The 457816-nt window shown below is 66.6% G+C and carries 434 protein-coding genes, 8 tRNA genes, 1 other RNA gene and 1 pseudogene (1 of these 444 cut by a window edge); 211 read left to right on the forward strand and 233 right to left on the reverse strand.

Annotated features, from left to right (window positions below):
• The first annotated feature begins 250 nt into the window (after positions 1-250).
• The 10 genes from MJ603_RS05760 to xerD all read left to right on the forward strand — a co-directional run bounded on the left by MJ603_RS05760 (position 251) and on the right by xerD (position 9857).
• Entirely contained in the window at positions 251-1051 is an 801-nt protein-coding gene (locus MJ603_RS05760; RefSeq protein WP_243062746.1) for a hypothetical protein, read from the forward strand.
• Positions 1052-1071: 20 nt separating this feature from the next.
• Positions 1072-1860, forward strand: a complete 789-nt coding sequence (locus MJ603_RS05765; protein WP_243062747.1) for a hypothetical protein — start codon at positions 1072-1074, stop codon at positions 1858-1860.
• A 19-nt stretch (positions 1861-1879) separates the two neighbouring features.
• Positions 1880-2887 (forward strand): HAD-IIA family hydrolase, encoded by a 1008-nt coding sequence (locus MJ603_RS05770; RefSeq protein ID WP_279238943.1) that lies wholly within the window; start codon positions 1880-1882, stop codon positions 2885-2887.
• A gap of 63 nt (positions 2888-2950) precedes the next feature.
• The gene (locus tag MJ603_RS05775; RefSeq protein ID WP_243062749.1) at positions 2951-3103 is read left to right on the forward strand and encodes a hypothetical protein; all 153 of its coding nucleotides are present in this window, start codon (positions 2951-2953) and stop codon (positions 3101-3103) included.
• Positions 3096-3893 carry a TlyA family RNA methyltransferase gene (locus MJ603_RS05780; RefSeq protein WP_243062750.1) on the forward strand — a complete coding sequence of 266 codons (798 nt, stop codon included), beginning with the start codon at positions 3096-3098 and terminating at the stop codon, positions 3891-3893. Before MJ603_RS05775 ends, MJ603_RS05780 begins: the two co-directional genes overlap by 8 nt.
• Before the next feature lie 5 nt (positions 3894-3898).
• Positions 3899-4816, forward strand: a complete 918-nt coding sequence (locus MJ603_RS05785; RefSeq protein WP_243062751.1) for an NAD kinase — start codon at positions 3899-3901, stop codon at positions 4814-4816.
• Positions 4809-6524: a DNA repair protein RecN gene (recN, locus tag MJ603_RS05790; protein ID WP_243062752.1), complete on the forward strand. Its 1716-nt coding sequence runs from the start codon at positions 4809-4811 to the stop codon at positions 6522-6524. The genes MJ603_RS05785 and recN overlap by 8 nt, the downstream gene beginning before the upstream one ends.
• A 9-nt stretch (positions 6525-6533) precedes the next feature.
• A complete protein-coding gene (locus tag MJ603_RS05795; RefSeq protein ID WP_243063284.1) occupies positions 6534-8246 on the forward strand; it encodes a CTP synthase in 1713 nt (570 codons plus the stop codon).
• Positions 8239-8943, forward strand: a complete 705-nt coding sequence (locus MJ603_RS05800; RefSeq protein ID WP_243062753.1) for an NUDIX hydrolase — start codon at positions 8239-8241, stop codon at positions 8941-8943. Before MJ603_RS05795 ends, MJ603_RS05800 begins: the two co-directional genes overlap by 8 nt.
• Positions 8940-9857, forward strand: coding sequence for a site-specific tyrosine recombinase XerD (gene xerD, locus MJ603_RS05805; RefSeq protein ID WP_243062754.1), 918 nt, complete (start codon positions 8940-8942; stop codon positions 9855-9857). Before MJ603_RS05800 ends, xerD begins: the two co-directional genes overlap by 4 nt.
• A 25-nt stretch (positions 9858-9882) precedes the next feature.
• Here the strand turns inward: xerD and MJ603_RS05810 are convergent, their stop codons facing one another.
• Positions 9883-11070 carry an NAD(P)/FAD-dependent oxidoreductase gene (locus MJ603_RS05810; protein WP_243062755.1) on the reverse strand — a complete coding sequence of 396 codons (1188 nt, stop codon included), beginning with the start codon at positions 11068-11070 and terminating at the stop codon, positions 9883-9885.
• A gap of 123 nt (positions 11071-11193) precedes the next feature.
• On the opposite strand from MJ603_RS05810, the gene MJ603_RS05815 reads away from it, so the two are divergent.
• Entirely contained in the window at positions 11194-11892 is a 699-nt protein-coding gene (locus tag MJ603_RS05815) for a TetR/AcrR family transcriptional regulator (RefSeq protein ID WP_243062756.1), read from the forward strand.
• A 30-nt stretch (positions 11893-11922) separates the two neighbouring features.
• Here the strand turns inward: MJ603_RS05815 and MJ603_RS05820 are convergent, their stop codons facing one another.
• A complete protein-coding gene (locus MJ603_RS05820) occupies positions 11923-12906 on the reverse strand; it encodes a hypothetical protein (RefSeq protein WP_243062757.1) in 984 nt (327 codons plus the stop codon).
• A 111-nt stretch (positions 12907-13017) separates the two neighbouring features.
• Here MJ603_RS05820 and MJ603_RS05825 point away from each other — a divergent pair, with 111 nt between their 5' ends.
• The 9 genes from MJ603_RS05825 (at position 13018) to MJ603_RS05865 (ending at position 23840) form a co-directional block, all read left to right on the forward strand.
• Positions 13018-13905, forward strand: coding sequence for a ParA family protein (locus MJ603_RS05825; RefSeq protein WP_243063285.1), 888 nt, complete (start codon positions 13018-13020; stop codon positions 13903-13905).
• Complete coding sequence (locus MJ603_RS05830) at positions 13889-14734, forward strand: ScpA family protein (RefSeq protein ID WP_374230845.1); 846 nt, start codon at positions 13889-13891, stop codon at positions 14732-14734. Before MJ603_RS05825 ends, MJ603_RS05830 begins: the two co-directional genes overlap by 17 nt.
• A complete protein-coding gene (gene scpB / locus MJ603_RS05835) occupies positions 14727-15398 on the forward strand; it encodes an SMC-Scp complex subunit ScpB (RefSeq protein WP_279238884.1) in 672 nt (223 codons plus the stop codon). The genes MJ603_RS05830 and scpB overlap by 8 nt, the downstream gene beginning before the upstream one ends.
• A 4-nt stretch (positions 15399-15402) precedes the next feature.
• The gene (locus MJ603_RS05840; protein WP_308220572.1) at positions 15403-16176 is read left to right on the forward strand and encodes a pseudouridine synthase; all 774 of its coding nucleotides are present in this window, start codon (positions 15403-15405) and stop codon (positions 16174-16176) included.
• Positions 16173-17279, forward strand: coding sequence for a prephenate dehydrogenase (locus MJ603_RS05845; protein ID WP_243062758.1), 1107 nt, complete (start codon positions 16173-16175; stop codon positions 17277-17279). Before MJ603_RS05840 ends, MJ603_RS05845 begins: the two co-directional genes overlap by 4 nt.
• A complete protein-coding gene (cmk, locus tag MJ603_RS05850; RefSeq protein WP_243062759.1) occupies positions 17276-18013 on the forward strand; it encodes a (d)CMP kinase in 738 nt (245 codons plus the stop codon). The genes MJ603_RS05845 and cmk overlap by 4 nt, the downstream gene beginning before the upstream one ends.
• On the forward strand, positions 18006-19526 hold the full coding sequence (gene der, locus MJ603_RS05855; protein WP_243062760.1) for a ribosome biogenesis GTPase Der: 1521 nt from the start codon (positions 18006-18008) through the stop codon (positions 19524-19526). Before cmk ends, der begins: the two co-directional genes overlap by 8 nt.
• A gap of 415 nt (positions 19527-19941) precedes the next feature.
• Positions 19942-22263, forward strand: coding sequence for a glycosyltransferase family 2 protein (locus MJ603_RS05860; RefSeq protein ID WP_243062761.1), 2322 nt, complete (start codon positions 19942-19944; stop codon positions 22261-22263).
• Positions 22260-23840, forward strand: a complete 1581-nt coding sequence (locus MJ603_RS05865; RefSeq protein ID WP_243062762.1) for a chitinase — start codon at positions 22260-22262, stop codon at positions 23838-23840. Before MJ603_RS05860 ends, MJ603_RS05865 begins: the two co-directional genes overlap by 4 nt.
• Before the next feature lie 10 nt (positions 23841-23850).
• On the opposite strand, the gene MJ603_RS05870 is transcribed toward MJ603_RS05865, so the two are convergent.
• Positions 23851-25233, reverse strand: a complete 1383-nt coding sequence (locus tag MJ603_RS05870) for a DUF2252 domain-containing protein (protein ID WP_243062763.1) — start codon at positions 25231-25233, stop codon at positions 23851-23853.
• 143 nt (positions 25234-25376) lie between these two features.
• Positions 25377-25967, reverse strand: coding sequence for a GNAT family N-acetyltransferase (locus MJ603_RS05875; RefSeq protein ID WP_243062764.1), 591 nt, complete (start codon positions 25965-25967; stop codon positions 25377-25379).
• Between the two features lie 184 nt (positions 25968-26151).
• Here MJ603_RS05875 and MJ603_RS05880 point away from each other — a divergent pair.
• Positions 26152-26225, forward strand: a tRNA-Pro gene (locus MJ603_RS05880).
• A gap of 112 nt (positions 26226-26337) precedes the next feature.
• Here the strand turns inward: MJ603_RS05880 and MJ603_RS05885 are convergent.
• Positions 26338-27168 (reverse strand): helix-turn-helix transcriptional regulator, encoded by an 831-nt coding sequence (locus tag MJ603_RS05885; protein WP_243062765.1) that lies wholly within the window; start codon positions 27166-27168, stop codon positions 26338-26340.
• A 102-nt stretch (positions 27169-27270) separates the two neighbouring features.
• Between MJ603_RS05885 and MJ603_RS05890 the strand changes: the two genes are divergently transcribed.
• Complete coding sequence (locus MJ603_RS05890; RefSeq protein ID WP_243062766.1) at positions 27271-27951, forward strand: SDR family NAD(P)-dependent oxidoreductase; 681 nt, start codon at positions 27271-27273, stop codon at positions 27949-27951.
• Positions 27952-28014: 63 nt separating this feature from the next.
• Here the strand turns inward: MJ603_RS05890 and MJ603_RS05895 are convergent, their stop codons facing one another.
• Positions 28015-29097: a hypothetical protein gene (locus tag MJ603_RS05895; RefSeq protein ID WP_243062767.1), complete on the reverse strand. Its 1083-nt coding sequence runs from the start codon at positions 29095-29097 to the stop codon at positions 28015-28017.
• 206 nt (positions 29098-29303) lie between these two features.
• On the opposite strand from MJ603_RS05895, the gene MJ603_RS05900 reads away from it, so the two are divergent.
• Together MJ603_RS05900 and MJ603_RS05905 are read left to right on the forward strand one after the other, a co-directional pair.
• Positions 29304-29780: a GNAT family N-acetyltransferase gene (locus MJ603_RS05900; protein WP_243062768.1), complete on the forward strand. Its 477-nt coding sequence runs from the start codon at positions 29304-29306 to the stop codon at positions 29778-29780.
• 60 nt (positions 29781-29840) lie between these two features.
• Positions 29841-30494, forward strand: coding sequence for a VOC family protein (locus MJ603_RS05905; protein WP_243062769.1), 654 nt, complete (start codon positions 29841-29843; stop codon positions 30492-30494).
• Here the strand turns inward: MJ603_RS05905 and MJ603_RS05910 are convergent.
• Entirely contained in the window at positions 30491-30979 is a 489-nt protein-coding gene (locus tag MJ603_RS05910) for a MarR family winged helix-turn-helix transcriptional regulator (RefSeq protein WP_243062770.1), read from the reverse strand. The two genes, MJ603_RS05905 and MJ603_RS05910, sit on opposite strands and share 4 nt — an antisense overlap.
• Positions 30980-31083: 104 nt before the next feature.
• Here MJ603_RS05910 and MJ603_RS05915 point away from each other — a divergent pair, with 104 nt between their 5' ends.
• Positions 31084-31875 carry an SDR family NAD(P)-dependent oxidoreductase gene (locus tag MJ603_RS05915; RefSeq protein ID WP_243062771.1) on the forward strand — a complete coding sequence of 264 codons (792 nt, stop codon included), beginning with the start codon at positions 31084-31086 and terminating at the stop codon, positions 31873-31875.
• A gap of 51 nt (positions 31876-31926) precedes the next feature.
• Here MJ603_RS05915 and MJ603_RS05920 read toward each other — a convergent pair whose 3' ends face one another.
• The 4 genes from MJ603_RS05920 to MJ603_RS18515 form a co-directional block, all read right to left on the reverse strand.
• A complete protein-coding gene (locus tag MJ603_RS05920; RefSeq protein ID WP_243062772.1) occupies positions 31927-32391 on the reverse strand; it encodes a phage tail protein in 465 nt (154 codons plus the stop codon).
• 82 nt (positions 32392-32473) lie between these two features.
• Complete coding sequence (locus tag MJ603_RS05925; RefSeq protein ID WP_243062773.1) at positions 32474-33115, reverse strand: FAD-dependent monooxygenase; 642 nt, start codon at positions 33113-33115, stop codon at positions 32474-32476.
• Entirely contained in the window at positions 33112-33594 is a 483-nt protein-coding gene (locus MJ603_RS05930; protein WP_243062774.1) for an anthrone oxygenase family protein, read from the reverse strand. The genes MJ603_RS05925 and MJ603_RS05930 overlap by 4 nt, the downstream gene beginning before the upstream one ends.
• Positions 33591-33713, reverse strand: coding sequence for a hypothetical protein (locus tag MJ603_RS18515; RefSeq protein ID WP_279238887.1), 123 nt, complete (start codon positions 33711-33713; stop codon positions 33591-33593). Before MJ603_RS18515 ends, MJ603_RS05930 begins: the two co-directional genes overlap by 4 nt.
• Positions 33714-33775: 62 nt before the next feature.
• Here MJ603_RS18515 and MJ603_RS05935 point away from each other — a divergent pair, with 62 nt between their 5' ends.
• The gene (locus tag MJ603_RS05935) at positions 33776-34309 is read left to right on the forward strand and encodes a MarR family winged helix-turn-helix transcriptional regulator (RefSeq protein ID WP_243062775.1); all 534 of its coding nucleotides are present in this window, start codon (positions 33776-33778) and stop codon (positions 34307-34309) included.
• Here the strand turns inward: MJ603_RS05935 and MJ603_RS05940 are convergent.
• Positions 34306-34911 (reverse strand): TMEM175 family protein, encoded by a 606-nt coding sequence (locus tag MJ603_RS05940; RefSeq protein ID WP_243062776.1) that lies wholly within the window; start codon positions 34909-34911, stop codon positions 34306-34308. The two genes, MJ603_RS05935 and MJ603_RS05940, sit on opposite strands and share 4 nt — an antisense overlap.
• A 108-nt stretch (positions 34912-35019) precedes the next feature.
• Positions 35020-36462 (reverse strand): MFS transporter, encoded by a 1443-nt coding sequence (locus MJ603_RS05945; RefSeq protein WP_243062777.1) that lies wholly within the window; start codon positions 36460-36462, stop codon positions 35020-35022.
• A 98-nt stretch (positions 36463-36560) separates the two neighbouring features.
• Between MJ603_RS05945 and MJ603_RS05950 the strand changes: the two genes are divergently transcribed.
• Positions 36561-37148: a TetR/AcrR family transcriptional regulator gene (locus tag MJ603_RS05950; RefSeq protein ID WP_243062778.1), complete on the forward strand. Its 588-nt coding sequence runs from the start codon at positions 36561-36563 to the stop codon at positions 37146-37148.
• A gap of 24 nt (positions 37149-37172) precedes the next feature.
• Here MJ603_RS05950 and sufU read toward each other — a convergent pair whose 3' ends face one another.
• From sufU to MJ603_RS05965, 3 genes are all read right to left on the reverse strand, one after another.
• Positions 37173-37640 carry a Fe-S cluster assembly sulfur transfer protein SufU gene (gene sufU / locus MJ603_RS05955; RefSeq protein WP_243062779.1) on the reverse strand — a complete coding sequence of 156 codons (468 nt, stop codon included), beginning with the start codon at positions 37638-37640 and terminating at the stop codon, positions 37173-37175.
• A complete protein-coding gene (locus tag MJ603_RS05960) occupies positions 37637-38998 on the reverse strand; it encodes an aminotransferase class V-fold PLP-dependent enzyme (protein ID WP_243062780.1) in 1362 nt (453 codons plus the stop codon). The genes sufU and MJ603_RS05960 overlap by 4 nt, the downstream gene beginning before the upstream one ends.
• 63 nt (positions 38999-39061) lie before the next feature.
• The gene (locus MJ603_RS05965; protein WP_243062781.1) at positions 39062-40270 is read right to left on the reverse strand and encodes an FAD-dependent monooxygenase; all 1209 of its coding nucleotides are present in this window, start codon (positions 40268-40270) and stop codon (positions 39062-39064) included.
• 50 nt (positions 40271-40320) lie between these two features.
• On the opposite strand from MJ603_RS05965, the gene MJ603_RS05970 reads away from it, so the two are divergent.
• Both MJ603_RS05970 and MJ603_RS05975 read left to right on the forward strand, forming a co-directional pair.
• Positions 40321-40539 (forward strand): helix-turn-helix domain-containing protein, encoded by a 219-nt coding sequence (locus MJ603_RS05970; protein ID WP_243062782.1) that lies wholly within the window; start codon positions 40321-40323, stop codon positions 40537-40539.
• Positions 40532-40993 (forward strand): Clp protease N-terminal domain-containing protein, encoded by a 462-nt coding sequence (locus tag MJ603_RS05975; RefSeq protein WP_243062783.1) that lies wholly within the window; start codon positions 40532-40534, stop codon positions 40991-40993. The genes MJ603_RS05970 and MJ603_RS05975 overlap by 8 nt, the downstream gene beginning before the upstream one ends.
• Before the next feature lie 41 nt (positions 40994-41034).
• On the opposite strand, the gene MJ603_RS05980 is transcribed toward MJ603_RS05975, so the two are convergent.
• The 4 genes from MJ603_RS05980 to MJ603_RS05995 form a co-directional block, all read right to left on the reverse strand.
• Positions 41035-41583, reverse strand: a complete 549-nt coding sequence (locus tag MJ603_RS05980) for a dihydrofolate reductase family protein (RefSeq protein ID WP_243062784.1) — start codon at positions 41581-41583, stop codon at positions 41035-41037.
• Positions 41584-41657: 74 nt separating this feature from the next.
• Entirely contained in the window at positions 41658-42362 is a 705-nt protein-coding gene (locus MJ603_RS05985) for a Pr6Pr family membrane protein (RefSeq protein WP_243062785.1), read from the reverse strand.
• An 87-nt stretch (positions 42363-42449) separates the two neighbouring features.
• Complete coding sequence (locus MJ603_RS05990; protein ID WP_243062786.1) at positions 42450-43157, reverse strand: SDR family NAD(P)-dependent oxidoreductase; 708 nt, start codon at positions 43155-43157, stop codon at positions 42450-42452.
• A 4-nt stretch (positions 43158-43161) separates the two neighbouring features.
• A complete protein-coding gene (locus MJ603_RS05995) occupies positions 43162-43845 on the reverse strand; it encodes an SDR family NAD(P)-dependent oxidoreductase (protein ID WP_243062787.1) in 684 nt (227 codons plus the stop codon).
• Between MJ603_RS05995 and MJ603_RS06000 the strand changes: the two genes are divergently transcribed.
• Positions 43844-44788: a helix-turn-helix transcriptional regulator gene (locus MJ603_RS06000; protein ID WP_308220573.1), complete on the forward strand. Its 945-nt coding sequence runs from the start codon at positions 43844-43846 to the stop codon at positions 44786-44788. The genes MJ603_RS05995 and MJ603_RS06000 overlap by 2 nt on opposite strands.
• A 9-nt stretch (positions 44789-44797) precedes the next feature.
• Here the strand turns inward: MJ603_RS06000 and MJ603_RS06005 are convergent, their stop codons facing one another.
• From MJ603_RS06005 to MJ603_RS06015, 3 genes are all read right to left on the reverse strand, one after another.
• Positions 44798-45163: a DUF488 domain-containing protein gene (locus MJ603_RS06005; protein ID WP_243062788.1), complete on the reverse strand. Its 366-nt coding sequence runs from the start codon at positions 45161-45163 to the stop codon at positions 44798-44800.
• The gene (locus MJ603_RS06010) at positions 45160-45957 is read right to left on the reverse strand and encodes a uracil-DNA glycosylase (RefSeq protein ID WP_243062789.1); all 798 of its coding nucleotides are present in this window, start codon (positions 45955-45957) and stop codon (positions 45160-45162) included. Before MJ603_RS06010 ends, MJ603_RS06005 begins: the two co-directional genes overlap by 4 nt.
• Before the next feature lie 252 nt (positions 45958-46209).
• Entirely contained in the window at positions 46210-47151 is a 942-nt protein-coding gene (locus MJ603_RS06015) for a PhzF family phenazine biosynthesis protein (RefSeq protein ID WP_243062790.1), read from the reverse strand.
• 200 nt (positions 47152-47351) lie between these two features.
• Here MJ603_RS06015 and MJ603_RS06020 point away from each other — a divergent pair, with 200 nt between their 5' ends.
• The gene (locus MJ603_RS06020) at positions 47352-47921 is read left to right on the forward strand and encodes a YbhB/YbcL family Raf kinase inhibitor-like protein (RefSeq protein WP_243062791.1); all 570 of its coding nucleotides are present in this window, start codon (positions 47352-47354) and stop codon (positions 47919-47921) included.
• Positions 47922-47943: 22 nt separating this feature from the next.
• Here the strand turns inward: MJ603_RS06020 and MJ603_RS06025 are convergent, their stop codons facing one another.
• Positions 47944-48399: an anthrone oxygenase family protein gene (locus tag MJ603_RS06025; protein ID WP_243062792.1), complete on the reverse strand. Its 456-nt coding sequence runs from the start codon at positions 48397-48399 to the stop codon at positions 47944-47946.
• Between the two features lie 146 nt (positions 48400-48545).
• Here MJ603_RS06025 and MJ603_RS06030 point away from each other — a divergent pair, with 146 nt between their 5' ends.
• The 5 genes from MJ603_RS06030 to MJ603_RS06050 all read left to right on the forward strand — a co-directional run bounded on the left by MJ603_RS06030 (position 48546) and on the right by MJ603_RS06050 (position 55496).
• On the forward strand, positions 48546-49118 hold the full coding sequence (locus MJ603_RS06030; protein WP_243062793.1) for a TetR/AcrR family transcriptional regulator: 573 nt from the start codon (positions 48546-48548) through the stop codon (positions 49116-49118).
• Positions 49119-49187: 69 nt separating this feature from the next.
• Positions 49188-50642, forward strand: coding sequence for a magnesium chelatase (locus MJ603_RS06035; RefSeq protein WP_243062794.1), 1455 nt, complete (start codon positions 49188-49190; stop codon positions 50640-50642).
• Complete coding sequence (locus tag MJ603_RS06040; RefSeq protein WP_243062795.1) at positions 50635-52674, forward strand: VWA domain-containing protein; 2040 nt, start codon at positions 50635-50637, stop codon at positions 52672-52674. Before MJ603_RS06035 ends, MJ603_RS06040 begins: the two co-directional genes overlap by 8 nt.
• Before the next feature lie 82 nt (positions 52675-52756).
• Positions 52757-54475, forward strand: coding sequence for an AMP-binding protein (locus MJ603_RS06045; RefSeq protein ID WP_243062796.1), 1719 nt, complete (start codon positions 52757-52759; stop codon positions 54473-54475).
• Positions 54476-54545: 70 nt separating this feature from the next.
• Positions 54546-55496, forward strand: coding sequence for a RimK family alpha-L-glutamate ligase (locus tag MJ603_RS06050; RefSeq protein WP_243062797.1), 951 nt, complete (start codon positions 54546-54548; stop codon positions 55494-55496).
• 42 nt (positions 55497-55538) lie between these two features.
• Here MJ603_RS06050 and MJ603_RS06055 read toward each other — a convergent pair whose 3' ends face one another.
• The 8 genes from MJ603_RS06055 to MJ603_RS06090 form a co-directional block, all read right to left on the reverse strand.
• The gene (locus tag MJ603_RS06055) at positions 55539-56858 is read right to left on the reverse strand and encodes an O-acetylhomoserine aminocarboxypropyltransferase/cysteine synthase family protein (protein WP_243062798.1); all 1320 of its coding nucleotides are present in this window, start codon (positions 56856-56858) and stop codon (positions 55539-55541) included.
• Between the two features lie 10 nt (positions 56859-56868).
• Positions 56869-57741, reverse strand: a complete 873-nt coding sequence (locus tag MJ603_RS06060) for an ABC transporter ATP-binding protein (RefSeq protein WP_243062799.1) — start codon at positions 57739-57741, stop codon at positions 56869-56871.
• Positions 57738-58625 (reverse strand): ABC transporter ATP-binding protein, encoded by an 888-nt coding sequence (locus tag MJ603_RS06065; RefSeq protein ID WP_243062800.1) that lies wholly within the window; start codon positions 58623-58625, stop codon positions 57738-57740. Before MJ603_RS06065 ends, MJ603_RS06060 begins: the two co-directional genes overlap by 4 nt.
• Positions 58609-59472: an ABC transporter permease gene (locus MJ603_RS06070; RefSeq protein WP_243062801.1), complete on the reverse strand. Its 864-nt coding sequence runs from the start codon at positions 59470-59472 to the stop codon at positions 58609-58611. Before MJ603_RS06070 ends, MJ603_RS06065 begins: the two co-directional genes overlap by 17 nt.
• Positions 59469-60515 carry an ABC transporter permease gene (locus MJ603_RS06075; RefSeq protein ID WP_243062802.1) on the reverse strand — a complete coding sequence of 349 codons (1047 nt, stop codon included), beginning with the start codon at positions 60513-60515 and terminating at the stop codon, positions 59469-59471. The genes MJ603_RS06070 and MJ603_RS06075 overlap by 4 nt, the downstream gene beginning before the upstream one ends.
• 10 nt (positions 60516-60525) lie before the next feature.
• Positions 60526-62085, reverse strand: a complete 1560-nt coding sequence (locus tag MJ603_RS06080; RefSeq protein ID WP_243062803.1) for an ABC transporter substrate-binding protein — start codon at positions 62083-62085, stop codon at positions 60526-60528.
• Between the two features lie 29 nt (positions 62086-62114).
• Positions 62115-63209 carry an LLM class flavin-dependent oxidoreductase gene (locus MJ603_RS06085; protein WP_243062804.1) on the reverse strand — a complete coding sequence of 365 codons (1095 nt, stop codon included), beginning with the start codon at positions 63207-63209 and terminating at the stop codon, positions 62115-62117.
• Positions 63210-63485: 276 nt separating this feature from the next.
• Positions 63486-64856 (reverse strand): aminotransferase class I/II-fold pyridoxal phosphate-dependent enzyme, encoded by a 1371-nt coding sequence (locus MJ603_RS06090; protein ID WP_243062805.1) that lies wholly within the window; start codon positions 64854-64856, stop codon positions 63486-63488.
• A 241-nt stretch (positions 64857-65097) separates the two neighbouring features.
• Between MJ603_RS06090 and MJ603_RS06095 the strand changes: the two genes are divergently transcribed.
• From MJ603_RS06095 to MJ603_RS06150, 12 genes are all read left to right on the forward strand, one after another.
• The gene (locus tag MJ603_RS06095; protein ID WP_243062806.1) at positions 65098-65847 is read left to right on the forward strand and encodes an alpha/beta hydrolase; all 750 of its coding nucleotides are present in this window, start codon (positions 65098-65100) and stop codon (positions 65845-65847) included.
• Positions 65844-67178 (forward strand): PLP-dependent transferase, encoded by a 1335-nt coding sequence (locus tag MJ603_RS06100; protein ID WP_243062807.1) that lies wholly within the window; start codon positions 65844-65846, stop codon positions 67176-67178. Before MJ603_RS06095 ends, MJ603_RS06100 begins: the two co-directional genes overlap by 4 nt.
• Positions 67175-68221, forward strand: coding sequence for an LLM class flavin-dependent oxidoreductase (locus tag MJ603_RS06105; RefSeq protein WP_243062808.1), 1047 nt, complete (start codon positions 67175-67177; stop codon positions 68219-68221). Before MJ603_RS06100 ends, MJ603_RS06105 begins: the two co-directional genes overlap by 4 nt.
• Positions 68222-68294: 73 nt before the next feature.
• Complete coding sequence (locus MJ603_RS06110; protein ID WP_243062809.1) at positions 68295-68471, forward strand: hypothetical protein; 177 nt, start codon at positions 68295-68297, stop codon at positions 68469-68471.
• 257 nt (positions 68472-68728) lie between these two features.
• A complete protein-coding gene (locus tag MJ603_RS06115) occupies positions 68729-69472 on the forward strand; it encodes a siderophore-interacting protein (RefSeq protein WP_243062810.1) in 744 nt (247 codons plus the stop codon).
• A 288-nt stretch (positions 69473-69760) separates the two neighbouring features.
• Positions 69761-69850, forward strand: coding sequence for a K(+)-transporting ATPase subunit F (kdpF, locus tag MJ603_RS06120; protein ID WP_243062811.1), 90 nt, complete (start codon positions 69761-69763; stop codon positions 69848-69850).
• Positions 69851-71524: a potassium-transporting ATPase subunit KdpA gene (gene kdpA / locus MJ603_RS06125; protein ID WP_243062812.1), complete on the forward strand. Its 1674-nt coding sequence runs from the start codon at positions 69851-69853 to the stop codon at positions 71522-71524.
• Between the two features lie 2 nt (positions 71525-71526).
• A complete protein-coding gene (kdpB, locus tag MJ603_RS06130) occupies positions 71527-73683 on the forward strand; it encodes a potassium-transporting ATPase subunit KdpB (RefSeq protein ID WP_243062813.1) in 2157 nt (718 codons plus the stop codon).
• 41 nt (positions 73684-73724) lie between these two features.
• A complete protein-coding gene (gene kdpC / locus MJ603_RS06135) occupies positions 73725-74357 on the forward strand; it encodes a potassium-transporting ATPase subunit KdpC (RefSeq protein ID WP_243062814.1) in 633 nt (210 codons plus the stop codon).
• Between the two features lie 14 nt (positions 74358-74371).
• Positions 74372-76909, forward strand: coding sequence for an ATP-binding protein (locus MJ603_RS06140; protein WP_243062815.1), 2538 nt, complete (start codon positions 74372-74374; stop codon positions 76907-76909).
• Complete coding sequence (locus MJ603_RS06145) at positions 76906-77586, forward strand: response regulator (RefSeq protein WP_243062816.1); 681 nt, start codon at positions 76906-76908, stop codon at positions 77584-77586. Before MJ603_RS06140 ends, MJ603_RS06145 begins: the two co-directional genes overlap by 4 nt.
• Before the next feature lie 137 nt (positions 77587-77723).
• Positions 77724-77966: a hypothetical protein gene (locus MJ603_RS06150; RefSeq protein WP_243062817.1), complete on the forward strand. Its 243-nt coding sequence runs from the start codon at positions 77724-77726 to the stop codon at positions 77964-77966.
• 53 nt (positions 77967-78019) lie between these two features.
• Here the strand turns inward: MJ603_RS06150 and MJ603_RS06155 are convergent, their stop codons facing one another.
• Positions 78020-78502, reverse strand: coding sequence for a MarR family winged helix-turn-helix transcriptional regulator (locus MJ603_RS06155; RefSeq protein ID WP_243062818.1), 483 nt, complete (start codon positions 78500-78502; stop codon positions 78020-78022).
• 66 nt (positions 78503-78568) lie between these two features.
• On the opposite strand from MJ603_RS06155, the gene MJ603_RS06160 reads away from it, so the two are divergent.
• The 5 genes from MJ603_RS06160 to MJ603_RS06180 all read left to right on the forward strand — a co-directional run bounded on the left by MJ603_RS06160 (position 78569) and on the right by MJ603_RS06180 (position 81360).
• The gene (locus MJ603_RS06160) at positions 78569-79312 is read left to right on the forward strand and encodes an NAD(P)-dependent oxidoreductase (RefSeq protein ID WP_243062819.1); all 744 of its coding nucleotides are present in this window, start codon (positions 78569-78571) and stop codon (positions 79310-79312) included.
• Between the two features lie 8 nt (positions 79313-79320).
• Complete coding sequence (locus MJ603_RS06165) at positions 79321-79887, forward strand: peroxiredoxin-like family protein (RefSeq protein WP_243062820.1); 567 nt, start codon at positions 79321-79323, stop codon at positions 79885-79887.
• Between the two features lie 33 nt (positions 79888-79920).
• Positions 79921-80346, forward strand: coding sequence for a helix-turn-helix transcriptional regulator (locus MJ603_RS06170; RefSeq protein WP_243062821.1), 426 nt, complete (start codon positions 79921-79923; stop codon positions 80344-80346).
• Positions 80343-80831, forward strand: coding sequence for an SRPBCC domain-containing protein (locus MJ603_RS06175; RefSeq protein ID WP_243062822.1), 489 nt, complete (start codon positions 80343-80345; stop codon positions 80829-80831). The genes MJ603_RS06170 and MJ603_RS06175 overlap by 4 nt, the downstream gene beginning before the upstream one ends.
• A gap of 61 nt (positions 80832-80892) precedes the next feature.
• Positions 80893-81360 (forward strand): VOC family protein, encoded by a 468-nt coding sequence (locus tag MJ603_RS06180; RefSeq protein WP_243062823.1) that lies wholly within the window; start codon positions 80893-80895, stop codon positions 81358-81360.
• Between the two features lie 21 nt (positions 81361-81381).
• Here the strand turns inward: MJ603_RS06180 and MJ603_RS06185 are convergent, their stop codons facing one another.
• Positions 81382-82131, reverse strand: a complete 750-nt coding sequence (locus tag MJ603_RS06185) for a GAF and ANTAR domain-containing protein (RefSeq protein ID WP_243062824.1) — start codon at positions 82129-82131, stop codon at positions 81382-81384.
• An 8-nt stretch (positions 82132-82139) separates the two neighbouring features.
• Positions 82140-82805: a GAF and ANTAR domain-containing protein gene (locus tag MJ603_RS06190; RefSeq protein WP_243063289.1), complete on the reverse strand. Its 666-nt coding sequence runs from the start codon at positions 82803-82805 to the stop codon at positions 82140-82142.
• 159 nt (positions 82806-82964) lie between these two features.
• On the opposite strand from MJ603_RS06190, the gene MJ603_RS06195 reads away from it, so the two are divergent.
• Positions 82965-84062 (forward strand): acyl-CoA desaturase, encoded by a 1098-nt coding sequence (locus MJ603_RS06195; RefSeq protein ID WP_243062825.1) that lies wholly within the window; start codon positions 82965-82967, stop codon positions 84060-84062.
• Here the strand turns inward: MJ603_RS06195 and MJ603_RS06200 are convergent.
• The gene (locus tag MJ603_RS06200) at positions 83992-84768 is read right to left on the reverse strand and encodes a CDP-alcohol phosphatidyltransferase family protein (RefSeq protein WP_243062826.1); all 777 of its coding nucleotides are present in this window, start codon (positions 84766-84768) and stop codon (positions 83992-83994) included. The genes MJ603_RS06195 and MJ603_RS06200 overlap by 71 nt on opposite strands.
• A gap of 119 nt (positions 84769-84887) precedes the next feature.
• Between MJ603_RS06200 and MJ603_RS06205 the strand changes: the two genes are divergently transcribed.
• The 9 genes from MJ603_RS06205 to MJ603_RS06245 all read left to right on the forward strand — a co-directional run bounded on the left by MJ603_RS06205 (position 84888) and on the right by MJ603_RS06245 (position 93417).
• On the forward strand, positions 84888-85883 hold the full coding sequence (locus tag MJ603_RS06205; protein WP_243062827.1) for a zinc-binding alcohol dehydrogenase: 996 nt from the start codon (positions 84888-84890) through the stop codon (positions 85881-85883).
• Positions 85880-86281 (forward strand): 6-carboxytetrahydropterin synthase, encoded by a 402-nt coding sequence (locus MJ603_RS06210; protein WP_243062828.1) that lies wholly within the window; start codon positions 85880-85882, stop codon positions 86279-86281. The genes MJ603_RS06205 and MJ603_RS06210 overlap by 4 nt, the downstream gene beginning before the upstream one ends.
• Positions 86278-87372: a glycosyltransferase family 4 protein gene (locus MJ603_RS06215; protein ID WP_243062829.1), complete on the forward strand. Its 1095-nt coding sequence runs from the start codon at positions 86278-86280 to the stop codon at positions 87370-87372. The genes MJ603_RS06210 and MJ603_RS06215 overlap by 4 nt, the downstream gene beginning before the upstream one ends.
• Complete coding sequence (locus MJ603_RS06220) at positions 87369-88187, forward strand: SAM-dependent methyltransferase (protein WP_243062830.1); 819 nt, start codon at positions 87369-87371, stop codon at positions 88185-88187. The genes MJ603_RS06215 and MJ603_RS06220 overlap by 4 nt, the downstream gene beginning before the upstream one ends.
• A 50-nt stretch (positions 88188-88237) precedes the next feature.
• Complete coding sequence (locus MJ603_RS06225; protein WP_243062831.1) at positions 88238-89197, forward strand: lysylphosphatidylglycerol synthase transmembrane domain-containing protein; 960 nt, start codon at positions 88238-88240, stop codon at positions 89195-89197.
• Positions 89194-89973 carry a dihydrofolate reductase family protein gene (locus MJ603_RS06230; protein ID WP_243062832.1) on the forward strand — a complete coding sequence of 260 codons (780 nt, stop codon included), beginning with the start codon at positions 89194-89196 and terminating at the stop codon, positions 89971-89973. The genes MJ603_RS06225 and MJ603_RS06230 overlap by 4 nt, the downstream gene beginning before the upstream one ends.
• Entirely contained in the window at positions 89970-91613 is a 1644-nt protein-coding gene (locus MJ603_RS06235) for a CDP-alcohol phosphatidyltransferase (protein ID WP_243062833.1), read from the forward strand. The genes MJ603_RS06230 and MJ603_RS06235 overlap by 4 nt, the downstream gene beginning before the upstream one ends.
• Positions 91614-91751: 138 nt before the next feature.
• Positions 91752-92171, forward strand: coding sequence for a hypothetical protein (locus tag MJ603_RS06240; RefSeq protein ID WP_243062834.1), 420 nt, complete (start codon positions 91752-91754; stop codon positions 92169-92171).
• 73 nt (positions 92172-92244) lie between these two features.
• Positions 92245-93417 (forward strand): acyltransferase, encoded by a 1173-nt coding sequence (locus MJ603_RS06245; protein WP_243062835.1) that lies wholly within the window; start codon positions 92245-92247, stop codon positions 93415-93417.
• A 69-nt stretch (positions 93418-93486) separates the two neighbouring features.
• Here the strand turns inward: MJ603_RS06245 and MJ603_RS06250 are convergent, their stop codons facing one another.
• Positions 93487-94653, reverse strand: coding sequence for a DUF1611 domain-containing protein (locus tag MJ603_RS06250; protein WP_243062836.1), 1167 nt, complete (start codon positions 94651-94653; stop codon positions 93487-93489).
• 220 nt (positions 94654-94873) lie between these two features.
• Between MJ603_RS06250 and MJ603_RS06255 the strand changes: the two genes are divergently transcribed.
• Entirely contained in the window at positions 94874-95866 is a 993-nt protein-coding gene (locus MJ603_RS06255; RefSeq protein WP_243063290.1) for a GDP-mannose 4,6-dehydratase, read from the forward strand.
• 49 nt (positions 95867-95915) lie between these two features.
• Here the strand turns inward: MJ603_RS06255 and MJ603_RS06260 are convergent, their stop codons facing one another.
• The 3 genes from MJ603_RS06260 to MJ603_RS06270 form a co-directional block, all read right to left on the reverse strand.
• Entirely contained in the window at positions 95916-98468 is a 2553-nt protein-coding gene (locus MJ603_RS06260) for an ATP-dependent Clp protease ATP-binding subunit (protein ID WP_243062837.1), read from the reverse strand.
• Positions 98469-98623: 155 nt separating this feature from the next.
• Positions 98624-100312, reverse strand: a complete 1689-nt coding sequence (locus tag MJ603_RS06265) for a sodium:proton antiporter (protein ID WP_243062838.1) — start codon at positions 100310-100312, stop codon at positions 98624-98626.
• 80 nt (positions 100313-100392) lie between these two features.
• Complete coding sequence (locus tag MJ603_RS06270; protein WP_243062839.1) at positions 100393-103842, reverse strand: esterase-like activity of phytase family protein; 3450 nt, start codon at positions 103840-103842, stop codon at positions 100393-100395.
• 180 nt (positions 103843-104022) lie between these two features.
• Between MJ603_RS06270 and MJ603_RS06275 the strand changes: the two genes are divergently transcribed.
• The 3 genes from MJ603_RS06275 to MJ603_RS06285 all read left to right on the forward strand — a co-directional run bounded on the left by MJ603_RS06275 (position 104023) and on the right by MJ603_RS06285 (position 105262).
• Positions 104023-104427, forward strand: coding sequence for a hypothetical protein (locus MJ603_RS06275; RefSeq protein WP_243062840.1), 405 nt, complete (start codon positions 104023-104025; stop codon positions 104425-104427).
• Positions 104428-104537: 110 nt separating this feature from the next.
• Positions 104538-104945 (forward strand): MerR family DNA-binding transcriptional regulator, encoded by a 408-nt coding sequence (locus MJ603_RS06280; RefSeq protein ID WP_243062841.1) that lies wholly within the window; start codon positions 104538-104540, stop codon positions 104943-104945.
• Positions 104942-105262 (forward strand): co-chaperone YbbN, encoded by a 321-nt coding sequence (locus MJ603_RS06285; protein WP_243062842.1) that lies wholly within the window; start codon positions 104942-104944, stop codon positions 105260-105262. Before MJ603_RS06280 ends, MJ603_RS06285 begins: the two co-directional genes overlap by 4 nt.
• Before the next feature lie 25 nt (positions 105263-105287).
• Here the strand turns inward: MJ603_RS06285 and MJ603_RS06290 are convergent, their stop codons facing one another.
• The 5 genes from MJ603_RS06290 to MJ603_RS06310 all read right to left on the reverse strand — a co-directional run bounded on the left by MJ603_RS06290 (position 105288) and on the right by MJ603_RS06310 (position 110573).
• Positions 105288-106394, reverse strand: coding sequence for an ABC transporter ATP-binding protein (locus MJ603_RS06290; protein WP_243062843.1), 1107 nt, complete (start codon positions 106392-106394; stop codon positions 105288-105290).
• Positions 106391-107212, reverse strand: coding sequence for an ABC transporter permease (locus MJ603_RS06295; protein WP_243062844.1), 822 nt, complete (start codon positions 107210-107212; stop codon positions 106391-106393). Before MJ603_RS06295 ends, MJ603_RS06290 begins: the two co-directional genes overlap by 4 nt.
• A complete protein-coding gene (locus tag MJ603_RS06300; RefSeq protein ID WP_243062845.1) occupies positions 107209-108123 on the reverse strand; it encodes an ABC transporter permease subunit in 915 nt (304 codons plus the stop codon). Before MJ603_RS06300 ends, MJ603_RS06295 begins: the two co-directional genes overlap by 4 nt.
• Before the next feature lie 33 nt (positions 108124-108156).
• Entirely contained in the window at positions 108157-109353 is a 1197-nt protein-coding gene (locus MJ603_RS06305) for an ABC transporter substrate-binding protein (protein ID WP_243062846.1), read from the reverse strand.
• A 68-nt stretch (positions 109354-109421) separates the two neighbouring features.
• The gene (locus tag MJ603_RS06310) at positions 109422-110573 is read right to left on the reverse strand and encodes a TIGR03364 family FAD-dependent oxidoreductase (RefSeq protein ID WP_243062847.1); all 1152 of its coding nucleotides are present in this window, start codon (positions 110571-110573) and stop codon (positions 109422-109424) included.
• 166 nt (positions 110574-110739) lie between these two features.
• Between MJ603_RS06310 and MJ603_RS06315 the strand changes: the two genes are divergently transcribed.
• From MJ603_RS06315 to MJ603_RS06325, 3 genes are read left to right on the forward strand one after another with little or no spacing between them, the layout of a single operon-like run.
• Positions 110740-111507 (forward strand): GntR family transcriptional regulator, encoded by a 768-nt coding sequence (locus MJ603_RS06315; RefSeq protein ID WP_243062848.1) that lies wholly within the window; start codon positions 110740-110742, stop codon positions 111505-111507.
• Entirely contained in the window at positions 111504-112199 is a 696-nt protein-coding gene (locus MJ603_RS06320) for a phosphonatase-like hydrolase (protein ID WP_243062849.1), read from the forward strand. Before MJ603_RS06315 ends, MJ603_RS06320 begins: the two co-directional genes overlap by 4 nt.
• Before the next feature lie 54 nt (positions 112200-112253).
• Positions 112254-112661, forward strand: a complete 408-nt coding sequence (locus MJ603_RS06325; RefSeq protein ID WP_243062850.1) for a VOC family protein — start codon at positions 112254-112256, stop codon at positions 112659-112661.
• A 49-nt stretch (positions 112662-112710) separates the two neighbouring features.
• On the opposite strand, the gene MJ603_RS06330 is transcribed toward MJ603_RS06325, so the two are convergent.
• Entirely contained in the window at positions 112711-113250 is a 540-nt protein-coding gene (locus tag MJ603_RS06330; RefSeq protein WP_243062851.1) for a PaaI family thioesterase, read from the reverse strand.
• Between the two features lie 107 nt (positions 113251-113357).
• Here MJ603_RS06330 and ligD point away from each other — a divergent pair, with 107 nt between their 5' ends.
• A complete protein-coding gene (ligD, locus tag MJ603_RS06335; RefSeq protein WP_243062852.1) occupies positions 113358-114380 on the forward strand; it encodes a non-homologous end-joining DNA ligase in 1023 nt (340 codons plus the stop codon).
• 11 nt (positions 114381-114391) lie between these two features.
• On the opposite strand, the gene MJ603_RS06340 is transcribed toward ligD, so the two are convergent.
• The 5 genes from MJ603_RS06340 to MJ603_RS06360 all read right to left on the reverse strand — a co-directional run bounded on the left by MJ603_RS06340 (position 114392) and on the right by MJ603_RS06360 (position 118492).
• Positions 114392-115432 carry an ATP-dependent DNA ligase gene (locus tag MJ603_RS06340; RefSeq protein WP_243062853.1) on the reverse strand — a complete coding sequence of 347 codons (1041 nt, stop codon included), beginning with the start codon at positions 115430-115432 and terminating at the stop codon, positions 114392-114394.
• Positions 115433-115486: 54 nt separating this feature from the next.
• Positions 115487-116332 carry an AlkA N-terminal domain-containing protein gene (locus tag MJ603_RS06345; protein ID WP_243062854.1) on the reverse strand — a complete coding sequence of 282 codons (846 nt, stop codon included), beginning with the start codon at positions 116330-116332 and terminating at the stop codon, positions 115487-115489.
• A complete protein-coding gene (locus MJ603_RS06350; RefSeq protein ID WP_243062855.1) occupies positions 116329-116904 on the reverse strand; it encodes a methylated-DNA--[protein]-cysteine S-methyltransferase in 576 nt (191 codons plus the stop codon). Before MJ603_RS06350 ends, MJ603_RS06345 begins: the two co-directional genes overlap by 4 nt.
• Positions 116901-117392: an RNA polymerase sigma factor gene (locus tag MJ603_RS06355; protein WP_243062856.1), complete on the reverse strand. Its 492-nt coding sequence runs from the start codon at positions 117390-117392 to the stop codon at positions 116901-116903. Before MJ603_RS06355 ends, MJ603_RS06350 begins: the two co-directional genes overlap by 4 nt.
• Before the next feature lie 68 nt (positions 117393-117460).
• Positions 117461-118492, reverse strand: a complete 1032-nt coding sequence (locus MJ603_RS06360) for an LLM class flavin-dependent oxidoreductase (RefSeq protein ID WP_243062857.1) — start codon at positions 118490-118492, stop codon at positions 117461-117463.
• A gap of 100 nt (positions 118493-118592) precedes the next feature.
• On the opposite strand from MJ603_RS06360, the gene MJ603_RS06365 reads away from it, so the two are divergent.
• Positions 118593-119729: a YihY/virulence factor BrkB family protein gene (locus tag MJ603_RS06365; protein WP_243062858.1), complete on the forward strand. Its 1137-nt coding sequence runs from the start codon at positions 118593-118595 to the stop codon at positions 119727-119729.
• Positions 119730-119835: 106 nt separating this feature from the next.
• Complete coding sequence (locus MJ603_RS06370) at positions 119836-120129, forward strand: hypothetical protein (RefSeq protein ID WP_243062859.1); 294 nt, start codon at positions 119836-119838, stop codon at positions 120127-120129.
• A 16-nt stretch (positions 120130-120145) separates the two neighbouring features.
• Here MJ603_RS06370 and MJ603_RS06375 read toward each other — a convergent pair whose 3' ends face one another.
• Complete coding sequence (locus tag MJ603_RS06375) at positions 120146-122563, reverse strand: ATP-dependent DNA ligase (RefSeq protein ID WP_243062860.1); 2418 nt, start codon at positions 122561-122563, stop codon at positions 120146-120148.
• Between the two features lie 60 nt (positions 122564-122623).
• Between MJ603_RS06375 and MJ603_RS06380 the strand changes: the two genes are divergently transcribed.
• From MJ603_RS06380 to MJ603_RS06390, 3 genes are all read left to right on the forward strand, one after another.
• The gene (locus MJ603_RS06380) at positions 122624-123445 is read left to right on the forward strand and encodes a Ku protein (RefSeq protein ID WP_243062861.1); all 822 of its coding nucleotides are present in this window, start codon (positions 122624-122626) and stop codon (positions 123443-123445) included.
• Positions 123446-123510: 65 nt separating this feature from the next.
• Positions 123511-123843: a hypothetical protein gene (locus MJ603_RS06385; protein ID WP_243062862.1), complete on the forward strand. Its 333-nt coding sequence runs from the start codon at positions 123511-123513 to the stop codon at positions 123841-123843.
• 5 nt (positions 123844-123848) lie between these two features.
• Positions 123849-124733, forward strand: a complete 885-nt coding sequence (locus MJ603_RS06390; RefSeq protein ID WP_243062863.1) for an NUDIX domain-containing protein — start codon at positions 123849-123851, stop codon at positions 124731-124733.
• Between the two features lie 45 nt (positions 124734-124778).
• Here the strand turns inward: MJ603_RS06390 and MJ603_RS06395 are convergent, their stop codons facing one another.
• A complete protein-coding gene (locus tag MJ603_RS06395) occupies positions 124779-125234 on the reverse strand; it encodes a hypothetical protein (protein WP_243062864.1) in 456 nt (151 codons plus the stop codon).
• A gap of 61 nt (positions 125235-125295) precedes the next feature.
• Positions 125296-126120, reverse strand: a complete 825-nt coding sequence (locus MJ603_RS06400) for a DUF1295 domain-containing protein (RefSeq protein WP_243062865.1) — start codon at positions 126118-126120, stop codon at positions 125296-125298.
• Positions 126121-126221: 101 nt separating this feature from the next.
• Here MJ603_RS06400 and MJ603_RS06405 point away from each other — a divergent pair, with 101 nt between their 5' ends.
• From MJ603_RS06405 to MJ603_RS06420, 4 genes are all read left to right on the forward strand, one after another.
• A complete protein-coding gene (locus MJ603_RS06405) occupies positions 126222-126854 on the forward strand; it encodes a CDP-alcohol phosphatidyltransferase family protein (RefSeq protein ID WP_243062866.1) in 633 nt (210 codons plus the stop codon).
• Positions 126847-127317, forward strand: coding sequence for an FHA domain-containing protein (locus tag MJ603_RS06410; RefSeq protein ID WP_243062867.1), 471 nt, complete (start codon positions 126847-126849; stop codon positions 127315-127317). The genes MJ603_RS06405 and MJ603_RS06410 overlap by 8 nt, the downstream gene beginning before the upstream one ends.
• On the forward strand, positions 127317-128030 hold the full coding sequence (locus MJ603_RS06415) for a MerR family transcriptional regulator (RefSeq protein WP_243062868.1): 714 nt from the start codon (positions 127317-127319) through the stop codon (positions 128028-128030). Before MJ603_RS06410 ends, MJ603_RS06415 begins: the two co-directional genes overlap by 1 nt.
• A gap of 129 nt (positions 128031-128159) precedes the next feature.
• Positions 128160-128708, forward strand: a complete 549-nt coding sequence (locus MJ603_RS06420; RefSeq protein WP_279238921.1) for a MerR family transcriptional regulator — start codon at positions 128160-128162, stop codon at positions 128706-128708.
• A 131-nt stretch (positions 128709-128839) separates the two neighbouring features.
• On the opposite strand, the gene MJ603_RS06425 is transcribed toward MJ603_RS06420, so the two are convergent.
• Entirely contained in the window at positions 128840-129652 is an 813-nt protein-coding gene (locus MJ603_RS06425) for a ParA family protein (protein WP_243063292.1), read from the reverse strand.
• A gap of 70 nt (positions 129653-129722) precedes the next feature.
• Between MJ603_RS06425 and MJ603_RS06430 the strand changes: the two genes are divergently transcribed.
• The 3 genes from MJ603_RS06430 (at position 129723) to MJ603_RS06440 (ending at position 135152) form a co-directional block, all read left to right on the forward strand.
• A complete protein-coding gene (locus tag MJ603_RS06430; protein WP_243062869.1) occupies positions 129723-133127 on the forward strand; it encodes a pyruvate carboxylase in 3405 nt (1134 codons plus the stop codon).
• A gap of 105 nt (positions 133128-133232) precedes the next feature.
• On the forward strand, positions 133233-134624 hold the full coding sequence (locus tag MJ603_RS06435) for a MinD/ParA family protein (RefSeq protein ID WP_243062870.1): 1392 nt from the start codon (positions 133233-133235) through the stop codon (positions 134622-134624).
• A gap of 36 nt (positions 134625-134660) precedes the next feature.
• Complete coding sequence (locus MJ603_RS06440) at positions 134661-135152, forward strand: peptide deformylase (RefSeq protein WP_243062871.1); 492 nt, start codon at positions 134661-134663, stop codon at positions 135150-135152.
• A 153-nt stretch (positions 135153-135305) separates the two neighbouring features.
• Here the strand turns inward: MJ603_RS06440 and MJ603_RS06445 are convergent, their stop codons facing one another.
• Positions 135306-137135: a long-chain fatty acid--CoA ligase gene (locus tag MJ603_RS06445; protein WP_243062872.1), complete on the reverse strand. Its 1830-nt coding sequence runs from the start codon at positions 137133-137135 to the stop codon at positions 135306-135308.
• Between the two features lie 99 nt (positions 137136-137234).
• Here MJ603_RS06445 and MJ603_RS06450 point away from each other — a divergent pair, with 99 nt between their 5' ends.
• From MJ603_RS06450 to MJ603_RS06460, 3 genes are all read left to right on the forward strand, one after another.
• Entirely contained in the window at positions 137235-138179 is a 945-nt protein-coding gene (locus MJ603_RS06450; protein WP_243062873.1) for an ROK family glucokinase, read from the forward strand.
• A gap of 36 nt (positions 138180-138215) precedes the next feature.
• A complete protein-coding gene (locus tag MJ603_RS06455; protein WP_243062874.1) occupies positions 138216-138905 on the forward strand; it encodes a 1-acyl-sn-glycerol-3-phosphate acyltransferase in 690 nt (229 codons plus the stop codon).
• Between the two features lie 66 nt (positions 138906-138971).
• On the forward strand, positions 138972-140342 hold the full coding sequence (locus MJ603_RS06460) for a class II 3-deoxy-7-phosphoheptulonate synthase (RefSeq protein ID WP_279238973.1): 1371 nt from the start codon (positions 138972-138974) through the stop codon (positions 140340-140342).
• A 19-nt stretch (positions 140343-140361) separates the two neighbouring features.
• Here the strand turns inward: MJ603_RS06460 and pknB are convergent, their stop codons facing one another.
• Complete coding sequence (pknB, locus tag MJ603_RS06465) at positions 140362-142287, reverse strand: Stk1 family PASTA domain-containing Ser/Thr kinase (RefSeq protein WP_243062875.1); 1926 nt, start codon at positions 142285-142287, stop codon at positions 140362-140364.
• A 127-nt stretch (positions 142288-142414) separates the two neighbouring features.
• Between pknB and MJ603_RS06470 the strand changes: the two genes are divergently transcribed.
• A complete protein-coding gene (locus MJ603_RS06470; protein WP_243062876.1) occupies positions 142415-142753 on the forward strand; it encodes an Rv2175c family DNA-binding protein in 339 nt (112 codons plus the stop codon).
• A gap of 24 nt (positions 142754-142777) precedes the next feature.
• Here the strand turns inward: MJ603_RS06470 and MJ603_RS06475 are convergent, their stop codons facing one another.
• Positions 142778-143878: a polyprenyl synthetase family protein gene (locus MJ603_RS06475; RefSeq protein ID WP_243062877.1), complete on the reverse strand. Its 1101-nt coding sequence runs from the start codon at positions 143876-143878 to the stop codon at positions 142778-142780.
• A 79-nt stretch (positions 143879-143957) separates the two neighbouring features.
• Here MJ603_RS06475 and MJ603_RS06480 point away from each other — a divergent pair, with 79 nt between their 5' ends.
• From MJ603_RS06480 to MJ603_RS06600, 25 genes are all read left to right on the forward strand, one after another.
• Positions 143958-144335 carry a DUF3040 domain-containing protein gene (locus MJ603_RS06480; RefSeq protein ID WP_243062878.1) on the forward strand — a complete coding sequence of 126 codons (378 nt, stop codon included), beginning with the start codon at positions 143958-143960 and terminating at the stop codon, positions 144333-144335.
• 386 nt (positions 144336-144721) lie between these two features.
• On the forward strand, positions 144722-145153 hold the full coding sequence (gene mraZ, locus MJ603_RS06485; RefSeq protein ID WP_243062879.1) for a division/cell wall cluster transcriptional repressor MraZ: 432 nt from the start codon (positions 144722-144724) through the stop codon (positions 145151-145153).
• A gap of 109 nt (positions 145154-145262) precedes the next feature.
• On the forward strand, positions 145263-146228 hold the full coding sequence (gene rsmH, locus MJ603_RS06490) for a 16S rRNA (cytosine(1402)-N(4))-methyltransferase RsmH (protein ID WP_279238922.1): 966 nt from the start codon (positions 145263-145265) through the stop codon (positions 146226-146228).
• Complete coding sequence (locus tag MJ603_RS06495) at positions 146225-146833, forward strand: hypothetical protein (RefSeq protein WP_243062880.1); 609 nt, start codon at positions 146225-146227, stop codon at positions 146831-146833. The genes rsmH and MJ603_RS06495 overlap by 4 nt, the downstream gene beginning before the upstream one ends.
• A 24-nt stretch (positions 146834-146857) precedes the next feature.
• Positions 146858-148639, forward strand: a complete 1782-nt coding sequence (locus MJ603_RS06500) for a penicillin-binding protein 2 (RefSeq protein WP_243062881.1) — start codon at positions 146858-146860, stop codon at positions 148637-148639.
• Between the two features lie 11 nt (positions 148640-148650).
• The gene (locus tag MJ603_RS06505; RefSeq protein ID WP_374230871.1) at positions 148651-150198 is read left to right on the forward strand and encodes a UDP-N-acetylmuramoyl-L-alanyl-D-glutamate--2,6-diaminopimelate ligase; all 1548 of its coding nucleotides are present in this window, start codon (positions 148651-148653) and stop codon (positions 150196-150198) included.
• Positions 150195-151610: a UDP-N-acetylmuramoyl-tripeptide--D-alanyl-D-alanine ligase gene (gene murF, locus MJ603_RS06510; RefSeq protein ID WP_243062883.1), complete on the forward strand. Its 1416-nt coding sequence runs from the start codon at positions 150195-150197 to the stop codon at positions 151608-151610. Before MJ603_RS06505 ends, murF begins: the two co-directional genes overlap by 4 nt.
• The gene (gene mraY / locus MJ603_RS06515) at positions 151607-152716 is read left to right on the forward strand and encodes a phospho-N-acetylmuramoyl-pentapeptide-transferase (RefSeq protein WP_243062884.1); all 1110 of its coding nucleotides are present in this window, start codon (positions 151607-151609) and stop codon (positions 152714-152716) included. The genes murF and mraY overlap by 4 nt, the downstream gene beginning before the upstream one ends.
• Positions 152716-154215, forward strand: a complete 1500-nt coding sequence (gene murD, locus MJ603_RS06520; protein ID WP_243062885.1) for a UDP-N-acetylmuramoyl-L-alanine--D-glutamate ligase — start codon at positions 152716-152718, stop codon at positions 154213-154215. The genes mraY and murD overlap by 1 nt, the downstream gene beginning before the upstream one ends.
• Before the next feature lie 68 nt (positions 154216-154283).
• On the forward strand, positions 154284-155552 hold the full coding sequence (gene ftsW, locus MJ603_RS06525; protein ID WP_243062886.1) for a putative lipid II flippase FtsW: 1269 nt from the start codon (positions 154284-154286) through the stop codon (positions 155550-155552).
• The gene (locus tag MJ603_RS06530) at positions 155549-156640 is read left to right on the forward strand and encodes a glycosyltransferase (protein ID WP_243062887.1); all 1092 of its coding nucleotides are present in this window, start codon (positions 155549-155551) and stop codon (positions 156638-156640) included. Before ftsW ends, MJ603_RS06530 begins: the two co-directional genes overlap by 4 nt.
• 84 nt (positions 156641-156724) lie before the next feature.
• A complete protein-coding gene (murC, locus tag MJ603_RS06535) occupies positions 156725-158122 on the forward strand; it encodes a UDP-N-acetylmuramate--L-alanine ligase (protein WP_243062888.1) in 1398 nt (465 codons plus the stop codon).
• A 3-nt stretch (positions 158123-158125) separates the two neighbouring features.
• The gene (locus MJ603_RS18740; protein ID WP_243062889.1) at positions 158126-159232 is read left to right on the forward strand and encodes an FtsQ-type POTRA domain-containing protein; all 1107 of its coding nucleotides are present in this window, start codon (positions 158126-158128) and stop codon (positions 159230-159232) included.
• Between the two features lie 193 nt (positions 159233-159425).
• Positions 159426-160601: a cell division protein FtsZ gene (gene ftsZ / locus MJ603_RS06545; protein ID WP_243062890.1), complete on the forward strand. Its 1176-nt coding sequence runs from the start codon at positions 159426-159428 to the stop codon at positions 160599-160601.
• On the forward strand, positions 160598-161290 hold the full coding sequence (locus MJ603_RS06550) for a YggS family pyridoxal phosphate-dependent enzyme (protein ID WP_243062891.1): 693 nt from the start codon (positions 160598-160600) through the stop codon (positions 161288-161290). The genes ftsZ and MJ603_RS06550 overlap by 4 nt, the downstream gene beginning before the upstream one ends.
• A gap of 66 nt (positions 161291-161356) precedes the next feature.
• Positions 161357-161833 carry a cell division protein SepF gene (locus MJ603_RS06555; protein ID WP_243062892.1) on the forward strand — a complete coding sequence of 159 codons (477 nt, stop codon included), beginning with the start codon at positions 161357-161359 and terminating at the stop codon, positions 161831-161833.
• Positions 161834-161862: 29 nt separating this feature from the next.
• Positions 161863-162165 carry a YggT family protein gene (locus MJ603_RS06560; RefSeq protein WP_243062893.1) on the forward strand — a complete coding sequence of 101 codons (303 nt, stop codon included), beginning with the start codon at positions 161863-161865 and terminating at the stop codon, positions 162163-162165.
• 104 nt (positions 162166-162269) lie between these two features.
• Entirely contained in the window at positions 162270-162968 is a 699-nt protein-coding gene (locus tag MJ603_RS06565; protein ID WP_243062894.1) for a DivIVA domain-containing protein, read from the forward strand.
• A complete protein-coding gene (gene lspA, locus MJ603_RS06570) occupies positions 162958-163629 on the forward strand; it encodes a signal peptidase II (protein WP_279238923.1) in 672 nt (223 codons plus the stop codon). The genes MJ603_RS06565 and lspA overlap by 11 nt, the downstream gene beginning before the upstream one ends.
• Position 163630: 1 nt before the next feature.
• Positions 163631-164554: an RluA family pseudouridine synthase gene (locus tag MJ603_RS06575; protein WP_243063296.1), complete on the forward strand. Its 924-nt coding sequence runs from the start codon at positions 163631-163633 to the stop codon at positions 164552-164554.
• Between the two features lie 77 nt (positions 164555-164631).
• Positions 164632-168162, forward strand: a complete 3531-nt coding sequence (gene dnaE, locus MJ603_RS06580) for a DNA polymerase III subunit alpha (protein ID WP_308220574.1) — start codon at positions 164632-164634, stop codon at positions 168160-168162.
• Positions 168163-168175: 13 nt separating this feature from the next.
• Positions 168176-168916 (forward strand): SDR family oxidoreductase, encoded by a 741-nt coding sequence (locus MJ603_RS06585; protein WP_243062895.1) that lies wholly within the window; start codon positions 168176-168178, stop codon positions 168914-168916.
• Between the two features lie 56 nt (positions 168917-168972).
• Complete coding sequence (gene hisD / locus MJ603_RS06590) at positions 168973-170283, forward strand: histidinol dehydrogenase (RefSeq protein WP_243062896.1); 1311 nt, start codon at positions 168973-168975, stop codon at positions 170281-170283.
• Positions 170284-170299: 16 nt separating this feature from the next.
• Positions 170300-170770 carry a transcriptional regulator NrdR gene (nrdR, locus tag MJ603_RS06595; protein ID WP_243062897.1) on the forward strand — a complete coding sequence of 157 codons (471 nt, stop codon included), beginning with the start codon at positions 170300-170302 and terminating at the stop codon, positions 170768-170770.
• Positions 170771-170814: 44 nt separating this feature from the next.
• Positions 170815-171849 (forward strand): quinone-dependent dihydroorotate dehydrogenase, encoded by a 1035-nt coding sequence (locus MJ603_RS06600; RefSeq protein WP_243062898.1) that lies wholly within the window; start codon positions 170815-170817, stop codon positions 171847-171849.
• A gap of 20 nt (positions 171850-171869) precedes the next feature.
• Here MJ603_RS06600 and MJ603_RS06605 read toward each other — a convergent pair whose 3' ends face one another.
• Positions 171870-172766 (reverse strand): ribonuclease HI family protein, encoded by an 897-nt coding sequence (locus MJ603_RS06605; RefSeq protein ID WP_243062899.1) that lies wholly within the window; start codon positions 172764-172766, stop codon positions 171870-171872.
• 16 nt (positions 172767-172782) lie between these two features.
• Positions 172783-173388: a DUF3043 domain-containing protein gene (locus MJ603_RS06610; protein WP_374230851.1), complete on the reverse strand. Its 606-nt coding sequence runs from the start codon at positions 173386-173388 to the stop codon at positions 172783-172785.
• Between MJ603_RS06610 and MJ603_RS06615 the strand changes: the two genes are divergently transcribed.
• The 5 genes from MJ603_RS06615 to MJ603_RS06635 all read left to right on the forward strand — a co-directional run bounded on the left by MJ603_RS06615 (position 173387) and on the right by MJ603_RS06635 (position 178470).
• Positions 173387-174790 carry a dipeptidase gene (locus tag MJ603_RS06615; RefSeq protein ID WP_243062901.1) on the forward strand — a complete coding sequence of 468 codons (1404 nt, stop codon included), beginning with the start codon at positions 173387-173389 and terminating at the stop codon, positions 174788-174790. The two genes, MJ603_RS06610 and MJ603_RS06615, sit on opposite strands and share 2 nt — an antisense overlap.
• 46 nt (positions 174791-174836) lie before the next feature.
• A complete protein-coding gene (gene erpA / locus MJ603_RS06620; protein ID WP_243062902.1) occupies positions 174837-175211 on the forward strand; it encodes an iron-sulfur cluster insertion protein ErpA in 375 nt (124 codons plus the stop codon).
• 192 nt (positions 175212-175403) lie between these two features.
• Positions 175404-176288 (forward strand): cytochrome c oxidase subunit II, encoded by an 885-nt coding sequence (gene coxB / locus MJ603_RS06625; RefSeq protein ID WP_243062903.1) that lies wholly within the window; start codon positions 175404-175406, stop codon positions 176286-176288.
• Between the two features lie 12 nt (positions 176289-176300).
• Positions 176301-178043: a cytochrome c oxidase subunit I gene (ctaD, locus tag MJ603_RS06630; protein WP_243062904.1), complete on the forward strand. Its 1743-nt coding sequence runs from the start codon at positions 176301-176303 to the stop codon at positions 178041-178043.
• Position 178044: 1 nt separating this feature from the next.
• Positions 178045-178470, forward strand: coding sequence for a cytochrome c oxidase subunit 4 (locus tag MJ603_RS06635; RefSeq protein WP_243062905.1), 426 nt, complete (start codon positions 178045-178047; stop codon positions 178468-178470).
• A gap of 104 nt (positions 178471-178574) precedes the next feature.
• On the opposite strand, the gene MJ603_RS06640 is transcribed toward MJ603_RS06635, so the two are convergent.
• The 6 genes and pseudogenes from MJ603_RS06640 to MJ603_RS06660 all read right to left on the reverse strand — a co-directional run bounded on the left by MJ603_RS06640 (position 178575) and on the right by MJ603_RS06660 (position 183651).
• Positions 178575-179228 carry a methyltransferase domain-containing protein gene (locus MJ603_RS06640; RefSeq protein ID WP_243062906.1) on the reverse strand — a complete coding sequence of 218 codons (654 nt, stop codon included), beginning with the start codon at positions 179226-179228 and terminating at the stop codon, positions 178575-178577.
• 39 nt (positions 179229-179267) lie between these two features.
• Positions 179268-179402 (reverse strand): annotated as a pseudogene (locus tag MJ603_RS18860) (putative RNA methyltransferase); the annotation flags it as partial.
• A gap of 30 nt (positions 179403-179432) precedes the next feature.
• A complete protein-coding gene (locus MJ603_RS06645) occupies positions 179433-181040 on the reverse strand; it encodes a ubiquinol-cytochrome c reductase cytochrome b subunit (protein WP_243062907.1) in 1608 nt (535 codons plus the stop codon).
• Positions 181037-182107, reverse strand: coding sequence for a ubiquinol-cytochrome c reductase iron-sulfur subunit (locus MJ603_RS06650; RefSeq protein WP_243062908.1), 1071 nt, complete (start codon positions 182105-182107; stop codon positions 181037-181039). The genes MJ603_RS06645 and MJ603_RS06650 overlap by 4 nt, the downstream gene beginning before the upstream one ends.
• Before the next feature lie 42 nt (positions 182108-182149).
• Entirely contained in the window at positions 182150-182959 is an 810-nt protein-coding gene (locus MJ603_RS06655) for a cytochrome c (protein ID WP_243062909.1), read from the reverse strand.
• Between the two features lie 23 nt (positions 182960-182982).
• Positions 182983-183651, reverse strand: a complete 669-nt coding sequence (locus MJ603_RS06660; RefSeq protein WP_243062910.1) for a heme-copper oxidase subunit III — start codon at positions 183649-183651, stop codon at positions 182983-182985.
• Positions 183652-183764: 113 nt separating this feature from the next.
• Here MJ603_RS06660 and trpD point away from each other — a divergent pair, with 113 nt between their 5' ends.
• Genes trpD through dhaM form a run of 4 tightly spaced genes read left to right on the forward strand, consistent with a single transcriptional unit; the run spans position 183765 to position 187182 of the window.
• On the forward strand, positions 183765-184814 hold the full coding sequence (gene trpD / locus MJ603_RS06665) for an anthranilate phosphoribosyltransferase (RefSeq protein WP_243062911.1): 1050 nt from the start codon (positions 183765-183767) through the stop codon (positions 184812-184814).
• Between the two features lie 31 nt (positions 184815-184845).
• Positions 184846-185844, forward strand: coding sequence for a dihydroxyacetone kinase subunit DhaK (dhaK, locus tag MJ603_RS06670; RefSeq protein ID WP_243062912.1), 999 nt, complete (start codon positions 184846-184848; stop codon positions 185842-185844).
• Positions 185845-185851: 7 nt separating this feature from the next.
• Positions 185852-186484, forward strand: coding sequence for a dihydroxyacetone kinase subunit DhaL (dhaL, locus tag MJ603_RS06675; protein ID WP_243062913.1), 633 nt, complete (start codon positions 185852-185854; stop codon positions 186482-186484).
• Positions 186481-187182 (forward strand): dihydroxyacetone kinase phosphoryl donor subunit DhaM, encoded by a 702-nt coding sequence (dhaM, locus tag MJ603_RS06680; protein WP_243062914.1) that lies wholly within the window; start codon positions 186481-186483, stop codon positions 187180-187182. The genes dhaL and dhaM overlap by 4 nt, the downstream gene beginning before the upstream one ends.
• 48 nt (positions 187183-187230) lie before the next feature.
• Here dhaM and MJ603_RS06685 read toward each other — a convergent pair whose 3' ends face one another.
• Positions 187231-187731, reverse strand: coding sequence for an FBP domain-containing protein (locus MJ603_RS06685; RefSeq protein ID WP_243062915.1), 501 nt, complete (start codon positions 187729-187731; stop codon positions 187231-187233).
• 234 nt (positions 187732-187965) lie between these two features.
• Here MJ603_RS06685 and MJ603_RS06690 point away from each other — a divergent pair, with 234 nt between their 5' ends.
• Positions 187966-188778 carry a thioesterase family protein gene (locus tag MJ603_RS06690; protein ID WP_243062916.1) on the forward strand — a complete coding sequence of 271 codons (813 nt, stop codon included), beginning with the start codon at positions 187966-187968 and terminating at the stop codon, positions 188776-188778.
• A gap of 29 nt (positions 188779-188807) precedes the next feature.
• On the opposite strand, the gene MJ603_RS06695 is transcribed toward MJ603_RS06690, so the two are convergent.
• From MJ603_RS06695 to MJ603_RS06710, 4 genes are all read right to left on the reverse strand, one after another.
• Positions 188808-189152 (reverse strand): YciI family protein, encoded by a 345-nt coding sequence (locus MJ603_RS06695; protein WP_243062917.1) that lies wholly within the window; start codon positions 189150-189152, stop codon positions 188808-188810.
• Between the two features lie 148 nt (positions 189153-189300).
• A complete protein-coding gene (locus MJ603_RS06700) occupies positions 189301-189933 on the reverse strand; it encodes an NAD(P)-dependent oxidoreductase (RefSeq protein WP_243062918.1) in 633 nt (210 codons plus the stop codon).
• A 153-nt stretch (positions 189934-190086) separates the two neighbouring features.
• A complete protein-coding gene (locus tag MJ603_RS06705) occupies positions 190087-190530 on the reverse strand; it encodes a MarR family winged helix-turn-helix transcriptional regulator (RefSeq protein ID WP_243062919.1) in 444 nt (147 codons plus the stop codon).
• Between the two features lie 153 nt (positions 190531-190683).
• Positions 190684-191121, reverse strand: a complete 438-nt coding sequence (locus MJ603_RS06710; protein ID WP_243062920.1) for a MarR family winged helix-turn-helix transcriptional regulator — start codon at positions 191119-191121, stop codon at positions 190684-190686.
• 73 nt (positions 191122-191194) lie between these two features.
• On the opposite strand from MJ603_RS06710, the gene MJ603_RS06715 reads away from it, so the two are divergent.
• The 3 genes from MJ603_RS06715 (at position 191195) to MJ603_RS06725 (ending at position 192709) form a co-directional block, all read left to right on the forward strand.
• Positions 191195-191563 (forward strand): VOC family protein, encoded by a 369-nt coding sequence (locus MJ603_RS06715; RefSeq protein WP_243062921.1) that lies wholly within the window; start codon positions 191195-191197, stop codon positions 191561-191563.
• 180 nt (positions 191564-191743) lie between these two features.
• Complete coding sequence (locus MJ603_RS06720; RefSeq protein ID WP_243062922.1) at positions 191744-191899, forward strand: hypothetical protein; 156 nt, start codon at positions 191744-191746, stop codon at positions 191897-191899.
• A 249-nt stretch (positions 191900-192148) separates the two neighbouring features.
• On the forward strand, positions 192149-192709 hold the full coding sequence (locus tag MJ603_RS06725) for an HdeD family acid-resistance protein (RefSeq protein ID WP_243062923.1): 561 nt from the start codon (positions 192149-192151) through the stop codon (positions 192707-192709).
• 69 nt (positions 192710-192778) lie between these two features.
• Here MJ603_RS06725 and MJ603_RS06730 read toward each other — a convergent pair whose 3' ends face one another.
• Together MJ603_RS06730 and MJ603_RS06735 are read right to left on the reverse strand one after the other, a co-directional pair.
• Positions 192779-194782, reverse strand: coding sequence for a S9 family peptidase (locus MJ603_RS06730; protein WP_243062924.1), 2004 nt, complete (start codon positions 194780-194782; stop codon positions 192779-192781).
• Complete coding sequence (locus tag MJ603_RS06735) at positions 194779-195552, reverse strand: SDR family oxidoreductase (protein ID WP_243062925.1); 774 nt, start codon at positions 195550-195552, stop codon at positions 194779-194781. Before MJ603_RS06735 ends, MJ603_RS06730 begins: the two co-directional genes overlap by 4 nt.
• A 191-nt stretch (positions 195553-195743) precedes the next feature.
• On the opposite strand from MJ603_RS06735, the gene MJ603_RS06740 reads away from it, so the two are divergent.
• The 4 genes from MJ603_RS06740 to MJ603_RS06755 all read left to right on the forward strand — a co-directional run bounded on the left by MJ603_RS06740 (position 195744) and on the right by MJ603_RS06755 (position 198536).
• Positions 195744-196214: an NfeD family protein gene (locus MJ603_RS06740; protein WP_243062926.1), complete on the forward strand. Its 471-nt coding sequence runs from the start codon at positions 195744-195746 to the stop codon at positions 196212-196214.
• Entirely contained in the window at positions 196211-197299 is a 1089-nt protein-coding gene (locus MJ603_RS06745) for an SPFH domain-containing protein (protein ID WP_243062927.1), read from the forward strand. Before MJ603_RS06740 ends, MJ603_RS06745 begins: the two co-directional genes overlap by 4 nt.
• A complete protein-coding gene (locus MJ603_RS06750) occupies positions 197274-198080 on the forward strand; it encodes a glycerophosphodiester phosphodiesterase family protein (RefSeq protein ID WP_243062928.1) in 807 nt (268 codons plus the stop codon). The genes MJ603_RS06745 and MJ603_RS06750 overlap by 26 nt, the downstream gene beginning before the upstream one ends.
• Positions 198081-198170: 90 nt before the next feature.
• Entirely contained in the window at positions 198171-198536 is a 366-nt protein-coding gene (locus MJ603_RS06755; RefSeq protein ID WP_243062929.1) for an RNA polymerase-binding protein RbpA, read from the forward strand.
• Positions 198537-198654: 118 nt separating this feature from the next.
• Here MJ603_RS06755 and lnt read toward each other — a convergent pair whose 3' ends face one another.
• From lnt to MJ603_RS06805, 10 genes are all read right to left on the reverse strand, one after another.
• The gene (gene lnt / locus MJ603_RS06760; protein WP_243062930.1) at positions 198655-200229 is read right to left on the reverse strand and encodes an apolipoprotein N-acyltransferase; all 1575 of its coding nucleotides are present in this window, start codon (positions 200227-200229) and stop codon (positions 198655-198657) included.
• Between the two features lie 252 nt (positions 200230-200481).
• Entirely contained in the window at positions 200482-202911 is a 2430-nt protein-coding gene (locus tag MJ603_RS06765) for an RNA helicase (protein ID WP_243062931.1), read from the reverse strand.
• Between the two features lie 54 nt (positions 202912-202965).
• Positions 202966-203712, reverse strand: coding sequence for a twin-arginine translocase subunit TatC (gene tatC, locus MJ603_RS06770; RefSeq protein ID WP_243062932.1), 747 nt, complete (start codon positions 203710-203712; stop codon positions 202966-202968).
• Positions 203713-203769: 57 nt separating this feature from the next.
• The gene (gene tatA, locus MJ603_RS06775) at positions 203770-204000 is read right to left on the reverse strand and encodes a Sec-independent protein translocase subunit TatA (protein WP_243062933.1); all 231 of its coding nucleotides are present in this window, start codon (positions 203998-204000) and stop codon (positions 203770-203772) included.
• A gap of 1 nt (position 204001) precedes the next feature.
• Positions 204002-204358, reverse strand: a complete 357-nt coding sequence (locus MJ603_RS06780; protein WP_243062934.1) for a hypothetical protein — start codon at positions 204356-204358, stop codon at positions 204002-204004.
• A complete protein-coding gene (locus MJ603_RS06785) occupies positions 204355-205341 on the reverse strand; it encodes a YafY family protein (RefSeq protein ID WP_243062935.1) in 987 nt (328 codons plus the stop codon). The genes MJ603_RS06780 and MJ603_RS06785 overlap by 4 nt, the downstream gene beginning before the upstream one ends.
• Positions 205334-206335, reverse strand: a complete 1002-nt coding sequence (locus MJ603_RS06790) for a YafY family protein (protein WP_243062936.1) — start codon at positions 206333-206335, stop codon at positions 205334-205336. Before MJ603_RS06790 ends, MJ603_RS06785 begins: the two co-directional genes overlap by 8 nt.
• Before the next feature lie 71 nt (positions 206336-206406).
• A complete protein-coding gene (locus tag MJ603_RS06795; protein WP_243062937.1) occupies positions 206407-207324 on the reverse strand; it encodes a peptidylprolyl isomerase in 918 nt (305 codons plus the stop codon).
• 59 nt (positions 207325-207383) lie between these two features.
• A complete protein-coding gene (locus tag MJ603_RS06800) occupies positions 207384-208421 on the reverse strand; it encodes a tRNA (adenine-N1)-methyltransferase (protein ID WP_243062938.1) in 1038 nt (345 codons plus the stop codon).
• A complete protein-coding gene (locus MJ603_RS06805; protein ID WP_243062939.1) occupies positions 208418-209089 on the reverse strand; it encodes an HAD family phosphatase in 672 nt (223 codons plus the stop codon). Before MJ603_RS06805 ends, MJ603_RS06800 begins: the two co-directional genes overlap by 4 nt.
• 115 nt (positions 209090-209204) lie before the next feature.
• Here MJ603_RS06805 and MJ603_RS06810 point away from each other — a divergent pair, with 115 nt between their 5' ends.
• The gene (locus tag MJ603_RS06810) at positions 209205-210134 is read left to right on the forward strand and encodes a PAC2 family protein (RefSeq protein WP_243062940.1); all 930 of its coding nucleotides are present in this window, start codon (positions 209205-209207) and stop codon (positions 210132-210134) included.
• Positions 210135-210154: 20 nt separating this feature from the next.
• On the opposite strand, the gene mshC is transcribed toward MJ603_RS06810, so the two are convergent.
• The 3 genes from mshC to MJ603_RS06825 are packed head-to-tail and all read right to left on the reverse strand — an operon-like array spanning position 210155 to position 213618.
• Positions 210155-211399, reverse strand: a complete 1245-nt coding sequence (gene mshC, locus MJ603_RS06815; protein WP_243062941.1) for a cysteine--1-D-myo-inosityl 2-amino-2-deoxy-alpha-D-glucopyranoside ligase — start codon at positions 211397-211399, stop codon at positions 210155-210157.
• Complete coding sequence (locus MJ603_RS06820) at positions 211392-212261, reverse strand: undecaprenyl-diphosphate phosphatase (protein WP_243062942.1); 870 nt, start codon at positions 212259-212261, stop codon at positions 211392-211394. The genes mshC and MJ603_RS06820 overlap by 8 nt, the downstream gene beginning before the upstream one ends.
• A gap of 22 nt (positions 212262-212283) precedes the next feature.
• On the reverse strand, positions 212284-213618 hold the full coding sequence (locus tag MJ603_RS06825; RefSeq protein WP_243062943.1) for a M20/M25/M40 family metallo-hydrolase: 1335 nt from the start codon (positions 213616-213618) through the stop codon (positions 212284-212286).
• Between the two features lie 191 nt (positions 213619-213809).
• On the opposite strand from MJ603_RS06825, the gene MJ603_RS06830 reads away from it, so the two are divergent.
• From MJ603_RS06830 to MJ603_RS06845, 4 genes are all read left to right on the forward strand, one after another.
• A tRNA-Leu gene (locus MJ603_RS06830) sits at positions 213810-213895 on the forward strand.
• A 175-nt stretch (positions 213896-214070) separates the two neighbouring features.
• Entirely contained in the window at positions 214071-214643 is a 573-nt protein-coding gene (locus MJ603_RS06835; RefSeq protein ID WP_243062944.1) for a carboxymuconolactone decarboxylase family protein, read from the forward strand.
• A 67-nt stretch (positions 214644-214710) separates the two neighbouring features.
• Entirely contained in the window at positions 214711-215793 is a 1083-nt protein-coding gene (locus MJ603_RS06840) for an ATP-binding protein (protein ID WP_243062945.1), read from the forward strand.
• Between the two features lie 21 nt (positions 215794-215814).
• Positions 215815-216651, forward strand: a complete 837-nt coding sequence (locus MJ603_RS06845; protein ID WP_243062946.1) for a mechanosensitive ion channel family protein — start codon at positions 215815-215817, stop codon at positions 216649-216651.
• Between the two features lie 12 nt (positions 216652-216663).
• Here the strand turns inward: MJ603_RS06845 and MJ603_RS06850 are convergent, their stop codons facing one another.
• Positions 216664-217374 carry an SOS response-associated peptidase gene (locus MJ603_RS06850; protein WP_243062947.1) on the reverse strand — a complete coding sequence of 237 codons (711 nt, stop codon included), beginning with the start codon at positions 217372-217374 and terminating at the stop codon, positions 216664-216666.
• Positions 217375-217592: 218 nt separating this feature from the next.
• Here MJ603_RS06850 and MJ603_RS06855 point away from each other — a divergent pair, with 218 nt between their 5' ends.
• The 3 genes from MJ603_RS06855 to MJ603_RS06865 are packed head-to-tail and all read left to right on the forward strand — an operon-like array spanning position 217593 to position 223394.
• Entirely contained in the window at positions 217593-218282 is a 690-nt protein-coding gene (locus tag MJ603_RS06855; RefSeq protein ID WP_243062948.1) for a hypothetical protein, read from the forward strand.
• Between the two features lie 2 nt (positions 218283-218284).
• Positions 218285-219856 carry a DNA polymerase Y family protein gene (locus MJ603_RS06860; RefSeq protein WP_243062949.1) on the forward strand — a complete coding sequence of 524 codons (1572 nt, stop codon included), beginning with the start codon at positions 218285-218287 and terminating at the stop codon, positions 219854-219856.
• A 52-nt stretch (positions 219857-219908) separates the two neighbouring features.
• A complete protein-coding gene (locus MJ603_RS06865; RefSeq protein WP_243062950.1) occupies positions 219909-223394 on the forward strand; it encodes an error-prone DNA polymerase in 3486 nt (1161 codons plus the stop codon).
• A 12-nt stretch (positions 223395-223406) separates the two neighbouring features.
• On the opposite strand, the gene MJ603_RS06870 is transcribed toward MJ603_RS06865, so the two are convergent.
• Both MJ603_RS06870 and MJ603_RS06875 read right to left on the reverse strand, forming a co-directional pair.
• A complete protein-coding gene (locus tag MJ603_RS06870) occupies positions 223407-223910 on the reverse strand; it encodes a DUF6328 family protein (RefSeq protein ID WP_243062951.1) in 504 nt (167 codons plus the stop codon).
• Between the two features lie 20 nt (positions 223911-223930).
• Positions 223931-224428, reverse strand: a complete 498-nt coding sequence (locus MJ603_RS06875) for an Lrp/AsnC family transcriptional regulator (RefSeq protein ID WP_243062952.1) — start codon at positions 224426-224428, stop codon at positions 223931-223933.
• A gap of 104 nt (positions 224429-224532) precedes the next feature.
• On the opposite strand from MJ603_RS06875, the gene MJ603_RS06880 reads away from it, so the two are divergent.
• Together MJ603_RS06880 and MJ603_RS06885 are read left to right on the forward strand one after the other, a co-directional pair.
• Positions 224533-225765: a PLP-dependent aspartate aminotransferase family protein gene (locus MJ603_RS06880; RefSeq protein ID WP_243062953.1), complete on the forward strand. Its 1233-nt coding sequence runs from the start codon at positions 224533-224535 to the stop codon at positions 225763-225765.
• Between the two features lie 78 nt (positions 225766-225843).
• Positions 225844-226023 (forward strand): CsbD family protein, encoded by a 180-nt coding sequence (locus MJ603_RS06885; RefSeq protein ID WP_243062954.1) that lies wholly within the window; start codon positions 225844-225846, stop codon positions 226021-226023.
• Between the two features lie 80 nt (positions 226024-226103).
• On the opposite strand, the gene MJ603_RS06890 is transcribed toward MJ603_RS06885, so the two are convergent.
• On the reverse strand, positions 226104-227927 hold the full coding sequence (locus MJ603_RS06890; protein ID WP_243063298.1) for a DEAD/DEAH box helicase: 1824 nt from the start codon (positions 227925-227927) through the stop codon (positions 226104-226106).
• Between the two features lie 116 nt (positions 227928-228043).
• Between MJ603_RS06890 and MJ603_RS06895 the strand changes: the two genes are divergently transcribed.
• Positions 228044-228847, forward strand: a complete 804-nt coding sequence (locus MJ603_RS06895; protein ID WP_243062955.1) for an SGNH/GDSL hydrolase family protein — start codon at positions 228044-228046, stop codon at positions 228845-228847.
• Between the two features lie 19 nt (positions 228848-228866).
• On the opposite strand, the gene MJ603_RS06900 is transcribed toward MJ603_RS06895, so the two are convergent.
• Both MJ603_RS06900 and MJ603_RS06905 read right to left on the reverse strand, forming a co-directional pair.
• Positions 228867-230117 (reverse strand): D-alanyl-D-alanine carboxypeptidase family protein, encoded by a 1251-nt coding sequence (locus MJ603_RS06900; protein ID WP_243062956.1) that lies wholly within the window; start codon positions 230115-230117, stop codon positions 228867-228869.
• Positions 230118-230153: 36 nt separating this feature from the next.
• Positions 230154-230969, reverse strand: a complete 816-nt coding sequence (locus MJ603_RS06905) for an RNA methyltransferase (protein ID WP_243062957.1) — start codon at positions 230967-230969, stop codon at positions 230154-230156.
• Positions 230970-231044: 75 nt separating this feature from the next.
• Between MJ603_RS06905 and MJ603_RS06910 the strand changes: the two genes are divergently transcribed.
• Both MJ603_RS06910 and MJ603_RS06915 read left to right on the forward strand, forming a co-directional pair.
• Positions 231045-231878: a Sir2 family NAD-dependent protein deacetylase gene (locus tag MJ603_RS06910; RefSeq protein WP_243062958.1), complete on the forward strand. Its 834-nt coding sequence runs from the start codon at positions 231045-231047 to the stop codon at positions 231876-231878.
• Positions 231875-232561: a histidine phosphatase family protein gene (locus MJ603_RS06915; protein ID WP_243062959.1), complete on the forward strand. Its 687-nt coding sequence runs from the start codon at positions 231875-231877 to the stop codon at positions 232559-232561. The genes MJ603_RS06910 and MJ603_RS06915 overlap by 4 nt, the downstream gene beginning before the upstream one ends.
• Here the strand turns inward: MJ603_RS06915 and MJ603_RS06920 are convergent.
• A complete protein-coding gene (locus MJ603_RS06920; protein WP_243062960.1) occupies positions 232471-233568 on the reverse strand; it encodes a glycosyltransferase family 1 protein in 1098 nt (365 codons plus the stop codon). The genes MJ603_RS06915 and MJ603_RS06920 overlap by 91 nt on opposite strands.
• Complete coding sequence (locus tag MJ603_RS06925) at positions 233565-234488, reverse strand: alpha/beta fold hydrolase (protein ID WP_243062961.1); 924 nt, start codon at positions 234486-234488, stop codon at positions 233565-233567. The genes MJ603_RS06920 and MJ603_RS06925 overlap by 4 nt, the downstream gene beginning before the upstream one ends.
• 111 nt (positions 234489-234599) lie before the next feature.
• On the opposite strand from MJ603_RS06925, the gene treS reads away from it, so the two are divergent.
• Both treS and MJ603_RS06935 read left to right on the forward strand, forming a co-directional pair.
• Entirely contained in the window at positions 234600-236306 is a 1707-nt protein-coding gene (gene treS, locus MJ603_RS06930; RefSeq protein ID WP_243062962.1) for a maltose alpha-D-glucosyltransferase, read from the forward strand.
• Between the two features lie 60 nt (positions 236307-236366).
• Positions 236367-237053: an exonuclease domain-containing protein gene (locus MJ603_RS06935; RefSeq protein ID WP_243062963.1), complete on the forward strand. Its 687-nt coding sequence runs from the start codon at positions 236367-236369 to the stop codon at positions 237051-237053.
• A 57-nt stretch (positions 237054-237110) separates the two neighbouring features.
• On the opposite strand, the gene MJ603_RS06940 is transcribed toward MJ603_RS06935, so the two are convergent.
• The 3 genes from MJ603_RS06940 to glgA form a co-directional block, all read right to left on the reverse strand.
• Positions 237111-237362, reverse strand: coding sequence for a type B 50S ribosomal protein L31 (locus tag MJ603_RS06940; RefSeq protein ID WP_243062964.1), 252 nt, complete (start codon positions 237360-237362; stop codon positions 237111-237113).
• A 115-nt stretch (positions 237363-237477) separates the two neighbouring features.
• Positions 237478-238281, reverse strand: coding sequence for an ABC transporter ATP-binding protein (locus tag MJ603_RS06945; RefSeq protein WP_243062965.1), 804 nt, complete (start codon positions 238279-238281; stop codon positions 237478-237480).
• 76 nt (positions 238282-238357) lie between these two features.
• On the reverse strand, positions 238358-239545 hold the full coding sequence (gene glgA, locus MJ603_RS06950) for a glycogen synthase (protein WP_243062966.1): 1188 nt from the start codon (positions 239543-239545) through the stop codon (positions 238358-238360).
• Positions 239546-239645: 100 nt separating this feature from the next.
• Between glgA and MJ603_RS06955 the strand changes: the two genes are divergently transcribed.
• On the forward strand, positions 239646-240887 hold the full coding sequence (locus MJ603_RS06955; protein ID WP_243062967.1) for a glucose-1-phosphate adenylyltransferase: 1242 nt from the start codon (positions 239646-239648) through the stop codon (positions 240885-240887).
• Positions 240884-241546: a phosphoserine phosphatase SerB gene (serB, locus tag MJ603_RS06960; protein WP_243062968.1), complete on the forward strand. Its 663-nt coding sequence runs from the start codon at positions 240884-240886 to the stop codon at positions 241544-241546. The genes MJ603_RS06955 and serB overlap by 4 nt, the downstream gene beginning before the upstream one ends.
• A gap of 10 nt (positions 241547-241556) precedes the next feature.
• On the opposite strand, the gene MJ603_RS06965 is transcribed toward serB, so the two are convergent.
• Both MJ603_RS06965 and fabG read right to left on the reverse strand, forming a co-directional pair.
• Positions 241557-242768, reverse strand: coding sequence for an SURF1 family protein (locus MJ603_RS06965; RefSeq protein ID WP_243062969.1), 1212 nt, complete (start codon positions 242766-242768; stop codon positions 241557-241559).
• 63 nt (positions 242769-242831) lie between these two features.
• Entirely contained in the window at positions 242832-243542 is a 711-nt protein-coding gene (fabG, locus tag MJ603_RS06970; RefSeq protein ID WP_243062970.1) for a 3-oxoacyl-ACP reductase FabG, read from the reverse strand.
• A gap of 153 nt (positions 243543-243695) precedes the next feature.
• Between fabG and MJ603_RS06975 the strand changes: the two genes are divergently transcribed.
• Both MJ603_RS06975 and MJ603_RS06980 read left to right on the forward strand, forming a co-directional pair.
• A complete protein-coding gene (locus MJ603_RS06975; protein ID WP_243062971.1) occupies positions 243696-244004 on the forward strand; it encodes a DUF3099 domain-containing protein in 309 nt (102 codons plus the stop codon).
• A complete protein-coding gene (locus tag MJ603_RS06980; RefSeq protein WP_243062972.1) occupies positions 244001-244228 on the forward strand; it encodes a hypothetical protein in 228 nt (75 codons plus the stop codon). The genes MJ603_RS06975 and MJ603_RS06980 overlap by 4 nt, the downstream gene beginning before the upstream one ends.
• A gap of 1 nt (position 244229) precedes the next feature.
• Here the strand turns inward: MJ603_RS06980 and MJ603_RS06985 are convergent, their stop codons facing one another.
• Positions 244230-245828 (reverse strand): ABC-F family ATP-binding cassette domain-containing protein, encoded by a 1599-nt coding sequence (locus tag MJ603_RS06985; RefSeq protein ID WP_243062973.1) that lies wholly within the window; start codon positions 245826-245828, stop codon positions 244230-244232.
• 138 nt (positions 245829-245966) lie between these two features.
• On the opposite strand from MJ603_RS06985, the gene MJ603_RS06990 reads away from it, so the two are divergent.
• The 6 genes from MJ603_RS06990 to MJ603_RS07015 all read left to right on the forward strand — a co-directional run bounded on the left by MJ603_RS06990 (position 245967) and on the right by MJ603_RS07015 (position 251399).
• A complete protein-coding gene (locus tag MJ603_RS06990; protein WP_243062974.1) occupies positions 245967-247001 on the forward strand; it encodes an iron-siderophore ABC transporter substrate-binding protein in 1035 nt (344 codons plus the stop codon).
• A gap of 35 nt (positions 247002-247036) precedes the next feature.
• Complete coding sequence (locus MJ603_RS06995; protein WP_243062975.1) at positions 247037-248080, forward strand: iron ABC transporter permease; 1044 nt, start codon at positions 247037-247039, stop codon at positions 248078-248080.
• A 62-nt stretch (positions 248081-248142) separates the two neighbouring features.
• Complete coding sequence (locus MJ603_RS07000; protein WP_243063299.1) at positions 248143-249129, forward strand: iron chelate uptake ABC transporter family permease subunit; 987 nt, start codon at positions 248143-248145, stop codon at positions 249127-249129.
• Positions 249126-249965 (forward strand): ABC transporter ATP-binding protein, encoded by an 840-nt coding sequence (locus MJ603_RS07005; protein WP_243062976.1) that lies wholly within the window; start codon positions 249126-249128, stop codon positions 249963-249965. The genes MJ603_RS07000 and MJ603_RS07005 overlap by 4 nt, the downstream gene beginning before the upstream one ends.
• Entirely contained in the window at positions 249955-250851 is an 897-nt protein-coding gene (locus MJ603_RS07010; protein ID WP_243062977.1) for a siderophore-interacting protein, read from the forward strand. The genes MJ603_RS07005 and MJ603_RS07010 overlap by 11 nt, the downstream gene beginning before the upstream one ends.
• A 197-nt stretch (positions 250852-251048) precedes the next feature.
• Positions 251049-251399 carry a hypothetical protein gene (locus MJ603_RS07015; protein ID WP_243062978.1) on the forward strand — a complete coding sequence of 117 codons (351 nt, stop codon included), beginning with the start codon at positions 251049-251051 and terminating at the stop codon, positions 251397-251399.
• Here the strand turns inward: MJ603_RS07015 and MJ603_RS07020 are convergent.
• From MJ603_RS07020 to MJ603_RS07045, 6 genes are all read right to left on the reverse strand, one after another.
• Positions 251392-251721: a metal-sulfur cluster assembly factor gene (locus MJ603_RS07020; RefSeq protein ID WP_243062979.1), complete on the reverse strand. Its 330-nt coding sequence runs from the start codon at positions 251719-251721 to the stop codon at positions 251392-251394. The genes MJ603_RS07015 and MJ603_RS07020 overlap by 8 nt on opposite strands.
• Before the next feature lie 4 nt (positions 251722-251725).
• Entirely contained in the window at positions 251726-252532 is an 807-nt protein-coding gene (sufC, locus tag MJ603_RS07025; protein WP_243062980.1) for a Fe-S cluster assembly ATPase SufC, read from the reverse strand.
• 3 nt (positions 252533-252535) lie between these two features.
• The gene (locus MJ603_RS07030; protein WP_243062981.1) at positions 252536-252862 is read right to left on the reverse strand and encodes a non-heme iron oxygenase ferredoxin subunit; all 327 of its coding nucleotides are present in this window, start codon (positions 252860-252862) and stop codon (positions 252536-252538) included.
• Positions 252859-253995: a SufD family Fe-S cluster assembly protein gene (locus tag MJ603_RS07035; RefSeq protein ID WP_243062982.1), complete on the reverse strand. Its 1137-nt coding sequence runs from the start codon at positions 253993-253995 to the stop codon at positions 252859-252861. Before MJ603_RS07035 ends, MJ603_RS07030 begins: the two co-directional genes overlap by 4 nt.
• A 2-nt stretch (positions 253996-253997) precedes the next feature.
• Complete coding sequence (sufB, locus tag MJ603_RS07040) at positions 253998-255416, reverse strand: Fe-S cluster assembly protein SufB (RefSeq protein WP_243062983.1); 1419 nt, start codon at positions 255414-255416, stop codon at positions 253998-254000.
• 226 nt (positions 255417-255642) lie between these two features.
• Positions 255643-256329, reverse strand: a complete 687-nt coding sequence (locus tag MJ603_RS07045) for a DUF899 family protein (RefSeq protein ID WP_243062984.1) — start codon at positions 256327-256329, stop codon at positions 255643-255645.
• A gap of 77 nt (positions 256330-256406) precedes the next feature.
• Between MJ603_RS07045 and MJ603_RS07050 the strand changes: the two genes are divergently transcribed.
• The gene (locus tag MJ603_RS07050; RefSeq protein ID WP_243062985.1) at positions 256407-257012 is read left to right on the forward strand and encodes a TetR/AcrR family transcriptional regulator; all 606 of its coding nucleotides are present in this window, start codon (positions 256407-256409) and stop codon (positions 257010-257012) included.
• Positions 257013-257034: 22 nt separating this feature from the next.
• On the opposite strand, the gene MJ603_RS07055 is transcribed toward MJ603_RS07050, so the two are convergent.
• The 3 genes from MJ603_RS07055 to MJ603_RS07065 form a co-directional block, all read right to left on the reverse strand.
• Positions 257035-257892, reverse strand: coding sequence for a carbohydrate ABC transporter permease (locus tag MJ603_RS07055; protein ID WP_243062986.1), 858 nt, complete (start codon positions 257890-257892; stop codon positions 257035-257037).
• A 160-nt stretch (positions 257893-258052) separates the two neighbouring features.
• Entirely contained in the window at positions 258053-259060 is a 1008-nt protein-coding gene (locus tag MJ603_RS07060) for a heme A synthase (protein WP_243062987.1), read from the reverse strand.
• A 2-nt stretch (positions 259061-259062) separates the two neighbouring features.
• Positions 259063-259983 (reverse strand): heme o synthase, encoded by a 921-nt coding sequence (locus MJ603_RS07065; RefSeq protein ID WP_243062988.1) that lies wholly within the window; start codon positions 259981-259983, stop codon positions 259063-259065.
• 321 nt (positions 259984-260304) lie between these two features.
• Between MJ603_RS07065 and tkt the strand changes: the two genes are divergently transcribed.
• Genes tkt through pgl form a run of 6 tightly spaced genes read left to right on the forward strand, consistent with a single transcriptional unit; the run spans position 260305 to position 268488 of the window.
• Positions 260305-262398, forward strand: coding sequence for a transketolase (gene tkt / locus MJ603_RS07070; protein ID WP_243062989.1), 2094 nt, complete (start codon positions 260305-260307; stop codon positions 262396-262398).
• 49 nt (positions 262399-262447) lie between these two features.
• Positions 262448-263575 carry a transaldolase gene (gene tal / locus MJ603_RS07075; protein ID WP_243062990.1) on the forward strand — a complete coding sequence of 376 codons (1128 nt, stop codon included), beginning with the start codon at positions 262448-262450 and terminating at the stop codon, positions 263573-263575.
• Positions 263572-265185, forward strand: coding sequence for a glucose-6-phosphate isomerase (locus MJ603_RS07080; RefSeq protein WP_243062991.1), 1614 nt, complete (start codon positions 263572-263574; stop codon positions 265183-265185). Before tal ends, MJ603_RS07080 begins: the two co-directional genes overlap by 4 nt.
• A gap of 18 nt (positions 265186-265203) precedes the next feature.
• Positions 265204-266742 (forward strand): glucose-6-phosphate dehydrogenase, encoded by a 1539-nt coding sequence (gene zwf, locus MJ603_RS07085; RefSeq protein WP_243062992.1) that lies wholly within the window; start codon positions 265204-265206, stop codon positions 266740-266742.
• A 13-nt stretch (positions 266743-266755) separates the two neighbouring features.
• The gene (locus MJ603_RS07090; RefSeq protein WP_243062993.1) at positions 266756-267721 is read left to right on the forward strand and encodes a glucose-6-phosphate dehydrogenase assembly protein OpcA; all 966 of its coding nucleotides are present in this window, start codon (positions 266756-266758) and stop codon (positions 267719-267721) included.
• Entirely contained in the window at positions 267718-268488 is a 771-nt protein-coding gene (gene pgl, locus MJ603_RS07095; RefSeq protein WP_243062994.1) for a 6-phosphogluconolactonase, read from the forward strand. Before MJ603_RS07090 ends, pgl begins: the two co-directional genes overlap by 4 nt.
• 71 nt (positions 268489-268559) lie before the next feature.
• Here pgl and MJ603_RS07100 read toward each other — a convergent pair whose 3' ends face one another.
• The 10 genes from MJ603_RS07100 to uvrA all read right to left on the reverse strand — a co-directional run bounded on the left by MJ603_RS07100 (position 268560) and on the right by uvrA (position 280300).
• Complete coding sequence (locus MJ603_RS07100; protein ID WP_243062995.1) at positions 268560-268928, reverse strand: RNA polymerase-binding protein RbpA; 369 nt, start codon at positions 268926-268928, stop codon at positions 268560-268562.
• 37 nt (positions 268929-268965) lie between these two features.
• Positions 268966-269211, reverse strand: a complete 246-nt coding sequence (secG, locus tag MJ603_RS07105) for a preprotein translocase subunit SecG (RefSeq protein ID WP_146318029.1) — start codon at positions 269209-269211, stop codon at positions 268966-268968.
• A 121-nt stretch (positions 269212-269332) separates the two neighbouring features.
• Positions 269333-270124, reverse strand: a complete 792-nt coding sequence (gene tpiA / locus MJ603_RS07110) for a triose-phosphate isomerase (RefSeq protein ID WP_243062996.1) — start codon at positions 270122-270124, stop codon at positions 269333-269335.
• On the reverse strand, positions 270112-271329 hold the full coding sequence (pgk, locus tag MJ603_RS07115; RefSeq protein ID WP_243062997.1) for a phosphoglycerate kinase: 1218 nt from the start codon (positions 271327-271329) through the stop codon (positions 270112-270114). Before pgk ends, tpiA begins: the two co-directional genes overlap by 13 nt.
• A gap of 19 nt (positions 271330-271348) precedes the next feature.
• On the reverse strand, positions 271349-272356 hold the full coding sequence (gene gap, locus MJ603_RS07120) for a type I glyceraldehyde-3-phosphate dehydrogenase (protein ID WP_243062998.1): 1008 nt from the start codon (positions 272354-272356) through the stop codon (positions 271349-271351).
• A gap of 101 nt (positions 272357-272457) precedes the next feature.
• A complete protein-coding gene (locus MJ603_RS07125; protein ID WP_243062999.1) occupies positions 272458-273084 on the reverse strand; it encodes a superoxide dismutase in 627 nt (208 codons plus the stop codon).
• A 383-nt stretch (positions 273085-273467) separates the two neighbouring features.
• Positions 273468-274445, reverse strand: a complete 978-nt coding sequence (whiA, locus tag MJ603_RS07130) for a DNA-binding protein WhiA (protein WP_243063000.1) — start codon at positions 274443-274445, stop codon at positions 273468-273470.
• Positions 274446-274512: 67 nt separating this feature from the next.
• Positions 274513-275406 (reverse strand): RNase adapter RapZ, encoded by an 894-nt coding sequence (rapZ, locus tag MJ603_RS07135; RefSeq protein ID WP_243063001.1) that lies wholly within the window; start codon positions 275404-275406, stop codon positions 274513-274515.
• Positions 275407-275443: 37 nt separating this feature from the next.
• Complete coding sequence (gene uvrC, locus MJ603_RS07140; RefSeq protein ID WP_243063002.1) at positions 275444-277402, reverse strand: excinuclease ABC subunit UvrC; 1959 nt, start codon at positions 277400-277402, stop codon at positions 275444-275446.
• A gap of 6 nt (positions 277403-277408) precedes the next feature.
• On the reverse strand, positions 277409-280300 hold the full coding sequence (uvrA, locus tag MJ603_RS07145) for an excinuclease ABC subunit UvrA (RefSeq protein WP_243063003.1): 2892 nt from the start codon (positions 280298-280300) through the stop codon (positions 277409-277411).
• Positions 280301-280418: 118 nt separating this feature from the next.
• On the opposite strand from uvrA, the gene MJ603_RS07150 reads away from it, so the two are divergent.
• Positions 280419-281192: an aminoglycoside phosphotransferase family protein gene (locus tag MJ603_RS07150; protein ID WP_243063004.1), complete on the forward strand. Its 774-nt coding sequence runs from the start codon at positions 280419-280421 to the stop codon at positions 281190-281192.
• On the opposite strand, the gene MJ603_RS07155 is transcribed toward MJ603_RS07150, so the two are convergent.
• The 7 genes from MJ603_RS07155 to uvrB are packed head-to-tail and all read right to left on the reverse strand — an operon-like array spanning position 281173 to position 288005.
• Positions 281173-281691 carry a hypothetical protein gene (locus tag MJ603_RS07155; RefSeq protein WP_243063005.1) on the reverse strand — a complete coding sequence of 173 codons (519 nt, stop codon included), beginning with the start codon at positions 281689-281691 and terminating at the stop codon, positions 281173-281175. The genes MJ603_RS07150 and MJ603_RS07155 overlap by 20 nt on opposite strands.
• On the reverse strand, positions 281688-282956 hold the full coding sequence (locus tag MJ603_RS07160) for a DUF58 domain-containing protein (protein WP_243063006.1): 1269 nt from the start codon (positions 282954-282956) through the stop codon (positions 281688-281690). The genes MJ603_RS07155 and MJ603_RS07160 overlap by 4 nt, the downstream gene beginning before the upstream one ends.
• Positions 282956-283888 carry an AAA family ATPase gene (locus tag MJ603_RS07165; protein WP_374230872.1) on the reverse strand — a complete coding sequence of 311 codons (933 nt, stop codon included), beginning with the start codon at positions 283886-283888 and terminating at the stop codon, positions 282956-282958. Before MJ603_RS07165 ends, MJ603_RS07160 begins: the two co-directional genes overlap by 1 nt.
• A gap of 50 nt (positions 283889-283938) precedes the next feature.
• Entirely contained in the window at positions 283939-284454 is a 516-nt protein-coding gene (locus tag MJ603_RS07170) for a hypothetical protein (protein WP_243063008.1), read from the reverse strand.
• Positions 284451-285176 carry a DUF4129 domain-containing protein gene (locus MJ603_RS07175; protein WP_243063009.1) on the reverse strand — a complete coding sequence of 242 codons (726 nt, stop codon included), beginning with the start codon at positions 285174-285176 and terminating at the stop codon, positions 284451-284453. The genes MJ603_RS07170 and MJ603_RS07175 overlap by 4 nt, the downstream gene beginning before the upstream one ends.
• A 46-nt stretch (positions 285177-285222) precedes the next feature.
• Positions 285223-285939 carry an HAD family hydrolase gene (locus MJ603_RS07180; protein WP_243063010.1) on the reverse strand — a complete coding sequence of 239 codons (717 nt, stop codon included), beginning with the start codon at positions 285937-285939 and terminating at the stop codon, positions 285223-285225.
• A complete protein-coding gene (uvrB, locus tag MJ603_RS07185; protein WP_243063011.1) occupies positions 285936-288005 on the reverse strand; it encodes an excinuclease ABC subunit UvrB in 2070 nt (689 codons plus the stop codon). Before uvrB ends, MJ603_RS07180 begins: the two co-directional genes overlap by 4 nt.
• 176 nt (positions 288006-288181) lie before the next feature.
• Here uvrB and MJ603_RS07190 point away from each other — a divergent pair, with 176 nt between their 5' ends.
• Positions 288182-289507 (forward strand): MFS transporter, encoded by a 1326-nt coding sequence (locus MJ603_RS07190; RefSeq protein WP_243063012.1) that lies wholly within the window; start codon positions 288182-288184, stop codon positions 289505-289507.
• 7 nt (positions 289508-289514) lie between these two features.
• On the opposite strand, the gene MJ603_RS07195 is transcribed toward MJ603_RS07190, so the two are convergent.
• The 6 genes from MJ603_RS07195 to MJ603_RS07220 all read right to left on the reverse strand — a co-directional run bounded on the left by MJ603_RS07195 (position 289515) and on the right by MJ603_RS07220 (position 299284).
• Entirely contained in the window at positions 289515-290696 is a 1182-nt protein-coding gene (locus tag MJ603_RS07195; RefSeq protein WP_243063013.1) for an acyltransferase, read from the reverse strand.
• Positions 290693-292186 (reverse strand): class I adenylate-forming enzyme family protein, encoded by a 1494-nt coding sequence (locus MJ603_RS07200; RefSeq protein WP_243063014.1) that lies wholly within the window; start codon positions 292184-292186, stop codon positions 290693-290695. Before MJ603_RS07200 ends, MJ603_RS07195 begins: the two co-directional genes overlap by 4 nt.
• A gap of 23 nt (positions 292187-292209) precedes the next feature.
• The gene (locus MJ603_RS07205) at positions 292210-293208 is read right to left on the reverse strand and encodes a hypothetical protein (RefSeq protein ID WP_243063015.1); all 999 of its coding nucleotides are present in this window, start codon (positions 293206-293208) and stop codon (positions 292210-292212) included.
• A gap of 68 nt (positions 293209-293276) precedes the next feature.
• Complete coding sequence (gene cydC, locus MJ603_RS07210) at positions 293277-296672, reverse strand: thiol reductant ABC exporter subunit CydC (protein WP_243063016.1); 3396 nt, start codon at positions 296670-296672, stop codon at positions 293277-293279.
• The gene (gene cydB, locus MJ603_RS07215; protein WP_243063017.1) at positions 296669-297700 is read right to left on the reverse strand and encodes a cytochrome d ubiquinol oxidase subunit II; all 1032 of its coding nucleotides are present in this window, start codon (positions 297698-297700) and stop codon (positions 296669-296671) included. Before cydB ends, cydC begins: the two co-directional genes overlap by 4 nt.
• A gap of 15 nt (positions 297701-297715) precedes the next feature.
• On the reverse strand, positions 297716-299284 hold the full coding sequence (locus MJ603_RS07220) for a cytochrome ubiquinol oxidase subunit I (protein ID WP_243063300.1): 1569 nt from the start codon (positions 299282-299284) through the stop codon (positions 297716-297718).
• Positions 299285-299417: 133 nt separating this feature from the next.
• Between MJ603_RS07220 and MJ603_RS07225 the strand changes: the two genes are divergently transcribed.
• A complete protein-coding gene (locus MJ603_RS07225) occupies positions 299418-299777 on the forward strand; it encodes a BlaI/MecI/CopY family transcriptional regulator (RefSeq protein ID WP_279239020.1) in 360 nt (119 codons plus the stop codon).
• 5 nt (positions 299778-299782) lie between these two features.
• Positions 299783-300745: a M56 family metallopeptidase gene (locus tag MJ603_RS07230; protein WP_243063019.1), complete on the forward strand. Its 963-nt coding sequence runs from the start codon at positions 299783-299785 to the stop codon at positions 300743-300745.
• A gap of 35 nt (positions 300746-300780) precedes the next feature.
• On the opposite strand, the gene coaE is transcribed toward MJ603_RS07230, so the two are convergent.
• The 4 genes from coaE to polA all read right to left on the reverse strand — a co-directional run bounded on the left by coaE (position 300781) and on the right by polA (position 307670).
• Positions 300781-301404, reverse strand: coding sequence for a dephospho-CoA kinase (coaE, locus tag MJ603_RS07235; protein ID WP_243063020.1), 624 nt, complete (start codon positions 301402-301404; stop codon positions 300781-300783).
• Between the two features lie 208 nt (positions 301405-301612).
• Positions 301613-303067 (reverse strand): 30S ribosomal protein S1, encoded by a 1455-nt coding sequence (rpsA, locus tag MJ603_RS07240; RefSeq protein ID WP_243063021.1) that lies wholly within the window; start codon positions 303065-303067, stop codon positions 301613-301615.
• A 197-nt stretch (positions 303068-303264) separates the two neighbouring features.
• Positions 303265-304938: a DUF885 domain-containing protein gene (locus MJ603_RS07245; RefSeq protein WP_243063022.1), complete on the reverse strand. Its 1674-nt coding sequence runs from the start codon at positions 304936-304938 to the stop codon at positions 303265-303267.
• 68 nt (positions 304939-305006) lie between these two features.
• Positions 305007-307670: a DNA polymerase I gene (gene polA, locus MJ603_RS07250; protein WP_243063023.1), complete on the reverse strand. Its 2664-nt coding sequence runs from the start codon at positions 307668-307670 to the stop codon at positions 305007-305009.
• A gap of 64 nt (positions 307671-307734) precedes the next feature.
• Here polA and MJ603_RS07255 point away from each other — a divergent pair, with 64 nt between their 5' ends.
• Positions 307735-308166 (forward strand): hotdog fold thioesterase, encoded by a 432-nt coding sequence (locus MJ603_RS07255; protein ID WP_243063024.1) that lies wholly within the window; start codon positions 307735-307737, stop codon positions 308164-308166.
• Positions 308167-308238: 72 nt separating this feature from the next.
• Here MJ603_RS07255 and MJ603_RS07260 read toward each other — a convergent pair whose 3' ends face one another.
• Positions 308239-308841: an ANTAR domain-containing response regulator gene (locus MJ603_RS07260; RefSeq protein WP_243063025.1), complete on the reverse strand. Its 603-nt coding sequence runs from the start codon at positions 308839-308841 to the stop codon at positions 308239-308241.
• A 121-nt stretch (positions 308842-308962) separates the two neighbouring features.
• Here MJ603_RS07260 and MJ603_RS07265 point away from each other — a divergent pair.
• From MJ603_RS07265 to MJ603_RS07280, 4 genes are all read left to right on the forward strand, one after another.
• Positions 308963-309048: transfer RNA gene (locus MJ603_RS07265), tRNA-Leu, on the forward strand.
• A 572-nt stretch (positions 309049-309620) separates the two neighbouring features.
• Complete coding sequence (locus MJ603_RS07270) at positions 309621-311312, forward strand: HAD family acid phosphatase (protein ID WP_243063026.1); 1692 nt, start codon at positions 309621-309623, stop codon at positions 311310-311312.
• Between the two features lie 149 nt (positions 311313-311461).
• Positions 311462-312103, forward strand: coding sequence for a hypothetical protein (locus tag MJ603_RS07275; RefSeq protein WP_243063027.1), 642 nt, complete (start codon positions 311462-311464; stop codon positions 312101-312103).
• Between the two features lie 41 nt (positions 312104-312144).
• Positions 312145-312723: an emopamil-binding family protein gene (locus tag MJ603_RS07280; RefSeq protein ID WP_243063028.1), complete on the forward strand. Its 579-nt coding sequence runs from the start codon at positions 312145-312147 to the stop codon at positions 312721-312723.
• 75 nt (positions 312724-312798) lie between these two features.
• On the opposite strand, the gene MJ603_RS07285 is transcribed toward MJ603_RS07280, so the two are convergent.
• On the reverse strand, positions 312799-313173 hold the full coding sequence (locus MJ603_RS07285) for a hypothetical protein (protein ID WP_243063029.1): 375 nt from the start codon (positions 313171-313173) through the stop codon (positions 312799-312801).
• 139 nt (positions 313174-313312) lie between these two features.
• Here MJ603_RS07285 and MJ603_RS07290 point away from each other — a divergent pair, with 139 nt between their 5' ends.
• Positions 313313-314083, forward strand: a complete 771-nt coding sequence (locus MJ603_RS07290; RefSeq protein ID WP_243063030.1) for an SGNH/GDSL hydrolase family protein — start codon at positions 313313-313315, stop codon at positions 314081-314083.
• A gap of 15 nt (positions 314084-314098) precedes the next feature.
• Positions 314099-314734, forward strand: a complete 636-nt coding sequence (locus tag MJ603_RS07295; RefSeq protein WP_243063031.1) for a phosphoribosyltransferase — start codon at positions 314099-314101, stop codon at positions 314732-314734.
• 22 nt (positions 314735-314756) lie between these two features.
• On the opposite strand, the gene pyk is transcribed toward MJ603_RS07295, so the two are convergent.
• The 45 genes from pyk to MJ603_RS07520 all read right to left on the reverse strand — a co-directional run bounded on the left by pyk (position 314757) and on the right by MJ603_RS07520 (position 363603).
• On the reverse strand, positions 314757-316205 hold the full coding sequence (gene pyk / locus MJ603_RS07300; protein ID WP_243063032.1) for a pyruvate kinase: 1449 nt from the start codon (positions 316203-316205) through the stop codon (positions 314757-314759).
• A 76-nt stretch (positions 316206-316281) separates the two neighbouring features.
• Positions 316282-317739 (reverse strand): glutamate synthase subunit beta, encoded by a 1458-nt coding sequence (locus tag MJ603_RS07305; protein ID WP_243063033.1) that lies wholly within the window; start codon positions 317737-317739, stop codon positions 316282-316284.
• Positions 317732-322309, reverse strand: a complete 4578-nt coding sequence (gltB, locus tag MJ603_RS07310; protein WP_243063034.1) for a glutamate synthase large subunit — start codon at positions 322307-322309, stop codon at positions 317732-317734. The genes MJ603_RS07305 and gltB overlap by 8 nt, the downstream gene beginning before the upstream one ends.
• 140 nt (positions 322310-322449) lie before the next feature.
• On the reverse strand, positions 322450-323442 hold the full coding sequence (lgt, locus tag MJ603_RS07315) for a prolipoprotein diacylglyceryl transferase (protein WP_243063035.1): 993 nt from the start codon (positions 323440-323442) through the stop codon (positions 322450-322452).
• A 130-nt stretch (positions 323443-323572) separates the two neighbouring features.
• Positions 323573-324376 carry a tryptophan synthase subunit alpha gene (trpA, locus tag MJ603_RS07320; protein WP_243063036.1) on the reverse strand — a complete coding sequence of 268 codons (804 nt, stop codon included), beginning with the start codon at positions 324374-324376 and terminating at the stop codon, positions 323573-323575.
• A complete protein-coding gene (trpB, locus tag MJ603_RS07325; RefSeq protein WP_243063037.1) occupies positions 324373-325590 on the reverse strand; it encodes a tryptophan synthase subunit beta in 1218 nt (405 codons plus the stop codon). The genes trpA and trpB overlap by 4 nt, the downstream gene beginning before the upstream one ends.
• Positions 325591-325651: 61 nt before the next feature.
• The gene (gene trpC / locus MJ603_RS07330) at positions 325652-326422 is read right to left on the reverse strand and encodes an indole-3-glycerol phosphate synthase TrpC (RefSeq protein WP_243063038.1); all 771 of its coding nucleotides are present in this window, start codon (positions 326420-326422) and stop codon (positions 325652-325654) included.
• Between the two features lie 5 nt (positions 326423-326427).
• Positions 326428-326658, reverse strand: a complete 231-nt coding sequence (locus MJ603_RS07335) for a DUF6704 family protein (protein ID WP_243063039.1) — start codon at positions 326656-326658, stop codon at positions 326428-326430.
• Positions 326659-326694: 36 nt separating this feature from the next.
• On the reverse strand, positions 326695-327378 hold the full coding sequence (locus MJ603_RS07340; RefSeq protein WP_243063040.1) for a Trp biosynthesis-associated membrane protein: 684 nt from the start codon (positions 327376-327378) through the stop codon (positions 326695-326697).
• A 1-nt stretch (position 327379) separates the two neighbouring features.
• Positions 327380-328921 (reverse strand): anthranilate synthase component I, encoded by a 1542-nt coding sequence (locus MJ603_RS07345; protein ID WP_243063041.1) that lies wholly within the window; start codon positions 328919-328921, stop codon positions 327380-327382.
• Positions 328918-329334, reverse strand: coding sequence for a phosphoribosyl-AMP cyclohydrolase (gene hisI / locus MJ603_RS07350; RefSeq protein ID WP_374230856.1), 417 nt, complete (start codon positions 329332-329334; stop codon positions 328918-328920). Before hisI ends, MJ603_RS07345 begins: the two co-directional genes overlap by 4 nt.
• The gene (hisF, locus tag MJ603_RS07355; protein ID WP_243063042.1) at positions 329331-330095 is read right to left on the reverse strand and encodes an imidazole glycerol phosphate synthase subunit HisF; all 765 of its coding nucleotides are present in this window, start codon (positions 330093-330095) and stop codon (positions 329331-329333) included. The genes hisI and hisF overlap by 4 nt, the downstream gene beginning before the upstream one ends.
• Positions 330096-330098: 3 nt before the next feature.
• Positions 330099-330941, reverse strand: coding sequence for an ATP phosphoribosyltransferase (gene hisG / locus MJ603_RS07360; RefSeq protein WP_243063043.1), 843 nt, complete (start codon positions 330939-330941; stop codon positions 330099-330101).
• Positions 330942-330992: 51 nt separating this feature from the next.
• The gene (locus tag MJ603_RS07365) at positions 330993-331256 is read right to left on the reverse strand and encodes a phosphoribosyl-ATP diphosphatase (protein ID WP_243063044.1); all 264 of its coding nucleotides are present in this window, start codon (positions 331254-331256) and stop codon (positions 330993-330995) included.
• Positions 331257-331260: 4 nt separating this feature from the next.
• Complete coding sequence (gene rpe / locus MJ603_RS07370; RefSeq protein ID WP_308220575.1) at positions 331261-331932, reverse strand: ribulose-phosphate 3-epimerase; 672 nt, start codon at positions 331930-331932, stop codon at positions 331261-331263.
• Positions 331932-333305 (reverse strand): RsmB/NOP family class I SAM-dependent RNA methyltransferase, encoded by a 1374-nt coding sequence (locus tag MJ603_RS07375; protein ID WP_243063045.1) that lies wholly within the window; start codon positions 333303-333305, stop codon positions 331932-331934. Before MJ603_RS07375 ends, rpe begins: the two co-directional genes overlap by 1 nt.
• Positions 333302-334222: a methionyl-tRNA formyltransferase gene (locus MJ603_RS07380; RefSeq protein ID WP_243063046.1), complete on the reverse strand. Its 921-nt coding sequence runs from the start codon at positions 334220-334222 to the stop codon at positions 333302-333304. Before MJ603_RS07380 ends, MJ603_RS07375 begins: the two co-directional genes overlap by 4 nt.
• Positions 334223-334287: 65 nt before the next feature.
• Positions 334288-336291, reverse strand: coding sequence for a primosomal protein N' (locus MJ603_RS07385; RefSeq protein WP_243063047.1), 2004 nt, complete (start codon positions 336289-336291; stop codon positions 334288-334290).
• Positions 336291-337484, reverse strand: coding sequence for a methionine adenosyltransferase (gene metK, locus MJ603_RS07390; RefSeq protein WP_243063048.1), 1194 nt, complete (start codon positions 337482-337484; stop codon positions 336291-336293). The genes MJ603_RS07385 and metK overlap by 1 nt, the downstream gene beginning before the upstream one ends.
• A gap of 46 nt (positions 337485-337530) precedes the next feature.
• Positions 337531-338769, reverse strand: coding sequence for a bifunctional phosphopantothenoylcysteine decarboxylase/phosphopantothenate--cysteine ligase CoaBC (gene coaBC, locus MJ603_RS07395; RefSeq protein ID WP_243063303.1), 1239 nt, complete (start codon positions 338767-338769; stop codon positions 337531-337533).
• A gap of 34 nt (positions 338770-338803) precedes the next feature.
• On the reverse strand, positions 338804-339061 hold the full coding sequence (rpoZ, locus tag MJ603_RS07400) for a DNA-directed RNA polymerase subunit omega (protein ID WP_243063049.1): 258 nt from the start codon (positions 339059-339061) through the stop codon (positions 338804-338806).
• 89 nt (positions 339062-339150) lie between these two features.
• Positions 339151-340116, reverse strand: coding sequence for a guanylate kinase (gene gmk / locus MJ603_RS07405; RefSeq protein ID WP_243063050.1), 966 nt, complete (start codon positions 340114-340116; stop codon positions 339151-339153).
• Positions 340109-340957, reverse strand: coding sequence for an orotidine-5'-phosphate decarboxylase (gene pyrF, locus MJ603_RS07410; RefSeq protein WP_243063051.1), 849 nt, complete (start codon positions 340955-340957; stop codon positions 340109-340111). Before pyrF ends, gmk begins: the two co-directional genes overlap by 8 nt.
• Positions 340954-344241, reverse strand: a complete 3288-nt coding sequence (gene carB, locus MJ603_RS07415) for a carbamoyl-phosphate synthase large subunit (protein ID WP_243063052.1) — start codon at positions 344239-344241, stop codon at positions 340954-340956. Before carB ends, pyrF begins: the two co-directional genes overlap by 4 nt.
• Positions 344241-345365, reverse strand: a complete 1125-nt coding sequence (gene carA, locus MJ603_RS07420) for a glutamine-hydrolyzing carbamoyl-phosphate synthase small subunit (RefSeq protein WP_308220578.1) — start codon at positions 345363-345365, stop codon at positions 344241-344243. Before carA ends, carB begins: the two co-directional genes overlap by 1 nt.
• Positions 345366-345507: 142 nt before the next feature.
• Positions 345508-346056, reverse strand: coding sequence for a hypothetical protein (locus MJ603_RS07425; protein ID WP_243063054.1), 549 nt, complete (start codon positions 346054-346056; stop codon positions 345508-345510).
• Positions 346049-347389: a dihydroorotase gene (locus MJ603_RS07430; protein ID WP_243063055.1), complete on the reverse strand. Its 1341-nt coding sequence runs from the start codon at positions 347387-347389 to the stop codon at positions 346049-346051. The genes MJ603_RS07425 and MJ603_RS07430 overlap by 8 nt, the downstream gene beginning before the upstream one ends.
• Positions 347389-348339 carry an aspartate carbamoyltransferase catalytic subunit gene (locus MJ603_RS07435; RefSeq protein ID WP_243063056.1) on the reverse strand — a complete coding sequence of 317 codons (951 nt, stop codon included), beginning with the start codon at positions 348337-348339 and terminating at the stop codon, positions 347389-347391. The genes MJ603_RS07430 and MJ603_RS07435 overlap by 1 nt, the downstream gene beginning before the upstream one ends.
• Positions 348339-348917, reverse strand: coding sequence for a bifunctional pyr operon transcriptional regulator/uracil phosphoribosyltransferase PyrR (gene pyrR / locus MJ603_RS07440; protein WP_243063057.1), 579 nt, complete (start codon positions 348915-348917; stop codon positions 348339-348341). Before pyrR ends, MJ603_RS07435 begins: the two co-directional genes overlap by 1 nt.
• A 165-nt stretch (positions 348918-349082) precedes the next feature.
• Complete coding sequence (locus MJ603_RS07445; RefSeq protein ID WP_243063058.1) at positions 349083-349775, reverse strand: VIT1/CCC1 transporter family protein; 693 nt, start codon at positions 349773-349775, stop codon at positions 349083-349085.
• Between the two features lie 22 nt (positions 349776-349797).
• A complete protein-coding gene (locus MJ603_RS07450) occupies positions 349798-350511 on the reverse strand; it encodes a thioredoxin domain-containing protein (protein WP_243063059.1) in 714 nt (237 codons plus the stop codon).
• 16 nt (positions 350512-350527) lie between these two features.
• Positions 350528-350944: a transcription antitermination factor NusB gene (gene nusB, locus MJ603_RS07455; protein ID WP_243063060.1), complete on the reverse strand. Its 417-nt coding sequence runs from the start codon at positions 350942-350944 to the stop codon at positions 350528-350530.
• Positions 350944-351507 carry an elongation factor P gene (efp, locus tag MJ603_RS07460; protein ID WP_243063061.1) on the reverse strand — a complete coding sequence of 188 codons (564 nt, stop codon included), beginning with the start codon at positions 351505-351507 and terminating at the stop codon, positions 350944-350946. Before efp ends, nusB begins: the two co-directional genes overlap by 1 nt.
• A gap of 88 nt (positions 351508-351595) precedes the next feature.
• Positions 351596-352033 (reverse strand): type II 3-dehydroquinate dehydratase, encoded by a 438-nt coding sequence (gene aroQ, locus MJ603_RS07465; protein ID WP_243063062.1) that lies wholly within the window; start codon positions 352031-352033, stop codon positions 351596-351598.
• Positions 352034-352131: 98 nt separating this feature from the next.
• Positions 352132-353223, reverse strand: a complete 1092-nt coding sequence (aroB, locus tag MJ603_RS07470) for a 3-dehydroquinate synthase (RefSeq protein WP_243063063.1) — start codon at positions 353221-353223, stop codon at positions 352132-352134.
• Complete coding sequence (locus tag MJ603_RS07475) at positions 353220-353720, reverse strand: shikimate kinase (protein WP_243063064.1); 501 nt, start codon at positions 353718-353720, stop codon at positions 353220-353222. The genes aroB and MJ603_RS07475 overlap by 4 nt, the downstream gene beginning before the upstream one ends.
• The gene (gene aroC / locus MJ603_RS07480; protein ID WP_243063065.1) at positions 353717-354916 is read right to left on the reverse strand and encodes a chorismate synthase; all 1200 of its coding nucleotides are present in this window, start codon (positions 354914-354916) and stop codon (positions 353717-353719) included. Before aroC ends, MJ603_RS07475 begins: the two co-directional genes overlap by 4 nt.
• A 53-nt stretch (positions 354917-354969) precedes the next feature.
• A complete protein-coding gene (locus tag MJ603_RS07485; protein WP_243063066.1) occupies positions 354970-355896 on the reverse strand; it encodes a shikimate dehydrogenase in 927 nt (308 codons plus the stop codon).
• Complete coding sequence (mltG, locus tag MJ603_RS07490) at positions 355880-357328, reverse strand: endolytic transglycosylase MltG (RefSeq protein WP_243063067.1); 1449 nt, start codon at positions 357326-357328, stop codon at positions 355880-355882. Before mltG ends, MJ603_RS07485 begins: the two co-directional genes overlap by 17 nt.
• Positions 357325-357798 (reverse strand): Holliday junction resolvase RuvX, encoded by a 474-nt coding sequence (gene ruvX / locus MJ603_RS07495; RefSeq protein WP_243063068.1) that lies wholly within the window; start codon positions 357796-357798, stop codon positions 357325-357327. The genes mltG and ruvX overlap by 4 nt, the downstream gene beginning before the upstream one ends.
• 7 nt (positions 357799-357805) lie before the next feature.
• Complete coding sequence (gene alaS / locus MJ603_RS07500; RefSeq protein ID WP_243063304.1) at positions 357806-360460, reverse strand: alanine--tRNA ligase; 2655 nt, start codon at positions 360458-360460, stop codon at positions 357806-357808.
• 90 nt (positions 360461-360550) lie between these two features.
• Complete coding sequence (locus tag MJ603_RS07505; RefSeq protein WP_243063069.1) at positions 360551-360766, reverse strand: hypothetical protein; 216 nt, start codon at positions 360764-360766, stop codon at positions 360551-360553.
• 158 nt (positions 360767-360924) lie between these two features.
• Complete coding sequence (locus tag MJ603_RS07510; RefSeq protein ID WP_243063070.1) at positions 360925-361293, reverse strand: DUF948 domain-containing protein; 369 nt, start codon at positions 361291-361293, stop codon at positions 360925-360927.
• Positions 361294-361374: 81 nt separating this feature from the next.
• Positions 361375-361998, reverse strand: a complete 624-nt coding sequence (gene rpsD, locus MJ603_RS07515) for a 30S ribosomal protein S4 (protein WP_374230857.1) — start codon at positions 361996-361998, stop codon at positions 361375-361377.
• 237 nt (positions 361999-362235) lie between these two features.
• Positions 362236-363603, reverse strand: a complete 1368-nt coding sequence (locus tag MJ603_RS07520; protein ID WP_243063072.1) for a replication-associated recombination protein A — start codon at positions 363601-363603, stop codon at positions 362236-362238.
• A gap of 148 nt (positions 363604-363751) precedes the next feature.
• Here MJ603_RS07520 and MJ603_RS07525 point away from each other — a divergent pair, with 148 nt between their 5' ends.
• The 3 genes from MJ603_RS07525 to MJ603_RS07535 all read left to right on the forward strand — a co-directional run bounded on the left by MJ603_RS07525 (position 363752) and on the right by MJ603_RS07535 (position 366542).
• A complete protein-coding gene (locus MJ603_RS07525) occupies positions 363752-364564 on the forward strand; it encodes a peptidylprolyl isomerase (protein ID WP_243063073.1) in 813 nt (270 codons plus the stop codon).
• A gap of 94 nt (positions 364565-364658) precedes the next feature.
• Positions 364659-365888, forward strand: coding sequence for a DUF349 domain-containing protein (locus tag MJ603_RS07530; RefSeq protein WP_243063074.1), 1230 nt, complete (start codon positions 364659-364661; stop codon positions 365886-365888).
• 96 nt (positions 365889-365984) lie between these two features.
• Complete coding sequence (locus MJ603_RS07535) at positions 365985-366542, forward strand: hypothetical protein (protein ID WP_243063075.1); 558 nt, start codon at positions 365985-365987, stop codon at positions 366540-366542.
• On the opposite strand, the gene MJ603_RS07540 is transcribed toward MJ603_RS07535, so the two are convergent.
• The 11 genes from MJ603_RS07540 to pdxS form a co-directional block, all read right to left on the reverse strand.
• Positions 366512-368758: a bifunctional (p)ppGpp synthetase/guanosine-3',5'-bis(diphosphate) 3'-pyrophosphohydrolase gene (locus MJ603_RS07540; RefSeq protein WP_243063076.1), complete on the reverse strand. Its 2247-nt coding sequence runs from the start codon at positions 368756-368758 to the stop codon at positions 366512-366514. The two genes, MJ603_RS07535 and MJ603_RS07540, sit on opposite strands and share 31 nt — an antisense overlap.
• Positions 368759-368836: 78 nt before the next feature.
• Entirely contained in the window at positions 368837-369187 is a 351-nt protein-coding gene (locus MJ603_RS07545; protein WP_243063077.1) for a rhodanese-like domain-containing protein, read from the reverse strand.
• 12 nt (positions 369188-369199) lie between these two features.
• Complete coding sequence (secF, locus tag MJ603_RS07550) at positions 369200-370222, reverse strand: protein translocase subunit SecF (protein WP_243063078.1); 1023 nt, start codon at positions 370220-370222, stop codon at positions 369200-369202.
• The gene (secD, locus tag MJ603_RS07555) at positions 370222-371961 is read right to left on the reverse strand and encodes a protein translocase subunit SecD (protein WP_243063079.1); all 1740 of its coding nucleotides are present in this window, start codon (positions 371959-371961) and stop codon (positions 370222-370224) included. Before secD ends, secF begins: the two co-directional genes overlap by 1 nt.
• Positions 371962-372024: 63 nt before the next feature.
• Positions 372025-372423 carry a preprotein translocase subunit YajC gene (yajC, locus tag MJ603_RS07560; protein WP_243063080.1) on the reverse strand — a complete coding sequence of 133 codons (399 nt, stop codon included), beginning with the start codon at positions 372421-372423 and terminating at the stop codon, positions 372025-372027.
• A 75-nt stretch (positions 372424-372498) separates the two neighbouring features.
• Complete coding sequence (gene ruvB, locus MJ603_RS07565; protein ID WP_243063081.1) at positions 372499-373536, reverse strand: Holliday junction branch migration DNA helicase RuvB; 1038 nt, start codon at positions 373534-373536, stop codon at positions 372499-372501.
• A complete protein-coding gene (gene ruvA / locus MJ603_RS07570; protein WP_243063082.1) occupies positions 373533-374150 on the reverse strand; it encodes a Holliday junction branch migration protein RuvA in 618 nt (205 codons plus the stop codon). The genes ruvB and ruvA overlap by 4 nt, the downstream gene beginning before the upstream one ends.
• A complete protein-coding gene (gene ruvC / locus MJ603_RS07575) occupies positions 374147-374728 on the reverse strand; it encodes a crossover junction endodeoxyribonuclease RuvC (RefSeq protein WP_243063083.1) in 582 nt (193 codons plus the stop codon). Before ruvC ends, ruvA begins: the two co-directional genes overlap by 4 nt.
• A gap of 10 nt (positions 374729-374738) precedes the next feature.
• Positions 374739-375497, reverse strand: a complete 759-nt coding sequence (locus MJ603_RS07580) for a YebC/PmpR family DNA-binding transcriptional regulator (RefSeq protein ID WP_243063084.1) — start codon at positions 375495-375497, stop codon at positions 374739-374741.
• Between the two features lie 56 nt (positions 375498-375553).
• Positions 375554-376177 carry a pyridoxal 5'-phosphate synthase glutaminase subunit PdxT gene (gene pdxT, locus MJ603_RS07585; RefSeq protein WP_243063085.1) on the reverse strand — a complete coding sequence of 208 codons (624 nt, stop codon included), beginning with the start codon at positions 376175-376177 and terminating at the stop codon, positions 375554-375556.
• Positions 376171-377073, reverse strand: a complete 903-nt coding sequence (gene pdxS, locus MJ603_RS07590; RefSeq protein WP_243063086.1) for a pyridoxal 5'-phosphate synthase lyase subunit PdxS — start codon at positions 377071-377073, stop codon at positions 376171-376173. The genes pdxT and pdxS overlap by 7 nt, the downstream gene beginning before the upstream one ends.
• 95 nt (positions 377074-377168) lie before the next feature.
• Here pdxS and pdxY point away from each other — a divergent pair, with 95 nt between their 5' ends.
• Entirely contained in the window at positions 377169-378020 is an 852-nt protein-coding gene (pdxY, locus tag MJ603_RS07595; protein ID WP_243063087.1) for a pyridoxal kinase PdxY, read from the forward strand.
• Between the two features lie 6 nt (positions 378021-378026).
• On the opposite strand, the gene MJ603_RS07600 is transcribed toward pdxY, so the two are convergent.
• From MJ603_RS07600 to MJ603_RS07620, 5 genes are all read right to left on the reverse strand, one after another.
• The gene (locus MJ603_RS07600) at positions 378027-378569 is read right to left on the reverse strand and encodes an HIT domain-containing protein (protein ID WP_243063088.1); all 543 of its coding nucleotides are present in this window, start codon (positions 378567-378569) and stop codon (positions 378027-378029) included.
• A complete protein-coding gene (gene thrS, locus MJ603_RS07605; protein ID WP_374230858.1) occupies positions 378557-380536 on the reverse strand; it encodes a threonine--tRNA ligase in 1980 nt (659 codons plus the stop codon). Before thrS ends, MJ603_RS07600 begins: the two co-directional genes overlap by 13 nt.
• A 163-nt stretch (positions 380537-380699) precedes the next feature.
• A tRNA-Val gene (locus tag MJ603_RS07610) sits at positions 380700-380771 on the reverse strand.
• Between the two features lie 38 nt (positions 380772-380809).
• Positions 380810-380883: transfer RNA gene (locus tag MJ603_RS07615), tRNA-Cys, on the reverse strand.
• Positions 380884-380946: 63 nt separating this feature from the next.
• A tRNA-Gly gene (locus MJ603_RS07620) sits at positions 380947-381018 on the reverse strand.
• Positions 381019-381212: 194 nt separating this feature from the next.
• Between MJ603_RS07620 and MJ603_RS07625 the strand changes: the two genes are divergently transcribed.
• A tRNA-Val gene (locus MJ603_RS07625) sits at positions 381213-381285 on the forward strand.
• A 114-nt stretch (positions 381286-381399) separates the two neighbouring features.
• Here the strand turns inward: MJ603_RS07625 and MJ603_RS07630 are convergent.
• Together MJ603_RS07630 and zapE are read right to left on the reverse strand one after the other, a co-directional pair.
• Positions 381400-382662, reverse strand: coding sequence for an ammonium transporter (locus MJ603_RS07630; protein WP_243063089.1), 1263 nt, complete (start codon positions 382660-382662; stop codon positions 381400-381402).
• Positions 382663-382858: 196 nt separating this feature from the next.
• The gene (gene zapE, locus MJ603_RS07635; protein ID WP_243063090.1) at positions 382859-383911 is read right to left on the reverse strand and encodes a cell division protein ZapE; all 1053 of its coding nucleotides are present in this window, start codon (positions 383909-383911) and stop codon (positions 382859-382861) included.
• Positions 383912-384057: 146 nt separating this feature from the next.
• On the opposite strand from zapE, the gene MJ603_RS07640 reads away from it, so the two are divergent.
• Together MJ603_RS07640 and MJ603_RS07645 are read left to right on the forward strand one after the other, a co-directional pair.
• Entirely contained in the window at positions 384058-384960 is a 903-nt protein-coding gene (locus MJ603_RS07640; protein ID WP_243063091.1) for a sulfurtransferase, read from the forward strand.
• 52 nt (positions 384961-385012) lie between these two features.
• The gene (locus tag MJ603_RS07645; protein WP_243063092.1) at positions 385013-385453 is read left to right on the forward strand and encodes a SufE family protein; all 441 of its coding nucleotides are present in this window, start codon (positions 385013-385015) and stop codon (positions 385451-385453) included.
• 3 nt (positions 385454-385456) lie between these two features.
• Here MJ603_RS07645 and MJ603_RS07650 read toward each other — a convergent pair whose 3' ends face one another.
• Positions 385457-386635: a S9 family peptidase gene (locus MJ603_RS07650; protein ID WP_243063093.1), complete on the reverse strand. Its 1179-nt coding sequence runs from the start codon at positions 386633-386635 to the stop codon at positions 385457-385459.
• Between the two features lie 84 nt (positions 386636-386719).
• On the opposite strand from MJ603_RS07650, the gene MJ603_RS07655 reads away from it, so the two are divergent.
• The 4 genes from MJ603_RS07655 (at position 386720) to MJ603_RS07670 (ending at position 391931) form a co-directional block, all read left to right on the forward strand.
• Positions 386720-387319, forward strand: coding sequence for a DUF3000 domain-containing protein (locus tag MJ603_RS07655; RefSeq protein WP_243063094.1), 600 nt, complete (start codon positions 386720-386722; stop codon positions 387317-387319).
• The gene (locus MJ603_RS07660) at positions 387312-388508 is read left to right on the forward strand and encodes an HRDC domain-containing protein (RefSeq protein WP_243063095.1); all 1197 of its coding nucleotides are present in this window, start codon (positions 387312-387314) and stop codon (positions 388506-388508) included. The genes MJ603_RS07655 and MJ603_RS07660 overlap by 8 nt, the downstream gene beginning before the upstream one ends.
• A 73-nt stretch (positions 388509-388581) precedes the next feature.
• Positions 388582-389781, forward strand: coding sequence for a thiolase family protein (locus MJ603_RS07665; protein WP_243063096.1), 1200 nt, complete (start codon positions 388582-388584; stop codon positions 389779-389781).
• 8 nt (positions 389782-389789) lie between these two features.
• Positions 389790-391931: a 3-hydroxyacyl-CoA dehydrogenase NAD-binding domain-containing protein gene (locus MJ603_RS07670; protein WP_243063306.1), complete on the forward strand. Its 2142-nt coding sequence runs from the start codon at positions 389790-389792 to the stop codon at positions 391929-391931.
• Positions 391932-391988: 57 nt separating this feature from the next.
• Here the strand turns inward: MJ603_RS07670 and dxs are convergent, their stop codons facing one another.
• From dxs to dut, 5 genes are all read right to left on the reverse strand, one after another.
• The gene (gene dxs, locus MJ603_RS07675; RefSeq protein ID WP_243063097.1) at positions 391989-393935 is read right to left on the reverse strand and encodes a 1-deoxy-D-xylulose-5-phosphate synthase; all 1947 of its coding nucleotides are present in this window, start codon (positions 393933-393935) and stop codon (positions 391989-391991) included.
• Positions 393936-394087: 152 nt separating this feature from the next.
• Positions 394088-396889 carry an aconitate hydratase AcnA gene (gene acnA / locus MJ603_RS07680; protein WP_243063098.1) on the reverse strand — a complete coding sequence of 934 codons (2802 nt, stop codon included), beginning with the start codon at positions 396887-396889 and terminating at the stop codon, positions 394088-394090.
• Positions 396890-397032: 143 nt separating this feature from the next.
• Positions 397033-397791, reverse strand: a complete 759-nt coding sequence (locus tag MJ603_RS07685) for a DUF3159 domain-containing protein (protein WP_243063099.1) — start codon at positions 397789-397791, stop codon at positions 397033-397035.
• Between the two features lie 14 nt (positions 397792-397805).
• Positions 397806-398408 (reverse strand): DUF3710 domain-containing protein, encoded by a 603-nt coding sequence (locus tag MJ603_RS07690; protein WP_243063100.1) that lies wholly within the window; start codon positions 398406-398408, stop codon positions 397806-397808.
• On the reverse strand, positions 398405-398863 hold the full coding sequence (dut, locus tag MJ603_RS07695) for a dUTP diphosphatase (RefSeq protein WP_243063101.1): 459 nt from the start codon (positions 398861-398863) through the stop codon (positions 398405-398407). Before dut ends, MJ603_RS07690 begins: the two co-directional genes overlap by 4 nt.
• Positions 398864-398901: 38 nt before the next feature.
• Between dut and MJ603_RS07700 the strand changes: the two genes are divergently transcribed.
• Entirely contained in the window at positions 398902-399369 is a 468-nt protein-coding gene (locus MJ603_RS07700; RefSeq protein ID WP_243063102.1) for a DUF3093 domain-containing protein, read from the forward strand.
• Positions 399370-399376: 7 nt separating this feature from the next.
• Here the strand turns inward: MJ603_RS07700 and MJ603_RS07705 are convergent, their stop codons facing one another.
• Positions 399377-399670: a DUF4193 domain-containing protein gene (locus MJ603_RS07705; protein ID WP_243063103.1), complete on the reverse strand. Its 294-nt coding sequence runs from the start codon at positions 399668-399670 to the stop codon at positions 399377-399379.
• 213 nt (positions 399671-399883) lie between these two features.
• On the opposite strand from MJ603_RS07705, the gene sepH reads away from it, so the two are divergent.
• Entirely contained in the window at positions 399884-400936 is a 1053-nt protein-coding gene (sepH, locus tag MJ603_RS07710) for a septation protein SepH (protein ID WP_243063104.1), read from the forward strand.
• Between the two features lie 27 nt (positions 400937-400963).
• Here the strand turns inward: sepH and MJ603_RS07715 are convergent, their stop codons facing one another.
• On the reverse strand, positions 400964-402100 hold the full coding sequence (locus MJ603_RS07715) for an alkaline phosphatase family protein (protein ID WP_243063307.1): 1137 nt from the start codon (positions 402098-402100) through the stop codon (positions 400964-400966).
• A 97-nt stretch (positions 402101-402197) separates the two neighbouring features.
• Between MJ603_RS07715 and MJ603_RS07720 the strand changes: the two genes are divergently transcribed.
• On the forward strand, positions 402198-404690 hold the full coding sequence (locus tag MJ603_RS07720) for a DNA topoisomerase (ATP-hydrolyzing) subunit A (protein ID WP_243063105.1): 2493 nt from the start codon (positions 402198-402200) through the stop codon (positions 404688-404690).
• Between the two features lie 26 nt (positions 404691-404716).
• On the opposite strand, the gene MJ603_RS07725 is transcribed toward MJ603_RS07720, so the two are convergent.
• On the reverse strand, positions 404717-406801 hold the full coding sequence (locus tag MJ603_RS07725; protein ID WP_243063106.1) for a type IIA DNA topoisomerase subunit B: 2085 nt from the start codon (positions 406799-406801) through the stop codon (positions 404717-404719).
• A 268-nt stretch (positions 406802-407069) separates the two neighbouring features.
• On the opposite strand from MJ603_RS07725, the gene MJ603_RS07730 reads away from it, so the two are divergent.
• A complete protein-coding gene (locus MJ603_RS07730; RefSeq protein ID WP_243063107.1) occupies positions 407070-407312 on the forward strand; it encodes a hypothetical protein in 243 nt (80 codons plus the stop codon).
• Between the two features lie 57 nt (positions 407313-407369).
• Here the strand turns inward: MJ603_RS07730 and MJ603_RS07735 are convergent, their stop codons facing one another.
• The 8 genes from MJ603_RS07735 to MJ603_RS07770 form a co-directional block, all read right to left on the reverse strand.
• Positions 407370-408401, reverse strand: coding sequence for a sugar-transfer associated ATP-grasp domain-containing protein (locus MJ603_RS07735; RefSeq protein ID WP_243063108.1), 1032 nt, complete (start codon positions 408399-408401; stop codon positions 407370-407372).
• Positions 408401-409669 carry a diaminobutyrate--2-oxoglutarate transaminase gene (gene ectB, locus MJ603_RS07740; RefSeq protein WP_243063109.1) on the reverse strand — a complete coding sequence of 423 codons (1269 nt, stop codon included), beginning with the start codon at positions 409667-409669 and terminating at the stop codon, positions 408401-408403. Before ectB ends, MJ603_RS07735 begins: the two co-directional genes overlap by 1 nt.
• Before the next feature lie 95 nt (positions 409670-409764).
• Positions 409765-410832, reverse strand: a complete 1068-nt coding sequence (locus MJ603_RS07745) for an alanine racemase (protein WP_243063110.1) — start codon at positions 410830-410832, stop codon at positions 409765-409767.
• Positions 410829-411473, reverse strand: coding sequence for an alanine racemase (locus MJ603_RS07750; protein ID WP_243063111.1), 645 nt, complete (start codon positions 411471-411473; stop codon positions 410829-410831). Before MJ603_RS07750 ends, MJ603_RS07745 begins: the two co-directional genes overlap by 4 nt.
• A 4-nt stretch (positions 411474-411477) precedes the next feature.
• Positions 411478-412185 (reverse strand): coenzyme F420-0:L-glutamate ligase, encoded by a 708-nt coding sequence (locus tag MJ603_RS07755; RefSeq protein WP_243063112.1) that lies wholly within the window; start codon positions 412183-412185, stop codon positions 411478-411480.
• Entirely contained in the window at positions 412178-413536 is a 1359-nt protein-coding gene (locus MJ603_RS07760) for an RNA polymerase sigma factor (RefSeq protein WP_243063113.1), read from the reverse strand. The genes MJ603_RS07755 and MJ603_RS07760 overlap by 8 nt, the downstream gene beginning before the upstream one ends.
• A gap of 234 nt (positions 413537-413770) precedes the next feature.
• On the reverse strand, positions 413771-415084 hold the full coding sequence (locus tag MJ603_RS07765) for a nitrate/nitrite transporter (RefSeq protein ID WP_243063114.1): 1314 nt from the start codon (positions 415082-415084) through the stop codon (positions 413771-413773).
• 45 nt (positions 415085-415129) lie between these two features.
• Positions 415130-416056, reverse strand: coding sequence for a proteasome assembly chaperone family protein (locus MJ603_RS07770; RefSeq protein WP_243063115.1), 927 nt, complete (start codon positions 416054-416056; stop codon positions 415130-415132).
• 89 nt (positions 416057-416145) lie between these two features.
• On the opposite strand from MJ603_RS07770, the gene MJ603_RS07775 reads away from it, so the two are divergent.
• The 3 genes from MJ603_RS07775 (at position 416146) to sucB (ending at position 420664) form a co-directional block, all read left to right on the forward strand.
• Positions 416146-417621 (forward strand): leucyl aminopeptidase, encoded by a 1476-nt coding sequence (locus MJ603_RS07775; protein ID WP_243063116.1) that lies wholly within the window; start codon positions 416146-416148, stop codon positions 417619-417621.
• A 106-nt stretch (positions 417622-417727) separates the two neighbouring features.
• Positions 417728-419101: a dihydrolipoyl dehydrogenase gene (gene lpdA, locus MJ603_RS07780; RefSeq protein WP_243063117.1), complete on the forward strand. Its 1374-nt coding sequence runs from the start codon at positions 417728-417730 to the stop codon at positions 419099-419101.
• 69 nt (positions 419102-419170) lie between these two features.
• Complete coding sequence (sucB, locus tag MJ603_RS07785; RefSeq protein ID WP_243063118.1) at positions 419171-420664, forward strand: 2-oxoglutarate dehydrogenase, E2 component, dihydrolipoamide succinyltransferase; 1494 nt, start codon at positions 419171-419173, stop codon at positions 420662-420664.
• A 23-nt stretch (positions 420665-420687) separates the two neighbouring features.
• Here sucB and MJ603_RS07790 read toward each other — a convergent pair whose 3' ends face one another.
• Positions 420688-422172, reverse strand: coding sequence for a protein kinase (locus tag MJ603_RS07790; protein WP_243063119.1), 1485 nt, complete (start codon positions 422170-422172; stop codon positions 420688-420690).
• A 110-nt stretch (positions 422173-422282) separates the two neighbouring features.
• Between MJ603_RS07790 and lipB the strand changes: the two genes are divergently transcribed.
• From lipB to MJ603_RS07805, 3 genes are all read left to right on the forward strand, one after another.
• Entirely contained in the window at positions 422283-422918 is a 636-nt protein-coding gene (lipB, locus tag MJ603_RS07795; protein WP_243063120.1) for a lipoyl(octanoyl) transferase LipB, read from the forward strand.
• Positions 422915-423901 (forward strand): lipoyl synthase, encoded by a 987-nt coding sequence (lipA, locus tag MJ603_RS07800; protein ID WP_243063121.1) that lies wholly within the window; start codon positions 422915-422917, stop codon positions 423899-423901. The genes lipB and lipA overlap by 4 nt, the downstream gene beginning before the upstream one ends.
• Positions 423902-423967: 66 nt before the next feature.
• The gene (locus MJ603_RS07805) at positions 423968-424669 is read left to right on the forward strand and encodes a DUF4191 domain-containing protein (protein ID WP_243063122.1); all 702 of its coding nucleotides are present in this window, start codon (positions 423968-423970) and stop codon (positions 424667-424669) included.
• A gap of 16 nt (positions 424670-424685) precedes the next feature.
• Here the strand turns inward: MJ603_RS07805 and MJ603_RS07810 are convergent, their stop codons facing one another.
• Positions 424686-425114: an RDD family protein gene (locus MJ603_RS07810; protein WP_243063123.1), complete on the reverse strand. Its 429-nt coding sequence runs from the start codon at positions 425112-425114 to the stop codon at positions 424686-424688.
• Between the two features lie 141 nt (positions 425115-425255).
• On the opposite strand from MJ603_RS07810, the gene glnA (MJ603_RS07815) reads away from it, so the two are divergent.
• Positions 425256-426680, forward strand: coding sequence for a type I glutamate--ammonia ligase (gene glnA, locus MJ603_RS07815; protein WP_243063124.1), 1425 nt, complete (start codon positions 425256-425258; stop codon positions 426678-426680).
• A gap of 234 nt (positions 426681-426914) precedes the next feature.
• On the opposite strand, the gene MJ603_RS07820 is transcribed toward glnA (MJ603_RS07815), so the two are convergent.
• Both MJ603_RS07820 and glnA (MJ603_RS07825) read right to left on the reverse strand, forming a co-directional pair.
• The gene (locus MJ603_RS07820) at positions 426915-429872 is read right to left on the reverse strand and encodes a bifunctional [glutamine synthetase] adenylyltransferase/[glutamine synthetase]-adenylyl-L-tyrosine phosphorylase (RefSeq protein WP_243063125.1); all 2958 of its coding nucleotides are present in this window, start codon (positions 429870-429872) and stop codon (positions 426915-426917) included.
• 36 nt (positions 429873-429908) lie between these two features.
• Positions 429909-431246: a type I glutamate--ammonia ligase gene (glnA, locus tag MJ603_RS07825; RefSeq protein ID WP_243063126.1), complete on the reverse strand. Its 1338-nt coding sequence runs from the start codon at positions 431244-431246 to the stop codon at positions 429909-429911.
• A 91-nt stretch (positions 431247-431337) separates the two neighbouring features.
• Between glnA (MJ603_RS07825) and panB the strand changes: the two genes are divergently transcribed.
• On the forward strand, positions 431338-432207 hold the full coding sequence (gene panB / locus MJ603_RS07830) for a 3-methyl-2-oxobutanoate hydroxymethyltransferase (RefSeq protein WP_243063127.1): 870 nt from the start codon (positions 431338-431340) through the stop codon (positions 432205-432207).
• A 45-nt stretch (positions 432208-432252) separates the two neighbouring features.
• On the opposite strand, the gene MJ603_RS07835 is transcribed toward panB, so the two are convergent.
• The gene (locus tag MJ603_RS07835; protein WP_243063128.1) at positions 432253-432447 is read right to left on the reverse strand and encodes an SPOR domain-containing protein; all 195 of its coding nucleotides are present in this window, start codon (positions 432445-432447) and stop codon (positions 432253-432255) included.
• Between the two features lie 12 nt (positions 432448-432459).
• Here MJ603_RS07835 and map point away from each other — a divergent pair, with 12 nt between their 5' ends.
• Positions 432460-433326, forward strand: coding sequence for a type I methionyl aminopeptidase (map, locus tag MJ603_RS07840; RefSeq protein WP_243063129.1), 867 nt, complete (start codon positions 432460-432462; stop codon positions 433324-433326).
• Positions 433327-433378: 52 nt separating this feature from the next.
• Complete coding sequence (gene ppgK, locus MJ603_RS07845) at positions 433379-434149, forward strand: polyphosphate--glucose phosphotransferase (RefSeq protein ID WP_243063130.1); 771 nt, start codon at positions 433379-433381, stop codon at positions 434147-434149.
• 20 nt (positions 434150-434169) lie between these two features.
• On the opposite strand, the gene rnpB is transcribed toward ppgK, so the two are convergent.
• The 4 genes from rnpB to MJ603_RS07865 all read right to left on the reverse strand — a co-directional run bounded on the left by rnpB (position 434170) and on the right by MJ603_RS07865 (position 438697).
• Positions 434170-434558, reverse strand: an RNA gene (gene rnpB, locus MJ603_RS07850) — RNase P RNA component class A.
• Positions 434559-434620: 62 nt separating this feature from the next.
• On the reverse strand, positions 434621-435355 hold the full coding sequence (locus tag MJ603_RS07855) for a zinc ribbon domain-containing protein (protein ID WP_243063131.1): 735 nt from the start codon (positions 435353-435355) through the stop codon (positions 434621-434623).
• 115 nt (positions 435356-435470) lie between these two features.
• Entirely contained in the window at positions 435471-436289 is an 819-nt protein-coding gene (locus MJ603_RS07860; protein ID WP_243063132.1) for a Nif3-like dinuclear metal center hexameric protein, read from the reverse strand.
• Between the two features lie 77 nt (positions 436290-436366).
• Positions 436367-438697 carry a cytosine permease gene (locus tag MJ603_RS07865; protein ID WP_243063133.1) on the reverse strand — a complete coding sequence of 777 codons (2331 nt, stop codon included), beginning with the start codon at positions 438695-438697 and terminating at the stop codon, positions 436367-436369.
• Positions 438698-438810: 113 nt separating this feature from the next.
• On the opposite strand from MJ603_RS07865, the gene MJ603_RS07870 reads away from it, so the two are divergent.
• The 4 genes from MJ603_RS07870 (at position 438811) to MJ603_RS07885 (ending at position 441820) form a co-directional block, all read left to right on the forward strand.
• A complete protein-coding gene (locus MJ603_RS07870) occupies positions 438811-439620 on the forward strand; it encodes a thymidylate synthase (protein WP_243063134.1) in 810 nt (269 codons plus the stop codon).
• On the forward strand, positions 439617-440111 hold the full coding sequence (locus MJ603_RS07875; protein WP_243063135.1) for a dihydrofolate reductase: 495 nt from the start codon (positions 439617-439619) through the stop codon (positions 440109-440111). Before MJ603_RS07870 ends, MJ603_RS07875 begins: the two co-directional genes overlap by 4 nt.
• A 418-nt stretch (positions 440112-440529) precedes the next feature.
• On the forward strand, positions 440530-440769 hold the full coding sequence (locus tag MJ603_RS07880; RefSeq protein WP_243063136.1) for a hypothetical protein: 240 nt from the start codon (positions 440530-440532) through the stop codon (positions 440767-440769).
• A 10-nt stretch (positions 440770-440779) separates the two neighbouring features.
• On the forward strand, positions 440780-441820 hold the full coding sequence (locus MJ603_RS07885; protein ID WP_243063137.1) for a C40 family peptidase: 1041 nt from the start codon (positions 440780-440782) through the stop codon (positions 441818-441820).
• 47 nt (positions 441821-441867) lie between these two features.
• Here the strand turns inward: MJ603_RS07885 and MJ603_RS07890 are convergent, their stop codons facing one another.
• From MJ603_RS07890 to MJ603_RS07900, 3 genes are all read right to left on the reverse strand, one after another.
• Positions 441868-442449, reverse strand: a complete 582-nt coding sequence (locus tag MJ603_RS07890; RefSeq protein WP_243063138.1) for a DUF1992 domain-containing protein — start codon at positions 442447-442449, stop codon at positions 441868-441870.
• Between the two features lie 13 nt (positions 442450-442462).
• A tRNA-Val gene (locus MJ603_RS07895) sits at positions 442463-442538 on the reverse strand.
• 33 nt (positions 442539-442571) lie between these two features.
• Positions 442572-443039: a peroxiredoxin gene (locus tag MJ603_RS07900; RefSeq protein WP_243063139.1), complete on the reverse strand. Its 468-nt coding sequence runs from the start codon at positions 443037-443039 to the stop codon at positions 442572-442574.
• A gap of 208 nt (positions 443040-443247) precedes the next feature.
• Between MJ603_RS07900 and aceE the strand changes: the two genes are divergently transcribed.
• The 6 genes from aceE (at position 443248) to MJ603_RS07930 (ending at position 450871) form a co-directional block, all read left to right on the forward strand.
• Positions 443248-445974, forward strand: coding sequence for a pyruvate dehydrogenase (acetyl-transferring), homodimeric type (aceE, locus tag MJ603_RS07905; RefSeq protein WP_243063140.1), 2727 nt, complete (start codon positions 443248-443250; stop codon positions 445972-445974).
• Positions 445975-445985: 11 nt separating this feature from the next.
• Complete coding sequence (locus tag MJ603_RS07910; RefSeq protein WP_243063141.1) at positions 445986-447188, forward strand: CdaR family transcriptional regulator; 1203 nt, start codon at positions 445986-445988, stop codon at positions 447186-447188.
• 101 nt (positions 447189-447289) lie between these two features.
• Positions 447290-448225 carry an ACP S-malonyltransferase gene (locus tag MJ603_RS07915; protein WP_243063142.1) on the forward strand — a complete coding sequence of 312 codons (936 nt, stop codon included), beginning with the start codon at positions 447290-447292 and terminating at the stop codon, positions 448223-448225.
• A gap of 3 nt (positions 448226-448228) precedes the next feature.
• Positions 448229-449233, forward strand: coding sequence for a beta-ketoacyl-ACP synthase III (locus tag MJ603_RS07920; protein WP_243063143.1), 1005 nt, complete (start codon positions 448229-448231; stop codon positions 449231-449233).
• 56 nt (positions 449234-449289) lie between these two features.
• Complete coding sequence (locus MJ603_RS07925; protein WP_243063144.1) at positions 449290-449538, forward strand: acyl carrier protein; 249 nt, start codon at positions 449290-449292, stop codon at positions 449536-449538.
• A 94-nt stretch (positions 449539-449632) separates the two neighbouring features.
• On the forward strand, positions 449633-450871 hold the full coding sequence (locus MJ603_RS07930) for a beta-ketoacyl synthase (protein ID WP_243063145.1): 1239 nt from the start codon (positions 449633-449635) through the stop codon (positions 450869-450871).
• 154 nt (positions 450872-451025) lie between these two features.
• On the opposite strand, the gene MJ603_RS07935 is transcribed toward MJ603_RS07930, so the two are convergent.
• Complete coding sequence (locus MJ603_RS07935) at positions 451026-451529, reverse strand: DUF3145 domain-containing protein (RefSeq protein ID WP_243063308.1); 504 nt, start codon at positions 451527-451529, stop codon at positions 451026-451028.
• Positions 451530-451763: 234 nt separating this feature from the next.
• Between MJ603_RS07935 and MJ603_RS07940 the strand changes: the two genes are divergently transcribed.
• From MJ603_RS07940 to MJ603_RS07955, 4 genes are read left to right on the forward strand one after another with little or no spacing between them, the layout of a single operon-like run.
• A complete protein-coding gene (locus tag MJ603_RS07940; protein WP_243063146.1) occupies positions 451764-452318 on the forward strand; it encodes a helix-turn-helix domain-containing protein in 555 nt (184 codons plus the stop codon).
• Positions 452315-453613, forward strand: a complete 1299-nt coding sequence (locus MJ603_RS07945) for an MFS transporter (protein ID WP_243063147.1) — start codon at positions 452315-452317, stop codon at positions 453611-453613. Before MJ603_RS07940 ends, MJ603_RS07945 begins: the two co-directional genes overlap by 4 nt.
• A complete protein-coding gene (locus MJ603_RS07950) occupies positions 453610-454026 on the forward strand; it encodes a YciI family protein (RefSeq protein ID WP_243063148.1) in 417 nt (138 codons plus the stop codon). The genes MJ603_RS07945 and MJ603_RS07950 overlap by 4 nt, the downstream gene beginning before the upstream one ends.
• Entirely contained in the window at positions 454023-455321 is a 1299-nt protein-coding gene (locus tag MJ603_RS07955; protein ID WP_374230862.1) for an RNA polymerase sigma factor, read from the forward strand. The genes MJ603_RS07950 and MJ603_RS07955 overlap by 4 nt, the downstream gene beginning before the upstream one ends.
• Positions 455322-455327: 6 nt before the next feature.
• On the opposite strand, the gene MJ603_RS07960 is transcribed toward MJ603_RS07955, so the two are convergent.
• Positions 455328-456167, reverse strand: a complete 840-nt coding sequence (locus tag MJ603_RS07960; RefSeq protein WP_243063149.1) for a DUF1684 domain-containing protein — start codon at positions 456165-456167, stop codon at positions 455328-455330.
• Positions 456168-456257: 90 nt separating this feature from the next.
• Positions 456258-457816 carry the 3' portion of a bifunctional 3'-5' exonuclease/DNA polymerase gene (locus tag MJ603_RS07965; RefSeq protein ID WP_243063150.1) on the reverse strand. The gene runs 169 nt beyond the window's last position, so the window shows 1559 of its 1728 coding nt (coding positions 170-1728); the start codon falls outside the window, past its right edge — the gene reads right to left on this strand; it ends in the stop codon at positions 456258-456260.

The following is a 457816-nucleotide window of genomic DNA, read 5'->3' on the forward strand; positions in this document are numbered from 1 at the left end:
CTCAGCGCCGATGGTACTGCAGGGGGGACCCTGTGGGAGAGTAGGACACCGCCGGACTCCTTTACACGAAGTGGCCACCCATTGCTGGGTGGCCACTTCGTCGTTAACGTCGAGATCCGCGAATGGATATGCCGGACAGCCGGCGTAAGGGAAGGACCAGCCATGGCCGAGGACGATCGGGATTCCTCCGACCGAGGCGATTCAGCTCGGCGCGGAGGTAATAGGCGCGGTTCGGATTCGTCTCGAGGTGGTGCTGATTCTTCGCGCCGGAACGGACAACCGGCTTCGGGTCGCCCCAGCAGGGGCGGGGCACGAGATGGAGCATCCGGAAGCGGGTATCGAGATCGTGATGGGGCGTCTGGTGGCGCGTATCGCGGGCGCGACGGGTCCTCCGGCGGTGGTGATCGCAAGCGCCCTGAGGCTGCACCGGGACAGCGCGGTGCATATCAGAAGCGTGACGGCACCGGTTCCGGTGGATACCGCAACCGCGACGGGGCTGGTTCTGGCGAGCGTGGTGGCTATCAGAAGCGTGATGGCGTTGGCAATGGTGCTGGTGGGTATCGGAAGCGTGACGATGACCGCTCCGGGGGCCGTGGCGGGTACCAGAAGCGTGACGGTGCCGGGAGCAGCGGTGCCGGTGGATATCGGAAGCGTGACGACGGCCGTCCCGGTGACCGTGCTGGTTCCCAGAACCGGAATGGCTCCGCTGGCAGTACCGGTGGGTATCGGAAGCGCGATGATGGTCGTCCTGGTGAGCGTGGTGGGTACCAGAAGCGGGATGGCGCCGGGAGTGGTGCCGGCGGCTATCGGAAGCGCGAAGACGGCAGGCCGGCCGAACGCGGTGGTTACCGCAGTCGCGATGACGGCGGGTCATCACGGGGTGGTCGTGACCGGAGCACCGGTGCACCGCGCGATGGTCGAGGGCAGGGCGATCGGGAGTCACGTCGCCCAGGCGGCCGTGACCAGAAGTTGTGGACGCGCGACGGCAGTCCGGCCCGCGGCGACCGCGATGCTCGTGATCGGGAACGCCAGCTCACCGAGGAGGAGCTGAGGGCGCGTGAACTGCGATCAGTGCGTCCGCGTCACGACGATCCGGAGATTCCGGAGTCCGTCGGGGCGAAGGATCTCGACCGCGCGGCCCGCAACGAGCTGAAGACGCTCAGCAAGGAGAACGCGGAGCAGGTTGCGCGGCACCTGGCGATGGCATCCCGTCTCATCGACGACGACCCCGAGCTCGCGCACCGGCATGCAGTGTCTGCAGCCCGTCGGGCCGGCCGCATCGCGATCGTTCGGGAGACTCTGGCGATCACGGCCTACGCCACGGAGGACTACGCGCTGGCGCTCCGCGAACTACGCACCTACCGGCGCATCTCCGGCAAGAACGACCAGGTGCCGTTGATGGTGGACAGCGAGCGTGGCGTCGGCCGGGCGGATCGCGCCCTCGAATTGGGGCGCTCGGTCGATCGAGCCGAACTGCCGGCCGACGTGCAGGTTTCGCTGGCGATCGCGATGTCGGGCGCCCGCCTCGACCTCGGACAGCCGGATGCCGCGCTGGACGAGCTCCAGATTCCGCAGCTCGACCGCACGCGAGCCTTCTCCTACAGTCCCGACCTGTTCGAGGCGTATGCGACGGTCCTCGAGGATCTCGGGCGGGAGTCGGAGGCGGCCGAATGGTTCGCACTCGCCGAGCGGGCGCGTGAAGCGCTCGGCGAGGACGACGGTGACGAAGACGTGCTCGAGGTCGAAGAAGAGGAGTTCGGGATCGAGGAGGACCTCCTGGACGACGATCCCTCGGACGCCGAGGCGGACGACGCCGAGGCCGCGGACGAGGTGGCCGTGGAGAAGTCCGACGGTGAGTGAGGCGAGTCGACGTTCGGGGTTGTTCGGCAGGGGTCGTGAGCGCGCGCCGCTCGACGGGGTCGACGTCGTTCTGGCTGATCTCGACGGCGTGTTGTACGCCGGGGCCGGCGCCATTCCGCACGCGATCGAGGCGATGACGGCGGCGCAAGGGGCGGGCGTCCGTATCGGGTGCATCACGAACAACGCGGCACGCAGTGATCGGACCGTGGCGGAGCATCTGATCTCGCTCGGACTGAGCGTCGAGCCGGACGATATCGTGACGTCACCGCAAGCAGCGACGGCCGTGCTGGCCGAGCTGATCGAAGCGCCGGCGACCGTGCTGGTGGTGGGCGGCGACGGTCTCATCGTCGAGTTGGAGAAGGCCGGGTACCGCGTGACGCGGTCGGCCGAGGATCACCCGGCCGCCGTCGTTCAGGGATTCGCACCGGATGTGGGGTGGCGGCAGCTTGCCGAGGCATCCTTCGCGCTGGCCGACGATTCGGTGCACTGGGTCGCGACGAACACCGACTGGACGATTCCGCAGGCGAGGGGTGTCGCCCCCGGCAACGGCACGCTCGTCTCCGCCGTGCACACCGCGGTCGGACGGCTTCCCGTCGTTGCAGGGAAGCCGGAGCGTCGCATCTTCGATCTGGCGATCGAACGATTCGGTGCGAAGTCGCCGCTGGCGGTCGGCGACCGGCTCGACACGGACATCCTGGGGGCGAATCGCGCCGGCATCCCGTCGGCACTCGTGCTCACCGGCATCGACAAGGCGAAGCAGGTCCTCGCGGCCGCCGTAGAGGAGCGCCCGGACTTCGTGCTGTCCGATCTGCGCGAGCTCAGTGAGCCGTACCCGGAACCGAAGCTCTCGCGATCCGGCGACAGCGTCGAGGTGCGTGGCTCGCTCGTCAGGTTGGAGGGCAGCAGCGTGCGCATCGTGAAGCGTGGAGATCGCGAGATCGATCTTCTTCGTGCCGCGAGCACGCTGATTTGGAAGAGCGGACGACCCATCTACGCGCTGGACGTTCCCGAAGAACTGTACAGCTGACCGATCGGTGCGCTCGGCTGCGCGCTGCCCTGGTTCCTCGTCCGTCGGCGGTAGCGTTGTGGGATGACTGACGACACCGACGGCGACGCGCTGGTCTCCCGCCTGCGGCTGATCGAGGAGCGGCCACTGGACGAGCGGGCGGACGCCTACACACGGCTGCACCGCGAGCTCGCCGAGGTGCTCGAGGGAGAGGACGTGCCGCAGCAGGATGCCTGACCAACGCCTGGACGCCGCAATCACGTCGCGCGGACTCGCGCGATCTCGCACCCAAGCTGCGCGACTCATCGCCGACGGGCGCGTCAGCGTGGAGGGCAGGCAGGTGGTCAAGGCATCCGTGCGGGTCGCAGAGGACAGCGAGATCACCGTCGCGGCCGTCGACCACTATGTGAGCAGGGCTGCGCACAAGCTCATCGCGGGATTGGACGGCTTCGGTGTCGACCCGACGGGATTGACCGCGCTCGACGTCGGTGCGTCCACGGGCGGATTCACTCAAGTGCTGCTGGAGCGAGGGGCCGAGCACGTGATCGCGCTCGACGTCGGACACGGTCAGCTTGCGCCCCTGATGGCAGGGGATCCGCGGGTAACCGCAGCAGAAGGCGTCAATGCGCGCTACCTGGATGCCGCGGCTCTCGCCGAACACACGGCAGGGCGCGACATCGGAATCGTCGTCGGTGATCTCTCGTTCATCTCGCTCACGCTCGTGCTTCCCGCCCTCGTCGAGGCGGTCGGGCGCGACCCCGAGTACGTCATGCTGGTCAAGCCGCAGTTCGAGGTCGGAAGAACCGGAGTGCGCGAGGGGATCGTGCGCGACGCCGTCCTGCGCGAGGACGCCGTGGCCAACGTGGCGTGGGCGGCATGGGATCTCGGCCTGCCGACGGCGGGCATCCTTGCGTCCCCCATCGCCGGAAGTCACGGGAATCACGAGTACTTGATCCGGCTGAGCACACGAGCGGGTCGCCATCCGACAGAATGGTTGGACGAGATCGGCGCGATGGTGGGAGAGTGAGGCGCGTGGACGCACCCCGACGGTACTTCCTCGTGGTTTCGCACACCGGACGGGGCGCTTCGATCAGCGCGGGCATCCAGGTGTGTCGGCAGTTGATCGCCGCCGGAGTCGTTCCGGTGCTCGGAGAAGACGAACGTGCCGATCTGCTCGCGGCGGCCCCCGACCTGGCTACCGCCGCCGTGCTCGGTGACGGCGTCGCTCCCGGCATGCTCGAGCTGGTGATCGTGCTCGGCGGTGACGGCACGATCCTGCGGGCCGCGGAGACCGTGCGCGGTTGCGACGTTCCGCTGCTCGGCGTCAACCTCGGCCACGTCGGGTTCCTGGCGGAGAGCGAGCGGGACGATCTCGAACTCGCCGTGTCGAGAGCGCTCGAACGGGATTACGCAGTGGAGGAGCGCATGACGCTCTCCGTCGAGGTGACGGCGGGAACCGAGGTGGTCTACGAGAGTTGGGCGCTCAACGAGACGAGCATCGAGAAGGCCAGCCGCGAGCGCATGATCGAGGTCGTCGTCGAGGTCGACGGGCGTCCGCTGTCGAGCTTCGGATGCGACGGTGTCGTCATGTCGACCCCCACCGGTTCGACTGCTTATTCATTCTCTGCTGGGGGCCCGATCGTGTGGCCTACGCTCGACGCCCTGCTCATGGTGCCGCTCAGCGCTCATGCACTCTTCGCACGTCCGCTCGTGGTCGCCGCCGACTCCGTGCTTGCGATCGAGTTGCTACGACGGACAGAGACGCCCGCGGTGATCTGGAGCGACGGGCGACGATCGTTCGATCTTCCGCCGGGCGCGAGGGTCACGGTGCGTCGCTCCGACACTCCCGTGACGCTGGCTCGGTTGCACTCCGCCCCGTTCACCGATCGGCTCGTGCGAAAGTTCAACCTTCCTGTCACGGGCTGGCGAGGACCGAACCCCAGTGATTGAAGAGATCTCCATTCGCGATCTCGGAGTGATCGAGCGCGCCACGCTGCCTCTCGGCCCGGGATTCACAGCGCTCACCGGTGAAACCGGCGCGGGAAAGACGATGGTCGTGACGGCGCTCGGACTGCTGCTGGGGCAGCGCGCCGACAGCGCGGTCGTGCGGTCGGGAAGCGGGCAGCTCTGGGTCGAAGGGCGCTGGCGGGTTCCGGCCGACGGAGACGTCGCCGAGCGGGTGCGGGACGCCGGCGGCGACCTCGATGACGCCGACGACGCGGGGACCGGTGAGCTGGTGCTGAGCAGATCGGTTGCGGCAGAGGGACGGAGCCGCGCGATCGTCGGCGGTAGAGGAGCCCCTGTGAGTGTGCTGGCGGAGCTCGCGGAGCAGCTTGTCGTTGTGCACGGGCAGTCCGACCAGATCAGGCTGCGCTCGGCGACCGCGCAGCGCGACGCCCTCGACCGATTCGCAGGGTCGGAATTGGCAGAGGCACTCGAGACGTACCGTCAGGCGTACCGCAGATGGAGTGCGAACCGTGAGGAGCTCGAGCGGCTGATCGATGAGCAGGATCGTCGTGCGCGTGAGGCCGACGACCTGCGTGTGGCGCTCAGCGAGATCGAAGCCGTAGCACCGGAGCCCGGTGAAGACGACGCCCTCGCTGAGCAGACCGAAAGGCTCACCAACCTGGAGTCCCTGCGCGTCGGCGCGTCGATCGCGAGGGAAGCGCTGTCGGCGGAGGACTCGGAGGGGCCGGACGTGCGCGGGCTCCTCGAGACGGCGCGCCGCGAACTCGAACGCGCGGGTGCACACGACGCTGCGCTCAGTGAACTGGCCGAGTCGATCGCCGGTGTGGGATTCCAGGTCGACGACGCTGCGGCGCAGCTGTCCACGTATCTCTCCGCGCTGGATGCCGACGGCGCCCACGACCTCGAGGTGCTGCAGGAGCGCCGCAGCGAGCTGGGCATCCTGGTGCGCAAGTACGGTCCGACGCTCGATGAGGTCATCGAGCGAGCGGCGAGCGGGGGAGAGCGACTCGCGGAGCTGGAAGGCGACGAGGAGCGCATCGGCCAGTTGACAGACCTCGTCGCTGAGGATGCCGGAGAGGTCGAGTCTCTGGCGGCATCCGTGTCGGCCCTGCGATCGACCGCAGCTGGAACGCTGGCAGCCGAGGTGTCGGAAGAGCTGTCGGCCCTCGCGATGGCGGATGCCGAGATCGTCGTGGAGGTCACCCAACGCGAGGAGTTCACGCTCGCCGGGCGCGACATCGTGTCGATCCTGCTGCGCCCGCACGTCGGCGCGGAACCCCGGTCGCTGGCCAGGGGTGCCTCGGGCGGTGAGCTCTCGCGGGTGATGCTCGCGATCGAGGTCGTGCTGGCGGGGAGCGACCCGGTGCCCACGTTCGTCTTCGACGAGATCGACGCCGGGGTCGGCGGGGCTGCGGCGATCGAGATCGGCCGGCGACTCGCCCGGCTCGCACAGAGAGCCCAGGTGATCGTGGTCACGCATCTGGCTCAGGTCGCGGCGTTCGCGACCAATCATCTGGGCGTAGTGAAGGCCGGCGACGGATCGGTCACCGCCTCCAGCGTGCAGCAACTCGAGGGTGACGATCGCATCGCCGAGATGGCGAGATTGCTCTCCGGTCTGCCGGATTCCGACAGCGGACTCGCCCACGCGCGAGAACTGATCGAGTTGGCACAGGCAGGAGCGGTAGGATGAAAGCCCGTGGTGGAAAAAACTGACGCGGGCCAGAAAAACAAGGCAACACAGCCGAACGGCACTACCAAGCACATCTTCGTGACGGGTGGTGTCGTTTCTTCGTTGGGCAAGGGGCTGACGGCGGCGAGCCTCGGCAATCTGCTCACGTCTCGTGGTCTGCGGGTGGTGATGCAGAAGCTCGACCCGTATCTGAACGTGGATCCGGGCACGATGAACCCGTTCCAGCACGGCGAGGTCTTCGTCACCGACGACGGTGCTGAGACCGATCTCGACATCGGCCACTACGAACGCTTCCTCGACATCAACCTGAGCCAGGCCGCCAACGTCACCACAGGACAGATCTACTCGCAGGTGATCGCCATGGAGCGCCGCGGCGAGTACCTCGGCGACACGGTGCAGGTCATTCCGCACATCACCGACGAGATCAAGCGAAGAATGCGGCTGCAGGCATCCGACGACCCCCGTCCCGACGTGATCATCACCGAGATCGGCGGCACGGTCGGCGACATCGAGTCCCAGCCGTTCATCGAGTCCGCCCGGCAGGTGCGCCACGAACTCGGCCGCCAGAACTGCTTCTTCGTGCACGTCTCGCTCGTGCCCTACATGAACGCGTCGGGTGAGCAGAAGACCAAGCCGACGCAGCACTCCGTCGCTGCGCTGCGCTCGATCGGCATCCAGCCCGACGCCCTCGTGCTGCGCAGCGATCGTCCGGTGTCCGAGAGCAACAAGAAGAAGATCGCGCTGATGTGCGACGTGGACGAGCAGGCTGTCGTCAACGCCGTCGACGTGCCCAGCATCTACGACATCCCGAACATGCTGCACGACCAGGGCCTCGACGACTACATCATCGCCCAGCTCGGACTCGAGGCGGACGAGCCGGACAGGCGGAGCTGGGACGCGCTGCTCGCGGTGGTCCACGAGCCGAAGCACGAGGTGACCATCGGACTCGTCGGCAAGTACGTCGACCTGCCGGATGCCTACCTCTCGGTCACCGAGGCGCTGCGGGCCGGCGGGTTCCACAACCGTGCGAAGGTCAACCTGCGCTGGATCGCCAGCGATGGATGCCGGACCCCTGAGGGTGCTGCACGTGAGCTCGCCGACGTGGACGGCGTCTGCGTTCCCGGCGGGTTCGGCATCCGCGGCATCGAGGGCAAGCTCGGTGCGCTGCGATTCGCGAGGGAGAACGGCATTCCGAGCCTCGGATTGTGCCTCGGACTGCAGTGCATGGTGATCGAGTACGCCAGGCACGAGGCAGATCTCGATGGGGCGTCGTCGAGCGAGTTCGACCCCGACACGCAGTACCCGGTGATCGCCACGATGGCGGAGCAGGTCGAGATCATCGCGGGCGGTGACCTCGGCGGCACGATGCGGCTGGGCCTCTACCCGGCCAAACTCGTCGACGACTCGATCGTCGCCGGGCTGTACGAGGCCGACGAGGCATCCGAGCGGCACCGCCACCGCTACGAGGTGAACAACAAGTACCGGGAGCAGATCGCCGATGCCGGCCTCGTCTTCTCTGGCACGTCGCCCGACGGCCACCTGGTGGAGTACGTCGAGCTGCCTCGCGACGTGCACCCGTTCTACGTCGGCACGCAGGCGCACCCGGAGCTGAGGTCACGGCCGAACCGCGCGCATCCGCTGTTCCACGGACTGATCGCAGCGGCACTCGAGCGTCAGCGCTCCAGCCGCCTCTTCGAAGTGAAAGAGGAAGCGGATGCCTGACCTGCCCGTCAGCGAGCCGGCCGACTCGTACGACGATCTCGCTGACGAGCCGTACGCCGCCCCCGTTCTCGACTCGGAGGTCGTGTATCGCGGCCGCGTCTGGGACCTGCGCCGTGACACCGTGCGGCTGCCCGACGGGACGATCGTGCGGGAGTACGTCGACCACACGGGAGCCGTCGGAGTGCTCGCGCTCGATGAGTACGACCGAGCGCTCCTGATCAAGCAGTACCGGCATCCGGTGCGATCTCGTGACTGGGAGCTGCCGGCAGGGCTGCTCGACATGTCGGGCGAGCCGCCCCTGGAGGCCGCGAAGCGCGAACTCGCCGAAGAGGCGGACACCGTCGCCGACGACTGGAACGTGCTGGTCGACCTGGCGACGAGCCCCGGCGGCAGCAACGAGGTGATCCGCATCTATCTGGCGCGTGGCATCCGCGCATCCGATGAGGTGTTCGCGCGCGAAGACGAAGAAGCCGACATCGAGGTGCGCTGGGTGCCGCTCGACGAGGTGGTTCGCGCCGTGCTGGAGCGCCGCCTTCGTAACGCGGCGCTTTCGATCGCCGTGCTCGCCGCGTATGCATCGCGGGCATCCGGCTACGCGTCGCTCGGAGACGCGGACTCACCGCTGGAGCGCGGATCGTGGCTGACTCGCCCGCTGGATCATCACGGCAATCGGGACGCGACCGAAGCCGCGCGATGACCCCGCAGGCCGCGGTCGAGGCCTACCTGAGGCACGTCGGCATCGAACGCGGCCTCTCGAAGAACACCGTTGCCGCCTACCGTCGCGACCTGTCGGCGTACGCGGAGTGGCTCGATGAGCACGCTGTGGAAGACGTCGCCGTGATCACCGCTCGCGACACCGACGACTACGCCAGGCACTTGGCCACACGGGGAGAGCAGGATGCCTCGCTGCGGCTCGGTGCAGCATCCATCGCCCGCATGCTGTCGACGGTGCGCGGGTTGCACCGCTTCCTGCTCGACGAGCAGGTGGTCGAGTCGGATGCCGCACGAGACGTCCGCCCGCCGAAGCTGCCGTCGAGGCTGCCGAAGGCGCTCACGATCGCACAAGTGGAGGCGCTGCTGGCGGCGACCGATGGGGACGACCCGGCGCGCGTGCGGGACAAGGCCCTGCTCGAGTTGCTCTACGCGACCGGCGCCAGGGTGTCCGAGGCGATCGACCTGAACGTGGACGACGTCATCGATCGCGAGATCGTGCGACTCACCGGCAAGGGCAGCAAGCAGCGCATCGTGCCGCTGGGGAGCTACGCCAGGAACGCGCTCGACGACTATCTGGTGCGGGTGCGGCCGACGTACTCGCTGAGGGGCGCGGCGACGCCGGCCCTGTTCCTCGGCGTCCGCGGTGCCAGGCTCAGCAGGCAGAGCGCGTGGCTGGTGATCAGGGCGGCGGCGGAGCGGGCGCACCTGGAGGCATCCGTCTCGCCGCACACCCTGCGGCACTCGTTCGCCACCCACCTGCTGGAGGGCGGAGCCGACGTGCGGGTGGTGCAGGAACTGCTCGGGCACTCGTCGGTGGCCACGACGCAGATCTACACGCTCATCACGGCCGACACGCTGCGGGACATGTACACGACCGCGCATCCGCGGGCCAGGTGATCGCGGCCAGGCCGCCGTCGAGTCCTCATAGCGCGGTTTTCGCGGTCTTGAACATGCGCTCGAACGGCCTGATGATGCTGGACAGCAGGATCATTCTGCGGAAGAAAGCGGCGAATTTCCGCGGCGGACCGTCGACGAACATCGTGTCCAGATTCTTCTGCGAGCCGGCGGCGGACTTCGCTCCGCGGGGGAGCATCTTCTTCTCGTACCGACGGAGAGCGACCTCCAGGTCATCGTTCGCGAGGATCTCACGCGCCAGGTCGGCGCCGTCGATCATCGCGAGATTGGCTCCCTCGCCGGCGAACGGCGACATCAGGTGCGCCGCGTCGCCGGCCAGAGTGACTCCTGCCACGTGAGCCCAGGTCGTGCCCGTCGGCAGAGCGTAGATCGGCCGCGGGACGATCGTGTCGTCACTCTCGCGGATCAGATCAGTCAGCGCGGGAGACCAGTCGGCGAACTCCGCCAGCAGGGCGGCGCGAGCCGCATCAGGGGCATCCCAGTCGATGCCGCTGTCGGCAGCCCAGCCCTCAGGCACTCGCATGCCGCAGCCGAGAGCGATCTGGGTGCCGCCGTGCCCGCCGATGTACTTGCCGTCGGAGAGAGCGAAGAGGCTGCCCTTGCCCGTGACGGAGAGGGCGACCGGATGCTTCGTCTCGGCCTCGGTCAGCCGGAACTCGACGACGGTGACTCCGCTGTATTCGGGCTGGACGGGTGTGAGCAACCGGCGCACCCGCGACCAGGCGCCGTCGGCACCGACCACGAGGTCCGCCTGCACCGTGCTGCCATCGGCGAACTGGAGCTCGTGACCCGTCTCGACGGGGCGAACGGCGATCAGCTTGCGTCCCCACCGGATCGTTCCCGGTTCCAACGAGTCGATGAACATGCGGCGCAGCACCGTGCGGTCGATCTCCGGACGTCCGTTGCCGCCCTCGGTTTCCTTCTGATCGACGTACACCTTCGCGTTCTTGTCCAACACCCGAAGGGATTCGCCCTCCGGGTGGGTGTTCCTCAGGAATTCCTCGAGAAGGCCGGCCTCCTCGAGCGCGACCTGTCCCGTGTCGCTGTGGATGTCCAGCGAGCCACCCTGTTGCCGTGCGTCGGGCGATGCGTCGAGCTCATAGACGGTGACGGGGACGCCGCCGTGTTGCAGGATGCGCGCGCACACCAGGCCGCTCAGTCCGGCTCCGACGATGGCGATGTTCGGTGTTGACATGTTCGATTCGCTCCTTCGATCTGTATCGGCAGGTTCGATTCGAACTATACACGAACATGTTCGTTACGAACGCATTCGCGAGAAACACGTTCGTAATGAACGTGTTCGTGCTATGGTGCCTACATGGCAGCCGAGTCGACGAGCACACCGCAGAGTCGACGGGAGCGACCGTCGAAGCCTGCGTTGACGCGCGAGGGCATCATCGACACCGCGCTGAAAATCCTTGAGGACGAGGGCATCGGCAAGGTCACGATGCGGCGAATCGCCACTGCGCTCGACACGGGACCTGCGTCCTTGTACGTCTACGTGCACGACACGGAAGACCTTCACGCGCAGCTCCTCGACGCGCTGCTTGGGCGTATGGCGCCTGTACCAGGCAGAGGCCCGTGGAGGAAGCGGCTGCACGCGGTTCTGTCCGGCTACGCGGGAGTGCTCTTCGCCTATCCCGAGATCGCGCGGATGACAGTGACCACGCATCCGTCCGGACCACACTATGCGTCGCTCGTCGAGGCGATTCTGGGGCTCCTGAGCGAATCGGGCGCGTCGGACGAGGTGGCGGCATGGGGCGTCGACCTGCTGCTGGCATCCGTGACCGCGACCGCCGTCGAGCACGGCTCGGGGCAACCGCACGGCGAAGGCACCGAAGCGCTCGCCGCGTTGGCGGCGAACATCGCCGCGCTGTCGGAGGAGCGTTATCCGCGCACGGTGCGTCTGGTTGACCAGATGCTCTCCGGCACGGCCGAGGAGCGGTTCGAGTGGGGAATGGACGTGCTGATCAACGGCATCCTGAACACACCACGTCCGTCGTCCGTGAACGACTGAGCCCAGGATCACGCAGCGGGCGGACCGGAGTTAGAGAACCTGCTTCAACATCCACGCCCACGTCGGCCGGAACGTCATCGTGCCGTTCGTCGTGCGCGGGCCGTCGTCGTCGACGGAGCGTCCGTGGGTCTCCAGCGGGTTGCCGATGTCGAGGGAACTCAGCATCACATGGCTCTCCGTCGGCACGGCGCTCGCCGTCGTGGGATCGGGATCGCCCATGTGCAACCTGCGCCACGACCCGGTGATGCGCGTGAAGTAGATGTCGTGCACGTCGTCGAACCCGTACATGCGGCTCGGCGGGGTCTTGCCAGGGGCGTCCATCCACGCGGCCGAGATGTCGCCGTACGTTTCGACGGGGGAGGAGAACATCAGCACGCCGCGCAGCTTGTGCAGGTGCGAGATGTAGGCCGACTCGCCCCCGCCCTGCGAGTGACCGGCGAACACCACGTTCTTCCACACCGGATGCCCGTCGACCATGTACCTGCCCCAGTCGCCCTCCGGGTCGAGGGTCTGCAGGTAGTCGATCGCCGCCGTGAATCTGCGCAGAATCGAGTTGGCCTCTCCGACGCGGCTGAAGCGGGACGGATCCTCGCCGTTCAGTCGGTTCTGCTGCAATTGCGTGTAGCAACGCGGATCGCCGCGACAGGTTCGGGTGACGGACTTGCCGGTGTTCCAGTAGTCGAGACCGAGCACGCTGTAGCCGACGGAGACGGCAGCGGCCAGGAACTCGCGATAGTTCTCGGGTACCTCTCCTGTTGCCGGCAGGAAGATCAGCAGCGGAGCTCGGCCCGCCGCGTGCTGCGCAACCTCCTGCGCGTTCGGGTCGCTGACGCGGTGCTCGAGATAGGGCAGCTTGAAGCTCAGTACGGGGCCGTCCGTCGTGGGAAGCGAGCGCGGCTGTCGGGCATCCGCCCCGGGAGAAGCAGCGAGTGCCGGGCCGGCGGGGAGCGTGGCGACGCACACTGCCACCGCGACGATGGCGGCGGCGATGAACGAGACTCTGCGCGCCCGCACGTGGCCAACGGTACCAAGCCGCACGGAAGGAACCCCGGCGATCCTGCCCTTGCGTACTCTGGATGCTCGATAGACTTGCGCACTGAAGAGAGCGGAGGAGTCGTGGCGCGTATCTCGGCCGACGAGCAGGAACTGCCGGGCTTCGGCGACGTCGCGCTCGGCGAACTGGGACCCACCGGGCGACCGCTGCGCGAGTTTCCCGTGCCTTCCGAACTCAGTTCTCACGGACCGGCTCGCGTCATCGCACTGTGCAACCAGAAGGGCGGCGTGGGTAAGACCACGTCGAGCATCAATCTCGGGGCGGCGCTCGCCGAATACGGCAGGCGTGTTCTCGCGGTCGATTTCGACCCCCAGGGCGCCCTTTCTGCGGGGCTCGGCGTACAGACGCACGACGTGCTCACCATCTACGACCTCTTGCTCTCGAGCGCGCATGAGCCGAGCGAGGCCATTCAGCACACGGCGACGCCGGGGCTCGACGTCATCCCGGCGAACATCGACCTGTCCGCAGCAGAGGTGCATCTCGTCAACGAGGTGGCGCGCGAGCAGGCTCTGGCACGCGTGCTGCGCAAGGTGAGCGCCGATTACGACGTCGTGCTCATCGACTGCCAGCCGTCGCTGGGCATTCTGACGGTCAACGCCCTCACCGCCAGTCATGGCGTCCTCATCCCGCTGGAGTGCGAATACTTCGCGCTGCGCGGTGTCGCTCTGCTGATCGAGACGATCGACAAGGTGCGCGAGCGGCTGAATCCCGCGCTCGAGCTCGATGGGATCCTCGCGACCATGTACGACGCACGAACGCTCCACTCGCGTGAGGTACTCGAGCGGGTCGTCGACGCATTCAGCGACGACGTGCTCGAGACCGTCATCACGCGCACCGTGAAGTTCCCGGATGCGACAGTCGCGGCGACTCCAATCACCCAGTTCGCGCCCGAGCACCAGGCAGCCGACGCCTATCGTCAGCTGGCGCGGGAACTGGTTTTCCGTGGCGCCGTCGCCTGAGGACGACGCGCAGGATGCCGTCGGCGGCTCGCTGGTATCCGATGGCGCCGCGCCGTCGTTCCGCGTCGCCCTCGAGGTTTTCGAGGGGCCGTTCGACCTGCTCCTCTCGCTCATCGGCAGGCACGAGCTCGATATCACCGAGGTGGCGCTCAGCCGCGTCACCGATGAGTTCATCGCCTACCTGAAGGGCATCGACACCGCTGACGAGCTGGATCAGGCGACCGAGTTCCTCGTCGTCGCCGCGACACTCCTCGATCTGAAGGTCGCCGGGCTGCTGCCGCAGGGTGAGCTCGTCGACGCCGAAGACGTCGCGCTGCTCGAGGCGCGCGACCTGCTCTTCGCTCGCCTGCTGCAGTACCGGGCGTTCAAGGAGGCATCCGCGTGGTTCGGGGGTCGGCTCGACGCAGAGGGGGTACGGCATCCGCGCATCGTGCGCCTCGAGGAGAAGTACCGCTCGCGCGCTCCCGAGCTCGCCTGGACGCTCAGCGCCGACGACTTCGCGGCCATCGCCGAGCTGGCGTTCGCACCCAAGACGATTCCGATCGTCGAACTCGACCACCTGCACGCGCCGCTGGTGAGTGTGCGCGAACAGGCCGCGCTGGTGGTCTCCCAGCTGCGCAGGGGAACCCCGTTCACGTTCCGGGAGCTGATCTCGGGCGCAGACCGCAAGGGCGTGATCGTTGCGCGGTTCGTGGCTGTGCTGGAGCTGTACCGGTTCGCCGCCGTCGCCTTCGAACAGCTCGAGCCGCTCGGCGAACTGACCATCAGATGGGTCGCGGATGCCTGGTCCGACGAGAATCTCGCCAATCTGGGAGCCGATTATGGATGATCGCAACACCGACGAGCCGCAGGCTCCCGAGCAGGAGGCATCGGCCTCGGACGCGGGGGAGCCGTTCGCGCTCGAGGCACCGGCTGAGCCGGAGCGGGCCCAGGGGCATCCGGTCGACGTTCCGCGTGCCATCGAGGCTGTGCTGATGGTCGCCGACGAACCGCTGTCGCTCGTGACGCTCGCGACCGCCGTCGGCGCGCCGATGGCCGCGGTGCGGCAGACCATCGACGGACTGGTCGCCGATTACGACGGCGAGGACGGTGGTCCGCGTCGTGGCTTCGAGCTGCGCGAGGTCGGCGGCGGATGGCGCCTCTACGTGCGCGACGAGTTCGACGACCTGGTCGCAGAGTTCGTGAACCAGCAGACGCCGACGAGGCTCTCGCAGGCGGCGCTCGAGACCCTGGCCGTGATCGCATACCGGCAACCGATCACGCGCGGTGCCATCGCGTCGATCAGAGCCGTCAACGTGGATTCGGTCGTGCGAACATTGCTCTCGCGCGGGCTCATCACCGAGCAGTTCACCGATGCCGAGACCGGCGCCATCAACTACGGAACGACCGATCTGCTGTTGCAGCAGCTCGGGATCAATTCGATCGAGGAGCTGCCGTTGATCTCTCCGCTGCTGGCAGACGGTACTGAGGGGTTCGACGACGATGTGCGCTGACCGGGTGGCGACGGGGGGCTCCGAGTCGGGGGGCTCGGAGACGGGCGAACGCCTGCAGAAGGTGATGGCGGCGGCGGGCGTGGCATCCCGCAGGGTGAGCGAGGAGCTCATCGTCGCGGGCCGCGTGAAGGTCAACGGCACAGTGGTCACCACGCTCGGACGCCGCATCGACCCCGAGAACGATGTGCTCGAGGTGGACGACAGCGTCGTGCAACTGGACGCATCGAAGCAGTACGTGATGCTCAACAAGCCCACCGGCGTCGTCAGCTCGATGCACGACGACCGCGGCCGGCCAGACCTGCAGAGCTTCGCCGAACAGTACGAGGAGCGTCTGTTCAACGTGGGGCGCCTGGACTTCGACACCAGCGGGCTGCTGCTGCTCACGAACGACGGTGCGACGGCGAACGTGCTCGCGCATCCGTCGTTCGGCGTGACCAAGACGTACATCGCGACGGTACGAGGGAGTGTCATGCCCGGCACTCTGCAGCGCCTCACGCGGGGCATCGAACTCGAAGACGGACCGATCCAGGCCGACAGGGCGAAGCTGGTGCAGGCATCCGGTGGCTCGAGCATCGTCGAGGTCACACTGCACTCGGGGCGCAACCGAATCGTGCGGCGCATGCTCGACGAGGTGGGGCATCCGGTGACCGCATTGGTGCGCAGGCAGTTCGGGCCGCTGCACCTGGGAACCCTGAAGTCGGGGGCGACCCGTGAGCTGACTAAAATCGAACTCGGCCAGGTGCTCACTCTTGCCAGGCCGAAATCGGAGCGAACGTGAATCAGAACCCCGCCGCGCGCGTCGGCGGCAGCGTCCGCGTCGTGGGAGCCGGCCTGCTGGGTGCGTCGATCGGGCTGGGCCTTCGCGCACGCGGCGTTGACGTGATCCTCGCTGACGCCTCGCGCGCCGGTCTGCACCTCGCCGTCGACTACGGCGCAGGGCGCATCGCGAGCGAGGGCGACGATCCGCAGCTGATCGTGGTGGCGGTGCCGCCGGATGCAACGGCATCCGTCGTCGCGTCCGAACTGATCGCCTATCCGAACGCAACGGTGACGGATGTCGCGAGCGTGAAGGTCGCGCCTCTTGCAGAACTCGAGGGGCCCGGCTCCGAGCTGAGCGCGGCCGATCTGGCCCGCTACGTCGGCTCGCACCCGCTCGCCGGACGCGAGCGCGGAGGCGCCATCTCGGCGCGCGCCGACCTCTTCATCGGCCGTCCGTGGGTGGTGTGCCCGAGGCCGGGACTCTCGCGGGAGCGGGTCGGCCTCGTTGAGCATTTGATCCTCGACCTCGAGGCGACGCCGATCACGCTGCCGGCCGATGCGCACGACGCCGCCGTCGCACTCGTCTCGCACGCCCCGCAGGTGGTGGCGTCGCTGATGGCGAAGCGACTCGACGGTGCTCCGGCCTCTGCGCTCGGCCTCGCCGGTCAGGGCGTACGCGACGTCACGCGCATCGCGTCAGGCGACCCCGAGCTGTGGGTGCAGATCCTTTCTGCGAACGCGCCGGCGGTGGTCGAGATTCTGCGGGCGTTCCGCGACGACCTCGACGAGGTGCTGGTCGCGCTCGGGGACGTGTCGGCATCCGGGGCGCGGCGCACCATCGCGCAGGAGCTCGCCGACGGAAACGCCGGTGTGGCCGGACTGCCGGGCAAGCACGGGCAGGACCGCCGCTTCGCGAGCGTGATCGTGATGGTCGACGACACTCCGGGTGAGCTCGGTCGGCTGTTCGGCGAGCTCGGCGAGATCGGTGTGAACATCGAAGACCTGAGGCTCGAGCATTCGCCTGGCGCGCAGGTGGGCCTGGCCGAGATCGCGGTGCTGCCCGAAGTGAAGACGCGCGCGATGGACGACCTGTCGGCCCGGGGATGGAGGATCGCAGGATGACCGAGGATTCGTTGTCACGCACGACGCCCTTCGTCGTTGCCGTCGACGGCCCGGCGGGGAGCGGCAAGTCCAGCGTGAGCAAGGCGGTGGCGGCTCGACTCGGCTTCGCATTCCTCGACACCGGGGCCGCGTATCGCTCATTGACGTGGTTCGCGAGGCAGCGCGGCATCGATGTGACGGATTCCGCTGCCGTCATCGATGCGATCGCCGACTTCGACTACCGTGTCGACACCGAGCCGAACAGCCAGCGCGTGCTGGTCGGCGAGACCGACGTGACGACCGCCATCCGCGATCCGGAGGTTTCGGCGCGGGTGAGTGCTGTCGCACGTGTGCCCGAGGTGCGGCTGAGGTTGAACGAGCTGTTCCGCAGCATCCTCACCGGCACCGACCACGACGGCATCGTGGCAGAGGGCCGAGACATCACCACGGTGGTCGTTCCTGACGCGCCGGCGCGAATTCTGCTCACCGCCGACCCCGAGGTGCGCGCGGCGCGCCGCGCGGGGGAGTTGGGCGGTCATTCCGCGGCGGAGGTGGCGTCGCAGTTGCATGCGCGCGACCGCGCAGATTCCCATGTGGTGGACTTCATGACGGCGGCGCCAGGCGTCACGACCGTGGACTCCACCGAGCTCGACTTCGAGCAGACCGTCGACGCAGTGATCGACGTGATCCGGGCGGCGCGTGCGGCGAATGCCGGCGCGACCGCCGACCCGTCCCGAGGAGGAACGGATGCCTGACAACAGAAACGGCGCCGAAGGCGACTTCGACGCGACCCCCGACGATCTCGCGGAACGCCTCGCGAACGTCGATGAGGATCTCGCACACCAGCGAGCGAATGTGCTTCGTGCCGGCCTGGACGACTACGACCTGGACGATTCGGACCTCGACGTGCTCGAGGCCGTCACCGAGGACCCGGATGCGATCCAGTATCTGCCGGCCCTTCCGGTGGTCGCGATCGTCGGCCGACCGAACGTGGGCAAGTCCGCGCTCGTGAATCGCATTCTCGGTCGTCGCGAGGCGGTCGTCGAAGACGTGCCGGGCGTGACACGTGACCGGGTCACGTACCAGTCGGAGTGGAACGACAAGCGCTTCACCCTGGTCGACACCGGCGGGTGGGAGCCGGACGCGAAGGGCATCAACGCCTCGGTCGCAGCCCAGGCGGAGATCGCGATCGACCTCGCCGACGTCGTGTTGTTCGTCGTCGACGCGAACGTCGGCGCGACCGCCACCGATGAGCACGTCGTGCGCCTGTTGCGCAAGACCAAGAAGCCGGTGTTCCTGGTGGCGAACAAGGTCGACGATGCGAGGCAGGAGCCGCACGCGAGCGAGCTGTGGTCGCTCGGGCTCGGCGAGCCGCACCCGGTCAGCGCCCTGCACGGCCGCGGCGTCGCCGATCTGCTCGATGAGCTCTTGAAGGTGCTGCCGACCGAGTCCGCCTATGCCCAGCGCGAGGTCGGCGGTCCGCGTCGCGTCGCGATCGTCGGCCGACCGAACGTGGGCAAGTCGAGCCTGCTCAACAAGGCTGCCGGTGAGGAGCGCGTGGTCGTGAACGACCTCGCGGGCACCACCCGCGACCCGGTCGACGAGCAGATCGAGCTGGGCGGGCGCGTGTGGCGATTCGTCGATACCGCCGGCATCCGCCGTCGTGTGCACATGGCGCAGGGCGCCGACTTCTACGCGTCGCTGCGCACCAGCACGGCACTGGAGAAGGCCGAGGTCGCTGTCGTCGTTCTGGATGTCTCGCAGCCGATCAGCGAGCAGGATGTGCGCATCGTCGACCTTGTTCTCGAGAGCGGGCGCGCCCTCGTGCTGGCGTACAACAAGTGGGACCTGCTCGACGACGAACGTCGCCGATACCTGGAGCGCGAGATCGAGCAGGATCTTGCGCACGTGTCGTGGGCGCCCCGGGTGAACATCTCCGCACGTACCGGACGGCACCTGGAGAAGCTGGTTCCGGCGCTGGAGACGGCGCTCGAGTCGTGGGATACGCGCATTCCGACCGGCAAGTTCAACGCCTTCCTTGCGGAGTTGACGGCCGCGCATCCGCACCCGGTGCGCGGAGGCAAGCAGCCGCGCATTCTGTTCGGCACGCAGGCGTCGAGCCGTCCGCCGACATTCGTGCTGTTCACCACCGGATTCCTCGACCCCGGGTACCGGCGCTACATCCAGCGCCGGCTCCGCGAGATCTACGGCTTCGAAGGCACCCCCATCGTCCTCAACATGCGCGTGAGGGAGAAGCGGCAGCGTTAAGCTGCCGCTTCCGGCGAGGCCATTTCCGGCCTCGCCGCTTCACGCGGCGAGGCCGTCTCGGCCGAGCTCGGCCAGCAGGGCGGCTCTGCCGCGCGGCCGATGAGGGAGAAGACCCCCACTACTCGACCAGCGATGGGGTAGGCAGCGCACGCTCAAGTGGCTCAAGTTGCTCAAGACACCGCAGTTTTGCCTCCGTACGTGTCCCCACCACGGGGGGAGTTTCGGACCCGTATCTGGTAGAGCACTGACGCAGGGCTCAAGATCGTCCACGGCCGGCCGGTTTTCGTGAGGGCGTCTCGTAACCTCAAGACGCGGTCGTCTACTCGAGGCTGCCATCGTTCCCACGGATGCTCGTGCATCCGTTCTGCTCGCCCTCGAGCCCTCCATTCACGCCGGACAACCGAAACGCTGCCGCATGCCTACACACCTTCAGACTGTCGCGCCGTCGCGCGCTCGCAAACGCCAGATCGGTGCTGAGAAGCGCACCCAGCCCCTTCCGTCGCAGCATCCTAAGCCGAGCGACGGCAAGATCGCACGCGGTCGTCTCGCGATCGTGCTGACGGTCGTCTTCTGGGCGGTCTATGTCATCTACACGGTCGTGCGTGACCTCGTCGACGGCGGATTCGGCAACTTCCAGTTCACGATGCAGGCCGTCGGCTATTCCGTGGTGGTCACGTTCCTGACGTTCTCGGCACTGATGTATCTGGTGGCGCGCGAGGGCGCGCTGCAACGGTTCAAGGGTCACATGCGTGTGCCGCGCGCCGAGCTCGACCGGCATTTCGCAACGACGCAACCGACTATCACTGTGCTCGTGCCGTCGTACGCGGAGGAACCGCACGTGATCCGCGCCACGCTGATGTCGGCGCTGCTGCAGGAATACCCGTCGATGCGCATCGTGCTGCTGCTCGACGACCCGCCGCGGCCGACGGCACCTGCGACGCGCGCCAAGCTCGAGGCGACGCGGGCGCTGGCATCCGAACTCGTCGACCTGTTCGCCGAACCGCGCCTGAGGACGGCGGATGCCCTTGCCTCCTTCGAGCGCGCCCGCTCGGCCGGTTTCAGGGTCGGAACGTCCGACGTTCGCACGACAGCTGCCGAGTACGCCTGGGCGGCAGGATGGCTGTACCGGCTCGCCGACGCCGAGACGGTCGACGACCACGTCGACCTCTTCTTCACGGAACAGGTTCTGCGTGCCCTCGCAGACGACCTCGCCGTCACGTCCCGCGCTCTCGACGCCGCAGCCGATGAGGGTGCGACGCTTACTGCCGAGCGGATCGCCGAGCTGTTGCGCCGCCTCGTCTGGACGTTCGACGGCGACGTGAGCGTGTTCGAGCGCAAGCTCTACGCCTCGCTGTCGCACGAAGCGAACAAGGCGATGAACCTCAACTCCTACATCGGGCTGATGAGCGGCAGCTACCGCCCGGAGCGCACACCCGCCGGCGCCGTCCTCCTCCCCGTCGCAGACGGGACGCCGGGATCGCTGGAGATTCCTGACAGCGAGTTCGTGCTGACGCTCGATGCTGACTCGATCCTGCTGCGCGAGTACTGCCTACGCCTCACGTACTTTCTGCAGCAGCCGGGCAACGAACGTGTCGCCGTGACGCAGACGCCGTACTCGTCGTTCCGCGGAGCGGCGACCCGCATCGAGCGGCTCGCGGGCGCGACGACGGACATCCAGCACATCCTGCACCAGGGATTCACGAAGTTCGACGCGACGTTCTGGGTGGGGGCCAACGCGATCATCCGCAAGCGCGCCCTCGAGGACATCGCCGAGAGCGAGTGGATCGGCGGCTTCGAGGTGAAGAGATATGTTCAGGACCGCACTGTCATCGAGGACACCGAGTCGAGTGTCGACCTCGGTGTGCACGGCTGGACTCTCGCGAACTACCCTGAGCGCTTGAGCTACAGCGCCACCCCGCCGGACTTCGGGTCGCTGATCGTGCAGCGTCGTCGCTGGGCGAACGGTGGGCTGCTGATCTTGCCGAAGCTGCGCCGTCAGGTGCGCGAGCGCAAACGCCTGGGTCAGCGCGTCTCACCCGTCGAGGTCATGCTGCGCGTCAACTACATGTCATCGATCGCGTGGGCGAGCTTCGGGCTCATCTTCCTGCTCGCGTTCCCGTACGACGGGCGCCTGCTCAGTCCCCTCGTGCTGCTTGCCGCACTGCCGTACTTCGTGGCGATGGCGAGCGATCTGCGTTACAGCGGGTACAAGGCATCCGACGTCTTCCGCATCTACGGGTTCAATCTGATTCTGTTGCCGGTCAACCTCGCCGGCGTCCTGAAGTCGCTGCAGCAGGCGCTGACGGGCAAGAAGATCCCGTTCGCTCGCACGCCCAAGGTGAAGAACCGCACGGCGTCGCCTGTGATCTACGTGATCGTGCCCGTGCTGATCATCGCCTTCTCGCTCTTCACGTTGTGGCGGGATGTCATGGCGCAGAACTGGGGCAACGCCGCGTTCGCCGCGTTCAACGCAGTCGTCGCGACGTGGGCGTTCTTCGCGTACATCGGCGTCGGGCACGCGATCGCGGATGTCTGGGTCGGCGCGACCTCCTGGCTGTTCGTTCCTAAGAAGCCGAAGCGTGCAGTGGCCGAGACTCCGGTCGAGTCCGAGCTGGACTGGCGCGGCGTGCTCTACCACGGCCAGGCCGGCGACTCCGTTCCGCTCGGTGTGCGCGCTCTGGATGACGCGGGTGTCGCCGCACATCTGGTCGATGAGACCGAGGCGGTGGCGTCGTGACGGATGTGACGGAGCAACTCGCAGAGAATGGCGAGCCGGGCCGCAGGCTGTCGTTCTGGCGTCTCACGGTTGCCGTGGTCGTGACGGCAGCGGTCATCGTCGGTGGCGCCTTCGGAGCGCAGGCCTGGGCATCCGCCAGCTCGACGTCGACGGCGAAGCCGTGGTTCGCGTCGTACGTCGACGTGACGGCAACCCCGACGTTCGCGTTCGAGGGCCTCGGCACGACCAAGGCGCAGGACGCGATCCTGTCGTTCGTCGTCTCCTCGAAGACGAGCCCGTGCACGCCGACGTGGGGTGCTGCGGACACGATGGATCAGGCATCCGCGAACCTCGACCTCGACCGTCGCATCGCACGCCTGCAGCAGCGCGGCGGGTCGATCGCGGTGTCGTTCGGCGGGCAGCAGAATCAGGAGCTCGCGGTGGGCTGCACCGACTCCGCCAAGCTGCTGGCCGCCTACCAGAGCGTGCTCGATCGCTACAAGGTGAACACGATCGACCTCGACCTGGAAGGTTCCGGCCTGACCGACCCGAACGCGGCCGCGCGGCGTGCGACGGCGATCGCCGCTCTGCAGAAGGAGCGGCGGGCATCCGGCGGAAGCCTCGCCGTGTGGTTGACGCTGCCGGTGTCGACCACGGGACTCGACGTGAACGCGACCGACACGATCGCGACGATGCTCTCGCACGGCGTGGACATCGCGGGTGTGAATGCCATGACGATGGACTTCGGTCAGAGCAGGCAGAAGGGCCAGAGCATGGTCGCCGCGGCGAGCAGTGCGCTGACCAACGTGCAGCGTCAGCTGGGCGTGCTGTACACCAGGGCGGGCACGCCGCAATCGTCCGCGACTCTGTGGCAGAAGATCGGTGTCACGCCGATGATCGGCCAGAACGACGACGCAGACGAGGTGTTCACGCTCGCTGCGGCGAAGCAGCTCAATGCGTTCGCCCGCAACCAAGGTGTCGGACGGGTCTCGATGTGGTCGGCGAACCGCGACGAGACGTGCGGGCCGAACTACGTTGACGTGAAGGTCGTATCGGATGCCTGCAGCGGTGTCGATCAGAAGGGCGTCTCGTTCGCAAGCGTTCTGAGCTCCGGATTCAACGGGCGGCTCGCGGCGGCCGCATCCCTCGTAACAAGGGCCCAGAAGCAGAAAGCGTCGGCCCAGACACCGGACAACCCGAAGACCAGCCCGTACCAGATCTGGTCGACGACGGGCGCATATCTGCAGGGCACCAAGGTGGTCTGGCACCACAACGTGTACCAGGCGAAGTGGTGGACGCAGGGCGATGTGCCCGACGACCCCGTGCTGAACTCGTGGGAGACGCCGTGGGAACTGATCGGCCCGGTGCTGCCGGGGGAGAAGCCGATCAAGCAGGCCACCCTGCCGGCCGGGTTCTATCCGGACTGGTCGGGCACGACCACCTACACTGCGGGCGAACGCGTGCTCTTCGAGGGCGTTCCGTACGAAGCCAAGTGGTGGAATCAGGCGCAGAGCCCCGCGACTGCGGCCTCGGATGCCGACAACTCGCCCTGGATTCCGCTCACCCAGTCGCAGATCGGGGCGCTCGCGGGTTCGTGATCGGACGCGCTCAGATCTCGCCCTTCTTCACCGCGCGACGCACGGTCTGGTAGTCCTCGACCGCCTGGTCCGCGTACGCGGTCGCCCACTCGACCACCGCGGAATCGAAGGCGGTGCCACCGCCGAGGTAGCCGGCGATGAACGAAGCGTTGGGGCTCTGGGCGTGGGCGCGCGCGAGAACGGTGCCACAGGCATCCACGTAGTCCGTGAACGGGCGGAAGTCGAGTGTTTCGGTGTCGATCGAGACGTTCTGATCGCGGAACTGGCGAATGTAGAACGCGTGGCCGTCCTTGGTGACATAGCCGAGAAACGGGTCGCTCACCGCCTGCAGCACGCGCTGGTTGGAGACGACGCGGTGGCCGTGCTCGTCAGCATGCTCGTGGTCGTCGAACGCGGGCGCGCGACCGGATGCCGCCCCGCCGAATTCGACTGCGACAGAGTCCGTCGCCTCCTTCACCTGCAGAACGAGCGACTCGCCGGCCGGGCCGGAGAGCACGATGATGTAGCACCGTGTGCCTACGCTTCCGACGCCCACGACGCGACGAACGGCATCCGTCGCGACGTACTGCGACAGCAGCACGGCGATGTCGGCTGGAACGGTGCTGAGATAGCTGCGTGCGATGTCGAGCACGCTCTGCTCGGTCGCCTCGGGAACGTGGGCGAGCAGCGGCGGGTTCTCGATGATGACCGTGGTGCCGTCGTCGGCGCGCCGTGTGATCTTGCGCACCACGCGTGCGGAGGTGCGGCGGGATGCCGCGTCGATCGCGTGGTTGAGCACCTTCTGCGAGCTCGCAGCGCGCTGGCCGGTATGCACGTCGGCACGAATGTAATAGCGCTCCAGCACGCTGAGCTCGGTGATCTGGCGTAGCGCGATGCGGTAGGCCGCCGCCGCCTCGAGCGCGGCCGTCTGCACCTTGGGTTCCTTGAATCCGCGCTGACGAGCGGCGATCACGACGCTGGTGACGAAGCGCTTCACGTCCCATTCCCACGGCCCGTACGCTGACTCGTCGAAGTCGTTGAGGTCGAAGACCAGCGTGCGTTCCGGTGAGGCGTAGATGCCGAAGTTGGCGACATGGGCGTCGCCGCAGATGGTCACATCGACGCCGGTGCGCGGTTCGTTGCGGAAGTCGGCGGCTTGGATGGCCGCTGACCCGCGATAGAAGGCGAACGGGTTGGCGGTCATCCGCTCGAGCCGCAGTGGTACCAGCTCGCTGACGCGGTGCGTGTGCTGCTGCTTCAGGATGCCGACGGGGTCGCGGTCCTTCGCGGGCCGATACTCCGCGTGCGCGCTTCGCGGCAGGTCGGACCGGGCGGCCTTGCCCGCCTCGAAGAGATCGGCGGCACTGTGGATGGCTTCGTGATCGAAGCGAAGACGACCGTCGTCCGAACTCATGCGTGCTCCTCGGGTGTGCTGCCGCGAGCTCTTGCCTGCAGTGCCACCGAGGCTTCGGCGGGCGCACACGCCTCGCTCCACAGGCGCATGCAGACAGCCTAGGGCGACCCGAGTTCAGAGGATGCCGCGAGTGCGACGCGACGTCAGAATCCCAGGCGCACGACCGCTCTGCTGGGCTGCGGCCGTGACGCGACTTCGAATCCCGCTGCAACGAAAAGGGAAAGCGATCCGTGATACAGATCGGCGGAGGATGCCTTCCTCTCGGCCGTGTCGATCGGGTACCCCTCGAGAACCCGGGCTCCGTTCGCCTTGGCGTGCTCGACCGCGGCGGCAAGAAGCGCTGACGCGATGCCACGCCTGCGGAAGTCGACCCGCACGACGAAGCACGTGACCGCCCACACCGACGGATCATCGTGCGATTCGGTACTGCCTTTCGCGACGATGCGACTGGTGCGCAGCCGTGGATACGCGGGACGCGGTTCGACAGCGACCCAGCCGACCGCCTCGTCATCGAGATACGCGATCAACCCTGGGACGGGACGATGGCGCGTCTGCTCTCTGAGTGCGGTCTGGCAGACGGATGCCTCCGCCGTGCGCCACTCGCTCGCCGGCAGCTTGAACCATTGGCACCAGCACGTGGACGGGTCGCCACGGGTGCCGAACACCGTCTGAACGTCATCCCACGGCACCTCATCGACCGGGACGATACGGATGTCTGTGTCTACGCTGGCCACATGCCGACCCTATGCGACACCGCCGACGGATGGCCGGTGTGCACAGCATTCCTGGTCGTCCCGGTTGGCTGGGTTGGCCGATGCGGAGGTAGTTGCTCTCGGTGTCGCGCAGCCAGGCCCTGACACGGTACGGACAGGCCCTCCGAAGCCTGTAAACTGTGCAGGGTCGTCCGGCGGACGGCAGCGGGATGTGGCGCAGCTTGGTAGCGCACTTGACTGGGGGTCAAGGGGCCGCAGGTTCAAATCCTGTCATCCCGACGGAAAAGCCCTGATGAGAAACCATTTTCATCAGGGCTTCGTCATGGTTCGAGCCGATTATCGGCGTGCTCATCGAATGTCGATCTCGCTTGTTTTGCGGCGAGGGGCATGCTCAGCCCAGAGCCTGCAGCCCCGTCACGCGCAGCAGCTCGAGCCTCGAAGCATCCTGCGAGCCGGGCACGGCGGTGTAGACCACGATGCGCAAGTCGCTGCCCGGCACGCTGAGCACATCGCAGTCGACGGTGATCGGACCCACCGTCGTGTCCCCGGCCGTCTTGCGACTCGCCTTGTGCTGCGCGACCCGCGCGGACGCCCACCGACGTTCGAACTCCGCAGAGCCAGCGCGCAAGCGCTCGACGAGCAGGGAGAGCGATGGGTCGCTCGGATACCGCCCGAGGGCCGCGCGCAGGTCGCCGACGAGATCGTCGGCGAATTCCTCGGCGTGCTCGTCGTCGTAGTCCATCGGACCCGGTCCGAGCATGAAGTGACGCCAGACCAGGTTGCGTTCCAGGCCGCGATATTCCGACGGGTCGCCGGTGAGAGCCGCCCAGAGCGGGTTCCAGAGCAGGATGTCGTGGGCGGCCGTGTAGACCGCGAGCGGTGTGTCGCTCAGCCGGTCGACGATCCGCTGGACTCCCGGAGAGATGTGACGCGGCACCAGCCGACCGGATGGCACGGCGGCTCCAGCGACCCGGTACAGGTGGTCGCGCTCGTCGTCGGTCAGTCGCAGCACCCTGGCGAGTGCGCCGAGCAGCTGCGGCGAAGGGTTCGCGGCCCGACCCTGCTCGAGGCGCACGACGTAGTCGACGCTGATGCCGGCGAGCGCGGCGAGCTCCTCGCGACGAAGTCCGGGCGTGCGGCGGCCGACTCCGGCCGGCAGCCCCGCTTGCTCGGGAGTGACGCGACGGCGCCACGATCTCAGCGCTGTCGCGAACTCGGTCACGCATCCATCGTCGCACCCCGGGCTGTCGAGAGGGTGGTACTGCCGGTCCTCCTGTCGACCGTTGCCTGGGCGTTCCCGTGCGCTGGGGTCAAGCTGGGTTCCATGACCACAACACTCATCACCGGAGCCAACCGAAGCCTCGGGCTCGAGACCGTCCGCCGCCTCATCGGGGCCGGCCATACCGTTTACGCCGGCATGCGCGACACTGCGACGGGCGACGCTGCGCGTGGTCTCGGCGCCCACCCCATTCAGCTCGACGTCACCGATCAGGCGAGCGTCGACGCCGCCATCGCGCAGCTGCCCACGCTCGACGTGCTGGTCAACAATGCGGGCATCCTCGGGGCATCGTTCGGCGTCGACGATCTCACGGCCGCGTCGCTCCAGACCGTGCTCGACACGAACGTCGTCGGCATCGTGAGGGTCACGCAGGTCGCGTTGCCGTTGTTGCGCGCGTCTGCGAACCCGGTGATCGTGAACGTCGCCTCCGGCGTGGGCTGGCCGCGGTACCTCTCGGCCGAGGGGCACGACGAGTTCCCGGTCACCGGCATCCCCTACGCCGCGTCGAAGGCAGCGATCATCGCGCTGACCGTGCAGTATGCGAAGAACCTGCCGGGCATGCGTATCAATGCGAGCGATCCGGGCTACACCGCCACGGACTTCAACCGGCACAGCGGGCACCAGACGGTGACCGAGGGAACGGATGCGACGGTCGCACTCGCGACGATCGGCATAGACGGCCCCACCGGCGAGTTTCACGACCGCAAGGGGCGCATCGTCTACTGAGCCGTTGCATCCGTGTAGCGTGCGGGTTCGAAACCGACCGAGGTGTCGCCGCGGCCGCCGTCGCTACGGCAGCCAGTAGAGCTCGATCACCTGACGGTCGTCGTCGACGAAGATCACATGCTGCGTGTTGTCGGGCATCACGTACGCCGCAGGATTGCTCCGTGCGGCAAGCGTGCCCGTACGGGCGGTCAGATCGGTCGGATGCCAGCCGGCGTCATCCTGCCAGTACTCGTGGATGTGACCGTCGACTCCGACATAGTCGACGTGCAGGCTTCCCTCGGACGGATAGAGATAACCGGTCGGCACTGTGCCGGCGCTGGGCGCCGTTCCACCCGTTGTCGCGGTGAGGTCGGAATCGTGCCAGGCGCCGTCCCAGGTGAGCTGATGGAGGTGGCCGTCCGTCGCGGTGTACGACACCACCTGCACGAAGCCGGGATCGTTGGCGAACCCGAACGGCATCCCCGTGGTCTGAACTCGCGCCCCGGAAGCGAGCGTGAGGTCGTTGTGCCGAAACCCGCCGGACGGGCCCTTCCAGAGCTCGTGTACGTGACCGTCGCTACCGGCGTACACGATGTGGTGCGTCTGTTGGGCTGTGAACCCATACGCCGTTGGCGGAAGCATCGGATGCGAACCCGCCATATACGGCGTCAGGTCGCTGTCCAACCACCCGAAGTCCTCCTCCATGTCGAGGAAGCGCAACGTATTGCCGGAGCGGTAGACGATGTGTTGGCCTGCCTCGAAGCTGTAGCCGAACGGCTGGTCGATCAGCGGGAACTGTCCGTCTGTGAGCTGATGGTGGTGCTTGTCATCGTCCCACCAGATCTCCTGTACCTTCTTGTCTGCCCCGACGCCCGGCTGGAGACCCTGGTAGACGACATGCTGCGTGGCGCCGCCCGGCTCATCGGCGTAGACGTAGCCGCTCGGGACGCCGTCGATCAACGGGGCGTCCGCCTGGGCGGTGAGGTCGTTGTGATGCCACTGCCCGTCCCACCACAGTTCGTGTACTTGGCCGTCGCCTGCGCCGTCACCGAACCCTTGGTAGAGAACGTGCTGGGTCTTCTGCTGCGTGTACGCGTAGGCCGACGGACTGAAGATCGCGGGCGGCGCGCCCGTGCGTGCGGTCAGGTTGTTGCTCATCCATGTCATGACGACCACCTCCGTGCGCCGGGATCCGGCCCTGTGCGTGCCGGGCAACCGGCTTGCAATGACACCGTTAAGGAGGCGTCGAGAGCGTGACTGATACGTGCGCGGGATCGCGCTCGGAGAAGGCTTCGTCGTCATCGAGTGCCTCGCGGCCGACGTTGGCGGCGACCCGGATTCCGGTGGTGACGGTCTCCCGCTAGGGTCGCCCTGTGGCACTCATCATCCGACCGAGGGTCGAAGGCGATCTCGAGGTGCTGGTGGCCGTGCTGGCAGAGTCGCACCGCACCGACAGGTATCCGGTGATGGCAGAACACGTGAGCACGGCCTGGCTCGCCGAGAAGGGCGATCCCGCGTGGGTCGCGGAGCTCGACGGCGTTGCGGTGGGTCACGCGGCCGTCGCTGGGACTCCGGGGGAGCCGCTCGAGCTCACGCGGCTCGTCGTCTCGTCGAGCGCGCGAGGCGAGGGTGTCGCCACGCGTTTGCTGGATGTCGTGGAGCAGTACGCCGAGGCTGTCGGATCGCCGTTGTTCCTGGACGTACTCGAGTACAACTCGAACGCCATGCGTCTCTACGAGCGTCGCGGGTGGCATGCGACATTCTCCGAGCGGGTCGACTGGTTCGGGTCAGACGGGCCACAGCCCCAGATGCGCCGGTACGTGAAGCCAGGGACGGATCTCACGTCGTGATTCGTTGACGCCGCGCGACGTCCCGAGGAGAGTTGGCGGGTCATCGTGACGGGAGGCAGCATGGCCGAGCGCATCTCACCCAAGCAATTCCACGCGGCCGGAGGCGTCGACGACTGGCGCGTGCTCTTCGACGGCGCGCGTACCTACTTCGTCACCGGTTCCTTCGCCAACGGCGTCGAGCTGGTGGATGCGATCGGCAGGCTCGCAGACGCGGCCAACCATCATCCAGATGTCGACCTGCGCTACTCCGGTGTCACCGTGACGCTCTTCACGCACGAGGTCAGCGACATCAGCGGCAGCGACGCGATGTTGGCGCGGCAGATCTCGTTGGTGGCGGCAGAGTTGGGCATCCGTGCGGACCCCTCGAAGGTGCAGACCGTTCAGATCTCGATCGACGCGCTGGTCATCCCGGATGTGCTGCCGTTCTGGCGAGCGGTTCTCGGGTACGACGAGTTCGGTGACGAGGATGTCGTGGATCCGCTCGCCCGCGGTCCCTGGGTCACATTCCAGCAGATGGACGAGCCACGGCCGCAGCGCAATCGCATCCACATCGACGTGTCGGTGCCTCGCGATCAGGCGGAGTCGCGCATCGCGGCAGCGCTTGCCGCAGGCGGGCACCTCGTGACCGACAGGTTCGCGCCACACTGGTGGACGCTGGCAGACGCCGAGGGCAACGAGGTCGATGTCGCCCCGTGGCGGGAAGACAGCGACTAGGACGGCGGTCGCCAGCCGTCTTCAGCTCGGATGGCGCGCAGTATTCGGCGACTGATCTCACGGAGTTGCCGGGTTTGCGCCGCCGTCAGCGGTTCCAGCACCAGCTGATGGACCGTCCGCACATGTCCAGGAGTCGCCTGCTCGAGTTTCGCGCGTCCCTCCTCGGTGAGGACGGCCAGCGTGTACCGGCCGTCGGTGGAATCGGGGGAGCGGCGCATCCACCCCCGCGTCTCCAATCGCGCTGCCGCGCGAGAGAGCCTCGAGAGCGAACTGTTCGCGTAGCCGGCGAGGGTGCTCATGCGGAGTGTGGAGTCGGGAGCGGCGCCGAGCGCGAACAGGATGCCGTACTCGAAGTGCGTCAGCTCCGAGTCTCTGAGCAACTGGGCATCGAGGGCGGGAGGCAGCCACTCGAGAACGGTGGCCAGGGCTGACCAGGTCGCGAGATCGTCGCCGTGCAGAGTCACGGACTGATGGGAAGCAGACATGTCAGAAGGCTACGCGGAGAGCGGCTCCACGAGCATCCGATTCAGTTGACCGAGCAAGTCAATGTGCTACCTTTTCACTTGACTAGGAAAGTGAATGGAGCAGTGTGGATCTGAAATTGACGGGCCAGAGGGCGTTCGTGAGCGGTTCGACGCAGGGAATCGGATACGCGATCGCCGAGGCGCTTCTTCGTGAGGGCGCATCCGTTGTCATCAATGGGCGAGACCGCGATCGAGTCGAGAACGCGACACAGGCACTGAGGGCACAGGTGTCCGGCTCGGTCGTGTCGGGCGTCGCGGCGGACTTCGCGGATCCCTCTCAGGTGGCCGGGTTGCTCGAGGGTCTGGGCGATCTGGACATCCTCGTGAACAATGTCGGCCTGTTCGAGGTCGCTCCGTTCGCGGAGATCTCCGATGAGACCTGGCAGCGCTACTTCGACGTCAACGTCATGAGCGGTGTGCGGCTTTCGCGGCATGCCTTGAAGCACATGCTCGCCAAGAAGCAGGGTCGCATCATCTTCGTCGGCAGTGAGTCTGGGGTGAACATTCCCGCCGACATGGTGCACTACGGCGTGACGAAGGCAGGGATGCTCGCCCTGAGCAACGGCTTGGCGAAACTCACCAGAGGGACCGAGGTGACCGTCAACGCCGTTCTCGGCGGACCGACGTACTCCGACGGAGTCGCCGACACGGTCGGCCGGATCTCCGCCGCACAGGCGATGCCGGCCGACGATCTCAAGGCCGCGATCATCGCGGGAAACGCCACATCTCTTCTGCAGCGGTTCATCGAACCCGCCGAAATCGCCAACGCGGTGCTCTACCTCGCGAGCCCGCTTTCATCCGCCACGAACGGTGCTGCGGTGCGTGCCGACGGAGGCGTGCTGACGGCGATGATCTGACGGCGGACGACATGCACTGCGTTCTAGCGCGAGTGCGCGGATCTGAGTGGGTCAGTACTCGCCCTTGATGACGAAGAAGGACCCGCGGATGACGCCCGCCAGCTTCGACTTCTGGCGCGCGAACTTGAAGCGCGGCGCCAGCTCTTCCGGAACGTCCATGCCCTCGGAGAGCTTGAAGCCGACCGCGCGCTTGCCGGCGTCAGCGAGGGTGTACATCACGTTGATGGACAGGCCGGATTCATAGAAGACGTATGCCATGCGGACGCCGTCCACCTCGAATTCGGTCACCTCCAGCGGGCGCGACGCGATCACGATGTCGCGCTCCTCCGACAGGATGCGATGGACCCACTCGAGCGTTTTGGGCGCCTCGTCGGCGGGCACCACGGTGAAGACGTGATCGTACTTGTTCTTGAAGTAGCGGGCTTCGTTCGCGCGCAGCCCGGCGAGGGCATCCGCAACCGGAGAGGATTCGAGTCCGACGGTGGACACGTTCACGAAGTCGACGACATATGGCACGGGAGCCTCCAGGTGATGGTGCGACCAGGCAACCGTATCCGACCCGTGCCGGGCCACGGATGCCTTGCAGGACGTATGTGCTTCAGTGCAGCGGTGACAGGGTGATGCGGGCCTCGTCGTCGGCGGTCGGTGCCGGGGTGAGCTCGACATCCGCCAGCACGAAGTCGTCGTCGTACGTGCTGCCGTCGTAGCTGATGCCGGCCTGTTGTCGCACTGTGCTGTTCTTGCCGACTGCACCGATCACGTAGCGCGAGAGGACCTGCCACGACTCGCCGGAATCGACCCGGCGCCCGGCCGTTCGGCAGCCCGCCGCGCGCTGTGTCACCGAGTCGATGCGCACCCCGCGGGTCACCACGTGACCGAGGCTCTGCAGACGCGCGATGAGCAGCGCCTCCGTGGTGTTCTGCGGAATGCCGAGCGCGAACGGGTACCGGGTGTCGAGGCCGTCGAAGGGGATGCGCGCGAGTACCCGGCCGCGATCGGCGAGCGTGATCGCGTCGATGCGACGTCCGTGCTCGATGAGCTCGGCGCCCAGTCCGAGCGCGGCCAGGATCTCGACGGTGGAAGCATGCATGAGGGCGGCCCGGGATTCCTGCGCCGGCTGCTGCGAGGCATCCACGATCTCGACCGTGAGGCCAAGCTCGAGTAGCCGGATGGCCGCGACCAGTCCGCTCGGACCGGCCCCGACGATCATCACATCGACGGATGCCTCGGCGTCGCTCACCTCTGCGAGACTCCCATCACACTAGAGCGGAGGCCCGCAGCGACAAGACCGCCGAACGCGAGGAGGGCGCTGAGCGCGCGTACCGCATGCCCTGCCTGCCACCGATCGCGAGTGGTCGCCCAGTCCGCGGGCGGCGATGACACGCTCCACCTGCCCTCGGCGAGGTTGATAGGCACGTTCACGACGAGAGTCACGACGAGCGCGACCAGCAGCAGCGCGAGGGCGACCGTGGTGAGCCAGAACGAAGCATCCCGTTGGCGCACTGTGACGATGACCAGGATGGTCGCGCTGATGATCGCCGGGAACAGCAGCACTGTGGCGAGCACCGGCAGCGCGACGAGGGTGACCTGCTGAACCTGCGCGTAGACGCTGCCGTCGAACCCGCGCAGTGACAGCTCGAAGACGAGGATGCCGACCAAGAAGCCGGCGAAGAGCCCCGTGAACAGAAGGCTGATGAATCGGAGCACCGAGCGGATCATGCTGCCGCCTTCTTTCCGCTGCCCTCGCAGAGGAGGAGCTGGATGATGCAGGGCGCCAGCGCCTGGGTCACGATGAGCCGGCCGGTCGGGCCGTTCGCTCCGAATACGGCGATCTTCATGGTGTCGGGTCCCTTCTCATAGGATATGCTTCGAAATCAAGATAATACGAAAACGGTAGCAGATGAACACCGAATCAAATGAGATGAGCACGATGACGGCGGACGTTAGGAGAGTGGATGCCGCCGCCTCCGACCCCGACGCTCGCCTCCGACGCCTGGAGACTCTCCGTGATGCCCTGCGAGACGTGCGCGTGCAGCTTTCCGTTCTCAACCACCAGATCGGCGCGCGGTCTGCTGTGAAAGACGTCGACTTCGACTGCCTCGATCTGGTGTCGATTCACGGACCGGTCAGCCCCGGCGTGCTGGCGAAGCTCGCCGGGGCTCCCCCGGCGACGATGACCGGAATCCTCGACAGGCTCGAACGCGGGGGATGGATCACCCGTGAGCGAGACACGAGCGACCGACGCGCGGTGGTCATCCGCGTTCTGCCCGATCGCAATGCCGAGGTGCTCCACCTCTATGAGGGGATGAACTCACGGTTCGACGAGATCTGCTCCGACTACGACGACGCCCGGCTCGAGCTCATCGCCGGGTTTCTCGACCGCGTGCGCGACGCCGGCTTTGAGGCATCCGAAACCCTCGCGGACGCGACTTAGTCATCGTTCCCACTGCCGTCGTCGGGGTGCTCGCGCAGATAGCGCTCGATGCGCCGATCGGGAACGAGCCAGATCACGGCCGCCGCGATGTAGGGCACGAGCCCGAGCCAGGGTGCGACGAAGGAGAGCCCGATTCCCGAGAGGTACATCACGGGGGAGAGGCGTCCCTTGAGGTCACGGCCGAGTGCTTCCTTGAGCCGATCACCGCCTGGGCGACGGATGATCGCCGTTTGCAGAATGTAGTAGGCGATTGCTGCCGCGAGCAGATTGATGCCGTAGACGGCAGTGGGCACAGTCGCGACGTCGGTCTCTGTCAGCCATGCCGTCGTGAACGGGAAGAGCGACAGCCAGAAGAGCAGGTGCAAGTTCGCCCACAGCAGCCTCCCGTCGACGACGGGCCGCAGCTGGAACATGTGGTGATGGTTGTTCCAGTAGATACCGATGTAGATGAAGCTGAGCAAGTAGGTCAGCAGTCCGGTGCCTGACGTGCTCACGAGGGCGGCGAACGTCTCGCCGTGCGGCACGGCCAGTTCGAGCACCATCACCGTGATGATGATGGCCAGGACTCCGTCGCTGAACGCTTCGAGCCGGGACGACGTCATGTCTCAACCTCCTCTCGTCGCGAGGCCATCTCTCGATGCCGTACGCACACGGGAAGCCTAGGGGTCCTTGACCGGAGCAGTGAGGGGCATCCCGACCGCGGGCGTCCGTCACGCCAGGGTCGTGCGCCGCCCGGGTACGAACAGAGCGATCACCGAAGCGACGATCGCCGCTCCAGCGCAGATCGCGAACAAGATCTGGTACCCGCCGAGCGAAGGCAGAATGTACACGCCGAGTGTGATCGTGAAGGTCGCGAGGATCGTTCCGCCGAGCGCGCTGGCCAGCGAGCTCCCGAGCGCGCGAACGAGGGAGTTCACACCGTTCGCCGACGCCAACTCGTTGTGCGGCGTGTTCGCGCTGATGAGTGCCGGCATGCAGGAGTATGCGACCCCCGTTCCGATGCCGACGACGGTTGTGCCGATCACGACCTCGAGCAGCGTGGCGTGCACGGTGATGCGCAGCACCCAGCCGATCGCGACGACGACGCCGCCGATCGCGAGCGTGAAGTGGGCGCCGATGGTGTTGATCAGCCTTGCCGCGACAGGAGCGAGGATCAGCATGAACAGCCCGCTCGGCAACATGGTCAGACCGGCGACCAGGGTGGTCGTGCCGAAACCGTAGCCGGAACTTTCCGGAGCCTGTACGTAGGTGGCCGTGCCGATCAGGGAGGCGAAGAGCGCAAACCCGATGAACAGTGATGCGATGTTCGTCAGCAGGATCGGCCTGTGGGAGAGCGACGCGAGGTCAACGAGGGGAGCCTTGTGGCGCACTTCCCAGAACCCGAACGCCGCGAAACTGAGCGCAGCGACGACGAAGAGGATGATCACGGGCGCAGAACCCCATCCCCAGTCGGAGCCTACGGACAACGGCAACAGGAGTGCGACGAGTGCGACGGCGAGCAGGATCGCGCCAAGAAGGTCGAGGCGACCGCCGGCCGTGTCGTGCGGCTCGGGCACAAGGAACATGATGGCGATGAATGCGACCGCTGCCGCGACGGCCGTGACCCAGAACAGCACGTGGAAATCGCCGGTCTCCGCGACGAGGCCCGCGAACGGCAGGCCGAGCGCGCCGCCGACACCAAGCATGGCGGAGATGAGCGCCATCGAACTCGCACGGCGCTCCTTGGGGAGCAGCGTCGCGAGGAGACTGATTCCCAGCGGGATGGCCGCGGCCGACAGACCCTGGATCGCGCGTCCGATGATCAGCACTGTGATGTTGTCCGAGAGGGCCGTGATCAGCGATCCGACGACCATGGCGCCGATTGCGACCAGGAGAATGAGTCGTTTGCCGAACATGTCGCCGAGACGACCCATCAGAGGAACGGCGACGGCACTGACCAGCAATGTCGAAGTCAGGAGCCACTGCACGGCCTCGGCCGAGGTGTTCAACTGCTTCGGTAGGTCGGAAAGCACCGGGATGAGAAGGGACTGCGCGAGAGACACGACGAGAGCGCCGAGCCCGATCGCCGTCAGCCAGAGCGCGCTGCGGCCGCGGCCGACCGTTGCCGCATCCGCTTCGAGCCGACGCTCCGACTCCGCTAATTCGATCTGCATTGGCTCTGATTCCTCGCTCGCTCTTCATGTGTCAACGTTGTTGACCCGAAGTAGTCAACAACGTTGACACTCGCTTGTCAAGGCGGTTAGGTAGGGGCATGAGCACAATACGGACGACAGCGGAGTCGCCTGCAGCACATACCGCTGAAACACCCACCCAGACGGCGATCGCACAGAGCGCCCGCGAGCTGTTCCTCGTGAACGGCTATGCGGCCACGTCGATTCGGGATGTGGCCGCGGCAGCCAAGGTGGACCCGGCGCTGGTCATGAGGCACTTCCATTCCAAAGACGAACTCTTCGTGCGCGTGATCGGCTTCGACGAACATTTCGCACCACAGCTCGACGACCCCGTCGAGACCATCGGCCGACGCCTCGCCGACTATCTGATCGCACCCAAGCACGCCGAATTGCGCCGCACCCTCACCATCCTCGTGAGGGCGACGGATCACGAGGCTGTGCGTGTCGATCTGGAAGGCACCATGCGTCGCCTGCTCGTCGACAAACTCAAGAACCGCCTGACCGGCCCGGACGCCGCGGTGCGCGCCTGGCTGGTGTCGGCACAACTCCTCGGGCTGATGCAGTCCTGGGACATGGTCGGTGGCGACAACGCCTCGGCGTCCGAACGCCGTCGAGTCGCGGCGCTCTACGGCGCGGCCATACAGTCGCTGATCACGCCGGTCGGGTGATCAGGCAGGCGCGACAGCCTGCGGTCAGCGGATGCCGGAGAGCGCTGCTTCGGCCGCGACCCAGGGAAGCATCGCGCACTTGACGCGCGCGACGTAGCGGGACGCGCCCTGGAAGACGATCGCGTCGCCGAGAAGATCCTCGTCGCCCGCGAGCTGTCCGCGGGAGTGCATCATGGCGCGGAACGACTCGATGCGCTCCGAGAGCTGCTCGGGGGAGTCGTCATCGACCACGCTGGCGAGGATCGATGCGGATGCCTGTGATATGGAGCATCCGTGCCCTTCCCAGGTGATCTTGCGGATGCGTCCGTCGGCTCCGGGCTGCAGCTGGAGCGTGACCTCATCGCCGCAGGTCGGGTTCACCTGGTGGGACTGCGCGAGCGCACCATCGTGGAGACCACGGCCGTGCGGATGCTTGGAGTGGTCGAGGATCAGCTCCCTGTACAGATCTTGCAGGCCGGTCGGCTCGATGCCGCGCGGCACGGAGTCGCTCATGCGTTTGCTCCATCGTCGTCCGCACCGAAGAACTCGCGCACCGTCGCCAGCCGGTCGATCGCGAAGTCGATTTCGGCAGTCGTGTTGTAGAGGTACGTGCTGATGCGCGTGGTCGCAGTGACGCCGAACCGCCGGTGCAGCGGCTGCGCGCAATGGTGACCGACGCGCACCGCGATGCCGACGTCGTCCAGATACTGTCCAACGTCGTGGGCGTGAACGCCGTCCACCGTGAAACTGGCGAGTCCTGATCGTTCCTCGGCCGAAGCGGGGCCGAGAAGCCGGATGCCCGGCAGCTCGGCGAGCCGGGACAGCAGGTGTGCCGTCAGGTGCTGTTCGTGCTCGTGCACGCGGGCCACACCGACATCGTTCAGATAGTGCACCGCCTCTGCCAGTGCGACGGCTTGCGAGACCTGCTGAGTGCCTGCCTCGAAACGCTGCGGAGCCGGGAGGTACTCTGCGCTCTCGAGCGTGACAGTCGTGATCATCGACCCGCCCGTGAGGAACGGCGGCAGCGCGTTCAACAGTTCGGAGCGGCCGAAGAGCACGCCGATGCCGTTCGGGCCGAGCATCTTGTGACCGGAGAACGCGGCGAAATCCACGTCGAGCGCAGCGACATCGACGGGCATGTGCGGCACGGACTGGCACGCGTCGAGCACGACGAGCGCGCCGACCTCGTGGGCCAGGCGTGCCAGATGCGTGACCGGGTTCACGGTGCCGAGCACGTTCGACACGTGTGTGAAGCACACCAGCCGGGTGCGCTCGCCGATGATTTCCTCGGCCTGATCGAGGCGAAGGCGACCGTCGTCGGTCAGACCGATCACCCGCAGCGTTGCACCGGTACGAGCGGCCAACTCCTGCCAGGGAATGAGGTTCGCGTGGTGTTCCATTTCGGTGACGACGATTTCGTCGCCTGCTGTCAGACGGAATCGTTCGGTCGCAACACCACCGCGACCGAGGCTCGCGTTGGAGATCGCGTAGGCGACGAGGTTCAGAGCCTCCGTCGCTCCGGATGTCCAGACCACCTCGTCGGGCTGCGCACCGATGAACGCGGCGATCGTGGCACGGGCATCCTCGAACAGCTCCGTCGCCTCGGCGGCAAGTGTGTGGGCGCCGCGATGCACCGCGGCATTCCTGGTCAGAAGGAAGTCGGTTTCGGCGTCGAGAACCGTCACCGGGCGCTGCGCTGTGGCGCCGGAGTCGAGGTAGACCAGCGGATGCCCGTTGACCGACTGCTCGAGGAGCGGAAAGTCCTGTCGGAGCCGCTCGAAATACGAGTCGGAGATCAGCACGGGCGTTCGGCCGGCGGTCGTGCTCGTCGTCACGTGTTCACCTGTGCGCGTCACCGTGTGCCTCTCCATGTCGCAGGCGAGCCTACCCAGCGGGGCCCAGAACCGCAGAGGGAGCGGGGGCTCGTGGGTCACTCAGCCGGCCTCGATGACTCTCGCAAGGCGGCGCGCGGTGCGACGATCGTCGAGCAGTTGCGCCATGACGCTGCGAATCTCCTCATTCTCGTCGCGACTCAACTCGGCCTGGGCGCGAGTATGCGCGAGAACGCGTCGCCCGGCCGCACGACGTGTCACCTCGTAGCCGTCGAGTTCGACATCTGATGCCCCGCCCCTGAGTGTCGCGATCAGTCGGTGTGCAAGGTCCAGTGCGTCGTGGACTCCGGCGTTGAGTGCGGAGCCCCCGGCATTGAAGATGTGGGCCGCGTCGCCGGCGAGGAACACTCGACCGTGTCGATAGGCGTCGGCCAGTCTGCTGTTGCCGATGGTGCTGCGGATCGCTGTCGCGTCGGTGAACGGCAGCTCCGCTCCGAGCACCCTCGTCGCGCTCGAGCGCAGCTCGTCGATCGAGACTGCGTCGCTCGCCTCGAACACGCCGCGCGGCTCGTGCGTGCTGATCAGATACAGATCGTCGGGAGCGTCGCGGTCGAGCATGGCGACGGGTGCGATCGTGAATCGTCCGCCGGGCATCCGGTTCGGGCGCATTGCCGCGACGTGTCCGATTCCTGGAATCTCGAACCCGTCGCTGACCGGTGCGATGCGACCCGCGGGGATCATGACGCGGGCGATCCGGGCGATCTCGTCGCTGGTGATCCCGGGAAAGTCGATGCCGGCCTGCTTGCGGACGATGCTGTGCGCGCCGTCGCACCCCACCAGATACCGAGCGCGCACGGTTGTCACCTCGCCGTCGGTCGTGCGCACCGCGACGGCGATGTCGTCACTGGATTGAGAGAAGGTGAGGACCTCGTGTGATCGGAGCACCTGGACGCCGAGACCGGTCGCATGGGCCTCCAAGAGTTCTTCGAGGCGTCGCTGGGGAATGGGAAGCACGTGCAGCGGATTGCCAGGTCCGACGCCCAGATCGAGTACGAGTGGACCGAATTGGAAACGCGGGGGAGACACCACTCGCAGTCCCGTGCCGTCGAGCAAGCCACGCCTCGACAGCGACACCGCAGCGTCCCCGACGATGCCGTTCGCCTTCGGAACCGGAGAAGGCGATGGCGCTTGCTCGAACACGACGACACGGATGCCGCCTCCCGCAAGTTCGCTCGCGAGCAACAGGCCGATCGGGCCGGCGCCGACGATCGCGACGTCCCAGACACCGGAAGGCCAACGTTGATCACTCATGACGTCAGTTTGAATTGACGAAGTGAGGTTTGTCAACCTAGACTGACAGCATGGAATCCACCGAGCTGGGCGAGCTGCTGCGTACGGCCGATCCGTCGACCGGCTTGCGAGCGGTCGGCGCCCTGCGTCGACTCGCCGAACGGGTTGAGGCGACTCACGTCGCCGAGGCGCGTAACGCCGGCTGGTCGTGGGAGCAGATCGGCGACGCCCTCGGCGTCACCCGGCAGTCAGTACACGCCAAGTATGGAAAGCAGGAAAGCGGTGTTTGAGAGGTTCGCGCGCTCGGCGCGCACGGCGGTGGACGACGCTCGCTACGAGGCAGGGCGGCGAGGCGATCGGAGGATCGGAACGGAGCATCTGCTCTTGGCGGTGCTCGAAGACGACGGCATCGCACGTGCCTTCGGCGTCGACGCTGAGACGGCGCGGGAGGTGGCCGATCGGCTCGATGGCGCGGCACTCGCGGCGATCGGCATCGAGATCGGGGATTTCCGGCCGACCGGTCACGCTGTACTCGGAAGAAGGGTTCCCCTCACCGCTGGCGCCAAGGCCGTGTTGCAGCAGACGCTGGCGCAGGCCGCTGCGGAGAAGGCGAGAACCATCACGTCGCGTCACATCATGCTCGCCCTGCTCGATCGCCGCCGGCCCGATCCCGCTGCGAGCGTGCTCGCCGAATTGCCGGTCGACCTCCAGGCGGCTCGCTCGCGGATGTCCAAGGCCGCTTGACCCGCCGTTCGGCGATCGGTCGGGCATGCTCGCCTCTCGCCTTACTGCTTCACGTCGTAGCCGAGTACCGCGAATCGCCCGACCCGCTCGACGGAAGCCAGGTGAAGGCGAGCGCTGAGCAGAGTGCGGGGGAGCAGCGGGGCGCCGGTCTCAAGGAATACGGGCGCGACCGAGAGCACGATGCGGTCGAGCGCTCGTGCGTCGAGAAACTGGCCGGCCAGGTCACCGCCACCTTGCACCCAGACATCTCCGCCGCCGGCCGCGGCCAGGATGGCAGGCAGTTGCCGTTCGACCGGACCGTTCACGACACGCACGTCTGCGCCCTCGGGAACCGGGAGTTCCCGCGTCGAGAACACGAACATCGGGCGCGCGTCGAAGAAGACGGACCACTTCTCGGGTTCGGTGAGCAGGTTCTCGTGCTCGAGGATCCACTCGTACGTCGTCGAGCCCATCACGAGCACGGAGACGGTTTCGAGGAAGGGGTCGAGCGACGGCTCCTCCCCACCGACGTCGAACAGCCATTGAAGCGAGTTATCCTCGTCGGCGAGGAAGCCGTTCACGCTCGTCGCCGTGTTGAAGATGATCGACATGCGATCAGGATGTCAGTGGCCGCCGACACCGTCGACGCACACAGTACACAGCACTCAGCATCCTGCACCCAGCGTCAGGCCGACGCCGCGTCGACCCCCGCGCGATCGCGGCCGAACCGCCGCGCGATCCACACGAGGAGCGCCCCGACGCCGCAGATGATGACCGCGATGGCGACGACGTAGATCGCAACCGACCCGTAGCCAAGGGGCGACAGCGACGGATCGAGGAACGGATACGGATACCACGTCGTGACGCCGCGCAAAGGGTCCGCCGTGAGCGGCCCGCGCACGAGGGTGTAGACGACCCACACGATCGGGTAGATCGCAACGATGCCGACGTTCGTGAACGACAGCGGTCTGCGCCCGGGGGCGAACAGCCAGTCCAACACCACCAGCACGGGGACGACCACGTGCAGCAGCTCGTTGGAGAGTGCGTCGGTCGACCCCTGCGGCAGCTCGATGCCGCGTAGCAGCAGGTTGTAGACGATGCCGGTCGTGGCGATATAGGCCGTCGCGCAGAGCCGCAGCACGAGGAACCAGCGGGAGTCGGGCATCCGACCTGCCACGAGAAGTGCGCCTCCGATGAGCGCTGCAGCCGCGGCGATCAGGTTCGCCTCGACGGTGAAGAAGCTGAAGAAGTTCACGACGTACACCGTGACGTTCTCGACGCCTCCCGCACGCCAGAAGTCGAGCGACGTGGTCAGCTGCCGCACTACGGCGAAGCAGACCGCAGCAGCGACCACCAGTCGAACGATCACGAACAGCACCCGTCGTGCCACGTTCACCCCCTCGCCGCGCCACGTCAGCGCCACGCCACAGTCTGGCAGGCGCTCAGGCGGCTGCCAGACTGTGACTCGGCGGGAACCTCACCAGGGAAGCGCGCCGTGCGCTGAGACGAAGGTGCCGGTCGGTCCGTCCTGTGGTGTCTGCGCCATGCGCACGATGATCGCCGCGCCCTGCTCAACGGTCTGAATTCCGGTGCCGCCATTGAGGTCGGTGTTCGTGAAGCCGGGCTCGACGGCGTTGATGCGGATGCCGGGGTAGGCCTTCGCGAACTGGATCGTGATCGCGTTCACCGCAGCCTTCGACGTGGGGTACGCCACGCCCGGGTAGAAGTGCGTCGGACTGTCCGGTGTGCTGAGGCCTGTCAGCGACGCGAGCCCGCTGGAGAGGTTCACGATGACCGGCGCCGCTGACTGTTCGAGGAGCGGCAGGAACGCGTGGGTCACGCGCACGACACCGAACACATTCGTCTCGAACATCGCACGCACATCGTCGGCGGTCGTGTCGGCCGGCGCGAGGATGCCGTTGCCCGGCAGTCGCCCTTCGATGCCGGCGTTGTTGATCAGCACGTCGAGCCCGCCGGCCGCGTCGATGACGGCTGCGGCCGCATCCACTGAGGCATCATCGGTGACATCGAGGCGCACGAAGCGCGCGCCGAGCTCATCGGCCGCTGCGCGCCCGCGTCCTTCGTCGCGGGCGCCGAGATAGACGGTGTGGTCCGCCGCGATGAGCTGGCGGGCAGTTTCTTTGCCGAGGCCTTTGTTCGCCCCGGTGATGAGTGTCGTCGTCATGTCGTCACCAGCCGAGCTCGCCGGCATCCTCCTGATACGTTCCGGTTGGACCGTCCTTGCCGATGCTCGCCGCGCGTGCGACGACCCCGGCGCTGATCTCCACGGGCCGGCCTTCGGGGTTCGAGATGCCGCCGAGCTCCGTGGCGGTGTAGCCGGGCTCGACGGCGTTGAACTTCACCTCGGGGATCGCCCTGGCGTACTGCAGCGTGAGCATGGAGACCGCTGCCTTGCTCGCACCGTAGACGATCGCGGCGACGTGGGATGCGGGGCGCTCGGGATTGGTCACGGCCCAGAACGAGCCGAGCGCGCTGGAGATGTTCACCACGACGGGATTCTCGGATCGACGCAGAAGCGGCAGCGCCGCCTCGGTGACGCGCACGATGCCGACGGCGTTCGTGTCGAACACCCTCAGTGCATCGGGCCCGTTCAATCCGAGCAAGGCGATGCCGGCGTTGTTGATCAGCACGTCGAGCCCGCCGTCCGCCTCGATGGCGGTGAGAGCGGCGGCGACGGATGCGTCGTCCGTGACGTCGAGCTGCACGAAGCGCGCACCGAGCTCATCGGCTGCGACGCGGCCGCGTTCCTCGTCGCGGGCGCCGAGATAGACGGTGTGGCCGGCAGCGATGAGCTGACGGGCGGTTTCTTTGCCGAGACCCTTGTTCGCCCCGGTGATGAGTGTCGTTGTCATGTCTCGAGCATTCGTCGATGTGTCAGCGGGTGGCAGTCGTCCGGTTTTCGTAGGACTGCTGTTACCAGGACACGACGGTGATCGGCGCGCAGACTGGAGCAATGGAGAACTGGGAATTCGGGCGAGCCGTTCGCCGCTGGCGCGAGCGCGTCGCCCCGAGGCGGCTGGACTCACGGTCGCCGGGCGCAGGCGTGCGCCCGGCCTGCGACGCGAGGAACTCGCAGCACTCGCCGGCATCTCCGTCGACTACCTGACCCGTCTGGAACAGGGACGCGCCACGTCGCCGTCCTCACAGGTGGTGGAGGCCCTAGCGCGCGGTCTGCGGCTTTCGGATGCCGAGCGCGAGCTGCTGTTCCGCCTGGCGGGACGCACGGCCCCGGGTCGCGAGGTCATCTCGTCACGAATCGCGCCGAGCGTGCAGCGTCTGCTCGACCGGCTGCAGGGCACTCCGGTTGCGGTGTTCGACGCTATGTGGAACCTCGTCGTGTGCAACGCGCCGTATCGGGCGCTGATGGGAGAGCAGGCCACACGGGGGATCCACCGCAACGCGGTGTGGCGCAACCTCGTCGGACCTGGCAATCGCTCCCTGCAGACTCCCGACGAAACTGCAGAGTTCGAAGCGGGCATGGTCGCCGACCTGCGGCTCACCGCCTCACGGTATCCGGCCGACCACGAACTCGAGCGCCTCATCGCCGAGCTGCGAGCCCAGAGCCCCCGCTTCGTCGAATTGTGGGATTCGGCTGCGGTCGCAGCGCATCGGGAGCAGGCAAGGCACAAGGTCGTGCGTCATCCCGCGGTGGGCCCGATCACTCTCGACTGCGACACCCTCACGGTCGCGGGCGATGATCTGCGCATCATGGTCTACACCGCCGAGCCGGGTACGGACGACGCCGAACGTCTCGCGCTCGCCGTCGTGCTGGGAACGCAGGAACTCGTCGAGTAGGCGGCGCCGTTACGGGGCAGGCGAGCTCAGGATGCCCTGCAGCACCGTCGCCTCGCTGATGTCGTCGCGCTTCGACGCGGTCAACAGGGTGAGCGTGCCGTCGGACGCCAGCGCCCGCAGGCCGTCGAGAGCGGCCGAGCGCTCCGGGTCCTCGAGCTCGTGCAGGTAGCGCCCGGCGAATTCGTCGAACTTCTCCGGATCGTGTGCGTACCACTGGCGCAGTTCCGGTGACGGAGCGACGTCTTTGCACCATTCGAAGAGCGCTGCACGCTCCTTGCTGATGCCGCGCGGCCACAACCTGTCGACGAGCACCCGCTTGCCGTCTGTCGGCTCGGCGGCGTCGTAGATGCGCCGCACCTGCACGTTCGTCGTCATCTGGTGACCTCCTCATCGCGCACCGCCGCTGCGTCCTTGGCTCCCGCGGTGCCCTGGGCAGCCCGCAGCACCTCTTCCAGCATCGCTTGCGTGAGTCGGCCGGTGAAGGTGTTCTGCTGGCTGACGTGGAAGCATCCGAGCACCGTGAGCGTGCGACCGTCGGGGTGCGCGAGCTCGACGACGGCGCCGTGGGCGAATCGCGGGCGCGGGCGGGGCATCTCCCATCCGCCGGCGGAGAGCACCGAGAACAGAGCTTGCCATCCGAACCCGCCGAGCACGACGATCGAGGTGAGCGTCGGCGCGAGCAGTTCGAGCTCTCTGACCAGGAACGGGGAGCAGGTGTCCCGCTCCTGCGGTGTCGGCTTGTTGTCGGGCGGCGCGCAGTGCACCGGCGCGGTCATCCGCACGTCGATCAGTCGCATGCCGTCATCGGCATACGTCGAGGTGGGCTGACTCGCCAGTCCGACGGCATGCAGCGCGGAGAACAGGATGTCGCCGCTTCGGTCGCCGGTGAACATCCTCCCTGTGCGGTTCGCACCGTTCGCTGCAGGGGCGAGACCGACGATCAGGATGCGCGCATCCGCCGGCCCGAATCCGGGAACCGGCTTGCCCCAGTACTCCTCGTCGCGGAAGGCGGCACGCTTCACGCGAGCGCTCTCCTCCCGCCACGCGACAAGCCTCGGGCATGCCCTGCACGTGGTGATGAGCAGGTCGAGCTCGTTCACGTTCCCGGTCTGCGAAGCGAATGACGGCGCGATCTCGGCCTGTTCCAGGGCCCGATCACCGAGGGGCATCAGGTGTATCCGGCGCGTCGTTCGGAGTCTCTTCCGGGTGCAGTGCTCCGCCCTCGCCTTCCCACCGGGAGGTCTGCTTCTCCTCGAGCGGCGTGGGCTTTCGTCGCGGCCACCGCACCAGGGCTTTGAGTCGATCGGTCGTCTTTCCCATCTGCTTCCCCTCTTCATCGCGTCGAGAGTCGCCCTCTACTCAGGGTACCTTCGACGGGATGGACGACGACTGGTCCCGATCGCCGTCCGCTGTGAACCGCGTCACGCTCCGTTCACCCGCGGTGCGACGAGCAGGCCGGAGGCGGCAAGCCGCGCACCGCCGATCACCGACGGGGTCGAATCGGAGTCGAGGGTCACCCGGATGCGACTCGGCCGGCCGAGCGACTCGCCTTGAACGATGATCAGCTCGTCACCGGCGAACCTCCCGGAGCGCCGCAACCACGCGCCGAGCGGTCCTGCCGCCGTGCCGGTCGCGATGTCTTCGTCCAGTCCCATCGCCGGATTGAAGAAACGGGTGTGCGCGGTCGGGTGTGCGACATCTGCATCGATCCAGGCGAGATAGGCACCCTCGGCACCGTGTGCGACGGTGAGACGCGCCAAGGCCGCGAGGTCGGGTTCCGCCAGGTCGAGCGTTTCCCGGTCCGCGACGAGCAGCATCACGTGTGCTGCGCCGGTGTCGACGACCTGCGGTGCGGGATCCGCGAGCACGGATGCCCCGCCGAGCCCCAGCACGCCCGCGAGCGCCCGAGGGTCGACGAGAGCACCGAAGGTCGGCGCGTCGTGCACCAGCCGGAGCTCACCGTCGTCCTCGACCAGCACCGGAAGGTCGCTGTCGCCGATGCGCTGCGTGAGTGCTGCCGAAGGATCCACCCGCCCGGTCTGCAGCAACCACCACCACGCGCCGAGCGAGTTGTGGCCGGCGCCGAAGACCTCGACTCCCGCGGCAGTGAACGAGCGCAGCATACGGGTCGCGCGCCCGTCATCCGCCAGCACGAACGTGGTCTCCGCCTGATTGGTCTCGCGGGCGACGGCGCGGAACCAGGCGTCGGGCACCTTCGCCGTCCACTCGCTCAGGTCGACGACCGCGAGGGGGTTGCCCTGCAGCGGTCGTTCCGCGAAGACATCGACGAGAACGAACGGCACCCACGACTCGTGCGGTCGCTCATCGACGAGTCGGATCGCTCTGGTGGGTGCGTGAGTCATCGGAGCTCCTCAACTCGGGCGGCCTTCCGCGATGGGGCGGAAGACGGCGGCGGTAACGATGTCTTCGCTCATTGTCGTGCCGCGGGCCGTCGATCGAGACGGTGCAGACATCTGCCGACACGTGCGAACAGCCACGTCACCGCGATAGTCTCCGCCAGGCACGGGACCCGATCCGCGCAGCCCCTAGGAAGGTTCCCATGATGTCGCTTGCCGAACTGTTCGTCACCCCGCTCGGCTGGGTTCTGCGTGGAAAGCACTCTGACCCGAGTCTCAGCGTGCAGTTCGCGCCACAACTAGCGGCCGACGGCGTGCTGAGCGTGTCGTCACCGTCGTTCGGTGACGGCGGGGCCATTCCCCGAAAGCACAGCGGCATCGGCAGGGGTCAGAACGTCTCGCCCGGATTCGAGTGGACCGGGGCGCCCGACGGCACGCGGCAACTGCTGCTCATCGTCGAAGATGTCGATGCCCCGCTGACGCGCCCGATCGTCCACACGATCGCGCTGCTCGAGCCCGATGAGACGGGCATCCGCGAGGGTGCGCTCACGCCCGGCAATCTGGCCGTGCACTACGTGCCTGCATTCCGCGGCTGGATCGCCTACCAGGGTCCACGTCCGCTGCCGGGGCACGGCCTGCATCACTACGGTTTTCACCTCTACGCGCTCGACACGGAACTGGATGCCAACAGCATCGCCGACTTGGACCAATTGCTTCCGCTCGTGGCCGGCCATGTGCTGGCATCCGGTGTGCTGAACGGCACGCAGAAGAGCTGAGTGCCGATCCCCGACGCCATCGTCATGCGTGGACGAGCGCGAGTGCGACGGCCGCGAGCACGAATGCCGCGAGGATGATCGCTACCCGCAGGTAGTGCAGCACGTCCCACCTGCGCGACTGCTCGCGCCAGTCGTCTGGTGCGGTCTCGGGGGTCCACTTCGCGGAGCGAGAGGCGATCGGCACGAGCAGAGTGACCGACATGATCACGCTGATGGCGAGCAGGATGGCCGACGCGAGCGCTGGCGCAGCCGGCGCCCGACCCCAGGTGAGCCATGTCAACACGCCCACCAGGATCAGCGACGCGAAGTACCAGAACGGCATCGTCGTGCCGAGTAGGCGAGCACCGTGGCTACGCACGGCGATGCTCGCTTCGACCGGGAGATCTGCCTGGATCGGGTTCAGAAAGAAGGCGACGCAGAATTCGACGCCGACCATCGTTCCCACGACAACGACGGCGATGACGGCAAGGAAGATCACGGTGTTCCTCTCAGTTGGTTGTTCCCCAGTTAGTTAGCGTTGCTAGATATAGCACTGCTAACCTAAGGCAGTGGAGGGGATCACACAAGTGGCACCCTCGAAGATATGAACCGCAACGGCACGAACCGCAAACGAAGGGAGCAGACGTGACGAAGCAGCCGAAGCCGCGCGCTCGGGGTGAGGAGAGGCGTCAGGCGATCGTCGATGCCGCGCGCACCAGGGCGGCGAACGGCGGTTGGTCGAGCGTGACGACCAGGGCGCTGTCCGACGACATCGGGTTCACTCAGCCGGTGCTGTACTCCCACTTCGCGGGCGGCAAGGCCGACATCGTGCTCGCCGTCGCTCTGGAGGGCTTCGTGCAGATGGCGAACGAGGTGGATGCCGCGGTCGGCGTGCTGAAGGGAGCACCGGCCGTGCGCGCGGCGGCGAAGGCATACCTGGAGTTCGCCCGACTCCAGCCGGCGGTGTACGAGGCGATGTTCTCGTTGCCGATCGGCGTCGAGTTCGGAACGGAGAGGACAGGACCCGAACAGCGTGCGGCCTTCGCGGCACTCCTCGCCGTGTTCGGAGACGGCGACGACGCGGTGGCCGACGCGGAGGTCGTGACAGAGGTGTTCTGGAGCACGCTTCACGGCGTGAGCACGCTCGACGCGGCAGGACGACTGCCCTACGACGCCAGGGAGGCACGGCTCGCCGTGATCGCCGAGCGATTCTCATGACGCGAGTCGTCGTGTGAAAGCCGAGTTACAACTCTCCCGCTCGCGGGGACACCGTGCATATCGTGGAGCATGACGCCTTCGCACAGCGAGCAGAACCCTTTGCAGACGAGCCGGACCTCCTCGAGCACAGACGACGGCAGGGCCGCGCCGAAGATCGGCACGCTCGGCGAGCTGCGGGCATCCGGTCACGTGCAGAAGTCGGTGCGAGTCGAGGTGCGGGACAACCTGCTCGCCGCGTTGCGGGCGGGGGAGGACCCCTGGCCAGGCGTGCACGGATTCGAGAGCACGGTCATCCCGCAGTTGGAGCGAGCGCTGCTCGCGGGCCACGACATCGTGCTGCTGGGCGAGCGCGGCCAGGGCAAGACGAGAGTGCTGCGCACCATCGGGGGACTGCTCGACGAGTGGACGCCGGTGATCGCGGGGTCGGAGCTGGGCGAGCATCCGTACGAGCCGATCACGCACGCCTCGCAGCGCAGGGCCGCTGAACTCGGCGACGAGCTCCCTGTCGAGTGGCGTCACCGCCGCGAGCGCTACGTGGAGAAGCTCGCGACCCCCGACACATCGGTCGCCGATCTGATCGGCGACGTCGACCCCATGAAGGTGGCCGAGGGACGCTCGCTCGGCGATCCAGAGACCATTCACTTCGGGCTCATCCCGCGCAGCCACCGCGGCATCGTGGCCATCAACGAGCTGCCCGATCTCGCCGAACGCATTCAGGTGTCGATGCTCAACGTGATGGAGGAACGCGATATCCAGATTCGCGGCTACGTGCTGCGGTTGCCGCTGGACGTGATCGTCGTTGCCAGTGCGAACCCCGAGGACTACACGAACCGCGGCCGCATCATCACGCCGCTGAAGGACAGGTTCGGCGCCGAGATCCGTACGCATTACCCGCGGCAGCTCGAGGCGGAGATCGCGGTCATCCGGCAGGAGGCGGAACTCGTGGCGGATGTTCCAGACCACCTGATCGAGATCCTCGCCCGGTTCACCCGCAATCTGCGAGAGTCGAGTTCGGTCGACCAGCGCAGCGGCGTCAGCGCACGCTTCGCCATCGCGGGAGCCGAGACCATCGCCGCGGCCGCACTGCACCGCGCCACCTCGAGAGGCGAGGACGATCCGGTCGCCCGCACGGTCGACCTGGAGACGGCGGTCGAGGTGCTCGGCGGCAAGATCGAGTTCGAAACGGGGGAGCAGGGCCGCGAATCGGAGGTGCTGACGCACCTGCTGCGCACGGCCGTCGCCGACACCGTGCGCGATCACCTGCGCGGTGTCGACTTCAGCGTGCTCGTGACGGCCATCGAAGACGGCGCCATGGTGGCGACCGGCGAGAACGTCACGGCCCGCGAGTTCCTCGAAGGACTTCCCGTGCTCGGCGAATCCCCGCTCTACGACGAGGTCATCGAGCGGCTGGGCGCCACAACGGACGGTGAGCGGGCGGCCGCCATCGAGCTCTCGCTCGAGGGCCTGTACCTGGCGCGCAAGATCGGCAAGGACACCGACGGCAACGAGACGATCTATGGCTGAGCATCCACGCGGTCCGGTCAGCCGATTTCACCGTTACCAGGGCGGCGATCCGCTCGCACCCCCGATCGACCTTGCCGAGGCGCTGGACGCCATCGGCGAGGATGTGATGGCCGGCTACTCACCGGAGCGCGCACTGAACGAGTTCCTTCGCCGGGGCGGACGCGACCAGCTCGGCCTCGACGACCTGGCACGCCAGGTGCAGGGACGACGCCGCGACCTGCTTCGCAAGCACAATCTCGGCGGCACGTTGCACGACATCCAGAAGCTCCTCGACCACGCCGTGCTCGAGGAGCGCAAGCAGCTCGCCCGCGACGTCGACATGGATGACACCGACCGCTCGTTCGCCGAGATGCGGTTGGAGAACTTGCCGAAGTCCACGTCCGCGGCTGTGAACGACCTCGCCGACTACGACTGGCGATCGTCGGGGGCTCGCGCTGACTACCAGAAGATCAAGGACATGCTCGGGCAGGAACTGCTCGGCCAACGCTTCGAAGGCATGAAGCAGACGCTGCAGAACGTCTCGGACGAGGACCGTCAGGCCGTGAACGAGATGCTCTCCGACCTCAACGACCTGCTCGACAAGCATCGTCGTGGCGAGGACTCGCAGGAGGACTTCGACGAGTTCATGCAGAAGCACGGCGAGTACTTTCCGGAGCAGCCGCAGAACATCGACGAGCTGATCGACGCGCTCGCCGCGAGATCGGCAGCGGCACAGCGGATGCTCAACTCCATGACGGCCGAACAGCGCGAGGAGCTGATGAACCTGTCGGCCCAGGCGTTCGGGTCGCCTCAGCTCATGCAGTCGCTGGCCGAACTCGACGGCAACCTGCAGGCGCTGCGCCCCGGCGAGGACTGGTCGGGCTCGGAACGCTTCGAAGGCGACGGCCCGCTCGGGCTGGCCGAGGGCGCTCAGGTGATGGCCGACCTCGCAGACCTCGACGAACTCGCGGACCAGCTGTCGCAGGCCTACGACGGAGCGCGGATCGACGACATCGACATCGACAAGCTCGCGAACCAGCTCGGCGATGAGGCTGCGGTGGATGCCCGCACGCTGCGCGACCTCGAGAAGGCGTTGCGCGAGAACAACACGTTCCGCCGCGATTCGCAGGGCAACCTTCAGCTCACCCCGAAGGCGATGCGGCAACTGGGGCAGACCCTTCTGAAAGACATCGCCACGCGGATGTCGCGACGCGCGGGGGAGCGCGACGTGCGGCTCGCCGGGGCGGCGGGGGAGGCATCCGGTGCGACGAAGCCGTGGGAGTTCGGCAGCACGGAGCCGTGGGACATCCCGCGCAGCATCCTGAACGGCGTGCTGCGGCGCGCCTCGGGCGGAAACGGAAGGTCGATCGAGCTCGACGACATCGAAGTAAGCGAGACCGAGTCGCGCACGCAGGCCGCTGTCGCACTGCTGGTCGACACGTCGTTCTCGATGGCGATGGACGGGCGCTGGGTGCCGATGAAGCGCACGGCGCTCGCGCTGCACACGCTGATCCGCACGCGGTTCCGCGACGACCGGCTGCAGCTGATCGGATTCTCGAGGCACGCGCAGGTGATGGACATCGAGGAGCTCACCGGTCTCGACGCGATGTGGGACAAGGGCACCAACCTGCACCACGCGGTGCTGCTGGCGAACCGCTATTTCCGCAAGAATCCTGACGCCCAGCCCGTGCTGCTCGTGGTCACAGACGGTGAGCCGACCTCGCACCTCGAGGCCGACGGCAGCGTGCGCTTCGCCTACCCGCCGCATCCCGTGACCATCGCGCACACCGTCGACGAGTTGGATGTCTCGCAGCGGCTCGGCGCGCAGATCACGATCTTCCGACTCGGCTCTGACCCCGGCCTCGCCCGCTTCGTCGACGGCCTCGCCCGCAGGGTCGGCGGTCGCGTCGTCGCGCCGGAACTCGACGACCTCGGCGTCGCCGTCGTCGACAGCTACCTGGGATCGCGCGCACCCCGCTCCGGAGGCCAGACGAACGACGTCGACGGCTGGTTCGGTCGTGGTGGCTGGTTCGACGGCGAGCTCTACGGATAGCGCCCGCCGGTAGGCTGCGAGCGACTGGCACCGAATCACGCCACCGGCGCTCCGCGCGGTGGCCGAGCGCACTGGAGCACGCATGTCGTACCGTTCTCGTTCCGCGACCGCCGGCACCGAAGCAGTGCGAGAAGCCAGGGACTTCCTGTTCGCGCACGGCACCGACTACGAGGGTGCCGTCGGAGGTTTCGCCTGGCCCCAGCTGGACGAGTTCAACTTTGCGCTCGAATGGTTCGACGTGGTGGCAGGAGAGCATCCCGATCGAGCCGCCGTGACGATCGTGGGCGCCGACCTGACCGCGCGGTCATGGAGTTATGCGGAGCTGTCGCGGCGCAGCGACCAGGTGGCGAACTGGCTGACCGGGTCGGGCATCCGTCGCGGCTCGCACGTGATCGTGATGCTGAACAACACGATCGAGCTGTGGGAGATCATGCTCGGCATCGCGAAAGTCGGCGCGGTGTCGGTGCCGACCTCGACGCTGCTGTCCGCATCCGACCTGGAGTTCCGGGTGGAGAAGAGCGAGGCGAGCGCGATCGTGACCCTCACCGGTCTTGCCGAACGTCTCGACGGTCTCGACCCGGCACTCCTCCGCATCGGAGTCGGCGGAGACGTTCCCGATGGGTGGGCGTCGATGGATGCCTCGCAGGACGCTTCCGACGAGTTCACGCCCGACGGACTCACCGCGGCGACCGACACGAGCCTGCTCTACTTCACGTCGGGCACGACGAACCGCCCGAAGCTCGTCGAGCACACCAACGTGTCGTACCCGCTCGGACACCTCTCGACGATGTGGTGGCTGGGCGTGCGACCCGGCGACGTGCATCTGAACATCTCCTCACCGGGCTGGGCGAAGCACGCGTGGAGCAGCTTCTACTCACCGTTCCTCGCCCAGGCAACGGTGTTCGTCTACGACTACACACGGTTCGACGCCGTCACTCTGATGGACGTGATGGAGACCAACAACGTCTCGACGTTCTGCGCCCCGCCAACGGTGTGGCGCATGCTCATCCAGGCCGACCTCACCGGGCTGGCCCACCCGCCGCGTGAGCTCGTCGGCGCGGGCGAGCCGCTCAATCCCGAGGTGATCCACCGGGTGCGGGACGCCTGGGGATCCACGATCCGCGACGGCTTCGGCCAGACCGAGATGACCTGCTCCGTCGGCAATTCTCCCGGGCAGCGCGTGAAGGATGGCTCGATGGGCCGGCCGCTGCCCGGCTACCCGGTCGCGCTTCTCGACACGGTCACCGGAGAGATGTCTGACACCGAAGGCGAGGTCTGCCTCGACCTCTCGACGCCGATTCTCGGCCTCATGAAGGGCTACTACGGCGATCCGGAGGCCACCGAGCGGTCACGCCGCGGGGGATTCTGGCACACCGGTGACATCGCCTCGCGGGATCGCGACGGCTACCTCACGTACGTGGGGCGCGCGGACGACGTCTTCAAAGCATCCGACTACAAGATCTCGCCCTTCGAACTCGAATCGGTTCTGCTCGAGCACGACTACGTCATCGAGGCCGCCGTCGTGCCGAGCCCCGACCCGGTGAGACTCGCCGTGCCGAAGGCGTACGTCTGCATCACGGCCGAGGCCGCTGCCGACCCGGATGCCGCAGCCCGCGCCATCTTCGAGTTCGCGTTGGAACGGTTCTCCGCCCATCAGCGCGTTCGGATCATCGAGTTCGTGCCAGAGCTGCCGAAGACGATCTCGGGCAAGATCCGGCGCATCGACCTGCGTGCCCGCGAGCGTGAGCGGGTCGACGCGGATGATGAGGCGGGGCAATTCCGCGAGCGGGACTACCGCTGAGCGCACAGATGCGGGCGAGACGAATCGCAACATTCGCCCGAGCGCGCAACCGCGCCCATACGCTCGGATCATGGTCGAGCCGCGCGTGTACGTGATCCACGAAAACCCGGAATGGTTCCCTCCACTCAAGACGGCGTTCGACGCAGAAGGGGTGCCTGTTGAGGAGGTCCTCCTGGTCGACGGCGGCATCGATCTGGATGCGCCGCCACCGCCCGGCGTGTACTGGTCGCGGATGAGCGCATCGGCTGACACCAGGGGTCATGGGTACTCGAAGGAGTACACCCGAGCCGTTCTGTCCTGGCTCGAGTCGTGGGGTGCCACGGTCGTCGGCGGCAGTCGCGTGCTCGAGCTCGAGGTGAGCAAGGTCGCCCAGCACGCGCTGCTGCGATCCGGCGGTGTCGAGGTGCCACGCACGACGGCCGCGTTCGGTGTCGGACAGCTTCTGGCACGTGCACGTGAGTTCGAAGCCCCGTTCATCACGAAGCACAATCAGGGCGGAAAAGGTCTGGGCGTGCGACGGTTCGATTCCCACGCCGAGCTGGAGGCCCACGCCGCGTCGCCGGACTTCGAAGAATCGGCCGACGGCATCTACCTGGTTCAGGAGTACTTGCGTGCACGCGAGCCCTTCATCACCCGAGCGGAGTTCGTGGGCGGCCGATTCGTGTACGCGGTGCGGGTCGACACGAGCGCAGGCAGCTTCGAACTGTGTCCAGCAGACGCGTGCGTCGTGCCGGATGCCGTGGGAGAGGTGAGTGCGTTCAGCCTGCGCCGCAAGATCGATGCGTCGCATCCGCTGATTCGCGAGCTGGAGGCGTTGCTCGCGCGCGCGGGCATCCTGATCGCCGGCGTCGAGTTCATCGAGACCGAAGACGGCCGCACCGTCGTCTACGACATCAACACCAACACCAACTACAACCCCGATGTCGAGGCGTCGTCGCCGGTCTCGGGGCCGAGGAGCATTGCGGCATTCCTGGGCGGCCTGCTCGAAGAGACGCGCAGCGAGGCGCTGCAGTCGGCGTGACCTCGGCCTGAAGCCTGAGGTGCGAAGCGGCTCTCGGCAGCCTCAGGCGCTCAGCGTCGTCGCAGTGCCGACCCGATCGAATGCCTGGGCGAGGTCGTCGATGAGGTCCCGTGCGCTCTCGATACCGATCGAGACGCGGATCAGGCCGTCATCGATGCCGGTCGACGAACGCTCTTCTGCCGAGATCTTCGCGTGCGTCGTGGTCGCCGGATGAATGGCGAGCGATCGCACGTCGCCGATGTGCGTCATCCGCGTGAAGAGACCGAGCGAATCGATGACTTCGCGGGCAGCGTCGCGTCCGCCTTCGACGCAGAAGCCGAAGACGGAACCGAATCCGCGCGGCAGGTATCTGCGTGCTCGCTCGTGGTACCGGCTGGATGCCAGGCCGGAGTAATCGACGTAGGCGACCTCGGGCTGCTGTTCCAGCCATTCGGCGACCGCCAGGGCGTTCTCGCAGTGCCGTTCCATGCGTAGCGACAGCGTCTCGAGCCCCTGCAGCAGCAGGAACGAACTGAACGGGGAGGCGGTCGGTCCGAAGGCCGCCAACGGTTTCGCGCGGGTGTACTCGGCGAATGTCGTGTCGCCGTATCGTTCCGTCCAGCTCTCCCGACCGAATCGAAATGGCGTCTGGAACTGCGGGTATCGATCCGCGTGCTGGGACCAGTCGAAGGTGCCTCCGTCGACGACGGCACCGCCGAGCGACGTCGCGTGGCCCGTGAGGAACTTGCTCGTCGAGTGCACGACGATGTTGGCACCGTACTCCAGCGGTCTTACCAGGTAGGGCGTCGCGACGGTGTTGTCGATGACGAGCGGAAGCCCGTGAGGTTCGGCGATTCCGGCGACACCCTCGAGATCGAGCACGTCGTTCTTGGGGTTCGGAATCGTCTCAGCGAAGAGCAGCCGAGTTCTCTCGTTGATGCGCGCGTCCCATTCCGCGAGGTCATCCGGGTCGTCGACGAACTCGACGGTCACCCCCAGTCGTGTCAGCGCGTCCCCCATCATGCCCTTCGACCCTTCGTACACGCTCGGTGAACTCACGATGTGGTCGCCGGCGCCCACGAGGCTGAGGAGCACGGATGCCGTCGCGGCCTGTCCGCTGGCCGTCAGTACCGCAGCCTTGCCGCCTTCCAACGAGGCCAGCCGTGCTTCTGCGACGGAATTCGTCGGGTTTCCGCTGCGCGAGTAGAAGAAGCCTTCGTCGTCGCCGGCGAATCGTGCTTCTGCCTGGTCGAAATCGTCGAAGACATAGCCCGCGCTCAGGTAGATCGGCGTAATGCGCGGCTGGAATTCGCCGTCGTAGCGTTCCCCTGCGTGCACTTGCCGCGTCTCGAAATCCAGATCGCTCGTGTCCCGAGTGGTCACGGTGCTCCCGTCATCGTGTGCCGGCGACGGAGGCCACCGGTTCATCGAGTTCCAGTGCGCGTACCGCGTCGCGGAGTTCACCGCGACGGTTCGAGTCGAGTGGTTCGTCATCGAACAGCGACGGCACCGACTCGACAAGCAGGCGCGTGTACGGATGCTGCGGCGCGAGCAGCACCTCCTGCGTGCTGCCGCTCTCCACGACGTTTCCGCGATAGAGCACCGTCACCCGATCGGCTACTCCCGCGAGCGAACCGAGATCGTGGGTGATCATGATCACCCCGAGACCACGCTCTCGCCGCAATTCCAGCAGCAGTTCGAGGATCGTGATCCTGGTGGACGCATCGAGCGCACTCACGGGTTCATCGCAGATCAGAAGCTTCGGCTCCACGGCCATTGCACGTCCGATCGCGACCCGCTGACGCTGTCCGCCGGAGAGCTCGCCCGGATGCTTCGACAGAAGCTCTGCAGGAAGCGAGACCAGACGGGCTACGCGGTCGGCAGCATCCCTCAGCTCGTCGCGGGATCTGCCACCTTGCACGACAAGCCCCTCGACCAACGTGTCGAACACCGTGCGGTCCGGATCCAGGCTGCGCAGCGGGTCTTGGAAAACGTACTGCGCGGCACCCGAGCGACGGAAGGCGCGAAGGGCGCGTCCTCGTAGCTTCGTCGTGTTCTGTTCCTCGATGAGGACCGTGCCGCTGTTCGGCGGTGCGAGCCCGAGAACGGCCCTGGCAAGGGTCGTCTTGCCCGATCCGGTCTCGCCGATCAATCCGACGATCTGCCCCGGCTCCACCGTGAGATCGACTCCGTGCAGCACCTCGGTGCGTCCACGACCATGCCCGAGTTCGACCCGTAGGCCCGAAACCTCCAGCAACGCGGTCATCGATCGTCTCTCTGGCGCCGAATGTGATCGATGCCGAACCGCTCGTGGCTGTCTACGAGCGAACGCGTGTAGGGATGCCGCGGTGTGCGGAGCACCTGGCGAGTCGGCCCTGACTCGACGATGTGCCCGTCGCGGAAGACGTGCACCTCGTCACTCACCTGCGCGATGACCGCCAGGTCGTGCGAGACGACGACCAGCGTGAGGTCGCGGTCCCGACGCAGCTGCGACAGCAACTCGAGGACCTCGGCCTGCACCGTGACGTCGAGAGCGGTGGTCGCCTCATCGGCGATCAGCAGCTCAGGCTCGCCTGCGATCGCGATGGCGATCAAGACGCGCTGGAGCATGCCTCCCGAGAGTTCGAACGGGTACTGGGTGTAGACGTGCGCAGGGCGATGGAGCCCCATCGCATGAAGCAACTCGACGGCTTCGTCTCGGGCGGCCTTCCGCGGAAGTCGCCCCCGCACCCTGAAGACCTCGGCCAGCTGCGCGCCGACGGTGATCGAGGGGTTGAGGTATGACGCGGGGTCCTGGAATACCGCGGCAATCCGGGTTCCACGCAGCCGCACGGCGTCTCGGCGGGTGAGGGTTGTGATCGAGTCGCCCGCGAACTCGATGTCGCCGCCCGAGATCTCGGCGCCGGCCGGAAGCAGGCCGAGGATGGACCGGCAGGTCAGCGTCTTCCCGCTTCCGGATTCGCCTACCAGGCCGACGGCTGTTCCTTTCGGCACGTCGAAGCTGATGCCGTGCACGACCTCGGCACTGGTGGCGACGGTCACGCGGAGTTCCTTGACGCGCAGCAGGGGCGTCGGATGGACATCCTTCTCCTGTGGTTCAGAGGAGGAGAGTGGCACCCTCTCGGCGGTGTGATCAAGCAGTACCGACACGACGTCCTCGTCTCTTCAGCAGTCGAACCCGGCCGTGGTCGCCGCTGGTGTCTTTGATCGCATCGGCCAGCAGATTGAGCGAGCCGACAGTGGCCATGATCAGGAGGGACGGGAAGATCGGCCCGTACGGCGCCTGTGAGAGATAACTGAGATCGCTCGCCAGAATGCCGCCCCATGTCGGGTCCGGTGGCACGACGCCGATGCCGAGGAACGTGAGCGAGGAGACGATCAGCAGCCCGGCGGCCGTGGCGTTCGCCGTTGCCACGACGAGCGTCGGCAGGATCTTCGACCAGACGTGCGTACGGATGACGCGGAAAAGCGACGCGCCGAAGAGCTGCGACGCGGTCACGTATTGCGAGTTCGCGTGGCTGAGAACGGCGGCTCTGGTGATGCGGTAGAACGCCGGCGCGATGAGTATTCCGACGGCGATCATCGCCTGCTGCACGGCATTGCCGAGGAGCGCCGCGACGGCGATGGCGAAAATCAGGAACGGCAGCGCGATGAGGCCGTCCATGACGCGAAGGGTGATCCACTCGTACGTGCGCCCAAGGTAGACCGAGGTGATTCCCGGGATGACACCGATGACGAGGCCGATCCCGACGGCCTCGAACGCCGTGTACACCGAAAGCGGTGCCCCTGCCAGCACGCGGCTCAGGACATCGCGGCCCAGATAGTCGGTGCCGAACCAGTGCGTGGCGTTCGGCGCCTGGAGGATCGCTCCGCTGTTCTTCAACGGATCAAACGGTGCGATGTACGGACCGATGACCGCGAGCACGAGGACGAGGGCCAGCACGATCGCGGCGATCAGGCCGGCTCTGGTGTGCAAAGCCGAGGCGACTTGCTTCATATTTCCCTCCGTGCGGCGGGGCGGAGCCTGACGAGAAGAACGTTGACGATCGCCGACGAGATCAGCACGAGCACGATCGTCACGAGGAGTGCACCCTGCACCACCGGCACATCGCCCTCGAGCGCAGCGGTCTTGGTGAGGCTGCCGATCCCAGGCAAGGCGAACACGGTCTCGACGATCACGGCGCCGCCGATGAGCCGGGGCACGTGCATGCCCAGCACAGCGACGGCCGGACCGGCGCCATTACGCAAGGCGTGCACGAAGACGATCCTTGCGTGCGAGAGACCGCGCATCTGAGCCCCGACGATGTAGTTCTCGTGCAACGTGCCCGCCAGACCGGTACGCAGCTGTCTCGCGAGATCGGCCGCCGTGTCCAGACTCAGCGCCAGGCTCGGCAGCACGAGGAAGCTGGCCCATCTCAGCAGGCCGGCCGAAGGAGGAACCCACCCGCCGGACGGCAGAACCGGGATGACGAGCGTGAACACGATGATCAATGCGATGGCCGCGACGAATCCGGGAACCGTGGCGAGGAACGAGGTGACGACGGTGACGACGCGGTCCAGCCAGCCGCCCTGCCGAACCGCGGCGAGAATGCCGAACGTACCGCCGAGTAACACTGCGATGAGCAGGGCGAACACGGCGACCGAGAGACTGACGGGAAGCCTCTGGGCGATGCTGTCTGTTACTGGGATCTTGGTGAACCACGACGAGCCGAGGTCACCGTGCAGCGCGTTCCAGAGCCACAGAAAATATCTCAGGATCAGGGGTTTATCGAGGCCGAACACTGCTTGCATGCGCGCGACGTCGTGCGGGGTGGCGGAATCGCCGAGAACGAGGGACGCCGGGTCCTGCTTCGTCAGCCCGCCGAGCATGAAGGTGATGAACGTCGACACCAGCAATACGGGTACAGCGATGAGCAGGGCGCGGCCGAGGGCTACCGCCGTGCTGATCACAGCAGGTAGCGCGGAGAATCGTGCGATCCCCTCGCCTCTGGCGGAGTCGGCGGTGCGGCCGACTCCGCCCCTCACGTTGAGCGTCGTCATGACGTCTCGCCTACTTCTCGACCCAGACGTTCTCGAACCGCTGGATGTCGACCCAGTGCTGCAGGCCGTGCACCTTGGGGGAGTGCGCCTCGAATCGGGTCACGGTGAACAGGAAGACGTTCGGCATGTTCGTCACGGCTTCCTTCGTCGCGGCCTGGATCGCCGCCGGGTAGGCGGGGTCGGTCAGCGAGTAGCCGTTGGCCTTGGAGACGGCGGGTGCCAGCGACGGCGGCGTGGTCTTGCCGAGGTTCATCAGCCCCTGCGCGCCGAACAGCACCTGCAGTGCCTGAACCGGGGACTGCCTCGCATTGAACTGGTCGAGCACGAACGGGTACTTGCGGGTGATGTAGTTGTTCGCCCCAGGGGTCTGAACGACCAGTGTCGTGTGGATGCCCGCAGCGTTCAGCTGCTGCTGCAGCAGTTCACCGACCGGGTCTTCCGCTGCACCGAGCGCCAACTGAATGCTCACGCCGTGCGGGTAGCCGGCCTCGGTCAGCAGCTTCTTGGCCTTGGACACGCTGTGCGGATAGAGGTTGTCCAGCGAAGAGTTGTACGCAACGTACCCCTTCGGGAACGGCTGCCAGTCGGGCTGCCCGAATCCGAAGTTCGCGGTCTTGACGAGGGCGTCGCGATCGATCGCCGTGCTGATGGCTTGGATCACCTTGGGGTTGTCGAATGGCTTGACGGTCTTGTTCACGTCGAGCACGCGAACGGGGAGCACGTTGGTCGTCTCCACCGGGAATCCGGCAGCCTTGACCGCGCTCACCTGTGACGACGTGAGGTCGGCGATGTTGAACTGGTCCGACTGCAAGCCTGCGACGGCCACCGAGGGGTCGGGCGTCGGCTTCAGGATGAAGTTCTTCACGAGGATCTTGTCGGCGTCCCAGAACTTCGGATTCTTCACGAGCGTTGCCTGAGACCCCGGCACGTACGACTTCAGGACGAAAGGACCGGCACCGACCGGTTGCGTCGCCAGTTTGGAGACGTCGTCCGCGGCCGCGGTCGGACTCACGATCTGTCCTGTCTTACCAGAGAGCAGAAGCGGGATCTGATAGTCGACCTGGGTCAGGTGGAGCGTCACATCCGTTGAGCTGTCAGCAGAGATGCTCTGCACGTCGACCAGCTGGGCAGCGACGGTCGAGTCCTTCTCTGTGATGCCGCGCTCGAGACTCGCTTTGACCGCGGCGGCGTCGAGCTTCGTTCCATCGGAGAAGGTGAGCCCAGACCGCAGATGGAAGGTCACGGACTTGCCGTCCTTCGCATAAGTCCAGGACTTCGCGAGGCCGGGCACCGCGTTGCCCTTCGCGTCCTCCTCGGTCACACCCTCGTAGACGAGCGACAGGGCGCTCACGTCGTTGCCGACGGCCGACGTCACCGGGTCCCAGGTCGACGGCAACGACCAGCCCCAGGTGAGGGTGTCACCGCGCTGACTGGCAGCCGGTATGGCGCCGCTCGCGTCGGAGGACTGCTGACCTGCGCCAGCCGTGCCCGCCGCGCAGCCGGTCAGGCCGAGCGTCGCGGCCGCGAGAATGGCAGCCACCTTCACGGTCTTCTTCGCTGAAAGGCTCACTGTCTGTTCTTTCGGTCGAGGTCCGCGGCTCAGGCCGGGACCAGGTCATTTTCGCGAGCGGCGGCGCCGGCACGCAGAAGGGGGACGAGCTCGTGACCCCAGTCGCGAACATCCGCGAGCGGGTCGAAGCCCCTGATCAGGAAGTTGCGTACGCCGAGGTCGTGGTACTTGAGAAGTGCCTCGGCAACCTGCTGAGGCGTGCCGACGAGTGCTGTCGAGTTTCCGCCACCGTCGCTCAGCTGAGTGACGCCGAACCAGAGTCGCTCGTCGTGCACGAGCTTCTCGGATGCTTCCTCCTTCAGGCGCTGCGCACCCACGGCCGTGTTCTGTCCGCGGCCGACTCGCCACTTTCGCCCGACGCCCCCCTCGAGGTTGGCTTCATAGGCCTTGCGGATGGCTGCGGCTTTCTCCCATGCCTCGTCTTCGGTCGGTGCCACGATCGGGCGAACGGAGAGAGAGAAATCGATGGTGCGACCGTGGCTGGCGGCTTCGCTGCGGATGAGCTCGATGCGCTCACGCGTCTGGGCGAGCGGTTCGCCCCACAGCGCGAAGACATCCGCCCAGCGGCCTCCGACACGAATCGCGTCATCGGACTGCCCTCCGAAGAAGATCGGTACGGAACCAAGCGGCTTGACCGAGCTGAAAGCACCCTCATAGCGATAGAACTCGCCTTCGTAGTCGAAGGGCTCGTCGGAGGTGAGTTCACGACGAAGCACATCGATGAACTCGGCCGTGCGGCGGTATCGGGCCTGCTTGTCGTGGAAGTCGCCGTCTCGACGCTGATCCGTGTCGCTGCCACCGGTGATGTGATGGATGGCCACGCGCCCCGCGCCAGTCAGGTTCTCGAGAGTCGCGAGCTTGCGGGCGGTCAACGTGGGCTCGACGAAGCCGGGGCGCTGAGCAATCAGCACGCCGAGTCGGTCCGTGTTGTACAGCACGTGAGCCGCGACGGCGAGGCCGTCGGGCGAGCTGGCGCTGTGTGCCACGAGTGCACGATCGAAGCCGGCCTCCTCGTGAGCCTTGGCGAAGTCCGCCAAGTACGTCGGGTCGACGAGCGGGCCCTTCCAGCCCACGCTTTCGGATCCGTAGTTCGTGGAAACCATTCCAAGAATCTGAATGGACATGGATGCACCTCTCTAACGCGCTGTCATTCGCCGCGAAGCGCGGCCGAAACCAAATCAGGAGCCAGGTACTGCGTGAGTGACGCTACTGATCGTCGAGGGCACGAGGGCTTTTGTTTTCAATTTTGTATTTTTGTTACACCCTGTGTCGGAGCCATGTGTCGTCAGAGCGCACCTATGCCATGCCCGGGTCGTCTCGTTCGTGCCCGCCGCCCGAGCAGAACGAGCCCGCGGTGCGACGCGCCCCGGCACGTTGGTGGCGACCTTCGGGGCAGAGCGTCAGTCGAAGAACTCGCGCCTGCCGCCCTGCGCGGCCATGGTGATCGTCTCCGCGAGCCGTTCGAAGAGAGCAGTGTCGTCTTCCGGCAGCTGCATCGCCGAAAGCCTGATCATCGGATGCTCCGGTCGCACGATGAAGGATTTGGCAGCGGCCCCCGCCAGGATGCCCTTGGCAGCGAGTCCGACGAGGGCGTCGGTCTCGTCTGCGACCTCGACCCAGAGAACGATGCCGTCTGCGCCGACGTGCACGGTGAGGTCTTGTCGACGCAGAGCGTCGACAAGCAACTCCCGACGACGCTCGTAACGCTCGCGAGCGTCGGCGACGCGAGCATTCGCGTCGTCATCCTGAACGAGATAAGCCAGTGCGTTCTGCAGAATCCGGCTGTTGGATCCGACACCGTGGCTTCGAAGCCCGATCGCACGGTCGACGAGTCGTCGCGGGCCGCCGATCACCGATGTGCGTACATCGATGCCGTAGGCCTTGCAATAGCTGCGCACGCGCAGCACGCGTCCCGTGAGCTCCTGTCCGAGTGTGGGGACGGCACGCCGTGCGAGCGGACCGATCGAGTCGTCTTCGACGACGACGACGTGCGCATTCTCGGCACGGGACAGGGTGGCAGCCAGCTCGCGTGCGCGCTGCATCGTCACTGCGTGATCGACGGCGAACGGGGCACCGGGCTGGAAGATGAAAGCTGTCGCGCCTGCTTCGATCGCATCGGCGAGCGATGCAGGAAGTGGTCCGGACTCGTCGGCCGCAACGGCCATGGGTCGTAGATCCAGGTCCCGGAGGGTGTCGAGGAACCCCGGGCTGACGGGTTCGTCGACGGCCACCGCCGAACCTGGTTGCGCCGCTGCAGCGGTCGCAAGCAGGAGCGCCTCTGTTCCACCGCCGGCCGTCATCCATGCATCGGCACGGAACGGCCAGCTCGGAGCGACGGCGGAATACAGCCGTTCCGTCATGTACTCGCGACCGAAGACGTTGAGGTTGGGAGCTGTCAGGCTGTCGAGCAGTGCGCTGCCCAGTTCCGGCTGCAGGGAGATGTCCGGTTCGCCCTGCTGGAAATCGATCGACGACCAGTCGGAGACGACATGGAGGGCGGTAGCGGTTCGCACCGTCGTTCCGCCTCGCCTGTGGGTCTCGATGAGCCCCGCTTCACGCAGGTGGTTCCACACGGCGAGGATCGTTCCGACGCTCGTGGAAGCGGCCTGGGCGAGGTCGCGGATCGTCGGAAGCTGCGCTCCTGGCGCGAGGGTGCCCGATCGTATGAGCTGTTCGAGTCCGGCTCCGAGCTCGGCCGAAGTGGTGCCCTTGACGCGTTGAAGGAGCCACTGCGGACTGACCGCGGCCGAGTGCGCCTCGATCACAGACATCAGGATTCCCCGTTCGGCCGTGTGATGTGTTCGTCACGATTGTATTGACCCGAGTCCGTGCGCGATATGCGATCGCATCGGAGCCGACCCCCTGAATGAGCGGTCGGGCGACTCTGACCGTCATCATCTGTCCACGATTGGCGAGACAAAGCGCGACACATATCTCAATATGTCAGGGCACTATTTGAAATGTACTGCGGTGTCGTAGTACCTCTGGACTCACACGTTCGAAGGAGCATCCGTGCCGACCCATCAGGCAGTCAGCGTCGCGGCCAACCACAGGAGCCGCAACACCGCCCGACTCCGCGGGACCGTCGTCGTCCTCCCAGGGCGCGGCGAGTCCGCAGCACTGTATGAGCGACTCGGGGATCGCCTGGCCTACGACGGATACGACGTGCTCGTCACCGACTTGCCGCCACTGCACGGCATCGACGCGGCGTGGCTCGACCAGGCGGCGCCGCCCGCCGAGTTGACCGATGCGGCCCGCGTGACGCTCGTCGGCTCCGACTCCGGCGCCGTCATCGCTGCGCTGCTCGCGTCGCGCTGGGGTGCAGACTCGGTCGTGCTCGCCGGCATCGGCGGAATCGATGCGGCAGTCGAACGGAGAACTGACGAGGAGCGCATCGCCGAGCGCACGTCGTGCGTCGTGCACCGCGGACGGCTGTCGGCGGACGCCGATCTCTCCGCGCTGACGGCCCAGACGTTCCGGCCAGAGATCGTAGAGCGACTTCGCGCTCTGACGCTGACCGTCCCGGTTCTCGCGGTGCACGGCGCCGACGACGAGATCACCGGCATCGGCGAAGCACTCCGTCTCTACGGCTCGCTGAGCCCGGACATCGAGCTCGCCGTTGTCGAGGGCGGCGTGCACGACGCTCTGAACGACGCGACGCACAGAACGGTCAGCGCCGAGCTCGTGCAGTTCCTGGAGCGCAAGGGCCGGGAGCCGATCGTGCGACGCGACGCCTCGCTCGTCGAGGAGGTCGCGGCGTGAGCGAACAGAGTGAGCGACGGCATCGCTCGGATGCGGATGGCTGGGCGGGCGCCACCAGGCAGGTGCACGCCGGCTTCGTGCCGGGTGTCCCGCAGAACACGTCGGTGGTGCCGATCTACCAGACCGCCGCGTACGAGTTCCCTGACTACGAGACGGCGCGCGACATCTTCGCCCTCCGTAAGCCCGGCAACCTCTACAGTCGCACCGGCAATCCGACGAACACGGTGCTCGAGAAGCGGGTCGCCGCGCTCGACAACGGCGTCGCCGCGCTTGCCGTGGCGTCCGGCCAGGCTGCGACATCGATCGCGCTGCTGGCGCTGGCCCGCACCGGGCAGCACATCGTGGCATCCAATCGGCTCTACGGCGGAACGGTCGACCTGCTCGGCGACACCTTCGCCGACTTCGGCATCACGGCCACGTTCGTCGACCCGTCTGATGCCTCCGCCTGGGGTGCTGCGACCACCGATCGGACCCGTGCGTGGTTCGTGGAATCGGTCGACAATCCCACCGGACGCGTGCCGGAGCTGCGTGCCCTTGCGGATGCCGCACACGAGCGCGACATCCCACTCGTCGTCGACAACACGGTGACGCCGTCGCTGCTGCGTCCCTTCGACTTCGGCGCCGATGTCGTGGTGTACTCGGCGACGAAGTTCCTCGGCGGTCATGGCGCGGCTCTCGCCGGCGTCGTGGTGGACGGCGGCACCTTCGACTTCACGGCTCACCCGGAGCGCTGGCCGCAGTTCACGACGCCGAGTGCGCGCTTCGGCGGCGTCACGTTCGCCACTGATCTGCCGCAGGGCTCCAGTCCCTACATCACGTATGCGCGGGTCAAGCTCGCCCACGACCTCGGGCCCGCTCTCTCCGCCCACAGCGCATTCCTCATCGTGCAGGGCATCGAGACGCTCGATCTGCGCATCCGGCGGCAGACCTCGAGCGCGCTGGCGATCGCCACGGCACTCGCCGGCAATCCGCGGGTGTCCGCGGTGCACTACGCCGGCCTGCCGTCGCATCCCGACCACGAACGGGCGAAACGGCAGCTGAAGGCTGCGGCATCCGTGTTCTCCTTCGATCTCGCGGCGGGGGAGCAAGAGGTTGGTGCGTTCATCGACCGGCTGCGGCTCTTCTCGCTCGCAGCCAACATCGGCGACGCGCGCAGCCTCGTCATCCATCCGGCGACCACGACGCACAGCCGGTTCACCCGGCAGCAACTCGAAGCCGCCGGATTCTCACGATCGACGATCCGACTCTCGATCGGTCTCGAAGACCCAGACGACCTGGTCGCCGACCTGGAACAAGCCCTCGTGGCAGTGAAGGAGCCCGTACTCGCATGAAGATCGGATATTGGACACCCGTCTACGGCGGCTTTCTGCGCAACATCCGCGACGAGGGTCGCATGGAGGCCAGCTGGGAGTACATCCGCGAGGTGTCGCAGCTCGCCGACCGGCTCGGCTACGACATCACCCTCGTGCCCGAGCTGTACCTCAACGATCGCAAGGGAGTGGATGCCCCGAGCCTGGAGGCCTGGTCGCTCTCGTCCGCGATCGCCGCGGTCACGCAGCGTCTGCGCATCATGACGGCCGTTCGGCCCGGGTTCCACCTTCCGACCGTTGCCGCGAAGACCTCCGCGACGCTGCAGGACATCAGCGGTGACCGGTTCTCGCTCAACGTCGTCTCGGCGTGGTGGGCGGAGGAGGCGCGCCAGTACGGCGGCCAGTTCGCCGCGCACGACAAGCGCTACGTGCAGTCCAGCGAGTTCGTGAGCATCTTGCGCGGCATGTGGACTGAGCAGCCGTTCAGTCAGAAGGGCGAGTTCTACGACGTTCAGGATGCCGTGCTCAGCCCGAAACCACGCGTCGCCCCTCGCATCTTCGCCGGGGGAGAGAGCGAAGACGGTCGTGAAGCCATCGCTGGTTTCGCCGACGCCTACGTGATCCACGGCGGCACGCCCGATGAGGTGTCGGGCAAGATCGACGATGTGAACGCGCGCCGCAGGCGCAGGCAAGGCGAGGACTTCGCCGAGGTCGGAATGGCGGCCTACGTGATCGTGCGCGACACCGAAGCCGAGGCTCAGGCCGAACTCGAGCGCATCACGGCCGTCGATCCGAGCTCGCCCGGGTACGCCTCATTCGAGGAGTTCGTCGCTCACTCGCAGCTCGACGTCGAAGTGTCGAAGCGCGAGTACTCCGTCGGCACACGCGGCCTGCGACCGAACCTGATCGGGACACCGGAGCAGGTGGCCGAGCGCATCCGCGAATTCGAGAGGGCAGGGGTGACGTTGCTGCTCGTGCAGGCGTCGCCACTCGATGAGGAGCTCGAGCGCATCGCATCGAGCTTGTTCCCGCTCGTCACGGACTCGGTTGCGCTCGCGCGCTGACTTCCGGACCTCGCGCCGCTTGCCGACCCGTCGTTAGACTCGGCACCACACGAGGATCAGGGGGGGACTGATCATGGCAGATCTCGAGACGCAGGCGCTCGTCAGCGAAGCACGCAAGGCCGCGAGCGCGGCGAGCTTCGACATTCAGCAGTTGCCCGAGAATTCGATCGAGCGTCAGGCGCTGCACAATCTGATCACCGCGGTCGATGCGCTGATCTCGGCGCTCGACGAGCGCGACTCCGACAGCTGAGGCATCCGTTCCATCCGTCCGTCGCCCGAGACGTGGCGCCTCAGTAGAGGCATCCACTCGGGCGACGGTCTTTTGTGCGGTCGTCCGTTTCTGATAAGGGTTGCCTAACCTAACCAGTCTCGATAGTGTCGAGGCCGCGGGGCATCCGCGTGATTCCGTTCGACCCCGGGGCGGGCGTCGGCGGTCGACACGGATGCCCCGCAACAACCGAACTGCTCGCGCCCTCGAGGTGGCGCACGACCACTCGAGGAGCCGCCATGGCAGCGAACTGGCAGCGCGGTGTGCTGAAGGCGATGGGCGTGAAGAACCACGCCGTCGAGGTCGTCGGCATCACCGACTTCACGCCCTGGTACCGGCGCGTGCGCCTCTCCGCCCCCGGATTCCTCGACGAGCTCGCGCTGCATCCCACCATCTGGGTGCGGCTCTGGGTGCCGTCCCTGTCGAGCGACAAAGTGGTGCAGCGGGGCTACACGATCGTTGATCCCGACCCTGCGGCGGGGGAGTTCAGCCTCGACTTCGTGCTGCACGAGCCGGTCGGACCGGCGGCATCCTGGGCCAAGCACGCCACGATCGGCCTGAGGGCCGAGGTGGCGCACACACCCCAGAAGCTCTCCATCGATGCCGAGTCGGACACGCTCGTGCTCGCGGGAGACGTGACTGCACTGCCCGCGATCACCACGATCCTCGGCGCGGCACCAGAAGGCGCGACCAAACACGTCGTCATCCAGGACACCCACGACGACCACGACAAGCTGCCCCTTGCAGTGGATGCTCGCACGACCGTCTCGTGGGCGGAGCCGGACGACACGGGAAGCGGCATCGTCGACCTGCTGGCGGCATCCTTGATCGAGACGCTCGACGCTGAGCGCTCGTACCTGTGGTCGGCGGGCGAGCGCAAGCTCGTGAAGGCGGTGCGGGAGCATGCCCGCGGTCCGCTCGCGCTGCCACGTCATCGCCAGCACACGCAGTACTACTGGATCTTCGGGCACGACGCCGGCTGAGGTGCGCCGGCTGAACTGCGCCGGCCGTGGTGAGCCGGCCGAGCACTGTCGGCTCCGTTCGGATTCCGTAAGGAGACGGCCGCCGGGCGCATGGATTCCGTGAGGACGGGGTGCGCGTCTGCGGCGGGCGGGTTCGATGGTGTCTTGGCCGCGAGGTGCGGCCCGCGTTTGCGTTCATCGCGGCGCGTGAGACCGAACGGAGCATCCGGTGTTGGACGTCTTCTGCATTCTCGGCATCGTCGCCCTCGGCGTCGTCGTCGCCCTGGTCGGACGGGCGGTGGAGAAGCTGTGACCTTCTTCGTCGTGTTGTCCGCTGTGCTGGCCGTGGCATCGCTCGTGTACCTCGTGTACGCGCTCGTGAAACCGGAGAAGTTCTAGATGGAGTTCTGGCTCTTCCTCGCTCAGCTCGCAACGGTCGCGCTCCTGCTCGCGATCTGCCACAGGCCGCTGGGCGACTACCTGGCGATCACGTTCACGTCGCGCCGCGACCTGCGCGTCGAACGCGGCATCTATCGCATCATCGGCGTCGATTCGAAATCCGAGCAGAGCTGGCAGGTCTACCTGCGCAGCGTGCTCGCCTTCTCCATCGTCGGCGTTCTGATCGTCTATCTCCTGCAGCGGTTGCAGGCGTGGCTGCCGTACTCGCTCGGCCTGCCCGCCGTGCCCCAGGGACTGTCGTTCAACACGGCGATCTCATTCGTGACGAACACGAACTGGCAGTCCTACTCCCCGGAGGCCACCGTCGGGTACACGGTGCAGATGGCCGCGCTGACGGTGCAGAACTTCGTCTCCGCCGCCGTCGGTCTCGCCGTGGCGATCGCGCTCGTTCGCGGATTCGCTGCTCATCGATCGGGCACCATCGGCAACTTCTGGGTGGACCTGATGCGAGGAACACTCCGGGTGCTCCTTCCTCTTTCGGTGATCTTCACACTCGTGCTCATTGCGGGCGGCGTGATCGAGAACCTGAACGCGGTGCACGCCGTGCACACCATCGCCGGCGCGACCCAGAACATCCCTGGTGGGCCGGTGGCGTCTCAGGAGGCCATCAAGTTGATCGGCAACAACGGTGGCGGGTTCTTCAATGCGAACTCGGCGCATCCGTTCGAGAATCCGACGGCGTGGACCAACCTCGTCGAGGTGTTCCTCATGCTTCTCGTGCCGTTCAGCCTTCCGCGTGCCTTCGGACGCATCGTCGGCGACCGCCGACAGGGATACGCGATCCTCGCCGCGATGGCCGTCATCTTCGTCGTCTCGCTGTCGCTCATGACATGGGCGGAATCGGCGGGAGGCGGGGCCGCCACGCAGGCGGCAGGCGGCGCGATGGAAGGCAAGGAGCAGCGGTTCGGCATCCTGGGAACCACGCTCTTCGGCACCACCAGCACACTCACGTCGACGGGTGCGGTGAACGCGGCGCATGACAGCCTCACCCCGCTCGGAGGCATGATGGCGATGCTCAACATGATGACGGGCGAGGTCGCGCCGGGAGGCATCGGGGCTGGGCTCTACGGCATCCTCGTGATGGCCGTGGTCGCGGTCTTCCTCGCCGGTCTCATGGTCGGGCGCACCCCCGAGTATCTGCGCAAGCACATCGGGGCGCGCGAGGTCAAGCTTGCAAGCCTCTACTTCCTCACGACGCCCACGCTGATCCTCGCCGGAACAGCGCTCAGCTTCGGTGTTCCAGGCGTCGTGCAGAGCGTGGAGAAGACGACCATCTTCAATCCCGGCCAGCACGGATTCTCCGAGATCCTCTACGCCTTCACGTCGGCAGGCAACAACAACGGGTCCGCGTTCGGCGGCATCTCGGCGAATACACCGTGGATGAACGCGGCCCTCGGATGCGTGATGTTCCTCGCCCGATTCGTGCCGATCGTCTTCGTGATCGCCCTCGCCGGATCGCTCGCAGCCCAGGAGAAGTCGCCCGTCACCACGGGCACGCTGCCCACTCACCGGCCGATGTTCGTCGGGCTGCTGGTCGGAACGATCCTCATCATCACGGCACTCACGTACTTTCCCGTTCTCGCACTCGGACCACTCGCAGAAGGACTCCACTGACCATGACCGCTGCTTCTTCACCCGCCACGGCGTCGAAAGGCGGCAAGACGCCCAAACGGGGCGGAGCGCCGAAGGGCGCGTTCAACGCGAGGCAATTGTGGACGAGCCTCCCGGATGCTCTGCGCAAGCTGAGTCCGCGTGTGCTCTGGCACAACCCCGTGATGTTCATCGTCGAGGTGGGTGCTGCGCTCACCACCGTGCTCGCGATCGCCCAACCGTTCCTCGGGCATCAGGTCTCCGGCGGAACCTCGACGTCGGTCGCATTCACCTGGTGGATCGCGATCTGGCTCTGGTTCACTGTGCTCTTCGCCACCCTGGCAGAGGCAGTCGCCGAGGGTCGGGGCAAGGCGCAGGCCGCCAGCCTGCGCACGACGCGCACCACCACGAGTGCCGATCGCGTCGTGGACTATGCGGATGACGATCCCGGCGCGCTGCACGCGGCGACGACCCGGATCGCATCGGCCGACCTCACGCTCGGCGATGTCGTGGTCATCACGGCGGGCGACTTGATCCCCGGCGACGGCGACATCATCTGGGGCGTCGCCTCGGTCGACGAGTCCGCCATCACAGGCGAGTCTGCGCCGGTGGTGCGCGAATCCGGCGGCGATCGCAGTGCGGTGACGGGCGGAACGCGCGTGCTCTCCGACCGCATCGTCGTGCGCATCACGTCGAAACCGGGTGAGACGTTCGTCGACCGCATGATCCGTCTCGTCGAGGGCGCGGCACGACAGAAGACACCGAACGAGATCGCGCTGAACATCCTGCTCGCAGGGCTCACGATCATCTTCGTGGTGGTGATCCTCGCACTCGGCCCGGTCGCCGGCTACGCGGATGCCGCCCCCACCGTTCCCGTGCTCGTCGCGCTGCTGGTCTGCCTCATCCCGACCACCATTGGAGCCTTGCTGTCGGCGATCGGCATCGCGGGCATGGACCGGCTCGTGCAGCGCAACGTGCTTGCGATGTCGGGAAGGGCCGTCGAGGCTGCGGGCGATGTGAACACGCTGCTGCTCGACAAGACGGGGACGATCACGTACGGCAACCGTCAGGCGAGCGAGTTCCTGCCGCTTCCCGGTGTCGGTGACGACGCACTCGTGAATGCTGCTGCCCTGGCATCACTCAGCGATCCGACGCCGGAGGGCTCGTCAGTCGTGGCGCTTGCAAAGACACTCGGTCACAGCCCGTCGTCGTCTGTGGCCAGTGAGTCAGTGCCGTTCACGGCTCAGACGCGCATGAGCGGTATCGATCTGAGCGACGGCACGCAGATCCGCAAGGGCGCAGCGAGCGCGGTCTCCGCCTGGGCGGGGAGCGAGGGCGCGATCGATTCCGCTGTCGCATCCGAGCTCGATCGCATCGTCCAGCGCATCTCGCAGTCCGGAGGCACGCCGCTCGCGGTCGCGACGCGGGAGCCGAACGGCGGGGCGCGCATCCTCGGGGTCATCCATCTCAAGGACGTCGTGAAGACGGGACTCGCCGAGCGGTTCGCGGATCTGCGGCGCATGGGCATCCGCACCGTCATGGTGACGGGAGACAACCCGCTCACCGCGAAGGCGATCGCCGACGAGGCGGGCGTCGACGACGTGCTCGCCGAGGCGACGCCCGAGGACAAACTGGCGCTGATCCGCAGGGAGCAGGAGGGCGGCAAGCTCGTCGCGATGACCGGTGACGGCACGAACGACGCACCGGCGCTGGCTCAGGCCGATGTCGGCGTGGCGATGAACACGGGCACATCGGCGGCGAAGGAAGCCGGCAACATGGTCGACCTCGACTCCGACCCGACGAAACTCATCGACATCGTCGCGATCGGCAAGCAACTGCTGATCACCCGCGGAGCGCTCACCACTTTCTCGATCGCGAACGACGTCGCGAAGTACTTCGCGATCATCCCCGCGATGTTCGTGGGCGTCTTCCCCGGGCTGCAGGCGCTCAACATCATGCAGCTGCATTCTCCGTCTTCGGCGATCCTATCCGCGGTGATCTTCAACGCGATCATCATCGTGATCCTGATCCCACTGGCGCTGCGAGGCGTGCGGTATCGCCCGTCGTCGGCATCACAGCTGCTCGGACGCAACCTGCTGCTCTACGGACTGGGCGGCATCATCGCGCCGTTCATCGGCATCAAGCTCATCGACCTGCTGGTCGCCCTGATCCCCGGCTTCTGACGACACCGCTTCGACCACCAACTCGAGAAGGAAGAACCGACATGAGTCCCACGTTCCGCGGAACGGCCAGGCAGTACTGGGTGGCCGTGCGCGCCATGGTCGTGCTGACAGTCGTTCTGGGCATCGCCTACCCCCTGGCGATGACCGGCATCGGCCAGCTCACCATGCCCGTGCGGGCGAGCGGCTCGCTCATCCAGGAGCACGGGACGACCGTCGGCTCCAGCCTGATCGGCCAGTCGTTCACCGACGCGAAGGGTGTCCCCCTTGCGCAATGGTTCCAGTCCAGGCCATCGGCGGCCGGCGACGGTTACGACGCGAACGCGTCGAGCGCCAGCAACCTCGGGCCGAACAACCCGGCACTGACCAAGGCCATCGACGCACGAAAGGCACAGATCGAGAAACTCGACGGGGCGGATGCCTCGAGCATTCCGCCCGACGCCGTCACGGCATCCGGATCGGGCCTCGACCCGCACATCAGCCCCGAGTACGCGTTGCTGCAGGTGCCGGCGGTCGCCGAGGCCAGAGGCCTCGCGGCATCCAAGGTCGAAACGCTGGTGAAGTCTATGATTCAGGGGCGGGATCTCGGATACCTCGGTGAACCGACGGTGAACGTGTTGCGGCTCAACCTGGCGCTTTCCGAACTGGATCCCGGCGGCGACAGCGGACGGAAATGAAGGCGGACGGCTGAATGGCCAGGGGCAAGCTGCGAGTGCTTCTCGGGGCGGCGCCGGGCGTCGGAAAAACCTACGCGATGCTCGAAGAGGGCGCGCGCCTGGCCGAGACCGGCAAGACCGTTGTCGTGGCGCTCGTCGAGACGCACGATCGCACGGCCACCGCCGCCATGATCAGCGGGCTCGAGGTGATTCCGCGCAGGTCGGTATCTCACAGGGGCATCCTGCTCACCGAGATGGACCTCGACGCCGTTCTCGCCCGCCGACCGGACATCGCGCTGGTCGACGAGCTCGCGCACACGGATGCCCCGGGCGGACGCCACGAGAAGCGCTGGGAAGACGTGCGGGAGCTGCTGGACGCCGGCATCACGGTCATCTCCACGGTCAACATCCAGCACATCGAATCGCTGAACGACGTCGTGGAGCAGATCACGGGGATCAGCCAGCAGGAGACGATCCCGGACGCCGTTCTGCGCGCCGCCGACCAGATCGAGGTCGTCGACCTCGCACCGCAGTCCCTGAGGGACAGGCTCGCGGAGGGTCTCGTCTATCCGGCCGCGCGAATCGACGCAGCGCTGTCGAACTACTTCAGGCTCGGCAACCTCACCGCGCTGCGCGAACTGGCCTTGCTCTGGCTCGCCGATGAGGTGGACACGGCGTTGCAGCAGTACCGCCGCGAGCACGGAATCGACAGCAAGTGGGAGGCGAGAGAGCGGGTCGTCGTCGCGCTGACGGGCGGTGCGGAAGGCGAAACCCTGCTGCGCAGGGGTGCACGCATCGCCGCCCGGTCGGCCGGCGGAGAGTTGCTGGCAGTGCACGTGGTCAGCGACGATGGGCTGCGGGAGCGGCATCCTGGTGCACTGGCGGAGCAGCGCGCACTGGTCGCCAAGCTCGACGGCAGCTACCACGAGGTCGTCGGTGCGGACATCCCGGCCGCCCTGGTCGACTTCGCCAGGGCGGTGAACGCCACCCAGGTGGTCATCGGCGTTTCGCGGCGCTCGCGCCTTCTCGCCTTGCTCACCGGCCCCGGCATCGGCGCCACGGTGATCAGGGCATCGGGCGACATCGACGTGCACATCGTGTCGCACTCGGCGGCCGGTAGCCATCCGCTGGTGCTGCCTCGATCCCGCGGCGCGCTCAGCGTGCGGCGGCGGGTGTACGGATTCCTCTTGGCGATCGTCGTGGGCCCGTTGCTCAGCTGGTTCCTCTGGCTGTTCCGCAGCCCCGATGCGCTGACCAGCGATGTGCTCGCGTTTCAGCTGCTCGTGATCGTCGTCGCCCTGGTCGGCGGCATCTGGCCGGCACTGTTCGCCGCCGTGCTCTCAGGTTTCACTCTCGACTTCCTCTTCGTCGAGCCGTTGTACACGATCACCATCGCTCAGCCCGTGCACCTGCTTGCACTGCTGCTCTACGTGGTCGGCGCCGCCCTGGTGAGTTTCGTCGTCGACCAGGCCGCTCGGCGCGCGCGCGATTCGCAGAGATCGGCGGCGGAGTCCGACATCCTGGCGACCGTCGCCGGCGGCGTGATCCGCGGCGACGATGCCGTCGGGGCGCTCGTGCAACGCACCAAGGAGGCGTTCGGACTGGAGCGGGTGCGCCTGGTCGCTGCCGAGGGGAGCGTGCTCGCCGACGACGGCCAGTCGGGCGGGGCCGCGGGCACGGTCGAGCCGGTGGGGGAGCGCGCGACGCTCGAATTGTTCGGGAACGAGCTGACGGCATCCGATCGTCGTGTGCTGTCGGTGATCGTCGCTCAACTCGACGCCGCACTCGAGCACGCGGAGCTCAGCGACACCGCCAGCGAACTGCGGCCGTTGGCCGAGACCGACCGGGTGCGTTCGGCGCTGCTCGCCGCGGTGGGACACGACCTGCGACGTCCCCTCGCATCCGCGACCGCCGCGGTGACCAGCCTGCGCTCCCACGACGTGAAGCTGTCAGCACCCGATCGGGATGCCCTGCTCGCGACCGCAGCGGAGAGCCTGGCCGGCCTGGAGTCCCTCGTCACCAACCTGCTCGATGTCAGCAGAGTGCAGGCGGGCGTGCTCGGAGTGTCGCTGCGCCGGGTCGACGTCGACGACGTTCTGCAGGCTGCACTCGAGGAGCTCGACACCGCCCCGGGAAGGGTCGTGCTCGACATTCCGGACCAGTCGCCGGCGGTGCTCGCCGATCCCGTGCTGTTGCAGCGCGTCTTCGTGAACCTCTTGGCCAACGCCTTGCGCTTCTCGTCCCCGGTCTCCCCGCCGCGGCTGGGCGTGAGCGCGTTCGGCGATCATGTGGAGGTACGCGTCGCGGACGACGGTCCTGGCGTGCCGGACGAGCGCAAGCAGTCGGTCTTCCAACCGTTCCAGCGTGAGGGCGACGCCGACAACTCGACCGGCATCGGGCTCGGGCTTGCGCTGTCGAAAGGCTTCGTCGAGGGGATGGGCGGAACGCTTTCGCCGGAGGACACCCCGGGCGGCGGCCTCACCATGGTGGTCTCCTTGCGCGTCTTCTCGCACGGTCACCGCAAGGGCGATGACGGTTCGAGTCCTGCGACCGAACAGGGAGGGTCGCGATGAAGATCGTGGTCGCCGACGACGACCGGCAGATGCTCGGCGCGTTGCGCATCATCCTCACTGCTCACGGCTACGACGTGCTGGTCGCTGCCGACGGCAGGCAAGCGCTCGATGCAGCGATCGAGGGGCATCCCGATCTGGTCGTGCTCGACCTCGGAATGCCGGGCCTCGACGGCCTCGCCGTCATCGATGCGATCAGGGGATGGAGCACTGTGCCGATCCTGGTGATCTCCGGCCGCACCGATTCGGCGGAGAAGGTCGACGCCCTCGACAGGGGCGCCGATGACTACGTCACGAAGCCGTTCGCGACGGACGAGTTGCTGGCGCGCATCAGAGCCCTGGTGCGCAGGATGCCCACCGCCGACGACGAGCCGCGTGTCGCGTTCGCCGACGTGATCGTCGATCTGGCAACGCGACGCGTCACGCGCGCAGACAGCCCGGTGCGCCTCACCCCGACGGAGTGGCGGATCTTAGAGCTGCTGGTGCGCAACCCGGACAGGCTGATCACACGCGAGACGATCCTCACAGAGGTGTGGGGCCCGCATCACACCTCGGATTCCGGATATCTGCGCCTTTATCTCGCCCAGCTGCGCAAGAAGCTGGAAGCAGACCCGGCACATCCACGGCATCTCATCACGGAGGCGGGCATGGGGTATCGATTCGTTCCGCAGGGCGAGTAGCCCGGTCGGGTCGCGTCACACGGCCGTACTCTTGTAGCGGATCACGGATACGCGTGGAGGGTCGTCGGATGCCAGCGGCAGATCGATCGGGGAATGTTCGGTTGGGTGGCGCTCGGCCACGGTCGAAGGCCGCTTCCATGACGCTCGATGAGGCCCGGCTGATCGAGAGCCAGCTCGAGCAGGGCGCCCTCGATCTGACGCTTCCCGGAACTCAGGAGATCGTCGCGGAGGCGCATCGCGTGCGCCTGAAGGCGACCCTGTGGGGCGCCGACCGGGATGACGTGCGTCGCAAGCAGGTTCGGGGAACCGTCATCGTGGTCTGCGCGTTCGTCGTCGTGACCGTGTTCGGTCTCGTGGCGTGCCTGTCCGTGCGACCCTGACCTGCACGACCTCCACGACCCGCTCGTCAGCGGTCGGAGATCGTGGCCGGAGGTCAGTGGTCGGAGAAGCCGGCGACAGCCCGCCGCCCGGCGTCGGCCGTGCGCTCCAGAAAGCCGGAGATGAGCTCGAGTTCGGCGTTCGAGTAGCCGGTGCACACGGCATCCATCTCGTCGTTCATTCCCGAGTAGTGCTTGAAGACCTCGCCGATCGCGTCAGGGCGCACCGCGAGCAGCACGGCGCGTCTGTCTGACGGGTCTTTCTGTCGTTCGATCCAGCCGCCCTTCTCCAGACGGTCGACGACGCCGGTCATGGTGGCAGGATGCACGCCGGCGCGACGGGCGAGTGCCCCTGGACCCGCTGGACCGTGCTGCGCCAGGTAGTCGAGGCAGTCGAGATCGATGTCGCGCAGCTCGACCCTGGACGAGACGTGGTGCGCGAGCAGGGCGATCTGGTTGTTCACATCGCGGAAGTGCCGTTTCACCTCGGTCGTGAGCCGCCGATGCGTGCGGGATGCCGTGCTGTCCGATTCTGCCATGGTCATTCTCGCATTCATATAGTACGGTTTTCATATTATCAGAACACCGTCGACAAGGAGAATCTAGTGAACATCGTGGTCTTCGGAGCGAATGGACCCACCGGGCGTCTCGTCACCAGACTCGCGTTGGATGCCGGCGCGGGCGTCACTGCCGTCACGCGGGCGCCGGAATCGTTCCCGCTCCACCATGAGCGGTTGCGCGTCGAAGGCGGGGATGTCTTCGACCAGGCGTCGGTCGATCGTGCCGTCGAGGGGCAGGATGCCGTGTTGTCGGCACTGGGGGTGCCGTACTCGCGCGAGGCGATCACCACCTACTCGGTGGGAGCGCGCGCCATGCTCGCCGCCATGGAGCGGCACGGCGTGCGTCGCCTGGTCTGCGTGAGCTCGAGCGCCGTCGATCCGACTGCAGGGCCCCACGGCGGGTTCTTCTTCGAACGGGTGTTGCAGCCGTTCGTCGCGAACGTGCTCGGCAGGTCGCTCTACGACGACATGAAGCGCATGGAGAGCATCGTCGCCGCCAGCGGAACGGAGTGGACGGTGCTGCGCCCTTCCGGCCTCTTCGACGCGGATGCCGTCAGCGATTACCAGGTTGCCGAGCGTTACCTGCCGCCCAAGTTCACCGCGCGCATCGACCTGGCGGATGCCATGGTGCGGCAACTCGACGACGCCCGCTTCGTGGGTCGCGTCGCGGCGGTCGCCACGACGCAGGGTGCGCCGTCGGTGGCGCAGCTGATGATGCGCGAAGCGTTCAAGCGTCCGCCGAAGCAGGCGAAGGCATCCGCTGCTCGTGGCACCGTGCCGGCCGAGTAGGTGAGCGCATGGACACGTTGCGCAGAGGCGACGTCGTGTCGCCCCGCTCGTTCACGTCGATCACGGGAAGCCGCATCACGGTGCCGGGCGAGCAGGTCGTGCATCTGCAATTCCGCCGCTATGCCGGCTGCCCGGTCTGCAACCTCCATCTGCATCAGATGGCGCAGCGGATCGACGACATCAGGGACGCAGGAATTCGCGAAGTCGTGTTCTTCCACTCCGAGGCCGAGGTGATGCTTCCCCTTCAAGGGCGATTGCCCTTCGATACCGTCGCCGATCCGGAATTCGAGGTCTACCGGGAATTCGGCGTCGGCCGGATCACCTGGCGAAATGCGTGGCGTGGGCTGACCTGGCGAAGCTGGCGTTCGGCGGCTCGCGGACTGCGTGCCGCGCCGAGCCTGCGCAGCGCCCTCGGAGATGGAGAGACCAAGCTCGGATTGCCTGCCGAGTTCTTGATCGCCAGGGACGGGCGCATCGTCGCGCTGCGATACGGCAGGTACGTAGACGACCACTGGTCCGTACATGAGTTGCTCGAGATCAGCCGCAACGCTGCTCGTGCGTTGCGCAGCCCTTGACCTAGGAGAATGCGTCGAGTAACGTGCAACCAAATGGTTGTAGAAAGCACGTCGCTCGACGATCTCTCGGATGCCGAGGTGGACCGTCTCTTTCGCGCCTTGGCGGATGCCACGCGCCGTGACATCCTCGTGCGCACGATGGCCGGCGACCAATCTGTCACCACCCTGGCGCGCGGCTATGCGATGAGCTTCGCCGCGGTGCAGAAGCACGTGGCCGTGCTCGAGAGCGCGAGGCTGGTGCGCAAGGAGCGACGGGGGAGGGAGCAGCTCGTGCGAGCAGTGCCCGAGACCGTGCGGCGCGCGAACGCCCTGCTGCAGCGGTACGAGTCTCTGTGGCGCGAGCGCGCCGCAGGCATCGAGCGCATCCTCGCCGAGGACGGTTTCACGCCCGGGAACGAACCGACGGCTGAGCACACCGCACAGGGCGATACGAACACGACGCGAAGGAGGCGGCCATGACCGTCATCGGCAGCAGCACGGATCCGCAGCTCCTCACCATGACTTTCGTGGCCGAGTTTGTAGCCCCGCCCGCACGGGTCTGGCAGGTGTGGGAGGACCCGCGTCAACTCGAGCGGTGGTGGGGTCCGCCGACCTGGCCCGCGACCTTCGACCGGCACGAACTTGTGGCCGGTGGAGAATCTCGCTATCACATGACCGGGCCAGACGGCGAGAAGGCTCCAGGTTGGTGGACGACGCTCGAAACGGACGCCCCGAACAGCCTTCTCATCGAGGATGGCTTCTCGCTCGCCGACGGCGAGCCTGATCCCGCGATGCCGACGATGCGTCTCGAGGTGTCCTTTCAGGCGCTCGCGGACGGCGACAGCACGCGCATGACGATCACCGCGCGTTTCGCCGACCTGCAGCAGCTCGAGAAGGTCGCCGCGATGGGCATGCTCGAGGGTATGACGGGCGCCCTCACGCAGATCGACGCCCTCCTGGACTGAAGCCACGGCGAGATCGCCGCGGACCACACCGAGTGCAATACCGATCGAAGGAGAAAAGATCATGGCCGGACTCGCACCCATCCAACCCTGTCTCTGGTTCGACCAGCAGGCGCGTGAGGCGATGGAGTACTACGTCGGCGTCTTTCCGAACTCGCGCATCGTCTCGATCGACGAGTATCCGGACGAGTCCCTCGACGAGCATTTCGCCGGCATGTCGGGCAAGGTGCTCAACGGCAGGTTCACATTGAACGGCGTCGACTTCGTTTGTCTCGACGGCGGCCCGCTGTTCACGTTCAACGAGTCGATCTCGTTCGTGGTCTCGTGTGCTGATCAGGAGGAGATCGACCGGTACTGGTCGAAGCTGTCGCACGTGCCGGAGTCCGAGCAGTGCGGCTGGTGCAAAGACCGGTTCGGTGTCAGCTGGCAGATCATCCCGGCGAACATGGGCGATCTCACGGTCAGGCCGGAACAGATCGAGGTGATGATGCGCCAGAAGAAGGTCGTGATCGCCGAACTCGAGAACGCCTGACGCAGGCACACCGATAAGGGATCAGGCGACGAGTGCGTCGATTCCGATCGTGCGATCGACCACGCCGGACGCGACGGCGCGAAGAGTGATCGCGTGCGAGCGCGCGTACCGGCGCAGAACCCCGAACGCGTCGTCCATGCCGAGGCTCGCCGATTGAGCCAGCACGCCCTTCGCCTGTTCGATCAGGATGCGGCTGTCGAGCGCGTGCTGCAGTTGTGAGACCACGAGGCCGGACTGACTGCTGATGCGTTCGTGCAGGATGCCGATGGTCGCGACGTCGGCGAGCGCCTGCGCGACGTCGGCATCTGCACTCGGAAACGCTCCGGCGAACGTGCGGAAGAGATTCATCGTGCCGATGACGTCGCCGCGGAGCCGCAGCGGCGTCGCGTGCACCGAACGGAAGCCGTGCTGAAGCGCGATCGCCGCGAACTCCGGCCAGGCCGCCGTCGTCGCCGCGATGTCGGGGACATCGATGGCTTCGCCGATGCGGTAGCAATCAAGACACGGTCCTGCACCCGCGCTCAGCTGCATGACTTCGACGAGTTCGACTCTCTCGCTCGTCGACGCGACGAGCTGCAACGCCTCACCCGGCTGGGCGAGCATCAAGCCGCCGGCCTGAGCGTCGAGGATCTCGGTGCACTCGCTCACCAGGGTGTGCAGCAGGTCGACGACGTCGTAGTCCGCCGTCAGCGTGTCGGCGACCGCGACGAAGGCTGCGTTGAGTTTGGACTCTCGCGATTCGTTGCCCATGTCGGCTCCCATGAAGGTCATTTCCGAGTCTAGAGAGGGTCGTCCGACAGCGCGCCGAAATCGATGTTGCGTCTCACGACGTCGGCCGCGACGTCACGTACCGAGCGGTCGGTGGCGAAGGCGTGCGCCCGGAGCCGGGCGAAGGCATCTGTCGCAGAGACATCCAATTGCACGATGATCATGCCGACCGCCTGATGTACCTCGCGCCGCATCGCGGGCGGGCCGGACGGATCCTCTGCTCCGCCTGCCGACAGCATCGCGAGACGTGCAGCGGCCGTGGTCGTTCCCCTGGCCAGGGACTCCGCGGTCTCGATCGCGTCGTAGTCCAGGGCGCCCGGTGCCCTCCGGTACAGATCGATCGCCCCGACGACCACCGCGCCGAGTCGCAGCGGGAACGAGAAGACGGCGTGCACGCCGATGCTCAGCGCGGTCGACGCGAACATCGGCCACGCCTGCGCGACGGGAGAGTCCAGTTCGGCCACCAGCACCGACCTGGCCTCGTCGATCGCCTGCCAGCGTGGACCCTCCATGAGATCGAACTGGAACTCGTCCAGCCGCACCGCGTCGGCATTGCTGGCGGCGATGGTGGCCTGTCTTCCGCCCTCCGACACCACCGAGATGGACGCACCGTCGATGGCCAGCGACGACACGAACGGGCTCACCAGCGAGTTCGCAGCATCCGGTCCGTCATTCATCACGACCACTCGCCGGTTCCTGCGCATCAACACGCAGATTCACCGTACCCCGTCCGATCGCAGGGTGGGCGGAGTACCCTGATGGCAGGTTGTCCCAGACCCCGACTGCCTGATCATTTCCGATCCGCGGATGCCGCGGCGCAGACGGGGAGAGAATCAATGACGACCATCACGACGCCAGGCCTCGGGGCGGTGCGGTCTACGGTTCCGCGTACTCCGGGTGCGAACAACGACTACACGCAGTTGGCGTCCGACATCCGTGGTTCCGGCCTGCTGAGGCGCAGGTACGGGTACTACTGGACGAAGCTCGTCGCCGTGCCGATCGCCTACGCCGCGTGCTTCGCGCTGCTCCTGTGGGTCGGCAACTCCTGGTGGCAGATGGCCGTCTCTGCGCTGTTCGCGTTCGTCTTCACCCAGACCGCCTTTCTCGGACACGACGCCGCGCATCGGCAGATCTTCCGCTCAGGCCGGTGGAACGACTGGATCAGCCTCATTCTCGGCGACCTCTTCATCGGCATGAGCTACGGCTGGTGGCAGCACAAGCACACCAAGCACCACGCGAATCCGAACCGCGAAGGGTACGACCCCGACATCGAGTTGCCGGTGATCGCCTTCACACCGGAGCAAGCACGCAAGCCCAGGCCGTGGCCGCTGCCCTGGGTGTTCGCGCACCAGGGGGCGTTCTTCTTCCCGATCCTGTTCCTCGAGGGCATCTCGCTGCACGCCTCGAGCGTGCGCCGCGTGTTCGCCCGCGAGCCGGTGGCTCGTCGCCCCGTGGAGATCACCTTCCTGATGGCGAGGCTGATCGGATACCTCGGCATCGTGTTCTTCATCCTTCCGCCCGGCAAGGCGGTCGCCTTCCTGGCAGTGCAGCTCGGGCTGTTCGGCTTCTACATGGGCATGTCGTTCGCTCCCAACCACAAGGGGATGCCACTGGTGCCGAGGGAGATGAAGCTCGACTTCTTGCGCAGGCAGGTGATGATGAGCCGTAACATCCGCGGCAATCGCGTGCTCGACTTCGCAATGGGCGGGCTCAACTATCAGATCGAGCACCACCTCTTTCCGTCGATGCCGAGGCCGCATCTGAGACGCGCAGCACCGATGGTGCGCGACTATTGCGCCGATCGTGATGTGCCGTATCTGGAGACCGGACTGTTCGAGTCGTACACGATCGTGTTCCGCTACATCAACCGGGTGGGGCTGGGGGAGAAGGATCCGTTCGCCTGTCCGATGCTCGAGGTACGGCAGAGTATCTAAGCGCCCGTGGCGCCTCGGCCGGCGAGCGGTGCCGCACGAGCCACACGACATCGCGCCCGAACGATTCGACGAGCAGCAGAAGGGCCGCGAGCACAAGGACCACTGCGAGCTGCGCGAGCAGTCCGGATGCCGCGAACGTCAGGGCGATGCCCTGCGCGGCGGTCACGACCTTGCGCCAGTACCGGGGCGGGAGCTGCGCACGAAACCAGGGGAGTGCCCAGCCGACGGCCACGAAGGCGTAACGCATGAGGCCGATCGCGAGCACCCAGACGCCGAGGGTCTGCGCGACGTAGGCGCTGAGCACCATGAGCAGGAAGGCATCCACCTCCATGTCGTACCGGGCGCCGAGTTCGGAGGCCGACCCTGTGCGGCGTGCGACCCAGCCGTCCACCGCGTCGAGCGCGAGCGCGGGGATCGCCAGCCCCACGAGAAGCGGCACAGGAATCGGCCCGACGAACGACGCCGCGACGATGGCGGTGATCAGCGCGACGAGTGTGGACCGCGCCGTTGTCACGACGTTCGCCCAGCCGACACGTGTTGCGCCCCTGCGGTGCAGACCGACGCCGAGCAGAACGTTGGAGACCACGGCGTAGGTGGCTCCCGCTGCCCAGCCGGCAGGCGGAAGCCGCGTCACCAGGTGCACAAGCGCAAGGCCGGCGATGCACGCAGCCGTCGCGGTGATCGGAATCCAGTGAACCGTTCTCATGGTCTTCCTCGTGTCTTCTGTCAGAGCCCTCATTCCTTAAGACGCGACGACGCGCCGAGCGGTTCAGATGCGATCGGCGATCCGATCGTACGACGCGTGATCGAGTCGAAGGGAGACACGTGCTCGAGGCGACGGCGTTCTGGATCGAAAGGCCGGGACTCGGTGCGCTGCGTACGCAGTCGCTGCCACCGGTCGAAGCCGACGAGGTGCTCGTTCGCACGCGCTACACCGCGGTCAGCCGGGGAACCGAGAGCACGGTGTTCCTCGGCCGGGTGCCGAACGGCGAGCGCGAGCGCATGCGAGCGCCACATCAAGATGGCGACTTTCCCTGGCCGGTCAAATACGGCTATTTGAACGTCGGCCGGGTCGAACAGGGGCCGAGCGAGCTGGTGGGGCGCACGGTGTTCACGCTGTACCCGCATCAATCGGCGTTCGTGGTCCCGGCCGCCGCGGTGCTGCCGGTGCCCGACGACGTTCCGGCCAGGAGGGCGGTGCTGGCCGGCGCCGTGGAGACCGCGGTGAACGTCGTGTGGGATGCCTCACCGCTCATCGGCGATCGTGTCGTGGTGATCGGTGCCGGGATGATCGGATGCTGCGTCGCGCGACTGCTGGCCGGCATCCCTGAGGCTGACGTGACGCTGGTGGATGTCGATCCGTCTCGTCGGACGACGGTGGAGCGGCTCGGGGTCGGCTTCGCGGATCCGGCACATGCGCCACGGGACTGCGATGTGGTGATCGACGCGAGCGGGGCGGAATCCGGCTTGCAGCTCGCTCTTCAGGCAGTGGCGGACGAGGGCGAGGTGATCGAGGCCGGCTGGTTCGGCGATCGGCCCGTCACCCTGACGCTCGGCGCCGATTTCCACTCGCGAAGGCTGTCCATCCGCTCGAGCCAGGTCGGCATGGTCGCTCCAAGGCGACGCGGCACGCGAAGCACGAAGGACAGGCTCGCTCTCGCCCTGCGACTGCTGCGAGATTCGGCATTCGACGCTCTGCTCAGCGGTGAGTCGTCGTGGCGCGATCTCCCGCGGGTGATGGCCGAACTGGCCGAAGGCTCGACCGAGAAGGGGGGCGCGCCCGTGCTCTGTCACACCATCGATTGGGAGGACGCATCGTGACGTTCACCGTGACCGTCCGCGACCACATGATGGTCGCCCACAGCCTCTTAGGCGAGGTCTTCGGGCCGGCGCAGCGCTTGCACGGCGCAACGTTCGTCGTCGACGCCTCCTTCGGCGCCGACGAACTCAACACAGACGGCATCGTGGTCGACATCGGTCTCGCGTCCGCCGCGCTGCACGAGATCGTCGGAGCGTTCGCGTACCGCAACCTCGATGACGAACCGGAGTTCACGGGGATGAACACCACGACGGAGCAGCTCTGCCGAGTGATCGCGGATCGCCTCGCGGAGCGCGCTTCGGCCGGCAGCCTCGGCGACCCAGGGCGACTCCTGTCGTCCGTCGCGGTCACGTTGCACGAGTCCCACATCGCGTGGGCGAGCTATCAGAGGGCGTTGTGAGCGACACACGAGATTCGGCACCGCGCATCGTGCACGTCGTCGTGCCGGAAGGCGTGGACGACCCTCTTCGGGTCAGCGGTGGAAACGTCTACGACCTCGCGTTGTGCCGGGGGCTGACGGATCTGGGGTGGGACGTGCGAATGCTCCGGAGTGCGTCAGGCGGTTTCGCAACGACGGCGGTTCTCTCGCGTCTGCCCGACGGAGCCGTGGTCGTCATCGACGGGCTGCTCGCCGTGGAAGCGCCGGATGCTCTGGAACGGGAGTCCGGCCGCCTCCGCATGGTCGTGCTCGCGCACATGGTCGCGGCATCGGTCGCACCTGAGCACGAGCGGGCAGCGGCAGCAGATCGCGAGCGGCGCGCGCTCGATGCGGCGGCGGGGGTGGTCGTCACGAGCAGGTGGACGCGAGACGAGCTCGTGTCGGAAGGCCTTTCCCATCCTGACCGCATCGTGGTCGCCCTGCCCGGCGTGGAGCGGGTACCCGCGACCGTCGCTTCGCCGGGTGGAACGCGGCTCCTCTGCGTTGGCGCCGTCGCTCCGCACAAGGGCCAGGACGTGTTGCTGCGCGCGCTCGCAGGGCTCGATGACCGACAGAACTGGACGTGCACCCTCGCGGGATCGCTCGACGTCGACCCGGACTTCGTCGCAGCGCTGATGACGGTCGCCGAGGCGGCGGGGCTGGGGGAGCGCATCCGGTTCGCCGGGGTGCTGATGGGCAGCCGACTCGCGGATGCCTATGCAGCGGCCGATCTCCTCGTCGCGCCGTCTCGCGCGGAGAGCTTCGGCATGGCGGTGGCCGAGGCGCTGGCGCACGGCATCCCGGTGCTCGCCAGCCGGGTCGGCGGCCTTCCGGAGGCGGTGGACGGAAGCGGGGCGGGCATCCTTGTGCCGCCGGACGATCCGTGGGCCCTGCGCGTCGTGCTGCAGCAGTGGTGGTCCGATGCCGGCAGGCGGTCGGCTCTGAAGGCAGAGGCCATGCGCACGCGTTGTTCGGCACCGGGTTGGCATGAGACGGCAGAATCCATCGCCACCGTGCTGAGCGATGTGGCGAGCGGTCACGCGGTGCACGCAAGCAGCAGGAGGAGAGCATGACCGACGTCGTTCAGACCAGCAGCTCGTGGCTCGCACTGCGCGAGCCGGAGGATGCCCGCTCGCGCTCGATGCAGCTCGCCCTGGCGGCTGCGACTCGGCTTGGGGACCCACCGATCGTCGTCCACGATCTCGGCAGCGGCACCGGCTCGATGATGCGCTGGCTCGCACCGCTGCTTCCCGGTCCGCAGACCTGGGTGCTGCACGACTGGAACGCGAGCCTCGTGGCCAGCGCGCGGGACGAACGGATGCCTGTCGACCGCGACGGCCGCCCGCTGTCGGTGCGCACGAGCGTCGGGGAGCTCGAGCACGTCGACGGCGATGACCTGCGGGGAGCTTCGCTCGTCACGGCATCCGCGTTGCTCGACGTGCTGACGTCCGAGGAGGTGCACGCGATCGCAGCGGCGTCTGTCGCAGCCGGTGCCCCTGTGCTGCTGAGTCTCAGCGTGACGGGCAGGGTCGATCTGATTCCGAGGCATCCGCTGGACGAGGCATTCCAGAATGCGTTCAACGCTCATCAAAGGCGCAGCGCCGACGGCAGGCGGTTGCTGGGCCCGCACGCTGTCGCGGTCGTTCGCGGGCTGTTCCTCGAGGCGGGCTGGCACGTGCGCCCTGTCGAGACGCCGTGGCGGCTCGGGCCGCACGATGCGCGACTGCTCGCCGAGTGGTTCGACGGCTGGACGGATGCCGCACTCGAGCAGAGCCCGCACCTCCACGACGATGCCTCCGACTACCTCGACCTTCGCCGAGCCCAGCTGACGGACGGAGCGCTGTCCGCCGTCGTGCACCACAGGGATCTTCTGGCGTGGTCGCGATGAGCCAGGCAGCGAGCGCGACGACCTTGAGACCCGTTCCGTCGACTGCCGACGTGGCGAGCAGGGACGCGAAGGCGAAACGACAGCTGAAGTCCGCCGTCGGTTCTCGCCGCTTTCGCGCGTGGGTGCGCCCGGTTGCCGGTGTGATCCTGCTGGCCGTCATCGTGTGGCGGGTCGGTGCAGCTCCCTTCGTGCACGGCCTGCTCAGCGTAGACCTGCGGGCGGTGGCAGCTGCGCTCGTGCTGTGCGCCGTGTCGACGGCCGCGTCGGCGTGGCGGTGGCGGGTCGTGGCGAACCGGCTCGGCGTGCGCATCGCGCTTCCGACCGCGATCGGCATGTACTACCGCTCGCAGTTCCTCAACTCCGTGCTTCCCGGTGGGCTGCTCGGTGATGTGCACCGCGCCGTCGCCCACGGAGGCGACTCCGGCGACGTGCCGCAGGCATCCCGTGCCGTCGTGATCGAACGGATTGCTGGCCAGGTCGTTCAAGTGATCGTCACGGTCGGGGTGCTGGCATGGGCGGGGGCGGAATTCGAGGGATCGGTGCTCCTCGCCCTCGGAATCGTGCTCGCCGTCATCATCGTGACCGCCTCCATCGTCATCGCGAGCGCACGACTGCGGCGTGTCATCGCACGCGAGGTCGCCGAGCTGCGAGCCGGCGTCGGATCGCCGTCCGCGATCGTGCAGGTCGTCGTCGCGTCCGTCGTCGCGGTCGGATGCCACGTCGCCGTCTTCGCGATCGCCGTCGCCGCCGTCGGCGTGCAGGTCCCGCCACTCCGGTCGGGTGTCATCGCCCTCGTCGTGCTGCTCGGCGCCTCGATCCCCGTGAACATCGGCGGATGGGGCCCGCGCGAGGGCGTCGCCGGATGGACCTTCGCAACAGCGGGACTGGGATCGGCGGCGGGAGTCGCCGCATCGACCACTTTCGGCGTCATCGCCTTGATCGCGGTGGCTCCGGGCGCGGTCATCGCGATCGCTCTCGCTTCACACCGTCGAGGAGATCGACCATCATGACAGCACCGCGCATGACCTCACGCCGCGAGCCGCGCCCCTATGTGACGCTCAGCAGCGCCATGTCGATCGACGGCTATCTCGACACGGCCCTGCCGCCACGGCTGATGCTCTCGAATGCCGCCGACTTCGACCGCGTCGACGAGCTGCGTGCAGAGAACGACGCGATCCTGGTCGGTGCGCGCACGATCCGCAAGGACAACCCGCGGCTGCTCGTGCGCAGCGAAGACCGACGCGGCCTCAGGGCATCGGCCGGCAGGTCCCGACTGCCGTGGAAGGTGACGGTCACAGCGACGGGAGACCTCGACCCGTGTTCGGCGTTCTTCGTCGTCGGTGATACCCGAAAACTGGTCTATTGTCCTTCGTCGGTGCAAGGGACGTTGCACCGACGCCTCGGGTCGCTCGCCTCCGTGGTGGGACTCGGCGAGGACGTAACCATGATCGACCTGCTCAGCGACCTGTGCGAGCGCGGCGTGCAGAGCCTCATGGTCGAAGGCGGGGGAATGGTGCACACGCAGTTCCTGGCATCCGGCCTCGCGGACGAGTTGCAGCTGGTCGTCGCCCCGTTCTTCGTCGCCGACGAGCAAGCACCGCGTCTGGTTCGCAACGGCGCCTTCCCCTGGACGGCCGACCATCGCGCTCGGCTCGTCGAGGTGAGGCCGATCGGGGACGTCGTGCTCTTGCGATACGGACTGTCGGAGCGTTGCGTCGAAGAGTCAAAGATCGCCTCGCCCCGCGTGCGACCTGCTTCGGTGTTCTCGGCGGGGATCAGGGCATGAGCGAGCGATCGGATGCCCGCGACGACGACCGGCGGGCAGTTGTGGTGGTCGCGACAACGGCCGCCGTCCTCGTGCTGTTCGTTGCGGCGCTCGCTCCTGGCCTGATCGCCTCCGGATCGGGGCTCGCCCTTCTCCGCGTTCCCGTCGAGGCCGTGCTCGGGCTGCTCGTGCTGGCACTGCTGCCGTGGGCGTTCGCCCGCAGGATCGTCGCGGCGTTCATCGCCGTTCTCCTCGTCGCAGCGGCGGTTCTCGCAGCGCTCGACAAGGGGTTCGAGACGACGCTGAGCCGCCCGTTCAACATCGTCACGGATTGGCCGGAGCTGCGGGATGCCTACGGCGTGCTCAGTGATTCGGCCGGCGGCTTCGGTGCGGCCGGGCTCGTCGCTCTGCTTCTGCTTGCGGTGGCTGCGGCGCTTGTGGCGGTGACCTGGGCGCTCCTGCGCATCGATCGCGTCCTGCGCACTCATCGCAGGGCGGCCCTGATCGGTGGATCGAGTGTGACCGCGGTCTGGGTGGTCGCGGCGCTCGTCGGGGCGCAACTGGTTCCCGGGGAGCCGGTTGCGGCATCCTCTGTGATCGGAACCCTGGAGCAGAAGGCCGTGCAGGCCGGCGTGACCGCGCACGACCAAGCGGCGTTCGCGAAGGCTGCGGTGAGCGATCCGTATGCGAAGCTGCCGGCATCCGACCTGCTCACCGGCCTCAAGGGCAAAGACGTCATCGTCGCCTTCATCGAGAGCTACGGTCAGGTCGCCGTGCAGAACACCTCGTTCTCGTCGGGCGTCGACAAGGTGCTGAACAGCGGTAACGCCCAGCTCGCGAAGGCCGGGTACTCCGAACGCAGTGCGTTCCTGACCTCGCCCACCTTCGGAGGTATCAGCTGGCTGGCGCACTCGACACTGCAGAGCGGGCTGTGGGTCGACTCGCAGCAGAAGTACGACCGCGTCACGTCGAGCGACAGGTTCACCCTGAGCGATGCGTTCAAGAAGGCAGGATGGCGCACTCTCAGCGATGTGCCGTCGGATGCCGCTCCTTGGCCGGTCGGAAAGTCGTTCTACCACTACGACACGCTGCTGAACTCGCAGAACGTCGGGTATCAGGGACCGCGATTCAGCTACGCGCGCATCCCCGACCAGTTCACCTGGAACTACCTTCAACAGCACGAACTCGCCTCCCCGCATAAGCCGTTCATGGCGGAGGTCGACTTCGTCTCGTCGCACACGCCGTGGACTCCGCTTCCCCATCTGGTGCCGTGGTCGTCGGTCGGCGATGGATCCGTCTACGACCCGCAGCCCGCGGAAGGGCTGCCGCCGAGCGTGGTCTGGCAGAACCCCCGCCACGTGCAACAGCTGTACGGGGAGTCGGTGCAGTACACGATGAGCACGCTGTTCTCGTTCCTGACCACCTTCAACGACCCGAACCTCGTGCTCGTCGTGCTCGGCGATCACCAGCCGGCGACCGTGGTGAGCGGGTCGGGAGCGAACCACGATGTGCCCATCAGCATCATCTCGAAGGACAAGGGGGTGATCGCCGGCATCGACTCCTGGCACTGGCAGCAGGGCGTGTTCCCGTCACCGGCGGCGCCGGTGTGGCGCATGGATGCCTTCCGCAATCGTTTCTTGACCGCCTACGGCCCGCAATGAACGGGCTTCGACCTGAGGACCGCGGCCGGAATCGGCACAGTGGATCCGGCGCAGATCTGAACGTTCACGCGCGCTCACTCGTGTACTCAACGGCGGCCTCACACAACGGGGGACCACATCGAAAGACAGGTGACGGGAATGAGCGGTAGCAACCAAGGCGCCCTGTGGGTCATACGGATCCTCAGCGCGATCATCCTTCTCACGATCGGCGGATTCCATTTGTTCCTGGTGTTCGACGGCGTCGGCGGCCTGCTCGGTGTGCTGTTCGTGCTGAATGCCATCGCCGGTATCGTGCTGGCGATCGCCATGCTCGTTCTCCGCGGTCTGTTGCTCACATGGGCGACGGTGCTGAGCCTGCTGTTCGTCATCGCGTCTCTGCTGTCGCTGCTGCTCGCGTTGACCGTCGGGCTCTTCGGTATCACCGAGGTCTGGAGCTTCACCCTCGTGCCTGAGACGGTCATCGTCGAGGCCATCGGCGTCGTCGTGCTCGCCATCGCCACCGCGATCGTCGTGCGTGCACCGCGAAAGGTGTCGTCGGATGCCCCGGCGCGGGCGTGATGTCCCGCACGCTGTCGGGTACGACGTCGCCCGACACGTGTAGTGCGTCGGACGGGAGTCGGACCCAAGGCTGATGACCGGCGTCGGCGCTGTCGCCTCGACCGTGAATCCTCGCCGGATCGTCGGACTCGACGGGATCCGCGGGCTCGCAGCGCTGTACGTCGTGCTCAACCACATCTTCGAGCGGGCATGGCCGGGCGCCTCTGCCGTGCACGCGCCGCTCTGGGCGGCATGGCTCGGTGACGGACGGTTCGCGGTGATCGTCTTCATCGCGGTCTCCGGATTCTCGCTCGCCCTCGGTCCCGTGCGCTCTGGATGGCGCTTCGCATCGATCCGGGAGTTCGGGCGCCGACGCGCCTGGCGCATCCTGCCGCCGTACTGGGCGGCCTTGGGGTTCAGCCTGGTCATGGTCTGGTGTGTGCTCGCGCAGCCAGGGTGGACGGTGCCGAACGCCAAATCCGTTGTCGTCTACGGACTGCTGGTGCAGGATGCCGTGCCTGCCGGCATCCCGAACCGTGCATTCTGGTCGATCGCCATCGAGGCGCAGCTCTACCTTCTTCTGCCGTTGCTGCTGTTGATCGTGCGCCGCGTCAGCGCGCCGGCGATGGCGGCATCGGTAGCCGCGGTCGTCGTCACGATCGGGCTGCTCGGGCCGCACGTGTCACTTCTGAACGACGCGCTCGTGAAGTTCACACCCGACCTCGCCGTGCTGTTCGCCGTCGGCGTCGTTGCGGCGGGGATCGTCACCGCGAAGGAGCGCGTGCGGTCGCAGCCGTGGGGCTGGTATGCACTCGCAGCGTCGGTCCCGGTCGTCGTTCTGGTCGCGGTCGAGGGCGCGACCTGGTCGAATCTCAACGTGTTCTGGGTTGATCTGGCCTGGGCCCCCGCGATCGGATGCTTCCTCGCCTCGATCGCCACCTCGCGGCCGCGGAGCATCGTGCGCCTCCTTGACACGCGGCCGCTCCGCAGCCTCGGGTCGTTCTCGTACAGCCTCTATCTGACCCACATGCCGATCGTGATAGCCGTGTCCTACGGCCTTGTGCTGCCTCGCGTCGAGTCGGGTGCGCCGGCCTTCTTCGTGCTCGTCGCCGTGCTCGTGCCGGCAACGGTGTGTTTCGCCCGAGTGTTCGCTGCGGTCTTCGAACTGCCGTTTCAGAGGTACCGAGGGTGGAAAGCACTGCGCGAAGCGGCGGTGCCCGTCGTGCGGCGATTCGTACCACGTGGTGCCTCCATTCGGGGTCGATGAGACCCGAATGGAGGCGAGCCCGCTAACGCACGGACCAGGGCGCCGGACCAGGGCACTGGCCGCGTCGCCTCAGTTGGCGAGTCGCGTGCGCGGCTGCAGCTCGGGGAAGGCGGCCGTCACCATGTCGGCGAGTTCGTCGAGCGGCCGTGTCAGCGGATCGGTTGCCGGCAGTCCGGTCTCCGTTTCGAGCACGCCGATCGCAGGGGCGATCTCGTCGGGCGTCATGTCCTCGTGGTTCATGGTGACCCCGATGACCTTGGTGTCGGCGAACGCCTCGATGAGGGTCACCTCGCTCGTGACGCTCGGCACCGGCATCATCGGGAAGTCGCCGAGCATGCGGCGCTTGGGGGCGTGCTGCACGATGACGCCGCTCGCACGGCTGCCGCGCAGGATCTGCGCGCTGCTCATGTATGCGGGGTGGCTCAGGGCGCCCTGTCCCTCGACGACGATCACGTCGGGGTCTTCGCCCAGGAACGCGGCGACGACCTGGTTCTCCACCTCGCCGGAGCAGAACTGGGGAACGATCGCGTCGAGCGCGACGCCGTACTTGCCGCCTTGCATGATCGAGGTCTGGCCGGTGCCGACCAAGACGGCACGGATGCCTCGAGCGTTCAGAGCCTGCACGAGCAGAGTGGCCGTTGTGCGCTTGCCGACCGATCCGTCGGTGCCGAGCACCGCGATGCGGGGGCAGGTGACGTCGAAGATGCGGCCGGAGAAGAGGTGCAGGTCCTTCTTCTCCTTGGGGCGGCGTACATCGGTGATCGTGACCCCGTTCTGCAGCGCTGCTGCCGCGAACTCCGGATCGTCGTTCAAGAACTCGTGAAGGCCGTTCACGATGTGCATGCCCTGCTCGATGCCGTCGAGCAGCACAGAGCGGTGGGTGTCGGAGAGCAGGCCGTCCGCCGGCGCCATGCCGAAGATCAGGTAGTCGGGCGTGCGGCCGGCGCGGGACAGAGCCGCTGTGAGTGAGGCGACAACGGGGATGCCGTTGGGGACGCCGTCGAGCTGTGCGCCGGCATCCGCGCCGTCGTGCGTGCTGTCGATGACGCTCAGAATCTCGTAGCGCTCCGAAAAACGAACGAGGCCGTTGGCGGTCTTGCCGTCCTGCTCGCCGAACAGGCCCTCGCAATAGACGATGGCGGTGGCACCGACCGGCAGAGTCGGCTCGATTCCGGCCGGTACGGGACGCGTCGCGTCGTCGGTGGACGGCGCGGTGAAAGGGGGTACGTGCGACATAGCGCTCCTCTGAGTGGCCCAGAGGAAACGTTCGCACTGCGGCAGACTGCGCGCGGAGTTCGGAGAGATCTTCCCTGACGTCGACGAGATGTCAACGCTTCTGAACGTATCAGTGTCGGCTGAACGTCAGCGCTACGTGTCGTGTCGCCCGAATGAGGGTTTCTCAGCGCGGCGGCTATGTCGTTACCATGTGAGCAACCCCGAGCCATCGAAGGACCTCATGCCACGTGCGCTCATCACCGGGATCACCGGTCAAGACGGTCTCTACCTCTCCGAGTTGCTCCTGGCGAAGGGATACGAGGTCTACGGCCTCATCCGCGGCCAGAACAATCCCAAGCAGGCGGTGGTCGAACGCATCGTCCCCGACGTGCAGCTGATCTCGGGTGATCTCACCGACCTCCCGAGCCTGCAGCGCGCGATGGGCGAGGCGCGGCCCGACGAGGTGTACAACCTCGGGGCGATCTCGTACGTCGCCTACTCCTGGGACAACCCTGCTGTCACGACTCAGGTGACGGGGCAGGGCGTGCTGAACATGCTCGAGGCGACCAGGACCTACGCGGGCGACGACGTGTCATCCGTGCGGTTCTATCAGGCGTCGTCGTCGGAGATGTTCGGCAAGGCGCAGGAGGTTCCGCAGCGCGAGACCACGCTGCTCTGGCCTCGTTCCCCCTACGCCGTCGCCAAGGTGTTCGGCCACTACCTCACGATCAACTATCGCGAGTCGTACGGAATGCACGCGACGTGCGGGATGCTCTTCAACCACGAGTCGCCACGGCGCGGAGCCGAGTTCGTCACACGCAAGGTGTGCATGGCCGCGGCGCGCATCTCGCTCGGACTGCAGGATTCGCTTGGACTGGGCAACCTCGAAGCCAGACGGGACTGGGGATTCGCGGGGGACTACGTGGAGGCCATGTGGCGCATGCTTCAGCAGCCTCAGCCCGACAACTACGTGATCGCCACCGGCGTCACGCACTCCATCCGCGACCTGCTCGACGTCGCCTTCGACGCTGTGGGGATCGAGGACTGGACTCCCTACGTTCGGCACGACGAGAGCCAGATCAGGCCGGCGGAGGTCGACCACCTGATCGGCGACGCGTCCAAGGCCCAGGAGGTCCTGGGCTGGACCCCGACCGTCACGTTCGAGGAACTCGTGCAGATGATGGTCGCAGCCGAACTCGACGAACTCGCCGTCACCCGCTCGCTGGTCGAGTAGCGCGCCCTCCGCTGGTCGACCAGCGGAGGGCGCGGGGGCGCCGACGACGTCAGGCCGCCGCTGGCACCCTCTGGAGCGAGTCGACGAGCAATTCGTCGCCAACGGCATCCACTCGCACCGAGCCTCCGTCGTCGACTGCACCGTTGACCAGCAGGTCGGCGATGCGATCGTCGACCTCGCGCTGGATCAGCCTGCGCAACGGACGGGCGCCGTACTCCGGCTCGTAGCCGTGATCGGCGATCCACTCGATGGCGGCATCCGTCACCGTCAGTGCGATCTCGCGCTGGCTCAGCCGGGCCTCAGTGGCGTGCAGCAGCAGACGAACGATGTCGCGCAGCTGCTCGCGGTCGAGCTTGCGGAACAGCACGATCTCGTCGATGCGGTTCAGGAATTCCGGCCGCATGTTCTCACGCAGCTTGCCCATCACACGGTCGCGCAGCGCCTTCTCGTCGCCGAAGCCGTCGGCTCCTGGCGCGACGAAGCCGAGCGCACCGCTCTTGGAGGCCAGGAACTCCGAACCGATGTTCGACGTCATGATCACCACCGTGTTGCGGAAGTCGATCGTGCGGCCCTGCCCGTCGGTGAGGCGTCCGTCGTCCAGCACCTGCAGCAGCAGGTTGAAGATGTCGGGATGCGCCTTCTCGATCTCGTCGAACAGCAGAACCGAGTAGGGATTGCGCCGCACGCGCTCGGTCAGCTGACCGGCCTCGTCGTAGCCGACGTATCCGGGAGGGGCGCCGATCAGTCGCGCGGCAGTGTGGCGTTCGCCGAACTCGCTCATATCGAACCGGATCATCGAGCGCTCCGAGCCGAACAACGACCCGGCGAGGGCCTTCGCCAGCTCGGTCTTGCCGACGCCGGTCGGGCCGAGGAACAAGAAGCTGCCGACGGGACGGTGCTCGTCGCCCATGCCGGTACGGTTGCGCCGCACGGCCTTCGCCACCGCGGTCACGGCGTCGTCCTGCCCGATCACGCGTTGGTGCAGCTCGCTCTCGAGCTTCGCCAGCCGCGTGCGATCGGCCTCGCCGACACGTGCGACCGGGATACCCGTCGCGCGCGCCACAACGCCGGCGATCTGCGCCTCGTCGACGACAGCACTCTCCTCGTGGGTGGACGCTCCGGCTGCCGATGCCTTGTCCAGCTTGTCCTGCACCTTGGTGATCTCGTCGCGGATGCGCGACGCGTCCTCATAGTGCTCGCCGGAGACCGCGGCGTTCTTCTCCGCCTCGAGGTCCGCCAGCTGCTGCATCAGCGCCGTCGTGTCGACCAGCTTGCCGAGCCGCAGCCGAAGGCGTGCGCCCGCCTGGTCGATCAGGTCGATCGCCTTGTCGGGCAGGAAACGGTCGGAGACGTAACGCGCCGACAGTTCCACAGCAGCGCGCACGGCGTCATCGGTGTAGCTGACGCCGTGGTGCTCCTCGTAGGCGTGACGCAGTCCGGAAAGGATCGCGACCGCGTCCTCGATCGAGGGTTCGGCGACCGTGACGGGCTGGAAGCGACGCTCCAGCGCCGGGTCCTTCTCGATCTGGCGATACTCCTTGAGCGTGGTCGCGCCGACCAGGTGCAGGTCGCCCTTGGCGAGGCGCGGCTTCAAGATGTTTCCGGCATCCATTCCGCCGTCGCCGGCGCCTCCCGCGCCCATCACCGAGTGCACCTCGTCGATGAAGACGATCAGCTCGCCCTTCTTCTGGGCGATCTCGTCCGTCAGCTTGGTGAGGCGCTCCTCGAAGTCTCCGCGATAGCGGGTGCCGGCGAGCATGCCGGGCAGGTCGAGCGAGATCACGCGCTTGTCGCGCAGCTGCTCCGGAACGCCGCCGTCGACGATCGCCTGGGCGAGTCCCTCGACGATGGCCGTCTTGCCGACGCCGGCCTCGCCGACGAGCACCGGGTTGTTCTTCGTGCGCCGCGACAGGATCTCGACGGTCTGCTCGATCTCGTCGACACGTCCGATCACCGGATCGAGTTGTCCGTCGCGAGCCAACTGCGTCAGATCCGTGCCGAAGCGGTCGAGCATGGGGGAGTCGGATGCCGGCTCAGCGGCATCCGGATCGCTCGCCGCCCCTGCGCCAACCGTCGCGGCATCCCGCATGGCGCCTGCGAGCGCCTCGGGCGTCACCCCGGCGGACTGCAGCACCTGGCCGGCGGGGGAGTCCTGCGCGATCACGAGCGCATAGAACAGGTGCTCGGGGTCGATGTACGTCGAGCCGGACGAGCGCGCCACCTGGTACGCGTGGAACAGCGTGCGCTGTGCCGACGGCGTGAGTGCCGGGGCATCCGTCGTCGCCTCGCCGGTCTGGGGGAGTCGCTGCTCGGCGGCGCGCACGATACGCGCTGGGTCGATGCCGATGCGTCGCATGGCCTCGGCGGCGGGGTCCTCGCCTGCCATCACGCGCAGAATGTGCAGCGCGTCGAGTTCGTTGTTGCCGTGCTCGAGCGCGTAGCGGCCGGAGGCCTGCAGCACCTCTTGTGTTCGCTGGCTCAGGAAGCGGCTGATGTCGATGGAGCGCGACGATCGTGCGCGCTCGCCCGCAAGGTAACGCGCGAGGAATTCGTCGAACGAGCTTCCCTCGCCGGCCTCTTCGGGGATGAAGTTCTCAGGCACTGATTCTCCTGTTGTCGGATGCGTGCGCCCCGGAACGGTCCGGAGCATTTACCGTGTTCTCTCGAACTTGAGTCGAGACTTATCAACTTCAACAAACACGGTGGTGACGTATTCCCGCGTCACGCAACCGAACGAAATCGCGTCGGAATGCGCATTCAGGCGCGCGTTCCGCGCATCTCCATCGCGATCTGCGAGGCATCCAGATTGGCGAGCAGGCTCTCGAGCACGTCGGCGTCGAAGATGCCGTTGTCGCGGGCGTCGAGCAGCTCGGCACGTTGTGCCTCGAGCACCGCGAGCCGGTACTTCCGCTGCTCCTGGAAGCTCTCGAGCGTCGGCTCACCATCCGGACGGGATGGTTCGGGGATCGCCTGTGCGCTTTTCCGCATCAGCTCCATGATCTTGGTGCGTTCCGTCTCGCTCTCCTTGTCCAGAGCGTTCTGATCCACCTTCGGTGAGATCATGCGCACCAGGGGGCCGATGGTGCCGCCTTGCACCAGGAGCGAGAAGGCGGCGACCGCGAAGGCGACGAGAACCAGTACCGATCGCTGCGGTGTCTCGGAAGGCAGAGTCTGCACTGCGGCGACGGTGACGGCCCCTCGCATACCGGCCCACACGACGGTCAGGCCCTCCCGCCAGCCGAGTCTTTCGCGGCGGAAGTAGTCGATGTCGGCGAGCATCTTCGTGACCCGTCGGGCGAAACGATCGAGGTCGCGGATCGTGGCCGTGCGCCCTCCGATCGGGGTCGAGCGCCCGCGGGAGTTCATGCTCTCGATGGCCTGCTGCTGACCGACCGGCGTGGTCATCTGCTCCTGCAGATCTTGCAGACGCGGTTTCATCTTGGAGGTACGTCGAATCCGTCGGCTGAGGAGGGCGAGCAGAGGAGCGACGAAAGCGGCTCTGATCACGATCGTCAGCACCAGAGCAACGACGGCGATGATCACCGCCGTGCCGACCCCCGCGTGGTCCTTCTCGACCTGCTCCACGATCGCCTTCAGCTGCAGCCCCATCGTCAGGAACACCGCGCCCTCGAGCACGAGTTCGACCGTGTGCCAGTTCTGCGTGTCCGACAGCCGGTTCTGCGGAGAGAGCATGCGGGGCGCGCGGATGCCGGTGATGATTCCCGCGACCACGGCCGCCACGAGTCCCGATGCTCCGAACAGCTCGGCGGGCACGGCGGCGACGAACGGCACCGTGAACGAGATGACGGTGTTGACGGTCGGATCGGTCACGCGCTTGCGCACCACCAGATTCAGCCATCCGACGAGCCAGCCGATGACGACGGCGACCACGACGGAGTAGGCGAACGACCCGATGGTGCCCCAGAACGAGAACGTCGCGGCAGCCGCGATGATGGCGGTGCGCAGCAGCACCAGAGCCGTTGCGTCGTTCAGCAGACTCTCGCCGTCGAGGATCGCCACGACCCGTTTCGAAGTCGACGTCTTCTTGATGATCGAGGTTGCCACGGCATCCGTCGGGCTGATCACGGCGCCGAGGGCGACGCCCCAGGCGAACCCGAGCCCCGGAATGACGAGCATGAAGAACAGGCCGAGCAGCAGGGCGCTGCCGACGACGAGCACGACGGAGAGGCCGCTGATCGCGCCGAACTCGCGACGGAAGTTCATCGACGGCATCGAAACAGCTGACGAGTAGAGCAGTGGAGGCAGCACGCCCTCGAGAATCCACTCCGGTTCGATCTCGACGGCGGCGAAGACCGGCAGGAAGCTGGCGGCGACGCCGATCACCACGAGCACGAGGGGCACGGCGATCCCGAGGCGAGGGCCGATCATCGTGGCGGCCCCGATGACGAGAAGTCCGACCACGATGATGACGAGCAGTTCAGTCACGGGTCAAGACTGTCAGCACATCCGACGATTTCCGAGGTCATCCGCGGTAGCAGCACACGCGGGCTCGCGCTTTCGGACTGCTATGGCAGCCTCGCGATGAGGTTCAGCACACGCGTGGTCTGCGTTGCGCCGAAGTTGTCGTCGCTGATCAACGCGACAGTCGCAACGTGGCCGCTGCCGAACGAGGTCACCGCCATGCCTTCGAAGTTGTCGAGCAGCGGATTCGCTTGCGTCTCTTTCGCCGCTGCCCCGAGCGTCGGGCACTGAACGAGGTTCGCCACCAGGGTCTTGTTGAGCGCAAGAGATGCTTTGGCACCCGACAGGTTGCCGATCGAGCTCACGTCCGCCGCCTTGGTCAGCCCCTTCACTGCGTACAGCTCGACCGAGTTGCCCACCGTCGTGCTGAATGCCGCCTCCTCGACGAGGAGCGAACCGTTGTCGTATGCGGCGATCTCCGGAATGCGCATGCCAGGCTCCGTGCGGTACTCCACCTGCTTGGCGAGCGTCCATGTCCCGTGCCGGTTCTGGGAGTACACCAGCAGACGGTGCGCTGTCGCGTCGCCGTCGGCGGAGACGTCACCCGAGAGGGCACCCTCCATCGCTGCGACGATCGTCTTGCCGTCGGGGGTGATCGTCAGCCCCTCGAGCGTGGCGTTCGACGTCGCTTCACCTGCCGGCGTCGTGCCGGTCACCGCGAACCTGGCAGGAACATCGAGGGACGCCTTCTGCACGCCGTCGCGCCCGAAGATGCGGATCGACGGCTCGGTTTCACTGCTGACGACGAAGTCGCCGTTCGGCAGCACCGCGAGACCCTCGTTGTCGCTGTCCAGCCCGTCGTACGGTGTGCCGTCCGCACGCTTGAGCACCAGCGGATCATGGGTCACCTTCGGGTTCGTGGGGCTGGAGATGAACCAGATTCGGGCCGGGTCGTCACCGTGGTTGTCGACCGCGGAGACGTAGCCGTGCGATCTCGGGTCTTTCGCGAGCGACGACAGCCCGCCGAGCTCGGTGCCGTTGTAGACCAGCTTGTCGAGGGCATCCGAGTAGCTCAGCGCTGCGGCGTCGGGTGCGCACGACCGCGAAGCGAGGCCGGGCGGGGACCACGGCTTGGCTCCGGCGGTGATCGCGACCTCCTGCGGGTCGTGGTCGCTGACCTGGTTCGCGAACTCGGAGTTGACGTGCACCACCCGGTACGTCGGCTTGCCGACACCCGAGGTGACCAGAATGTGGTCGAGCACCTCGGAGATGCCGTCGTAGTCGTAGGTGTACTGCTGGTTCTTCGGCAGCGTCGTGATCAGGTCGGTCAGAATCGGCTTGCCGGTCGCCGCCCCGGTGAGCGTCTTCAAGGCAGAGCTGAACTGGTAGTCGTTCAGGTCGCCCGCGACGATCACCTTGGCCTTCTTGTCCACCTTCAGCAGCGATGCGACGAAGTCGTGCACCTCTGTCGCCTGCTGGGCTCGCTGCACCGTCGAGGACTGCTCCGGGTACTGATAGCGCCCGTCGGCGTTCTGGTCGCCGAGCTTCGAGTCGAAGTGATTGCCGATCACGAAGACGTCCTGACCGCGGAAGTCGAATTCACCCACCAGCGGCTTGCGGCTGGACTCCCAGGCGTCGCTGGTCGGATCGATGCGGCCGGGGGAGAGGGTGAGCTGCGGCGCACCGTGGGACTTCACGACGGCGGTCGCGGTGGTCGAGCGGTCGACACTCGAGCCGCCCCGGTCGACGAAGGAGACCCGGGTCGGGTCGAACAGGAATGCAACGCGGATGTTGCCGCCCGGCTGCCCGCCGTCGAGGTCGTTCACCGGGTCGATCTGACGCCAGTCGTACACGGGCCCGCCCGCGGCGTGGATCGCCGCAGTGAGCTTCGTGAGCGTCTGGTCGGCAGCGACAGTTCCGGAGTCGGTTGCGCCGTCGTTGTCCTGAACCTCCTCGAGCGCCACGACGTCGGGCGATGCCAGGTTGGTCACCACGCCCTGCGCAAGCCGTGAGTACTTGTCGGCGGAGTCGGTCGGCGCCAGGTTCTCGACATTGTAGGTCGCTACCGAGAGTTGGTCGTCCTTGGCTTTCTTCGCCACGACGGGCGCGAGGCCGCCCGGTTGCACCTGGCCGAGCTTCGTCGCCGCGATCAGGTATCCGCCGTACTGCGAGTAGTCGATCGGCCCGACCGTGGAACCGCTGAACACGTCGCCGACACTCACGCCGGGGTTGGACCCGTCCGCCGGTACGACCTCGAGCCGGCCTGACGGCGTCTGGTTCTCACCGGTCAGCAGGGTTCCGCCTCGATAGCTGACGTTCTGGTTCGGTTTCGTGGTGATGTACTGCTCGCCGTACGCGTCGCTCGGGCCGACGACACGGGCGTCGTCCACCTCGACGAGCATCCCCTCGACCGACTCGTAGTAGTCGAGTGCCGAGCGCTTCGGAGAGATCGGCGTGTTCTCGATGTCGGCGCCGCCGAGGTCGGGTGCATAGGCATCCGGAACCGTGGTCGGCGTGATCACGATCGGCGCGGGAAGCGCGTTGCCGTGGGACACGATGTACACGCTCGGCGAACCGATCTCGGTCACCGAAAGGTTGGAAGTCTGCGAAACGGTGTCGCCGCTGGCCAGCGGGTAGTAGTCCTTCACGCCTCCGCTGACCAGCACGGAGTCGCCCGCCTTCACGGTCGGTGCGCTGGAGGTGTAGACGAAGACGCCCTCGCTCGTCGCCGAGTTCGTGTCGGCGTCGGGATCCTGCATCCAGAACCCGCGGCTGCTGCCCGTCGCCCGAACGCCCGTGACGATTCCGGGAACGTTCGTGACGGTCTGGCCATCGAGGGGCGAGACGAAGCTCGTGCCCTGGATGTCGTGGATGCGCGTGCTGCCGGCGGTCGGCGGAGTCGGGTCTGTTCCGCCGCCCTGGTCGGCGGTCGCAGCACCAGGAGTCGGTGCTGCCGCTGCGAAGTCTTCGGCGTTGTCGTCCGTGTCGGCGGCATCCGTGCGCTGCACCGACTGCGTGTTCGACGCCCCGGTCGCAGGGGATCCCTCGGAGAGCGCAGCCGCTCCGAAGCCGACGAGGTCGACGGATGCGCTCTCGCACGTCGCCGCATCGGTGCAGGTGAGCGCCGATGCAGAGGAGGCCAGTGCAACGGTGCCGTCGGTGGCCGACATCGCGATCGAGCCGGTGGCATCCGACTGCGGCAACGGCGTCGTGCCGCCCGAGCCCTTGGCCTCGGCGACCACGTAGAACCCGCCGGGCGCGATGCTGCCTGCCAGGGGCGTGACCTGCCACGTTCCCGTTGCGGCCTTCGCGTGGTACTGCACCGACCATCCGGTGAGGTCGACGGCCGCTGAGCCCAGGTTGGTGAGCTCGACGAAGTCGTTCGTGTATGTCGATCCCGAGTTGCCGCCGCCTCCGTACACCTCGTTCACCACGATCGAACCCGACGGCGCAGCCTGCGCTGCCGTCGTGACCGCCAATGATCCCGAGATGACTCCGAGCACGGCGACCGCGACCGCGGCACCCCTCGAAACCCGTCTGATCTGTGTGCGCATGCCCGTGTTCCCCTTCGACGCGTGTCACCCAATCAGGTGACAGTGAACCCTGGGTGACGGCTCGGCGAAACCTTTGCGTCGTTGTTCGCTCATTCGCGCACGCGGCGGGGCGCGCGCCTGGTCGGGCGTCACCTCCGTCTGCCGATACTGTGGGCGGAACGTCGCCGACGAGGAGGACAGATGAGTTCAACAGCCCGCCGCCCTGCCGGTGTGACCCTGATCGCCGTGCTCGCCTGGATTCAGGGCGCACTCGACATCGTCGCCGGCGTGGTGCTGCTCGTGCTTCAGAACGACCCCGCGGTCCTGGATGCCTGGTACGGCCGCACAGCGCTCCTCACCTCCGCCATCCTGTCGATCCTGTTCGGCGTGATCGTGGTGCTGATCGCCGGCGGCCTGCTCCGTGGCTCACGCGGCGCCCGTATCGTCGTCACGATCGTTCAGTTGCTCGGCATCGTGGGCGACGCGTTCGCGGCGTTCGCCTCGCCGAGCGAGTTCGCCTGGGCCGCGATCGCCGCGCTGCTCTCGCTGATCATCATCATCCTGCTGTGGACGGGCCGCGCGAACGACTTCTTCCACTCCCGCTGACCCTCGCTCCCTCGCTCAGGAGCCGTCGAACGGCTCTGCTTGACCTTGACCCACGGGTCAACGTTTACCGTGGTGATCGGCGGCGATGATCCGCCAGAGGGAGGTTGGTCATGAGGATCGGCGAGGTGGCAGAGCGCGCGGGAGTCACGGTCAAGACCGTGCGCCACTATGAATCCCTTGGCTTGATCGAGTCGTCGAGGCTGAACAACGGATACCGCGACTACGACGACGAATCTCCTCGGCTGGTGGCTGAGGCGCACGCGCTCGGCCGCGCCGGGATCCCGCTGGAGCGCACCCGGCCGTTCCTCGACTGCCTGACGTCGGGGAGCGAGCATGCCGACGACTGTCCTGCGACCAGACCCGCGTACCGTGCGGCGATCGAGGATCTCAGCTCGCGCATCGACGAGTTGGAGCGCCGCCGAGCCGCCCTCGAGCAACTGCTGGAGTCGGCGGAGGCCCGCGGAGATGCCTGTTGCGAATTCGCCGGAGCGGTGGCCATGGCGGGAGGCGCACGATGATCGTCGCCGACGATGAGAACTTCGAGGCGATTCTCGATGCCGCGGATTCCCCGGTGCTGGTCTACTTCTGGGCGACCTGGTGCGGTCCGTGCCGGGTACTCGGTCCGACGTTGGAACAGCTCGAAGGCGACGTGGCCGGCGCTTTCACCGTGGTCAAGGTCAATGCCGACGACAGCCCGCGCATCGCGGCCGCCTTCACGGTGATGGCGGTTCCCACCATGAAGCTGGTCGTCGACGGCCACACGGTGCGCACCATCGTTGGCTCCAAGCCGCGAGCGGCCCTGGAGACGGAGCTCGCGTCGGTGCTCGTCGCCTGAATGGCCGACTCCTTCGCACGATTCGTCACCGCGGGCGCACCGCGACCGGGCGGCCCTTGAAGCGCACGCGCACCGTGTCATCAGGAACAGGCCGCTCCTGCACGTCGTGCTGCACGGCCAGGACAGTGCCGTCCTTCAAGCGAACCGTCGTGCGGCGTAGCGAGCCGAGGAAGCTCGAGGCGACGATCACGGCATCCATGCCGTCGCCCGAGTCCGTGAAGGCCAGATCCTCGGGTCGCACATAGGCCGTCACCTCGCCGGACATCGCGTCGCCGAGCACCGGGATGCTGCTGCCCTGCACGATCACCTCGCCGCCGCCGGCAACACCGTCGAGCCGGTTGCTCAGCCCCACGAAGTCGGCGACGAACGGGCTTGCCGGCTGCAGATAGAGCTGCTCCGGCGTTCCGATCTGCTCGATCACGCCGGCGTTCATCACGGCGACCCGGTCGGCGACCGCGAGCGCCTCCTCCTGGTCGTGGGTGACGAACACCGTCGTGATGCCGAGGTCGCGCTGGATTCGCCCGATCTGCTCGCGCAGCTGCACGCGCACCTTCGCGTCGAGCGCGGACAGCGGCTCGTCCAAAAGCAGCACGCGCGGCCGGGTCACCAGTGCGCGGGCGAGCGCGACGCGCTGCTGCTGACCGCCGGAGAGCTCGTGAGCGTAGCGCTCGCCGTAGCCGTCGAGGCCGACCAGCTCGAGAGCCTCCGTCGCGCGTGCGACGCGCTTGCGGGCATCCACCTTGCGCATGCGCAGCCCGAATTCGACGTTCTGCGTCGCCGTCAGGTGTGGGAACAGTGAGTACGACTGGAACACCATGCCGATGTCCCGCCGGTTCGCCGGTACCCTCGCGACGTCGTTGCCGTCGATCAGGATGCTTCCGGCGTCGATGCCGTCGAGCCCCGACAGCGCGCGCAGCATGGTCGTCTTGCCGCAGCCGGACGGACCGAGCAGGGCGACGAACTCGCCGGGGTGGATGTCGAGGCTCACGCCCTGCAGTGCGCGGTGCGCCCCGTAGTTCTTCACGAGCCCGATCAGCTCGACGGCGGTGCCCTTGATGGTGAGCGGGCCGGTCACGTCGGAGGAACCGGCGGATGCTGTCGCTTCGGATGCGGTGTGTGTGACGACGGTCATCGTGCTGTCCTCTTCGTACGGGTGAAGGAGCCGACCCTTCCGATCACGAGCAGCAGCACGAACGCGAACACCAGGGCGAACACGGCGAAGATCGCCGCGACGTAGGGGTCGGTCTGCTGCAACAGGAACAGGGCGGTTTGGAAAGTGGTCTGATTCAGGAACGACGCGATCGTGAACTCGCCGAGCACGACAGCGATGGTGAGAAAGCAGGCGGAGAGGATGCCTCGCCGCAGGCCAGGCAGGATCACCCGGCCGAGAACGGAGAACCATCCCGCGCCGAGCGACCTTGCGGCCTCGCTCAGCACGACGAGATCGAAGGCGGCGATGTTCGCCTGGATCGGCCGGTACGCATAGGGCAGAACGATGATGCCGATCGCGAAGGCGAGCGTCCAGGCGACGCTGCCGAACAGGCCGGCGACCACCTGATACACCGGCACGAAACCGACGACCAGCACGACTGTCGGCACGGTGATCGGCAGCAGGCAGACGAACTCGATCATCCTGCGCACCCGCGGGTAGCGCAGCTCGACGAGCACCATCGTCGGCAGCAGGATCAGCAGGACGATCGCGACGGTGATCGCGCAGAGCACGAGCGAGTTGCCGATCCCCTGAAAGAGCTGGTCGTACGTCAACTCCTGATTCGGGTCGAAGATCGCCGCATAGTGGGCGAACGTGAACTCACCGGGGCTCCCCGAGACGCGGAACGTGAAGAGCAGCATCGCCCCGACGGGCAGGATGAACAGCACGGCGGCGATCGCCAGGATGATCCTGCTGGTCGCCTTGCCCGGAACGGCGCCCACGCGGCCTACCGCGCTCATCGCTGCCACCTCCTGGCACGACGCTGCAGTGCAGAGTACGCGGTCATCACGATGACCATCACGACGATCATGCCGAGTGCCAGCACGCCGGCGGTGTTCGAGACCCCCACGATCGTCTCGCTGGTCAGCTGCTGCTTGATCGCCAGCGGAACGATGCCGCCCTGGTCGATCAGCGCCGCCGCCGTCGCGAACGACGAGAACGCGTTCGCGAACAACAGGATCGTCGACCCCCAGAACGCCGGGGAGAGGATCGGAAACGCCACCCGCCACCAGTATGTCATGCGTGACGCACCGAGCGTGGCTGCGGCTTCACCCCATTGTTGCTTCAGACCCTCCAGTGCCGGCATGAACGTGATCACCATGAGCGGGATCGAGAAGTACAGGTACGGGAACACCAGGCCGCTGACCTGATACAGCAGCGGCCCGTTCGATGCGTTCAGGTCGAACCCCAGCGTCTGCTTGAGAAAGACGGTGACGACGCCCTGGATGCCGATGAGCGCAATGAACGCGAACGCCAGCATGATGCCGCCGAACTGGGCGAGCACGCTGGATGCCGAGTCCACGACGGTGCGCAGCGCGCCGGCCGGATTGGCGGCGAGCAGTGCGAAACAGATCACAGCGCCGATGACGGCGCCCAGGACGGCGACGACGGCCGAGACCCAGAACGAGCTCACGAAGTCGCCGACAATGGTCGGGTTCGCAAACGCGGCGAGATTCGCGATCGTGAAGGTTCCGGCATCCGTGAAGAATCCGCTCGCCACGGCGTAGACCGTGGGAATGGCCAGGAACAGCAAGACGTAGAGCGCGAACGGCGTGAAGCCCAGCCAGCCGGCCCACCGGCGTCGGAACCTGGTGGTCCCGACGCCGGCGGCGGCAGCCGCCGTCGCGATTTCAGACGATGCGGCAGTCATCCGATTCTTTTCTGTCGTGATCTCTGACGAAGGTCAGCCGACCGTGGACGCCCACTTGGACGCCAGCACGGAGCCGGCCGCTGTCGCCTGGTCGGCCGTGAGCTGCACGAAGGTCTTCGGCGGCTCACCGACGCTCTTCAGCACGCTCTCGTCGACGGTCTTGTTCGTGATCATCGTCTGGAGCGTGGCAGGGTAGGCGCCCGATGCCAGGTAGAGGTTCTGCACCTCGGGGCTGTAGATGTACTCCTCCCAGAGTCGCGCGGCCGCCGGGTTCGGGGCGTCCTTGTTGATCGCCTGGTTGTAGTAGCTGCCGAGCGCGGTGCCCGGCAGGACGACCGTCTTCCAGTTCGGGTTGCCGGCCGAACCGCCCGCTGCGCCCCATGCGAGGTTGTTGTAGCTCCACTGGATGACCACCGGGGTCTCGCCGGAGTTCACCGTGGCCTGCGTCGGAAGCACCGAGAGGAAGTTGCCCGCCTTTTTCAGCTTGCCGAAGAAGTCGACGCCCGGCGTGATGTCGTCGGCCTTGCCGCCGGACTGCAGATCGGCCCAGTAGACGGCGCTCGCCGCCTCGTTGGCCTGAGTCGGGTCGCCCTTGATCGCGACCTTGCCCTTATACGCCGAGCCGAGCAGATCGGAGATCTTCTTCGGCGCCGTCGTAATGGACTTCGAGTCGTAGCCGATCGACATCAGGCCGGTGTAGTCGTAGTACCACCTGCCGTCGGAGTCCTTGTAGTCGGCCGGAAGGTCTGACCAGTTCTTCACCTTGTAGTCGGCGAGCAGGTCGAGGTTCTGGTCGAGAACCGCCGTGCCGAGGTCGAAGACGTCAGGGGCGGTGCTCTGCCCCTTCTGCGACTTGGCCGCCGCCACCTCGTCCGCGCTCGACCCGTTCGGGTTCTCCGAGTTGATCTTGATCTTCGGGTACTTCTTCTCGAAGCCGGCGATGATCTTTCCGTAGTTCGCCCAGGACGGCGGCAGGGTGATCACGTTCAGGTGGCCTTCGGCGTTCGCGGCGGCCACGAGGCCGTCCAGGCCGCCGAAGTCCGACGCAGCTGTCGCCTTCTGGGCCGCACTCTTGCTCAGCGTCTTGGCGTTCGCGGCATCGGCCGACGATGCTCCGCCAGAGGCGCAGGCGGTGAGAGAGACGGCGACGATCGTCGCCATCGCCGCCGTCAGTGCGAGACGCCGGGTGCGTCGCGAGCCCGTCTTACGGGCTGTCACGCGTTCATGCATGGCATGTCCTTCCAGGATTCTTTTCGGGTGATCTCTTGGTGGTCGGTGAAGTCTTCTTCGGTGATCGCTCAGCCGGCGTGGCGAGCCGGCACGAGCTCGTCGAGCACGGCGCGAGCGAGCCCGAATGCCGTGGTCATGCCGACGCCGCTGGTGACGGATGCCACGGCCACGCCCTGCTCGGGGCTCGCCATCAGAAACGGTCCGGTCGGTGCCGACGCGTAGACGCCGCGCCAGCGACGGCGCACCCGCAACTCGCCGACGCCGAACAGACGCCGGAAGTGCGCGAGCAACAGTTCGTCGAGGTCTTCCTCCTCGAACGGAGTGAGGGTCGTGGCGTAGTGATGCGTGTCCCCGATCACGAGCCGGCCGTCCGGGCGCTGGGTGAACATCAGGTTCACGGTGTTCTCCACCAGTTCGGGTGCAGCCTGCATGAGTTCGGCCCGCAGCCGTGCAGCCGCCGCCGTCGACGAGAAGGCCTCGTAACGCAGCAACGACGTGCCGGTGAAGACTCCGGGTGCGGTGCTGAATCCGCCGGGGGCATCGATCTCGAGCATGCGCAACCGGCAGCGCTGCACGCCCGCCTGCTCGGCGAGCTCCGGGTAATGCCTGTCGACATCGTGTCCGACGGCCAGCACGACGGAATCCGCTGTGTACTCTCCGCGGCTGGTGCGCACGAAACCGGCGGTCAGCTCCAGCAGGTTCTCCCCGAAACGGAAGTCCACGCCGAGTTCCAGCAGCCTGCGCACCAGGGCGGGGATCGCGCTCGGCGAGTCGACCCGCAGGTCCATCGGCAGGTGGGCCCCGGCGACGAGGCCGGGCGCCTCGAAACCGGCCAGCCGGGCTGCTTCGGCGGCGTCGAGCATCCGTACCGTGTCGCCGCGCTCCGCCGCGAACTCCTCGAGCACCTCGACCTCTGCCGCCGTGCGAGCGAGAACAACAGTGCCATCGGTGCGCACCGGGATGCCCGCCTCGGCTCCTGCCTGCAGCCACACCTCGCGAGCGGTCAGCGCGTAGTCCAGAATGATGCCCGCTTGCGCGGTCGTGCAGATGTGCCCGAAGTTGCGGATGCTCGCACCCACCGGCCGCTCGTCCCGCTCGATCACCCGCACGGACATGCCGCGGTGCACGGCATGCCAGGCGTGAGCGAGCCCGACGATGCCTGCACCGATGACGACGAGATCGGCATGCGGGGGAGCCACGGTGGAGTCGGGATGGGTCACGGCACAACTCTGCAGGCGTCGAAGGCCCCGCTCTGCCGATTCCACTCACTTGTCATGAGATGTTCACCTCGTCCGTCGAGCCCACTCGGACGGGGCCAACGCGGAGTGAACAGCGGGTGGACGGACGGTGTGATGAGCCATTCGCGCCGACCTCTATAGTCAAGCTATGAGGGTGCCTCTCCACGAACTCGTTCGCACGTCGATCCGCGAACGGATCCTCAGCGGTGAACTCGCCGCAGGGGCAGCCCTCCCGAGCGAGGCGGAACTCTGCGCGCAGTTCGGAGCCTCCCGCGGCCCGGTCAGGCAGGCGATCTCGGCGCTGAACGCCGAGGGCCTCATCGAGACCAGCCAGGGCAAGGTGCCGACCGTCAGCCGGGCGCCGCTCGCGCAGTCGATCGACGATTTCTTCTCGTTCTCGTCATGGGTGCGCACGATCGGCCGCGAGCCGGGCCAGCGCACGATCGAGATCGCGCTTCGGCGGCCCGAAAAGCTCGTCGCGGCGCGCCTCGGCATCGCGGCAGCCGAGAACGCGGTGGAGCTGCTCAGGGTGCGTTTCATCGACGGGCAGGCGGCGATGCTCGAGCGCACGGCCTTCGTCGCCTCGGTCGGACGGTTCCTGTTCGACTTCGACACCGACTCGGGCTCGCTCTTCGAGTACCTGATCGGGCGGGGCGTTCCGCTGGATCGCGGCGAGCACGTGATCGATGCGGTCGCCGCCGACGAGACGGATGCCGACTTGCTCGCCGTCGGGGTCGGCACCCCGCTGCTGCGGGTGCGGCGCCTCACCTCGTCGAACGACGGCGAGGTGCTCGAATACTCCGACGATCGCTACCGTCCCGATCGCGCCGAACTGATCGTTCACAACACGCGCTCCCACGCGACGCAGCGACCGTTCGTCGCCCGCCAGATCAGCCAACCAGGAGGAACCAGGTGACCATCCGACTCGTCTCGCTCGACATGGCGGGAACCACGATCGACGAAGGCGGAGCGGTCTACGACGTGCTCGAACGGTCTGTCGCCGAAGCGATCGGGAGCGCGGTGCCCGCCGACGTACTTGCACGCTGGATCGGCACAGGCAAGCGCGAGGCGATCCATGGCCTGCTGACCGAGCTCGGTGACGACCCGGCGAAGACCGACGACGTCTTCGCGCTGTTCTCGGCGAGGCTGAACGATGTCTACGCGGCAACGCCGGCCACACTGTTCTCCGGGGTGCGTGAGGCTGTCTCCGACCTCCGCGCGAGAGGGGTGAAGGTGGCGCTGCAGACCGGCTACACCCTCGATGTGGCGCGGTCACTGCTGGATGCCGTCGGCTGGGCCGTCGGCGACGACCTCGACGCGCTCGTCACGGCCGATGATGTCACGGCCTCGCGGCCGGCGCCGTACCTGGTGTTCCGCACCATGGAGACGACGGGCGTACGCAGCGTCGCAGACGTGCTGGTCGCGGGGGACACCCCGAACGACCTCCGTGCAGGGGTAAACGCGGGCGCGCGGTACGTCGTGGGAGTGCTCACAGGGGCGGGCGATGTGCTGGGGCTGGGCGGGCATCCGCACACGCATCTGCTGCCAAGTGTTGCCGCCCTGCCGACACTGCTGGCGGAAGCAGCGGAGTATCCCTCCGGGGGCTGACGGCCGACGTGGCGCGGGGTTACCGTTGTCGGCATCGGCGCAAAGGAGACCGTCATGTCCGTCATACTCAATCCCTACCTGAGCTTTCGCGACAACGCCCGCGAGGCCATGGAGTTCTATCAGACCGTCTTCAGCGGTGATCTCACTGTCAGCACGTTCCGCGACTTCCACATGAGCGAAGACGAGAGCGAGCTCGACAAGGTGATGCACTCGCAACTGGACGCGCCGAACGGCCTCGTGCTGATGGCGTCCGACACCCCGAATCGCATGGAGTACACACCGGGCGGTTCGATCACCGTCTCGTTGAGCGGCGACGATGAGCCGTCGCTTCGCGGCTACTGGGACGGCCTGGCGGCGGGTGCCAGCATCACGCAGCCGCTCGAGAAGGCGATATGGGGCGGCTCGTTCGGCATGCTCATCGATCGTTTCGGCGTCAGCTGGATGGTCAACATCAACGGGTAGCCGCGTGCGGCCGAGTCCGGCCGATGCCACTGGCTCAGACGAGGCCGGCTCAGACGAGGCGGGTCAACGGCATCACGAGAAGGCTGGAGCGCGCCGTCGCGACGAGCGCCCCTGAGGCATCCGTCACCTCGCCCGTCGCGAAGATGACGCGTCGACCGGGTTTCGTCACGGTACCGACGGCGCGCAGCGGTCCGGAGGCCGCCGTGATCGGGCGCAGGTAATCGACGGAGATGTCGATCGAGGTGTAGCCGAAGCCGGCATCCAGCGTGGAGTGCCCTGCGCAGCCGAGCACCGTGTCGAGCAGCGTGCAGACCAGGCCGCCGTGCACGACGCCGATCGGGTTGTAGTGCGACTCGTCGGGCTCGCATTCGAACTCGACCCTGCCGTCGCCCACCTCGAGAAGTGTCATGTTCATCGTCGCGCAGATCGGCGGCGCGGGGAGGTCACCCGTGGCCATCGCGCGGAGAAAATCGGACCCCGCCAGCTCGCGACCGGCCGCGGCGAGCGCGCGCGGGTCTTCCCACTGGATGGTGCGGGTCCGGGTGCCGGATGCCATGGCGAGCCTCTCTCCGTGCGCCGCGGCGCGCACCGTACGAGGCTACCGACCTCGCCCGGCGAGCTGGTCGTCGGTAGTCTTGCCGCGGGACAGGCGGAGCCGCTGGCGCTCCGCACGCCACATTCGATGCGGGGGATGCCATGGCCGACGACGTCACGCTCGAGGTCGAAGGACCGCACGGAACGCGCGCGGTGCGCATCAGCCATCCCGAGCGCGTCGTGTACCCGGAGCCGGCAATCACCAAGCTCGACCTTGCGCGCTATATTCTCACCGTCTCGGAGCCGTTCCTGAGAGCGAACGGTGATCGTCCGGTCTCCTTGCAGCGTTTTCGCGACACGATCGACGGCGAGCAGTTCTTCTCGAAGAACCCGCCGAGGGGTGCGCCGGACTTCATCAGGAGCGTGACGGTGGTCTACCCGAGCGCGAGGTCGCATCCGCAGCTCGTGCTCGACGAACCGGCATCCGCAGTCTGGGCCGTGCAGATGGGCACGCTGGTCTTCCACCCCTGGCCGTCGAGGGCGGAGGACTCCGACAATCCCGATCAGCTGCGCATCGACCTCGACCCGCAGCCGGGCACCGACTTCTCCGATGCGATCCTCGCGGCGATCGAGTTGAGGCGGGTACTGGACGAGGCGGGCCTCGAGGCCTACGTGAAGACCTCGGGCAATCGTGGGTTGCACGTGTTCGCGCCGATCAGGCCGGAGCGCGAGTTCCTCGACGTGCGACATGCGGTGATCGCCGCCGCCCGCGAGCTCGAGCGACGGATGCCTGAGCAGGTCACGACGGCGTGGTGGAAGGAAGAGCGCGGCGAGAAGGTCTTCGTCGACTTCAACCAGGCGAACCGCGATCGCACCATCGCCGGTGCCTACAGCCCGCGTGCCCTGGCGCACGCGTCCGTGTCGTGCCCCATCACCTGGGACGAGCTGGAGTCGGTGAAGCCGCAGGACTTCACGGTGCTCACGGTTCCCGATCGCCTGGCCGAGGTCGGAGACCCGTGGTCGGACTTCGGCGAACGCCAGGCCACGATCGACACGCTCCTCGACTGGTGGCAGCGAGACCTCGAGAACGGACTCGGGGAGTTGCCCTTTCCGCCGGACTACCCGAAGATGCCGGGCGAGCCGCCGCGCGTGCAGCCCAGCAGGGCGAAGAACGCCGACGCCTGAGACTGCTGCCCTTACCTCAGCACGTCCGACAGGTCGTATGCCACGGGGCGATCGAGCTGATCGAACGTGCACGAACGCGCTTCCCGATCGTCGCGCCACCGTTCGAACTGCACGGTGTGCCTGAAGCGCATGCCCTCGAGCTGGTCGTATCGCACCTCGAGCACTCGCTCCGGCCGAAGCTTCACGAACGACACGTCCTTGCTGCCGGAGAACCTGCTGCGATCTGTCGCTCCGGTGACGATCTCGCCTGTTTCGTCCCGCTCCACGAGCGAAGCGAGTTCGTCGACGAGCTCCTGCCGCCGCACATTGCTGAAAGCGGATGCCCCGCCGACATTGCGCAGCACGCCATCGTCGTCGTAGAGCCCGAGCAGCAGCGAGCCGACGCCCGATCCGCTGGCGTGCACGCGATAGCCGAGCAGCACGACATCCGCTGTCCGATGGTGCTTCACCTTGAGCATCGTGCGCTTGTTGGGCGTGTAAGGGGCGGCAAGCGGCTTCGCGACGACGCCGTCGAGGCCGGCGCCCTCGAACTCGACGAGCCAGCGGCGGGCGAGGTCGACGTCCGTTGTGGTCTGGCACAGCCGGAGCGGCGGATGCCACGCCCCAGCCAGCTCCTCCAGCGCTCGCCTGCGCTCGGCGAACGGCTCACCGGTGAGGTCGTCTTCGCCGAGAGCCAGCAGGTCGAAGGCCACGAACATCGCCGGGGTCGTCGCGGAGAGAAGGCGCACCCGGGTGGCCGCCGGATGGATGCGTTGCGACAGCGCCTCCCAATCGAGCCGTTCGGAGCCCGGCTCGCCGGTGCGCACCACGATCTCGCCGTCGACCATGCAGTGTGGAAGCTGCTCCGCGAACGCCGCGACGAGCTCGGGGAAGTACCTGGTCAGCGGCTTCGAACCTCGGCTCCCGATCTCGACGCCGTCGCTGTCGACGGAGACGATGCCGCGGAAGCCGTCCCATTTCGGTTCGTACGACAGGCCGCCGGTGACGCTGTCCGGCTCCGGCACTGCGGCGACGGCGCGGGCGAGCATCGGTGCGGGAATGGATGCGGTCATAGCCCGATCATGCCGCGTTTCGCTTCCCGCGCCCACCCTCCTGCGGAGGGTTGCTCACGACGCGGACGCGGCCTGCAGTGCGGCATCCGCCGTCCAGAGATGCATCGTGGCGTATGCCCGCCAGGGCCGCCAGCGCTCACCCATGGCCGTCGCCTCGGCCGGCGTCGCCCCTCCGAGCGCGCGTCGCAGCACGAGATCCCCGACGGGGAAGGCGTCGGTGTCGCGCACGACCCTCAACGACAGATAGTCCACGGTCCACGGCCCGATGCCGGGCAACGACAGCAACTCGGCTCTCGACCGGGCGGGATCGTGTTCGCGGCCGAGCTCCAGCCCGCCGGCGAAGGCCGATGCCAGCGCCAGCACGGTGCGGGCGCGTGCGTTCGTGATGCCGACGGCCGCCCGCAGCTCTTCGTGCTCGGCGGCGGCAACGGTCGGCGGGTCGGGGAAGCCGATCAGCCCGTCCGTTCCCGGTGTGCCGTAGGCGGCGGCGAGCCGTCCGGTGAACGTGCGGCAGGCCGCGAGCGACACCTGCTGTCCGAGTACTGTCTGCACGGCGGCCTCGAACGGGTCGGGGTGCCCGATGATCCGCACGGCGGGCAGCGCCTCGACAAGCGGTCCGAGTATCGGGTCGTCGGCGAACGCCGCGGCGACCGCGTCCACGTCGGTGTCGAGGTCGAACCACTCGCGCACGATCTCGAGGAGCGCCAGGTCGGCCTCGGCCGTGACCTCGACTCCGTCGTCCCGCACCAGGACGGTCACCGGCCTGGTTCCCGAGGCGGTGCGCAGGAGCCGGGTCACCGTTCCGCGCTCGACATCCACCCGCTCCACGCCTGGCACCGAATGGTTCACCAGCGACCGCAGCACGACGTCGCGTTCCAGACGTCCCTGAAGCAGGGTCACGCCGCCGACTCCAAGTGCAGCAGCGCGCTCTTCGCCTCGAGCCCTCCGGCGTATCCACCGAGCGACCCATCCGTGCGCAGCACGCGGTGACACGGCACGACGAGCGGCAGCGGATTGGTCGCGCACGCCGAACCCACTGCCCGCATCGCGCGTGGGCTGCCGGCCGCCGCTGCGACTTGGGCGTAGCTCGCCGTGCTCCCGTACGCGATCGTGGGCAGAATGCCCTGCACAGCACGCCGGAACCCGTGCGAGAGCGAGAAATCCAACGGCAGGTCGAACCCGCGTCGCTTCCCCTCGAAGTACTGCTCGAGCTCTGTCGCTGCGGCGTCCAGGCGGGCGGGCGAACGCAGCACCCGAGGGCTCACCTTCGTGGAGAGAGTCTGCAGCACGTCGTCGAAACCCTCGCGATGAAACGCGATGCGCACGATGCCCCGCTCTGTGGCCGCCAGCAGAAGCTCGCCGACGGGGGAGTCGACGGTGCGGTAGGCGATGTCGAGCAGGCCGGCATCCTGCGCTCCCTGCGCCAGCCTGGTGTGCAGCTCTTCGAGGTGCAGTGTGGTGTCATCGGTCATGGTCGTGCTCCCATCGTGCGGCGCAGCGCGCTGATGCCGTCGGCAGCCGCCCGCCTCGCCGCGTCGGTCGTTCCGCCGATGATGTCTGCGACCTCCTGGTACGGCAGCCCGCCCAGGTAGTGGTAGGTCACCGCCTGCCGCTGCTTGCCTGGCAGGGCGGACACCGCGCGGGCGACCGTCTCGGCCGCCGCGCGCTCGTCGTCGAGGGCGCCGGGGATGCCGAGTGTGCTCGGCTCCTCCGGCAGCCTTTCGACGGTGACCGGTCTGCGCCCTCTGGCACGCACCACGTCGATGGCCTTGCGGCGGGCGATCGTGACCAGCCACGCCTCGACGTTGGCGTCTGCAGGGAGCCGCGGGTAGGCATCCAGCGCAGACAGGAACGTCTCGGACCACGCGTCGTCGGCGTCGTCGGCGCCCGCGACCGACAGGCACACCCGCAGCACGGTTCTGCCGTGGGTGCGCACCACCGTTTCGAAGGGCAGGAGCATCATCACAACGTAGACGCCGCGGCCGACACGAACGTGAGGTTCGCGGTCAGGCAGGGCGGCCGCACACTTCAGCTCAGCGCCAGCAGCTCCTTCACCATCGGGATGACCTTCGTCGCGTACAGCTCGATCGAGTGCATCAGCAGGTCATGCGGCATGGGGCCGTTCGCGTACTTGAGATCGAACCGGTCCACTCCGAGCACCTTGATGGCATCGGCGATGCGGTGTGCCACGGTCTCGGGCGAACCGACGTACAGCGAGCCGTGTCGCACTTCGCTGAGGTACTGCTCCCTGCTCTGCGGACCCCAGCCACGCTCGGCGCCGATCCGATCCATGGTCGCCTTCTGGTACGGGTAGAGCTGCTCAGTGGCGAGTTCATCGGTGTCGGCGACGAACCCAGGGGAGTGCATCGCGAGCGGCATCGGCTCGCGGCCCATCTGCTCCTGAGCGCGCTTGTAGAGATCGACGTGCGGCGCGAACCTGCCGGCGTTGCCGCCGATGATCGCCAGCGCCATCGGGATGCCGTACCGCACAGATCGCACGACGCTCTCGGGGCTGCCGCCGACGCCGACCCACGCCTTCAGCCGCCCGGACTCCGTCTTCGGATACACCTGCTGGTCGGTGAGAGGCGGGCGAATGCTGCCGCTCCACGTCACGGCATCCTCTTCGCGGAGCTTGCTGAACAGGTCGAGCTTCTCTTCGAAGAGCGTCTCGTACTGGGTGAGGTCGTAGCCGAACAGCGGGAACGACTCGGTAAACGATCCGCGGCCGAGCGTGATCTCGGCTCTGCCGTTCGAGACCGCGTCGAGTGTGGCGAAACGCTCGTACACCCGAACCGGTTCCTCCGAGCTCAGCACCGTGACGGCAGTGCCGAGCGTGATGGTCTTCGTGCGGCCCGCGATGGCGGCGAGCACGACGTCCGGTGCGCTCACGGCGAAGTCGGCGCGGTGGTGCTCGCCGATGCCGAACGCGTCGATGCCGAGCTCGTCGGCCAGCACGGCCTCCTCGATGACGTTGCGGATCGTCTCGGCGGCGGGTCCCTGCTCGCCGTCGTCTTTCAGGGGAACGTCTCCGAATGTGTCCAAACCGAACTGCACGGCCACTCGAGGCCCCTTTCACTGTGTATGCAAATGCATACACCTCAACATGCGCGTCGCTCCCATCATTCCCTCATCCTGTTCAGGGCGCGCGTAGCGTTGCCCCATGGATGCCGTCAAGCTCGCGACGAAAAACGCCAAGCGTGCAACGCGCCGCAGCGACAAGCTGATGAAGAAGCGACAGAGGCCGCAGGAGGAGCCGACGACGCCTGCCGATGCTGCGGTGGCGGAGCGCGAAGCGAAGGCAGCGGCATCCGCTCGATACGGTCGGATGCCGGTCGGATACGTGTTGGGCCGCACGACGCGCGAGTACGGCAGAGACGGATGCTCCGACCTCGCCGCCGGTCTCACCTACTTCTCCGTGTTGTCGGCTCTGCCGGCTCTCCTGGCCCTCGTCTCGCTGCTGGGCCTCCTCGGCGCGGGTCGCGAGGGCTCGAAGACGCTGGTCGACGTCGTCGACGCGGTGGCTCCCGCTCAGGTGGAGCCGGCCGTGGCCGGGCTGATTGCGCAGTTGACGTCCTCATCGGCCGCTGGCATCGGCCTGGTCATCGGCATCGTCGGCGCCGTGTGGTCCGCATCCGGCTACGTCGGCGCGTTCGGACGGGCGGTGAACCGCATCTATGGTGTGCGCGAGGGACGTTCCGCGATCGTGCTGCGATCGGGGCAGGTGGTGATCACTGTCGTCGTGCTCGTGCTCGCAGTGCTGGTCGTGCTCTCACTCGCGCTCAGCGGCCCCCTCGTGCGCAGCGTGGGCGACGCGCTCGGCGTCGGCGACGCCGCGTTCACGACCTGGGAGGTCGTGAAGTGGCCCTTGGTCGGCGTCGCGGTCGTGGTGGCCGTCGCTGTGCTCTACTTCGGAACCCCGAACCTGCGACACCAGCGCATCGGCTACGTCGCGCTGGGAGCAGCCTTCGCTGTCGCTGTGATGGTCGTCGGCTCGATCGCGTTCGGCTTCTATGTGTCGAACTTCGGCAGCTACAACCGGGTCTACGGTGCGGTCGGCGGACTGCTCGTCGCGCTGCTCTGGGTCTGGCTGACCAATCTCGCACTCGTGGTCGGCGCGGAGCTCGGTTCCGAGCTGCAACGCGGTCATGAGCTGTCACTCGGACTCGCGGCCGAGCGCCACGTGCGGTTGCATCCGCGCGGTGACAAGGCGAGCAACAAGGCCACGGCGAAGCTGCGTGCCGACGAGCGGGTCGGTGCTGCGATCCGCAGAGCAACGGCCGCCGAGAGCAAGAGCTGACGAAACGCATCCTGTGCGCCCCCTGTGCAACCGGGCCTGCCGCGGTTAGTCTGACGATGTTCCTGCTGTACAGCTTCATCGGCGAGACCAGACCAGGGAGACAGCGATGATCGCTTCCATCCTCGACAACGACGACGTGCACTTCGAGCACAGGGGCGCTGGATATGTCATCCATCGACTCGGCCCACAGAATTGGGCAGTGCGCAGGGACGACGGTCGCACGGTCGGTTCGCTCGTGATCGTCTCCGAGGAGGGCGAGGAGCACGAGCCGGTGTACGGGGGCATCATCGCGGGCCAGAGCGAAACCGACTACGAAGGCTCCGACTGGGAGTCCATCGTGCGCGGCCTGGTCAACGAGGAGCTCGAGGCCGAGTCCGAAGAGGCCACGAACGGCGCCTAGGGCTTGTCCGGCATCCCTAGCTCTCGCGCACCACGTCTTTCGGGTCCTTGTCGGTTCGCCAGCCGCGCCAGGACGGCTGCCTGAGTCTGCCGCCCTTCGTCCATTCTGCGAACTCGACCTCTCCGACGAGCGTCGGCTCCACCCAGTGCACACCGCGGGCGTCGGTCGCCGGAACGTCGTCGAACGGACTCGCCGTCGCAGCGACCTTCCCGAGCTCGGCGGCGATCTCGTCGAGTTCGACGTCGCCGAACCCGGTGCCCACCTTCCCGACGTAGGCCAGCGTGCTGCCGCTCGGGATGCCCATGAGCAGCGACCCGACTCCGTGCTCGCGTCGTCCCTCGCCGGGCTTCCACCCACCGATGACGACCTCCTGCGTCTTGTGGTGCTTCACCTTGATCCAGGCCGTCGAGCGCTTGCCGCTCGCATAGGTGGACTCGCGGTCCTTCGCCACGATGCCTTCGAGTCCGTTGGCGCGACTGCGGTTCATGGCGTCCGCGATCGGCCCCGGCACGGCATCCGGAACCTGTAGCACCCTGCGGTGCCGGTCGGAAACGACGTGGGCGAGTGCTGCCCTGCGAACCTCGTATTCCTCACCGGTGATGTCTTCGCCGTCGAGCTCCACGATGTCGAAGACGAAATACCTGACAGGCACGCGTGACGCAGTCCGTGAGATCTCCGTTTCGTTCTGCAGGTTCATCCGTTGCTGCAGCAGCCCGAAGTCGGGCCGCCCGTCGTTCAGCGCGACGATCTCACCGTCGAGCACGGCTGGGGAGCGCAGCGAGTCAGGGATCGCGGTGAGTTCCGGGTACTGGGCCGTGACGTCGTGGCCGTTCCTGGTGACCAGGCGCACGCCGCCCTCGGTCACGTACGCGAGCGCGCGAATGCCGTCCCACTTGTCCTCGAACACCCACCGGTCGTCCTCGTCCGCCTCGAGCTGGCCGACGCTGCCGAGCGTGGCGAGCATGGGGGAGTAGTCCCTCTTCGGAGCATCCAGCGTCATCCTGTGGATGAGCCAGTTCTTCTCGGCCGTCGAACCTCCCGACGAGCCGCCGGTGTGCAGAAGGGCCACCTTCACAGGCCCACCGAGCCCGCCGCGCTCCGACGGATGCAGCGTGACGATGATCTCCTTGCCGTCACGCCACTTGTGCAGGTCGTAGACGCCGGAGTCCCAGATGTCCACGTGGCCTGCGCCGTATTCCCCGTGCGGTATGTCTCCCGCGAACCCGCCGTAGTCCAGCGGGTGGTCCTCGGTCTGCACCGCCAGGTGATTCTGCTTCGGATCGGTCGGCACGCCCTTGGGAAGCGCCCAGCTCACCAGCACTCCGTCGTGTTCGAGCCTGAAGTCGTAGTGCAGGTTCCGTGCTGCGTGCTTCTGGATCACGAACGAGCGTCCGTTGGTCGTCGTCGGCGCGCTCGACGGCACCGGCTCTGGTGTCTTCGCCGCGTCGCGCTTGCCACGGTAGACGGTCAGCCGATCGCGTTCCGGCTTCTCGGAGGCGCCGGCCGGGTCGTCGATCTCGTGCGAAAGACCGGAGAGCGCATCTCCCTTGTCCGCAACGCGCTTCACCACCTCGTCGTACGTGAGTTGCCGCAGCTTCGGCGAAGCAAGTTCGCGCCAGGTGCGAGGGGCGGCGACCGTCGGATGCCATCGGCCGCGCAACGAATACGGCGCAACCGTCGTCTTGTTCGCGTTGTTCTGACTCCAGTCGACGAAGACCTTGCCGGCCCGATCGGCGCGCTTCATCGTGCTGATCACGAGGTCGCGATGATCGGCTTCGAGCGCCTTCGCGAGTTCGTGCGCCACCTGCGACGCATGGTCGGAGGTCTGCGAGCCGTCCAGACGCGCATACAGGTGGATGCCCTTGCTCCCGCTCGTCACAGGGGCGGGATCCAGCCCCATGTCGGCGAGGATGTCCCTAGCCCACTTCGCCACCTGCGCGCACTCCGCCAGCCCGACACCCTCGCCGGGGTCCAGATCGAGCACGAGGCGATCGGGGTTCTGCTCGGCGCCGTCTGCGTCCACGCGCCACTGCGGAATGTGGATCTCGAGCGCGGCGATCTGCCCCAGCCAGGCGAGTACTGCCGGCTCGTTCACCATCGGGTACACGTTGGTGTGGTCGCTGTGCTCGATCCGTACCCGCGGAACCCAGTCGGGAGTGCCTTCATCGAGGTTCTTCTGAAAGAACGGCTGCCCTGGGTGTTCCGGAGTACCCACCCCGTTCACCCATCGCTTGCGTGTGGCCGGCCGCCATCGAGCATGGTGGATCAGGTGCGGCGCGATCTGCGCGTAGTAGGCGATCACGTCGCCCTTGGTCGTGCCGGTGGCGGGATACAGCACCTTGTCGAGATTGCTCAGTTTGAGCCGGTGCCCGTCGACGTTCACGATCTGCGACGAGGTGCCACCCTGCCCGGCCGCCGTCTTCTTGGCCCTCATGGCCTCGACGTTACGCCGCGAGGGTTGTCGTACCGCGCTGCGGGCTGTGCAATAGACGGTATGCGAGCCATAGGCAAGCGCGTGATCGCCTTCGGCCTGGTCAATGTGCCGGTCAAGATCTACAGCGCCACCGAGGACCACGACATCTCTCTGCACCAGGTGCACGACAAGGACGGCGGGCGCATTCGCTACCAGCGCCGCTGCGAGATCGATGGCAAGGTCGTTCCGTACGAGCACATCGACAAGGCGTACGACGCCGGCGACCGAACGGTCATCCTGACGAACGAAGACCTGGCGTCGCTCCCGGAGGAGCGCAGCAACGAGATCGAGATCGTGGAGTTCGTGCCGGCCGATCAAGTCGACCCCATGATGTTCGAGAAGAGTTACTTCCTCGAGCCGGACTCGGCGTCGGCCAAGGCCTACGTGCTGCTCCGCGAGACCCTCGAGGCCACGAAACGCACGGCGATCGTGAAGTTCGCGTTGCGCCAGAAGACTCGCCTCGGCGCGCTGCGCGTGCGTGATGGGGTGCTGGTGCTGCAGGGCCTTCTCTGGGCCGACGAGGTTCGCACCGCCGAGTTCCCCGGCCTCGACGCGACGGTGAACATCTCGGACAAAGAACTGGACATGTCGGCGAAACTCGTCGCGGAGTACGAGAGCGACTTCAGTCCTGAGAAGTTCGACGACGACTACCAGATCCAGCTGAAGAAGCTGATCGACGCCAAGCTGGAGCAGGGCGACAGCATCGACACGGAGGCGACGTTCGGCCAGCAGGACGAGGGCGAGAAGGGCGAGGTGCTCGATCTGATGGAAGCGCTGCGGCGCAGCGTCGAGAAGAATCGCTCGGGCAAGACCCGTTCCGGCTCTGGCAAGAAGGCTGGCTGAGCCAGGCATCCGCGCCGCAGCTCTGTTGAACCGTTGCAAGGGACCATAGCTGCGATGATGGGCGAATGGGGTTTCTCATCTACGGCTCGGGCGCCGAATACGAGATCGACGATCGCACGCTCACACACCTGAAGATCGCGATCGTGGCCAAGCTGCGCCTCCAGGAGAGCTTCCTGGTCAACTGGAGTGTGCCGGCCGAGGATGGATCCGGCCGTGTGAGTCTCTGGCTCTCACCTGCCATCCCGCTCCAGTTCCGGTTCAGCGGCAGCAAGTCGCCGGAGCTGAACAAGAAGTGGCTCGAAGCGCTGGCGCTCTCGTCGCACGGCACCCGTGGAATGGTGGCGATGCCCGAAGAAGAGGCCGAGACGTTCATCGCGTCGGCTCCGAGCGCCGGCTAGCCGGCGTGGAGCTTCAGCGCAGGCCGCTCGGCAGCGGGGATGCCTGGGTGCACGGTCCGGACGGCCGACGGTTCTGGGGAACGTTCGGCGCCGCCGGGCTCCTGGTCGCGCATCGCGATGCCGGCGTTCTGCTGCAGCATCGGGCGGAGTGGAGTCACTTCGGCGGCACCTGGGGCCTGCCGGGAGGTGCCAGGCACGAGGGTGAGAGCGCCCGACAGGGCGCGATCCGCGAGGCGTCGGAGGAGGCAGGAGTTCCCGCCGAGCTCATCCGGGCCAGATACCTTTCGTCGCTCGATCTCGGCTGGTGGTCCTACTCCACGGTCGTCGCCGATGCCGAGGTGGTGTTCGAGCCCGTGATCGGCGACGCGGAGAGCATCGCGGTGCGCTGGGTTCCGGTTGCGGAGGTCGAGAACCTGCCCTTGCATCCTGGATTCGCAGAGCGCTGGCCGAGCTTGCGCGCCGACCTCTTCATCGATCCCGTCGTCGTGGTCGATGCCGCCAATGTCGTCGGCTCGAGACCCGACGGCTGGTGGAAGGATCGTCCTGCTGCCGCCGGCCGCCTCGTCGATGGCCTTCTCACTCTCGGTCGAACGGGATGGCCCGCCGACGCGCTCGATCTTCCGCACGATCTTTGGTGGCCACGAGTGACAGTGGTTCTCGAGGGTGAGGCGAAGCGGATGCCCGACCCGGCAGAAACCGGGGATCTCACGATCGTGCGCGCCGACACCGACGGCGACTCGGCGATCGTGGCTCACACGGCAGCACTGCCGGATCCGTCTCAGGCGATCGTGGTCACCGCCGACCGTGAGCTTCGCGATCGGGTGGGCGAGCTCGGAGCAACCGTCGCGTCTCCCTCGACGCTCCTCGGAGCGTTGGACGGACTCGGCTGAACGATTGCGGTCGGATCGGCTGCGGTTCGAGCAGGGCGACGCAGATCAGACGGTCACTCCCTCGCCGGCGAGGGATGCCTTCCACCTGACGAGGGCACGAACCGTTGCGCTGTCGTCGTCGGCGAGCTCCGCCATCGTGTCTTCCGGCACGAAGTAGTTCACGGCGACCCAACCGCGCACCATCTCGGACCCGTCGGAGGCCAGCTCGCGCAGCACGTCGCAGGGAGTGGCCTCGTTGCGTGCCACACATCCGCGCACGCCGTCGTCGGGATCGTGCGCCAGAGTCTCGAACAGATCGGCCGGGGTGTTGTAGCTGCTGGCTACGCTCTCCCTGATCTTGGGATTCGCGCTCTGTGCCAGCACGCGGAGCCGGTGGATCTTGCTCTCCGTGACCGGAGGCATCGGGTGCAGGGCCGCTGCCTCTTCCGACGTCAGCATCGAGGGCGCTGCACGACGCATGGCCTCGCGCTGAGCAGGGGTGTTGAAGCGGATGCACGACATGGCATCCAGGCTAACGGCGACCACCGTCGCTGCGGGTGCCGAGCCGTCGGCGGGTCGGCGGTCAGGGTGTGGTGGCCTCCCGCGCCGGGCGACGCGGGAACCACGGGACGATCGGCGAGGTCGTCGCCTGGTAGTCCGCATACTCGGGGTAACGCGTGCGCGTGATGCTCTCGGTGAAGATCGTCGAGCCGATGAACAACACAGTGAGCAGCACCGCGCCGATGACGGTCCACTGCAGAACGGATGCCGCTGCGATCGTCCCGAAGAAGAACACGACCCACCACTGCGCCTGCTCGAAGAAGAAGTTCGGATGCCGGGAGAAGCGGAACAGACCGGAGTCGAGAAAACGCTGGCTCGGCTGGCGGCCCTCGGCGATCTCAGCGGCCTTCCAGCGGTGGAAGTCCCACTGCTGCTGGTCGGCGATCGTCTCACCGATCAGGAACGCGAGGAACACGATCGTCGCGACCACGTCGAGAACAGTGAACGGGCTCTGGTGCTGGAAGGCCGTCCATGCGGGGAGCGTGATCAGGAACAGAAGAATGTTCTGGTAGATCACGATGAAGAAGAGGTTGAAGAGGAACCACTGCCAGCCCTTGATCCTCGAGCGGAGCAACGCCCACCGGTAGTCTTCGCCGCCGGGAGCATAGCCGCCCTTGCGCGCGAAGTTGAACGTGAGCCTCGCACCCCACAGCGTGATGAGGGCCGCCATCACGTCGAGCCTCACGTCGGCGAGCCCTGCGGCGCCCGCGTACACCCACACGTACGCGACGGGAACGAGCGACCAGATGCGGTCGACCCAGGAGTACTCGTTCGTGATCAACGACAACACCCACGTGACGACGCAGATGGCAGCGAGAATCAGCAGGCAGACGATCACGGGGGACATGCATCGAATTCTAAGGTGCACGCCACGAGCCGCGGCGCGATCAGGGTGCGCCGTGCCGTGGTGCGCACATCGGTCGCCGATGCGTCCTAGTATTGCGAGGCGTGGCACAGGCATCCAGCTCGGTATCCACCCGGGTCTTCACCATCCCCAACTGCCTGAGCTTTTTTCGGCTGGCGCTCGTCCCGATCTTCCTCTGGTTCGTCATCGTCGGATGGGATGCCTGGGCACTCGTCGTGCTCATCGTCGCGAGCGTCACCGACTTCCTCGACGGCTACCTCGCTCGTCGCCTCGGTCAGGTGTCGCGACTCGGGCAACTCCTCGATCCGGCCGCCGACCGGCTGTACATCTTCGCGGCGCTGATCGGACTCGCGTGGCGCGACCTCCTGCCGTGGTGGCTCGTCGCCGTCATCATCGCCAGGGACGTGATGCTGCTCGTGCTCGGCATCGTCCTGGCCAACCACGGACACGGTCCGCTTCCCGTGCATCATCTGGGAAAGATCGCCACTTTCGCGCTGCTCGTCGCACTGCCTGTGCTGATGCTCGGCGAAGCTTTCCCCGTGCTGTCGTGGGCGTCGCAGCCGGTCGGCTGGGCTGTCGCACTCTGGGGAGCGTTCCTGTACTGGTGGGCCGGCGTCCTCTACGTGCGTGAGACGGCACGTGTAGTGCGACGTTCACCTGTCACCGACGTCCCGGCATCCGATACGCTGAACGGTAAGGAGGTCGACGGTGGCTGAGCAGCACGACCCGAACCGCGAAGCGCAGGCCGCGGGCGACGACACGACAGCAGGTTTCGGCGAGGACTTCGCCGCGGCGATGAACGCCGCTGCCGCTGGAGTGACGGCAGAAGAGAAAGAAGCGATCGGCGCGTTGCCGAGCGGTTCCGCTCTGCTGATCGTGCGCCGCGGACCCAACGCCGGCGCACGTTTTCTTCTCGACGCCGATGTCACGACGGCGGGCAGACATCCCGACGCCGACATCTTCCTCGATGACGTGACCGTCTCGAGAAGGCATGCGGAATTCATCCGGCATGGAACGGTCTTCGAGGTCAAAGACCTCGGATCGTTGAACGGAACCTACTTCGATGGGGTCCGCGTCGAGAGCGCGATGTTGACCGATGGCGCAGAGGTGCAGGTCGGAAAGTTCCGCCTCACGTTCTACGCGGCCCGCCTCGATCTGGACGCGTCAGCGTCGGCCTGATGCCTCGCGAGTCGTCACAGGCCCGCGACTCGGCAGTCGTCCGCTCCGGGCCGGTGCTGCTCAGCATCGGTCAGGTTCTCTCCCGGCTCACACCGGAGTTCTCCGACCTCACGCCGTCGAAGTTGCGCTTCCTCGAAGAACAGGGACTCGTCACGCCCGCGCGAACGGCATCCGGGTATCGCAAGTTCTGCGCGGAAGACGTCGATCGGCTGCGCACCGTCCTGACATTGCAGCGAGAACACTACCTTCCGCTGAAGGTCATCCGTTCCTATCTCGCCGACCAGGATGCCGGGCGCACGCCGATCCTTCCAGGCACGTCCGGCCCTGCCCGGCCGACCATGCTCTCCACGGGGCGCCGATTCAGCCGCGACGAGCTGCTTGCTGAGGCAGAGGCATCCGCTGCGCTCCTGCAGGAGGCGGTCTCCGCCTCACTGATCACTCCGGCCGAGGTCTACGGCGAAGACCAGCTCGCGGTGTTGAGAGCACTCGCAGACCTTCACAAGCGAGGCATCGAGCCCCGTCACCTGCGAGGGCTCCGCGCCTCCGCCGAACGAGACATCGGACTCATCGAAACGGCTCTCGCACCGGTGGTCCATCGAGGGGATGCCAGCGCCCGCGCGCGAACGGCCGAGCTCGGGCGCGAACTCGCCGACGACCTCGAAACCGTGCGCTCGAGCATCGTCCGCTCGGCCATCGGCAAGCTCGCGCCATGACCTCGGACACGAAGACGGTGCGACACGCCAGATTGTTCGAGGCGATGTCGTTGATCGCCCCCTCCAGCACGGTTACCGTTGAGGGTGCGCCGCGTTCTGCGCGAAGCACCTGGGGTGAGAGGGAAGCGAATGAGTGAAGTCCATCGCAACGACGACGCTCGCTACGACCTCGGGTTCCTGTTCACAGACGGTCTCCCCGAGATGGATGACGTCTCCGGCTACCGCGGTGCCATTGCCGCCCGCGCGGCGGGCATCAGCTATCGGCAGCTCGATTATTGGGCTCGCACCGGGCTCGTCGAGCCGACTGTCCGCGGCGCAGCCGGCAGCGGGTCGCAACGGTTGTACGGGTTCCGCGACATCCTCGTTCTCAAGCTCGTCAAGCGTTTGCTCGACACCGGCATCTCCCTCCAGCAGATCCGCACCGCCGTCGAGCAGCTCCGCAAAGAGGGTGTCAACGACCTGGCGCAGACCACGCTGATGAGCGACGGCGCGAGCGTCTATCTCTGCACCTCGGATGACGAGGTCATCGACCTGGTCGGCAGAGGTCAGGGCGTCTTCGGCATCGCCGTCGGCAAGGTGCTGCGCGAAGTCGAGACGAGTCTCGTCGAACTGGATGTGCAGACATCCGACCCGATGGATGAGCTCGCCGTGCGCCGCGCGACTAAGAAGATCAGCTAGGTTTTGCGCGCCCGCCCCCGTCGGGCACGCCGCTGTCGAGCGGTTGCATGGTTGCGTTCGGCGCCGGCGAAGCGAGTCGAAGGGCGACAAAGCGCGCGAGTTCACGTGGCCGCAGCAGCAGCCGGAAAGGATCAGCCCTCTGCGTATTCGCCGATGCGGGCGGTGCGCAGCACCCGTTCCAGGAGCATGTCGAAGTTGTGCGCCATCTCCTGGGCGCTTTCGCCAGGCCAGACGTGCAACGGCTTCGCCGCTCCCTGCGCCTGCTGCAGCGACGTGCGCTCCGGAAGCTGCGGCGAGAGCACGAGCGGTCCGAACATGTCGCGCAGCTCCTTGATCCGGAACTGGTGCTCCAGCGACTGCACCCTTGCGCGGTTCACGATGATGCCCAACGGCTGAAGGCGAGGAGACAGGCCTCGCCTGATCTCCTCGATCGCTCGCAGGGCGCGGTCGGCGGCTGCGACGGAGAACAGGCCGGGCTCGGTGACGACCGTCACGCGGTCACTCGCCGCCCACGCGGTACGGGTCAGTGCGTTCAGCGACGGGGCGCAATCGATCAGCACAAGGTCGTAGTCGTGCTCGACGTTGGCGAGAGCCTCTTCGAGCTTCCAGATGTCGCGAATCGACGGATGCGGTCCGTCGAAATTGATCGCAGACGGGCTGCCGATCATCACGTCGACCTTGCCCGTGCGGCCTCGCGTCCACCCACTGGGGGCGATAGCGGCACGCACCACCTTCTCCTTCGGAGAGGCGAGCACGTCGGCCACGTTGAGGTGGCCGGCGATCGTGATGTCCATGCCCGTCGAGACGTCCGACTGAGGGTCGAGATCGACCACGAGTGTCCGCAGGCCCTTCGCGAATGCCGCGGAGGCGAGGCCCAGCGTCACCGTCGTTTTTCCGACACCACCTTTGAGGGAACTGACGCTGAGCACATGCACAAAGAGCAACGTTACCGTCACTAGTCTTAGAGAACCTAACCGTTCGCTGAGCGGCGCGTGCCCCGCCGGAGAGGTCTGAATGTTCAAGAAGATCCTGGTCGCGAACCGCGGGGAGATCGCCATCCGTGCGTTCCGCGCGGCGTACGAACTCGGCGCACAGACCGTCGCGGTGTTCCCGTATGAAGACCGCAACTCCATGCACAGGCTCAAGGCCGACGAGGCCTACGAGATCGGCGAGCCGGGGCATCCGGTGCGCGCCTACCTCGATGTCGACGAGATCGTCCGGGTGGCGAAAGAAGCCGGCGCCGACGCCATCTACCCCGGTTACGGATTCCTCTCCGAGAACCCCGAACTGGCGGAGGCCGCCGAGGCCGCGGGCATCACCTTCATCGGACCGAGCGCCGACGTGCTCCGCATGGCGGGCAACAAGGTCACGGCCAAGGAGCATGCCATCGCCGCCGGAGTTCCGGTGCTGGCGTCGTCAGCACCGTCGCGCGACATCGACGAACTGCTGGCCAGTGCCGAGGCGATCGGCTTCCCCGTCTTCGCGAAGGCCGTCGCCGGCGGCGGCGGTCGAGGCATGCGGAGGGTCAACACGCTTCAAGAACTGCGGCCGGCGCTGCAGGAGGCCATGCGCGAGGCGGACAGCGCCTTCGGCGACCCGACGATGTTCCTCGAGCAGGCAGTGCTCCGGCCGAGGCACATCGAGGTGCAGGTGCTCGCGGATGCCTCCGGTCACACCGTGCACCTCTTCGAACGTGACTGCTCGGTGCAGCGTCGCCACCAGAAGGTGCTCGAGATCGCGCCGGCACCGAACCTGCAGGACGACATACGGCAGTCGCTGTACCGGGATGCGATCGCCTTCGCCGAGTCGATCGGCTACGTCAATGCCGGCACCGTGGAGTTCCTGCTCGACACGGTGGGGGAGCGAGCAGGCCAGCACGTCTTCATCGAGATGAACCCGCGCATCCAGGTCGAGCACACCGTCACAGAAGAGGTGACGGACATCGACCTCGTGCAGTCGCAGATGCGCATCGCGGCGGGGGAGACGCTCGCTGAACTGGGGCTGCGACAGGAGAACATCCAGCTGCACGGCGCCGCCATTCAGTGCCGCATCACGACGGAGGACCCGACACAGGGTTTCCGGCCGGATACCGGAACGATCACCACGTATCGCTCACCCGGAGGCGGAGGCATCCGCCTCGACGGCGGCACCGTGGCGGCGGGCGCACAGATCAGCCCGCATTTCGACTCCATGTTGTCCAAGCTCACGTGCCGTGGCCGCGACTTCGGCGCGGCGGTGCAACGTGCCAGGCGCGCACTTGCCGAGTTCCGCATCAGGGGCGTCGCAACGAACATCCCGTTCCTCCAGGCCGTGCTCGACGACTCGTCGTTCGTCGCAGGCGACCTGAGCACGTCGTTCATCGAGGAGCGCCCCCAGCTGCTGCGCGGCCGAGTCTCGAAAGACCGTGGAACCAAGCTTCTGAACTGGCTCGTCGACGTCACCGTCAACCAGCCCAACGGTCAGCGGCCGCAGGTCGCCGATCCAGCGACGAAGCTTCCTGCGATCGATCTGCAGGCGGCGGCCCCAGACGGTTCGCGGCAGCGGCTGCTCGCACTCGGTCCGGCGGGATTCGCCCGCGAGCTGCGTGCCCAGACCGCCCTCGCGGTGACCGAGACCACGTTCCGCGATGCTCATCAGTCGCTGTTGGCGACGCGCGTGCGCACCAGAGATCTGTTGGCCGTCGCGCCCTATGTGTCGAGGTTGACGCCGCAGCTGCTGTCGGTCGAGGCCTGGGGCGGTGCGACCTACGACGTCGCCCTGCGATTCCTCGGCGAGGATCCGTGGGAGCGACTCGCGTCATTGCGCGAGGTCCTGCCGAACATCAACATCCAGATGCTCCTGCGCGGCCGCAACACGGTCGGCTACACGCCGTACCCGACCGAAGTGACGGATGCCTTCGTGCGCGAGGCCGCCGCCACCGGCGTCGACATCTTCCGCATCTTCGACGCACTCAACGACGTCAGCCAGATGCGACCCGCCATCGACGCGGTCCTCGCTACGGGAACCGCGGTCGCAGAGGTCGCCGTCTGCTACACGGGCGATGTGCTCGACCCTTCGGAGAACCTCTACACCCTCGACTATTACCTGAAGCTCGCCGAGAGCATCGTCGAGTCGGGTGCGCACGTGCTCGCGATCAAGGACATGGCGGGTCTGCTCCGGCCAGGTGCAGCCGAGCTTCTCGTGCGGTCGTTCCGTGAGAGGTTCGATCTCCCGGTGCACGTGCACACGCACGACACCGCCGGCGGTCAGCTGGCCACCCTCATCGCAGCCAGTGCGGCCGGAGCCGACGCGGTCGACGTCGCAAGCGCGCCCATGGCGGGTACGACGAGCCAGCCGTCGGCATCCGCCCTGGTCGCGGCTCTTGCACATACCGAGCGTGACACGGGCATCCCCCTGAGCAACGTGACCGATCTGGAGCCGTACTGGGCGGCCGTGCGCGGGCTGTACGCACCGTTCGAGTCCGGTGTGCCCGGCCCAACGGGACGCGTGTACAAGCACGAGATCCCCGGTGGTCAGCTGTCGAACCTCAGGCAGCAGGCCAAGGCGCTCGGCTTGGCGGAGGATTTCGAACTGATCGAGGACATGTATGCCGCCGCCGACCGCATTCTCGGTCGCATCCCCAAAGTGACGCCGTCGTCGAAGGTCGTCGGCGACCTCGCGCTGCACCTCGCCGCCGTGCATGCCGACCCTGCGGACTTCGAAGCCAATCCGCAGAAGTACGACATTCCGGAGTCGGTCGTCGGCTTCATGGCGGGCGAGCTCGGCGACCTGCCGGGCGGATGGCCGGAGCCGTTCAGAAGCAAGGTGCTCGAGGGCAAGACGGTGCGCGTTGGCGTCACCGACCTCACCGCAGACGAGCGTGATGGCCTTGCCGGCGACTCCGTCACGCGCAGGTCGACGCTGAACCGGCTGCTGTTCCCCGCGCCGGCACGCCAGTTCGAGCAGGTACGCGAACTGTTCGGCGACGTCTCGGTGCTCGACACCAGCGACTATCTCTACGGGCTCACGCCCGGCACGGAGCACGTGATCCGGCTGGGTCGCGGCGTGCGCCTTTACGCGGGTCTCGAGGCGATCGGCGAGGCCGACGACAAGGGCATCCGCACCGTGATGACCACACTCAACGGTCAACTTCGCCCGGTGTTCGCGCGTGACCGCTCGGTCACCGTCGAGGCGAAGGCCGCCGAGAAAGCGGATGCCTCCATCCCCGGCCACGTCGCCGCCCCGTTCTCCGGTGTGATCACGGTGCAGGTACAGGTCGGCGATCGGGTCGCGGCGGGCACTCCGGTCGCATCGATCGAGGCCATGAAGATGGAAGCGGCGATCGCGTCGCCCGTCGCCGGAGTCGTCTCGCGACTCGCTGTGCCGAAGACCCAGCAGGTCGACGCGGGAGACCTTCTGGTGGTCGTCTCACCCGATTGAGGCGTGTCACCGCGAAATCACCCCCATTTGGGGCACGTGCATTGACTCCCCGTCGCGGAGGCACCCGGCGATAAACTGGGCACTCGACGCAAGGGGGAGGCGCTCGTGGCTGCTAGCAGCAAGAAGAGCGGAACCGTGAGGGGCACGGCGACGAAGGAGGCGGATCCGCCTGAGACGATTGACGAGTCCGCTCCACCAGTCGTCACGGACGAATCAGACATCGAATCGATCGATCCCGACGAGGAGAGCCTCGACGGGCGTGAGATCGTCGTCACTGAGTCGGGCAGCATCAACGTTGTGGTGGACCTGCCGCCAGCACCGCAAACCCCTCCGCCGGCCGAAGAGAGCGCCGTCGCGATCGACGACATCACGATCGACCCCTCGCGACCGTCGCATGCGCAGACGGCCTCAGTGACCATCGTCACGGCGCATCCTGTGCGCACCGAGCCGTTGCCGCCCATTCGTCACCCGCTGCCGAAACAGGTTGAGGTCGACCTGTCAGGGGGATGGCGCCAGCCTTCCCGCCGCGGTCGGCGCACCGGCGAAGTGGCGGAGACTCCGGAATCTTCTGCGATGCTCACAGCAGACCGTCTCCTCGTCCCCGGCCGTTTCGGAAGACCGGCGCCTGAGAGCGGCGGACGGCTCGCCCTCTACCGCGCGACGTTCGGGCTGGTCAATCTCGGCGACTCGCCGAAGGTGCGAGCGCGAAAGGAGCTCGACCGGCGCATCCAGCGACCGCTCGAGGGCGGCGCACGCTACGTTCCCGTGCTCACACGCAAGGGCGGAGTGGGAAAGACGACCGTCACGGCTCTGCTCGGCATGGCCTTGGCCGACATGCGCGACGATCGCATCGTCGCCATCGACGCGAATCCCGATCGTGGCACCCTGTCGGAGCGCGTGGCGAGGCAGACGGATGCCACGGTGCGTGACGTCGTGCACCGCGCGGCATCCATCACCGGGTACACCGACTTCTCAACCCTGGTCTCACGCGACGTGACCCGGCTCGATGTGCTGGCATCCGACACCGACCCGCAGTTGTCAGAGGCGTTCAACGAGAACGACTACAACGTCGTGGCCGATCTGGCGTCGCGGTTCTACTCGATCGTGCTCACCGACTGCGGAACCGGCATCGTGCACTCCGTCATGCGGCCCACCCTTCAGCGCGCCGACGCGGTCGTGATCGTGTCCGGCGGCAGCGTCGACGAGGCCAAACTCGCCTCGGAGACGCTCACCTGGCTCGAGGCGAACGGATACGGCGAACTCGTGCGCAACGCAGTCATCGCCTTGAACACGGCAACCCAGGGCACTCACCTCGTCAACGTCGAGGAGATCGAAGCGCATTTCCAGTCACGGGTGCGCGACGTCGTGCGCATCCCGTACGACCCACGGCTCGCGGCGGGCGCCTCGATCGACTATCACCGGCTGCAGCCCGCAACGCGTCATGCAGCGAGGGTGCTCGCGGCGCTCGTCGTTGAGGGTCTGCCCGAAAGCCGCTGAGCCTGAGCGGGTCTACGACGTCGATAGGATCGACGGATGCCAGACCGTCCGATCCGTCTCTACGGCGACCCCGTACTCAGCACCGTCTCCGATCCGATCGACCGCATCGATGACGGTGTCCGTGGCCTCGTCGCAGACCTGATCGACAGCGTCAAGGTGGAAGGCAGGGCGGGAGTCGCGGCCTGCCAGATCGGGGTCGGCCTTCGCGCGTTCAGCTACAACGTCGACGGCGTCGTCGGATACCTGATCAACCCCGAGATCATCGAACTCGACGGAGAGAAGACCGAGATCGATGAGGGATGTCTGTCGGTTCCCGGCCTCTGGTTTCCGACGCCCCGACATCCCTACGCCAAGGCGCGCGGCACCGATCTGGACGGCAACGAGGTCATCGTCGAAGGCACGGGAACGCTCGCACAGGCCCTTCAGCACGAAACCGACCACCTCGACGGAATCGTCTATCTCAAACGACTGCTGCCGGAACACCGCCGAGACGCCATGCGCGCGGTGCGCGAGAGCGAGTGGTTCTGAGTTGTTTTGTGCGCCCGTCCCTGCCGGGCGCACCGCTGTCGGGCTGGGTGAATGGCCCGGATGATTCGCCGGCGAAGCCGCCGAATCGTGGAGCGTGTTGCGGTGCGAAAGTGGGCGCCCGTCCCAGCCCGGCGCACAAGACTGTGCGGCGGCCTACCGCAGCGAGAAGCCCTCTGTGGCGGGAGCGTTCGAGTAGAGGCTCTCCACCTCGGCGGCGAAGTCCTTCAGGATCACGTTGCGCTTGATGCTCAGCTTCGGCGTGAGGTGACCGCTCGCCTCCGTGAACTCGATCGGCAATACGATGAACTTTCGGATCGACTCCGCGCGAGAGACGTGCGCGTTCGCGGTATCGACGGCCTTCTGCAGCTCGGCGAGCACTGCAGGATGCTTGGCCGCGACCTCGATCGGCATCGAGGCATCCTGGCCGTTGTTTGCAAGCCAGGTCGGGAGCATCTCGGTGTCGAGTGTGATCAAGCATCCGATGAACGGTTTCTGATCGCCGACGACGACCACCTGACCGACGAGCGGGTTCGCACGGATCGGGTCTTCCAGAACGGCCGGGGCGACATTCTTGCCGCCGGCCGTGACGATGATCTCCTTCTTGCGACCCGTGATCGTCAGGAATCCCTCGTCGTCGAGGGTGCCGAGGTCTCCGGTCTTGAACCAGTCGCCCTCGAACGACTCCGCCGTCTGCTCCGGGTTCTTCCAGTACTCCTTGAAGACGTCGACGCCCTTGACCAGGATCTCGCCGTCGTCCTCGATACGAATCTCGACCCCGGGGAGCGGAACGCCCACCGTTCCGATCTTGGAGTGCTGCGGAAGGTTCACGGTCGCGGGGGCCGTCGTCTCGGTCAGTCCGTAGCCCTCGAGCACCTTGATGCCCATGCTGTGGAAGAAGTGGCCGAGACGCGCCCCGAGCGGAGCGGACCCGGAGACGGCGTACCGCACGTTGCCGCCCATCGCAGCGCGCAGCTTGGAGTAGACGAGCCGGTTGTACAGGGCGTACTGCAGCTTGAGGCCGACGGGGATCTTGTCGCCAGACTCCTGAGCCTTCGAATAGTCGATCGCGACGCCCGCGGCCTTGCGGAAGATGTTGCCCCTGCCCGATCCTTCCGCGTTCTGTTCAGCGGAGTTGTAGACCTTCTCGAACACGCGGGGGACCGCCAGCAGGAAGCTCGGGCGGAACGTGCCGAGCGAAGGCAGCAGATTGCGGGTGTCCGGCTGGTGGCCGACGCGCACGCCACCGTGAACGGAGAGAACGGAGATGAACCGAGCGAAGACGTGCGCCAGAGGAATGAACAGCAGAGTGGATGCCCCGCGCGGGTCCTCGACGAGCTCGTGCAAGGCGACGGCCGAGTTGCGCGACAGTTCGACGAAGTTCGCGTGCGTGAGCACGCATCCCTTCGGCCTTCCCATCGAACCCGAGGTGTAGATGATCGTCGCGAGGTCGGCCGCGTTGGCGAGTCCTCTGCGCCGCACGATCTCCTCGTCGGGAACGTCGGCGCCCGCTGCGACGATCTTGTCGAGATCCCCGAGTTCGATCTGCCACACGTTGCGGATCGCGGGGAGGTCGGCGGCGACCTCGTCGAAACGGGCGAAGTGATCAGGCGTCTCGAGGAAGACGGCACTGGCGCCAGAGTCGCTCAGATTCCACTGCACCTGCATCGGCGAGCTCGTGTCGTAGACCGGCACCAGAACCGCTCCCGCGTACCAGGTGGCGAAATCGATCAGAGACCACTCGTATCGCGTGCGGCACATGATCCCGAGCTTGTCTCCGGGGCCGACGCCTGCAGCGACGAGACCCTTCGCCAGCGCTACGACCTCGGCCTCGAACTGCGCGGCCGTCACGTCGAGCCAGCCATCACCGACGGGCTTGGCGAAGATCACCTGATCCGGCGTCTCCGCTGCTCGTGCCACGAGCAGATCCGCCGCGTTCGCGTTCGGATCGGCGGGTACTGCGGCGGGCGTTTCGGCATGGTTCACGGGTAGCTCCTTCGGTACCGATACAACCAGTACACTCTATGCTGCATCGGCCGACTGCTCAGACGGTCACTCCCATCCACGACGAAAGGCGAGTCACGCGTGCACGCGATCGGAATCGATATCGGGGGCACGAAGATCGCCGGCGCTCTCGTCGATGAGCTGGGCGCCATTTCGCGTGAGGATCGTGTCGAGACGCCGAAGGAGACCATCGGCATCGAAGACGCTGTTGTCGCGATGATCGATCGGTTGAGCATCGATGCCGACCCGGTCGGTGCCGGCGTGGCTGCGGCCGGCTTCATCGATGCAGCTCAGTCCACGGTGTACTACGCGCCGAACATCGCGTGGCGCGAGGAGCCCTTGCGGCAGAAGATCGAAGCGCGGGTCGACATCCCCATCGTGATCGAGAACGATGCCAACGCGGCGGGATGGGCGGAGTTCCGATTCGGCGCCGGTCGACTGGTCAGCGACATGGTCATCCTGACGATCGGCACGGGCGTCGGCGGAGCGATCGTGAGCGAAGACCGACTGTTCCGCGGAGGATTCGGCGCCGGCGCAGAAGTCGGGCACATGCGGGTCGTTCCCGGCGGCCTGCTCTGCGGTTGCGGAGCCCGCGGCTGCATCGAACAGTACGGTTCAGGGAGGGCGCTGCAGCGTTACGCCAACGAGCTCGCAGACCAGGGCGGCATCGGCCAGGCACTCGCCGACGCGCGCTCGCGCAAGGGAAAACTCGGCGGCCACGACATCAGCGATCTCATCCAGGTCGGCGACCCTGGCGCGCTCGCCGCTCTGCGGCAGCTCGGAGACTGGCTCGGACAGGCCAGCGCGAGCCTCGGCGCCGTGCTCGACCCCCAGATGTTCGTCTTCGGTGGGGGAGTTGCACAGGCCGGCGAACTGCTGCTCGACCCGATCCGCCAGGCGTATCTCGAGAATCTGCCGGCGCGTGGGTATCACCCCGAGCCCGAGTTCCGCATCGCCGAGCTTGTCAACGACGCGGGTGTCGTCGGCGCGGCCGACCTCGCCAGACTGCACGCCGTCAGCCGCTAGGCTGCTCCTGCACGCTAACGAAGGGGCGCGTCGACGGTGTTCTACTGGCTGCTGAAGTTCGTGATCGCGGGCCCAGCCCTTCGAGCGATCTTCCGCCCGTGGGTGGTCGGTCTTGAGAATGTGCCGAAGGACGGGGCTGTGATCCTCGCGAGCAATCACGTCTCGTTCATCGACTCCATCTTTCTTCCACTGGTGGTCGGAAGGCATGTCTCGTTCCTTGCGAAGAGCGATTACTTCACCAGGCGCGGTCTGTCCGGCTGGCTCACCAAGACCTTCATGAAGGCCACGGGACAGTTGCCGATCGACAGAGGTGGCGGTCCGGCATCCGAAGCATCCCTGAACACTGGGCTCGGCGTCCTGGCTAGAGGCGAAATCCTCGGTATCTATCCAGAAGGAACGCGCAGCCCTGACGGCAGGCTCTATCGCGGACGCACGGGTGTCGCACGCATGATCCTCGAGGGCCACGTTCCCGTCGTGCCGGTCGTCATGGTGGGAACGCAGGAGATCATGCCGATCGGCACGAAGATTCCGCGTATCCGCCGCGTCGGTGTGGTCTTCGGCGACCGGCTCGACTTCTCGCGCTTCGAGGGCCTCGAGAGCGACAGGTTCATCCTCCGATCGATCACCGACGAGATCACCTACTCGCTGCACGGTCTCGGCGGCCAGGAGTACGACGACGTCTACGCGTCCACGGTCAAGGAGCGCCGCCCGAGCGTGGCCAGGTAGGCTTGACGATCGCGCCGCGTCGCGGCGGATCGCCCCTTACGAAGCCCGTAGAAGTGGAACCCCGTGCTGCTCGACCACTCCGATCCCGTCGTTCCTGCCGATGAGTCCGTGATCGCCGGTCTCGACCATTGGCGCACGCTCGAGGCGAAGCAGCAGCCGACGTGGCCGGACTCGGACGCCGCACGTGCGGCATCCGAAGAGCTCGCCACCCTGCCCCCACTGGTGTTCGCGGGCGAAGTGGATCAGTTGCGTGCGCGTCTCGCTGCTGCGGCGGAGGGCAGGGCCTTCCTGTTGCAGGGCGGCGACTGCGCGGAGACCTTCGCGGGAGCCACTGCGGATCAGATCCGCAACCGCGTCAAGACGGTGTTGCAGATGGCGGTCGTGCTCACCTACGGGGCTTCGGTGCCCGTGGTGAAGATGGGCCGCATGGCAGGCCAGTTCGCCAAGCCGCGCTCCAGCGATTCAGAGACCAGGGGCGGCGTAACGCTTCCCGCCTACCGCGGCGACATGGTCAACGGCTACGATTTCACGGAGCGGTCCCGCACCGCGGACCCCCAGCGACTGGTGCGCGGCTATCACACCGCGGCTTCCACCCTGAACCTCATCCGCGCTTTCACCCAGGGCGGTTTCGCCGACCTACGACAGGTGCACAGCTGGAACAGGGGCTTCGCCGCGAATCCGGCGAATCAGCGGTACGAGGGCCTCGCTCGCGAACTCGACAGGGCCATCAAGTTCATGGAGGCGGCGGGCGCCGACTTCGACGAGCTCAAGCGCGTGGAGTTCTACTCGAGCCACGAGGCGCTGCTCATGGACTACGAGCGTCCGATGACGCGCATCGACTCGCGCACGGGCACCCCCTACAACACGTCGGCGCACTTCGTCTGGATCGGCGAGCGCACCCGTCAGATCGACGGAGCGCACGTCGACTTCCTGAGCAGGGTGCGCAATCCGATCGGCATCAAGCTCGGCCCCTCGACCAGTGTCGACGACATGTTCCGGCTCATCGACAAGCTCGACCCTCAACGCGAACCCGGCAGGCTGACCTTCATCACACGCATGGGAGCAGGCACGATCAGGGATGCTCTGCCGCCTCTCCTCGAGGCGATCAAGGATCACGGCTCCACGCCCCTGTGGGTGACCGATCCGATGCACGGGAACGGCCTGACGACCCCCGCCGGCTACAAGACGCGACGCTTCGAGGACGTGGTCGACGAGGTCAAAGGGTTCTTCGAAGCACACCGGGCTGCGGGCACGAACCCGGGCGGAATTCACGTCGAGCTCACCGGTGACGACGTCACGGAGTGCCTCGGCGGATCGGAGCACATCGACGAGGCGACCCTGGCAACGCGGTACGAGTCGTTGTGTGATCCCCGGCTCAATCACATGCAGTCGCTGGAACTCGCGTTCCTGGTCGCCGAGGAGCTCGGCGCTCGCTGACGGGACGGTAATCGAGGAGCTAGCCGGCAGCAGTGATTCCGAGGTTGATCTTCGTACCTTTGGTCTGCTGCGTGGTCGAGTCGGGGGACTGAGACTGCACCTTCGTGAGGGCATCTGGGACCGCGTCCCAGAAGGCAGAATATTCTGGCACGAACCCCGCGTCGGTGAGCGCCTTCTTCGCCTTATCTCTCGTCATGCCGACCACATTCGGCACGGAGAAGAGCTGAGGTCCCTTCGAAACGTCGAGCAGGATCGTGTCGCCGACCGTGGTCGGACCCTCATTCTGCGGTGCCGCGCTGATCACGCTCCCGTTCTCGACCGAGTCGCTGTACTCCTCCGAGCCCGTCACACCCTTCAAGCCGACCGCACTGAGTGCTGACTGCGCGTCGGAGAGTGTCTTGCCCGTGACGTCGGGAACGGCCCCGAGCGAGACGACGAGGTTCACCTTCATGCCGTCGAAGTACGAGCCACCGTGCGAGAGATCGCCCTTGTCGCCCTCCGCCCTCGCGGCCGAAATCACGTTGTCCTTTGTCACATCGGAATTGAACTGCTCGTCCACCGTTCCAACGACGGCGTGCGCGTCGGTGATCGCCTTCTGCGCCTGGGCCTTGCTGAGGCCGGCGAGTGTCGGAATCGTGATCGGCTGCGGTCCCTGCGAGACGTGCAGTGTCACCTTGGCGCCCTTAGCGACCTTCGCCCCTTGCCCGGGCGAAGACGACACGACGGTGCCGGTCGGGACTGTCGTGGAGTAGACCTGGTCGGATGCCGCCGCGAACCCGACATCGGCGAGCGCCGTCTTCGCGTTCGCGAGACTCGATCCGTTCACGGTCGGAACGGTCGCCAGCGCGCCCGGACCTGCGCCGAAGTACCAGCCGGTGCCGCCGGCGACGGCGGCGAGCACGAGCACCAGTGTGATCAGCCACCATCCGTGTGCCGAACGCTTTCGGCTCATCTTGGCCAGAGCGGCCACCGCGTCGGTCGCCGATGCTTCGGGGCGCACCGACGCCGCTGGAGGGATGATCTGGGTGTCGGAATCGGACGCCGCCATGGCGGCGTCCGCCAACACGAGCGTCGGCTGCACGGCGGTTTCACCCGCACCCGCCCGTAGCTCGCGCTCCACCTCCAACAGTCGTTCGAGCATGACGCCGGCGTCGGCCGGGCGGTCAGCGGGATCCTTGGCCGTCGCCCACAGGACCAGCTCGTCCAGCTGACGGGGAACCTCGGGGTTGAGGCTGCTCGGGGCGGGCACCGAGTCGTTCGCGTGCTGATATGCGATCTGCATCGGCTGCTCACCCTTGAAGGGTTGCTCGCCGGTGAGCATCTCGAAGATCATGATGCCGAGCGCGTAGATGTCGCTCCTGGCGTCGGCGACGCCGCGGGTGACGAGCTCGGGGGAGAGGTAGGCGATCGTGCCGAGTAGAGCCTGACCGGTTCCCGTGCTGTTGGTCACCGCGCGGGCGAGGCCGAAGTCGCCGATCTTGATGCGGCCGTCGTCGGCGAGCAGCACGTTCTCGGGCTTGAGATCACGATGCACGATGCCGGCGCGGTGAGCCGCGGCAAGGCCGGAGAGCACGGCATCCGAGATGTCAATGGTCTGCTCCGCGGTGAGCCTGCCGTAGTCGCGCAACAGGTCGCGAAGGGTGATGCCAGGCAGATACTCCATGACCAGATACGCCATGTCGGCGTCCTGCCCCTGGTCGAACACGCTCACCACGTTCGGGTGCGCAAGGCGTGCCGCCGACCTCGCCTCTTGCACGAATCGGTTCTTGAACTGGGCGTCGTCGGCGAGGTGACCGTGCATGACCTTGATCGCCACTCTGCGCTCCAGGCGCAGGTCGGTGGCGAGGTAGACGGTCGCCATCCCACCTCTGGCGATGCGCGAGCGCACCTGATACCGGCCGTCGATGAGACGGCCGAGCATCGGATCTGGCTGGCTCGCGGTCACCCGTCGAGTCTACGGATCAGTCGCCGGGCGCCCCGGTAGAACACGGTAACGAATGGGGCACGTGCGAGTGCGGAATGCGTGCCGACCGTGGCACTCTAGGTGGGTGGCGAACCCCGATCCCCAACCTGTGACCAATCGAGAAGAGAGAACCTGGCTCACCGTCCCCGAGCTCGTGGAGGTGCTCGGCGTCGGCGTCGGTCGCGTCCATCGGCTGCTCGAAGACAGGCATCTGCTGGGAGCACGTGTGGATGGCGTGCTGAAGATACCGGCCGACTTCATCGTCGACGGTGAACCCTTGAGCGAATTGCGCGGCACCCTCATCGTGCTGGCCGACGACGGGTTCAGCGACGACGAGGCGATGGACTGGCTGCTCGAGACCGAGGACAGCCTCGGTGCCGCGCCGATCGACGCTCTACGCGCCGGCCGCAAGGCCGAGGTTCGACGGGTGGCTCAAGCGCTGGCGTGAGTCCCAGCGCCTATCGGCGCGTGCTCAAGCAACACGGTCGGTGACCGACCGGGCGAGATCACGAAGGTGGTTGACCGCGGCGTCCGCCAGGTCGACCTCGTCGAGGGCCCGAACGGCGCGATCCACGTTGAGGGCGATCATGCGTTCCACTTCCGTGGTGGCGCCCGACGCCGAGATCGTGCTCTGCAGCATGCGGACCTGTTCTTCGTCGAGGTCGGGATCGCCGAGCAGCTCGTCGAGCACTCGTCTGGCCGATGCCGGAAGAGCGTGCCGCGCAAGAGCAACGAGCACCGTGCGCTTCCCCTCGCGCAGATCGTCGCCGCTCGGCTTGCCCGTCACGGTGGAATCGCCGTACACGCCGAGCACGTCGTCGCGCAGCTGGAAGGCGATGCCGAGCGGCAGTCCGAAGTCGCGCAAGGCATCCAGCTGTCCGAGGTTGGCGCCTGCCAGAAGGGCACCGATGACCAGGGGTGCCTGCACGCTGTACTTGGCCGACTTGTAGACGATGACGCGTTCCGCACGGGGCAGCAATTGATCCTCGGCGCCGGTGCGCCACGACCTCTCTTCGAGGATGTCCAGGTATTGACCGGCGATCACCTCGGCTCTCATCTGCCCGAACTCGCGCCGCACGCCTCGCGCTCGCTCGGAAGGAACGTCGTCGGCGAGCGCTTCGGCCAGCAGGTCGTCACTGAATCCGAGGAGCAGGTCCCCGAGCAGAACCGCTGCCCCCGTCCCGAACTCGGCGGCCGAGCCGTCCCATCCGTTTTCGTGGTGCAGCGTCTCGAACCTGCGATGCGCAGACGGCGCCCCCCTCCTGGTGTCGGAGCGGTCGATGATGTCGTCGTGGATGAGAGCTGCAGCGTGGAACAGTTCGAGCGCCGCGGCGGTACCGATCACAGGATCGAGTCGGTCCGGTTCGCGTGGCGAGCGGGCGTCGTGTACTGCTTTGAAGCCCCAGTAGCAGAACAGGGCCCTGAAACGCTTGCCTCCACTGAGAAACTGCCGGGAGAAGGCAGTCAACGGCTCCGTGTCCGGGGCAACGGAGAACAGAATAGGTTCGCGCGTTTCGAGAAAGTGTCCGAGTCGGTCGTCGACAAGATCGATCAGTCGGTTACTTTCGGCCACTCGCCTAGCCTAGCTGCGGTAGCAAGACTAGAATCAGTAGTTACACACCGTCATTCTCGTAAGCCTGAGGGGGACAAGGATGCCGCTTTCGGAGCACGAGCAGCGCCTCCTCGATGAAATGGAGCGCAGTCTCTACCAGAACGACGCCGACTTCGTCGCAAAGGTCGGCGGGGTGCGCGTACGTCCAAGCTATCGGTCGGTCGTTCTGGGCATCCTGCTCGCCGTAGTGGGCGTCGGTGTTCTGCTGACCGGGGTGTTTCTTCAACTGATCGTCGTTGGCATTCTCGGCTTCGTGTTGATGCTCGCCGGCGTGCTGTTGGCGATAACGCCCAGCCGCGTGAAGCGTGCAGCGGCCGCAGCGCCGACGGAGCAGAAGCCTCAGGCGAAGTCGACACAGCCGGGCTTCATGGACAAACTCAACGAGCGATGGGAAAAGCGTCAGGACGGCGATCACTGAGTTGGTCGCGTTTCCGGCTCGCGTTGAGAGCCCGCGTTGACGATCTCGCGTTTTTCCTCCACTCACCTCCCCGATGCCACCGCACTGAGCTGACATCTCCTCTGCTCCACTTCGAGCCCGCCGATTCGGCGGGCTTTTTTCATGTCGGACGCCGTGCACTGGTCGGACGCTTCGTCGACCGTGGCCGCTCGCAACCGACACGCCGCAGCTCTGCCTGAAGGCTTGCACCCCTTCACCGCCCTCCACCACGAACATGCCAGTGTTTTCAACGGATTTCGGGCAGAGCTATGCTGTGAATTCGTCATCTTCTAGTCCTCTGTGGATGAAGGTGGAGTAAAGTGGAGGATGTCGCCAGCTCGCGACACAGATCGACGGGGGAGGAGCCGATGTTCCTTGGTACCTACGCCCCCAAGCTCGACGAGAAGGGGCGCATCATCCTCCCGGCCAAGTTCCGTGACGAGTTCGAGTCAGGACTCGTGATGACCCGTGGCCAGGAACGATGCGTCTATGTCTTCTCTCGTCGCGAGTTCGAGTCGCTGAACGAGAAGATCCGGCAGGCGCCGGTCACGAGCAAGCAGGCTCGTGACTACTTGCGTGTCTTCCTCTCGGGTGCGAGCGACGAGATCCCCGACAAGCAGCACCGTGTGACGATCCCACCGCTTCTGCGGACGTACGCCGGGCTGCAGAGGGAACTCACCGTGATCGGTGCAGGCAATCGCGCGGAGATCTGGGATTCCGCCGCGTGGAATGCCTACCTCGCCGAGAACGAAGCTTCGTTCGCGGACACGGCCGAGGAGGTGATCCCGGGGCTGTTCTAGCGCCTGGCGCCGGACTCCCAGCCACACCGATCGCACCCTGATGCACTTCCCCGGTGTCAGGTGGCGTGTGGATGGGGATCCGGCGTCAGGGGCCACGCCCCGTACAGCCATGGTCGCCTCCATCGATCCCAGCGAGATCCACGTGCCTGTGATGCTCGAACGGTGCGTGGAACTGCTCGCGCCCGCTCTCGACACCGTGGCGCCGGTGCTCGTGGATGCCACGCTCGGCCTCGGCGGTCACACCGAGGCTTTCCTCACTCGCTTTCCCCGGCTCACCGTCGTCGCGCTCGACCGCGACACCGAGGCCATCGCGCTCGCATCCAGGCGGTTGGCGGCATTCGGCGATCGTTTACGCGTCGTGCACACGGTCTATGACGGAATCAGCGATGCCGTCACATCGCTCGGCTATGCCACCGTCGACGCCGTGCTGTTCGACCTCGGGGTGTCGTCGTTGCAGCTCGATCAGGTGGATCGCGGCTTCTCGTATTCCAAGGACGCTCCGCTCGACATGCGCATGGACTCCACGTCGGAGCTGACAGCGGAGACGGTCGTCGCGCACTACAGCGAAGACGAATTGCGGCGCATCTTCCTCGACTATGGCGAGGAGAAGCTCGCCGCGAGGTACGCCAGGGCGATCGTGCGCGCCCGCTCGGCCCAGCCGATCACCAGGTCGGCCCAGTTGGTGGCGATCATTCAGGATGCGACGCCGGCGGCGCTGTCCAGAGCCGGGCATCCGGCCAAGCGCGTCTTCCAGGCGCTGCGCATCGAGGTGAACCACGAGCTCGACGTGCTCGAGCTGGCGATTCCGCGTGCCGTCGATCTTCTGAGGATCGGCGGACGAATCGCCGTCATGTCGTTCCAGTCGCTCGAAGACCGGATCGTCAAACGTGCGCTGCAGGCGAAAGCCACGTCGACCGCACCGGCCGGACTGCCGGTCGAGCTGCCGGAGCACAAGCCGGAAGTGACGTTGCTGACCAGGGGGGCCGAGCTGGCAGACGACGAGGAGCGTGCGCGCAATCCGCGCTCGATCCCCGTACGGCTGCGCGCGGCGGAACGCATCAGGGGGATCAGATGAGCCAGGCGACCGCACCGATCGCATCCGTGCTTCCCGCACGACGGTCGCCGTCGGAGAAGCGAACCTCCCATCTCGAGGCGCTCCCTCGGGTGTCTCGACGTGCCCGACCCAAGCTGTTCTATGCGTCCTTGGCGGTGCTCACCGTGATGGTGGTCGTCGTGACACAGCTGCTGCTGTCGATCGGGGTTTCGCAGGGTGCCTACCGCATCGAGTCGCTGCAGTCGACGAAGGCCAGCCTGGCGCGCCAGTACCAGCAGGCATCGGAGGACGTGCAGGTGCTGTCGTCTCCTCAGAATCTGGCAGCGAAGGCCGCAGCACTCGGCATGGTGAACAACGGGACGCCCGTCTATCTGCGTCTCTCCGACGGAGTGGTGATCGGGTCGCCCGCCGCAGCTTCGGCGGCAGGAGCCGCGAGCGGCAGTGAACTCGTCGCCAACGCGCTGAACTCCGAACTCCAGTCCGGCAAGGGATCGTCGAGTTCGACGAAGACAAGCGGCACGGGCTCCACTGCGACCGATTCGACCACACCGACGACGAATGAGGCGAAGCCGGACAGCACACCCGTACCGTGGACCGGGGCGCTGCCTGCGCCGTCGACGCACTGATCCTTCTACGTTGAGGTGGCCCGAATGACGACCGCGAAGTCCCATCGTCGACGGACGGCGCTGGCAGTCTTCGTGATCATGGCGCTCGTCGCCGTGTTCGTCGTGAGGCTCGTGGACATCCAGGTGGTGCATGCCAGCACGCTCGAGCGGCAGGCTGCCGAGCGGCGCGGCACCACGTCGGTGATCTCCGGTAGTCGCGGATCGATCGTCGCCTCCGACGGAACCGTGCTGGCCAGAAGCGTGACCAGGTACAACTTCATCGCGACGCCCAAGTACGCGAAGAAGTCGTATAAGCAGAAGCTGAACGGCAAGGACGTGACGGTCACGATGGAGTGGGCGGCGGCGCAGATCGCAGCGATCACCGGGCAGAAGCCGGCCGACATCACGGGTCCCATCGAGTCGGCGCTGGCCAAGAACAAGGACTCGCAGTACGCCCCGGTCGTCAGTGGCGTCGACGCAGCCGAATACCAGAAGATCCAGGCGCTGAACATCCCGTGGCTGAATTCGACCAGCTACCAGTCGCGCATCTACCCGGACGGCGCGGTCGCGGGCAACATCCTCGGATTCCTCAACGGCGAGGGCACAGCTCAGGCCGGTTTGGAGAAAGAGGAGAACAAGTGCCTCACCGGTCACGACGGCGAGGAAACGTATCAGACCGGTGAAGACGGGGTGACGATTCCCGGTAGCACTGTCGTGCAGAAAGCTGCCAAGGACGGTGGTGAGCTCGTGACGACGATCGACCCCGACCTGCAGTGGTTCGCCCAGCAGGAGCTCGCCCAGATCGTGCCCGAACTCGGAGCGCAGTTCGGCATGATCAGCGTGGCCAGTGTGAAGGACGGCAAGATCAAGGTGGCGGCGCAATACCCCTCCGCCGACCCCAACAATCTGGACGGCACTGCCACGAACTACTGGGGCGCCATGATGTTCCAGAACCAGTACGAGCCCGGGTCCATCTTCAAGCCGCTCACCGCCGCCGCACTCATCGACAGTGGAACGGCGACGCCCGACTCGCACGTCGTGGCGCCCGATCTGCTCGAGCCGGGCAACGGGGTCGAAGTGCGCGACGACGAGTACCACGACCCGCAGAATCTCACGATGACGGGCGTGCTCACCGAGTCGTCGAACGTCGGCATGTCGCTGCTCGGCACGAAGATGAGCGACCAGAAGCGCTACGAGTACCTGAAGAAGTTCGGTATCGGCAGTACAACAGGTACCGGGTTTCCCGGCGAGATAACCGGCGAACTCTCGTCCCCTTCCAGCTGGGACGCACAGACCAAATACGCGACGACGTTCGGGCAGGGTGTCACGACGACTTCGGCGCAGATGCTGAGCGCATACCAGACGCTCGCGAACGGCGGGGTGCGGGTGCCGCTCACGCTCGTCGAGGGCTGCAAGCAGGCGAACGGCACGATGACCGACACCCCCTCGACGAAGGGCACGCGGGTCGTCTCGTCGAAGGCATCCAAAGAGGTGCTGAACATGCTGGAGAACGTGCTCAAGGGCGGACCGATCTCGACGCTGCCGAACCTGCAGATCCCCGGCTACATCGTCGCAGCGAAGACCGGCACGGCGCAGGAACCCGACGGCAACGGAGGCTATCTGCCCAACTACTACGTGTCGGTGATGGGTGTCGCCCCGGTCGACGATCCGCAGTATGTGGTTTCGATCAACATCGGCTTCCCGACTACGATTACATCGTCCCGCGCCGCCGGGCCGTTGTTCAAAACGATGATGAGCCAGGTGCTCAAGGACTTCCGGGTGCAGCCTTCGACGGCCGCACCGGCGAACTACCCGGATACCTACTGAAAGTGAGTCACGTGACCGGAACGGGCACAGCGATGTTGCGCCCCGAACATCCCGTCCTCCGGTCGCTGTCGCGTTTGGCGGCCGACTTCGGGTTCGAGACGTCGGAGCGCGTCGATTCGGCGGAGGTGAGCGGCGTCACCGTCGACTCGAAGGCCGTCGAGCCCGGCGACCTGTACGTCGGTCTTCCCGGCAGACGCGTGCACGGTGCATCGTTCGCCGCCGACGCGGCGAAGGCGGGGGCTGCCGCAGTGCTGACGGATGCCGTCGGCGCGGAGCTCGCGGCGACCGCAGGCATCCCCGTGCTCGTCACAGACGACCCGAGGGCGGCTCTCGGCGATGTCGCCGCCTGGGTGTATCGCACGGCCGAGAATCCGGCGACCCTTTTCGCCGTGACGGGTACCAACGGCAAGACCAGCGTCGTCTACCTGATCACGGCGATCCTGACCCAGATCGGCGTGCGTGCCGGTCTCAGCTCCACCGCAGAGCGGCGCATCGGCGACGTCGCGGTGACCAGCTCGCTGACGACCCCGGAGGCGAGCGAACTGCACGGGCTGCTCGCACGCATGCGCGAGGCCGGGGTGCGCGCCGCAGCTGTCGAGGTGTCGGCCCAGGCTCTGAGCAGGCACCGCGTGGACGGCATCGTGTTCGACGTCGTCGGATTCACGAACCTCAGTCACGATCATCTCGACGACTACGCGTCGATGAACGAGTACTACCGGGCGAAGCTGGCCCTCTTCGAGCCTGAGCGCGCGGCGCGCGGTGTCGTCACGGTCGACACGGAGTGGGGCGGCAGGTTGGCCGACGAATCCCGCATTCCCGTCACAACGCTGGCGACGGTATCCGGTGTCGCAGCCGACTGGACCCTCGAGCTCGGCGAGCTCGCGATCGACAGAACCGAGTTCACGCTCTCCGGGCCCGACGGGCGGTCGCTGACGACGAGCATCCCCATGCTCGGCTCGTTCATGGCGGCGAACGCCGCGCTGGCCATCGTGATGCTGGTGGAATCCGGGTTCGACCTGGAGGCGATCGGCCATGTCCTGACGCGTGACGGCGGCATCGACGCCTTCATCCCGGGACGCGCCGAGCGCGTCTCCGGCGACTCCGGCCCCGTCGTCTTCGTGGACTACGGGCACACACCGAACGCGTTCGAGCGCATCCTCGCCTCCCTGCGTGAGGTCACGGCCGGACGGATCATCATGGTCTTCGGCGCAGACGGCGACCGCGACGCGACGAAGCGTGCCGACATGGGCGCGATCGCCGCACGCGGTGCCGATGAGGTGATCATCACCGACTTCCACCCGCGGTACGAGGATCCGGCTGTGATCCGAACGGCACTCATCCACGGTGCGCTGGACGCGGTGCCTGGCGCGCACGTCGAGGAGATCGCCGATCAAAGGGTTGCGATCCGCACCGCGATCGCGCACGCGGGCGAAGGCGATGTCGTTTTCTATGCCGGGCCAGGACACGAGAATTACCAGGAGGTCGCAGGAGTGCACGTGCCCTATTCGGCGCGCGAGGAGACGAAGCAGGCGCTGCGCGAAGCGGGGTGGCCGGCATGATCGCCATGACGATCGCGGAGATCGCCGCGGCAGTCGACGGGCGCGTGGTCGGTGCTGCGGATGCCGCGGCGCGCGTGATCGACGGTCTCTCGTACACCGACTCGCGCGAGATGGTGGAAGGCGGAGTGTTCTTCGCCAAGCCTGGCGAGTTCACCGACGGACACCTCTTCGCACCCCAGGCGGTCGAGCGCGGCGCCGCGTTGCTGGTCGTCGACCATGAACTCGAGTTGGATGTTCCGCAGATCGTCGTCGCCGACGTGGTGGAGGCGCTCGGCGCCTTGGCACGTCACGTGATCGATCGAGCGCGTTCGGCGGGCATCCTCCGCATCGTGGGCATCACCGGATCCAACGGCAAGACGACGACGAAGAACCTGCTGGCGGCCATTCTGCATCCGTTGGCGGAGACCGTCGCGGCACGGGCATCCTTCAACAACGAGGTCGGCGCTCCGTTGACCATGCTCGAGGTCACGCAGACCACCAGATTCCTGGTCTCCGAGATGGGCGCCAGCCGCGAGGGCGACATCGCCCGTCTCATCCACCTGGCGAAGCCCGACGTCGGCGTCGTGCTCAAGGTCGGTCTCGCCCACGCGGGCGAGTTCGGCGGCATCGAGGCCACGCAGCGCGCGAAGTCCGAAATGGTCACCGATCTGGATGCCGGCGACACGGCTGTGCTCAACGCCGACGACCCGCGCGTGGCGGCGATGGCCCCGCTGACCGACGCCGACGTGCTGTGGTTCGGTCACGACGGGGTCGCGGCGCCCGATCGGGTGCGTGCGACGGAGGTGCGCGCCAGCAGGGCCGGAACCACCTTCACTCTCCACCTTCCGAACGGCGACAGTCGTGAGGTCGTCTTCCGAGTGCTCGGCGAGCACCACGTCTCGAACGCGCTGGCGGCCGCCGCTTCCGCCTTCGCCCTCGGCGTCGGCATCGATGACATCGTGGCGGGACTGCAGTCGGTGACCCGTGCCGAGCGCTGGCGCATGGAAGTCATGGGCGGCGTGGGTGGGGTCACCGTGATCAACGACGCGTACAACGCCAGTCCGGACTCGATGGCGGCCGCGCTCAAGACGCTCGTGCAACTGCGCGAGCCAAGCGGGCGCGCGATCGCCGTGCTCGGCGAGATGAGCGAGCTGGGCGAGGCATCCGGACCGGAGCACGATCGCATCGGTCTGCTCGCCGTGCGTCTCGGTATCGACCAGGTCGTCGTCGTCGGCGCCGGAGCACGTCGCATGCACATCTCCACGATCAACGAAGGGTCGTGGGACGGTGAATCGGTGTTCGTCGAGAGCCAGGACGAGGCGTTCGACCTGCTGAAGTCCCTGTTGAAAGAAGGAGACACGGTTCTGGTGAAGTCGTCGAACTCCGCGGGACTGCGTCACCTGGGAGACCGGTTGGGAGAATTGTTCTCGTGAGGGCATTACTGACCGCCGGGGCTCTGTCGCTGGCCTTCTCCCTCTTCCTGACACCGGTGTTCGTGAAGCTCTTCCACCGGTTGAACTGGGGGCAGTTCATCCGCGACGACGGACCGCAGTCGCACCACGCGAAGCGCGGTACCGCCACGATGGGCGGGATCGTGATCATCCTCGCCACCCTGGTCGGCTACTTCGCGGCCGTGCTCATCAACGGCGGTGACGGACTCTCCGTCTCGCCCCTGCTCGTCCTGCTGATGATGGTCGGACTGGGCCTCGTCGGATTCGTCGACGATTTCATGAAGACGCGTAAGCAGCGCAGTCTCGGGCTCGGCGGGTGGTCGAAGGTCGCCGGTCAGCTGATCGTCGCGACGGTGTTCGGCATCCTGGCCATCAACTTCCCGAGCAACGAGGGTGTGACCCCGGCATCGACGCAGATCTCCTTCATCAGAGACCTGCCGCTGGATCTCATGGTTCTCGGCGGAGTTCCCGTCGTCGGCATCATCCTGTACCTGATCTGGATCAACCTCATCACGACTGCCACCTCGAACAGCGTGAACGTGACGGATGGGCTGGACGGCCTGGCGACCGGCGCGTCGATCCTCGCGATCGGTTCGTACATCATCATCGGATTCTGGCAGTTCAACCAGTCCTGCTTCAGCGACACCATCGACACCGACAATCTCTTCAAGTGCTACACGGTGCGCGACCCGCTCGACCTGGCCGTCGTAGCGGCCGCGATCGTCGGCTCGCTGGTCGGATTCCTGTGGTGGAACACCTCCCCGGCGCAGATCTTTCTCGGCGACACCGGATCGCTGGCACTGGGTGGTGCGCTGGCAGCCTTCGCGATCCTCAGCCACACCGAACTCCTGCTGGTGCTGATCGGCGGCCTGTTCGTGATCGAGAGCGGCTCGGTGATCCTGCAGCGGGCGTACTTCAAGATCACCAGGGGTAAACGCATCTTCAGGATGAGCCCGATCCACCACCACTTCGAGCTCAAGGGCTGGGCAGAGGTGACGGTCGTCGTCAGATTCTGGATCATCGGCGGACTGCTCGTCGCCGCCGGCGTCGGCTCGTTCTACCTCGAGTGGCTCTCGCGAACCACGTGATGGCTGAGAACGACCTCCCCGGCAGGCTCGCCGGGCTGACCAGCTGGCGCTCCGACTGGAACGATCTGCGCGTACTCGTGCTCGGTCTCGGCGTCGCGGCCTTCTCGTGTGCGGACACGCTCGCGGAACTCGGCGCCGAGGTGCTGGTCGCGGCCGAGACCCGGCATGAGGAACGTGCACGTCTTCTCGACGTGATCGGCGCGAAGCTGTATGTCGGCGACCTGCACGAGGTACCGGATGCCGTGACGAGGTTCGCCCCCGACCTCGTGGTCGTCACATCGGGCAGGCATCATCCCGATCATCCCGTGCTGCAGTGGGCGCAGCTCACCGGCATCCCGATCTGGGGGGACGTCGAACTGGCGTGGCGGGTGCGAGACAAGGTGGAGCCGGCGGCGGAGTGGATCTGCGTCACCGGAACGAACGGCAAGACGACGACGGTGCGCTTGACCGCATCGATGCTGGTGGCATCAGGGGTTCGCGCTGCACCCTGTGGCAACATCGGCGTTCCGGTGCTCGACGCGGTCAGGGACCCGCAGGGATTCGATGCGCTCGTGGTCGAGTTGTCGAGCTATCAGCTGCACTGGGTGAACAGGAATGCCGGCGGCGAGCTGTCACCGTTTTCGAGCGTGTGCCTGAATCTCGCTGACGACCACCTCGACTTCCACGGGTCGATCGAGGAGTACGCGTCGGCGAAGGCACGGGTGTACACGAACACCAAGGCGGCCTGCGTCTACAACCGCGCCGACCAGGCGACGCTGAAGATGGTCGAAGACGCCGACGTTGAAGAAGGTGCCCGCGCAATCGGCTTCGGCCTCGATTCGCCCGGCCCGAGTGACTTCGGAGTCGTCGACGGCATCCTCTGCGACCGCGCGTTCCTGGACGACAGGGCGACCGCGGCGCTCGAGCTCACGACGGTGGACGAACTGCGAGATGCAGGTCTTGCCGCTCCTCACGTGGTCGCCAATGTGCTGGCGGCGAGCGCTCTGGCCAGATCGTTCGGCGTTCCGGCCGAGGTCGTCCACGACACACTCCTCACATTCCGGCTGGACCCGCATCGCATCGAGCGCGTCGCCGAGTCCGACGGAATTCTGTGGGTCGATGACTCGAAGGCCACCAACCCGCACGCGGCCGAGGCATCCCTTCGTTCCTACGACTCGGTGGTGTGGGTGGTCGGCGGTCTGCTCAAGGGCGTCGATATCGACGATCTTGTTCGCAGAAGCGTGCCGAGGCTGGCTGGAGCCGTGGTGATCGGTGTCGATCGGGAGCCTGTGCTCGCGGCATTCCGGCGACACGCGCCGCGACTCGCCGTGCTCGCCGTCGAGCCCGGTGAGACTGAAAGGGTGATGCCGGAAGCGGTCCGTTTGGCGTCGCAGCTCGCGAGCGAAGGCGACACCGTTCTGCTCGCGCCCGCGGCGGCGTCGATGGACCAGTTCACCGACTACGAGGATCGCGGCGAGCGATTCGCGCGGGCGGTGCGTGAACATCTCTCCGGTCCGTGAGAAACGGCGCGGCAGGACCCGACATCGGCAGAACGGCCGTGCATGAGCAATCCGCGAGGAGGGATGCGATGACCGCTTCGAGCCAGACGGCCGGCGGCGGAGCATCCCGTCGGCGAACATCCGTCAAGAACCCGCGACAGCGCACGGGTGCGTCGGCGATTTCAGTGCAGCCCGAGGCTGCAGCACCCTCGCGGCGAGCCTTCGCGGCGCGCATCTCCCTGGGCAGCGTGTTCGCCTCCGAATCCTCGAACTACTTCCTCCTGCTCGGCGTGACCCTGTTCCTCGTCGTCTTCGGATTCGTGATGGTGCTCTCGGCCTCCTCGGTCGACGGCATCGGACCCGATGCCGTGACCCAGGGCATCTACGCGGCCATCGGCATCCCGATCATGCTCATCGTGTCGCGGCTGCCGCAGTCCCTGTGGCGACGGATCGCGTGGCCCGCCCTGATCATCGCCGGGTTTCTGCAGCTCTTGGTCGTGGCGACCCCGCTCGGCGGTGGGAACTCGCAGAACAGGAACTGGCTGAGCATCGGGGGACTGCAGTTCCAGCCGTCCGAGGCCATCAAGCTCGCGATGATCATCTGGCTCGGCGTGTTCGTCTCCATGAAATGGGACCGCGTCACGCAGTGGCGCTACATGCTGCTCCCGATCATGATCGTGACGGGAGCGGCTATCGCGCTGGTGCTCGCCGGTCAGGACCTCGGAACCGTCATGATCATGGCCGTGATCGTGCTCGGCGCGATGTTCATCGCGGGCATCCCGTTGCGCCAACTCTTCGCCGTCATCGTGATCATCACCGCCGTCGGTTGGCTCTTCGTGATGACGAACCAGAGTCGTCTCGAGCGCGTCACGGCGTTCCTGCACCCGCAGTCGACAGACCCGAACAGCAACGGTTACCAGACACTGCAGGGAACCTGGGCCCTGGCATCGGGCGGAATCTTCGGCGTCGGACTCGGCAACTCCAGATCGAAGTGGAACTGGCTGCCCGAGGCGGACTCCGACTTCATCTTCGGCGTCATCGGCGAGGAGCTCGGTCTCATCGGTGGCATCGTCGTGCTGGCTCTGTTCGTTGCGCTGGCGTTCATCTTCATCCGTATCATCAGATCGAGCGATGATCCCTTCGTCAGGGTGACGACGGCCGCTGTCATGGTGTGGCTGGTCGGACAGGCGCTGGTGAACATCGGAGTCGTGATCGGGCTTCTGCCTCCTCTCGGCGTTCCATTGCCTTTCATCTCCCATGGAGGAACAGCCCTGCTCAGTTCACTGTTCGCGGTCGGTCTCGTGCTCTCGTTCACCAGGTCGCCGTCGCCCTCGAAGCGCCAGGTCGCCCTGCGATGACGTCCTATCTGATGGCCGGCGGTGGAACCGCCGGCCACGTGAATCCTTTGCTCGCCGTCTCAGACGCGCTGAGGAGCGCAGACACCGACGCCGAGGTGATCGTGCTCGGCACCGCGGAGGGGCTGGAGTCGCGCCTCGTTCCAGTCAGGGGTTACGAACTCGTCACCATCCCGAAGCTGCCCTTCCCCAGGCGACCGGATGCCGCGGCGCTGCGCTTCCCCAGCCGCTTCCGTTCGAGCGTGGCAACGGTGCGCGAACTGATCGCCGAGCGCGGCATCGACGTCGTGGTCGGCTTCGGTGGATACGCGTCGGCTCCCGCCTACAGCGCGGCGCATCGAGAGGACGTGCCCCTCGTACTGCACGAGGCCAACGCGAAGCCCGGGCTCGCGAACCGTCTCGGCGCCAGGTACACGACGTTCGTCGGCGTGGCATTCGAGAACACCTCGATCAGGCACGCCCGGTTCGTCGGCATGCCGCTGCGTCGCGAGATCGAGGATCTCGACCGCGCCGCCTCGCGCGCCGAAGCACTCGCCTACTTCGATCTGGAAGACCGTCGCACCATTCTGGTGACCGGTGGATCGCTCGGAGCGCGGCGCATCAACGGGACAGTGATCGCCGCAGCCGAAGCCCTCACGGGTTCCGGGTACCAGGTACTCCACATCCAGGGCGGTGGTGCCGAGTTCACCGATCCGGGTGTCGACGGCTACCGGCTGATCGACTACTGCGATCGCATGGATCTGGCGATGGCGATCGCGGATGTCGCGGTGTCGCGCGCGGGAGCCGCGACGGTGAGCGAACTGACCGCACTCGGCATCCCGGCCGTGTACGTTCCGTATGCGGTCGGCAACGGGGAGCAGCGGTTCAACGCCGCCGGCGTCGTCTCGGCAGGGGGAGCGGTGCTCGTGGACGACGCCGACTTCACACCGGAGTGGGCGCGGACATCCTTGATTCCGCTGCTCACCGACGAGCCCGCGCTGGCGCACATGGCGGATGCCGCGGCGCACGTCGGCGTGCGCGACGGAGCCGAGCGCATGGTCGCTCTGATCCGTGACGCCCAGGCCGGTCGTGGCGGGTTGCCAGGCCGCTGACGGCATACTTGAGAGGACCCCGGAACGAACCCTGGTGGGCATGCTCGCCTGGCTCGTCAGCTCAAAGACAGGACACCAGTAGACGTGATCAAGCCCGATCTGACCATGCCGCTCCCTGAGACGATCAGTCGGGCGCATTTCGTCGGCATCGGTGGATCCGGCATGAGCGGCATCGCGCAGCTCTTCCTGAAGGCCGGTGTTCGCGTCAGCGGATCCGACCGGGTCGACAACGGCTACACAAAGGCCTTGCGCGAACTCGGTGCTGAGATTCACATCGGCCACGACGCGGCGAACGTGGGTGAAGCAGACACGCTGGTCGTGACCGGCGCTCTATGGCAGGACAATCCCGAGTACCAGTACGCGCTCGCCCATGGCATTCCGGTGCTGCACCGCTCGCAGGCGCTCGTTTGGCTGACTCGCGATCACCGCGTCGTCGCCGTCGCAGGCGCGCACGGCAAGTCGGGTACGACCGGGATGGTCGCGACCGCTCTGGTCGAGCTCGGCCTGGATCCGAACTTCGTGAACGGGGCGGTGATCGAGGGGCTCGAGACGAATGCCCGGCAGGGCGCATCCGAGCTGTTCGTGATCGAAGCCGATGAATCCGACGGTTCGTTCCTTCTCTACGACACAGCCGTGGCGTTGATCCTGAACATCGACGACGACCACCTCGACCACTACGGCTCGTATTCCGCGGTCGAAGACGCCTTCGTCACCTTCGCGAACAGGGCGAGCGAGCTCGTCGTCATCTCGGCCGACGACGAGGGAGCACGTGCCGTCACTCCGCGTCTCTCCCATCGCAAGGTCGTCACCTTCGGCGAGTCGGAAGGAGCGGATGCCCGGGTCACCGCTGTCACGACCGACGGCCCTGTCGCCTTCACCATCGTCTGGAACGGAGACGAGTTTCCGGTCACGCTGAAGGTGCCCGGCCGTCACCACGCACACAACGCTGCAGGGGCCTTCGCGGTCCTCGCCTCCCTCGGTGTGGCGCCCGCAGCGGCCGCCACGGCCCTCCAGTCCTATGGCGGAACGCACCGCCGCTTCGAGTTGCACGGAACGATCGGCGGCGTGAGCGTCTTCGACGACTACGCCCACCATCCAGCAGAGGTGCGGGCGGTGCTCCAGGCTGCGCGCACAGTCGTCGGCGATGGACGCATCATCGCCGTACACCAGCCGCACACCTACAGCCGCACCCAGCGACTCGCACAGGAGTTCGCGGCGACACTGGAGCAGTATGCCGATGAGACCGTCGTCCTCGATGTCTTCGGCGCCAGGGAGGATCCCGTTCCAGGGGTGACCGGAGCGCTGGTGGCCGACCGTTTCGACGACCCGTCGAAGGTGGCGTTCATCGCGGACTGGCAGGAGGCCGCCGACCACACAGCAACCATCGCGCGCGACGGCGACTTCGTGATCACGCTGGGCTGCGGCGACGTCAACCGCATCGTCCCTCAGCTGCTCGAGTCGCTCCGCCGGGTGAACGGCTGAGAAGTGAAGCGACCGCAGGGCTTCGAGAACTCGGCGTCGCGGCTCACTGCGCGCACGGAGAAACGCGCCCCAGCGACCGAGCCTGCGGCCGGGCGCGGCAGGGCGAGAACCTCCGGCGCTCCTGATGCCGCTGCCGAGCGAACGCGCGTGACATCGTCGTCGTCGGCAGGCGTGACGTCGACGGGAGTTCTCGATGGCTCCTCGCGAGAGCCCGAAGCGACCACCGAACCGATTCGCGTCATCGTGCCGCCGCCCCGGGAGTCCGCGCGAGACCGCATCAGGGCCGCTCTGGCCGAGAAACCCGCCTCCGTCACGCGGCCTGCCACGACTCCTGCAGCCGTCGAAGACGACTCTCCGAGCGTGCGTGCCGCAGCTCGCAGACGCAGGCGGTACGAGCGCGCCGAGGTGAAGCGCTTCACGCGTGGTGCACGCAGGCGGCGGCTGGCGTGGCTGATCGGCGCCGGTTCAGTCGTGCTCGTTCTGGCCGGAGCCGCGTTGGTCTCGATCTCGCCCGCGATGGCGTTGCGCACGATAGACGTGGTGGGATCTCAGCGCGTGAGCGCCACGGATGTCCGGCACGCCCTCGGCCCCCAGCTCGGCACTCCTCTACCACTGCTCGACAACGGTGAGATCAAGACCGAGCTCGCCAAGTTCCCGCTGATCCGCAGTTACAGCATCCAGGCGGAGCCGCCTGGCACGCTGGTGGTGCACATCGTCGAGCGCACTCCGATCGCGTTGCTCCAGGTGCCGTCCGGATACCAGTTGGTCGACCAGGCAGGGGTGATCATCGAGACCACGGCCGACAGGCCGGCCGGCTTCCCCGTGATCGCTCTTCCCGGTGACGCGTCCACGACGTCGCGCAACAAGGAGTTCGCCGCGTCGGCGGCGGTCCTGGCAGCTCTGCCGGCAGGCATGCTCTCCAAGGTCGGAACGGTCAGCGCGACGGGTGCACAGGATGTCACGCTGAAGCTGACCTCCGGCGTCACGGTGGTCTGGGGCGGTCCCGACCAGCCCGACCTCAAGTCCTGGGTGCTGTCGGATCTGCTGAAGGCAGCACCCGGAGCATCCGTCTACGACGTCTCTGCGCCGAACAGTCCCGTCACGCGCTGAGCAGGTCGCTCCGGTCGTCGTTTCGCGGCCCGGAGATGACCGATTTCGGTGACATCCGAATCCGGTCGCGCGACACGCGAGGGATCAGCGGGCAAGGCGGGACGGGCGCGCTTAACGTCAAACCTAGTAAATGCATACCGAGCATAACTTTAAGCCTCGACTTGAAGTTGAAGGTTGCCAGCGGAGGCCACTCGTGACTATGAACCAGAACTACCTCGCCGTGATCAAGGTCGTCGGCATCGGCGGCGGCGGCGTGAACGCCGTCAACCGCATGATCGAACTCGGACTGCGCGGTGTCGAGTTCATTGCCATCAACACGGACGCGCAAGCCCTGCTGATGAGCGACGCCGACGTCAAGCTCGACGTCGGCCGGGAGATCACTCGCGGCCTCGGAGCGGGGGCGGACCCTGAGGTCGGCCGTCGTGCGGCCGAGGACCACGCCGAGGAGATCGAAGAGGCGCTCACCGGCGCCGACATGGTCTTCGTCACGGCGGGGGAGGGGGGCGGCACCGGCACCGGTGGTGCGCCGGTCGTGGCCCGCATCGCGAAGTCGATCGGCGCCCTGACCATCGGTGTTGTGACCAAGCCGTTCGGCTTCGAAGGCAAGCGCCGGGCCGACCAGGCAGAGGCCGGTGTCGCCAGGCTGAAAGAAGAGGTCGACACCCTCATCGTCGTCCCCAACGACAGACTGCTCGAGATCAGCGACCGTGGCATCAGCATGCTCGAGGCGTTCGCGACTGCCGACCAGGTCCTCCTCGCAGGTGTTCAGGGCATTACCGACCTGATCACGACGCCGGGACTCATCAACCTCGACTTCGCCGACGTCAAGTCGGTGATGCACGGCGCGGGATCCGCACTTATGGGCATCGGCTCCTCGCGGGGCGCTGACCGTTCGATCAAGGCAGCAGAGCTCGCGGTAGCGTCGCCCCTCCTCGAGGCGAGCATCGAGGGTGCGCGTGGCGTGCTGCTGTCCATCCAGGGTGGTTCGAACCTCGGGATCTTCGAGATCAACGACGCTGCCAGGCTCGTGCAAGAGGCGGTGCACCCGGAGGCGAACATCATCTTCGGCGCTGTCATCGATGACACCCTCGGTGACGAGGTGCGCGTCACGGTGATCGCTGCCGGATTCGACGGCGGCGAGCCGCAGGTGAAGCCGGCCGAGACCCGCAGGTCGACGTTCGTCGCTGCTGGGTCGTCGGGGTCCGATGGCTCGGGCTCGGAGCTCGTCGACACGCAGGCGCTCGAAGAAGAGGATGTTCCTACCAAGGGCAGCTGGTCGGACGACGATTCCAAGCTCGTGGAGGCCGCAGTGATCGACCCTGCGTTCGACGACGACGACGTCTTGGACGTGCCCGACTTCCTGAAGTGAGCCGATCGTCCGATGTCGATCCACAACTCGCCGCGCGGTTGCACGGAGTGCAGGAGCGGGTCGCGGATGCCGCGCGCGCTGCGGGCAGGGACCCTGCGCAACTCACGACGATCGTGGTGACCAAGTTCCATCCGGCCTCGCTGGTGCGGGATCTCGCCGCGCTCGGCGTGCGCGACGTAGGCGAGAACAGAGCACAGGAGGCGCGGGTGAAGGCATCCGAAACGGCTGACCTCTCGTTGCGCTGGCACTTCATCGGCCAGTTGCAGACGAACAAGGCGAAGCTGGTGCGTGGTTTCGCCTCCGCAGTGCATTCGATCGATCGGCCGGCACTCGCCGACGCTCTAGGGTCCGACGACGGCGATCTCGACTGCTTCGTACAGCTCAACCTCACGGACGACCCTTCGCGCGGCGGAGCGGCTCGAGCAGACCTGCAGTCCATCGCCGAGCGCGTGCTCGGCACGCGGGGCCTCAGGCTGCGTGGGGTCATGGCAGTCGCGCCGTTGGGCGAGGAGCCGAGACGCGCCTTCTCGCGGGTGCGAGAGGCATCCGATGCCCTGCGCACCGTGGCTCCCGAGGCGGACGCGATCTCGGCCGGGATGTCCGGCGACTTCGAGGAAGCCATCGCCGAGGGAGCGACACACCTTCGGCTCGGTACGGCAATCACGGGAAAGCGGCCAGACCATGCTTAACCTGGCTGTGAAATGCGCCGTCGACCGGCACGGCCGCACGACCTCGAGTTGTTCACGGAGGATCCCATGGCTAACCCGCTCAAGAAGACGATGGCCTACCTCGGCCTCGTCGAAGACGAGCTCGAGTACGACGAAGAACCGGTCGCCACTGCGCATCCGGCACCTGTCGCGCCGGTGCAGCAGCACGCTGCTCCTGCCAAGGCGCCCGTCACGCCGCTGCGTAAGCCGACCCCGGCACGGAATGCGACGGTGCAAGAAATGAACGAGATCCTCACGGTTCACCCCCGGCAGTACAGCGACGCCAAGATGATCGCGGAATCCTTCCGCGAAGGCATCCCGGTCATCCTGAACCTGTCGCAGATGAGCGAGTCGGAGGCGCAGCGCATGATCGACTTCTCGAGCGGCCTTACTCAGGGCTTGCGCGGGAAGATCGAGAAGGTCACGAGCAAGGTGTTCCTGCTCTCTCCCGAGCACGTGATGGTCTCGGGTGGAGCCGCTGCGGTGGCAGGCGACGTCGAGGCGTCGTTCTTCGCCGGAGCGTGAGCACAGCCGGCGTCCCTCATACTTGATCTGTGGGTATCGCCGTCTCGATCATTGCGACCGTCGCGTACTACGCATTCCTGCTCTTCTTCGTGGTGCTCTGGGTGCGATTCGTGCTTGATCTGGTGCGTACCTTCGCGCGCGGCTGGCGGCCGCGCGGCTTCGGGCTCTTGCTCGCAGAGGCCGCTTTCACGGTGACCGACCCGCCCATCAAATTCTTCAGACGATTGTTACCGCCGCTGTCTCTCGGTCCGGTCGCTCTGGATTTCGGCTGGACTCTGACAATGTTCGCGTGCATCATCGGCATGTACATCGCGACGTCGTTCATCGGATGACGCAGCATGACGTCGCCCCGGATGGCACGCACACAGGCGACTTTGCTAGCGTTAGCCGAACGTTATCCACTGTTCGAAAACACAAGCTCTAAGGGTGGTAAGCCATGGCGCTAACTCCGGAAGATGTCGTCAACAAGCGGTTCCAACCGACCAAATTCCGTGAGGGTTACGACCAGGATGAGGTCGATGACTTCCTCGATGAGGTCGTCGTCGAGCTTCGCCGCCTCAATCAGGAGAACGAGGAGCTGAAGCAGCGCCTCGTCGCGTCGGACTCACGGGTCGCAGAGTTGCAGCGCCACTCGGCGTCAGAGCAGACGCAGGCGATCGCCGCACCTGCCCCGGCACCGGTTGCCGTCGTCGCCCCCATCGCGCCGCAGCCCGTCGCAGGCAGCGACGACACGGAGAGCACGAACAACCTCCTGCAGCTCGCGCGCCGACTCCACGAGGAGCACGTGCGCGAGGGTGTCGAGAAGCGCGACGCACTGATCGCCGAGGGCCACGCAACCGCGGCGCGCGTCGTCGCAGAAGCCGAGGCGAAGCAGCGCACGCAGCTCACTGCGCTCGAGACCGAGCGCACGACGATCGAACGCCAGATCGAGGAGCTCCGCAGCTTCGAGCGTGACTACCGCGCGAAGCTCAAGAGCTACATCGAGGGCCAGCTTCGCGACCTCGACAGCGCAGGCGTCGGCACGAACGGCTTCAAGCAGCCGGGCGCCTCGGCTGTGAGCGGTCAGTTCGCCGCAGTGTCGGCCGGTGACGGTGAGCGGCAGTCCCCTCCGACGTTCCAGAGCTTTGGAGGCTAGGCCCTCCAAGAAGGTCAGCGTCGGTGCGATCGTCCTTCTTGGCGTCGTCGCACTCGTCGTTCTGACACTCGACCAACTCGCGAAGTGGCAGGTCGTCAAGAATCTTCAGGTCGACGTACCGGTGCATGTCGTAGGCGATCTGCTGATCTTCCAGCTCCATCGCAACTCGGGTGCCGCGTTCTCGATCGGTACCGGCTCGACGTGGATCTTCTCGATCATCGCGACGGCCGTGCTGGTCTTCATCATCTGGTATGCGCGTCGCATCAGGTCGGTCGCGTGGGCGATCGTGTTCGGTCTTCTGCTTGGGGGGCTGCTGGGCAATCTGTCCGACCGGTTGCTCAGGGCACCCGGGTTCGGTGTCGGCGAGGTCGTCGACTTCATCCGAATCCCGTTGCTCCCGGCGATCTTCAATCTGGCCGACAGCGCGATCGTCGCCGCCATGGTTCTCTTCCTCGTGCTGACGGTGATGGGTGTCGGGCTCGACGGCAAGCGGGCCACCGCGTCGAAGCCCGTCGAAGCACCCGAAGCTGTCGACGTGCCGTCCGACGAGTCCGACACCGCAGGTGAGCCGACGCTGCCGGGCGACACGGCCGTGGCCGACAAACAGGCGGATGCCGATGCGCACAACGGCACGGAGCATCCCATCGACGGAGGCCGCTGAGGTGGAGCACCGAGCTCTGCCGGTGCCAGACGGACTCGAGGGCGCACGTGTCGACGCAGGCGTCGCGAAGGCGCTCGGGTTCTCGCGCAGCTTCGCGGCCGATGTCGCCGAGTCGGGGGGCGTGACGCTCGACGGCCGGGTGCTCGGCAAGTCGGATCGACTCACGGCGGGCGGCTGGCTCGAGATCAGCTGGACTCCCAAGGCAGCGGTGGAGATCGTTCCCGTCAGGGTTCCCGAGCTCGGGGTCGTTTACGACGATGACGACATCATCGTCGTCGACAAGCCGGCAGGAGTCGCGGCCCATCCATCGATCGGGTGGGAGGGCCCTACGGTCCTCGGGGCCCTCGCCGGGGCCGGTTACCGCATCTCCACATCGGGCGCGGCGGAGCGCGCCGGCATCGTGCACCGGCTGGATGCCGGCACGAGCGGACTGATGGTCGTCGCCAAGAGCGAACGCGCCTACACGGCGCTGAAGCGCGCGTTCCACGATCGTGAGGTGGAGAAGATCTACCACGCGGTGGTGCAGGGCCATCCGGATCCGCTGGCCGGTACGGTCGACGCTCCGATCGGACGGCATCCGAAAGCCGACTGGAAGTTCGCGGTCACCGCGGCGGGCAAGCCGTCGGTGACGCACTACGAGACCATCGAGGCGTTCCGGGCGGCGAGCTTGCTCGAGATCCACCTCGAGACGGGGCGCACGCATCAGATACGGGTGCACATGGCGGCCCAGCGGCATCCGTGCGTCGGCGATGCGATGTACGGCGCGGACCCCACGCTGTCGGCGCGGCTCGGCCTCTCCAGGCAATGGCTGCACGCGCATCGCCTCGCGTTCGAGCACCCCGGGTCGGGGGAGTGGGTGACGTTCGAATCGCCGTATCCCGACGACCTCGCGAACGCTCTGGAGATCTTGATCCAGGGCGACTGAAGCACCTTGTGCGGAGGCTTCGACGAACCGCCCGCCGGTCCCGTGACGACCTTCGGCCGGATCCGTAGACTCACTGGGTGGCATCCGACAGCTTCGTTCATCTGCACGTTCACAGCGAGTACTCCATGCTCGACGGGGCCGCCAAGATCGGTCCGTTGATGGATGCCGCCGTCGGCTACGGGATGCCGGCCATCGCGGTCACCGATCACGGCAACATGTTCGCGGCGTTCGAGTTCTGGAAGGCAGCTACGGCCGCCGGCATCAAGCCGATCATCGGCACCGAGGCCTACCTCACCCCTGGAACGCACCGTTCCGACCGCACGAGAGTGCGATGGGGGAACGGCGGCGAGGACGATGTGTCGGGAAGCGGCGCCTACACGCACATGACGATGCTCGCCGAGACGACTGAGGGCATGCACAACCTCTTCCGCATGTCGTCTCTCGCCTCGATCGAGGGGTACTACTTCAAGCCGCGGATGGATCGCGAGCTGCTGGAGCGGTACTCGAAGGGCATCATCGCCACCACGGGCTGCCCCAGCGGCGAGGTGCAGACCAGGCTGCGGCTCGGCCAGTACGACGAGGCTGTCAAAGCGGCGGCGGAGTACCGGGACATCTTCGGCAAGGACAGCTTCTTCGTCGAACTGATGGAGCACGGACTCGGCCTCGAGGCACGGGTCAGGCAGGATCTGCTCAGGCTCGCCAAGGACCTCGGGCTGCGCACCGTCGCGACGAACGACCTGCACTACACGCACGCAGAGGACGCCAAATCGCACGCGGCGCTGCTCTGCGTGCAGTCGGGGTCGACGCTCAACGACCCGAAGCGCTTTCAGCTGGAGCCGGAGGGTGCCTATTACTTGAAGTCGCCGCAGGAGATGCGGGATCTTTTCCGTGAGCTGCCCGAGGCGTGCGACACGACGCTCGAGATCGCCGAGCGCTGCGAGATCGACTTCGAGCTCTCGACAGGCAAGTACATGCCGAAGTTCCCGGTGCCGCAGGGCGAGACCGAAGAGAGCTGGTTCGTCAAGGAGGTCAACGCCGGTCTGGAGCACCGTTATCCAGAGGGCATCCCCGACAAGGTGCAGGCGCAGGCCGATTACGAGACCGGCATCATCCTGCAGATGGGGTTCCCCGGCTACTTCCTGGTGGTCGCGGACTTCATCAACTGGTCGAAGAGCAACGGCATCCGCGTGGGGCCTGGCCGTGGTTCCGGTGCAGGGTCGATGGCCGCGTACGCCATGCGCATCACCGACCTCGACCCGCTTGAGCACGGTCTCATCTTCGAGCGGTTCCTCAACCCCGACCGTGTCTCGATGCCCGACTTCGATGTGGACTTCGACGACCGTCGCCGCCTCGAGGCCGTGAAGTACGTCACCGAGAAGTACGGTGCCGAGCGAGTGTCGCAGATCGTGACCTACGGGACGATCAAAGCGAAGCAGGCGTTGAAGGATGCCGGCCGCGTGCTGGGCTTCCCCTTCTCCATGGGCGAGAAGCTGACCAAAGCGATGCCACCAGCGGTCATGGGCAAGGACATCCCGCTGTACCAGGTGTTCGACAAGGACAGCCCTCGGTACAAGGAGGCCGTCGAGCTGCGGGCCGTCGTCGAATCGGACCCCGAGGCGAAGACCGTCTTCGACACGGCACTCGGGCTCGAAGGGCTGAAGCGGCAGTGGGGTGTTCACGCCGCGGGCGTCATCATGTCGTCCGATCCGATCATCGACGTGATCCCGATCATGAAGCGGGAGCAGGACGGCCAGATCGTCACCCAGCTTGACTATCCGGCCGCCGAATCGCTCGGCCTGATCAAGATGGACTTCCTCGGGCTGCGCAACCTGACGATCATCAGCGATGCGCTCGACAACATCAAGGCCAACAAGGATTTCGATCTCGATCTCGAGGGGCTGCCGCTGGACGACCGCGGTGCGTACGACCTGCTCACGCGCGGTGACACGCTCGGCGTGTTCCAGCTCGACGGCGGGCCGATGCGATCGCTGCTGCGACAGCTGAAGCCCGACAGCTTCGAGGACATCTCGGCACTCATCGCCCTGTACCGACCAGGGCCCATGGGGGCGAACTCGCACATCAACTACGCGCTGCGCAAGAACGGTCTCCAGCCGATCACACCGATCCATCCGGAGCTCGCGGAGCCGCTGCAAGACATCCTGGACACGAGCTACGGCCTGATCATCTATCAGGAGCAGGTCATGGCGATCGCGCAGAAGGTGGCGGGGTTCTCGCTCGGCCAAGCAGACATCCTGCGCCGGGCGATGGGCAAGAAGAAGAAGTCGGAGCTCGACAAGCAGCAGGCGGGTTTCGTCGGCGGCATGAAGGAGCGAGGCTACTCGCAGGCAGCGATCGACAAGCTCTGGGACATCCTCCTCCCGTTCTCCGACTACGCCTTCAACAAGGCTCACTCGGCCGCCTACGGCGTGGTGTCGTACTGGACGGCGTATCTGAAGGCGCACTATCCCGCCGAGTACATGGCTGCCCTGCTCACGAGCGTCGGGGACTCCAAGGACAAGATGGCGCTCTACCTCAACGAGTGCCGCCGCATGGGGATCCGGGTACTGCCGCCGGACGTCAACGAGTCGATCGGGTTCTTCGCCGCAGTCGGCGAGGATGTGCGCTTCGGGCTGGGCGCCGTGCGCAACGTCGGCGCGAACGTGGTGGACGGCATCCGGCTGGCACGCGAGCAGAAGGGGCGCTTCGAGTCGTTCCACGACTTCCTGAAGAAGGTTCCGCTGCACGTCGCCAACAAGCGCACGATCGAGTCCCTGATCAAGGCGGGAGCGTTCGACTCGTTCGGCGACTCGAGACGAGCGCTGGTGGAGGTGCACGAGGGCGCCGTCGAGTCGGTCGTGAACGAGAAACGGGTCGAGGCGACGGGGCAAGCCGGGTTCGATTTCGACATGTTGCTCGCCGAGGCGCCGGATGCCGGTCCGGTGTCGCACGTTCCGCAGAGACCGGAGTGGGAGAAGCGCGAGAAGCTCGCGTTCGAACGCGAGATGCTCGGCCTCTACGTGTCAGACCATCCGCTCGCCGGGCTCGAGTTGGAGCTTGCGAAGCAGGCCAGCACATCGATCGCGGACCTGACCGCATCGGAGTCGACTCAAGACGGCGACACCGTGACGATCGCAGGCCTGGTCACGGGTGTGCAGCACCGGGTGGCCAAGCAATCCGGAAATCAGTACGGCATGATCACCGTCGAGGACTTCGGCGGCGAGATCACGGTGATGTTCATGGGCAAGGCGTACCAGGAGTTCGGGCCTGCGCTGATCGGCGACTCGATCGTGGTCGTGCGCGGGCGGGTCAGCATGCGTGACGACGGCATGAACCTGCACGCGTACAGTCTTTTCACTCCCGACCTCGGATCGGCCGTCTCCGGTCCGTCCGGACCGCTGACCATCACGCTGCCGGACCAACGGGCCACCACCGACGTGGTGCAGAACCTCGGGGACATGCTGATCCGGCACGCGGGCGACGGCGAGGTGCGTCTGCGGCTCGTCAAGGGCACGACTGCGCGCGTCTTCGAGCTGCCCTACAGAGTGAGTGCGTCTGCGGATCTGTACGGCGAACTCAAGGGCCTGCTCGGGCCAGCTTGCCTGGTGTGAGGGCGACGGCATCGTGCAACGGTTCGACGGCCATGTCGCCGTGGTCACGGGGGCGAGCAGGGGCATCGGCCTCGCGACCGCACAGCGGTTGATCGACGAGGGCGCCTCCGTGGTCATCACCGGGCGACGCCAGGAGGGCCTCGACGCTGCGCTGGCGCAACTCGGCACGGATGCCGCGACAGCGGTCGCAGGCCGGGCGGACGACCCAGAACATCGCGCGGCAGTGCTCGCCCATGCGCTCGATCGACACGGCAGACTCGACCATCTGGTGAACAACGCCGGCATCAATCCGCTCTTCGGGCCGATGATGGAGGCGGATCCGGCCGCCGTTCGCAAGATGATCGACGTGAACGTGCTCGCCGCCTTCGAGTGGACGCGGGACGCCGTGATGGCGGGACTGACTGATTCCGTCGTCAACGTGTCGTCGGTGGCAGGTCTCTCGGCGAGCCCGATGATCGCGTTCTACGGAGTGACCAAGGCCGCGCTCATCAGCGTGACTCAGCAGTCGGCGTACGAACTCGCACCGCGCATCAGGGTGAACGCGGTGGCGCCCGCCGTGGTGAAGACGGCGTTCGCCCGGGCGCTGTACGAGGGGCACGAAGCCGCTGCGGCATCCGCTTATCCGCTCGGGCGGCTCGGCGAGCCCGACGACGTCGCCGCCGCGGTGGCGTTCCTTCTGTCGTCGGATGCCTCGTGGATGACCGGCCAGACACTGCAGCTCGACGGAGGCGCGGGCATCCGCTCTGCACTCTGAGCACTGCTGCAGACCACCTCGACGGGCCTGCCGCGGTCCATCGATAGGCTTGGCGGATGTACACGATCGACCTGAGGGGACGCGCGCTCGACGACGACGAGCTGCGCCGTTCCGTCCCGCGTCCAGAGCTCGACATCACGGTCGCATCCGAGGCTGCGGCCGATCTGATCGCCGACGTGCGCGAGCGCGGCGTCGCTGCGCTTCTCGACCAGGCCGAGCGCTTCGACGGCGTTCGTCCGTCCGCGCTTCGCGTGTCGTCGTCCGACATCGCGAAGGCGGTCGACGACCTCCCCGCCGAGGTACGCACTGCTCTCGAGCACTCCATCGACCGGGTTCGGCTGGCGAGCGCGGCACAGGTTCCACCCGCAGCCAAGACCGTGCTCGGAGACGGAGCCATCGTCGAGCAGCGCTGGCAACCGGTCGCGCGCGCGGGGCTGTACGTGCCTGGCGGCAAGGCCGCCTATCCGTCCAGCGTCGTCATGAACGCGGTCCCCGCCCTCGTCGCCGGCGTCGGTTCTGTCGCGCTGGCGAGCCCTGCGCAGCGCCAATTCGACGGGTCCGTACACCCTGCCGTGCTCGGTGCGGCCGGGGTGGTCGGAATCGAGGAGATCTACGCCATCGGTGGAGCCGGTGCGATCGGAGCGCTTGCCTACGGTGTGCCCGATCTTCCACTGACCGCCGTCGACATCGTGACCGGCCCGGGTAACATCTACGTCGCAGCGGCCAAGCGGCTCGTGAGCGGCGTTGTCGGCATCGATGCCGAGGCCGGAACGACCGAGATTCTCGTGATCGCGGATGCCTCCGCCGATCCGAACCTGGTCGCGGCCGATCTGCTCAGCCAGGCCGAGCACGACGAGGCCGCGGCGTCGCTGTTGGTGACCGATTCTCTCGAGCTCGCCGAGCGAGTGCGAATGCGACTGGACGCGATCGTGACGGCGACGACCAACGCGGCGAGGGCATCCGTCGCGCTTAGCGGGCCGCAATCATCGATCGTGCTCGTCGACGATGAGGCGACGGCGGTCAGGTTCAGCGACGCTTACGCGCCCGAGCACCTGGAGGTGCACACCGTGGACCCGGATGCGACTTTGCGGCGTATCACCAACGCGGGTGCGATCTTTCTCGGCCGCTACTCTCCGGTCAGCCTCGGGGATTATCTCGCCGGCTCCAACCACGTGCTTCCCACCGGGGGATCGGCCCGGTACTCGTCGGGGCTCGGCGCGTACAGCTTTCTGCGCCCGCAGCAGATTATCCACTACGACGAGGCGGGACTGGCTGCAGTGGCCGCCGACGTCGTCGCGCTGTCGAACGCAGAGGGTCTTCCCGCTCACGGCGAAGCGGTCGTCGCGCGCGCAGGCGTGCGCGAATAACTAGCCTGGAGCTACTATGTTCTGCCCCTTCTGTCGCCACCCCGATTCCCGCGTCATCGACTCCCGCACGTCCGACGACGGACTCTCGATCCGCCGTCGCAGACAGTGCCCGGAGTGCGGGCGTCGCTTCTCCACCATCGAGACCGCCAGCCTCAACGTCATCAAGCGCAGCGGAGTCGTCGAGCCGTTCAGTCGCGAGAAGATCATGTCCGGTGTGCGCAAAGCGTGTCAGGGGCGTCCGGTCACGGACTCCGACCTCGCTATGCTCGCCCAGAAGGTCGAAGAGGCCGTGCGCGCGACGGGCGTCTCGCAGATCGACGCGAATGAGATCGGTCTTGCCGTGCTTCCTCCGCTACGCGACCTCGACGAGGTCGCATACCTGAGGTTCGCGAGCGTCTACCAGGCCTTCGACTCGCTCGACGATTTCGACGACGCGATCTCCGCCCTCCGCAAGGAGCACCACGAGCAGCCGGTGACAGCAGACTGATCTGCGCGCTCGGCGGTCCGTCGACCCATTAGGGTTGCAGGGGCATGTATCGCATCCTGTTCTCGCTCGTCTTCCGGCACATGGACCCGGAGAACGCACATCATCTGGCTTTCATCGCGATCCGTGCGATTCCCGGAGTCGGGCTTCGCCGTCTGATCGCGCGCTTCACCAGGCCTCGCACTGGCCAGTCGGTCACGACGCTCGGGCTCACCTTCCCGACGCCGTTCGGCGTCGCAGCGGGATTCGACAAGAACGCCACCGCGATCCTCGGACTCGGTGCGCTCGGATTCGGGCACGTCGAGATCGGCACGGTGACGGCAATCGCTCAGCCGGGCAACCCCAAGCCGCGGCTCTTCAGGCTCATCCCCGACAGGGCGATCATCAACCGCATGGGCTTCAACAACGAGGGAGCGGATGCCGCAGCACAGCGGGTCGCGAAGGTGCGGCCGGTGCTCGGCCGTCCGATCGTCGGCGTGAACATCGGCAAGTCGCGCGTCGTCGATGTCGCGGATGCCGTCGCCGACTACCGAGTCTCGGCACGCGCCGCAGCGGGCGTCGCCGACTACCTCGTCGTGAACGTGAGCTCGCCGAACACTCCGGGCCTGCGCGGCCTGCAGGAGTTGGACTCGTTGCGCCCGCTCTTGACGGCGGTCAAAGAGGAAGCCGGCGGCACGCCGCTCCTCGTCAAGATCGCCCCAGACCTCGCCGATGACGAGATCGCGAAGATCGCCGAACTCGTCGGAGAGATCGGTCTCGACGGCATCATCGCGACGAACACCACCATCGAACGCTCCGGCCTTCACACGGATGAGCAGGTCGTCGAGGCTGCCGGAGCTGGCGGACTTTCAGGGGCACCGCTGGCGGCTCGTTCCCTCGAGGTGTTGCGGCTCGTTCGGCAGCACGTGTCGGCCGAACTCTGCGTCATCTCCGTCGGCGGAATCGAGACCGCGCAGGATGTGCGCGACCGGCTCGATGCCGGCGCCACCCTCGTGCAGGGCTACTCGGCCTTCATCTACCGCGGTCCGCTCTGGGCGCGGTCGATCAACCGCGGCCTGGACAGGCTCGCGACCTCACGCTGACGCGTCGGATTCCGCGTCGATCATTCTTCTGGCGTGCTCTGACGAAACCGCAGCCGCCACCTGCCGCTGGCGCGCACCCACAACGAGCTGCACAGTGTTGCGCCGCGGCCATCCGTCGTACGTGCCGTGAGCAACACGGTGTCGGCGTTCACTCTGTCGGTGCCGATCACCTCGAGCTCTGTGGCCCGCGACGTCTCACCCGACAATTCTTCGATGGCGGAGTCTCGACCCCACAGTCGCCCCGCGCGGCCTATCTCCTCGAAGTCCGGGTGCAGCAGCGCTGCGAAGCTCGAGGGATCCGATCGGACGGCCGTGTCGAGGAACTCGCGCTCAAGACGCACCACGACGTCGGTGACGCTCTCGTCTGCGAACAGATCGACGTCGAACAGTCCGGGCTGTTCGACCGGGGGAGTGGGCGATGCCGGAGTCGCGATCTCCCTTCCCTTGACGTCAGCCCCGCGCCATCCCGGCCCGTTGTCGACTTCCGTGCCTCGCTGGTACGACGTCGCAGCGCCGCGGGCGCGATCGTCCGCGGCCTCGTTGAGCTCGTGGCCGGCGTGACCGCGCACCCACTCGAACCGGTACTCGCGACCGGCGAGCGCGGCATCCAGCCGCTTGAGCAGTTCGAGATTCTGAACGGGCGCTCCGTCGGCCTTGCGCCAGCCCTTGCGCTTCCACCCGGGCATCCACTTCGTGACGGCGTTGATCACGTACTGGCTGTCGCAGAGGATGCGCAGATCGTCCGGTTCGCCTGCTGTGGATTCCAGCAGATCGATGACGGCCATCAGTTCGCCTTGGTTGTTGGTGCCGTGCGGCCAGCCGCCGGCGGCCCAGGTATTTTCGTCGACGAACCAGGCCCACCCGGCCGGGCCGGGGTTGCCGAGCGCAGAGCCGTCGGCAGCGGCGATGATCGTCATGATCGGATGCCCGGTGCTAGGCGGGGTACTGGCCGCGCTTGACCTGCGGCTTCGGAACGCGGATCATCCGGAACTGCAGAGCGCGCATTATCGCGTACCAGTTGAGCCCGCGTTCGGCCGCGCCGAATTTGTCCCTGATCCTGCGCTTCATCATGCTCACCATGACGATGGAGTCGATGATCGCGATGGCGAAGAACACCCAGAGCACGATGATCGCGTAGTACTGCAGCGCGGTGATCTGCACGAACGAGAAGATCACGACGATCAGCATCACTGGCATGAGGAACTCGGCCACCGTGTAGCGGGCGTCGACGTAGTCGCGCACATACCGGCGCTGCGGGCCCTTGTCGCGCTGGGTCAGATAGCGTTCGTCTCCAGCGGCCATGCCGAGTCTGGCTCGCTCCCTCGCCTCGGCGTTCTTGCCGCGGGCGTCGCGGGCCGCCGCCTTGCGGTCGGCAGGCACAAGGGGACGTTTGCGAGCCGCCTCCCGTTCTGCACGTGAAGGGGTCGCGCGTCCCTTGCCCGATCCGGGCATTTCGGCCTCATCGGCCGGGGTCGCGGTGGTATCTGGTCGTTTCGCCACGGAAAGTCCTCGATCTCGTCCGATTAAGATTACCCGCATGACCGACGCCGATCACCCCATCGACCATCTGACCGAACTTCGCGACGCCGTGCAGCAGGGGATGCCGCTGGCCATTTCCGATCTCACGGACCTCGTTCGCATCCCATCGGTGTCGTGGTCGGCGTTCGATCCGGCGAACGTGGCCCGCAGCGCGGATGCCGTCGCATCCCTCGTGCGCGCACTGGACGTCTTCGACTCGGTCGCCGTCACGCGAGCCGCGATCGGCGATGGCGAGCAGCAGGGTCAGCCGGCGGTGATCGCACGCCGGAAAGCGAAGAACGGTGCGCCCACCGTGCTGCTCTACGCCCACCACGACGTCCAGCCGCCAGGCAAGGACGAGGACTGGCAGACGTCGCCCTTCGAGCCGACGGTCCGTGGAGATCGCCTCTACGCTCGCGGCGCGGCCGACGACAAGGCGGGCGTGATGGCTCACGTCGCCGCGATCAGGGCACTCACGGAGGTGATCGGCACCGACTTCGACCTCGGCCTCGCCGTCTTCATCGAGGGTGAGGAGGAATTCGGATCCCGCTCGTTCGCCAACTTCCTGCGTGACAACAAGCAGGCTCTGGCCGCCGATGCGATCGTCGTGGCCGACTCCGACAACTGGAGCGTCGACATCCCGGCGCTCACGGTCGGTCTCAGGGGGAACGTCACGTTCCGCCTCACGGTCTCCACACTCGAGCACGCCTCGCACTCCGGCATGTACGGAGGTGCGGCACCCGATGCGATGCTGGCACTCGCCAAGCTCCTCGCGACATTGCACGATGCTGATGGCGCAGTCGCAGTGGAGGGCATGACCTCGCACGATGCTCAGGTTCCGGAGTACTCCGAGGATCAGCTGCGCGAGGATGCCGCGCTGCTCGAGGGCGTCTCGTCGATCGGCAGGGGACCGGTGCTGTCCCGTCTCTGGAACCAGCCGACGATCACCATCACGGGCATCGACGCGCCCAGCGTCGCGAACGCGTCGAACACGCTCATTCCTTCGGTCGCAGTTCGACTCAGCGCCCGCGTCGCGCCGGGGCAAGCGGCAAAGGATGCCTACGCGGCCCTTGAACGTCACGTCCGATCGCACGCGCCGTTCGGAGCGCACATCGCGATCGACGAGGTCGACGTCGGCGACCCGTTCCTCGTCGACACCTCGGGCTGGGCCGCCGTCGAGGCGAAGAATGCAATGAAGGATGCCTGGGGTGCGGAGCCCGTCGAGACCGGCATCGGCGGGAGCATCCCCTTCATCGCCGATCTGGTTCGAGAGTTTCCCGACGCTCAGATCCTCGTCACGGGGGTCGAGGACCCCGACACCAGGGCGCACAGTCCGAACGAGTCCCTCCACCTGGGCGTTTTCAGACGCGCGATTCTGACCGAGGCACTCCTGCTGTCCCGCCTGAACAATCGGGTCGCCTGAATTACACTGGAGCACACGCGAACTTCAAGGTAGGAACGAGGCACTCATGAGCGACGCGACTCTCACTGCAACGGCGACGATCGCCGAGCCCAAAGCGCACGGTGTGGCCCTCACTGATGCCGCCGCCGACAAGGTACGCAGCCTCCTCACGCAGGAAGGCCGCGATGATCTGAGGCTGCGTCTCGCCGTTCAGCCCGGGGGATGCTCCGGCCTGATCTACCAGCTCTACTTCGACGAGCGGTACATGGACGGCGACCTGACGGTCGACTTCGACGGCGTCGAGGTCATCGTCGACAAGATGAGCTCCCCGTACCTCGACGGTGCTTCGATCGACTTCGAAGACACCATCCAGAAGCAGGGTTTCACCATCGACAACCCCAATGCGAGCGGAAGTTGCGCCTGCGGCGACAGCTTCCACTGATCTTCGCGCAACACGATTTCAACGAAAAGGACCGGCTGGTGAGCCGGTCCTTTTCGTGTCTCCAGGGGTTCGACACACGTCGCCCCGGGCAGTGTCCGGCGTACGAACGGGCCTTGGATGGCAGTAGGCTAGGCGAAGGTCAATCGCAGTAGCGTCTTGCGCTCTGCCCACGATTCACTCGAAAGGTCACCGGTGCGTCACAATCGCCGTTTCCGATGGGCTGCAGTCCCGCTCGCAGCAGTAGTTGCGCTGGTCTTGGCAGGTTGCACGCAGTCCCAATTGAACGGATTCCTCCCGGGATTCGACGGCAAGACGCCGGTCACCAACCACACGGACAGGGTCTCAGGGCTCTGGGTCACGTCGTGGATCGTGCTCCTGCTCGTCGGTCTCCTGGTGTGGGGCCTGATCATCTGGTGCATCATCGTGTACCGCCGTCGCAAGGGCCAGACCGGTCTCCCTGCGCAGCTGCGCTACAACATGCCGATCGAGATCTTCTACACGATCGTGCCGTTGGTGCTGATCATCGGGTTCTTCGCGTTCACGACGCGAGACCAGGATGCGATCGAGAAGCCCTACGCCAACCCCGACCTCACCGTGCAGGTGTACGCGAAGCAGTGGTCGTGGGACTTCAACTACCTGTCCAACGGCGTGTACGACCCGGGAGTTCAGGCACAGCCCGACGACAAGTCGGGAGCACCCGCCGGCTCCGTGGTCGAGAGTGACATCCCCACGCTGTACCTGCCGGTCGATAAGAAGATCACGATCAAGCTCAACTCGCGCGACGTCATCCACTCCTTCTGGGTACCTGCGTTCCTGTACAAGAAAGACGTGATCCCGGGGCACACGAACTACATGTACCTCGAGCCGACCCGCGAGGGCACCTACGTCGGCAAATGCGCCGAGCTCTGCGGTGAGTACCACTCGGCCATGTTGTTCAACGTGAAGGTCGTCTCCGAAGACGAGTACGAGTTGCACATGCAGGACCTGAAGGATCGCGGCTACGTCGGCAAGCTGGGATCCAACGTGGATCGCAACAACAACCTGCCGGGCACCAAGGCACCGAAGAACAACGAGTAAGGCATCCGGAGAATGAGTACGACTACAGCACCGGCTTCCTCGGCAACGACCCTGTCGCCGACCGCTCAGATCCTCGGCGCGACGAAGATCCACCGCAAGGGGAACATCCTCGTCAACTGGATCACGTCGACCGACCACAAGACCATCGGGTACATGTACCTGATCACGTCGTTCGTGTACTTCTGTATGGGCGGCGTGATGGCCCTCATCATCCGCGCTCAACTCTTCGAGCCCGGGCTCGAAGTGGTTCAGACCCGTGAACAGTACAACCAGCTGTTCACGATGCACGGCACGATCATGCTGCTCATGTTCGCGACGCCGTTGTTCGCCGGATTCACGAACGTGATCATGCCGCTTCAGATCGGTGCGCCCGACGTGGCGTTCCCGCGCCTGAATGCACTGGCGTACTGGCTGTTCAACTTCGGGTCGCTGATCGCCGTCGGAGGCTTCCTGACACCGCAGGGCGCGGCATCCTTCGGGTGGTTCGCGTACCAACCACTTGCGTCGACCACATTCTCGCCAGGCCTCGGCGGCAACATGTGGATGCTCGGTCTCGGCATCTCCGGTTTCGGAACGATCCTCGGTGCGGTCAACTTCATCACGACGATCATCACTCTGCGTGCACCCGGCATGACCATGTTCCGCATGCCGATCTTCACCTGGAACGCACTGGTGACCTCGATTCTGGTTCTGATGGCCTTTCCGGTGCTCGCGGCCGCGATCTTCGCTGCTTCCGCCGACCGGATCCTCGGTGCGCACGTCTTCGACGCTGCCAATGGCGGAGCGATTCTCTGGCAGCACTTGTTCTGGTTCTTCGGGCACCCTGAGGTCTACATCATCGCCCTGCCGTTCTTCGGCATCGTTTCAGAGGTGTTCCCTGTCTTCAGCCGAAAACCGGTCTTCGGCTATAAGACCCTGATCTACGCGACCATATCGATCGCCGCACTGTCGGTCACCGTATGGGCTCACCATATGTACGTCACCGGCATGGTGTTGTTGCCGTTCTTCTCTTTGATGACGATGCTCATCGCGGTGCCGACAGGGGTGAAGATCTTCAACTGGATCGGCACCATGTGGCGCGGATCGATAACGTTCGAGTCACCGATGCTGTGGGCGATCGGCTTCCTCGTCACGTTCACCTTCGGTGGGCTGACGGGCGTCATCCTCGCCTCCCCGCCGTTGGACTTCCACGTTTCCGACTCCTATTTCGTCGTGGCGCACTTCCACTACGTGGTCTTCGGCACTGTCGTGTTCGCGATGTTCTCCGGTTTCTACTTCTGGTGGCCGAAGTGGACCGGCAAGATGCTGAACGACAAGCTCGGCAAATGGCACTTCTGGCTTCTGTTCATCGGCTTCCACACCACGTTCCTGATCCAGCACTGGTTGGGAGTCGTCGGCATGCCGCGCAGGTACTACACCTACCTGCCCCAAGACGGCTTCACCTGGATGAACCAGGTGTCGACCATCGGTGCTGGGATTCTCGCGGTCTCGATGATCCCGTTCTTCCTGAACGTGTACATCACCGCGCGCTCCGGTGCGAAGGTCACGGTGAACGACCCGTGGGGCTACGGACGTTCGCTCGAGTGGGCGACCAGTTGCCCGCCGCCGCGGCACAACTTCACGTCCATCCCGCGCATCCGCAGCGAATCACCCGCGTTCGACCTCAATCATCCGGAGGTGGGGGTTCCGATCGGTGTTCCGACGGACGCTCCGCGCCCCGCCCTCGCCGGCGCCGACTCTGCAGAGGTGAAGTGACATGCGGACCAGCGCGACGGTTTTCTGGATCATCACGATCTTCTTCTTCCTGATGGCGATCACGTACACGGTCTGGGCGTGGTTCTACTACCCGCACCACGCGATCGAGCCGGTGGGCACGGTGGCGCTCACTCTGACGGGCGTACTCGGCGCATTCATCGCCTTCTTCCTGACGCGTACACACGCGACGCAGGGCGGCGTGGAGCTTCCCGAAGACCGTCTCGATGCGAACATCGACGATGGCGACCCGGAGCTTGGACACTTCAGCCCGTGGAGCTGGTGGCCCTTCATGCTCGGCCTGTCGATTGCGCTCGGTGCGCTCGGAATCGCCGTCGGTTGGTGGATCGTTCCGATCGGTGGGGCTCTCGCCGCCGTCAGCCTGGTGGGTTGGGTGTACGAGTACTACCGGGGCTTCTTCGCACGTTGAGATAGCCGTGACGCAGTGACGAAGGGGACCTCCTATGGGGGTCCCCTTCCTCGTTTCCACTGCTGAAACAACAGGGATCGGTTCGCTCCGGTGCCGTGCTCGGCCTAGAGGCAGGAGAAACGCAGCACGTCGACGGCCACGGTGACCGCGTGCGGCAGAGCGCTGGTGGCGGCGTCTCCGTGCGCATGATGGGCCGATGGCCCCATGGCGCGCAGAGCGATCGCCGTTTCGTGCGAGATCGCGAGTCGATAGCGAACGGTGCTGGAACGCTCGAGCCGGAAGTGCGGGGCAAGATCCTGGGCGAGCCGCTGTGACTTGTCGGGTGGCACGTCGAGCATGGGAAGTGCGCGTCGAAGCTCGATCAGATGATCCTGTTGCGGGGTGGCGACGATCAGATGGCCGTCGTCGGTGAGAAGTCGACGGAACTCACCAGGGTTCCTGGGCGCGAAGACGTTGATGATGGCGTCAGCGACCCCGTCACGCACCGGCAATGGACGCCAAGTGTCCGCCACCAGTCCGTCCGCCTTGTCTCTGCCGAGCTTGCGCACACTACGGCGCACCGCCTCTTGGGCGATATCGGCGGCAAGTACTCGGGCGGTGGGGGAAAGAAGCGGCAGGAGTGTAGCGGAGTAGTGCCCTGTGCCGCAGCCGGCATCGATAACCCGCTCAGGGCGTGCTAGAGCGGCATTCTCTGCCACAACATGGGCTACGGCGTCATACGCTCCCGAGTCGAGCAGTTCGGCGCGCGCATCGAGCATCTGCGGAGTGTCTCCCGCGATGCGAGGCTGTGAGGCGAGCAGGCTCACGTAGCCGTGCTTGTTGCTGTCGAACCGATGACCCTCGTCACAGCCCAGGACGAGCGGTGGAGCGTCGTGCAGTGGGCGGAAACAGATCGGGCATCGAAGCCACTCCGACAGTGTCGTGAGGGACATCGATGCCCGATCGAGTCGGTTCGCCGGCCGTCAGTGGTGCCCGTGCCCGGACTCGATCTCGCCCTTCGTGATCGGTTCGAGACGGTCTTCGAAGAGCCAGCGCGACATTCCGGCACGCAGACGGTTCACGAAGGTGATCTTGCCGCGCGAATTCGGCCGGAGCATCAGAGGCTGGTAGGTGTCGTAGCTCACCAGACGCCAGCGCTCGTACTCGTCGAGCTGCTCGTGCACCTCGATGAACTCGCCACCGGGAAGCTTGACGATGCGGCCGGACTCGTAGCCGTGCAGCGCGACCGAGCGATCCTTCTTCTGCAACGCGATGCAGATGCGTTTCGTGATGAAGTACGCGACGATCGGGCCGAGGATGAGCGTGAACTGCAGGGTGTGGATGACACCCTCCATCGTCAGTTTGAAATGCGTCGCGATCAGGTCGGAACTCGCCGCAGCCCACATCGTCCCGTAGAACGTGACGCCGGCCGCGCCGATCGCGGTGCGCGTTGCCTGGTTGCGCGGCCGATCCAGAATGTGGTGCTCGCGCTTGTCGCCGGTGACCCACGCTTCCACGAACGGATAGATGGCGACGACGACCAGGAACACTACGAGGATCAGCACGGGAACGATGATGTTCCACGACCACGTGCGATCGAGCCACACGAATTCCCAATGCGGTGGGATGAGTCGCAGCATGCCGTCCGCGAACCCGATATACCAGTCCGGCTGAGTTCCTGCGGAGACCGGTGATGGGTCGTAGGGCCCGTACAGCCAGATCGGGTTGATCGTGAAGAGCGACGCCATCAGTGCGACGACACCGAACACGATGAAGAAGAAGCCGCCGGCCTTCGCCGCGTAGACGGGCAGGATCGGGAACCCCGAAACGTTCTGCTGCGTGCGCCCAGGACCTGCGTACTGCGTGTGCTTGTGCACGACGACGAACACCAGGTGCAGAGCGATGAACGCGACGACGAGGGCCGGCAGCAGCAGGATGTGGAGGGTGTACAGACGCCCGACGATGGCTGTGCCAGGGAACTCTCCGCCGAACAGGAGGAACGAGATCCAGGTGCCGACCACCGGGATGCCCTTGATCAGGCCGTCGATGATGCGGAGACCGTTGCCGGAGAGCAGATCGTCGGGAAGGGAGTACCCGGTGAACCCTTCTGCCATCGCGAGAACGAAGAGTGTGAAACCGATCACCCAGTTGAGCTCGCGAGGCTTGCGGAACGCACCCGTGAAGAAGATGCGCAGCATGTGCAGGCCGATCGAGGCCACGAACAGCAACGCCGCCCAGTGGTGGATCTGACGGACCAGAAGCCCGCCGCGGATGTCGAACGAGATGTTCAGCGTCGAGTTCATCGCTGCGGACATCTGGATGCCCTTCAGCGGCACCCAGGAACCGTGGTAGATCACTTCGGCCTGCGAGGCCTGGAAGAAGAACGTCAGGAACGTTCCGGTGATCAGGATGACGATGAAGCTGTAGAGCGCGATCTCACCGAGGAGGAACGACCAGTGGTCGGGGAAGATCTTGCGGCCGAACTCCTTGACCACGCCCGAGATGCTGGTGCGTTCGTCGATGTAATTCGATGCAGCTGCAGTGAAGCTGCGCTTCTTGGCCGTGGTTTCAGCGGCAGTCGTGGCGGTCAATGACGCTCCCAGAAACTCGGCCCGACGGGCTCGTGGAAATCACTCTGTGCGACGAGGTAGCCGTCGGCATCGACTTCGATCGGCAACTGCGGCAGCGGCCTGTTGGCCGGACCGAAGATGACCCGCGCCTCGTGGGTGATGTCGAACTGCGACTGATGACACGGGCAGAGCAGATGGTGGGTCTGCTGCTCGTACAGGGCGACAGGGCATCCAACGTGCGTGCAGATCTTCGAGTACGCGACGATGCCGTCGTACGCCCAGCTCTTGCGGTCGGGTGACGGGTGCAGGTCTTTAGGCTCGAGGCGCATGAGCAGCACCGCGGCCTTGGCCTTCTGATCGAGAGCGTCTTCCTTGTCGTTGAGACCCTCTGGGATCACGTGGAACACGGAGCCGAGTGTGACGTCGGATGCTCTGATGGGAGTTCCCGAGGGGTCCCTCGTCAGGCGCATGCCCTTCTTCCACATGGTGTGGGAGAGCAGTTTCACAGGGTCTTCGTTCATCGGGCCGAGACCGCGGAACAGCACGATGGCCGGAAGCGGGAACGCGACCAGTGCGCCGATCAACGAGTTGCGGATCAGAGTGCGCCGCCCGAAGCCCGACTCTGCATCGGCCTCCTGGAAGATCTCGACGGCGCGCTCCCGCGTCTCGTCCGTGCCCTGCACGGGGTGCCGGATGTCGATGCCTTCTTTGTCGACCATGAGCGCCTTGGCCCAATGGACGGCGCCGAAACCGATCGCGAGCAGCGCGAGGGTCATCCCGAGGCCGATCGCGAGCGTGCTGATGCGCAGATCGGAGATCTTTCCCGACTCGATCGGGAACGCGATGTATGCGGCGATCGCCCAGATGCTGCCGACGATCGACAGGTAGAAGAGCGTGTAGATCGTGCGCTCGGCACGACGCTGTTTGCGCGGGTCCTTGTCGGTGATCCGCGCACGGTGCGGCGGGAAGCCGGGATTCTCCACCGCGTCTTGCACGATCACTGCCGTACCGGCATCGCCGGGGCGGTGGTCGACGGCCGACGAGGCGGCGGGCGTGATCTCCGTGCCGCCGTTATCGTCCTGTGCCATTGCTCTCCTTCTCGCGCTCGTGTGCCTTCAGCACGACGCGCATCAGTTCGACTTCGCCGTGATCCAGACCGTCAGTGCGACGATCGAACCGAGGCCGAAGATCCAGATGAACAGACCCTCTGCCACCGGCCCGAGGGAACCGAGCTCGAAGCCGCCGGGAGACGGGTTCGCCTGGATGAATTGCAGATAGGTGATGATGTCGCGCTTGCCCTCTGGCGTGATGTTCCTGTCGTTGAACACCGGCATGTTCTGCGGGCCGGTGACCATGGCCTCGTAGATGTGCTTTCCGGTGACACCGGTCAGCGGGGGAGCGTACTTGCCCTCGGTCAGAGCACCGCCGGCGCCTGCGACGTTGTGGCACATCGCGCAGTTCACGCGGAAGAGCTCGGCGCCCTTTGCCGCGTCGCCGTTGCCGTCGGTCACGTCTCGGAGGGGGATGGACGGCCCCGGACCGAGCGAGGCGACGTAGGCCGCCAGCTGATCGGTCTCCTTCTGCGAGAACTGAGCCGGCTTCTGCTCGGCCTGCGGGCCGGACATGGCCATCGGCATACGGCCGGTGCCCACCTGGAAGTCCACTGCAGCTGCGCCGACGCCGATCAGGCTGGGCGCGGCATCCGTGCCCTGTGCCTCGATGCCGTGGCAGCTCGCACAGTTGGCCTGGAAGAGTTGCTTGCCGGCGGTGACGTCACTCGCGCTGGATGTCGTGGCATCTGCGCTCGAGCCGGTCGCGTTGAACGTGGCGTAGGCGCCGCCGGTCAGCCCCAGCCCGATCACGATCAGCGCGACCGTGGCGAGAGGATGCCTGCGCCCGGCCTTGCGCTTGCGAGCGTTCTTCTGCTTTGTCTCGCGCATTTGAGGTGCTCTGCTCCTGATTTCTATTTGAGGACGTAGATGACCAGGAAAAGCCCGATCCACACGACGTCGACGAAGTGCCAGTAATAGGAGACGACGATGGAGCTCGTTGCTTCCTTGTCTCCGAACCTCTTCACGGCGAAGGCGCGACCGATGACGAAAAGCATCGCGATGAGTCCGCCAGTGACGTGGAGGGCGTGGAATCCAGTGGTCAGGTAGAACGCGGATCCATAAGCGTTGGAGTCGATCGTGATGCCCTCACCGATGAGGGTCGCGTACTCGACGACCTGGCCTGCGACGAAGATGGCGCCGAGGGCGTAGCTGAGCGTGAACCACTCGACCATGCCCCACTGGCGAGGCCTCCAGCCGGTGGAACGAGCCTGCATCCGCTCGGCGGCGAAGACGCCGAACTGGCAGGTGAAGGAACTCGCAACCAGGATCAGGGTGTTCGTGAGCGCGTAGGGAACGTTCAGGTGCGCGGTCTCGGCTGCCCACAGCGGCGCCGACGTGGAACGCAGCGTGAAGTAGATCGCGAACAGACCGGCGAAGAACATCACCTCGCTGCCGAGCCAGACAATCGTTCCGACGGCAACCGTATTGGGACGGTTGATCGTCGGCACCGTAGCCGAGGGAGAAATCGAGGTGCTCGTCACGTGTCCATTATGGCCGATTTCGTGAGGCCGTTTTCGCATTAGCGCGCCGAATGCGGCCGATATCGCCGCTTCGCCGCTCAGCGGCTCCATCGCCTCGGCCACGTGAGCAAGCTCCCGCGGCTCTCGGCTCAGTCGCCGATAGGATCGCTCTCATGGCGGAAACCCGGACCTGGCCGACGATCATCTCCACCGTGCTCGAGGGTGAACACCTGAGTGTTGCAGACGCTGCGTGGGCCATGGAACAGGTGATGACAGGGCAGGCAACGGATGCCCAACTCGCCGGTTTCCTGGTCGCCCTCCGCACCAAGGGCGAGACCGTCGACGAGATCGTCGGCTTCCGCGACGCGATCCTCGAGCACGCACTGCCGCTCCCGCTGGACCCGATGGCGCTCGACATCGTCGGAACGGGTGGTGATCGATTCGGGACCGTCAATGTTTCGACCACGGCCTCGATCGTCGCCGCAGCCTCCGGCGTGCCCGTGATCAAGCACGGGAACCGTGCGGCGAGCTCGCGATCGGGTTCGTCCGACGTGTTGTCAGCCCTCGGGCTCGACCTCTCCATGTCGGCGGAGCGCGTCGCCGAGATCTTCCGCACAGCTGGAATCACCTTCGCGTTCGCGTCGATGTTCCATCCGGGATACGGGAATGCGGCAGCCGTACGCCGCGAGTTGGGCATTCCGACCGTGTTCAACATCCTCGGTCCGCTCATCAACCCGGCTCGACCGGAGGCATCCGCCGTCGGAGTCGCCCAACTGGATCGTGTTCCGCTGATCGTCGGCGTGTTCCAGACCAGGGGCGCGACGGCTCTCGTGTTCCGAGGAGACGACGGGCTCGATGAACTGTCGACGACGGGCCACAGCCACGTCTGGGAGATCTCGCGCGGGCTCGTGACGGAACACGACATCGACCCGCGCGATCTCGGCATCGAGCGGGCGAGCATCGACGACCTCAGGGGCGGGGATGCCGCCCACAATGCCGCAGTGGTCAGGGGCGTGCTCGGCGGGGAGAAGGGTCCGGTGCGCGATATCGTGGTGCTGAACGCGGCCGCTGGCCTGGTCGCGTTCGAGCTGGCAGCCGACCCGTCCAGCGGGCAGAGGAGCATTCTCGACCGTTTCGCGGAGAAGATCGCGGTGGCGAGCGAGGCGATCGACTCGGGTGCGGCGATCGCGAAGCTCGATGAATGGATCGCCGTGGCGCGATGATGCTGATGACTTCGCGTGGGGGGAGACGAGCGTGAAGAAGCTGGTCAACGATCCGCGGCGGTTCGTCGCAGAGTCGCTCGCGGGCTTCGGGGCAGCGCACGGCGACATCGTGCGGGTGAACGAGACTCCGGCGTATGTCGTGCGCAGAGCGCTCGTCGCCGGAAAGGTCGGCATCCTCTCCGGCGGAGGCAGCGGGCACGAACCACTGCACGCGGGATTCGTGGGTCTCGGGATGCTCGATGCCGCGGTCCCAGGGGAGATCTTCACTTCGCCGACGCCCGATCCCGTGCTGGAGGCGACGCGCGTCGTCGACCAGGGCACTGGCGTTCTGTACCTGGTGAAGAACTACACCGGAGACATACTCAACTTCGAGACCGCCGCGGAATTCGCCCAGGCGGAAGGCATTCTCGTGCGCACGGTCGTCGTCGACGACGACGTCGCCGTACAGAACTCCGAGTTCACCGCCGGGCGCCGTGGCGTAGCCGGAACCGTCTTGATCGAGAAGATCGTCGGCGCGGCAGCTGAACGGGGCGACGATCTCGAAGAGCTGGCGGGCCTTGCCGCGCGACTGGTGGCATCCGTTCGCTCGATGGGGGTCGCGATCGCGCCTCCGACCGTGCCGCACTCCGGCATGCGCAGCTTCGAGTTGAACGACGACGAGGTCGAATTCGGCATCGGCATCCACGGCGAACGCGGCAGAGCCAGGACGGCGATGGCGCCCGCGGACGAACTCGCAGATGCCGTGCTGGATGCGGTTCTCGACGACCTCCCACGACCGGCGGGGGCGCGCGTGATCGCTCTCGTGAACGGCATGGGGGCGACACCGGTCGCCGAGCTTTACGTCATCTACCGTCGTGTCGCTGAGCGACTCGGTGAGATCGGCGTGGAGATCGCCCGGTCGCTGGTCGGGTCCTACGTAACGTCGCTCGACATGGCGGGGTTCTCGGTGACCCTGCTGACCGTGGACGATGAGCTGTTGCGACTGTGGGATGCGCCAGTGCGCACCGCCATGTTGCGCTGGGGAGGATGAGGGACACATGAGTCTGGATGCCACATGGGTCGTCGCATGGATGACTGCCGCCGCAGCTGCGATCGCCGATCAGGCGCCCACTTTGAACGACTTGGACCGTGCGATCGGCGACGGCGACCACGGCGAGAATATGAATCGCGGATTCACCGCGGTACGCGACGCGGTGCGTGAACTGCCCGACGGTGCACAACCCGCCGAGGTGCTTCGCGCCTCGGCGATGAAGCTGATCTCGTCGGTGGGCGGGGCGGCGGGACCGCTTTACGGAACAGCTCTGCTGCGGGCATCCGACGCGGTCGCCGGACTGTCGGAGGTCGATTCTGCGCACGTCCTGGCGCTGCTCGAGGCGGCCTTGGGTGGCATCGAGGACCGTGGACACGCTGCACCTGGCGACAAGACCATGGTCGACGCCTGGTCGGTGGCGGTGGATGCCGCTCGTTCCGCTGTCGCGGAGGGACGAACCTCCGCCGAGATTCTCGACGCCGCTGCCGACGGGGCGGAGTCGGGCGCTGAGACCACGGATGCGATGCTGCCGCACAAGGGACGCGCGAGCTATCTCGGCGAGCGAGCCGTCGGCCATCGTGACCCGGGTGCCGTTTCGACGGCGATCATCCTCCTGGCAGCTGCGGAAGCCGCGAAGTGACCGCCGCGACCGACCGTCGGCTGGTCTCGCTCGTCGTGGTCTCGCACAGCGACCTCATCGCCAAGGGGGTCGCTGAGGTCGTTTCCCAGATGAGTCCTGACGTTGTGGTCGAAACTGCCGGAGGAACACCGCTCGGGGGTGTCGGCACCGATGTCGAGCGTGTGATGACGGCGATCCGGAGCGCCGAGAGGGGCGCAGGAGTCGTCGTTCTGACCGATCTCGGCTCGGCGGTGCTCAGCGCCGAGACGGCGCTCGAGCTGCTGGGTGATGACGACGTGGTTGCGGTGAAGATCTCCGATGGCCCGCTGGTCGAGGGTGGCGTCGCCGCCGGTGTGCGTGCCCAGACCGGAGGCGATGTCGACGACGTGCTTGCGGCATCCCTGGCACACGTCGTCACACGGCCTGCAGACTCGCCGACCTCACACGAGGATGGCGGCAGCGGCTACCTACGCACGGCCACCCTCGTCAACGCCGACGGATTGCACGCCCGTCCGGCAGCGGAGTTCGTGAAGCTCGCGACGAGCCTCGGCGTGAAGATGACGGTGAACGGCAAGGACGCCAGGAGCCTGCTGGGCATCCTCTCCCTCGGCCTGGCGCAGGGGGCGACCGTCGACATCGCCACGGATGACCCGGGGGGAACCGCCGCGGTGGACCGTCTCATCGAGCTCGTCGAGTCGGGTTTCAGCGGCCAACGGTGACGACCGGGGCGAAGGTGAGCAACGCCACCGCAACGAATGAGCTGGAGGTCACCGCGTCTCGTCTCCCTCGAGCACGCGTCTCGCGAATGCCGTGATGTGCTCACGAAGGGCTGCGACGCGCTCGAGGCGGGCCGCCTCGACGTCGAATCCCAGGTAGGCGACCGGAGGGAGGCGACGCACGTTCCGCGCGCACTCGAACTTCGCGCAGGCCAGCGTGCCGATCGTGTTGCCGTTTCGTCCGGCGGCTCCTGCACGCCGCGCACTGTAGAACACGACGTCGTTCGGTAGATGCACGTCTTCGCACCAGGAACACTGAGGGCGGGCACGGTGCGGGGCGTCTCCTTGGCGCAGCAGTATGCCCGTCGGCGTGCCGTCGAGGTCGACGACGACGTAGCCGAGGCTCGGGTATTTGCGGTCTCGCCACCCGAGGAAGTCGAGTGAATCCCAGTCGAGCTCGTTGAAATCTGCGGGAAGAGAGAGGTTCTTGCGTTCGCGGAGGGACGCGTTGACGAAGGATGCGCGAATGGTCGCGTCGGTCAAGGGGAGCATGAATCGAGCCGTTCTGGTGATGTCGCAGGCACGTCGGCGTGCGAAGTTCTCACATGACAGCGCAGGAGGATACCTGCGAGTTTCAAACAAAAATCCTGATCATATGGAGAAACTGTCGCTATCTCGGCTCGGCGTCGAACGCGCCGCAAACCTCCGAACGCCCTTTGGGCATCGTGGAAGAGCCGAAATGATTCACCAGTCAAGACTAGAACACAGCGCCTTTAGGCTGGTCTGGTGCAACGGAACGGCGAGCCTTCGGCCTACTTCGAGCGAGTCGGGCCCGACCTCTACCGGCCGACCACTCATGCAGGGGGAGCGTGGAACGAGGGCGAGATCCATTTCAGCCCGCTCGGTGGTCTGATCATTCATCAGATGGACCGCCATCGTGCCGCCGAGGGCAGGGGAGGGGATCGCAAGGCTCTCGCTCGTGTCAGCTTCGACATCCTGGGATTCCTCGCAGCGGATGTCTGCGACGTGCAGGTGCGCACGATTCGGCCGGGCCGAACGATCGAGCTCGTCGAGGCATCCGTGATGATCGCGGGCCGTGCCGCGGTTCTTGCCAGGGCGTGGTTCGTTGCGGACAACGACACGGCCGCGATCGCGGGGGGCGAGGGCTCGCCCATGGCAGCCCCCGAGACCTGCACGCCATGGTTGATGGGCGAGACCTGGCCGGGAGGCTATGTGGCATCGGTCGAGATTCGCACCGACGGCCCTCCGTTACCCGGCCGTGCGCGCGCGTGGCTCCGCACCGAGAACGCCGTCGTCGCCGGCGAACCGAGCACTCGGCACGCTTCATTCATCGCCCTGGTGGACACGGCCAACGGTGTCGCGGTACGCACGCCGCCGACCGAGTGGATGTTCCCCAATCTCGACCTCACCATCCATCTTTTCCGCCAGCCGGCGGGGGAGTGGGTCGGGCTCGACACGACGGTCACGTTCGGGCCGGCGGGTCACGGCCTCACCAGTACCGTGCTTCACGATGAACGCGGAGCGATCGGCCGTGCCGAACAGATCCTCACGGTGCGGCCGATCGCGATGACCGACTGAATCGTCGAACGGCGGCAGGGAGGCGATTGTCAGAGGACCTGCCGCACCTCGACCTTGCGGTTGCAGGCCTTCGAACCTTCTGCCGCCAATTTCAGGGCCGCGTCGTGATCGGCGGCTTCGATGATCCAGAATCCCGCGACGAACTCCGTGGACTCCACGTAGGGCCCGTCGGTGAACTCACCGGCGTTGTCCCTATTGTCGATGACCGTCGCTGCGTCGGGGGCGCCCAGTCCGCCTGCGAAAACCCAGTTTCCGTCGGCGATGAGCCTTTCGTTGTAGACGTCGATCGCGGCCATCTCAGCGGCCGTCGCGGATTCCGACCTTCCGGCCGCTACGGCTTGTCCGTTGTCGATCACGCACACCAGAAACTGCATCTCAGGTCATCTCCCATGGCTCGTGGTTGTCGTGAGCGGTTGCTCACCACTACGTCGAACGACTTCGCCCCGATTCGACATCGTCGCCCCGATTGTTCCGGCAACTCGTGGCGAGAGTCTGAGATTCGCCCTCGGACGAGCGTCCGATCTACTTGGAATCGGTGACGACGACGATCCGCCTGATGAAGGTGTCTTCCACGGCGGAGCGGAGGAGGAAGTCGGCGACGCTCGAGCGCGAGGTCGAGGGGAGGATCGGCAGTTTCGTGACGTCATCCAGGGCGACCGCGGAGTAGCGGGTGCTGTCCCGGTCATTCAGTGCACCAGGGTACTCGAGGGTCCACTTCAGATCGCTGGCGCGCAAGAGCACTTCCGATGCGGCCTTGTCTGCGTATTTCTTACGCAGAGCGGTACGGAAGATCAGTCCAGCAAGGAACGAGGCCTTTGCCAGCGAGTCTCCGACACCGAATGCGGACACCATGACGAACCGGTCGACGCCGGAGGTCTTCGCGGATGCGACGACGGCGCGGACCATATCGGTGATCAGCGTGGGGGTTTCGCGGATGTTCTTGGCACCGAGCGCGCTGATGACCGCATCATGCCCGCTGGCTGCCGTCGCGATCGTGGCGGGGTCCGTGACATCTCCGCTGACGATGCGAGCGCGCGGGTCGACGTCGGCATCGGCCTTTCGAACGAGAGCGGTGACCTCGTGTCCCTGGTCGAGTGCCTTTTTCACGAGGGGGATGCCGGTACGGCCGGTCGCTCCGAGGACAAGAAACTTCACGATAGGTTGCCTTCTTTTGAAGGGCGGACGGTGTCGATGCAGCCGTCCACCGTTGGAAATCGTCAGGATCATTGACGATAATAGTCAGAGAATCTGACTATTGTCAAGACGAGTCGAAATCCCTCGAGGTCCGTCCGGCTCGGTGCGGCCGGTTCACCGTCCGTAGGTGTCGGTGATCTCGCGGAGCTGGTCCAGGATCTCTTGCAACAACGTGAAGTTGCGGGTGCCCAGGTAGTCCTTCCATTCCGAGAGGATCTGGTCGAGAGTCGCCTTCGCCACCTTGACTGCCCGCTGGCCACGGTTCTCGATCACGATCAGCCTGGCGCGGCCGTCCGTGGGGTCAGGAACTCGGCGGACATAGCCGAGGTGTTCCAGTTGGTCGACCAGCACGCCTGCGCTCTGCTTGCTCATTTGCGCCTGGTCCGCGAGGTCCGTGAGGCGAGATCCGTCCGCGGCGACACGTTGAAAGACCCTGCACTGGGCGAGGGTCCAATCATCGAACCCGGCGTCCTGGAGAGCCCGGAAGATCCGGTCCTCGGTGTATCGATACGGGATGAACAACGACACCCCTAGATCCATCCGCTGCTCGTCGCCCATGACGCTGACTGCTCCAATCGCCCGTTCTGATCCCACGAGGTGCGTCTCGTGTCGACGCAGAGCTTCTGCTGAACAAGGTTGGTAGTAAAGATACCTGATTATATGGACGGGCTGGAGAGTCGACGCCCATGGGGAGATGATCCGAACGAGATCTCAGTCTCTGAGGGAACGGATCATGCTCTGCAGAATTGCGAACGCACCCGACTGCTCGGCCTGGGTCATGCCGCTCAGCATCCGGATCTCGACGGACCGGACTGCAACTGTCGCTTTCGCGAGGCTCCGGCGACCGCGTGACGTGAGCCGTGCGGGAAGGACCTTCCCGACGGATGCCTGCGCCGGCCTGGTCACGTACCCGTCTCGTTCCAAGGTCTGAAGCAGCACGTTCATCGACTGTCTTGTCACGAACGTGCCTCGCGCCAGCTCGGAGTTGGACAGGCCAGGGCGCTGTGCGAGCAGCTCGAGGCAGGAGTAGTGCGTCACGGTCATCCCCAGCGGCCGCAGTACCGCGTCCATGGCGACGTGAAGGGCGCTCGACGCCTCCTTCAGCAGATAGCCCAGTGAGGTCTCGAGGTGGACTCCGTCTTGACTCATGTCAGTATTCTGACATAGATTGATTGTTGTCAGATAACTGACACATCGATAGACGACTCGAAGGAACTTCACAATGCCCGCCACCGGCCCCGACTTCATCTCCTTGCAGGTTCGCGATCTGGATGCCTCGCAGGCGTTCTACGAGCAGTACCTCGGCCTCGTCCGCTCTCAGGCCGGCCCTCCACATGCTGTCGTCTTCGAGACGACGCCGATCGCATTCGCTCTGCGCGACATCGTTCCTGGCACGGATCTCGCGTCCGTCGCCCAGCCCGGCATCGGTGCCGCGATCTGGCTCCATGCCACCGACGTGCAAGCCATACACGACGCTCTCGTCGCCGACGGCCGCACGATCGTTGCGGCCCCGATCGACGGCCCGTTCGGTCGCACGTTCACCTTCGCCGATCCCGACGGCTACCAGGTCACGCTCCACGACCGCGCCTAAGACGTCGTCTTGCCCACGGATGCTCTGCGGAAAACGCGAGCTGGGGGGGGGGCGAACGGCGCGGCGTCACGGCGCTCTCATTCCGGCGTCGTCCTGGTCGCGTGGCGCGTTTGCCGCGGGCAGGGGAGTGGAAGGAGGATCGCCCTGGCGACATCCGGTTGAGTTCCAAGGGTAGACACCATGGGTATTGTCGAGGTTGACGAACGGATGTCCCTGATCGGATCGTCGGGTCACCCCAGGCGAAGGAAGCCTGGAGGCGGAGGAGTCGGCGACGGGGCAGTGGCATCCGATCTCGTCACGGATGGCACGTTCGGCAATGACACGATCGGGAACTGACATAATGTGCATTATCGGACACAAGACCTGGCGCTGAGAGGGGCTGGGTCGGTAGCTCCAGAGCTTCGGGCGCATACACCCACAGTCACGCGCATTTTCACGTTCGCACTCCGGTGCTCGCTCCGGATCTGCGGTGCGTCACATTCGCACGATGTAGGCGAATACGGGCGTTTCCGTCCCCACCCGGTGGCTTTCTCCCCTATGCTCGGCCTGTAATTCTCAGGTTCCTCACAGGAAGGGTGGACCCCCATGTCCGCTGAAAGTCCGGCCGCCAAAACCGCGGTCAATGGCATCCGTACCGCCTTCGGCGTCGGCGGTCTCGTCGCGCTCATCGTCGGCATCATCATTCTGGTCTGGCCCGGTCACGCGGCCGTGGCTCTGACTGCCATCGTCGCTATCTACGCCATCGTCGGAGGCCTCGTTTACGGCGGCCTCGGAATCTTCTCGAAGACGATGGGCGGCTGGTCCCGTGTCGGGCACATCATCCTCGGCGTTGTCTTCATCGTCGCCGGCGTGATCGCGCTGTTCAATCTGGGTCACACTGCGGTCTGGCTCGCGCTGTTCATCGGAATTCTGGTCGGCATCATGTGGATCGTCGAGGGCATTGTGGCTCTGACCACGCTCGGCGCCTCGGACTCGAGGGGTTGGACGATCTTCTTCGCGATCCTGAGCATTATCGCGGGCATCATCCTGCTGTTCTCGCCGCTCTGGGGCGCGATCGTGCTCTGGTGGCTGCTAGGTATCTCGCTCGTTGTGCTCGGCATCATCCAGATCGTGCGTGCGTTCACCTGGAAGGGTGCCGCCGCCTGAACACAGGCAGGCACGACGAAGGCGCCGGGACGGATGTTCGCCCGGCGCCTTCGTCGTCTCGTCGAAGTCTCAGCGCCTGGGATTCGCCGCAGAAGGCAGGGTGCGAGCCCACCAGTCGAGGATGATGTCGAATCGCTGCTGCCTGTGACGCGGACGCCCGGAACGGCTGAGCTCGTGATCCTCACCGGGGAACACCACGAGCTCCGTCTGGACTCCCCCGCGCTTCAAGGATGCGTAGTAGCGCTCCGCCTGCCCGAGAGGGCAGCGCAGATCATTCTCGGAATGCAGCACAAGCGTCGGAGTGCGCACGTCTCCGACGTGCGCCTGCGGGCTCTGCGCCGCGATCTGATCCGCATCGACCCCGTTGTACTCCTCGCCGAAGAACGACCCGATGTCGCTCGTGCCGAAGAAGTACTCCGGGTCGAGGAAGCCACGCTCCACGATCGCGCCGGCGAACCGATGGTCCTGTGCGATGGTCCATGCCGTGAGGTATCCGCCGTACGAGCCGCCGAGAATTCCCAGACGGTCCCCGTCGAGCTGCGGATGCTCCGCGACCGCCGCGTCGAGAAAATCGAGCACGTCGTCGAGGTCGACAGTTCCCATCCGTCCCTTGATGGCGCGACCGTGTTCCTCGCCGTACCCGGCGGAGCCGCGCGGATTGCAGTAAACGACCGCGTAGCCGGCATCCGCGTAGATCTGGGACTCGTCGAAGAGGTGCACCGAATACTGCGCGAACGGGCCGCCGTGGATGTTCAGCAGCACCGGATGGGGACCGTCACCCTCGGGGAGCACGACCCAGCCATGCACCGGATACCCGTCGCGTCCGGTCGTCTCGAACTCGATGGGCGACCGAATGCCCGTCGCCCGCACATCGGCTGAGAAGTCCGTCAGCACTCGAACGTCATCTCCGTCGAGCACGGCGAGGTCGCCGAACGTCGACTCCGACTGGAACGAGAACACCACGCTCTCCCCCGCCGCCGCGACACCTGTCACCTCGCGGTCGGCGACCAGCACGGATGCCTCGCCGTTGTCAGAGACGGCCAGCAGCGTCACACGACCACGCTCGGTGTTCTGTACGAGCACACCCCTGGTCGTGAGGACGACGGTGCTGCCCGTGAGGTCGATCGTCTCCGCGTCCGTGAGCCTGCGCGGCTCGGCTCCGGGCGTCGGAACGACGTACAGACCGGAGTTGCGGGCGACGAAGTCGCGACCCGACTCCCCCACGCTCTGCGCGATGAAGTAGAGGGCGCCGTCGTCTCCGAACGCCACCGAACCCGGACCGTCCGAGATCGACAGGTCGGCATCCGCTCCGACGGCGACGATCGGGTCGCCGCCATCCACAGGCACGAGAGTCACGATGCTGCGCAGATCGTCGTCGGCACCCGGATGCCCGTCCGAGACGACGGCGACGAGCCTCCCGTCGGCCGAAAAAGCGATGCCGCCATGCTCGGCGTCGTCCTCCGTGAGTCTGCGCGGCTCGGCGACCTCGTCGAGCTTGTCGGCGGCGCCGGCAGCGGATGCCACCGGCTGCACGACAGGAGCCGACGTGACATCGGGTGCATCGACCACGAACACTTGCGTACGCCTGTCACGCAGCCAGCCGAGGCCGTTTGCGGTGTAGCGGTAGGTCGTGACGCGACGCGGCGGTTCCGCGGAGGCATCCACGCCCTCGACGGTGCCGTAGCGGCCCAGTTCGGGATCGCGGGACACGAAGGCGAGCCTGGAGCCGTCGCAGGCCCAGACGAAATCGGAGACCCCGAGCTTTCTGTCCGTCACCTTCACCGGCTCGCCGCCCGCAGTGGCGAGCACGTGGAGTTGAGGTGGTTTGCCCGGCTCGGCACGGAGGAACGCAATGGCCGATCCGTCTGGCGAGAAGCTCGGCGAGCCGTCCCGGAAGCCGCGGGTGATTCGACGGGGCTCCACGCCGCCCTTGACCGCGACCGACCAGAGCTGGCCGACGTAGGAATCCGCATCGAGATCGGGGTGGGTGGCCGCGACGACGGCTGTTCCACCGTCGGGGCTCAAGGTAGGGCGCGAGAGCGAGACCAGGTGAACGATGTGCTCGGCCTTCATGATCGGGCTCCTTCGCCGAAGTCGCTCACGTCACCGATCAATCGCGTGTTGTCCGACGGGATCGGATCGACCGCGGCCGAAGCGACCTCCGCAGCGAACTCGCTCACGTTGTAGAGCCTACCGGCCGACTCTTTGCGGGCGCTGATGGCGCCCGGGTTCGCGCGCTCGAGAAGCGTCGCGGTGATCGTTCCCTCGATCATGTCGCCGGAGACGACGACGAAGCCGATGCCGCGGGCATTCAGGTCGGGGATCAGCTCACGCAGGGCGTCTTCCCCTGCTCGCTTGCTGAGGGCGACGGGCTCGTACTCCGGCATCGTCGGCGTCGTTCGGATGAAGTGCGCCTGGTGGCTGGTGACGAACACGACTCGGGAACCCTCTCCGAGCAGCGGCAGCGCGGACTTCAGCACGTTCACCTGGGCGTCGCGGTTCAGCAGCATCGCGTAGTCGGCCGCCATGCCCGACTCCATTCCGCCAGAGGCGTTCAACACCAGGATGTCCAGCCCGCCCCACTCCTTCTCGATCGCGGCGAACAAGGCCGCGACGGACTCGGGGTCGGTGAGGTCCGCTCCGACGACGAGGGTGGAGCCGCCGGATGCCTCGATCGAGTCGGCGAGCTTTCGCGCTCGCGCCTCTTTGTTGCGATAGTTGATGGCCACTTTCGCACCGGCCTCTGCCAGGTAACCGACGGTGTCGGCCCCGATTCCGCGCGACGAGCCCGTGACGAGGGCGCGCTTTCCGGCGAGGGAAGACGTGGCGAGGGGGTTGCTCACGATGGAATGCTCCTTCGAGTGTGACGATGGCCCGGCCGCGGGCACCAAGACAGTATCTCAGGCCCGATAGCGGCTCGGCGGCCCATCCGGCCGACGACAGTCGTCCACTGCGATCGAGAATCTCGCAGTGCGGTTGCGGGGTACAGGCAGCATCCTGGTAGCGTCGGGGTCACCACGGAGGGAGCAACGACATGGATGTCGTTTCGTCGTTCGCCTGGATCGGCTGGCTCGTGCTGATCCTGGTGTTCGTGATCATCGAGATGCTCACTCTCGATTTCATCTTCCTCATGCTGGCGATCGGATCACTCGGTGGCCTCCTCAGCGGCTTGTTCGGCCTGGACTGGTGGGCTCAGCTGATTGTGGCCGCCGTTCTCTCGGTACTGCTGCTCTTCCTGTTGCGTCCGCCGTTGTTGCATGCGCTTCGCAGAGGCGGCGATCCCGCACGTAGCAACGTCGCGGCGCTGCTCGGACAAGAGGGCAAGGTCGTCCAGTCGTTCGGCGGCGAGGACAAAGGTCTCGTGAAGCTCGCCAACGGCGAAGTCTGGACATCCAGACTGGGCGGCACGGCTTCCGCCCCTGTGCAGCCAGGCGAGTTGGTACTCGTCACCAAGATCGAAGGGGCGACGGCCTTCGTCGTACCCAAGGAGAGCTCAACCACATGACAGATACGGAGTCGCTCGTCGTGCAGATCATCGTCGGCATCATCGTCCTGATCGTCGTCATCTTCGTGATCGTCACTCTGGCAAGGGCGATCAGGATCGTGCCGCAGGCCAGGGCCGGGGTCGTGGAGCGGCTGGGCCGCTATCACAAGACGCTTACCCCAGGGCTCAACATCCTCGTACCGTTCGTCGACCGGTTGCGGCCTCTGCTGGACATGCGCGAACAGGTGGTGAGCTTTCCGCCACAGCCGGTGATCACCGAAGACAACCTCGTCGTCTCGATCGACACTGTCGTCTACTTTCAGGTGACGGATGCGCGTGCCGCGAGCTACGAGATCGCCAACTACCTCGGCGCGGTCGAGCAGCTCACCACCACCACCCTCCGCAACGTGGTCGGCGGGCTCAACCTGGAGCAAGCACTCACGGGTCGCGACAGCATCAACAGCCAGCTGCGCGTGGTGCTCGACGAGGCGACCGGCAAGTGGGGAATCCGCGTCAGTCGCGTGGAGCTCAAGTCCATCGACCCGCCAGCGTCGATCATCGACTCGATGGAGAAGCAGATGCGCGCAGAGCGTGATCGTCGTGCGCTCATCCTGACGGCGGAGGGTACGAAGCAGTCGGCCATTCTCACGGCGGAAGGCAACCGGCAGGCCGCGATCCTGAACGCCGAGGGCAGCGCGCGCGCCGCGGTGCTGGTCGCCGAGGGTGAAGCGAAGGCGATCGAGACGGTGTTCACCGCCATCCACGAGGGAAATCCCGACAACCTGCTGCTGGCCTACCAATACCTGCAGACCCTTCCGAAGATCGCGGAGGGCGCGTCGAACAAGCTCTGGTTCATCCCGAGCGAACTCAGCGAGGCACTGCGCGGTATCGGCGAAGGGTTCGCATCGATGGGCAAGCGCCCGCCTGGAACACCGTCGGCGAAGAAGTCCTATGCGGATCTCGACCGCATCGCGGCAGAGACCGCCGATCTGCCGACCGAGACGCCGATCGACAAGCTCATCGACACCCCGGTCGAGAAGCTCATCGACACGCCTCCGGCAGAACCGACCACTCCCCCGGATGCGCCCGCGCCAGGAGATGCCTGACCAGCCCGCCTTCTTCGACGGGGAGCCCCCGCGGGTCATCGCCCACCGGGGGCTCGCGTCGAACGCGCCGGAGAACACTATCGAGGCGTTCCGCGCGGCTCTGAACGCCGGCGCGGACATCCTCGAGACCGACGTGCACGCCAGCTCGGACGGCGTGGCTGTGATCTGCCACGACGACGATCTCGTGCGAATGGCCGGGTCAGCCCGCTCCGTCGAACAGCTCACGCTGGCAGAGCTGCTCGCCCTCGAGCTCACCGGTGGAGGACGTCTGGCGACCCTCTCGGAGGCGCTTGAGATGTTGCCCGGCGCGCGTTTCAACATCGACGTGAAGACCGATGCGGCCGTCGAACCCGCCGTCAAGGCGATCCGGGCAGCAGGGGCCGAAGCGCGCGTGCTCGTGACGGCATTCGACCAGCGCCGGCGTCGGCGGGCTGTGAAGGCCCTCGGCGCGGTGGCCACCTCCGCCTCGACGCCGGGGGTGGTCGTCTCGATGCTCGGCACCTGGCTGCACCTCGGCGTGCTGGTACGGCTGGCGCTGCGCGATGTGGACGCCGTGCAGGTACCGCTGCGGCAGGGGCGCGTGGCGGTTGTCTCTCCCGCCTTCGTGCGGGCCGTGCACAATGCCGGCCGAGAGGTGCACGTGTGGACGATCAACGAGCCGGCGCAGATGCGCCGGCTGCTCGAACTGGGCGTCGACGGCATCATTTCGGACCGCTGCGACCTGCTCTCAGACACCGTCGAAGCCGTCCAGAAAGCAGGTGCCGTGAGGAAAATCACCTGAAAGGAGGCTGAATCCCTGCGCGCGCCGGGCAGAGAACGCCCAGCTTGACGGTTTATAAGTGTGGATGCATCGCGAGAAGGGGACCACACAATGGCAGATCGCAGCTTGCGGGGTATGAGACTGGGCGCCCAGAGCTTACAGAGCGAAGAGGGTGTCACTTTTTCTGCCCGCACCACCTACACCTACAAGTGCGCGTCGTGCGACCGGGATACTGAGGTCGTGTTCGCCGCAGACGCAGAAGCGCCCGAGACCTGGGAGTGCAAGTACTGCGGTCACGAGGCCACGCTGCTCGTGAACGACGCACCGGTCGAGATCGACCGCTCCGACGTGAAGGCACCGCGCAGCCACTGGGACATGCTGCTCGAGCGTCGCACCCGTGCAGAGCTCGAGGAGTTGCTCGAAGAGCGTCTCGCGTACCTGCGCGCCCGCCGTGGCGAGCACAAGATCGGCGCCTGAGCTCGAACGATTCGAACACGGCCTGCCAACCGGCAGGCTGTGTTTTTTCGTGCGCCCGCGGGAGTGGACGGCATACGGGACCATGGACCGCGGTTGTCCCCGCAGCCTGAGGATGCGTTCAGCGACGGCGAGAGCGCCTGCGCGGCATGGTCACGGCCGCCACCACGACAGCACCGAGTCCGAGCCCGCACACGAGCACCTCTATGGCCCTGCTGAGCAGGGTGGCGGGCGTTGTCGTCGTGCCGAGCGGTACATCCGTCAGCATGGCTCCCGGTCTATAAGCCGGGATCTGGTCGATGGTGCGGCCGTCCGGATCGATGATCTGGCTCGTGCCCACCGTGGAGATGTTGACGAGACTCCTGCCCGTCTCGATCGCCCGCAGCCTGGCGATCGCCAGCTGCTGCATGTTCTCTTTCGTGCGACCGAAGTCGGCGTTGTTCGTCTGCGCCAGAATGACCTGTGCGCCGCCGTTCATCATGTCGGTGGTGAGCTGGTCGTCGACGATGTCGAAGCAGATCGAGATGCCGGCCTTGACGCCGTTCACGTCGAAGACGTTCGGCCGAGTGCCAGGCGTGTACTGGCGCTGGATGAGGCCGAGCAGGCTGGGAGCGAACGGCAGCCAGAACGAACGATCGGGAACGTACTCGCCGAACGGCACAGGGTGCTTCTTGTCGTAGTACGCGACAGCGCCCTTGCCGGCCTTCCAGAGCAGTGATGTGTTGTAGTACTTCCCGTGCCGATGCGTGATGGTGCCCACGATCATCGGCGCGCCGAGCTGGGTGCTGAGGTTGTTCATCACGGCAGCAGAGGAATAGTCGCTCGTCGGATCGATGTCGGCGCTGCCCTCCGGCCACACCACCATGTCGACCTTCTTGCCGATGAGCGGGATCGTCGCCTTGATCTGAGCGTTCATCACGTCGCCGGGGTGCGCGTGATCGAAGTATCCCGCCGGCCCATTGCCTTGCACGGCTGCGATGCGCGTCGTACCCGAGGTCGCCGCGGGCCACAGCGGTACGGCGAGCACGAGGGCGATCGCACCGAGTGCCAGCGCGACGCGCGGCCACGGACGTGCGGCGGGGGCATCCGTGCGCTTCTCGCGAAGCCAGACGAGAGGATGTCCGCGGTAGCGCACGCATTCGATCGCCAGGGCGACGAGCCAGACCATCAGGAACGAGACGCCGGCGATGCCGAACCACGCGACGAGGTGCGCCAGCGGGCTCTGCGACTGCGAGAGGGCAGCTCTCCCCCACGCGAAGCCGCCGTACGGCCAGTTGCCGGAGGCCCACTCGCGGGCCGTCCACACCCCCGCCACGGCGACAGGCAGGAGGCCGAGGCGGCCTGCGGCGCTCGGGAACGCGCGAGGGATCCAGCGGTACGCCAGTGTGATCACCAGCGCTGCGACCGCGAAGAACAGGGACTCGAAGATCGACAGGGCGACCCACGGGACCGGTCCGAGGTAGAGCGCCGTCCACGACACCTGCGTGAGGTAGAACGCGAGACCGGAGCAGAACCCGACCAGCAGGCCACCGCCTGCCGATCTGCCGATCAGGGGAAGAAGCATGAGCGCGAGTCCGACGAACGCCAGAGGCCACCAGCCGATCGCTGGGAACGCTCCGTCGTAGACGACTCCCCCGCCTGCCCCGACGATGACCGCCAACCACAACGGAAGAAGCGGGCGGGGTGGCTGACTCACGAAGATCGAGCATAGGGGACGTGGCCATGCATGCCCCGGGAGCTGCAGGGCGCTCGGCCCGGTGGACTACGGACTGGCCCGCCCACTGTGCAACAGGCAGATCTCCCGAGAGCAGGCAGATCCTGCCTGTTGTGCGGAGGAAGGCGCTTTCCTGCCTGTTTTCGCGGGAGGCGGCGGTGCGGGTGGCGGCGGCGCGTGGACGGTGGGGCGGGGGCGGTGGGGCGGGGGCGGTGGGGCAGGGGCGGAGGATGCTCAGGCGACGCCCGAGTATGCGACGATGCCCCTGCGTACCGACAGCAGTGCGTCGCGGGCGACGGCGGCCAGGGGTCCGACGGCCACACCGGAGAGTTGGTCGAGCAGATCGATCACCTGCTTCGCCCAGCGCACGAAGTCACCGGCAGGCAGGTCCGCCTCGGAGAGAACCGTCGCGAGCGGGCGGCCGGATGCCCACTGATGCATCGCGATGCACAGCGCCGTCGCGAGCGGTTCGCTTCCCGGCAGACGGTTCTCGCGCTCGAGATCGTCGAGGCGCGACCAGAGGTTCTCCGTCTTCTGCAGCGCCTCGCGAAAGGCCCCGCCGGGGAGGAAGCGCTCGGCTGGGTTCGGCTCGTCACGTCGCGGCTCGAAGACGAGGGCGCAGGCCATCGCCGCGAGGCCGGGAGCGTCCAGTCGATCCCAGACGTTGCGGCGAAGGCACTCCGCGACGAGCAGGTCGCGTTCGCCGTAGATGCGAGCGAGCGTGTGGCCGTGCTGCGACGGTGCCAGCGTGCCGTCGTGCTCGAGGAGATAACCCAGTTCGATGAGCACGTCGGTGACGCGGTCGAAGACCGTGGCGACGGCGCCGGTGCGGTGCTGGATCTGGCGGGTGAGGGCATCCGTCTCGCGCTTCAGGCGCCACCAGCGCTCTGCCCATCTGGCGTGCTGCTCGCGCTCAGCGCAGCCGTGGCACGGATGCCGCTTCATGCGCCGGCGCAGGTCGGCAAGTTCGCGGCCGCGCCGCTCCCTCGCTGCCGCGCTCTGCGATCCCGATTTCGCGTTCGCCCGCTCGAGATCGCTGAGCTGCCTGCGCAGGGCCGCGTACTCACCGAAGTCGCCGAGATGGCACTGCATCGCACGCTCGTAGCCCGCCAGCGATTCCTCCTGCTTGCGCACGGTGCGCGCGAGGTCCACCACGGCACGATCGGCCTGATATTGAGCGAACGACGACTCGAGTATTTCCCTTGTGCGCTCTCTGCCGAACTGGGCGATGAGGTTGACCGCCATGTTGTACGTCGGGCGAAAACTCGAGTTCAGCGGATAGCTGCGCCTCGACGCGAGTGCGGCGACCGCCTGCGGATCCAGACCGTCGCGCCACTGGATGACGCAGTGTCCCTCGACATCGATGCCTCTGCGTCCTGCTCGGCCGGTCAGCTGGGTGTACTCCCCCGGCGTGATCGGCACCCTGGCCTCGCCGTTGAACTTCTCGAGCTTCTCGAGAACGACGGTGCGCGCCGGCATGTTGATGCCGAGTGCGAGAGTCTCGGTGGCGAACACCACCTTCACCAACTTGCGCCGGAAGAGCTCCTCGACGACCTCCTTGAACGCGGGAAGGATACCGGCATGGTGCGCAGCGACGCCACGCTGCAACCCCTCGAGCCACTCCCAGTAGCCGAGCACGGCGAGGTCCTCGTCCGCGATCGTGCGGCAGCGTTCCTCGGCAACGGCGCGGATCTCGTCGCGCTCGTGCGCCTCGGTGAGACGGATTCCCGACCGCAGCACCTGCGACACCGCTTGGTCGCAGCCGGCACGGCTGAACACGAACACGATCGCCGGCAGCAGGTTGCGGTCATCGAGCAGACGGATGACCTCGGAACGGTCGAGCCGTCCGGAGTCCGGCCGCGCTCCCCTGGAATGGCGGCGTCCGCGATCGCTGAACTGGCGAGAACCCGACGGCCGACCGCCGACGCGCGCCATCTGCACGAGTTCCGGATTCACCCGGTAGGCGGCGCCCCGTGAGGCCGATTCGAAGAGGTCGACCAAGCGCTGGCGCACCAGCACGTGCTGCTCGAGCGGAACGGGCCTGCTCTCCGAGACGATCACATCCGTGTCGCCTCGCACTGCCTGCAGCCAGTCCCCGAACTCCTCGGCGTTCGAGACCGTCGCGCTCAGCGAGATGAGCCGCACCTCGCTTGGCAGGTGGATGATGACCTCCTCCCAGACCGCGCCGCGGAAGCGGTCGGCGAGGTAGTGCACCTCGTCCATCACCACGTAGGCGAGATCCTGCAACAGGTCGGACTCCGCGTAGAGCATGTTGCGCAGCACCTCGGTGGTCATCACGACCACGCGGGCGCCGGCGTTCACGTTGGTGTCGCCGGTGAGCAGGCCGACGGCATCCGTGCCGTATTCGTCAGCGAACTCCTGATACTTCTGGTTGGACAGCGCCTTCATCGGTGTGGTGTAGAACACCTTCGCGTTCGGCTGCGCCATCGCAAGCGCCACGGCGAACGCTGCGACAACGGTCTTGCCGGCGCCGGTCGGCGCCGCGACCAGCACGCTGCTGCCGTCCTCCAGGCTCGCGCAGGCCTCGAGCTGGAACGGATCGAGGTCGAAGCGCTGCCACCGCTGGAACTCGTCGAGTCGCGGATGCCCGTTTCGGGTGCGCGACGCGGCGAACCGTTCGGCGGGCGAGAGCTGGTCGGTCATGCCATCAGACTACGGGCGCGTGCCCGCGGGGATGGCGGCCACCGCCCGAGCGCCTCAGGTGGCGAGTTCCGTCTCGATGTCGGCGCTCTGCTTCTCGATGCGACGGTCGTGCAGCCATGCCACGACCCACGACAGGACGTACAGCACCACCAGCGGCAGTGCCAGCAGGAACATCGAGATGACATCGGCGGACGGTGTGGCGATCGCCGTGAAGACCATGATCGTGAGGATGGCCCAGCGCCACGACTTGATGATGGCCTTCGCGGAGATGACGCGCATGAAGTTCAACAGCACGATGAACACCGGCAGCACGAACGCGATGCCGATGACGATGATCAGCTTGAGCACGAAGTTGAAATAGTCGGACGCCACCAGCAGCGTCGTCTCACCGCTCGGCACGAAGCTGGTCAACACCCCGACGATGTGGGGAACGACCCACCATCCGGCCGCGCATCCCGCGAGGAACAACGGAACAGCGGTGAAGAAGAACCCGAACGTGTACCCCTTCTCTTTGCGAGACAGGCCAGGGGTGAGGAACGCGAAGATCTGGTACAGCCACAACGGCGACGTGATGATGATGCCGATGTAGACACTCAACTGCAGCTTCAGATCGAATGCGGCTGTGACATTCGGCCAGTTGATGCTTGCATGTTGCGACTTTGCAATCTCATGCACTGGGAGGCTGATGGCATCCCATACATACGGCTCCAGGAACCAGCCGGCGATCGCGCCGACCACGATGCCCCCGGCAATCCAGAAGAAGCGGTTCTTCAGCTCCCTGAGGTGTGCCCCCAGGGACATCCTGCCGTCAGGGTTCCTGCTGCCGCGCTTGGTTCGAGCGGCGGTGGTCACGGCCGGCTAGATCTTGTCAGCGGGCTTATCAGCCGCTGCGGACTCGGACGTGGCGTCGGCCTTGGCCGCGTCTGCTGCCTCGTCGTCCTTCTGGCTCTCCCGGATCTCCTTCTTGAAGATGCGTGTGGACTGGCCGATGCTCCTCGCCAGAGCGGGAAGGCGTGTGGCACCGAACAAGAGCACGATGATGAGCAGAATGATCCAGATGTGCCAGCCGCTGAACAGATCGCCAAGCATTTTAGTGTCGCTTTCGCAGTAGGTGGGAGAACCGACGTGGATCGGCACTCACCAGGAGTTTACCGCGTCGTACTCGGGCTTCCCGTCGAGTATGCCTGATCGTTGCATTGGTTGCACGACGCTCCTCCCAGCCTTGTGCGTATTCACGGGTAGGGCCCAACACCGCCGGACGGAAGGGCGGGTCGGGCTCATCGTCGAATCGTCGTGACAGAAGCTCGGTTTTCTCGGTCAGGTCGCCCAGTGCGCGCAGGGTCGTCATCCCCTTGACGAACAGGCGGTAACCGAGGTACATGAACATTCCGAGCAGCGCCAACACCAGCACCACCCAGATGACGAGCCACGACCACCAGGGCATCATGCGCCCTGTTCGTCGTAGCGGGCGGCGCCGGCTGCTACCCATTCCGCGACCGCGGCCCGGGCATCCTCGGGGCCGGTGACCGTGATCGAACCGGCGAAGCGCGCGACCAAGCGCTTCAGACCGTGATAGTGCGCGACCCGCACCTTGGTGTGCACGATGTCGCCGTCACGAACTCTGGCCGCCTCGTCGGGGATGTAATCGGCGATCAGCGGCAGTGCGGCGGCCGCGACGTCGACCGAGACCGTGAGATCGTCGGAGGAGCCCTGGAAGAGACGCTCGGGAAGCACGACGCCCGCCGCGTGCTCGCTGATCGGCCGGCCCGTCGAGGCGAGGTGGTCGATGCGGTCGAGCCGGAACGTGCGCACCGCCTGGCGCAGGTGGCACCAGCCGCGCACGTACCAGTCGTCGTTGACGGACTCGATGCGCAGCGGATCGACGGTGCGACGCTCGCCGTCTCCTCGTGCGCTGACATAGTCGAATTCGACCTGCGTGCGTGCGTCGATGGCATCCCGGATCGTCGCCACCGTGTCACGCAGCGACACAGGGGCGACCGCCACCTGGGCGGCGCCCGCGGCCGTTCCGCGCTCCAGCTTGGCCATCAGCGAGGCCATGGCGTCCCGGTCGGCGTGCTCGGGAAGCGAGCCGAGGTACTGCAGTCCGGCGATGAGCGCTGCGGCCTCTCGTGCAGACAGGCGAGGCGTGTCGTCGATAGCCACGGTATGGGTCAGAGAGATGCGATCGTTCTGCTCGAGGTCGTCCCAGTCGATGTCGAACAGGTCGTCTGCAAGATAAGCACGCGACTCGCCTGGCACCCCGGCCACCGCGATGAGGTGAACCGCCTCGCGGATCTGCTTGGGGGTGACGCCGAAGGCCGCGGCGACATCCGTCACCGGAGCGCGATCGTGGTCCATCAGATACGGAATCAGCGAGAGCAGCAGCGCGAGTTTGTCGCGGGCGTCGCGGGGTGCGGTGGTGTCAGCCACTGACGGTCTCCTCTCGATGCGCGGCGAGCGTGGTCTGCAGGCGCTGGAGAACGGCATCCACGAGGGACTGCGGCGACAGCACCCTCGCCTCGGGCCCGTAGCCGGCGAGTTCGTCGGCCAGCAGGGCAAGATCGGAGTAGTGCACCAGGAGGTGGCCGTCGTCGGTGACCTCGGTGTCTTCGCGCTTGCTCAGGCGCAGGCGGGCATCCGTGTCGGGCACGACATCGACCTCGGCCACGTTGCGAAGCCAGATCTCTTCGAGCTGGTCGATGGCGCGTGCCGCGAAGTCGGTGCCGCGGCGGGTGAACGTGGTCTGTGTCACGCGTGGCTGACCGATCACGCGGGAGAGCAGGAAGGTGCGAGGGCCGTCAGCACCCCTGTCGTGGCCCTGCAGCAGCCAGCGGCCGTGGAACTGTACGAGCGCCAGCGGCTCGACGACGCGCTTCGTCGGTGCCGGCTCGCCCGGTTTCAGGTACTCGAACTGGACGACGGCGTTGCGTTCCAGAGCGATCTCGAACGGCCCGAACGCGGCTTCTCTGGTGCGCAGCCGCGGCGCATAGCCGACGACCGGATCGTCGGCCTCGACGCCCAACGTGCGCAGCTTCATGATCGCGCGGCGCGACTCGGCGGACAGCGAACCCTCGCGCCAGACGCGGGCGGCAAGGAGCAGCAGTGTCATCTCCTGCGGCGAGAACGTGATGTCGGACGGAAGGTCGTAGCCGGTCTTCGGGATGCGATAACGCAGCGCCTGATTGTTGCCGGGGTCTCCCGGGTCTTCGACGGTCTCCAACGGGACACCGAGTTCGCGGATGTCGTCCTTGTCGCGTTCGAACTGCCGCTCGAGGGCGCTGTTGTCTCCGCCCTCCCGGTAGCGGGAGTTGTAGCCCTGCACGCTCGAGAGGATCTCGTTCTTCGTCAGTCCCGATTCGGTGGCGACGAGGGCGAGAACAAGCGAGAACAGACGCTCTTCGACCGGCACCCTGTGTTGAGACACGATGCCAATCCTAGAGGCGGCGGGACGAACGGGTGGCGCCCCAGCGCGGCCGGTTGCCGCCGGGCGGTCAGCTACTTCTTCCAGATGCCGAGGATGTCGATGACGAGCGCTGTCGCGCTGCTCCCAGGGGTGACGACGACGATCTGGCTTCCGACCTTCTGTCCCACCAGCCGCTTCAGCACGGATGCCGGCGGCGAGTAGTTCTGTCCCGTCGTGTCGGGCCAGACCACGGGAGAACCGTTCTCCCAGCTCGATGACGCCACGGTGTCCGGGCTGCTCCATGCCACGGCGGTGTAGTTGACGAGCAGCTCGTCCTTGGCCGTCACGGTCTCGCCGGAGCCCTGCTTGAGCACGGCGGACGCCAGGCTGGTCGGTGCGTCGTGCGACGGGATCTTGATACCCGGCTGTCCGTTCGGCGCGAGCACGACGGTGGGCATGCCCGGCTGCGCGGGGCGGGGGGCTCCGGTGGCGCGGCTCGGGAACGCCTTCTTGAGATCGAAGACGAACACCATCGTCGTGCTGCCGGAAAGCCCGACCTGCGATGGGTCGGAGAAGAGTTCCTTGACCGTGCCTGTGACCGCGATGCGCGACCCGACGGTGCTGCACGCCATCGCCTTCTGCAGGCCGGGGAGCGTGCTTTTGCCCGTCGTGTCGGCGCCGGCGACGATGTCGGTCTCGCCCGGATCTCCGAGGGCTGCGCCCGTGGCGCCGTCGTAGTAGGCCACCTCTCCGACGACCAGCTGACCGCTGGAGATCGTGCTGCCGTCGCCCTTGCTGATGATGCTCTTCTGAAGGGTGCTGGAGTGCAACGGCTTCGGGAACGACACCTTCGGGGATCCGAAGTCTCCTGAGGCGTTCACGAGCTTCGAGGCGTCACCCGGCTGAAGGCACGAGCTCGAACCTGCCGCGGTGCATCCGGTCAGGGCCAGCGCGACGAGTGCGGTTGCGGCAAGGAGTGCTGGCACTCTGCGTGCGGGTACTGTGCGCACTGTTCCTCTTTCGACTTTTCTTTCGTTGGGGGCACGGGCGGGCGCTCCGGCATCCCATGCTAGTCGACCGGGTGATGGCTCTCCGCCACGCCGGGATCGTCATCCGACGCCTCGCGCTCGGCCGCGAGCCTGGCTGATTCCGAGGCTTCCCGAACCCGCTTGCGCAGGCTTTTCGGGCTCACCACGCGCTCGCCGAGTGCGCCAGGAGTCCACGCCTCGACGTCCTCTTCGCTGTACTCGCTCTTCGACGCCCTGCGCTTCAGCTCGGGAAGCACCGTGCCCGGTGCCAGGCGGCGCGCAGTGATGAGGAAGCCGGTGTGGGCGATCATGCGATGGTCCGGCCGAACGGCGAGTCCCTCGACGTGCCACCCGCGCACCATCGTCTCCGACGAACTCGGATGCGTGAACTGCTCGGTGCCCCTGATCGCCTCCGCGACGCGGGACAACTGCGTGACCGTCGCGACGTAGCACAGGAGCACGCCACCGGGCTTGAGAGCGGTTGCGCAGGCATCCACGCACTCCCACGGCGCGAGCATGTCGAGCACGATTCGGTCGACGGTGCCCTCAGGCGCCGCGAGCGGAAGCTCCTCCTGCAGATCTCCGACGGTGATCGACCAGGTGTCTGGCACCTGACCGAAGAACGTCTCCACATTGCCTCGGGCGATGTCGGCGAACTCGTCACGGCGCTCGAACGAGGCCAGGCGACCCTCCGGGCCGATCGCGCGCAGCAGCCAGAGTGACAGCGCGCCGGAGCCGACGCCCGCCTCGACCACGTTGGCACCGGGGAAGACGTCCGCCTGCGCAAGGATCTGCGCGGCATCCTTCGGATACACGATCGCGGCGCCACGCGGCATCGACATCACGAAATCGGTGAGCAGGGGCCGCAGCGCGAGATGCTCGACGCCCGCCTCGTTGGCGATCACGGAGCCGTCGGGCTGGCCGATGATCGCGTCGTGCTCGAGCGGACCCTTGTGGGTGTGGAACACCTGGCCGGGAACGAGCGTGATGGTGTGCAGATGGCCGCGGGGACCGGTGAGCTGCACTCTGTCCCCTGCGCGGAACGGGCCGGATGACGCCGGCTGCGGTGTCTTGCTCATGCCACGCGCTCCTCGAACAGGGTGACCAGATCGCCGTAGCCGCGCTCGGCCAGTGTCGGCCAGAGGGTGTGTTCGTCTTCGTTGACGGGCAGCGGGATCATGTGCGGGACACCGATCGCGATGGTGCCCGCCGCAACCGCGGAGGTCAGGCCGTTCATCGAGTCCTCGATGGCGATGCACTGCCTTGCGTCCACCCCGAGCGCGCGCGCAGCATCCAGGTAGGGGTCTGCATACGGCTTCGGTCGCTCCACCTCGTCACCGGTGATGAGCACGTCGAACGCGGGGAACGGGATGCTCGACACGATCTGCTCGGCCATCTCGCGGATCGACATGGTCACCAGCGCCGTCTTGACGCCGTGCTCCTTGATGTCGAGCAGCAGCTCCTTGGCACCGGGGCGCCACGGCACGCCGTGCAGGTCGAGCTGCTCCTGCACGCGACGGGTGAGCGTGTCGACGATCGTGTCGGCGTCGAGGTCGACTCCGTGCTGCTGGAACACCTTCGCGGACTCCCACAGACCGGAGCCGACGAGAAGCAGCGCATCATCATGCGTCCAGCTCCCACCGTGCGCGTGAACGAGCTCGGTTTCCGCCTGCATCCAGTACGGCTCGGTGTCGACGAGGGTGCCGTCCATGTCGAAGAGAACGGCGGAAGGAGCGGCGGAGGTCACGAGCATCCAGTCTAGGCGGCGGCGTGCGGTGACCCGGCCCGGGCTGGTCGTGCGGCCTATCCTTGGTAGACGCGTCCGTGCCGGACGTGCAGGGTGGAATGGAGCGGCTCACAGCGTGACCAACGACAGCGGGATCTTCGACGGGCGCATCCTGGTGGTTGCGTTCGAAGGGTGGAACGACGCGGGCGAAGCTGCCAGCGGCGCGGTGCGCACCCTGAAGGACGCCCTCGATGTGGTGCCTGTCGCCAGCGTCGACCCTGAGCTGTACTACGACTTCCAGTTCAATCGCCCGGTGCTCGCATCGGACGAGGAGGGGCGACGCAGGCTCGAGTGGCCGGGAACCGTCGTCTATGCCCCGGTCTCCCCCGGCGTCCGCGTCGATCCGCTCGAAGAAGACGCCGAGTTCCATGCCAGCGGTTCGGGAGTTGGCAACCTCTATCTTCTGCTCGGCACCGAGCCGTCCCGTAGTTGGAAGGCGTTCACCACCGAGCTCATCGACGCAGCACTGTCCGCGGGCGTCGACGGGGTGGTGCTGCTCGGGTCCATGCTCGCCGACGTGCCACACACCCGGCCGATCTCCGTGTTCGCCTCGAGCGACAACGCAGAGGTGCGCACCGACCTCGGAGTCGAGCGGCCGACGTACGAGGGGCCGGTCGGCATTCTCACGGTGGTGGCGGAGGCGGCGGAAGCCGTTGGCATTCCCACGCTGTCGTTGTGGGCATCCGTACCGCACTACGTGCACAACTCGCCCAGCCCAAAGGCGATGCTCGCTCTCATCGAGAAGCTCGAGCAGATCATCGACGTGACCGTGCCGCGCGGCGACCTGGTCGCCGATTCTGCGGCGTGGGAGAGCGGCATCGACGCGCTCGCCGCCGACGACGAAGACATGGCCTCGTACATCGAGCAGCTCGAGCAGGCCCGCGACACCGTTGACTCGCCGGAGGCCAGCGGGGAGGCGATCGCTCAGGAGTTCGAGCGGTACCTGCGCAAGCGCGGCGACAAAGGCGATGGGCGTGGCCCGGAGGAGCCCTGGCGGCGCGACTGAGGGGCCGCCTCCGGCATCGCTCAGCCCAGATCGATGCCGAGCAGGGCGTCCGCGATCGCGCTGATCAGCTCAGGGTCGTCCGTGCCGGCCGCCGCGGCATCGTCGATCGCAGCAAGTGCGCCGGGCGTGTCGAGGTCATCGGCCAGCCGGGCGCGCACCGTGGCGAGTACCTCGGACGCCGGCACGCCGTTCTCAGTTGAGCGGATGCCCCGCCACCGCTGAAGACGGTGCAGCGCTCCGTCGAGTTGATCGTCGGCCCACTCCCATTCTTCGCGGTAGTGGTGGGCGAGCAGGGCTAGCCGGATGCCCGCAGCCGGCACGCCGTCCGCGAGGAGGTCCGAGATGAGCACGAGGTTCCCCAGCGACTTGCTCATCTTCTCGCCCTGGTACGACAGCAGCCCTGCGTGGCTGTAGACCTTGGCGAGCGGATGCCCGCTGAGCGCGGCGGCGTGCCCGGCACTCAGCTCGTGGTGCGGAAAGGAGAGGTCCGCTCCCCCGCCTTGCACGGTGAAGTCGTGGCCGAGGTGGTCGAGCGCGATGACGGAGCATTCGATGTGCCAGCCTGGTCGGCCAGGTCCGACGACCGATTCCCAGGTCGGCTCTCCGTCGCGGGCGGCCCGCCAGAGCAGCGGGTCGAGCGCGTCGCGTTTGCCGGGGCGATCGGGGTCGCCTCCGCGCTCCGCCGACAGACGCAGCATCTCGTCGCGGTCGAGGTTGCTCTCATCGCCGATTCGCCACGGTGCGACCTTCTCGGCCGCCGCGACGTCGAAGTAGAGGTCGTCGCCCTCGGAGTCCGGCGTGTCGACCGGATAGGCGATGCCTCTGGTGCGAAGCGAGCTCACGGCATCCGCGATGCGATCGATCGACTCGGTGACGGCGACGTAGTCCTGAGGCGGCAGGATGCGCAGAGCGGCCATGTCGTCACGGAACAGCTGGATCTGCTGATCGGCGAGCTCACGCCAGTCCACGCCCGTTGCGTTTGCGCGCTCCAGCAGCGGGTCGTCGACGTCGGTGATGTTCTGCGCGTAGTGCACTTCGAGGCCTGCGTCGAGCCAGACTCGCTGCAGGGTGTCGAAAGCCAGGTAGGTGTTGGCGTGGCCGATGTGCGTCGCGTCGTACGGCGTGATGCCGCACACGTAAAGCCGTGCGATGACGTCGTCGGGCGACGAGCACTGCAGCGATTCGCTCGCGCTGTCGTACAGCCAAGGGGCCGTGCCCGTGCCGGGAAGCGAAGGGATCGGTGGACGGCGCCAGGAATCAGGCATGCAGCACCCCGGTGACGAGCAGGATCATGACCAGCACTCCGATCGCGATGCGGTAGACGACGAACGGCAAGAAACTGTGCCGCGAAATGTACCGCATGAAGAAGGCGATGACGAGGAGCCCGACGGCGAACGCGACGACTGTTGCGCCGAGCGTGTCGATGCCGTTGAAGACCTCAGGCGCGCACGCTTGCGTGAGCGCGGCATGGGAACCAGCGACGCACGGGTCCTTGATCGACTTGTACAGCTCGAAGAGGCCGCTGCCGAACACGGCGGGCATCGCAAGGAGAAAGGAGTACCTGGCGGCGGCACTGCGCTGGTAGCCCATGAAGAGTCCGGCGGAGATCGTTCCGCCTGACCGCGAGACACCGGGCACCAGGGCGAGCGACTGCGCGAGCCCGTAGATCGCGGCGTGACCCCAGGTGAGGTCGGCGACTCGAAGCTTCTTCGCGCCGAACCTGTCGGCAACCCAGAGGACGACGCCGAACACGACCAGCATCACGGCGACGATCCAGAGCGATCGGAACGTGGTCTCGATCGCGTTCTGGAGCAGCACGCCGAGCACGACGATGGGGATGCTGCCGACGATGATCATCCAGCCGAGGCGGGCATCCGGATCGTTCCGCGGGATGCGGCCGAACAGCGCGAGGAACCACTGCTTGATGATGTGCGTCACGTCACGCCAGAAGTAGACGAGCACCGCCAGTTCGGTGCCCAGCTGGATGATCGCGGTGAACGCCGCGCCAGGGTCGCCGCCCGTGCCGAGCAGCTCGCCGACGATACGGACGTGCGCACTCGAGGAGACGGGCAGAAACTCGGTGAGTCCCTGCACGAGGCCCAGAATCAGGGCGTTGACGAAATCCATCGCTCGCTTTCGGGGATGCGGATCAGTAGGTGGCGAGCAGGTCGCGCAGCGCTGCACGGCCGAACACGAGCGAGTCGAGCGGAACCCGCTCGTCGACGCCGTGGAACATGGCTGGGAAGTCGGTGTCCGCCGGCAGCTTGAGTGGAGCGAAGCCGTAACCCGTGATGCCGAGGCGGCTGAGCGCCTTGTTGTCCGTGCCGCCCGAGAGCAGATAGGGCAGCACCGACGCCTCTGGGTCGTGAGAGAGGAGCGCGCCCGTCATGGCATCGACGAGGGGACCGGAGAAAGAGGTCTCCAGTCCGATGTCGCGGTGCACGATCTCGATCTCGATATCGTCGTCCAGAAGCTCGCGCACCCTGGCGAGGGCGACATCCTCTTCGCCCGCGAGAGTGCGGATGTCGACGAGGGCCTCCGCGCGCTCCGGCACCACGTTGTGCTTGTAGCCCGCCTTCAACAGCGTGGGGTTGCTCGTGGTGCGCAGTGTGGCCTGGATGAATCCGGATGCCGTCCCGCTGCGCAGCACCACCTCGTCGGGTCCCAGCGCGACCGGGTCGACGCCCAGGAGGGCGGCGAGTTCGTCGACGAGCTGCGTCGTCGTGTCGGTGAGCCGGATCGGCCACTCGTGGTTTCCGATCGCGACGACGGCTTCTGCGAGCTTGGTGACGGCGTTGTCGCGCACCAGGCGCGAGCCGTGCGCCGCCCTGCCTCTGGCGATGAGCCGGATCCATACAAGGGACTTCTCCCCCGTCTGCAGCAGGTATGCGCGCTTGCCTGCGATGTCGACCGAGTATCCGCCGACCTCGCTGATCGCCTCGGTCGCACCCTCGAAGACCTCGGGATGCCGGTCGACCATGAAATGCGACCCGAGCAGTCCGCCGTCTTCCTCGTCGGCGAAGAACGCGATCACCAGGTCGCGCTCCGGTGCCTCGCCCGCGCGCAGGATGTCGCCGAGCGCGGTGAGGATCATGGCGTCCATGTTCTTCATGTCCACGGCACCGCGACCCCAGAGCAGCCCGTCGCGAATCTCACCGGCGAATGGGTCGAAGGTCCAGTCGGCCGGGTCTGCGGGAACGACATCGAGGTGTCCGTGCACGACGAGCGCAGGCTTCGAGCTGTCTCGTCCGGAGACCCTGGCCACGACGGATGTGCGGCCAGGCTCCGACTCGTAGGTTCGTGGCGACAGGCCGAGTTCGGTGAGCCGCTCGCTGACGTAGGCGGCCGCATCCGTCTCGCCCTTCGACCTGCCCGCGCCCCAGTTCGTGGTGTCTATGCGGATCAGGTCACGGGCGATCTGCGCCGTCTCCTCGAGGCCCTGTTCGGATGAGTTGCCGATGGGGATCTCGCCGGAGATGGTCATGGTGCCAACGCTACCGGCGCGCCAGGCGGGCGACCAATCGGATGGAGCACCGAGCCCGAGAACTGTGGCGCAGCACGCACGGTTCCGACTGTACGGTGCGTCCGTCGCGACGGCCGTGCACGTGATCGGCGGCCGTTTCGATTCGTGCTAATCTCTTACGTCGGCGGCTGATTCATCGGCTACTGAACTGCGCGCGGGTGGCGGAATAGGCAGACGCGCTAGCTTGAGGTGCTAGTGCCCTTTATCGGGCGTGGGGGTTCAAGTCCCCCCTCGCGCACAGATGAAAAGAGCGGGTCCCGACTGGGACCCGCTCTTTTTCACGTATGCCCGAGGTGGTCCCCTTGAACTCGTCGGGTTCGGGTCGACGTGAGCCTAAACTGGCGGCGTGTCGGACCCTCTGCTCCGCGAGGATGCGGTGCAGGCGGCGGCACACGACTGCCGAGGAGTCATCCATGTCCATCGTGAAGACCGTCCGCGAAGAAGACGCCACGGGTGAAGTGGCGAAGATCTACGGCGAAGACATCGAAGAGATCGGATACGTGCCGAGCCACACCAGGGTGATGGCTCTGAATCCGCAGGCCGTTCGTGCGTTCGAGGGACTCGTGCGCACGATTGCGTTGCCTCTCGGAAAACGCAACTACGAACTCGTCACTCTGGCTGCGGCACGCGGTCTGCGTTCGCAGCACTGCCTGCTCGCCCACGGCAGAAAGTCCCTCGCGATCTTCGCGGAGCCCGACCTCATTCGTATCGCAGAGGATTACCACGACGCAGGACTCACCGAGGCAGAAGTCACGATGATGGAGTATGCGGAGAAGGTCAGCACGGCATCGTCCGCGATGACGGATGCCGACAGTCGGCGACTGCGCGATGTCGGGTTCTCCGATGCCGACATCGTGAACATCACTCTCGCTGCCGCCGTGCGCAATTACTACAGCCGGGCCATCCAGGCGCTCGCTGTCGACGTGGACGTCCCAGCCGAACTCAGTCCTGGGCTCAAGGACGCCCTCGTTGGCAGCCTGCAGTAGGGGGCGGCGTCACCCGGCCAGGGTGAGGCGCCTTCTGCCGGCGGGCGGGCATCCGTAGCATGTGCACATGGCGTCGGATCTGCCGATCGGTACACAACTGTCGTCCGCCGAGCCCGCCGTTCTGAGGGCTCCACGCCTGAATCGACACACGTTCTGGTGCGGCCAGAGCGGGTCGGGCAAGACCTACGCACTCGGTGTGCTGCTCGAGCAGGTCCTGCTGAACACCCGGCTTCCGATCGTGGTGCTCGACCCCAACTCGGACTTCGTGCACCTCGACACCGTGCGGGACGATGCACCTGATGCCCAGGCCGGTCAACTGCGCGACCGAGAGATTCGAGTGCTGCACTCGGTACCGGGTCGTGGCGAACCGCTCAAGGTGCGTTTCATGGACATGGACATCCGCTCGCGCGCCGCTGTGCTCGAGCTGGACCCGGTGATCGACGCCGAGGAGTTCAATGCCATGCTCCGGTTCGGATCGGCGTTGATCTCCGAACTGGACGAGCCGCTGGTGCCGTGGTTGCGTGCGAGCGGCGACCTCATGTTCTCCCGCATCGCCACCCGCCTGGAGAACCTCGGCGTCGCCGACTGGGATCTGTGGGCGTGGGGCGCCAGCGACGTCAACGACGTCGTGAGCGAGCAGCCGGATGCCACGGTCGTCGACCTGGGAGGATTCGACACACCGCGGCAGGCGCAGACCGCAGCGCTCGCCGTTCTCGACGGACTGTGGGCACGGCGCGACGAACGCGTCGGGCGTCTCGTCGTCATCGACGAGGCGCACAACCTCTGCTCGCCCGACGCGGCTACACCACTCGAGCGGCTGCTCACCAAGCGGATCGTGCAGATCGCCGCCGAAGGACGCAAATACGGGATCTGGCTGCTGCTGTCGACCCAGCGGCCGTCCAAGCTGCATCCGAACGCGCTCTCGCAGTGCGACAACCTCGCGCTCATGAAGATGAGCTCGACGAGGGATCTCGAGGAGTTGGCTCAGGTGTTCGGCTACGCGCCATCGGACCTGCTGGAGAGGTCACCGCAGTTCACCCGAGGACAGGTTCTGTTCGCCGGGGGCTTCGCGCCCGAGCCGCAGATCGTGCAGATGGGGGCACGGCTCACCCGTGAGGGCGGGTCGGACGTGGCGATTCCGCTGCGCTGAGCCCCTTCGAGAGGAGATCGCATGATCGTCGCAGCCTCGGATGCCACTCAGGCAGCCGGATTCTTCGCAGGCCTGGACCCGTGGGATGTGGCGTTCGCGCTGCTCAGCGTGGCGCTCGGCATCGTCTTCGGCGTTCTTGCCAAACGCGCGACGTCAGCCGTGCTGGCGCGCGTACCGAGCCTGTCGAACACGGTCGCGAACCGCGTGGCGAGAAGCGTTCGGCTTGTGCTCATCCTGCTCGGGGTCGGCATCGCGCTGACGTTCCTCGGTGCGCCGATCCAGCCGGTGATCGCGCTGGCGATCGTGCTCGCCGTGATCGCCGTGCTCGCGCTGCGCGGTGTCGCAGAGAACTACGCGGCCGGACTCGTGATCCAGACCAGGCGCCCGTTCGAGCGAGGAGATGCGGTGCGCGTCGGCGAGTACGAGGGTGTGGTCACCGAGATCAACGGCAGATCTGTGACGCTGCGGCAGTTCGACGGCGCGGTCGCGCACATCCCGAACGCCAGCGTGCTCTCGAGCCCCTTCCTGAACGAGTCGGAGCGCACGGCTCTGCGCTCCGAGGTGCAGGTGCGCGTGCGATACCGGGATCGCGACGATCTGGATGCCGTGGTGGCGGGCATCCGCACTGCCTGCGCCGGCGTCTCCTCGATCGTCGACGGCAAGAACGCCGAGGTACTCTACCTGACTCTCGAGCCGAACCGGGCGACGCTCTCGGTGCGGTATCGGCACAGGCCGACGCATCGCGGGGCATCCCGATCGGACATGGTCGCCGCCGTGCATGCCGCGGTCGCGGATCGGGATGCCGTCGTCACCTCGATGAAGGTCGATCCGCCGCTCACGCCGCCCGCCGCGCTCTGAGCCATCGCAACGTCAGGATGCGAGGGGTTCGATGAGTGATGAATCCAAGGGGTCGACGGTGCGGGAGTTGTTGACCCTGGGATCGACTTCATAACCGACGATCGTGCCCGCGACCTTCTCGGATTCGGCGGTCAGCAGTTGCACCATGTGCTGTTTGCCGTCGTCGTCGAGCTTGTCTGGTGTGAGGAACTCCTCCCAGACGTCGCGCTCGAGGAAGACGGGCATCCTGTCGTGGATCTCCCCCGACGCGTCACGTGCTTCGCGGGTGATGATCGCCGTCGACACCTGCCACTCCTCGCCGATCTTTCTGATGGTGTAGATGCCGGCAGCGGCGAGCAGCCCCCCGTCTCCGGAGTGCAGGAAGTGGGCTCGCTTGCTGCCAGCCTCTCCCGTCCATTCGTAGTAACCGCGCATCGGCACGATGGCTCTCGATGAGGCGAACGCGCCCTTCCAGAGCCCGTTGCTGGTGACAGTTTCGATACGGGCGTTGAAGTTGGGGCGCTTGGAATCCCGCATGAAGGCCGGGTGGAAGTCCCATGTCGCCCCGTCGACGCTACGACGCACCTCTCCCGTCGCCTTGTCGAGGCGTTCACGCACGATCGGCACGACATCCGTCGGCGCGAGCGAATAGGTGGGACGCCAATCGCGGAGGTCGCCTCCTGCGGCGACGAACTCCGTGATCAACTCGTTGACGGTGTCGTCCATGGCGAATCTTCCGCACATGCGAACAGTCTGCTCCACGCCACCGACATCTGCTCCGCGCTTTGTCACGGGAATGATCGCTGCCGGATGCTGTCCGTGGCGGTTTCTAGTCTGCGAAGGAACGCCGTGGTTCCGGTGCGATACCCCCTGCCACCGACATAGCGTAGCCTCGAAGAATAAACCGGTAACGACACGCCGCGTGGTTTGACAGTCTCGAATGAGTGTTCGAGACTGAAGGAGTGACACTTCTCGCTGAACACCCCCTCGAGCAGGCCAAGGCCGACCTCGAGCGGCTGCTCAGCCTGCGCTCTCGCATGGGAGAACTGGAGCGCACCAGGGTCGACGATGCCGTGCTGCACACGGATCAGACGTTGGCTGATCTGCTGCCGGGCGGCGGTCTTCAGCCGGGCGGCGTCTACTCCGTGCAGGAGTCGACCTCGTTGGTGATGGCGCTGCTCGCCGGCCCCAGCTCGGCTGGAGCATGGTGCGCCGTGGTCGGTATGCCGGGCTTCGGCATCGAGGCCGCATCGAGGCTGGGAATCGATCTCGGTCGGCTGGTGCTCGTTCCGAGTCCCGGTGACCGGTGGTTCAGCGTGACGGCGGCGCTGACCGATGCGGTCGGGGTGGTCGTCACCGCTCCCCGCTCACGTGTCGGCGATGCTGAGGCAGCCAGGCTGGCCGCCCGGCTGCGGCAGCGCGGCACGGTGCTCGTCGTGTGCGGCGAGTGGCCTCGGGTGGATGCACGGGTGAGGCTGGCATCCAGCGGATGGGCAGGTGTCGGCGCCGGTCACGGCTACCTCGGCACGCGCGAGGTGACGGTCGCAGTGGAGAGCCGGTCGTGGGGGCGGGAACGCCGTGCCGACCTCGTGCTGCCGTCTGCGGGTGGTCTGCAGCCCGGTCCCCGACCCGTGCTCAGAGCGGTCGGATAGCCATGAGCGGTGGAACAGAGACGGGAGTGAACGCCGCACGCAGCATCGTGCTGTGGTGTCCCGACTGGCCGGTGCGCACGGCGGTGGCTGCAGGACTGGCGGAGGACGGGCATCCGATCGCGCTCATCGACAAGGGGATGGTGTTCGCGTCGTCTGCCGCGGCGCGACATGAGGGTGTACGAAGGGGGCTGCGAGTGCGCGAGGCGCAGGCGCGCTGCGCGGAGCTCACGGTGCTGCCCTACGATGCGACCGCCGATCAGCGGCACTTCGATCCGCTGATGACGGCGATCGAGCAGGCAGTCCCCGGTGTGCAGCCGGTGAGGCCTGGGCTGTGCGCGCTGCGAGCCCGCGGTCCGGCGCGGTTCTATGGAGGAGAAGACGCCGCGGCCGCGGAACTGCTGCGCGTCGCGGCCGAGCACGGCTCCCCCGATGCCTGCATCGGCATCGCGGACGGGCCGTTCGCCGCCGAGCAGGCGGCACGGGCTGCCTCCCGCACCGGTCGGGTGCTGATCGTGGAGCCTGGACGGTCCGCGGAGTTCCTCGCACCTCTCCCCGTCGATGTGCTGGGCGATCCGGCATTCGCGACGTTGCTGCACCGGCTCAGCCTCGACACGCTCGGTGCCGTCGCGAAGCTCACCACGCTCGAACTGGGAGACAGATTCGGTGAGCTCGGTGTGCGGACGCACGTACTGGCGAACGGCTCGGACCGCACAACGGTGGTGCCGAGGGAGCCGCAGGCTCTGCTGGAACGCTCCGCGGAGTTCGAACCGGGGCTGGACCGCGTCGACGAGCTCACGTTCGCGTTCCGGCGAACCGCCGACGACTTCGTGGCCGGGCTCACCGCGGTGAAACTCGTCGCGACGGCCGTCAGGGTGTCGGTGGAGGCGGAATCGGGTGCACAGAGCGAGCGCACCTGGCTGCATCCGAGATGGTTCACCGCGGTCGACGTGGTCGACCGGGTGCGATGGCAACTGCAAGGCTCGGGGATCGACAGCGGCCTCGACTCCCCCGTGGTGCGCGTGACGGTGGCTCCAGAGACGGTCGACGCCGCGTCGCACCACGAAGACGGGCTGTTCGGCGGTGGGCCGGACGAGCGCGTGCACCATGCGCTCTCCCGGGTGCAGAGCATGCTCGGTCACGATGCCGTCGGCACGCCTGCCGTGAGCGGCGGACGCCTGCTCGCCGATCGCGCGGTGCTCGTGCCGTGGGGCGATCGGGTTCCGGATGCCGTCACCAGCGACGCCGCTAAGCCCTGGCCCGGCGCCCTCCCTCCCCCGCTGCCTGCCACGGTGTACTCGCCGACTGTGTCGTGCTCCGTCGTGAGTGCGACGGGCGATCAGGTCGATGTGGACGAGGCGGGGATGCTCACCGCCGACCCCACCGGGTTCTCCGTCAGGGGCAGACCGACGGTGCGGGTGACGGCGTGGGCAGGCCCGTGGCCCGTCGAAGAGCGTTGGTGGGACGAGGATGCCGCGCGCAGCCTGAGCAGACTGCAACTGGTCGACGAGACGGGCGGCGCGTGGCTCGTGCTGCTGGAACGCGGCGCATGGGCGCTGGAGGCACGCTATGACTGAACACACACTGCCCTTCGACTCGCTTCGCTCGCTCAGGGAACGGGGGTGACTGATGGGCTGGAAGAATCCGGCGATCCCGTGGTCGGAACTGGAACGCACCCTCTCGGGCCGCAGGCCGCCTGAGGGCAGCCTCGCCGCGCTGGACTCCCCCGCGCGCAGTGTCAAACGGCGCGTCTACCGCAGCGAGCCGGTCGTGCCAGTCGATGGCGCGTATGTGCCGTACGCCGAGCTGCACGCGCACTCGGACTTCAGCTTTCTCGACGGCGCCAGCGATCCGGAGCGACTCATCGAACAGGCGGCAAGACTGCGCCTGACGGCTCTTGCACTCACCGATCACGACGGGCTGTACGGCATCGTGCGTCTCGCCGAGGCGGCAGAGACGCACACGAGCGTGAAGACGGTGTTCGGCGCGGAGTTGTCGCTCGGGCTGGGGGGTCCGCAGAACGGCGAGGCCGACCCGGAGGGCACCCACCTCCTCGTGCTCGCACGTGGCGGGGAGGGCTATCACCGACTTGCCGGCGCCATCACGGACGCCCAGCTGCACCCCGAGGCAGAGAAGGGCAGGCCGGTCTACGACCTGAACCGTCTGGCGGATCAGGCGGGAGGCCACTGGACCGTGCTCACCGGATGCCGCAAGGGCTCCGTGCGGCAGGCCATCGCCCGCGGCTCAGCCGACGGCTCCGAGCCGGACGTGGGTGCGGCATCCCGCGCTCTCGACGACCTCGTCGGACTGTTCGGGGCCGACCATGTCGTCGTCGAGCTGTTCGACACCGGAGCCCCGCTGGACTCCGTGCACAACGATGCGCTCTACGCGCTGGCACAGCGCAAGGGGCTGGCATCCGTCGCCACCGGCCTCGTGCACTATGCGACGAAGGCGGAGCGACCGCTGGCCACGGCGATGGCCGCCGTGCGCGCCAGACGGAGTCTGGACGAACTGGACGGCTGGCTCCCTTCAGCCGCGACCTCGCGACTGCGTTCCGGTGCGGAGATGGCCAGACGGTTCTCGCGCTACCCCGGCGTGATCGAACGCACCGTCGAGATCGCCGAGAGTCACGCCTTCTCGCTGCGTTCCGCCAGGCCGAAGCTGCCGAAACAGGAGGTACCGGAGGGCCGCACGCCGATGAGCCATCTGCGCGCGCTCGTGGCGCAGGGGGTCGCCGAGCGGTATCCGGCCGACTATCCGCACGCGAGTGCCGAGGAGGTCGTCGCACGCATGGAGAAGGAGCTGAAGGTGATCCAGGAGAAGGATTTCCCCGGCTACTTCCTCATCGTGCACGACATCGTGCAGTTCGCCCGAAACGAGGGCATCCTGTGCCAGGGTCGCGGCTCGGCCGCGAACTCGGCGGTCTGCTACGCGCTCGGCATCACGGCGGTGGACTCGATCCGCTACAACCTCCCGTTCGAGCGGTTCCTTTCCAGCATGCGGCCGGAGGAGCCGGATATCGACGTGGACTTCGATGCGCGCCGACGCGAGGAGGTCATCCAGCACGTGTTCAAGAAGTACGGCAGGCGCAACGCCGCCCAGGTGGCCAACGTGATCAGCTACCGGCCGAAGAACGCCGTGCGCGACATGGCGAAGGCGCTCGGCCACTCCACAGGGCAGCAGGATGCCTGGTCGAAGCAGGTAGAGCGGTACGGACCGGACGTGTTCACCGGCGATCACGACATTCCGGATGCCGTCGTCGCGCTCTCCGAGCAGCTGTTGCGCGCTCCGCGGCATCTTGGCATCCACTCCGGTGGCATGGTGCTCACCGACCGCCCGATCGGCGAGGTGTGCGCCATCGAGCACGCCCGCATGGAGAACCGCACGGTGCTGCAGTGGGACAAGGGCGACTGCGAGTGGATGGGCCTGGTCAAGTTCGACCTTCTCGGCCTCGGCATGCTCGCCGCCGTGCAGTACATGTTCGACATGATCGAGGCGCACCTCGGCGAGAGGTGGACGCTCGCCACGATCCCCGGCGAGGAGCCTGCGGTCTACGACATGCTGTGCAGGGCGGATGCCATCGGCGTGTTCCAGGTGGAAAGCCGTGCGCAACTGGGCACGCTCCCCCGGCTCCTGCCGCGCGAGTTCTACGATCTCGTCATCGAGGTGGCGCTGATCCGTCCGGGGCCGATCCAAGGCGGTGCTGTGCATCCGTACATCCGGCGACGTGCTCGCAAGGAGGATGTGACGTACGCGCATCCCGATCTGAAGCCGGTGCTCGAACGCACTCTGGGCATCCCGCTTTTCCAAGAGCAGGTGATGCAGATGGCGATGGCGATCGGAGACTGCACCGGCGAGGACGCCGACCTGCTGCGGCGGGCGATGGGCTCCAAGCGCGGCATCGAGAAGATCGGCACACTGCGCGACAAGGTGTTCGCCGGCATGGCGAAGCGCCGGCTCGACGACACGGCGGCGGCCGGCATCTGGGCCCAGATCGAGGCGTTCGCCGACTTCGGCTTCGCCGAGAGCCATGCGCTCAGCTTCGCCCTCATCGTCTACGCCAGCTCCTGGCTGAAACTGCACTACCCTGCCGCGTTCCTCGCCGCGCTCATCAAGGCGCAGCCGATGGGGTTCTACTCGCCGCAGACTCTCACGGCGGATGCCGTGCGGCACGGCGTGACGGTGCGTCACGTCGACATCCAGCGATCCGGTGTGCACCCCGATCTGGAACCTGTCGACGAGCGGCTGGGCGGCGAACAGCGACACCTCGGCGAACAGCGGCTCATCGACGACCACCCGGCCTCTCCCACCGGCATGGATTCCTGTGTCGACCAGAAGCAGCCGCCCATCCCGAAGGATTTCCACCGAGACGCACCGGATGTCTCGCACGAGCACCGCAGAGACAGCGCTCTCGCCGTGCGCCTCGGCCTCGCCGGGGTGAACACGATCGGCGAGAAGCACGCGCAGCGCATCGTGGGCGAGCGCGAGGCATCCGGTCCCTACGCCGGCATGGACGACCTCGCGCGCCGGGTAGGGCTGACGGCCCCACAGCTGGAGGCGCTGTCGGCCGCCGGCGCGTTCGAGTCGCTCGGCATGACGCGCAGGCAGTCCCTCTGGGCGGCAGGTCCGGCATCCAGAGAACGACGCGACTACCTGCCGTCGTCTGCTGTGTTCGTGCAGCCTCCTCTGCTGCCGATGCTGACCGAGTCGGAGCAGACCGTGTACGACCTGTGGGCGACCGGCATCTCGCCGGGCGATCACCCGATGCGACACGTGCGAGAGAGGATGGCGGGGCGCGGCATCCGCTCGATCGACGAGCTGCTGCGGGTGGAGACCGGCACCAGGGTGCACGTCGCCGGGGTCGTGACCCATCGCCAGAGGCCGGCGACAGCAAGCGGCATCACCTTCATGAACATCGAGGACGAGACGGGAATGCTCAACGTGATCTGCAGCGTCGGGGTGTGGGGTCGCTACCGCAGGATCGCCAGGGATGCGCCGGCCGTGGTGGTGAGAGGCATTCTGGAGCGCTCGGAGGAGGGCATCGTCAACATCGTCGCCGACCAATTCGAGACCCTGCCGTTGAAGGCACGAACGACGTCGCGCAACTTCCAGTGACAGCAGAGAAAGTCAGCTGCGAACGCGACGGGCGATCAGCGGCAGCGCGATCCAGAGAGACACGATCACGAGCGCCGTGACCCCACCGGCCACGAACCCTGCACCGCGCGACACCACGACATCGAAGATGAAGAGCACGACCCCCACAACGAGCAGGCCGACGGTTGCGAGGGTGATGCGCAGCACGACGTTGCCGATGGCCACCAATTCCCTCTTCACCTGCCGACGGAACAGCCAGCGATGCAGCGTCACCGGCGTCAGGTTGAGGGCCGTCGCCGCCGCCGCGAGGCAGACCAGGATCAGATAGATCACCGCCGAGAACTCGTCGAGCGCCGTGAATCTCGGCTGGAATGCCAACGCGAGGAGGAAGCCGGTGATGATCTGCGTGCCGGTCTGGGTGACGCGGAGCTCCTGGAGGATGTCGGCCCAATTGCGATCCGACCGCTGCACGATCGTCTCCGTGCGGCCGTCGCCAGGGATGTCGCCGGTGATGTCGCCGATCTCGCTCTGATCCACGCTGCGATGCTAAGGCATGCCTAGCGGGTTCGGCCCTCGCCGAGGAGCTGTCGCCAGCCGTCGCCCTGCGCGTTCTCGAAGATGAGGCTCGTCTCGGTGTGCGAGACGGCAGGGTTGCCGGTCAGGTGATCCAGCACGAAGTCCCGCAACTCCCCCGCGTCCCTGGCGGCGACGTGCAGCAGGTAGTCGTCGGCCCCCGCCGTGTGGAACAGGGCGATCACCCCCGGCAAGTGCGGCGCGACCGCCCTGAAGGCATCGATCTGGGAACGTGAGTGCTTCGCCAGGCGCACCGCGATCATCGCCTGCAGCGGGATGCCCGCAGCCACCAGGTCGACCTCGAGCCGGTATCCGGAGATGATGCCCCTGCGCTGCAGGTTCTTCAGCCGCAGCGAGACGGTGGACTCGGCGACTCCCACCTCGGCGGCGAGGGCGGCGCCGGTGGTGCGTGCATTCTTCGACAGGGCGAGCACGAGTGCACGGTCGATGTCATCGAGTTCGGAAACCTTCGAATCGGGCATGCCTGCGACCTTGCATTGTGAAGAGTGTGCGCCGAACGGCGCCGATATCGAAGCATATGCGGCAGATCTGTCGAACGGAAGCGATGTCTGCTGTCATGGACGGCATGACAGAGTCGTCGTTCGATCCGTTCGCGCCAGCAGGCATCCATTTCGAGACCCGTGCCGTGCATGCGGGAATGGAGGGCCTCGCGGAGTCGGGATCGCACGTGCCGCCGATCGATCTCTCCACCACCAACCCGCTGGCGAGCGTGGAGTCGGGCGGCGACTCGTACGAGAATCTCGCGACCGGCGGCATCCTTCAGGCCGGCGAGTCCCCCGTCTACCAACGGCTCTGGCAGCCGGGGGTCGCACGTTTCGAGCGCGCCCTCGCAGACCTGGAGGGAACGGAGGAGTCGGTGGCGTTCGCCACAGGGATGGCCGCTCTCACCGCGTGCCTGATGGCCGCCGTGGCCGCGGGAACGCCGCACATCGTGGCGGTGCGTCCGCTGTACGGCGGAACTGACCACGTGCTCGCGACCGGCCTTCTCGGCACGCGCGTGACGTGGGCCGAACCCGATCGCATCGCGGATGCCCTCTGTGCCGACACCGGGCTCGTCGTGCTGGAGACTCCTGCGAACCCGACACTCGAACTCGTGGACATCGCCTCCGTCGTGCGTCAGGCCGGCTCGGTTCCGGTGCTCGTCGACAATACGTTCGCCACCCCCGTGCTGCAACGGCCGGCTGAGTACGGCGCACGACTCGTGCTGCACAGCGCGACCAAGTTCCTCGGCGGGCACGGCGACGTGATGGGCGGGGTGGTCGCCACCGACGACGAGTGGGCACGTCGGCTGCGAGGGCTGCGTGCACTCACCGGTGCCCTGCTGCATCCGTTCGCCGCGTACCTGCTTCATCGAGGGCTGCGCACCCTGCCGGTGAGGGTGCGAGCGCAGCAGGAGACGGCCGGCGAGCTCGCGGTTCGCTTGCAGTCGCATCCCGCCGTGCATCGTGTTCTCTACCCTGGGCTTCCGGGACAGGATCCACTGGGACTGCTCGGGCGACAGTTCGATGGGCCGGGATCGTTGATCTCGCTCGACCTCGGCGCCTTCGACGCGGCCGTACGCTTCACGGAATCGTGCAAGCTGGTGACGCACGCGGTCTCGCTCGGCGGCGTCGACTCGCTGGTGCAGCATCCCGCCTCGCTGACTCACCGTCCGGTCGCATCGGACGCGAAGCCGCACGCGGGTGTGGTTCGGCTGTCGATCGGTCTCGAGCACGTCGACGATCTGACCGCCGACCTGATGACGGCGCTCGACAGTACGCTCCGCATCCCCGCCGCGGCGTCGCGAGTGCCGGTGTGAAGTGGCTGTCAACCCCTTGTCGCTGCGCGCCGTCGTCCGTAACGTCGCTGCCCTGACATCAACCCTTGAGGAGGACCTATGGGTGACGACGACAAGATCCAGAACAAGAAGGACGAGCTGTGGGGAAAGGGCAAGGAGGCGGTCGGAAAGGCGACCGGCGACGAAGGGCTCGAGAACCAGGGCAAGCTCGATCAGACCAAGGCGAATCTCAAGCAGGCCGGCGAAAAGGTGAAGGACGCCTTCACGCACAAAGACTGACCTGAGGGATGCGAAGGGGACCGCTTGTCGAGCGGTCCCCTTCGTCGCGTCCACGCCTTGCAGAGCTCACTTCGGGTGCTCTAGTGGTGTCCCAGTCTCTTGCGCAGCAGATCGATGCGAGCCTGGAGCTGCGTCACGCTCGCCTGGGCCACCGCCGGACCGCCGCACAACCGGCGAAGTTCGGCGTGCACCAGACCGTGCGGCTCCCCCGCGTTCTTCGCATACAGTCCGACGAGGCTGTTCAGCAGGCTGCGCTGCTCCTTGAGCGTTCGATAGACAGGCAGCGGAGCCGCCGAACTGCTCGAGTCGCTCTCGGGTGACGGAGCAGGACGGGATGCCGCTCGCTTCGACTGCCTCGCCTGTCTGGTTCGCAGAAGATCGTGCACCTGCTCGGGTTCCAGCAGGCCGGGGAGTCCGATGAAGTCCCATTCCTCGTCGCTGCCGGGCTCCGCGTACCCGCCGAACTCGGCGCCGTCGTAGAGCACTCTGTCGAACGCCGCGTGCGAGTCCAACGCTTCGAACGCGAACTCCTGCTGCAGCGCGTCGGATGCCTTATCGCTGCGCTCCGCGGCCTGGGCCATCGCATCCTCTGGATTCCAGAGGTCCCCGTCGTCGTCCTTCGACACCCGGTCGAGTGCGTGGTCGCGTTCGAGCTCCAATGCTCTGGCCAATGCCATCAGCACGGGAACATCGGGCAGGAAGACGGATGCCGTCTCACCGCGGCGTCTGGCCCGCACGAATCGCCCGATCGCCTGGGCGAAGTACAGGGGTGTCGCCGCACTCGTCGCGTAGACGCCGACGGCGAGGCGTGGAACGTCCACGCCCTCCGAGACCATACGCACGGCGACCATCCAGCGCGAGGCGGCCCGGGAGAACTCGTCGATGCGCTCGCTGGACTCCTTCTCGTCCGAAAGCACGACCGTGACGCGCTCGCCGCAGATCTCCTCGAGGATGGTGGCGTAGGCACGGGCCGCGACCTGGTCGGTCGCGATGACGAGGCCACCGGCATCCGGAACCGCCTGACGCACCTCGCTCAGCCTGCGGTCGGCGGCGCGCAGCACCTGCGGCACCCACTCGCCCTTCGGGTCCAAGGCGGTACGCCACGCCTGCGACGTGATGTCCTTGGTGTTGCCCTCGCCGAGCCTGGCCTCCATCTGATCGCCGGTCTTCGTGCGCCAGCGCATGTGTCCCGCGTAGACCATGAACAGCACGGGGCGCACGACCCCGTCGGCCAGCGCGCGACCGTACCCGTAGTTGTAGTCCGTTCGCGACGTGCGGATGCCGTCCTCGTTCTGCAGATACGACACGAAGGGAATGGGCGATGTGTCGCTGCGGAACGGCGTGCCCGTGAGCGAGAGACGCCTGGTCGCATGCTCGAACGACTCGCGGATGGCGTCGCCCCAGCTGAGAGCATCACCGCCGTGATGCACCTCGTCGAGGATGACGAGGGTGCGCCGGTCGAGTGTGATGTCGCGGTGCAGCGCCGCGTTCACCGCAACCTGCGCATACGTGACCGCCACCCCGCGGTAGTGCGAGCCGTACCGTCCGTTCGCGTTCTTGAAGTTCGGGTCGAGTGGGATGCCCACCCTGGCCGCAGCCTCTGCCCACTGCCTCTTGAGGTGCTCGGTCGGCGCCACGACGGTGACACGCTCGACCGTGCGTCGTTTCAGCAGTTCGACGGCAAGCCGCAGGGCGAACGTGGTCTTTCCGGCACCAGGCGTCGCTGCGGCGAGGAAGTCGCGCGGCTCATGGCGGAAGTACTCCTCGAGTGCCTCCTCCTGCCAGGCGCGCAGCTTGCTGGCTGTGCCCCATGGAGCACGAGCCGGGAACGACGGCGAGAGATGCTCGATCGCCCAGGTGCCGACGCTCTGCCCCTCGGCCGGGAACTCTTCTGGCGATCCGATCGGAGCGGATGCAGGGGTCGAGGTGCTCACTTGACTCCACGCTACCGAAAGCCGCCGACGCTCGTGCACACCGTCGCTCGAACGCGTGGGTCCGGGTGGAGAGCAGAATGGAAGGCATGACGGAGCCGCTGCATCCCTTCCATCGGTACGTCGCTCTCGGCGACTCGTTCACCGAAGGCATCGGCGACCCCGATCCGAACGCTCCGGCCGGGCACCGTGGCTGGGCCGACCGCGTCGCCGAAGTGCTCGCCCGCGGCATCGACGACTTCGCCTACGCGAATCTTGCTGTACGAGGCAAGCTGATCCGCCAGATCGCCGACGACCAGGTCGACGCGGCGATCGCCCTTGACCCGGATCTCATCACGATCTCGGCGGGCGGAAACGATGTGATCCGTCCGGGCACCGACCCCGACGAGATCGGTGGGCTGCTCGACGAGATCATCACCCGCCTGTCCGTCACAGGAGCAACCATCGTCGTCTTCACCGGCGTCGACGTCGGCTTCTCGCCCGTGTTCAAGGCGATTCGCGGCAAGGTCGCCATCTACAACGAGAACGTGCGCAAGGTCGCAGAGAAGCACGGATGTCTCGTCGCCGACCAGTGGGCCCTGGTCGCTCTGCAGGACCAGCGAGTCTGGTCAGCCGACCGCCTGCATCTCAACCCGCTCGGCCACCACACCGTCGCGCGCATGGTGCTCGAGACCCTCGGTGTGCCGAACGATCTGCAGCCCATGGAACCGGAGCCTCTGCCTGAGCGCTCCTGGCGGCAGGCCCGCGCCGAAGACCTGTCGTGGGCGAGAGAGTACTTCGTGCCGTGGATCGTGCGCCGCATCAAAGGCGTCTCCAGCGGCGACAACCTGCTGCCAAAGCGACCCGAACCGGCCCCGGTGACGACGCCAGGAGACGAGACGACGGCGATGTGACCCCCGCTGCGCTGGGCTGTCAAAACACGAGCAGCAACGGGTGGGTGAGCCGCCAGCCGAGACCTGGATCGGTCACCGCCTTCGAGACGGTCAAGGTTCTGGTGACGGTCTGTCCAGCGCCGGTGTAGGTGACGGTTCCGACGTCGTCGCCGGGCTTCGCCACCTGAACGGGCGATGAGCGCACCGTGACCTTGATCGGGGCGTTCGAGAAGACGAAGATGCTTCCGGTCTTCTCGCTCTTCAGCTTCGCCGATTCGCCCCACACGCTGCGGTACGTGCCGTAGTCCGTCGACGTCGTGCCGACCTTCACCTCGTGGAAGCCGGCCTCGACACTCGTCAGCAGTTTCGGCACGTCCTGCCACAGGTCGGAGTAGTCCGGTGCCCCTGTCACCACCCCGACGAGCTGGAGCTTGTGACCCTGCACCGTGACCGACGCGGCGAACAGCAGGCAATGCCCCGCCTGATCGGTCCAGCCGGTCTTGATGCCGACGACACCGTCCTTGCCGAGCAGCTCATTGCCGTTGTTCACGGTCCCCGCTCCCGGCAGAGTGGCCGACGGCGTGTCCACGATGCTCGCCAGCACGGGATTCGCGATGAGCAGCTTGCCGATGCCCACCAGATCAGCCGGAGTGCTCACACTTCCCGGGTCGAGGCCGGCCGGATCGGTCACGTGCGTTCCCTTGAATCCGTGTGCAGACAACCACGAGTTCGCGGCGGTCAGGAAGGCTGCGACAGACCCGAATCCCCAGATCGCCAGCGAGATGGCGTAGTTGTTCGCGCTCGGCAGCAGCATCGCGGTGAGAGCCTGCTTCTCGGTGAGCTGCTCCCCCGCCTGCACGGGCGCCCACGAGCCGTCCTCGTCCCAGACCTGCTGCAGAATGTCGACATCCGCTTGCGTGAACGTGATCGTCGGCCCGCTGCTTCCCGAAGCGATCGGATGCTTGTCCAGCAGCACCAGCGCCGTGATCGTCTTCGTCATGCTCGCGATCGGTGCGCTCTGCGTGCTCCCGTTCTGCACGAGCAGCCCGTCTTGCCCCACGAGCCCCACGGCGGCGCTTCCACCCCAGGAAGGGAACGTCGGCTGCACCGCGGCAGGCGTGATCGTGCTCGACCCGGATGCCGCCTCGGCCGAAGCGGGCAACGGTGCGATCGCCGCTAGCGCGACATACGCCGCCAGAGCCATCGCGAGACCGAGGGCACCGAACACCACGATGCGGCGGCGACGGAATCGGCCGCGCCGGCTGCGGGTGGTTTCAGACGCGTGCGACACGGCTGACATGGTACGGGTCACTTCTATGGGGGCCTCTCAGGACTCTCCGCGCACGCGCAGTGCATACAACGCGACGGCGGCGGCGGATGCCACGTTCAGCGAGTCCACCCCGTGCGCCATCGGAATGGTCACCACGGTGTCGGCGACTGCCAGCGCGCGCCTGCTGAGGCCATCGCCCTCCGCCCCCATCACCATCGCCAGCCGCTCGGGAGGATCTGCGGCGTAGTCGTCGAGGGACACCGCGTTGTCGGCGAGGGCGAGCGCCGCGAGTCGGAAACCGGCATCGTGCAGGCGGGGCGCGGCATCCGACCACTCTCCGATGCGCGTCCACGGCACCTGCAGAACGGTGCCCATGCTGACCCGAACGCTGCGCCGATACAGCGGGTCGGCGCAGCGCGGCGTGACGAGCACGGCATCGGCACCGAGCCCTGCGACGGCGCGGAAGGCGGCACCGACGTTCGTGTGGTCGACGATGTCCTCCAGCACGACAACCCGGCGCGCACCCTCGAGTACTTTCTCGAGCGGCGGAAGGGCGGGGCGGTGCATCGCAGCCATCGCGCCGCGGTGCAGGTGGAAGCCGGTGAGTGACTCGAGCGCCTCCTCACGACCGACGTACACCGGGACATCCGGAAAATCGACGAGCAGCGGCTCGATGCCGCTCAGCCAACGCTCCTGCACCAGCACCGAGCGAGGCACGTGCCCAGCTGCGATGGCACGAGAGATCACCTTGGTCGACTCTGCCAGGTACAGACCGCCTGCGGGCTCCAGCGCTCGCCGCAGCGCGACATCCGTGAGGCCGGCGTAATCGGCCAGTTCGGGCACGTCCACCGATTCGATGGGGATGATGCGCATCGCGTGACTTCCAGATACGGGAAACAATTCGGAAAACTGCGCTGTTTACACTTACCGGAAGATGAGGGGGTGCGCGTGAGCACAGTTGTGACCGCGGACGCGACGATCGAATCCGCCATCGACATCCTCGCAGACCGTTCGGTCGCCGTGCTCACAGGTGCAGGCATCTCCACCGATTCGGGCATTCCGGACTACCGCGGAGAGGGCGCCCCTCGCCGCACGCCGATGTCGTTCTCCCAGTTCCTCGGCGATGAGCGCTCGCGTAAGCGCTATTGGGCCGGCAGCCACCTCGGGTACGCCCGCTTCCGCGCTGCTGAGCCGAACGAAGGCCATTTCGCGCTGGCACGCATGGAACTCGCCGGGGTGATTCCGGGTGTCATCACGCAGAACGTCGACGGACTGCACACGCGTGCCGGGTCTCGACGCGTCGTGCCGCTGCACGGCACCATGGACCGCGTCGTCTGCCTGAACTGCGGTCAGATGTTCGCACGCGAAGACATCGCGGCGCAGATCGACGTGCTCAACCCGTGGCTGACGCTGCCGGATGCCGTGACCATCGCTCCGGACGGCGACGCCGACGTCAACGACGTCGACTCGTTCGTCATCCCCGTGTGCAGCATCTGCGGCGGCCCGCTCAAACCCGACGTCGTCTTCTTCGGAGAGTTCGTGCCTCCGCTGCGATTCAGGGCGGCGAAGGAGCTCATCGACGGAGCCGCTGCGCTGCTCGTCGCAGGATCGTCGCTGGCCGTGAACTCGGGCATCCGCCTGATCGAGCAGGCGCGTCGCCGCAAGATGCCCATCGTCGTGATCAACCGGGGAGAGACGAAGGGCGACACGAGGGCGACCCTGAAACTGGATGCCGGCACCACCGAGACCCTCGTCGCCCTGGCCGACGCTCTGATCGCGTGAGCGCGGGCGGCACGCGGCTCACCCTGGTGCGCCACGGCGAGACGGACTGGAACCTTCAGCGACGCATCCAGGGCTCAACGGATGTCCCCCTCAACGAGACTGGTCGCGGGCAGGCCCGATCGGCGGGAGAAGGCATCGCCGGCGTCGGGTACTCGACGATTCACTCGAGCCCGCAGGCACGCGCCCTCGAGACGGCCGGTCTCATCGCAGCCGTCGCGGGGCTCGGCGAACCGGACACCCACTACGACCTGCGGGAACGCGAGTTCGGTCCGGCGGAGGGCATGACCGATCACGAGATCGCCCTGCGTTTTCCGCACGGCATCCCAGGGCAGGAGACGCGCGACTCCGTCGTGGAGCGGGCGCTGCCCGTTCTGCTACGGCTCGCCGAACGACACGCGGGAGAGGCGATCTTGGTCGTCACTCACGGCGCCGTGATCAGCTCGATCGTCCGGCGCCTCACCGCTGGCGAACGACCGGCTCCTGGCGAAGCGGTCTTCAACCTGTCGCTGAGCCACTTCGAGGTCGCGGACGGTGTTCTGCAGTTGGAGCGCTTCAACGTGTCGGCCCAGTCGCTTGGGGGTGCCGCCCAGTGTCAGGATGCCGACGGTCTCGCCGGCGACTCGTCCCCGGCCGTCTCCCTCAGCAGTTCGAGCAAGGCGGAGGCCGACGCGCCCCAGGTGTAGCGGGACGCCGCAGTGACGCCGAGCGCCGAGCGCCTCGCCCACTCGCCCGGTCGATCCAGATCGCGCACCGCGTCCGCGAAGGACGCCGGATCGCGCGGGTCCGCGTAGACGGCTGCATCGGAGCCGATCTCGCGGAAGATCGGAATGTCGCTCACCACGACGGGGGTTCCCACCCGCATGGCTTCCACGACCGGGATTCCGAAGCCCTCGTCGAGGGACGCCGTCACGAGCGCCGTCGCGTTCAGGAGCGCGTCGAAATACTCCTCATCGCTCGCACCGTCGTGGAAGACGAGGCCGGCGCCCGGCGCAGCGGCGGTCAGGCGTTCGCGTTCGGCATCCCCCACCCTGCTCATCAGGTGCAACTCATGACCAGGCAGCAGCGCCACGGCCTTCACCAACGTCTCGACATTCTTGTACGGCATGAACGAGCCCATGTAGACCAGCGATGTCGTCGCCGGCCGGTCGCGCGGCACGATCGGCACGCCGTCCGGCACATCGGGCGCATTCGCCACCACGTGCACCGGCTTGCGGGTGAGACGGTGCTCCGCGATCAAGTCGCGGGTGGTCTGCGAGACCGCAACGACGGCATCCGACCGGTTCAGGAGCATCCGTTGCGGCCACCACGCCAGGTGGTAGAGCCGCCACAGGCCGCGCACGAACGCGGGGAGATCGCGTGGAGGCGTGCGGTTGCGGTAGTAGATGAGGTCGTGCACGGTGAGCACGAGCCGGTACCTGCGGCCCAGCGATCCCATGGTCTGCATGGGCGTGAACACGATGTCGGGTGCCAGCTTGTTCACCTGGCGCGCGACGAATGGTTCCAGCGGGCTGGTCGGCGACGACGCCATCGACCATGGCAGGGAGGGCAGCATGTCGAGCTGCGCGTGGTCGCTGATCAACATGGTGACGTCGTGCAGCTTCGCGAGCTCGGTCACAAGGGATGCCGTGTAGCGGCTGATCCCGTCGTGCCGGCCGATGCGCGTGTACCGGCAGTCGAACACGATCTTCATGCAGCGTTCCCGTCGAGGAACGCGACCACCATGGCCGCCGCGCGGTCAGGGGCCTCGTAGTGCACGAGGTGGCCGACGCCGCCGTCGACGACCCGCAGAGTCGCATCGGGGAACTGCGTCTGCAGCCGGCGCTGCGCGGTCAACGGGGTGATGTCGTCCTTGTCGGCCGCGATCAGCAGCACCGGAGTCGCGATGCGCTCCGCGTACTCCGACACGTCATGGCTCACGGATGCCCGGAACGCGTCGAGCACGACCGCCCGGCTCGTGAACGCGCTGAAGTACTCGGCGTGCTGGCCGTGGATCCACCTGCGCAGCCGCCTGTCCTTCGTCCTCGCCATCGCCTCACTCATCACCCGCACGATGACGGCGTTGCGAAGGAGCGCGAAGCCGAGTCGCTCGGGCAGCGCGGCCGCGAGCCAGTAGTAGAAGATCGCCAGCCTGGTGAAGATCGCGCGCGGACCCTTCAGCGCAGGTGCGCCGATCGGGTTGATCAGCACGACGAGGTCGGGACGCGGCTCGCCGTCGACAGGATGCCCGGCCTGATCCGCCAGCGTCGCCGACACCACGATGGACCCGAACGAGTGACCCAGCAGCACGAACCGTCCGCTCGGCCGCAGTGCGGTGAGAAGGGCTCGCAGCCAGTGCACGTAGCCGTCGATGTCGTGGACATGTCTGAGGGGCTCGGACTCGCCGAAGCCGGGGAGGTCGGGCACGACGACGCGATATTCGGTGAGGCGCGCAGCGATCGGCTCGAGCCCGTGGTGCTCGCCGCGAAAGCCGTGCACGAGCACGATCGTGGTCATGGCATCCGCGTCGCCGTACTCCCAGAACGAGGTGCGCACTCCGTCGACATCGATCGTCCGCCGACGCGCCGTGACGCGGGCGCCGGAGTGGGCGGAGGGCGCGGGTCGGGCTGACATCACGCTCAAGTGTAGGCGGCGCCGACGCCGTTCTAGACTCGATGGACGCCCCCTTCGCGGACACCGTCGTCGTCTCTGATCGCCATCATCGAAGTCCCAGGAGCACCGCCAGTGACCTTCACCGCACCGATCCAGCTGCCTGGTCTCACCCTCGATCCGCAGTGGTATCGACGTGCTGTCTTCTACGAGGTGATGGTGCGCTCGTTCGTGGACAGCAACGGGGACGGTACTGGCGACATCCAGGGCCTGGTCTCGAAGCTGGACTACCTGCAGTGGCTCGGCGTCGACGCACTGTGGCTGCCGCCGTTCTTCAGTTCGCCGCTGCGCGACGGCGGTTACGACGTGTCGGACTACCGCTCGATCATGCCGGAGTTCGGCACGCTCGACGAGTTCCAGGACCTCGTCACCAAGGCGCACGAGCGCAACATGCGCGTGGTCATCGATCTGCCGCTGAACCACACGAGCGACCAGCACGAGTGGTTCCTGGCATCCAGGAGCGACCCGGAGGGTCCGTACGGCGACTTCTACGTCTGGAACGAGACGGATGACAAGTGGCCGGACATCCGCATCATCTTCACCGACACCGAAGACTCGAACTGGGCGTTCGACTCCGAGCGCAGGGAGTTCTTCTTCCACCGGTTCTTCTCGCACCAGCCCGACCTCAACTACAACAACCCCGCCGTCCACGAGGCCGTGTTCGACGTCGTGCGGTTCTGGCTCGACATGGGTGTCGACGGTTTCCGGCTGGATGCCATCCCCTACCTCTACGAGTCCGACGAAGGCAACGGCGAAGGCGAGCCGCCGACGCACGAGTTCATCAAGCGCCTGCGCGCCATGCTCGACCACGACTACCCCGGTCGCGTCATGATCGCGGAGGCCAACCAGTGGCCGCGCGAGGTCGCCGCGTTCTTCGGCAGCGAGCAGGAGCCGGAGTGTCACATGGCGTTCGACTTCCCCGTGATGCCCCGCATCTTCTACTCGCTGCGGTCGCAGCGCGCGGACGAGCTGGTGCGCGTGCTGTCGGAGACCACAGACATCCCCGACGGCGCCGGCTGGGGAGTGTTCCTGCGCAACCACGACGAGCTCACGCTCGAGATGGTCAGCGAGGAGTATCGGCAGGCGATGTACGGCTGGTACGCCTACGACCCGCGGATGCGTGCCAACGTGGGCATCCGCCGTCGCCTCGCCCCGCTCCTGGACAACTCACGAGCGGAACTCGAACTCGCGCACGCACTGCTCTTCGCGCTGCCCGGCACGCCGTTCCTCTACTACGGCGACGAGATCGGCATGGGCGACAACATCTGGCTGCCCGATCGCGACTCGTCACGAACCCCGATGCAGTGGACCCCCGACCGCAACGCCGGATTCTCCACCGCCGACCCCGGCAAGCTCTTCCTGCCCGTCGTGCAGTCGCTCGTCTACCACTTCAACCAGGTGAACGTCGAGGCGCAGCTCGCACAGTCCAGGTCGCTGCTGCACTGGATCAGGAACGTCATCTACGTGCGCAAGGCGCATCCGGTGTTCGGACTGGGCACCATCACCGTGCTGCCGACCGACCACTCCTCCGTGCTCGCGTTCGTACGCTCCTACTCAGGCAGCGGCACCGTGCTCGGCGAGCAGCCGGAGCACGTGCTCTGCGTGTTCTCGTTCGCGCACAACCCGGCGTCGGTCACCCTGGACGCCCCGGACTTCGCCGGCAGCGGACTGTACGACCTGTTCGGCGGCGCGCAATTTCCCACCATCGCCGACGACGGCCGCTTCACGCTGACCCTCGGCACGCAGAGTTTCTACTGGCTGCACATCGAGCAGCCGCGATAGCCGCACCGACGCGGCGCGCCGAACCGTGCCGCGTCGGTGGTCGCTCCTAACGTTGCAGCCATGAAGCGATGGCATGACGAACTCGGCGTATTCGACCTGGAGACGACGGGGGTCGACGTCGATACGTCGCGCATCGTGTCCGCTCACGTCGGCGTGCTGGATTCCGACGGCATCGTGATCGAACGCCTCGACTGGCTCGTCGACCCTGGTGTGCCGATTCCGCCCGGCGCCACAGAGGTGCACGGCATCACCACGGAGCGCGCGCGAGCCGAAGGTCGTTCAGCCGCGGCCGCCGTGCACGAGATCGTCGCGGCACTGCGGGCGCTGATCGATCGAGGCATCCCGATCGTCGCGTACAACGCGCCGTACGATTTCTCTCTGCTGGATCGGGAGGCACGCAGGCACGGCGTGGAGCCGCTGAACGATCCGGCGCCGATCGTGGACCCGCTCGTCATCGACAAGGCCGTCGACAGATATCGCAAGGGCAAGCGCACCCTCGAGATGACCGCTGGGCACTACGGTGTGGGTCTGACCGACGCGCACGACGCCGGTGCGGATGCCATCGCCGCCGGCCGTGTCGCCCAGGCCATCGCCCGAGCGTTCCCGGACGAACTCGGAGTCGAGGCGGCAGAGCTGCACACCCTGCAGGTGGGGTGGTGCCGGGAGCAGGCCGAGGACTTCCAGGCTTACATGCGCAGGGTCAGAGACCCGGAATTCGTGGCGGTCGGCGACTGGCCGCGCCGCTGACGGCATCCGTGAGCACGCAAAAGGCCCCGTCATCGACGGGGCCCTTTGCGAAGATTTCTACTTGCCGAAGTTCTTGAAGCGCTGGTTGAACTTCTCGACGCGACCGGCGCTGTCGAGGATGCGCTGCTTGCCCGTGTAGAACGGGTGCGACTCGCTGGAGATCTCGACGTCGATCACGGGGTACGTGTTGCCGTCCTCCCACTCGATCGTCTTCTCGCTGGAGACGGTCGAACGGGTCAGGAACGTCGCACCGGAAGCGAGGTCACGGAAGACCACCGGCGCGTAAACGGGGTGAATGTCAGACTTCATCAGGACTTCCTCGAAAGAGCGGATTGGTGACTTGACGCGCCGCCTCGAACGGGGCGCGGAAGCGTGTCGGGCCGAGACAAGCGTCAACGGCCAAAGAAAGAGTTTAGCAGACGACTCAGGCCTCTTCGGCCGCGGCCTTGGCACGGGCGGTGTACCGGCCGTCGTGGGACGACACCTCGATCGGCAGCCCGAACGTCTCGGTGAGACGCTCGGAGGTGAGGGTCTCCTCGAGGGGACCCGCCGCGACGATCTTGCCGTTCTTCAGCAGCAGAACGTGGGTGAAGCCTGTCGGAATCTCCTCGGCGTGGTGCGTGACCATGATCATCGCGGGCGACCGCGAGTCGCTGGCATAGCCGCCGAGAAGCGTGACGAGCTCTTCGCGCGCCCCCAGGTCGAGGCTCGCCGCTGGCTCGTCGAGGATGAGCAACTCGGGATCGGTCATCACCGCGCGGGCGATCTGCACGCGCTTCTGCTCGCCGTCGCTCAGCGTTCCGAACGCGCGGTCCGCCAAGGCGTCGAGCTTCCACTCGGCCAGCACCCGCCTGGCTCTGCGGGTGTCGATGGCCTCGTACTCCTCGTTCCACCTACCGGTGACCGAGTACGCCGCCGTGAGCACGACGTCGAGCACCGTCTCGCGTTTCGGGATGCGCTTGGCCAGCGCGCTCGACGCGTAGCCGATGCGCGGCTTGAGTTCGGCGAGGTCTGCTTTGCCCAGCTCCTCGTCGAGGATCGTCACTCCCCCGGACGTCGGATGCGACGCCGCTGCCGCCAACTGCACGAGCGTCGTCTTGCCCGCGCCGTTCGGACCGAGGATGACCCAGCGCTGGTCGGCGGTGACCGTCCAGTCCGCCGCGTCCAGGATCGCGTTCCCGTCGCGCACGACAGACACGGAGCGGAGCGAAAGGACGGTGTTCGACATGCGAACTAGCCTAGGGCAGCGCGCTGGAGCTTAAGAGCGGACGCCATTTCCTGCGTCTACGCGAGCGGCGTCATCGTTACTGCACCACCAACCGCCGGTAGAGCGCGAGCGTCTGGTCCGCGATGGCCGACCAGGAGAACTGGGTCTGGGCGCGCATCCGGCCCGCCGCTCCCTGCTCGTGTGCTCGCTGCCGATCCGAGACGACAGACGTCAGCGCCTCAGCCATGTCGGCGACGAATCGCTCGGGATTCAGCGGAGTTCCGGTGCCGTCTGCCGCCTGCTCGATGGGCACGAGCCTGCCGGTCACACCGTTCTCGACGACCTCGGGGATGCCGCCGGTCGCCGTCGCCACAACGGGCAGCCCGCACGCCATGGCCTCGAGGTTGACGATTCCCAGCGGCTCGTAGATCGACGGGCAGACGAACACGGTTGCCGCGCTGAGCAGCGCGGCGAGCTCGGGCTGCGGCAGCATGCGGTCGATCCAGATCACGCCGTCGCGGGAACGCTGAAGTTCGCGCACCAGCTCGGTCACCTCGGCCATGATCTCGGCGGTGTCCGGTGCGCCCGCGCAGAGCACGAGCTGCATGTCGGGAGACAGAGCAGCGGCCGCGCGCAGAAAGTACGGCAGACCCTTCTGCCGGGTGATGCGGCCGACGAAGATGACCGTCGGCCGATCGGGATCGACGCCCAGCGAGCGCACCAGATCGGGATCGTCGACGATCTGCCAGCGCTCGAGGTCGATGCCGTTGTAGATCACGTGCGTGCGTGCCGGGTCGACGTTCGGGTAGACCCGCAGGATGTCGCGCCGCATCCCTTCGCTCACGGCGACGACGGCATCCGCCGCCTCGTATGCCTCGCGTTCCACCCAACTCGAGACGCGGTAGCCCCCGCCGAGCTGCTCAGCCTTCCACGGGCGGAGCGGCTCGAGGCTGTGCGCGGTGACGACGTGCGGGATGCCGTGCAGCAGCTGCGCCAGCCGCCCGCCGTGATTCGCGTACCAGGTGTGCGAGTGCACGAGGTTCGCCCCCTCGACCGCCTGCGCGAACTGCAGATCCACGCCGAGGGTTGAAAGCGTGGCATTGGCTCCCGCGAGCTGTTCGGGAACGGCGTACCCGGTCGTGTCGGCCTCATCGCGCTGTGCGCCGAAACAGCGCACCTGGACCTCGATCGATCGGCGCAGGGACGCGACCAACTCGGTGACGTGTACTCCGGCTCCGCCGTAGATGTCCGGTGGGTATTCACGGGTCAAGAGGTCCACGCGCATGAGGTCGACGCTACGGCATCCTGGAACGATCTGCGCCAGACCCGGACGGGGTTCGAGTCCATGCTGGTCGGCGACCTGCGGCGGCTCTACTGTTGGTGTCATGGCGGGCAAGAAGATCTTCGGCATTGTGTTGGCGGGCGGCGAAGGCAAGCGCCTCATGCCGTTGACGGCGGATCGGGCCAAGCCCGCCGTGCCGTTCGGCGGCCAGTACCGTTTGATCGACTTCGCGCTGACGAACCTCGTCAATTCCGCGCTGCGTCAGATCGTCGTGCTGACCCAGTACAAGTCGCACAGCCTCGACCGGCACGTGTCGCAGACCTGGCGTCTCTCCGGACTGCTCGGCTCCTACATCGCCTCGGTTCCGGCGCAGCAGCGGCTCGGCAAGCGCTGGTTCTCGGGATCGGCGGACGCCATCCTGCAGAGCCTCAATCTGATCCGCGACGAGAAGCCCGACATCGTCGTCGTGGTCGGCGCCGATCACGTGTACCGCATGGACTTCGCCCAGATGATCGACGCGCACATCGCGTCGGGCGCCGCTGCGACGGTCGCGGCCATCAGGCAGCCCATCTCGCTGGCAGACCAGTTCGGAGTGATCGAGGTCGACCCGAGCGAACCGGAGCGCATCTCGGCGTTCCGTGAGAAGCCGTCCGATCCGATCGGGCTTCCCGACGCGCCCGATGAGGTGCTGGCATCGATGGGCAACTACGTCTTCGACGCCCAGGCGCTCATCGAGGGGGTGCAGCGCGACGGAGAGCGTCCCGATTCGAACCACGACATGGGAGGCGACATCATTCCCGACTTCGTGTCGCGCGCCGAGGCAGGCGTGTACGACTTCCGTCGCAATGACGTGCCGGGCTCGACAGACCGCGACCGTTACTACTGGCGCGACGTAGGAACGATCGACTCGTTCTTCGAGGCGCACCAGGACCTGGTGTCGGCCCTGCCGATCTTCAACCTCTACAACAATGCGTGGCCGATCTTCAGCCAGCAGCTCAACTCGCCTCCCGCGAAGCTCGTGCGCGACGTGCGCGGTGCCATCGGAACCACGATCGACTCCATCGTCTCGCTCGGTTCCGTGATCAGCGGCGCCCACCTGGAACGCAGCGTGCTCGGACCGTGGGCGAAGATCGAGTCGGGTGCGCACGTCGTCGATTCCGTCATCTTCGACCGCGCGATCATCGAGCCGAACGCCTTCGTCGGCCGGGCTATCCTCGACAAGGACGTCGTCGTGACCGAGGGTGCGAAGATCGGCGTCGATCCTGAGCGCGATCGTGCTCGCGGCTTCACCGTCACACCGTCCGGCCTCACTGTGGTCGGCAAAGGAGTCCACGTCGTTCCATGAGCACTGAACAGTCCGCCTCGTCCGCGCGTTTGCTCGTGGTGCTCGATGTGGACTCCACGCTCATTCATGACGAAGTCATTGAGTTGCTCGCCGAGCACGCCGGCTCGCGATCGATGGTGGCCGAGATCACCGAGCGTGCCATGCGCGGGGAACTCGACTTCGGGCAGAGCCTCACGGAACGGGTCGCGACCCTCGCCGGGCTGGACGAATCCGTGTTCGACGAGGTCGCGCGGCGCATCCGTGTCACGGACGGCGTTCCCGAGCTCGTCGCGGGTGTCCACGCCGCAGGAGGACTCGTCGGCGTGGTCTCGGGGGGCTTTCACGAGCTGGTCGACCCGCTCGCTTCGACACTCGGACTCGATCGCTGGCGGGCCAACAGGCTCGAGATCGTCGACGGAGTCCTCACCGGCCGGGTCGACGGGCCCGTGATCGATGCGGCGGCGAAGGAACGGACGTTGCGCGAGTGGGCAACGGATGCCGGTGTTCCACTCACGAGAACCGTCGCGATCGGAGACGGCGCGAACGACCTCGCCATGATGCGGGCGTCGGCGCTGTCGGTCGCATTCTGCGCAAAGCCCGCGGTGAGAGGCGCCGCAAGCGTCTCGGTCGACACGCGGGATCTCTCCCAGGTGCTGCCACTGCTCGGACTTCGCGGCTGAGGCTTGGTCGTCAGGCCCCTTGGTCCTTCGGGTCGGGCTCGCCCGTGTCACGTGCTCGGTCGTCGCCGAGCACGTACACCTCGTCTGACTGTTGCTCGATCTCGCGCCCGGCCGCCGGCTTGTCGTCTGTCGCAGCATCGGCGTCGGTGTCGAACGGGATGGGCGTGCCTGTCAGGGCAGGACGCGCTGGAGCTCCGGCCTCCACCGTGGCACCGGGTCGCGCAACCCACCGGCTGAGCGGTATGAAGCCGTCGAGCGCCTCGTCCTCGGTCTCCTCGTCGGTGAACGCCTTCGTGGCAGCCTTGCGCACGCGGGTCTCTTCTCTGCGCTGCTCCTCCGGATCGTCGACGTTGATGCGGCGGAACTCGCGGACGGCGCCACGCCAGAGCATGAAGAAGCCGATGAGGGCGAACAGGATCCACTGGATGACGTACGAGTAGTGGTAGCCGACGCCCTCGGCCGGCGGTGAGGCTTGAACGCGCGCGAGCCCTTGCCCGGTCGAGCCGGGCGAGACGATCACCCCCCAGGCTGCCGAGTAGACGTCGCTGCCGACGACCGGTGCCAGTTCATCGAGATCGACCGACTCGATCTGTCCGTTCTGAACTCCGCCCTCGCCGCGCTTCGCCTGGCTCGGTTGAAGGCGGGCGACGACGTCGATGACACCGGGCGGCGGTGCGGGTCGTTCGGCCGGAACTGTCGTGTCCTTCGACGCCGCCGCGACCCAGCCGCGATCGATCAGGAACGTTCCGCCCGTGGTGACCTTCAGCGCCGTGACCACCTGGAAGCCGGTCTCGCCGCTGCGGATGCTGTTGCGCACGTAGTACTGATGCGAGGCATCCCATGTGCCGCTCATCGTGACCCGCCGCCAGATCTGATCGGAGGTGTAGGCGGACCTCGTCGGCAGTGCCGTCGTCAGCGCAACCGCCGGCGCTGCGAAGTTCGCGGCGTAGAGATGGTTGTCCTGGGAAGCTCCCTGGCCCCTGTCGAACTGCCAGAGTGCGAGGGCGGAGCAGATCAGGGCGAAGGCGACGGCGATCGCGAAGTATCCGATCCAGCGCCCCGTGCGCAGGAACTGCCATCCGCTCAGGCCCTCGGTGACCGTGTCGTACACGGCAGCCGGCTTGGCGACGCCACCTGCTGCGGTGCGACGCGAAAGCTCGGCGTTCCGGCGTGCGAGTGCACCGGTTCCGGGCGTCGAGGTAGCCGTGCTCGGTCCTTTCATCGTGCTCGACGTTAGCCCGCCATGCTGGAGATCGACCCCGCCACGACGGATCTCGCCGTCTGCCTAGTGACCCATTCCCATGCCGCCGTCGACGGGGATGACTGCTCCCGAGATGTACGAGGTGTCGTCGGAGGCGAGCCATGCGACGGCCTTGGCGACCTCTGACGCCTTTCCGTAGCGTCCGACCGGAATGGACTTCTTGTACTCGGTCTGCTTCTCCTCCGGCAGCTCGGCCGTCATGTCGGTCTCGATGAATCCGGGCGCGACGACGTTGGCGGTGATTCCCCTCGCTCCGAGCTCGCGGGTGAGCGAGCGGGCGATGCCGACGAGGCCGGCCTTCGACGCGGCGTAATTGACCTGGCCGGGAGAGCCCATCAGACCCGCAACGCTGGCGATCAGGATGACGCGGCCGAAGCGCGCCTTGAGCATGCCCTTCGACGCCCTCTTGACGACGCGAAACGATCCGCCGAGGTTGGTGTCGACAACGGTGTCGAAGTCGTCGTCGCTCATGCGCATGAGGAGGGTGTCGCGCGTGATGCCGGCGTTCGCCACGATCACCTCGACCGGGCCGAGCTCTGCCTCGACGGCCGAGAACGCGGCATCCACCTGGTCGCTGTCCGTCACGTCGGCGCGCACGGTCAGGGAACCGATCGGGCCCTCGCCGCTGCGGGCCGTCACGGCCACTCGGTGTCCTTGCGCGATGAATTCTTCGGCGATGGCGCGGCCGATCCCGCGGTTCCCTCCGGTGATGAGAACGGTTCGGGGCGTCGTCATGGGTCAGTCCTCGTGGTCGGGCGAATGCAAACGGAATTCAGTCTAGAGTCCGACCGGTGGCGGTCCTGCCGGAGGGCGGTCCGACCCGGTGAAAGGCACGTAGTCTTGGGGTGTGGATGGCGTTGGTCACCCGCTACTCCAGGAGCCGCACCGATGAAACACGATTCGATCACATCGCTGCCGCACGCCCCAGCAGACGAGCGTCGCGGTCGCATGCTCGAGTACACGGTGATGATGTCCATCCGCGTGCTCTGCATCGTCTCGCTCATCTGGGTGCGCGGATGGTGGCTCCTGATTCCCGCGGCCGGCGCCATCTTCCTGCCGTACTTCGCCGTCGTGATCGCGAACGCTGTCAGGCCGCGCGCCGGAGATCCGCTGCGCCCAGGGGCGATCGTGCCCGTCACTCCCCCGGCCCCTATCGACGATCGCACGGAAGACGGCGACGACAAGCCGGCGTCATGACGTTGCTCGACGCGCTGGGCGGTGACCCGGAGGTTCTCACCTGCTCGCGGGCAGGATGCCGCCAGGGTGCGAGCTGGCGGATCGACTGGCGCAATCCGCGCATCCACTCCGAAGATCGACGCAAGACCTGGTTGGCGTGTGATGAACACGTCGAGTTCCTGCGAGGTTTCCTGTCGTCGCGCGACTTCCCGCTCGAGGTCAACTCGCTGACCGATCAGCCCTGAACTACGCCAGCGCGATCAGGTCGGCGTAGTCCGCGTTCCAGTGGTCCTCGACGCCGTCCGGCAGGATGAGCACCCGTTCCGGATTCAACGCCTCAACTGCGCCCGGGTCGTGCGAGACGAGAACGACGGCGCCCTCGTAGTGCGCGAGGGCATCCAGAATCTGCTCACGGCTCGCCGGGTCGAGGTTGTTCGTCGGCTCGTCGAGCAGCAGCACGTTCGCGCCGGAGACCACGATCATGGCCAGCGCCAGCCTGGTCTTCTCCCCGCCGGAGAGCACGCCGGCCGGCTTGTGCACGTCGTCGCCCGTGAACAGGAATGAGCCGAGCACCCTGCGCGCCTCGGTCTCCGTCAGGTTCGGAGAGCTCGAGACCATGTTCTGCAGCACAGAGCGGGCGACGTCGATGGTCTCGTGTTCCTGCGCGTAATAGCCGATTCGCAGGCCGTGGCCGGGCTCGATGGCTCCGGTGTCCGGCACGTCGACCCCGCCCAGGATGCGCAGCAGCGTCGTCTTGCCTGCACCGTTCAAGCCGATGATGACCACCTTCGATCCGCGGTCGATCGCGAGGTCGACTGCGGTGAAGATCTCGAGCGATCCGTAGCTCTTGGACAGGTCGGATGCCATGATCGGCGTACGCCCGCACGGAGCGGGCGTCGGGAACCGCAGCTTCGCGACGCGGTCGTCCTGTCGCACCTCGTCGAGGCCGGAGAGCAGCTTCTCGGCGCGCGCGACCATCTGGTGGGCCGCCGCCGCCTTCGTCGCCTTCGCTCCGAACTTCGCGGCCTGCAGCTGCAGAACCGAGGCCTTCTTCTCGGCGTTCGCCCTCTCCTTCTTGCGACGCTCCTCGTCTGAGGCGCGCTGGGCGAGATAGGCCTTCCAGCCCATGTTGTATATGTCGATCACCTGGCGGTTGGCGTCCAGGTAGAAGACCTTGTTGACCGTCTCCCCCACGATGTCGACGTCGTGGCTGATCACGATCAGCCCGCCCTTGTAGCTCTTCAAGAAGTCCCGCAGCCAGAGCACCGAGTCGGCGTCGAGATGGTTGGTCGGCTCATCGAGGATCATCGTCTCCGCGTCGGAGAACAGGATGCGCGCGAGCTCGATGCGGCGGCGCTGACCGCCGGAGAGCGTTCGCAGTGGCTGGTCGAGGATGCGATCCGGCAGCGACAGGTTGTGGGCGATGGACGCGGCCTCCGCCTCTGCGGAATAGCCGCCGAGTGACTCGAAGCGCTCTGTCAGGTTCGCGTAGCGTCGCATCGCCTTCGCCGCGGCATCCGCGTCGTCCGAAGCCATTTCCAACGACGCCTCGTGCATGCCGATCGCGAGCGAGCCGAGCCCGCGAGCATCCAGAATGCGCGTGCGTGCGAGCATGTCGGGGTCGCCGGTGCGCGGGTCCTGCGGCAGGTAGCCGAGCTTGTCCGAGCGCTCGACACGGCCGTCGCTGGGGAGCAGATCCCCCGCCAATACCTTGGTCAAGGTCGTCTTTCCAGCACCGTTGCGACCGACCAGACCGATCTTGTCTCCGGCGGCGACGCGGAATGACACCCCTGACATCAGGGTGCGTGCGCCGACGCGGATCTCGAGGTCGTGCACGGCGAGCACAGGCGTTGTCCAGTTCTGCTCAAAGGGTGGGTATGGTGCGCGATGGCGCCCGTCAAGGGTATCCGACGTACACGGACTGTGAGTCCTCTCAGGGCTGTTAGGGTTGCCTTACCTAACTCGAACGAATGGGAGATCTCCGTGCCCCGACGCACTGTCCTCGCCACTGCAGCAGCCGCGGTGACCGCCGTTGCTCTGCTCCTGACCGGATGCACCGGCCCGACGAACGCCGAAGCCACTGCCGGCTCCGACAGCTCGTCCTCGGACGCGGCCTTCCCCGTGAGCATCAAGCACGTCTACGGGACGACGACCATCGAGTCGAAGCCGAAGCGCGTGGCGACGGTTGCCTGGTCGAACGGCGAAGTGCCGCTCGCACTGGGCGTCGTTCCGGTCGGAATGGCGAAGGCGACCTGGGGCGACAACGGCGACGGCGTGTACCCGTGGGTGGCAGACCAGTTGAAGAGCCTGGGGGCGAAGACGCCGGCTCTGTTCGACGAGACGGATGGAATCGACTTCGAGGCGGTTGCGAACTCGCGTCCCGACGTGATCCTCGCCGCGTACTCGGGACTGAGCAAGGAGGACTACGAGACGCTCTCGAAGATCGCGCCGACGATCGCCTACCCCGATGTCGCTTGGGGCACGTCGTACGAGGACACGATTCTGATGGACTCCAAGGCGATCGGGCTCGAGGCGGAGGGCAAGGCCCTGATCAAGAAGCTTCACGCCGAGGTGAACGCCTCACTGGCGAAGTACTCCGTGCTCGATGGCAAGAAGATCCTGTTCTCGTACATCGACCCGAAGGACCACAGCAAGATCGGCTTCTACACGAGCCATGACACGCGTCCCGGATTCCTCGAGGACCTCGGACTGCCGACGCCGACGGTCGTGAAAGAGGAGTCGAAGAAGACCGACGAGTACTACGTCACGGTGAGCTCCGAGCAGGCCGACCGATTCGACGACGTCGACCTGTTCGTCACGTACGGCGACGACGCGGATGCCATGATCAAGGAACTCCAAGCCGACCCGCTGCTCTCCAAGATCCCGGCGATCGCGGCCGGACACATCGCGGTGCTCAAGAACGCCACACCGCTGGCCGCATCGGCGAACCCGTCGGCTCTGTCGATCGGCTGGGGCATCGACGACTACTTCGCTCTGCTGGCGAAGGCGCTGGGCTGATCGGCGCTGGGCTGATCAGGAACGGGGCTGATCCGTTGTCCGTCACCGATGTGCGCACCACGCCGCCGAGCGTCGCCGGGTTGCGGCGTTCGGCGGCCGTGCGCCTGATCTGGATCGTTGTGCTGGTGGTGGCGATCGTGGTGCTCTGCGCCGCCTCTGTGGCGTTCGGCGTGCGTGCGGTGTCGATGAACGACATCCTCGCCGGGCTCGGCGGCGACACGAGCACGGTGGCTCGGTCGGCCGTCGTCGCACGCGTCCCGCGCACCGTTCTCGCATTGCTCGTCGGCGCGGCGTTGGCGATGTCGGGCACAACCATGCAGGCGGTCACGCGAAATCCGCTGGCCGATCCGGGCATCCTGGGCGTCTCGAGCGGTGCGGCGCTGGCCGTCGTGATCGGCATCGCGTTCTTCGGCATGTCGTCGCCGTACGCCTTCCTGGTCGTCGCGATCGCGGGTGCTGCGGTCGCCGCAGTCTTCGTCTACCTGATCGGATCGATCGGCGGTGGTGCATCGCCGTTGAAGCTCGCGTTGGCAGGCGCCGCGATCTCGGCGGCCTTCGCATCGCTCGTGAGCGCTGTGCTCCTCCCCCGCGTCGATGTCGTCGAGTCGTTCCGGTTCTGGCAGATCGGCGGCGTAGGGGGCGCGACCTGGGATCGCATCGCCGTCATCGCGCCGGTGCTCGTGGTCGGTGCCGTCGTCTGCCTGGTGATGGCCGGGGGCATGAACTCGCTCGCGCTCGGCGACGAACTGGCGACAGGACTGGGCGTGAACGTGCTGCGCTCGCGCCTGACCTCCTCGGCGGGCGCCGTCATCCTGTGCGGCGCTGCCACAGCGATCGCCGGTCCGATCGGCTTCGTCGGGCTCGTCGTCCCTCACGTCTGCAGGCTGCTGGTCGGCACGGACCACCGCTGGCTGTTGCCGTTCAGCGCCCTCGGCGGCGCCGCGCTCCTCGTCATGGCCGATGTCGTCGGACGCCTCGTCGCGCGTCCTTCCGAGATCGATGTCGGCATCGTGACCGCGATCATCGGGGCGCCGTTCTTCATCTGGATCGTGCGACGCCAGAAGGTGCGTGAACTGTGAGCGCGGGCATCCTCGGCGCCCGGTCCGAGGTGCGCACGATCGTCGCCGGTCGCAGGAAGCGGATGCGCCGCCGCGGCCTTGTCATCGCGATACTCGTGATCGCCGTGGTCGCCGTCTTCCTCGCCACCCTGATGATCGGCCAGACCTTCTACGGCCCCGGAGATGTCATCAGGGTGATCTTCGGGCAGACGGTGCCAGGGGCATCCTTCACGGTCGGAGACCTGCGCCTGCCGCGAGCGAGCCTCGGCCTGCTCTCCGGATTCGCCTTCGGCATCGCCGGAGTCACGTTCCAGACCATGCTGCGCAATCCGCTCGCCTCACCCGATGTGATCGGCATCAGCTCAGGAGCGAGCGCGGCTGCCGTGTTCGGGATCATCGTGCTATCGCTCGACGGCGCCGCCGTCTCGCTGCTCGCGCTGTGCGGCGCGCTCGTCACCGCGGCCGTGATCTACCTCCTGTCGAACCGCGGAGGCTTCGGCGGAACGCGCCTGATCCTGATCGGCATCGGCGTTGCGGCGATGCTCGAGAGCGTCATCTCGTACGTGCTCTCCCGTGCCGCGGCGTGGGACCTGCAGACGGCGATGCGATGGCTCACGGGAAGTCTGAACGGCGCAGAGTGGTCCAGTGTTCTTCCGCTCGCCGTCGCGAGCCTCGTGCTGGTGCCGCTGCTGCTTTCTCAGGGGCGTTCGCTGAGCACTCTTCGGCTCGGCGACGACTCCGCTGCGGCTCTCGGCGTTCGCGTCTCGCGCATCCGCCTGCTGGCGATCATCGCCGCTGTCGCGCTGCTGGCGATCGCCACGTCGGCCGCCGGTCCCATCGCCTTCGTCGCCTTCATGTCGGGGCCGATCGCCGCCCGTCTCGTCGGCCCAGGAGGCTCTCCTCTGTTGCCGGCCGGTCTCGTCGGCTCGCTGCTCGTCATGCTGTCCGACCTGGTCGGCCAGTTCGCCTTCGACGGCCGTTACCCGGTCGGCGTCATCACGGGCGTGCTCGGCGCGCCCTACCTCGTCTTGCTCCTCACCAGGATGAACCGCACGGGAGGATCCCTGTGACCGAATCGCACACACTCGCCGCCGATGCCCTGACACTCGCCTACGGCGACCGCACGATCGTCGACGGCCTCGACCTCGTCGTGCCGCCTGGACGGATCACCGCCATCGTCGGTGCGAACGGCTGCGGCAAGTCCACGCTGCTGCGCGCGCTCGCGCGCATCGTCACTCCGAAGTCCGGTCAGGTGCTGCTCGACGGCACGTCGTTGCGCGAGCTGCCGACCAAGGAGATCGCCCGCACGCTGGGGCTGCTCCCCCAGTCGCCGACGGCGCCGGAGGGAATCGCGGTGTCCGATCTCGTGGGCAGGGGCAGGCATCCGCACCAGAAGTTCCTGGCGAGGTGGAGCGAGGGCGACTACGAATCGGTCGCGCGGGCATTGGCCTCGACGCGGACCACCGAGCTGGCCGATCGGCCGGTCGACGAACTCTCCGGTGGGCAACGGCAGCGGGTCTGGATCGCCATGGCGCTCGCTCAGGAGACCGACGTGCTGATGCTGGACGAGCCGACCACCTATCTCGACGTCGCGCACCAGATCGAGGTTCTCGACCTCCTCGCCGACTTGAATCAGGAACGGGGAACGACGATCGTGATGGTGCTTCACGACATGAATCTGGCCGCGCGTTACGCGGATCACGTCTTCGCGATGCGCGAAGGGCGCATCGTCGCAAGCGGACCACCTGCCGAGGTGATGACGAGCGAACTCATCCGAACGGTCTTCGACCTGGACTGCACGGTCATCCCCGACCCGGTGTCCGGAGCGCCGCTCGTGCTCCCCCGTGGACGGCACCATGCGCGGGACGCCGAGCTCGAGCAGGTGGGAGCCTTCGATGCCCGCTGAGACAGCGCGATTCTTCCGTGCCAAGGTCGCGGTGATCAGCGACGTGACGCCGAGCTTCCGCCGCTTCACGTTCAGTGGAGGCGATCTGGCGAGCTACGGCGACCCGGGATACGACCAGCGCATCAAGGTGATCTTCCCGACGGCGACCGCCGGGCTCGACACGATGCCGAGCGCCGAGGACTGGTATACGACCTGGCGGGAGCTGCCGAAGGACGCCAGGCCTCCGTTCCGCACCTACACCACGCGGGCTGTGCGCAATGAGCTGTGCGAGGTGGACATCGACATGGTGGCGCACGATGTGGTCGGCCCTGCCTCCGCGTGGATCGCGAGCGCCGAGGTGGGCGACGAGGTGCTCATCTACGGTCCGACGACGCACCACAGCGGCGTCAGCCTCGGCGTCGACTTCGTGCCACCCGCGAAAACCGAGAACTATCTGCTGGCCGGGGACGAGACGGCCGCGCCCGCCATCGCGGGCATCCTCGAGCAGCTGCCGCAGGATGCCCGTGGCGTCGTCGTGCTCGAAGTGCCGCATGCCGACGATGCTCGCTACCTCCCGCGCCATCCTGGATTCGACTACCGGGTGGCTTCACGCGGCAGCGCCGAACGGCATCGCCACCTGGTCGCGGCCGTGCGGCACGCGGTCGCGGAGCTCGCGCCCGCCGGCCGCGGCGCCGAGGTCGAGGAGCTCGACACCGACCTCATCTGGGAGGTGCCCCGCACGGCAAAGGGTGGGGCAGCGCTGAAGAGTGCGCCGCTCTACGCCTGGCTCGCCGGGGAGGCAGGGGCGATCAAGGCACTGCGCAGACACCTGGTGAGCGGGCACGGCGTCGACCGTCGCGCCGTCGCCTTCATGGGCTACTGGCGCCTGGACAAGGCGGAGGCCTGACGGCGCGCGTTACGTTGCTCGTTGCGCGCTGCGCTGCTCTGTGTTGCGCTGCTCTGTGTTGTTCTGCCGCTGCGCTGCTGCGCCGCTGCCGGCCTCCAGATGTCGTTTCAACTGCAGAAATGGCGAATAGCCCAAGCCCGGAAGCGCCATTTCTGCAGTTGAAACGCAATCTCGCGTGCGGAGCAGCTGGCGTGGGGATGGCGGCGCTGGGTGGAGACCGGCGCATATCTCTGAGACGTGACCCGCTCTGCGAGGTGGCGGCTTCGCCGGCGCCGTACGCGACCATGCGCATAGCCGACCGCGGCGCGCCGGGCAAGGACCGGCGCATATCTCTGAGACGTGACCCGCTCTGCGAGGTGGCGGCTTCGCCGGCGCCGTACGCGACCATGCGCATAGCCGACCGCGGCGCGCCGGGCAAGGACCGGCGCATATCTCTGAGACGTGACCCGCTCTGCGAGGTGGCGGCTTCGCCGGCGCCGTACGCGACCATGCGCATAGCCGACCGCGGCGCGCCGGGCAAGGACCGGCGCGCAAGACAACTCAGATAGCGAAACCGAGGGCGCGCATCATGTCGCGGCCGTCTTCGGTGATGCGCTCAGGGCCCCACGGGGGCATCCACACCCAGTTGATGCGGAAGCGCTCCACGACCCCGTCGAGCGATTCGGCGGTCTGGTCCTCGAGCACGTCGGTGAGCGGGCATCCGGCGCTGGTCAGCGTCATCGAGATGACGAGGGCGTCGTTCTCCTCGTCCCATGCGAGGTCGTAGATCAGTCCGAGGTCGACGATGTTGACGCCGAGCTCGGGGTCCATGACGTCCTTCAACGCCTCTTCGACCTGGTCGTAGAGGGTGGGAGCGAGCGTGGAAGCCATGAAATCAGCCTACGCTCGCCGGCGCGTCGTCGGGCAGGACGGCATCCGTATCGTCTTCGCCATCGGTGACGAAGCGCACGTAGCCCTCTTCTTCCAGCTGCTCGGCCAGCTCGGGGCCGCCCTCTTCCGCCACACGACCTGCGACGAACACGTGCACGAAGTCGGGCTTGATGTAGCGCAGGATGCGCGTGTAGTGCGTGATCAGCAGCACGCCCAGCTTGGTGTTGTCGTGAGCGCGGTTGACGCCCTCCGACACGATCTTCAGCGCGTCGATGTCGAGTCCGGAGTCGGTCTCGTCGAGCACGGCGAACTTCGGCTTCAACAGCTCGAGCTGCAGAATCTCGTTGCGCTTCTTCTCACCGCCGGAGAAGCCCTCGTTCACGTTGCGCGCGGCGAACGACGAGTCCATCTTCAGGTTGTCCATGGCGGCCTTGACGTCCTTGGTCCAGTGACGGATCGAAGGAGCCTCCCCATCGATGGCCGTCTTGGCAGTTCGCAGGAAGTTCGTGTTGGTCACGCCCGGGATCTCGACCGGGTACTGCATGGCGAGGAAGAGGCCGGCACGTGCGCGCTCGTCGACGGTCATCGCGAGCACGCTCTTCCCGTCGAGCTCGATGCTGCCGCGCGTCACCTTGTACTTGGGGTGGCCCGAGATCGTGTAGGCGAGCGTCGACTTGCCCGACCCGTTCGGGCCCATGATGGCGTGGATCTCGTCGGTGTTGATGGTCAGGTCGACACCGCGGAGGATCTCCTTGGTGCCCTGATCGGTCTCGACGGTGACGTGCAGGTCGCGGATGGCGAGTGTGGACATGGCTCAGCTGGCTTTCGTGGTAGTCGGGTCGATGAAGACGTCTCCGTCGATGAGCTCGACGGTGAAAACGGGGACCGGCTCGTAGGCCGGCAGGTTGAGGGGCTTTCCGGTGAGGAGCGAGAACTGCGATCCGTGCGCCCAGCACTCGATCGCCTCGCCCTCGACGAAGCCCTCGGACAGCGAGATGTCGCCGTGCGTGCAGGTGTCGCCGATGGCGTGGATGTCGCCGGCCGAGTCCTTGACGAGTGCGATCGGCACGCCGCCGACCACAACCCGCCTGGCCTCGTTCGCCACCAGCTCAGCTGCAGGGCAGACGCGCTCCGCGCTCACCGTTCCACTCCGGAGAGCTCAGCCTCGATCGCGTCGTGCAGGTGCTCCTCGAGCGCCGGCGAACCGATCTGCTGCACGATCTCGATGAGGAAGCCTCGTACGACGAGGCGACGGGCCTCGTCCTCGGTGATGCCACGCGACTGCAGGTAGAACAGCTGCTCGTCGTCGAAGCGTCCGGTCGCGCTCGCGTGACCCGCTCCGACGATGTCGCCGATCTCGATCTCGAGGTTCGGCACCGAGTCGGCGCGCGCACCCTCGGTGAGCACCAGGTTGCGGTTCTGCTCGTAGCTGTCGGTGCCGACGGCCCGCTGGCCGATGAGCACATCGCCGATCCAGACCGTGTGGGCGGATACCCCCTGCAGCGCGCCCTTGTAGGTCACGCGGCTGCGCTGGTTGCTTTCGTCGTGGAAGACGTACACCTGGTGCTCGATGTACTGGCCGGCATCCGCGAAGTAGGCGCCGTAGGCTTCGATCTCCGCGCCGGGTCCGGCGAGATGCACGGCAGGGTTCAACCGGATGAAGCCGCCGCCGAGCGAGACCGTCACGTGCTTGAGACGGGCGTCGCGACCGACCGACGCGAAATGCGTCGAGACGTGCCGCGAGGCATCCGTCCACTCCTGCACGCTGACGAGTGTGAGCTGAGAGCCCTGCTCGAGCACGATCTCGATGTTCTCGGTGAGGCTGGCATCTCCCGTATTGCGCAGCACGAGGGTGCCACTACTGCCCGCGAGGGCGTGCACGACGGTGTGTGCAGCGCGGTCGCCGTTGCCCAGACCGGAGCGCGACAGCACGGCCTCTCCGGTGTCGCCGGAGACCGTGACGAGGAGAGCCTCGTCGAACGAGCTCCAGGCGTTCGCGGATGCCTTCTCCTCCGGTGTGCCTGCCGCGCCGATCAGCGCATGGTCGCGGCCGACCCACTCCGCGGTCACTCCGCCGCTTGCTGTGAGCTCGGTGTCGTAGCGGGATCCGTCGAGTCCGGGCTCGAAGAGCTGCGCGATGCGGGCGACAGGCGTGTACCGCCAGGTCGCCTCACGACCGGTGACCGCGCCGAAGTCCGCGACGTCTGTCGACGCGAAGCGCTCCGAACGGGTCTGGACCGGGATGAACGTGGGTTCTGTCTCGGTGATGGTCATGACTAACCGACGGATCCTTCCATGCCCATCTCGATGAGCTTGTTGAGTTCGAGCGCGTATTCCATCGGAAGTTCGCGTGCGATCGGCTCGATGAAGCCTCGCACGATCATGGCCATGGCCTCGTCTTCCGGCATGCCGCGGCTCATCAGATAGAAGAGCTGTTCCTCGCTGACGCGGGAGACCGTCGCCTCGTGCCCGAGCTGCACGTCGTCGACGCGGATGTCGATGGACGGGTAGGTGTCGCTGCGCGAGATGGTGTCGACCAGCAGCGCATCGCAACGCACCGTGTTCGCGGCGTGGTGGGCGTCTTTCTCCACCCGAACCTCACCGCGGTAGCCGGCACGTCCGCCGCCGCGAGCAATCGACTTGGAGACGATCGAGGACTGCGTGTAGGGCGCGAGGTGGATCATCTTTGCGCCGGCATCCTGGTGCTGGCCCGGACCGGCGAAGGCCACGGAGAGCGTCTCGCCCTTCGCGTGCTCCCCCGCCAGGAAGATCGACGGGTACTTCATCGTCACCTTGGAGCCGATGTTGCCGTCGATCCACTCCATCGTCGCGCCCTCGTGGGCGATCGCACGCTTGGTGACGAGGTTGTAGACGTTGTTCGACCAGTTCTGGATCGTCGTGTAACGCACGCGTGCGCCCTTCTTCACGATGATCTCGACTACGGCCGAGTGCAGGGAATCCGACTTGTAGATCGGGGCAGTGCAGCCCTCGATGTAGTGCACGTAGCTGTCTTCGTCGGCGATGATGAGCGTTCGTTCGAACTGGCCCATATTCTCCGTGTTGATACGGAAGTAGGCCTGTAACGGAATGTCGACGTGGACGCCCTTGGGGACGTAGACGAACGATCCGCCGGACCACACGGCGGTGTTCAGGGCGGCGAACTTGTTGTCGCCGGCCGGAATGACCGTGCCGTAGTACTCCTCGAAGAACTCCGGGTGCTCGCGAAGAGCGGTATCGGTGTCCATGAAGATGACACCCTGCGCCTCGAGGTCCTCGCGGATCTGGTGATAGACGACCTCGGACTCGTACTGCGCAGCAACGCCTCCGACGAGTCGCTGCCGTTCAGCCTCGGGGATGCCGAGCTTCTCGTACGTGTTCTTGATGTCATCCGGCAGGTCGTCCCAGGTCTGGGCCTGCTTCTCGGTCGACCGCACGAAGTACTTGATGTTGTCGAAGTCGATCTCGGAGAGATCGGCGCCCCAGGTCGGCATGGGTTTGCGCTGGAACATGGACAGGGCCTTGATGCGGCGCTGGAGCATCCATTCCGGCTCGTTCTTGAGGGCGGAGATGTCGCGGACCACCTGGTCCGAAAGACCGCGACGAGCTGTCGCCCCTGCTGCGTCTGAATCGGACCAGCCGAACTCGTACTGGCCGAGGCCGGCGAGTTCTGGACGGTCGATGAGAACGTCTGACATTGTGAATACCTCGTTTTCCTGCCGCCCGTGACCGGCTTCAGACCGGCTCCGACCCCGGATTTCACCATCGCGGGTCGATAGTGAAAGGGCACGGATTGTGCGGATGGCTTGTGAGTGCCGACGGTGCACTCCTGAACCCTTGGATTCTACAGGGCCGGGCACGGCAGCGAGCCAATCCGCGGCATCCTCTCGGGTGCGCAGGTCGGCTCGCGCCCTTTTCGACGGCTCAGTCGGCTGCAGGTCCGTATGCTGCGGCGACCTCCTGCGACGAGGTCCAGCGGGAATAAGTAGGCGACTGCGGCCATCCCTCCGGCGAGTCCTGCCACTCCTCCTGCCTGCCATACGGCAGCAGGTCGATCAGGGCGAACGTGTGGCTGAGCTGCTCGGTACCCCTGCCGTTCGTGTGCCACGTGCGGTAGACCACGTCGCCTTCGCGGAGGAACACGTTGACGGCGAACCCTCCCCCACGCGGCGCACCGACGTCAGCGCCGAATGCACTGTTCGCCGTTGAATACCAGGTCATGCGGTTGCCGACTCGTCGCTTGTACGCGAGCGCTTGATCGATCGGCCCCTGCGTGACGATCACGAATCTGGCGTCATAGGGCTTCAGGAATTCGAAGCGGGTGAACTGCGACGTGAATCCGGTGCAGCCAGGGCACTGCCACTCCTCGTCGTCGAACCACATGTGGTTGTAGACGATGAGTTGCGACGCGCCATCGAACACGTCAGCAAGGCTGACGGGGCCGTTCTCTCCCTCGAGCGTGTAGTCCGGCATGCGCACGGCGGGCATCCGACGGCGCTGCGCCGCCACTGCGTCGAGCTCGCGTGTCGCGGCCTTCTCGCGGATGCGCAGCGCGTCGAGTTCTCGTTGCCACGTGTCGGCGTCGACAACCGGCGGCAGTGCGGTGCTCATGTCTTCTCCCACTCCTATGTGTACAGTGTGAACATTGGTTTCCAACACAGTACTCGGCTTGCCGGAGAGGATCAAGGTTGGCTCAGACGAGACGTCCGTACCACCACGGTGACCTTCGCGCAGCGCTCGTCGACGCCGGTCTCGAGGCGACCCGTGCCGGCGGCCCCTCTGACCTGATCCTTCGTGACGTGGCGCGCAGAGTCGGGGTCTCGGCCAACGCGGCATATCGGCATTTCGACGACCGTGAAGCGCTGCTCGCTGCCGTGGCTGCGGAGATTCTCGCGCGGGTCGCGAGGGGCATGGCACCCGCCGAGCCGGTGAACGGCACCGAGCGCACCCGCGCGCTGGAGCGGTTGCGCTCGGTGGGGCTTGGCTACATCGACTTCGCGAGGCGCGAGCCCGGTTGGTTCTCGGTCGTGTTCTTCGGGTGGCGCACAGGCGAGGCGGTTGCGACGCCGCCGCCCGGCCCCTTCGTCGCGCTCACGGATGCGCTCGATGCGATGGTCGCTGCCGGTGCCCTGAACGACGCAGGAAGGGACGGAGCCGAGTGGCTGTGCTGGTCGGCTGTGCACGGCTTCGCGGAGCTCGTTCTCAGGGGGCCGCTGCGGGATGCGCCCGACGATCAGGTGGACCGCCTCGCGGTGCGCACCGTCGATGCGATCATTGCAGGCCTGGACGCGTAGCGCGGTCGCGAGTGAGCGACAATCATCGATCGCTCAGCGCGCCGGCGATGCCCCCGACCGAGAAGTAGCGATGCAGCAGGCCGAAAAGCAGCAACGGCGGCAGCACGATCACGAGGATCAGACCGGGCGTGCGCGCTGCCTGGAGCCCGATGGTGAGCGTGTAGAGCGAGTTCGACTTGAGGAACACGATGGCGACGAGATAGTCGTTCCAAGTCAGTAGGAAGCAGTAGATCGCTGTCGAGATGATCCCTGGCCAGCAGCCGGGCAGCACGATGCGGATGAAGCCGCTGAACACGGAGCATCCGTCGAGCCACGCGGACTCTTCGAGTCGAACGGGGATCGTGTCGATGTAGGAGGTGAGCATCCACACCGCGACGCCCACCGAGAGTCCGATGTAGATGATCGTGAGCCCGCCGAGCGAGTCGACGAGCCCGGCGCCGGCGAACAGCACGAACAGCGGGATCACCAGCACGATCACCGGCAACGACTGCACGACGAAGAGCAGAAGTGAATAGCTCGAGACGAGCCGCCCGCGAGCACGCGACAACGCGTAAGCGGCGGGCGCGGCCACCGCGATGGCGACCACGGTGGTGCAGGTCGCGACGAGCAGACTGTTGCCCAGCCAGGTGAGTGCAGGCGTGTACTGGAACGTCGCGATGATGCCGGCGAGCGGTCCGCCTGGCGCGCCGGGGAAAGCGGGTCGGAATGCCTGATCGATCGTCGGCCAGAGCGGCGACGTGACCAGGGCGCAGACCAGGGCGAGGGCGAGCATCCTGGCCACCATGCCGATGATGCGGGCGGGGCGACGGCGAGGGTTGCGGCCGGCGAGACGACGGGCAGGTGGGGCGACGCGGATGGTTCGCGAGTCGGATGCCGTCATCCGGTGACCGCCGAACGCGGCGGTGCGAGAGAAGTGACGTCGGCGCCCATCGTTTCCACTCTTTCAGCAGTTCCGCGAGAAACCAAACGATGGACGGTTTTCACCGCGGGTTCATATGGTCGGGCATGTTTGCGGGTGAGACTCGACGAAACGGATGCCCTCAGCCCGCACGCCCGGCGAGCGACTCCGCCTTCAGCGCAGGCGACGTTGTCGAGTCCGACTCGGCCGGCGCCGTGTGGACACTCGGGAACAGGCCGGGGTTGACGTCGAGAAGAACGCGGAGAACACCGACCAGCACCAGTGCGGCGAACAGCAGATGGATCGCCACCAGCAACTCGGGAAGCGCTGTCAGCGCTTGAACGGTTCCGACGATTCCCTGAACGAGCACGACCCCGAGGAAGACGAGCGTTCGCAGAAGCGGGAGTCTCGCGCGTGAGCGCCAGAGGACGAATGCCAGTGCGACGGCAACGATCAGCGTCGCAACGCCGAGACTGGCGTGCACGATCGTGATGTCGATCCAGTCGAATCCCATGCGCGGAACGTCCGCCGAATCGCCGGAGTGCGGCCCTGAACCAGAGACGAGCGTGCCTGCGACGATCAGAACCGCTGTGAGCGCGGTGAGCGTCCAGCTCAGTGTGCGGGCGGGCGCCGTGATACGGGCGAGAGCGGCCGACGTGACGGGTCTCTCCCGCACGCGGTGCCACGTGAGCGTTGCGGTCGTGAGCAATGCCATCGCCATCAGAAAGTGGAACGCGACGACGTAGGGGTTCAGCCCGGTCCACACGCTGATTCCGCCGGCGATCGCGTTCGCAACGACCAGCCAGAACTGCGACCAGGCCAGACGGGTGATGCTGCGCACACGCGGCTTCTGCAGGCGGGCCGCGATGATCACCAACGCGACGGCCAGGCAGAGCACCGTCGTGAGCATGCGATTGGAGAACTCGATGATGGCGTGGATGCCCATCGCCGGCGTCGGCGCGACCGACCCGGCGTCGCAGGTCGGCCAGGTCGGGCATCCCAGGCCGGAGCCAGTGACGCGAACGATGCCGCCGCCGAGCACGATCAGGATGCTCACGACGAGCGATGCTGTCGTCGCCCAGCGCAACCAACGCGGCGAAAGCGTGTAGCGATCCGCAAGCCAGCCCAGCGGGGTCGTGAACGTGGCCACGGTCAGAACGGGAGGAGCGGGTCGATGGCGATCGCGAGGAACAGCACCGACAGATAGGTGATCGATCCGTGGAACACGCGCATCGGCGACGGGTTCTCGTGCCGGATGGCCAGCGAGTAGAGCCGATGGGTCTCGTAGATGAACCACACACCGGCAGCCAGCGCGGTCAGCGTGTACACCAGCCCCATCTGTGCGACCGGAATGAGCAGCAGCGAGCACGCCACGGTCGCCCACGCATAAAGGATCACCTGCAGGCCGACGGCCGCACGCCCACGCGTCACACCGAGCATGGGCACGCCGACGGTCTTGTAGTCGTCGCGGTACTTCATCGACAGCGGCCAGTAGTGCGGTGGGGTCCAGAGGAACACGACGCCGAACAGGATGAACGGCGCCCACGTCAGGGATTCGGTGACCGCAGCCCATCCGATCAGCACGGGGAAGCATCCCGCTATGCCACCCCAGATGATGTTCTGCTGCGTGCGTCGCTTGAGCCACAGCGTGTAGATGAGGACGTAGAAGAGGATGGCGCCGACCGACAGCGCTGCTGCCAGCCAGTTCGTGGTGAGGTACAGCCAGACCGTCGACGCGACGGCCAGCACCCACGAGAAGACGTAGGCCTCGCGTGGCGTGAGCTCCCCCGTGACGAGCGGACGGTTCTTGGTGCGCGCCATGACCTTGTCGATGTCGCGGTCGATGTAGCAGTTGAACGCGGCCGCTGAGCCGGCGCTCATCGCCCCTCCGATGACAGTGGCCGCGATGAGCCACAGATTCGGAACGCCCCCCTGCGCCAGGAACATCACGGGAATGGTCGTGACGAGCAGAAGCTCCATCACTCTGGGTTTCGTGAGGGAGAGATAAGCGGCGAACTTGCGCCGGAACCCGATCCTTGCCGGGGAGACCCGGCTTTCAACGGCTACGCCCATTGCTCCTCAATCACGTGAAAACCCGACTTCGAGTCTAAGTCATGCCGTGGGGTCGGAAGTCGGCTTGCCAAGTCGGCCCGCGTTGTGGATACCGCACAGTCGACGACGCCCTGTGACCCTCGATTCTGGCATTCTCCCTATACTTGGCAGTGCTCGCCTATCGATGCACTGCCCTGCTTCCGGCTCTGCCGGAGGCATGTGAACGGGTGCATGGGTGCCGATGACGTCTGGGGCGCGCGCACTACCTCTCCAGCGGTGCGGGTCCGTTCGACGGGCCCCTTCAGAAAACGCACCGAAGCAAACAAGAAGGGTCAGTCTCAAGTGGCAGCACTGCAATGGGATCCCATTGACAACAAGGCCGTCGACACCGTCCGCGTCCTCGCGGCGGATGCTGTGGAGAAGGTGGGCAACGGGCATCCTGGCACCGCGATGAGCCTCGCCCCAGCCGCCTACCTTCTGTTCCAGCGCGTCATGCGTCGTGACCCGAAAGACCAGCACTGGCTGGGCAGGGACCGCTTCGTCCTCTCGGCAGGCCACAGCTCGCTGACCCAGTACGTGCAGCTCTACCTGGGCGGCTACGGGCTGCAGCTCGACGACCTGAAGGCGCTGCGCACCTGGGGTTCGCTGACCCCCGGCCATCCCGAGTACGGCCACACCGACGGCGTCGAGATCACGACGGGCCCGCTGGGTCAGGGACTGTCGTCCGCCGTGGGTTTCGCCTATGCGAGCCGCTACGAGCGCGGCCTCTTCGACCCGGATGCCGCGCCCGGCACCAGCCCGTTCGACCACTTCGTCTACGTGATCGCCAGCGACGGCGACCTCGAGGAGGGCGTGACGAGCGAAGCGTCGTCGCTCGCCGGCCACCAGGAGCTCGGCAATCTTGTCGTGCTCTATGACAGCAACCAGATCTCCATCGAAGACGACACGAACATTGCATTCACGGAAGACGTGAAGGCGCGTTACGAGGCCTACCACTGGCACGTGCAGGTCGTCGACTGGAAGAAGACCGGCCAGTACGTCGAAGACGTGCAGGAGCTGTTCGACGCGATCGAGGCGGCCAAGGCCGTCACCGACAAGCCGTCGATCATCATTCTGAAGACCATCATCGGCTGGCCCAGCCCGAAGAAGCAGAACACCGGCAAGATCCACGGCTCGGCACTCGGCGCCGACGAGTTGCGCGCTGTCAAAGAGGTACTCGGCTTCGACCCCGAACTGACATTCCAGGTCTCCGACGAGGTCATCGAGCACACCCGCAAGGCGATCGATCGTGGTGCGCAGCAGCGCGCAGAGTGGCAGATCGGCTTCGACGCGTGGGCCGAAGCGAATCCCGAGCGCAAGGCGCTGCTCGACCGACTGCTCACGGGCGAACTGCCAGAGGGCGTCGAAGAGGCGCTCCCCGTCTTCGAGGCGGGCAAGGATGTCTCCACCCGCGCCGCCGGCGGCAAGGTGCTGAACGCGATCGCGCCGATCATCCCCGAGCTGTGGGGCGGCTCGGCCGACCTCGCCGAGTCGAACAACACGACGATCGAGTCGGCGGCGTCGTTCGTGCCAACGGAGCACTCGACGCACGAGTGGACAGGCAACCCATACGGCCGGGTGCTGCATTTCGGCATCCGTGAGCACGCGATGGCTGCGATCCTCAACGGCATCGTGCTGCACGGTCCTACCCGACCGTACGGCGGCACCTTCCTCATCTTCAGTGATTATCAGCGCCCGTCGCTGCGTCTGGCAGCGCTGATGAACATCCCCTCGATCTTCGCGTGGACTCACGACTCCGTCGCGCTCGGCGAAGACGGCCCGACCCATCAGCCGGTCGAGCAGCTCACCACGCTGCGCTTGATTCCGAACTTCACAGTGGTGCGCCCCGGCGACGCCAACGAGGTTGCGTACGCCTGGCTCGAGCTGCTGAAGCGCCGCGGCGGTCCGGCGGGCATCGCGCTCACCCGTCAGAACATCCCGGTGTTCGAGCGCGGCGACGGCGAGGCATCCGGCGACACGTTCGCGTCGGCGAAGAACGTCGCGAAGGGCGCCTACGTGCTCGCCGAAGCGCCGAACGGGACCCCCGACGTGATCATCATCGCGACGGGTTCCGAGGTGCAGCTGGCGGTGAACGCCCGCGAGGCGTTGGCGGCCGACGGCATCAACGCCCGCGTGGTCTCGGCCCCGAGCCTCGAGTGGTTCGCCGAGCAGAGCGACGAATACAAGGAGTCGGTGCTGCCGGCATCCGTCACGGCCCGCGTCTCCGTCGAGGCCAGCCGCGCGCTCACCTGGCGTCCCTACGTCGGCGACAAGGGTCGCAGCGTGTCGATCGAGCACTACGGTGCCTCCGCCGACTACAAGACGCTGTTCGAGAAGTTCGGCTTCACGACGGATGCCGTCGTGTCGGCCGCCAAGGACTCGCTCGCCGCGCAGTAGTCGCTGGCAGGCAACGGAACGAAGAAGAAGAGAAGAAGAGGCGAGATCAATGACCGAATCCCCTACAGCACGGCTTGCGGCCGCTGGCGTGAGCATCTGGCTCGACGACCTGTCGCGCGAGCGCATCACCTCCGGAAGCCTTCAGAACCTGATCGACACCCGCAACGTCGTCGGCGTCACCACGAACCCGACGATCTTCGCCAATGCGCTGTCGAACGGCGAGGCGTACGACGAGCAGGTTCGTGAACTCGCAGCAGCGGGCAAGGACGTGCACGAGGCGGTCTTCGAGATCACCACGACGGATGTCCGCAACGCGGCCGACGTGTTCGCTCCGGTCTACGAGGCATCCGGTCACAAGGACGGCCGCGTGTCGATCGAGGTCGAACCCGGTCTCGCGCACGACGCGGCGGGCACCATCGCGCAGGCTAAGCAGCTCTGGGCGAAGGTCGACAAGCCGAACGCGATGATCAAGATCCCCGCGACCGTCGAGGGTCTAGAGGCCATCGCCGAGGTGACCGCGGCCGGAATCAGCGTGAACGTCACGCTGATCTTCAGCCTCGAGCGCCACCGCGAGGTCATCAACGCCTACCTCACCGGACTCGAGAAGGCGAAGGCGGCGGGCATCGACCTGTCGACGATCCGCTCTGTGGCATCGTTCTTCGTCTCGCGCGTCGACTCAGAGGTCGACAAGCGACTCTCGGCGATCGGCACACCGGAGGCGCTCGCGCTCAAGGGCAAGGCCGCCGTCGCGAACGCGCGGCTGGCCTACCAGGTCTTCGAGCAGTCCTTCGACTCCGAGCGCGCCAAGGTTCTGCTGGCGGCGGGCGCGAACAAGCAGCGCCCGCTCTGGGCATCCACCGGTGTCAAGGACCCGTCCTACTCCGACACGCTGTACGTCAGCACTCTCGTCGCCCCTGACGAGGTCAACACGATGCCCGAGAAGACGCTCGAGGCGACGTTCGACCACGGAGACATCGCTGACAACAGCATCGAGGGAACCTACGAGGAGTCCAACGAGGTGCTGAACGCGATCGCCGCACTCGGAATCTCGTACGACGACGTCACGCAGACGCTCGAAGACGAGGGCGTTGAGAAGTTCATCGTGTCGTGGAACGAGTTGCTCTCCGACGTGACGAGCGCCCTCGAGGGCGCCGCCGCCAAGGAAAGCGTGCAGTGAGCTTCAAGATCCACGTCAGCGGAGCCGCGCAGGCCGCGGTGACGCAGAACGTGCCTTCACTGGTGAAGGACCTTGTCGCGTCGGGCATCACGGCGCAGGATCCAGCGCTCTGGGGACCGGATGCGGAGGCCGAGGCGGGCATCCGTCTCGGCTGGACGGAGGCGGTCGCTCTTTCGCGCCCGCTGGTCCCCCGCATCCTCGAACTGCGCGAGAAGTTCCTCGCAGCGGGTGTCGACCACTTCGTGCTCGGCGGCATGGGCGGATCGTCCCTGGCCCCCGAGGTGATCGCCAACACTGCTGGCGCGGAGCTCACGATTCTCGACACCACGGACCCCGGTCAGGTGCTCGAGGCCGTGAACGACCGCCTCGCGACGAGCGTGCTGGTCGTGTCGTCGAAGTCCGGCTCGACCGTCGAGACCGACAGCCATCGCCGCACGTACGAGAAGGCGTTCAAGGATGCCGGCATCGATCCGGCGGAGCGCATCGTCGTGGTGACCGACCCGGGCTCACCCCTGGACGCGTCGGCACGAGAGGCCGGCTACGAGGTGTTCAACGCCGACCCGAACGTCGGTGGGCGCTACTCGGCACTCACCGCTTTCGGTCTGGTGCCGTCGGGCATCGCCGGCGTGGACATCGAGGAGATGCTCGAAGAGGCAGAGACGATCTCTCTCGAGCTTGCGATCGACGACGAGACGAACCCGGGTCTCATCCTCGGGGCGGCCATCGCGGGTACGACGCCGTTGCGCGACAAGCTGGGAATCATCGCCGACGGCACGCACATCGTCGGTTTCGCCGACTGGGCTGAGCAGCTCATCGCCGAATCGACCGGCAAGCTCGGCAAGGGGCTGCTCCCCGTCGTGCTCGACGTGGTCTCCCCCGAGCTCAGCGAGAATCTGCCAGACCTGCAGGTCGTGCGCATCGTCGACAACGCCGGCGCTCACCACCTGCTCCCTGCCGACCGGCACGATGGCGAGATCCTCGTCTCCGGCACACTGGGCGCGATGTTCCTCGTGTGGGAGTACGCGGTTGCCGTCGCCGGCAGACTGCTCGGTATCAACCCCTTCGACCAGCCCGACGTGGAGTCGGCGAAAGCCGCGGCACGCGGCCTGCTCGAGCAGCGTCCCGCTCCGACCGAGCCGGCGTTCGTCGACGGGGGCATCGAGGTGCGCGGAGACCCCGCGCTTCTCGGCGATGCGACGACCGTCGACGGTGCGGTCAGCGCTGTGCTCGCCCAGCTGCCGGACGACGGATACGTGGCAGTGCAGGCTTACGCGAACCGGATCGAATTGCCGCAGTTGGCCGGCATGCGCGATCTGCTCGCCGCCCGCGCCACGAGGCCGGTCACGTTCGGTTGGGGACCGCGATTCCTTCATTCGACGGGGCAGTTCCACAAGGGCGGACCCGCCGTCGGAGTCTTCGTGCAGATCCTGACGCACGAGGCAACCGATCTCGAGGTGCCCGACCGGCCCTTCACCTTCGGGCAGCTGATCAGCGCCCAAGCTGCCGGGGATGCCGCCGTGCTCGCCGAGCACGGCCGTCCCGTTCTCACCCTCACGCTGACCGACCCCGTCTCGAACATCGAGACGCTGTTCGGCGACGTGGACGCCTGAACCGACACGAGGAGATCCATGTCACCTGTGGAGATCACCGCGGACTCCAATCCGCTGAGAGTTCCGACCGACCGTCGGCTCAACCGCATAGCAGGCCCGAGCAGCCTCATCATCTTCGGTGTGACGGGTGACCTGTCGCGCAAGAAGCTGATGCCGGCTGTCTACGACCTGGCCAACCGCGGCCTGTTGCCGCCGGGCTTCGCGCTCGTCGGGTTCGCCAGGCGCGATTGGGAGGATCAGGACTTCGAGAAGGTCGTCTACGACGCCGTCAAGCAGTACTCGCGCACCGAGTTCCGCGACGAGGTCTGGCGCCAGCTGGCTCAGGGCATCCGCTTCGTCCCAGGCGAGTTCGACGACGACGAGGCGTTCGAACGCTTGAAGACCACGGTCGACGAGCTGGACCGAGACAGGGGCACGATGGGCAACCATGCGTTCTACCTGTCCATTCCGCCGAAGGCCTTCCCACTCGTGACCGAGCAGCTGCGGCGTTCGGGTCTCGCGGAACAGTCGAAGGGCTGGCGCCGAGTGGTCATCGAGAAGCCGTTCGGCAGCGACCTGAAGACAGCGCGCGAGCTGAACAAGGTCGTCGAGTCGGTGTTCCCGCCCGACTCGGTGTTCCGCATCGACCACTATCTCGGCAAAGAGACGGTGCAGAACATTCTTGCTCTGCGCTTCGCCAACGAGCTCTACGAGCCGATCTGGAACGCCAACTACGTCGACCACGTGCAGATCACCATGGCAGAGGACATCGGAGTGGGCGGTCGCGCCGGTTACTACGACGGCATCGGGGCGGCGCGCGACGTCATCCAGAACCACCTGCTGCAGCTTCTGGCCCTCACGGCGATGGAGGAGCCGGTCTCGTTCGACGCGGCAGACCTGCGCGCCGAGAAGGAGAAGGTGCTGAAGGCGGTACGTCTGCCGAAGGATCTCGGAGAAGCGACGGCACGCGGACAGTACTCGAGCGGCTGGCAGGGCGGTGAGAAGGTCATCGGATTCCTCGACGAGGACGGCATGAACCCGCACTCGACGACCGAGACGTTCGCGGCGATCAAACTCGACATCGGCACCCGGCGCTGGGCGGGCGTTCCGTTCTACTTGCGGGCGGGAAAGCGGCTCGGGCGCAGGGTGACCGAGATCGCCGTCGTCTTCAAGCGGGCGCCGCAGCAGCTTTTCGCGGAGAGTCAGACGTCGGCCCTGGGTCAGAACGCGCTGGTCATCCGGGTGCAGCCGGACGAGGGCGTGACCATCAGGTTCGGTTCGAAGGTCCCTGGTGCAGGCATGCAGGTGCGCGACGTGAGCATGGACTTCGGGTACGGCCACGCCTTCACGGAGGCCAGCCCTGAGGCGTACGAACGGCTCATCCTCGACGTGCTGCTCGGCGACCCGCCGTTGTTCCCTCGCCACGAGGAGGTCGAACTCTCGTGGAAGATCCTCGACCCGATAGAGGAGTACTGGGCGTCGCACGGCACACCAGAGCAATACCGCCCGGGAACCTGGGGCCCGGCATCCGCAGATGAGCTTCTCGCCCGCGACGGGCGAACCTGGAGGCGCCCATAATGAGGAGCACACAGTGATCGTCGATCTTCCCGACACCACGACCAGCAACGTCTCGAAGACGCTGATCAAGATCCGCGAAGAGGGCGGTGCGGTTGCACTCGGCCGCGTGCTCACGCTGATCATCGCCACTCGACTCGGCCAGGAAGAAGAGGTCATCGAGGCGGCGAACGAGGCATCCCGTGAGCATCCGATGCGCGTCATCGTGGTCTCCACAGCCGATCCGGACCACCCGAAAGCGGATGCCGCGACCCGGCTCGACGCGCAGATCCGCGTCGGCGGTGACGCGGGCGCCAGCGAGGTGATCGTGCTGCGCGCCTACGGTGACACGGCCAGCGACGAGGAGGGACTCGTCACTGCGTTGCTGCTGCCCGACGCGCCCGTCGTCGTGTGGTGGCCGGGCACCGCGCCCGACGTCGTTTCGACCTCCGCGCTCGGCCGTATCGCCACACGCCGCATCACGGACTCCTCGTCTGCCGGCGACCCCCACGAAGCGCTGCTGCACCTGGCGGAGACCTACGCGCCGGGCGACACGGACTTCGCGTGGACGAGGCTGACCCTGTGGCGAGCACAGCTCGCCGCTGTGCTCGACCAACCGCCGTACGAGGCCGTGGAGTCCGTCGAGGTGTCGGGTGCGCCCGACTCCCCCTCGACGGTGCTGCTCGCCTCCTGGCTACGTCTGCAGCTGGATGCCCCTGTGCAGCACGACTTGACGGCACGCCAGCGCGGATTGAGCGGCATCCACGGCGTGCAGCTGCGACGGGCGGCCGGCACCATCGAGCTCGTCCGCGACATGCCCGACGTGGCTACGCTCACCCAGCCCAACCAGCCGACCCACGACCTCGCACTGCCGCGCCGCAACCTGCGCGACTGCCTTGCTGAGGAACTGCGTAGGCTGGACCCCGACGAGTTGTACGGCGAAGTGCTCACCAAGGGCCTTCCGTTGCTCGAAGCGGAAGAGCAGGCAGCGAGTTCGCGATGACGAATGAACGACGGGTGCTCGTACACTCCGACAAAGGCGCCCTGGTGTCGGCGGTTTCGTCGCGTTTTCTGACCAAGATGGTCGACATCATCGACGATCTCGGCTCGGCGAACGTGTGCCTGACCGGCGGCACCGTCGGTATCGCCGTGCTGGCGGCCATCGCCTCCTCCCCCGCGAGAGACACCATCGATTGGTCGAAGGTGCACTTCTGGTGGGGCGACGAGCGCTGGGTCGCCGCGGACTCGGACGACCGGAACGACAAGCAGGCCCGCGAGGCTCTCCTCGACCACGTGAACGTGCCGGCGGAGAACGTGCACCCCTTCGCGTCGACCGATTCCGGGCTGGAGCTGGATGCGGCGGCCGATGCCTACGCAGCAGACCTTGCGGCTGCCGGCGACGACACCGCGCCGTACCCCCGCTTCGACATCACGTTCCTCGGCGTCGGCCCTGACGGTCACATCGCATCGCTGTTCCCGGAGCGCAGCGGCATCAGGGAGACGGAACGCACGGTGATCGCGGTGCGCAACTCCCCCAAGCCGCCCCCGGAACGGCTCAGCCTGACGAGGCCGGTCATCAACGCATCCGCCCGCGTCTGGATGGTGCTGTCGGGCGCGGACAAGGCATCAGCTCTGGGCCTCGCGCTTGCCGGAGCCAGCTACACGGAAGTGCCGGTCGCCGGCGCCAAGGGACGCAAGCGCACCGTGTTCTTCGTCGACAGGGAGGCCGCAGCCGAGATTCCGGAGAGCCTCATCGCGCCGGAGTACTGACGCTCGGAGCACAGAAACACGGAGAGATGCGAAAGGGCCGAACCCCGTGGGTTCGGCCCTTTCGCATGAGTTCAGTTCGTGGGCGTGAGGCGCCCGCGGCGTTCGCGAAGCTGGCGGAGGGCATCCTCGAGCAGCTGCTCGGCCTCTTCTTCGGAGCGGCGCTCCTTCACGTAGGCGAGGTGTGTCTTGTACGGCTCCAGCTTGGTGAGAGCAGGCGGATTCTCCTGGTCCCGCCCGGCCGGCAGACCCGACGCCGGACTGTCGATGGTGTCGGGAATCTCCTCGTCGGGAAGGTTCGCTGCAAAGTAGCGCACCGTCTCATTGCCGAGAGCGTCCCAATACCGCACCGCAATGCGATCCGCGTGGTAGCCGTGGTCCTGCTCCCCCATGGGGCCGGAGCCGACCCTCGAACCCCTGATCGCACTTCCGCCTGAAGCCATGAATCCTCCTTGATCGCGCTTGCGTCGTCAGTCGGCGCTACGCGCTGAACTTGGTGATGAGACCGAGCACCACGATGCAGGCGATCCAGACCAGACCGAGCACGACAGTGATGCGATTGAGGTTGCGCTCTGCAACGCCGGATGCTCCGAGATTCGAGGTCATGCCGCCTCCGAACATGTCGGAGAGGCCGCCACCACGTCCCTTGTGCAACAGGATGAGGAGGGTCAGCAGGAGGCTCGTGATGCCGAGCAGCACCTGGAGAACGACCGTGAGAATCTGCACGAGAGTGCCTTTCGGGTTGTGATCCGGGTCAGGCGAAACGAGTCGCTGGACCGACGACCATTATATCCGGATGCTTGCCGCTCGCATCCGGACGCGTGTCACCGACGGTTTCGATGCCCGTTCACACGCCGACGTGCTTCTGGTACCGAGCGATGCTCGAGAACCCGTCGACGTCGAGGCTGGCTCCGCCCACGAGCGCTCCGTCGACGTCCGGCTGGCGCATGAAACCGGCGATGTTCTCGGCCTTCACCGAACCGCCGTACAGGATGCGCGTGCGCGCGGCCGCCTCATCGCCGAGCTTCTCCGCGATGACGGCGCGCAGTGCCGCAGCGACCTGCTGCGCCTGTTCCGGCGTAGCGGCCTGTCCCGAGCCGATAGCCCAGACCGGCTCGTACGCCACAACGAAGTCCGCGTTCTTCTGCAGGCCTTCGAGTGCGATGGCGAGCTGCGAGACGGGTACGGCGCTTGCGCCGTGCGTCTCCAGGTCTTCCGCGGTCTCGCCGACGCAGATCAGTGGCACGAGTCCGGCGGCCGATGCGGCGACGGACTTGGCGGCGACGACCTCGTCGGTCTCACCGTGCAGTGTGCGTCGCTCGGAGTGGCCGATGATCACGTAGCGGCAGTCCAGCTGCGCGAGGAATGACGCTGCGATCTCTCCGGTGAACGCACCCGAGGCGTGCTCGCTGACATCCTGTGCGCCGTAGCCGATGGGCAGCTTGTCGGCGGCCACCAGCGTCTGCACGCTGCGCAGATCGGTGAAGGGCGGGAAGACCGCCACCTCGACAGCGGCGAAGTCGTGGCGGGCATCCTTCAGGCTCCACGCGAGCTTCTGCACGAACGCGATCGACTGCAGGTGGTCGAGGTTCATCTTCCAGTTGCCCGCGATGAGCGGGACGCGTGCTAGCTCTGCCATCCGAGAACCTCCAGTCCGGGGAGCGTCTTGCCTTCGAGAAACTCCAGGCTCGCTCCGCCGCCGGTGGAGATGTGTCCGAATTGGTCGTCATCGAAGCCGAGTGCACGTACCGCCGCAGCGGAGTCGCCGCCGCCGACGACGCTGAGCCCACGGGTCTCGGTGAGCGCGAGTGCGATCTGCTTCGTCCCTGCCGCGAATGGTTCCAGCTCGAACACGCCCATCGGGCCGTTCCAGAACACCGTCACCGACTCGCGAATGATCTCGGCGAACTTCGCCGCAGTGTCGGGCCCGATGTCGAGACCGAGGCCGGATGCACCCCACGGGGTGTCTTCGATCGACGAGACGGGACGCACCTCGTGCTCCGCGTCTCCGCCGAACTTCGATGCCACGACGACGTCGGTGGGGAGGATCAGCTCGACACCGAGTTCCTGAGCCTTCTGCAGGTAGCCGCGGACGGTTTCGACCTGATCTCGTTCGAGCAGACTGGAGCCGACCTCGAAGCCCTGCGCCTTGAGGAAGGTGAAGAGCATGCCGCCGCCGATGAGCAGGGTGTTCACGCGCGGAAGCAGGTGGCCGATCACGCCGAGCTTGTCCGACACCTTGGATCCACCCAACACCACCGTGTAGGGGCGCTCCGGGTTGCCGGTGAGGCGATCGAGCACGTCGAGTTCGGCGACGATCAGGAGGCCCGCAGCGCTGGGCAGAGCCTTGGCGAGCTCGTAGACGCTCGCCTGCTTGCGGTGCACGACGCCGAAGCCGTCGGAGACGAAAGCGTCGCCGAACGCTGCCAGCTTCGCTGCGAAGGCGGCTCGCTCCTCATCGGACTTGCTCGTCTCCTCCGGATTGAAGCGGAGGTTCTCGAGCACGACGATGCCGCCGTCTGCGAGGGATGCCACGGCATCCTTCGCCGCGTCGCCGACGGTGTCGGTCGCGAAGGTCACCGGCGAACCGAGCAGCTCGCCGAGTCGCTCGGCGACCGGAGCGAGGCTGTACCTCGGGTCGGATGCGCCATCGGGGCGTCCCAGGTGGGAGATCACGACGACGCGTGCACCCTGCGAGGTCAGCGCGTTGATGGTGGGCAGCGAGGCGCGCACTCTGCCGTCATCGGTGATCTCACCGTCCGCAAGCGGAACGTTGAGATCGCATCTGACGATGACAGTGCGACCGGCGAGCGAACCCAGTGATTCGAGAGTGCGGAGCGTCACCCGAGTCCTCCGTGCGCGCCTAGAGGCGGGCCGCGACGTACTCGGTGATGTCGACGAGTCGGTTGGAGTAGCCCCACTCGTTGTCGTACCACGACGCGACCTTGACCTGCGAGCCGATGACCTTGGTGAGGCCGGCGTCGAAGATCGACGAGTGCGGGTCTGAGACGATGTCGCTGGAGACGATCGGGTCCTCGGTGTAGCTCAGGATGCCCTTGAGGCTCTCGCGAGCCGCGTTCTTGTACGCCTCGTTGATCTGCTCGACCGTCGCCGGCTTCGTGAGCTCGACCGTCAGGTCGGTGATCGAACCGGTGGGGACCGGAACGCGCAGCGCGTACCCGTCGAGCTTGCCGACGAGCTCGGGGATGACCAGGCCGAGGGCCTTCGCGGCACCGGTCGAGGTCGGGATGATGTTGATCGCGGCGGCGCGGGCGCGACGGAGATCGCTGTGCGGGCCGTCCTGCAGATTCTGGTCGGCGGTGTACGCGTGCACCGTGGTCATGAGGCCGCGCTCGATGCCGAAGTTGTCGAGCAGTACCTTGGCCAGCGGGGCGAGGCAGTTGGTGGTGCAGGATGCGTTCGAGATGATGTCGTGCACGTCGGGGTCGTAGGTGCCTTCGTTGACACCGAGCACGAGCGTTGCGACGTCGTCGCCCGAAGCAGGGGCGGAGATGACGACCTTCTTGGCGCCGGCCGTGATGTGCTTGCGGGCGTCTTCGGACTTGGTGAAGCGGCCGGTGGACTCGATGACGATGTCCACACCGAGCTCGCCCCACGGGAGGTTCGCGGGGTCGCGCTCCTCGAGGACCTTGATCGGTTTTCCGTTGACGACGATGTTGTCGCCGTCGAGCTCGACCGTGGCATCCAGGCGGCCCGTGATGGAGTCGTACTTGAGCAGGTGGGCGAGAGCCTTGTTGTCGGTCAGATCGTTGACGGCGACGATCTCGAGGTCGCTGCCCTTGGCCAGCGCTGCACGGAAGAAGTTGCGGCCGATGCGGCCGAACCCGTTGATGCCGATCTTCACAGACACGTAAGAACTCCTGTTACTGGGGCGCCGTTCGGCGCTTGATGCGAGAGGGGGAGAACGGACAAAGGTGTCCCGGGCGGTTCCCGTCCGGGACACCCACCCGCCTAAGACAGTAGCAGCAGCCCGGAGGTCTTTTCGCGCGCCCGGATGAAGCGCTCCTGCACGTCGCCCCAACTCGCGATGTTCCAGAATGCCTTGACGTAATCCGCCTTCACATTGCGGTAGTCGAGGTAGAAGGCGTGCTCCCACATGTCCAGCAGCAGCAGCGGCACCGTGGCGGTAGCCAGGTTGCCCTGGTGGTCGTAGAGCTGCTCGATGATGAGCTTCTGGCCGAGCGAGTCCCAGGCGAGGATCGACCAGCCGGAGCCCTGGATGCCGAGAGCCGACGCCGTGAAGTGCGCACGGAACTTGTCGAACGATCCGAAGAACTCGTCGATCGCGGCGGCGAGTTCACCAGTCGGCTTGTCGCCTCCGTCCGGCGACAGGTTCGTCCAGAACACCGTGTGGTTCACGTGGCCTGCGAGGTTGAACGCGAGGTCCTTCTGGAGCTTGTTGATGTAGGTCAGGTCGTCGGCGTCGCGCGCTTCCTGGAGCTTCGCGATGGCGGTGTTCGCCCCGTCGACGTAGGCCTTGTGGTGCTTGTCATGGTGAAGCTCCATGATCGTCCCGCTGATGCTCGGCTCGAGTGCCGCGTAATCGTAGGGAAGGTCTGCGAGCGTGTAGTCAGCCATTCACTCTCTCCTCGTGATCGACCCGTGGCACGACGGCCGCGCCGCGGTAAGAACAACCCCTCCACTCTACTGAGCGGGCACCGAGGGCGAGGCCCCTTGACGCAGGGTGACGCGGGCCCCGCCCTGGTCGTCTTGCAGGGCGCACATGACGACGGCCTCCGCAACGCGACCCGCTTTACGAGGCGGCGGCGTGCACGCCGCCGTTCGCAGCCATGCAGCCGGTCGACTGCGGCGCGCCCGGCGGGGACGGGCGCGAATCGGCAGAGCCGGGCGGGCGTCTCCGCGACGCGACCCGCTCTACGAGGCGGCGGCGTGCACGCCGCCGTTCGCAGCCATGCAGCCGGTCGACTGCGGTGCGCCCGGCGGGGACGGGCGCGCAAATGTCACAGATCCATATCCGCCGGAAGGCTCGCTTCGGTGCCGGGGATGCCGAGATCGGAGGCGCGCTTGTCGGCCATGGCGAGGAGCCTGCGGATGCGGCCGGCGACGGCATCCTTCGTCATCGGCGGATCCGCGTGGTGGCCCAGCTCGTCGAGGCTGGCGTCGCGGTGTGCGAGCCGCAACTCCCCCGCGTAGCGCAAGTGCTCAGGCATGGTCGGCCCGAGGATCTCCATGGCGCGCTCGACGCGCGCGCATGCTGCGACGGCGGCCTGGGCAGAACGGCGCAGGTTGGCGTCATCGAAGTTCACGAGGCGGTTGGCCGTCGCGCGCACCTCGCGGCGCTGCCTGAGCTCTTCCCAGGTGCGCACCGTGCCGGTGGCGCCCATGCGGGTGAGCATGCCGCTGATGGCTTCGCCGTCGCGGATGACGACCCTGTGCACTCCTCGTACCTCGCGGGCTTTCGCCGGGATTCCGAGACGTCCCGCCGCCCCGACGAGCGCCATCGCGGACTCATTTCCAGGGCAGGTGATCTCGAGTGCCGCCGACCTTCCAGGATCGGTCAGGGAGCCGTGCGCCAGGAAGGCGCCGCGCCAGACTGCTGCGAGGTCTTCCTTGGAGCCGGTCGTCAGTTTGTTGGGCAGGCCGCGGATGGGCCTACGGTGCTGGTCGAGGAGGCCGGTCTGCCTGGCGAGGGTTTCTCCCCCGTCGAGCACCCGCACGGTGTACACGGTGTTCTTGCGGATGCCGCTCGCCGACGTCACCGACACCTCGCTGCGCACTCCGTAGAGTTCGGCGAGTGCCTTGCGCACGTGTCTGGCGAGTTGCGGGGAATCGACCTCGGCTTCGACGGCGATGCGACCCGAGATCAGGTGCAGTCCCCCGGCAAGCCTGAGGATGGTCGCCAGCTCGGCCGCGCGCACCGTGTTCTTTCCCGCCTCGACGCCGAGGAGTTCTTCTTTGACGTCAGCGGTCAGTGCCAATCGGGTGGATCCGTTCTGTGTTGAGCATGGCTGCCGGAAGCGGCGTGGAGGAGGCGCTCGACGCCTGTCATTCCCGGCCGAGGTCGCGATGTTTGATCGCGACGGCGACGCCGGGCACATCGCGCAAACGCGCGGCCAACGCCTCGGCGATGGCCACGGAGCGATGCTTCCCCCCGGTGCAGCCTACCGCGATGGTGGCGTGACGCTTGTTCTCACGGCGGTAGCCCTCGAGCACAGGACGTAATGCGCGGGAGTAGTCGTCCACGAAATCGGTGGCGCCCGGCTGCGCGAAGACGAAGTCGCGAACGGCCTGGTCGAGGCCGGTGAGGGCCCGCAGTTCCGGCTGCCAGAACGGATTGGGCAGGAACCTCGCGTCGGCGACGAGGTCGGCATCCGATGGCAGGCCGTACTTGAAGCCGAAGCTCATCAGGGTGAGCTGGATGTCGGCGGAATCCTCTGTCGCGAAGATCTGGTTGATCTCGACGGCGAGCTGGTGGATGTTGAGGTCCGACGTGTCGATGATGATGTCGGCTGACTCGCGCAGCTCCCGCACCCGTTCCCGCTCGGCCATGATGCCGTCGAGAATGGTTCCGGTTCCCTGCAGTGGATGCGGACGGCGCACGGATTCGAAGCGGCGCACCAGAGCGGCATCCGTGGCGTCGAGGAAGAGCACGCGCACGCTTTCACCGCCGCGCAACGTCTGGATCATGTCGCGCAGATCGGGAAAGAACCCCCGCCCGCGCACATCGACCACCGCTGCGATCCGCGGCAGTGTGGAGCCCGCCCTTCCAGCGAGGTCGACGAGCGGCCGGAGCATCTGCGGCGGAAGGTTGTCCACCACGTACCAGTCCAGGTCTTCCAGCGCATTGGCCACAGTCGACCGGCCGGCGCCGGACATGCCGGTGACGATGAGCAGTTCCTGGTGCTGGCTCTCTACTTCTTCGGGTCGATCCTCGGTCATCCCCCACCTCGGTCGTCATGGTGACGTTCCCTCAAGCCTATGGTGTGCGCTCCTCGACTGTGGCCGGTTCGGCACTCTGCCCGTCGTGCAGGGCTCCGTGCACGGCAGCCGCGAGGGTCGGCCCGATGCCACGTACCTCGGCGATCGTCTCGATCGGCGCCTGACGCAGTCGCGCCACCGAGCCGAAGTGCTTCAGAAGCTCGCGCACGCGGGCCGGGCCGAGACCGGGGATCTCGGCGAGCTGCGATGAGATGTCGTGCTTGCGCCTTGCGCGCTGGTACGTGATGGCGAAGCGGTGAGCCTCGTCGCGGATGCGCTGAACGAGGAACAGTGCGTCGCTGTTCCTCGGCAGGATGACCGGGAAATCGGAGTCGGGCAACCAGAGTTCCTCGAGACGCTTGGCGATACCGGCCAACTGGATGCCCGTGACCCCTGACTCCTCCAGGGCCCTGCGTGCGGCGGCGACCTGCGGCTGACCGCCGTCGACCAGCAGCAGTTGAGGAGGGTAGGAGAACTTGCGCGGCGTCGTCTGGGTGCCGTCGGCATCCGTCGTCGCAGCCTCCGCCGACTCCTCGCCAGAGGACAGATACGCCAGCCTGCGGGTGAGCACCTGGTAGATGGACTCGGTGTCATCGGTCGAAGCCGGGATGCTGAATCGGCGGTACTGGTCTTTGCGCGGGATGCCGTCTTCGAACACCACCATCGAGGCGACGATGTTCGTTCCTGAAAGGTGCGAGACGTCGTAGCACTCCATGCGCAGTGGAGCCTCGCTCATGCCGAGGGCATCGCGGATGTCTTCAAGTGCCTGCGAGCGTGCGACGAAGTCCGCGCTGCGCCTGGTCTTGTACAGCATGAGCGAGTTCTTCGCGTTGCTCTCCGCCGTCTGGGCGAGTGCGGCCTTCTCGCCGCGTTGGGCGACGCGCAGGCTCACCTTCGACGGGGTGGTCCCTCGCGCGTGTGCTGCCTCTGCCGCCTCGCCTCGGCGTGCCCCGAGCCACTGCTCGAGCTCGACGGTGTCGTCGGGCAGTACGGGAACGAGAATCTCGCGCGGCGGCGCGAACTCGTCGTCGTAGGCGTTCTCGAGCACCGTCTCGATCAGCTCGGAGACGTTGACATCGAGTTCCTTGTCGACGACCCAACTGCGAGTTCCACGGATGCGGCCTCCTCGCACGATGAACTGGTGCACGGCCGCGGCGAGCTCGTCGTCGGCGATGCCGAAGACATCGACGTCGACGTCGTCGGAGAACACCACGGCGGTTTTCTCCATCACGGCGCGCATGGCCTGGATGCTGTCGCGATAGCGGGCGGCTGCCTCGTACTCCTGGGTCTGTGCCGCGTCGCGCATCCGCTGTTCGAGCGCCCTGACGTAGCTGGTGTCGTTGCCGGCCATGAACGAGACGAAGTCGTCTGCGACATCGCGGTGCTCCTCGAGCGTGACCCTGCCGACGCACGGCGCCACGCACTTGCCGATGTCGCCGAGCAGGCACGGCCGCCCCGTGAGCTCCGCTCTGCGGTAGACGCCGTCGGAACAGCTGCGCATCGGGAACGCCTTGAGCATCAGGTCGAGCGTCTCGCGAATGGCCCACACCTTCGTGTACGGACCGAAGTAGCGAGCACCCTTGATACCGCGATTGCGGGTGACCATGGCCCGCGGAACGTCGTCGGCCATGGTGACCGCGAGGTAGGGGTATGTCTTGTCGTCGCGGAACTGCACGTTGAACGGAGGGTTGAACTCCTTGATCCAGGTGTACTCGAGCTGCAAGGCCTCGAATTCGTTGGCGACGACCGTCCACTCGACGGATGCTGCTGTGGTCACCATGCGCCTGGTGCGCTCGTGCAGGTTGCGCAGCGGCTGGAAGTAGTTGCTCAGCCGTGCACGCAGGTTCTTCGCCTTGCCGACGTAGAGCACGCGCTTCTTCGCGTCCCTGAAGCGATAGACGCCCGGCTGCGTCGGGATCTCACTCGACTTGGGACGATATGCGACGGTGTCGGCCATCGCGTGTCAGGCGGTCTTCTGCTCGTCGCGGCGATCGGCATCCAGAACGTCGCGCAGGAAGACGCCGGTGTGGCTGCCCTTCACCGTCGCCACGTGCTCGGGGGTGCCTATTGCGACGACCTTGCCGCCGCCCGATCCGCCTTCCGGTCCGAGGTCGATGATCCAGTCGGCGGACTTGATGACGTCGAGGTTGTGCTCGATGACGATCACCGTGTTGCCCTTGTCGAGCAGGCTGTTCAGCACGTCGAGCAGCTTGCGCACGTCTTCGAAGTGGAGCCCGGTCGTCGGCTCGTCGAGCACGTAGACGCTGCGGCCGTTGCTCCTTCGCTGCAGTTCCGTTGCGAGCTTCACGCGCTGCGCTTCGCCTCCCGACAGGGTCGTCGCGCTCTGTCCGAGCCGCACGTAGCCGAGTCCGACGTCGACGAGGGTCTGCAGGTAGCGGTGGATCGCCGAGATCGGCCGGAAGAACTCGGCCGCGTCCGAGATGGACATGTCGAGCACCTCTGCGATGTTCTTGCCCTTGTAGTGCACCTGCAACGTGTCGCGGTTGTAGCGCGCTCCCCTGCAGACCTCGCACGCGACGTACACGTCGGGCAGGAAGTTCATCTCGATCTTGATCGTGCCGTCGCCGGAGCACGCCTCGCAGCGACCGCCCTTGACGTTGAAGCTGAACCGGCCGGGAAGGTATCCCCTGATCTTCGCTTCCGCCGTCTCGGCGAAGAGCGTGCGGATGCGATCGAAGACGCCCGTGTACGTCGCCGGGTTGGAGCGCGGCGTACGGCCGATCGGCGCCTGATCGACGTGCACCACCTTGTCGAGCTGCTCGGTGCCGGTGACCCTGCTGTGCTTGCCTGCGACCTTGCGTGCCCCGTTCAGGCGGTTGGCCAGCACCCGGTACAGGATGTCGTTCACCAGCGACGACTTGCCGGAGCCGCTCACGCCCGTGACGGCGACGAACGCGCCGAGCGGGAAGTCGACGGTCACGTCGCGCAGGTTGTTCGCCTTCGCCCCTGCCACCCGGATCACCCGGCTCGGGTCGATCGGTCGCCTGGTGGCGGGCGTCTCGATCGAGCGTCGGCCCGCGAGATAGTCGCCGGTCAGCGATGCGGTGTTCTCGAGCAGGTCGTCGTAGGTTCCCGAATGCACGACGCGTCCGCCGTTCTCGCCGGCGCCGGGGCCGATGTCGACGATCCAGTCAGCGGTGCGGATGGTGTCTTCGTCGTGCTCGACGACGATCAGCGTGTTTCCGAGGTTGCGCAGGGCGACGAGCGTGTCGATCAGCCGCCGGTTGTCTCGCTGGTGCAATCCGATGCTCGGCTCGTCGAGCACGTAGAGGACCCCGGTCAGTCCCGATCCGATCTGGGTGGCGAGCCTGATGCGCTGCGCCTCGCCGCCGGAGAGCGTCGCTGCCGCGCGCGACATGCTCAGGTATGTCAGACCGACCTGGATCAAGAAGTCGAGCCGCACCTGGATCTCGCGCAGGACCTGCGCGGCGATGGTCTGCTCGCGTTCGGTCAGCTCGAGCTTGTTCATGAAGGCGCGGGCATCCGCGAGGCTCAGCTCGGCGACATCCGCGATGCTCCTGCCGTGCACGAGCACCGCAAGCACCTCCGGCTTCAGCCGCTTGCCGCCGCAGACCGGGCACGGCACCTCGCGCAGGTACTCCGACCAGCGCTGGCGCTGGGTGTCGGACTCCGCCTGAAGGTACTGCCGCTCGATGTAGGGCACGACACCCTCGAACCCCGACGTGTAACTCAACTCGCGGCCGTAGCGGTTGCGCCACTTGACCTTGACCTTGAAGTCCTTGCCCCGCAGAACGGAGTCGCGGATGTCGCGCGGCAACTCGTCCCACGGCGTCTGCAGGTCGAACCCGAGGTCGCGCGCCAGTCCGTCGAGCAGCTTGTCGTAGTACTGGTAGAGACCCTTGCCCTGGGTGCTCCACGGCAGAATGACGCCCTCGGAGATGCTCATGGTCTGATCGCCGAGCAGCAGCTCATCGTCGACCGACATGCGCGTTCCGAGGCCCGAGCACTCGGGGCAGGCGCCGAACGGAGCGTTGAACGAGAACGTGCGCGGTTCGATCTCGGTGAGCTGGATCGGGTGACCGTTGGGGCACGCGAGCTTCTCGCTGAACGTGCGGGTGGCATCCTCTCCCTCTTCGTCGACGAGGCTGATCGCCACGAGGCCGTCGGTGAGTGAGAGTGCCGTCTCGAGCGAGTCGGTGAGCCTGGTCAGGATGTCGGGGCCGGCCACCAGGCGGTCGACGACCACCGAGATGTCGTGCTTGTACTGCTTCTTGAGCGTCGGAGGACTGGAAAGCTGAATCTGTTCGCCGTCCACCAGCGCACGTGAGTAGCCGGCCGTTGACAGTTCGGCGAACAGGTCGACGAACTCGCCCTTCTTCTGCTTCACGACGGGGCTGAGCACGAGATACCTGGTGCCGGTCTCGAGTTCCATCAGCTGATCGGCGATCTGCTGCACGGTCTGACGCTGGATCACCTGGCCGCAGATCGGGCAGTGCGGCACGCCGATGCGTGCCCAGAGCAGACGCATGTAGTCGAAGATCTCGGTGATCGTTCCGACGGTCGACCGCGGGTTGCGGTTGGTCGACTTTTGATCGATCGAGACGGCGGGGCTCAGGCCCTCGATGAAGTCGACGTCGGGGCGATCGACCTGGCCGAGGAATTGCCGCGCGTAGGCGGACAGCGATTCGACGTAGCGACGCTGACCCTCGGCGAAGATCGTGTCGAAGGCGAGCGACGACTTACCCGATCCCGACAACCCCGTGAAGACCACGAGCGAGTCCCTCGGGATCTCGATGTCGATGTTGCGCAGATTGTGTACGCGCGCGCCACGAACGCTGAGTTTCGAGTGGGCTTCCACTTTCGAGATCGACACCCAAGAAGTCTACGGAGAGCCACCGACATCCGCCGACGGCGAACAGCGCCGACCGAGGAGCACCTGCCGAGCGGACCCCACTGTCGCAGGCAGGGACTACTGTGCTCGGGTGGCGGCGATGGCAGACGGCGATTTCGAACGCGAAGACGAACTCATGGCGGAGGTGCCCCTCGAGGGCGGCAACGCCACAGCTGTGAGCAGGCGCGGTTCGACGGTGCTTCGGGAGGGCGGCCCATGGACGCCCACAGTGCACGCTGTTCTGGAGCACGCGCGTTCGTCGGGGATGACGGACGTCCCCGAACCGCTCGGCACCTCGGTCGACGGCAGAGAGATCATGTCGTACCTTCCGGGCCAGGTCCCCGCATACCCGATGCCGTCATGGGTGTGGAGCGACTCTGTGCTTGTGCAGGCGGCACGGATGCTCCGTGCCTGGCACGACTCCACGGCAGGCTTCTCACCGGTGAATGCGGTCTGGCGTCTGCCATCGCACGATCCGGCAGAGGTGGTCTGCCACAACGATTTCGCTCAGTACAATCTGGTCTTCGATCTGGAGGGTGACGAGCCCGAGCTGACGGGCGTCATCGACTTCGACACGATGTCGCCAGGACCGCGGGTGCTGGATATCGCCTACCTCGCGTACCGGCTCGTCCCCTACCTTGATGAGCCGGACACTCCGGAAGGGCCGGAGCGGGTGCGGCGGCTCGCACTGCTTCTGGAAACCTACGGGGGAACCGTCAGTCGACAAGAGGTGTTCGCCGCGATGGTGGCGAAGCTGCGAGAACTCGCCGATTTCACCGACGAGCGAGCCGTCGAGACCGGCCGATCGGATCTCGTCGAGCACGCAGTGATGTACCGCGAACATGCGACCAGGATCAGCGCCGCCGGAGCGTGAGCACGACGATCGCTGCGACGCACGCCGCGGCGATGACGGCGAAGACTCCTGCCGTCGGAAGACCTCTCGGCGCATTCGTGCCGGAGAACGCCAGCACGAGAGCCAGCACAGCCTGCGCCGGCAGCTGCAGGACGAGCCAGCGACGGAGCGGACGCAGCAGAGCGCGCACCTGCAGGGAGCCTCCTGGTTCGACGACGAGCGCGAGCGCGCCGATCACGTGCAGCAGGTGCACGACCGCGAGGGTGACATACGGACGCCAGTCCCCCGCGTCGGGCGTACGGGCGAGTTGTGTCAGAGCGAGCGCGAGCGCGCATCCCCAGGTGGCCAGCGTCGACGGGAACAGCGCGCCGACCAGTGCCAGCGCCATGGCGATGTACGAGAACGGCTCCGGCATCATCGTGAGTGCCGCGGCGCATCCGATCAGCGCTCCGGCGAGCCGGGGCGAGACGCCAGGGATGAGGACGCCGGCGGAGATTCGTGCGTGAAGTCGGTCGCTCATGCCCGCCTCGGCGTCGCCAGCGTGCGCAGCACGGCGCGCAGTTCGGTGTGGGCGCTGTCCCAGGCCAGGACATCGACGCCGATGGCGCGCAGCTCGTGGAGGCGCTCGTCACGCAGGCCGAGAACCACACGTAGTGCGAGGAGCTGCCTGCGGTTCAATCCGCCGGAGTTCAGACGTGGGAGCGCGTCGATCGCGAGAACCCTGTGCCCGGCAGCGCGCCACAAGGCTGCCAGCCGTACGGCATCTCGCTCGAGAAAGCTGGAGACCAGCACGACCAGGGCGCCCGGCGCGACCAGCGGCGTTCGGGCTCTGCTCAGAAGCCTCGGATGCGGCGACGTCTGGGCGATGGCGGCCTTGAGCCGCTCGAGCTGCCGCCCTCCTCCGCCACGCGGCACTGCTCCCCTGGTGCGCGAGAGCACCTGGAACGAGACCGCGTCGCCCGCCTCGAGGTAGGCGGACGCGAGGCTCCAGGCGGCGTCGCGCGCGACATCCAGCGAGGTTCTCCCGCTCAACGTCGGGTCGCCCAACGTCCATTCCACGACCGCCTCGCCGACGTCGTCTGCGTCGTCGAAGACGATGGCGACATCCGCATCGGACGTCGCGTTGGTACGTCGCACGAACAGGTCGCCTGGTCGACGGGCGAGCCGTGCCGTCGCCTTCCAGTCGATGCGCCTCAGGCGGTCTCCCGCCGCGAACGGATGGATGTCGCGGAACTCACCTCCGTCGCCGGGGCGCGACGATTGGTGACCGCCGGCGAGCCCGCGCAGCCTGGCGGGCAGCGGCAGGAAAGGAACGCCCGTCGCCATCGGCTCGACGACGGTGCGCACGGATGCCCGCGCCGAGGCATCCGAGATCGCCGCGGCTTCGCCCGCCACCCCTCGCAACTCCACCGCTGCGATCTCCTGCTCGCCGGAGTGCGCAAGCGGAACCTCGATCGTCACGTTCGCAGGCGGTGCGACGGCGACGCTTTGCGACTCGAAGCCGAGCGCCGTGATGCGCAGCAGAACGAGGTCGACGTCGGGATCGGCCGTCACGGCCGCGTGGACCTCGGCGCTGGAGACCGGGCCACTGACCTCGTCGACCTGCGTCAGTGTCGCCATGACGATGCGATCGTCCCTGCGGACGCGGGAGCCGAGCACCACGGCCGCGAACAGCACGACGGCCAGCACAGCGACGTCGGCTCGCCCGAAGGTGAGGGCGGCGCCGGCGAGCACGATCGCGCAGACCGCTCCTGCGGCCGGCGCTGCCGAACGGCGCCAGCGCATCACACGGTTCCGGTTCTGGCGACAGTGGGCGGACCGGGCACAGCGGCAGCGATGCCCTCGATCACGCGTGACGGGTCGGTGCCGGCTGCCCAAGCCGCCGGTGTCAGGGTGAGCCGGTGCGCCAGCGTGGGCACGGCGATCTGCTTCACGTCGTCGGGAGTGACGAAGTCACGTCCGTCGATGACGGCGAGAGCCCGTGAGACGAGCATGAGCGCCTGGGATCCACGCGGCGATGCCCCGACTTCGACGGCCCGATCGGTGCGGGTCGCCGCGGCGAGATCGACGCAGTACCGCAGGATGTCCGCGTCGACGTGCACCCTCTCGACGCCCGCCTGCATCGCACGCAGTCCATCGGCATCGGTGACCGCGTCGACGAAGGCGACTTCTGTGCGGCGCGCGATGCGGTTCGCGAGCACGCGCTCCTCCTCGCCTCGATCCGGGTAGCCGACGCTGAGCCGCACCAGGAATCTGTCGAGTTGGGCCTCGGGCAACGCGTACGTTCCCTCGTACTCGATGGGGTTCGCCGTCGCGATCACGTGGAACGGCGTCGGCAGCGGGAAGCTCGTGCCTTCGACCGTGACCTGCCCTTCCGCCATCGCCTCGAGCAGGGCGGACTGCGTCTTCGGTGCTGTGCGGTTCAACTCGTCAGCGAGCAGCAGGCCGGTGAAGACGGGACCTGGGCGGAACGCGAACTCTCCCGAGGTCGGCGCATAGACGTACGAGCCCGTGATGTCGGCGGGCAGGAGGTCTGGCGTGCACTGCAGCCGACGGAACGGCAGGCCCATTGCGGAGGCGAGGCTGCGAGCAGCGAGCGTCTTGCCGAGGCCCGGCACGTCTTCGAACAGCACATGCCCGCCGGCGAGGATGCTCGCGAGGGCGATGCGCAGCGGCCGCGACTGACCGATCACCACCTGTTCGACGGCCTCCAGGATGTCATGCGCACGCTGCGCGATCTCCGCCGTCTTCGGCACGCGTTCATCGTTCACGGGTATTGCTGTCCCTTCGGTCGGTCGATCGCTTCGAGCGCGTCGACGCAGTGCGTCAGCGCTCCGAACGACGGCAGGATGCCCCGCACCGGATGCAGCGCGGCGTACGCCTGCTCTCCGATCAGAGCGACGACGGCCGCGCGGTCCTCCTGCGCGTCGACGTCGAGGCCGTGTCTGGCCAGCCGCCTGACGCCGAGCTCGCGTACGGCCCTGAACCCCGGTTCGCGCACCGAGCCGCGCCGGCCCTGGAACGCCCACGCTAGACGTGTCACGTCGGAGCGCGTGCCGGGCAGCGGCGACGGCTTCTCCTGCGGCCACTTCACGACACTCGGACCGCTGTACGCGGCCCAGGCGAGTCCGATCGCGATGATCAGGCATCCGACCGCCACGGAGAACCAGGTGTCGACGCCGAAGAACCAGAGCAGCGCGGCGGCGAGAACGCCGACGACGATCGAAGCGGCGACGCGACCGCCGGTGAGCCGACCTTTGTCCGGCGGGTCGACCTCGGTCATCGCGTCGCCTCCGCGTTCCAGGATTCGCGCAGGCGGGTCAGACATGAACGCGCGGTGGCCACCGTCGTCTCGTCGGCCGGATGCGATCCGAACCTGACGCCCTGATACAGGGCGAGCAGTGTGTCGGCGGCCTGGCTGTCCGCCCCGAACCGGGAGACGATGCGCGCTGTGTACTCTGCAGGGGTCTCCGCGGGGCGGCGGCGCACGCCGGACGCCGACGCGGCATCCTGGAGACCGAGCCAGGCCTTGACGATGGCATCGTGCGGCTCGCGCGCCTCGTCGAGCAGTTGGATTGCGCGCTCGATGCCTTCCGCCACCACGGGGGCTGCCGGTTCGTCGGTGCGCGCTGCCGGCCCGGCCGGTGTCGCAGGAGCGACGGGCGCTCGACGCTCTTCCGTGATCGTTCCCGAGCGGCGCAGCATGCGCCGAATCAGGTAGACGAGTATTCCCGCCAGAACGACAGCGGCGATCAGGGCGTACACGAGCCAGAGCTGAAGCTGCGCAGGCGGCGTGCTCGAGTGGGATGGCGCCGCGGGCACTTCGGTCTGGAACGGTCCGGGAGCGGCGGACGGTGGGATGCCATCGCCCTTGGTCGGAAGCCATCTCGGCGGTCCTGCGCGCAGCGGCCCGGCGACCAGCACGCCGCCGATCATGACGAGGCCGAGCACGCAGACGGCGACGACGAGCGCGGCCCGTCTTCCCGACGCCTCGGTGCTGCCCATCCGTTCACGCTAGCGCCCCGCGGGACCTGCCTGTGACGCGGATCGGTCAGGCGGCAAGGGCTCCCGCCCGGATGATGCGCACCGCTTCGGCGTGGCTGACCCCGCCGTTGACGAGATACGACCCCTCGACGAGAACAGCGCGGATGCCTGCAGCGGTTGCACCCTCGATATCCGCGACCGGATTGTCTCCGATCAGCCAGACATCGTCCGGGTGTCCGAACGCGTCGAGCGCGTGCGCGAAGATGCCGGGATGCGGCTTCTCGAACCCGATCGTCGCCGACGTGAAGACGGTGTCGAAATAGCCGGCGAGACCCAGCGCATCGACGATCGCCGGCAGCTCAGGAACATGATTGCTCAGCACGGCCTGCGTGACACCCTCGCGCTGCAGAGCAGCGAGTGCATCCGTTGCGCCGGGGATCACGCGCCAGGTCGATGCATCACTGAATCGCACCCGCACTCCGGCGACCGCCAGGTCGACGACGCTCTCCGGCACGCCCGCGCTCAGGTATGCCGAGCGCAGAACGGTCCCGAGTGCGCGCCACCAGGCGTCTGCGTCCGTCAGGTGGGTGCGGTCGAGCGTGGTGTCCTGCCACGGGAACCCGGTGCGCAGATAGGGTTCGAACGTGTCGATGGTCAGGTCGTTGTCGTTCCAGAGAGGCTCGAGAACGTCGAGCATGCACGACGACCAATGGCCAGGGCGCTCCGCGATGGTGCCGTCGAAGTCCCAGAAGACGACCGTCTTCGCCCTGCTGGTCGCGCTCACGCGTGCCCGACCTTCTCCATTTGGCGAAGGTCGCGCTTGAGATCGGAGAGCTCGTCTCGCAGGCGTGCCGCCAACTCGAACTTCAGTTCGCCCGCCGCCGCCAGCATCTGATCGTTGAGGTCGGCGATGATCGATTCCAGCTCGTGTGCGCCCTCTGCGGCGATGCCCTCCCGGCGCAGGTTCGGGGTCGGCGCCTTCTTGCGGCCGCCGCCCTCCCGCGCAGCGAGCATCTTCTGCGTGTCTGCGCCCTCGCGGGCGAGCACGTCCGTGATGTCAGCGATGCGCTTACGCAGCGGCTGAGGGTCGATGCCGTTCACGAGGTTGTACTCGACCTGCTTCTCGCGTCGCCGAGTGGTCTCTTCGATCGCCTGCTTCATGGAGTCGGTGAGCACATCCGCGTACATGTGCACCTCGCCAGAGACGTTGCGTGCCGCACGGCCGATCGTCTGGATGAGTGACGTCGACGAGCGCAAAAAGCCCTCTTTGTCGGCGTCCAGAATGGCCACGAGCGACACCTCGGGAAGGTCGAGGCCCTCGCGCAGCAGGTTGATGCCGACGAGCACGTCGTAGACGCCCTGTCTGAGCTCGGTGAGCAGTTCTACCCGTCGCAGTGTGTCGACGTCGGAGTGCAGGTAACGCACACGCACACCGGCCTCTGCCAGATAGTCCGTGAGCTCCTCGGCCATCTTCTTCGTGAGCGTGGTGACGAGCACACGTTCGTTGCGCTCCACCCGCAACCGGATCCCTTCGAGCAGGTCGTCGATCTGGCCCTTCGTGGGTTTGACGACCACCTCGGGGTCGATGAGCCCAGTCGGACGGATGACCTGCTCGACGATGCCGTCCGCCACGCCCATCTCGAAGCGTCCCGGCGTCGCAGACATGTACACCGTCTGGCCGACCCGCTGCTCGAACTCCTCCCACTTCAGCGGGCGGTTGTCGAGCGCGCTGGGCAGCCGGAAGCCGTGCTCGACGAGCGTGCGCTTGCGCGATGCATCCCCCTCGTACATGGCGCCGATCTGCGGAACCGTGACGTGCGACTCGTCGATGATGACGAGGTAGTCGTCGGGGAAGTAATCGAGGAGGCAGTGCGGTGCCTCGCCAGGCTGACGGCCGTCGATGTGCCTCGAGTAGTTCTCGATGCCGGAGCAGAACCCGATCTGCTCCATCATCTCGAGGTCGAACGTGGTGCGCATGCGCAGCCGCTGCGCCTCGAGCAGCTTGCCTTGGCGCTCGAGTTCCTCGAGACGTTCGGCGAGCTCGATCTTGATGGTGCCGATCGCGCGCTGCATGGTCTCGGGGCTCGCGGCATAGTGCGTCGCCGGGAACACCGAGACGGCGTCGAGCTGCTTGATCACCTCGCCTGTGAGCGGATGCAGCGAGTACAGCGCCTCGATCTCGTCGCCGAACAGCTCGATGCGGATGGCGTGCTCCTCGTACACCGGGATGATCTCGATGGTGTCGCCTCGCACCCGGAACTTGCCGCGTGAGAAGTCGACGTCGTTGCGCTGGTACTGCATGTTCACGAACATGCGGATGATCCGGTCGCGACCGATGTTCTGTCCGACTTGCAGGGCAGCCATCGCGTCGAGGTACTCCTCGGACGAGCCGAGGCCGTAGATGCACGACACGGTGGACACCACGACGACGTCTCGCCTGCTGAGCAGCGAGTTCGTCGTCGAATGCCGCAGCCGCTCCACCTCCGAGTTGATGGACGAGTCCTTCTCGATGAAGGTGTCTGTCTGAGGAACGTAGGCCTCTGGCTGGTAGTAGTCGTAGTAGGAGACGAAGTATTCAACGGCGTTACGCGGCATGAGATCGCGGAACTCGTTCGCGAGCTGGGCTGCGAGGGTCTTGTTGTGCGACAGCACGAGGGTCGGACGCTGCACCTGCTCGATCAGCCATGCGGCGGTCGCCGACTTTCCCGTGCCCGTTGCGCCGAGCAGCACGACGTCGGTCTCTCCAGCGTTGATACGGGCTGCAAGCTCTTCGATCGCTTGCGGCTGGTCGCCGCTGGGAACGTATTCGCTGACAACCTCGAAGGGGCGAACGGCACGGGTTGGCTGCATGGAATCAAGTGTAGGAAGAGCCCCCGACGGTCGCAGAGGATCACGCTGAGGGCGGACAGGTGGTGATTCGGCACCCAGTGCAATTCACAGGAGAATCGTGAGAATCGCATGCGGTTCCCTTACGGCCTCGGAGTAAATTCCAGAGAAACCCCTCAGGAACACCGACGGATCGGCACATGACGACGACTGAAACGACCACCCAGACGAAGCACCGCGGAACGCCGATCCTGTTCCATCGGCGCCGCGGGCGGGTGGTGATCCTGCTCTGCGTCATGTACTTCATCGCGTACTTCGACCGGAACAACATCGCGACAGCCGGTCCGAGCATCATCAAGGAATTTCACCTCTCCAACGCGCAGTTCGGACTCGCAGCCTCTGTGTTCGCCCTGTTCTACGCGTTGCTGCAGATCTTCGGCGGATGGATCGGCGAGAAGATCGGGCCGCGCCGCGGTCTGCTCATCCTCGGCCTGCTGTGGGGTCTTTCGACGCTCTTCACTGGCCTCGTCGTCGGCCTCGTGACGCTCCTGATCGCCCGCGCCATCCTGGGATTCAGCGAGTCGGCGACGTTCCCGACCGCCACGCAGGCGATGAGCCGCTGGGTTCCGAAGGATCGCAACGGGTTCGTGCAGGGCATCGTGCACTCGGCATCCAGGCTGGGTACCGCGGTCGCGCCCATCGTGGTGGCCGCGATCATCATCTGGTCAGGATGGCGTGCATCGTTCATCTACATCGGCATCCTGAGCATGCTGTGGGCGCTCGTCTGGTACGCGATGTTCCGCGACCGGCCCAAGGAGATGAAGGGCATCACCCAGCAGGAGCTGGCCGAGATTCCCGACATTCCGAAAGCCGCCGACCTGCCGCCCGTGCCGTGGAAGCGCCTGATCACGACCATCCTCCCCGTGACGCTCGTCGACTTCGCCTACGGCTGGGTCGCGTGGGTGTTCTTCACCTGGATTCCGACCCTGCTGTCGACGATCTACCACCAGGATGTGGCTAAATACGGCCTGCTGACCTCGCTCATCCTGATCGGCGGCGTTGTTGGCGACACACTGGGCGGCGTCGCAAGCGACTGGCTGCTGCGCCGCACCGGCAATGCTCGAGCTGCCCGTCGCACTCTGCTGCTGATCGGATTCATCGGCGCGGGCGTGTGCCTGATCCCTTTGGTGTTCACTCCCCCGCTGACTCTCGCGGTGGTGGCGCTCGCGCTGTCGTTCTTCTTCCTCGAGCTGACCAACGCACAGCTGTGGGCGATTCCGATGGACGTCGCCCCGATGTGGTCGGGAACGGCAAGCGGAATGATGAACACCGGCTTCGGCGTCGCCGGCATCATCTCCCCCATCGTCGTCGGCGCCCTCGTCGACTGGACGGGCGGATTCGCGTGGCCCTTCGGCCTCTCGATCGGCATCCTCGTCGCGGCCACCGTGCTCGCCGGCGTGATGCGGCCGAAGCCCGTGCAGCCCAACGTGCCTGCTGAGGACGCGGCGATCACCGGTCAGGCGTAGGACCTGTTCACCCCGGCGGCACCTCGATCTGCTTTCGGTGGTGGGCCCGAGGGCTGTACCTGCGGCCGGTGAGAGCCAGGCTCAGCGGCGTGCGGCGGGCGATCTCGGTGATCAGCACCGCGCCGATGATGACGAGCACGTAGGTGACGAGCGTGAGCCACGGCGTCGGAACCGTGTGCTCCAGCCAGTCGTCACCCACCCAGAGCAGAACCCAGATCACCATCGGGTGAGCGAGGAAGATGCCGAAGGAACGGTCGGATGCCAGGTCGACGGTGCGCGCCATGAACGACTCCTTGCGGCGTCGATCGGCCCACCAGGTGCCGATGGCAAGGAACCCGAGGCCCACCGCGACGCTCCAGACGATCACGATCGGTTGCATCGGCGTTCCTGCGCCGTAGTAGCTGTGGCCCATCGCGACCTCGAGCCAGTAGAAGGCGATCATGATGGCGCCGGAGCCGAGCACCAGCCAGCCGATGAGCACACGGTGCGATCGGATCCACGGCAGGAATGCCTTGGCATGATCGGCGGCGACGGCGCCAGCGATCACGAAGAACGAATAGGTGAAGACGATCTGCTTCGCCCAGTCGCCGTACCAGCCGGTCGTCGCAGGCGCGTAGTGGTACCACGACATCAGCCCGGCCTGGATGACCAGGGCGACCAGCATCAGGAGCCAGTGCTTGCCCCGGGTGCGGCGCACGAGCCACAGGATGACCGGAACGAGCAGGTAGACCTGCATCGTCACGAGCAGGAAGTACAGGTGGTACCAGGCGCTGCCGGTCAGCGTCGAGAAGACGAACTTCAGCACGAGATCCCAGAGTGTTCCCGTCGGGTGGTGCAGGTATCCGGCAACCACGTAGATCGCCGACCAGACGACATACGGAACGCCGACCAAGAGAAAGCGCTTCGGCCAGAACTTGCGCATCGGCACCGGCCGAGCGTCGTACGTGTAGACGAGCACGAATGCCGTCAGCGCGAAGAACACCTCGCGGGTGAAGTGCAGCAGATCCAGCAGCATGTACAGGCCGATGTCGTTCGGCCCTGCGGTGTGGCTCGTGGTGTGGACACCGATCACGCAGACGAACGTGAGGATGCGCACGATGTCGATCTCGTAGAGGTGACGGGCGCGCTTGTGGTGGTGCCGGGCATCCGTTCCGGAGGTCACCGGTCGGTGTGCCGCCTCGTCGGTCATTCTGCGTTCGCCGCGGAGTCCGCGATGGCCGACCGCAGCCGTACCCGTTGCACCTTGCCGGTCGCGGCGCGCGGAACGTCGTCGACCACCGTGATGGTGCGCGGACGTTTGAACCTCGGCAGGCGCTCCTCGGCGAGGGCCGCGAGCCGCTCGACCAGGGTGCGCTCCTGCTCGTCGCTGCGCGCCCTCTCGGCCGGGATGACGAAGGCGACCGGAACGAAGCCGAGAACGTCGTCCGGTGCTCCCACGACGACCACCTCGCGCACCTCGGAGTCGATGAGCAGCACCTCCTCGACCTCCAGCGGGTAGACCTTCTCGCCTCCGCGGTTGATCACGTCGTCGACGCGTCCGGCGAGCGTCACGTAGCCGTCGTCGTCGAGCGAGCCGAGATCGCCGGTGCGCAGCCAGCCGTCCGCATCGAAGCGGTCGGCTGCGGCGCCGCCGAAATACGATGTCACGACGCCAGGCCCGCGGATCCAGAGTTCGCCAACCGTGCCCGTCGAAACAGCCGTGCCGCCATCCCTCACCTCGACCTCGGTGCCCACCGGGACGCCGACGGTTCCGTGACGAGGCGCATTCACCGGGGTGGCCGTGATCTGACTCGACGCCTCGGTCATGCCGTAGCTGACGACGAGGGGGATGCCGTCGAACGCGTCCGCGACGGGACCCGGCAACGGAGCCGACGCGGTGCGGATGAGCCGGAGCCGCTGCGGCGCGGCGATCGGCTCCGTCGCGAGAACGGCCAGGATGGCCGGCACCGCGTTGATCCACGAGATGTCGCGTTGCGCCATGAGCGGCCAGAACCCTGTGCGGTGGAACCGGCGGTCGAGTACGAGGGTCGAACCGGCGGACAGCGTCGAGAGCAGGCCCACTACCTCGGCGTTGATGTGGAAGAGCGGAAGCGAGTTGTAACCGCGGTCCTCGGGCGTCAGGCGGAGATGATCAGCGACCGCTGCGCCGACGAAGAGCAGCTGGTCGGCACCGAGCTCGACGCCCTTGGGCGTGCCCGTCGACCCAGAGGTGAACAGCATGGCAGAGCCGTCAGGACGGAACACGGATGCCTCAGGGCGTCGGCCAGGACCGCCGTCGAGTTGCGGTGGCGCGATTCTGTCCACGCCGCACGCGGCCGCACGAGCATCGGCGGCCGTGACCAGAACCTTGGGGCCATCGACGAGCTTCGCGAGACGGGCGATGTCGTCGGGGGCGAGCGCCGGGTCGAGCGGCACGGAACGATGTCCTGCCGCGACCGCGCCGAGATGGGCGACGGCGAAGACGAGCGGGTCGGACTCGTCGATGAACACTGTCGTGCGGGCCGGCAGTCCGGCGCCGGCGATGAAGGAGGATACGGCGTCGAGCGTCTGCGCGTAGGTCAGTGCCGTCGTGCTGCGCGCATCCTCGAGGTAGTTGCGATCGCCGTCTTCTGCTGCTCTGAGTCGCAGCAGCTCCCCGAGCGATGCGGTCGGGACACCGTCCGTTTTCTCCCTAGTCACCTTTCGATGCTAGCCGCGGGATCCTATGTGCGGCCCGTGTGCACGCTGTCCGAAGACCGTGCGGTAATCGTCGTGGGGCGGACGGGTGAGAAGGTGTGCCGGAGCATCCAGGTCCACTGCGCCTCGAAGACCGGGTGGCCGGTGGCTGCGCCAGGACTGGCATCCGTCACGGAACGGTCGTGCGCCTGAACGGGAGTGCCGAGGTCGTAATGCGTGACGAAGAGGTGGGCGCCGGCGACGGGTGCGCCCGTGTCGATGGCGGAGCGGAGGCCCATGGCCCGCCAGGAGCCGACGATACGTCCCGCGTAGATGTCGCCCGCGTCGTCGAACCCGTACATGCGTGAAGTGGGCGTGGCACCCGGAGCGTGCATCCAGGTGGGGATGACGCCTCTGTCGTCGTCGACCGGAGAGGAGAACATGATCACGCCGCGCAGCGCGTGCAGGTGGGAGATGAACGCCGCCTCTCCCCCGCCCTGCGAGTGACCGGCGACCACGATGTCCTTCCACACCGGTCGATCGAGCGAGAGGTACTGGGACCACTGGCCGGCGGGATCCCGTCTGTTCGCCGCGCCGATGGCCGCGGCGAAGCGAGGCAGAATTCCGCCCTCGTGCCCGACGCGGCTGAATCGCGAGGGCGTTCCCCCGTTGAGGCGGTTGGTCTGCACGCTCGTGTAGCAGGTGGCGTCCACCTGGCACGTGCGGGCGATCGAGCGACCCGTGTTGTGGTATTCGAGTGACAGCACGTGGTACCCGACCCGCGTAGCGGTGTCGGCGAAGGCCAGGTAGTCGGACGGCACGGCGCGCGTCGCCGGCAGGAACAGCAGCAGCGGTCCATGTGCGTGCCCGGCCGCCGGACGCTCGATGATGTCGGCTGCGTTCGGGCGCGGCACGTCCGGATGGAGGAAATGACGCACCGGTCGCTCCGCTGCCGACGCGGGCGCCGGCAGCCACGACAGCGCCGCCGCGACCACTGCGACCAAGACGCATGCCGCGATCACGCACACGCGAATCGGCCATCTCACGACGCAAAGATATCCGCGCAAAGCTCGGAACAAGGCCAGCCACGGCCGTTTCGCCACTGAGGGTGCGCTCAGGCGGCCGCAGGCACCTCGCCCTGTGAGGTGTCGCGGGCGGATGCGCCGGGTCCGCCGAGCAAGATCAGCCGGTCCGCGACGCGCGCCTCCTCGGCGTCGTGCGTGACGAGCACCGTGACGGCGTCGGTCAGGGCGCCGCGCAGGTCGGCCATCAGCTCTGCCGACGCCTGTTCGTCGAGTTGCGCCGTCGGCTCGTCGATGAGCACGACGTCCCCTCGGGTCAGCAGCGTCCGTGCGACGGCGAGGCGCTGGCGCTGGCCGCCCGACAGCCTGCTACCCCCGGGACCGATCCTGGTGTCGAGGCCGTCGGGCAGTGTTGCGACGAGAGGGGCGAGTCCGACGCGGGCGAGCGCCTCGGTCATCTCGGTGTCGGTCGGCCGATCGTCACGACCTCGCGCGATGGCGAGGTTCGCACGCAGGGTGGAGTCGAACAGGTGGCCGTCTTGCGGGCACCACGCCACGCGGGTGCGGAGGGAGTGGGGCGAGACGGTGGAGGCATCCATCGCCTCGTTCTCGCTGACGAGTCGATAGCTGCCTTCGCCGGGATCGATGAACCGCAGAAGCAGCGCCAGCAGGGTCGATTTGCCGGAACCGCTTGGCCCGGTCACCGCGAGCCACTGCCCCTTGCCGACCGCGGCGGAGACGTGGTCGAAGACGGCGTGGTCGGTACCGTCGTAGCTGAATGCGACGTCGTCGAGCCCGATGCCATCGATGGTCGGAGCGCGGCCGGATGCCTGGGCGTGTTCAGCAGCGGATGCCGCCGATGCCTCGGCGACCGTCCCCAGCACCTCGGCGAGTGCGAGTGCCTTCGCCGCGGCCGCGACACCGTCGGTGAACGGCTCGATCAGAGCCAACGGAACGAGGGCGAGTACGGCGACCGCATCGGGGCGGAGTGTGCCGGATGCCACGGTCGCGGCCACCAGCGGCAGCACCGTGACGGCGGTGGCACAGCACGCCAGCACCACGAGCGCCGAGGCTGCGCCCTCGACGAAGGCGGCGCGTCGTTCGCTCGCCGATGCCGCCAGATCGGCGCGCCGGATGCGCGCGAGAACACCGCCCGCCGCCCGAGGCGTGAGGTCATCACGGGCGATCAGCAGACCGGTGAACGCGGTCAGCACGGCACTTCGGGCGACCTCGCCACGACGAGCGGCGATCCGTCCGCCGACGGCGGCGACCGCCGGTGCCACGAGCAGCGCGATCGCGCCGCATCCGCCGATGAGAGCCGCTGCGGGCGGAAAGATCAGCCAGAGCGTCACGAGTGCGCCGACGAAGACGACGGCAGCCGTGATCGCCGGCTGTACGACCCTGGGCATCAGATCCCGAACCCGATCGGCGGCACCCACCAGCGTGCGCAGGGTGTTCGCCGGCGAGAGCGCCGACCGGCCGGCCGGTCCCTTCGCCGCAAGTCCTCGCCAGAGGCGCAGTCTGAGCCCCGTGACCGCGCGAAGCACAGCGTCATGGGTCAGCAGCCGCTCCGCGTACCGCAGCGCCGAGCGACCGATGCCGAAGAACCGCACGCCGACGATCGCCACGAGCAGATACATGATGGCGGGCTCCTGGCTGGCACGCACGATGAGCCACCCGGAGACCGCGGTGAGCGCGACGGCGAACGCGGTCGAGAGAATGCCGACCGACACGGCGGCGACCATGCGCCAACGGACCGGCCGAAGGAATGCGGCGAGTTCGGCGATGGCCCGTCTTCCCGTCGGCCGCCCGCGATGCGCGGCAGACTCGGCGGCCGCCGCCAGGCGGAGTGGAGCGGATGTCGTCTCCTCCTCGCCGTCCGTCTCACATCGTGCAGGCAACGGCCTCCGCGAACGTGTCGATGCGCCGACGGCGACGACTTCGTCTGCGAGATCCTGCAACGCCGGGTCGTGGGACGCCAGTACGACGGTCGCTCTCCCCCGCAACTCCGCGATCTCGCGGCGAACGTGCACAGCGGAGCCGGGGTCGAGATGCGCGGTCGGCTCGTCGAGGAGCACGAGAGTCGCCCCGGTGTCGACGGCGGCGAGCACTCGGGTGAACGCGAGCCGACGCGCTTCCCCCGGACTGAGCTCGTCGGGGGAACGGCCGGCGAGAACGGCGAGACCGACGCGGCCGAGCAGCGCGACGGCATCCACCTCGGGTGCGCCGTAGAGCGCGACCTCGTCGGCGAGTGTGGCGGACGAGAAGCGCGGATGCTGCGGCATCCAGACTGTCGTATCGGACGGCGGCAGCAGAAGCTCGCCCGACACCGTCGCGTCGGGTTCGAGCAGGGCGCCGCGACAGGCGAGCACCGACAGCACCGTCGACTTTCCGGTACCGCTGGCGCCGGAGAGCAGCGTGATGCGATGCGGCTTCGCCGTGAACGAGAGCGACCTCACGGCGGTTTCGTTGCGCTGTCGATACCTGACCGAGAGGTCGTGCACGACGAGTGTCGACGAGGTGAGCGCCGTCACCGCATTCCGCAACGGCGTGCGCTCGAACACGGCACGCACCCGACGAAGAGCCTCGCGCCCCGTGTCGCTGGCATGGAACGCGGCACCGATCTCGCGGATCGGGGCGTAGCACTCCGGCGCGAGAATGAGAGCGACGAGACCTGCCTCGAGTGTGAGCTGGCCGTTCAGAAGCCGGATGCCGACCAGCACCGCCACGATGGCGACGGAGATCGTGGAGAGCAGGTCGAGTGCCAGGGCGGACAGGAACGCGGTGCGCAGCGCCGTCATGCTCCGTACCCGGTGGTCGTCCGAGATGTCGGCCAGTGCGCGCGCCTGCTCCCTGTCCCGTCCGAGACCGACCAGCACGGGGAGGCCGCAGGCGAGTTCGACGAGATGGTCCGACAGTCGGCCGAGCGCATCGAGGGAGGCTGCGACCCTGTCCCTGGTGTGCATGCCGATGAGCGCCATGAACAACGGCACCAACGGCACCGTGATGACGATGACGAGTGCACTGACCCAGTCGGCCGCAAGGATGCGCGCCCCGACCAGCAGCGGAACGGTCGCCGCCGTCACCAACGAGGGCAGGTACGACGTGTAGTAGGCATCCAGATCGTCGAGTCCGGTCGTCACCACTGTCGTCTCCGCGCCGACTCCTTCGCCGGAACGGTCGAGCATGGCGCGAGCTGCTCGTTCGCGCAGGTTCCGTTTCACGCCGGCTGCGGTGGACTGCGACGCCACTCGCAGTCCCCAGAGCGACACGGCGCGAACGAGCGCGCCCGCGAGTCCTTCGATGACGGGAATCGCGACGTCGCCGTGCCCGATCACGGCGACGATGCCGGCCGCCAGCGCGTCGGCCACCAGCACGATGCCGAGGGCCTTGAGGGCTCCGAGCAGGCCGAGCAGAAGCATCCGCTTGGTGCCGACCTCGGCGAGGCCGTCGGCCGGCGACGTGCGGGGCGTTGTCGTCGTCGTCATCGTGTCTTCAGCGCTGCGGTCACGGGCTTGGCCTGCGGGATGCTCGCGCCGCTGATGCGCTTGCGGAACACCCAGTAGGTCCAGCCCTGGTAGGCGAGCACGAGCGGTATTCCGAACGCGGCCACCACGCTCATCACCCCGAGCGTGTACGGCGAACTCGAGGCGTTGGCGACGGTGAGGTCGTACGTGTCGCTGATCGTGGACGGGAGCACGTTCGGGAAGGCGTTCGCGAAGATCGACGCCGTGCCCAGCAGCAGGAAGAGCGCCATGCCGGCGAACGCCCTGCCCTCACTCCTGCGCCGCGCCGAAAGCCAGGCGAAGACGGCGGCGGCCACCGCCGTCGTGACAAGGATCCAGGTATATGACTTGCCGTTCATGAGCTGCACTCCGAAAACCCACACCGCGATCGGGAGCAGTAGCACGGGCATCCACCGAACGGCGAAGCGTCCACTGCGGTCTCGGACGTCGCCTTCGGTCTTGAGCGCGAGAAAGGTCGCGGAGTGCGCGAGACAGAACCCTACGACCGCAAGGCCGCCGATGACGGCCCAACCATTGAACCAGTCGAACGGTCCGCCCGTCCCGTCGCCGTTCGCGTTGATCGGCAGGCCGGTCGTCGTGAGCGCCAGAGTCGCGCCGACGCCGAACGCCGCGACCGACGAGCCGACCCCCAAGGCGATGTCCCAGACGCGCGTCCACCGCGCGGTCGACCCCTTGCCGCGGTATTCGATGGCGACGGCACGGAAGATGAGGCTGAGCAGCACGACGACGAGCGGCACGTACAGAGTGGAGAACAGCGATGCATACCAGAACGGGAATGCAGCGAAGGTCGCGCCGGCAGCCGTGATCAGCCACACCTCGTTGCCGTCCCAGACCGGGCCGATCGTGTTGAGCATGACGCGGCGGTCGGTCTCGCTTCGCGCCGACACCAGCACGTGCATGCCGACACCGAGGTCGAATCCCTCGAGGAACAGATAGCCGGTCCACAACACGGCGATCAGAATGAACCAGAGGGTGGGAAGGAAGTCCATGATCGGTCCTCTCGACTAGTAGGCGAACGCGAGCACGTCGTCGTCAGACGGGGCATCCGGATCCTTCGGCTTCTCGCCGAGCTCGGGGATGGCGCCGGCCACTCCGCTGCGGATGTACTTCACGAGCAGGCGAACTTCCACGACCATGAGCACGGCGTAGACAGCCGTGAGCGAGATGAGCGAGAACAGGATCTCCCCGAAGCTCACCCCCGGTGAGACAGCAGCCGCCGTGAACATGAAGACGCCGTCGATGCCCCCTGGCGTCGGATTCGGTGCAACGACGAACGGTTGTCGGCCCATCTCGGTGAAGATCCACCCAGCCGAGTTCGCGGCGAACGGCGACAGGATGCCCGCGACCGCCAGCCACATCACCCAGCGCGATCGCGGCACCGTCCCCTTTCGCGTCAGCCAGAGTGCAACGGCCGCGGCGAAGGCCGCCAGCGCGCCGAACAGGATCATCAACCGGAAGCCCCAGTACGTGACAGCCATGATCGGCACGTACGTGATCTTCTCCCCCGCCCGTGAGCCGTACAGGGGATTGTCGGGCAGGTTCGTCCCGTACTTCTTCTGATACTGCGGCACGAGTTCGTTGACGCCCTTGACGGGCTCGTTGAAGTCGCCGTTGGCGAGGAACCCGAGCACGCCGGGAATCTCGATCACGTTGACGACCCCCTTGCAGTCCTTCGAGCCGATGTCGCCGAACGCGAGCACGGAGAAGCTGGTGCCTGTGTGGCAGGCGGCCTCGGCCGACGCCATCTTCATCGGCTGCTGCACGAACATCAGCCTGGCCTGCGCGTCACCGGTGATCGCGACACCGCCGAACGCGATGATCGCGGTCACAGCGCCGATGCGCAGCGACGTGATCCACACCTTGTGGTCGAGCTTGTCGCGACCTCGGATGCTCACTGCTTCGCCCGCGATCACGCGCTTGTCCCATCCGATCGTGTCGATGCCGTCCCTGCGCCGCCGCCAGAGGTGGTACCACGCGACGCCGAGCAGCAGCGCACCACCGACGGAGAACGCGCCGAAGATCGTGTGGGTGAACGCGGCGACCGCGGTGTTGTTGCCGAGCACGGCCCAGACATCCGTCATCACGGGCCTGCCGTCAGTGAGTTTCACGCCGACGGGATGCTGCATCCACGAGTTCGCGGCGATGATGAAGTACGCCGAGACGACGGAGCCGGCGACGGCGAGCCACAGGCACGCGAGATGGATGCGCTTGGGCAGCTTGCCCCAGCCGAAGATCCACAGTCCGAGGAAGGTCGACTCCACGAAGAACGCCAGCAGAGCCTCCATAGCCAGCGGAGCACCGAACACGTCGCCGACGAACCGGCTGTACTCGCTCCACGCCAGACCGAACTGGAACTCCTGGACGATGCCGGTGGCGACGCCCATGATGAAGTTGATCAGATAGATCTTTCCCCAGAACTTGGTCATGCGGTAATAGCGCTCGTTGCCGGTGCGGTTCCACATGGTCTGCATGAGCGCGACGAGCGGGCCGAGGCCGATCGTCATCGGCACCATCCAGAAGTGATAGACGGTGGTGATGCCGAACTGCCAGCGGGCGATGAGCAGCGGATCCAGGTCGGCCGGGTGCACGGTGCCTCCGATTCGAGCGGTTCTACGCAACGTAGAATTCTACGTGCTGTAGAAAGGTCTACCACCGATGCGCGAACCTTTCTACACGAGGTAGAATCGAGGCATGGCGACGCGAACACTGACTCATCTCGGGGATCTCGAGCGCGCAGTCATGGATGTCATGTGGGACTCCCCCGACCCGCTCACGGCCACCGGCTTGCGCGACGCGCTGAACGCATCCGGAAGCCAGGGCAAGGACCTCGCCATCACCACCGTGATGACGGTGCTCTCCCGTCTGGAGGCCAAGAACTTCGTGGTGCGCGATCGGGATGCCCGTCCGCACCTGTACAGCGCAGCCATGACGCGCGAGGACCACGTGGCCGAGCTGATGCACGAGGTGCTCGGGTCGGCTTCGGATCGAGACGCCGTGCTCGCCAGGTTCGTCGGCCAGGTCACTCAACACGACGCAGAGCGACTTCGCAGGTTGCTGGACTCCTGACGATCATGCTCGCCGTCGCTGCCGCACTCGCGCTGCTCGCCGTCGCCCTGGCGTGGCCGGTTCCGGTTGCGCTCGCGAGGGCGAGCTGGCCGAGGCGGATGCCAGGAGCTGCGCTCGTGCTCTGGCAAGCGGTCGCCCTCGCCGGCGGCCTCTCGATGATCGGCTCCCTTCTCGTCTTCGGCCTCATGCCGTTCGGCGACGACCTGCTACGAGCGGCAGGAGCTTTCACCGCAGACCTGTTCGCTGGACGGCTCCCGCCGGAGGCGAACTTCCCGGAGATGTTCGCGCTGGCCGGTGCCGTGCTTCTCGGCGTTCACCTGCTGCTCAACCTGGTGCGAACGGCATGGCGGGCCGAGCGCCAGCGCCGTCACCACGCGCAACTCCTGCGGTTGCTCTCGGATCCGTTGCCGGAGCGTCCAGGAACGCGGGTGATCGACCACGCCGCCCCCGTCGCCTACTGCCTGCCCGGCGTGCCGAGAGCAGTGACCGTGCTCTCCGCCGGCCTGTTGGACCTGCTCTCCGATGACGAGCTCGCCGCGGTCGTCGCGCACGAGCGTGCGCATGTGCAGCAGCACCATCACGTGCTGCTGGTGGCGTTCAGCGCCTGGCGCAGCGCCCTGCCGTGGTTTCCGATAGCGACGCGCGCACATGACGCGGTCGGGCTGCTTGTCGAGCTGCTGGCGGATGATCAGGCAAGACGCACCGTGTCGGAACGTCACCTCTCCCGTGCCGTCGCCCGAGTGGCACTGGCGACGTCGGCATCTCGTGGCGCGGCCTCCGACGCGGCTCCGGCTCTGGGGATCGCGACGATCCCTCCTACCGCTGGTGAGTGGGCGGATGCCCGCGTCACCCGCCTCACCGACGCTACGGCGCCTGCGGCCCCCGCGCTGCGCCTCACGGTGCTGGCCAGCGCCGTCGCACTCGTGGCGGTGCCGACGCTGATGCTCCTGAGCCCTGTCGTCCGCTAGCTGCCTCGGGGCTAGCTGGGCGGGCGCCAGCTGCTTCAGCGCCAGCTCTGCTGGGTACCGGCACTCAGGTCGTGCCAGAACGCGTCGACCCGGTCGACCAGCTGCTGTCTGCTTCCGTTGTTGTCGAGCACCACGTCGGCGATCGCACGGCGGGAGTCGTCGTCCGCCTGTGCGCCGATGCGGCTCACGGCATCCGCTTCGCTCATTCCGCGGTCGGCGATCAGGCGCCTGATGCGCTCGTCACGATCGCCCTCCACGACGACGACGCGATCGAAGTGCAGCGGACGTCCTTCCGCCGCCTCGACCAGCAGCGGCACGTCGTAGACGACCACAGCATCGGGATCGGCGGCCTCCGCCGCCTCGAAACGCTCGGTGGCCGCCCGCCACACGGCAGGATGCGTGATGGCGTTGAGATCCGCGAGCGCCGCGGGGTCGCTGAACACGATCGCGCCGAGCGCCGGCCGGTTCAGGCTTCCGTCGGCGGAGATGATCTCGTCGCCGAACCGCTCGCGAACGGCCTGCAACCCGTGGGTGCCGGGCTCGACCACCTCACGAGCGAGTTCGTCCGCGTCGACGATGATCGCGCCGTGCTCGGCGAGCCGACGGGAGACTGTCGATTTGCCCGACGCGATGCCGCCGGTGAGCGCGATGACTAGCACCCTAGAAGCCTAGTGAGCGGCGGCGACGTGCCGGTACGGCGTCGGCATCGTGGTGATTGGAGAACGCAAAACGCTCCACGAGGCGGAGGCCTTGACGCCGCCGAACGCAATCACGCTCTCTGTTGACTGCGTCGCGTCGGGCGGGGACCGGCGCGTAGATATGAGAAAGGCCGGGACGCATGGTCCCGGCCTTTCTCATATCGCACTGTTATGAATTGCTGGAGAGCTTCTCGCGCAGAGCGGCGAGCGAAGCGTCATCGGCCAGCGTGCCGGCCGCTCCGGCGTCGCTCGAGTACGAGGGACCGCTGGATGCGGACTCGGCCGTCGTGGCCTCCTCTTCCAGCCCCTTGGCGACCTGCTTCTTGTGGGCCTCCCAGCGAGCCTGAGCCGCTGCGTAGTCCAGCTCCCACTTCTCGCGCTGAGTGTCGGAGCCTTCGGTCCACTCGCCGGTCTCGGGGTCGAAGCCCTCGGGGTACTTGTAGTTGCCCTGGTCGTCGTACTCCGTGAGCATGCCGTAGAGCGCCGGGTCGAACTCGCTGCCCTCGGGGTCGACGCCCTCGTTCGCCTGCTTGAGCGACAGGGAGATGCGGCGACGCTCCAGGTCGATGTCGATGACCTTGACGAAGACCTCTTCGCCGACCGACACGACCTGCTCGGCGAGCTCGACGTGCTTTCCGGACAGCTCGGAGATGTGAACGAGACCCTCGATGCCGTCTGCGACACGCACGAAGGCACCGAACGGAACCAATTTCGTGACCTTGCCAGGTGCGAACTGACCGATCGCGTGCGTGCGGGCGAAGACCTGCCACGGGTCTTCCTGCGTCGCCTTGAGCGAGAGAGAGACACGCTCGCGGTCGAGCTCGACGGAGAGCACCTCCACGGTGACCTCCTGGCCGACCTCGACGACCTCGCTGGCGTGCTCGATGTGCTTCCACGAGAGCTCGGAGACGTGCACCAGACCGTCGACGCCACCGAGATCGACGAACGCGCCGAAGTTGACGATCGACGAGACGACGCCCTTGCGAACCTGGCCCGGGTGGAGGTTCGCCAGGAAGGTCGAACGGCTCTCGGACTGGGTCTGCTCGAGCAGTGCACGGCGGGACAGGACCACGTTGTTGCGGTTCTTGTCGAGCTCGAGGATCTTCGCCTCGATCTCCTGGCCGAGGTACGGCGTCAGATCGCGTACGCGGCGCAACTCGATCAGGGATGCCGGCAGGAAGCCACGCAGTCCGATGTCGACGATCAGGCCGCCCTTGACGACCTCGATGACCGAACCGGTCACGACGCCATCGGCTTCCTTGATCTTCTCCACGTCGCCCCACGCGCGCTCGTACTGCGCGCGCTTCTTGGAGAGGATGAGGCGGCCTTCTTTGTCTTCCTTCTGAAGAACAAGGGCCTCGACGGTGTCGCCGACGCCGACGACCTCGCTGGGGTCGACATCGTGCTTGATGGAAAGTTCGCGGGAGGGGATCACACCCTCCGTCTTGTAACCGACGTCGAGGAGAACCTCGTCGCGGTCGATCTTCACGACGGTGCCTTCGATGAGGTCACCATCGTTGAAGAACTTCAGTGTCTTCTCGACCGCGGCAAGAAAATCTTCAGCAGAGCCGATGTCGTTGATCGCGACCTGCTTGGTTGCCTTGTCGGTCGTTGCGGTTGTCATTGAGTGGTTACTCCAGTGTGGACATGAGTCAGGCCCGGCAGATTGTGCTTTTGGTGGTATTGGTTCGTGCTGTCCGCCGAGCAGGCGAATGGGAACGTCACAAAAGTGACTCTCCAGACTACCGTCTTGCGGCATCCACACGCAACAACGCCGGGTGGGGCGCCGCTATTCCGGCCACCCACCCGGCGGATCGCCGCTCAGCCGAGCAGCGCGGTCTTCAGGGTGTCGAGTCCGACGCCGCCGATGTCGAGTGCCTTCTTGTGGAAGGCCTTGATGTCGAAGGATGCGCCCTCACGACGCTGATACTCGTCGCGGATCTGTTCCCAGATGCGCTGCCCGATCTTGTACGAAGGGGCCTGGCCGGGCCAGCCCAGGTAGCGGTTCACCTCGAAGCGCACGAATCCGTCATTCATGTTGACGTTCTGGCCGAGGAAGTCGAACGCGTAGTCGCCGGTCCACACGCCCTGGCCATCGGGGCGCTGCTTCCCGAGGTGCACGCCGATGTCGAGCACGACGCGTGCCGCGCGCATCCGCTGCCCGTCGAGCATGCCGAGCCGGTCGGCCGGGTCGTCGAGGTAGCCGAGCTGCTCCATGAGCCGCTCTGCGTACAGCGCCCAGCCCTCAGCGTGTCCGGACGTGCCCGCGAAGCGGCGCCAGGTGTTCAGCTGAGCCTTGTTGTACGTGGCGGTCCCGATCTGCAGGTGATGGCCGGGGACGCCCTCGTGGTACACGGTGGTCAGCTCGCGCCAGGTGTCGAACTCGGTGACGCCCTCCGGAACGCTCCACCACATGCGGCCCGGGCGCGAGAAGTCGTCTGCAGGGCCTGTGTAGTAGATGCCGCCCTCTTGCGTCGGGGCGATCATGCACTCGAGTCTTCTGATGGGTTCCGGGATGTCGAAGTGCGTCTTGCCGAGCTCTGCGACGGCGCGGTCGCTTGTTTCCTGCATCCAGCGCTGCAGGGCGTCCGTTCCGTGCAGTTTGCGGGATGTGTCGCCGTCGAGGAACTCGATCGCCTCCGCGACCGAGGCGCCCGGCTTGATCTCCCTGGCGATCGCCTCTTGTTCGACGACCATGCGGCGCAGTTCTTCGACACCCCATTCGTAGGTCTCGTCGAGGTCGACCGTGGCGCCGAGGAAGCTGCGGGACGCGAGCGAGTAGATCTCGCGGCCGACGGCATCCTGCTCGGGGGCGTGCACGGCCAGCTCGTCGTCGAGGAAGACCGACAACTCGCCATAGGCCGCAGCGGCTTGCGCGGCACCCTTCTCGAGGTCCTTCTTCAACGAGTCGGGGAGCTCGCCCTCCGCTGAGCGTGCCGTGCCGGCGAACTCGTAGAAGAATCCGTTCGGCGCGAGCTGCTTGTCGGCCTGGATGATGCCCTCTCGCACCTGACGGATCGCAGGGACCCTGCCCGACTGGATGCCGGCACGCAGGGTCGCGATGTAGCCCCGCATGGCGCCGGGCAGGTTGTGCAGGCGAGTGGCGATGGCCTCCCAGTCGCCGACGGTGGCAGTCGGTGAGATGTCGAAGATCTCGCGCAGCTGCTGCTCGGGCGAGGCGATGACGTTCAGATCGCGCTGCTCGAAGCCGGCGTCGTGCTTCTCCAGCTCGAGACGAAGCTCCCTCGTGAGATCGAGCTTGGTGATCGTGTCGACCTCGTCGACGGGTTCGGCCGCCTCGATGCGCGACAGGGCGGCGGCCGTCGCTTCGGAAGCCTTCTCGTGCCCTTCCGGCGAGTAGTCGGCGTACTCCCCCTCGCGTCCCGGCCTGCCGAGATACACGTGGAACTCGGGGAAGATTTCGAGTTGGGTGTCGATCCAGTCTTCGGCGATCTGGTCGATGGGTGTGGGGGTTCGCTGTTGTTCCGAGCTCATCCTTCGAGCCTATTGGGCGACGACCGCCAGATCGAGAGGGATTCGCACGTGATGGCCGTTGCTTCGGGTCAGTGCGCCGCAGCGTCCCAGTTCTTGCCGCGCCCGACCTGCACGGTCAGGGGCACGCGCAGGTCGGCCGCCGTGGACATCCGTCCGGAGACGATCGTCGCGAGCGTGTCCCACTCCCCCTCAGAGACCTCGAAGATGAGCTCGTCGTGCACCTGCAGCAGCATGCGCGAGGTCAGGCCGTGTTCGCGCATGTCGGAGTCGATGCCGATCATCGCGATCTTCATGATGTCGGCGGCCGATCCCTGGATGGGAGCGTTGAGGGCCGCGCGCTCCGCGTTGTCGCGCAGCACGCGGTTGGTGCTCGAGAGTTCGGGGAACGGACGCCTTCTGCCGAAGAGCGTCTCGGTGTAGCCGTCGACGCGTGCCTTCTCGACCACATCGCGCAGGTAGTCGCGCACGGCGCCGAATCGGGCGAAGTAGTCGGTCATCAGCTGCCTGGCCTCTGCGGTCTCGATGCGCAGCTGCTTGGAGAGCCCGAACGCGCTCAGTCCGTATGCCAGGCCGTACGACATCGCCTTGACCTTCGTGCGCATGACCGGGGTGACGTCCTGCGGCTCGACACCGAAGATGCGGGCGCCGACGAATCGGTGCAGGTCCTCGCCGGCGTTGAACGCCTCGATCAGGCCGGCGTCTTCACTGAGGTGCGCCATGATGCGCATCTCGATCTGCGAGTAGTCGGCGGTGAGCAGCGTCTCGAAGCCGTCACCACTGACGAAGGCCGACCTGATCTGCTTTCCGACCTCCGTGCGCACCGGGATGTTCTGCAGGTTCGGGTCGTTGGACGAAATGCGGCCCGTCGATGTGCCGGTCTGGTCGTACGTGGTGTGGATGCGCCCGTCGGAGCGCACGGACTTCTCCAGCGTCTCGATGATCTGCTTGAGCTTCGTGGCGTCGCGATGCTGCAGCAGCAGGTCGAGGAACGGATGCGGATTCTTCTCCTGCAGGTCGGCGAGCGATCCGGCATCCGTGGAGTATCCGGTCTTCGTCGAGCGCGTCTTCGGCATGCCGAGCTCGTCGAAGAGCACCTGCTGCAGCTGCTTGGGCGAGCCGAGGTTCACCTCGTGCCCGATCTCCGTGTAGGCGGCCTGAGCGAGGCCGTCCGCTCTGACCGTGAGCTCCTCGCGCTGAGATCGAAGGATGTCCGCATCGATCGCGACTCCGCTCGCCTCCATACGCGAGAGCACGCCGGTCACCGGCAGCTCGATGTCGACCAGCACTCCCCGCGTGCCCTCTTCCAGACCGGCGGAGACCGCATCGACGACGCGATGCACGTACCAGGCCTCGGTGGCGACGCCGACCGGTTCGACCTCGGGCACGAGCTGAGTCGGATCGGACTGCGGCATCTTCTCGCCCAGCACCTCGTACACCTGATCGGCGAGCGACGTTGCCGAGCGATTGGGGTTCACCAGCCAGATCGCGATCCGCGCGTCGAAGGCGAGCCCGCCGAGCTCGATTCCGACTGCGGCGAGGGCCTTCAGCTGGTTCTTGGCGTCGTAGAACTGCTTGGGCGAATCGGAAGCCAGCCATCGCTCGAGCGCGACATCCACAGTGCCGCCGTTCACGGCGATGAGTGCGGATGTCTCGGCGGTGGAGAGCCCGACGCCGCTGACGACTCCTGCCGAGAGGTCGAGCTGCACCGAGACGGGGCGTGAGCCGTCAGCGGATGCCGCTGCGAGCCATCCGCTCAGCTCGTCGCCTGCCAGCTCGCGCACCTCAGGCGCGCGCACCTCGTCGATCTCGGCGCCGGTCACCACCCCCGTGTCGGAGCCGTCGCCGTCGATCAGCTTGAAGACGCGCTCGAGGAGCGTGCGGAACTCGAGGCGGGCGAACACGTCGCGCACCGCCTGCTCGTTCATCGGCTTGCGGTCGAGATCGGCCGGAGCGTAGGGAAGCTCCAGATCGCGCACCAACTGGTTCAGCCGTCGGTTGCGCAGCGCCTTCTCGTGCTGGTCGCGCAGGTTCTGACCGACAACGCCCTTGATCTCGTCGGCGTGCTCGACGAGGTTCTGCACCGTGCCGTACTGCAGCACCCACTTCACCGCCGTCTTCTCGCCCACCTTGTCGATGCCCGGCAGATTGTCGCTCGTCTCGCCGACGAGTGCCGCGACCTCCGGATACTTCTCCGGCGGGATGCCGTACCGCTCGAGAACGGCCTCGCGGTCGTACCGCTTGAGTTCGGAGACGCCACGAACGTTCGGGTAGAGCAGCGTCACGTCGTCGTCGACGAGCTGGATGGTGTCCCGGTCGCCTGAGACGACGAGCACCCGGAAGCCCTGCTGCGCCCCTTCGGCCGCGAGGGTCGCGAGAATGTCATCCGCCTCGAAGTTCTCCTTTTCGAGGATCGGGATGTTCATCGCCCGCAACGCCTCTTGCAGCAGCGGGATCTGCCCGGAGAACTCGGGTGGTGTCGCGCCGCGGGTTCCCTTGTACTCGGCGTATTCGTCGGTGCGGAAGGAGTGCCGCGAGATGTCGAATGCGACGGCGAGGTGCGTCGGACGCTCGTTCTGGAGCAGCAGAAGAAGCATCGAGAGGAATCCGTGGATGGCGTTGGTGTGCTGCCCGTCACGCGTGGTGAAACTGTCTACCGGGAGCGCGTAGAACGCCCGGAATGCCAGCGAATGGCCGTCGATGATGAGGAGGGTAGGCTTTTCCGAGTCCGACACGCCTGACAGCCTACAAGCGGCCTCGGACACCGGATTCCGGCCTCGACCAGCGCACAGGAGCACCATGTCAACCACCGGTGAAACGGACTCGGCAGCCGACGCTCTCGCTTATGTCAAGGAGCGGGGCATGGGCGCCCTGGCAACCAAGATGGGCATCGAGATGGTCGAGTTCACCGTCGACCGTGCGGTCGCCACGATGCCTGTCGAAGGCAACACTCAACCGGCCGATCTTCTCCACGGTGGGGCGTATGTGGTGCTCGGCGAGTCACTCGGATCGATGGCCGCCAACCTGTGGGCAGGGCAGGGACGCCTCGCCGTCGGCATCGAGATCAACGCCACTCACACCCGATCGGCGACGAGCGGAATCGTCACCGCCGTGTGCACGCCGATCCACCTGGGTCGCACGCTGACGACCCACGAAATCGTCGTGACAGATGACCGGGGACGCCGCTGCTCCACGATCCGCATCACGAACCTGATCAAGGACGCTCGCTAGACCCAGTGGTTCCCTGAGCGTCAGTTCCCTCAGCGTCAGTTCCGTGAGCGAGCGAAGCGTGTCGAAGGGCAGCTACTTCTTCGATGCGAGCTGGTCGATGATCGCCTTCGCGACGTCGTGCATGGTGAGGCGACGGTCCATGGATGCCTTCTGGATCCACCGGAACGCCTCCGGCTCCGACAGACCCATCTTCTCGTTGAGCAGTCCCTTTGCGCGGTCGACGAGCTTGCGGGTCTCGAAGCGCTCGTTGAGGTCACCGACCTCCGCCTCGAGCGCGATGATCTGCGCGTAACGGGCGAGAGCGATCTCGATCGCCGGGAGAAGGTCGTTCGGCGTGAACGGCTTGACGACATAGGCGAGAGCCCCGGCTTCGGTGGCCCGCTCGACGAGTTCCTTCTGGCTGAACGCGGTGAGCAGCACGACGGGGGCGATGTGGTTCTTGGAGAGACGCTCGGCAGCCGAGATGCCGTCGAGCTGCGGCATCTTGACATCCATGATCACGAGATCGGGGCGCAACTCGGTGGCCAACGCGACGGCGGTCTCGCCGTCACCGGCCTCGCCGACGACTTCGAACCCGTTGTCTCGCAGGATCTCGACGATGTCGAGGCGGATCAAGGATTCGTCTTCCGCAACGACTACGCGACGCGGTGCGGAGGTGTTTTCAGTGTCGGTCACGGTCATCAAGCCTACGGTATGGGCGATTGAGGTGAGAGGGACGTGAGCTCGCTCGCGGATCCGAGCCGATTGAGTCCGTGAGTGCCCTCCGGGCACGATATTGTTGGCTCGGCACCTGGAGGCCGGTGTGGCGGAATGGCAGACGCGGAGCACTCAAAATGCTTTGTTCGAAAGGACGTGTGGGTTCGAGTCCCACCACCGGCACCACGTGAAAGGGATCGGCCCCGATGGGGTCGGTCCCAGACCACTCACGATGCGTCGAGCATCGCGGCGACGAGAGATCCCCGCCTCCAGCCGAGCCGGATGCTGCTGGTCGCCGCGGCCAGTTCGCGAATGCTGGTGCGCCTGGACCGTTCATCGGCTCATGGCTGCAGCTTCTCGGACTCGCTGTGTCCCTTATCGCAGCAGTCGTCGCAATAGTCCAGGCGGCACAGAGGCGGCCGCTCTGGTGAGGCGGCCGCACGCACAATCGGCGCGACCTCGGACTCCGGCGTTACTCTCGACCGCAACGCGCACACGCGCACGACGACACGAGCAAGGAGCGTCCTCATGACAGACAAGACCCCGCGCGAAGAGGAGATCGAGAAGGAAGAGGAGCGCAAGGAGGCCGAGAAGAGGCGCCTCGAGCAGGAGGAGGAGCGCCGCCTCGAGTGACGGCATCCGCCTGCTCGCATGAGCGCACCTGACGCCCACGCCTTACGCCGCGCCCTGTGCGCCGCCTATGTTGTCGGTATCGACAACGGTGCCCCCGAACGGGGGTGAACGAGAGGTGGGCATAGATGTTGCATCCCTGGAAGTCGGTTCGCTCATCGAGTGGACATTCCCGACGACGTGGAGCCGCGGCTGTCGCGGCGGCCGCCGCACTCGCACTGGGCCTCACCCTCGTCGGTGCGAGTGGGGCGCAGGCGTTCCCTGGCGGCGGCGCGGGGTGGCATGGTGGGCATGACTCGCAGCTGACGCCGCGCACGGAGTTCACGATGGCGCCCGACGGATCGAGTGGCGCGACGCAGGGCGGCGACGGCATCCCGAACATCGACGTGGTCAAGAAGACGATCGCGACCTACTACGGCGACCCGGGTACGGGCATCTCGAACAAGCAGAGTTCGCCGTACATCAGTCAAATGAACGGGATCATCGCCAAGGCGACTGCCCAGTTGAAGCCCGCCTACGACGAGGCGATCGCGAAGGGTGAGAAGCCGGCGATCGTGTTCGACGCCGACGACACCACACTGTGGACGTACGACATGGAAGTCGGCGACATGCACTTCAATTACAGCCCGGCGGAACAGGATGTCTGGGTGCAGGGCGAGAAGTTCCCAGCTGTCCCGGCAATGGTCGGCTTCGTCAACACGGCGTCCGCGATGGGCTACACGGTGTTCGGCCTGACCGGTCGCAACGACGACCAGAAGGCGGCGACGCTCGAGAACCTGAAGAACGACGGCTACTCCGCGTTCACGTCAGACGACTTCTACACGAAGTGGACGGGCAAGGGAGCCTCGCAGCAGCCGTCGTACATCACGTGCGCGACGTCGAGCTGCACGACAGTGGAGTACAAGGCGCTGACACGCAAGCACATCGAGAAGGACCTCGGCTACACGATCACCCTCAACGCGGGCGACCAGTGGTCGGACCTGCAGGGCGGCTTCGCCGACAGAATCCTGAAGCTGCCGAACCCGACGTATTACCTGCCATCCCCTGATCTGCCAGGCGTGTCCGAGCCGAAGCTGGCACCGCGCACGCACTTCACGATGAAGGCCGACGGCACGAGCGGTGCGACGCAGGGCGGTGACGGCATTCCGAACATCGATTCCGTGAAGTCGACGATCGCCACCTACTACGGCGACCCTGGCACCGGCATCTCGAACAAGCAGAGCTCGCCCTACATCAGCGAGATGAACCGCATCGCGGCCGCCAAGCTGCCGACGATCGCAGCCCAGTGCCGCATCGAGAAGATGCTGCACAAGAATCCTGCCGTCGTGTTCGACGCTGACGACACCACGTTGTGGACCTACGACATGGAGGTCGGCGACATGCACTTCAACTACAACCCGACCGAACAGGATGTCTGGGTGCAGGGAGAGAAGTTCCCAGCGACGCCGGCGATGGTGACCCTCGAGAAGGCCGTGCAGAAGTCCGGCTGCACCGTGATCGGCCTCACAGGCCGTAACGACGACCAGAAGAAGGCGACGCTGACCAACCTTGCGAACGTCGGCTACACCGGCTTCACGTCGGCGAACTACTACACGAAGTGGACGGGTGTCGGTGCGTCGCAGCAGCCGTCGTACATCCACTGCGCTGCGGCGAGCTGCACCACGATCGAGTACAAGTCGCAGACGAGGGCGCACGTCGAGTCGCGCTCAGGCGGCAGGTACGACGTCGTGGCGAACTTCGGCGACCAGTTCAGCGACCTGATCGGCGGTCACGCCGACCGCACGATCAAGCTGCCGAATCCCACGTATTACCTTCCCTGATCCCCGATGCCGGCGTGCGGACGCCGCCTGAACGGATGTCGACGGCCCGGTGCGCGCTCAGCGCCCGGGCCGTCGGCGTGTGAAAGCAGCGAACGAGTCGACGTGCGCCACGCTGTCGACAGTGGTATCGGCGACCGGAGGAGAGTCCCATGGACTGGGCGGTGTTGGCGGATTTCGGTACCGCGATCGGCACCTTGGTGCTCGCTGTGGCGACGTTCACGGCGACCAGGTCGGCGAACCGTTCCGCACGGCTTGCCGAGCGAGCGCTGCTCGAAGGGCTTCGCCCGTTACTGCTTCCATCGAGCTTCGGTGACGAGACGCAGAAGGTTCGGTTCATGGACGGCCGCTGGCTCAGCGTGAGGGGCGGCCGCGCGAGCATGCAGGTCGACGCCTCGACGGTCGCGCTCGTACTCTCCGTGCGCAACGTCGGCTCCGGCCTGGCCGTGCTGCACGGCTGGAGCATCCCTGACGATCCGTTGGCAGCACCGGCTGATCCGGTGGACTTCCGTCGGCTCGCGCGTGACATCTACGTCTCGACCAACTTCGTGGGTTTCGTGCAGGTGGCGATCCGGGACCCCCAGTCCGTCGCATATCGCACGGTCGTCGATCGAGTGCGTCGCGACGACTTCGTGCTCGTCGACGTGCTGTACGGCGACGCCGAAGGAAGCCAGCGGGTGATCAGCCGATTCAGCGTCTCGAAGGGACCGGCGGAGCATCCGACAGACGAGGCGGAATACTTCGTCACGGTGTCCAGGCACTGGAATATCGACCAACCGGCCCCGCGTACCTGAACGACGCCACCGGTGTTCGCCGTGGCGGTAGTCTGCACACCATGTCAGAAGCCCCCGCATCGACGGCTGAGCCGTCGTCGTCCGCAGAGCAGCCACGGGCATCCGTCGCCGCTCCCGCCGCGAAGCCGGCGAACCTCCCGTTGTCGAAACGCCCGATCGACATTCTGTTCCTGGTGATCTTCTCGGCGTTCATCATCACGTGCATCATCAGCGACTCCGTCGAAGGACTCGGCCTCGACCAGGTGAAGGACTCCCCCAATCTCCTGGTGCAGTGGAACTACTGGTACGCGTCGAACTTCGATCCGCTGTACCAGTCGCACCCGGTCTGGCTGCGCTTCATCAGCGGGACCTCGGCCTTCGTCTACGTGGCGTTCTACGTTCTGCTGATCATCTCGATCGTGCGCAAGTGGAACTGGATCCAGCTGCCCAGCGTCATCTACGCGACGATGATCATCGCCCTGACGGGCATCCCGATCTTCGGCGTCGAGTTCTTCGGCTCCGCCGCGGAGCGCACCCCGAACCCCGGTATGTTCCTGGCGTTCAACCTGCCGTACATCGTGTTCCCGCTGCTGCTCCTGATCAGGATGCGCAAGCCGCTCCCCTTCACGCGCGCATTCTGAGCTGTCGCGAACAGCAGACGACCCGGATGCCTCGTCGTGGGCATCCGGGTCGCTTCGTGTTAGAGCGCGTATCGGCTACGCGAAGACCTTCACGCCGTTCACGAGTTTGAACGTCGGCGCGATCATGATGGCGAAGAACGGCACGATGATGCGCAGGAAATAGACAAGCGGCACGATGTGCGCGAAGTCCCCGAGCGCGAAGCCGGCGACGGCGATGAGGCCGAACAACAGCGCGAGCCCGAAACCCTTCACGGTCGCGAGGAACGGCGTTGCGACCCCGATGCTGGCGATCACGATGCCGACGTCGACGATGAACGGCTGCCATGCGCCCGCGTTGCCCAGCGCGACGCCGGCGACGATCCAAGCTGCGATGGCGACGAGCCAGAACAATACGAACACGGCACCGGCGATGCGCTTGTCGAGTTCACCCTTCGGCGGTCGAGCGGTCATCTTCGAGTAATCCTTCCGAAGGCGTGAGTGTCCATCACGGGACTGGTGTCTTGCCGGGCGAAGCGCCCGGTGTCGATAGTACTCGTCGCGCGGGCGGCGCTTCGTGCGGACCGGCGCACCAGACCATAACGTGGAGGGCATGTATCTCAGCTACGTCGCGATCGGGGACAGTTTCACCGAGGGAGTCGGAGACGATCTGCCCGATGGCCGCGTTCGCGGCTGGGCCGACCTGGTCGCATCCGGTCTCGCTGCCGCGGCCAACGAGCCCGTGCTGTACGCCAACCTGGCGATCCGCGGCCGCAAGCTGGGCCCGATCGTCGGCGAGCAGCTCGACGCGGCCATCGCGATGGGTCCCGAACTGCTCAGCATCAACGGCGGAGGCAACGACATCATGCGGCCGCGGGTGTCGGTCGACGACGTCGCAGCGCAGACAGCGGATGCCGTCGGCAAAGCGATCGACGCCGGCATCCACGTGCTGCTGCTCAGCGGAGCGAACCCGAGCGACAACCTGCCGGGTGGTAAGACCATCCAGCGACGCGGCGACGAGCTCGCCGTTCGCGTGCGCGCCATCGTTCCTGACACCGGTGTCACGTTCGTCGACAACTTCGCCGATCCGGTGCTGCGCGATCTGCGCTTCTGGTCGCTCGATCGGCTGCACCTGAACGCGTTCGGCCACGCCCACGTCGCCTCGAACGTTCTCACCGCCCTCGGCGTGCCGGTTCCCGTCGAGTGGCGCGTCGAGGAGATCGCGGCACAACCCGCACTCGGGCGTAGGGCGCCGTCGCTCGCCTACTACCGTGAATACGTGCTGCCGTGGATCGGCCGGCGGCTGACGGGGCGGTCCTCCGGCGACGGACGCAGTCCCAAATCCGCAGAGCTGACGCCGGTCGATCCGGATATCGTCGTCTGAGAGGGGGCGGGTCGGATGATCTTCTCGGATCGAACGGATGCCGGCTCCCGCCTTGCCGCTGCCTGTCGCGATCGCGCCGCTGCGTGGCCTCGCGCCGTGGTGCTGGGCATTCCGCGAGGAGGGGTGCCGGTCGCCGCTCCCGTCGCACGAGCCCTGAACGCCCCGCTCGACGTGATCATCGTGCGCAAGCTCGGCCTGCCGCTCAACGAGGAGGTCGCGATGGGCGCGATCGGCGAGGGCGTACGTGTGCTCGACGACGGCCTCATCAGGGCGATGGGTGTCACCGACGAGCAGTTGGCGAAGGTGGAGGAACGCGAGAGCGCGGAACTGGAGCGACGCACTCAGCGATATCGCGATGTCAGGCATCCCGTCGAACTCGCGGGTGCGACGGCGATCGTCGTCGACGACGGCGTGGCGACGGGGGCGACCGCACGGGCGGCGTGCGCTGTCGCGCGGGCGCAGGGGGCGGCATCCGTCGTGCTGGCGGTACCCGTCGCACCACCGGATTGGGCACCGCAACCCGGCGTCGACGCCGACGAGTTCATCTGCGTCGCCAGACCGGAGCGATTCATGGCGATCGGCCAGTGGTACGGCGACTTCAGCCAGACGAGCGACGCCGAGGTGCGCAGGCTGCTCGGCCTGCTCGAGTGAACGAACAGGCCGAGAGCGAACGTCATTTCAACGCGGCGTAGGCGGGAGCCGCCTCGTTGTGCACATCGCCGACGACGTGCACGCGCACGTCATTCGTCGAACCGGAGATTCCGGGAGGCGAGCCGGAGATCACGACGACCTTGTCGCCGACCTCTGCCAGGCCCTGGCCGATCAGCACGTCGTCGACCTGTCCCATCATCTGGTCGGTGTGCGTCACGCGGTCGACGAGGAACGCCTCGATGCCCCACGTGAGCGACAGACGGCGGCGGATGGCCTCGCTGGTCGTGAACGCCTTCATCGGGATCTTCGAGCGCAGTCGCGACATGCGGCGCGCCGAGTCACCGGACTCGGTGAACACGCACAGATACTTCGCGTCGACGAAGTCGGCGATCTCGGCGGCGGCGAGCGTGATGGCACCGCCCTGGGTGCGCGGCTTCGTGCCGAGCGGCAGGATGCGGTCGAGGCCGTGGTCTTCCGTCGACTCGATGATGCGCGCCATGGTCTGCACGGTGAGGACCGGATACTCGCCGACGCTCGTCTCGCCGGACAGCATGACGGCATCCGTTCCGTCGAGCACCGCGTTGGCGCAGTCGGATGCCTCGGCACGCGTCGGACGCGGGCTCGTGATCATCGACTCGAGCACCTGGGTTGCGACGATGACCGGCTTGGCCATGCGCCTGGCGATCTCCACGGCGCGCTTCTGCACGATCGGCACGGCCTCGAGCGGCAACTCGACCCCCAGATCGCCTCTGGCGACCATGATCGAGTCGAAGGCGTCGACGATCTCCTCGAGGGCGTCGACGGCTTGCGGCTTCTCGATCTTGGCGATGACCGGAACGCGACGGCCCTCTTCGTCCATGATCTCGTGCACGCGGTCGATGTCGGAGGCGTTGCGCACGAACGACAGGGCGATGTAGTCCGCCCCGAGCTTGAGACCCCAGCGCAGGTCCGCCTCGTCTTTGTCGCTGAGCGCCGGCACGTTGACGGCGACGCCGGGGAGGTTGATGCCCTTGTTGTTCGACACCGGGCCGGGGACGACCACCTGGGTCTTCACCCGCACACCATCGGTCTCCAGCACTCGCAAGGTGACCTTGCCGTCGTCGATCAGCAGCGGATCGCCTGCCTTCACGTCGTTCGGCAGGCCCTTGAACGTGGTCGACGAGATCTCCTTGTTGCCGAGGATGTCCTCGGTGGTGATCGTGAAGATGTCGCCCTCTGCGAGGTCGTAGGGGCCACCCTCGAACTTGCCGAGGCGGATCTTGGGGCCTTGCAGGTCGACCATGACGGCGACGTCACGGCCGGAGTCATCCGCGGCCCGGCGCACGTTGGCGTAGACCGACTCGTGGACGTCGTAGCTGCCGTGACTCAGGTTCATGCGGGCGACGTCGACGCCTGCATCGATGATGGCTCGGATGTTCTCGTAGCTGGACGTTGCTGGGCCCAGCGTGGCGACGATCTTGGCTCGTCTCATGCTTTTTCTTCGTACTCCATGGTTGCTTGCGCGTGCACACGTGATCGGCATCGTGACGATGCCCGTTGCACGAGCGTTAGATCGAGATCCCGCGGTCGGTCGGCCTGACGGGCGATGGGAGGTGGGTCTCTCCTTCAAGATAGCGGTCCACTGCCGCAGCCGCAGCACGGCCCTCGGCGATGGCCCAGACGATGAGCGACTGACCGCGGCCCGCGTCGCCGGCGACGAACACGCCGGCCTCGGTCGTCTGGTAGTCGCCGTCGCGCGACACGTTGCCGCGGTCGTCGAACGGCAGCTCGAGCTGGCCGGATAGCGTTTCCTGCTCCGGCCCGGTGAATCCGAGGGCCAGCAGCACGAGATCGGCGGGGATCTCGCGCTCGGTGCCCGTCTTGGGCACGCGTCGCTCGTCGAGGTACTCGGTCTCGGCGACGCGGATCGCGACGACCTCTCCGACCTCGTTTCCCACGAACTCGACGGTCGAGGCGAGGAACTCCCGCTTTCCGCCCTCTTCGTGCGCGCTCTGCATCTCGAAGAGGTTCGGTGTCGTCGGCCACGGCTGGTGCTCTGGACGCTCCGACGGAGGCTGCGTGCCGATCGCCAGGTTGGTCACGGATGCCGCCTTCTGACGGTGCGCCGTGCCGATGCAGTCCGCGCCGGTGTCGCCGCCGCCGAGGACGACGACGTGCTTGCCCTCCGCGCTGATCTGCATCGGCACAGAATCGCCGGCTCCCACCCGGTTCTGCTGCACCAGGTACTCCATGGCATAGTGCACGCCGGCGAGGTCGCGACCCGGAATCGGCAGGTCACGCGGCACCATGGCGCCGGTGGCGACCACGACGGCGTCGTACCGCGCCTTGAGGTCCGGCCACGAGACATCCACGCCGATGTCGACGCCCGCACGGAACCGCGTTCCCTCGGCCGTCATCTGCGCAAGGCGCGCCTCGATCTGCTTCTTCTCCATTTTGAAATCGGGGATGCCGTACCGCAGCAGGCCTCCGATCCGGTCGTCGCGCTCGTACACCGCCACGGTGTGGCCGGCTCGCGTGAGCTGCTGGGCGGCAGCGAGCCCCGCAGGACCGGAACCGACGACGGCGACCGTCTTGCCGGTGAGGCGCTGCGGCGGGTGCGGCTGCACCCAGCCGTTCGACCATGCCTGGTCGATGATGGTCTGCTCCACCTGCTTGATGGTCACAGGCGGCTGGCTGATGCCGAGCACGCACGAGTCCTCGCACGGAGCGGGGCACAGGCGGCCGGTGAACTCCGGGAAGTTGTTCGTGGCGTGCAGCCGCTCGATCGCCTGGCGGCCTTCGCCGCGCCACATCAGGTCGTTCCACTCCGGAATCAGGTTGCCCAGCGGGCATCCCTTGTGGCAGAACGGGATTCCGCAGTCCATGCAGCGCCCGGCCTGACGGCTCAGCTGTGCGGCGTCGCCGCCCTCGTAGACCTCTTTCCAATCCATCAAGCGCACGGAGACCGGGCGCCGCTTGGGCACCTCGCGCTCCGTGACCTTCAGGAAGCCCTTCGGATCACCCACCGGTCACCTCCAGAATCCGGTTCCAGACGACGTCTCCGTCGGGGTCGAGCCCCTCGTCGACGGCGTTCTTGCGTGTTGCGAGCACCGCGGCGTAGTCGCGCGGCAGCACTTTGGTGAAGCGTGCGGATGCCGCTTCAAGATCGCCGAGCAGCCGAGCGGCCACCGCGGAATCCGTCTCAGCGACGTGCTGCTCCAGCAGGTCGCGGACGATCTCGATGTCGCCGCTGCCCAGCGGGAGGAGCTCGAGCTCGCCGGCGGCGAGTGCCTCGCGGTTCATCCGCTCCTCGCGAAGATCGAGCACGTAGGCTGTGCCACCCGACATGCCGGCGCCGAGGTTGCGTCCCGTCGCGCCCAGGATGAGCGCGAGACCGCCCGTCATGTACTCGAGGGCGTGGTCGCCGACGCCTTCGACGACGGCCGTCGCACCGGAGTTGCGAACCAGGAACCGCTCCCCCACAATGCCGCGGATGAACATGCTGCCCTGGGTAGCGCCGTAGCCGATCACGTTGCCGGCGATGACGTTGCGTTCAGCGGGGAACACGCTCGCCCGGTCGGGGCGCACCACGATACGTCCCCCCGAGAGACCCTTGCCGACGTAGTCGTTCGAGTCGCCCTCGAGACGCAGCGTGATACCGCCCGGCAGGAACGCTCCGAGCGATTGGCCGGCGGAACCGGTCAGTGTCACATCGATCGACCCGGCCGGCAGGCCGTGCTCGCCGTGGCGCTTCGTGACCTCGTGGCCGAGCAGCGTGCCGACCGCGCGCTCCGTGTTGCGGATCGGCAACGACAGCTCGATGTGCCCGCCGTTCTGCAGCACGTCCGCAGCCTCGGAGATGAGCCGGTTGTCGAAGTGCTTGTCGATCTCGTGGTTCTGCTTGCGGTGGTTGCTGCGCGGGGCATCTTCGTCGAACTGCGGTCCGTGCAGCACGGGCGCCAGGTCGAGACCGGATGCCTTCCAGTGGTCGATCGCCCGCTCGACGTCGAGAACGTCGACGCGGCCGACGGCCTCTTCGATCGTGCGGAAGCCCAGTGCTGCGAGGTACTCGCGCACCTCCTGGGCGATGAACTCGAAGAAGTTCACGACGAACTCCGGCTTGCCCGTGAAGCGGCTGCGCAGCACGGGATTCTGCGTCGCGACGCCCACCGGACAGGTGTCGAGGTGGCAGACGCGCATCATGACGCAGCCGGAGACGACGAGCGGAGCGGTGGCGAAGCCGAACTCCTCGGCGCCGAGCAGGGCTCCGACGATCACATCGCGACCCGTCTTCAGCTGACCGTCCACCTGCACGACGACACGGTCGCGCATGCCGTTCAGCATGAGCGTCTGCTGCGTCTCGGCGAGCCCGAGCTCCCACGGCGTTCCCGCGTGCTTGAGCGAGTTCAGCGGGCTAGCGCCCGTTCCACCGTCGTGACCGGAGACCAGGATCACGTCGGCGAGTGCCTTCGCGGTTCCTGCCGCGACCGCGCCGATTCCGGTCTCGCTGACGAGCTTGACGTGCACCCGGGCATCCGGGTTAGCGCGCTTCAGGTCGTAGATGAGCTGCTTGAGGTCTTCGATCGAGTAGATGTCGTGGTGTGGGGGCGGCGAGATGAGGCCGACGCCCGCCGTCGCGTGCCTGGTGCGGGCCACCCACGGGTACACCTTGGTCGGTGGCAGCTGGCCGCCTTCTCCCGGCTTGGCGCCCTGCGCGAGCTTGATCTGCAGATCTGTCGCGTGGGTCAGGTACATGCTCGTGACGCCGAAGCGGCCGGACGCGACCTGCTTGATCGCACTGCGGCGTTCGGGGTCGAGCAGCCGGTCGATGTCTTCGCCGCCCTCACCCGTGTTGGACTTGCCGCCGAGCCGGTTCATGGCGATCGCGAGCGTCTCGTGCGCCTCGCGCGAGATGGAGCCGTAGCTCATCGCACCGGTGGAGAACCGCTTCACGATCTCGGAGACGGGCTCGACCTCGTCGAGAGGGACGGGCGGTCGGATGTCGGTGCGCAGCGTGAACATTCCGCGCAGCGTCATGAGCTGCTCGGTCTGGTCGTCGACGAGCTTCGTGTACTGACGGAAGATGTCGAACCGGCGCGTGCGCGTCGAGTGCTGCAGCCGGAACACGGTGTCCGGGTTGAACAGGTGCGGAGCGCCGTCGCGCCGCCACTGGTATTCGCCTCCTGTGGCCATGCGCTCGTGCGTCAGCACGGCGCTCTCCTCGGGGTACGCGGAGCGATGGCGTGCGAGGTTCTCGGCCGAGATGACGTCGATCCCGACGCCGCCGAGCTTCGAGACGGTCCCCGTGAAGTACTTGTCGACGAACTCCTGCGAGAGACCGACGGCTTCGAAGGCCTGGGCGCCGGCGTAGGACGACACCGTGGAGATGCCCATCTTCGACATGATCTTGAGCACCCCCTTGCCGAGCGCCTTGATCAGGTTCTTGACGGCCTTGTCGCCCGCGATGCCGGTGAGCATGCCGCTTCGCACCAGGTCCTCGCAGGTCTCCATGGCGAGGTAGGGGTTGACGGCGCTCGCGCCGTAGCCGATCAGCAGCGCGACGTGGTGCACCTCGCGCACGTCGCCGGCCTCGACGATGAGACCGACTTTGAGCCGGTTCTCGGTGCGGATGAGGTGATGGTGAACCGCGGCCAGCATGAGCATTGAAGGGATCGGAGCGAGGTCGCTCGTGGAGTCGCGGTCGCTGAGTACGAGGAACTTCGCCCCGTCCGCGATCGCCTCGTCTGCCTCGGCGCACAGTTCGTCGAGGCGGCGCTCGAGGGAGTCGTCACCGGCTTCGACGCGATACAGACCGCGCAGCGTCACCGTGCTGCTGCTCACGGGCGACGTGTCGATGTGCTGGATCTTCGCCAGCTCGTCGTTGTCGATCACCGGGAAGTCGAGGACGACCTGGCTGGTGTGCTCTGGGCTCGCGTCGAGCAGGTTGAGCTCGGGGCCGAGACCGAGGCTCAGCGACGTCACGACCTCTTCGCGGATCGAGTCCAGAGGCGGGTTGGTCACTTGAGCGAACTGCTGCGTGAAGTAGTCGAAGAGCAGCCGCGGGCGGTCCGACAGCACGGCGATCGGAGTGTCGGACCCCATGGCGCCGAGCGGCTCTGCGCCGGCCTTCGCCATCGGTGCGAGCAGGATGCGCACCTCTTCTTCCGTGTACCCGAAGGTGCGCTGCCTGCGCGTGACGGATGCAGGCGTGTGCACGATGTGCTCGCGCTCCGGAAGATCCTTGAGGTGGATGCGACCGGCATCCAGCCACTCCGCATACGGCTCGCCTCCTGAGAGGGATGCTTTGATCTCGTCGTCCTCGATCAGGCGGCCCTCGACCGTGTCGACCAGGAACATCCTTCCCGGCCGCAGCCGCCCCTTGCGCACGACGCGGCTCGGATCGATGTCGAGCACTCCGATCTCACTGCCCAGGATGACGAGGCCGTCGTCCGTGATCAGGTAGCGTCCCGGCCGCAGTCCGTTGCGGTCCAGCGTGGCGCCGACGAGCGATCCGTCTGTGAACACCAGGGCGGCCGGTCCGTCCCACGGCTCCATGAGCATGGAGTGGTACTCGTAGAACGCCCGACGGGCTGGATCGATCTCGGTCTGCTTCTCCCACGCCTCCGGCACCATCATCATGATGGCGTGGGGCAGCGACCGACCGCTCAGTGTGAGGAGTTCCACGACCTCGTCGAACGACGCGGAGTCGCTCGCGCCCGGCGTGACGATCGGGTAGAGCGGCTTCAGGTCGCCGAGGAGCTCGCTTTCGAGCTGCGACTGGCGTGCACGCATCCAGTTGCGGTTGCCCTGAACGGTGTTGATCTCGCCGTTGTGCGCGATCATGCGGAACGGCTGGGCGAGCGGCCACGACGGGAACGTGTTCGTGGAGTACCGCGAGTGCACCAGGGCCAACTTGGAGGCGAAGCGCTCGTCGGACAGGTCGGGGTAGAACGGCTCCAACTGGAGCGTGGTCACCATGCCCTTGTAGACCATCGTGCGGCTGGACAGCGACGCGAAGTAGACGTCGAGCTCGCGCTCGACTCGCTTGCGCAGCCGGAACGTGAGCCGGTCAAGGGCGATGCCGGCAAGCGGGGTGCCCTTCTCGTTCGTGCGTGCGCTGCCGACGTAGAGCTGCTCGATCGCCGGCATGGCGTCGCGTGCAAGGGTTCCGATCTCATCGGGCCGCACAGGCACGTCACGCCAGCCGAGAACGTCGAGGCCCTCTTCGGCGGCGATGCCCTCGATGACCGTCTTGACGGCGACCCGGTCGTCGTCATCAAGTGGAAGGAAGGCGTTGCCGACCGCGTAGCGTCCGACGGCGGGGAGTGCGAAGCCGGCCACCGCGCGCAGGAACGCGTCGGGGATCTGGGTCAGGATGCCCGCGCCGTCGCCCGTGCCGGCATCCGACCCGACGGCACCGCGGTGCTCGAGATGACGCAGAGCGTCGAGCGCGTTCACGATGATGTCGTGCCCGGCAGTGCCGCGCAGCGTCGTCACCATGGCGAGTCCGCAGGCGTCGCGTTCGAAGCGCGGGTCGTAGAGACCCTGCGCTTCCGGCACGGAGCTGAACCGGGAAAACGGAGGCTTCTCGGCCATGGATACCGTCCTCACATCAATCAAGGGAGGGACGACGTCGGCCCGTGGACAGGGAAAGCTTTCGGTGTCGTCAGCTGTGCGATCAGGCACAGCTCGGTGCGACGCGCGATGTGAACTGCCGGGGTTGCCGTGAGGGTGGTTCAGCTGGCAGAGCTTGTGGCTGCGGCCTTGGCTTCACCTGATTCGTCGTCGACGGAGGCGTCGTCTTCGTCGTCGTCCTCGTCATCCGAATCGGTGTCGAATGAGTCTACCGCAGCGTCGTCCCTGCCCCATTCACGCCCTGGCAGGTACACGTTCAGCTCGACGCCGGGGTGCCCGCGGGACTGCACGATGAAGATCACGAGGCCGAGGACGAAAGCGAGGAACGCCGCCCACACATTGAACGGGATGCTGAGGAAGGAGTACTCGCTCGGGTCGATGCGGATGGACTCGAGGTAGCTGCGACCGAGGCCGTACCACATCAGGTAACCGGCGAACATCTTGCCCCAACGCCACTGGAAGCGCTTCTCGAGGGCGAGCAGCACGATCACGCCGACGACGTTCCAGATGATCTCGTACAGGAACAGCGGCTGGAACAGGGTGCCGTCCGGCAGCCCGGTCGGGTAGGCCGCGTTGGTGCTCTCGATCTGCAGGCCCCACGGCAGGTTGGTCGGCAGGCCGTAGAGCTCGTGGTTCACGTAGTTGCCGAGACGACCGATCGCCTGGGCGAGGAGCAACCCAGGTGCGATGGCATCGGCGAACGAGAAGAATCGCACGCCGGTCTGCTTGCTGGCGATGAACACGCCGACCGCGCCGCCGATCAATGACCCGAAGATCGCGTTGCCGCCTTCCCAGATGGCGAACACGTTCCACAGGTTCGCACCTGGGTAGAAGTAGTCCTCCGGGTGGGTGAACACGTGGTACAGACGCGCTCCGATCAAGCCGAGCACGACAGCCCAGATCAGGAAGTCGATCACGACGCCCGGCTCTCCGCCGCGTCTGGTCAGGCGGCGTGAGGTCCAGATCGTGGCGACGATGATGCCGACCAGGATGATCAGCGCGTAGGTGCGCACGTCCCAGTGCAGTCCGAAGAGGTTGATCGGGATGGACTGCCAGGAGATCGGAGGGCTAGGAATGCTGAGGTGTGCGATCACCTGTCGGTTTCCCTTTCGTTCGGGCAACGGGGCCTTGGCGGCCTTCGGGCTGGCCCGAGTTCTGCGCCTCGGTCACCATAGTCTAAATCGGCTGTGTTCTTGCGTTCGCGGCGGGTGCCTGCGAGGTCGTTCAGTGGGATGCCGTGCCGGCCGCGAGCTCGGCGGCCACGTCGGCGACGCCCGCGACTCCCCCGTCTGCCAAGGCGCGCACGAGCGCGGACCCGACGATGGCGCCGTCGGCATAGCCGACGACCTGACGCACCTGCTCACCGGTCGAGATGCCGATGCCGACGCACACGGTGCCGGCGCCCGCCTCTCGCAGACGAGCGACGAGCGTGCGTGCTGCCGTGTCGACATCCTTGCGCTCGCCCGTGATGCCCATGGTCGATACGGCGTAGACGAAACCGCGAGACGAGTCGGCCGCGAGGTGCAGGCGTTCGTCACTGGACGTCGGCGCGGCGAGGAAGACCCTGTCGAGTCCGGTGCGATCGCTCGTGGCGATCCAGTCGGCGGCCGAGTCAGGTGTGATGTCCGGCGTGATCAGCCCGCTGCCGCCCGCTGCCGCGAGCTCGTCGGCGAACCTCTCGACGCCGAACTGCACCACCGGGTTCCAGTACGTCATGACGAGGGCGGGAACGTCGACCCGTGATCGAATCTCCCGTACCGCCGTGAACACGTCGCGCACCCTGAAACCGTTGTGCAACGCCCGCTGAGTCGCCGCCTGGATCACCGGGCCGTCCATCACCGGATCGGAATAGGGCAAGCCCAACTCGAGCACGTCGACGCCGTTCTCGGCCATCGCGACGGCCGCGTCGATGCTCGTCTCGAGGTCGGGGAACCCCACGGGAAGGTAGCCGACCAGTGCACCGGCCCGGTGCGTGTTCGCCTCCGCGATCCGCGATGCGACGTGGGCGGCCACTGTCGTTCCGCTCATGCCTGTCCCTCCCCTGCAGCACCGTCGAGCAGGCCGAAGTAGGCGCCGGCGGTCTCGACGTCTTTGTCGCCGCGACCGGAGAGATTCACCAGGATGACGGCATCCTCGCCGAGCTGCTTCCCCAGGTTCAGTGCGCCTGCGAGAGCGTGCGACGACTCGATCGCCGGCAGGATGCCTTCGGTGCGGGTCAGCAGCCGGAACGCCTGCATCGCCTCGTCGTCGGTGATCGGCAGGTACGTCGCACGGCCGATGTCGCGCAACCACGCGTGCTCCGGACCGACGCCCGGATAGTCGAGGCCGGCGGAGATGGAGTGCGACTCCTTGGTCTGGCCGTCCTCGTCCTGCAGAACGTACGTCTTCGTTCCGTGCAGGATGCCGGGGGTTCCCTCGCTCAGGGTCGCTCCGTGCTCGCCGCTCGAGATGCCGTGTCCGCCAGGCTCGAAGCCGAACAGCTTGACGTCGGGGTCGTCGAGAAAGGCGTGGAAGATGCCGATGGCGTTCGAGCCACCGCCGACGCACGCCGCGACCGCGTCGGGCAGGCGCCCCGTGAGGTCGAGCACCTGCTGCCTGGCCTCTTCGCCGATGATCTTGTGGAAGTTGCGCACCATGGTCGGAAACGGGTGCGGACCGTTCACCGTGCCGAGCAGGTAGTGCGTGGTGTCCGCGTTCGCGACCCAGTCTCGGAAGGCCTCGTTGATGGCATCCTTCAGCGTCCGTGAGCCGGTCTTCACAGGCACCACCTCGGCACCGAGAAGGCGCATGCGTGCCACGTTGAGCGCCTGGCGCTTGGTGTCGACCTCGCCCATGTAGATCGTGCACTGCATGCCGAAGAGGGCGGCGGCCGTCGCCGTTGCGACGCCGTGCTGGCCGGCTCCGGTCTCGGCGATCAGGCGGGTCTTGCCGAGCCTTCGCACGAGCAGCGCCTGTCCGAGCACGTTGTTGATCTTGTGCGAACCGGTGTGGTTGAGGTCTTCGCGCTTGAGGATGATGCGGGCGCCGCCGGCGTGTTTCGCGAACCTCGGCACCTCGGTGATGATCGAAGGGCGGCCAGTGTAGGTGGCATGCAGTTCGGCGAGTTCGGCGGCGAAGGCGGGATCCTGTTGCGCCGCCTCGTACACCGCGGACAGCTCGTCGAGCGTGGCGATGAGCGATTCCGGCATGTATCTGCCGCCGTAGTCGCCGAAGTCCGGTCCGGTTTGGTCGCGTAGAGCCATGGTCACTTCCCTGAAGGGGTGGTGCCGCTGTGCGGCACGGGATGTGCGAGGTGTCACCCTCTCACGCTGAGAGGAATTCCGAGAGCGTCGCGAGCGGGTCGCTGGTGACGAGGGCCTCGCCCACCAGCACGACGTCGGCGCCGTCCTCTCGGTAGTGCGCGACGTCGGCCGCGCTGAGCACCGCCGACTCCGCGACGCGGACGACGCCGGAAGGAATGCTGTCGGCGAGCGATCCGAAGAGGTCGCGATCGAGTTCGAAGGTGCTGAGATTGCGGGCGTTCACGCCGACCAGCGAAGCTCCGGCATCCAGCGCCCTCGCGATCTCCTCTGCCGAGTGGGTCTCGACGAGCACGGTCATGCCGAGCGACGCCGCGAGCCGGTGGAGCGAGACGAGCGTCGGCTGGTCGAGCGCGGCCACGATGAGCAGAACGATGTCGGCTCCCGCGGCTCTCGCCTCGTACACCTGGTACGGATCGGCGATGAAGTCCTTGCGCAGCACCGGGATCGTGACGGCGTCTCGAACCGCGCGCAGGTCGTCGAGCGAACCGAGGAATTTGCGCTGTTCGGTGAGCACGCTGATGGCACTCGCGCCCGCCTGCTGGTACACCGTGGCCAGCGCCGCGGGGTCGGGAATGTCGGCCAGCCGTCCGCGCGAGGGGCTCGCGCGCTTCACCTCCGCGATGATCTTGACGGCGGATGCCGGTGCCAACGCATCGAGAGCATCCAGCGCGGGCGCTGCCTGCGCTGCGGCCGCCACAACGGCATCGAGAGGCGTGTCGACGGCGCGGGCATGGGCATCCGCCACCGCCCCGTCGACGAGGTCGGTCAGCACAGCGGTCAGTGGCCCTTGGGCTGGTACTTCGGCCCGTTCACGCCGTAGCCGGCCCGCGACATGATTCCGCCGACGATCGGCCCGATCACGACGACGACAGCGCCGGCGAGCACGACCCACGGCTGGTCGAACCAGAACGCGAAGGTTCCCACTGTCACACCGATCAGCATGATGATGACGGCGGTCCAGGCGGCGGGCGAGTGGCCGTGGCCGGGATCCGAGGACTCAGCGCTCATGACTCTCATTTCAGGAGGGGACGATACGAATCCAGTCTACCGAACGGGAGGGTCGTCCTCGGTCGGGCCTTCGGTCGGCTCGTCAACTGGGCCGTCCGTCGGATCGTCGCCGCGGCTGAGCTCGTCCCAGTCGTCGATCGCGGCGTCCCGCGCACTCAGGTGCGCGTCGGCGTCGCTGCGAACGGGCTCAGCGGCATCCTTGACGGCGCCGTAGCGGCGGGATGCGGTCGGCCAGGTGTGGGCGAACGCGATGACGGCGACGGCGGCCAGAGCGAGCAGGATGCCGCCGGTCAGCGCGAGCGCCGGCCATGCCGTGGCATCCGTGCTGCCGATCACCGCACGCACGCTGGCATCGCCGGCGATACCCGTCGCCTTCGTCACGACCGAGATGCTGGAGCCGGAGGGATCGGCGATCGCTCCGATAGCCGAGCCGATGACACTCCCGGCCAGCACGAGTCCGAGCACCGCAAGCACGTAGCGCAGCACGCGACCCGCGAGGGCGAGGGCACCTGCGAATGCGAGGCCGGCCACCGACAGCGCCGCGATGGCGGGCGCCGAGTTCGAACCGGTCACCGCGAGTGCTGCGGAGTGCCCGGCGGCTGCGGTGAGATGCAGCGTGTACCAGGTCTGGGTGGACGCTGACAGCGCGAGGCCGCTTCCCACCAGGGCAAGGAGAATGGCCCCGTATTTGAAGCTTCGGCCGGACCGTGACGCTGACATCTCAGACCACCCGCTTCAACGCGTTCGCGATGGCGACCGCGCGCAGTGGTGCTGCCGCCTTGTTCTGCGACTCGACGAACTCCGTCACGGGCACCGAATCGGCGACGAGCCCGCCGCCCGCCTGCACGCGCGCCACCCCGTCCATGATCGTTGCGGTGCGGATGGCGATGGCCAGGTCGGCGTCGCCGCCGAAGCCGAAGTAGCCAACCACTCCCCCGTAGACACCACGCTGAGCAGGCTCGAGGTCGTCGATGATCTCAAGGGCGCGTGGCTTCGGGGCCCCGGAGAGCGTTCCGGCCGGGAATGTCGAGCGGAAGACGTCGATCGCCGTGGCGTCGTCACTGAGGTCGCCCTCGACCGACGAGACGATGTGCATGATGTGGCTGAACCGCTCCACCCGCATGAACTCGGTGACCTCGACGGTTCCAGCCACGCAGACACGCGCCAGATCGTTGCGCGCAAGGTCGACGAGCATGAGGTGCTCTGCACGCTCCTTCTCGTCGGCGAGCAGCTCCGACTCGAGCTCGGCATCCTCTTCAGGAGTGGCACCACGGGGCCGGGAACCGGCGATGGGATGCGTGTACGCACGTCGGTCCTGTACCTTCACCAGCGCCTCGGGTGACGAGCCAACGACGGTGTAGGGATCCCCCTGAGCTCGATCCAGCTGCAGCAGGTACATGTACGGGCTCGGGTTCAGGCTGCGGAGCACACGATAGACATCGAGTGGATCGGCGGCGCTCGGCAGCTCGAACCGCTGCGAGATCACCACCTGGAACACGTCCCCGGCTCGAATATGCGCCTTCGCATCTTCGACGGACGCGAGGAAGTCCTCGCGCACGGTGCGTGACACCGCGTCGGGGACCGCGCCGAAGTCGGCCAGCTCGAGGTGGGCCTCCGCCGGACGGGAGAGCCCGGCCTGCATGCGGTCGAGGCGCTGCTGCGCGTCGGCCCACAACTCGTCGGAGTCGTGCACGTCATCGGCCAGCACGTTGGCGATCAGTCGTACCGTGCCGAAGCGATGGTCGACGGCAACCAGATCCGCCACGAAGCACAGCGCCTGGCCCGGCACGTCGAACTCGGCGGGCGGGCGGTTCGGCAGCCGCTCCAGTTGGCGAACGGCTTCCCAGCCGATGAAGCCGACGAGGCCGCCGGTGAGAGGCGGAAGGCCCTCGACGGGCTCCGACTCCCAGCGTCGGTGCAGGAGCGAGAGCAGGTCGAGCGACGGGGCTTCCGCGAGACGGGCAGCGGCATCCGCGCCGAACGCGCGCTCGGCGTCGAGACCATAGTCGAGCCACACGGACTCGTCGCCCAGCTGCGTCAGCACGCCGAATGCCGCAACCCCGACGAACGAGTAGCGGGAGAAGATGCCGCCCTGCTCTGCTGACTCGAGCAGGAACGTGCCGGGGCGCTCGTGTGCGAGCTTGCGGTAGATGCCGACGGGTGTCTCCCCGTCGGCGAAGAGCTCGCGGGTCACTGGGATCACGCGTCGATCCCCGATCAGGCGATCGAACTGCTCTCGCGTCGTGGTGCCGGCGTCGGTCATGCTGCGCTCTCGGGTGTCGTGGATGCCGGGTCGATGACGGTCGGGTGCAGAACGTCGGTGTCGAAGCAGGTACGCGTGCCGGTGTGGCAGGCAGCGCCGATCTGATCGACGGTCACGAGCAGGGTGTCGCCGTCGCAGTCGAGTGCGGCGTCGCGCACGAACTGCACGTTTCCTGACGTGTCGCCCTTGCGCCAGTACTCCTGACGAGATCGCGACCAGAACGTCACGCGGCCCTCGGTCATCGTGCGCTGGAACGCCTCGCGGTCCATCCAGCCCACCATGAGGACCTCTTTGGAGTCCCACTGCTGAATGACGGCCGTGAGCAGTCCCTTGTCGTCGAAGCGCACGCGGTCGAGCACTGCGGATGCCTGCTCCCGCGTCAACGTGCGCTGCTGAAGCCCCGCGTCGCTCACCTTCGCACCTCCGCACCCGCGCTCTGCAGCGCATCCTTCACATCGCCGATGGTCATCACGCCGTCGTGGAACACGCTGGCGGCGAGCACGGCGTCCGCGCCGGCATCCACAGCCGGGGCGAAGTGCTCGACGGCTCCCGCCCCACCGGACGCGATCACCGGCACGGAGCTGATCTCGCGCATGCGACGCACGAGCTCCAGGTCGAAGCCCTGCTTCGTGCCGTCGGCGTCGATGGAGTTGACAAGGAGCTCGCCTGCTCCCAGGCCGATGGCGCGGGATGCCCAGTCGAGTGCGTCGAGATCCGTCTCCGTGCGGCCGCCGTGCGTGGTCACCACGAATCCGGACTCCGTGCGAGGCGACCTCGTGACGTCCAGAGACAGCACGAGCACCTGCGCGCCGAACCTGTCGGCGATCTCGGTGAGCAGGCCGGGGCGGGCGATGGCGGCGCTGTTGACGCCGATCTTGTCTGCGCCGCTGCCCAGCAGCCTCGCAACGTCATCGACGCTGCGCACTCCCCCGCCGACGGTGAGCGGGATGAAGACCTGCTCGGCGGTGCGGCGCACCACGTCGTAGGTCGTCGCCCTCCCCTCCACCGTCGCGGTGACGTCGAGGAAGGTGAGTTCGTCCGCACCCTGCTCGTAGTACTTCGCTGCGAGTTCGACAGGGTCGCCTGCGTCACGCAGGCCGCGGAAGTTCACGCCCTTGACGACGCGGCCGTCCGCGACGTCGAGACACGGGATGACGCGGATCGCGAGCGACATCGCTCAGAGCCTCGCGGCGTGGATCGGCGTCACGAGAATGGCGCGAGCACCCAGCTCGTAGAGGTCGTCCATGATGCGATTCGTGCTCAAGCGCGGCACCATGGCCCGCACGGCCACCCAGCCGGAGTCACGCAACGGCGAGATGGTCGGCGACTCGACGCCCGGCGTCAGGGCAACCGCGCGTTCGATCAGGTGCGAAGGCAGGTCGTAGTCGATCAGCACGTACTGCCTGGCGACCATCACGCCCTGAAGACGCCTGTGCAGCGTCCCGAGACCGGATGCCGGCTCCCCTGGGGCGCTGATCAGCACGGCCTGAGACTGCAGGATGACCGGTCCGAAGATCTCGAGACCTTGCTTGCGCAGAGTGGAGCCGGTCTCGACGACGTCGGCGACGGCATCCGCGACACCGAGGCGCACGGCGGATTCGACGGCCCCGTCGAGTCTCACGAGCGTGACGGAGACGCCTGCCTCGTGCAGGAACGCCCCGACGAGCCCGTCGTAGCTGGTGGCGATGCGCAGTCCCTCGAGTTCGCGCAGCTCGGAGAAGCGCCCGGCCGGACCGGCGAACCGGAACGTGGACGCCGCGAAGCCGAGCTCGTCGATCTCGCTGGCCGGTGAGCCGGAATCGAGCATCAGGTCGCGGCCGGTGATGCCGACGTCCAGTGCTCCACTGCCGACGTAGGTCGCGATGTCGCGCGGTCTCAAGTAGAAGAACTCGACGTCGTTCGCCTGGTCGACGACGATGAGTTCCTTGGGGTCTTTTCGGCCCGTGTAGCCCGCCTCGGCGAGCATCACGGCGGCGGTCTCCGACAACGAGCCCTTGTTGGGCACGGCGATCTTCAGCATGGTCTGCTGGTCTTCCTCACGGTCTGCTGGTCACGGTCATCGATGCGCACATCACAGATGTCGGTACACGTCCTGCAGCGTGAGGCCCTTCTTCAGCAAGAGCACCTGAAGGTGGTAAAGCAGCTGGGAGACTTCTTCTGCCGTCTCGTCGTCGCTCTGGAACTCGGCCGCCATCCATACTTCGGCAGCCTCTTCGACGATCTTCTTTCCGATGGCGTGGATGCCGGCATCGAGCTCGCGTACGGTGCCTGAGTCCGCTGGACGGGTCTCGGCCTTGATGGCGAGTTCGGCGAACAGCTCGTCGAAGGTTTTCACCGTTCTAGGTTAGTGGCTGCGACATGTGCCCTGCGGCGGTGTCGCGCAGCACGGCGATCTGGGCTGCGGGGTCTTCAGCACGGAACACACTCGAGCCCGCGACGAACGTGTCAGCGCCCGCCTCAGCTGCTGTGACGATCGTCTCCTCCGTGATGCCGCCGTCGACCTCGAGCCACACATCGAGCCCTCTCGCCGTCACGGCCTCACGCAGGGTGCGGAGCTTGGGCATGGTCTCTGCCATGAAGCTCTGGCCGCCGAAACCCGGTTCGACGGTCATCACGAGCACCTGGTCGAACTCCGCGAGGAGCTCGAGGTAGGCATCCGCTTCCGTGCCGGGCTTGAGGGCGATTCCCGCTCTGGCGCCGAGCGATCGCAGTCGACGCGCGAGTGCGACGGGGTCGGCGGCGGCTTCCGCGTGGAAGGTGACTGAGTGGGCGCCAAGTTGCGCGTAGCCCGGTGCCCAGCGGTCGGGATCGTCGATCATCAGGTGCACGTCGAGCGGAATCGTCGAGACATCCTGAATGCGCCCCACCATCTGCGGCCCGAATGTGAGGTTCGGCACGAAGTGGTTGTCCATCACGTCCACGTGCACCAGATCGGCCGTGGCGATGCGGCCGAGGTCGCGCTGCATGTTGACGAAGTCGGCGGCAAGAATGCTGGGATTGATGCGGGGCACTAGATCTTCTCCAGAAGCGTGATGAACATGGCGTCGGTTCCATGCCGGTGAGGCCAGAGCTGCACCTGAGCCGGGTCACCGGCGAGATCGAGCGGCCGCAGAGCGACCGACTGCACGACATCGCGGGTCGGCAGCTCTCGCAGGGCATCCGGATGCCGCTTCAAGGCGTCGCTGACCGCAACTCGCGTCTCGGCGAGATGCGGCGAGCACGTGATGTAGCAGAGCAGACCGCCCGGCTTCAGCGCCTTCACGGCCGAGTCGATGAGCGCCGCCTGCAGTCTCGAGAGCTCAGGCACGTCGCCCGGCACCTTGCGCCACCTCGCCTCAGGGCGGCGGCGGAGGGCGCCGAGCCCTGTGCACGGCGCGTCGAGCAGAACCCGATCGTACTCGCCTGGCTCCTCGTCACCGATGGTCGTTCCGTCTCGTCCGGTCAGCTCGACGACCGAGACGGCGGGCTCGACGGCACGGCGCACGAGGTCCAGGCGAGCCGGAATGAGTTCGTTGGCGACGAGCCGGGCACCGGATGCCTTGGCCGCTGCGGCGAGCACGGCGGCCTTGCCCCCCGGGCCGGCGCACAGGTCGAGCCAGGTCTCGCCCTGCGCGATCTCGCGAGCAGCGATCAGGGTCTGTGCCGCGAGTTGCGATCCCTCGTCCTGCACCCTGACGGTGCCGCCCGTGCGACGCACGATCCCGGTCGGATCGCCGCCCGCCGAGACGAATCCGATCGGGGAATACGTATCGTGCTCGGCATCGTCCGGCACGTTCGCCAGCCCCGGAAGCGCGACGAGGTTGATGCGAGGCGCCTCATTGTCCGCGGCCAGGAGGTCGTCGAGCTCCTCCTCGCGGTGCTCGGCGGCCAGTGCGTGGCGGAATGCGCGCACGATCCACACCGGATGCGACGTGAGCGCCGCCAGTTCGTCGTCGCCGCCGTTCGACGCATCGGCGACGCGGGAGTTCCACGCGCCGGGCTTCGTGCGTGCGATGGTCCTGAGCACGCCGTTGGCGAATCCGACGGCCGACCGTGAGCCGGCACCACGCACCAGTTCGACCGTCTCGTACACCGCAGCGTGCCCCGGTGTGCCGAGCGTGAGCAGTTGGTGGCAGCCCAGCCGCAGCGCATCGAGAACGGGCGGATCGATCAGGTCGACGGAACGCTTGGCGGCGAGCTCGATCACGCGGTCGTAATAGCCGCGGAGACGCAGTGTTCCGTAGGTCAGCTCCGTGGCGAGGGCGGCATCGGAGGGTGCGAGCGCCGCGCGGTCGAGGCGGGCGGGCAGCAGCAGATTGGCGTAGGCATCCGAGTCGCTCACGGCGCGCAGAACGTCGAACGCGACGGATCGTGCGGATGCCCGCCACTTGCGCACGTCACTCACGACGCCACCTCCGCGTGCGAACCGGCTGGCAGGCCTCTCAGCCAGTCCGCTCCCGGCATGGGCCGCTTGCCCGCGGGCTGAACGGTCACCAGCTCGAGAGGTGCCGTCGCCGTGCCGACCAGGGCATGTGCTCCGTTCAGCGCCAGCGCGCCGGGTGCCATCGCTGCGGCGTCGGAGCGTGACGCCTCGAGCACCTTCACCCAGTTCTCCCCCACCACGAAGAACGCGCCGGGCTCGGGCGTCACTCCGCGGACGCGTGCATAGACGGAGCTCGCATCCCGCGCCAGGTCGAGCTTCGCGTCGTCGATCGTGAGCTTGGGCGCCATGGTGGGTTCGCCCACCTGCCGCTGAGCAACGGCGGTGCCCGCCTCGATGCCGTCGACGACACGCTCCACAAGGTCTGCTCCGTCGACGGCGAGCGATTCGAGCAACTCGCCCGCCGTCTCGTCTGCGCCGATCTCGCGCTCGATGACGTCGTACACGTCGCCGGCGTCGAGCTCGGGCACGAGGCGGAACACGGCCGCACCTGTCATCTCGTCTCCTGCGATGAGCGCGCGCTGCACGGGAGCCGCGCCCCGCCACCGTGGCAGCAACGAGAAGTGCAGGTTGACCCAACCGTGGCGAGGACTGGAGAGCAACGGCTCCCGCACGAGGCCGCCATAGGCGACGACGACGCCGAGGTCGGGGCGCAGGTCGAGGATGCGTTCCGTCACGTCGGCATCCAACCTCGCCGTCTTCAGTACGGGAAGCCCCAGTTCGGCGGCCGCCTCCGCCACCGGGGACGGTGTCAGTATGCGGCGTCGGCCGAGCGGGGCATCCGGCCGGGTGACGACCGCGACGATCTCGTGACGCCCACCCGCGAGGGCGCGCAGGGTGGGGACGGCGGGTTGGGGCGTTCCGGCGAACACGATCCTCATGCTTTTCGACTCTCCTCAGGTCGTGTTGCCACGACCAGGTCGCGTGACGTCTTGACTGCGACGCGTCACGAGATCTCGGGGTCGTCGAGTCTGACTCTGAGTGTAGGCGGGGGTCGGTAGCCTCTGTCGCCGCGTGGTCTGCGGCTCTTGGCGGCCGATCGGATGATCGCCGAACGCAGTGCAGCAGCGACGGCCGAGCCCTGAGTGTATTCGAAGCGCACGATCGCGCGCACGGCATCCGACGCGACGGCGCCTCTGCGGGGTGCACGTGCGGAATCAACGGGTGTCGGGCCGAGCACGTCGATGAAGGTTCCCGAGGTCAGGGATGCGACGGCGTCCCCGACCGCCTTCGGCGTCCCCGTCACGGTGGCGACACGCACCGCAGGCGGGAAACGGAGCGTGCGCCGGTCGACGAGTTGCGCACGCGCGTACTCCGGTTGCTTCCACGTGGCGAGGGCGTGAGCCAGCGGGCCGGCGACGCCGGCGAGCACGACGGGCGCCCCCGGCGTTGCAAGGGCCGCCGCGTTCGACCACCAGCGCAGGCAGTCGTCGCCGACGGTCAACGACTCGCGTGCGAGCATCCGATCTCCGTCGAGCAGCAGCACTGCCCGGTAGCCACCTGCAGCGACGGGCTCCGCCCCCCTCGTCGCGACGATCAGTGCTGGGCGTTCGTCGACGACGGTGACGCGTCGTTCCCCGTCGGACACCACGACGCGCACGCCGGGGAACGCACGACCGAGTTCCTCCGCTGTGCGTGCGCTGCCCCTGGTCACGAGCCGTACCTTCGTCGCGTGGCAGTTCGAGCACGACCAGTGCGCAGCGATCGCGCCGCACCACCGGCAGGAGGGAGCAGCGCCCGATGAACCGAGACCAAGCGGACCGTCGCATCGTTCGCAGCGAGCCGCCTCGCCGCAACGGGCGCAGGCCAGAACGGGGGCATACCCCGGCCGGGCGACCTGCACCAGCACCGGGCCCGAGGCGAGACCCTCCTTCGCTGCGCGCCACGCGCCGCCCGGGATGCGCGCCGGCGTGCCTTCATCGGCTTGAGCGGCTGTCACGACCACCCGAGGCACGACGGCAGGGTCGGGCGAGACGGCGCTCAGCCAGCCCAGCTCGACGAGACGCTGCACCTCCACACTGCGGGTGTGGCCGGCGAAGACGAGGGCGCATCCGCTCTGCTCCGCGCGCACCAGGGCGACGTCGCGCGCGTGGGCGTATGGCGCGAGAGGCTCGGAGTGCAGCGGATCGGAATCGTCCCAGAGTGCGATCATCCCCAGCCGGTGCGCCGGCGCGTAGACGGCCGACCGGTTGCCGATGATGACGCGCGGCATCGGCTCGAGGCAGCGCAAAAAGGCGCGGTAGCGGTCCTGGTTGGGCTGGGCGGCATCCAGGCGCGCAACGGCACCGGCGGGAAGCAGGTCGCCCAGTGCGGCCTGAAGCTGGTCCAGATCCCGGTAGTCGGGAACCGCGATGACCGCGCTGCGACCGGATGCCAGTGTGCGGGCCGCCAACTCGGCCAGCGTCACCGCCCACGCACCCACCCACTGGCTGCCCCACATCGGATGCTCGCCAAGCAGTCGCGCGAGGCGTGGCACGGCGTCGAGGGCGATGCGTCGCGACTCGTCCACGGCTCGCCCCGGGGCGTCGTCGCGGTAGCCGCGCGCGATGACCGGCTCGACCCGCGGTGGTTCGCCGGCGTGCTCCGAGGCGAGCCAGGCCTTCTCGACCCGCACCATGCGGGGCGGAACGGCGAGGCGCAGCACGTCGATCGCGCTTCCGGCAGAACGGTCGGCGATGCGTCGCGCCAGGTCGGCGATCTCGGGCGTGAGCACGCGTGCGGCTGACACCACTGTCTCGAGTTCGCTGAGCGCGCCGTCGAAGTCGGCGTGATCCGTGACCTCGACGATGTAGCCATCAGCGAGCCTGCCCGCTGTGCGCAGCGGCACGGTCACGCGCACACCGGGCACGGCGTCGTCGATCAGCCGCTCGGGAATGGCGTAGTCGAACAGCCGGTCCAGCTGCGGAAGCGGAGTGTCGACGATCACGCGCGCGACCCGCGCGCCGGCCATCAGATTCCGGCGGCCGACCGCAGATCGTCGACGCGGTCCAGTCGCTCCCAGGTGAAGTCAGGCAGCTCGCGGCCGAAGTGACCGTAGGTCGCGGTCTGCGCGTAGATCGGGCGGAGCAGGTCGAGGTCCCTGATGATCGCGGCCGGCCTCAGGTCGAAGACCTCACGGATCGCCGACGTGATGCGCTCCTCGGGCAGATGAGCGGTGCCGAACGTCTCGACGTACAGGCCGACGGGCGAGGCTGTGCCGATGGCGTAGGCGACCTGCACCTCGAGTCGGTTCGCGAGCCCTGCCGCGACCGCGTTCTTCGCGACCCAGCGCATGGCATAGGCGGCCGAGCGGTCGACCTTCGACGGGTCCTTGCCGCTGAATGCTCCCCCACCGTGTCTGGAGGCTCCGCCGTAGGTGTCGATGATGATCTTGCGACCGGTGAGACCGGCATCCCCCTGCGGTCCGCCGATCTCGAAGCGGCCGGTGGGGTTGATGAGCGTCTTCACGTTGCCGGAGTCCAGGTCCACCCGTTCGAGAACCGGACGGATGATGTGCTCGTCGACCTCCGCCCGAAGGTGCTCGGTCGACACCTTCGGCGAGTGCTGCGTCGACAGCACAACCGTCTCGACGGTGCGCGGCGTGATGCCGTCGTAGCCGATGGTGACCTGCGTCTTGCCGTCCGGCCGCAGGAAGTCGAGTTCCCCTATCTTGCGCACCTCTGCGAGGCGTTCCGCCAGCCGGTGAGCGATCCAGATCGGCACGGGCATGAGCTCGGGTGTCTCTGTGGTGGCGTACCCGAACATGATGCCCTGGTCGCCGGCGCCCTGTCGGTCGAGCGCGTCGACGGATGCCTCTTCACGGCTCTCGTACGCGTCGTCGACGCCCTGCGCGATGTCGGGCGACTGCCCGCCGATGGAGACGGAGACACCGCACGATCGCCCGTCGAACCACACGTCTGACGAGGTGTAGCCGATCGAGGTGATCGTCTCGCGCACGATGGCGGGGATCTCCACGTACTCGCTCGTGGTCACCTCACCCGCGACATGCACGAGACCCGTGGTGACGAGGGTCTCGACCGCGACGCGACTGTGCGGATCGACCCTCAGCAGCGCGTCGAGGATGCTGTCCGAGACCTGGTCGCAGATCTTGTCGGGATGTCCTTCTGTGACGGATTCGGAGGTGAACAGGCGTAAAGAAGTCATGGGTGCTCCAGCTGGTCCGTAGCCCCATCCACGTTCTGGTCGCGGGTCAGGCGGAGGTGATGACGTCGAGAATACGATCGGCCACCGACGACTTCGCGCCTGCGGCCTCCATTACTATATCGCCGGCGGCATCGAGCACCACGACCTCGTTCTCGTCGGTGGAGAACCCGGTGCGCCAGCCCACGTTGTTGATGACGAGGAAGTCGCAGCGCTTGCGCCGGAGCTTTCGTCTGCCGAGCTCGATGAGCGCTTGCGGGTCGCTCTCGGTCTCGGCCGCGAATCCGACGACGAGCTGATCCGGCTGCTTGTCCGCCGAGAGCCCGGCGAGGATGTCGGGGTTCGACACGAGGCTGAGCTGAAGCTCGTCTCCGACGACGTCCTTCTTGATCTTGGCGTCGCTCGTCGTCGCGGGACGGAAGTCGGCGACCGCAGCCGCCATCACGATGATGTCGGCGTCGCTTGCGGCATCCGTCACCGCGCGTTGCAGCTCCAGCGTTGTGGAGACCGTGCGTGTCTCGACCCCTTCGGGAACGGGCACGTCGAGATGCGCGGCGATCAGCACGACGTCTGCTCCCCGATCGCGTGCCGCTGTCGCAAGCGCCACGCCCTGCTTTCCGCTTGAGCGGTTGCCGAGGTAGCGCACGGGGTCGAGCGGCTCTCTCGTGCCACCTGCCGTGATCACGATGCGGTGCCCTGCGAGGTCGCGTCGCGCCGTCCTCGGCGCCTCGCTGTTCGCAGCTCGGTCGTGACGCGAGGCCGGCTTGGATGCCAGTGCCAGCGCCGCCGCGACGATCGCGTCCGCCTCTTCCATGCGGCCAGGGCCCGAGTCGGACCCGGTCAGCTGGCCCACGGCAGGTCCCACCACCGAGACGCCGCGTTCGCGCAGCGTGTGCACGTTGTGCTGGGTCGCCGCGTTCAGCCACATCTCCGTGTGCATGGCAGGAGCCACGAGCACGGGCGCCGTCGTGGCCAGCACGGTGTTGGTGAGCAGGTCGTCGGCGAGCCCGTGCGCGATCTTCGCTATCGTGTTGGCGGTCGCCGGTGCGATCACCACCAGGTCGGCGCGCTTGCCGATCCCGACGTGCCTCACCTCTGACACACCCTCGTAGAGGTCGGTGTTCAGCTGGTTGCGGCTGATCGCCTCGAACGTCGGGGCCCCGACGAATCTCAGCGCGGCATCCGTCGCGATGACGTGAACGTCGTGCCCGAGCAGCACGAACGACCGGATGATCGAAACGGCCTTGTACGCAGCGATGCCGCCGGTCACGCCGACGACGATCGTCAGGGGCGTAGACACGGCGGCACCGTCGCTCGTCACGTCACTCGTCGATGGGACGGGCGACGAGCTTGTCTTCGTTGATCTCGTGCAGGGCGACCGACAACGGCTTGTCGTCGATGGTCGAGTCCACGAGCGGGCCGACGTTGTCGAAGAGGCTTCCCTCGTGCAGGTCGGCGTAGTAGTCGTTGATCTGACGCGCCCGCTTGGACGCGAAGATCACGAGGGCGTACTTCGACTCGACGCGGGAGAGCAGTTCGTCGATGGGCGGGTCGATGATGCCCTTGGCTGCAGTTGACATGAATACTCCTTCGATTGCGGCTACCGGCCGATGCCGGTACCGCCGAGACGGTGCTGATGCTCGTGGGGAGCAGTGAGGCTCCGCACGTTTCAGCGACCTGACGATGTGGCGGCGCGGCGCGGGCGGCGTGCGCGCACCTGCATCAAGTCTACGACCTCGCGCGCGGCCTCGCCCACGGTGGTGTTCACGACCCGCGCGTCGAACTCGTCCTGCGACGCCAATTCGACCTTCGCGGTCGCGAGCCTTCGGTGCTGCTCCTCCTGCGACTCGGTGCCGCGGCCGATCAGCCTGCGCACCAGTTCGTCCCAGCTGGGCGGCGCGAGGAACACGAGAACGGCATCCGGCATCGCGGCGCGTACCTGGCGTGCGCCCTGCAGATCGATCTCCAGCAACACGCTGCGACCGTCGCCGAGCGCCTTCTCGATCGGCGCGCGCGGCGTGCCGTAGCGGTGGCTGTTGTGCACCTTCGCCCACTCGAGCAGCTCGTGATCTGCGATCATCCGATCGAATTCCGCGTCGTCGACGAAGTAGTAGTCGACGCCGTCCACCTCATCGGGCCGCGGACTCCTGGTCGTCGCCGACACCGACAGGAGAACATCGGGATAGTTCTCTCTGATGTGCCGTGCGACGGTGCCCTTGCCGACCGCAGTCGGTCCCGCCAGCACGACGAGGCGCGTGCGGCCGTTCGGTGTGGTCTGCCCGAAGCGCTCGCTCAGGAAGTCGCGCAGGCGTTCCCTCTGGTGCTTGCCGAGGCCGCCGAGCCGCTTCACGGGTGCGATCTCGAGGCGCTCGAGGATCTCTTTGGTCTTCGTCGCGCCGATGGCCTTGAGACTCATCAGAAAATCGGTGATGCGCAGCGTGCCTTCCGGGCCGTCGGGATGCACGATGGCGGCGTCGAGCACATCGAGCGGAGACCTCTCCTCCGACGCGATCGCCGTCTTGACCGAGGCGCGAGCGCGTCTGGCTGCGACGGCGGCACGGGATGCCGCGACACGGTCCACCTCGGGAGGCCGAGTCGAACGCGAACTCGTCGTCGACGCGGGTTGCTCAGACAAGGGCCGCACGCACCTCGTCCGCTCGAGCGGCGATGGCCTGTTCGAGTCCGTCCGGCCCCGCCGACAGGATGCTGCGCGACTCGCTGATCACGATCACCTCGGCGAGCGCGCCGAACAGACTCCGCGCATCCTCGACGCGCGCGCCCTGGTGGCCGAATCCGGGCGCCAGCACCGGAAGCGCCGGTTTCGGTGCATCGACGGTGTCGATACCGAAGCCCTTCAGGTCGATGGTGGCCCCCAGCACGACGCCGAGGGGCCCGATAGCGTCTCCGATCAGCGTGTTCTCGCGGTTCACATCATCGATGATGACACGAGCCACCGTCCGACCCGAATCGGGGTCGATCGAGCTCTGGATGCCGGCGGCTTCCGGATTGCTCGTCGCGGCGAGCACGAAGAGTCCTTTGCCTGCCTCAGCGGCGAGGCGGATCGGCGCGTTCAGCGACCCTACGCCTTGGAAGGCCGACACAGTCATGGCATCGGCCTCCAGGCGCGATCCCGGCGTGAGCCACGCCTCACCGTACGCTTCGACACTCGTGCCGAGGTCGCCCCGCTTGACGTCGGCGATGACGACCAGTCCGGCCGCACGCGCAGCCTCGAGCACCTGCTCGAGCGCGTGGTATCCGGCAGAGCCGAAGCGTTCGAAGAACGCCACTTGCGGCTTGACGATCCCCGCGCGTCCCGCTGCCGCCTCGACAACGCGCAGGCCGAAGTCCCTTGCGCCCGACGCATCGTCCGCCAGGCCCCAGTCCGCGAGAAGGTAGGAGTGCGGGTCGATTCCCACGCACAGTGCGCCGCGCTCCTCGATGGCGGCGGCGAGGCGGATGCCGAAGCCCGTCGTCATGCGGACTTCGCCCGATCGAGTGCGTACTCCTGAAGCGATCGCACCTCGAACCCCGCCCTGATCGCGTCGATCGATGCGACAGCCGCGCTCAGCTCGGCGATCGTCGTGAACAGCGCGGTGTCGGCAGCGATCGCGGCAGCGCGGATCTCATACCCGTCGGCACGTGCCGACCGGCCGCTCGGTGTGTTCACCACGATGCCGATCTCGCCGCGGTTGATCAGGTCGACGATGCTGGGTTCGTCGTCGGCGCGCTCATCGCTGTACTTGCGCACCGGCTCCGCCGCGATGCCGTTGCGCGCCAGCACCTCGGCAGTACCCTCGGTCGCGACGATGCGGTAGCCCTGTTGCGCAAGCCGGAGCACCGGCAGCACGATCGACCTCTTGTCGCGATCACTTACCGAGACGAAGACGGTGCCGGTCAGCGGCATCCCGCCGTAGGCAGCGGTCTGGCTCTTCGCGAACGCACGCGGGAAGTCCTTGTCGACGCCCATCACCTCCCCGGTCGAGCGCATCTCGGGCCCGAGCACCGAGTCGACGGTGCGGCCGTCCTTGGTGCGGAAGCGCTTGAACGGCAGCACGGCCTCCTTCACCGCGACGGGAGCGTCGAGCGGCACGACAGAGCCGTCCTGCTCTGGCAGCAGACCTGAAGCCTTCAGCTCCGCGATGTTCTCGCCGACCATGATGCGGCTGGCGGCCTTGGCCAGCGGGATGCCCAGCGCCTTCGACACGAACGGCACGGTACGACTCGCCCTCGGGTTCGCCTCGAGCACGTAGAGCACGCCCGCGGCGACGGCGAACTGCACATTGAGCAGCCCCCGCACTCCGACCCCCTCTGCGATCTTCAGCGTCGCATGCCGCACCCGGTCGACCACTGAACGGCCCAGCGTGACCGGCGGCAGCGTGCAGCTGGAGTCGCCGGAGTGGATGCCCGCTTCTTCGATGTGCTCCATCACGCCGCCGATGTAGAGCTCATCGCCGTCGAACAGCGCATCGACGTCGATCTCGATCGCGTCGTCGAGGAAGCGGTCGACGAGCAGCGGATGCCCCTGCCCGATGATGGCCTGGTCGGCGACGCGCACGAAGTAGTCGTCGAGCGACGGACTGTCGTAGACGATCTCCATGCCGCGACCCCCGAGCACGTAGCTCGGACGCACCAGCACGGGGAAGCCGATCTCGGCTGCGGCCGCCTGGGCGCCTGGTGCGTCGTACGCGATGCCGTTGCGTGGAGCGAGCAGTCCGGCGTTCTCGAGGATCTCGGCGAACAGCCCGCGCTCCTCTGCGAGGTCGATCGCGCTGGGGCTGGTGCCGAGGATCGGCACGCCTGCAGCCTCGAGGCCCTTCGCAAGGCCGAGGGCGGTCTGGCCGCCGAGCTGCACGACGACGCCGACCAGCTCACCGGACTGCGACTCGGCGTGGATCACCTCGAGTACGTCCTCGAGCGTGAGCGGCTCGAAGTAGAGCCGGTCGCTGGTGTCGTAATCGGTCGACACGGTCTCCGGGTTGCAGTTGATCATGACGGTCTCGAATCCCGCGTCGCGCAGGGCGAACGAGGCGTGCACGCACGAGTAGTCGAACTCGACGCCCTGGCCGATGCGGTTCGGTCCTGACCCCAGGATGACCACCTTGCGGCGATCGCTCGGCTCCACCTCGGTCTCGAAGTCGTAACTCGAGTAGTGGTACGGCGTGAGCGCGGGGAATTCACCGGCACACGTGTCGACGGTCTTGTACACGGGGCGCACGCCGAGGATGTGGCGCACCTCGCGCACCTCCGCCTCGCCGAAGCCGCGCAACTGGCCGATCTGGGCATCCGAGAAGCCGTGGTCCTTGGCGAGCACGACGGTGTCGGTGTCGAGCATGCCGGCCCCCGCGATGGTGTCGGCCACCTCGTTGATGAGGACGATCTGATCGAGGAACCAGGGGTCGATGCCGGTCGCGCGGTAGACATCTTGAATGCTCGCGCCCTTGCGCAGCGCCTGCTGCACGGTGACGATACGCCCGTCGGTCGGCGTGGCGGACGTCTCGAGCAGCTCCTCGACCGTGCGTGCCTCCTCGCCCCAGTGGAACGACGAGCCGTTCTTCTCCAGCGAGCGGAGCGCCTTCTGCAAGGCGCTGGCGAAGCTGCGGCCGATCGCCATCGCCTCGCCGACCGACTTCATGGTGGTGGTCAACGTCGGGTCGGCGGCCGGGAACTTCTCGAACGCGAACCGCGGCACCTTGACGACGACGTAGTCGAGGGTCGGTTCGAAGCTCGCAGGCGTGACACCGGTGATGTCGTTCGGTATCTCGTCGAGCCGGTAGCCGATTGCGAGCTTGGCCGCGATCTTGGCGATCGGGAATCCTGTCGCCTTCGAAGCCAGAGCACTCGACCGCGACACCCGGGGGTTCATCTCGATGACGATGATGCGGCCGGTCTCGGGGTTGACGGCGAACTGGATGTTGCAGCCACCGGTGTCGACGCCGACGGCTCGGATGATGTCGATGCCGATGTCGCGCATCCGCTGGTATTCGCGGTCCGTGAGCGTGAGCGCCGGTGCGACGGTGATGGAGTCGCCGGTATGCACACCGACCGGGTCGACGTTCTCGATCGAGCAGACGACCACCGTGTTGTCGGCGGCGTCGCGCATCAGCTCGAGTTCGTACTCCTTCCAACCGAGGATCGACTCCTCGAGCAGCACCTCATGGGTGGGCGAGTCGTGAAGACCGGCGCCGGCGATGCGGCGCAGATCGTCTTCGTCGTACGCGAAGCCCGATCCCAGACCGCCCATGGTGAAGCTCGGCCTCACGACCAACGGGTAGCCGAGTTCGTCCGCGCCGGCCAGCACTTCGTCCATGGTGTGGCAGATACGGGAGTCCGCGACATCCGCGCCGCACTCGATCACGAGCTCCTTGAAGATCTGGCGGTCCTCGCCCTTCTGGATCGCCTCGAACTTGGCGCCGATCAGCTCGACGTCGTACTTCTCCAGGATGCCGTGCTCGTGCAGCTGCATGGCCGCGTTGAGCGCGGTCTGGCCTCCGAGGGTCGGCAGAATGGCATCCGGCTGCTCCTTGGCGATGATCGTCTCGATCACCTGCCACGTGATGGGCTCGACGTAGGTGGCATCCGCGAAGTCCGGGTCGGTCATGATCGTCGCGGGGTTCGAGTTGACGAGGATGACGCGCACGCCTTCCTCTCGCAGTACGCGGCACGCCTGCGTGCCCGAGTAGTCGAACTCGCACGCCTGGCCGATCACGATCGGGCCCGACCCGATCACGAGCACGGATGAGATGTCTTCCCTTTTGGGCATCAGTCGTTGTCCTTCGTCGCGTGGGCGAGAACCAGGTCTCTGAATCGGTCGAACAGGTAGTTGGCGTCGTGCGGTCCTGCGGCCGACTCCGGGTGGTATTGCACGCTGAATGCCGGAATGTCCAGGCAGTTCAGCCCCTCGACGACGTTGTCGTTGAGGTCGTAGTGGCTCACCTCCACGCGGCCGAAGCCTTCGGCCGACTCGCTGATCTCGTCGATCGGGGCGTCGACCGCAAAGCCGTGGTTGTGCGCCGTGATCTCGACACGGCCGGTCGAGCGGTCGAGCACCGGCTGGTTGATGCCGCGGTGACCGAACGGCAGCTTGTACGTGCCGTAGCCGAGCGCACGTCCGAGCAGCTGGTTGCCGAAGCATATGCCGAAGTAGGGAACGTCTCGGCGCAGCAGAGTGCGCAGCAGTTCGACGTGCTCGTCGGATGCCGCAGGGTCGCCCGGCCCGTTCGAGTAGAACAAGGCGCTCGGGTTCAGCTCGGTGATCTGATCGGCGGTCGTCGTCTCGGGAAGCACGATCACGTCGAAGCCGCGCTCGGCGAGGTAGTTCAGCGTGCTGGTCTTCACGCCGAGGTCGAGCACGGCGACGGAACCGACACGCTCGCCGCGCGCAGGGATCGTGTACTGCTCGGGCGTTGAGACGATCGACGACAGATTCTGGCCGCGCATGTCGGCGCCGGCGCGCACCAGGTCGAGCTGCTCCAGGGTGCCGAGCGCGGCATCCGCTCCCGAGAAGATGCCTGCCTTCATCGCACCCGCCGAGCGCAGGTGTCGCGTGACAGCGCGCGTGTCGATTCCGCTGATGCCGACGACGCCACCGTCGGCCAGATCGTCGTCGAGGCTGCGCTGGGCGCGGAAGTTGGAGACGACGCGTGAGGGCTCGCGCACGGCGAATCCGGCGACCCAGATGCGCCCCGACTCCTTGTCGGCGTCGTTCATACCGGTGTTGCCGATGTGCGGTGCCGTCATGAGCACGATCTGCCCGGCGTACGACGGGTCCGTCAGGGTCTCCTGGTAGCCGGTCATGCCCGTCGCGAAGACGGCCTCGCCGAGCGTGCGGCCGAGAGCTCCGTAGCCGTGGCCCTCGAAGCGCGTTCCGTCTTCGAGGACGAGCACGGCAGGCTCGCGACGCGCGGCGGTTGCAGCCTCGGTCGGCGAGGAGAAGGTCACCTCCGGCGCGTTGGGCTCTGGTGTCTGCCCCACGCCAGCCGGCTGTTCGTTTGGCTGCTGCTCGTCTGCCAGTTGTTCGTCTGCCATGTCAGGCCTCGTTTCCGGAGGTGTCGTCGGTGGGAACTGTTGCGCCGCTGTCGGCGCCGATGATGCTGCGGATGCCCGTGACGAGTCGTTGCCGCTCGTCGGGGTCCGTCACGCGAAGGTAGGTGTCGAGTACCGTGCCATCGGCATCCGCCGGCACCGTGCGCCAGGCCAGCAAGACCAGCCCGTCGCGCTCGACCGTGCGATCGATCGTCCAGGTCGCTGCGCCGATGCCTGCCATCGCCGATGCGGCGATCGCAACGCTGGACTCCCCCTGCGACGTGATCGTCACGCCCCCCTTGGAGACGGCGACGGCGGCGCTCGCACGGAACGCGAGCCCGGGGACGACAACGCGATCCAGCGGCTTGTCGTGATATGTGCTCGCCACGTGCAGCGCGTGCACGGTGAGCAGGAGCTCGCCCGGGGCATCCAGCACGGTCGGCACTGCGAGTGCGGAGTCGCGGCCGGCACGGCGACGCCAGCCGCGCCACATGCCGACGAAGATCAGTGCGACCAGGACCACGATGATCGCGGTCGGCCAGAGCTTATCCATGCTGTTCACTCTCCTTGGCGAGCGAGGCGGCCTCGTCCTTCGCGATCGGATTCCCGTCTCGAACGGTCGCGGTTCCGCCGTGGAACGTCCAGAGCACGCGCCCCGGCAGTTCGCGGCCGAGGTAGGGCGAGTTGACGCCCTTGCCTGCCAGTCGGTCGACGTCGAAGACGTCGGTCTTGTTCGGGTCGTAGAGCACCACGTCCGCACGGAATCCGGATGCCACGGGCCGACCGCGCTCCACGCGCCCGATCCGCGCGGGAGCCTGCGCCATCACCCGTGCCACGTCGCTCCAGCCGAGCAGACCGGTTTCGACGACGGCCTTGTGCACGACGCTCAGCGCGGACTCGAGGCCGACCATGCCGTTGGCCGCGGCATCCCACTCGCAGTCCTTCGCCTCGATCGGATGCGGCGCGTGGTCGGTTGCCACGATGTCGATGGTTCCGTCGGCAAGGGCAGAGCGCAGCGCCTGCACGTCCTCCTCGCGCCTCAGCGGCGGGTTCACCTTGAAGCGCGCGTCGTAGCCGGCCACCAGCTCTTCAGTGAGGAGCAGGTGGTGCGGCGTGACCTCGGCCGTGACGTCGATGCCGCGCGCCTTCGCCCAGCGGATGATGTCCACCGATCCGGCAGTCGACACGTGACACACGTGCAGCCGGCTGCCGACGTGCTCGGCCAGCAGAACGTCGCGGGCGATGATCGACTCCTCTGCCACCGCGGGCCATCCGGCGAGCCCGAGGGTCCCTGACAATGCGCCCTCGTTCATCTGCGCGCCTGCCGTGAGACGTGGTTCCTGGGCGTGCTGCGCGATGACGCCGTCGAAGGCCTTCACGTATTCCAGTGCCCGGCGCATCAGCAGCGGATCGAAGACGCACATGCCGTCGTCGGAGAACACGCGAACGCGCGCCCTGGATGCCGCCATCGCGCCGAGCTCGGCGAGCCGCTCTCCCGCCAGACCCATCGTCACGGCGCCGATCGGCTGCACCGTCGCGTAGCCGGCGGCGAGCCCGAGCGAGAGTTCCTGCTCGACGACGCCTGCGGTGTCGGCCACCGGGGACGTGTTCGCCATCGCGAACACTGTCGTGTATCCGCCTGCCGCAGCCGCGCGCGTGCCGGAGAGCACGGTCTCGCTCTGCTCGTAGCCCGGCTCCCGCAGGTGGGTGTGCAGGTCGACCAACCCCGGCAGGGCGATCAGCCCTGAGGCGTCGATGCTGGTGGCATCCTGCGACCCGGTCTTCGCGTCTGCGCCGACCGTGAGGGTGCCGTCCGAGATGAGGATGTCGGCACTCGAGCCGTCGACGAGCGTCGCGCCCTCGATGAAGAAGCGTTCGCGTGACACTAGTTGACCTCCCGATCGCCCGACAGCAGCAGGTAGAGCGCAGCCATGCGCACGGAGACGCCGCTCGCGACCTGATCTCGCACCAGTGAACGCGGCGAGTCGGCCGCTGCGGCCGAGATCTCCAGGCCGCGGATCATCGGGCCAGGATGCATCACCATCGTATCCGGGCGCAGCCTGACCAATCGCTCGGCATCGAGTCCCCAGGTTCGCGAGTACTCGCGGGCGTTCGGGAAGAATGCTGCGTTCATGCGCTCGGCCTGGATGCGCAACATCATGATCACGTCCGGGTCGTCCGCGATGGCGGTGTCGAGGTCGTAGCCGATCCCGGCCGGCCACTGATTCGTGTCGACTGGCAGCAGCGTCGGCGGCGCGACGAGCGTCACCTCGGCGCCCAGCGTGTCGAGCAACCACACGTTCGACCTGGCGACCCTGGAGTGCAGGATGTCGCCGACGATCGTCACGCGCAGCCCGTCGAGGTCTTTACCGCGGCTCGCTGTGCCGTGCAGACGTTTGCGCATGGTGAACGCATCCAGCAGCGCCTGGGTCGGATGCTCGTGCGTCCCGTCCCCCGCGTTCAGGATGCCCGCGTCGATCCACCCGCTCGAGGCGAGCGTGTGCGGCGCGCCCGAAGCCGAGTGGCGGATGACCACAGCGTCGGCGCCCATCGCGGCGAGCGTCTGCGCGGTGTCTTTCAGGCTCTCGCCCTTCGAGACGCTCGAGCCCTTCGCGCTGAAGGTGATGACATCGGCGGAGAGCCGCTTCGCGGCGGCCTCGAACGAGATGCGGGTGCGCGTCGAGTCCTCGAAGAAGAGATTGACGACGGTCTTGCCGCGCAGGGTCGGGAGCTTCTTGACCTCGCGGGTGGCGACATCCGCCATGTCTTCCGCGACGTCCAGGATGCCGATGGCGGCGTCGCGGTCGAGGTCGCGTGTGGAGAGCAGATGGCGCATCAGTGCTTCTCCCCCTCGTGCTCGTCGCGCTCGCCATGTTCGGGTTCGCCACCGTCGATCGTGACCGCGTCGTCTCCGTCCACCTCGGCCAGTCGCACGTTGATGCGCTCCCTGGCGGAGCTCGGAAGGTTTTTGCCCACGAAGTCGGCCCTGATAGGGAACTCGCGGTGCCCGCGGTCGACCAGCACAGCGAGGCGCACGGCCTTCGGGCGGCCGAGGTCGCTCAGTGCGTCGAGCGCGGCCCTGATGGTGCGGCCGGAGAAGAGCACATCATCGACGAGCACCACGGTCGCGCCGTCGATCGAAACCGGAACGCTGGTGGGCGACGGCGTCCTGGTCGGATGCTTCGCAAGATCGTCGCGGTACATGGTCACGTCGAGCGCGCCGACGGGCGGTGCCTCGCCGTCCTCGATGCGGGCGATGGTCGCGCCCAGTCGCCTCGCCAGGGTCACTCCCCTGGTCGGGATGCCCAGAATGACGAGATCGTCAGAACCCCGGTTGGACTCCAGGATCTCGTGAGCGATCCGAGTCAACGCCCGGGCGATGTCAGCCTGCTGCAGCACGGTGCGTGCCGTCATGCCGACCCCCTTCCCCGCCTCACAGGACGGCTGTTAAAGGATGCCTTCGACCGATGAGCCTATCAGTTGCAGATCGGTGGTCGGCACGTGGGCCTCGGGGCATCGAGCAGCGTTTCACGACCTGATCACGACCGTCGTCCTCGACGAACGACATCTGCCGCCCACTCAAATGTGGAACAGCCGCCCGCCCGCCAGGCTCACGGCGACGGCGAGCACGCCGATCACGACGGTACGAGTGATGGTGCGGAGCAGACGCGCCCTGCCGTAGCGCGCGACGATCACCGAGGTCACGACGAGCGAGACGACGACTGCGGCGAGCGTGATCGGGATGCGCCAGGCATCCGGAGCCAGCAGCGCCGCGGCCAGCGGAGCCGCCGATCCGAGCACGAACGCTCCCAACGCGGAAACGCCCGTCAGGACGGGCCTTTGCACATCGGACAGGCTGAATCCGTACTCGGCCTCCACCTGTGAAGCGAGTGCGTCGCCCGCGCTCAGCTCGGCCGCGACCTGCGCGGCGAGTTCGGGTGAGAGGCCTTTCGCCTCGTAGATGGCGGCGAGCTCGGCCTCTTCCTGCTCTGGAGTGAGGGCGAGCCGGCGACGCTCGTTTTCGATGATGGCGAGATGCGCGTCGCGTTGGGTCGCAAGCTCCGAATACGTCACGACGCCGAGCGCCAAACCTCCGGCCACCATCGTGACGAACGCCGCGACGGTTACTGTCGCATCGCCTGCGCCCGCTCCCACGAAACCCTCGATGATTCCGGCCGTCGCGATGATTCCATCGTTCGCGTCGACGATCCGATCGCGCACGGAGTCCGCGCGCGAGACGGAGTCATCGGGAACCCACGCGGGTGCGCTCATGACCCTCCGTCGAGAAGCTGCCCTACTTGCCGCCGCCTGCGATGAACGACTTCAACGCCTTCGTGTCGGTGATGTCACCACCGTACTGGTGCCCGTTCACGAGCACGGTAGGGGTTCCTTTGATCGTCTTGATGTCCGCATCGGGAATCGGGCCGTTCAGTGCCGTCTGCGTGTTGTTCGTCAGCCACGCGGCGTACTTGTGCGAGGCGATGCACGAGTCGACGTCCGTCGCACCCACGCCGTGCGCGAGCGACGTCAACTTCGCGTCGGTGAGGCCCGATGAGCCCTCTCCCGGCTGATCGGCATAGAGCGCGGCGAGGTAGGTGAGGGTCGCCTTCGGATCGGATGCCGCAACACAGGTCAGCGCGCTGCCTGCGCGGGACGAGTAGTTCGTGCCCTGCGAGTTGGGGTCCAGGAAGTTCAGCGGGTGGATGCTCAGCGTGATCGTGCCGTCGTTGACCAGTTGAGCGAGCGTTCGGCCGTTGGCCTTCTCGAACTGGCCGCAGTATGGGCACATCGGGTCGATGTAGGTGGCCACCTTCGTCGTGCCGTCCCCGACGACGAGAGCTCCCTTGTCGAAGTCCGCAGCTCCCGTGACACCGGTGGGCAGTTTCGCCGAACTCGATGAGGCGGGGGCCGTCGCGGCTCCCGTCGACGGAGCGCAGGCCGCAAGCACCGCGACGATGGCCGCGCCGATCATGGCAGCGCCGATGCGGCGGCCGATGTTCCTCGTCATCAGTCGTGAACCTCCGTCAGTGCGCGACAGCCGCGCCGATCTTCGCGAGCAGGCCGTTGACGAACTTGGCCGAGTCATCCGTGGAGAGAATCGTGGCCTGGTCGACGGCTTCCGAAATCGCCACGCCGTCCGGCACCTCGGGGTTGTACAGCATCTCCCACACGCCCATCCGCAGAATGGCGCGGTCGACGGCGGGCATCCGCTCCAGGGTCCAGCCCTGCGCGTACGTCTGAATCAGTTCGTCGATCTCATCGCCGTGATCGATGACGCCGTCGACGACCTCACGCGCGTAGAGCCACGATGCCTCACGGGAGGGCTCGCTGGCGGCGCGCTGCGCCTCGTCAGCCAACGCGCTGGCGAGTGGGACTCCCCGCAGGTCTGCGCTGTACAGCACGTCGATGGCGCGCTTGCGAGCCTTGCTTCTGGCGCTCACTAGTTGACGCGGCCGAGGTAATCGCCCGTGCGGGTGTCGACCTTGACCTTCGTTCCGGTCTCGAGGAACAGCGGAACCTGGATCTGATACCCGGTCTCGACCGTGGCGGGCTTGGTGCCGCCGGTGGAGCGGTCCCCCTGCAGGCCCGGCTCGGTGTACGTGATCTCGAGCACGACGGATGCCGGCAACTCGACATAGAGCGGGTTGCCGTTGTTCATCGCGATGGTCACGTTCTGGTTCTCGAGCATGAAGTTCGCGGCGTCGCCGACGACAGTTCCCGGGACGGTGAACTGGTCGTAGTCGCTGGTGTCCATGAAGACGAAGCCGTCGCCGTCGCTGTACAGGTACTGGTACTCGCGACGATCGACGTTCTCGAACTCGAGCTTCGTGCCGGCGTTGTACGTGCGGTCGACGACCTTGCCGCTCACGACGTTCTTGAGCTTGGTGCGCACGAACGCGCCGCCCTTGCCCGGCTTGACGTGCTGGAACTCGATGACGGTCCAGAGCTGGCCGTCGATGTTGAGGACGGCGCCGTTGCGGATGTCAGCGGTATCGGATGCCATACGTGTTGATCCTTCGAAGAACGAAATGGGAAAGTCGAGCGGCCGACGGCGCCATCAGGCGCTGGCCCGCCGGAAAGTTTACCGGGTCTCAGCCGAACGTTCGCAGAACGTGCGTGAGAGCGAGCCGGTAGCCGTCGAAGCCGAGTCCGGCGATCACCCCGGTCGCGACAGGGCTGATCACGCTGGTGTGGCGGAATTCCTCCCGCGCGTGCGGATTCGAGATGTGCACCTCGATCACCGGAGTGCCGGTCTCCGTGACGATGGAGACGGCATCCCGCAGAGCGAGCGAGTAGTGGGTCCATGCTCCGGCGTTGAGGATCACCGGTGTGCGGGCATCCGCTGCCTCGTGCAGCCACCGCAGCAGCTGTCCCTCGTCGTCCGTCTGCCGCAGGTCGACGGTGTCGTCGACGGCGTCGGCGGAGAGGATGCCGCGCAATTCGTCGAGTGTCTGGTTCCCGTACACGTCGGGCTCGCGCGTGCCGAGCCGCCCGAGATTGGGTCCGTTCAGAACCAGGATCGTCGCCATGGAACGAGCCTACTGCCCACCGGAAGCGCGCTCCGGCGGCCCGTTCATGCGCGCGGGACCCACTTGCCGAAGCGGGGGCGTCCGCGCACGCGGCGTGGTTAGGAACCGATCTCCTGGTACGCCGCGAACAGCAGGCTCGGGTCCGGCGCCTGCATCACGGTCGGACGCGCGAGGTCGTCGAGCACGATGAACCTCAGCGTGTTGCCCCTGGTCTTCTTGTCGCGCTGCATCGCCGCCAGCAGCTGTTGCCAGCGGCCGGCGGGGTAGCTCACGGGAAGGGTGAGCGAGGTGAGGATGCTGCGGTGCCTGTCCGCCACATCGTCGTGCAGTCGCCCGCTCAGTCGCGCGAGCTCTGCCGCGAAGACCATTCCGACGGACACGGCAGCGCCGTGCCGCCATTGGTACCGCTCGGTGTGCTCGATGGCGTGGCCGAGCGTATGCCCGTAGTTGAGGATCTCGCGCAGACCCGCCTCGCGGAAGTCCTCGCCGACCACCTTGGCCTTCATGTCGATTGCCAGCTCGACGTTGCGTCGGAACACCGGACTCTGCGGGTCGGTGGCGGCGTCCAGGTCGGCCTCGACGTTGTCGAGGATCTCCGGCGCCCAGATGAATCCGGCCTTCACCACCTCTGCATAGCCGGCGAGCAGGTCGTTTCTGGGCAGCGCCTCGAGGGTGTCGAGGTCGCAGAGCACTCCCGCCGGAGCGTAGAACGCGCCGACGAGGTTCTTGCCCTCTGCGGTGTTGATGCCGGTCTTGCCGCCGATTGCGGCATCGACCATGCCGAGCACCGTCGTCGGAATCTGCACGAGCTTCACGCCGCGCATCCACGTCGCGGCGACGAAACCCGCCAGGTCGGTCGCCGCTCCCCCGCCGAATCCGATCACGGCATCGCTGCGGGTGAAGTCCGCCTGTCCCATGATCTGCCAGCAGAACGACGCGACCTCGACGCGTTTGGCAGCTTCTGCATCCGGTATCTCGGCAAGCAGCACCTGGTATCGGTCGGCGAGCGACTCGCGCAGCTCGGCGGCGGCCGCCGCGAGCGTCGGCTGGTGCACGATGAGCACGCGACGCACGTCGGGCCCGAGCAGTTCGCCGGCCTCGAAACGGATGCCTCGACCCACTCTGATGCCGTACGGCTGTGCCCCCGTGACACTCAGCTCGGTCGTCTCGCTGCTGTCGGCCGCGCTCATGCGTTCTCCCCGTTCTGCTGTTCCCACCACGTCGCGATCTCCTCGACGATCACCGAGAGCGGACGCCTCGACGTGTCGGCACGGTAGTCGGCGAGCGACACGTACAGCGGCATCCTGGACTCGACGAGGGCGCGCCACGAGTCGACACCGTTCACGAGCGGTCTCTTGTCGTCGTCGATTCGCAGAGCGACCGCCTCCGGTGTGACGGTGAGCAGTACGACGTGCGCGTTCGCGAGGTCTTTCCTGGTCTGCGGATCGAGCACCGCTCCCCCGCCGACCGAGATCACTCCGCCGGTTTCGAGAGCACGCACGACTGCCTCCCGCTCGATCACGCGAAAGTACGGTTCGCCCTCGCGGGCGAAGATCTCAGCGATCGGCCCGTACTCGGCGACGATCCTCGAGTCGGTGTCGGTGAAGGAGGCGCCGAGTCGACGTGCGAGCCGCTTGCCCACCCGGGTCTTGCCAGAGGCGGGCGGCCCGATCAGAACGATGGTCACGCGTGCACGGTCTCCGTGCGGAGCGAAGCGGGAATGGCGTCCAGGTACGCCTTGAGGTTGCGTGCGGTCTCGGCGAGCGAGTCTCCGCCGAACTTCTCGAGCACGGCATCCGCGACGACGAGCGCGACCATCGCCTCGGCGACGACACCGGCTGCGGGAACGGCACAGACATCCGAGCGCTGGTGGTTCGCGGGAGCGGCATCGCCCGTGGCGATGTCGACGGTGCGCAGCGCGTGCGGAACCGTGGCGATGGGCTTCATTCCGGCGCGCACTCGTAGAAGGGAGCCGGTGGTCATGCCGCCCTCCGTGCCCCCTGCCTTGTCGCTGGTGCGGGAGATCGTCGTTCCGTCGGTGACCAGTTCGTCGTGCGCGGCGGAACCCCGTCGTCTCGTCGTCTCGAAGCCGTCGCCGATCTCGACCCCCTTGATGGCCTGGATGCTCATCAGCGCCTGCGCGAGGCGTCCGTCGATCTTGCGGTCCCACTGCACGTGCGAGCCGAGGCCGACGGGTACGCCGTAGACGAGCACCTCGACGACGCCTCCGAGCGTGTCGCCGTCCCGGTGCGCGGCATCCACCTCGGCCACCATCAGAGCCGATGTCGCCGGGTCGAAGCACCGCAGCGGATCGGCGTCGAGGGCGTCGACGTCAGAGGGCAGCGGCAGTTGCGCGCCGTCCGGAACACGCACGGGTCCGATCGCCAAGGTGTGACTGACGAACGTGATGCCGAGCTCGGCCAGGAAGGACTTGGCGATCGCACCGAGCGCGACGCGCGCCGCGGTTTCGCGAGCACTCGCACGTTCGAGCACCGGCCTTGCCTCGTCGAAGCCGTACTTCTGCATGCCGACCAGATCGGCATGACCGGGTCGAGGTCGCGTGAGCGCTGCACCGCGTCCCGTTGCGAGCTTCTCCTCGTCGACCGGCTCCGCGCTCATCACGTCGACCCACTTGGGCCACTCCGTGTTGCCGATGCGCAGGGCGATCGGGCTGCCCATGCTGAGACCGTGGCGAACACCGCCCGAGAACGCGAGCTCGTCCTGCTCGAACTTCATGCGCGCTCCGCGGCCGTAGCCGAGCTTGCGGCGTGCGAGATCGGCACGCACGTCGTCCATGGCCACCGGCACGCCGGCCGGAAGGCCCTCGAGAACGGCGATGAGTTCGGGGCCGTGCGATTCCCCTGCGGTGAGCCAACGAAGCATGGAGTCAATTCTGGCATGCCGCGCCGAAGCGCTCAGTCGCCTCCGGCCACAGCTCAGCGGCGACCGGATGCATCGAGCCCGACGGCCTCGAGCATGGCCTGAAGCACGACGGATTCGCGGGGCAGCTCGTGTTCAGGATCGCCCGTCACGAAGATGCGCACCTGCAACAGCGCCTGATGCACGAGCATCGCGAGGCCGGAAAGCACGTTGCCAGGAGCCGACCCCGCTCCGGCACCTGCCAGGAGGTTCCAGATCCTCACGACATCCGTCGGCCACGGATCGTACGCGACGTCGAGCAGCAGAACGCCGTCGGCAGCCGCGCGGGCGATCGCTTCTCCGCTCACGATCGCTCGCGCTCCGCCGTTGGCACCCGCCCCGCCAGGCAGGGTGCTCACGACGAGATCCGGGCGATTCTCCAGCTCACCGCCGAACCGGCCGATATCGATGCGGAGACCGACCGAGTGTGCGAGGTTCGCCAGGTTTGCGGCCCTCGCAGGTTCGCGCACCTGCACCGTGACGTCCTGCGCTCCGAGTTCAGCCGCGGCGACGACGGCCGACGCGGCTGTCGCGCCTCCGCCCCAGATGAGTACCGAGCGTGCCCTGGTCGTTCCTACAGCGGCCAGGGCACGCACGATTCCGGGTACATCGGTGTTGAATCCGCTGAGCGCACGCCTGCCTGCGGCATCCGTGTCGAACACGATGGTGTTGGCCGCACCGGTCAGCCGCGCCGTTCCGTCGAGCGATGTCACCAGCGGCAGCACCGACTGCTTCAGCGGCATCGTCAGCGACAGGCCTCGCCAGGCATCCGACCGCGACGAGACGAAGTCCTCGAGTGTCTCGGGAACGATGTCGGCGCGGCCGTACGACCACGGCAAGCCCAGCGCCGTGTACGCCGCCGCGTGCAGGGCCGGCGACTGGGAATGGGCGATCGGCGAGCCGAGCACGGCCAGCTCACGCTGGCCGTCACTGGCAGTAAGCATCGTTCGCCGCACTCGCGTTGCACCAGTCCTGCAGTTGCTGCACGGCGGCCTCGTGCTGCGCCTCGGTCTGAGAGAACACCGTCGTCCCGTTCTTCAGGTCGACGGTCACGAAGAACAGCCAAGGTCCGGCGGTCGGGTGCAGCGCTGCCTTGATCGCGTCATCGCCAGGGTTCGAGATCGGTCCGACTGGTAGGCCGTCGTGCGCGTAGGTGTTGTAGAGGTTGCTCGCATCGGCGCGCTCGGCATCCGTCGTGAACACGGTCTTCACGCCGGCACCGTAGGCCACTGTCGCGTCGGACTGCAGGCGCATGCCCTGATCGAGCCGGTTCTGGAACACCCTGGCGACCTTGCCCATGTCTGAGACGCTGCCCGCCTCCTTCTGCACGACGGATGCCAGGATCACCGTGTTCCATCGGTTGGCAACTGGCACTCCGTCGTCGTCGAGTGCCTGGAACGCCCGGTCCACGAGTGTCTTGATCACGGTCTTCGCACTGACGTCGGGATCGAAAGTGTAGGTGGCAGGAAAGAGGAATCCGTCCAGATTCTTCGCCTGCGCCGGCAACCCGAAGTCGGTCGGCTTGGCGGCCGCCGTCTTCAGATCGGCGAGTGGGATGCCCGTGGTCTTCGCGAGCGCCGGGAGGATGTTCGCCTCGGTGTCGCCCTCCGGGATCGTGACCGTGCGCTGCAGCTTGTTCGTGGGGTCTTGAAGCGCGGAGAGGGCAGACTTCGCGCTCATCTGCTTCTTCAGCTTGTACACACCGGGCTGGAACACCGGGTCCGGCTTGGTTCGCAACAGAAGCGAGTAGAACGTGTCGTACGTCTTGACGACGCCGGCCTTCTGCAGGGTCGTCGCGATGTCACCTCCGTTGTCGCCGTCCTTGATCGTGATCGTGACGGCGGTCGTGCCCGTTCCTGTGTAGTCGTTCGGCTCGTTGAGAGCGAGGAGCTTGCGCACCTCCGGTTGGAAGGCGCTCCACACGTACGCGCCGGCACCGCCGAGCAGGGCGAGGATGACGACCGTCACGATGGTGGCGACGATCCAGCGGCGCCTCTTCCTGCGCGGTGGCCCGTCGCCTCCGTCCGTGCCCGAACGACCGCCGCCGGCGCCGCGACCGCCGCGTCTGCCCGGCTTCCCGTCGGTCGGATACTCCAGGCTGGACCAGACGTGCGGGCGGGTGTCGGTCGCTACCTGCTCTCCCTGGACCAGCTCTTCCTGGACCGGCTCGCCGTGTCCGGAGTCGAGTGCCCCCCAGAACGACTGCTCGAGACCCGGCTGCTCAAGACCAGGCTGCGCCACTGGGACTTTCCCGGTCTGTCGCGCGGCGTCCCGCTCAGCACGTTCCCGCGCCTCGCGACGCGTCATCGGCGGTCGTTCGCCCTCGAACGACGGGTCGTCCGGCTGGGGAGAGCCGGGCGGAACGGGGTTGGTCACGACTGAGATCCTCTATTCGGGTCTGCGAGGGTTCCTGGGGGCCTTCCGCTCGACCGTTCGACGTCGAGCGCGTGTTGCAAAATAACCGTCGCGGCCGCCTGATCCACCACAGACCGGGAGTTCCGTGTTGTGCGTCCTGCCGCTCGCAGACCGGATTGTGCAGACACCGTCGAGAGCCGCTCGTCCACCAACCGCACCGGAATGCCGCATGCGACGGCGATCCTGTCAGCGAACGCTGTCGCGTCGTCTGTCGACGCCGTGTAGGCGCCGGAAAGCGAAAGCGGAAGGCCGACGATAGCCTCGACCGCTCCGAACTCGGTGACAAGCTCCCGAATGCGCGCTATGTCGCTGTCGTCGTCCGACCGCTGCACGGTCTCGACAGGCAGTGCCAGCATGCCGTCGGGATCGCTGCGGCTCACGCCGATCCGCGCCCTTCCCACGTCGACGCCGACGCGCACTCCGGCTCGCACCGTCGGGTTATCCGATCGCCGAGCGAACGGATGCCAGCGCCGCGTCGATCGCCGAGGCATCCGAACCGCCGCCCTGCGCCAGGTCGTCCTTGCCGCCTCCGCCGCCGCCGAGCACGGATGCCGCGCCCTTCGCCAGTGGGCCGGCCTTGATCCCCGCGTCGCGTGCGGCCTTGTCTGTTGCGACGATGACGACGGGCCGTCCTGCGACGGTCGCGGCAAGTGCCACCACCGACGCATCGCTGCCGAGACGGTCGCGCACTGTCGTCACGAGCATCCGGAGGTCGTCTGCAGAGCCGAGCGAGCCGACGTTCTGTGCGAGGAGTCGTACATCGCCGACGCGCTCGACAGTCTCGAGCAGCCCGGGAACGCGGTCGAGCACTGCACGTGCCTCGAAGGCCGCGATCTTCTTCTCCGCGGCCTTCAGGCTCGTCACGAGGTCGTTGATGCGCTCCGGCAATTGCTCGCGCGGCGTCTTCAACGAGCCGCTGAGCTGCGAGACGATCGCCCTCTCAGCCGCCAGGTCCCGGAATGCCTCGATGCCCACCAGCGACTCCACACGGCGGTTCGTCGAACCGACCGACGACTCGCTGATCAGGTTGATCATGCCGATCTCGGAGCTGGAGGACACATGGGTTCCCGCGCAGAGCTCGCGCGACCAAGGTCCGCCGATGTCGACGACGCGCACGACCTCGCCGTACTTCTCGCCGAACAACGCCATCGCGCCGAGCGCGCGCGCCTCGTCGAGCGGGAGCTCTCGGGTGACGACCTCGAGATCGTCGCGGATCGCGTTGTTCGAGATCTCCTCGATCTCCGTGCGCGTCTCGGGCGACAGCCCCTGATTCCACGAGAAATCGAGGCGCAGGTAGCCGGCCTTGTTGTAGGAACCGGACTGGTGCGCGTTCGGGCCGAGTACCTGACGCAGTGCAGCGTGGATGATGTGGGTGCCGGAGTGCGCCTGGCGTGCGCCGCGGCGGTAGTCGGCATCCACGACGCTCGTCGCGGGGTCGTCGATTCCGACCTCGCCGTGCGTGACCTGCACGGTGTGGCTGATCAGGCCCTTCACGGGCTTCTGCACGTCGAGCACCTCGAGCTCGTAGCCGGGCCCGACGATCGTGCCCTGGTCGGCATCCTGACCTCCCGACTCCGCGTAGAGCGCGGTCTCGGCGAGGATGATCTCTGCGATCTGACCCTCGGATGCCCGCGGCACCGCTACGCCGTCGACGATGATGCCCAGCACTCGGGACTCGGTCTGGAGCTCGCCGTAGCCGGTGAACACGGTCTCGCCCAGCGACCGCAGTCCGCTGTACACCGACAGGTCGGCCAGCGCGCGCTTCTTCGCCTTGGCATCGGCCTTCGCGCGGGTCCGCTGCTGCGCCATGAGCGTGTCGAACGCCGCACGATCGACGCTGATGCCGGCCTCCTCTGCCATCTCGAGCGTCAGGTCGATGGGGAAGCCGTACGTGTCATGCAGCAGGAACGCCGTATCACCCGCAAGCTGTTCGCTGCCCGACGCCTTGGTGTTCGCGACGGCGGTGTCGAGGATGCTCGTTCCGCTCACCAAGGTGCGCAAAAAGGTGTCCTCTTCGGCGAAAGCGAGGTGCGAGATGCGGTCGTAGTCGGTCTCGACCTCGGGGTACGTCGACTTCATGGCATCGCGGGACGCCGCGAAGAGCACGGGGAAGGTCGCAGTCTCAACTCCGAGAAGCCGCATCGAGCGCACGGTGCGACGCAGCAGTCGGCGCAGGATGTAGCCTCTGCCCTCGTTCGACGGCGTGACGCCGTCTGACATCAGCATCAAGGCGCTGCGCACGTGATCGGCGACCACACGCATCCGCACGTCGTCGTCGTGGTTCGCACCGTACGTCTTGCCGGAGAGTTCAGCTGCGCGGTCGAGCACCGGGCGGATCTGATCGATCTCGTAGATGTTCTCCACGCCCTGCTTGAGGAACGCGACCCGCTCCAGGCCCATGCCGGTGTCGATGTTCTTCTTCGGCAGCTCGCCGAGGATCTCGAAGTCGGCCTTGCCGGTGCCCTCGCCACGCAGGTACTGCATGAACACGAGGTTCCAGATCTCGACGTAGCGGTCGTCGTCCGTAGCCGGGCCGCCGTCGATGCCGTATGCGGGCCCGCGGTCGAAGAAGATCTCGGAGCACGGACCGGCCGGACCGGGCACACCTGTCGACCAGTAGTTCGTGTCTTTTCCCAGGCCCTGGATGCGCTCATCCGGCAGGCCGGCGATCTCGCGCCAGTACCGCCTGGCCTCGTCGTCATCCTCGTAGACCGTGACCCAGAGGTCTTTCGGATCGAAGCCGAGGCCGCCGTTGTCTTCGGTGGAGGTCAGGAGCTCCCAGGCGTAGGCGATCGCCTGCTCCTTGAAGTAGTCGCCGAACGACCAGTTGCCCATCATCTGGAAGAACGTGCCGTGACGCGGCGTCTTGCCGACCTCTTCGATGTCGAGGGTGCGGATGCACTTCTGCGAGTCGGCCGCGCGCGGATACGGCGCAGGCACGAGCCCGGTCAGATAAGGCACGAACGGCACCATGCCCGCGATGGTGAAGAGCAGCGTCGGGTCGTCGCTGACCAGCGACGCTGACGGCACGATGGTGTGCTCGCGCTCGGCGAAGTAGTCGAGGAAGCGGCGGCGGATCTCTGCCGTCGGCATCGGGGCTGTCGGCATCGAGGCTGTCGGCGTGGCGGCGGTCTGCATGGTTCCGTTCGTTTGGTGGAGTTCAGCTGTGGCGGCGACGGCCGCTCACGAAAGGTCTGCGATGGTCTCTTCCGCCTGGTCGATGGCTGAGCGCAACTCGGCCTCTCGCTTGCGGTAGCCCTCGCTGACCGCCGCGCCGAAGTCGTGCGCCTTGCGGTCGAGTTCGTCGAAGAACTGCTTGCCCTGCGACGTCTTGTTCACCTGGTGTGCGACGGCGAAGCCGGCAGCGATGCCGACGACGAACCAGACGAAGCTCTTCATCACAAATCTCCTCGTGGTCGTGAATCTGTTGGTGGTTGCTGGTGGATGCACAGCCCTGGTACCTGCGTAACAAGGCGGGGCCGGCCGGTCGATGGGGGCGTGCACGACCGGGCATCCGAGACTCCGGTCAGTTTAGTGCCGGGGTCCTGGAGCCCGGCTCACTCGCGGGCGCCGCGACCTGGCCTGCCGAATCGGAAGGCAGCACGCACGGCGGCGCTGAAACCCGCGAGCTTGATCAGCGGGCCGCCGATCGTTGCGGCGAAAAGTGCGACGAGGGCCGAGACGTTGCCTGTGACATCCTGCACGTTCCGCGTGATGGCGTCGACTCTCGCGAGCTGCTTGTTCGTCTCGCGAAGCGTCTCGGTGGTCTCTTCGAGGATCGGCGTGATGCCGTCGCTGACCTCTTTGATCGAGTCGGTCGTCTGATCGAACACCTTGCCCAGCTTCACGAGCGGAACCGCGAGCAGTGCTACCAGCACCGCGAAAACGCCTGCGGCGATCAGACCCGCGATGTCTCCACCAGACACGCTGCACCGTCCATTCCGTTCGGGGAATACGTCGAAGGGCGGGCCGTCAAAGACAACCCGCCCTCCAGCGTATCTGCATGACTAACGCGCCGCGTAGTACTCCACGACCAGCTGTACGTCACAGGTGACAGGAATCTCTGCGCGCTTGGGACGACGCTCGAGGCGAGCCTGAAGCTTGTCGAGCTCGACGTCGAGGTATGCCGGCGTCTTGGGCAGCACGTCCACGTGACCGCCGGCTGCGGCGACCTGGAACGGCTCGGTGCCCTCTGAGCGGGCCTTGACGTGGATGAGCTGTCCCGGCTTCACGCGGAAGGACGGGCGGTCGACGATCTTGCCGTCCACGAGGATGTGGCGGTGCACGACGAACTGACGTGCCTGCGACGTCGTGCGGGCGAAGCCTGCGCGGAGCACGAGGGCGTCGAGACGCATCTCGAGAAGCTCGACCAGGGTCTCACCGGTCAGGCCCTGCGTGCGGCGGGCCTCTTCGAACGCGATGCGGAGCTGCTTCTCGCGGATGCCGTACTGGGCGCGCAGGCGCTGCTTCTCACGCAGACGAACGGCGTAGTCGCTGTCGGCCTTGCGCTTGGTGCGCCCGTGCTCGCCGGGCGCGTATGGCCGCTTCTCCATGAAGCGGGCGGCCTTCGGGGTCAGGGCGACGCCCAGTGACCGGGAGAGGCGGGTCTTGCTGCGGGAACGTGAAGACACGTCAAGTCCTTTCTGGATTCTTCTCGCTTGTGCTGCCATGAAAGAGGCAGCCATTGTCTGATCCGGCGGGGCACAGCTGTGCTCCGCTTTCGCAATGGGAGGGATTGCCGGGGTTGCTCGGCTAATGAGCACCGTTCCAATCAGGAACAGCCCTGTCGATCGGTAGCCCGCAGCCGCACGGAACCCTGATCTCGGCCTGTCTATGCTACCAGAGCTCTGAGCCCGAACCGACAACCGTCATTCGCCACGCGTGATGCGGCGCAGCTTGGCGAGGCGAACGGCGATCTCGCGCTCGTTGCCGTGCTCGGTTGGCGAGTAGTACACCGAGTTCTTCAGGTCGTCCGGAAGGTATTGCTGACGCACGACGCCCAGTCCATCGTCGTGGGGATAGACGTACCCCTTACCGTGTCCGAGGCGTTTCGCTCCCGGATAGTGCCCATCGCGTAGATGCTTCGGCACTCTGCCGATCTTTCCTGCACGCACATCCGCGATCGCGGCATCCAACGCCATGTAGGCTGCGTTCGATTTCGGTGCGGTCGCCAGATGTACGACGGCCTGGGCGAGCGGGATTCGACCCTCGGGCATTCCGATGTACTGCACTGCATCCGCGGCAGCGACGGCGACGCCGAGCGCGCTCGGATCGGCCATGCCGATGTCTTCCGACGCGAGAACGATGATGCGCCTCGCGATGAACCGCGGGTCCTCCCCTGCCTCGATCATCCTGGCCAGATAGTGCAGCGAGGCGTCGACATCCGAACCGCGAACCGACTTGATGAACGCGCTGATCACGTCGTAGTGCTCGTCGCCGTTGCGGTCGTACCGCAGGAGCGCGCGATCCACGGCGGATGCCACCAGCTCGGCCGTCACCACCGGCACAGCGCCTGCGTCGTCGGCACCGCGCTCGGCATCCTCGCTTGCTCGCGCATTGTCGACGGCGGAGTTGGCTGCGGCGTCCAACGCGGTGAGCGCACGTCGTGCATCGCCGGACGCGAGCCTGATGAGCACCGCTCTGGCCTCCGGCTCGAGCGATACGGCATCCTTGAGTCCCCGCTCGTCGTGCACAGCCCGATCGATCAACACGCCGAGGTCGTCGTCGGAGAGCTGCTCCAACGTGAGCAGGAGGGAACGGGACAGCAGCGGGGAAATGACCGAGAACGACGGATTCTCGGTCGTCGCGGCGACCAGAATGACCCAACCGTTCTCGACCCCCGGCAGAAGGGCGTCCTGCTGAGCCTTCGTGAAGCGGTGGATCTCGTCGAGGAACAGGACGGTGGAGACGCCGTAGAGGTCGCGGTCTGACTGCGCCTGCTCCATCACCGCACGGACGTCGCGCACGCCGGCCGACACGGCGGAGAGTTCGACGAAGCGGCGTCCTGACGAATGTGCGATCACCTGGGCGATCGTGGTCTTGCCCGTGCCGGGCGGGCCCCAGAGGATGACCGAGACGGAGCCGCGCTCCCCCGTCGTGTCCCCAGCGAGCGAGATGAGCGGCGAACCCGGACCCAGAAGGTGACGCTGCCCGGCGATCTCGTCGATTCTGCGCGGCCTCATCCGCACCGCCAGCGGTGTCGCGCCCACGCGCAACCCCTGCTGTGTGCTCGCCATGCGCTCAAGGATAGAGCGGTGCACTGACAGCCTCTTCATTTGGACTGCATGGGCTCGGTGCGTAAAGTTCAGCCGTGGGTTGCCCTCGTCGGCGGCCCGCGCCCCTGACTGCCCCTGACTCTCGGCGCTGAAGCGCCCCCGGTGGAGGATGCCCGTGTCCGCGAAGAAGCAGAACGACCGCGAGGCGAGACAGGCTCGCGAGCGGCTGCGCGCCTATCAGGCCAGACAGGCCGTGCACGATCACACGAAGAAGAGGCGCGTGCGCGACAACCTGATCGCCGGTGGTGTGGTGGTGATCGTGCTGGCGCTGGCCGTCGTGCTGCAGCTCACCTATTTCTCTGCAGGGCCGGGCAAGCCTGTCGCGTCGGCCAAAGCATCCGCGACCGCGACGCCCACCCCGACCGCCGCGGCGACCGACGGGAACTCCGGCGATGTACCGTCCAAATCGCTTGCCGATGGACGTACCTGGACGGGAACTCTCAAGATCAACAACATCTCTCTTGGCATCTCGCTCGACGGTGCCAAGGCTCCGCAGGCGGTGTCGTCGATGATCTCGCTGGCGAAGAAGGACTTCTTCAACGGCACGAAATGCCACCGCCTCACCACGAGCGACGGCTTCAAGGTGCTGCAGTGCGGCGACCCGAAGGGCGATGGCACCGGGGGGCCCGGCTACTACTTCGGCCCGGTCGAGAACGCCCCCTCCGACGGCAAGTACGTCGAAGGCACCATCGCGATGGCGAGGCAGAGCGACAATGCCTACAGCAACGGCAGCCAATTCTTCATCGTCTACGGCGACACGACGATTCCGGCAGACAGCGCCGGTGGATACACGGTCATCGGCAAGGTCACGAGCGGGCTCGACACGCTGAAGAAGGATGTCACAGACAAGGGCGTGCAGGGCGGGGGAACGGACGGCACACCGGTCGTCACGCCGACCATCGATTCGCTCACCCTGAAGTGACGTTACGGCCCGGCACAAGGGTCGGCATGCCGTGCAATAGGATTTTGTACCGGGCCGTGGTGATATCGCGGCCGTACTCGGACAGGTGAGACTCGTGGCAACTTCTGAACAGCACCCGTTGGGGCGTGTCGATGACGCCGGCGTCGTCTACGTGCGCGTCGGCGAGGAAGAGCGTGTGGTCGGTGAATATCCCGGCGCCACCGCAGAGGAGGCACTCGCCTATTTCGAGCGCAAGTACGCGGATCTCGCGGGCCAGGTCGGTCTGCTGGAGCAGCGAGCGCGTCGTGGCGCACCGGCATCCGATGTCGCGAAGGCCGTCGCGACCCTCAAAGAGTCTGTTGCGAACGCGAACGCCGTCGGAGATCTTGCGGCTCTCGACGAACGGCTCTCGAAGCTGAGCGGCGCCGTCGAGGAGCTCACGGAGCAGCAGAGCGCAGAGGCGAAGGCCGCCATCGAGCAGGCCATCGCGGAACGCACGGCGATCGTCGAAGGGGTCGAGGCGCTTGCCGACGAAGACCCTGCGAAGACGCAGTGGAAGGAAGCGGGGGCCAAGCTCGACGAGCTCTTCGCCGCGTGGCAGAAGCACCAGCACGATGGGCCTCGCCTGCCCAAGAACGACGCCAACGAACTGTGGAAGCGATTCCGCGCGGCCCGCACGACGCTCGAGCGCAATCGCAAGGCCTTCTTCGCCGAGCTCGATACGCAGCACCGCGACGTTCGGGCTCGCAAGACGGAGCTCATCGAGCGGGCCGAAGGGCTGGCACCTCTCGGCGTCGGAGGCATTCCCGAGTACCGCACGCTGCTCGACGACTGGAAGCGGGCTGGCCGAGCCGGCAAGCGGACCGACGACGCGCTCTGGGCCAGGTTCAAGGCCGCCGGCGACGTTCTCTATGCGGCGAAGGCGGAGTCGGACGCCGTCGAGAACGAAGAGTTCCAGCAGAATCTCGAGCAGAAGCTCGCGCTTCTCGAGGAGGCGGAGCCGCTTCTCAAGGCCACCGACCGTAGCGCGGCCAGGGCGACGCTCCTGTCCATCCAGACGCGATGGGATGCCGTCGGCAAGGTCCCGCGTGACCAGGTCAAGACGATCGAAGAACGGCTGCGTCGCGTCGAGACGTCCGTGCGCAAGCTGGACGAGGAGCACTGGCAACGGAGCAACCCCGAGAAGAAGGCACGCTCGGAGGGGCTCGCTGCGCAGCTCGCCGATGCCATCGCCAAGCTCGAATCAGAGCTCGAAGAGGCGAAGGCGTCCGGCGATGCGAAGGCGATCGCGAACGCTCAGGAAGCACTGGACGCGCGAAAGGCGTGGCTGGGCGCGATTCACTGATCCGCTGTTCTCCACCGGCTCGAGTTCTCCACGAACCTCGGCAGGAGCGGAGTCGGTAGTCGTGCGGAACGCGACGATGGAGGTATGGCTCGATCGATGGCATCCGTACTCCGCCCGGGCGGGGTCCTCACCGTCGCCGAGCTGAGTGCGTCGCGCCTCGACGGTGAGGTCTTTCGCATCGACGAGGCGTTCGCTCCCGTCGACGAGGTCGACTGCGACGGTCTGCGTGCCCTGGCCATGCTCGAGCTCACGGGCACACGCATGATCGCGGAACTCGACAGCGCGCTGTGGATCAACGGCATCCGTCCGACTCCACCGTCCGTCCACCGGGTCTGCGTCGCCCGTACCGATCGCATGAAGTTCCCGCCGTCGCCGCGATTCGTGGTGCGCGAGGTGACCCTTCGGCCTGGCGACGTCGAGTCGATCTCCGGCATGCGGGTCACGGTGCCGGCGCGCATCCTCTTCGATCTGGCTGTGGTCGGCGGCGACGATTCCTCCCGCGATGCCGCAGCGCTTCTGGAACGCTGGCCGACCTGCCTGCACGCGTGCGTTTCGCGGGTTAAGAAGACCCACAACCTTCCAGGCAAGAACGCGGCACTGGCCCGGCTGAGGGAATGGACGACTCAGCCGGCGCTGACCCGGTACACGTCGTAGACGGCGTCGATGCGGCGAACAGCGTTCAAGACGCGGTCCAAGTGTGTCGTGTCCCCCATCTCGAAGACGAAACGGCTCAACGCCAGACGATCGCTCGAGGTGGAGACCGTTGCCGAGAGGATGTTCACGTGGTGTTCCGAGAGCACTCGGGTCACATCCGAGAGCAGACCGGATCGATCGAGTGCCTCCACCTGGATCTGAACCATGAAGATGCTCTTAGAGGAAGGCGCCCACTCCACATCGATCATGCGCTCCGGCTCGCGCATCAGGTCCTGTACGTTGTGACAATTCGCCTGGTGAACGCTGACACCCGATCCGCGCGTGATGAAGCCGACGATGGCGTCACCCGGAACCGGCGTACAGCACTTGGCGAGCTTGACGAGGATGTCAGGTGCCCCACGAACGAGCACGCCGGAGTCGCTGTTGCGCAGCTGTCGTCCTCGCGCCCTGGCGGGCGGAGGCAACTCTGTCACGTCGCTCTCGGTCTCCGACTGCAGCGAGGTGACGACCTTCTCCAGCACCGACTGGGTGCTGACATGGCCCTCGCCGATCGCGGCGTACAACGCCGAGACGTCGTCGTACTTCATGAGCGCCGCGACCTCGCCGAGAGAGTCCTGGCTCATCAGTCGTTGCAGCGGAAGGTTCTGCTTGCGCATCGCCCTGGCGATGGAGTCTTTACCCTGCTCGATCGCCTCGTCACGGCGTTCCTTCGTGAACCACTGGCGGATCTTGTTCCGTGCCCTCGGGCTCTTGACGAAGTTCAGCCAGTCCTGGCTCGGCCCGGAATCGGGATTCTTCGACGTGAAGACCTCGACCACGTCACCTGTCGCGAGCGGCGATTCGAGAGGCACGAGGCGACCGTTCACCTTCGCGCCCATGGTGCGGTGGCCCACCTCCGTATGCACGGCGTACGCGAAGTCGACGGGCGTGGCTCCCGATGGCAGCCCGATCACCCTGCCCTTCGGGGTGAAGACGTAGACCTCTTTGGCACCGATCTCGAAGCGCAGCGAGTCCAAGAACTCGCTCGGATCGGCCGTCTCGGCCTGCCAGTCCGAGATGTGCGCGAGCCACGCCATGTCGGTGTCGACCTTGCCGTCGTCCTTACCGGCGACCCTCTCCTTGTACTTCCAGTGAGCGGCGACACCGAACTCGGCACGCTGGTGCATCTCCTCCGTGCGGATCTGGATCTCGACCGCGCGGCCCTCCGGGCCGATCACCGTGGTGTGCAGGGATTGGTAGAGGTTGAACTTCGGGGTGGCGATGTAATCCTTGAAGCGTCCGGGCATCGGAGTCCATCTGGCGTGGATCTGCCCGAGCACGGCGTAGCAATCCCGCACGGATCCGACGATTACACGGATGCCGACAAGATCGTAGATCTCGTCGAACTCACGCCCCCGAACCACCATCTTCTGGTAGATCGAGTAGAACTGCTTCGGCCTGCCGACGACCTTTCCGCGCATCTTCGCGGATTTCAGATCATCGTTGATGGAGTCCGTCACGTGCTGCACGACGCGTTCGCGCTCGGGCGAACGCTGCTTGACGAGATTCTCGATCTCGACATACAGCTTCGGATAGAGGACTGCGAACGAAAGATCTTCAAGCTCCCACTTGATGGCCTGGATACCGAGTCGATGCGCGAGCGGAGCGTAGATCTCCAGCGTCTCGGTGGCTTTCCTCGTTGCGGTCGATGCGGGGACGAATCCCCAGGTACGGGCGTTGTGCAACCGATCGGCAAGCTTGATGATCAGCACGCGGATGTCTTTCGACATCGCCACGATCATCTTGCGAACAGTCTCCGCCTGGGCGCTCTCGCCGTACTTGACCTTGTCGAGCTTGGTCACGCCGTCGACGAGCATGCCGATCTCGTCACCGAAGTCGGCGCGCAGCTCGTCCAGGGAGTACTCGGTGTCCTCGACGGTGTCGTGCAGCAGCGCCGCGGCGATGGCTTTGGATCCGATCCCGAGGTCTGCCAGAATCTGCGCGACGGCCACGGGATGCGTGATGTAGGGCTCGCCGCTGCGCCTCGTCTGCCCCGAATGGGCACGTTCTGCAGCTCTATACGCGCGTTCGATCAGCGCCAGATCGGCCTTCGGGTGGTGCATCCGTACGGTCTTCAAAAGCGTGTCCACTGCACCGGCAGGCTGCTGGGCACGGGAGAAGAGCCTCGGTACCAGACGGCGCAAGGAGGCGGTCTGCGGCGTCGTCGTATCAACCATCAGTATCGCCTCCCTCGATTATTATCGCGGGTCCGCTCCGGCCGTATGGACGGGTCCGCTCACAGCGCAGTGTCCGCCCTAGCTTCGCCCGTCGACTTCGCCCGTCACGACATTGCCCCCGGATGCCTGCCAGGCCACCATTCCGCCGGCCACGTCGATCGCGGCGTAGTCCGCGCGCACCAGGGAATCGGTGACCATGCGGGACCGACCGCCGACGTGGCAGATGACCGCGATCGGCGTCCCGTCGTCCGGCAGTTCGTCTTGCCGGAGTCCGAGGTCGCCCATCGGAATGTGGTGTGCCTCCGGCACGTGGCCGTCCACCCACTCGGATGGTTCACGAACGTCGAGAAGCCACACCTTGTCAGCAGCTACAAGTGCTATCGCCTCGCGCGCGTCGATGGACTCACCCGGTTCGTGCGCTGACGGCATGGTCTCTCCCTGCTACTTCGCGCTCGCGTCGGCCGCGACCGGCGCCTTGGATCTGGTGGCGAGCACCTTGCGATCGTGCTTCTTGATGGCGGCCTCGCCTCGGCGGAGGTCGGCATACAACGGTGCCGCAATGAAAATCGTCGAGTACGTGCCGATCAGGATTCCGATGAAGAGTGCGAGCGAGATGTCACGAAGCGTGTCGGCGCCCAGCACGAACGCACCGATGAAGAGGATCGCCCCGACCGGCAGCGCCGCGACGACGGCCGTGTTGATCGACCGCACAAGCGTCTGGTTCACGGCGAGGTTCACTGACTCTGTGAAGGTGTGTTTCAGACCTTCGCTGTCGCCCCTGGTGTTCTCACGGATCTTGTCGAACACCACGACGGTGTCGTAGAGCGAGTAGCCGAGAATCGTCAGGAAGCCGATCATCGTCGCGGGCGTGATCTCGAAGCCGACCAGCGCGTAGATGCCCGCCGTGATGATCAGGTCGTGGAACAGAGAGATGATCGCCGCTGCCGACATCTTCCACGTTCGGAAGTACAGCGCCATGGCGATGAACGCCAGGAGCAGGAAGACGACGAGGCCCTGGATCGCCTGTCGTGAGACGTCGGCACCCCAGCTCGGGCCGATATACGTCGAAGCGACCTGGGACTGCGGAACGCCGTACGCGGCGCCGAGGTTCGCCGCGACAGATTTGGTCTGGTCGGTGGTGAGCTGGTCGGTCTGCACCCGAACGCCCTTGCCGTTCGTGCCGTTCGTCACGCTGACCTGCACTGTCGCGTTCGCCTTGACCTCGTGCACGGCCTGCTGCGCCAGGGTCTGGTCGGTCGTCGTGACGTCGGACACGGTGAACTGCGAGCCGCCGCGGAAGTCGATGCCGAAGTTGAAGCCGCCCTTGGCGATCGGGATGATGATCGACGCGATGACGAGGACGATCGCGACCGAATACCAGATCTTCTGCTTGCCGACGAAATCGATCGAACGTGCGCCGGTGTAGAGATCGTTACCGAACTTCTGGAAGCGTGTGGCAGCCATCAGGACTCCTTCTCGTCCTTCTTGGCGTCGCTGCCGCCGGAGGCGACGAGTTCGGCCTGCTTGCGTTCGGCGATGGTCTGACGACGTTCGGCCTCTTTACCGCTGGCTGCACGCTTCGAATCGCTCACGCCCGGTGCGGTGCGGAACTGCGCCGCGCCTCGGTACACAGCACCCAGCGCGGTCGGATCGAGACCGGACCACCGATTCCCGCTGGAGAAGAAGCGGGTGCGCGCGAGCAGCTGCAGGGTTGGATGAGTGAACAGAATCACGATCAAGACGTCGAGCACGGTCGTGACGCCGAGTGTGAACGCGAACCCTTGCACGTTGCCGACGGCAAGCACGTACAGCACGATCGCCGCGAGCAGGTTCGTCGACTTCGAGGCGTAGATCGTTCTTCGTGCACGTTTCCAGCCCGCCTCGACGGCGGACTCGAGACTTCGCCCATCGCGCAACTCATCGCGTATTCGTTCGAAGTACACGATGAAGGAGTCGGCGGTGAAACCGATGGCCACAATCAGACCGGCCACACCGGCAAGCGAAAGTCGGTAGTCGATTCGCCAGGACAGGATCGCGATCACCAGATAGGTCAGCAACGCGGCGACGACCAGCGACGTGATCGTCACCAGGCCGAGCAGCCGGTACTGGAACAGGGTGTAGATGACGACCAGCAGAAGTCCGATCGCGCCGGCGATCAGACCGCTGAGCAGCTGAGCGGAACCAAGCGTCGCCGAGATCGTGTCGGAGCTCTGCACCTTGAAGCTCACAGGAAGGGCGCCGAACTTCAACTGATCGGCCAGGCTCTGCGCAGAGGTCTGGTCGAAGCTGCCGGTGATCTGCGGCTTGCCGTTGGTGATCGCACCTTGCATCGCCGGGGCGGAAAGAACCTTGCCGTCGAGCACGAACGCGAACTGGGCACGCGGGTCGGTCGAGTCGGCGCTGTAGAAGCCGTACAGGCGCTCGCTCACGTTGGTGAAGTCCTTGGTCCCCTGGCCGTTGAAGACCAGGTTCACGGCCCACTGACCGGTGGTGTTGCCGCTCGAGTCGGTCACGATTCCGGCTGTCGCGTTCGAGATGTCGGAACCCTCGACCTCGACGGGCCCGAGCAGGTACTTCACGCTCAGGTCGTCGTCGCACGTGATGAGGGGCTTGTCCTCCGGCGCGATGTTGGTCGTCGCGTTCTTCAGCGACGAGCACTTGAAAGCGTCGTATTCCGCCTGGAGGGCAGGCGTCACCCATGAAGTGTCGCTGCCATTCGTCGGTTTGGCGGTCGGGGTCGACTGGAGGGTCGGTGCCGGAGACGGGTACGCGGTGGTCTTGCCGTTTGAACCGACGAACGTGTTCGTCGGCCCGCCGGTCAGGAGCACGGGCCGAAGCTCGAGCTTCGAGGACGACTTGATGCGGTTCAGCGTCGCCTGGTCAGGGGTGCCGGGGATCGAGACGACGATATTGTCGCTGCCCTGCGTGCTCACCTGCGCCTCGGACACACCAGAGGCGTTGACCCGCTCACGGATGATCGAGACCGCTTGGTTGAGCTCGTCCGCGGTGACCTTCTGGCCACCGGCGAGTTGCGGCGCGAGGATGATCTCGGTGCCGCCCTCGAGGTCGAGTCCCAACTTGGGCGCCCACGAAGCGGAGGAGAACAGCACTCCCCCGCCGAGAACCAGCACCAGCGCGACGACGATCACGCCGAGCCAGGTCAGTGAGCGCGAGGCATTCCTCGCAGGAGACGACTTTGCCACGAAGGGACTCAGCTTTCTATGCTCGCGCGGGCGCCGTCGATGGCGCCAGCACGGGAGAGGGATCTACTCGTCGGTCTTCTTCGACGGTGCGTCGGCATCCTCGATCCGCTCGCCGTATGCCGGCTTCTCGTCGATGGCTGGAGTCTCTGTGGTCGACGCCGCGGCATCCGCCGGGCTCTCCTCTTCGGTGACCTCAGGGGAGGTCTCGACGCGACCGATGGTCTGACGGTGCACGGTGAGGATGTGTCCGGGGCTGGTCTCGAGCTCGACCTTGTTGGTCTCTTCGTCGATCGACACGATGGTCCCGAAGACCCCGAAGTTGGTCATGACAGTAGCGCCGGGCACCACCTGCTTCTGCAGTTCGGACGCCTGCTTCTGCCGCCTCCTGCTGCTGCGGAACATGAAGAAGATGAGGGCGGCCAGGATGACGACCATGACAACGGTCAGGATGTTCTGATCCAAGTTGGAAAACCTTCCGGGGATGAGGGGGCGCGGGACAACCACCTCATACGCATGGGGGCTGCAAGCTACCTAGGATTATAGGTCATCCGTGAACAGTGCTTGCTGCGCGTCAGCCGGGGGCTTCCTCGGTGTTCCGAAGTGCTGCCACGCCATCGCGGTGGCCACGCGACCGCGCGGGGTGCGCGACAACAGACCGATCCGGACGAGGAACGGCTCGACGACCGACTCGATCGTGTCCGCCTCTTCCCCCACCGAGACCGCGAGGGTGCTGAGCCCGACCGGCCCGCCGTCGAATCTGGTCAGAATCACCTGCATGACGGCTCTGTCGATGCGGTCCAAGCCGAGTTCGTCGACGTCGTAGAGCTCGAGGGCGGCCCGAACTGCGTCCAGATCGGCGCGTCCGCCGTGCACCAGGGCGAAGTCGCGCACTCGCCGCAGCAGGCGGTTGGCGATGCGCGGCGTCCCACGGCATCTGCCGGCGATCTCTGCGATGGCCTCGCGGTCGATCTCGAAGTCGAGGAGGGTCGCCGCACGCACCAGCACCTGCTCGAGCTCGGCGTCGTCATAGAACTCGAGGTGGGCGGTGAAGCCGAACCTGTCGCGCAAGGGGTTGGGCAGTAAGCCGGATCGCGTTGTGGCACCCACCATCGTGAACGGCGCGAGATCGAGCGGAATCGACGTCGCCCCAGCCCCTTTGCCGACCATGATGTCGATGCGGAAGTCCTCCATCGCGAGGTACAGCATCTCTTCGGCGGATCGGGCCATGCGATGGATCTCGTCGATGAAGAGCACTTCACCGGGCATGAGAGAGGAAAGCAGCGCAGCCAGATCTCCCGCGTGCTGGATGGCAGGGCCGCTCGACATGCGCAGATTCCTGCCGCTCTCGTGCGCGACGATCATGGCGAGTGTCGTCTTGCCGAGGCCGGGAGGACCGGCCAGCAGAATGTGGTCCGGTGTTCGATCCTGCATGCGCGCCGCGGTGAGCAGCAGTTGCAACTGGCCGCGAACCTTCGACTGTCCGACGAATTCGCCGAGGGACTTCGGCCGTAGAGCGCCCTCGAATGCCAGCTCGGCTTCGGACTGCGCCTGAGGTGCGGTCAGGTCGTCGCTCATACCTGCTGCCTCGCCGTCGGACCGAGGCGTGACAACGCGAGCCTCAGCAGCGCCTGCACGGTGTCGCGCTCCGGTTCGGCGTACTCGTCGGTGATCTCGCGTATGGCGTCGGACGCGGTGCGCTCCGGCCAGCCGAGACCGACCAACGCGATGACCACACTGCCAGCGACATCCGTGCTGGGAATCTGGGCGACCGTCTGCACCGGCTTCGCGGGGGCGAAGAGCTTGCCCGTGAGCGACACGACGATGAGCTTCGCCGTCTTCGGACCGATCCCCGACACCCTGCGGAAGGCCGCATCGTCGTCGGAGGCGACGGCCATCGCGATCTCGTCTGGCGAGAGTTCGGCGAGCACACCGAGCGCGGACTTCGGGCCGACGCCCGACACCCCGATCAGCGCGTCGAACACGCCGAGGTGTTCTCGAGCCGGAAAGCCGAAGAGCGACACCGACTCCTGGCGCACCACCATCGATGTGTGCAGGGTCGCTTCCTCGCCGACGCGCAGCGAGCGTGCGTATCCCGGCGTCACCTGCACGGCGTAACCGACTCCCCCGACGTCGATGACGGCCATGCCGTCGGATGCCTGCAGCACGATTCCGCGAAGGGAGGAGATCACCTCGTCAGCCTACGGGGCGCGGACGACGCTCCCGTGGCCTTCTCTGCGGCGCGCCATGCCTGCTGGGCGGCGGTGAGCGTGCCGGTGCTCTGGCTCGCCGACCCGATCGGGGTGCGCCACGCGTGGCAGATGGCGATGGCGAGGGCGTCGGCTGCGTCGGCGGGCTTGGGGATGTCAGCCAAGCCGAGCACGCGGGCCACCATGTTCTGCACCTGCCGTTTGTCTGCCGACCCGTAGCCGGTGATCGCCGCCTTCACTTCGCTGGGGGTGTGAAGGCCGACCGTGAGACCGCGGGCCGCAGCAGCGTGGAGCGCGACGCCGCTGATCTGAGCGACGCCCATCACGGTTCGCACGTTGTGCTGGGCGAAGACCCGCTCGATCGCGACGGCGTCGGGACTGTGCTCGTCCATCAGCGCTTCGATCCCGCGTCCCACCGCGAGGAGACGGCGCTCGAGCGGCATGGCGGCATCCGTGCGGATGACCGTGACTGCAACCAGCGTCGCACGACGATCCGGCGTGACGTCGACGACGCCGACACCACAGCGGGTGAGTCCGGGGTCGATCCCGAGCACCCGCACGACGGATGCCTTACTCGTCGTCTTCGAGCTCGGCCTGCACCTCGGGGGTCAGATCGAGATTGGTGTAGATGTTCTGCACGTCGTCGGAGTCTTCGAGGGCGTCGATCAACCGGAACACCTTGCGGGCGGTCTCGGCGTCCGCCTCGATCTTGACCTGGGCCACGAACTCGACGTCGGCCGAGTCGTAGTCGATGCCGGAGTCCTGAAGAGCCGTACGCGTAGCGACCAGATCGCTCGCTTCGGTGATCACCTCGAATGAGTCGCCCTGCGAAGCGACCTCCTCCGCGCCCGCGTCGAGCACAGCCGTGAGGACGTCGTCTTCGGTCGTTCCCTCACCGGGAACGACGATGACGCCCTTGCGGTGGAAGTTGTAGGAGACGGATCCGGGATCGGCCATCGTGCCGCCGTTGCGGGTCATCAGAGTGCGCACGTCGGCCGCAGCACGGTTCTTGTTGTCGGTGAGGCACTCGATCAAGAGAGCGACGCCGTTGGGTCCGTACCCCTCGTACATGATCGTCGCGTAGTCGACCGACTCACCACTGAGACCTGCACCGCGCTTGATGGCCCGATCGATGTTGTCGTTCGGCACGGAGGTCTTCTTGGCCTTCTGCACCGCGTCGACGAGGGTGGGGTTGCCGGAGAGATCGGCGCCGCCGACCTTCGCTGCGACCTCGATGTTCTTGATGAGTTTGGCGAACGACTTCGCACGGCGCTGGTCGATGACCGCTTTCTTGTGCTTGGTCGTCGCCCACTTGGAATGCCCGGACATGTCTCTCCTGCGTAGAAAACCTTGGGTGCTCGAGCGCACCGCCCAGCCATTGTAGGTCAGGGCGTGGCGCTGGCGGTGTCGGCCACGGCGCGGACGCGTCGCAGGAAATACTCGTGGAACACCGTATTACCGGTCATTTCGGGGTGGAACGAGGTGCCGATCAGATTGCCCTGTTCGACGGCGACGACACGCCCGTCGCCCAGCGACGCGAGCGTGGTCGCCGCGTCGCCGACCGACTCGACGATCGGTGCTCGGATGAACACCGCATGCATCGGCTCGTCTGCAACCGACGGAACCGACAGCTCGGTCTCGAACGACTCCAGCTGCGACCCGAAAGCATTTCGCCGAACCGTGACGTCGAGCCCTCCGAGCGTCTGCTGCCCAGGGCTCGCGTCTTCCACACGGTCGGCGAGCATGATCAGACCGGCGCAGGTGCCGTATACCGGCATCCCGGAGCGGATGCGCTGCCGTAGCGACTCGAAGAGTCCGAACGACCGCGCGAGCTTGTCCATCACGCTCGACTCGCCACCGGGGATGACGAGTCCCTGCACCTCATCGAGCTCACTCGGTCGTCGAACCGGAACGACGTCGGCGCCGAGACCCGAGAGGACCCGCACGTGCTCGCGCACGTCGCCCTGAAGCGCGAGAACGCCGACCTTCGGATGTTTCGCCGTCACCACCCGCGCTCGGCCAGTCGGTGCGGCGCGGGCAGATCGCCCACGTTGATGCCGACCATCGCCTCGCCCAGTCCGCGCGACACTTCGGCGATCACCGACGGGTCGTCGTAGAACGTCGTCGCCTTCACGATCGCCGCGGCACGTTGTTCGGGATTGCCGGATTTGAAGATTCCGGAGCCCACGAACACGCCATCAGCACCAAGCTGCATCATCATCGCGGCATCCGCCGGCGTGGCGACGCCGCCTGCGGTGAACAGCACGACCGGAAGCTTGCCGGTGGACGCGACCTCGGCCACCAGATCGTGCGGCGCCTGCAGCTCCTTCGCCGCGACGTAGAGCTCGTCCTTCGTCATCGACTTCAGGGTGTTGATCTCGCTCGTGATCTGGCGGATGTGCTTCGTCGCCTCTGAGACATCCCCCGTTCCGGCCTCGCCCTTGGACCGGATCATCGCAGCGCCCTCATTGATGCGCCGGAGCGCTTCACCCAGATTGGTCGCGCCGCACACGAACGGGACTGTGAACTGCCACTTGTCGATGTGGTTCACGTAGTCGGCAGGCGAAAGCACTTCGGACTCGTCGATGTAGTCGACGTCGAGAGCCTGCAGAACCTGCGCCTCGACGAAGTGGCCGATGCGCGCCTTCGCCATCACCGGCACCGAGACCTCGGCGATGATCGCCTCGATCAGATCGGGATCGCTCATCCTGGCCACGCCGCCCTGGGCACGGATGTCCGCAGGGACTCGCTCGAGGGCCATCACGGCGACGGCGCCGGCATCCTCGGCGATCCTGGCCTGTTCGGGCGTGACGACGTCCATGATGACGCCGCCTTTGAGCATCTTGGCCAGCCCGCGCTTCACACGGTCGGAGCCGAACTGCTGGGTCGGGTTGGTGTCGGTCATGAACCACAATCCTAGGCGTGCCGGATGGAGGCGGATGCGCCGGGACGGCGGGCGTGAGGAGCGGCTTCGCCCCCTCGGCATGGGAGGATCGTGCGGTGATGATCCTCTCCATCCAGTCGGCAGTGGCATACGGACACGTCGGCAACTCGGCGGCGGTTTTCCCTCTTCAGCGGATCGGCGTCGAGGTGCTGCCCGTCTACACGGTGAACTTCTCGAACCACACCGGCTACGGCGCGTGGCGTGGGCCGCTCATTCCGCCCGACGAGGTCGCCGACGTGATCACAGGTATCGAGGAGCGCGGGATCTTCCCCGAGATCGACGTCGTGCTTTCCGGCTATCAGGGCGGCGAAGGCATCGGCGACGTCATCCTCGATGCGGTCGCTCGAGTGAAGGCGGCGAATCCGAACGCGATCTACGCGTGCGACCCCGTGATGGGCAACGCCGACACGGGGTGCGTCGTGGCCCCGGCGATCCCGATCCTGATGCGCGATCGCGTGGTGCCGCACGCCGACATCATCACTCCGAACCAGTTCGAGCTGGGCTTCCTGACGAACACGGATCCCTCCACGCTCGAGGAGACTCTCCTGTCCGTCGACCTCGTTCGAGCAACGGGGCCGTCGGTGGTGCTGGTCACCAGCGTCCTGCGCCCCGACAGGACCGATGGCACCGTCGAGATGCTCGCCGTCGATGCGAACGGAGCCTGGATCGTGCAGACACCGCTGCTCCCGATCACGGTCAGCGGGTCGGGCGACGTCACAGCAGCACTGTTCACGGCGCACTATCGGGGTACGGGCGATGCGGGAGACGCCCTCGCCCGCACGACTTCGAGCGTGTTCGACCTCATGGCGACCACTCACGAGCGGGGCGGCCGCGAGCTCGCGCTGGTCGAGTCGCAGGAGTTCTACGCCCACCCGCGCATGCAGTTCGGGGTGCACCGCATTCGCTGAGCCGGGCTAGCGCGGCCAGGCATCCGCGATCGACTGACGCATCTCGCCGAGCAGCTGCGGCAAGGCCTTCGTCTTGGCGATGATCGGCAAGAAGTTCGCGTCCGCCTGCCAGCGCGGAACCAGGTGTTGATGCAGGTGCGATGCGATGCCGGCGCCGGCGATCTCCCCTTGATTCATGCCGATGTTGAAGCCGTCGTTGTGCGACACGAGACGGATGACCCGCATGGCGGTCTGCGTGATCGTGGCGATCTCGTCCGTCTCCTCCGGCGTCGCCTCGTCGTACAGCGACACGTGACGGTACGGACACACCAGCAGGTGCCCGCTGTTGTACGGAAAGAGGTTCAAGAGCGCGTACGCGTGCGTTCCGCGGTGAACGATCAGTGCTTCCTCGTCCGACAGGGTCGGGGCGACGCAGAAGGGGCAGTCATCGCTGTCCGGACGCTGCTGCCCTCGTTCGATGTAGACCATGCGGTGCGGGGTCCACAAGCGCTGGAACTCGTCAGGCACGCCCGCCAGATGGGCAGCGTCTTCGACGCTTACTCCGTCCACGCCGTGACCACCTGGTCATGCTCGCGAATGGAGAGCAGGATGCGCTCGACGGCGTCATCGATGGGCACGCCGTTCAACTGGGTGCCGTCTCTGAACCGGAAGCTCACCGCTCCGTTCGCGCGATCCAGCTCTCCCGCGATCAACTGGAACGGAATCTTCTGCGTCGTGGCGTTACGGATCTTCTTCTGCATGCGATCGTCCGAGCGATCGACCTCGACTCGAACGTCGTGCGCGCGCAGCCGGCGTGCGATCTCCTCGAGATACGGCGCGTACTCGTCAGCGACTGGGATGCCGACGACCTGCACAGGCGCGAGCCAGACAGGGAACGCGCCTGCATAGTGCTCGAGGAGGATCGCGAAGAAGCGCTCGATCGACCCGAGTAGCGCCCTGTGGATCATCACGGGCCGCTGGCGGGTGCCGTCCGCTGCTGTGTACTCGAGCTCGAACAGTTCGGGCTCGAAGAAGTCAAGCTGCACGGTGGAAAGCTGCCAGGTGCGACCGATCGCATCCTTGGCCTGGACCGAGATCTTCGGACCGTAGAACGCGGCTCCTCCCGGATCGTCGACGAGCTCGAGGCCGGACTCGAGTGCAACCTGACGCAGGGTCTCGGTCGCGTCTTCCCAGACCGCGTCGTCGCCGACGTACTTGTCCGGATCCTTCGTGGACAGCTCGAGGTAGAAGTCGTTCAGGCCGTACCCGCGCAGGGTCTCGAGCACGAGTTCAAGCTGCGTGGCGATCTCGGCTTTGACCTGGTCGGGGGCGACGTAGGCGTGCGCGTCGTCCTGCGTCAGACCGCGAACGCGGGTCAGCCCTGAGAGGGTTCCGCTCTTCTCATAGCGATAGACGGTGCCGAATTCTGCGAGCCTCAACGGCAGCTCACGATAGCTGCGCCCACGCGCCCTGAAGATCAGGTTGTGCATCGGGCAGTTCATCGGCTTGAGGTAGTAGTCCTGGCCCTGCTTGACGATGTTGCCGTCGGCATCCGTCTCCTCGTCCACGTGCATGGGAGGGAACATGCCGTCCGCGTACCACTCGAGGTGCTTGCTGATCTCGTAGAGGTGCGCCTTGGTGATGTGGGGCGTGTTGACGAGTTCGTACCCGTTGCGCAGCAGCTGGGAGCGCAGGTAGTTCTCGATCTCGTACCGGATGACGCCGCCCTTGGGGTGGAACACCGCGAGACCGGAGCCGATCTCGTCAGGGAACGAGAACAGGTCGAGCTCCGCGCCGAGCTTGCGGTGATCGCGACGCGCAGCTTCCTCCATGCGGGTCTGGTACGCGCGCAGCTCGTCCTTCGTCGGCCACGCTGTGCCGTAGACACGCTGTAGTTGCGGGTTCTTCTCGCTCCCCCGCCAGTACGCGGCGGCGACCCTGGTGAGCGTGAACCCGTTTCCGATCTGACGAGTGCTCGGCAGGTGCGGTCCGCGGCACAGATCTTTCCAGAGCACCTCGCCCGTCTTCGGGTCGACGTTGTCGTAGATCGTCAGCTCGCCGCCGCCCACCTCGACGTTCTCGTTGTCTTGACCGAGGGCATCCGCGGATGCCGAACCGCCCTTGAGACCGATCAGCTCGAGCTTGTACGGCTCGTCGGCGAGTTCGGCGCGCGCCTCGGCGTCGGTGACCACTCGGCGCACGAAGCGCTGGCCCTGGCGAACGATGCGGTCCATCGCCTTCACGAGCGCCTTGAGGTCGTCCGGAGTGAACGACTGCTCGACATCGAAGTCGTAGTAGAACCCGTCGGTGACGGGAGGGCCGATGCCCAGCTTCGCCTCCGGGTTGATGGACTGCACCGCCTGCGCGAGCACGTGAGCCGTCGAATGGCGCAGGATGTTCAGACCATCCGCCGAGTCGATGGTCACGGGAATCACGTCGTCGTCCGTCGTGATGGTCGTCGCGAGGTCCTTCAGCTCGCCGTTGACGCGCATGGCGACAACGGAACGGTCGGGAAAGAGCTCGAAACCGTCCGGCACTGTTCTACTCCTGAAGGCGTGATGAAAAGGGATGCTTTTCAACTTTAGTGCGCGGGGCGATGGCGCTCTGACGCGTCGTCCGCTCCCGGAGTGCGCCGACGCTCCTAGCGACTCGTGCCAGGCTGGACAAGAAAAACCCCGGCCACGTGCCGGGGTTCCATTGTGCGCGATACTGGGATCGAACCAGTGACCTCTTCCGTGTCAGGGAAGCGCGCTACCGCTGCGCCAATCGCGCCTGTAAAGGCTGTTGCTTTGTCCGGCCGGAACCGGGAGTGGAGGTGGCGACGGGATTCGAACCCGTGTATACGGCTTTGCAGGCCGCTGCCTCGCCTCTCGGCCACGCCACCGTGTGTGGGTTCGTGTGTGGCTTCCCACTACCTTGTACCGGCGTTGCCGCCGACTCACACTCGAGCGGATGACGAGATTCGAACTCGCGACCCTCACCTTGGCAAGGTGATGCGCTACCACTGCGCCACATCCGCATTTCACATCGCATTTCTGCGTGCTTTGAAACTGTAGCCGATCATCCGACGGATGTTCAAACTGAGCGCCTTGTGTGTCGGACTCCCGCGCACGTCATCCATCGACGCGCCCGAGCCGGCCGCGTCGATGTGCGTCGGGTCACCAAGGTCCGCTAGTATCGGTAGCCGCGGCACCGAGAAATCGGACGCCATGCGGGCGATTGGCGCAGTTGGTAGCGCGCTTCCTTCACACGGAAGAGGTCATCGGTTCGAGTCCGGTATCGCCCACAGGAACCCCTGATGAATCGGGGGTTTTCGTGTTTCTGGAGCTCCGCTTCGTCCCGATGCAACGCGAAAGGAGCGCCGCCGAAGCGACGCCCCTTTCGTCAGTGAGCTGAACGATCAGGCGTTCTCGAGTGCGTAGCCCTCCTCGCCGTGGACGATGGTGTCGACACCGGCGATCTCGTCCTCGGTCTTGATGCGGAAGCCGATCGTCTTCTGGATGACCCAACCGATGGCGTAGGCCAGCACGAACGAGTAGATCATCACAGAGAAGGCGCCGATCGCCTGCGCACCGAGCTGCTGGAAGCTGCCACCGTAGAGCAGGCTGGTGAACTTGCCGTCGACCTGCGTGAATCCGAAGATTCCGATGTACAGCGTTCCGATCAGGCCGCCGATGAGGTGGATGCCGACCACGTCGAGAGAGTCGTCGAAGCCGAGCTTGAACTTCAGGTCGATCGCGACGGCGCAGACGGCGCCGGTGATGACGCCGAGCACGATCGCCCAACCGGGCGTCAGGATGTTACAGGCCGGAGTGATGGCCACGAGACCGGCAACGGCACCGGATGCCGCGCCGATCGACGTCGGCTTGCCGTCCTTGATCCTCTCCACGATGAGCCAGCCGATGGTGGCGGCGGCCGGTGCAGCGAGCGTATTGATCCAGGCGATCGCCGCGACGCCATCAACGGCCGCTTCCGATCCGGCGTTGAATCCGAACCAGCCGAACCACAGCAGAGCGGCACCGAGCAGAGTCAGTGGCACGTTGTGCGGCTTGCTCATGCCCTTCTGGAACCCGACGCGCTTGCCGAGGACGAGTGCAAGGGCGAGACCCGCTGCACCGGCGTTGATGTGCACGGCCGTGCCGCCCGCGAAGTCGTTGACGTGCAGCGTGCTGTTGATCCAGCCGTTGCCGAGGTTGAACACCCAGTACGCGACCGGGAAGTAGACGACGGTGACCCAGACGCCGGCGAAGAGCATCCAAGGGCCGAACCGAGCGCGGTCGGCGATCGCACCGGAGATCAGCGCGACGGTGATGATCGCGAAGGTCGCCTGGAAGCCTGCGAACGCGAGTCCGCCGAGATCTGGGGTGATGCCGTCCTTGCCGAGGAGACTCGAAAGACCCCAGTCTGGGGTGCCGAGCCAGCCGGGGATCAGCGGCTTGCCGAACGCGAGTCCGTAGCCGTACAGAACCCACAGAACAGCGACGATCGCGATCGCGCCGAAGCTCATCATCATCATGCTGATGACGCTCTTCGCCTTGACCATGCCGCCGTAGAAGAACGCCACTCCGGGCGTCATCAGCAGAACGAGCGCCGCTGCTACGAGCAGCCACAGCGAGTTCACGCCGTTTGCTGCGTCGTAGGCGGCCGCTGTGTGCAACAACATAGGGTCTCCCTCTCAATGAGTACGGTGTCGCCATCACCGCTCGGCTTCGGGTGCCGGTCTTGACTTGGTGAGGTGTCGTCAGTCTGCTGCCGACAGATTTCGCGGGAGAGGTTGGGTTGTTGCGGCGGCGTTACGGGGATCGCCGCCATGTAAACATCGTGTTTCCGGCAGCGGTGAGATCTCCGCCGGTTCGTGGTCAGTCGTGCGGAGGGAGCTCGCCGGCGGTCAGTGCTATGAGACGCGAGACGGCGCGTAGATACTTCTTGCGGTATCCGCCCTGAAGCATCTCGGCGTCGAAGACGTCGTTCAGCGGGATGCCCGTTGCGACGATCGGGATCTCCGCGTCGTACACCCTGTCGATGAAGGCGACGAACCGGAGCGCCTCCATCTGATCGTGCAATTGCTCGACGTCGGCCAACGCGATCACGTCGACGCCGGCGATGACTTTGACGTACTTCGACGGATGCACTGTCGCGAGATGGTCGATCACGTCACGGAACCGGTCGGCCGTCACATGCTCGCCGCGCGTGTTCATCGCCTCGACAACGCGATCGAACGTCTCGTTGCCGACAGTTGCGGCCTCACCGGAGATATCTCGTCGCCGGTAATCGAGACCATCGATGCGCACCGTCTCGAAGTGCGACGAGAGCGATTGGATCTCACGCAAGAAGTCGGATGCAGCGAAACGGCCCTCGCCGAGCGCCTGTGGGGGCGTGTTGGAGGTGGCCGCGATCTTCGTTCCGCTGGAGACCAGCGCACCCAACAACCGCGTCATCATCATCGTGTCGCCCGGGTCGTCCAGTTCGAACTCGTCGATGCAGATGAGCCTGGAACCGCGCAACAGGTCGATCGTCGGCTGAAAGCCGAGGGCGCCGACAAGCGCCGTGTATTCGATGAAGGTCCCGAAGTATTTCGGTGCTGGGGCAGAGTGCCAGAGCGCGGCCAGCAGGTGGGTCTTTCCCACGCCGAAACCGCCGTCGAGGTAGACACCCGGCTTGTGCTCGACCTGCTTCTTTCTGCGCCACCCGAAGAAGCCGCCGGGCTGAGGCGGTTCCCAGCTCTTCGCGAACGACTGCAGTGTGCGAACGGCCCCGGTCTGCGACGGAAAGTCCCGATCCGGTCGGTACGAGTCGAACGTGGCAGTGTGGAACTGCGGTGGAGGAACGAGTTCTCCGGCGATCTCCTTACCGGTGATCGTCGGCACCACATCGACGAGGCGAGAGGCATCGGGAAGCGGGTGCGCTGACATCTGTTCCTTTGTGTCGAAGTCTTACCGTGCCCCTGCGCTCTGCAACGGGGGTGCGTAAGTTCGCTTCAGGGACGAGGACCAAGCCTAATGCCCGCACACGAAGGCGCCTGTTCACGCAGAGAACCGGCATCCATGAGGAGGAAATCATGACCGTCGGATTCGACGATTCCGCGACGTTCGCCGACTACGCGCACCCGGAGCGCCTGGTGAGCACTGAATGGCTGGCCGAGCACCTTGGAGAACCTGGCCTGGCGGTCGTGGAGTCCGACGAAGACGTGCTGCTCTACGAGACGGGTCACATCCCCACCGCGGTCAAGATCGACTGGCATACCGACCTGAACGACCCTGTGCTCCGTGACTTCGTCTCGGCGGAGCGCTTCGCCGAGCTTCTCGGTCGCAAGGGGATCTCCCGCGACACAACCGTGGTCGTCTACGGCGACAAGAACAATTGGTGGGCTGCGTACGCGCTGTGGATCTTCACGCTCTTCGGCCATGAAGACGTGCGTCTGCTCGACGGCGGGCGTGACAAGTGGATCGCGGAGGGACGCGAGATCGTCACCACGACCTTCGCGCCCGAGCCTGCTGAGTATCCGGTCGTTCAGCGCGACGACAGCACGATCCGCGCCTTCAAGGACGATGTGCTCGAGCATCTCGGGCACGGTCCCCTGATCGACGTTCGGTCACCCGAGGAGTACAGCGGAGAGCGCACCGAGATCCCGGGCTATCCGAGCGAGAGCGCGCTGCGGCCCGGCCACATTCCGTCCGCGGCGTCTGTGCCCTGGGCACGTGCGGCGGCGCCGGACGCCACCTTCAAGTCCCGCGAGGAGCTCGACGGCATTTACAAGGGAGAGGCAGGGTTGCGGGAAGGCGACGATGTCATCGCCTATTGCCGTATCGGCGAGCGCTCGAGCCACACCTGGTTCGTGTTGACCCACCTGCTCGGATTCGAGAACGTGCGCAACTACGACGGTTCGTGGACCGAGTGGGGCAGCGCGGTGCGTGTGCCGATCACCACGGGCACCGAGCGTGGCGAGGTCCCGACGGCCTGACGCCGAAGGTGTCCGCGCGCGCCGCGTGCACAGGTGAGAAAATGGATGCCTCATGACGACGACAGCGCTCCCCACCGCTCTGAAGGAGATCAAGGACGAGTTCCTCGCTCTCGAGGTTCCCGATCGCCTGCAGCTGCTGCTCGAGTTCTCGAACGAATTGCCCGAGCTGCCCGAGCGGTACCGCGACCACCCAAACCTCTTCGAGCGGGTGATCGAGTGCCAGTCCCCTGTGTTCATTTTCGTCGAGGTGGGTGACGACGACATCGTTCAACTCCACGCGACGGCCCCTCGTGAGTCGCCGACCACTCGCGGATTCGCCTCGATACTCGCTCAGGGTCTCGCCGGGCTCACTGCCGACGAGGTGATTGCCGTGCCCGACGACTACCCGCAGGAACTCGGGTTGTCCCAGGCCGTTTCACCGCTGCGCGTTCGAGGCATGACGGCACTGCTCGGTCGTACGAAGCATCAGGTGACGCTCAAACGTCACAGCTAGGTCTCACTCCTGCTGCTCGTCCAGTGCACCGAGCCAGCTGCTGATCGCGTCGGTCCACGCGTCCCTGTCGTAGTTCCAGAGTTTCGTGTGCTTCGCCTCGGTGAACGGGACGAACGTCACGATGTCCGGGCGCAGATCCGCGAGGTGATGCGATCCGCCGGCGGGCACGTATCCGTCGTCGTCGCTGTGCATGAGCAGAACGGGCGTGCTCAGTTCGTGTGCGCGCACGGTGAAATCGAGCCCGCCCAGCCCGATCGGCGAGTCCTGTCCGACGAGCCCGGTCGCCCACCCCGAATCGAGGAGCACGAGGGCGCCGCGAGTGACGGGCTTCGGAAGCTTCATGCCGTTGGCCTGATACTCCAGGGTCTCCACCCAGTCGACCACGGGCGAGTCGAGCACGATCCCCCGCACGCTGTCGGCACGTGGCGAGCGGATGGCCGACTGCAGCACGATCGCTCCGCCCATCGACCAGCCGAACAAGACGATGTCGTGGGCGCCGTGCTCGAGGGCGAAAGCGATCGCGGCATCCACGTCGTTCCATTCCGTGGCCCCAAGGGCGTAGCGTCCGTCGCCGCTGGACGGCGCATCGCCATCGTTGCGGTAGCTGATCGCCAGGCTGGTGTATCCCTTCTCGCGAAAGACCGGGATGGCTCGCAAGGTCTCCTGACGCCGAGCGCCTCGTCCGTGAACGTGGATCGCCCAGTGACCGGTGTCTTCCGAAGCCCGGAACAACCACGCGGGCGCGGTGCCACCGTCCACGGGGATGTCGACGCTTTCGACCGGAAGCCCGAGCTCGTCGGCCGCCGTGTAATACCAGCCGGTGAGCCTGCCACGGCGTGCGGAGGCGAGATCGCCCCACTCCACCGATTCGACGGCGCGGATGACGGCGCCGTCGGGATCGAATCCGAGAATCTCACCGAGCCTCGCATATCCGCGATCGTCGGAGAACCAGAGGCCGTATCGCCCTGCAACCGTCAAGGTGTCTGCCGTGCCGGCGAGTGTCACGGCAGTCAGATCCGAGGCGACCGAACGGATGTAGACATCCTGCTTGCGTCGTCGCGACGGTGTCACGACGGTCTTCGCGACGAGCGTCGCGGCCGTCGCGTATGCGGCGGCCGCCGCTGCTCCGATCGCGATCAGAACCGCGAACGGCACGATGACCCTGCCAAGCCGATGGCCCACACGAACTCCCCTCGCAGCGTCAGGCACCAGACGCATCCGGCGTGCCTGACGTGAACTCCCGAGCCGAAACTCTAGTCTGCGAGGGTGTCTCCTTCTCCCGCGACCCCCGGTGTTCCCGCGGAGTTCGCCGTGGCGGCAGCGGCGGTGCGTTCGGCGGATTCGCGCGCAGAACTGACCCTGGACGAGATCCCAGCGCCCACCGGTCTCGCCCCGTATGCGGTCGCTCTCTCCGCCGACATCACGCCTGCGAGGCACGACGGGGGGGATTCCGAACTCGGCACCGGCCGCCTGGTTCTGCTCTACGATCCGTCGGAGCCGGCGGAGTGGGGCGGGCGGTTCCGGATCGTGTGCTTCGCTCAAGCGCCGCTGGAGACCGACATCGGTCTCGATCCGTTCCTCGCCGACGTCACGTGGTCCTGGCTCGTCGACGCTCTCGACGAGCGCGGCGCCGACTACACGTCGGCATCGGGTACAGCGACCAAGATCATCTCGACCGGCTTCGGGGAACTGGCACGACAAGGCGACGGCGCCCAGATCGAACTTCGGGCGTCATGGACTCCGCATGGGCTCGACCTCGGCGCGCACGTGGAAGCCTGGGGTGATCTGCTGTGCATGCTCGCCGGCATCCCGCCGCTGCCGGACGGAGTGCGGCTCCTCACCCATCGGAGAGCAACGCGTGACTGACTACGACGTCGTCGACTCGCCTTCGAAGTACCGCGACGCCGTCGACGCGCTCCGCTCGGGCACGGGTCCCGTGGCCGTCGACGCGGAACGAGCTTCGGGGTTCCGGTACTCGCAGCGTGCATACCTCATCCAGATGTTCCGGCGCGACTCCGGCGTCTTTCTGTTCGATCCTCCGGCAGTGGGCGACTTCACCGAGCTGCAGGATTCGCTCGGACAGGTCCCATGGATCCTGCACGCCGCCAGCCAAGACCTTGCCTGCCTTCGGGAGGTCGGCCTCGATCCTGTGACCATCTTCGACACGGAACTCGGCGCCCGTCTGCTCGGCTTTCCCCGGGTCGGACTCGGCACCATCGTGGAAGAACTGCTGGGCATCCATCTCGCTAAGGAGCACTCCGCTGCCGACTGGTCGACGCGCCCACTCCCCCAGCCCTGGCTCACCTATGCAGCCCTCGACGTCGAGTTGCTGGTGGATCTGATGGAGGCCGAGCAGAAGCTGCTCGTCGACAACAGCAAGGTCGAGATCGCCGATCAGGAATTCGCGTACGAGCTCGCACGCAAACCCAAGCCGAATCGTGCCGAGCCGTGGCGTCGTCTCTCCGGCGTGCACTCGATCAGAGGACTTCGCAATCTCGCCGTCGCACGAGAGCTCTGGCTGGCCAGAGACGAGTTCGCCAGGGAGAAGGACATAGCCCCTGGACGCCTGCTCCCGGATGCCTCCATCACCGCCGTCGCCCGCACGATGCCCGCGACGAAGCGCGACCTCTCGGCGTTCCACGAGTTCTCCGGAAGGGCGAGTCGCACCGAGATAGATCGGTGGTGGGATGCCGTCGAGCGCGGCACGACCACGGAGGATCTGCCGGTGCTGCGGGCGGCGGGCGAGAGCATCCCTCCGCCGCGGGCGTGGGCCGACCGGAATCCCGAAGCGAACCTTCGACTGCGCGGGGCACGTGCAGCGGTCGTCGAGGTCGCAGACGAATTGCTTCTTCCTGTCGAAAACCTGTTGTCACCCGAGACGCTACGACGGCTCGCCTGGTCCCCGCCGGAGCCAGTCGACGCCGATTCGATCGCCGACGCCATGCGCGAGGCCGAGGCGCGACCATGGCAGGTGGAAGCCACGGCTGCGACCATCGCTGAGGCCTTTGTCGAAGCGGACCAATCGCCCGTCGAGGCCGAGGAATCCGGTTCGTAGGTTCGCCCAATCGATTCTCCGCACTCAGGCACGGTTTCTAGGATCGTCACCAGACCTGATCATGGGAGGCGAAGTGGCCGAAAGAGCTGATGTTCTGTTCGTCGACGGGGTGAGAACCCCCTTCGGACGCGCGGGCGACAAGGGCATGTACTGGAACACTCGAGCGGACGACCTGGTGGTGAAGGCCATCGTGGGGCTGCTCGAGCGCAACGCAGGACTGCCGAAGGACCGCGTGGACGACGTCGCGATAGCAGCGACCACCCAGCAGGGTGACCAGGGGCTGACCCTAGGGCGCAGCGCGGCCATCCTCGCCGGGCTTCCGACCACGGTGCCTGGCTTTGCGATCGACCGGATGTGCGCCGGCGCCATGACAGCGGTCACGACGACCGGATCCGGCATCGCGTTCGGCCAGTACGACGTCGTGATCGCAGGTGGTGTCGAGCACATGGGACATCACCCGATGGGCCAGGGCGTCGATCCGAACCCGCGCTTCCTGTCCGAGAAGCTGGTGGATCCCGCAGCACTCAACATGGGCAACACGGCTGAGCGACTGCACGACCGCTTTCCCAACCTGACGAAGGAGCGCGCCGATCGGTTCGGCATGCTCAGCCAGCAGAAGGTCGCCGCGGCGTACGCGGCGGGCAACCTTCAGCCCGACCTGGTGCCGGTCTCATACCGCACGGAAGAGGGCTGGGGACTCGCGACCGAGGACCAGGGCATGCGCCCCGAGACGACGATGGAGGGACTCGCGGGACTCAAGACGCCGTTCCGTCCGCACGGCAGGGTGAGCGCAGGCAATTCGTCGCCGCTCACCGACGGAGCGACTGCCTCGCTGCTCACCTCGTCTCGTGCGGCGAAGGAGTTCGGTTTGGCGCCGAAGATGCGCATGGTGAGTTTCGGGTTCGCCGGCGTCGAGCCCGAGGTCATGGGCATCGGCCCGATCCCCTCGACGGAGCGCGCCCTCAAGAACGCCGGACTATCGATCGACGACATCGGACTCTTCGAACTGAACGAAGCGTTCGCCGTGCAGGTGCTCAGCCTGCTCGACCACTTCGGCATCGACGACGAAGACCCGCGGGTCAACCAGTGGGGCGGCGCGATCGCGATCGGACATCCGCTGGCAGCCTCAGGTGTGCGCCTGATGATCCAGCTGGCCAGGCAGTTCGAGCAGCACCCCGAGGTGCGGTACGGCCTCACGGCGATGTGCGTCGGCCTCGGCCAGGGCGGCTCGGTCATCTGGGAGAACCCGCACCACGCGAAGTACGGAAAGTGAGCACCAGAGTGACCGACTACTCGACCATCGATTTCTCCGATCTCGCCGCGTTGACCGATGACGAGGTGGTCACGCACAGCTTCGTGCGGGACGTTCCGCTGGCATCTGGCAAGACGCTGGCACTCGTCACTCTCGACAACGGGCGCGATCACACCAGGCCGAACACGTTCGGCCCGGTCGGTCTTCTCGAGCTGGCTAAGACGTACGACGATCTCACCGCGCGAGCGGCGCGCGGTGAGATTCACGCGGTCGCGACGACCGGAAAGCCCTTCATCCTCGCTGCCGGCGCCGATCTGACGAAGGTCGCAGAGATCCCTACGCGAGCCATCGCCAAGAAGATGGCCCAACTGGGGCACTTCGTGCTCAGCAAACAGGCGAGGTTCGGTGTTCCGAGCTTCGTGTTCATCAATGGTCTCGCTCTCGGCGGCGGGCTCGAGCTTCCGCTGAACGCTGATTATCGAACCGTCGACTCCTCGGCGGCCGGGATCGCCCTCCCCGAGGTGTTCCTCGGACTGATCCCGGGTTGGGGTGGCACCTTCCTGCTGCCGAACCTGATCGGCATCGAGAACGCGCTCAAGGTCGTCATCGAGAATCCGCTCAAGCAGAACCGCATGCTGAAGGCTCAGGATGCCTTCGCCCTCGGCATCGCCGACCGCATTTTCGCCCCGGTGAACTTTCTCGAAGACTCCATCAAGTTCGTCGACGGGGTGCTCGGCGGCGCGGAGAAGGTCGAGCGCAAGAACACGCCGGGCAAGCTCGAGCGGATGGCGAAATGGGACATCGCGATCAAGATCGCCCGCGACACCGTCTCGTCGCGGCTGGGCACCGTTCCGCTGTCGCCGTTCAAGGCGCTCGACCTGCTGAAGGCGGCGAAGAGCAACGACAAAGAGGCGTGCTTCGCTCTCGAGGACGACGCACTCGCCGATCTGATCGCCGGCGACCAACTGCAGGCATCCATCTACGCCTTCAACCTCGTTCAGAAGCGCGCGAAGCGCCCGGCCGGCGCTCCGCCGAAGGAACTCGCCAAGAAGGTCACCAAGGTCGGGGTACTCGGCGCCGGATACATGGCGAGCCAGTTCGCCCTGCTCTTCCTCCGTCGGTTGCAGGTGCCCGTGATCATCACCGACATCGATCAGCAACGCGTCGACAAGGGCGTCGCCTCCATCATCGACGAGATCGGCAAGCTGTTCGACAAGGGCCGCATCTCGTCCGACGAGGCAAACAGGCTGCGGGCGCTCGTGCACGGCACGACCGACAAGACCGAGTTCGCGGACTGCGACTGGGTGATCGAGGCAGTGTTCGAAGAGCTCGGCGTGAAGCAGGATGTCTTCGCCGAGATCGAGAAGATCGTGAGCCCGGAGGCGGTGCTCGCCACCAACACGTCGAGCCTCTCGGTCGAGAAGATCGGCGCGAAGCTCGAGCATCCCGAACGGCTCGTCGGTTTCCACTTCTTCACGCCGGTGGCCGTGATGCCGTTGATCGAGGTCGTGAACGCGCCGCAGACTGATGACGCGACCCTGTCGACCGCGATGGTGACAGCAGCCAAGCTGCGCAAGAACGCGGTCATCACCGCCGACACCCCCGGCTTCGTGGTGAACCGGGTGCTCGCGAAGCTGCTGGGAGAGGCGATGTACGCCGTTGACCACGGCACACCATTCGACGTGGTCGACAAGGCGATCGCGCCGCTCGGGCTTCCGATGGCGCCCTCCGTACTGCTCGACCTCGTTGGGCTCAAGGTGGGTGCGCACGTGCTCGATACGCACCATGAGGCGTTCCCCGACAGGTTCTACCGCAGCGAGAACCTGCACAGGCTCGCCGACTACGGAAAGCTCCTCGAGAAGGATTCGAAGGGCAACGTGAAGGGCTTCGACAAGGGTGCGCTGAAGATCATCACCGTCGAAAAAGCTCCGTTGACCGAGGAGCAGATCCTGACGCGCCTGCAGGACGGCCTCGCCGACGAAATCCACCGGATGCTGTCCGACGATCACGTCGTCGCAGCCCCAGAGGACATCGATCTCTGCATGATCCTCGGAGCAGGCTTCCCCTTCCAGATGGGCGGAATCACGCCGTATCTGGATCGCGTGGGCGCCAGCGAGCGTGTGTTCGCCGACACGTTCCACCACCCGGTGATCCGTGGAGTCGGCCTGTAGACGCTTCACCGACGGATGAGGGCCCCGAGCGTTGCTCGGGGCCCTCATCCGTTTCGATCAGTCCTTGGCGTGAGCGATGATCGGCTGCGCGCCGGTGTCACCCGAAACGCCTCTGGCGTACGGAAGCTTCGAGCCCAGAACCATCCCCATCACGTCCTGCGCGATCTGCTTCGGCGTCATGCCGGTGCGCTCCAGGATGTCTGCTCTCGAACCGTGCGCGAGGAACTCGTCGGGAAGCCCCACCTCGGTGACCGCGGTGTCCACACCGGCTTCACGGAGGTCCTGGCGGATGCGCGTCCCGATTCCGCCGACCCGGATGCCGTCCTCGATGCAGACGACGATCCTGTGGTGTGACGACAGTTCGACCACGCTCGTCGGAACGGGCACCACCCAGCGCGGGTCGATCACCGTCGAGCTGATCCCCTGCGCCGCCAGTCGCTCAGCGACGTCGAGGCCCGTTGTCGCCATGCCGCCGACGGTGACCAGGAGCACGTCTCGCCCGTGATCTTCGCGCAGCACGTCGACACCGTCGGCGGTACGTCTGAGTGCCTCGATCGGTGACGGGATGACCCCTTTGGGGTAGCGGACGACGGTCGGGGCATCCTGCACAGCAACCGCCTCGCCGAGCTCCTCCCGCAACCGCTCCCCGTCGCGAGGGGCTGCGATGCGAATGCCGGGCACGACCTGCAGTGTGGCCAGATCCCAGATGCCATGATGGCTCGGGCCGTCTGGGCCGGTCACGCCAGCACTGCTGAGCACGAACGTGACGCCCGCGCGGTGCAGGCCGACATCCATCAGAACCTGGTCGAATGCGCGATTCATGAACGTCGCGTAGAGGGCGACGACCGGATGCAGCCCGCCGAACGCCATGCCGGCGGCGCTCGTCGCTGCGTGTTGCTCGGCGATGCCGACGTCGTGAACGCGCCCCGGAAAACGTTCGGCGAAGAGGTGGAGGCCGACGGGGCGCAGCATCGCGGCGGTGATGCCGACGAGCCGGTCATCCTGCTCTGCGAGTTTGACGATCTCCTCGGCGAACACGGACGGCCATGAGGTGCCGCTCACCTGCTCGATCGGCTCGCCGGTCTCCGGATCGATCGGGTTGACGCTGTGGAACTGGTCTGCGACATCGCGCAGAGCCGGCTCGTAGCCGCGCCCCTTCTCTGTGATCGCGTGAACGATGACCGGGGCGTCGTACTCCTTGGCCTGTTCCATGGCCTCGACGAGAGCCTCGATGTCATGCCCCTGTACCGGGCCGATGTATTTGATGTCGAGGTTCGAGTACAGCGCCTCGTTGTTGCTGAAGCGCGAGAGAAAGCCGTGCACGCCGCCGCGGACGCCGCGGTAAACGGCACGCCCAGGCGCACCGAGCTTGTTGAAGGCGGCTTGACTCGTGAGATAGAGGCTCTTGTAGCCCCGCCTGGTACGCACGCCGTTGAGGAATCGGGCCATGCCGCCGATCGTCGGAGCGTAGGAGCGCCCGTTGTCGTTGACGACGATGATGAGCCGCCGGTCGTTGTCGTCGCTGATGTTGTTCAGCGCTTCCCAGGTCATGCCGCCGGTGAGCGCTCCGTCGCCGACGACCGCGATGACGTAGCGATCGCCCTGGCCGGTCATCGTGAAGGCGCGTGAGATGCCGTCCGCCCACGACAGTGAGCTGGATGCGTGCGACGATTCGACGATGTCGTGCACGGACTCCGAACGCTGCGGGTATCCCGCGAGCCCGTCAGTCTTGCGCAGCGTGCTGAAGTCCTGTCTGCCGGTGAGCAGCTTGTGCACGTACGACTGATGGCCGGTGTCGAACACCATGGCATCGTGCGGGGAATCGAAGACCTTGTGCAACGCGATCGTCAGCTCGACGACGCCGAGGTTCGGGCCCAGGTGTCCGCCTGTCTTGGCCACGTTCGCGATGAGGTACGCGCGCACCTCTTCGGCGAGCTGCACGAGCTGTTCCTTCGAGAGAGAGTCGAGGTCCCGGGGACCTCTGATCGTCTCGAGAAGGGTCATACCTGCCGCCTTTCACTTCTGCTCATCGAGTCTACGCATCCGACCCTGCTCGTCGCCTGGCGCGCCGATGCACCATCGGCACATCGCACCGATCGTGCGACGAGGGCCGGAAACGGCTCGCGTTCCCGGCCCTCGTGGTGGCGCTACCGGTGCTACTCCACCAGGCTTCTGAGCACGTACTGAAGGATGCCACCGTTGCGGTAGTAGTCGGCCTCACCGGGTGTGTCGATGCGCACGACCGCGTCGAACTCGATCGGCTGCTTGCCGCCATCGGAGTGCTCGCTCGGCGCGGCGGTGACGTGCACCGTTTTCGGTGTGCTGCCGTCGTTCAGGGTCGTCAGACCGCTGATCGAGACGACCTCTGTACCGTCGAGTCCAAGGCTCGCCGCCGACTCCCCTGCCGGGAACTGCAGCGGCACGACGCCCATGCCGATCAGGTTCGACCGGTGGATGCGCTCGAAGCTCTCCGCGATCACGGCGCGAACGCCGAGCAGCGAGGTGCCCTTCGCCGCCCAGTCGCGCGAGGAGCCGGATCCATACTCCTTGCCGGCGAAGATCACCAGCGGAATGCCCTGCTCCTGGTAGTTCTGCGATGCGTCGTAGATGAACGCCTGCGGGGCATCCGTCTTGGTGAAGTCGCGGGTGTAGCCACCCTCCACCCCGTCGAGCAGCTGGTTCCTGAGACGGATGTTCGCGAAAGTCCCGCGGATCATCACCTCGTGGTTGCCGCGGCGCGAGCCGTACGAGTTGAAGTCTTTGCGCTCCACACCGTGCTCGGTGAGGTAGTGGCCCGCGGGGCTGTCCGCCTTGATCGAACCGGCGGGGCTGATGTGATCGGTGGTCACCGAGTCGCCCAGCTTCGCCAGAACGCGTGCGTCGGCGATGTCGACGACCGGAGTGGTCTCGAGCGTCATCCCGTCGAAGTACGGAGGCTTGCGCACGTAGGTCGATTCTGCCGTCCATTCGAAAGTGGAGCCGGTCGGCGTGGGGAGCGAACGCCAGCGCTCGTCACCGTCGAACACGCTCGCGTATTCCCTGGTGAACATCTCCTGGTTGATCGAGTCGTCGATGGTTCTCTGCACCTCGGCGGCGTCCGGCCAGATGTCCTTGAGGAAGACATCATCGCCGTGCTCGTCGGTGCCGAGCGCGTCGGTGTCGAAGTCGAAGTTCATCGAACCGGCCAACGCGTACGCGATCACGAGGGGCGGGCTGGCGAGATAGTTCATCTTCACGTCTGGGTTGATGCGGCCCTCGAAGTTGCGGTTTCCGGAGAGCACCGCCGTCACGGCGAGGTCGCTCTCGTTCACCGCGGTCGAGATCTCGTCCGGCAGCGGACCGGAGTTGCCGATGCAGGTCGTGCAGCCGTAACCGACGAGGTAGAAACCGAGGTCTTCGAGGTATCCGGTCAGTCCGGCCTTCTCGTAGTACTCGGTGACGACCTTCGACCCCGGCGCCAGGGTGGTCTTCACCCACGGCTTCGCCTTCAGGCCCTTCTGCGACGCGTTGCGTGCAAGCAGGCCCGCGGCGAGCATGACCTCGGGGTTCGAAGTGTTCGTGCACGACGTGATCGCGGCGATCGCGACGGCCCCGTGGTCGATCACGAACTTGTCGCCGTTGTACTGCACAGGGGTTGGCCGGGAGGCCGTGTGCGGCGCGTGGCTCTGGTGGTGGTGCGAATGCGCGCTGTGCTCGTCAGCCGGCGAGAGCTCGCCGGGATCCGACGCGGGGAACGACTCCGAGATGGTCAGGTCGACGATGTCGTGGTCGATCTGCGTGTAGTCGTGCAGATCGGTGTTGAACTGGTCCTTGGAGTGGCTCAGTTCGATGCGGTCCTGCGGGCGACGCGGACCCGCGATCGACGGGACGACAGTACCGAGGTCGAGTTCGAGGTATTCGCTGAAAATCGGCTCACGAGACGGGTCGTGCCACAGGTGCTGGGCTTTCGAATACTCCTCGACGAGCCGGACCTGCTCGTCGGAACGGCCCGTCAGGCGCAAATATTCGAGCGTGACCTCGTCGATCGGGAAGATCGCTGCGGTCGATCCGAACTCGGGGCTCATGTTGCCGATGGTGGCGCGGTTCGCGAGCGGCACCTGGGCGACGCCCTCGCCGTAGAACTCGACGAACTTGCCAACGACGCCTTGCTTGCGCAGGATCTGCGTGATGGTGAGCACGACGTCGGTCGCCGTGACGCCTGCGGGGATGGACCCGGACAGCTTGAAGCCGACGACCTTCGGAATGAGCATCGAAACGGGCTGTCCCAGCATCGCGGCCTCCGCCTCGATGCCGCCCACACCCCAGCCGAGCACGCCGAGACCGTTGACCATGGTGGTGTGCGAATCGGTGCCGACCAGCGTGTCCGGGTAGGCCTGGAGCACGCCGCCCACCTCGCGCGTGAACGTCACGCGTGCCAGGTGCTCGATGTTCACCTGGTGCACGATGCCGGTCCCCGGCGGCACGACCTTGAAGTCGTCGAATGCCGTCTGACCCCAGCGAAGGAACTGGTACCGCTCACCGTTGCGCTCGTATTCCAGCTCGACGTTGCGCTCGAAGGAGTTGACCGTGCCGAAGACGTCGGCGATCACCGAGTGGTCGATGACCAGCTCGGCAGGAGCGAGCGGGTTGATCTTCTCGGGATCGCCGCCGAGGGCTGCGACGGCCTCGCGCATCGTGGCGAGGTCGACGATGCAGGGAACGCCGGTGAAGTCCTGCATCACGACGCGAGCAGGCGAGAACTGAATCTCGGTCGCGGGGTCCGCGGTCGGCTGCCAGTCGCTCAGCGCCGTGATCTGATCCTTGGTGACGTTCGCCCCGTCCTCGGTGCGCAGCAGATTCTCGAGCAGCACCTTGAGGCTGAACGGAAGCTTTTCGTAGCCGGGGACCGAATCGATCCTGAAGATCTCATACTCGGTCGAGCCCACCTTGATGGTGTCTCGTGCTCCGAAGCTATTCACTGGTGAAACCCTGTCCGCAGACACACTGCCCTCTCCTTCGTCGGCACCGGGAGCGCGGCTCCCGCCTCACTCATTCTGGCGAATTTATCTTGACGTCGAGATAACTTTAGCACCGCGGCGATGGTCTGAGAGACGACAGGCCTTCAACCTTCCGGTGTCTCGTCCGGCTTCTTCGGTGGGTACACGGCTCGGGTGACGAGCCACGAAACGAGCACCAGGGTCGCGTACAACGGCAGCCCCATCAGAAGCTTCACGACGCCCAGCGCGACGGTGAGGCCCGCGAAATACAGCGGGAGCTGAACCGCGAGCCGCGCGGCGAACAGGGCCAGCCAGCACGCCGTCAGCACCTGCATGACACGACGCTTGCTCTTGCTTGCGCGCCAGGCTATGCCGTCACCCATCAGATAGCCGATGACGAGACCGAGCAGCGGCCATCCCACCAGCATCGAGATGAGAACGGCGAGGCCGTAGCCGGCGTCGATCAGGAATCCGAGCAGAAAGTTGTTCGCTGCATTCCCGGTGAGCAGCGCCAGGATCGCCGATGCGGCGACGCCGATCAAACCAGCGACGGCCTGGGTCGTCTGCGTCTTGGTGATGACGCGGACCAGGGTGAAGACCACCGCGACAGCCACGGATGCCCCGAGCGACACGGGCATGGCCGCCTGCTGCGCCCATGGCTGCTGGATGCTCGTGAACACCGTGTACGGGATGAGAAAGAGCAGCCCGGGCAGAATCGTCTCGCAGAGGCCGCGGATGCCACCCATCGCCGCGAAGAGCGCCTTCCCCGTTGGCGCGTCCGACCCGGCAAGAGCTCCAAGGCCGGACTGACCGGCCGCCCGCGCGATCGACTCCGCGAGAGCGTTCGTGTCACCCGTTTCTTCGGGCTTGCGATCGGCGGTCACGTCGTTGCCTGGTCTCACGCGTCGTTCGGAGTTGCCGGCATGCGCAACGGAATGAGATCGCGCGGCGGCATCGGCTGGTTGCCACGCACCACGACGACACTGCGGAACAGATCGTCGATCTCCTCGGCTGCGACCGGATTGATGGCCGCGTCGCCGGCGATCACGCCGCGAAGGAACCAACGCGGTCCATCGACACCGATGAACCGTGCGATGCGCGTCTCCCCAGGCACGCCGGGCTCGGCGATCGGGATCTCTGCGACCAACTCCGGCCCGAAGACGCCGTCCCTCTCACTGGTCCGTCCGCCCTGCCGTTGGATCTGGTCGGCGATCTGGGCTCGGATCTCGTGCCAGAGCCCGCTCGATCGGGGCGCCGCGAACGGCTGGACCTGAAGGGTCGACCCGGCGAAATCGAGGCCGACGGCGACGACCCGTCCCGTTTCCTCCTCCACCTCGAGGCGCAGTTGGAGGCCGTCGCGCGGCAGCACTTTCACGCCGCCCAGATCGATGTAGGGGCGAACCGGGTTCGCTTCCGCCTCGTCGAACGGGCCGTCAGACTCCCTGTTCTCAGGCGCGGACTTCTCCCACTCTTCCTGGTCGATGTCGCCTGTGTCGCTCACGCGTGTTCTCCTGACTGAAGTGCCGTGTAACCCGTCGAGCCGAATCCGCTCGCACCGCGCTCGGTCGTCGGAAGGGCGTCGACGGGAAGAAAGACGGCTCGCGTCACGGGCATCACGATCAGCTGCGCGATCCGGTCACCGACCGCGACAGCGTACGGCATCGTCCTGTCCGTGTTCAGAAGCGTCACACGGATCTCACCGCGGTAGCCGGCATCCACCGTTCCAGGGGAGTTCACGACCGTGATGCCGTGGCGGGCTGCCAGTCCGCTTCGCGGAACGACGAAGGCTGCATAGCCGTTGGGAAGCGCGATGGCGACGCCCGTGCCTACCGTCGCACGCTCACCGGGAGCGAGCGTGACTGCCTCGCTCGAGCACAGATCGGCCCCTGCATCGTCGTCGTGGGCGTATCGAGGAGGCTCCAGCGCCGTTGTCAGCACGTCGACGGATTCGGTCACGTGTCGAGGGTAGTGCAGATCTCTGGTCGAATAGACCCATGATCGTCTACCGAGAGCGGCTGTGGGCCGCCCCCTGGCTCTTCGTCGCGACAGCCCTCGTGATCCCCGCCTCCATCATCGTTTTCGCCCCCATCAACATGCTGGTCGGCATCATCTGCGCCATCGTGCTCTATGCGGCGTGCGTCATCGGTCTGGTCGTCGGCTCACCCACGATTGAGCTCACCGATGACGAGCTGCACGCCGGAAAGGCGCAGATCGAGCGGCACTACCTCGGCGCGGCTGAAGCCTTCGACGGCAGCGAGGCGAGCCTTCAGCGCGGTCGACTGCTCGACGCCCGCGCGTGGCTGCTCATCAGGGGATGGACCACAGGGGTGGTGCGCATCTCGATCCTCGACGAGAACGACCCTGCGCCGTACTGGCTGCTTTCGACGAGACATCCGACCGAATTCGCCAGAGCCGTTAACGACAGAGCCGGCGACAACCTGCCGCCGGCTCCACTTTCCTGATCGTTCGTCAGGCCGCGCACTCCATGCAGATCGGCCCGAGCTTCGTCTCGTGGTCGATCTGCGAACGGTGCTTCACGAGGAAACAGCTCACACACGTGAACTCGTCGGCCTGCGGAGGCAGAACGACGACATCGAGATCGAGGTCGGAGAGGTCGGCGCCGGGCAGCTCGAATCCACCGGGGTTGTCGGCATCGTCGACGTCAACGACCCCGGACATCTTGTCCGGAACCCGCTCCTTCAACGCCTCGATCGACTCCGAGTCGTCGTCGGTCTTGCGCGGAGCGTCGTAATCGGTTGCCATGCCCATCCACTTCTCATTAGCTGCCGCCGAAGAAATCGGCGGGCACAGTTTGCATCAGGAGCCTTGGAATAGCAAACAAGCCACGGCGTCCACTCAGACTTTGCTGTTGCGCTGTCGATCAACTTGCGGCGCGCCCCGTTTATTCCCAGGCAATCGACCTGCCGCGTGGCAAGGTTGACGTCGAACGCAACCAGGTCGAAAGAGGCGTTTCGCATGCAGGATTTGAAGGTCATCGGCGTCGAGAACGGCGCCTTGCTCGCCGCGAACGACAGCGGTGAGCGGTTCCGCATCGCCATCGATGAAATGTTGCAGTCGAGGCTGCGCCAGATCAGACCCGAGCCGATGACGGGACCGAAGGTCTCGCCTCGCGAGATCCAGGCTCACATCAGGTCCGGTCTCTCAGCCGAAGAGGTGGCAGAGCTCACAGGAGCGGCAATCGGCTATGTCGAGCGCTTCGAGGGTCCGATCGTCGCCGAGCGCGAGCACATCGTCGCGTCGGCGCTCTCGGTACCCGTACGCACCGGGGCCGACATCGATCCGCTCAGCGAGGGCGACACGTTCGGCTCCGTGATCAGGGAACGACTCGCGTCACTGGGAGCGACAGGCGAGCGTTGGACCAGCTGGAAGGAATCGGAGGGAGGCTGGGTCGTCAAGCTCAGCTTCGCTTCCGACGACGTGGATCACGACGCCCGCTGGGCCTTCGAACCACGAAAGCTCACCTTGGCTCCGGCGAACGCCGATGCCCATACCCTGTCTCAACAGGGCGAGCTGCAGACCGGCCTGATTCCACGCCTGCGTGCCGTCGCCCCGGTCGTGCCGGTTCCTGACGAGTCGCGCTTCGACAGCGGAGCATTCACGTTCGACGACACCCCGGCCGCAGCTCGCGCCGAGTCGTCGGTCGGACGCGCGCCGCAGACCGCGAACAATTCGATCGCAGTGCAGGCGATCAAGCGAGCCGACGATGACGAGCCGCGTGATATGCACCAGACGGCAGACCTGCTCGAGGCGCTCCGCAAGCGACGCGGGGAGCGCGAGGCGGCTGGGCTCCGGGATTCTCAGCCGCAGGCGGTCGACGTTCCGCTCGACACCTTCGACACCACGGATGTCACGACGTCTGCCGAGACTCCCCCGTCGGTTCAGCCGGCAGCGCCCGTCGAGCGCGGCAACAGCACCGGTCCGGTTCGCGGCGCGAAGCGTGGACGCAAATCGATGCCGAGCTGGGATGAGATCGTGTTCGGTGCGCGCACAGACGACGACCTGGCCTGAGCCGACCGATCACGAGGCATCCGCCAGCTATTCGAACGCGCCGAGTCTGATCAGAGGAACCTTCTGTTCCTCAGGGCTGAACGAGCCGTGCTGGCCGACCATCGTCCTGCTCCTCATGCCCTCCGGTGACGAGTCGTAGTAGGCGATTCTGGCGCGTGCGGCCACCAGCACGTCACCGATGCGTGGTGCAACCTGAATGTCAACCGTCGGCCCGAACCATCCGGCCTCGATCGCTTCCGATCGAGTCGCCACCCAGGCACGGTGCCCCTCGGCCTCCCGCCATGATGCGGCGAGCATCTCGCGGCCGTCCGCGTCAGCATCGCGATCGAGGTACAGCTGCAGCATCCGCGGCTCTCCCCCAACCCGTTGGACACCTGCCGTGAGCTCTGGCGCAGTATCGAAAAGCACATGCGAGGCCTGCGGTACGTCGAGGATGCCGTGGTCAGCCGTCACTAAAGCGCCCTCGTCCGCCCTGAGTGAGCGGGCGAGCGTCGACATGACGGAGTCCAGCTGTTCGAGTGCGACGAGCCAGGCATCCGATTCCGAACCCTGCGCGTGGGCGACGACGTCGAGCTCGGGAACGTAGAGGTAGACCACCTGACGTCCGCCACGGTCGAACAGGTCGCGCACCAGTTCAACGCGACGCTGCATGCTGTTCGCACCGACGTACTCGGCACCGCGCAGTGAGGCTGCCGTGAACGACGAGGAGCTGTACCGTTCGGGACCGATGGCGTAGGCGGCGACACCCTGCGCCGTTGCACGCTGGAAGACCGTCTCGCAGCGCTGCCAGGTCGCAGGGTCCGGATCACCGTTCCAACCGCTGAGGTGATTGAAGACGCGGCCGGTGCGCGGGTCGCGCGCTCGATAGCCGATGATTCCGTGCTCCCCAGGCATGCGTCCGGTGCAGAGGGTGGTGATCGCCGCGGCAGTCGTGGTCGGCGAGCCGCTCGTGATGGTCGTCGCCTTGGTCAATCGTGGAGCGAGGAATCTCGCGTGGCCGGAGCGTGCCCGAAGCGCGTGCGAACCGAGTCCGTCCACTACCACCACAACGGTCCGTGAAACCTCGGGGAGGTCGATCGCACCCCGAGCACCAGTGACCGTCGCGAGGCAACTGGTGAGAACGTCGGCCAGGCTCGCCGACGTCGAGAATCCGGCCGGTAGCATTGTCCCCACCCGGCCAGTCTGACATACCCGAGAACGCCGGAATCGTATCCACCGGGAGCGTGGCAGACCGCGCGATTCGCCCCACGAGATTGCACGAATGAGTCCAGCAGACAACCGCAGATCAAGCCGCATTCCCGCCCCAGAACAGGCGACGCCGGAGCGCATCGAGGACATCGACGTCTCGGCCGAGATGCAGAGTTCGTACCTCGAGTACGCGTACTCGGTCATCTACTCGAGGGCACTGCCCGACGCCAGGGATGGGCTCAAGCCGGTGCAGCGGCGCATCCTCTACCAGATGAGCGAGATGGGTCTTCGCCCGGAGCGCGCTCACGTCAAGTCGGCACGCGTCACCGGTGAGGTGATGGGCAAACTGCACCCGCATGGCGATTCGGCGATCTACGACGCCCTGGTGCGCATGGCTCAGGATTTCACGCTGCGTCTTCCGCTGATCGATGGGCACGGCAACTTCGGCTCGCTCGACGACGGTCCGGCCGCTGCACGATACACCGAGGTGCGCCTCGCACCCGTCGCCCTCACGATGACGAACGGCATCGACGAGGACGAGGTCGACTTCGTTCCGAACTACGACAACCAGCTGATGCAGCCCGATGTGCTGCCGTCGGCCATTCCGAACCTCCTGGTGAACGGTGCCAGCGGTATCGCCGTCGGCATGGCGACGAACATGGCACCGCACAACCTCGTCGAGGTGGTCGGGGCGGCGCGGCACTTGCTCGACAACCCCGAGGCATCCCTCGACGAGTTGATGGAGTTCGTGCCCGGCCCCGACCTGCCGGGCGGCGGCATCATCGTCGGCCTCGACGGCGTGAAGGATGCCTACGCCACCGGCCGCGGCACGTTCCGCACCCGCGCCAAGGTCACGGTCGAACCGATCACTGCGCGCAAGACGGGGCTCGTCGTCAGCGAGCTCCCGTACCTGGTCGGTCCCGAAAAGGTGATCGAGAAGATCAAGGACGGCGTCAACGCCAAGAAGCTCGCCGGAATCTCCGACGTCACCGATCTGAGCGACCGCAGTCGCGGCCTTCGTCTGGTCATCGGCATCAAGACGGGTTTCAGTCCCCAGGCCGTGCTCGAGCAGCTCTATCGGTACACCCCCCTCGAAGACGGCTTCTCGATCAACAACGTCGCCCTCGTCGACGGCAACCCGCGCACGCTGGGCCTGCGCGAACTTCTCTCGGTCTACCTCGATCATCGCGTCAACGTCGTCACACGGCGATCCAGGTACCGCCTGGACCGCAAGCGCGAACGGCTGCACCTCGTCGAGGGCTTGCTGGTCGCGATCCTGGACATCGACGAGGTCATCCAGGTCATCCGCACGAGCGACGACAGCGAGCAGGCCCGATCTCGCCTCATGCAGGTCTTCGACCTCAGCCAGGTGCAGTCGGAGTACATCCTCGAACTGCGTCTGCGCCGTCTGACGAAGTTCTCACGCATCGAGCTCGAAGCAGAACGCGACACGTTGATGGCAGAGATCGCGGAGCTGGAGCAGATTCTGGCGAGCGAGGACCGCATCAGGGATGTCGTCTCACGGGAGCTCGACGACGTCGCCGAGAGATTCGGAACACCGCGACGCACACTTCTCACCTCGGCGAAGCCCTCACGGGCGACGACGGGGAGTAAGGCCCAACAGGCACTCGAGGTCGCGGATGTTCCGTGCCGCGTCTACCTGTCCGTCACAGGACGCCTCGTGCGAGTGGATCTGGAGCCCGACGCAGAGGGGAACACGCCGCGTATCACTCCCCCGGCGCGCCGCAGCAAGCACGACGCGATCGCGTCGTCGGTGGCGACTACCAGCCGCACCGAGATCGGCGCGGTGACGAGTCACGGACGCATCGTGCGGTTCACCCCCGTTGACCTGCCGGCCGTGCCCGCCAACGCCGTTCAACCGGCCGCCGGCGCGCGTTCGTCGGACTACATCGGGCTGACGGACAAGAGTGAGCGGGTGCTCGCGCTCGTGACATCGGACTCCGCCGTCCCGCTGACGCTCGGCACAGCGCAGGGGGTCGTGAAGCGGCTCACAGCAGGCGACTGGGCCAACCGCCCCGACTTCGAGGTGATCGCCCTGAAGCCGGGAGACTCCGTGGTCGGTGCGTGCGAGGCATCCGACGACGATGAGGTGGTCTTCGTCACGACGGATGCCCAGCTGTTGCGCTTCGCCGCCTCTTCGGTACGCCCTCAGGGCAGGGGTGCTGGCGGCATGGCGGGCGTCAAGCTTGCCACCGGTGCTACGGCGTTGTTCTTCGGCGTCGTGGCCGCCGGCTTCGCGGGTGAAGCTGTGGTGGTCACGATCGCGACGAGCGAGAACACTCTGGCGGGCACGAATCCGGGGTCGGGCAAGGTGTCGACGTTCGACGAGTTCCCCTCGAAGGGGCGCGCGACCGGCGGGATCCGCGCCCAGCGCTTCTTGAAGGGCGAAGACGAGCTGGCGCTTGCGTGGGTCGGAGTCTCCCCTGCGCTGGCCGTCGCCTCGGATGGCGCCGTGCGAGCGCTTCCGGAGACCGGCGCGAAGCGCGATGCCTCCGGTCAGCCACTGGACGGCGTCATCGCTGCGGTCGGTCGGCAGGTCGGCTGAGCCGTCGGCTCGCTGCGGAACGGACGTCAGGCGTCGATACGGTCGCGACTGAGCTGGTCGCTGCCGGAGATGATGAACTCCTTGCGCGGCGCGACGTCGTTGCCCATCAGTACCTCGAAGACCTCGGCGGCCCGCTCGGCGTCGTCGACCTTGACCCTGCGCAGCAGTCGGTGAGTTCGGTCCATCGTCGTAGTGGCGAGCTGGTCGGCATCCATTTCGCCGAGACCCTTATAGCGCTGCGGCGGTTCCTGCCAGCGCCGGCCGGACTTCTTGAGGTTGCCGAGCACGGCGTGCAACTCCTGGTCGGAGTACGTGTAGATCGTCTCGTTCGGCTTCGACCCAGGGTTGATCGCGATCACCCTGTGCAGCGGGGGAACCGCGGCGAAGACCCGTCCAGCCTCGATCATCGGCCGCATGTACCGGAAGAACAGGGTGAGCAGCAGCGTGCGGATGTGCGCGCCGTCGACATCGGCATCGCTCATGATGATGACCTTGCCGTAGCGGGCCGAAGCGAGGTCGAACGTGCGACCGGAGCCGGCGCCGATCACCTGGATGATCGAAGCGCACTCGGCATTGCTGAGCATGTCGGAGACTGATGCCTTCTGCACGTTCAGGATCTTGCCGCGAATCGGCAGGAGCGCCTGGTGTTCGCTGTCCCTGGCGCGACGCGCAGTGCCGAGGGCGGAGTCGCCCTCGACGATGAACAACTCGCTGTGGGCGACGTCGGTCGAACGGCAGTCAACGAGCTTCGGCGGCAGCGAGGATGTCTCGAGCGCGTTCTTTCGGCGCTGGGTCTCCTTGTGGGCGCGCGCCGAGATGCGCGACTTCATCTCTGAGACGACCTTGTCCAGAAGCAGAGCCGACTGCGCCTTGTCATCGCGCTTGGTCGAGGAGAAGCGAGCGGCGAGACTGTCGGACACCACCTTGGAGACGATGGCACGCACTGCCGGGGTGCCGAGCACCTCCTTGGTCTGACCCTCGAACTGCGGCTCGGGGAGGCGCACCGTGAGCACGCCGGTCAGCCCGGCGAGGATGTCATCCTTCTCGAGCTTCTCATTGGCCGTCACCTTCAGACGACGCGCGTTCTGCTCCACCTGCTGACGGAAGAACTTCATCACGCCCTGGTCGAAGCCGGCCTGGTGGCTGCCGCCTTTCGGCGTCGAGATGATGTTCACGAAGCTTCTGAGCACTGTGTCGTAGCCAGTGCCCCACCGCAGAGCGATATCGACCTCGCACTCCCTGTTCACCTCGGTGGGGACCATGGCCCCTGAGCCGTTGAGCACGGGGACGGTCTCGACGAACGACCCGGTGCCGGTGAGTCGCCAGGTCTCGGTGATCGCCGAGTCGGGGGCCAGGTAGTCGGCGAACTCGCTGATGCCGCCCTCGTACGTGAAGTCGGTCTGCTCGGCGGCGTCCCCACGCGCGTCCGTGATCGCGATCGTGAGGCCGGGAACGAGGAACGCCGTCTGCCTGGCCCTCCCGATCAGGTCGTCGGCACTGAACTCGACGTTCTTGCCGAAGATCTGCTGGTCGGCCCAGTAACGGATGCGCGTGCCCGTGACACCCTTCGCCACCTTTCCGACAACCCGCAACTCGCTTCCGGACGAGAACGGATGGAACGGCGAGTCGGGAGCCGGATCTCCGGCATCGTCGAACACCCCCGGCTCGCCGCGATGGAACGACATCGCCCAGGTCTTGCCGTTTCGATCGACTTCCACGTCGAGGCGTTCGGACAGGGCGTTGACGACGGATGCGCCGACGCCGTGGAGCCCGCCGGACGACGAGTAGGAGCCTGAGCCGAACTTTCCGCCGGCGTGCAGCTTCGTGAAGACCACTTCGACGCCCGTCAGCCCGGTCTTGGGTTCGATGTCGACGGGGATGCCTCGCGCGCTGTCACGCACCTCGACGCTGTCGTCGGGGTGGAGCACCACGTCGATGCCGGTTCCGAATCCGGCGAGGGCCTCGTCGACGGAGTTGTCGATGATCTCCCAGAGGCAGTGCATGAGACCGCGGGCGTCCGTCGACCCGATGTACATGCCGGGGCGCTTTCGCACCGCCTCCAGTCCCTCGAGCACCGAGAGGTGTCTGGCGGAGTAATCGTTCGTCGCCACGCGAGTCTCCAGTCGTCGTCCGGCCCGTCTCTCTCGCCCAACGGCGCGACCTGGTCCGGACGTGCGCACCGAGAAGGAATCGGGCGTCTTTCAGACTATCCGGCGGGCACCGCGGTCTCGTGCACCGACACCCGTTGGTGGACAGCGTGCCCCGATCGCCCTACGCGTACAGCGAAATGCAGTGGAATCGGGCATGCTCCCGGCGTCGACGTGCTTGTATTGGTGGCAACCACCCGCAAGGGTTCGGGCCTTCAGAAAGGAGCTCAGCATGTCGAATTACGCAGGCCAAGTCGCCACCCCCGGTGCCGACGAGCTCCCCTCCGGCCCCACGTTGACGGCGGCAGACCGTTGTGACGCGTGCGGCGCCCAGGCCTATGTGCGTGTGACAGTGAACGACAGCGAGTTGCTGTTCTGCGCTCACCACGCCAAGAAGCACCACGAGAAGCTCTCCAGCATCGCTACGAGCTGGCACGACGAGACCGCGCGGCTGTTCGAAGATCAGCGCGCCTGAGAATCGCCGAAATGTGAAGAACGGTCCGTGGAATTCCACGGGCCGTTCTTTCGTGCCTCAGAAGTGCATCAGCTCACGGAACCGCGGCAACGAGCCCGTGCGCACGCCTGTCGCACTCGGCTTGTTCTCGTAGGCGCCGGGCATCCAGTTGCCTTCGACGATGATGGGACCGCTCGGTGTGACGACGACGTCCCAGCCGATGTATCGGATCTCGGGAACCACGCCGCTGACCTCGGTGGCGAGAGCGAGCACGGCGTCGGCCATCGGAAGCGTGAAGTCGACGATCGACCTCCCCGTCCCCGGGTGGTTGGCATAGATGTGCTGGTGGGAGCCGTAGCCGGGGCCCTTCGACGCGCCGTGCTCGTCGAGAAGCGTGAAGAATCCGCCGAACGCCTGCTGGTCGCTTGCGCCCTTGCCCACACCGAACTTCTGCGCGAATGACAGCAGGTGCACCTCGCCTGCGTCGTCAAGGAACGTCGTGACGCGCGTGGTGTTGACGATGTCGGGGCTGACGTCCGTGAGCGCCGGATGCTGCACGATGTACTCCTCGAGCAGGGTCTGCCCCTTTTCGATGAGTTCTACGCGGAACGCAGCCCAGTCGTCGATCTCCCTCGCCTCGTACCGCGACACTCCGTATCCGGAGTTGCTCACGGGGACCTTTCCGATCACCACACCGTGGCCTGTCACGAACTCACGCAGTTCGTCGGTCGTCGTCGGCTCGACCTCGAACCACTCGCGGCCGAGGTAACGATCGAAGATTCGATTGAACTCGATCTTGTCTTCGAATCGGCCCCGGAAGTCTGCGTCGTCGTAGCGCAGCGCCAGGTGGTTGGAGATCGCGTTCGTCATGAAGGTCGCACGCTCGGCACGGGTCAGGATCGCGAAGTCCCAGTCGACGTAGTCTTGAAATCCTGTGTCGCGAAAGCCCGCGTACCAGAGCATGTCCGTGAACACGGCCGGGGCCCATTTGCTGTGCTGGACGCTCACCTCCCTCGACCGCCGCCAGACACTCGGCAGGTCGAGGGCGCGGAAACGTTCACCGAAGTACGCCAGCCTCGAGCGCAAGCTGAGGCTCTTGCGCTCGGCCATCAGGCGAGATTCGCGATCGTCGCGTCGACCGCGGCGTCGATGATGTCGAGCCCCTTGGTCAATGTGTCCTGCTCGTCGTCGACGATCGCAGGCATGAGTTTGAGCACCTCGCTGAAGGGTCCCGAGGTTTCCACGATGAGGCCGTTGGCGAACGACTCGCGCGAGACCGCCGTGGCGATGCCGGAGCCGGGTGCGCTCACGAGTCCTTGAAGGAGCCCCCGTCCCCTCCGTGCGAGGTGCTCGGGGTGCTTCGCGACGATGCCGTCGAGTCGTTCGGCGACGATGCCCGCGCGGCGGTGGACGGCTCGCGAGAATTCCGGATCTCTCCAGTAGGTCTCGAGGGCGACGGCGGCACCGACGAAGGCGACGTTGTTACCTCTGAAAGTTCCGCTGTGCACTCCTGGCTGCCAGATGTCCAGTTCGGGCTTGAGCAGCACGAGCGACATCGGGAAGCCGTAGCCGGACAAGGACTTCGACAGCGTCACGATGTCGGGAACGATGCCGGCTTCTTCGAAGCTGAAGAAGTCTCCGCTGCGGCCGATGCCGATCTGGATCTCGTCGACGATGAGCAGGATGCCCTTCTCGGCGCAGAGTGCCGCTAGCGCCCGGAGCCACTCGGCCCGGGCGACGTTGACGCCGCCCTCGCCCTGCACGGTCTCGACGATGACCGCTGCCGGGAAGTCGAGTCCGCTGCCCGGATCATCCAGCAAGGTGCGCAACTGGGCGACAGTGTCGGTCGTCTGGTCGAAGTATCCGTCGTAAGGGTGGAAGGTCACGTCACCGAGAGAGACGCCGGCTGCTGCGCGGAACTTGTCGTTGGCCGTCGCAGCGAGTGCTCCGAGCGAAACGCCATGGAATCCATGGGTGAAGGCGATGACCGAACGCCGTCCCGTCACCTGACGCGCCAGCTTGAGAGCCGCCTCGACCGCGTTGGCACCGGTCGGACCGGTGAAATGCAGTCGGTAAGCGAGATTCCTCGGCGTCAGGATGATGTCGCGGAACGACTCGAGGAAGCGCTTCTTCGCTCCCGTGGCCATGTCGAGCGAGTGCTGAATGTGATCGCCGGCGAGGTAGTCGATCACCTGTTCTTTGATGATCGGGTCGTTGTGCCCGTAATTCAGCGCCCCGGCACCGCAGAAGAAGTCGATGTACTCATTGCCGTCCTCGTCCCAGACCAGCGAGCCGCGCGCCCGGTCGAAGATCACCGGGAACGACCGGATGTAGCTCCTGACCTCTGATTCCAGTTCGGAGAAAACAGTGAGATCCACGTATGCGCCTTCCTAGCATGGCAGGGGATTTTCGGCCGATGACCGGATCGCGGTTGGCCGCCCGCCAGTCTACCGGCGCAGGTTGTGCGGGGGGCTCAGCGTGGCTGTTCGGTGCGCCCGTCGCCCGCCTCGACGTAGCGGCGCGGCACCCGCACGGGGATGCCTGTGAGGATCTCGTCGCCGATGGTGTCCGCCCATTCCGCCCACTCCGTCGGGGTGGGTTCGCCGCGAAGGCCGGAACCGAACACGATGACCGGGTCCCCGGTCTGCAGACCGGCCGCCTCGACGATCACACTGCTGTCCACTCCGATCTCTGCGAGCGGATGCCTGTGCCCGCGCACCCAGACCGACGCCGCGTGCGCGGCGCGCGCCGGCAGGCCATCGGCCCACCCTGCGGAGATCCGCGCGGTGTGCCCGCTAACCTCGCCGACCGTGGTCGCGAGGGTCATCGTGGGAACGACACCGATGTCGGCTGCACTGCGGTCGTCGAACGGCGATACCCCGTATGCGGCGATGCCGAACCGCACCATGTCGAAGCGGGCCTCCGGCATCCTGATGCCCGCGGAGCTCGCAGCCAGATGAATGAGTTCAGGATGCACTCGGCGGGCCGCAGCCACAGCGATCGCCTCGCGAAAGCGACGCAGTGCCTCTTCATCGTCGCCGACCGATGCGTCGGCGAGATGGGACCAGATCCCGCGGATGCGCAGCGCGCCCGCCCTCTCCCCCGCGATGGCCGCATCGAGGAGGCCGGGCCATTCGTCTTCGGTCGCACCGTTCCTGTGGAGTCCGGTATCGATCTTCAGATGTACCTGCAACGGGACGGCGGACTGTGCGGTCAGCGCAGCGCGGAGCTCGTCCTCCGTCGAGATGCCGACGTCGATGTGCCTGCCGGCCGCTGCCGCGAAGTCGGCGCCGGAGCCGTGCAGCCACGCGAACAGCGGCGCATCGATGCCCGTATCGCGGAGGCGCAGACCCTCGGAGATCTCCAGCACGCCGAGCCAGGATGCCCCCGCCTCGATGGCGGGACGGGCGAGCTGGAGCATGCCGTGACCGTAGGCATCCGCTTTGAGCATCGCCATGACGGGAGTGGGTGCCGCGATATCGCCGAGAAGCTGCAGATTCGACCGGAAGACGTCGAGATCGACGGTCGCAACCGCGCTCACGCCGTCACCCAAACGCGTTGGAAACGAGCTCCCAGCCCGGCCGAGAGTTCGAGAGGAGAGCGGCCGGATGCCGCCGCCCATTCGCCCGGCGACGGCGCGCCCGGCTGCGCGCCCCAGAGGATCACATCGTCGCCGGACACCACGCGCTCGTCGCCGAGGTCGACCATGAACTGATCCATCGCCACACGACCGGCGAGCACATGCTGCGCGCCGGCGAGCAGGACGTGAGCCTTGTTCGACGCCGAGCGGGGAACGCCGTCGGCGTACCCGAGACCGACGAGCGCTAGATAGGAGTCGGAGGCGACCCGGTACGTGTAGCCGTAGGAGACCGGGCTACCGGCAGGGACGCGCTTGCAGGAGATGACCTCACCCGTCACCGTCATGACGGGCGCCGCATCGGGAGCCGTGCCGTAAAGAGCAGCCGTCACATCCGCATCCACGGCGTCGCGATACATGTTGACGTCGTCGTGCGCGAACCGGTCGAATCCATGCGAACGTGCCGCTGCCTGGACCTCGACGGTGCCGTGCCCGAAAGCGTCGGCGCGCAGATCGAGTACGACGTCACGAGGCCCGCGCTGCGCCGCGATGGAATCGAGCGCAACGTGCAGTGTCGCGCGCGAGAGCGTGATTCGTCTGCGCATCTCGTCAGCTGACCCGGACGATACCCATCGGTGTGCTCTGCGTGCCCTGTCCCAGCGGGTTGTCCTGCAAGATGCGCACAAGGGCGGTATCCCGCTTCGAGCCGAGCGTCGAGCCGAGGATGTTACCGCCGAGGTCGTTGATGTCCACGATGGCCACGTCGACACCACCAAGCGCTGCGCTGAGTTGTGCCGCCACCTTCTTCGGTTGCGCCGGCGCCAGGACCACCTGCGAGTCGTACGGCGGGATCGTGCCCTCCGTCGGTCCGTCGATGCCGCGCGCCTTCGGACCGGCGATGCGGTAGAAGTCGCCCTTCCGGCCCAGCTTCTTCGTGACCGCGGCGACGGCTGCTGCGAACAGGATCCGGACGGTTCCACACTCGCGCAACGCCATCTCCATCGTCTCCGGCATGCCGAGTCCGATGCCGTGCGGAGTCTTCTGCACGTACCCGGACAACGTCACCGCCAGCTTGCGCGGTTCGATGTCTTCGATCGGGTACGAACGTCCCTGGGTGATTCCGACGATCTTCTCGGTCACGAACAAAACGTCGCCAGGCCGTAGCTCGGGCTTCGCGGCCGCAGTCACGACTGCGACGAGGTCGTCGCCTCGAACGACCAGTGGCGTCTTGATCGGAATGCGGTGATATTCGACGCCGTCGACGGCGATCGACAGCTCTTTGCCGGCGTTGGCGCTCGGCTCTGCCGCTCTACTCAAGGTAGTCCCGCAGCGACTGCGAACGGGACGGGTGACGGAGCTTGGCCATCGTCTTCGACTCGATCTGACGGATGCGCTCGCGCGTCACCCCGAACGTGTCACCGATCTGGTCGAGCGTCTTCGGCATCCCGTCGCCGAGTCCGAAGCGCATGCGGATCACGCCGGCTTCGCGCTCGGAGAGCGAGTCGAGCAGGCTCTCGAGCTGCTTCTGCAACATCGTGAATCCAACGGCATCCGCCGGCACCACGGCCTCGGTGTCCTCGATGAGGTCACCGAATTCGCTGTCGCCATCTTCGCCCAGCGGAGTGTGCAGCGAAATCGGCTCCCGGCCGTACTTCTGCACCTCGACGACCTTCTCAGGGGTCATATCGAGCTCCTTCGAGAGCTCCTCTGGCGTGGGCTCGCGGCCGAGATCCTGCAGCATCTGACGCTGAACGCGTGCGAGCTTGTTGATGACCTCGACCATGTGCACCGGGATGCGGATGGTGCGTGCCTGGTCGGCCATGGCACGTGTGATGGCCTGACGGATCCACCACGTCGCATAGGTGGAGAACTTGAAGCCCTTCGTGTAGTCGAACTTCTCGACGGCACGGATCAGGCCGAGGTTGCCCTCCTGGATCAGGTCGAGGAACTGCATTCCACGTCCGGTGTAGCGCTTGGCCAGTGAGACCACGAGACGCAGGTTGGCGCCGAGCAGGTGGCTCTTCGCCCGCTGCCCGTCACGGGCCACCCAACCGAGGTCGCGGCCCAGCTGCGAACGCTTCTCCTGGTCGGTCATCACGCCGAGCTTCTCTTCGGCGAACAGCCCGGCCTCGATGCGCATCGCCAGTTCGACCTCTTCGGCCGCGTTCAGAAGCGCGACCTTTCCGATCTGCTTCAGGTAATCCTTGACAGGGTCGGCGGTCGCACCCGTGATCTGCGCCGAGTAGACGGGGATGTCGTCGTCCTCGTCGACAGCACGCAAGACGATCGCTCCGGTCGGAAGCACTTCGGCCTTGGCGGCGTCACCTTCCGTGTCGTCGGAATCGCCGTCGGAAGTCGTCTTCGCCTCGTCGGTGGCGTCAGCGGACTCTTCCGCAACCTGGGTCTCGTCGAGTTCGGCCTCGTCGGCCTCGTCGTCGCCGGACTTCGAGGGCGATGCCTTCGCTGCTGCCTTGGCAGGCGAAGCCTTGCCGGTGGCCCTCGTCGTGGTCTTCGCCGGCGCCTTGGAAGCCGTCTTCGCGGCAGGCTTCGCCGCAGGCTTGGCAGCTGTCGCCTTCGACGCGCTGCTACGTGACGCCGTGGTCTTCTTCACCACTGTCGTCGTGGGCTCCTCTACGATGCTGGGGGCTACAGCCGCTTTGGTTGCCATGGAGTTCACCTTCCAGCCCTCCTCCATCTACACGCGCAACGGTGTGGATGACGAGGGTTCGGGTCGCTTGCGGACACTATGAGGACCCATGTCAAGTCCGGGCGCTTCGCACCACGCTCTCGATCGGCCTTGAGGCCAAGCGAGTACGCCGTACAGTCCGGAGGTGAACGGGTCCAATCATTGATTATTGCACGGTCTGGGCACCGATCGCGCATCGCCGCCTAGCAACGTCACTCACTGGCGACCTCGGTTCCACCGCGCAACAAGTGCAACCCACAATGGACCCACTTCTATTCCCTCATCGTCGAGAAGGCGCTTGCGAGTGCGACGACGTGCCGCGAGAAGGAAAACGACTCCGATGCCCACGACGATGTACTGCACCGCGAAGGCGATACGGAATCCGTCGATCGTGTAGAGGGCGGTCGACTCCAGGTGGCTTCGCCAGTCCAGCAGAACCCCGATCAGATAGATCATGACGAAGCTCGCGGCGAAGCCGCCCACGTTCACGAATCCATTCGCGGAGCCGAGGGAATGCAGCGGATTCGTCGTGCGAGCGAAGTCGAACCCGATGAGCGATCCCGGCCCGCCGGCTCCCACAACGACCAGCAGCAGCACGACGAGCCAGACCGGTGGTGTGCCGGGCCAGAGCAGCAACACCGCCCACACGACTCCCATCGCAGCGACGATGGTGAGCACGATATTGCTCCGCCGCAGCGGGAACCGCGCGGTCAGGATGCCCAGCACGGGCCCGACGACGAGCGCGGCGCCGACGATGATGGTGAGCATCCACGACGCGTCTCCGGCCGGGTATCCGAGCGCGTACACCATGAACGGGAACCCCCACATCATGGCGAACACCGTGCCGGACGACTGGGTGACGAAGTGCGACCAGAAGCCGAGCTGAGTGCCTGGGCGGGCGATGCTGACTCCGAGTTGGTGCAGCGATTGGGCCCACGAGACCGAACGGTGCTCCCCCTCCGCATCCACGGGGCTGTTGTGCACGATCGCCAAGATCGCCACGAAAGACACCAGTGCTACTCCCGCCGCCGACGCGAACGCCACCGTCCAACCCGATTCGTGAAGCAGGAAGGCGAACGGCACGGCAGAGAGCACCTGCCCCAACTGGCCGATGTTTCCGACCCATTGCGACAGTTGCGGAACGATCCTGCCGCTGAACCACGAGTTCACGAGGCGGATGAGGCAGATGAAGATCATCGCGTCGCCCGCCCCGACCAGCACGCGACCACCCACCGCGACACCGATCACATCGGAGAACGCGACGAGCAGTTGACCGGCCACCATGAGGGCTGTGCCCGTGAGCATGAGCACCCGCGGGCCGACCCTGTCGATCAGCACTCCGACCGGAATCTGCATCCCTGCGTAGACCACGAGCTGCAGCACGGCGAGAGTGGACATCAACGACGCGTTCGAGTGGAATCGTTCCGTCGCCGACACTCCGGCGACCCCGATGGTGGTGCGCTGCATGACAGCGATGAGATATCCGAAAACGCCCGCGGCGAAAACCCACCACGAACGTACCGAATTCACCCCTCTACGCTACGCGGGGAGAACGTGCGTCAGCACGAGATGGCGTCAGAGCCCAGGGGCATCCTCGTCGCCCTTACGGCGATAGGCGAGGAAGTTCTCGAGCTCGGCAGCGATCTCATCCGCAGATGGGAGCCCGCCGTCCTGATGTGTCAGCGGGGATTTCAACGGGCTGTCCTGCATGTAGGTGTCGTGACGCTGCTCGAGCGCACCGACGAGTCGCTCCAGCTCCGGGTTGTTCGACACCTGCTCGTCGATGTTCGCGATGAACTCGCGATCCTCCTCGCGCAGCTTGTCGGTGGGGAAGATCAGCCCCGTCACCGAACTGATGTTCTCGATCGCCGCGACGGCCGCTGCCGGATACTCGGTGTCGCCGAGGTAGTGCGGTACGAGCAGCACAAAGCCCACCGTGGAAGCGCCGACCTCTTGCAGTCGGTACTCGATCAGGTGCATCGCGGTCGCGGGCGCTTGGGTCGTGGGACGCCAGACGGACATCGACTCGGCGAGTCCCTCGCGATTGCCGCTCACTGTGACACCGATCGGGCGGGTGTGCGGCACGGGCATCGGGATCGCGTGCACCCAGATCGTCGACCGCACCTTCAGCAAGGAGACGAGGTCGAGGACTGCCGTGCTGAAGCGCTCCCATTGGAAGTCCGGCTCGTAACCGGTCAGCAGGAGGAACTGCTGGCCGACTTCATCACGCATCAGGTAGAGGCTCAATTGTGCGGGACGGTAGTCGGTGAGGTGGTCCTGATCGAACGTGATGACAGGACGCCGTGCCCGGTAGTCGAGCAGGGCATCCGCGTCGAATCGCGCTATCTCTTCGGCATCGAGCCTGTCGACCAGATAGGTGCTGAGCTGTGAGACGGCGTTGCCGGCATCCGCGAAACCGGTCAGTCCCGCGACCAGATAGAGCCCGGTGGGCACCGTCTCCAGTGCCGTCCGGACGTCGTAAAGGCCACGCGGATCCTGCATGCATTCAATGCTAGCCAGGGCGCCCCGACCGCCCTGGAGGGCGAGACATGCCCACAGCGAACACCCCGAGTGCCCTTACGATTCTTGCCATGCCCGTTCCTTCACTCTCTCTCGCGCCCACCCGTCCGTCAGCAGCAGCCGGCGACAGACTCGGGCTGTTCGTCGTTTCGAGCTCAGACGGCCCCGTCGTGCTCGGTCGCGACGTCGACCAGGGGCTGCTGGCGGAGCTGAAGGTCACCGGTGCCGCGGATCAGGTCGTGCGGCTCCCTGGTGGCGTGCTCGACGACTCGCCGGTCATCCTTGCGGGGGTCGGCGGGGTGCGCAGCGCGCCTTCCTTGCGGGCTGCAGCCGGTTCCGCGTCGCGGGCCGCGGCGGGTGACGCGCGGCTGATCCTCGATGCCGGTGCTGCGGACGACGGGGAGCTCACCGCTCTGCTCGAGGGCGCCGCCCTCGGTGCCTATTCCTTCAGTGGACGTCCGCACCGTGGGGATGACTCGTCACCGGTTCCCGAAGTGATCGTCGTCGGATCGCCGAACGATCCGGGTGCGCTCAGCGAGCGCGCATCGGTCGTCACCGAGGCCGTCACCCTCAGCAGGGACCTGGCGAACACTCCCCCGTCCCAGCAATCCCCAGCCGATCTGGCGCAGTCGGCGCTCGACGCCGTCGCGGGCCTTCCGATCGACGTCAAGATCTGGGACGAACGAGAACTTGCCGCTGACGGCTTCGGCGGCATCCTCGGTGTCGGCAGCGGGTCGACACGACCGCCGCGGCTGGTGCGCGTGGACTACGCACCGACGGGCTCGGCCGGGCACATCGCCCTGGTCGGCAAGGGCATCACGTTCGACTCAGGTGGGCTCTCATTGAAGCCCCCAGTGCCCATGGTGGGCATGAAATACGACATGGCGGGAGCGGCATCCGTGCTCGCTGTGGTCGTTGCAGCAGCGCGACTTGCACTGCCCGTGCACGTCACCGGCTGGCTCTGCGTCGCGGAGAACATGCCCTCCGGATCGGCCATCCGCCCGAACGATGTGCTCACGATCCGCGGTGGAACCACTGTTGAAGTGCTCAACACGGATGCCGAGGGGCGCCTCGTGCTCGCCGACGGTCTTCGGGCAGCCGGCGAGGAGCGTCCCGACGCCATCATCGACATCGCAACGCTCACCGGCGCCGAAGTGGTCGCCTTCGGCACCCGGTACTCGGCCGTGATGGGAGACGACACGCTGGTCGGCAGCGTGAGGGATGCCGCCGAACACTCCGGTGAGCTCCTCTGGCCGATGCCCCTTCCAGCTGAACTGCGTGCCTCCCTGAAAACAGAGGTCGCCGACATCGCGAATGCGAACCCCGGCAATACAGCGGGCGGGATGCTTCTGGCCGGCGTGTTCCTGCGCGAGTTCGTCGGAAAGACATCCGACGAGCCGGCGGCGAAGACGATTCCGTGGGCGCATCTCGACATCGCGGGCTCCGCCCAGAACAACGGTGCTCCCTACGGGTATGCGGCAAAGGGCGCGACGGGCGTGTTGGTGCGCACTCTCATCCGTGTGGCCGAGGGCTTCCGGGCGCGGTAGTAAGGTCGTATGGGCAGGAATCGCCTGCCGATCGACGGCCGCCTGCAGCGAAAACACACGCTCCTCAAGGCGGTGACGTCCCGCATCCCGACCTAGGAGTGAATGGGTGTCTGAGCAGAACTTCGACATTGTAGTTCTCGGCGGGGGCAGCGGAGGTTACGCGGCGGCATTGCGCGCAAGCGAACTCGGCTTCTCCGTCGCATTGATCGAGAAGGACAAGGTCGGAGGCACGTGCCTGCACCGCGGTTGCATCCCCACCAAAGCGCTGCTGCACTCGGCCGAGGTGGCCGATTCGTCGCGTGAGTCGGCGAAGTTCGGCATCAACTCCACGTTCGAAGGCATCGACATCGCGGCCGTCACCGCGTACCGCGAGGGTGTCGTTGCGAAGAAGTACAAGGGGCTCCAGGGCCTCGTGAAGGCCCGTGGCATCACCACCGTCGAGGGAGAGGGCCGCCTCGTCTCCTCCATCACAGTGCGCGTCGGTGACGACGACTACGTGGGCAAGAACGTGATCCTTGCCACCGGCTCCTACTCGCGGTCTCTTCCGGGCCTCGAGATCGGCGGACGGGTGATCACGAGCGAGCAGGCTCTCGAACTCGACTTCGTTCCGAAGAAGGTCGCCGTGCTCGGCGGCGGCGTGATCGGCGTCGAGTTCGCCAGCGTCTGGAAGTCCTTCGGCGCCGAGGTCACGATCATCGAGGCGCTCCCGCACCTCGTTCCCAACGAGGACGAGTCGATCAGCAAGTCCCTGGAGCGTGCCTTCCGGCGCCGCAACATCGACTTCCGCCTCGGTGTGCGGTTTCAGAACGTAGCCCAGAACGACGATGGTGTCGTCGTGACGCTCGAGAACGGTGACACGGTCGAGGCCGAGCTTCTGCTCGTCGCTGTCGGACGCGGTCCGGTCACGACCGGGCTGGGCTACGAAGAGGCAGGCGTCACGATCGACCGCGGTTTCGTGATCACGAATGAGCGGCTGGAGACCGGCGTTCCCGGTCTGTATGCGGTTGGCGACATCGTGCCCGGCCTTCAGCTTGCGCACCGCGGCTTCCAGCAGGGCATCTTCGTCGCCGAGGAGATCGCGGGCTTGAACCCGATCGTCGTCGATGACGTGAACATCCCGAAGGTCACGTACTGCGAGCCGGAGGTCGCTTCGATCGGTCTCAGCCAGGCGAACGCCGAGGCGCAGTATGGCGGCGAGAACGTGACGGCTTACGACTACAGCCTCGCCGGCAACGGCAAGAGCGAGATCCTCGGAACCACCGGGTCGGTGAAGGTCGTTCGCGTCAACGACGGGCCGATCGTCGGTGTCCACATGATCGGCGACCGGGTCGGTGAGCTCATCGGCGAAGCGCAGCTCGCCGTGAACTGGGAGGCGTATCCCGAGGACATCGCGCCGTTCATCCACGCGCACCCCACCCAGAACGAGTCGCTCGGCGAGGCGTTCCTCTATTTGGCAGGCAAGCCGCTCCACACGCTCTGATCAGCGGGTGGAAACAGGCTGCTGCAATAAGCTTTCGTAACGAATCACATTCTTGAAGGAGACATGGTCATGAGCGAATCCGTCAGCCTCCCGGCACTCGGCGAGAGTGTCACGGAAGGCACGGTAACCCGCTGGCTGAAGAACGTTGGCGATCGCGTCGAGGTCGACGAGCCTCTGCTCGAGGTGTCGACCGACAAGGTCGACACCGAAATCCCGTCGCCGATCGCTGGCGTCGTCGAGCAGATCCTCGTTCAGGAAGACGAGACAGTCGAGGTGGGCACCGCCCTTGTCACCATCGGTGACGGTTCGGGCGCTCAGGATGCCGCACCAGCGCCAGCTCCGGCAGAAGCTGCTCCCGCTGAACCGGAGGCTGCACCAGCAGAAGCCGCGCCCGCAGAGCCTGCGCCCGCTGCGCCTGCTCCGGTGGCGGAGGCTGCGATCGCGGTCGCCCCAGCTCCCACGGCATCGCCAGAGCCCGAGCAGCAGCCGGCGCCGGTCGCAGAGACTCCCGCGGAACCCGTCCAGGCGCCCGCCGCGCCTGCGGTCCCGGCTCCGGCGGCTCCAGTCGTCGCACCTGCTCCGGCCCCCGCTCCCGCACCGGCCGCTCCTGCAGAGCCGACGCCGGTTGCTTCGCAGCCGGCAGCATCCGGTTCGCACGCCGGTACCGGATACGTGACCCCGATCGTCCGCAAGCTGGCGAACGAGCAGGGCGTCGATCTGACCACGGTCACCGGCACGGGCGTCGGCGGTCGCATCCGCAAGGAGGACGTGCTCACCGCAGGTGCCGGTGTTGCGGAGGCACCCGCCGCCGCGGCAGCACCTGCGAGCACGAAACTCGAGACTTCGCCGCTGCGGGGAACCGTTCAGCCGATGTCGCGCCTTCGCAAGGTCGTTGCAGATCGAGCTGTCGTGTCGATGCAGAACTCCGCACAGCTCACGACGGTCGTCGAAGTCGATGTGACGAAGGTCGCCGCGCTGCGTACTCGAGCGAAGACCGGATTCGAGAAGGCCACAGGAACGAAGCTCTCGTTCCTACCTTTCTTCACACTGGCAGCCGCTGAGGCGCTCAAGGCGTATCCGGTGATCAACGCGACGGTCGACGGCGAGAACATCGTCTACCCCGACCACGAGAACATCTCGATCGCGGTCGACACCGAGCGGGGCCTGCTCACGCCGGTCGTTCGCGATGCCAGCTCGTTGAACATCGCCCAGCTGTCGCAGCAGATCGCGGACCTCGCGCAGCGCACCCGCGACAACAAGCTGAAGCCCGACGAGCTCGCCGGCGGCACCTTCACGGTCACGAACACGGGTTCGCGTGGCGCTTTGTTCGACACCCCTCTGGTGTTCCTGCCGCAGGTTGCGATCCTCGGAACGGGCATCGTCACGAAGAAGCCCGTTGTCGTGAAGACCGACGATGGCGATGCCATCGCCGTTCGCTCTACCGTGTACCTGGCGCTGTCGTACGATCACCGCATCGTGGACGGTGCGGATGCCGCACGCTTCCTCGTCGCCGTGAAGAACCGCCTCGAGGAGGCCGCCTTCGAGTCCGACCTGGGCATCTGAGCCGCCGAGAAACACCAGGGCGCTCAGTTCTCGAACAGCGCACGTAGACGCCAGCCGGCGTCGGTTCTGATCAGCAGAGCCGACGCCGGCTTCGTCGTGTCTCCGGTGCCCGGAGCCACGGCGATCACCGCGGCGTCGCCGAGAGCCTCGGCCAGAGAGAGCTGCGACGCCGACGGCGCGGGAATGGATCGCCGTCCTGCCGACACGAGCGCGGTGTCCGCCGCGAGGATCGGCGAGCCGGCCTGTTCGATATCGGCGAGGCCGTCGGCGTCTGCACTGGCCAGGTATTCGCTTCGGAGCGCGAGCAACCCGACTGCGGCCTTCACGGGATCTTGTTCGGCCTCGCGGGCGTCATCTTTCGGAGAGCCGCTTGTGGTGGAGTCAGTGCGGTCGCCGGCTCCCGAAGTACTCATGGTCTTGGTCGCTCCGGTAGTCGGCGCCGGCGTCGCGAGCGGAGACTCGGTCTGTTGGGCGGGCAGAGCCTTCGTGGCGGCGTGGCCGGCCGAACCTGCCGGCGGGAGCAGCAGCAGCGCACCGAGTGTGATGACCACCGCGGCGCCGCCAGCGAGCATCAAAGGACGTCTCCTGGACCGGGCGAAGGTCCGCACGCGCGTCGTGACGGTTGCAGTGACGCCGTTCTCCATGAGCGATAAGGCGGCAAGCGCCAGCAGCCCGACGCTCTGCCGAGAGTCCCGGAGGTGCTCATGCGCTTCGGGTTCCCCACCTTTCGCGACGGGATGAAGGCCGGCGCGGTGCTCCCCCGGCACGACAGCCGAGTTGTGGGCCATGGATATCGGTGCTGCGGGTGAGAGTGCGAAAAGCTCGCGTTGTGCCGTGCCGATAGCCGACACTTCGTCACCCGCCGCTGACGCGATCGAGCGGACCGCTTCGCGACATCGTGCAACGCGCTGCGGGTCGGCGAGATCGATCCTGTCGAAAATCGCGTCCACGGCATCCGCTGCACCGATCCAGTCGCTCTGTACGCCCGCGGCGGTCGAACGGACGGCAGCGCCGAAGCCGAGGAGCACCGGTCGTCCGCTCGCGTCGAGCCTGACCTTGGCGAGCGAAAGTGCGCCGTGCGTCCACCCGGCGGCGTGCACGGCGCGCACCCCGCGAAGGACCGACACTGCCAGCGTCACGGCTTCCCCGACTTCAACGGTCGGCCGCTCGCGCAGAAGGGTGGCGAGGCTCGGGCCGGGAAGCCGCTCGAGAAGCAGGCAGCGCGGACGATCGGGAACGACGCTCACGTCGAGCAGTCGTACGACATGCTGCGACGCGACGGATGCCAGACAGCCCGCCTCGTCGACGAACGATTCGTCATCGACCGACGCGTCCATCGCCTTCACCGCGACCTCGCCGGCCGGCTCGGACGCAAGGTAGACGACGCTGCGGCTCCCCGCACCTATCGTGCGCAGCAAGCGGTAGCCGCCGAGGCTCTGCCACACGGTCGGCGTCGGCTCCGTGGGAGACGCTGAGCCGACAGTTGCAGCGGTGGGTCGTGCGGTCATGCAGGCCATCGTCGTCGGTCCGAGAATCTGAAGGGACCTGAACATCCGGATTGTTCGGCACCCGACCCGACCGCGCAATGGGGAGGAGAGGAACCCGTAGACTGCACGATGTGATCGACTACGTCGTCACGGGGCTAAGCGCCAACTCCGTGCCGTATCTCGACGCCCTCGAACAGCAGCGTGCTCTGCACTCCGCTGTGGTCGACGGGCGGGCGCCTGACACTGTCCTTCTCCTCGAGCACGAGTCCGTCTTCACGGCGGGCAAGCGCACGGAACCCGATGAACGTCCGAGCGACGGAACGCCGGTGATCGACGTCGACCGCGGCGGCAAGATCACGTGGCACGGCCCTGGCCAGCTCGTGGGGTATCCGATCCTCCACCTTGCCGAGCCGATCGACGTGGTCGGTTACGTACGCCGCCTCGAAGGCATGCTGATCGACGTACTCGCCGAGCTCGGGGTGGACGGACATCGCGTCGACGGTCGCAGCGGAGTCTGGGTGTCGACTGACGGTCCGGATGCCAAGATCGCGGCCATCGGCATCCGCGTCGCCTCTGGTGTGACCATGCACGGCTTCGCTCTGAACTGCTCGAACGACCTCGCGCCCTACGAGCGCATCGTCGCGTGCGGCATCAGGGATGCCGGAGTCACCACCATCTCGCGCGAGCTCGGCAGAGTCGTGACCCCGCAGGACGCCGCTCCCGTGGTGCAGAGGCATTTCGACTCAGTGATCGGTGTGGCCGCATGAGCGCGGCTCCGGAAGGGCGCAGGATGCTGCGCCTCGAGACACGCAACGCCCAGACCCCGATCGAACGCAAGCCGGAGTGGATCAAGACCCGCGCCAAGATGGGTCCGGAATTCACGCAACTGCAGAACCTCGTCAAGGCCGAAGACCTGCACACCGTGTGCCAGGAGGCCGGCTGCCCGAACATCTACGAGTGCTGGGAGGACCGCGAGGCGACGTTCCTCATCGGCGGCAGCCAATGCACGCGCAGATGCGATTTCTGCCAGATCGACACCGGCAAGCCTGCGGCCTTCGACGCAGACGAACCGCGCAGGGTCGGAGAAAGCGTTGCTCGGATGGGGCTGCGCTACGCAACCGTCACCGGTGTGGCCAGAGACGATCTCGTCGATGAGGGGTCGTGGCTTTACGCGGAGACCATCAGGCAGATCCACGCCCAAGCACCGGGCACCGGCGTCGAGATTCTCGTTCCCGACTTCTCCGGTCGTCCCGAGCACTTGCGGCGCGTATTCGACGCAGAGCCCGAGGTGTTCGCGCACAACGTCGAGACGGTTCCCCGCCTCTTCAAGCGCATCCGTCCGGCATTCAGCTATCAGCGATCGCTCGACGTGATCACGCAGGGGCGCGAAGCCGGGATGATCACCAAGTCCAACCTCATCCTCGGTATGGGTGAGGAGCGAGGCGAGGTGAGCGAGGCGCTGCGTCATCTGCACGACGCCGGCACGGACATCCTGACCATCACGCAGTACCTGCGCCCGAGTCCCCGCCACTTGCCTGTCGCGCGGTGGGTGAGGCCGGAGGAGTTCGTCGAGCTGAAGGCCGAAGCCGAGGCCATCGGATTCCTCGGTGTGCTGGCCGGTCCGCTCGTGCGTTCGTCCTACCGCGCCGGGCGTCTGTGGGCGCAATCCATGTCGGCCAAGGGACGCGAGATTCCGTCGCGCTTCAGTGCTTTGGCGGATGCCTCGTTAGGGTTCGCGCAGGCCGTCTGACAGCTGCGGCCCGGTGCGCGCCCCCACCGCGTATCGGGCCGCTTACGAGCCGGTATCCTGGTGAGCATGGCACGTAAGGACACCGCAGAGGCGAAGGAACCCGGCCGCATCAAGCAGATGTGGCAGGTCTTCCAGATGACCCGCCGATACGACCCCCGCGCGCAGTGGTACATGCTCGGGACACTGCTTCTGGGCATCGTGCTCGGACTCGTCGTCGCGTTCACCCTCGGTGGCGGCGACGTGTTCAGCATCGTGCTCTGGGTCGTCGCCGGCCTGCTGCTCGGCGCACTCGGCGCGATCATCGTGCTTGGCCGCAGAGCGGAACGCGCGGCATACTCGCAGATCGAAGGACAACCCGGTGCCGTCGGAGCAGTGCTTCGCAGTTCGCTGAAGCGCTCGTGGCGTGGCAGCGAGATGCCCGTCGCGGTCAATGGCCGTACGCGTGACGCGGTCTACCGCGCCGTCGGACGCGGGGGTGTCGTGCTGATCGGCGAGGGACCGGAATCCCGCACCCGCAAGATGGTCGAAGACGAACGCCGTAAGGTCGCCCGCATCGTGCCGAACGTTCCGATCAACGTCTTCAACGTCGGACCGGACTCGGATGCCGTGCCGCTGCACAAACTCTCCGGACGCATGGCGAAGATCAAGGTGGCGCTGACCAAGCCCGAGGTTCTCGCGGTCGACAATCGCCTCACCTCCCTCGGCACGCAGATGCCGATTCCGAAGGGCGTCGACCCGCTCAAGGTGCGCCCGCAGCGCGCACGCTGACGGCTCAGGGCTACGGCTAGGAGCGGATCAGAATCGTGCCGGCGACCTTGTCATGAAAGCCGCGCTGGTCGGAGTCCCAGACCAGCGCAGGAACGACGACGCAGAGCAGCACGGTGCGCACCAGAGGACGCCACAGACCTACCCAGGTTCCGCTGAGGGCGACGACCCGCAATCCCACGATGCGGTGCCCGATGCTGCCGCCGATCGTCGGGATGAAGAGATACTGCAACACCGCGAAGACGGCGAGCGTCGCCCAGGAGTCGTAGTGGAAGAACGCGAAAGACAAGAGCGACGCGATCGCCCAGTCGATGATCAACCCGAGGATCCGACGTCCCGGTCTCGCCACCGACCGCGGCCCGGTCTCCGGCAGTCCCAGTCGCTCCCCCGGATACCTGCTGGGTGCGAGATCGCCGGAACGGCGCGGAGTTGAGGGGGACGTTGGCACCGGCCGAGTCTATCGATCCGGCCTGCACGTAACATCCCGGAAACAATCGCGATACGGTGGGGAAACCGCGTGCCCATAGCCTGTCACCGGCTGCTCGCGCAACCGAACTCCCGACTATCGTCACCCGCTTGGAGAGACCGCATGTTCAGTGATTCTTCCGAGGTGCTCGCGTTCATCAAGGACACGGATGTCAAGTTCCTCGACATCCGATTCACCGACCTTCCCGGTGTGCAGCAGCACTTCAACATTCCCGCGTCCACCGTCGACGAGGAGTTCTTCTCTGTCGGGCAGCTCTTCGACGGATCGTCGATCCGCGGTTTCGCGTCGATCCACGAGTCGGACATGCAGCTGATTCCGGACGTCTCGACCGCTTATGTCGACCCGTTCCGGGCCGAGCGCACGCTGGTGATGGTGTTCGACATCTTCAACCCGCGCAACGGGGAGGTGTACGGAAAGGACCCGCGTCAGGTCGCGAAGAAGGCGGAGAAGTACCTGGCGTCCACGGGTATCGCCGACACGGCGTTCTTCGCCCCTGAGGCCGAGTTCTACATCTTCGACGACGTGCGTTATGAGGTGAAGCAGAATACCGCGTACCACTTCGTGGACTCCGAGGAGGCGGCGTGGAACTCCGGCCGCGCCGAAGAAGGCGGCAACCTCGCCAACAAGACCCCGTACAAGGGCGGCTACTTCCCGGTCAGCCCGGTGGACAAGCAGGCCGACCTGCGTGACGACATCTCGTTGAAGCTGATCGACGCCGGCCTCATTCTCGAGCGGGCGCACCACGAGGTGGGCACCGGTGGTCAGGCGGAGATCAACTACCGCTTCGACACCATGGTGCACGCTGCCGATGACCTGTTGAAGTTCAAGTACATCGTGAAGAACACGGCCGAGCAGTGGGGCAAGACCGCCACGTTCATGCCGAAGCCGCTGTTCGGCGACAACGGATCGGGCATGCACACCCATCAGTCCCTGTGGAACGAAGGCAAGCCGCTGTTCTACGACGAGGCCGGCTACGGCGGGCTGTCGGACGTCGCACGCTGGTACATCGGCGGCATCCTGAAGCACGCTCCGTCGCTCTTGGCGTTCACGAACCCGACGGTGAACTCGTATCACCGCCTGGTGCCCGGCTTCGAGGCCCCCGTGAACCTGGTCTACTCGGCCGGTAACCGGTCGGCGGCGATCCGCATCCCGATCACGGGCACCAACCCGAAGGCGAAGCGCATCGAGTTCCGTGCACCGGATGCCTCCGGCAACCCGTACCTCGCTTTCGCCGCGCAGCTGATGGCGGGCATCGACGGCATCCGCAACCGCATCGAGCCTCACGAGCCGGTCGACAAGGACCTCTACGAGCTTCCGCCGGAGGAGGCCAAGTCGATCCCGCAGGTTCCGGGTACGCTCGACGCCGTTCTCGATGCGCTCGAGGCCGACCACGACTTCCTCACGGCAGGCGGTGTCTTCACGCCCGAACTGATCGAGACCTGGATCGACTATAAGCGTGAGAAGGAGATCAAACCCCTCGCGCAGCGGCCGCACCCCTTCGAGTTCGAGCTCTACTACGGCGTATAGCCGACAGGCCCCCACAAAGCGAAAGCGGGTCACCCATCACAGGAGGCCTGCTTTCGTCATGTGAACTCCCTAGGGAACGAGCATCGAGCCGCCTTCGTCGGGCTCCTGCGTGATCTCCGTCTCTTCGACGTCGGGCGGGCCGGTGGCGACGATTGCTTCCATTCACGGCACCGCAGTTCCGGTGGTCTCAGCTCAGCGGACACGGCGCCGTCGTCGTCACCCGAGGCCGCGCCGCTACTGCTCTCCGTAGAAGACACGCTCGAAGACCGCTCGCGAGCGCCTGGTGACGCCGAGATAGTCCTCTTCCAAACGCGTCGCGGAACCGGGCGGGTACTCCAACAAGCGGGCAACACCCTCCAGCGCCTTTCGCTCGACGGGGAGCAGATCCGACGTCTTGTTGGTCCAGAGCGTGACCGCGCTCCGCGCTCTGGACGCGAGGATCCAGGCGTCCCGAAGCCGGTCGGCATCCGTGTCGCAGACCAGGTCGAGGTCGACGCACGCCTGGAGAGCATCCAGGGTCGATGTCGTGCGCAATGCCGGCGCAGCGCCCGCGTGCTGGAGTTGCTGCAGCTGCACGAGCCACTCGACATCACTCAGCGAACCGCGACCGAGTTTGAGGTGGCGGGACGGGTCGGCTCCCTGCGGAAGGCGCTCGTTCTCCACCCGCGCCTTGATGCGCTTGACCTCGCGGACCTCTCGCTCGGAGATGTCGACGGGATATCGCACGGTGTCCGCGAGCGCTGCGAAGTCCAGGAGAAGGGCCTCGTCGCCGGCGAAACCGCGCGCGCGCAGAAGAGCTTGTGCCTCCCAGGTCAACGACCATCGCCTGTAGTACGCGCGGTAGGACTCGAGCGTACGAGCCGGAGGACCGTTCTTGCCCTCGGGGCGCAGGTCCATGTCGAGCTCGAGCGGCAGACGCGCGTCATCGGTGAGGCGATTCAGGTCCGCGACGATCGCGTGAGCCGCGCGGTGCGCTTCCTGCTGATCGATCGACGCGTCAGCACGGAACACGTAGATCACGTCGGCGTCGGATCCGAATCCCAGTTCGCGCCCGCCGAAGCGTCCCATGGCGATGACGGCGAATTCGATCGACGTCTGCACTCGTTGCCTGATGGCTGAGAGGATGCCTGCGATGGTCACCTCCGTCACGTCCGTCAAGCCCGCCGCGAGCTCGTGCAGCCCGCCGATGCCGAGGATGCCCGCGAAGGCGAGGCGCAGCACCTCTCGACGGCGAACGGCCCGGATAGCGCGCGCCGCGGCATCCGGCGTCTCGTGACGTTCCAGGATCGCCGTGATTTCGTCGTCGAGTGCTGCGCGTGTGCGCGGGACCAGGTCGGCATCGTCGTCGAGCCAGGCGACGCTCTCCGGAATGAGCCCGAGCAGCTCGCCGGCGAACCGCGAGCTGGAGAGCACCTTGGTGAGCCGCTCGGCGGCCCCAGACGAATCCCGCAGGAGCCTCAGGAACCAGTGAGTGCCTCCGAGGTCCTCACTCAGCCTTCTGAACGTCAACAGTCCGTAGTCGGGGTCCGCTCCGTCGGCGAACCACTGCAACATCACCGGCAGGAGAGTGCGTTGGATGGCGGCTCGCCGTGAGACGCCGGCGGTCAGGGCTGCGATGTGTCCGAACGCTCCATGCGGGTCCACGAAGCCGATCGCCGCGAGACGTGCCTCGGCTTGTGCGCCGGTGAGCGAGGTTCCGTCGCCGGGAAGTGCCGCCACGGCGGCGAGCAGGGGCCGGTAGAACAATCGCTCGTGCAGACCCCTGACGCGTCGCTTGATGTCGTTCCAGAGCGTCGTGAGACCTTGAGCGCTGCCCGCGAGTCCGGTGGCGCGCGCCAGCGTGCGGAGGCGGTGCTCCTCGCGAGGCATCAGGTGGGTGCGGCGCAGCTCGGAGAGCTGCAGGCGATGCTCGAGCAGTCGCAGCGTGCGGTAGTCCCGTGCGAACTCGGCGGACTCCGCTCGCCCGATGTAGCCGGCGGACGCCAGCACCTCGAGAGCCGGCAGGGTTCCAGCGACGCGGACCGAGGCATCCGTATGCCCGTGAACGAGCTGCAAAAGCTGCACGGTGAATTCGATGTCGCGCAGCCCGCCGGGACCGAGTTTGAGCTGACGGTCCACCTCGTCTTGCGGGATGTTCGCAGTGACCCGCTCCCGCATGCGCTGCACCGACTCCACGAAGCTCTCACCGGACGCGCTCTTCCACACGTAGGGCGAGATCGCGTCGGCGTACCGACTGCCGAGGCCGCGATCACCGGCGATCGGTCGTGCCTTCAGCAGCGCCTGGAATTCCCAGCCCTTCGCCCAGCGGTCGTAATAGGCCAGGTGCGACTCGAGGGTGCGTACGAGGGCGCCGTCTTTGCCCTCCGGCCGAAGGTTGGCATCGACCTCCCACAGCGGGGGCTCGATCGCGATGGAGTCGATGCCCCGCATGGTGAGGGTTGCCAGTCGCGTGCCGATGTCGACGGCTCTCGGGTTGGACACGCCAGCGTCTTCGTCCCCCTCGACGACGAAGATGACGTCGACATCGCTGAGATAGTTGAGCTCCTTCGCCCCGGTCTTCCCCATACCGATGATGGACAGCTTCGTTGCTGCGACCTCGTCAGCCGGGAAGGTGCCGGGGCCGGTGCCTGAGGCGATCTCGCGTGCTGCGGCGAGCGATGCGTCAAGCGCTGCACCGGCCAGTGCCGCGAGCGTGCGGGCGACGTTGTCGAGCCCCTCTACCGGATCCGGCTGCTGCAGGTCGTAGGCCGCGATCCGGGTGAGGCGGGTGCGGTACGCGACCCGCAGTGCGGTCCAGGCGTCCTCACCCGATACCTCGGACACCGACTCCAGCAGCTCGGCCCGTAACGCGGCCTCGGAGGGCAGCGTCGTCGCAGGCGTCTGGAACCCGACGAGCGCGCCGGGTGCCCTCATCAGGAAATCCGCTAGGCCGCCGGATGCTCCGAGCACGAGCAGAAGCCGGGCGAGCGTCGCGCGGTCGCTCAATACCGTCGCGCACTCCTGAGGCCTGCGACGCACGAGGAGCAGCAGCCGCTCGAGTGCCGCATCCGGATCGGCGACGTCGGCGAACATGTCCAGCGCGACCTCGGGGGTCGGGCCGCCGGCATCCGCGAGTTCATCGAGGTTCGTGCGCGCGTCGCTCAGCCCGACGAACCCGGCCCGGGCCAACGCAGTCAGACTGATCGGAGGCATGTCTTCATCCGTCGACGCATGCCGACCGTCGCGCGATCAGAGGATCTCGAGGTTCGTGCGCAGCTCGTACGGCGTCACCTGCGCCCTGTACTCGCGGAACTCGCGCTGTTTGTTGGCCAGTACATAGTTGAAGACCTGCTCCCCCAGCGTCTCGGCCACGAGCTCGGACTCCTCCATACGCTGCACGGCCTGTTCGAGGCTCGCGGGAAGAGGGCTGAACCCGAGCGCCCGACGTTCGGCATCGCTGAGCGCCCAGACGTCGTCCTCGGCCTCGGCCGGGAGCTCGTACTCCTCTTCGATGCCCTTGAGCCCCGCGGCGAGCATCAGTGAAAACGCGAGGTATGGATTAGCTGCAGAGTCGATTCCGCGATACTCCACGCGCGCGCTCTGACCCTTGCTGGGCTTGTACAGCGGAACGCGCACGAGCGCTGAGCGGTTGTTGTGCCCCCAGCAGACGTAGCTCGGCGCCTCGTCACCGCCCCACAGTCGCTTGTACGAGTTGACGAACTGGTTCGTCACTGCGGTGATCTCGGGAGCATGGTGCAGCAAGCCCGCGATGAACTGCCTGGCGACCTTCGACAGCTGGTATTGAGCGCCCGCCTCGAAGAATGCGTTCGAATCTCCCTCGAACAGTGAGAGGTGCGTGTGCATGCCGCTTCCAGGATGCCCCGTCATCGGCTTCGGCATGAACGTGGCGTACACGCCCTGCTCGATCGCGACCTCCTTGACGACCGTACGGAACGTCATGATGTTGTCCGCCGTGGTGAGCGCATCCGCATAGCGAAGATCGATCTCGTTCTGACCGGGACCGGCCTCGTGATGACTGAACTCCACCGAGATGCCGAGGTCTTCGAGCATGCGCACAGAACGACGACGGAAGTCGTGCGCCGTGCCACCGGGCACGTTGTCGAAGTATCCGGCTGAGTCGACGGGCACCGGCCCGCCCTCGCCGAACTGCGACGACTTGAGAAGATAGAACTCGATCTCGGGATGCGTGTAGAACGTGAATCCGCGCTCAGCGGCCTTCTCCAGCGTGCGCTTGAGCACGTTGCGCGGGTCGGCAACCGCCGGTTCGCCGTCCGGCGTCGTGATGTCGCAGAACATGCGGGCGGTCGGGTCGATCTCGCCCCGCCACGGCAGGATCTGGAACGTGGTCGGATCTGGATGCGCGAGCAGGTCGGATTCGAAGGTGCGCGTCAGTCCTTCGATCGCCGACCCGTCGAATCCGAGCCCCTCGGAAAACGCACCCTCGACTTCGGCCGGCGCGATCGCGACGGATTTCAGGGTGCCGACGACATCGGTGAACCACAGTCGCACGAACTTGACGCCGCGCTCCTCGATCGTGCGGAGAACGAAGTCACGCTGCTTGTCCATCTGTCACCTCTCGTCGTGGATCTCAGGTTACCGGCTGACGGGGCGCTCCATCACGATTCCTCCGGGTACCCGTCTGGCTAGACTGGCGGCCATGGCTGACCAGGCAGGTACTCCAGCGTCGACTCCCGCCGAAGAACGTCCGTACGGCGGTACGCCGGAGGGACCGAAGCGCGTTCGCACCCGACATTTCCAGAACGCCAAGGCCAACGGAATCAAGATCACCGGCCTCACCAGCTACGACATGCTGAGCGCGCAGATCTTCGACGCCGCCGGCATCGATTTCCTCCTGGTGGGAGACTCAGCGGGCAACAACGTCTTCGGCTACGAGACGACCCTGCCGGTCACCGTCGACGATCTCATCCCGTTGACGCGCGCCGTCGCGCACGCCGTCACCCGTGCGTTCGTGGTCGCGGACATGCCGTTCGGTTCCTACGAGACCGATGTGCAGGATGCCTTGCACACTGCGATCCGATTCATGAAGGAGACCGGCGCGCACGCCGTCAAGCTCGAGGGCGGCCAGCGCAGCGCGAAGCAGATCAGGCGCATCGTGGACGCCGGCATCCCCGTGATGGCGCACATCGGCTACACGCCGCAGAGCGAACACAAGCTCGGCGGCCACATCATCCAGGGCCGGGGCGACGACGGCATCGAGCAACTGCTGGCCGATGCTCACGCGGTCGAAGAGGCCGGCGCGTTCGCCGTGGTGCTCGAAATGGTCCCGGCGGATGCCGCGGCCAGAGTGACCGAGGAGCTCGGAATTCCGACCATCGGCGTCGGCGCCGGGCCGAACGTCGACGGACAGCTGCTCGTCTGGACCGACTGGGCCGGCTTCACGACCGGCCGTGTCCCCCGCTTCGTGCGCCAGTATGCGGATCTCAAGGGCGTTCTAGGCGAGGCCGCACGGCGCTACAAAGACGACGTCGAGCACGGCCAGTACCCCGGGCCAGAGCACAGCTACTGACGGACTGGGCTCGCACCACTCGCGTGAAGTGCGGATGAGTCGGGCCTAGTCGTTGGCGTCTTCCTCGGCCCACCTGGCGCTGTTCTCGCGCAACTTGTCGAGGGCGTGCTCCGCCTCTTCATGGGTGTCGAACGGGCCGACGCGGTTGGGCGCGGGCGACTTGAAGCCCTGCTCGACTGCACCGGTCTTGACGTTGTACCAGTACTTGTGCTCGATGTCGTTTTCGTAGGCGTCGACCATAAGCTTGATCCTATGCCCAAGGACTCCTCCGGCCATCTGATTCCCGGCCCCGTCTCTGCTCGCCGCACCGTGCCGGCATCCATTCCGCGCCCGGAATACGTCGGTAAGCCAGGGCCGGCGAGAGATGACCGCGGCGATGTCTACACGCCGGAGGAGATCGAGCTGATCAGGGATTCGGGTCGCATCGCCGCCGAGGCGATCGAGCTGGTCGGCCAGAATGTCGCCCCTGGCGTCACGACGGAGGAGCTGGATGCCGTCGCGCACGATTTCATGGTGGCGAACGGCGCCTACCCATCGACGTTGGGCTACCGGGGGTATCCGAAGTCGAGCTGCACCTCGGTGAACGAGGTGATCTGCCACGGGATCCCGGACGACACGGTGCTCGACGCCGGCGACATCGTGAACATCGACATCACCGCGTTCAAGAACGGCTACCACGGCGACAGCAACCAGACTTTCATCGTCGGAGAGGCATCCGACGATGTGACGCTTCTCGTCGAGCGCACGCGCGAGGCGATGAACCGGGGCATCAAGGCCGTTGCCCCCGGCAGGCAGGTCAACGTGATCGGCCGTGCCATCGAGTCGTATGCCAAGCGCTTCGGCTACGGCGTCGTACGCGATTTCACGGGCCACGGAGTCGGGCGTTCGTTCCATTCCGGCCTGATCATTCCGCACTACGACTCGGCACCCGCATACGACACCGAAATCGTGCCCGGCATGGTCTTCACGATCGAGCCGATGCTCACGCTCGGGTCGCCCGACTGGGACATGTGGCCGGATGATTGGACAGTCACCATGCGCGACAAGTCTGTCACCGCGCAGTTCGAGCACACCCTCGTCGTGACCGAACGGGGCGCCGAAGTGCTGACACTCCCGTAGCCGACACGGCTGCAGAGCCACGTCGGCGCCGCTGTCCGGGTAGATTTCCCTCATGACCTCCACGACGGCAATCGGGATCGACATCGGCGGAACGGGGATCAAGGGGGGTGTCGTCGACCTCGAATCCGGAGAGCTGATCAGCGATCGGATCAAGCTGCCCACGCCGAAGGGCGGCGAGCCCGACGAGGTGATCGAGGTCACCAGGGAGGTGCTCGATACTCTCACCGGGGGTGATCCCAAGGATCCGGTCGGCGTGTGCTTCCCCGCCATCGTCAAGGGCGGCCGCACCCTTTCGGCAGCGAACGTCTCGAAGAAGTGGATCGGGCTCGAAGCCGAGAAGAAGTTCGAGAAGGCGCTCGAGCGAGACATCCACTTCGTCAACGACGCGGATGCCGCGGGCTACGCCGAGACGACGTTCGGCGCGGCGAAGGGCATCGACGGCCTGGTGCTGCTCACGACTCTGGGCACCGGTATCGGGTCCGCCCTGATCTACAATGGTGTGCTCGTGCCGAACGCCGAGCTCGGCCATCTGGAGATCGACGGACACGACGCCGAGAGCAAGGCCGCGTATTCCGCAAAGGAACGCGAGGACCTCGACTGGGCGCATTGGGCCAAACGCCTGAATCGCTACTACGGCTGGCTCGAGTTCCTCTTCACGCCCGATCTCTTCGTCATCGGCGGCGGAGTCTCGAAGAACTGGGACGAGTTCGCGCACTATCTCGATCTGAAGACCAAGGCCGTGCCCGCGACCTACCGCAACAACGCGGGCATACTGGGCGCCGCAGCGCTGGCCGCCAACGACCCGCGCACCGACCGCCGCTGAGGTCTCGGCGATCCGGTGAGGGAACGGGCCGGCTGATACGCCGGGTTCTGTTCGGGCACGCGGTGTTCGAGAACGCTGCGTGCCCTGGACGGCCATCTATCTCGGGAGCGTGTTACCACGATCCTCTAGCGGTCTACCCGGAAATGAGGCGAGCAGCCTCATGGTTTCCTGTCTGACCTTGCTCCGGGCGAGGTTTGCCTAGCCGGCCGGGTCGCCCCGGCCGCTGGTGGTCTCTTACACCACCGTTTCACCCTTACCTTCGCTCACGCGAAGGCGGTCTGTTTTCTGTGGCACTGTCTCGCGGGTTGCCCCGGGTGGGTGTTACCCACCGCCCTGCTCTACGGAGCCCGGACGTTCCTCGGCGGCAACCCACGAGGTGTGATGCCGACGCGACCGTCTTGCCGACCCGTTCCGGCATCCAGCCTAGTCGAGCGACGAAGGCGTCACGGGTTCGGGATTCTCCGGCGTCGCCTAGGCCCAAGAGTTGTCGTCGCGAATCAGGACCGCCCCGCTTTCCGGGCAGAGCACTACCTCGTCGGCCGCCGCCGCGTGAACGATGGCCAGATCGGACGGAGACAGTTTCATGTTCGAGCCCAGCGAGACACCGCCCACGAGACGGGCTGCACCGACGCCGTAACGGTCGTGCTGCTTCTGGTACAGGGCGACGAGCTCGGTCGGGAGCGCGCTGGCAACGGCTGCGCGATCCGCGATGGCATCCGAGCGCGTACGTTCGAACGCCGCGACCGCCTCGTCACGCTCTGCTTCCAGAGTCGCGACTTCGGCCTCGGCGTCGGCCCCTTCTGCATCGATGTCTGTGATCGTGGACTCCAGGTCTTCGATGCGCTGCATGATGGCGAGTTCGATGTCCTCGAGGTCGCCACGACGCTTGCGCAGAGCACCGAGTTCCGCCTCCAGCGCAGCGACGTCCTTGACGGATGCCGTCTGCTGCACCCGCTCGGTGTCACGCGCCATGCGTGCCTCGACGACGGTGACATCGGACTCGATCCGCTTCAACTCGATGCGCGCATCTTCCACTTCACCGGTGACACCGAGGCGCCTGCTGCGTACCTCGGCGACGATCGGGGCGAGTTCGGCCAGTGCCTTGGCCTGTGGCGGATTCGCGATGGAACGTGTCGCCTTGACGATGGCGGTATCGAGATCCTGCAATCGCAGCAATTCGAGTTGGTCGCGGGGGTCGGCTTTCACTGCACTCATCTCCGACCTGGCATTCGCCCTAGGTCATGTCGATCTGATCTGTCTTGTCGATCTGATCCGTGTTGTCGATCTGGTCCACGGTATTGCACCGCCGCGTGGCGCGGTGTCACTGCACGATCACGAAATCCCACGGATCGGTGCGGAGCTCGCTGACCTCGATGCGAACCTCCGGAAGCGTGTGACGCAACTTATCGGCAGCTGTGTCGAGCCATACCCACTCCGCCGCCCAGTGCGAGACGTCGATCAGGGCCGGACCGCCTGAGATGCGTGCCTGCTCGAGGGCCTCCGACGCCGGATGGTGGCGCAGGTCCGACGTGATGTACACATCGGAATCGACGACATCCGGCTCACCGAGGAAGGCATCTCCTGCACCACCGCAGAGCGCCACCTTGGTGACAGGCCTGGCGTAGTCACCAGCGACACGGATGCCCGTGGCCGTCGCGGGAAGAATGTCGGCGAGGGCGCGCGCGAGGTGGCCGAGCGTCGTCGGCTCGGGCATCCTGCCGACCCGGCCCAGTCCGGACGTCGCGTCAGTGCCTGGGACGATCGGCCTGGCATCGAGAAGGCCCAGGTGGGAGGCGAGCACATCGGAGACCCCGTCGGGAACGACGTCGGCGTTCGTGTGGGCCGTCACGAGACTGCATCCGCCACGGATCAGCTGGGAGACGAGCGCACCCTTGTAGCGATCCTCCGCAACGGTGGTCACGCCACGCAGGAGAAGAGGGTGATGCACCAGAAGCACGTCGAAACCACCGCCGGCCGCCTCCTCGACGGTCTCGGCAACGGGGTCTACGGCCAGCAGCACTCGGGTCACGGGAGAGTCAGGTCCACCCGTGACCAGGCCGACGGCATCCCACGGCTCGGATCCGGAGGCGGGCCAGAGATCTTCGACGACTCTGAGGAGCTCTGCGATGGTTGCCGGCACCCTCCGAGCCTACGGCGTGCCGAGCGCACACGTGCCGTGCGGCAGTTGTCCTGCGGTACAAGGCAGCGATGGCTGCGTCAGCGGCTTGCCGCCTCCTGATGCTCGACCGCTCGCCTCCCGGCGATGAGTGCGAGCGTGAGCCCGAGCACCAGCGCGAAGAGCACGCCGAGATCGGAGGCTGCCAGGGTGCCGTGCGGATCGGCACCAAGCGCGCGATAGAGGTAGCCCTCCCAGCGCAACCCGTCGGCATCCGCTCGCATGAAGCCGAGCCCGATCGCGCTGATGACGATGAGCCCGATGACGTTCGGCCAGCGCCAGTCGGGATAGACCCCGCCTCGATGCAGCAGGGAATCCGTGGCGAGCCGTCGTCGACGCAACAGAAAGTCGCCGAAGAAGATTCCGGTCCACGCGGCGACGGGGACGGCCAAGGTGGTCGGATACGCGAGCAGCAGCGTCCCGACACCCGACACATTGGCGAGAAGTCCCGCTGTCGCCGCAGCGACCACGATGCCGAGCACCAGCACAGACGACCAGCGAGGAAGGTGCACGCCGGTGGCCTGCACCGCGAATCCGCCGGAGTACAGGCTCACGATGAGCGCGGACATGAGGCCGACCGCGATCGCGGCGACGACAGGTACCGCGAACCAGTGCGGGGTGTCGGCCACCAGGATGCGGACCGGATCGGCAGTGAACGAGCCCCTGCCGGCAGGCTCGGCAAGCGCGACCAGGGCGCCGAATGCGACGAGTACGAGCATCGGCAGGGATGCCCCGAATCCGCTCCACAGCGCTGTCGCCGTTCCGCTCGACCCCGCTCGCTGATAGCGAGCCAGGTCTCCCCCGGCACTCGCCCACGCCAGGCCGAGGATGCTGAAGATCAGCACCGCGCCCTCCACCACGACGATCCACTCTCCGTACGGAGTTGTGACGACACGATCCCAGCCGGACGTCGGCCACGCCACGACGATGATCGCCACCGCCAGCACCGCAGCAGCGATCGTGGCGATGAGCTGCACGACCGCGACAAGGGCGTAGCCGAAGATCGCAACGACGACACACACGACGGCTGCGACAGCGAAGACCGACCAGAGCACGAGCGTGCGATCCGTTGTCCACTCGGCCCGGACGGCGCTGTCCGCCACCGTGACCGACAACAGCCACAAAAGTGCAGCACCCCAGAACAGTCGCACCACGAGCACCAGCGTTGCCGGCACCACGTTGCCGACGACTCCGAACGTCGCACGGGAGACCACGACAGTCGGCTGCCCGCTCCACACGCCCGTCAACGCGCTCAAGCCAAGCGGAATGAACGAGAGCGCGATGCCGAGCAGAGCCGCGATCACCACTTGGACGAAGTTCAGCCCGGCCGCCACGAGAACGGCACCGACGCCGAGAACGAGCACCGACGCACCCGCCGCGAACCAGAGCCAGAACAGTCTGCTCGCCCGTCCGACGCGATACTCCAACGGCGTAGGCTCCGCACCGGTCTGTTCGATGGAGAAGATCGGAAGGGGCTGAGGCTCGCCAACGCTCAACACGCCCTCGCCGGAGCGAACGCGAGGGCTCGAGATGGGCGCGAGGCCGACCTCGTCGGAAGGGACATCGTCTGCATCGTCGTTGACATCGGCATCGAGCTCGGGCGTCCCCGGCAGAGGGATCTCGGCCGTGGCCGACGCGGACAAGGCTGCGCCGGCGGACGGGACACGTGGACCGAACCGCGTCGGAGCGAGTTCCGCGGCTGCCGCGTCTATCGGTTGCGTGTCGGCGAGCACCGCGTCGGCAGGTTGCGTATCGGCAGGTTGCGTATCGGCAGGTTGCGTATCGACAGGTTCCGCCTCGACAGGCTCTGTGTCGACAGGCTCTGTGTCGAGGGTCTCCGGTTCGGGAGACGCCGGAGCGTCCCGCCGATGGCGCCCTGCGATCAGCGCCTCCAGCCGTTCGATCGCCGCGAGGGTGTCGCCCTCTTCCGCGCGCCTCGAGATCTCCTTCTCCTCCTCCGTCTTCGGAACATAGGGCGGCGGAGACGGGGTGACCTGGATGAAGAGCGACTCCGGTCTGATGATCGGCAACGACGCTGTGAGCAGCGTCACCTCGTTCTCGAGGACTCTCGCGAGTTCGTCGTCATCATGCACGTCGGCCGCGTCGTGATCTGAGGTATCGGGCGTCGTGAGTTCGCGTCCGGCTTGCTCCGCGTTGGAGATCTCAGACTCCAGCTGTCCGGTCCCGGGTGACTCCGCGTCGGGCAGTTCTGTGTCAGACGGTTCCGGCTCAGGAGGATCGGCGGAAGATGGCGGCCGCTCGACGACATCGCCGCCCTGCGGCGGCCGGTACGTCGTCCTCCTGCGCGCAGGCTCCGGCGTCTGGACCTCGTCGCCTTCCCCCGGGTCGGACTCCCCCGCGTCGTTCCCCATAGCGCGAGCCTATCGACGGATGCCTCGACAGGGCTGTTCTCCACAGCGATTCCTCGCACCGTGGGCGGCGAGGCATCCACCCCGACCGTGCCGAGCACGTACCATCAGGAGTCATGGATGCGCTCATCGCGACCCCGTACGAGAACCTCCTTCGCGACGTTCTGGCGAACGGAACGATCAAATCGGATCGCACTGGAACGGGCACGCGCAGCGTTTTCGGCCGACAGCTTCGCTTCGACCTCGCCGAGGGATTCCCCCTCATCACCACCAAGCGTGTGCACTTCAGGTCGGTGGCATACGAACTGCTCTGGTTCCTGCGCGGAGACTCGAACGTGCGGTGGCTGCAAGAGAACGGCGTGACGATCTGGGACGAGTGGGCGGACGCCGATGGCGACCTCGGGCCGATTTACGGCGTGCAGTGGCGTTCGTGGCCGACGCCGGACGGCAGGCACATCGACCAGATCTCCTCGGTTCTGCAGACCCTGCGAACCGACCCGGACTCGCGTCGCATGATCGTCTCGGCCTGGAACGTCGCGGAGATTCCCGAAATGGCCCTCGCGCCCTGCCACGCGCTTTTCCAGTTCTACGTCGCGGACGGCAAGCTCTCCTGCCAGCTTTATCAGCGCAGCGCCGACCTGTTTCTCGGCGTGCCGTTCAACATCGCCAGCTACGCCCTGCTGACGCATCTTGTCGCCGATCAGGTCGGCCTCGAGGTCGGCGAGTTCGTGTGGACAGGCGGTGATTGCCACATCTACGACAATCACGTCGAACAGGTGACGGAGCAGCTCACCCGCGCGCCGTATCCGGCTCCGCGATTGGTGATCAACAGGCATCCGCAGAGCATCTTCGACTACGAGTTCGAGGACTTCGAGATCGTCGACTACCAGCACCACCCGGCCATCCGCGCCGTCGTCGCGGTATGACGATTTCGCTGATCTGGGCGCAATCCAGGGGTGGTGTGATCGGAGCAGACGGAGTCATCCCCTGGCACGTGTCGGAGGATGCCAAGCACTTTCGGGCGCTCACCGCGGGTGGAGCCGTCGTGATGGGCAGGAAGACCTGGGATTCGCTACCGCCCCGATTCCGCCCGTTGCCCGGTAGGAGGAACATCGTCGTCACGCGCGACGCCGTCTGGTGTGCCGACGGCGCGATTCGAGCTGTGTCGCTCGACGACGCGCTCGCACTCGCGGATGACCTGCCCGTCTGGGTGATCGGCGGGGCGCAGATCTATGCACTCGCGATGCCTCTGGCGGACACTCTCGAGGTCACGGAGATCGAGACGGCGGCCGAAGGAGACGCGTTCGCTCCAGCCATCGACGATGCCTGGGCGGTCGCGACGCGGGAACCCGAAACGGGATGGCTGACGGCCGGGTCCGGAGAGCGCTACCGCTTCATCCACTACCGGCGTCGTTGAAGAATCACTTGGAGCGGTAGGGCGTGCGCCCGAGCTGGAATGCCGCTGCCAGCCCGAGAATGGCACCGACGATGCCGACGGTGCCGATGATTCCCCAGAGGATCGCTTCAACCATGTGTCTATCATCCCACCTGCGGCGGAGCTCGACGACGCCGTGACACCGAACCGTGGGAGATCGCTCGGTTTGCGTTGTCGCGGGGCGGCACCGGTGCAAGACTCGAATCGGGGGCCGTTCCCGACCGTCACGGTGAGACATGGAACGCATGAGAAACTCCGGCGTGAAGCCGACCGCGAGCACCGTGGACAGGCGCGCACGCAAGCGCCGCAGGATGCGCGAAGTCGCGACGATGTGCACCCTCCTGCTCGCGACCGGGTTCGTCGGGATCGCTGCATCTCCTGCCGACGACTGCTCGTCCCCTTGCACGTCGCCGACGTCCACCCCTGCGCCCGCACCGAGCGCCACCCCGTCCGAGACCGGAACACCGACACCGACACCGACACCGACACCGGACCCTACCGACACCACAGACCCGACACCGCCGCCGACTACTCCCCCACTCGACACCGGGACTCCGGTTCCGACGGGGACGCCGACCGCACCCTCGACGCCGACGGGCACGCCCAGCGAGACGTCGACACCGTCGCCCTCACCGAGTGACGGAGACCCGGTGGGCGTCGACGGCGGCACCGGTGTCGACCAGGCAGTGCTCGACAGTCTGCAAGCCGTCGTCGACAAGGCACAGAGCGCACTGGATGCCGCCCAGTCGCTGCTCGACACCGCCACCGCCGACTACAGGGCGACCCGCACCGCCCACCGCAGCGCGAAAGCCTTGGACTCCTCCGCGGTGAAGATCGCCGGGTCGGCCGAGAGCGCAGCCAAAGCAGCTGCAGCGAAGTTCATGGTGGCTCTGCAGCAGACGCATTCCGATCCGTCGACGACCGCGTTGAATGCGGTGTTCGGCGGGGCATCCGACGACCTCTTGCAGAGGCTCACCGCCGCGAACCAACTCGGCGGCATGAACGGGTCGCTCGACAAACTGGCGTCACGAGCGATGTCCACCGCCAAGCGCGCCGATGCGGCCAAGGCGGCAGCCACGAAGGCGCACGCGGCGTTGGAGGCGATTCCGCTCGCCGAGAAGCTCGCCGCGAAAAACGCGGCCAAGGGTGTCGTCGATGCAGCTCAGGATGCGCTCGACTCGGCGACTGACGCGCTGACCGCGGCATCCATCGGCAGCACCGACTCCTTCTTCACAGACGATCTCGGAGTGGCCGACCCTGGCGCGGACAGCGACGGAGGCGGATTCGCACCGAACCCCACCCAGGTGGCCGCGGCGATCGCCTACGCCAAGGCCCAGCTCGGCGACCCATACGTTCTCGGGGGCGCCGGCCCGGACACGTGGGACTGCTCGGGACTCACGATGATGGCGTACAAGGCGGCCGATATCGACATCGGCGACCATGCGGTGATCGACCAGGTGGCCACCATGAAGAACGCGGGTCGGCTGCTTCCCTACAGTGATCGCGAACGCGGCGATCTGATCTTCTGGCAGGGACCCGACGGGAGCTTCCCGCACGTGGCGATCTATCTCGGCCACAACACCATTCTCGCGGCTCCCCAGGAAGGCGAGACGGTCACGATCCAACCGATCTGGTCGTCATCGTCCGAACACGTCTACGGACTCGTGGCGAGGCCTTCCGGCACTCCATGAGGCGGCCGGAGCAATCGCTTTGTCAACGCGCGGCCCGGCTGGCAGGATCACGCCCGCCGACGACGAAGGCGACGCCGGGGACGCTGATCGGGTTCGGCCGAATCGGGGCGATCGTTCGCTGTCAATTGCCGTTCAGCGCGACGATCGTTCCACGCTACGACCTCTGCCTCGACATCACGGGTCGGCGTGACGACGGGCGGGCCTCCCAGTAGTTGCCTGCGAGCTTCGACGACACGACGGTTGAAGTCTTCGAGCGTCTCTCGCACGTCGGCCTCGCGTGACAGACGGTCAAGGCGCCCCTCGAGCTCGACATTCTCGACGCGGAGCGTGAGCGCTGGTGGGCCGAGTCCGCGCAGTCGTTCGGTCTCAATCTTGCGGCGGATCCACCAGTCGGGATCATGAGAGGCGCCCAGCCCCGACAGCGGCTTTCCGGCACCGGGGAGGTCGTCGAATTCGCCGCGCCGGATCGCCTGCTGGATCGCGATCTCGACGACGGCCGCACGCTCCAACTCGGTCTGGCCGGCCGCGGTTTCTGTCCGCTGACCCTTGTCATCGGGATCGGCGCGCTCAGCCTGCGCCGCCTTCTCGAACCGGCGCCGTACCGCACTCAGCCGCGGGTCTTCGGTCACAGTGATCCCCACATGGTGGGCCCTGCCGGGATCGAACCGACGACATCCACGGTGTAAACGTGGCGCTCTACCGACTGAGCTAAAGGCCCGCTCGCGAAAGTCTAACGATGACAGCGACGCGGTCAGGCCGCTTTGAGCTCGTCGAGAGCGATGCGATAGGCCTCGAGCGAACGCGCCTCGCCCGGCGCCGTGATGAAGCTCTCGCGGATGATGCCACTCGAGTCGATCAGGAACGTCGCGCGGTTGGCGAACCCCTTGTCCTCGAGGAAGACCCCGTACTGCTTCGCCGTGTCACCGTGCGGCCAGAAATCGCTGAGCAGGCTGAACTGATAGCCCTCCTGCTCTGCCCAAGCACGCAAGGCGAACTTCGAGTCCACCGAGATGCCGACCAACTCGACGCCGTCGGATCGGAACAGTTCGAGATTGTCACGAAGTTCGCACAACTCACCTGTGCATGTTCCCGAAAAGGCGAGCGGAAAGAAGACCAGCGCGACAGCGCTGGTACCCCGAAAGTCGCTCAAGTGCACCAACTCGCCGTACTGGTTGAGCAGCTCGAAATCGGGAGCCTGGGTATCGTTCTCCAGAGCCACCGTCTCTCCTTCCGCGCGGTAACACCGCCTGTGAGCGGCGTGCCGGTATTACGGGCACGCACGATAGGCCAGCATAGACCGCCGGCCGCGCTACGGGACTCCACGCCCCGTCAATCGTGGCTAGGCTTGCCTACGGCGCGCCGCCTGTCGCAACCCGACAGCGCTGGTCGCTGCCCACGATCGATCCCACACAAAGAAAGAGGTCGCGGTGACTGTCAACGACCAGGACCCGTATTCGGTGAACTACATCGACTCGGACCCGGGCGAGACCGCCGAATGGCAGGAATCCCTGGAAGCGCTCGTTGCGGCTGAAGGCCACGAACGCGCCAGGGAGATCATCCTCAGCCTGCTGAAGCGCTCGAAGGAACTACACCTCGGCGTGCCGATGGTGCCCACCACGGACTACATCAACACGATCGCCCCCGAGAACGAGCCCTCGTTCCCCGGCGACGAGGACATCGAGCGCCGGTATCGGGCGTGGATCCGCTGGAACGCGGCCATCCTGGTACACCGTGCCCAGCGTCCCGGCATCGCCGTCGGCGGACACATCTCCACGTACGCGTCCAGCGCGGCACTGTACGAGGTGGGCTTCAACCACTTCTTCCGCGGACCCGATCATGCGGGCGGCGGCGACCAGATTTTCATTCAGGGTCACGCATCCCCCGGCCCTTACGCCAGAGCGTTCCTGGAGGGCAGGCTCAGCGCAGACCAGCTCGACGGATTCCGTCAGGAGAAGTCGCACGCTCCCAACGGGCTCTCCTCGTACCCGCACCCGCGGCTCATGCCGGAGTTCTGGCAGTTCCCGACGGTGTCGATGGGTCTCGGCCCGATCAACGCGATCTACCAGGCGCAGACCAACAGGTACCTGACGAACCGCGGCATCAAGGATGCCTCAGACCAGCACGTCTGGGCGTTCCTGGGCGACGGCGAGATGGACGAAGTCGAGAGCCGCGGTCAGCTCCAGGTCGCCGCGAACGAGGGCCTCGACAATCTGACATTCGTCGTCAACGCGAACCTTCAACGGCTCGACGGTCCGGTGCGCGGCAACGGCAAGATCATCCAGGAGCTGGAGAGCTTCTTCCGCGGCGCCGGCTGGAACGTGATCAAGGTCATCTGGGGCCGCGAATGGGACGACCTGCTCGCCCGCGACACCGACGGCGCGCTGCTCAACGTCATGAACACCACGCCGGACGGCGACTACCAGACCTACAAGGCCGAGAGCGGCGCGTACGTTCGGGAGCACTTCTTCGGCAAAGACCCTCGCGCCCTCGAGCTGGTCAAGGACTACTCGGACGAGCAGATCTGGAACCTCAAGCGAGGCGGCCACGACTATCGCAAGGTGTACGCGGCGTTCAAGGCGGCGCTCGAGCACAAGGGTCAGCCCACCGTGATCATCGCGAAGACCATCAAGGGCTACGGGCTCGGTCCGCACTTCGAGGGTCGCAACGCGACCCATCAGATGAAGAAGATGACGCTGGACGACCTCAAGAAGTTCCGCGACTCGATGCACATCCCGATCACGGACGACCAGCTCGCCGAGAATCCCTATCTGCCGCCGTACTACCACCCCGGTGAGAACGACGAGGCGATCCAGTACCTGCTCGAGCGCCGCCGTGCTCTCGGCGGGTTCGTTCCGGAGCGCCGCTCGAAGTACACGCAGATTCCGCTGCCGGATGACTCCGCCTACGCGATCTCCAAGAAGGGCTCGGGCACGCAGGAGGTCGCCACGACGATGGCGTTCGTGCGGCTGCTGAAGGACCTGCTGCGGGCCAAGGACTTCGGCCACCGCATCGTGCCGATCATCCCCGATGAGGCCCGCACGTTCGGCATCGACGCGTTCTTCCCGAACGCCAAGATCTACAACCCGAACGGCCAGCACTACACATCGGTCGACCGCGAGCTCCTCCTGTCGTACAAGGAGAGCCCGCAGGGCCAGATCATCCACGTCGGCATCAACGAGGCCGGCGCGATGGCCGCCTTCACCAACGTGGGAACGTCGTATGCCACGCACGGCGAGCCGTTGATCCCGATCTACGTCTTCTACTCGATGTTCGGCTTCCAGCGCACGGGCGACGCGATGTGGGCGGCGGGCGATCAGATGGCACGAGGATTCATCATCGGCGCCACCGCAGGACGCACAACGCTCACGGGCGAAGGCCTGCAGCATGCCGACGGGCACTCCCCCATGCTGGCCGCGACCAACCCCGCCGTCGTCAGCTACGACCCGGCGTACGGGTACGAGATCGGCCACATCGTGCGCGCTGGCCTCGACCGCATGTACGGCGGAACGCACCACGATCCGAACGTCATGTACTACCTGACGGTGTACAACGAGCCGATGGTGCAGCCGGTCGAGCCGGAGAACCTCGACGTCGACGGTCTGCTGCACGGCATCTACAAGCTGCGGCCCGCCGAGGGTGACGGTCCTCGGGCGCAGTTGCTGGCATCCGGTGTCGCTGTTCCATGGGCGCTCGAGGCTCAGGAGCTTCTCGCGAACGACTGGGGCGTGAAGGCCGATGTCTGGAGCGTCACGAGCTGGACCGAGCTGCGTCGCGAAGGGCTCGCGGCCGACGAGCACAACTTCCTGCACCCGCAGGAGGAGAAGCGAACGCCGTACCTGACGACGAAGCTCGCGGGTGCCGAGGGTCCGTTCATCGCCACCACCGACTACGCACACGCGGTTCCGGATCAGATCCGCGCCTACGTCCCCGGTGAGTTCGCCACTCTGGGCGCCGACGACTTCGGGTTCTCCGACACCCGCGCCGCCGCCCGGCGGTTCTTCAAGATCGACGGCCCGTCGATGGTCGTCCGCACGCTCGAGCTGCTCGCAGCACGCGGCCAGGTCGACGCATCCGTGCCCGCGCAGGCCATCGAGCGCTACCGGCTCCACGACGTGACCGCCGGCACCACGGGGGTGGCCGGCGGCGAGAGCTAGGCGGCGACAAGGTGTCGAAACCGAAGACGAAGGACGAGACACTCGCCTGGCTGAGGAAGATCTCCGGGGAGCTGGCGACGGCGACGCTGAAGCGGCTTGAAGACACTCTGCCCTGGTACAGCGACATGCCGGCCGGGCGGCGTTCCGCTGTCGGGCTCGTCGCCCAGGCAGGCATCACGTCGTTCATCTCCTGGTTCGACGATCCGCGGTCGACGCCCTGGATCGCGGCGGACGTGTTCGGAGCGGCCCCGCGCGAGCTGCTCCGCTCGGTGTCTTTGCAGCAGACCCTGCAGCTGATCCGCGTGACCGTCGAGGTGGTCGAGGACCGCGTGCGAACGGCGGGCAACGAGGAGCTCCGTGAGGCGATCCTGCTGTACTCGCGAGAGATCGCGTTCGCGGCAGCGGATGTCTACGCGCGCGCCGCCGAAGCCCGAGGCCTGTGGGATGCCCGCCTCGAGGCTCTCGTCGTCGACTCGATCCTGACGGGCGAGGCGGACGACGAGCTTCCTAGCCGAATCGCGGCGCTCGGATGGCACGGGCACGGCGAGGTCAGCGTGCTGGTCGGCACGGCGCCCACCCAGTTGGATGTCGACCAACTGCGGCGCATCGCCCGTCACATGACGGCCGACGTGCTGATCGGTGTTCAGGGGTCCCGTCTCGTGCTGGTCATCGGCCGGGCGCAGCCACGCTCGACAGATCCAGACGAGGTCGGTCCCTCGAACTCGATCACCTTCCTCGAGATCGCACAGCAGTTGGAGTCGGGCTTCGGCCCAGGCCACCTCGTTCTCGGTCATGAGGTGCCCGGTCTCGTTGACGCGTCCAAGAGTGCACGCGCCGCCCTGGCCGGCTTCGCCGTGGCGAAGGCGTGGCGCAACTGCCCGAGGCCGGTGCACGCAGACGATCTGCTCCCCGAACGGGCATTCGCGGGTGACTCGCTCGCGAGGAGCACACTGGTCGGCCGCATCTACCGCCCGTTGCACGCTCACTCCCCCGAGCTGCTCAATACCTTGTGGAGCTATCTCGACAACGGAAGGTCGCTCGAGGCAACGGCGCGCGAGCTGTTCGTTCACCCGAACACGGTGCGCTACCGATTGAAGCGCGTCACGGATGTGATCGGCTGGGATGCGACGGGAGCGCGCGAGGCGCTCATCTTGCAAGCGGCGCTCATCGTCGGCTCGATCAACGAGCCCGACGTGCCGGCGCGACGTCGCTGACCTGAGGAGACCTGACTGATGTACGACACCTCCAAACGATCCGGTGGTAGTTCATTGAAGATCGACACGAGACCGCCCGCACCGATTGGCAGACTAGAGCGGTGATCGTCGTCGCATGCCCGGGACAGGGCTCCCAAACCCCAGGCTTTCTGACCCCATGGCTCGTCGATGAAGAGACCAGAGCGCTCGTCGAGCGCTATTCCGAGGTCTCCGGCGTCGATCTGATCGAGCACGGTACGCGGTCCGACGCCGAGACGATCAGGGACACCGGCCTCGCCCAGCCGCTCATCGTCGCGGCCAGCCTGCTCGCCCTCCGCGCGCTGCGCGCCGCCGCTCCCGACGTCACCATCGGCGGCATCGCCGGGCACTCGGTCGGCGAGGCCGCGGCGGCAGCCGGTGCCGGCATCCTCTCGGAGGACGACGCTCTGCGCTTCGTGCGCGCCCGTGCGCTGCTGATGGCGGAAGCCGCTGCGGCGACCCCGACGGGCATGAGCGCCGTGCTCGGCGGCGACCAGGACGCCGTCGTCGCACTTGCGGAGAGCCTCGGCCTCGAGCCGGCCAACTACAACGGCGGCGGTCAGATCGTGGTGGGCGGCGCACTGGATGCTCTCGCTCGGCTTTCCGATCAGCCGCTGCGAGGTACCAGGGTCGTACCGCTTCAGGTGGCCGGCGCGTTCCACACGCGTTACATGCAGCCGGCGCGCGAGGGTCTCGACGACGCGATCATCGACATTCCTGTCGCCGATCCCTTCCTCACCATCTGGACCAATCGCGACGGCTCGGCCGTCACGTCCGGCAGCGAGTTCGTCGAGTTGATGGTCGGCCAGGTGGCGTCGCCGGTGCGCTGGGACCTGTGCATGGCATCGTTCGAGCAGGCGGATGTGACAGGGCTGATCGAGCTGACACCGGCCGGTGCCCTGACCGGGCTCGCCAAGCGCGGCCTGAAAGGCGTGCCCACCGTCGCGATCAAGACCCCCGACGACCTCCCAGCCGCCGTCGAGCTGTTGACGAGCTCGGTCGCAGAAAGCGAAGCCTGATCCATGAGTGCACCCCGCCTGAACCAGACGACAGGGCCCAAGTACACGCGCATTCTCGCGATGGGCGCCGCCCGTGGAAGCATCGACGTTCCCAATGACGATCTGGTCGGTCCGATCAACTCGTCGGACGAGTGGATTCGTCAACGCACCGGAATCATCACCCGCAAGCGTGCGCCGCACGACGTGCTCGCGGTCGATCTGGCGACGGATGCCGCCCGCGAAGCCGTCGAGGCTTCCGGCGTCGATCCCGCACTGATCGACCTCGTGCTGATCGCCACGATCAGCAACGTGCAGCAGACGCCTTCGATGTCCGCCGTCGTCGCGGACCGGATCGGCGCCAACCCGGCGGCCGCCTACGACCTGAATGCCGCGTGCGCCGGGTACACCTACGCAATCGCGCAGGCCGACGCACTCATCCGTGCCGGCGTCGCGCACTACGCGGTCGTGGTCGGGGCGGAGAAGCTCTCGGACGTGGTGGACGGCACCGACAGGTCGATCTCGTTCCTGCTCGCCGACGGCGCGGGCGCGGCCGTGATCGGGCCGAGCGACGAGCCCGGCATCTCCCCGACGGTGTGGGGGTCGGACGGCGCCAAGGCCGACTCGGTGGGCATGGACCACACCTTGGTCGAGTTCCGCGACGGCGAAGCGGCCTGGCCGACGTTGCGCCAAGACGGTCCCGTGGTGTTCCGGTGGGCGGTGTGGGAGATGGCCAAGGTCGCGAAGCAGGCGATCGAGGCCGCTGGAATCACCGCCGACGACCTGTCCGCATTCATCCCCCATCAGGCGAACATGCGCATTGTCGACGAGCTCGCCAAGCAGCTCAAATTGTCGAAGGGCGTCACGATCGCCCGCGACATCGAGACCACCGGCAACACGTCGGCGGCCTCCATTCCGCTTGCCGCGCACCGGCTGCTCACCGAGCATCCCGAACTCAGCGGCACCCTCGCGCTTCAAATCGGCTTCGGCGCCGGCCTCGTGTTCGGGGCGCAGGTCGTCGTCCTGCCCTGAACCGTCCCCTCTAGACTGTTCTGCTGTCACACGACATCCCAAGGAGAAACGAAGAAATGGCACTTTCCCGCGAAGAAGTCCTCGCCGGCCTGGCGGAGCTCATCAACGACGAGACCGGCATCGCAACCGACACGGTCGCGGCCGACAAGTCATTCACGGACGACCTCGACATCGACTCGATCTCGATGATGACCATCGTGGTCAACGCCGAGGACAAGTTCGACGTGAAGATCCCCGACGAAGAGGTCAAGAACCTCAAGACCGTCGGCGATGCCGTCGATTTCATCGTCAACGCACAGGCTTGATCAGTGGTCGGCGCGGCTGCGGTCGCGCCGACCTCGATTGAACATCCACTTTCCGCACGACATTGCGCTTCGGCGCGCCTGAGGTCGGTATCCCATGAGTCCCAAGAAGATCGTCGTCACCGGCATCGGTGCGAGTTCGCCGCTGGGCGGCACCGCACCAGAGAGCTGGAGCGCCCTCCTGGCGGGCGAGTCAGGAACGCACACGCTCACGCACGAGTGGGTGCAGAAGTACGAGCTCCCGATCACCTTCGCCGCCGAGGCGAAGGTGCGGCCGGAGACCGTGCTCGAGCGCCCTGTCGCCAAGCGGCTCGACCCCGTTGCGCAGCTCGCACTCGTCTCGGCGAAGGAGGCGTGGGCGGATGCCGGCTCGCCGGACGTCGACCCCGACAGACTCGGCGTCGACTACGCCACCGGTATCGGAGGCATGTGGACGCTGCTGGATGCCTGGGACACGCTGCGCGAACGCGGGCCGCGCCGGGTCATGCCACTGACCGTTCCGATGCTGATGCCGAACGCATCCGCAGCGGCGGTGTCGATGCATCTGAACGCCAGGGCGTACGCCCGCACCGTCGCGTCCGCCTGTGCGTCGAGCACGGAGTCGATCGCCAACGCCTACGAGCACCTTCAGCTGGGGCTGGCGGACATCGTGATCGCCGGCGGCTCGGAGTCCGCAGTGCATCCGATCACCATGGCGGCCTTCGCCTCTGCTCAGGCCATGTCCAAGCGCAACGACGATCCCGAGCACGCGTCTCGGCCGTACAGCATCGACCGTGATGGCTTCATCATGGGCGAGGGTGCGGCAAGCCTCGTTCTGGAGACCGAGGAACACGCGCTCGCGCGTGGCGCTCGCATCTACGCGGAAATCGCCGGCGGCGGCGTGAGCGCCGATGCCTACCACATCACCGCGAACGATCCGGAGGGGAAGGGTGCCAGACGTGCTCTTCTCGCCGCTCTGGATCAGGCCGGCGCCACGCCGGACCAGGTGACGCACATCAACGCTCACGCGACGAGTACGCCGGTCGGCGACATCGCCGAATACGTGGCATTGCGGTCGGTGTTCGGAGACAGAGTGACTCAGATCCCGACGTCGGCCACCAAAGCATCCACCGGTCACCTTCTCGGCGGGACCGGAGCACTCGAAGCGGTGTTCACGGTGCTCGCACTACGTGACCGCATCGCGCCGCCCACCATCAACATCACAGAACAGGATCCGGAGATCCCCCTGTCGGTGTCGGGCGAGCCGCAGCCGCTCGGAGACGGTCCGCAGCTCGCGGTCTCCAACTCCTTCGGGTTCGGCGGCCACAACGCCGTCGTTGCGATCCGCAGCGTGTGAACCGGTGTGCACGTCGGTCCCCGCCCGGCGTGCCGTGTCACCGTAGAACATCCGGTCGTACCGGGCGGGCCCGCTTCGCTTTCGCAGTGCCGGGAATGAGACATCCGGCTGCCGCTATTCGCGCCGCGGGCCCGTTCGGAACCCTTGTGCCGGCTCAACCCACCTTGTGCAGCCAGATGACCGGAGCGTCGTCGCTGGCGTGACGGAACGGCTCGAGCTCGTCGTCCCACGCTTGACCCAGCGCGAGGCGCAGTTCGCGCTGCAACTCGAGGGCATTCGACCCGGCGAGCTCCATGGCGTAGCGCACGCGATCCTCGGGGATCACCGTGTTGCCCGCCGTGTCCGTTTGCGCATGGAAGATTCCGAGCGCGGGAGTGTGAATCCAGCGACCGCCATCGGTGCCGAGGCCGGCATCCTCCGTCACCTCGAACCGCAGGTGCTCCCAGCCGAGCAGCGAGGAAGCGATCCGCGCGGCGGTGCCGCGCTCGCCTTCCCAGAAGAACTCGGTGCGCAGCGCACCCCGAAGCACCGGCTGGTCCTGCCACGTGAAGTTGACCGGACGTCCCAGTGCCCGCCCGACCGACCATTCGAGGTGGGGGCAGAGCGCACGAGGAGAGGAGTGCACATACAGCACTCCTCGAGCCTTTATTGACGCCATGATGTCCTCCGCTCGACGTGGTGCGTCTTCCCCTACGACCACGAACGGATTCGTCATGACTGCTTTGTGCGCCGACTGACGCCGACACAGGCATTATCCCCCGATGAGCGGCGGAATCACAACAATGTCATTCGGAAGGTCGGCGATTCGTCGGGTTCGCAAAGTCTGAAAGGCTCTTGCAGACCTTTCCCGATGGTCATATTCTGAAACGATCTTTCAGAGTTTGGAGCCGTGATGGATGCCCGCCGCCCGACCCTCAGCGATCCCGCCACCGTGCGGGCGCTCGCCCACCCCGTGCGACTCGACCTGCTCGGCTACCTGATGTCCGACGGGCCGGCCACGGCATCCCAATGCGCGAGGGCGATCGGCGACACGCCATCGAACAGCAGCTATCACCTACGAGTGCTGTCGGGCCTCGGGCTGGTGGAAGAGGATGCCTCCGCCGATGGCCGGGAACGGCCGTGGCGCGCGACGATCACCGGTTTCACGACAGACCCTGGAACATCGGAGGCGTCCGAACTCCTCGCCGCGTCGGTGCAGCTGGACTACCAGGCAGCGCGAGAGTATCTGCGCCGCCGCGACGAACTGCCGTCCGACTGGCGGGACGCCGACGTGCACGCTCATTACGGGCTTCGCGTCAGCGCCGAGGAGATGCGCACGATCGTCGAGGCGATCGACGCCATCGTCCGGCCCTACATCGCCGCGGTGCGGACAGACGGGCCCGCCGACGCGGCCAGCGTGAGCTTCTCGATGCTGGCGCTGCCTCGCCCGAACGGGAGCGCGTCGTGACCACGGCGCTCCGCTCCCCCGTGTTCGCAAGGGTGCTGGGAGCCGGCCTGGTATCGGACACCGGCGACTGGATGCTCTTCGTCGCGCTTCCGCTCGTGGTCTACCGCTTCACGGGCTCGGCGATCGGCACCTCCCTCGCGTTCGTGCTCGAACTGCTTCCGGCGGTGCTGCTCGCGCCCGTCGCCGCACGGCTGATCGCGCGCTTCGACCGCCGTAGGCTGCTGATCGGGATCAGTCTCGTGCAAGCAGTTGCCGTCGCTCCGCTGTTCTTCGTGCGATCGGCGGCAGAGCTACCCGTTCTGTACGTCGTGATCGTGTTGCAGGCATCCTGCGCAGCGGTGTTCGAACCGGCGAAGGATTCCTGGCTACCCGAGCTCGTCGCGCCTGACAGGCTGGTCAGCGCCAACGCGCTCGTGGGGTTGGCGCAGAACATCGGGCGCCTCGTCGGCGGTCCGCTCGGCGGTGCGCTCCTCGCGTTCGGCAGGCTCGATCTCGTGGTCGCCGTCGACATCGTGAGCTTCCTCGGTGCTGCGGCGTTGCTATGGTCCGCACCGCGCACAGGCATCGTCCCGTTGCCGACGCGGGCGGCAACGGACGACCCCGTCGCCACGGGCGTACTGGCAGCGTTGCGGGATCGCAAACTGCGCGCACTGTTCGTCTCCGTTGCGCTCGCCGGCGCCGCTCAGGGGCTCTTCCTCGTGCTCTTCGTGCTGTTCGTGACCGACAGCCTGAACGGCTCGGATGCCGCGGTCGGACTGCTGAGGGGCATCCAGGCGATCGGATCCATCGCAGCGGGCGCCGCCCTCGGATTCCTCGCCATCACGGCGAGACCGAAGCGGCTGCTGATCATCGGCGCTCTCGCGTTCGGCATCGTGTCGCTCCTGGTCTGGAACCTTCCGTTCCTGACCACAGCGCTGTGGCCGTACGTCATCCTCTTCATCGTTGTCGGCGCCCCAGGCGTGTTGCTCACCACCGGCTACATCAGCATCATTCAGACCACGGCGAGTGATCGAGGCGCGAGCTTCGCTGCATTCGGTCTGGTCAACGCCGTCGGCCAGGGCATCGGGTTGCTCGCAGCGGGACTGCTCCAGCCGGTCACAGGACTGCTGCCGCTTCTGGAGACTCAGGGATGTCTCTACCTGCTTTCCGGCCTCGTCATGCTCGGACCCGGCTCGTTCTCGCGGCGTTATCGTGGCGGAAGACCGGCGACGCTGTCGGATTCCGTGGTCGCCGTTCGACGTGACGACGAGGGCATTCGCCCCCAGGCTCGGCACGACGTGGGAGAGACGACATGAAGTACATGCTGCTGCTGAAGGCATCCACCGGCGAGGAAAGCGGCGACGGCGCGAGCACGGTGGAACGGGCCGCGATGGATGCGTTCGACGAGCGATTGATCAGGGCAGGAGTGCTGCTGGCCGGTGAGGCCCTCGAAGCGAGTGCGACCGGTGCACGAGTCGAGTACTCGAACATGTCGCCCTCGGTCGACGACGGGCCGTTAGCGCGCGCCGACGGCTCGATCTCGGGGTTCTGGATCCTTCAGGTCGCTTCACGAGACGAAGCCATCGAGTGGGCCAGAAGGGTACCGTTGAAGACCGGTCGTATCGAGGTGCGGCGCGTGCTGGAACCAGACGATGTCGACTCGTCCACGAGCCCGGCACAGCGCGAGGTCGGCTCGCGCGAGGCATCCGCTGAGAGGCGCACGGCATGACATCCATTCGCGGTGACGAACCTCTCGACGGTGTCGACACCACCACGATGTCTGCCGTGCGGCACGAGATCGAGACCGTGTGGCGACTCGAGGCCGCGAAGGTGATCGCGACGCTCGCGAGGATGGTCGGCGACCTCGGCCGCGCCGAGGATCTCGCTCAGGATGCACTCGTCGAGGCGCTCCGCTCCTGGCCGCGCACGGGCGTTCCGCGCAACCCCGCCGCATGGCTGACCTCGGTCGGCAAACGGCGTGCGATCGACGCTTGGCGTCGGGAGGAGCGCGCCGCGGAGAAGTACGCGCTGATCGCGACAGCGGATGTCGGCGACGACGAGGAGCCGGAGCCCGACGAGACCCGCATCGACGACGATCTGCTGCGACTGGTTTTCGTGTGCTGCCATCCCGTGCTCGCCGCGCAGTCCAGGGTGGCGCTGGCACTGCGCTTGCTGTGCGGGTTGTCCGTCGAGGAGATCGCTCGCGCCTATCTGGTGCCCGCCCCGACCATCGGCCAACGCATCACCAGAGCGAAGCGCACGCTCAGCGCCGCGAAGGTGCCATTCGAGGTGCCGGATCGAAGCGAGTTCGACCAGCGCCTCGGCTCGGTGCTCGAGGTGGTCTATCTCGTGTTCAACGAGGGCTATTCGGCGACAGCGGGCAGCGAGTGGATGCGTCCGACCCTCGCCGACGAGGCGATGCGACTCGGCCGTGTGCTCGCCGAGCTCGTGCCGGAGCACGCAGAGGCTCACGCCCTCGTCGCACTCATGGAACTGCACGCCTCGCGATTCGCCGCGCGGCGGGCGGCCGACGGTTCGGCCGTTCCGCTGGCCGCGCAGGATCGTGCCCGCTGGGATCGCCTGCTCATCGCTCACGGCCTGGCGGCCCTGAAGCGAGCTGACGATCTCGGCGGGGTTCGCGGGCCGTATGCGCTGCAGGCTGCGATCGTCGCATGCCACGCCAGAGCAGCCAGCGCCGACGACACCGACTGGGAGCAGATAGCCGGGCTCTACGACGCCCTCGCGACACGGCATCCCTCGCCGGTGGTCGAGCTCAACCGCGCGGTCGCGATTGGCATGGCGTACGGTCCGGAGGCGGGGTTGGAGGCGCTCGAGCCGCTCCAGTCCGTGAAGGCACTCAAGGGCTACGCCTTGCTTCCCGCCGTGCGCGGAGATCTGCTGGAGCGGCTCGGCAGGCTCTCGGAGGCACGGGCCGCGTTCCTGGCGGCCGCCGGCCTCAGCGAGAACGAACGGGAGCGCGACGAACTGCTGCGTCGGGCATCCGCCGCCGACCCGCTCGGATGACCATGCTCACACCTCGTGGAGCAGCGAGCCGTCCTTCTTGAGGGCGTTCTTCTCGCCTGCCTCGATGGGTACCGCGAACCTGTTCTGCTTCGGCGGCATCGGGCAGTTGAATGCGTAGCTGAAGGCGCACGGCGGAATCACGGCGTTGTTGAAGTCGAGCGTGATGGTGCCGTCGGCATTGGGCGCGACGAACAGGAATCGACCGACCGAGTACGTCTGCTCACCGCTCGTCGAGTCGGAGAAGACGAGTTGCAAGGCCCTGCCCGACTTGAACGCGGCCAGGTTGTAGTCGACGCCGTCCTTGCTGAACGTGATCTCGCCGGGAATCGGCGTCTCGCGTTCCGCGCCGCCGTCCTTCAGGTGCTCGATGCCGACCGACAAACCCTCGACCGGCGTGAAGGATGCCTGGATCACCCAGTCGGGGTTGTAGCCGTAGGCGTCGATCGATCCGAACTCCTGGATGCCCTCCGACTGCGCGTCCCACACGCGCAAACCGTACTCGCCGGCATCGTTCGCGATGATCGCGCCGACCACGGTGTCGCTGAACCTGATGGTGCTCGGCGTCTCAGCGTCTTTGCCTCGCGCGATCGCCTCGCCATCAACCAGCATGCCGTCGACGACGACACCGTCGGAGGCGGTCGCCGTGACCTTCAGGCCCGACTCCCCAGCAGGCAGCGGCGACCAGAGACCGGCTGCTGCCCAGACCGGCTGCGGGGCGGCATCCGTGATCCACTGCGTGTTGACCAAGGCCAAGCTGCCCGTCGGCTGTGCGACGGACAGGTCACGGCGTTTGTGGAACGTCGCAAGGAGCTCGGCTGGATCGGTGGCGGCTGCGGTATCGGTCATGGTTTCCATCCTCGCATCGGGGCGACGCGCTGTCGGTGAGATGCAACCGCGCGTCAATGCGGATTATTGCGCCCCGATATCGGCACGGGATCACTTCGCACGGTCGTAGCTGTCCACCACCGCGACGGTGAGCGGGAACTCAATGGGAAACGCGCCGAACAGCAGCCGTCCGGCAGCGGCGGCAGACTCGCGAACCGCTTGAGCCGCGTCATCAGCGAGCTCGGCCGGAGCGTGTACGACGACCTCGTCGTGCAAGAAGTAGACCAGGTGCGGGCTGCGGTCGAACGGCGGTCTCGCGAGACCGGGCGAGTTCGCCGTCATCGTCGCGAGCCGGTTGCGGAGTTCAGCCATCCAGCACAGGGCCCATTCCGCTGCGGTGCCTTGTACAACGAAGTTGCGGGTGAACCGGCCCCAGTCGCGCGCCCTGGACCGCGCCCGGCGCTCGTCCTCCTGTGTCGCCGCCGGGTCGGATGCCGCGGCCTGGCCCGCGAACCACTCGCTGGACGGCTCGGGCGAGCTGCGGCCGAGCAGAGTGCTCACGACGCCGCCGCGCTCCCCCGTCGCCGCGGCGTCCGCGACCAGCGCTGTCGCGCGCGGAAAGGCCCTGGTGAGGCGAGGAAGCACCTTGGCGCCATCACCGGTCGTGCCGCCGTACATCGCCGCGAGCATGCCGACCTTGGCGTGCGCGCGAGTGTCCACGACTCCGGATGCGACCAGGCCGTCGTAGAGATCGCGTCTCCGGCCGGCCGCGGCCATCCGCTCGTCGTGGGCCATGCCTGCGAGAATGCGCGGCTCCAGTTGCGCCGCGTCGGCCACTACCAGTTTCCAGCCGGGATCGGCGACCACTGCGGCGCGAATCTGCTTCGGCAGCTGCAACGCGCCGCCGCCGTTGGTCGCCCAACGGCCGGTCACGACACCCCCTGGAACGTACTCGGGACGGAACCGGCCGTCGTGCACCCAGGAGGCCAGCCAGGACCATCCATTCGCCGTGTACAGACGCGAGAGCTTCTTGTACTCGAGCAGAGCGGGAATGGCAGGATGCTTCACCTCACGCAGCTGCCACGCCCTCGTGCTCGTCGCATTGATGCCAGCGCGTTGCAGCCCCTTCACCAACTCGCCTGGCGAGTCGGGGTTCAGGCCGGGCGCAGCGAGCTTCTCCCGGATCTCGACGAGGAGAGACTCCATGCGGGCGGGACGGCCGCCGAACCGGTCTGGGGCGCCGAGCGCTTCGACCAGCAACTCGCCGTGTACATCGGCGCGCCACGGCAACCCGGCGTGCCGCATCTCCTCAGCTACCAGGGAGCCGGCAGACTCGGCGGCCAGAAGCAGACGCATGCGCGATGCCGCGCCGGCATCGACGATCTCCGACACTGCCGCCTGTTGCTGTCGAAGCTCAGCGCCCTCGTCGACGGCCGGCGCAGACGGTTCAGGGTCGTCCATGCGGAACAGCGCTCCGTCGTCGTCGACGGCCACGTGACCAGCCCCATGCGACCACGCGGGTGGGGAACCGTGAAGTGGCGTCCCCACGGTCACGGCGGCGTTCCGCAGGATCGTGCCGCAGAGTGTCAGGTCGATGCAGCGTTCGACGCGCATACCGGCGTCCAGCAGGCGCGGATACCACACACGGCTGCTCCGCCATGCCCAGCGCG

The organism is Humibacter sp. RRB41, assembly GCF_022761015.1.
In the GTDB taxonomy this organism is placed as follows: domain Bacteria; phylum Actinomycetota; class Actinomycetes; order Actinomycetales; family Microbacteriaceae; genus Humibacter.

Coding starts and splice junctions, on each gene's coding strand:
- MJ603_RS06440 (WP_243062871.1), top strand. CDS start 134,661: ATGCCAGACCGTCCGATCCGTCTCTACGGCGACCCCGTACTCAGCACC.
- MJ603_RS07790 (WP_243063119.1), bottom strand. CDS start 422,172: ATGACCGCACGACCCACCGCTGCAACTGTCGGCTCAGCGTCTCCCACG.
- MJ603_RS06530 (WP_243062887.1), top strand. CDS start 155,549: ATGACGTCCTATCTGATGGCCGGCGGTGGAACCGCCGGCCACGTGAAT.
- MJ603_RS06740 (WP_243062926.1), top strand. CDS start 195,744: ATGGATGTCGTTTCGTCGTTCGCCTGGATCGGCTGGCTCGTGCTGATC.
- carB (WP_243063052.1), bottom strand. CDS start 344,241: ATGCCCAAAAGGGAAGACATCTCATCCGTGCTCGTGATCGGGTCGGGC.
- MJ603_RS06495 (WP_243062880.1), top strand. CDS start 146,225: ATGAGCCAGGCGACCGCACCGATCGCATCCGTGCTTCCCGCACGACGG.
- MJ603_RS07345 (WP_243063041.1), bottom strand. CDS start 328,921: ATGACCGACGCCGGCACCACGACGCGAGAGCAGTTCGATCGCCTGATC.
- rpoZ (WP_243063049.1), bottom strand. CDS start 339,061: ATGTCAACTGCAGCCAAGGGCATCATCGACCCGCCCATCGACGAACTG.
- MJ603_RS06755 (WP_243062929.1), top strand. CDS start 198,171: ATGGCAGATCGCAGCTTGCGGGGTATGAGACTGGGCGCCCAGAGCTTA.
- MJ603_RS05910 (WP_243062770.1), bottom strand. CDS start 30,979: ATGTCTGCTTCCCATCAGTCCGTGACTCTGCACGGCGACGATCTCGCG.
- MJ603_RS06245 (WP_243062835.1), top strand. CDS start 92,245: ATGACCGGCGTCGGCGCTGTCGCCTCGACCGTGAATCCTCGCCGGATC.
- MJ603_RS07155 (WP_243063005.1), bottom strand. CDS start 281,691: ATGAGCGACCGACTTCACGCACGAATCTCCGCCGGCGTCCTCATCCCT.
- pyrR (WP_243063057.1), bottom strand. CDS start 348,917: ATGACGGCACGCACCGTGCTGCAGCAGGCTGACATCGCCCGGGCGTTG.
- MJ603_RS06565 (WP_243062894.1), top strand. CDS start 162,270: ATGGCGCTAACTCCGGAAGATGTCGTCAACAAGCGGTTCCAACCGACC.
- pgl (WP_243062994.1), top strand. CDS start 267,718: ATGACGAATGAACGACGGGTGCTCGTACACTCCGACAAAGGCGCCCTG.
- MJ603_RS06315 (WP_243062848.1), top strand. CDS start 110,740: ATGAGGGTGCCTCTCCACGAACTCGTTCGCACGTCGATCCGCGAACGG.
- MJ603_RS07875 (WP_243063135.1), top strand. CDS start 439,617: ATGACGATTTCGCTGATCTGGGCGCAATCCAGGGGTGGTGTGATCGGA.
- MJ603_RS06825 (WP_243062943.1), bottom strand. CDS start 213,618: ATGACCATCTCCGGCGAGATCCCCATCGGCAACTCATCCGAACAGGGC.
- MJ603_RS06605 (WP_243062899.1), bottom strand. CDS start 172,766: ATGACGATCATCGCCGCTGCCGACGGCTCTGCGCTCGGCAACCCCGGC.
- MJ603_RS06610 (WP_374230851.1), bottom strand. CDS start 173,388: ATGCGGGTAATCTTAATCGGACGAGATCGAGGACTTTCCGTGGCGAAA.
- MJ603_RS06180 (WP_243062823.1), top strand. CDS start 80,893: ATGGCCGGACTCGCACCCATCCAACCCTGTCTCTGGTTCGACCAGCAG.
- uvrB (WP_243063011.1), bottom strand. CDS start 288,005: ATGCAGCCAACCCGTGCCGTTCGCCCCTTCGAGGTTGTCAGCGAATAC.
- MJ603_RS07435 (WP_243063056.1), bottom strand. CDS start 348,339: ATGCGCCATCTGCTCTCCACACGCGACCTCGACCGCGACGCCGCCATC.
- MJ603_RS06800 (WP_243062938.1), bottom strand. CDS start 208,421: ATGAGCAAGACACCGCAGCCGGCGTCATCCGGCCCGTTCCGCGCAGGG.
- MJ603_RS06305 (WP_243062846.1), bottom strand. CDS start 109,353: ATGCATGAACGCGTGACAGCCCGTAAGACGGGCTCGCGACGCACCCGG.
- xerD (WP_243062754.1), top strand. CDS start 8,940: ATGACCCCGCAGGCCGCGGTCGAGGCCTACCTGAGGCACGTCGGCATC.
- ligD (WP_243062852.1), top strand. CDS start 113,358: ATGGCCGACGACGTCACGCTCGAGGTCGAAGGACCGCACGGAACGCGC.
- MJ603_RS07065 (WP_243062988.1), bottom strand. CDS start 259,983: ATGGGCGTAGCCGTTGAAAGCCGGGTCTCCCCGGCAAGGATCGGGTTC.
- MJ603_RS06895 (WP_243062955.1), top strand. CDS start 228,044: ATGACGGAGCCGCTGCATCCCTTCCATCGGTACGTCGCTCTCGGCGAC.
- MJ603_RS06720 (WP_243062922.1), top strand. CDS start 191,744: ATGGGTATTGTCGAGGTTGACGAACGGATGTCCCTGATCGGATCGTCG.
- glnA (WP_243063126.1), bottom strand. CDS start 431,246: ATGGACAAGCAGCGTGACTTCGTTCTCCGCACGATCGAGGAGCGCGGC.
- MJ603_RS06845 (WP_243062946.1), top strand. CDS start 215,815: ATGATCGTCGCAGCCTCGGATGCCACTCAGGCAGCCGGATTCTTCGCA.
- MJ603_RS06035 (WP_243062794.1), top strand. CDS start 49,188: ATGACGCCTTCGCACAGCGAGCAGAACCCTTTGCAGACGAGCCGGACC.
- MJ603_RS06395 (WP_243062864.1), bottom strand. CDS start 125,234: ATGTCGTGCATCCGCTTCAACACCCCTGCTCAGCGCGAGGCCATGCGT.
- MJ603_RS07960 (WP_243063149.1), bottom strand. CDS start 456,167: ATGACCGATACCGCAGCCGCCACCGATCCAGCCGAGCTCCTTGCGACG.
- tatC (WP_243062932.1), bottom strand. CDS start 203,712: ATGTCCCTGGGGGCACACCTCAGGGAGCTGAAGAACCGCTTCTTCTGG.
- MJ603_RS06270 (WP_243062839.1), bottom strand. CDS start 103,842: ATGCGCACACAGATCAGACGGGTTTCGAGGGGTGCCGCGGTCGCGGTC.
- trpD (WP_243062911.1), top strand. CDS start 183,765: ATGGCGGAAACCCGGACCTGGCCGACGATCATCTCCACCGTGCTCGAG.
- MJ603_RS06385 (WP_243062862.1), top strand. CDS start 123,511: ATGGGGTTTCTCATCTACGGCTCGGGCGCCGAATACGAGATCGACGAT.
- sucB (WP_243063118.1), top strand. CDS start 419,171: ATGAGCGAATCCGTCAGCCTCCCGGCACTCGGCGAGAGTGTCACGGAA.
- MJ603_RS06040 (WP_243062795.1), top strand. CDS start 50,635: ATGGCTGAGCATCCACGCGGTCCGGTCAGCCGATTTCACCGTTACCAG.
- MJ603_RS07770 (WP_243063115.1), bottom strand. CDS start 416,056: ATGCAGGATCCGCGTGGCCTTTACGACGTCCGGACGGCACTGGAGACG.
- MJ603_RS06780 (WP_243062934.1), bottom strand. CDS start 204,358: ATGATGCCCTGGTGGTCGTGGCTCGTCATCTGGGTGGTGCTGGTGTTG.
- murF (WP_243062883.1), top strand. CDS start 150,195: ATGATCGCCATGACGATCGCGGAGATCGCCGCGGCAGTCGACGGGCGC.
- ftsW (WP_243062886.1), top strand. CDS start 154,284: ATGACCGCTTCGAGCCAGACGGCCGGCGGCGGAGCATCCCGTCGGCGA.
- MJ603_RS06300 (WP_243062845.1), bottom strand. CDS start 108,123: ATGACTGCCGCATCGTCTGAAATCGCGACGGCGGCTGCCGCCGCCGGC.
- MJ603_RS05980 (WP_243062784.1), bottom strand. CDS start 41,583: ATGTCGATCATCTTCAACACGGCGACGAGCGTGAACGGCTTCCTCGCC.
- sepH (WP_243063104.1), top strand. CDS start 399,884: ATGCAGGATTTGAAGGTCATCGGCGTCGAGAACGGCGCCTTGCTCGCC.
- MJ603_RS06235 (WP_243062833.1), top strand. CDS start 89,970: ATGAGCGAGCGATCGGATGCCCGCGACGACGACCGGCGGGCAGTTGTG.
- secF (WP_243063078.1), bottom strand. CDS start 370,222: ATGGCTGCCACACGCTTCCAGAAGTTCGGTAACGATCTCTACACCGGC.
- MJ603_RS06370 (WP_243062859.1), top strand. CDS start 119,836: ATGATCGCTTCCATCCTCGACAACGACGACGTGCACTTCGAGCACAGG.
- MJ603_RS06085 (WP_243062804.1), bottom strand. CDS start 63,209: ATGTCCATTCAGATTCTTGGAATGGTTTCCACGAACTACGGATCCGAA.
- MJ603_RS06275 (WP_243062840.1), top strand. CDS start 104,023: ATGAGTTCAACAGCCCGCCGCCCTGCCGGTGTGACCCTGATCGCCGTG.
- MJ603_RS07640 (WP_243063091.1), top strand. CDS start 384,058: ATGACCGTCGGATTCGACGATTCCGCGACGTTCGCCGACTACGCGCAC.
- MJ603_RS06905 (WP_243062957.1), bottom strand. CDS start 230,969: ATGCGCATCATCCCCATCGAATCGGTGGACGTGCCCGAACTGGCCGAT.
- MJ603_RS06600 (WP_243062898.1), top strand. CDS start 170,815: ATGTATCGCATCCTGTTCTCGCTCGTCTTCCGGCACATGGACCCGGAG.
- sufU (WP_243062779.1), bottom strand. CDS start 37,640: ATGAGCGACTCCGTGCCGCGCGGCATCGAGCCGACCGGCCTGCAAGAT.
- mraZ (WP_243062879.1), top strand. CDS start 144,722: ATGTTCCTTGGTACCTACGCCCCCAAGCTCGACGAGAAGGGGCGCATC.
- ruvB (WP_243063081.1), bottom strand. CDS start 373,536: ATGAGCGACGACCTGACCGCACCTCAGGCGCAGTCCGAAGCCGAGCTG.
- MJ603_RS06105 (WP_243062808.1), top strand. CDS start 67,175: ATGAAGATCGGATATTGGACACCCGTCTACGGCGGCTTTCTGCGCAAC.
- MJ603_RS06745 (WP_243062927.1), top strand. CDS start 196,211: ATGACAGATACGGAGTCGCTCGTCGTGCAGATCATCGTCGGCATCATC.
- MJ603_RS06190 (WP_243063289.1), bottom strand. CDS start 82,805: ATGAATGACGGACCGGATGCTGCGAACTCGCTGGTGAGCCCGTTCGTG.
- MJ603_RS06175 (WP_243062822.1), top strand. CDS start 80,343: ATGACCGTCATCGGCAGCAGCACGGATCCGCAGCTCCTCACCATGACT.
- MJ603_RS05775 (WP_243062749.1), top strand. CDS start 2,951: ATGACTGACGACACCGACGGCGACGCGCTGGTCTCCCGCCTGCGGCTG.
- MJ603_RS07010 (WP_243062977.1), top strand. CDS start 249,955: ATGCCCGCTGAGACAGCGCGATTCTTCCGTGCCAAGGTCGCGGTGATC.
- MJ603_RS05860 (WP_243062761.1), top strand. CDS start 19,942: ATGCCTACACACCTTCAGACTGTCGCGCCGTCGCGCGCTCGCAAACGC.
- MJ603_RS06365 (WP_243062858.1), top strand. CDS start 118,593: ATGGATGCCGTCAAGCTCGCGACGAAAAACGCCAAGCGTGCAACGCGC.
- MJ603_RS06860 (WP_243062949.1), top strand. CDS start 218,285: ATGAGCGGTGGAACAGAGACGGGAGTGAACGCCGCACGCAGCATCGTG.
- cmk (WP_243062759.1), top strand. CDS start 17,276: ATGACCGAGGATTCGTTGTCACGCACGACGCCCTTCGTCGTTGCCGTC.
- MJ603_RS06415 (WP_243062868.1), top strand. CDS start 127,317: ATGCCTCGCGAGTCGTCACAGGCCCGCGACTCGGCAGTCGTCCGCTCC.
- MJ603_RS06685 (WP_243062915.1), bottom strand. CDS start 187,731: ATGCTCCCCTTGACCGACGCGACCATTCGCGCATCCTTCGTCAACGCG.
- MJ603_RS07545 (WP_243063077.1), bottom strand. CDS start 369,187: ATGCCGTCAGCGCACGAACCGGGTGAGTCCATCGACGCGCGCGAGGCG.
- MJ603_RS07275 (WP_243063027.1), top strand. CDS start 311,462: ATGGACTGGGCGGTGTTGGCGGATTTCGGTACCGCGATCGGCACCTTG.
- murD (WP_243062885.1), top strand. CDS start 152,716: ATGGCTGAGAACGACCTCCCCGGCAGGCTCGCCGGGCTGACCAGCTGG.
- MJ603_RS05895 (WP_243062767.1), bottom strand. CDS start 29,097: ATGACATGGATGAGCAACAACCTGACCGCACGCACGGGCGCGCCGCCC.
- MJ603_RS07835 (WP_243063128.1), bottom strand. CDS start 432,447: ATGGTCGACGCCTACGAAAACGACATCGAGCACAAGTACTGGTACAAC.
- MJ603_RS06955 (WP_243062967.1), top strand. CDS start 239,646: ATGGCGGGCAAGAAGATCTTCGGCATTGTGTTGGCGGGCGGCGAAGGC.
- MJ603_RS06140 (WP_243062815.1), top strand. CDS start 74,372: ATGGCCAGGGGCAAGCTGCGAGTGCTTCTCGGGGCGGCGCCGGGCGTC.
- uvrC (WP_243063002.1), bottom strand. CDS start 277,402: ATGGCCGACACCGTCGCATATCGTCCCAAGTCGAGTGAGATCCCGACG.
- MJ603_RS06420 (WP_279238921.1), top strand. CDS start 128,160: ATGAGTGAAGTCCATCGCAACGACGACGCTCGCTACGACCTCGGGTTC.
- MJ603_RS06695 (WP_243062917.1), bottom strand. CDS start 189,152: ATGCAGTTTCTGGTGTGCGTGATCGACAACGGACAAGCCGTAGCGGCC.
- MJ603_RS07935 (WP_243063308.1), bottom strand. CDS start 451,529: ATGGCGTCAATAAAGGCTCGAGGAGTGCTGTATGTGCACTCCTCTCCT.
- glgA (WP_243062966.1), bottom strand. CDS start 239,545: ATGCGCGTGGACCTCTTGACCCGTGAATACCCACCGGACATCTACGGC.
- MJ603_RS06840 (WP_243062945.1), top strand. CDS start 214,711: ATGGCGTCGGATCTGCCGATCGGTACACAACTGTCGTCCGCCGAGCCC.
- MJ603_RS06050 (WP_243062797.1), top strand. CDS start 54,546: ATGGTCGAGCCGCGCGTGTACGTGATCCACGAAAACCCGGAATGGTTC.
- MJ603_RS06710 (WP_243062920.1), bottom strand. CDS start 191,121: ATGAGTCAAGACGGAGTCCACCTCGAGACCTCACTGGGCTATCTGCTG.
- MJ603_RS06480 (WP_243062878.1), top strand. CDS start 143,958: ATGCCGCTTTCGGAGCACGAGCAGCGCCTCCTCGATGAAATGGAGCGC.
- MJ603_RS05800 (WP_243062753.1), top strand. CDS start 8,239: ATGCCTGACCTGCCCGTCAGCGAGCCGGCCGACTCGTACGACGATCTC.
- kdpB (WP_243062813.1), top strand. CDS start 71,527: ATGACCGCTGCTTCTTCACCCGCCACGGCGTCGAAAGGCGGCAAGACG.
- ctaD (WP_243062904.1), top strand. CDS start 176,301: ATGAGTACGACTACAGCACCGGCTTCCTCGGCAACGACCCTGTCGCCG.
- MJ603_RS06185 (WP_243062824.1), bottom strand. CDS start 82,131: ATGACCTTCATGGGAGCCGACATGGGCAACGAATCGCGAGAGTCCAAA.
- MJ603_RS07750 (WP_243063111.1), bottom strand. CDS start 411,473: ATGCGCAGACGAATCACGCTCTCGCGCGCGACACTGCACGTTGCGCTC.
- MJ603_RS06880 (WP_243062953.1), top strand. CDS start 224,533: ATGACAGAGTCGTCGTTCGATCCGTTCGCGCCAGCAGGCATCCATTTC.
- lipA (WP_243063121.1), top strand. CDS start 422,915: ATGAGCGCGGCTCCGGAAGGGCGCAGGATGCTGCGCCTCGAGACACGC.
- MJ603_RS07645 (WP_243063092.1), top strand. CDS start 385,013: ATGACGACGACAGCGCTCCCCACCGCTCTGAAGGAGATCAAGGACGAG.
- MJ603_RS06500 (WP_243062881.1), top strand. CDS start 146,858: ATGACGACCGCGAAGTCCCATCGTCGACGGACGGCGCTGGCAGTCTTC.
- MJ603_RS07150 (WP_243063004.1), top strand. CDS start 280,419: ATGGCAGACGGCGATTTCGAACGCGAAGACGAACTCATGGCGGAGGTG.
- MJ603_RS07015 (WP_243062978.1), top strand. CDS start 251,049: ATGGCGGCGCTGGGTGGAGACCGGCGCATATCTCTGAGACGTGACCCG.
- MJ603_RS06325 (WP_243062850.1), top strand. CDS start 112,254: ATGTCCGTCATACTCAATCCCTACCTGAGCTTTCGCGACAACGCCCGC.
- MJ603_RS05940 (WP_243062776.1), bottom strand. CDS start 34,911: ATGACGTCGTCCCGGCTCGAAGCGTTCAGCGACGGAGTCCTGGCCATC.
- sufB (WP_243062983.1), bottom strand. CDS start 255,416: ATGTCAGACGTTCTCATCGACCGTCCAGAACTCGCCGGCCTCGGCCAG.
- kdpA (WP_243062812.1), top strand. CDS start 69,851: ATGGAGTTCTGGCTCTTCCTCGCTCAGCTCGCAACGGTCGCGCTCCTG.
- MJ603_RS07630 (WP_243063089.1), bottom strand. CDS start 382,662: ATGTTGTTGCACACAGCGGCCGCCTACGACGCAGCAAACGGCGTGAAC.
- MJ603_RS07930 (WP_243063145.1), top strand. CDS start 449,633: ATGAGTCCCAAGAAGATCGTCGTCACCGGCATCGGTGCGAGTTCGCCG.
- MJ603_RS07925 (WP_243063144.1), top strand. CDS start 449,290: ATGGCACTTTCCCGCGAAGAAGTCCTCGCCGGCCTGGCGGAGCTCATC.
- MJ603_RS07000 (WP_243063299.1), top strand. CDS start 248,143: ATGCGCCGCCGCGGCCTTGTCATCGCGATACTCGTGATCGCCGTGGTC.
- panB (WP_243063127.1), top strand. CDS start 431,338: ATGGCTGACCAGGCAGGTACTCCAGCGTCGACTCCCGCCGAAGAACGT.
- MJ603_RS07290 (WP_243063030.1), top strand. CDS start 313,313: ATGTATCTCAGCTACGTCGCGATCGGGGACAGTTTCACCGAGGGAGTC.
- MJ603_RS07425 (WP_243063054.1), bottom strand. CDS start 346,056: ATGGATAAGCTCTGGCCGACCGCGATCATCGTGGTCCTGGTCGCACTG.
- tatA (WP_243062933.1), bottom strand. CDS start 204,000: ATGCTTGGCGATCTGTTCAGCGGCTGGCACATCTGGATCATTCTGCTC.
- MJ603_RS06280 (WP_243062841.1), top strand. CDS start 104,538: ATGAGGATCGGCGAGGTGGCAGAGCGCGCGGGAGTCACGGTCAAGACC.
- MJ603_RS06240 (WP_243062834.1), top strand. CDS start 91,752: ATGAGCGGTAGCAACCAAGGCGCCCTGTGGGTCATACGGATCCTCAGC.
- MJ603_RS07450 (WP_243063059.1), bottom strand. CDS start 350,511: ATGACGAGGAACATCGGCCGCCGCATCGGCGCTGCCATGATCGGCGCG.
- MJ603_RS07715 (WP_243063307.1), bottom strand. CDS start 402,100: ATGCTACCGGCCGGATTCTCGACGTCGGCGAGCCTGGCCGACGTTCTC.
- MJ603_RS07820 (WP_243063125.1), bottom strand. CDS start 429,872: ATGCCTCCGATCAGTCTGACTGCGTTGGCCCGGGCCGGGTTCGTCGGG.
- MJ603_RS06070 (WP_243062801.1), bottom strand. CDS start 59,472: ATGAAGCAAGTCGCCTCGGCTTTGCACACCAGAGCCGGCCTGATCGCC.
- MJ603_RS06110 (WP_243062809.1), top strand. CDS start 68,295: ATGGCAGATCTCGAGACGCAGGCGCTCGTCAGCGAAGCACGCAAGGCC.
- MJ603_RS06060 (WP_243062799.1), bottom strand. CDS start 57,741: ATGACCGCGTTGCTGGAGGTTTCGGGCCTACGGGTCGAACTCGGGCAT.
- hisF (WP_243063042.1), bottom strand. CDS start 330,095: ATGTCGCTCGCGATCCGCGTCATCCCGTGTCTCGACGTCGCGGACGGC.
- MJ603_RS07175 (WP_243063009.1), bottom strand. CDS start 285,176: ATGGGCAGCACCGAGGCGTCGGGAAGACGGGCCGCGCTCGTCGTCGCC.
- MJ603_RS06965 (WP_243062969.1), bottom strand. CDS start 242,768: ATGAAAGGACCGAGCACGGCTACCTCGACGCCCGGAACCGGTGCACTC.
- MJ603_RS06350 (WP_243062855.1), bottom strand. CDS start 116,904: ATGACCGATGACACCACACTGCACCTCGAAGAGCTGCACACCAGGCTG.
- MJ603_RS07735 (WP_243063108.1), bottom strand. CDS start 408,401: ATGGCCGAGCGCAAGAGCCTCAGCTTGCGCTCGAGGCTGGCGTACTTC.
- MJ603_RS06290 (WP_243062843.1), bottom strand. CDS start 106,394: ATGACCGTCGTCACACACACCGCATCCGAAGCGACAGCATCCGCCGGT.
- MJ603_RS07730 (WP_243063107.1), top strand. CDS start 407,070: ATGTCGAATTACGCAGGCCAAGTCGCCACCCCCGGTGCCGACGAGCTC.
- zwf (WP_243062992.1), top strand. CDS start 265,204: ATGTCACCTGTGGAGATCACCGCGGACTCCAATCCGCTGAGAGTTCCG.
- MJ603_RS06380 (WP_243062861.1), top strand. CDS start 122,624: ATGCGAGCCATAGGCAAGCGCGTGATCGCCTTCGGCCTGGTCAATGTG.
- MJ603_RS06635 (WP_243062905.1), top strand. CDS start 178,045: ATGCGGACCAGCGCGACGGTTTTCTGGATCATCACGATCTTCTTCTTC.
- MJ603_RS07035 (WP_243062982.1), bottom strand. CDS start 253,995: ATGACCATCACCGAGACAGAACCCACGTTCATCCCGGTCCAGACCCGT.
- MJ603_RS06340 (WP_243062853.1), bottom strand. CDS start 115,432: ATGACCGCATCCATTCCCGCACCGATGCTCGCCCGCGCCGTCGCCGCA.
- MJ603_RS06725 (WP_243062923.1), top strand. CDS start 192,149: ATGTCCGCTGAAAGTCCGGCCGCCAAAACCGCGGTCAATGGCATCCGT.
- MJ603_RS06155 (WP_243062818.1), bottom strand. CDS start 78,502: ATGGCAGAATCGGACAGCACGGCATCCCGCACGCATCGGCGGCTCACG.
- MJ603_RS06255 (WP_243063290.1), top strand. CDS start 94,874: ATGCCACGTGCGCTCATCACCGGGATCACCGGTCAAGACGGTCTCTAC.
- rpsA (WP_243063021.1), bottom strand. CDS start 303,067: ATGACAACCGCAACGACCGACAAGGCAACCAAGCAGGTCGCGATCAAC.
- MJ603_RS06115 (WP_243062810.1), top strand. CDS start 68,729: ATGGCAGCGAACTGGCAGCGCGGTGTGCTGAAGGCGATGGGCGTGAAG.
- aroB (WP_243063063.1), bottom strand. CDS start 353,223: ATGAGCGCGGCCGACAGCAGCGAGACGACCGAGCTGAGTGTCACGGGG.
- MJ603_RS06150 (WP_243062817.1), top strand. CDS start 77,724: ATGACGCTCGATGAGGCCCGGCTGATCGAGAGCCAGCTCGAGCAGGGC.
- MJ603_RS06655 (WP_243062909.1), bottom strand. CDS start 182,959: ATGCGCGAGACAAAGCAGAAGAACGCTCGCAAGCGCAAGGCCGGGCGC.
- MJ603_RS06730 (WP_243062924.1), bottom strand. CDS start 194,782: ATGAAGGCCGAGCACATCGTTCACCTGGTCTCGCTCTCGCGCCCTACC.
- MJ603_RS05905 (WP_243062769.1), top strand. CDS start 29,841: ATGGCCGAGCGCATCTCACCCAAGCAATTCCACGCGGCCGGAGGCGTC.
- MJ603_RS05890 (WP_243062766.1), top strand. CDS start 27,271: ATGACCACAACACTCATCACCGGAGCCAACCGAAGCCTCGGGCTCGAG.
- MJ603_RS07100 (WP_243062995.1), bottom strand. CDS start 268,928: ATGGCTTCAGGCGGAAGTGCGATCAGGGGTTCGAGGGTCGGCTCCGGC.
- MJ603_RS07340 (WP_243063040.1), bottom strand. CDS start 327,378: ATGTCAGCGTCACGGTCCGGCCGAAGCTTCAAATACGGGGCCATTCTC.
- MJ603_RS05950 (WP_243062778.1), top strand. CDS start 36,561: ATGAGCACAATACGGACGACAGCGGAGTCGCCTGCAGCACATACCGCT.
- MJ603_RS06820 (WP_243062942.1), bottom strand. CDS start 212,261: ATGGATTTCGTCAACGCCCTGATTCTGGGCCTCGTGCAGGGACTCACC.
- MJ603_RS05930 (WP_243062774.1), bottom strand. CDS start 33,594: ATGATCCGCTCGGTGCTCCGATTCATCAGCCTTCTGTTCACGGGGCTC.
- MJ603_RS06145 (WP_243062816.1), top strand. CDS start 76,906: ATGAAGATCGTGGTCGCCGACGACGACCGGCAGATGCTCGGCGCGTTG.
- MJ603_RS07580 (WP_243063084.1), bottom strand. CDS start 375,497: ATGTCCGGGCATTCCAAGTGGGCGACGACCAAGCACAAGAAAGCGGTC.
- MJ603_RS07505 (WP_243063069.1), bottom strand. CDS start 360,766: ATGAAGAGCTTCGTCTGGTTCGTCGTCGGCATCGCTGCCGGCTTCGCC.
- MJ603_RS06295 (WP_243062844.1), bottom strand. CDS start 107,212: ATGAGCGCGGTAGGCCGCGTGGGCGCCGTTCCGGGCAAGGCGACCAGC.
- MJ603_RS07335 (WP_243063039.1), bottom strand. CDS start 326,658: ATGAGCGCTGAGTCCTCGGATCCCGGCCACGGCCACTCGCCCGCCGCC.
- MJ603_RS07020 (WP_243062979.1), bottom strand. CDS start 251,721: ATGGCTTCCACGCTCGCTCCCACCCTCTACGACCAGGTCGAAGAGGCG.
- MJ603_RS07385 (WP_243063047.1), bottom strand. CDS start 336,291: ATGGCCGGCGCGCGGGTCGCGCGCGTGATCGTCGACACTCCGCTTCCG.
- pdxS (WP_243063086.1), bottom strand. CDS start 377,073: ATGACCGACACCAACCCGACCCAGCAGTTCGGCTCCGACCGTGTGAAG.
- MJ603_RS07295 (WP_243063031.1), top strand. CDS start 314,099: ATGATCTTCTCGGATCGAACGGATGCCGGCTCCCGCCTTGCCGCTGCC.
- MJ603_RS07540 (WP_243063076.1), bottom strand. CDS start 368,758: ATGGTTGATACGACGACGCCGCAGACCGCCTCCTTGCGCCGTCTGGTA.
- MJ603_RS06935 (WP_243062963.1), top strand. CDS start 236,367: ATGAAGCGATGGCATGACGAACTCGGCGTATTCGACCTGGAGACGACG.
- MJ603_RS06285 (WP_243062842.1), top strand. CDS start 104,942: ATGATCGTCGCCGACGATGAGAACTTCGAGGCGATTCTCGATGCCGCG.
- cydB (WP_243063017.1), bottom strand. CDS start 297,700: ATGGACTTCCTTCCCACCCTCTGGTTCATTCTGATCGCCGTGTTGTGG.
- MJ603_RS06975 (WP_243062971.1), top strand. CDS start 243,696: ATGAAACACGATTCGATCACATCGCTGCCGCACGCCCCAGCAGACGAG.
- zapE (WP_243063090.1), bottom strand. CDS start 383,911: ATGTCAGCGCACCCGCTTCCCGATGCCTCTCGCCTCGTCGATGTGGTG.
- MJ603_RS06660 (WP_243062910.1), bottom strand. CDS start 183,651: ATGCGAAAACGGCCTCACGAAATCGGCCATAATGGACACGTGACGAGC.
- MJ603_RS07520 (WP_243063072.1), bottom strand. CDS start 363,603: ATGGCGAGCACACAGCAGGGGTTGCGCGTGGGCGCGACACCGCTGGCG.
- MJ603_RS07940 (WP_243063146.1), top strand. CDS start 451,764: ATGGATGCCCGCCGCCCGACCCTCAGCGATCCCGCCACCGTGCGGGCG.
- MJ603_RS07055 (WP_243062986.1), bottom strand. CDS start 257,892: ATGACGGCATCCGACTCGCGAACCATCCGCGTCGCCCCACCTGCCCGT.
- MJ603_RS06850 (WP_243062947.1), bottom strand. CDS start 217,374: ATGTGCGGAAGATTCGCCATGGACGACACCGTCAACGAGTTGATCACG.
- MJ603_RS07865 (WP_243063133.1), bottom strand. CDS start 438,697: ATGGGGAACGACGCGGGGGAGTCCGACCCGGGGGAAGGCGACGAGGTC.
- aroQ (WP_243063062.1), bottom strand. CDS start 352,033: ATGGCGACGATCCTGGTTCTGAACGGACCCAATCTCGGGCGGCTCGGC.
- alaS (WP_243063304.1), bottom strand. CDS start 360,460: ATGCCGACGGCAGAGATCCGCCGCCGCTTCCTCGACTACTTCGCCGAG.
- MJ603_RS07285 (WP_243063029.1), bottom strand. CDS start 313,173: ATGACCGCTCGACCGCCGAAGGGTGAACTCGACAAGCGCATCGCCGGT.
- tal (WP_243062990.1), top strand. CDS start 262,448: ATGACCGAATCCCCTACAGCACGGCTTGCGGCCGCTGGCGTGAGCATC.
- MJ603_RS06750 (WP_243062928.1), top strand. CDS start 197,274: ATGCGCCCGCGCCAGGAGATGCCTGACCAGCCCGCCTTCTTCGACGGG.
- MJ603_RS07700 (WP_243063102.1), top strand. CDS start 398,902: ATGATCGTCTACCGAGAGCGGCTGTGGGCCGCCCCCTGGCTCTTCGTC.
- MJ603_RS05815 (WP_243062756.1), top strand. CDS start 11,194: ATGGCAGCCGAGTCGACGAGCACACCGCAGAGTCGACGGGAGCGACCG.
- MJ603_RS06980 (WP_243062972.1), top strand. CDS start 244,001: ATGACGTTGCTCGACGCGCTGGGCGGTGACCCGGAGGTTCTCACCTGC.
- MJ603_RS06865 (WP_243062950.1), top strand. CDS start 219,909: ATGGGCTGGAAGAATCCGGCGATCCCGTGGTCGGAACTGGAACGCACC.
- MJ603_RS07870 (WP_243063134.1), top strand. CDS start 438,811: ATGGATGCGCTCATCGCGACCCCGTACGAGAACCTCCTTCGCGACGTT.
- MJ603_RS06045 (WP_243062796.1), top strand. CDS start 52,757: ATGTCGTACCGTTCTCGTTCCGCGACCGCCGGCACCGAAGCAGTGCGA.
- rsmH (WP_279238922.1), top strand. CDS start 145,263: ATGGTCGCCTCCATCGATCCCAGCGAGATCCACGTGCCTGTGATGCTC.
- hisD (WP_243062896.1), top strand. CDS start 168,973: ATGTACACGATCGACCTGAGGGGACGCGCGCTCGACGACGACGAGCTG.
- MJ603_RS05935 (WP_243062775.1), top strand. CDS start 33,776: ATGAACACCGAATCAAATGAGATGAGCACGATGACGGCGGACGTTAGG.
- MJ603_RS07160 (WP_243063006.1), bottom strand. CDS start 282,956: ATGCGCTGGCGCCGTTCGGCAGCGCCGGCCGCAGGAGCGGTCTGCGCG.
- MJ603_RS07535 (WP_243063075.1), top strand. CDS start 365,985: ATGGCATCCGTACTCCGCCCGGGCGGGGTCCTCACCGTCGCCGAGCTG.
- MJ603_RS07920 (WP_243063143.1), top strand. CDS start 448,229: ATGAGTGCACCCCGCCTGAACCAGACGACAGGGCCCAAGTACACGCGC.
- MJ603_RS06075 (WP_243062802.1), bottom strand. CDS start 60,515: ATGACGACGCTCAACGTGAGGGGCGGAGTCGGCCGCACCGCCGACTCC.
- MJ603_RS07380 (WP_243063046.1), bottom strand. CDS start 334,222: ATGAGGATCGTGTTCGCCGGAACGCCCCAACCCGCCGTCCCCACCCTG.
- MJ603_RS06925 (WP_243062961.1), bottom strand. CDS start 234,488: ATGTCAGCCCGACCCGCGCCCTCCGCCCACTCCGGCGCCCGCGTCACG.
- MJ603_RS06640 (WP_243062906.1), bottom strand. CDS start 179,228: ATGCTCGATGCGCGCGCCGAACTGCTCGACTCGGGAGCGTATGACGCC.
- MJ603_RS06885 (WP_243062954.1), top strand. CDS start 225,844: ATGGGTGACGACGACAAGATCCAGAACAAGAAGGACGAGCTGTGGGGA.
- MJ603_RS06355 (WP_243062856.1), bottom strand. CDS start 117,392: ATGCTCCTGCCCTTCGAAACGGTGGTGCGCACCCACGGCAGAACCGTG.
- MJ603_RS07045 (WP_243062984.1), bottom strand. CDS start 256,329: ATGAGCACCGCACTGCCGCCGGTTGTCGACGCCGACACGTGGCAACGA.
- MJ603_RS06715 (WP_243062921.1), top strand. CDS start 191,195: ATGCCCGCCACCGGCCCCGACTTCATCTCCTTGCAGGTTCGCGATCTG.
- map (WP_243063129.1), top strand. CDS start 432,460: ATGCCCAAGGACTCCTCCGGCCATCTGATTCCCGGCCCCGTCTCTGCT.
- MJ603_RS06920 (WP_243062960.1), bottom strand. CDS start 233,568: ATGAAGATCGTGTTCGACTGCCGGTACACGCGCATCGGCCGGCACGAC.
- MJ603_RS06170 (WP_243062821.1), top strand. CDS start 79,921: ATGGTTGTAGAAAGCACGTCGCTCGACGATCTCTCGGATGCCGAGGTG.
- MJ603_RS06375 (WP_243062860.1), bottom strand. CDS start 122,563: ATGAGGGCCAAGAAGACGGCGGCCGGGCAGGGTGGCACCTCGTCGCAG.
- MJ603_RS06195 (WP_243062825.1), top strand. CDS start 82,965: ATGACGACCATCACGACGCCAGGCCTCGGGGCGGTGCGGTCTACGGTT.
- MJ603_RS07525 (WP_243063073.1), top strand. CDS start 363,752: ATGCCCGTGTCCGCGAAGAAGCAGAACGACCGCGAGGCGAGACAGGCT.
- MJ603_RS07775 (WP_243063116.1), top strand. CDS start 416,146: ATGCCCGTTCCTTCACTCTCTCTCGCGCCCACCCGTCCGTCAGCAGCA.
- MJ603_RS06010 (WP_243062789.1), bottom strand. CDS start 45,957: ATGCCCCTCGGTGATCGGGCCCTGGAACAGGCCGAGATCGCGCCGTCA.
- nrdR (WP_243062897.1), top strand. CDS start 170,300: ATGTTCTGCCCCTTCTGTCGCCACCCCGATTCCCGCGTCATCGACTCC.
- MJ603_RS06430 (WP_243062869.1), top strand. CDS start 129,723: ATGTTCAAGAAGATCCTGGTCGCGAACCGCGGGGAGATCGCCATCCGT.
- scpB (WP_279238884.1), top strand. CDS start 14,727: ATGGATGATCGCAACACCGACGAGCCGCAGGCTCCCGAGCAGGAGGCA.
- sufC (WP_243062980.1), bottom strand. CDS start 252,532: ATGTCCACACTCGCCATCCGCGACCTGCACGTCACCGTCGAGACCGAT.
- MJ603_RS05970 (WP_243062782.1), top strand. CDS start 40,321: ATGGAATCCACCGAGCTGGGCGAGCTGCTGCGTACGGCCGATCCGTCG.
- MJ603_RS06555 (WP_243062892.1), top strand. CDS start 161,357: ATGGCTAACCCGCTCAAGAAGACGATGGCCTACCTCGGCCTCGTCGAA.
- MJ603_RS07445 (WP_243063058.1), bottom strand. CDS start 349,775: ATGAGCGCACCCGCGTGGGTTCCCGATGACTCCGTCTCGCGCGCGGAC.
- MJ603_RS05965 (WP_243062781.1), bottom strand. CDS start 40,270: ATGAGTGATCAACGTTGGCCTTCCGGTGTCTGGGACGTCGCGATCGTC.
- MJ603_RS06000 (WP_308220573.1), top strand. CDS start 43,844: ATGTCTCGAGCATTCGTCGATGTGTCAGCGGGTGGCAGTCGTCCGGTT.
- MJ603_RS07190 (WP_243063012.1), top strand. CDS start 288,182: ATGACGACGACTGAAACGACCACCCAGACGAAGCACCGCGGAACGCCG.
- pyk (WP_243063032.1), bottom strand. CDS start 316,205: ATGAGACGAGCCAAGATCGTCGCCACGCTGGGCCCAGCAACGTCCAGC.
- MJ603_RS07720 (WP_243063105.1), top strand. CDS start 402,198: ATGAGTCCAGCAGACAACCGCAGATCAAGCCGCATTCCCGCCCCAGAA.
- serB (WP_243062968.1), top strand. CDS start 240,884: ATGAGCACTGAACAGTCCGCCTCGTCCGCGCGTTTGCTCGTGGTGCTC.
- MJ603_RS07270 (WP_243063026.1), top strand. CDS start 309,621: ATGTTGCATCCCTGGAAGTCGGTTCGCTCATCGAGTGGACATTCCCGA.
- MJ603_RS07705 (WP_243063103.1), bottom strand. CDS start 399,670: ATGGCAACCGATTACGACGCTCCGCGCAAGACCGACGACGACTCGGAG.
- dhaL (WP_243062913.1), top strand. CDS start 185,852: ATGAGTCTGGATGCCACATGGGTCGTCGCATGGATGACTGCCGCCGCA.
- MJ603_RS07170 (WP_243063008.1), bottom strand. CDS start 284,454: ATGACCGAGGTCGACCCGCCGGACAAAGGTCGGCTCACCGGCGGTCGC.
- MJ603_RS06020 (WP_243062791.1), top strand. CDS start 47,352: ATGTCGCTTGCCGAACTGTTCGTCACCCCGCTCGGCTGGGTTCTGCGT.
- MJ603_RS07125 (WP_243062999.1), bottom strand. CDS start 273,084: ATGGCTGACTACACGCTCGCAGACCTTCCCTACGATTACGCGGCACTC.
- MJ603_RS06875 (WP_243062952.1), bottom strand. CDS start 224,428: ATGCCCGATTCGAAGGTTTCCGAACTCGATGACATCGACCGTGCACTC.
- MJ603_RS07485 (WP_243063066.1), bottom strand. CDS start 355,896: ATGCTTACTGCCAGTGACGGCCAGCGTGAGCTGGCCGTGCTCGGCTCG.
- MJ603_RS06945 (WP_243062965.1), bottom strand. CDS start 238,281: ATGTCGAACACCGTCCTTTCGCTCCGCTCCGTGTCTGTCGTGCGCGAC.
- MJ603_RS06940 (WP_243062964.1), bottom strand. CDS start 237,362: ATGAAGTCTGACATTCACCCCGTTTACGCGCCGGTGGTCTTCCGTGAC.
- MJ603_RS05870 (WP_243062763.1), bottom strand. CDS start 25,233: ATGAGTTCGGACGACGGTCGTCTTCGCTTCGATCACGAAGCCATCCAC.
- MJ603_RS18515 (WP_279238887.1), bottom strand. CDS start 33,713: ATGAAGATCGCCGTATTCGGAGCGAACGGCCCGACCGGCCGGCTCATC.
- dxs (WP_243063097.1), bottom strand. CDS start 393,935: ATGACCCTTCTCGAGACGATCAGAGGTCCCCGGGACCTCGACTCTCTC.
- MJ603_RS07760 (WP_243063113.1), bottom strand. CDS start 413,536: ATGGCAACCAAAGCGGCTGTAGCCCCCAGCATCGTAGAGGAGCCCACG.
- MJ603_RS06250 (WP_243062836.1), bottom strand. CDS start 94,653: ATGTCGCACGTACCCCCTTTCACCGCGCCGTCCACCGACGACGCGACG.
- MJ603_RS05945 (WP_243062777.1), bottom strand. CDS start 36,462: ATGCAGATCGAATTAGCGGAGTCGGAGCGTCGGCTCGAAGCGGATGCG.
- MJ603_RS06705 (WP_243062919.1), bottom strand. CDS start 190,530: ATGGGCGACGAGCAGCGGATGGATCTAGGGGTGTCGTTGTTCATCCCG.
- efp (WP_243063061.1), bottom strand. CDS start 351,507: ATGGCATCCGATACCGCTGACATCCGCAACGGCGCCGTCCTCAACATC.
- erpA (WP_243062902.1), top strand. CDS start 174,837: ATGAGCGACGCGACTCTCACTGCAACGGCGACGATCGCCGAGCCCAAA.
- MJ603_RS07195 (WP_243063013.1), bottom strand. CDS start 290,696: ATGACCGACGAGGCGGCACACCGACCGGTGACCTCCGGAACGGATGCC.
- MJ603_RS05780 (WP_243062750.1), top strand. CDS start 3,096: ATGCCTGACCAACGCCTGGACGCCGCAATCACGTCGCGCGGACTCGCG.
- hisG (WP_243063043.1), bottom strand. CDS start 330,941: ATGCTGAAGATCGCCGTGCCCAACAAGGGCTCGTTGTCGGAGACCGCC.
- MJ603_RS06765 (WP_243062931.1), bottom strand. CDS start 202,911: ATGACCGACCAGCTCTCGCCCGCCGAACGGTTCGCCGCGTCGCGCACC.
- MJ603_RS06615 (WP_243062901.1), top strand. CDS start 173,387: ATGACCGACGCCGATCACCCCATCGACCATCTGACCGAACTTCGCGAC.
- MJ603_RS06015 (WP_243062790.1), bottom strand. CDS start 47,151: ATGACTCACGCACCCACCAGAGCGATCCGACTCGTCGATGAGCGACCG.
- MJ603_RS05995 (WP_243062787.1), bottom strand. CDS start 43,845: ATGACAACGACACTCATCACCGGGGCGAACAAGGGTCTCGGCAAAGAA.
- MJ603_RS07805 (WP_243063122.1), top strand. CDS start 423,968: ATGGCACGTAAGGACACCGCAGAGGCGAAGGAACCCGGCCGCATCAAG.
- pyrF (WP_243063051.1), bottom strand. CDS start 340,957: ATGACGACGGGCTTCGGCATCCGCCTCGCCGCCGCCATCGAGGAGCGC.
- fabG (WP_243062970.1), bottom strand. CDS start 243,542: ATGACGACGCCCCGAACCGTTCTCATCACCGGAGGGAACCGCGGGATC.
- MJ603_RS06090 (WP_243062805.1), bottom strand. CDS start 64,856: ATGTCTGTGATCGAGGCGCACTCGGCCGCGGTCAGTCCGCAGTGGCTC.
- MJ603_RS06400 (WP_243062865.1), bottom strand. CDS start 126,120: ATGTCCCCCGTGATCGTCTGCCTGCTGATTCTCGCTGCCATCTGCGTC.
- MJ603_RS07245 (WP_243063022.1), bottom strand. CDS start 304,938: ATGAGCTCGGAACAACAGCGAACCCCCACACCCATCGACCAGATCGCC.
- MJ603_RS07950 (WP_243063148.1), top strand. CDS start 453,610: ATGAAGTACATGCTGCTGCTGAAGGCATCCACCGGCGAGGAAAGCGGC.
- MJ603_RS06230 (WP_243062832.1), top strand. CDS start 89,194: ATGACAGCACCGCGCATGACCTCACGCCGCGAGCCGCGCCCCTATGTG.
- MJ603_RS06835 (WP_243062944.1), top strand. CDS start 214,071: ATGTCCATCGTGAAGACCGTCCGCGAAGAAGACGCCACGGGTGAAGTG.
- MJ603_RS06165 (WP_243062820.1), top strand. CDS start 79,321: ATGGACACGTTGCGCAGAGGCGACGTCGTGTCGCCCCGCTCGTTCACG.
- MJ603_RS06220 (WP_243062830.1), top strand. CDS start 87,369: ATGACCGACGTCGTTCAGACCAGCAGCTCGTGGCTCGCACTGCGCGAG.
- MJ603_RS06200 (WP_243062826.1), bottom strand. CDS start 84,768: ATGAGAACGGTTCACTGGATTCCGATCACCGCGACGGCTGCGTGCATC.
- glnA (WP_243063124.1), top strand. CDS start 425,256: ATGTTCAGTGATTCTTCCGAGGTGCTCGCGTTCATCAAGGACACGGAT.
- mshC (WP_243062941.1), bottom strand. CDS start 211,399: ATGCCTGATTCCTGGCGCCGTCCACCGATCCCTTCGCTTCCCGGCACG.
- kdpC (WP_243062814.1), top strand. CDS start 73,725: ATGAGTCCCACGTTCCGCGGAACGGCCAGGCAGTACTGGGTGGCCGTG.
- gltB (WP_243063034.1), bottom strand. CDS start 322,309: ATGGCCGAGAAGCCTCCGTTTTCCCGGTTCAGCTCCGTGCCGGAAGCG.
- rapZ (WP_243063001.1), bottom strand. CDS start 275,406: ATGACCGAGGATCGACCCGAAGAAGTAGAGAGCCAGCACCAGGAACTG.
- MJ603_RS05810 (WP_243062755.1), bottom strand. CDS start 11,070: ATGTCAACACCGAACATCGCCATCGTCGGAGCCGGACTGAGCGGCCTG.
- MJ603_RS06650 (WP_243062908.1), bottom strand. CDS start 182,107: ATGGCACAGGACGATAACGGCGGCACGGAGATCACGCCCGCCGCCTCG.
- MJ603_RS07955 (WP_374230862.1), top strand. CDS start 454,023: ATGACATCCATTCGCGGTGACGAACCTCTCGACGGTGTCGACACCACC.
- aroC (WP_243063065.1), bottom strand. CDS start 354,916: ATGCTTCGTTGGCTCACCGCAGGGGAATCGCACGGCCCCGAACTCATC.
- MJ603_RS07255 (WP_243063024.1), top strand. CDS start 307,735: ATGTCAACCACCGGTGAAACGGACTCGGCAGCCGACGCTCTCGCTTAT.
- ppgK (WP_243063130.1), top strand. CDS start 433,379: ATGACCTCCACGACGGCAATCGGGATCGACATCGGCGGAACGGGGATC.
- MJ603_RS05960 (WP_243062780.1), bottom strand. CDS start 38,998: ATGGAGAGGCACACGGTGACGCGCACAGGTGAACACGTGACGACGAGC.
- trpA (WP_243063036.1), bottom strand. CDS start 324,376: ATGAGCGGAACGACAGTGGCCGCCCACGTCGCATCGCGGATCGCGGAG.
- MJ603_RS07230 (WP_243063019.1), top strand. CDS start 299,783: ATGCTCGCCGTCGCTGCCGCACTCGCGCTGCTCGCCGTCGCCCTGGCG.
- der (WP_243062760.1), top strand. CDS start 18,006: ATGCCTGACAACAGAAACGGCGCCGAAGGCGACTTCGACGCGACCCCC.
- cydC (WP_243063016.1), bottom strand. CDS start 296,672: ATGACGACGACGACAACGCCCCGCACGTCGCCGGCCGACGGCCTCGCC.
- MJ603_RS05990 (WP_243062786.1), bottom strand. CDS start 43,157: ATGACGACGACACTCATCACCGGGGCGAACAAAGGCCTCGGCAAAGAA.
- tpiA (WP_243062996.1), bottom strand. CDS start 270,124: ATGGCAGAGCTAGCACGCGTCCCGCTCATCGCGGGCAACTGGAAGATG.
- MJ603_RS06005 (WP_243062788.1), bottom strand. CDS start 45,163: ATGACGACGAACGTGCAGGTGCGGCGCATCTACGACGCCGCCGAGCCG.
- metK (WP_243063048.1), bottom strand. CDS start 337,484: ATGACTTCTTTACGCCTGTTCACCTCCGAATCCGTCACAGAAGGACAT.
- MJ603_RS07280 (WP_243063028.1), top strand. CDS start 312,145: ATGTCAGAAGCCCCCGCATCGACGGCTGAGCCGTCGTCGTCCGCAGAG.
- trpB (WP_243063037.1), bottom strand. CDS start 325,590: ATGGCTCTACGCGACCAAACCGGACCGGACTTCGGCGACTACGGCGGC.